364 protein-coding genes, 2 tRNA genes, 2 pseudogenes and 1 riboswitch (2 of these 369 cut by a window edge) are annotated in these 461373 nt (G+C 43.0%); of the genes and pseudogenes, 210 read left to right on the plus strand and 158 right to left on the minus strand.

Annotated elements, in window-relative coordinates; all coding sequences use genetic code 11:
* The 7 genes from U0035_RS19620 to U0035_RS19650 form a co-directional block, all read left to right on the plus strand.
* Nucleotides 1-249, plus strand: the final stretch of a protein-coding gene (locus U0035_RS19620; RefSeq protein WP_114790632.1) for a metallophosphoesterase. 807 nt of this gene lie to the left of the window's left edge; the window shows 249 of its 1056 coding nt (coding positions 808-1056); its start codon lies off the left edge, out of view; the stop codon is at nucleotides 247-249.
* A gap of 22 nt (nucleotides 250-271) precedes the next feature.
* Entirely contained in the window at nucleotides 272-1093 is an 822-nt protein-coding gene (locus U0035_RS19625; protein ID WP_114790633.1) for an SDR family oxidoreductase, read from the plus strand.
* A 32-nt stretch (nucleotides 1094-1125) separates the two neighbouring features.
* On the plus strand, nucleotides 1126-1995 hold the full coding sequence (locus U0035_RS19630) for an aldose 1-epimerase family protein (RefSeq protein ID WP_114790634.1): 870 nt from the start codon (nucleotides 1126-1128) through the stop codon (nucleotides 1993-1995).
* A gap of 135 nt (nucleotides 1996-2130) precedes the next feature.
* Complete coding sequence (locus tag U0035_RS19635) at nucleotides 2131-4452, plus strand: TonB-dependent receptor (RefSeq protein WP_114790635.1); 2322 nt, start codon at nucleotides 2131-2133, stop codon at nucleotides 4450-4452.
* A gap of 1 nt (nucleotide 4453) precedes the next feature.
* A complete protein-coding gene (locus U0035_RS19640; protein WP_245957696.1) occupies nucleotides 4454-5305 on the plus strand; it encodes a DUF4249 domain-containing protein in 852 nt (283 codons plus the stop codon).
* A complete protein-coding gene (locus U0035_RS19645; RefSeq protein ID WP_245957697.1) occupies nucleotides 5302-6120 on the plus strand; it encodes a DUF4249 family protein in 819 nt (272 codons plus the stop codon). Before U0035_RS19640 ends, U0035_RS19645 begins: the two co-directional genes overlap by 4 nt.
* Before the next feature lie 263 nt (nucleotides 6121-6383).
* Nucleotides 6384-7391, plus strand: coding sequence for a LacI family DNA-binding transcriptional regulator (locus tag U0035_RS19650; RefSeq protein WP_114790637.1), 1008 nt, complete (start codon nucleotides 6384-6386; stop codon nucleotides 7389-7391).
* On the opposite strand, the gene U0035_RS19655 is transcribed toward U0035_RS19650, so the two are convergent.
* Nucleotides 7388-8164, minus strand: a complete 777-nt coding sequence (locus tag U0035_RS19655; RefSeq protein ID WP_114790638.1) for a response regulator transcription factor — start codon at nucleotides 8162-8164, stop codon at nucleotides 7388-7390. The two genes, U0035_RS19650 and U0035_RS19655, sit on opposite strands and share 4 nt — an antisense overlap.
* Complete coding sequence (locus tag U0035_RS19660) at nucleotides 8154-11288, minus strand: ligand-binding sensor domain-containing protein (RefSeq protein ID WP_162817839.1); 3135 nt, start codon at nucleotides 11286-11288, stop codon at nucleotides 8154-8156. Before U0035_RS19660 ends, U0035_RS19655 begins: the two co-directional genes overlap by 11 nt.
* A 318-nt stretch (nucleotides 11289-11606) precedes the next feature.
* On the opposite strand from U0035_RS19660, the gene U0035_RS19665 reads away from it, so the two are divergent.
* From U0035_RS19665 to U0035_RS19695, 7 genes are all read left to right on the plus strand, one after another.
* Nucleotides 11607-12932, plus strand: coding sequence for an IPT/TIG domain-containing protein (locus tag U0035_RS19665; RefSeq protein ID WP_114790640.1), 1326 nt, complete (start codon nucleotides 11607-11609; stop codon nucleotides 12930-12932).
* Nucleotides 12933-12943: 11 nt separating this feature from the next.
* Nucleotides 12944-16024: a SusC/RagA family TonB-linked outer membrane protein gene (locus U0035_RS19670; RefSeq protein WP_114790641.1), complete on the plus strand. Its 3081-nt coding sequence runs from the start codon at nucleotides 12944-12946 to the stop codon at nucleotides 16022-16024.
* Nucleotides 16025-16097: 73 nt separating this feature from the next.
* Nucleotides 16098-18110, plus strand: a complete 2013-nt coding sequence (locus tag U0035_RS19675; protein WP_114790642.1) for a RagB/SusD family nutrient uptake outer membrane protein — start codon at nucleotides 16098-16100, stop codon at nucleotides 18108-18110.
* 19 nt (nucleotides 18111-18129) lie between these two features.
* Nucleotides 18130-19095: a DUF4973 domain-containing protein gene (locus U0035_RS19680; RefSeq protein ID WP_114790643.1), complete on the plus strand. Its 966-nt coding sequence runs from the start codon at nucleotides 18130-18132 to the stop codon at nucleotides 19093-19095.
* A 31-nt stretch (nucleotides 19096-19126) separates the two neighbouring features.
* Complete coding sequence (locus U0035_RS19685) at nucleotides 19127-19543, plus strand: DUF4488 domain-containing protein (protein ID WP_114790644.1); 417 nt, start codon at nucleotides 19127-19129, stop codon at nucleotides 19541-19543.
* Between the two features lie 395 nt (nucleotides 19544-19938).
* A complete protein-coding gene (locus U0035_RS19690) occupies nucleotides 19939-22410 on the plus strand; it encodes a glutaminase family protein (protein WP_114790645.1) in 2472 nt (823 codons plus the stop codon).
* A 185-nt stretch (nucleotides 22411-22595) separates the two neighbouring features.
* On the plus strand, nucleotides 22596-24860 hold the full coding sequence (locus U0035_RS19695) for a GH92 family glycosyl hydrolase (protein ID WP_114790646.1): 2265 nt from the start codon (nucleotides 22596-22598) through the stop codon (nucleotides 24858-24860).
* Between the two features lie 432 nt (nucleotides 24861-25292).
* Here the strand turns inward: U0035_RS19695 and U0035_RS19700 are convergent, their stop codons facing one another.
* From U0035_RS19700 to U0035_RS19725, 6 genes are all read right to left on the minus strand, one after another.
* Nucleotides 25293-26423: a glycoside hydrolase family 76 protein gene (locus U0035_RS19700; protein ID WP_114790647.1), complete on the minus strand. Its 1131-nt coding sequence runs from the start codon at nucleotides 26421-26423 to the stop codon at nucleotides 25293-25295.
* A 7-nt stretch (nucleotides 26424-26430) separates the two neighbouring features.
* Nucleotides 26431-27579, minus strand: a complete 1149-nt coding sequence (locus U0035_RS19705) for a SusE domain-containing protein (RefSeq protein ID WP_114790648.1) — start codon at nucleotides 27577-27579, stop codon at nucleotides 26431-26433.
* Nucleotides 27580-27604: 25 nt separating this feature from the next.
* Entirely contained in the window at nucleotides 27605-29227 is a 1623-nt protein-coding gene (locus U0035_RS19710; RefSeq protein WP_114790649.1) for a RagB/SusD family nutrient uptake outer membrane protein, read from the minus strand.
* A 12-nt stretch (nucleotides 29228-29239) separates the two neighbouring features.
* Complete coding sequence (locus U0035_RS19715; RefSeq protein WP_211316416.1) at nucleotides 29240-32578, minus strand: SusC/RagA family TonB-linked outer membrane protein; 3339 nt, start codon at nucleotides 32576-32578, stop codon at nucleotides 29240-29242.
* A gap of 213 nt (nucleotides 32579-32791) precedes the next feature.
* Nucleotides 32792-33862, minus strand: a complete 1071-nt coding sequence (locus tag U0035_RS19720) for a FecR family protein (protein ID WP_114790650.1) — start codon at nucleotides 33860-33862, stop codon at nucleotides 32792-32794.
* Between the two features lie 66 nt (nucleotides 33863-33928).
* Nucleotides 33929-34507: an RNA polymerase sigma-70 factor gene (locus U0035_RS19725; protein ID WP_114790651.1), complete on the minus strand. Its 579-nt coding sequence runs from the start codon at nucleotides 34505-34507 to the stop codon at nucleotides 33929-33931.
* 203 nt (nucleotides 34508-34710) lie between these two features.
* Between U0035_RS19725 and U0035_RS19730 the strand changes: the two genes are divergently transcribed.
* The 4 genes from U0035_RS19730 (at nucleotide 34711) to U0035_RS19745 (ending at nucleotide 41716) form a co-directional block, all read left to right on the plus strand.
* Nucleotides 34711-36861 (plus strand): GH92 family glycosyl hydrolase, encoded by a 2151-nt coding sequence (locus U0035_RS19730; RefSeq protein WP_114790652.1) that lies wholly within the window; start codon nucleotides 34711-34713, stop codon nucleotides 36859-36861.
* Nucleotides 36862-36890: 29 nt separating this feature from the next.
* On the plus strand, nucleotides 36891-37793 hold the full coding sequence (locus U0035_RS19735) for an ROK family protein (RefSeq protein ID WP_114790653.1): 903 nt from the start codon (nucleotides 36891-36893) through the stop codon (nucleotides 37791-37793).
* Nucleotides 37794-37822: 29 nt separating this feature from the next.
* Nucleotides 37823-39244 carry a glycoside hydrolase family 125 protein gene (locus U0035_RS19740; RefSeq protein WP_114790654.1) on the plus strand — a complete coding sequence of 474 codons (1422 nt, stop codon included), beginning with the start codon at nucleotides 37823-37825 and terminating at the stop codon, nucleotides 39242-39244.
* Nucleotides 39245-39442: 198 nt separating this feature from the next.
* Nucleotides 39443-41716: a GH92 family glycosyl hydrolase gene (locus U0035_RS19745; RefSeq protein WP_114790655.1), complete on the plus strand. Its 2274-nt coding sequence runs from the start codon at nucleotides 39443-39445 to the stop codon at nucleotides 41714-41716.
* Here the strand turns inward: U0035_RS19745 and nhaA are convergent.
* The 6 genes and pseudogenes from nhaA to U0035_RS19770 form a co-directional block, all read right to left on the minus strand.
* On the minus strand, nucleotides 41686-42861 hold the full coding sequence (nhaA, locus tag U0035_RS19750) for a Na+/H+ antiporter NhaA (RefSeq protein WP_114790656.1): 1176 nt from the start codon (nucleotides 42859-42861) through the stop codon (nucleotides 41686-41688). The two genes, U0035_RS19745 and nhaA, sit on opposite strands and share 31 nt — an antisense overlap.
* 173 nt (nucleotides 42862-43034) lie before the next feature.
* Nucleotides 43035-43282: pseudogene (locus U0035_RS23035) on the minus strand (endonuclease domain-containing protein).
* 85 nt (nucleotides 43283-43367) lie between these two features.
* Nucleotides 43368-44552: a hypothetical protein gene (locus U0035_RS19755; protein WP_327138706.1), complete on the minus strand. Its 1185-nt coding sequence runs from the start codon at nucleotides 44550-44552 to the stop codon at nucleotides 43368-43370.
* 539 nt (nucleotides 44553-45091) lie between these two features.
* Nucleotides 45092-45835, minus strand: a complete 744-nt coding sequence (locus U0035_RS19760) for a hypothetical protein (RefSeq protein ID WP_114790659.1) — start codon at nucleotides 45833-45835, stop codon at nucleotides 45092-45094.
* A gap of 23 nt (nucleotides 45836-45858) precedes the next feature.
* The gene (locus tag U0035_RS19765; RefSeq protein WP_114790660.1) at nucleotides 45859-47043 is read right to left on the minus strand and encodes a hypothetical protein; all 1185 of its coding nucleotides are present in this window, start codon (nucleotides 47041-47043) and stop codon (nucleotides 45859-45861) included.
* A 237-nt stretch (nucleotides 47044-47280) separates the two neighbouring features.
* Entirely contained in the window at nucleotides 47281-48063 is a 783-nt protein-coding gene (locus U0035_RS19770) for a response regulator transcription factor (RefSeq protein ID WP_114790661.1), read from the minus strand.
* 163 nt (nucleotides 48064-48226) lie between these two features.
* On the opposite strand from U0035_RS19770, the gene U0035_RS19775 reads away from it, so the two are divergent.
* The 12 genes from U0035_RS19775 to U0035_RS19820 all read left to right on the plus strand — a co-directional run bounded on the left by U0035_RS19775 (nucleotide 48227) and on the right by U0035_RS19820 (nucleotide 57246).
* Nucleotides 48227-49411 carry an acyl-CoA dehydrogenase family protein gene (locus tag U0035_RS19775; RefSeq protein WP_114790662.1) on the plus strand — a complete coding sequence of 395 codons (1185 nt, stop codon included), beginning with the start codon at nucleotides 48227-48229 and terminating at the stop codon, nucleotides 49409-49411.
* A 79-nt stretch (nucleotides 49412-49490) separates the two neighbouring features.
* Complete coding sequence (locus U0035_RS19780) at nucleotides 49491-50018, plus strand: shikimate kinase (RefSeq protein WP_114790663.1); 528 nt, start codon at nucleotides 49491-49493, stop codon at nucleotides 50016-50018.
* Between the two features lie 68 nt (nucleotides 50019-50086).
* Nucleotides 50087-50470: a DUF423 domain-containing protein gene (locus U0035_RS19785; RefSeq protein WP_114790664.1), complete on the plus strand. Its 384-nt coding sequence runs from the start codon at nucleotides 50087-50089 to the stop codon at nucleotides 50468-50470.
* 149 nt (nucleotides 50471-50619) lie between these two features.
* Nucleotides 50620-53193, plus strand: coding sequence for a DNA translocase FtsK (locus U0035_RS19790; protein ID WP_114790665.1), 2574 nt, complete (start codon nucleotides 50620-50622; stop codon nucleotides 53191-53193).
* 145 nt (nucleotides 53194-53338) lie between these two features.
* A complete protein-coding gene (gene lolA1 / locus U0035_RS19795; protein ID WP_114790666.1) occupies nucleotides 53339-53986 on the plus strand; it encodes an outer membrane lipoprotein periplasmic chaperone LolA1 in 648 nt (215 codons plus the stop codon).
* 81 nt (nucleotides 53987-54067) lie between these two features.
* Complete coding sequence (locus U0035_RS23040; protein ID WP_114790667.1) at nucleotides 54068-54217, plus strand: DUF1572 family protein; 150 nt, start codon at nucleotides 54068-54070, stop codon at nucleotides 54215-54217.
* Nucleotides 54218-54258: 41 nt separating this feature from the next.
* Complete coding sequence (locus tag U0035_RS23045) at nucleotides 54259-54414, plus strand: DUF1572 family protein (RefSeq protein ID WP_162817841.1); 156 nt, start codon at nucleotides 54259-54261, stop codon at nucleotides 54412-54414.
* 110 nt (nucleotides 54415-54524) lie between these two features.
* On the plus strand, nucleotides 54525-54998 hold the full coding sequence (locus tag U0035_RS19800) for a GAF domain-containing protein (protein ID WP_114790669.1): 474 nt from the start codon (nucleotides 54525-54527) through the stop codon (nucleotides 54996-54998).
* Nucleotides 54999-55002: 4 nt separating this feature from the next.
* A complete protein-coding gene (locus U0035_RS19805) occupies nucleotides 55003-55272 on the plus strand; it encodes an acylphosphatase (protein WP_114790670.1) in 270 nt (89 codons plus the stop codon).
* A gap of 106 nt (nucleotides 55273-55378) precedes the next feature.
* Nucleotides 55379-56113, plus strand: coding sequence for a 3-keto-disaccharide hydrolase (locus U0035_RS19810; protein WP_114790671.1), 735 nt, complete (start codon nucleotides 55379-55381; stop codon nucleotides 56111-56113).
* Nucleotides 56114-56402: 289 nt separating this feature from the next.
* On the plus strand, nucleotides 56403-56777 hold the full coding sequence (locus U0035_RS19815; protein ID WP_162817842.1) for an MliC family protein: 375 nt from the start codon (nucleotides 56403-56405) through the stop codon (nucleotides 56775-56777).
* Between the two features lie 259 nt (nucleotides 56778-57036).
* Complete coding sequence (locus U0035_RS19820) at nucleotides 57037-57246, plus strand: hypothetical protein (RefSeq protein WP_114790673.1); 210 nt, start codon at nucleotides 57037-57039, stop codon at nucleotides 57244-57246.
* A gap of 497 nt (nucleotides 57247-57743) precedes the next feature.
* Here the strand turns inward: U0035_RS19820 and kdsA are convergent, their stop codons facing one another.
* Nucleotides 57744-58565, minus strand: a complete 822-nt coding sequence (gene kdsA / locus U0035_RS19825) for a 3-deoxy-8-phosphooctulonate synthase (protein WP_114790674.1) — start codon at nucleotides 58563-58565, stop codon at nucleotides 57744-57746.
* A 187-nt stretch (nucleotides 58566-58752) separates the two neighbouring features.
* On the opposite strand from kdsA, the gene U0035_RS19830 reads away from it, so the two are divergent.
* Both U0035_RS19830 and U0035_RS19835 read left to right on the plus strand, forming a co-directional pair.
* Nucleotides 58753-59700, plus strand: a complete 948-nt coding sequence (locus U0035_RS19830; RefSeq protein WP_114790675.1) for an NAD-dependent epimerase/dehydratase family protein — start codon at nucleotides 58753-58755, stop codon at nucleotides 59698-59700.
* A gap of 161 nt (nucleotides 59701-59861) precedes the next feature.
* On the plus strand, nucleotides 59862-60659 hold the full coding sequence (locus U0035_RS19835; protein ID WP_114790676.1) for a hypothetical protein: 798 nt from the start codon (nucleotides 59862-59864) through the stop codon (nucleotides 60657-60659).
* Between the two features lie 385 nt (nucleotides 60660-61044).
* Here U0035_RS19835 and U0035_RS19840 read toward each other — a convergent pair whose 3' ends face one another.
* From U0035_RS19840 to U0035_RS19860, 5 genes are all read right to left on the minus strand, one after another.
* Complete coding sequence (locus U0035_RS19840) at nucleotides 61045-61482, minus strand: acyl-CoA thioesterase (protein WP_114790677.1); 438 nt, start codon at nucleotides 61480-61482, stop codon at nucleotides 61045-61047.
* 51 nt (nucleotides 61483-61533) lie between these two features.
* A complete protein-coding gene (locus tag U0035_RS19845) occupies nucleotides 61534-62448 on the minus strand; it encodes a hypothetical protein (RefSeq protein WP_114790678.1) in 915 nt (304 codons plus the stop codon).
* Nucleotides 62449-62454: 6 nt separating this feature from the next.
* On the minus strand, nucleotides 62455-62964 hold the full coding sequence (locus U0035_RS19850; protein ID WP_170138303.1) for an RNA polymerase sigma factor: 510 nt from the start codon (nucleotides 62962-62964) through the stop codon (nucleotides 62455-62457).
* Between the two features lie 150 nt (nucleotides 62965-63114).
* Nucleotides 63115-63705 (minus strand): RdgB/HAM1 family non-canonical purine NTP pyrophosphatase, encoded by a 591-nt coding sequence (gene rdgB / locus U0035_RS19855; RefSeq protein WP_114790679.1) that lies wholly within the window; start codon nucleotides 63703-63705, stop codon nucleotides 63115-63117.
* On the minus strand, nucleotides 63702-64235 hold the full coding sequence (locus U0035_RS19860) for a hypothetical protein (protein ID WP_114790680.1): 534 nt from the start codon (nucleotides 64233-64235) through the stop codon (nucleotides 63702-63704). Before U0035_RS19860 ends, rdgB begins: the two co-directional genes overlap by 4 nt.
* Before the next feature lie 65 nt (nucleotides 64236-64300).
* Here U0035_RS19860 and U0035_RS19865 point away from each other — a divergent pair, with 65 nt between their 5' ends.
* The 6 genes from U0035_RS19865 to U0035_RS19890 all read left to right on the plus strand — a co-directional run bounded on the left by U0035_RS19865 (nucleotide 64301) and on the right by U0035_RS19890 (nucleotide 70491).
* Nucleotides 64301-65365: a branched-chain amino acid aminotransferase gene (locus tag U0035_RS19865; protein ID WP_114790681.1), complete on the plus strand. Its 1065-nt coding sequence runs from the start codon at nucleotides 64301-64303 to the stop codon at nucleotides 65363-65365.
* Between the two features lie 221 nt (nucleotides 65366-65586).
* Nucleotides 65587-66201, plus strand: coding sequence for a hypothetical protein (locus tag U0035_RS19870; protein ID WP_114790682.1), 615 nt, complete (start codon nucleotides 65587-65589; stop codon nucleotides 66199-66201).
* Nucleotides 66202-66487: 286 nt separating this feature from the next.
* A complete protein-coding gene (gene rpsL, locus U0035_RS19875) occupies nucleotides 66488-66862 on the plus strand; it encodes a 30S ribosomal protein S12 (RefSeq protein WP_114790683.1) in 375 nt (124 codons plus the stop codon).
* Between the two features lie 96 nt (nucleotides 66863-66958).
* Nucleotides 66959-67426 carry a 30S ribosomal protein S7 gene (rpsG, locus tag U0035_RS19880; protein ID WP_114790684.1) on the plus strand — a complete coding sequence of 156 codons (468 nt, stop codon included), beginning with the start codon at nucleotides 66959-66961 and terminating at the stop codon, nucleotides 67424-67426.
* Between the two features lie 141 nt (nucleotides 67427-67567).
* A complete protein-coding gene (locus tag U0035_RS19885; protein WP_114790685.1) occupies nucleotides 67568-68923 on the plus strand; it encodes a M12 family metallopeptidase in 1356 nt (451 codons plus the stop codon).
* A 158-nt stretch (nucleotides 68924-69081) separates the two neighbouring features.
* Nucleotides 69082-70491 (plus strand): serine protease, encoded by a 1410-nt coding sequence (locus U0035_RS19890; protein WP_162817843.1) that lies wholly within the window; start codon nucleotides 69082-69084, stop codon nucleotides 70489-70491.
* A gap of 149 nt (nucleotides 70492-70640) precedes the next feature.
* On the opposite strand, the gene U0035_RS19895 is transcribed toward U0035_RS19890, so the two are convergent.
* The 3 genes from U0035_RS19895 to U0035_RS19905 all read right to left on the minus strand — a co-directional run bounded on the left by U0035_RS19895 (nucleotide 70641) and on the right by U0035_RS19905 (nucleotide 73210).
* The gene (locus U0035_RS19895; protein WP_114790687.1) at nucleotides 70641-70898 is read right to left on the minus strand and encodes an acyl-CoA-binding protein; all 258 of its coding nucleotides are present in this window, start codon (nucleotides 70896-70898) and stop codon (nucleotides 70641-70643) included.
* Nucleotides 70899-71048: 150 nt separating this feature from the next.
* Nucleotides 71049-72677 (minus strand): alkaline phosphatase PafA, encoded by a 1629-nt coding sequence (pafA, locus tag U0035_RS19900; protein ID WP_114790688.1) that lies wholly within the window; start codon nucleotides 72675-72677, stop codon nucleotides 71049-71051.
* A 149-nt stretch (nucleotides 72678-72826) separates the two neighbouring features.
* The gene (locus U0035_RS19905) at nucleotides 72827-73210 is read right to left on the minus strand and encodes a hypothetical protein (RefSeq protein WP_114790689.1); all 384 of its coding nucleotides are present in this window, start codon (nucleotides 73208-73210) and stop codon (nucleotides 72827-72829) included.
* 407 nt (nucleotides 73211-73617) lie between these two features.
* On the opposite strand from U0035_RS19905, the gene rpsJ reads away from it, so the two are divergent.
* The 25 genes from rpsJ (at nucleotide 73618) to U0035_RS20030 (ending at nucleotide 88560) form a co-directional block, all read left to right on the plus strand.
* Nucleotides 73618-73923, plus strand: a complete 306-nt coding sequence (gene rpsJ / locus U0035_RS19910; protein WP_008584585.1) for a 30S ribosomal protein S10 — start codon at nucleotides 73618-73620, stop codon at nucleotides 73921-73923.
* 306 nt (nucleotides 73924-74229) lie between these two features.
* Nucleotides 74230-74847: a 50S ribosomal protein L3 gene (rplC, locus tag U0035_RS19915; RefSeq protein ID WP_114790690.1), complete on the plus strand. Its 618-nt coding sequence runs from the start codon at nucleotides 74230-74232 to the stop codon at nucleotides 74845-74847.
* A 35-nt stretch (nucleotides 74848-74882) separates the two neighbouring features.
* Complete coding sequence (rplD, locus tag U0035_RS19920) at nucleotides 74883-75524, plus strand: 50S ribosomal protein L4 (protein ID WP_114790691.1); 642 nt, start codon at nucleotides 74883-74885, stop codon at nucleotides 75522-75524.
* Nucleotides 75525-75556: 32 nt separating this feature from the next.
* Nucleotides 75557-75856 carry a 50S ribosomal protein L23 gene (gene rplW / locus U0035_RS19925; protein ID WP_114790692.1) on the plus strand — a complete coding sequence of 100 codons (300 nt, stop codon included), beginning with the start codon at nucleotides 75557-75559 and terminating at the stop codon, nucleotides 75854-75856.
* A gap of 115 nt (nucleotides 75857-75971) precedes the next feature.
* Complete coding sequence (gene rplB, locus U0035_RS19930) at nucleotides 75972-76811, plus strand: 50S ribosomal protein L2 (RefSeq protein ID WP_114790693.1); 840 nt, start codon at nucleotides 75972-75974, stop codon at nucleotides 76809-76811.
* Between the two features lie 28 nt (nucleotides 76812-76839).
* Nucleotides 76840-77106 (plus strand): 30S ribosomal protein S19, encoded by a 267-nt coding sequence (gene rpsS, locus U0035_RS19935; RefSeq protein WP_114790694.1) that lies wholly within the window; start codon nucleotides 76840-76842, stop codon nucleotides 77104-77106.
* A 104-nt stretch (nucleotides 77107-77210) separates the two neighbouring features.
* Nucleotides 77211-77636: a 50S ribosomal protein L22 gene (rplV, locus tag U0035_RS19940; protein ID WP_114790695.1), complete on the plus strand. Its 426-nt coding sequence runs from the start codon at nucleotides 77211-77213 to the stop codon at nucleotides 77634-77636.
* A 9-nt stretch (nucleotides 77637-77645) separates the two neighbouring features.
* The gene (gene rpsC / locus U0035_RS19945) at nucleotides 77646-78404 is read left to right on the plus strand and encodes a 30S ribosomal protein S3 (protein WP_114790696.1); all 759 of its coding nucleotides are present in this window, start codon (nucleotides 77646-77648) and stop codon (nucleotides 78402-78404) included.
* Between the two features lie 76 nt (nucleotides 78405-78480).
* On the plus strand, nucleotides 78481-78903 hold the full coding sequence (gene rplP, locus U0035_RS19950) for a 50S ribosomal protein L16 (protein ID WP_114790697.1): 423 nt from the start codon (nucleotides 78481-78483) through the stop codon (nucleotides 78901-78903).
* Nucleotides 78904-78927: 24 nt separating this feature from the next.
* On the plus strand, nucleotides 78928-79143 hold the full coding sequence (gene rpmC, locus U0035_RS19955; protein ID WP_114790698.1) for a 50S ribosomal protein L29: 216 nt from the start codon (nucleotides 78928-78930) through the stop codon (nucleotides 79141-79143).
* Between the two features lie 32 nt (nucleotides 79144-79175).
* Entirely contained in the window at nucleotides 79176-79433 is a 258-nt protein-coding gene (rpsQ, locus tag U0035_RS19960) for a 30S ribosomal protein S17 (protein WP_114790699.1), read from the plus strand.
* Nucleotides 79434-79575: 142 nt separating this feature from the next.
* Nucleotides 79576-79944 carry a 50S ribosomal protein L14 gene (gene rplN, locus U0035_RS19965; RefSeq protein WP_114790700.1) on the plus strand — a complete coding sequence of 123 codons (369 nt, stop codon included), beginning with the start codon at nucleotides 79576-79578 and terminating at the stop codon, nucleotides 79942-79944.
* 108 nt (nucleotides 79945-80052) lie between these two features.
* On the plus strand, nucleotides 80053-80388 hold the full coding sequence (gene rplX / locus U0035_RS19970) for a 50S ribosomal protein L24 (RefSeq protein WP_114790701.1): 336 nt from the start codon (nucleotides 80053-80055) through the stop codon (nucleotides 80386-80388).
* 51 nt (nucleotides 80389-80439) lie between these two features.
* Nucleotides 80440-81015, plus strand: a complete 576-nt coding sequence (rplE, locus tag U0035_RS19975) for a 50S ribosomal protein L5 (RefSeq protein ID WP_114790702.1) — start codon at nucleotides 80440-80442, stop codon at nucleotides 81013-81015.
* A gap of 23 nt (nucleotides 81016-81038) precedes the next feature.
* Nucleotides 81039-81308, plus strand: a complete 270-nt coding sequence (rpsN, locus tag U0035_RS19980) for a 30S ribosomal protein S14 (RefSeq protein WP_114790703.1) — start codon at nucleotides 81039-81041, stop codon at nucleotides 81306-81308.
* A gap of 103 nt (nucleotides 81309-81411) precedes the next feature.
* Complete coding sequence (gene rpsH, locus U0035_RS19985) at nucleotides 81412-81810, plus strand: 30S ribosomal protein S8 (RefSeq protein WP_114790704.1); 399 nt, start codon at nucleotides 81412-81414, stop codon at nucleotides 81808-81810.
* 151 nt (nucleotides 81811-81961) lie between these two features.
* Nucleotides 81962-82516 carry a 50S ribosomal protein L6 gene (rplF, locus tag U0035_RS19990; RefSeq protein WP_114790705.1) on the plus strand — a complete coding sequence of 185 codons (555 nt, stop codon included), beginning with the start codon at nucleotides 81962-81964 and terminating at the stop codon, nucleotides 82514-82516.
* Nucleotides 82517-82603: 87 nt separating this feature from the next.
* Complete coding sequence (gene rplR / locus U0035_RS19995; RefSeq protein ID WP_114790706.1) at nucleotides 82604-82960, plus strand: 50S ribosomal protein L18; 357 nt, start codon at nucleotides 82604-82606, stop codon at nucleotides 82958-82960.
* 27 nt (nucleotides 82961-82987) lie between these two features.
* Nucleotides 82988-83506, plus strand: coding sequence for a 30S ribosomal protein S5 (gene rpsE / locus U0035_RS20000; RefSeq protein WP_114790707.1), 519 nt, complete (start codon nucleotides 82988-82990; stop codon nucleotides 83504-83506).
* A 102-nt stretch (nucleotides 83507-83608) separates the two neighbouring features.
* A complete protein-coding gene (gene rpmD, locus U0035_RS20005) occupies nucleotides 83609-83788 on the plus strand; it encodes a 50S ribosomal protein L30 (RefSeq protein ID WP_114790969.1) in 180 nt (59 codons plus the stop codon).
* A gap of 125 nt (nucleotides 83789-83913) precedes the next feature.
* Nucleotides 83914-84363, plus strand: a complete 450-nt coding sequence (rplO, locus tag U0035_RS20010; RefSeq protein WP_114790708.1) for a 50S ribosomal protein L15 — start codon at nucleotides 83914-83916, stop codon at nucleotides 84361-84363.
* A 148-nt stretch (nucleotides 84364-84511) separates the two neighbouring features.
* On the plus strand, nucleotides 84512-85852 hold the full coding sequence (gene secY, locus U0035_RS20015; RefSeq protein ID WP_114790709.1) for a preprotein translocase subunit SecY: 1341 nt from the start codon (nucleotides 84512-84514) through the stop codon (nucleotides 85850-85852).
* A gap of 67 nt (nucleotides 85853-85919) precedes the next feature.
* Nucleotides 85920-86720 carry a type I methionyl aminopeptidase gene (map, locus tag U0035_RS20020; RefSeq protein WP_114790970.1) on the plus strand — a complete coding sequence of 267 codons (801 nt, stop codon included), beginning with the start codon at nucleotides 85920-85922 and terminating at the stop codon, nucleotides 86718-86720.
* 104 nt (nucleotides 86721-86824) lie between these two features.
* The gene (locus U0035_RS20025) at nucleotides 86825-88027 is read left to right on the plus strand and encodes a BaiN/RdsA family NAD(P)/FAD-dependent oxidoreductase (RefSeq protein WP_262510885.1); all 1203 of its coding nucleotides are present in this window, start codon (nucleotides 86825-86827) and stop codon (nucleotides 88025-88027) included.
* Nucleotides 88028-88293: 266 nt separating this feature from the next.
* Complete coding sequence (locus tag U0035_RS20030; RefSeq protein ID WP_114790711.1) at nucleotides 88294-88560, plus strand: hypothetical protein; 267 nt, start codon at nucleotides 88294-88296, stop codon at nucleotides 88558-88560.
* An 87-nt stretch (nucleotides 88561-88647) separates the two neighbouring features.
* Here U0035_RS20030 and U0035_RS20035 read toward each other — a convergent pair whose 3' ends face one another.
* Entirely contained in the window at nucleotides 88648-89685 is a 1038-nt protein-coding gene (locus U0035_RS20035) for an aldose epimerase family protein (protein WP_114790712.1), read from the minus strand.
* A gap of 32 nt (nucleotides 89686-89717) precedes the next feature.
* On the opposite strand from U0035_RS20035, the gene U0035_RS20040 reads away from it, so the two are divergent.
* Nucleotides 89718-90875 (plus strand): galactokinase, encoded by a 1158-nt coding sequence (locus tag U0035_RS20040; RefSeq protein ID WP_114790713.1) that lies wholly within the window; start codon nucleotides 89718-89720, stop codon nucleotides 90873-90875.
* A gap of 79 nt (nucleotides 90876-90954) precedes the next feature.
* Here U0035_RS20040 and U0035_RS20045 read toward each other — a convergent pair whose 3' ends face one another.
* Together U0035_RS20045 and U0035_RS20050 are read right to left on the minus strand one after the other, a co-directional pair.
* Entirely contained in the window at nucleotides 90955-91464 is a 510-nt protein-coding gene (locus U0035_RS20045) for a DUF6265 family protein (RefSeq protein ID WP_114790714.1), read from the minus strand.
* A 75-nt stretch (nucleotides 91465-91539) separates the two neighbouring features.
* Nucleotides 91540-92652, minus strand: a complete 1113-nt coding sequence (locus tag U0035_RS20050) for an NAD(P)/FAD-dependent oxidoreductase (protein WP_162817844.1) — start codon at nucleotides 92650-92652, stop codon at nucleotides 91540-91542.
* Between the two features lie 69 nt (nucleotides 92653-92721).
* On the opposite strand from U0035_RS20050, the gene U0035_RS20055 reads away from it, so the two are divergent.
* Together U0035_RS20055 and U0035_RS20060 are read left to right on the plus strand one after the other, a co-directional pair.
* Nucleotides 92722-93129 carry an EVE domain-containing protein gene (locus U0035_RS20055; protein ID WP_114790716.1) on the plus strand — a complete coding sequence of 136 codons (408 nt, stop codon included), beginning with the start codon at nucleotides 92722-92724 and terminating at the stop codon, nucleotides 93127-93129.
* Between the two features lie 243 nt (nucleotides 93130-93372).
* A complete protein-coding gene (locus U0035_RS20060; protein ID WP_114790717.1) occupies nucleotides 93373-95145 on the plus strand; it encodes an aromatic amino acid hydroxylase in 1773 nt (590 codons plus the stop codon).
* A gap of 32 nt (nucleotides 95146-95177) precedes the next feature.
* Here the strand turns inward: U0035_RS20060 and U0035_RS20065 are convergent, their stop codons facing one another.
* Nucleotides 95178-95798: a carbonic anhydrase gene (locus U0035_RS20065; protein WP_114790718.1), complete on the minus strand. Its 621-nt coding sequence runs from the start codon at nucleotides 95796-95798 to the stop codon at nucleotides 95178-95180.
* Nucleotides 95799-95878: 80 nt separating this feature from the next.
* The gene (locus U0035_RS20070) at nucleotides 95879-97798 is read right to left on the minus strand and encodes an SPFH domain-containing protein (protein ID WP_114790719.1); all 1920 of its coding nucleotides are present in this window, start codon (nucleotides 97796-97798) and stop codon (nucleotides 95879-95881) included.
* A 144-nt stretch (nucleotides 97799-97942) separates the two neighbouring features.
* Between U0035_RS20070 and U0035_RS20075 the strand changes: the two genes are divergently transcribed.
* Complete coding sequence (locus U0035_RS20075) at nucleotides 97943-98845, plus strand: hypothetical protein (RefSeq protein ID WP_114790720.1); 903 nt, start codon at nucleotides 97943-97945, stop codon at nucleotides 98843-98845.
* A 63-nt stretch (nucleotides 98846-98908) separates the two neighbouring features.
* On the opposite strand, the gene U0035_RS20080 is transcribed toward U0035_RS20075, so the two are convergent.
* On the minus strand, nucleotides 98909-100066 hold the full coding sequence (locus tag U0035_RS20080) for a homogentisate 1,2-dioxygenase (protein WP_114790721.1): 1158 nt from the start codon (nucleotides 100064-100066) through the stop codon (nucleotides 98909-98911).
* Nucleotides 100067-100316: 250 nt separating this feature from the next.
* A complete protein-coding gene (locus U0035_RS20085; protein WP_114790722.1) occupies nucleotides 100317-100661 on the minus strand; it encodes a DUF4488 domain-containing protein in 345 nt (114 codons plus the stop codon).
* 303 nt (nucleotides 100662-100964) lie between these two features.
* On the opposite strand from U0035_RS20085, the gene hppD reads away from it, so the two are divergent.
* From hppD to U0035_RS23080, 9 genes are all read left to right on the plus strand, one after another.
* Nucleotides 100965-102095 (plus strand): 4-hydroxyphenylpyruvate dioxygenase, encoded by a 1131-nt coding sequence (gene hppD, locus U0035_RS20090; protein WP_114790723.1) that lies wholly within the window; start codon nucleotides 100965-100967, stop codon nucleotides 102093-102095.
* Between the two features lie 134 nt (nucleotides 102096-102229).
* A complete protein-coding gene (locus tag U0035_RS20095; protein WP_114790724.1) occupies nucleotides 102230-103456 on the plus strand; it encodes a pyridoxal phosphate-dependent aminotransferase in 1227 nt (408 codons plus the stop codon).
* Nucleotides 103457-103466: 10 nt separating this feature from the next.
* Nucleotides 103467-104462, plus strand: coding sequence for a fumarylacetoacetate hydrolase family protein (locus U0035_RS20100; RefSeq protein WP_114790725.1), 996 nt, complete (start codon nucleotides 103467-103469; stop codon nucleotides 104460-104462).
* 174 nt (nucleotides 104463-104636) lie between these two features.
* Nucleotides 104637-105023, plus strand: a complete 387-nt coding sequence (locus U0035_RS20105) for a GxxExxY protein (RefSeq protein WP_114790726.1) — start codon at nucleotides 104637-104639, stop codon at nucleotides 105021-105023.
* A 33-nt stretch (nucleotides 105024-105056) separates the two neighbouring features.
* A complete protein-coding gene (locus U0035_RS20110) occupies nucleotides 105057-105938 on the plus strand; it encodes a flavin reductase family protein (protein ID WP_114790727.1) in 882 nt (293 codons plus the stop codon).
* 269 nt (nucleotides 105939-106207) lie between these two features.
* Nucleotides 106208-106858 carry a hypothetical protein gene (locus U0035_RS20115; protein ID WP_114790728.1) on the plus strand — a complete coding sequence of 217 codons (651 nt, stop codon included), beginning with the start codon at nucleotides 106208-106210 and terminating at the stop codon, nucleotides 106856-106858.
* A 19-nt stretch (nucleotides 106859-106877) separates the two neighbouring features.
* Nucleotides 106878-108446 carry a vWA domain-containing protein gene (locus tag U0035_RS20120; protein WP_114790729.1) on the plus strand — a complete coding sequence of 523 codons (1569 nt, stop codon included), beginning with the start codon at nucleotides 106878-106880 and terminating at the stop codon, nucleotides 108444-108446.
* A gap of 87 nt (nucleotides 108447-108533) precedes the next feature.
* The gene (locus tag U0035_RS20125) at nucleotides 108534-108845 is read left to right on the plus strand and encodes a hypothetical protein (protein ID WP_114790730.1); all 312 of its coding nucleotides are present in this window, start codon (nucleotides 108534-108536) and stop codon (nucleotides 108843-108845) included.
* Nucleotides 108830-109342 carry a DUF4349 domain-containing protein gene (locus U0035_RS23080; protein ID WP_114790731.1) on the plus strand — a complete coding sequence of 171 codons (513 nt, stop codon included), beginning with the start codon at nucleotides 108830-108832 and terminating at the stop codon, nucleotides 109340-109342. The genes U0035_RS20125 and U0035_RS23080 overlap by 16 nt, the downstream gene beginning before the upstream one ends.
* 316 nt (nucleotides 109343-109658) lie before the next feature.
* Here U0035_RS23080 and U0035_RS20135 read toward each other — a convergent pair whose 3' ends face one another.
* Nucleotides 109659-110309 (minus strand): hypothetical protein, encoded by a 651-nt coding sequence (locus tag U0035_RS20135; RefSeq protein ID WP_162817845.1) that lies wholly within the window; start codon nucleotides 110307-110309, stop codon nucleotides 109659-109661.
* 105 nt (nucleotides 110310-110414) lie between these two features.
* Between U0035_RS20135 and U0035_RS20140 the strand changes: the two genes are divergently transcribed.
* Nucleotides 110415-111104, plus strand: a complete 690-nt coding sequence (locus tag U0035_RS20140; protein ID WP_114790733.1) for an SIR2 family NAD-dependent protein deacylase — start codon at nucleotides 110415-110417, stop codon at nucleotides 111102-111104.
* Between the two features lie 349 nt (nucleotides 111105-111453).
* Here U0035_RS20140 and U0035_RS20145 read toward each other — a convergent pair whose 3' ends face one another.
* The 3 genes from U0035_RS20145 to U0035_RS20155 all read right to left on the minus strand — a co-directional run bounded on the left by U0035_RS20145 (nucleotide 111454) and on the right by U0035_RS20155 (nucleotide 114751).
* Complete coding sequence (locus U0035_RS20145) at nucleotides 111454-111909, minus strand: hypothetical protein (RefSeq protein ID WP_114790735.1); 456 nt, start codon at nucleotides 111907-111909, stop codon at nucleotides 111454-111456.
* Between the two features lie 112 nt (nucleotides 111910-112021).
* On the minus strand, nucleotides 112022-113674 hold the full coding sequence (gene pgi / locus U0035_RS20150) for a glucose-6-phosphate isomerase (RefSeq protein WP_114790736.1): 1653 nt from the start codon (nucleotides 113672-113674) through the stop codon (nucleotides 112022-112024).
* Between the two features lie 54 nt (nucleotides 113675-113728).
* Nucleotides 113729-114751 carry a threonine aldolase family protein gene (locus U0035_RS20155; RefSeq protein ID WP_114790737.1) on the minus strand — a complete coding sequence of 341 codons (1023 nt, stop codon included), beginning with the start codon at nucleotides 114749-114751 and terminating at the stop codon, nucleotides 113729-113731.
* A gap of 112 nt (nucleotides 114752-114863) precedes the next feature.
* Here U0035_RS20155 and U0035_RS20160 point away from each other — a divergent pair, with 112 nt between their 5' ends.
* The 4 genes from U0035_RS20160 to tpiA all read left to right on the plus strand — a co-directional run bounded on the left by U0035_RS20160 (nucleotide 114864) and on the right by tpiA (nucleotide 117919).
* Nucleotides 114864-115355 (plus strand): YajQ family cyclic di-GMP-binding protein, encoded by a 492-nt coding sequence (locus U0035_RS20160; protein ID WP_114790738.1) that lies wholly within the window; start codon nucleotides 114864-114866, stop codon nucleotides 115353-115355.
* A gap of 198 nt (nucleotides 115356-115553) precedes the next feature.
* Entirely contained in the window at nucleotides 115554-115802 is a 249-nt protein-coding gene (locus tag U0035_RS20165; protein ID WP_114790739.1) for a type B 50S ribosomal protein L31, read from the plus strand.
* Nucleotides 115803-115912: 110 nt separating this feature from the next.
* Nucleotides 115913-117142, plus strand: a complete 1230-nt coding sequence (locus tag U0035_RS20170; protein WP_114790740.1) for a putative sugar nucleotidyl transferase — start codon at nucleotides 115913-115915, stop codon at nucleotides 117140-117142.
* A 15-nt stretch (nucleotides 117143-117157) separates the two neighbouring features.
* On the plus strand, nucleotides 117158-117919 hold the full coding sequence (gene tpiA / locus U0035_RS20175; RefSeq protein WP_114790741.1) for a triose-phosphate isomerase: 762 nt from the start codon (nucleotides 117158-117160) through the stop codon (nucleotides 117917-117919).
* Between the two features lie 140 nt (nucleotides 117920-118059).
* On the opposite strand, the gene U0035_RS20180 is transcribed toward tpiA, so the two are convergent.
* The 6 genes from U0035_RS20180 to proC all read right to left on the minus strand — a co-directional run bounded on the left by U0035_RS20180 (nucleotide 118060) and on the right by proC (nucleotide 125362).
* Nucleotides 118060-118929 carry a TIM barrel protein gene (locus U0035_RS20180; RefSeq protein WP_114790742.1) on the minus strand — a complete coding sequence of 290 codons (870 nt, stop codon included), beginning with the start codon at nucleotides 118927-118929 and terminating at the stop codon, nucleotides 118060-118062.
* A gap of 101 nt (nucleotides 118930-119030) precedes the next feature.
* Nucleotides 119031-119912, minus strand: coding sequence for a hydroxypyruvate isomerase family protein (locus U0035_RS20185; RefSeq protein ID WP_114790743.1), 882 nt, complete (start codon nucleotides 119910-119912; stop codon nucleotides 119031-119033).
* Nucleotides 119905-121134 (minus strand): nucleoside permease, encoded by a 1230-nt coding sequence (locus U0035_RS20190; protein WP_114790744.1) that lies wholly within the window; start codon nucleotides 121132-121134, stop codon nucleotides 119905-119907. The genes U0035_RS20185 and U0035_RS20190 overlap by 8 nt, the downstream gene beginning before the upstream one ends.
* 57 nt (nucleotides 121135-121191) lie before the next feature.
* On the minus strand, nucleotides 121192-122466 hold the full coding sequence (locus U0035_RS20195) for an MFS transporter (protein ID WP_114790745.1): 1275 nt from the start codon (nucleotides 122464-122466) through the stop codon (nucleotides 121192-121194).
* A 164-nt stretch (nucleotides 122467-122630) separates the two neighbouring features.
* Entirely contained in the window at nucleotides 122631-124274 is a 1644-nt protein-coding gene (gene pyrG, locus U0035_RS20200) for a CTP synthase (protein WP_114790746.1), read from the minus strand.
* Between the two features lie 293 nt (nucleotides 124275-124567).
* Complete coding sequence (gene proC / locus U0035_RS20205; RefSeq protein WP_114790747.1) at nucleotides 124568-125362, minus strand: pyrroline-5-carboxylate reductase; 795 nt, start codon at nucleotides 125360-125362, stop codon at nucleotides 124568-124570.
* Nucleotides 125363-125695: 333 nt separating this feature from the next.
* On the opposite strand from proC, the gene U0035_RS20210 reads away from it, so the two are divergent.
* Nucleotides 125696-127885: a glutamine synthetase III family protein gene (locus U0035_RS20210; RefSeq protein ID WP_114790748.1), complete on the plus strand. Its 2190-nt coding sequence runs from the start codon at nucleotides 125696-125698 to the stop codon at nucleotides 127883-127885.
* A 67-nt stretch (nucleotides 127886-127952) separates the two neighbouring features.
* Here U0035_RS20210 and U0035_RS20215 read toward each other — a convergent pair whose 3' ends face one another.
* Entirely contained in the window at nucleotides 127953-129155 is a 1203-nt protein-coding gene (locus U0035_RS20215; protein ID WP_114790749.1) for an NAD(P)-dependent oxidoreductase, read from the minus strand.
* 193 nt (nucleotides 129156-129348) lie between these two features.
* Here U0035_RS20215 and U0035_RS20220 point away from each other — a divergent pair.
* From U0035_RS20220 to U0035_RS20225, 3 genes and pseudogenes are all read left to right on the plus strand, one after another.
* A tRNA-Leu gene (locus tag U0035_RS20220) sits at nucleotides 129349-129432 on the plus strand.
* A gap of 539 nt (nucleotides 129433-129971) precedes the next feature.
* A pseudogene (locus U0035_RS23060) lies at nucleotides 129972-130181 on the plus strand (phage integrase SAM-like domain-containing protein); the annotation flags it as partial.
* Nucleotides 130182-131843: 1662 nt separating this feature from the next.
* Nucleotides 131844-133811, plus strand: coding sequence for a fibronectin type III domain-containing protein (locus tag U0035_RS20225; RefSeq protein WP_114790753.1), 1968 nt, complete (start codon nucleotides 131844-131846; stop codon nucleotides 133809-133811).
* Nucleotides 133812-134205: 394 nt separating this feature from the next.
* On the opposite strand, the gene U0035_RS20230 is transcribed toward U0035_RS20225, so the two are convergent.
* Complete coding sequence (locus U0035_RS20230) at nucleotides 134206-138324, minus strand: hybrid sensor histidine kinase/response regulator transcription factor (RefSeq protein WP_114790754.1); 4119 nt, start codon at nucleotides 138322-138324, stop codon at nucleotides 134206-134208.
* Between the two features lie 221 nt (nucleotides 138325-138545).
* Here U0035_RS20230 and U0035_RS20235 point away from each other — a divergent pair, with 221 nt between their 5' ends.
* From U0035_RS20235 to U0035_RS20290, 12 genes are all read left to right on the plus strand, one after another.
* Entirely contained in the window at nucleotides 138546-141647 is a 3102-nt protein-coding gene (locus U0035_RS20235; protein ID WP_211316417.1) for a SusC/RagA family TonB-linked outer membrane protein, read from the plus strand.
* Between the two features lie 21 nt (nucleotides 141648-141668).
* Nucleotides 141669-143204, plus strand: a complete 1536-nt coding sequence (locus tag U0035_RS20240; protein ID WP_114790755.1) for a RagB/SusD family nutrient uptake outer membrane protein — start codon at nucleotides 141669-141671, stop codon at nucleotides 143202-143204.
* A 153-nt stretch (nucleotides 143205-143357) separates the two neighbouring features.
* A complete protein-coding gene (locus tag U0035_RS20245; protein WP_114790756.1) occupies nucleotides 143358-145931 on the plus strand; it encodes a cellulase family glycosylhydrolase in 2574 nt (857 codons plus the stop codon).
* Nucleotides 145932-145934: 3 nt separating this feature from the next.
* A complete protein-coding gene (galA, locus tag U0035_RS20250) occupies nucleotides 145935-149360 on the plus strand; it encodes a beta-galactosidase GalA (protein WP_114790757.1) in 3426 nt (1141 codons plus the stop codon).
* Nucleotides 149361-149391: 31 nt separating this feature from the next.
* Nucleotides 149392-150399 carry an alpha/beta fold hydrolase gene (locus U0035_RS20255; protein ID WP_114790758.1) on the plus strand — a complete coding sequence of 336 codons (1008 nt, stop codon included), beginning with the start codon at nucleotides 149392-149394 and terminating at the stop codon, nucleotides 150397-150399.
* 310 nt (nucleotides 150400-150709) lie between these two features.
* On the plus strand, nucleotides 150710-153472 hold the full coding sequence (locus U0035_RS20260; RefSeq protein ID WP_245957701.1) for a DUF8487 domain-containing protein: 2763 nt from the start codon (nucleotides 150710-150712) through the stop codon (nucleotides 153470-153472).
* 3 nt (nucleotides 153473-153475) lie between these two features.
* On the plus strand, nucleotides 153476-156076 hold the full coding sequence (locus U0035_RS20265) for a hypothetical protein (protein WP_114790760.1): 2601 nt from the start codon (nucleotides 153476-153478) through the stop codon (nucleotides 156074-156076).
* 12 nt (nucleotides 156077-156088) lie between these two features.
* Nucleotides 156089-158518 (plus strand): beta-galactosidase, encoded by a 2430-nt coding sequence (locus tag U0035_RS20270; protein ID WP_114790761.1) that lies wholly within the window; start codon nucleotides 156089-156091, stop codon nucleotides 158516-158518.
* Nucleotides 158519-158594: 76 nt separating this feature from the next.
* Entirely contained in the window at nucleotides 158595-161090 is a 2496-nt protein-coding gene (locus U0035_RS20275; protein WP_162817846.1) for a glycoside hydrolase family 2 TIM barrel-domain containing protein, read from the plus strand.
* Between the two features lie 124 nt (nucleotides 161091-161214).
* Nucleotides 161215-162801: a family 43 glycosylhydrolase gene (locus U0035_RS20280; RefSeq protein ID WP_245957702.1), complete on the plus strand. Its 1587-nt coding sequence runs from the start codon at nucleotides 161215-161217 to the stop codon at nucleotides 162799-162801.
* 59 nt (nucleotides 162802-162860) lie between these two features.
* Entirely contained in the window at nucleotides 162861-164189 is a 1329-nt protein-coding gene (locus tag U0035_RS20285) for a serine hydrolase domain-containing protein (protein WP_114790764.1), read from the plus strand.
* 43 nt (nucleotides 164190-164232) lie between these two features.
* Complete coding sequence (locus U0035_RS20290; RefSeq protein ID WP_114790765.1) at nucleotides 164233-165150, plus strand: poly(ethylene terephthalate) hydrolase family protein; 918 nt, start codon at nucleotides 164233-164235, stop codon at nucleotides 165148-165150.
* Nucleotides 165151-166092: 942 nt separating this feature from the next.
* Here U0035_RS20290 and U0035_RS20295 read toward each other — a convergent pair.
* The 7 genes from U0035_RS20295 to U0035_RS20325 form a co-directional block, all read right to left on the minus strand.
* Complete coding sequence (locus U0035_RS20295; RefSeq protein WP_114790766.1) at nucleotides 166093-166827, minus strand: sulfite exporter TauE/SafE family protein; 735 nt, start codon at nucleotides 166825-166827, stop codon at nucleotides 166093-166095.
* Between the two features lie 435 nt (nucleotides 166828-167262).
* Nucleotides 167263-167568, minus strand: coding sequence for a response regulator (locus tag U0035_RS20300; RefSeq protein ID WP_114790767.1), 306 nt, complete (start codon nucleotides 167566-167568; stop codon nucleotides 167263-167265).
* A 465-nt stretch (nucleotides 167569-168033) separates the two neighbouring features.
* Nucleotides 168034-168594, minus strand: coding sequence for a hypothetical protein (locus U0035_RS20305; protein WP_114790768.1), 561 nt, complete (start codon nucleotides 168592-168594; stop codon nucleotides 168034-168036).
* A 330-nt stretch (nucleotides 168595-168924) separates the two neighbouring features.
* The gene (locus U0035_RS20310) at nucleotides 168925-169683 is read right to left on the minus strand and encodes a LytR/AlgR family response regulator transcription factor (RefSeq protein WP_114790769.1); all 759 of its coding nucleotides are present in this window, start codon (nucleotides 169681-169683) and stop codon (nucleotides 168925-168927) included.
* A 49-nt stretch (nucleotides 169684-169732) separates the two neighbouring features.
* Entirely contained in the window at nucleotides 169733-171475 is a 1743-nt protein-coding gene (locus U0035_RS20315; protein WP_114790770.1) for a histidine kinase, read from the minus strand.
* A 252-nt stretch (nucleotides 171476-171727) separates the two neighbouring features.
* Nucleotides 171728-172126: a hypothetical protein gene (locus U0035_RS20320; protein ID WP_114790771.1), complete on the minus strand. Its 399-nt coding sequence runs from the start codon at nucleotides 172124-172126 to the stop codon at nucleotides 171728-171730.
* A 43-nt stretch (nucleotides 172127-172169) separates the two neighbouring features.
* On the minus strand, nucleotides 172170-173723 hold the full coding sequence (locus U0035_RS20325; RefSeq protein WP_114790772.1) for a flavin-containing monooxygenase: 1554 nt from the start codon (nucleotides 173721-173723) through the stop codon (nucleotides 172170-172172).
* A gap of 338 nt (nucleotides 173724-174061) precedes the next feature.
* Here U0035_RS20325 and U0035_RS20330 point away from each other — a divergent pair, with 338 nt between their 5' ends.
* Nucleotides 174062-175213 (plus strand): serine hydrolase, encoded by a 1152-nt coding sequence (locus U0035_RS20330; RefSeq protein WP_162817848.1) that lies wholly within the window; start codon nucleotides 174062-174064, stop codon nucleotides 175211-175213.
* A gap of 140 nt (nucleotides 175214-175353) precedes the next feature.
* Here the strand turns inward: U0035_RS20330 and U0035_RS20335 are convergent, their stop codons facing one another.
* The 4 genes from U0035_RS20335 to U0035_RS20350 form a co-directional block, all read right to left on the minus strand.
* Nucleotides 175354-177723, minus strand: coding sequence for a response regulator (locus U0035_RS20335; protein WP_114790774.1), 2370 nt, complete (start codon nucleotides 177721-177723; stop codon nucleotides 175354-175356).
* 690 nt (nucleotides 177724-178413) lie between these two features.
* Complete coding sequence (locus tag U0035_RS20340; protein WP_114790775.1) at nucleotides 178414-178866, minus strand: hypothetical protein; 453 nt, start codon at nucleotides 178864-178866, stop codon at nucleotides 178414-178416.
* 331 nt (nucleotides 178867-179197) lie between these two features.
* Nucleotides 179198-180481, minus strand: a complete 1284-nt coding sequence (locus U0035_RS20345) for a BspA family leucine-rich repeat surface protein (RefSeq protein WP_114790776.1) — start codon at nucleotides 180479-180481, stop codon at nucleotides 179198-179200.
* Between the two features lie 396 nt (nucleotides 180482-180877).
* The gene (locus U0035_RS20350; RefSeq protein WP_114790778.1) at nucleotides 180878-181198 is read right to left on the minus strand and encodes an RNA polymerase sigma factor; all 321 of its coding nucleotides are present in this window, start codon (nucleotides 181196-181198) and stop codon (nucleotides 180878-180880) included.
* Nucleotides 181199-181596: 398 nt separating this feature from the next.
* Here U0035_RS20350 and U0035_RS20355 point away from each other — a divergent pair, with 398 nt between their 5' ends.
* The 9 genes from U0035_RS20355 (at nucleotide 181597) to U0035_RS20395 (ending at nucleotide 194537) form a co-directional block, all read left to right on the plus strand.
* Complete coding sequence (locus U0035_RS20355; RefSeq protein ID WP_162817849.1) at nucleotides 181597-182178, plus strand: RNA polymerase sigma factor; 582 nt, start codon at nucleotides 181597-181599, stop codon at nucleotides 182176-182178.
* Nucleotides 182179-182246: 68 nt separating this feature from the next.
* The gene (locus tag U0035_RS20360; protein WP_162817850.1) at nucleotides 182247-183311 is read left to right on the plus strand and encodes a FecR family protein; all 1065 of its coding nucleotides are present in this window, start codon (nucleotides 182247-182249) and stop codon (nucleotides 183309-183311) included.
* 127 nt (nucleotides 183312-183438) lie between these two features.
* Entirely contained in the window at nucleotides 183439-186879 is a 3441-nt protein-coding gene (locus U0035_RS20365; RefSeq protein WP_245957703.1) for a TonB-dependent receptor, read from the plus strand.
* 11 nt (nucleotides 186880-186890) lie between these two features.
* Nucleotides 186891-188819: a RagB/SusD family nutrient uptake outer membrane protein gene (locus tag U0035_RS20370; protein ID WP_114790781.1), complete on the plus strand. Its 1929-nt coding sequence runs from the start codon at nucleotides 186891-186893 to the stop codon at nucleotides 188817-188819.
* A 17-nt stretch (nucleotides 188820-188836) separates the two neighbouring features.
* A complete protein-coding gene (locus tag U0035_RS20375; protein WP_211316418.1) occupies nucleotides 188837-190006 on the plus strand; it encodes a DUF5000 domain-containing lipoprotein in 1170 nt (389 codons plus the stop codon).
* 69 nt (nucleotides 190007-190075) lie between these two features.
* A complete protein-coding gene (locus U0035_RS20380) occupies nucleotides 190076-191185 on the plus strand; it encodes a DUF4998 domain-containing protein (protein WP_114790783.1) in 1110 nt (369 codons plus the stop codon).
* 92 nt (nucleotides 191186-191277) lie between these two features.
* Nucleotides 191278-192195 (plus strand): hydroxypyruvate isomerase family protein, encoded by a 918-nt coding sequence (locus U0035_RS20385; RefSeq protein ID WP_114790784.1) that lies wholly within the window; start codon nucleotides 191278-191280, stop codon nucleotides 192193-192195.
* A gap of 35 nt (nucleotides 192196-192230) precedes the next feature.
* Nucleotides 192231-193166, plus strand: a complete 936-nt coding sequence (locus U0035_RS20390; protein WP_114790785.1) for a formylglycine-generating enzyme family protein — start codon at nucleotides 192231-192233, stop codon at nucleotides 193164-193166.
* A gap of 48 nt (nucleotides 193167-193214) precedes the next feature.
* Nucleotides 193215-194537 carry a Gfo/Idh/MocA family protein gene (locus U0035_RS20395; RefSeq protein WP_114790786.1) on the plus strand — a complete coding sequence of 441 codons (1323 nt, stop codon included), beginning with the start codon at nucleotides 193215-193217 and terminating at the stop codon, nucleotides 194535-194537.
* A gap of 102 nt (nucleotides 194538-194639) precedes the next feature.
* Here the strand turns inward: U0035_RS20395 and U0035_RS20400 are convergent, their stop codons facing one another.
* From U0035_RS20400 to U0035_RS20440, 9 genes are all read right to left on the minus strand, one after another.
* Nucleotides 194640-196826: an alpha-galactosidase gene (locus U0035_RS20400; RefSeq protein ID WP_114790787.1), complete on the minus strand. Its 2187-nt coding sequence runs from the start codon at nucleotides 196824-196826 to the stop codon at nucleotides 194640-194642.
* A 35-nt stretch (nucleotides 196827-196861) separates the two neighbouring features.
* Nucleotides 196862-199195 carry a glycoside hydrolase family 95 protein gene (locus U0035_RS20405; protein WP_114790788.1) on the minus strand — a complete coding sequence of 778 codons (2334 nt, stop codon included), beginning with the start codon at nucleotides 199193-199195 and terminating at the stop codon, nucleotides 196862-196864.
* A 32-nt stretch (nucleotides 199196-199227) separates the two neighbouring features.
* A complete protein-coding gene (locus U0035_RS20410; RefSeq protein WP_114790789.1) occupies nucleotides 199228-201174 on the minus strand; it encodes a sialate O-acetylesterase in 1947 nt (648 codons plus the stop codon).
* A gap of 137 nt (nucleotides 201175-201311) precedes the next feature.
* A complete protein-coding gene (locus tag U0035_RS20415; protein WP_114790790.1) occupies nucleotides 201312-202529 on the minus strand; it encodes a DUF4998 domain-containing protein in 1218 nt (405 codons plus the stop codon).
* Nucleotides 202530-202567: 38 nt separating this feature from the next.
* The gene (locus U0035_RS20420) at nucleotides 202568-203788 is read right to left on the minus strand and encodes a DUF4959 domain-containing protein (protein WP_114790791.1); all 1221 of its coding nucleotides are present in this window, start codon (nucleotides 203786-203788) and stop codon (nucleotides 202568-202570) included.
* A gap of 11 nt (nucleotides 203789-203799) precedes the next feature.
* A complete protein-coding gene (locus U0035_RS20425) occupies nucleotides 203800-205731 on the minus strand; it encodes a RagB/SusD family nutrient uptake outer membrane protein (protein ID WP_114790792.1) in 1932 nt (643 codons plus the stop codon).
* Between the two features lie 2 nt (nucleotides 205732-205733).
* Nucleotides 205734-209009 carry a SusC/RagA family TonB-linked outer membrane protein gene (locus U0035_RS20430; RefSeq protein WP_245957704.1) on the minus strand — a complete coding sequence of 1092 codons (3276 nt, stop codon included), beginning with the start codon at nucleotides 209007-209009 and terminating at the stop codon, nucleotides 205734-205736.
* Between the two features lie 219 nt (nucleotides 209010-209228).
* Nucleotides 209229-210812: a solute:sodium symporter family transporter gene (locus U0035_RS20435; RefSeq protein ID WP_114790793.1), complete on the minus strand. Its 1584-nt coding sequence runs from the start codon at nucleotides 210810-210812 to the stop codon at nucleotides 209229-209231.
* A 16-nt stretch (nucleotides 210813-210828) separates the two neighbouring features.
* Complete coding sequence (locus U0035_RS20440) at nucleotides 210829-211845, minus strand: GntR family transcriptional regulator (protein ID WP_114790794.1); 1017 nt, start codon at nucleotides 211843-211845, stop codon at nucleotides 210829-210831.
* 196 nt (nucleotides 211846-212041) lie between these two features.
* On the opposite strand from U0035_RS20440, the gene U0035_RS20445 reads away from it, so the two are divergent.
* Together U0035_RS20445 and U0035_RS20450 are read left to right on the plus strand one after the other, a co-directional pair.
* On the plus strand, nucleotides 212042-214249 hold the full coding sequence (locus U0035_RS20445) for an alpha-amylase family protein (protein ID WP_114790795.1): 2208 nt from the start codon (nucleotides 212042-212044) through the stop codon (nucleotides 214247-214249).
* A gap of 34 nt (nucleotides 214250-214283) precedes the next feature.
* Nucleotides 214284-215189 (plus strand): AraC family transcriptional regulator, encoded by a 906-nt coding sequence (locus tag U0035_RS20450; RefSeq protein WP_114790796.1) that lies wholly within the window; start codon nucleotides 214284-214286, stop codon nucleotides 215187-215189.
* Here the strand turns inward: U0035_RS20450 and U0035_RS20455 are convergent.
* Both U0035_RS20455 and U0035_RS20460 read right to left on the minus strand, forming a co-directional pair.
* Nucleotides 215184-218495 carry a tetratricopeptide repeat protein gene (locus tag U0035_RS20455; RefSeq protein WP_245957705.1) on the minus strand — a complete coding sequence of 1104 codons (3312 nt, stop codon included), beginning with the start codon at nucleotides 218493-218495 and terminating at the stop codon, nucleotides 215184-215186. The two genes, U0035_RS20450 and U0035_RS20455, sit on opposite strands and share 6 nt — an antisense overlap.
* A gap of 85 nt (nucleotides 218496-218580) precedes the next feature.
* Entirely contained in the window at nucleotides 218581-219915 is a 1335-nt protein-coding gene (locus tag U0035_RS20460) for a sugar porter family MFS transporter (RefSeq protein WP_114790797.1), read from the minus strand.
* Nucleotides 219916-220501: 586 nt separating this feature from the next.
* Between U0035_RS20460 and U0035_RS20465 the strand changes: the two genes are divergently transcribed.
* The 7 genes from U0035_RS20465 (at nucleotide 220502) to U0035_RS20495 (ending at nucleotide 231528) form a co-directional block, all read left to right on the plus strand.
* Complete coding sequence (locus tag U0035_RS20465; protein WP_114790798.1) at nucleotides 220502-223534, plus strand: SusC/RagA family TonB-linked outer membrane protein; 3033 nt, start codon at nucleotides 220502-220504, stop codon at nucleotides 223532-223534.
* A 30-nt stretch (nucleotides 223535-223564) separates the two neighbouring features.
* Nucleotides 223565-224944: a RagB/SusD family nutrient uptake outer membrane protein gene (locus tag U0035_RS20470; protein WP_114790799.1), complete on the plus strand. Its 1380-nt coding sequence runs from the start codon at nucleotides 223565-223567 to the stop codon at nucleotides 224942-224944.
* A gap of 43 nt (nucleotides 224945-224987) precedes the next feature.
* Nucleotides 224988-226331 (plus strand): beta-carotene 15,15'-monooxygenase, encoded by a 1344-nt coding sequence (locus tag U0035_RS20475; protein WP_114790800.1) that lies wholly within the window; start codon nucleotides 224988-224990, stop codon nucleotides 226329-226331.
* Nucleotides 226332-226340: 9 nt separating this feature from the next.
* Nucleotides 226341-227801, plus strand: coding sequence for a hypothetical protein (locus tag U0035_RS20480; protein ID WP_114790801.1), 1461 nt, complete (start codon nucleotides 226341-226343; stop codon nucleotides 227799-227801).
* A 10-nt stretch (nucleotides 227802-227811) separates the two neighbouring features.
* Complete coding sequence (locus tag U0035_RS20485) at nucleotides 227812-228582, plus strand: hypothetical protein (RefSeq protein ID WP_114790802.1); 771 nt, start codon at nucleotides 227812-227814, stop codon at nucleotides 228580-228582.
* A 6-nt stretch (nucleotides 228583-228588) separates the two neighbouring features.
* Nucleotides 228589-230031: an MBL fold metallo-hydrolase gene (locus tag U0035_RS20490; protein ID WP_114790803.1), complete on the plus strand. Its 1443-nt coding sequence runs from the start codon at nucleotides 228589-228591 to the stop codon at nucleotides 230029-230031.
* Between the two features lie 78 nt (nucleotides 230032-230109).
* The gene (locus tag U0035_RS20495; protein ID WP_114790804.1) at nucleotides 230110-231528 is read left to right on the plus strand and encodes a phytoene desaturase family protein; all 1419 of its coding nucleotides are present in this window, start codon (nucleotides 230110-230112) and stop codon (nucleotides 231526-231528) included.
* Nucleotides 231529-231764: 236 nt separating this feature from the next.
* Here U0035_RS20495 and nfi read toward each other — a convergent pair whose 3' ends face one another.
* From nfi to U0035_RS20515, 4 genes are all read right to left on the minus strand, one after another.
* The gene (gene nfi, locus U0035_RS20500; RefSeq protein ID WP_114790805.1) at nucleotides 231765-232469 is read right to left on the minus strand and encodes a deoxyribonuclease V; all 705 of its coding nucleotides are present in this window, start codon (nucleotides 232467-232469) and stop codon (nucleotides 231765-231767) included.
* Nucleotides 232470-232481: 12 nt separating this feature from the next.
* Nucleotides 232482-233024 (minus strand): lipocalin family protein, encoded by a 543-nt coding sequence (locus tag U0035_RS20505; RefSeq protein WP_114790806.1) that lies wholly within the window; start codon nucleotides 233022-233024, stop codon nucleotides 232482-232484.
* 82 nt (nucleotides 233025-233106) lie between these two features.
* The gene (locus U0035_RS20510; protein ID WP_114790807.1) at nucleotides 233107-233298 is read right to left on the minus strand and encodes a hypothetical protein; all 192 of its coding nucleotides are present in this window, start codon (nucleotides 233296-233298) and stop codon (nucleotides 233107-233109) included.
* Between the two features lie 305 nt (nucleotides 233299-233603).
* Complete coding sequence (locus tag U0035_RS20515) at nucleotides 233604-234362, minus strand: DUF5995 family protein (RefSeq protein WP_114790808.1); 759 nt, start codon at nucleotides 234360-234362, stop codon at nucleotides 233604-233606.
* Between the two features lie 185 nt (nucleotides 234363-234547).
* Between U0035_RS20515 and U0035_RS20520 the strand changes: the two genes are divergently transcribed.
* The 3 genes from U0035_RS20520 to U0035_RS20530 are packed head-to-tail and all read left to right on the plus strand — an operon-like array spanning nucleotide 234548 to nucleotide 237138.
* Nucleotides 234548-235057, plus strand: coding sequence for a pyridoxamine 5'-phosphate oxidase family protein (locus U0035_RS20520; protein WP_114790809.1), 510 nt, complete (start codon nucleotides 234548-234550; stop codon nucleotides 235055-235057).
* 51 nt (nucleotides 235058-235108) lie between these two features.
* Nucleotides 235109-236362 carry a putative DNA modification/repair radical SAM protein gene (locus U0035_RS20525; RefSeq protein ID WP_114790810.1) on the plus strand — a complete coding sequence of 418 codons (1254 nt, stop codon included), beginning with the start codon at nucleotides 235109-235111 and terminating at the stop codon, nucleotides 236360-236362.
* A gap of 11 nt (nucleotides 236363-236373) precedes the next feature.
* Nucleotides 236374-237138 (plus strand): TIGR03915 family putative DNA repair protein, encoded by a 765-nt coding sequence (locus tag U0035_RS20530; protein ID WP_114790811.1) that lies wholly within the window; start codon nucleotides 236374-236376, stop codon nucleotides 237136-237138.
* Nucleotides 237139-237142: 4 nt separating this feature from the next.
* Here the strand turns inward: U0035_RS20530 and U0035_RS20535 are convergent, their stop codons facing one another.
* Nucleotides 237143-237658, minus strand: a complete 516-nt coding sequence (locus tag U0035_RS20535) for a DinB family protein (protein ID WP_114790975.1) — start codon at nucleotides 237656-237658, stop codon at nucleotides 237143-237145.
* A gap of 79 nt (nucleotides 237659-237737) precedes the next feature.
* Here U0035_RS20535 and U0035_RS20540 point away from each other — a divergent pair, with 79 nt between their 5' ends.
* From U0035_RS20540 to U0035_RS20565, 6 genes are all read left to right on the plus strand, one after another.
* Nucleotides 237738-238205: a universal stress protein gene (locus U0035_RS20540; RefSeq protein ID WP_162817851.1), complete on the plus strand. Its 468-nt coding sequence runs from the start codon at nucleotides 237738-237740 to the stop codon at nucleotides 238203-238205.
* Nucleotides 238206-238214: 9 nt separating this feature from the next.
* Nucleotides 238215-239636 (plus strand): arylsulfatase, encoded by a 1422-nt coding sequence (locus U0035_RS20545; protein ID WP_114790813.1) that lies wholly within the window; start codon nucleotides 238215-238217, stop codon nucleotides 239634-239636.
* A 135-nt stretch (nucleotides 239637-239771) separates the two neighbouring features.
* On the plus strand, nucleotides 239772-240086 hold the full coding sequence (gene rhaM, locus U0035_RS20550) for an L-rhamnose mutarotase (RefSeq protein WP_114790814.1): 315 nt from the start codon (nucleotides 239772-239774) through the stop codon (nucleotides 240084-240086).
* A gap of 44 nt (nucleotides 240087-240130) precedes the next feature.
* Nucleotides 240131-241486, plus strand: a complete 1356-nt coding sequence (locus U0035_RS20555; protein WP_114790815.1) for a glycoside hydrolase family 88/105 protein — start codon at nucleotides 240131-240133, stop codon at nucleotides 241484-241486.
* A 269-nt stretch (nucleotides 241487-241755) separates the two neighbouring features.
* Entirely contained in the window at nucleotides 241756-244947 is a 3192-nt protein-coding gene (locus tag U0035_RS20560; RefSeq protein WP_162817852.1) for a SusC/RagA family TonB-linked outer membrane protein, read from the plus strand.
* 29 nt (nucleotides 244948-244976) lie between these two features.
* Nucleotides 244977-246977 (plus strand): RagB/SusD family nutrient uptake outer membrane protein, encoded by a 2001-nt coding sequence (locus U0035_RS20565; RefSeq protein WP_114790817.1) that lies wholly within the window; start codon nucleotides 244977-244979, stop codon nucleotides 246975-246977.
* Nucleotides 246978-247102: 125 nt separating this feature from the next.
* Here U0035_RS20565 and U0035_RS20570 read toward each other — a convergent pair whose 3' ends face one another.
* On the minus strand, nucleotides 247103-248827 hold the full coding sequence (locus tag U0035_RS20570; RefSeq protein ID WP_114790818.1) for a choice-of-anchor Q domain-containing protein: 1725 nt from the start codon (nucleotides 248825-248827) through the stop codon (nucleotides 247103-247105).
* Nucleotides 248828-249354: 527 nt separating this feature from the next.
* On the opposite strand from U0035_RS20570, the gene U0035_RS20575 reads away from it, so the two are divergent.
* The 8 genes from U0035_RS20575 to U0035_RS20610 all read left to right on the plus strand — a co-directional run bounded on the left by U0035_RS20575 (nucleotide 249355) and on the right by U0035_RS20610 (nucleotide 260630).
* Nucleotides 249355-252183: a glycosyl hydrolase gene (locus U0035_RS20575; RefSeq protein ID WP_245957706.1), complete on the plus strand. Its 2829-nt coding sequence runs from the start codon at nucleotides 249355-249357 to the stop codon at nucleotides 252181-252183.
* A gap of 5 nt (nucleotides 252184-252188) precedes the next feature.
* Nucleotides 252189-253817, plus strand: coding sequence for a family 43 glycosylhydrolase (locus U0035_RS20580; RefSeq protein ID WP_245957707.1), 1629 nt, complete (start codon nucleotides 252189-252191; stop codon nucleotides 253815-253817).
* Entirely contained in the window at nucleotides 253814-254854 is a 1041-nt protein-coding gene (locus U0035_RS20585; protein ID WP_245957708.1) for a family 43 glycosylhydrolase, read from the plus strand. The genes U0035_RS20580 and U0035_RS20585 overlap by 4 nt, the downstream gene beginning before the upstream one ends.
* Nucleotides 254851-255801, plus strand: a complete 951-nt coding sequence (locus U0035_RS20590) for a glycoside hydrolase family 43 protein (protein WP_245957709.1) — start codon at nucleotides 254851-254853, stop codon at nucleotides 255799-255801. The genes U0035_RS20585 and U0035_RS20590 overlap by 4 nt, the downstream gene beginning before the upstream one ends.
* Before the next feature lie 56 nt (nucleotides 255802-255857).
* Nucleotides 255858-256631 (plus strand): rhamnogalacturonan acetylesterase, encoded by a 774-nt coding sequence (locus tag U0035_RS20595; protein WP_114790821.1) that lies wholly within the window; start codon nucleotides 255858-255860, stop codon nucleotides 256629-256631.
* Between the two features lie 101 nt (nucleotides 256632-256732).
* A complete protein-coding gene (locus U0035_RS20600; protein WP_114790822.1) occupies nucleotides 256733-257629 on the plus strand; it encodes a serine hydrolase in 897 nt (298 codons plus the stop codon).
* A gap of 153 nt (nucleotides 257630-257782) precedes the next feature.
* Entirely contained in the window at nucleotides 257783-260239 is a 2457-nt protein-coding gene (locus tag U0035_RS20605) for a DUF4982 domain-containing protein (RefSeq protein WP_114790978.1), read from the plus strand.
* 85 nt (nucleotides 260240-260324) lie between these two features.
* Nucleotides 260325-260630 carry a hypothetical protein gene (locus U0035_RS20610; RefSeq protein ID WP_162817853.1) on the plus strand — a complete coding sequence of 102 codons (306 nt, stop codon included), beginning with the start codon at nucleotides 260325-260327 and terminating at the stop codon, nucleotides 260628-260630.
* A 30-nt stretch (nucleotides 260631-260660) separates the two neighbouring features.
* Here U0035_RS20610 and U0035_RS20615 read toward each other — a convergent pair whose 3' ends face one another.
* From U0035_RS20615 to U0035_RS20705, 19 genes are all read right to left on the minus strand, one after another.
* Entirely contained in the window at nucleotides 260661-261404 is a 744-nt protein-coding gene (locus U0035_RS20615; RefSeq protein WP_114790824.1) for a LytR/AlgR family response regulator transcription factor, read from the minus strand.
* Entirely contained in the window at nucleotides 261392-264148 is a 2757-nt protein-coding gene (locus U0035_RS20620) for a sensor histidine kinase (protein WP_162817854.1), read from the minus strand. The genes U0035_RS20615 and U0035_RS20620 overlap by 13 nt, the downstream gene beginning before the upstream one ends.
* A gap of 574 nt (nucleotides 264149-264722) precedes the next feature.
* Nucleotides 264723-265796, minus strand: a complete 1074-nt coding sequence (locus tag U0035_RS20625; protein ID WP_114790826.1) for a glycoside hydrolase family protein — start codon at nucleotides 265794-265796, stop codon at nucleotides 264723-264725.
* 6 nt (nucleotides 265797-265802) lie between these two features.
* Nucleotides 265803-267437 carry a glycoside hydrolase family 28 protein gene (locus tag U0035_RS20630; protein WP_114790827.1) on the minus strand — a complete coding sequence of 545 codons (1635 nt, stop codon included), beginning with the start codon at nucleotides 267435-267437 and terminating at the stop codon, nucleotides 265803-265805.
* 127 nt (nucleotides 267438-267564) lie between these two features.
* Nucleotides 267565-271221: a DUF4450 domain-containing protein gene (locus U0035_RS20635; protein WP_114790828.1), complete on the minus strand. Its 3657-nt coding sequence runs from the start codon at nucleotides 271219-271221 to the stop codon at nucleotides 267565-267567.
* Nucleotides 271218-272276 carry a glycoside hydrolase family protein gene (locus U0035_RS20640; protein WP_114790829.1) on the minus strand — a complete coding sequence of 353 codons (1059 nt, stop codon included), beginning with the start codon at nucleotides 272274-272276 and terminating at the stop codon, nucleotides 271218-271220. The genes U0035_RS20635 and U0035_RS20640 overlap by 4 nt, the downstream gene beginning before the upstream one ends.
* Nucleotides 272277-272286: 10 nt before the next feature.
* Nucleotides 272287-273690, minus strand: a complete 1404-nt coding sequence (locus U0035_RS20645; RefSeq protein ID WP_114790830.1) for a polysaccharide lyase domain-containing protein — start codon at nucleotides 273688-273690, stop codon at nucleotides 272287-272289.
* A 14-nt stretch (nucleotides 273691-273704) separates the two neighbouring features.
* The gene (locus U0035_RS20650) at nucleotides 273705-275135 is read right to left on the minus strand and encodes a glycoside hydrolase family 28 protein (protein WP_114790831.1); all 1431 of its coding nucleotides are present in this window, start codon (nucleotides 275133-275135) and stop codon (nucleotides 273705-273707) included.
* 2 nt (nucleotides 275136-275137) lie between these two features.
* Nucleotides 275138-276370: an oligogalacturonate lyase family protein gene (locus U0035_RS20655; RefSeq protein WP_114790979.1), complete on the minus strand. Its 1233-nt coding sequence runs from the start codon at nucleotides 276368-276370 to the stop codon at nucleotides 275138-275140.
* A 10-nt stretch (nucleotides 276371-276380) separates the two neighbouring features.
* Nucleotides 276381-277877 carry a RagB/SusD family nutrient uptake outer membrane protein gene (locus U0035_RS20660; RefSeq protein WP_114790832.1) on the minus strand — a complete coding sequence of 499 codons (1497 nt, stop codon included), beginning with the start codon at nucleotides 277875-277877 and terminating at the stop codon, nucleotides 276381-276383.
* Between the two features lie 22 nt (nucleotides 277878-277899).
* A complete protein-coding gene (locus tag U0035_RS20665; RefSeq protein WP_114790833.1) occupies nucleotides 277900-281067 on the minus strand; it encodes a SusC/RagA family TonB-linked outer membrane protein in 3168 nt (1055 codons plus the stop codon).
* 162 nt (nucleotides 281068-281229) lie between these two features.
* Nucleotides 281230-283368 carry a hypothetical protein gene (locus U0035_RS20670; protein WP_114790834.1) on the minus strand — a complete coding sequence of 713 codons (2139 nt, stop codon included), beginning with the start codon at nucleotides 283366-283368 and terminating at the stop codon, nucleotides 281230-281232.
* Nucleotides 283369-283488: 120 nt separating this feature from the next.
* Complete coding sequence (locus tag U0035_RS20675) at nucleotides 283489-285159, minus strand: RagB/SusD family nutrient uptake outer membrane protein (protein ID WP_114790835.1); 1671 nt, start codon at nucleotides 285157-285159, stop codon at nucleotides 283489-283491.
* A gap of 38 nt (nucleotides 285160-285197) precedes the next feature.
* Complete coding sequence (locus U0035_RS20680; protein ID WP_245957710.1) at nucleotides 285198-288380, minus strand: SusC/RagA family TonB-linked outer membrane protein; 3183 nt, start codon at nucleotides 288378-288380, stop codon at nucleotides 285198-285200.
* 49 nt (nucleotides 288381-288429) lie between these two features.
* Nucleotides 288430-289965 (minus strand): fasciclin domain-containing protein, encoded by a 1536-nt coding sequence (locus tag U0035_RS20685; RefSeq protein WP_114790836.1) that lies wholly within the window; start codon nucleotides 289963-289965, stop codon nucleotides 288430-288432.
* 106 nt (nucleotides 289966-290071) lie between these two features.
* The gene (locus U0035_RS20690; protein ID WP_114790837.1) at nucleotides 290072-291775 is read right to left on the minus strand and encodes a fasciclin domain-containing protein; all 1704 of its coding nucleotides are present in this window, start codon (nucleotides 291773-291775) and stop codon (nucleotides 290072-290074) included.
* 10 nt (nucleotides 291776-291785) lie between these two features.
* Nucleotides 291786-293294: a RagB/SusD family nutrient uptake outer membrane protein gene (locus U0035_RS20695; protein WP_245957711.1), complete on the minus strand. Its 1509-nt coding sequence runs from the start codon at nucleotides 293292-293294 to the stop codon at nucleotides 291786-291788.
* A 28-nt stretch (nucleotides 293295-293322) separates the two neighbouring features.
* The gene (locus U0035_RS20700; RefSeq protein WP_114790839.1) at nucleotides 293323-296607 is read right to left on the minus strand and encodes a SusC/RagA family TonB-linked outer membrane protein; all 3285 of its coding nucleotides are present in this window, start codon (nucleotides 296605-296607) and stop codon (nucleotides 293323-293325) included.
* A gap of 25 nt (nucleotides 296608-296632) precedes the next feature.
* Nucleotides 296633-298864, minus strand: a complete 2232-nt coding sequence (locus U0035_RS20705; protein ID WP_114790840.1) for a fasciclin domain-containing protein — start codon at nucleotides 298862-298864, stop codon at nucleotides 296633-296635.
* A 394-nt stretch (nucleotides 298865-299258) separates the two neighbouring features.
* On the opposite strand from U0035_RS20705, the gene U0035_RS20710 reads away from it, so the two are divergent.
* On the plus strand, nucleotides 299259-300389 hold the full coding sequence (locus tag U0035_RS20710) for a glycoside hydrolase family 88/105 protein (RefSeq protein ID WP_114790841.1): 1131 nt from the start codon (nucleotides 299259-299261) through the stop codon (nucleotides 300387-300389).
* A 77-nt stretch (nucleotides 300390-300466) separates the two neighbouring features.
* On the opposite strand, the gene U0035_RS20715 is transcribed toward U0035_RS20710, so the two are convergent.
* Both U0035_RS20715 and purL read right to left on the minus strand, forming a co-directional pair.
* Nucleotides 300467-301267 (minus strand): META domain-containing protein, encoded by an 801-nt coding sequence (locus U0035_RS20715; protein ID WP_114790842.1) that lies wholly within the window; start codon nucleotides 301265-301267, stop codon nucleotides 300467-300469.
* Nucleotides 301268-301406: 139 nt separating this feature from the next.
* Nucleotides 301407-305096 (minus strand): phosphoribosylformylglycinamidine synthase, encoded by a 3690-nt coding sequence (purL, locus tag U0035_RS20720; RefSeq protein WP_114790843.1) that lies wholly within the window; start codon nucleotides 305094-305096, stop codon nucleotides 301407-301409.
* Between the two features lie 297 nt (nucleotides 305097-305393).
* On the opposite strand from purL, the gene U0035_RS20725 reads away from it, so the two are divergent.
* The gene (locus U0035_RS20725; RefSeq protein ID WP_114790844.1) at nucleotides 305394-306737 is read left to right on the plus strand and encodes an amidohydrolase; all 1344 of its coding nucleotides are present in this window, start codon (nucleotides 305394-305396) and stop codon (nucleotides 306735-306737) included.
* A gap of 326 nt (nucleotides 306738-307063) precedes the next feature.
* A complete protein-coding gene (locus tag U0035_RS20730) occupies nucleotides 307064-307393 on the plus strand; it encodes a hypothetical protein (protein WP_162817855.1) in 330 nt (109 codons plus the stop codon).
* 662 nt (nucleotides 307394-308055) lie between these two features.
* On the opposite strand, the gene U0035_RS20735 is transcribed toward U0035_RS20730, so the two are convergent.
* The 4 genes from U0035_RS20735 to U0035_RS20750 form a co-directional block, all read right to left on the minus strand.
* Complete coding sequence (locus tag U0035_RS20735; protein ID WP_114790848.1) at nucleotides 308056-310260, minus strand: peptidase domain-containing ABC transporter; 2205 nt, start codon at nucleotides 310258-310260, stop codon at nucleotides 308056-308058.
* A gap of 2 nt (nucleotides 310261-310262) precedes the next feature.
* The gene (locus tag U0035_RS20740; protein WP_114790849.1) at nucleotides 310263-310778 is read right to left on the minus strand and encodes a peroxiredoxin family protein; all 516 of its coding nucleotides are present in this window, start codon (nucleotides 310776-310778) and stop codon (nucleotides 310263-310265) included.
* A 1-nt stretch (nucleotide 310779) separates the two neighbouring features.
* A complete protein-coding gene (locus tag U0035_RS20745; RefSeq protein WP_162817856.1) occupies nucleotides 310780-311424 on the minus strand; it encodes a hypothetical protein in 645 nt (214 codons plus the stop codon).
* A gap of 314 nt (nucleotides 311425-311738) precedes the next feature.
* Entirely contained in the window at nucleotides 311739-311936 is a 198-nt protein-coding gene (locus tag U0035_RS20750) for a hypothetical protein (protein ID WP_114790851.1), read from the minus strand.
* Nucleotides 311937-312636: 700 nt separating this feature from the next.
* Between U0035_RS20750 and U0035_RS20755 the strand changes: the two genes are divergently transcribed.
* Entirely contained in the window at nucleotides 312637-312768 is a 132-nt protein-coding gene (locus tag U0035_RS20755; RefSeq protein ID WP_262510872.1) for a hypothetical protein, read from the plus strand.
* 222 nt (nucleotides 312769-312990) lie between these two features.
* Here the strand turns inward: U0035_RS20755 and U0035_RS20760 are convergent.
* The 4 genes from U0035_RS20760 to U0035_RS20775 all read right to left on the minus strand — a co-directional run bounded on the left by U0035_RS20760 (nucleotide 312991) and on the right by U0035_RS20775 (nucleotide 316144).
* A tRNA-Ser gene (locus U0035_RS20760) sits at nucleotides 312991-313075 on the minus strand.
* 119 nt (nucleotides 313076-313194) lie between these two features.
* The gene (locus U0035_RS20765) at nucleotides 313195-314637 is read right to left on the minus strand and encodes a hypothetical protein (RefSeq protein WP_114790852.1); all 1443 of its coding nucleotides are present in this window, start codon (nucleotides 314635-314637) and stop codon (nucleotides 313195-313197) included.
* The gene (locus U0035_RS20770) at nucleotides 314634-315302 is read right to left on the minus strand and encodes an RNA polymerase sigma factor (RefSeq protein WP_245957713.1); all 669 of its coding nucleotides are present in this window, start codon (nucleotides 315300-315302) and stop codon (nucleotides 314634-314636) included. Before U0035_RS20770 ends, U0035_RS20765 begins: the two co-directional genes overlap by 4 nt.
* 116 nt (nucleotides 315303-315418) lie before the next feature.
* Nucleotides 315419-316144, minus strand: a complete 726-nt coding sequence (locus U0035_RS20775) for a DUF4397 domain-containing protein (RefSeq protein WP_114790853.1) — start codon at nucleotides 316142-316144, stop codon at nucleotides 315419-315421.
* 244 nt (nucleotides 316145-316388) lie between these two features.
* Between U0035_RS20775 and dnaK the strand changes: the two genes are divergently transcribed.
* From dnaK to U0035_RS20795, 4 genes are all read left to right on the plus strand, one after another.
* On the plus strand, nucleotides 316389-318305 hold the full coding sequence (gene dnaK, locus U0035_RS20780; protein ID WP_114790854.1) for a molecular chaperone DnaK: 1917 nt from the start codon (nucleotides 316389-316391) through the stop codon (nucleotides 318303-318305).
* A 274-nt stretch (nucleotides 318306-318579) separates the two neighbouring features.
* A complete protein-coding gene (locus U0035_RS20785; RefSeq protein WP_114790855.1) occupies nucleotides 318580-320004 on the plus strand; it encodes an MATE family efflux transporter in 1425 nt (474 codons plus the stop codon).
* A 181-nt stretch (nucleotides 320005-320185) separates the two neighbouring features.
* Nucleotides 320186-320926, plus strand: coding sequence for a proteasome-type protease (locus U0035_RS20790; RefSeq protein WP_114790856.1), 741 nt, complete (start codon nucleotides 320186-320188; stop codon nucleotides 320924-320926).
* 147 nt (nucleotides 320927-321073) lie between these two features.
* The gene (locus tag U0035_RS20795) at nucleotides 321074-321913 is read left to right on the plus strand and encodes a transglutaminase-like domain-containing protein (protein WP_114790857.1); all 840 of its coding nucleotides are present in this window, start codon (nucleotides 321074-321076) and stop codon (nucleotides 321911-321913) included.
* A gap of 99 nt (nucleotides 321914-322012) precedes the next feature.
* Here the strand turns inward: U0035_RS20795 and U0035_RS20800 are convergent, their stop codons facing one another.
* The gene (locus U0035_RS20800; RefSeq protein ID WP_114790982.1) at nucleotides 322013-322504 is read right to left on the minus strand and encodes a TlpA family protein disulfide reductase; all 492 of its coding nucleotides are present in this window, start codon (nucleotides 322502-322504) and stop codon (nucleotides 322013-322015) included.
* 127 nt (nucleotides 322505-322631) lie between these two features.
* Here U0035_RS20800 and U0035_RS20805 point away from each other — a divergent pair, with 127 nt between their 5' ends.
* Together U0035_RS20805 and U0035_RS20810 are read left to right on the plus strand one after the other, a co-directional pair.
* The gene (locus tag U0035_RS20805) at nucleotides 322632-322991 is read left to right on the plus strand and encodes a BlaI/MecI/CopY family transcriptional regulator (protein ID WP_114790858.1); all 360 of its coding nucleotides are present in this window, start codon (nucleotides 322632-322634) and stop codon (nucleotides 322989-322991) included.
* Between the two features lie 41 nt (nucleotides 322992-323032).
* On the plus strand, nucleotides 323033-325129 hold the full coding sequence (locus tag U0035_RS20810; RefSeq protein ID WP_114790859.1) for a M56 family metallopeptidase: 2097 nt from the start codon (nucleotides 323033-323035) through the stop codon (nucleotides 325127-325129).
* A gap of 51 nt (nucleotides 325130-325180) precedes the next feature.
* On the opposite strand, the gene U0035_RS20815 is transcribed toward U0035_RS20810, so the two are convergent.
* The 5 genes from U0035_RS20815 to U0035_RS20835 all read right to left on the minus strand — a co-directional run bounded on the left by U0035_RS20815 (nucleotide 325181) and on the right by U0035_RS20835 (nucleotide 329396).
* A complete protein-coding gene (locus U0035_RS20815) occupies nucleotides 325181-325624 on the minus strand; it encodes a cytochrome d ubiquinol oxidase subunit II (protein WP_114790860.1) in 444 nt (147 codons plus the stop codon).
* A 52-nt stretch (nucleotides 325625-325676) separates the two neighbouring features.
* A complete protein-coding gene (gene hpt / locus U0035_RS20820) occupies nucleotides 325677-326213 on the minus strand; it encodes a hypoxanthine phosphoribosyltransferase (protein WP_114790861.1) in 537 nt (178 codons plus the stop codon).
* A gap of 10 nt (nucleotides 326214-326223) precedes the next feature.
* Complete coding sequence (locus tag U0035_RS20825) at nucleotides 326224-327219, minus strand: glucosaminidase domain-containing protein (RefSeq protein WP_114790862.1); 996 nt, start codon at nucleotides 327217-327219, stop codon at nucleotides 326224-326226.
* A gap of 7 nt (nucleotides 327220-327226) precedes the next feature.
* A complete protein-coding gene (locus tag U0035_RS20830) occupies nucleotides 327227-327859 on the minus strand; it encodes an O-methyltransferase (protein ID WP_114790863.1) in 633 nt (210 codons plus the stop codon).
* A 61-nt stretch (nucleotides 327860-327920) separates the two neighbouring features.
* Nucleotides 327921-329396 (minus strand): sodium:solute symporter, encoded by a 1476-nt coding sequence (locus tag U0035_RS20835; RefSeq protein ID WP_114790864.1) that lies wholly within the window; start codon nucleotides 329394-329396, stop codon nucleotides 327921-327923.
* Between the two features lie 137 nt (nucleotides 329397-329533).
* Between U0035_RS20835 and U0035_RS20840 the strand changes: the two genes are divergently transcribed.
* The 4 genes from U0035_RS20840 to U0035_RS20855 all read left to right on the plus strand — a co-directional run bounded on the left by U0035_RS20840 (nucleotide 329534) and on the right by U0035_RS20855 (nucleotide 334751).
* The gene (locus U0035_RS20840; RefSeq protein ID WP_114790865.1) at nucleotides 329534-330079 is read left to right on the plus strand and encodes an LOG family protein; all 546 of its coding nucleotides are present in this window, start codon (nucleotides 329534-329536) and stop codon (nucleotides 330077-330079) included.
* Nucleotides 330080-330131: 52 nt separating this feature from the next.
* Nucleotides 330132-332603, plus strand: coding sequence for a PIG-L family deacetylase (locus U0035_RS20845; RefSeq protein WP_114790866.1), 2472 nt, complete (start codon nucleotides 330132-330134; stop codon nucleotides 332601-332603).
* Nucleotides 332604-332748: 145 nt separating this feature from the next.
* Nucleotides 332749-332925, plus strand: coding sequence for a hypothetical protein (locus U0035_RS20850; protein WP_170138304.1), 177 nt, complete (start codon nucleotides 332749-332751; stop codon nucleotides 332923-332925).
* Nucleotides 332926-333050: 125 nt separating this feature from the next.
* On the plus strand, nucleotides 333051-334751 hold the full coding sequence (locus U0035_RS20855; protein WP_114790867.1) for a sodium:solute symporter family protein: 1701 nt from the start codon (nucleotides 333051-333053) through the stop codon (nucleotides 334749-334751).
* Between the two features lie 144 nt (nucleotides 334752-334895).
* Here the strand turns inward: U0035_RS20855 and U0035_RS20860 are convergent, their stop codons facing one another.
* From U0035_RS20860 to U0035_RS20895, 8 genes are all read right to left on the minus strand, one after another.
* Complete coding sequence (locus U0035_RS20860) at nucleotides 334896-335603, minus strand: M15 family metallopeptidase (RefSeq protein ID WP_114790868.1); 708 nt, start codon at nucleotides 335601-335603, stop codon at nucleotides 334896-334898.
* Between the two features lie 5 nt (nucleotides 335604-335608).
* Nucleotides 335609-336004, minus strand: a complete 396-nt coding sequence (locus tag U0035_RS20865) for a cupin domain-containing protein (RefSeq protein ID WP_114790869.1) — start codon at nucleotides 336002-336004, stop codon at nucleotides 335609-335611.
* Nucleotides 336005-336059: 55 nt separating this feature from the next.
* A complete protein-coding gene (locus U0035_RS20870; RefSeq protein ID WP_114790870.1) occupies nucleotides 336060-336431 on the minus strand; it encodes a co-chaperone GroES in 372 nt (123 codons plus the stop codon).
* A gap of 120 nt (nucleotides 336432-336551) precedes the next feature.
* Nucleotides 336552-338237 (minus strand): M56 family metallopeptidase, encoded by a 1686-nt coding sequence (locus U0035_RS20875; protein ID WP_114790871.1) that lies wholly within the window; start codon nucleotides 338235-338237, stop codon nucleotides 336552-336554.
* Nucleotides 338238-338239: 2 nt separating this feature from the next.
* Nucleotides 338240-338623, minus strand: a complete 384-nt coding sequence (locus U0035_RS20880; protein WP_114790872.1) for a BlaI/MecI/CopY family transcriptional regulator — start codon at nucleotides 338621-338623, stop codon at nucleotides 338240-338242.
* 107 nt (nucleotides 338624-338730) lie between these two features.
* A complete protein-coding gene (locus U0035_RS20885; protein WP_114790873.1) occupies nucleotides 338731-339597 on the minus strand; it encodes a transglutaminase family protein in 867 nt (288 codons plus the stop codon).
* A 70-nt stretch (nucleotides 339598-339667) separates the two neighbouring features.
* Nucleotides 339668-340390, minus strand: a complete 723-nt coding sequence (locus tag U0035_RS20890; RefSeq protein WP_114790983.1) for a YebC/PmpR family DNA-binding transcriptional regulator — start codon at nucleotides 340388-340390, stop codon at nucleotides 339668-339670.
* 97 nt (nucleotides 340391-340487) lie between these two features.
* On the minus strand, nucleotides 340488-342005 hold the full coding sequence (locus U0035_RS20895; protein ID WP_114790874.1) for an amino acid permease: 1518 nt from the start codon (nucleotides 342003-342005) through the stop codon (nucleotides 340488-340490).
* A 169-nt stretch (nucleotides 342006-342174) separates the two neighbouring features.
* Here U0035_RS20895 and U0035_RS20900 point away from each other — a divergent pair, with 169 nt between their 5' ends.
* Nucleotides 342175-343605, plus strand: coding sequence for a dicarboxylate/amino acid:cation symporter (locus tag U0035_RS20900; protein WP_245957714.1), 1431 nt, complete (start codon nucleotides 342175-342177; stop codon nucleotides 343603-343605).
* A 141-nt stretch (nucleotides 343606-343746) separates the two neighbouring features.
* Nucleotides 343747-344538, plus strand: a complete 792-nt coding sequence (locus U0035_RS20905; protein WP_114790875.1) for a DedA family protein — start codon at nucleotides 343747-343749, stop codon at nucleotides 344536-344538.
* On the opposite strand, the gene U0035_RS20910 is transcribed toward U0035_RS20905, so the two are convergent.
* Both U0035_RS20910 and U0035_RS20915 read right to left on the minus strand, forming a co-directional pair.
* Nucleotides 344535-345188, minus strand: a complete 654-nt coding sequence (locus U0035_RS20910) for an NAD-dependent epimerase/dehydratase family protein (RefSeq protein ID WP_114790876.1) — start codon at nucleotides 345186-345188, stop codon at nucleotides 344535-344537. The two genes, U0035_RS20905 and U0035_RS20910, sit on opposite strands and share 4 nt — an antisense overlap.
* Nucleotides 345189-345233: 45 nt before the next feature.
* Nucleotides 345234-346289, minus strand: a complete 1056-nt coding sequence (locus U0035_RS20915; RefSeq protein WP_114790877.1) for an RluA family pseudouridine synthase — start codon at nucleotides 346287-346289, stop codon at nucleotides 345234-345236.
* Nucleotides 346290-346407: 118 nt separating this feature from the next.
* Here U0035_RS20915 and lipB point away from each other — a divergent pair, with 118 nt between their 5' ends.
* Nucleotides 346408-347154, plus strand: coding sequence for a lipoyl(octanoyl) transferase LipB (gene lipB / locus U0035_RS20920; protein ID WP_114790878.1), 747 nt, complete (start codon nucleotides 346408-346410; stop codon nucleotides 347152-347154).
* Nucleotides 347155-347206: 52 nt separating this feature from the next.
* Here the strand turns inward: lipB and U0035_RS20925 are convergent, their stop codons facing one another.
* A complete protein-coding gene (locus tag U0035_RS20925) occupies nucleotides 347207-347881 on the minus strand; it encodes a hypothetical protein (protein ID WP_114790879.1) in 675 nt (224 codons plus the stop codon).
* Nucleotides 347882-347934: 53 nt separating this feature from the next.
* On the minus strand, nucleotides 347935-348813 hold the full coding sequence (locus U0035_RS20930; RefSeq protein ID WP_114790880.1) for a 1-aminocyclopropane-1-carboxylate deaminase/D-cysteine desulfhydrase: 879 nt from the start codon (nucleotides 348811-348813) through the stop codon (nucleotides 347935-347937).
* A 150-nt stretch (nucleotides 348814-348963) separates the two neighbouring features.
* Here U0035_RS20930 and U0035_RS20935 point away from each other — a divergent pair, with 150 nt between their 5' ends.
* On the plus strand, nucleotides 348964-349863 hold the full coding sequence (locus U0035_RS20935) for a nucleotidyltransferase family protein (protein ID WP_114790881.1): 900 nt from the start codon (nucleotides 348964-348966) through the stop codon (nucleotides 349861-349863).
* A 136-nt stretch (nucleotides 349864-349999) separates the two neighbouring features.
* On the opposite strand, the gene U0035_RS20940 is transcribed toward U0035_RS20935, so the two are convergent.
* Nucleotides 350000-351133, minus strand: coding sequence for a S1C family serine protease (locus U0035_RS20940; RefSeq protein ID WP_114790882.1), 1134 nt, complete (start codon nucleotides 351131-351133; stop codon nucleotides 350000-350002).
* Nucleotides 351134-351140: 7 nt separating this feature from the next.
* Nucleotides 351141-351713 carry an RNA polymerase sigma factor gene (locus U0035_RS20945; protein WP_114790883.1) on the minus strand — a complete coding sequence of 191 codons (573 nt, stop codon included), beginning with the start codon at nucleotides 351711-351713 and terminating at the stop codon, nucleotides 351141-351143.
* A gap of 126 nt (nucleotides 351714-351839) precedes the next feature.
* On the opposite strand from U0035_RS20945, the gene U0035_RS20950 reads away from it, so the two are divergent.
* From U0035_RS20950 to U0035_RS20960, 3 genes are all read left to right on the plus strand, one after another.
* The gene (locus tag U0035_RS20950; RefSeq protein ID WP_114790884.1) at nucleotides 351840-352037 is read left to right on the plus strand and encodes a hypothetical protein; all 198 of its coding nucleotides are present in this window, start codon (nucleotides 351840-351842) and stop codon (nucleotides 352035-352037) included.
* Between the two features lie 262 nt (nucleotides 352038-352299).
* Nucleotides 352300-353961 carry a DEAD/DEAH box helicase gene (locus U0035_RS20955; protein ID WP_114790885.1) on the plus strand — a complete coding sequence of 554 codons (1662 nt, stop codon included), beginning with the start codon at nucleotides 352300-352302 and terminating at the stop codon, nucleotides 353959-353961.
* 170 nt (nucleotides 353962-354131) lie between these two features.
* Complete coding sequence (locus U0035_RS20960; RefSeq protein ID WP_114790886.1) at nucleotides 354132-355286, plus strand: acyl-CoA dehydrogenase family protein; 1155 nt, start codon at nucleotides 354132-354134, stop codon at nucleotides 355284-355286.
* 19 nt (nucleotides 355287-355305) lie between these two features.
* On the opposite strand, the gene U0035_RS20965 is transcribed toward U0035_RS20960, so the two are convergent.
* On the minus strand, nucleotides 355306-355737 hold the full coding sequence (locus U0035_RS20965; protein ID WP_114790887.1) for a hotdog fold thioesterase: 432 nt from the start codon (nucleotides 355735-355737) through the stop codon (nucleotides 355306-355308).
* A 166-nt stretch (nucleotides 355738-355903) separates the two neighbouring features.
* On the opposite strand from U0035_RS20965, the gene U0035_RS20970 reads away from it, so the two are divergent.
* The 4 genes from U0035_RS20970 to U0035_RS20985 all read left to right on the plus strand — a co-directional run bounded on the left by U0035_RS20970 (nucleotide 355904) and on the right by U0035_RS20985 (nucleotide 360963).
* A complete protein-coding gene (locus U0035_RS20970; RefSeq protein WP_114790888.1) occupies nucleotides 355904-356677 on the plus strand; it encodes an ABC transporter ATP-binding protein in 774 nt (257 codons plus the stop codon).
* A gap of 7 nt (nucleotides 356678-356684) precedes the next feature.
* A complete protein-coding gene (locus tag U0035_RS20975; RefSeq protein WP_114790889.1) occupies nucleotides 356685-358346 on the plus strand; it encodes a hypothetical protein in 1662 nt (553 codons plus the stop codon).
* Nucleotides 358347-358410: 64 nt separating this feature from the next.
* Complete coding sequence (locus tag U0035_RS20980) at nucleotides 358411-359052, plus strand: HAD family hydrolase (protein WP_114790890.1); 642 nt, start codon at nucleotides 358411-358413, stop codon at nucleotides 359050-359052.
* 93 nt (nucleotides 359053-359145) lie between these two features.
* On the plus strand, nucleotides 359146-360963 hold the full coding sequence (locus tag U0035_RS20985; RefSeq protein WP_114790891.1) for a M60 family metallopeptidase: 1818 nt from the start codon (nucleotides 359146-359148) through the stop codon (nucleotides 360961-360963).
* A gap of 75 nt (nucleotides 360964-361038) precedes the next feature.
* On the opposite strand, the gene U0035_RS20990 is transcribed toward U0035_RS20985, so the two are convergent.
* Nucleotides 361039-363558 (minus strand): TlpA family protein disulfide reductase, encoded by a 2520-nt coding sequence (locus U0035_RS20990; protein WP_114790892.1) that lies wholly within the window; start codon nucleotides 363556-363558, stop codon nucleotides 361039-361041.
* Nucleotides 363559-363726: 168 nt separating this feature from the next.
* The gene (locus U0035_RS20995; RefSeq protein ID WP_114790893.1) at nucleotides 363727-364128 is read right to left on the minus strand and encodes a hypothetical protein; all 402 of its coding nucleotides are present in this window, start codon (nucleotides 364126-364128) and stop codon (nucleotides 363727-363729) included.
* Between the two features lie 440 nt (nucleotides 364129-364568).
* On the opposite strand from U0035_RS20995, the gene U0035_RS21000 reads away from it, so the two are divergent.
* Together U0035_RS21000 and U0035_RS21005 are read left to right on the plus strand one after the other, a co-directional pair.
* Nucleotides 364569-365231: a YggS family pyridoxal phosphate-dependent enzyme gene (locus U0035_RS21000; RefSeq protein WP_114790985.1), complete on the plus strand. Its 663-nt coding sequence runs from the start codon at nucleotides 364569-364571 to the stop codon at nucleotides 365229-365231.
* A gap of 286 nt (nucleotides 365232-365517) precedes the next feature.
* Nucleotides 365518-367224, plus strand: a complete 1707-nt coding sequence (locus U0035_RS21005) for a phytoene desaturase family protein (RefSeq protein ID WP_114790894.1) — start codon at nucleotides 365518-365520, stop codon at nucleotides 367222-367224.
* Here the strand turns inward: U0035_RS21005 and U0035_RS21010 are convergent.
* A complete protein-coding gene (locus U0035_RS21010; protein WP_114790895.1) occupies nucleotides 367207-367905 on the minus strand; it encodes a DUF2490 domain-containing protein in 699 nt (232 codons plus the stop codon). The two genes, U0035_RS21005 and U0035_RS21010, sit on opposite strands and share 18 nt — an antisense overlap.
* Nucleotides 367906-367990: 85 nt before the next feature.
* Between U0035_RS21010 and U0035_RS21015 the strand changes: the two genes are divergently transcribed.
* From U0035_RS21015 to U0035_RS21045, 7 genes are all read left to right on the plus strand, one after another.
* Nucleotides 367991-368917, plus strand: coding sequence for an exonuclease/endonuclease/phosphatase family protein (locus tag U0035_RS21015; protein ID WP_114790896.1), 927 nt, complete (start codon nucleotides 367991-367993; stop codon nucleotides 368915-368917).
* Nucleotides 368918-369069: 152 nt separating this feature from the next.
* Nucleotides 369070-369480 carry a transcriptional regulator gene (locus U0035_RS21020; RefSeq protein ID WP_114790897.1) on the plus strand — a complete coding sequence of 137 codons (411 nt, stop codon included), beginning with the start codon at nucleotides 369070-369072 and terminating at the stop codon, nucleotides 369478-369480.
* A 6-nt stretch (nucleotides 369481-369486) separates the two neighbouring features.
* Complete coding sequence (locus U0035_RS21025) at nucleotides 369487-370041, plus strand: dihydrofolate reductase family protein (RefSeq protein ID WP_114790898.1); 555 nt, start codon at nucleotides 369487-369489, stop codon at nucleotides 370039-370041.
* 95 nt (nucleotides 370042-370136) lie between these two features.
* Nucleotides 370137-370991: a VOC family protein gene (locus U0035_RS21030; protein ID WP_114790899.1), complete on the plus strand. Its 855-nt coding sequence runs from the start codon at nucleotides 370137-370139 to the stop codon at nucleotides 370989-370991.
* A 33-nt stretch (nucleotides 370992-371024) separates the two neighbouring features.
* Nucleotides 371025-371498: an SRPBCC family protein gene (locus U0035_RS21035; RefSeq protein WP_114790900.1), complete on the plus strand. Its 474-nt coding sequence runs from the start codon at nucleotides 371025-371027 to the stop codon at nucleotides 371496-371498.
* 26 nt (nucleotides 371499-371524) lie between these two features.
* Complete coding sequence (locus tag U0035_RS21040) at nucleotides 371525-371956, plus strand: VOC family protein (protein WP_114790901.1); 432 nt, start codon at nucleotides 371525-371527, stop codon at nucleotides 371954-371956.
* Between the two features lie 125 nt (nucleotides 371957-372081).
* A complete protein-coding gene (locus U0035_RS21045; protein ID WP_114790902.1) occupies nucleotides 372082-372627 on the plus strand; it encodes a DinB family protein in 546 nt (181 codons plus the stop codon).
* Nucleotides 372628-372723: 96 nt separating this feature from the next.
* On the opposite strand, the gene U0035_RS21050 is transcribed toward U0035_RS21045, so the two are convergent.
* The 4 genes from U0035_RS21050 to U0035_RS21065 all read right to left on the minus strand — a co-directional run bounded on the left by U0035_RS21050 (nucleotide 372724) and on the right by U0035_RS21065 (nucleotide 376981).
* The gene (locus U0035_RS21050) at nucleotides 372724-373137 is read right to left on the minus strand and encodes an OsmC family protein (protein ID WP_114790903.1); all 414 of its coding nucleotides are present in this window, start codon (nucleotides 373135-373137) and stop codon (nucleotides 372724-372726) included.
* A 752-nt stretch (nucleotides 373138-373889) separates the two neighbouring features.
* Nucleotides 373890-374657 carry an alpha/beta hydrolase gene (locus tag U0035_RS21055; protein WP_114790904.1) on the minus strand — a complete coding sequence of 256 codons (768 nt, stop codon included), beginning with the start codon at nucleotides 374655-374657 and terminating at the stop codon, nucleotides 373890-373892.
* An 88-nt stretch (nucleotides 374658-374745) separates the two neighbouring features.
* Nucleotides 374746-375333, minus strand: coding sequence for a Crp/Fnr family transcriptional regulator (locus U0035_RS21060; protein WP_114790986.1), 588 nt, complete (start codon nucleotides 375331-375333; stop codon nucleotides 374746-374748).
* Nucleotides 375334-376102: 769 nt separating this feature from the next.
* Nucleotides 376103-376981: an NmrA family NAD(P)-binding protein gene (locus U0035_RS21065; protein WP_114790905.1), complete on the minus strand. Its 879-nt coding sequence runs from the start codon at nucleotides 376979-376981 to the stop codon at nucleotides 376103-376105.
* A 93-nt stretch (nucleotides 376982-377074) separates the two neighbouring features.
* On the opposite strand from U0035_RS21065, the gene U0035_RS21070 reads away from it, so the two are divergent.
* Nucleotides 377075-377437: a winged helix-turn-helix transcriptional regulator gene (locus tag U0035_RS21070; RefSeq protein ID WP_114790906.1), complete on the plus strand. Its 363-nt coding sequence runs from the start codon at nucleotides 377075-377077 to the stop codon at nucleotides 377435-377437.
* Between the two features lie 57 nt (nucleotides 377438-377494).
* On the opposite strand, the gene U0035_RS21075 is transcribed toward U0035_RS21070, so the two are convergent.
* The 8 genes from U0035_RS21075 to U0035_RS21110 form a co-directional block, all read right to left on the minus strand.
* Complete coding sequence (locus U0035_RS21075) at nucleotides 377495-379792, minus strand: GH92 family glycosyl hydrolase (protein ID WP_114790907.1); 2298 nt, start codon at nucleotides 379790-379792, stop codon at nucleotides 377495-377497.
* A 40-nt stretch (nucleotides 379793-379832) separates the two neighbouring features.
* Nucleotides 379833-380546: a basic secretory protein-like protein gene (locus U0035_RS21080; RefSeq protein ID WP_114790908.1), complete on the minus strand. Its 714-nt coding sequence runs from the start codon at nucleotides 380544-380546 to the stop codon at nucleotides 379833-379835.
* Between the two features lie 83 nt (nucleotides 380547-380629).
* Nucleotides 380630-382930 carry a GH92 family glycosyl hydrolase gene (locus U0035_RS21085; protein ID WP_114790987.1) on the minus strand — a complete coding sequence of 767 codons (2301 nt, stop codon included), beginning with the start codon at nucleotides 382928-382930 and terminating at the stop codon, nucleotides 380630-380632.
* A 22-nt stretch (nucleotides 382931-382952) separates the two neighbouring features.
* Nucleotides 382953-384368, minus strand: coding sequence for an alpha-L-fucosidase (locus tag U0035_RS21090; RefSeq protein ID WP_114790909.1), 1416 nt, complete (start codon nucleotides 384366-384368; stop codon nucleotides 382953-382955).
* Between the two features lie 178 nt (nucleotides 384369-384546).
* Nucleotides 384547-385959: a discoidin/SUN/FTP domain-containing protein gene (locus U0035_RS21095; RefSeq protein WP_114790910.1), complete on the minus strand. Its 1413-nt coding sequence runs from the start codon at nucleotides 385957-385959 to the stop codon at nucleotides 384547-384549.
* A gap of 87 nt (nucleotides 385960-386046) precedes the next feature.
* Entirely contained in the window at nucleotides 386047-387006 is a 960-nt protein-coding gene (locus U0035_RS21100) for a BT_3987 domain-containing protein (protein ID WP_114790911.1), read from the minus strand.
* A 33-nt stretch (nucleotides 387007-387039) separates the two neighbouring features.
* A complete protein-coding gene (locus U0035_RS21105; protein WP_114790912.1) occupies nucleotides 387040-388842 on the minus strand; it encodes a RagB/SusD family nutrient uptake outer membrane protein in 1803 nt (600 codons plus the stop codon).
* 23 nt (nucleotides 388843-388865) lie between these two features.
* Nucleotides 388866-391952, minus strand: a complete 3087-nt coding sequence (locus tag U0035_RS21110) for a SusC/RagA family TonB-linked outer membrane protein (protein ID WP_114790913.1) — start codon at nucleotides 391950-391952, stop codon at nucleotides 388866-388868.
* A gap of 227 nt (nucleotides 391953-392179) precedes the next feature.
* On the opposite strand from U0035_RS21110, the gene U0035_RS21115 reads away from it, so the two are divergent.
* From U0035_RS21115 to U0035_RS21130, 4 genes are read left to right on the plus strand one after another with little or no spacing between them, the layout of a single operon-like run.
* A complete protein-coding gene (locus tag U0035_RS21115) occupies nucleotides 392180-393607 on the plus strand; it encodes a sensor histidine kinase (protein ID WP_114790914.1) in 1428 nt (475 codons plus the stop codon).
* A gap of 33 nt (nucleotides 393608-393640) precedes the next feature.
* Nucleotides 393641-394351 (plus strand): response regulator transcription factor, encoded by a 711-nt coding sequence (locus tag U0035_RS21120; RefSeq protein ID WP_114790915.1) that lies wholly within the window; start codon nucleotides 393641-393643, stop codon nucleotides 394349-394351.
* 43 nt (nucleotides 394352-394394) lie between these two features.
* Entirely contained in the window at nucleotides 394395-394880 is a 486-nt protein-coding gene (locus U0035_RS21125; RefSeq protein WP_394365426.1) for a gluconokinase, read from the plus strand.
* 8 nt (nucleotides 394881-394888) lie between these two features.
* Nucleotides 394889-396211, plus strand: a complete 1323-nt coding sequence (locus U0035_RS21130; protein ID WP_114790917.1) for a gluconate:H+ symporter — start codon at nucleotides 394889-394891, stop codon at nucleotides 396209-396211.
* On the opposite strand, the gene U0035_RS21135 is transcribed toward U0035_RS21130, so the two are convergent.
* The 6 genes from U0035_RS21135 to U0035_RS21160 form a co-directional block, all read right to left on the minus strand.
* On the minus strand, nucleotides 396208-396969 hold the full coding sequence (locus U0035_RS21135; protein WP_114790918.1) for an oxygenase MpaB family protein: 762 nt from the start codon (nucleotides 396967-396969) through the stop codon (nucleotides 396208-396210). The genes U0035_RS21130 and U0035_RS21135 overlap by 4 nt on opposite strands.
* A 186-nt stretch (nucleotides 396970-397155) precedes the next feature.
* Complete coding sequence (locus tag U0035_RS21140; RefSeq protein WP_114790919.1) at nucleotides 397156-397542, minus strand: barstar family protein; 387 nt, start codon at nucleotides 397540-397542, stop codon at nucleotides 397156-397158.
* A 73-nt stretch (nucleotides 397543-397615) separates the two neighbouring features.
* Nucleotides 397616-397975 (minus strand): rhodanese-like domain-containing protein, encoded by a 360-nt coding sequence (locus tag U0035_RS21145; RefSeq protein WP_114790920.1) that lies wholly within the window; start codon nucleotides 397973-397975, stop codon nucleotides 397616-397618.
* A 1-nt stretch (nucleotide 397976) separates the two neighbouring features.
* Complete coding sequence (locus U0035_RS21150; protein ID WP_114790921.1) at nucleotides 397977-398285, minus strand: DUF3817 domain-containing protein; 309 nt, start codon at nucleotides 398283-398285, stop codon at nucleotides 397977-397979.
* Nucleotide 398286: 1 nt separating this feature from the next.
* Nucleotides 398287-398745, minus strand: coding sequence for a hypothetical protein (locus U0035_RS21155; protein WP_114790922.1), 459 nt, complete (start codon nucleotides 398743-398745; stop codon nucleotides 398287-398289).
* Nucleotides 398746-398811: 66 nt separating this feature from the next.
* Nucleotides 398812-399405 carry a TetR/AcrR family transcriptional regulator gene (locus U0035_RS21160; protein ID WP_114790923.1) on the minus strand — a complete coding sequence of 198 codons (594 nt, stop codon included), beginning with the start codon at nucleotides 399403-399405 and terminating at the stop codon, nucleotides 398812-398814.
* A 141-nt stretch (nucleotides 399406-399546) separates the two neighbouring features.
* Between U0035_RS21160 and U0035_RS21165 the strand changes: the two genes are divergently transcribed.
* From U0035_RS21165 to U0035_RS21180, 4 genes are all read left to right on the plus strand, one after another.
* Complete coding sequence (locus U0035_RS21165; RefSeq protein ID WP_114790924.1) at nucleotides 399547-400296, plus strand: DUF1349 domain-containing protein; 750 nt, start codon at nucleotides 399547-399549, stop codon at nucleotides 400294-400296.
* Nucleotides 400297-400316: 20 nt separating this feature from the next.
* On the plus strand, nucleotides 400317-400589 hold the full coding sequence (locus tag U0035_RS21170; protein WP_114790925.1) for a hypothetical protein: 273 nt from the start codon (nucleotides 400317-400319) through the stop codon (nucleotides 400587-400589).
* Between the two features lie 148 nt (nucleotides 400590-400737).
* A complete protein-coding gene (locus U0035_RS21175; RefSeq protein ID WP_114790926.1) occupies nucleotides 400738-400980 on the plus strand; it encodes a hypothetical protein in 243 nt (80 codons plus the stop codon).
* 54 nt (nucleotides 400981-401034) lie between these two features.
* On the plus strand, nucleotides 401035-401247 hold the full coding sequence (locus tag U0035_RS21180; protein WP_162817857.1) for a hypothetical protein: 213 nt from the start codon (nucleotides 401035-401037) through the stop codon (nucleotides 401245-401247).
* Between the two features lie 73 nt (nucleotides 401248-401320).
* Here U0035_RS21180 and U0035_RS21185 read toward each other — a convergent pair whose 3' ends face one another.
* Entirely contained in the window at nucleotides 401321-401698 is a 378-nt protein-coding gene (locus tag U0035_RS21185; protein WP_114790928.1) for a response regulator, read from the minus strand.
* Between the two features lie 615 nt (nucleotides 401699-402313).
* Nucleotides 402314-402508, plus strand: a riboswitch (cobalamin riboswitch).
* A 120-nt stretch (nucleotides 402509-402628) separates the two neighbouring features.
* Between U0035_RS21185 and metE the strand changes: the two genes are divergently transcribed.
* The 9 genes from metE to U0035_RS21230 all read left to right on the plus strand — a co-directional run bounded on the left by metE (nucleotide 402629) and on the right by U0035_RS21230 (nucleotide 410774).
* Entirely contained in the window at nucleotides 402629-404935 is a 2307-nt protein-coding gene (gene metE, locus U0035_RS21190) for a 5-methyltetrahydropteroyltriglutamate--homocysteine S-methyltransferase (RefSeq protein ID WP_114790929.1), read from the plus strand.
* Between the two features lie 156 nt (nucleotides 404936-405091).
* A complete protein-coding gene (locus U0035_RS21195; RefSeq protein ID WP_327138707.1) occupies nucleotides 405092-405673 on the plus strand; it encodes an SCO family protein in 582 nt (193 codons plus the stop codon).
* Between the two features lie 15 nt (nucleotides 405674-405688).
* Nucleotides 405689-406066 carry a hypothetical protein gene (locus U0035_RS21200; RefSeq protein WP_162817858.1) on the plus strand — a complete coding sequence of 126 codons (378 nt, stop codon included), beginning with the start codon at nucleotides 405689-405691 and terminating at the stop codon, nucleotides 406064-406066.
* A gap of 36 nt (nucleotides 406067-406102) precedes the next feature.
* On the plus strand, nucleotides 406103-406963 hold the full coding sequence (locus U0035_RS21205; protein WP_114790932.1) for a helix-turn-helix domain-containing protein: 861 nt from the start codon (nucleotides 406103-406105) through the stop codon (nucleotides 406961-406963).
* A 72-nt stretch (nucleotides 406964-407035) separates the two neighbouring features.
* Nucleotides 407036-407434, plus strand: coding sequence for a hypothetical protein (locus U0035_RS21210; RefSeq protein WP_114790933.1), 399 nt, complete (start codon nucleotides 407036-407038; stop codon nucleotides 407432-407434).
* Between the two features lie 187 nt (nucleotides 407435-407621).
* Nucleotides 407622-408437, plus strand: a complete 816-nt coding sequence (locus U0035_RS21215) for an MbnP family protein (protein ID WP_114790934.1) — start codon at nucleotides 407622-407624, stop codon at nucleotides 408435-408437.
* Nucleotides 408438-408477: 40 nt separating this feature from the next.
* Nucleotides 408478-409470, plus strand: coding sequence for a cytochrome-c peroxidase (locus U0035_RS21220; protein WP_245957715.1), 993 nt, complete (start codon nucleotides 408478-408480; stop codon nucleotides 409468-409470).
* Nucleotides 409471-409479: 9 nt separating this feature from the next.
* Nucleotides 409480-409848 (plus strand): YHS domain-containing protein, encoded by a 369-nt coding sequence (locus tag U0035_RS21225; protein ID WP_114790936.1) that lies wholly within the window; start codon nucleotides 409480-409482, stop codon nucleotides 409846-409848.
* Nucleotides 409845-410774 (plus strand): transporter, encoded by a 930-nt coding sequence (locus U0035_RS21230; RefSeq protein ID WP_114790937.1) that lies wholly within the window; start codon nucleotides 409845-409847, stop codon nucleotides 410772-410774. The genes U0035_RS21225 and U0035_RS21230 overlap by 4 nt, the downstream gene beginning before the upstream one ends.
* 131 nt (nucleotides 410775-410905) lie before the next feature.
* Here U0035_RS21230 and U0035_RS21235 read toward each other — a convergent pair whose 3' ends face one another.
* Entirely contained in the window at nucleotides 410906-411769 is an 864-nt protein-coding gene (locus U0035_RS21235) for an alpha/beta fold hydrolase (RefSeq protein WP_114790938.1), read from the minus strand.
* A 170-nt stretch (nucleotides 411770-411939) separates the two neighbouring features.
* Entirely contained in the window at nucleotides 411940-414882 is a 2943-nt protein-coding gene (locus U0035_RS21240; protein WP_114790939.1) for a PAS domain-containing protein, read from the minus strand.
* A gap of 346 nt (nucleotides 414883-415228) precedes the next feature.
* Here U0035_RS21240 and U0035_RS21245 point away from each other — a divergent pair, with 346 nt between their 5' ends.
* From U0035_RS21245 to U0035_RS21290, 10 genes are all read left to right on the plus strand, one after another.
* The gene (locus U0035_RS21245) at nucleotides 415229-416335 is read left to right on the plus strand and encodes a glycoside hydrolase family 88/105 protein (protein ID WP_114790988.1); all 1107 of its coding nucleotides are present in this window, start codon (nucleotides 415229-415231) and stop codon (nucleotides 416333-416335) included.
* Nucleotides 416336-416407: 72 nt separating this feature from the next.
* The gene (locus U0035_RS21250; RefSeq protein WP_114790940.1) at nucleotides 416408-418402 is read left to right on the plus strand and encodes an FAD-dependent oxidoreductase; all 1995 of its coding nucleotides are present in this window, start codon (nucleotides 416408-416410) and stop codon (nucleotides 418400-418402) included.
* The gene (locus U0035_RS21255) at nucleotides 418402-419163 is read left to right on the plus strand and encodes an SGNH/GDSL hydrolase family protein (protein ID WP_114790941.1); all 762 of its coding nucleotides are present in this window, start codon (nucleotides 418402-418404) and stop codon (nucleotides 419161-419163) included. Before U0035_RS21250 ends, U0035_RS21255 begins: the two co-directional genes overlap by 1 nt.
* A gap of 25 nt (nucleotides 419164-419188) precedes the next feature.
* On the plus strand, nucleotides 419189-421894 hold the full coding sequence (locus tag U0035_RS21260) for a beta-mannosidase (RefSeq protein WP_114790989.1): 2706 nt from the start codon (nucleotides 419189-419191) through the stop codon (nucleotides 421892-421894).
* A gap of 57 nt (nucleotides 421895-421951) precedes the next feature.
* Nucleotides 421952-423076 carry a beta-1,2-mannosidase gene (locus tag U0035_RS21265; protein ID WP_211316421.1) on the plus strand — a complete coding sequence of 375 codons (1125 nt, stop codon included), beginning with the start codon at nucleotides 421952-421954 and terminating at the stop codon, nucleotides 423074-423076.
* Nucleotides 423077-424297: 1221 nt separating this feature from the next.
* Complete coding sequence (locus tag U0035_RS21270; RefSeq protein WP_245957716.1) at nucleotides 424298-425506, plus strand: glycoside hydrolase family 88/105 protein; 1209 nt, start codon at nucleotides 424298-424300, stop codon at nucleotides 425504-425506.
* Between the two features lie 36 nt (nucleotides 425507-425542).
* Nucleotides 425543-428764, plus strand: a complete 3222-nt coding sequence (locus U0035_RS21275) for a SusC/RagA family TonB-linked outer membrane protein (protein WP_211316422.1) — start codon at nucleotides 425543-425545, stop codon at nucleotides 428762-428764.
* Between the two features lie 17 nt (nucleotides 428765-428781).
* Complete coding sequence (locus U0035_RS21280; protein ID WP_114790944.1) at nucleotides 428782-430626, plus strand: RagB/SusD family nutrient uptake outer membrane protein; 1845 nt, start codon at nucleotides 428782-428784, stop codon at nucleotides 430624-430626.
* A 225-nt stretch (nucleotides 430627-430851) separates the two neighbouring features.
* A complete protein-coding gene (locus tag U0035_RS21285) occupies nucleotides 430852-432009 on the plus strand; it encodes an Ig-like domain-containing protein (protein ID WP_114790945.1) in 1158 nt (385 codons plus the stop codon).
* Between the two features lie 305 nt (nucleotides 432010-432314).
* Nucleotides 432315-433841 (plus strand): family 43 glycosylhydrolase, encoded by a 1527-nt coding sequence (locus U0035_RS21290; protein ID WP_114790946.1) that lies wholly within the window; start codon nucleotides 432315-432317, stop codon nucleotides 433839-433841.
* Between the two features lie 408 nt (nucleotides 433842-434249).
* Here U0035_RS21290 and U0035_RS21295 read toward each other — a convergent pair whose 3' ends face one another.
* Both U0035_RS21295 and U0035_RS21300 read right to left on the minus strand, forming a co-directional pair.
* Entirely contained in the window at nucleotides 434250-435017 is a 768-nt protein-coding gene (locus tag U0035_RS21295; RefSeq protein ID WP_114790947.1) for a response regulator transcription factor, read from the minus strand.
* Nucleotide 435018: 1 nt separating this feature from the next.
* Nucleotides 435019-438204, minus strand: coding sequence for a ligand-binding sensor domain-containing protein (locus tag U0035_RS21300; protein WP_114790993.1), 3186 nt, complete (start codon nucleotides 438202-438204; stop codon nucleotides 435019-435021).
* A gap of 212 nt (nucleotides 438205-438416) precedes the next feature.
* Here U0035_RS21300 and U0035_RS21305 point away from each other — a divergent pair, with 212 nt between their 5' ends.
* The 3 genes from U0035_RS21305 (at nucleotide 438417) to U0035_RS21315 (ending at nucleotide 441418) form a co-directional block, all read left to right on the plus strand.
* Entirely contained in the window at nucleotides 438417-438569 is a 153-nt protein-coding gene (locus tag U0035_RS21305; RefSeq protein ID WP_162817860.1) for a hypothetical protein, read from the plus strand.
* Between the two features lie 6 nt (nucleotides 438570-438575).
* On the plus strand, nucleotides 438576-440108 hold the full coding sequence (locus U0035_RS21310) for a glycoside hydrolase family 43 protein (RefSeq protein ID WP_114790948.1): 1533 nt from the start codon (nucleotides 438576-438578) through the stop codon (nucleotides 440106-440108).
* Between the two features lie 203 nt (nucleotides 440109-440311).
* Nucleotides 440312-441418 carry a glycoside hydrolase family 88/105 protein gene (locus U0035_RS21315; protein WP_114790949.1) on the plus strand — a complete coding sequence of 369 codons (1107 nt, stop codon included), beginning with the start codon at nucleotides 440312-440314 and terminating at the stop codon, nucleotides 441416-441418.
* Nucleotides 441419-441482: 64 nt separating this feature from the next.
* Here the strand turns inward: U0035_RS21315 and U0035_RS21320 are convergent, their stop codons facing one another.
* From U0035_RS21320 to U0035_RS21335, 4 genes are all read right to left on the minus strand, one after another.
* Nucleotides 441483-441689 carry a hypothetical protein gene (locus U0035_RS21320; protein WP_162817861.1) on the minus strand — a complete coding sequence of 69 codons (207 nt, stop codon included), beginning with the start codon at nucleotides 441687-441689 and terminating at the stop codon, nucleotides 441483-441485.
* A 133-nt stretch (nucleotides 441690-441822) separates the two neighbouring features.
* A complete protein-coding gene (locus U0035_RS21325) occupies nucleotides 441823-441975 on the minus strand; it encodes a hypothetical protein (RefSeq protein ID WP_162817862.1) in 153 nt (50 codons plus the stop codon).
* Between the two features lie 173 nt (nucleotides 441976-442148).
* Nucleotides 442149-442814: a helix-turn-helix domain-containing protein gene (locus tag U0035_RS21330; protein WP_114790951.1), complete on the minus strand. Its 666-nt coding sequence runs from the start codon at nucleotides 442812-442814 to the stop codon at nucleotides 442149-442151.
* Between the two features lie 2 nt (nucleotides 442815-442816).
* Nucleotides 442817-444244, minus strand: a complete 1428-nt coding sequence (locus tag U0035_RS21335; protein WP_245957717.1) for a tetratricopeptide repeat-containing sensor histidine kinase — start codon at nucleotides 444242-444244, stop codon at nucleotides 442817-442819.
* A gap of 325 nt (nucleotides 444245-444569) precedes the next feature.
* On the opposite strand from U0035_RS21335, the gene U0035_RS21340 reads away from it, so the two are divergent.
* The 8 genes from U0035_RS21340 (at nucleotide 444570) to U0035_RS21375 (ending at nucleotide 452038) form a co-directional block, all read left to right on the plus strand.
* Nucleotides 444570-444707 carry a hypothetical protein gene (locus tag U0035_RS21340; RefSeq protein WP_327138708.1) on the plus strand — a complete coding sequence of 46 codons (138 nt, stop codon included), beginning with the start codon at nucleotides 444570-444572 and terminating at the stop codon, nucleotides 444705-444707.
* A gap of 437 nt (nucleotides 444708-445144) precedes the next feature.
* The gene (locus tag U0035_RS21345) at nucleotides 445145-446317 is read left to right on the plus strand and encodes a hypothetical protein (protein ID WP_114790994.1); all 1173 of its coding nucleotides are present in this window, start codon (nucleotides 445145-445147) and stop codon (nucleotides 446315-446317) included.
* A gap of 283 nt (nucleotides 446318-446600) precedes the next feature.
* Entirely contained in the window at nucleotides 446601-447629 is a 1029-nt protein-coding gene (locus U0035_RS21350) for a hypothetical protein (RefSeq protein WP_114790995.1), read from the plus strand.
* Nucleotides 447630-447637: 8 nt separating this feature from the next.
* A complete protein-coding gene (locus tag U0035_RS21355) occupies nucleotides 447638-448564 on the plus strand; it encodes a hypothetical protein (protein ID WP_114790996.1) in 927 nt (308 codons plus the stop codon).
* Entirely contained in the window at nucleotides 448564-449787 is a 1224-nt protein-coding gene (locus U0035_RS21360; protein ID WP_114790997.1) for a hypothetical protein, read from the plus strand. The genes U0035_RS21355 and U0035_RS21360 overlap by 1 nt, the downstream gene beginning before the upstream one ends.
* Nucleotides 449788-449855: 68 nt before the next feature.
* Nucleotides 449856-450428 carry a thermonuclease family protein gene (locus tag U0035_RS21365; protein ID WP_114790998.1) on the plus strand — a complete coding sequence of 191 codons (573 nt, stop codon included), beginning with the start codon at nucleotides 449856-449858 and terminating at the stop codon, nucleotides 450426-450428.
* 135 nt (nucleotides 450429-450563) lie between these two features.
* Complete coding sequence (locus tag U0035_RS21370; protein WP_114790999.1) at nucleotides 450564-451679, plus strand: type I restriction endonuclease; 1116 nt, start codon at nucleotides 450564-450566, stop codon at nucleotides 451677-451679.
* Nucleotides 451676-452038 (plus strand): hypothetical protein, encoded by a 363-nt coding sequence (locus U0035_RS21375; RefSeq protein WP_114791000.1) that lies wholly within the window; start codon nucleotides 451676-451678, stop codon nucleotides 452036-452038. Before U0035_RS21370 ends, U0035_RS21375 begins: the two co-directional genes overlap by 4 nt.
* 193 nt (nucleotides 452039-452231) lie before the next feature.
* Here the strand turns inward: U0035_RS21375 and U0035_RS21380 are convergent, their stop codons facing one another.
* The 3 genes from U0035_RS21380 to xth form a co-directional block, all read right to left on the minus strand.
* On the minus strand, nucleotides 452232-452558 hold the full coding sequence (locus U0035_RS21380) for a hypothetical protein (RefSeq protein WP_162817865.1): 327 nt from the start codon (nucleotides 452556-452558) through the stop codon (nucleotides 452232-452234).
* A 337-nt stretch (nucleotides 452559-452895) separates the two neighbouring features.
* Nucleotides 452896-453324, minus strand: a complete 429-nt coding sequence (locus U0035_RS21385; RefSeq protein ID WP_114791003.1) for a hypothetical protein — start codon at nucleotides 453322-453324, stop codon at nucleotides 452896-452898.
* Nucleotides 453325-453671: 347 nt separating this feature from the next.
* Nucleotides 453672-454442, minus strand: a complete 771-nt coding sequence (gene xth / locus U0035_RS21390) for an exodeoxyribonuclease III (RefSeq protein ID WP_114791004.1) — start codon at nucleotides 454440-454442, stop codon at nucleotides 453672-453674.
* Between the two features lie 105 nt (nucleotides 454443-454547).
* Here xth and U0035_RS21395 point away from each other — a divergent pair, with 105 nt between their 5' ends.
* Nucleotides 454548-454709 (plus strand): hypothetical protein, encoded by a 162-nt coding sequence (locus U0035_RS21395; RefSeq protein ID WP_162817864.1) that lies wholly within the window; start codon nucleotides 454548-454550, stop codon nucleotides 454707-454709.
* A gap of 114 nt (nucleotides 454710-454823) precedes the next feature.
* Here the strand turns inward: U0035_RS21395 and U0035_RS21400 are convergent, their stop codons facing one another.
* Both U0035_RS21400 and U0035_RS21405 read right to left on the minus strand, forming a co-directional pair.
* Nucleotides 454824-455414, minus strand: a complete 591-nt coding sequence (locus U0035_RS21400; protein ID WP_114791005.1) for a hypothetical protein — start codon at nucleotides 455412-455414, stop codon at nucleotides 454824-454826.
* Between the two features lie 444 nt (nucleotides 455415-455858).
* A complete protein-coding gene (locus U0035_RS21405) occupies nucleotides 455859-456914 on the minus strand; it encodes a winged helix DNA-binding domain-containing protein (protein WP_114791006.1) in 1056 nt (351 codons plus the stop codon).
* A 208-nt stretch (nucleotides 456915-457122) separates the two neighbouring features.
* Between U0035_RS21405 and U0035_RS21410 the strand changes: the two genes are divergently transcribed.
* A complete protein-coding gene (locus U0035_RS21410) occupies nucleotides 457123-457374 on the plus strand; it encodes a hypothetical protein (RefSeq protein WP_114791007.1) in 252 nt (83 codons plus the stop codon).
* A 471-nt stretch (nucleotides 457375-457845) separates the two neighbouring features.
* On the opposite strand, the gene U0035_RS21415 is transcribed toward U0035_RS21410, so the two are convergent.
* From U0035_RS21415 to U0035_RS21425, 3 genes are read right to left on the minus strand one after another with little or no spacing between them, the layout of a single operon-like run.
* Nucleotides 457846-459024 carry a cation:proton antiporter gene (locus tag U0035_RS21415; protein WP_211316432.1) on the minus strand — a complete coding sequence of 393 codons (1179 nt, stop codon included), beginning with the start codon at nucleotides 459022-459024 and terminating at the stop codon, nucleotides 457846-457848.
* Entirely contained in the window at nucleotides 459021-459329 is a 309-nt protein-coding gene (locus tag U0035_RS21420; RefSeq protein ID WP_114791008.1) for a hypothetical protein, read from the minus strand. Before U0035_RS21420 ends, U0035_RS21415 begins: the two co-directional genes overlap by 4 nt.
* A gap of 54 nt (nucleotides 459330-459383) precedes the next feature.
* A complete protein-coding gene (locus U0035_RS21425) occupies nucleotides 459384-459830 on the minus strand; it encodes an Hsp20/alpha crystallin family protein (RefSeq protein ID WP_114791009.1) in 447 nt (148 codons plus the stop codon).
* 507 nt (nucleotides 459831-460337) lie between these two features.
* On the opposite strand from U0035_RS21425, the gene U0035_RS21430 reads away from it, so the two are divergent.
* On the plus strand, nucleotides 460338-461189 hold the full coding sequence (locus tag U0035_RS21430; protein WP_114791011.1) for a COG1470 family protein: 852 nt from the start codon (nucleotides 460338-460340) through the stop codon (nucleotides 461187-461189).
* Between the two features lie 95 nt (nucleotides 461190-461284).
* Nucleotides 461285-461373, plus strand: the 5' portion of a protein-coding gene (locus U0035_RS21435; protein WP_114791012.1) for an ABC transporter ATP-binding protein. The gene runs 928 nt beyond the window's last position; the window shows 89 of its 1017 coding nt (coding positions 1-89); the start codon lies at nucleotides 461285-461287; the stop codon falls past the right edge of the window.

A 461373-nucleotide genomic window follows, 5' to 3' on the forward strand; every position in this document is an offset into this window, starting at 1 on the left:
GAAGGTCGCAGAAAAGACACTCACAATGGTAATATCATTAAAACTTACCTTTCCGATTACCAATCAAGGCAAAGTGAGCCTTATGGAGGTGCAAAAGATCGTAATGGCGGTAACGGTACGATGCGATTGATGCGTTTGAATAAGACAAGACAAACTTTAAGTGTGGTAACTTTTATTCCGCAGGCAAATGGCGCTGTTATCAAAGAAACAGACGGTGACAGCCAGTTTACGGATGCCTTATATCAATAAAATAAAAGATCGAATATAAATTATGAGCAACAACAAATTTTCTCTTGCAGGTAAAGTAATTATTGTAACCGGTGCTACAGGTGTGCTGGGGCACTCATTCGTAAAGGACCTGGCAGGCCAGGGAGCTATTGTAGGCGTGCTGGGACGTAATGAAAAAGTTGCGGAAGAAAGGGTTGCTGAAATAGAGGCCGCGGGGGGACATGCTATTGCGCTGATTGCCGACGTAGCTAACCAGGAGCAATTGGAAGCGGCTTTGAAGAAAGTATTGAATAAATATGGAAAAGTAGATGGTTTGGTAAATGCGGCCGGGGGTAATCAGCCCGGTGCAGTTGTACCGCCCGACGGGAAAATTTTTGAACTGGACATAGAAGCTTTAAAACAGGTAATGGACCTGAACCTGTTTGGTACCTTATTGCCCACCCAGGTGTTTGGTAAAGCGATGGCCGAAACTTCGGAGAAAGGCAGTATTGTAAACATATCTTCGGTAGCGGCTCATGGAGCGGTGACGAGAGTTTTAGGATATAGCCTGGCTAAAACTGCCATTGAATCCTATACCAAATGGTTCGCGGTGGAGATGGCTAATCGCTATGGCGATAAACTAAGGATGAATGCGCTGGTACCCGGCTTCTTCCTGGCAGAGCAAAACAGGAGGTTGTTAACGAATGAAGACGGCTCTTATACAGACAGAGGCGATAAAGTAATCCGCAGCACACCTTATAAACGCTTTGGAAATCCTGATGAATTAACCGGCGCGCTTATCTGGTTATTAAGTGACGAATCTACCTTTGTAAACGGAACTTCTATTAAGGTAGATGGCGGCTTTACTATTTTTAGTGGTGTGTAGTGTATATTTACGCTATAACATAATCTGATTTTATGCCAACAATAGAAAATAATGATATCAGGGTAGAAGTAGCTACTCTGGGGGCTGAATTGCAGCGCATCACCGGTAAGCATACGGGCCTTGAATACATGTGGAATGCCGATCCTGCTTACTGGGCGAAACATTCGCCCCTGTTGTTTCCTATTGTTGGTACTTTAAAGGACAATACCTATATCTGCGAGGGAAAAGAATATCATCTGCCCCGTCATGGGTTTGCAAGAGAAATGGAGTTTGAGTTGTACCAACAAAGCAATCACACACTTACTTTCAGGCTGGTCAGCAGCGAGGTTACTTCAGCCAAATATCCGTTCCCCTTCGAATTGTATGTAGCGTATTCTATTGCCGGACCCTCCCTGAACGTAAGTTATAGGGTTGTCAATACCGGCGAAAAACCAATGTATTTTTCCATCGGCGGCCACCCCGCTTTTAAAGTGCCTCTTTTTGAAGGGGACACTTATAACGATTATATACTTGAGTTCAATCAGGTAGAAAATGCCGGAAGATGGCTTTTGGACAATGGTTTGATCGAAGCGGGCACTGTTCCATTGCTGGAAGATGCGGATCGCCTGCCGCTTCGGAAAGAGTTGTTTGAAGCCGATGCCATTGTGTTGAAGCAATTAAACAGCACTAAAGTCCGGCTAATACAGGAGCAAACGCGCAAGGGCTTTGAATTTGACTTCAATGGTTTTCCTTACCTCGGTATATGGGCGGCGAAAGGTGCCGACTTTGTATGTATCGAGCCCTGGTGCGGCATAGCCGATAGCGTAGATAGTAATCAGCAACTGGTAGAAAAAGAGGGCATCAATGTGCTGAATGCGGGGGCCTTATTTGAAAGAGCCTGGAAATTTGCTGTTATCGATTAATGTCCTTGTTCAAGTTTTTAAGATTTATGTTGAAGTTGATCATACTCCCGAAGGAATACCTAATATATTTCTAAAATTTAACAACAGGGTTTACACGTCTCGCGTTTATCAGTTATCTTTCGGCCTGCTTAAATAATGAAACAGGCTTTTTGTTTATTCCTTTTATTGATAGGGGTGTCTGTTAGCTATGCGCAACAGAAATTTACCCTCAGTGGTACGGTTCGCTCGGAGCGAACAGGCGAAACCGTTATTAATGCCAGTGTCAGATCTGTCAATAGTACAGATGGTGTAAGCAGCAACGAGTATGGATTTTACTCCATTACGCTGCCAGCCGGCGATTACGAAATTGAATACAGTGCTGTTGGCTATAATTCCTTTATAGAAAAGATCAGTCTTAATCAGAATATTACCAGGAATATTTCTTTGCCCGACGAGGTAAAGGATCTGGAGAATGTGGTGGTATCTGCAAGTGGCAAGGGCCGGACGATTACCGGTACACAAATGGGAGTGGAGCGGCTCACGATGAAAGAGGTAAATACCATACCGATGTTACTGGGTGAGCGGGATATACTGAAAGCTATACAGTTACTGCCGGGTATTAAGCAGGCGGGTGACGGTAACAGCGGTTTCTACGTACGTGGCGGAAGCGCCGATCAGAACCTGATTTTGCTGGATGAGGCGCAGGTTTATAATGCATCGCACTTATTAGGTTTTTTCTCAACTTTCAACTCGGATGCTGTTAAAGATATCACCGTTTATAAAGGAGGAATGCCCGCACAATATGGAGGCAGATTGTCTTCGGTACTGGATGTGAAAATGAATGAGGGGAATAATCAAAATTATGAACTAAGTGGCGGTGTAGGACTGATATCTGCGAAGCTGAACCTGGAAGGTCCTATTCAAAAAAACAAGTCATCCTTTTTGTTGTCGGGCCGCAGAACCTATGCCGATGTATTTGTACCCTTAGCCAAAGACAGTGCGATAAGGGGCAATAAACTTTATTTTTACGATTATAACGCTAAGTTTAATTATAAAATAGGAGAGAAGGATAATATCTATGTATCAGGATATTTCGGACGTGACTATTTAAAATTAGATCAGCAGTTTGGTATCAACTGGGGAAATATTACCGGTACATTACGATGGAATCATATCTTCAATAGCAAGCTGTTTTCCAATACCTCCTTTATCTACAGCGACTTCGATTATAATATCAACATCAATAATCCCAGCAACGACCTGGATATCTACTCCAAGATCCGTGACCTGAACCTGAAACAGGAATTTCAATGGTATGCCGGAAGCAGGCATTCGTTGCGTTTCGGGTTCAATTCTACCTATCATAAAATAAGGCCGGGGGATGTTACTTCATCGGGCACTACCAGCTTTAATAATTTTTATTTACAAGACCGGTATTCCTGGGAGAATGCCCTGTTTGCCACTGACACCTGGAAGGCTGCGCCATGGCTGAACATTACCTACGGCGCAAGGCTTACCTCTTTTTCCATCCTGGGTGAGGGCGATTTTTACGAGGTTGACGGCGATGGAAATGTTACCGATACCCTTACCTATACCAAAGGTCAGTTAGTTAAAAATTATGTCAACCTGGAACCCCGGCTGGCAGCCAGCTTTATCCTGAACCCATCTTCCTCTTTTAAAGCTTCCTATGTAAGGAACGTGCAGAACCTGCATTTAATGTCAAATTCCACCACTGGTTTTCCAACGGATAAATGGTTAGCCAGTACCAATATTATTAAACCCGAAATAGCCGACCTGGTAGCGTTAGGCTGGTACAAAAATCTGGCAGGGAATCAACTGGAATTTTCTACCGAGATCTACTACAAGAAAATGCAGAACCAGATAGACTATAGAACAGGTGCAGATGTTTTCACCAATGATGCCATTGAGTCGCAGATATTATTTGGTATTGGCCGCGCTTATGGCTGGGAAGTTTTCCTGAAAAAGAAAACTGGTAAAACCACCGGCTGGATCAGTTACACCCTGGCCAAAACAGAAAGAAAAATTGACGGAATTAATGACGGAGAATGGTATAATGCCCGGCAGGATCGTACCCATGATATCGCCATCGTTGTGAATCATCAACTTAACAGGCGATGGAACCTTGCCGCCAACTGGATTTATTATACAGGCGATGCGGTTACTTACCCAAGTGGTAAATACATTATTGATAACCAGGTTGTATTTTATTACACTAAAAGAAATGCAGACAGGATGCCATCTTATCACCGTTTGGATCTGGGAGCCACCTGGTTGCTCAAAGACAGGAAAAAATTCCGGTCGGAGTTGGCTTTTAGCCTGTTTAATGCTTACGGAAGAGAAAATCCTTATGCAATCACCTTCAGGCAGAGTGAAGAGGATGCTACAAAAACAGAAGCCGTCAAAACATCTCTTTTCCGGTTTGTGCCATCTATATCCTATAATTTTAAATTTAAGTAAGATGTCAGCACTCTGGAAATGCATAGCCATGGTTGTAATCTCATTTCTGTTACTGGTGAGTTGTGAGCGCGTGATACAGGTAGATATAAAGGAAGAACCGCTGAAGTATGTAGTAGAAGGCATTTTGACAGACGACAGTACCTGCAGGGTGCGCCTGTCACAAACCAGCCATTTTTATGATACGATCAATTTAAGGGGAGTGAGTGGCGCGCGGGTCACCATTACCGAGGAAGGGAAGCAACCTGTTGTGTTGAGCGCCTCTAACAACCGTGGTGAATACAGTGCTCCCTTCACCGGGGTACCTGGAAAAACTTACCACTTGCGTGTTGAATACAAGGATGCGACCACTGATCATGTATTTACGGCTACATCAACAATGCCGCAAAAGGTAAAGTTAGATAGCTTGTATGTGTCAGAACGCATTTTCCTGGGAAAGATGCGCATGATAGCGGCAATACGCTATAAAGACCCACCCGCACCGGGTAATGCCTACCGGTATGTGCAACGCGTGGATGGAGAATTGGAGACGACAGTATTTGTTACCAAGGATGATCTGATTAACGGCCGCACGGTAGTAGATGAATTGCTGATATTTAACGATGAATATACTTTGAAAAAATGCGATCAGCTCAATGTAGAACTGCAAAGTATTGATCAGCCTGTTTATTTGTTCTGGTATAGCCTTAACCAGGGCTCTCTCGGGTCTTCGCAGTCCGCGTCCCCCGGCAATCCGGCCTCCAATATCAAAGGAGGTGCATTGGGCTATTTTAGTGCTCATGCCGTGTCTTCCCTGCACATTGCGGTTTTTCCCGATTCAACCTGCAGTTATTCCCCGGAAAGCTCCAGGAGATGAAACACAACACGCTCCATAAAACCACGCGGGGGAGTGTGATGCACATGAGTTGCCTGGTTGTGTTGATAATAATAAGCTCCTGCGAAAAAGTAATAGATCTGGAATTGCCTGGTGCCGAAAAACTATATGTGATAGAAGCCGTGCTCAGTGATGCAGGCTGTAGGGTAAATTTATCCCGGACGCTGGATTTGTCGGATTCCAATCATTACGATATCGTTTCCGGCGCCAATATCACGATTGCAGAAGATGGCAGAACGCCTGTAAGATTAACCCAGGTAAATGGAGGCTATTACAGGGCAGGCATATTAGGCCGGCCTGGACGTAGCTATACGTTGCGTGTAGAGGTGAATGGTAGTGTATTCACTGCTACTTCATATATGCCGCAGAAAGTAGAAGCAGATAGTTTCTATATTGCCGAGCGGGTTTTCTTCGGCAAAAAAAGAAAAGTAGCTGCGTTGGAGTTTAAAGATCCCCCGGGCCTGGGAAATGTATATCGTTTCATACAATACATCAATACGAAAAAAGATAATAATATTTATATCACCAATGATCATTTAATTGACGGCCGTTCCACAGTATATGAAATGCTGGTTTTTGAAGATGAAAAGGAACCCTTGAGGGCTGGTGATCGCTTAAGTGTGGATCTATTAGCGATTACACCGTTTATGTATAATTACTGGTATAGTCTGGATCAGGGTGCATTGGGACAAACCCAGGTTGCTTCACCGACGAACCCTGTAAACCCTTTCCCAAAAGGAGCGGTGGGCTATTTTAGTACCCATACTCTAAGTTCACGCTCAACAGTGGTCCGGTAGTTTAATTGCGGAATTTTTATTAAAATGTATTATATTCACTCAATTAAACAAAAACGATTTTGCCTTAATGTGCTGAACATTGATTATCGTGTGTCTGAATATAAAGCATTCCTGGAGTATAGCAAAAAATATTGTATAATTAAGCGGGGCATCATGAAGGTATTATCAGCAGAGTTGAGAGAGTTATCGTATTTTCACTTTACTAAATTCGAACTGCGTTTTAACTATATGCAAAATAGCAGCCACTTAGAGATCACTTGAATATGAAACAACTATCTATTAAAGACATTGCCCGGATTGCCGGAGTTGTACCGTCTACCGTTTCCTTCGTTATTAATGGTAAGGAGAAAGAAATGCGTATCAGCGAGGAAATGGCAAAAAAGATCCGGAAGATTATAAAAGAAACCGGTTATGTGCCTAACCGTTCCGCAGCGAGCCTGCGTACCGGCAAAACACATGTAATCGGGTTGATTGTTGAAGATATCTCCAACCGTTTTTTTGCATCTCTCGCCAAAGCAATTGAAGATATCGCCTACCAGGTAGGATATCGCCTTGTGTATTGCAGCACCGAAAATGACGATAAAAAAGGCACCGAGTTAATAAGGATGTTGCATAAACAGGTGGATGGCTTCATTGTAACACCCACCAGCGGTATGAAGGAGGAGGTGTTAAAACTGAAAAAAGCTAAAAAACCGATAGTATTACTCGACAGGTATTTTACAGATGTGGATATACCGTCGGTACTGGTAGATAATAAAGAAGGTATTCAGTCAGGCGTACAGCTACTGGCAGGTAAAGGGTACAAAAAAATAGCCTTTATTGTTACCGCATTAGAGCAGATGCAGATGCAGGACCGCTTAAATGCATTTAAAACAAGCGCCAAAGCGCATGGGCTTTTATTTCCTGAACTGATCCTGGAGCTTCCTTTTGCAGCTGAAGAAGACGCCTATGAAGAAGGTATCAAAGCATTTCTTAAAGGTCATCAGGAGGTAGATGCTATTTTCTTTGCTACCAATTACCTGGCTATACAAGGCCTGAAGGTATTACAGGAGCTGAAATGGAAAATTCCTTCACGTGTAGCTGTCCTGTCTTTCGATGATCACGAGATATTTAAACTATACACGCCGGCTATAACGTCTATAAGCCAGCCAATTGCTGCGATAGCCAGAGAAGGTATTGAGAACCTGAGGTTGCAGATGAATGCCCAGAAAGTGCCGGCTGTTCAAGAGCTGCTGTTGCCCTCCGAGCTGATAGTGAGAAAATCTGTTTAAGATGACCTGTAAGTTTTTTTAATATATTCAGACGGCGTCATGCCGAAGTGCTTTTGAAAATTCCTTCCTAACTGGGTTACAGAATTGTAGCCTACTGTATCAATCACTTCATTTAAGCGCATATTTTTGGTGCTTAATATTTCTATCGCTTTTTTCAACCGGGTCAGGTTAATAATTTCTGCCGGTGAAAGGTCGGAAAGAGAATTTATTTTTCTATACAAACTCGTTCGGCTCATATTCATACGCCTGGCCAGTAATGGCACGTCTAAGTCTGTATTAGACATATTTTCATGAATATGATGTTCTAATGTTTCCAGGAAAGACTTGTCAATGTCATTGGATGCCATACTGGTGATCTGCGCGGTTGGAGACTTGATAAAGTAGGATTTTAACCGGTCCCGGTTCATTAAAAGACTCTTGATCTGTGCAACCAGGAACTCCATCGAGAAAGGTTTTTCGACATATACATCAGCACCAACGTCCAATCCCTCAATTTTAGATTGTAAGGTATTCTTGGCAGTTAACAGTATAACGGGTATATGGCTGAATTCATAATTGGATTTAATCTTTTCGCAAAACTCAAAGCCATTCATTTCCGGCATCATCACGTCGCTGATGACCAGCGTAACAGGATGTTCTTCCAGCAATGCCAGGCCTTCAGCGCCGTTTCTTACACATACTATCTCATAATCTTTTTTGAGGGTATCCGAAAGCATGAACAACATATCTTCATGGTCGTCTGCAATCAATATTGTTTTATTATTATGACTCATCGTTAGTTGGGGAATTAATATCCAGACTGCTAATTTTCAATGGGAAAGCTACAGAAAAAATATTTATATTGTTAAATACATTGTATTCCATTTTTCCCTGATGTAATTGAACAAGCGAGTAAACCAGCGAAAGCCCTATGCCCGAGCCTCCTACGCCTTTTTGATGATGACGTACAAAGGGTTCAAATATATGTGACCGCATATCCTCCGGAACAGTTGCTCCGTCGTTAGTTATGCTAAGCGTTACCCATTGCGCTACCTTATTGATCTCAAAATTTACGGTAACCTGCTTATGGCAGTACTTTATTGCATTATCAAGCAGGTTACTGATAATTTTTACCAGGGCTTCTTCATCGGCAGCTATGATTATTCCGCCGGCAGGAGGCTCAAAACGAAGCGTGATGTTTTTTTCTGCAATAGCGGGAGAGAAGGACTGTAAAAGTTTTTCAGTGATTACTACTACATCCAGTTCTGCAAGAAACAGGTGATAATGCTCTGTTTCAATTTTCCTGAAATCAAGCAACTGGCTTGTTAGCTCCAATAATCTCTCTGTGTTGCTGTTCATGATCTGAAGATATTGGTGCAGGTGTGGAGCATGGGTTAGTGCAGCCGTTATGCGTTCCAGGGGCAATTTAATAAGGGTGAGTGGTGTTTTGATCTCATGAGTAATATTTGTGAAAAAATCCATTTTAGATTGATACAGCTCCTTTTCTTTATTTAAGGTAAATACATTCATTTTATAAAGCTGCTTCTCTTTCTGGCGCCGGGTATAATAGCTGAGGATTGCCATAATAGAGGCAACGATAAGAATAACGTAGAGAAAATAAGCAAGTTTTGATTGCCAGAACGGCGGTAGTATTTCAATGGACAAGGTCTTGCTGTTGGGCATCCATTCGCCATTATTATTGGTAGATCTGACACTGATATGATATTTGCCGGGCGGCAGGTTAGTGAAGGTGATTTTCCGGCTGTTACCAATAGGATACCAGCCGCCATTGTTGATTTGGTAAGCATATTCAATATTGGTTGGATCTGTATAGTTGAGCGCCACGTAATCGATATTAAAAGTGGCTTCATTGTAAGCAAGTGTAACCCCGTCTTTATTGATCAGAGGAGTGTCATCTTTAGCTCCGGCTACAGTAGCCGAAGTCCCTAATTGCTGCAACCCGGTTATATAGAGTAAGGGGATATATTGACCGGGCCTGTGAAATGCCGGATTAAACCTGATCAGACCTTTAATGCTACCCAGGTAGATCTGACCGTCGGTGTCTTTAAACGCCGACTGGTAATTGAATTGGTTATTGAGTAGCCCGTTATATTGTCTGAATATTTTTATTTTTTTTGTTGTTGCTTCCATTAAGGCAAGACCACGGGATGTAGGGATCCAGTAGTTGCCCGAATTGTCTTTAATGATACTGTAGATAGTATTGCTGGGCAAGCCTTCATCCTGACTATAGTGTAGCAGGGTTTTGTTTTTCAAATCGATGAGAAATAATCCGTCGATGGTGCAAACCCAAAGGTGATCGTCAGGGTCTGCCATCAGATAGAGTATACGGGTGCGCCCCAGTCTGTTGTCTTTATCTGCATAGAGCTTAAAAGATAATGTGTCTTTATTATTGATGTAGAACAAGCCCTTGTTATGTGTACCAACCCATACAGTACCGTTTGTATCCTGCGTAATAGCCGAATAAAATGCATCGCCGGGTAACGCTCTTACCGGGTAAAAGCGTTCTTTTTTAATATCGAAATGAAACAATCCGTGGGCGGTGCATATTAAAATACTGCCATTAGCTGTTTGCAGTATCTTGTTGATGAAATTGCTTTTTAAGTCATGGGAGCCTGCACCTGCGCTAAAGTGACGGGAAACTTTGCCACCCTGTATATCCATAATATCAAGCCCGTGCTCAAAAGTACCAATAAGCAACTGGTTGCCGATGGCTAACAGGCCATGTACGTTGGTGCTGGAGAGACCGTTCTCAGTATCAGGGGTGTGTCGGGTAAACACTTTCTTTACAGGATCATACATAGTAAGCCCGCCATCTTCCGAACCGATCCATAGCCGGCCATAATGATCTTTGGTGATTTCCCGAACCGCATTGCCGCTTAGTGAGTGAGGGTGGGCGGTGGGAAAATATTTTTCGAAAGTCAGCGCGGCGTTAGGCAGGTAGTTCAAGCCGCCGAAATACGACCCTACCCATATACCTCCTTCGCGATCCTTACACAATGCATAAAGCGCATTGTCAGAAAGCGAAAATGGATTCATGGGGTCTTTGTGTATGCTTTGGTATTTTCCGTTAGCAGGATTATAAATATAGAGTCCGTCTTCGGTGCTTATAAAAATACTGGTATCAGAGGCCTGTAGAATGTTTCGTACAAAAATAGTCTGATGGCTGTTTTTCTCCCGTATCAGGTGTCGCGTTTTTTTGCTTGTCAGGTCCAGCTCCAACAAGCCTTCTCTTGAACAGCCAATAAACAGGCGGTTATCTTTAGCAAGGGAAAGCGCTTCAATACTGTTCTGCGAAGGGGAAAACAAAGGATAGATTGTTGCATTTTTATGATGAATATAAACTACAGCGCCTTCAACAGATCCGGCCCAGATACCACCCTTTGGGTCCCTGGTGATAACCGAAACCTGGAGAACGCCGGGGATATATTTTTTAAATGTTTTTTTTGCAAGGGGATCGTAATAGTATAGCTCATCCCTGAAGATGAACCATAAAAGCCCTTCGGTATCCTCACAGATACTTCGTACCGGCCCGTCCTCCATCAAAATAGGGTGGTGAAATTGATCAAGGTCTGAATCATAAGCCGCAATACCTTTTTCGGTACCCACCCAGAGATGACCTTTTCTATCTTCATACAAACAATAAACCGAATTGCTTTTCAGGCTGTGCGGGTTATTGGCCTGTTGACGGTACACCTTGAAACTATTTCCGTCAAACCGGTTCAATCCTTCCGAAGTCCCCAGCCAGATAAAACCATACCGGTCTTGCAAAGCGGTGATTACAGTATTGTTGGATAAGCCATCCTCCACCTGGTAATGCCTGAAATCAAATGGCTGAGCTTTTACATGAGCTATACAATAAAAGCAGGTAAACAAAAACAAAGCAAAATATCTCATCATCAGACAGTAATTACAATATGTTTCAAAATTGGTACAATTTGATGACATTTTGAGACAAAATGAAAAATCGTTTTTGCTATAGAAGGATATCTTTACAATCAGTTTGCCCGGCAATGAAATTAATTTGAACCAGAATTGGCCATAGTGAAAGAAATATAAAATATACCTGCTACGACGCTTTATTGATCTGTAAACTTCGGGAATACTTCAACTGCTCAAACAGTAACTGTTTGTTAACAGGAGTAGTGTGCGTGGTAGCCCGGCGGGCAAACCCAATAAGGAACGGATTCTCAAATTGTATTTATAAACAACTGTCATATGAAACGAAATTTCTTATTGCATTTTAAGTATTTATGGGGTATTATAGCATCGCTTTTTATAGTGTTTGCCTGTAAAAAAGATGAGGCTGCTCAAAAGGATCGGCCCATTCCCTTTGATCCCTCCAAACCGGTGACCATTGAAAGGTTCACCCCCGATAGTGGCGGTGTTACCACGCAAATGGTTATTTATGGGAGCAATTTTGGTACGGATACTTCCCAGATAAAGGTTTATATAAATGATAAACGAGCGCCTTTAATAGGTTCATCAGGCTCCATTTTATATGTATTAGTACCATCCAAAGCGGGTACCGGCGATGTAAGGGTCGTAATGGGTACCGGCGCTGATACGAAGGAAGTGAAATCAACTATGCCCTTTAGGTATATTTTCAGGCCATCGGTAAGTACATTAGCTGGTTTTACCAACGAAAGAGGAGAGTCTTCAATAGTAGATGGGGATATAAAAAAGGCCCAGTTTGAGGAACCCTATTGGCTTTGCTTCGATCAGCATAAAAATATCTATCTGCTGGAAGAATCGAGGGGACTACGATTCATAGACTCCGCGTTAACAACAGTAAAAACACTTTTTAGAAGCGGTAACGGATTGAGCCGTGTACGAACCTTATCATTCAACCCAACCTGGGATACTTTATATGTGACTAATGATCAGGGTGATGACAGGGGCATCAGCTCGGTAGTGCTGACACCTATTTCAGGGTTCACACGTTGGAATGCCCTAACTTATAGTAAACAATGCAACGGCGGTGATGTGCAGCCGCAAACAGGCGATTATTTTATTAACTCTTATGCTAACGGGCAAGTATACCAATGGGATCGTGGTACCAAGTCTTTAAAAGAATTATACAGAGTGGGTGATAATCAATGGGAATTTAATATACAGTTTGCTCCGAGTGGTGATTTTGCCTATCTGGTAGCCGTAAACAGGCACTATATACTAAAAGCTGATTATAACCGGCAAACCCGCACACTGGAATCACCGGTACATTTCGTGGGCCAAAGAAGCTCCGCCGGTTACCAGGATGGAGTGGGAACAGCAGCCAAGTTCAATGAACCACACCAGGGTGCTTTTGATGAATTTGACAATTTTTATGTGTGCGATAGAATGAACCATGTAATCCGCAAAATAACGCCAGATGGAGTTGTAAGCACGTTTGCGGGCAGGCCTAACCAATATGGATACACGGATGGTGCTTTGAGAGATGCCCGCTTTGACCGCCCACATGGTATAATCTACAATAAGGACATTGGAACATTTTACATAGCCGACCAGAAAAACCGGCGCATCAGAGTAATCACAACCGAATAAAACCAGCCATAATGAGAAAATATATCATTCTACTTTTTCTAACCTTTACGTTAGGCAGCTTACTGGCGCAGGATGTGGAAGTGATCGGTACTATTACCGATCCTACCAATGCACCTATGCCAGCTGTAAGCATCACTATTAAAGACCAGGCCGGCCTTGGTACTTCTTCCAATGCCGACGGGAAGTATAAGATAAAGACCGATGCGTATAGTATTCTGGTGTTCTCTTTTGTGGGATACAAAACACAGGAAATTAAAGTAGGTCAAAAATCGCTTGTAAATGTAGTGATGCAGCCGGCAGATTCCAGTATTATGGACCAGGTAGTTATCACGGCAACCGGTATTAAAAAGAAGATCACCAACACAGGAGCAATTACAACTGTTAATATCGATGATATCAGGGTTCCGGGAGCCAATATCACCAATGCGCTGGCAGGTAATGTAGCCGGAATTATCGCCATGCAAACTTCTGGCGAGCCCGGCTTCAATAACTCGCAGTTTTGGATCAGGGGTATGTCAACCTTTGGTGCTAACCAGGGTGCGCTGGTAATGGTAGATGGCTTTGAGAGGCCTTTCAACGAGATCAATATTGAGGACATAGAATCTTTCTCGGTATTAAAGGATGCATCGGCTACAGCTTTATACGGTTCCAAGGGTGCAAATGGAGTTATTTTGATTACCACCAAGAATGGTAAGGCGGGCCGAATTGCTATCGATGGCAGAGTGCAGGCAGGCTACGTAACCCGAACACGCACGCCTGAATATGTAGACGGCTATGAATATGCAAAGCTGGTAAATGAAGCCCTTATTACCCGTAACCGCGAGCCGCTATACACACCTAATGAACTGGAGATTATTAAAAATAATCTGGACCCGGATCTCTATCCAAATGTAGACTGGATGGATCTGATGTTGCGTCCTTCTACCAATAATTTAAACGCCTCTCTCAATTTCAAAGGGGGTGGATCTACTGCCAGGTATTTTGTGTCTACAGCCTATTTTAATGAAGGCGGCATGTACGAAAGTGATGCCTCATTAAAAGAGTATAAAACCAATGCCAACCGCGAGCGGTGGAATTATCGCACTAATTTCGATTTTGATATCACTAAAACAACTTTACTGCGCCTGGGTGTTGCCGGATTTTTGGAGAAAAAGAATTCACCTGGCTTAGGACATTTTATCTGGGAATCGCTGGTTGGTACCAATCCTACGGCAACGCCTGTATTATACTCGAATGGCCTGGTACCTGCTTATGGCACAGGGGCTCAAACTAATCCATGGGTGCTTACTACTCAAACAGGTTACAAAGAGTTCTGGCAAAACAATATCAATACCAATGTTAATGTGGAACAAAGGCTCGATTTTATTACCAAAGGTTTAAGAGCCGTGGCCCGTGTGGCTTTTGATGCTGATAGCCGCAACGAAATATTCAGGCAGAAGTGGCCGGAGCAGTTTAATGTGGAAAGAAGAAGAGACCGCAATGGTAACCTGGTATTCGTACGCAAATCACCAGAATCGCTGATGTTTCAGACCAGTGCCGCCAGTGGTACACGTATTTTAGAGTTGAACGGCGAGCTGGTATATAACCGAAATTTTTCCGGTCATAATGTTGATGCATTGGTTAGGTATTTTCGCCGTGAGTCCAGAAGTTCTGTAAGTGTGGGCACTGATATTGCTAACGGCATACCTTATCGCAATCTTTCTTTTTCAGGCCATACAGGATATTCTTTTAGAAATAAGTACCTGGCCGCTTTTGATTTTGGCTATACTGGTTCGGAGAATTTTAGAGTAGGCAGGCAGTTCGGATTTTTTCCTGCAGTTTCAGGTGGATGGGTGATTTCTGAGGAGAACTGGTTTAGAAAAGTTCCTTGGCTGGATCTTCTTAAAGTCCGGTACTCCCATGGTTGGGTAGGTAACGACAACTTGGGCAGACGCTTTGCCTATTTAAGCGTGCTGGATTATTACCGGAATGGAGATGGAGTGATAGACCGCAGTTTTAATTTTGGTGATTTGGTGAATCCTAACCGGTTCAATGCTTTGGGGTATATGCAGGTAGCCTCCAATGAATTAACCTGGGAAACAGGTGTGAAAAAAGACCTGGGTTTAGAGATCAATATTTTAAAGAACATGTTTACTTTTTATATGGATCTTTTTGAGGAAACGCGCGACGATATCTTTATACAGCGCAACTTCCTTCCTGCAATGGTAGGTATCACCAGCGCTCCGTTTGCAAATGTGGGGAAAACATTGAATCGCGGCTTTGATGGCAACTTCTCGTTCCGGAAAAACCTGGGCCAGGTAGACTTTACAGCGCGGGGCAATATCACTTATTATAGAAATGAGATCGTTGAAAGAGATGAGCAATATAATTTTTATCCCTATCGCTCACAGGAAGGTTTCCGGATAGATCAAAGAAGAGGTTTGATAGCAGAAGGACTATTTAAAGATTATGAAGAGATAAGAAACAGCCCGCGTCAGACGTATGGAGCTTATATGCCTGGCGACATCCGGTACAAGGACGTAAACGGAGATGGCGTCATTAATGATGATGATATCGTACCTATCGGTGCCAGCAACAGGCCCGCACTGATCTATGGTTTAGGTACTTCTGCCAGATGGAAGGGCATTGACTTTAACATACATTTCCAGGGAGCCGGACGATCAGCCTATTTTATTGATGGACCCAGTGTTTATCCTTTCACTGCTGGTTCCTGGGGTAATATTTTAACCGAGGCCGGTAATCCAGCCAACAGGTGGATATCTGCAGATATCTCGGGCGATCCTGCCACAGAAAACCCCAATGCAAAGTATCCAAGGTTAAGTTATGGGGGTAACGCCAATAACTATCGACCTTCTACCTACTGGCTGAGAGACGGGCAGTACCTGAGATTAAAGACCCTGGAGCTGGGATATTCTTTTCCTAAGCTGCAACTCCAGAAATTCCATATGTCTGTAGCCCGTATTTATGTAGTAGGCCAGAATCTTTTCGTATGGGATAAATTGAAGATATGGGATCCGGAACTGGCAAATGGTAATGGCATGGCTTATCCGCCTGCTAAAACGATAACAGTCGGACTAAATATTACATTATAAAATTGTTGTGGATAAAGCCATCATTAGATTTTAATAATCGGGTGACTTTTTTCATACACCAAATATTATAAAGATGAAAAAAAGTTTTGTAGCATTCGTCACAGCCCTCCTGGTATTGCAGTTGGCCAGCTCCTGCAAAAAGTACCTGGACATGGAACATTTTTTTAAAGACCGCCAGAATATAGATACTGTTTTTGCACGCAGGGATTATACCGAGCAATGGCTGGCAGACGTATATACTCATCTAAGAGGCCCTAATACAGATGTAGGAAATAAGAATGATGTATTGTCTAATTTCCTTTCAGATGATATGTTTTTCGGTGATAGGATAAAAGACGGGAGGTTTTCTAATTCCGAGTATAAAAACTTTAAGAACGGAGATTATAACGAGGCTAACTGGCAGGAGTCGTGGGCTTCCTGCTATCAGGGTATCCGGAAGGCTTCCATTTTTATTGATAATGTCGATAAAAACCGCCAGATGACCCGGGAAGAGATAACTGATCGCAAAGCACAAGCCAGGTTTTTAAGGGCCTATTACTATTGGCTGTTGATCAGGAAATATGGTCCCGTACCATTGGTGCCCGAACACGGCCTGGATTATACTGAAAGCTATAGTGATCTTTCCTTACCTCGTAATACACACGACGAATGTGTTGATTTTATCACAAAGGAACTGGCTTTGGCAGCCAAAGATCTGCCTGCTTCACTCAGGGACTCGCGTAATCTGGTTCGTCCTACTAAAGGTGCTGCTTTAGCTGCGAGAGCAAAGGTATACCTGTACGCTGCAAGTCCTTTATATAATGGCAATGCCGATATGGCGGATCTGACAGATGATAAAGGAAAGCAATTGATTGCTCAGCAATACAACGAAGAAAAATGGGCCAGGGCAGCCGCAGCAGCCAAAGAAATAATAGACCTGGGCGTATATAAATTGTACACCTATCCTTATCATGCTGAAAGCCAGGGACCAGACTATCCGCCGACGATTATTCCTCCGTTTAACGCTAAATATTCTAATGCTAATTTTCCTAATGGATGGAAGGATATTGATCCAATGGAATCGTACCGGGCCTTGTTTAACGGAAACGTATCGTTCCTGGGTAACCCTGAAGTAATATTTTCAAGGGTTACGGAAATTGGAAGCCAGTTAACAACAGATCTGCCCATGCACCAGGCGCCTTATTCTTTAAATGGCTGGAATACGTACGGTCTTACTCAAAAGCAGGTAGATGCTTATGCCATGAGCGATGGCAGCGATGTGCCTTTAAGCCCGAGAGTAACAGGATTCACTGCCAGCAACACCTCACACCTTCCTTTGCCGGCCAATGTATCGCTGCAATACGCTAACAGGGAGCCCCGCTTTTATGCATCAGTTGCTTATAACGGAAGTATATGGTATCGTACCAGCATTAACCTGCAGTCAGAACGGGAAAAGCAGGTGTTTTACTATCGTGGTTTGGCTGATGGAAAACAACCTGCGTCTCCTGAATTCTATATCAGAACCGGTATTGGTATCAAAAAATATGTAAATACACTGGATGCTGCATTTAGAAGCACGCCGGAGGGAGGTTATAATGTTCCCAAAACAGAACCCGCTATAAGGTATGCAGAAATATTGCTGATCTATGCGGAGGCGATGAATGAGCTCGGCAGCGCACATAGTATCCCAACTTTTGACGGTAGTGGTAATGTCAGCGTTAGCCGCAATGTTTCAGAAATGAGCAAAGCCATTAGCCAGGTGCGCATACGGGGTGGTGTACCTGATCATGAAGCAGCGGTATACGCCTCAAGAGACGAACTGAGAAAAAAGATAAAAAGGGAATGGCAGATAGAGTTCCTTGCCGAAAATCACCGGTACTTTGATTTAAGGCGATGGAAGGATGCGCCGGTTGAAGAAGCAACACCTGTGATGGGCTGTAATATGGATATGACTTCAAACCAGAGAGATCTTTTTCATACACCAGTAATCATTGCGTCCCTACCCACGATTTTTGTGAAGAAAATGTACCTGTGGCCAATTCCCCATGAAGAACTGAGAAGAAATGTTAGATTAACTCAAAACCCGGGATGGACAACCCCTTATTAAAACTGATAATTTTTCAATCATGAAATATTCTTACTTATTAATATTATTGTTTAGCCTACTGACTGCAGGCTGTAACAAGGAATGGGAAGACGAGCTATTTGTAAAGGATGTAGCTTTTGTTAAGAACGGGGTAGTTCCTGTATATGCTAAATACCTTTCAACAGGAGGCGCCGTTACATTGAAAGTTCCGGTGGTTTTAAGTGGCAGCACTGAAAATACGGAAGAGGTACAGGTTACATTAGAACTGGATACAGATACACTGCAGAACCTTAATTTTGACCGGTTCAGGAACAGGCAGGATTTATACTTTATACAATTGCCCACTTCTAATTATTCCTTTAGCTCCAATACGGCTACTATTCCTAAAAATTCCAATCTGGGCTACTTTGATTTAAACCTGAAGATGGAGAATATGGATATGTATAACAAGTATATACTCCCGGTAAAGCTGGTATCCACTTCCAAATACGGTGTTTCCCAGCGCAGATGGTATAAGAAGTCGCTCATGCAGGTAATACCTTTTAACGATTACTCCGGTAATTATTCTGTGCCGGGCCAGGTAAAAAGAACAGAAGGGAATGAACCTGCTTTGACGGTGCCTAATCGTACTGCCTGGGTAGTTAATGAAAATACCGTATTCTTTTATGCAGGTGTAATTGAAGAAGAAGCTTATGACAGGTTGAAATATAAGATTAGCGCTCGTTTTAACACTGATGGCACAATTACTTTAACAGCCAATGATCCGGCCATTAAGTTTAAACAAAACGGCGGTACCTACACTGTTGCAAAAAAAATGGACGATGTACAGCCTTACCTGCAAAGAACAATTACCACCATGAACCTGGATTACGAATATGAAGACATCACGCAGCCTACCTTTCCACTGCGGTACAGATTCACAGGAGCCATGGTATTGGAAAGAGTAAGAAACACACAGATACCGGACGAGGATCAGCAGGTGGTGATCGATAGCGATATGTTCTGATACAATTTTTAATGATGATAAAAAGAGGCTTATGAAACATGTTTTTTTAGCTAGCTTGTGTTTAGCCGCCCATTTGTTTGTGTCGGCGCAAAAGATCTCAACAAAGCTGGAGCTTTTCGACGGAACCTGGCAGGTGACTATGCAAAGCTTACCCGGGGAACCAGGTAAGTTTGCGCCCCCAAAAACAAATGATTTTAAAGTGTATGACGGGGTGGGCAATTTCAGCCATATTATTTACGTGAATAATAAATACGTAGAGCTGTCGAAGGGAACCATAGAATTTACTTCGGATTCTACCTATACGGAAAAACTTGAAAAGCATCTGGCGGTGCCTGCTTCGGTAAAAGAAGGTAAGATTGTATTCAGGTTTTTAGATGCGGATACATTTTTAATGAAATGGTCGCTCAATAATCTAAGCGGACAGGAAGTCTACAAAAGAGTAAAATAGGCGATTCTATTTCATGGCGCCTATGAATTCGACAGATATACAATGCCTGTAAAAGAAATAGTAATATCCGTATGAGAAATGGTACAAAATGAATAATTTTTGAGACAAATTGAAAAATCGATTTTGTTCGTAAAGGTTACCTTTACAACACATGCAATTCACCTGGAAAATGGTATATTAATCACAACCAGATGAGAAAATGATTGCAACGATGCTTAATGTTCATAATGCCTGTAATGTTCAGTTCTGATCTTTCAATGGAGAACGTGCTATCAGGCCATTATTTTAAATCCCTCATTGAAGTCGCCGGGTTTTTTAAAGTAGCATATTGCTTTCATTAGCCAGTTCATTAATTACATTTAAACTTGTTTCAGATAAAATATAAAAATCTTTCAATGATTAAGTATTGTTTAAAGCGCCTGAGTGTTTTTGTTTTTATTTTTTCTTTCCTGGCCGGTAATAGCCAGACCAGGAAAGCCCCTGCCTATCCGTTGATAACCCATGATCCCTATTTTAGTATCTGGTCTTTTACAGATGATGCTACCGCATCACCCACTAAACACTGGACGGGTGCTGATCAATCACTAACCGGCTTTGTTAAAGTGGATAACAAAATATACCGCTTCCTGGGAAAAGAAAGCAAAGCTTATAAGGTTTTATTACCGGCATCAGAAGATAAAAGCTTTTCGGTTAAATATACCGAAGCTATCCCCGCTGAAGGATGGCAGCAAATTGGTTATAATGAAAGCGGCTGGAAGTGGGGCCAGGCGCCGTTCGGAGATGAAGCAGGAAATTTTAAAACGGCATGGCGTTCTGATGATCTTTGGGTAAGGAGAGAATTTACAATGGTTAATAATAAAGAGGAAGATGTATACCTGAAGCTAAACCACGATGACAATGTAGAAGTGTATCTCAATGGACAAGAGATTTATAATGCAACCGGTTGGGTACATAAGTATATTTATATTCCCATTAAAAATGCTTCAACCGTCCTGAAGACCGGTAAAAATGTGCTGGCAGTACATATCAAAAATACTGCGGGTGGCCGTCACCTCGATTTCGGATTGGTAAAGGAAGAAAAGACCGTTGCTACTAAAAATGTGTTAAATGCCATTCAGAATAATGTAGACGTCAAAGCTACACAAACCATTTATGATTTTTCCTGCGGGCCGGTTGATTTGAAGGTAAATTTCGCATCTCCGCTAATATTAACGGATGTTGATCTCATGGCCCGTCCCGTGTCTTATGTAACTTTCACCGCTACGTCGAAAGACGGACGCGCCAGAAATGTAGAAGTATTGTTTAACACATCCACCAATTTAGCTGTAAATACTCCTGCCCAGGAAGTGATCGCAAAAAAATATAATTTGGGAGACCTGTCTGTGTTGAAAGCAGGAACTGTTGCACAGCCCGTATTGGCAAAGAAAGGCGATGATCTGCGCATAGACTGGGGCTATATACACGTCGCGGTACCTCGGACGGCTAACGCACGGCAGTTTATTGCAGGCTCGGATGAATTGTCTTTGAACGTATTCAATAAAGTTGCTAAAGTTCCGGTAGCCGTTGATCAAAAAGGAAAGCAATTGCAGTTAAGTACCATACTGCAATTGAATACAGGAAAGTCTGTAAGTTCTAAATTGTTATTGGCTTATGATGATATATGGTCAATTCAATATTTCGGAAAGAACCTTCGTCCCTGGTGGAATAAGGATAACAGCACCTCGATTGATGCGCAATTACAGGCTGCAAATGCAGATTACGCAGCTACCATTGCAAAATGTGATGCTTTGGATAAGACCATTTATAATGACGCCTTCAAAGCTGGCGGTGAGGATTACGCGAAACTGTGTGAGATCAGCTACAGGCAAACTATTGCTGCTCATAAACTGGTACAAAGTCCGCAGGGTGAATTGTTGTGGCTTTCTAAAGAGAATTTTAGTAATGGTTGTATCAATACAGTAGATCTTACTTATCCTTCTGCTCCTTTGTTCCTGGTATATAACCCAGACCTTGAAAAGGGGATGATGAACGGTATTTTTTACTACAGCGAAAGCGGAAAATGGAAAAAGCCTTTTGCAGCGCACGATATAGGTACTTACCCTCTTGCAAACGGGCAGGTTTATGGAGAAGATATGCCGGTGGAAGAATCTGGTAATATGGTGATCCTTGCTGCAGCTATTGCAAAAGCGGAAGGTAATGCGGAATACGCTAAAAAACACTGGAGTACTTTGACTACCTGGACGGATTACCTGGTTAAAGATGGCTTTGATCCCGCAAACCAGTTATGCACCGACGATTTTGCCGGTCACCTGGCGCGTAATTCCAATCTCTCTTTAAAGGCTATCATGGCTATTGAGAGCTACGCGATGTTGGCTAAAATGTTAGGCAAGGAGGAAGTGTATAAGAAATATCATGATATCGCTACTGGCATGGTGCCTAAATGGATGGAACTGGCTGCAGATGGCGACCATTATACATTGGCATTTGAAAAGAAAGGTACCTGGAGCCAGAAATATAATGTGGTTTGGGATAAAGTTTTAAAGTTTAATATTTTCCCCGAAGAAGTGTTTCAGAAGGAAATGAAATTTTACCTGGCGCATCAAAACAAATATGGTTTGCCTCTGGATAGCCGCAAGACCTATACAAAAAGTGACTGGATTTTATGGACGGCCTGCCTTACCGGAAATGACAACGATTTTAAGGCCCTGGTAAAACCCGTCTATAAATATGCATTGGAGACGCCTACAAGAGTGCCATTAGGCGACTGGCATGAAACTACCGATGGCAAACAAGTGGGTTTCCAGGCAAGAAGTGTAATTGGCGGTTATTGGATGAAAGTGTTGGACATGAAATTGAACAGCAAGTAACCCTGACTTAGTATATATAAATTCTATTTTAATAAGCCGGTACAATAATACACAGTTTAGTATACTGCTTTAGGCAGGATCCCGGTTTAGTAACCGGGATCATTTTTTATTTAGAAAATGGGGAAAGTAGATATCTTTAGTGTCTTCCTTTTTAGTCATGATGACGTTTATAAATTTCACTATCTATGTTTTTGTTAAAAAGAGGTTTGATATTGTTGCTTTTGCTGGCGGAAATTCATTTATCTGCTCAGAATTTAGTTGCATACGTAAATACTTTACAAGGTACTAATTCCAGTTTCGAATTAACCAGGGGAAATACTTATCCCACTACAGCTTTACCTTTTGGCATGAATACCTGGACGCCTCAAACGGGTAAGAACGGGGATGGCTGGAAATATCAGTATACGAAAAAGAAAATACGCGGATTTCAACAGGCGCATCAATGCAGTTCCTGGTCCAATGACTACGCTGTTTTTTCTTTGATGCCTGTGGTGGATAATTTAAAAGTGAACGAGGATGAGCGGGCGTTAGCGTTCAGGCATGAAAACGAAATAGGGAAACCTCATTATTATAAAGTAAGGTTTGATAATAATATTACGACAGAAATGTCTCCTTCAGAAAGGGGGGCGCATCTGCGTTTCAGTTTCCCCGAAGGTAAAAAGGCCTACCTGGTATTAGATGGTTATACGGGCATAAGCGGTGTAGAAGTTTTCCCGGAGCAACAAATGATTACAGGTTTCGTAAATAACGGACATGGTTTTCAAAGAGGCTGGAAGAATCATTTTGTGCTTTACTTCGATCAACCTTTTACAGCCTACGGCACATGGGAAAACGAGAAGAATCAAATAGATGCGGGCAATAAAAAAGCGGAAGGAAGGGGAAGAGGCGCTTATATTGAATTCAAACCGGGTTCTAAAGTGCAGGTGAAAGTAGCGTCCTCTTATATCAGCATTGAACAGGCCAAATTGACATTAGAACATGAATTGGGTGGCGATAAAAACCTGGAGTCAACAAAAGCAAGAGCAGAAAGGGTATGGAATAATCACCTGAAAAGAATTTTGGTGGAAGGCGACTCCGAAGAAGATAAAGCCACTTTTTATTCCTGCTTTTTCAGGGCAAGTCTTTTCTCCCGGGCTTTTTATGAAATCGGCAAAAATGGTATGCCTTACTATTTCAGTCCTTATGACGGTAAAGTGCACGAAGGTTATATGTTTACCGATACGGGCTTTTGGGATACTTTCAGGGCACAGTTTCCTTTAAACATCCTGATGTACCCTACACAGCATGGGCGCTATATGCAGGCCTTGCTGAATGCGCAGGAACAATGTGGCTGGCTGCCTTCCTGGTCATTTCCTAATGAGCAGGGGAGTATGATCGGCAATCATGCTATTTCTTTACTGGCAGATGCGTGGGCTAAAGGCCTTCGTACCTTCGATCCGCAAAGGGCTTTGGACGCCTATCATCATGAGGCAAATAATAAAGGCCCCTGGGGACCCGCCAACGGCCGTGATGGCTTTAAAGATTATAACAGCATCGGCTATGTACCCTACCCCGAGGTAAGGGAAGCTACGGCGAAAACATTGGAATATGCTTACAACGATTTTTGCGGCTATGCCCTGGCCAAAGCGGTAAATAACAAAAAATACCAGGATGCTTTTGGGCAGAAGATGTTTAATTATAAAAATGTCTTTGACCCCGCTACATTATTCATGCGCGCTAAAGACCGGAAAGGAAACTGGGGTGATAATTTTGACCCGGTTGAATGGGGCGGCCCTTTTACCGAAGGTAATGCCTGGCATTGGGTTTGGTCGGTATTTCATGATATGAAGGGTTTGATAAACATGGTAGGCGGAGATGAAAAGTTTGCCGCAAAACTGGACTCCGTATTCACAGTTCCGAATACGGTGAAAGTGGGTACTTACGGATTTATGATCCACGAGATGACAGAAATGGTAATGGCCAATATGGGGCAATATGCACACGGCAATCAGCCCATTCAGCACATGCCTTATTTATACAATTATGCCCGTCAGCCCTGGAAATCGCAGCAGCGTACCCGCGAAGTAATGAGCAAGCTCTATAATGCAACGGAGAATGGTTACCCGGGCGATGAAGACCAGGGACAAACATCATCCTGGTATGTATTGAGCGCGTTGGGTTTTTACAGTGTTTGTCCTGGAACCGATCAGTATGTATTGGGCAGTCCTATGTTTAAAAAAATAACGATCTCTTTAGAGAACGGAAAAAAATTTGTGATCAATGCTAAAGGCAATAGTAGTCAAAATGTTTATATAACGGATGCCCGTTTGAATAATAAACGATACACCAAAAATTATCTGAGTTATGGTGATATTATGAAGGGCGGTGAGTTCAATTTGCAGATGAGCGCTACACCAAATTACAAAAGGGGAGTGGGTGATGCCGATTTACCGTTTTCGGTGTCGAGATAAAGATAATGATATCACTCATTTGTGGCAGTCTTATGTATCTATTGCCTGAAAAGACTTCATCGCTAAGTCACAAAGACGTAAAGAAACGCGAGGATCTTAATCGATTGATATCTCAAGCCCCTGTGCCTCAGCGATTCGATTACCTAAGCCAACTACCTTGTACCTTTAAGGTATTTGGCGCCCGGCCGTTGTTGTGTCTTTTTGACCAACAACTGAAGCGTGTTGTAGAGATGTTTAACCGCGAGGACGCCAGGTCGCAAAGAAAATGACAGATTATTTTGTATAGGTCCTTGCGCCCTTGCGCCTTAGTGGTTAAATTAATAAGGCCATCAAAATCTCATAAAATCAGAAAGAGGCCATCGGCCTCTTTCTTTGTCTCCGGATAAGATCGCGGAGCATGGTTCTTGTCAGTGTCGAAAAACTTTAATACTTTTATTGCATACCTGCTTTTTCGAACGCTGCTTTGGCTTCTATCATCATACAGGCGCTTGATTGGGCCGTTAGCTGGGCTTCACCGGCAGGGGGGGCGATCCATGAAGGACCAAATAATAATGAGTTCTTAAATGTTGCTTTAGTCCATAAAGTAGTAGCATTGTTGTTGAAGAAATTGATGAATTTTCGTTTATAATCTTCGTTCAACCCCGGCTCCTGTATCAGCATTAAATAGTAGCGGATAAAAATGCCTTTGAATAAAGCATTATCGCCCGTTCCTTCATCACGCAATACATTGTTACCCGAATCGATACATTTTGTGATGGTATAATTAGCGCATTTCTGCGCATCATTCAGGTAGGCAGCGTCTCCGGTTATTTTATGCAGCTCCACCGCCGCACCTACAAACGTTCCTGTATTGTAAGTTAACACGGCTTTATTGATAGCGCCGCTTTCCCCGTTGATGTTATCATAAATACCACCGGTGGCCCACTCATACAAAGTGTTCTTTTCCCAGTCGTATATTTTGATGGCCCAGGTTTTGAACGACTCTTCTTTGGTGATATTATACAACCTGGCAGCAAGAATGGCAGCGGGGCCATTGGAGCAGGCGTTTTTACTGTACAGCATATCCTTGCGCCATGCTATACCGCCTTCTGCGTAAGTCTCATTCCAACCCTTGATGATATCGTTCCACAAATCTTTAGTGGCTGTCAGGTATTTTTCCTGTTTGGTCAGGTCATACATACGCAAAAAAGTAAGCGCATTCCATTCCATATCGTCATAAAACACGTTATAGTAGGTATTGCCGTTTTTACTCCTGATACCGGTGAACCATTTGTCAAAATAACCGCTGAATCGCGTATCATTCGTGCGGATGAATGCATCTATTAAAACATCCATGGCGTGGGCATTGGGCCAGTACTGAAACCCATTGTCCGATCCGTTGCTGCCATAATTGAAATAGCCTTCCTCATTCCAGAATTGGGCAATCAGCGCATTGGTAGCGCTATCCGCTGCAGCGTTCCAGTTAATATTTTCCGATTCCCCATAAGTATATTCATCGTTGAACTTGGAGCAGGAAAACAACAAGCAGGCCAATATAGGTATGATCAATATTTTATTCCTCATGGTATAATTAGTTTACTTGAACAGTATGTGTGTAGGGCGATGTTCCTTGCAGTAACACCGAAATGGTAGTTGACTTACCATCCACTGCAGGCATGAACTTCCATTTGTCGTCCCACTGTGAAGTGTTAGGCAATACTCTTAGGTAATAGTAAGATGCAGGCGAAGAAGCATTCGGCGGACTGTCTGTACCGGTTACAGTACCCAGTTGTGCCACTACATTGGCGCCATTGGATACAGTTTGCATCTGGAATTTATAACGCTCATCCCGTCCCCATGATTCCTGCCTGAAAGTAATAACACCTGTTCCTCTCCATATACCTTTGCCCTGGTAGGGTAGATTGAATAATACCTTGTTTTCCGGGCTAAAGAAGATGCCTATGGATGTAATCTCGGTGTAAGCAATAGTAGCTGTATTGAAATCCAGGTTGATGCGATACACTGCAGTTTTTGAGGCCGTTATTACGCCGGACTCTTCAGCTTCTTTCAGCGTGCTCCCATTGTCCGAATAGAAGATACGTGGAGTACCGCTGTTACGATCTGTGAAATAGTATGTTTTCCCAGCCTCCAACCGGGTATAGATCTCAAATTCTCCGGCTGCGTTTAGCTTGAATGGCATAGCCTGTGCGAGATTGGTACCTGTTTCAGAGCCTTCTCCTGTAATAAATACTTCGTCAGGAAGGTCTGCAAAACCCTGAAGGGCGGTAATGGTGAGCGTTGCTGATTGATCAGATTTAACAACGTTGATCCCACGTGAGGAGAACACCGTCCATTTTACGTCAACTGAACCTCCGGGTTCTACACCAGCCAGGCCTGCGATCCGGTTCAGGATCTTATGAGTAATAGTGGCGCCACTCGAAAAGCCATTATTGTCTGATACAATTTTGTATAAAGGCTGCGAAAAATCTCCTGTGGGTTTGTCAAAAACTACTTCGTAAGATGCAGCACCGCCGTCTTCGGCTTTTACTGCTTCCCATTCAAAATAGAGAGAGGCAGAAGCAGAGCTCAATAATTTAATAGAGCGGTTATTGACAGGCGCATACAAGGTTTTAACCGCAGTAATATTAACGTCCTTGTAATTCATATCATCTTTCTTGCAGCTGAAAAACAGTATGCTTGCAAGCAGGGTGTAAAGGGATGTTACAATTATATTTTTCATTTGTGAAGAGTTTTGTAGTAAAGTTTTAGTTTCCGTATCCGGTATTGTTAGGCAATAAATTTTTATTCAGATCAATCTCAGATCGAGGCACTGACCATAAATAATCGCGGCCCTCATCAAATTTCCGGGTGTCCAATACAATAAAAGCTGTGCTGTTGTTAGCGAATTTTGCGCCATGTGCTACACCGTTTAAATACTGTGTACCGGCTTTCCATCGTACAATGTCGAAATATCGCAAACCTTCGAGCGCCAGCTCGCTCCGGCGCTCATTCCGGAGGGTATTACGCATTTGAGCGGTTGACAAACTTCCGGGGTAGTCCAGCGCAGAAGCTTGGGTGAAGCCTGCCCGGGTGCGAATGGCTTTTATAGTTCTGTCCCAAACGGTGGCGTTCATTTGCCCCAGCTCAAACTTAGCTTCCGCATTCATGAGCAATACATCGGCATAGCGTAGCATAATGATGTTCAGGCCAGATTGAAAAGTGGAATTGGCTTTTACATCATAGTACTTTTTGATATAGTAACCGGTGGAAGTAGAGTTAGAAGCTGCATTTACATAGCTGTCCGGGGTATTGGTGCCTGGCCTTGTACGGATAGTGGTGGCAGAGCCATCCAGTTTCTGTATGGTGCTGCCATCATATACCACAGTGGCTGCTAACCGGGGGTCACGATTAATGTAAGGATTGTTCTCGTTGTAAGAAGACTCCTCGGTAATGCTGCGACCATTGAGCATTACATAGCTATCTACCAGCTCTTGCAGTGGTGCATAGGCATTTAAGCGGGCACCCAGCGACAGGGGGGCAGCATCGTAGTATTTAGACCAGGTCTTTTTGTCGATCAGGTAGCCATAATCAAAAATAACTTCTGAGTTATATTCATTCGCTACGGTAAAAAGTCCGGCGTAATCAGGAAACAGGCTGTAACTGCCAAACTTGTCGGGGTTGTTAATAAGGCTATCTGTATAGGTGGCTACTTTCTGCCAGTTACTTTCATACAGGTAGGCCCTTGCTTGCAACGCACAGGCTGCTGCTTTGTTGGCCCTGGCTTTATCCAAACCGGAAAGAGTGTTTTTAGAAGGGAGGATTTGCATTACCTCGTCTAACTCCTGGTGAATAAATGAAAGGATTTGCGCTTTGTCCGTTCTGGGTATGATGCGCGATTCCGCCAGGTTAATATCGCTGGTGGAAAAAGGTACGGCACCAAAGAAGTTAACCAACCTGAAGTAAACGTAGGCTCTTATAAACCGGATCTCTGCTATGCGTTGCTGTTTAAATGCGGCAGGCATATTAGGTACCCGGTCTACATTGGCCAGGTAAATATGACAGGTTTTTAAAGCTTCATAACCTTGCTTCCATTCGTCGTGAAAAAGCCCCAGGGAGGGATCTGCGTTGCCGTTGCGGATGATGCGTTGGTTGGTATTGGATCTTCCTTCAAATACGTTATCGCTTAAGGCTTCATCATTCCACATTTTGTCGGCAGAGTACATCTGGTTATAGGCCATATTTACCATCAGGTCAGAGTTGCCCGCCGATAACCAATAGTTATCATCCGTGTATTCACCAACGGGTTGCAGATCCATCTTATTACAATTGCTGAAAAGGATAGCCAGGAAGAAACAGGCTATGCTCCATTTGAAATTTATATGCTTCATACCTAATTGTCTTTAAAATTGAATATCTAATCCAAATCCGTAGTAACGCAATACAGGGTAGTTACGACCACTGTTAGCAGCGCCATCCATATCGGAATTAAATTCGGACGATTCAGGGTCAATCCATGATTCTTTTGAAAGTGTAATCAAATTTTGGGCGTTGATGTACAGCCTGGCTTTTTGTATACCGATCTTTTGCGTTAAACTATTAGGTATAGTATAGCCCAGCTGTATATTTTTAAGCCTTGCATAAGCACCATCAAACTGGTAAAGATCTGATCCTCGGCCATAATTATTCTGACGGGAAGGAGACCCGGTTGCCGTTAGCCTGGGCCAGCGTGCCCCGGTATTGGTAGGTGTCCAGTAATCCAGCTGGTGCTGGTAAATGACATAGGAGTAGTTTTCATGGAAAGGTTCTACCAGCTCACCGCGTACAAACATATCTCTTTTACCTACACCCTGCCAGAACATAGAAAAATCAAGGCCCTTGAAGCTTACATTGTAGGTAAGACCGAATGTATAACGGGGAAATCCATAGCCCAGTATAAAACGGTCTTTTGAGTCGATCACACCGTCATTATTTCTGTCCGTATATTTTACGTCACCCGGTTTGAGATCGGACGAACTTAAACCCACGGGCAGGGCAGAGGTCTCAATCTCTTGCATCGATTGGAAGAATCCGTCTGTTTTAAGGCCATAATAGGCATTGAAAGGAACGCCTACACGGGTTAATTTGTCAATATTATCTGATGTGTTTACCAGTTCAAAGCCTACAAGCTTTGTTACCTTATTCCACGAATCTCCAATGTTACCTGTGAAACTATGAGCAACCGCACCGGTGTTAAAGCGATAGCCAATATTGAGTTCCCATCCCTGGTTGACCATTTCACCCGCATTAAAATCTTTAAGTTGGGTTCCAAAAGCCAATGGTATTACTGGTGGAACGAGGATGTCTACAATCTTCTTATAAAAATAATCTGCAGATACCGTGAGCCTGTTATTCAAAAATGAGGCATCAATACCAATATTGGTGTTACGCGTGGACTCCCATCGCAGGTCTTCATTTCCGTAAACAAAGCCGGAAGCTGCAAGCGCTGAATCTCCCGTAATATAGCTGTTGGGAAATATTGTATAACGAGTAAGGTATTGGTAGTTGTCGATAGCCTGATTACCCAGTACCCCGTAACTGGCTCTTATTTTCAAATCACCTACTTTGTTTTTATAGTTTTGCATAAAAGCTTCATTCGTTAATGTCCATCCTAATGATGCAGAAGGAAAGAAGCCCCAACGATGTTTTCTTGAAAACCTCGAAGATCCGTCGTACCGGAAATTAATCTCAGCGGTATAAGTGTTATTAAAAGAATAACCTAGTCGGCCAAAAACGGAGTTCAGGCTGCTTTGAAGGGTATGGCCGGGATTGGTGGTCAGGTAAGTATTATCACGGTTTTCATCAATGATAGTGCCGGAAGTGGGCACACCTAAAAGAGAATCGGTATACCAGTAGGTAGTTCTGCTTTCGCGGCTGGTAAGAGATTCGTTGGAAGCGCCAAGCAAGCCGGTGACATTATGTTGCCCGAACTTTTTATTGTAATCCAGCATCAGCTGGTAGTTCATCAAACTCATTTTTCTGTTGTAGTCGGATGTTTCTCTTCTTGGGTTCATAGTAAGTGCAGGTGCTGGTGCGTCTGCGCTGGCATATAGGGGAAATTCAATTCGCCTGCTGAACTGTGTATTGCTGTAAACGTCGGCACCCACTACACCTCGGAGCTTTAATCCTGAAAATAACTTCAATTCTGCATTGAAATTGGCATTGACATAATCATTCCTGTCATCAATGAAGCCACCTTGTCTCAATTCACCCAGAGGATTTTGATCGGTGAGCGCATTGTTGATGAGGTATTTTCCATTTTCGGCCTGCATGCGATAATAATAGTATGGAGGAATGCGACTGGAATTGATAATAGCATTACCGGCAGTGGTATTGCTGGAGTTGTTTCTGGTATATGCGAGTATGGAAGTTATTTTAAGTGGCCCCAATTCAGTAGTTATATTAGAGCGCAGGTTATAACGCGTAATACCATAATTGCCAATAAAATTACTTCCCTGATCGAAGAACCCTCCCGAGAACATATACGTGGTATTCTGGCTTCCGCCCGATACGCGCAGGTTATAAGTTTGCTGTAATGCCGGCTGCAATATCTGGTAAAAGTTCCATTCTTCTTCGTTCCGGTGCTGGTACAAATCCTGTATTTGGTCTGGCGTGAATTCGGGTGAGGACCCGATATTAGTTAAAGCCAGGTTTTTCAAGGTAGCATTTTGATATCCCTGTACCGGTGCAAACAGTATCTTAGGATCCTGCCAGCCCATTTGTCCGTTCAGGCTTAGTGTTGGCTTTTGATTTTTAGTACCGCGTTTGGTAGTAACCAAAATAACACCGTTTGCTGACCTGGATCCGTAAATAGCTGAAGTACCCGCATCTTTTAAAACCGATACGCTTTGTATGTCGGTGGGATTTAGCTGGTTCAAACTGGCATTATCAGTGATCAATCCGTCGATGACAATCAGCGGTGCATTATTATTCATAGTAGAAATACCCCTTACGTTGATGTTCATATCATTTCCGTTGGGGTTCATGCTCCGTTGCTGTATCACCAGGCTGGGCGCCGCACCTTGCAATGCCTGCGTCACATTGCCTACCGGGCGGTCTTCAAATTGCGAGGCTTTGATCTGGTCAACAGCTCCGGTTACATCTCTCCTGGTAGTGGTACCATACCCAATAACGATCACATCTTCCATCTGTTGGGTAGCTGTAGTAAGTAACACCGGCCCCAGGTCGTTAGACGTAATGGCGATCTCTCTTTCGTTATAACCTACCCTGGAAATAACAAGTATGGCACTTTTGTTGGCTACATTCAATACAAAACTACCATCTGCCCGGGTTGTAGTGCCATTGCTGGTTCCCTTCTCTACTACACTGGCTCCCGCAACAGGGCTTCCTGTAGAGTCGATGACTTTACCTCTTACTTCATATTGAATTTTATTTAGTACACTGCCTGGCGTAATTACTACCAGGTTTTTGTTGACCTTTTTATAAGTAAACCCCGTGTTGTCCAGTAGCTGATTCATCACTTTTTCGATGGGGGCATCTTTCACATCCAGGCTTACTTTATAACGGCTTAAAGCAACACTATCGCTGTAAACAAACCGGTAGGCATGTTTAGCTTCAATGCTTTTAAGCACTGCGGCAAAAGATTGGTTATTAACCTTCATACTGATCAGGTCCTGGGCGGCTCCGGTAAAAGCCAGCGACTGAAAAGAAGTTAATAGAATAATAATAAGAGAACATTTCATTAGCAGCAGATATTTAATAAGACAATACCGCTCCCCCCGCATGGCAAGGCGATCATTTTTTTTCATACTTTCGTTATCTGTTTTTAGATGATGGTTTTATTGCTTTTCAGGCAAGTTGAACTGTCGTTTTACGGCGGAAAATGTTCCAGCATTTTCTGCCTTTTTTATTATCAGGCTTTCGTTTATTTCATGAGCTTTTTTTATGGTGAAGAATTATTTATAAATCTTAAGGCGATTGCCATCGATAGTATACCGGAAGCCGGTAGCCAGTTTAAGAGACTCCATGACATCGCCAATGCTTTCGTTCTCGTAAATCCCGCTGATCTTTCTTGTTAATATTGAAGAATCCTTAACCGTAATGGTTACCCCGTACCAGCGCTCCAGTTCCGGGAAAACTTCGCTATAACTAACCTGGTCGAAGGCCAGTTTATTTTTAGTCCAATCTGTTTCAAGTATACTTGAATCTTCCTGCTTTGTTTTAATTGTCAAGACGGAAATATCTGCAACAGGCATTTCGTCAGCTGTCAAAGGGGCCGTATGATCAGGATTATTATTGACCACTATCTTTTCATGGGGTTTTAACACCACCAGGTTGCGTTCGTTTCTTTTATTCAGTGTTACTTCAACCGACCCTTCCAATAAAGTAGTTTGCGTGTTTTTTTCATTTTGATAGGCCCGTACGTTAAAAACAGTTCCCAGTACCTTAATGTCCATTGCATTGGTATGCACAATAAAGGGGTGCCGGGCATCTTTTACCACTTCAAAATAAGCTTCGCCTTCCAGTGTTACCTCTCTTGCCTCTTTGCCAAAAGATTGGTTATAACTAAGACGCGTATCTGAATTTAGTAAAACTTTGGTGCCGTCAGGTAATACCAGGTTCGACTTGGAACCTTTTTTTGTAGTAAGGATGTTTTTAGAATGATCGACCGGATTACTTTCAGTAAATTGCCTGTAAACTACCGTACAGCCTATGGTTAGCAACAGCACAGCTGCAATAATCCGGACAATCTTTCTGATGCGACCTTTAGGATCATCAGCGTTTGCAGGCGTAATGTCCTCCTGGCTTAGCCGTTCATGTATTCTTTGCAGACGTTTTTTGAGCTGTGCAGAATCGAAATTATCCTGTTGATGAAAACGGCCTTGCAGGGTTTTGTCTAATAGGTCGGCTAATTGGCTGTCTGAAGGGTTTTCTTTTAAGTACTCATTAAGCTCCCTTGCTTCAGGCAATGTTAAAATGCCCGATTCCCGTTTTGTAAATAGCTCAATAAGTCTGTTTCTGTCCATTTCTTAAGGATATACCATTATAAGTCGGTTTTATTATGATCATACCCCTAAATGAATCAAAAAAAATTATGCTTTTTTTCTTAAAAGATGCTCTGCCATGTCCGGAAGCATTTGTTGAATGGTGATCGTTAGCTTTTTAATCGCAATAGTCATCTGGCTTTCAACGGTTTTTACAGATAGCTGCAGTAATTGCGCTACCTCCTCGTACTTAAGACCTTCTTCTTTAATTAACCGGAAGATCAGCCTGCATCTGGAAGGTAACTGGTTAATTGCATCGGTAATATGGCCGATGTTCTCATTGCTTATATAGACCAATTCCGGATTGGAGTAGGAGAGTCCCATATCGTCGGGATAGTCCTCAAGGGATATTGTTTGATGCTTCTTCAGTGCACTAAGCGACGCGTATTTAACCGCAGTATAAATGTAATGCGAAGGACTTTTGATAGATACCATGGTCTTTCGGTTCAGCCAAAGTTTGACAAATACATCTTCAACTATTTCTTCAGCCAGCTGACGGTCTTTCAAAATATTGGATGCGAAAGAAACCAAACCAGGGAAATAGAAATTAAACAACTCGTCAAACCCCTTTTGATCGTCATGCTCGGCAATCAATAACAGCAGGTATCGTTTACGATCTTCATTCATAAATAATGAAAATAAAGTATGACAAAATTTGCAATTCGTTACACGGCTTTTATCGCCTTTTGAAGAATTATTTTATTTTCTTCACATCAAATATATACCTTTATCGCAAAAACGATTTTGCCTTTTCAATATTTTTTTTAAATTTGGTACTTATCGTTGAAGATTGCTGATGATTGATTACTCATTCCTCTAACAAAAATGCCATGTTCGGGAAAAAAAGATTGAATTTAGTAACAGCCAGTTTGTTAATAACCGCTATAAGTTTTGGACAAACCGGTGCCAAATCTTTTACCGGTTATGTGAACACTTTTATGGGTACCACAACGCTGTGGGATAGTGCTGACCTGGGGTACAAGCCCACCAGGAGAGCCTGGGGCGGTGAAACCTATCCGGGAGCGACACTTCCTAATTCTATGGTGCAGGTAACGCCGGTTACCATGTGGCGTAGCGGTTCGGGTTACCAGTATGAAGATACCGTTGTATATGCATTTGCCCATACCAGCAAAGGACATTGGAATCTTTGCTATGTACCTTTAATAGCAGTAAGTGGTAAGGTTGAGCCGAAAACCTATTACTCGCCGTTTAAACATTCACGGGAATCGGCCAGCCCGGGTTACTACCAGGTATATCTCGATAAATATGATATCAATGCAGAAGTTACCTCAACCCTGCGTTGCGCCTTTCATAAATATACCTATAAAAACGGGGAGGGTAAGAAGTTGCTGGCAGACCTCGCACGTTCCAACGAAAGAGTGAATGAATGGAAGATCGAAAAATTGAACGACAGTATTTTTACCGGCAATCAAAAGACCGGCGCTAATTTTTATTTTTATGCGATCTCTAATTATAAGATCAGGAATGTGGAATCGGTAAAAGATGGCGATGCAGAAGTAAGTATTGTTAATTATATAGATAAAGCGCCGAATGATCCGCTTGAAGTAAAAATTGGTTTTTCTTATGTGAGTGTTGAAAATGCGCGCATGAACCTGGAAGCGGAAATGATCGGTAAAAGCTTTAATCAGGTTAGGGAAGATGCTACACAAACCTGGGAAACGCTTTTGTCTAAAATCCAGGTATCCGGTGGCACCGAAGATCAAAAGGAGACTTTTTATTCCACGCTGTACCGATCTTTTCTCTGGCCCATTTTACTGAGCGATGTAAACGGAGCTTTTAAGAATGCGAAGGGTGAAACAGTAAACAAAGGCTTTCGATATTTTACTGATCCTTCCTTTTGGGATGACTATCGCAATAAGCTCATTTTGTTGGGCATGATCTCGCCTGACGTAGCTGCGGATGTCATTAAATCCATTACAGACAGAGGGGAAATAAGAGGTTTTATGCCTACATTCTTTCATGGGGATCATGCCTCCACATTCGTAGCGGGCAGCTATCTGAGAGGAATCAAAAATTTTGATGTGAAAAAATCCTATCAACTGCTATTAAACAATGCTTTTGTAGATGGTAAGGGAGGCAGGCCGCACCTGAAGGAATATATGGAACGGGGGTGGATATCGGAAATGGACGTACAAAATCCGCGGTTAGAAACGGTTGCCAAAGCGGCGGTTACTAAAACACAGGAATATGCCTATGATGATTATGCGACTGCTTTATTGGCCCGGGCCTTGGGTGATACTAAAAACTACCAGGCGTTAATGAAACGTACAGATAGTTACAAACATCTTTTTGATTCCCAAACTCAGTTGATGCGTGGCCGGCTGGCAAATGGAGAATGGATAACACCCTTTAATCCGGAGCAGCCTTATTTTGAGTATATGTACCGCGAGGCCAATGGATGGCAATCTACTTTCTTTGCACCGCATCAACCGGAAGCATTTATAGCGCTGTATCCTAGCAAAGCTGTTTTTGAGAAAAAGCTGGACTCCTTATTTACCATACCCTGGAAGGGATATGAAGCCCATAATATCACCACATTCATAGGGCAGTATTGCCATGGTAACCAGCCAGGTCATAGTTCGCCTTATTTATATTATTTTGTAGGGAAGCAGGAGAAAGCGCAAAAAATATTAAACCTCATCATGAGCAAATATTACCGTATGGGACCGGAACGGCTGGCTTATTCGGGGATGGATGATGCTGGTGAAATGTCGGCCTGGTATGTAATGAACGCATTGGGCTTGTATACTTATTCGCCGGCTGATCCGGAATACCTCGTAACTGTGCCCTTGTTCGATAAGGTGCGGTTTAACCTGCAGGGTAAACCGTTTACAATTATTAAAAAAGGGAAAGGTGAGCGGATTCAAAAGATTACCTATGGAGGCCGGGCTGTTAAAGGCTATTTTGTAAAACATGACCAGTTGCAGCAGGGAAAAGAGCTGTTGATAGAAACCAATTGATAATAAGCTAAACGACAAATAAAAGAACTATGAATTTTTGGGGTATTGACCTGGGAGGAACTAAAATAGAATGTGCTGTATTGGATGCTGGCAGTTTATCTGTTATCGAACGGCAGCGGATACCAACAGAGGCAGACAGGGGATATGATCATATTCTTTCACAGATAAAAAAACTGATCGCGCAGGTTTCTCAGAAAATTGGTGAGTTCCCGACAAAAATAGGCCTGGCAACACCGGGAGTATTAGAGCCCGAATCGCAAACTATGAAGAATTGCAACACTACCTGTATGAACGGACAGCGCATGCAGGAGGACCTGGAGCAGCTATTGAAAATTCGGGTAAGGTTAGCCAACGATGCCAACTGTTTTGCACTGGCAGAGGCATTGATGGGCGCTGGTAAAGATTATCCCGACGCTGAAGTGGTATGGGGAATTATTATGGGCACCGGCGTTGGCGGCGGTTTGGTTGTAAATCAAAAAATCATTAATGGACATCATGGTATTGGTGGTGAATGGGGGCATAATATATTGGAAGACGGCGGAGAACTTTGTTACTGCAGTAAACAAGGCTGCGTAGAAACGGTTATATCAGGACCTGCATTGGAGCGTGCCTACGAAAAGCTGGCTGGTACTCCGTTGAAACTGAATGTGATCATCGAAAGGCATTTATCTTCTTCGGATATACATGCAAGTGAAGTGGTAGAAAGGCTATTGGAGAATTATGGAAAAGCACTATCCTCCGTAATCAATATTATTGATCCCTCGCTTATTGTTATTGGCGGGGGTGTGGGCAATATAGATTTATTGTATACCGAAGGATATGAGCGCATAAAAAAGTATATTTTTAACAGCGGGCAACTCACAACACCTATATGCAAGCCTGTATTGGGCGATAGCGCCGGTGTGTTTGGCGCCGCTTTACTCTGGAACTAATTACTATAATAACCGATAAAAAGATCGATATGAATCGCAAAACTTTTCTTCAAAATACAAGTGTGTTGGGTGCAGGTCTGGCATTCAATAAGTTTTCTTTTGCCAAAACCACACAAAGCTTTCCCGAAGTACGCTGGTCCGTTTCTAAAAGACATTTTAAAAGTGAGGTGATAGAGAATGCGATTAAAGCATTTCAGTCTAAAGTACCTAATAAAGAACTGGGGTGGTTGTTTAACAACTGTTTCCCCAATACCTTAGATACCACCGTGTTTTATAGTGAAAAAAATGGTAAACCCGATACGTACGTGATTACGGGAGATATAGATGCTATGTGGTTAAGGGATAGCTCGGCACAGGTGTTCCCTTATCTTCAATTTACGAAACAGGATAAAAATCTGCAAAAATTAATTGCCGGCGTTATCAATAAGCAAGTGGAGTTTATTCTGAAAGATCCTTATGCAAATGCTTTTTATAACGACGAAAACAAAATAAGTAAATGGAAAGAATCTGATATTACAGACATGAAACCTGGTGTGCATGAAAGAAAGTGGGAGATCGATTCTTTATGTTACCCGATAAGATTAGCCTATCATTACTGGAGGGCTACAGGTGATACCTCTCCATTCGGGAACGATTGGAAAGGCTCTTTGATTTTAACACTAAGAACTTTTAGGGAGCAGCAGCGAAAAGGAGGTTTAGGTCCTTATAAATTTCAGCGGAAAACAGAATTTGCGACCGACGGTGTGCCTATGAATGGGTATGGTTATCCGGCGAAGCCCAATGGCTTGATCTGTTCAATGTTCAGGCCAAGTGATGATGCCACCGTATACTCATATCTTATTCCGTCTAATTTCTTCGCTGTAACCAGCTTAAAACAGGCATCTGAAATGGCCAATGCTATTAGTAAAGATGCTGCGTTGGCAAATGATCTTTTAACATTAGCGGAAGAAGTAGAATTAGCGCTTAAAAAGTATGCAACTACGACGCATCCTGCTTTTGGAAAGATTTATGCTTTCGAAGTAAACGGATTCGGCAGCTATAACCTGATGGACGATGCCAACGTTCCCAGTCTATTGGCAATGCCTTACCTGGGCGGCGTCACGGCCTCTGACCCGGTATATAAGAATACACGCAACTATGTATGGTCTCCTGAAAACCCATTCTTCTTTAAAGGTACGCAAGCCGAGGGCATTGGCGGGCCGCATGTGGGACTGGATATGGTATGGCCAATGAGCATTATTATGAAAGCGCTTACCTCTAAGGACGATAAAGAAATTAAATGGAGTATTGATACATTGAAAAAAACACATGGGGGAACCGGATTTATGCATGAGTCCTTTCATAAAGATGATTCTAAAAAATTTACGCGCGAGTGGTTCGCCTGGGCGAACACCTTGTTTGGAGAATTGCTTTGGAAGACCTTTAAGGAAAAGCCACATTTGCTGGCGTAAAGGTATACAGTGCTTTAGCCTTTGCTAGTTCATGCCTTGCAACTGCACACTGAGTGAGTTTTAGACCTCAATGTATCTTTGAGTTGACATCGTTTATACAGGATGCTATATGATCCGCAATTGAAAGGAGCGACGCAATACCGATGCTCTGTGTTTTTTGCCGGCATCATCAAATAGGCACCTATTAAAATGTAAAAAATGAATCGCATTAAAAAACTTGTTGTTGTTTTTGTTTTAATTGCTACGTCTGCCCGGGCACAGCAACCGATCAATTATGTGAATCCTCTGATGGGGACACTCTCTAAATTCGAACTTTCCAACGGCAACACCTACCCGGCCATCGGTATGCCCTGGGGTATGAACCTGTGGACGCCGCAGACCGGTCGTATGGGAGACGGATGGGCTTATAAATACCAGGACGATAAAATAACCGGTTTTAAACAAACGCACCAACCATCTCCCTGGATGAATGATTATGGCTATTTCGCTATTATGCCGGCTACAGGGAAAATGCGTTTTAAGGAGCAGGACCGGGCTAGTTGGTTTTCTCATAAAGCAGAAGTAGCGCAGCCGCATTATTACAAAGTATACCTGGCCGATGCCGATATTACTACAGAGATCGCTCCTACAGAACGGGCCGCGCGCTTTCGTTTTACTTTTCCGCAAACGGATAGCGCCTACATAATCGTAGATGCCATAGACCGGGGCTCTTATGTGAAGATCATCCCCTCAGAAAATAAGATCATTGGTTATAGCACCCGCAATAGCGGTAGTGTGCCGGAAAACTTCAAAAACTATTTTGTTATTCAGTTCGATAAGAAATTTGACTATAAAGCAACCTGGGATGAGGATAAATTTTCTGATAAAGAAGAAATGAAAAGTAAGCATGCGGGGGCTGTTATAGGTTTTAAAGGATTGAATCGGGGTGATGTGGTGAATGCGAAAATTGCATCATCCTTTATCAGCTTCGAGCAGGCTGAGTTAAATCTGAAGTCAGAAATTGGCAGCAAAGATTTTGATGCCATCAAGGCAAATGGAGCAAAGGAGTGGAACAATGTGCTCGGGCGTGTGAAGGTTTCAGGAGGTACAGAAGAACAAATGCGCACCTTCTACTCCTGCCTCTACAGGATGGTATTTTTCCCTTTAAAAATGTACGAAAAAGATGCAGCCGGTAAGATCGTGCATTATAGCCCATACACCGGTAAAGCCGAGCAGGGTTATAAATTTGCCGGCACCGGTTTCTGGGATACTTTCAGGGCTTTATACCCTTTCCTTCACCTGGTGTATCCTTCCATTGCAAAAGAAATGCAGCAGGGCCTGATCAGCGATTTTAAAGAAGGGGGCTGGTTGCCCGAATGGTCGTCACCCGGATACCGGGCTGTAATGGTGGGTAATAATTCTGCGTCCGTGGTCTCAGAGGCTTATTTGAAGGGGCTGCGTGGCTACGATGCAGAGACCTTGTGGCAGGCTTTAGTGCATGGTGCCAATAATGAAGGCCCGCAGGCTACGGGGAGAAGAGGTGTGGAGTATTATAATCGCCTGGGCTATGTGCCCAATAATGTTAAGATAAGCGAGAATGTAGCTCGTTCATTAGAGTATGCTTATGATGATTATGCCATTTATGCTTTTGGCAAGGCATTGGGTAAGCCGGCAGTAGAAACCGATGTTTATAAAAAGCGCGCAATGAATTATAAGAAATTGTTCGATCCGCAAACATTACTGATGCGTCCCAAAAATGAAGACGGTAGTTTTCATGCGCCTTTCAATCCTTACTCCTGGGGCGGCGCTTTTACCGAGGGTAATAGCTGGCATTACTCCTGGAGTGTGTTCCAGGACATAGAAGGCTTAAAGCAATTGATGGGCGGTGATAAAATGTTTGTGCGCATGCTGGATTCCGTATTTATTATGCCGCCGGACTTCGGCGATTACTCTTATTATGGTTCTGTTATTCATGAAATGAGAGAAATGCAGATCACCAATATGGGACAATATGCACATGGAAACCAACCAATCCAGCATATGACCTATTTATATAACTATGCAGGCCAACCCTGGAAGTCGCAATATTGGATAAGGGAAGTGATGGACAAATTATATAATTCTTCCGCTGACGGATATTGTGGCGATGAGGACAATGGACAAACTTCAGCCTGGTATGTATTCTCCGCATTAGGATTTTACCCTGTTACGCCTGCCAGTACGCAATATGTTCTAGGAACGCCATTATTTAAAAAAGCTGAAGTGACCTTTGAAAATGGGAAGAAACTCGTGATTAATGCATCGCAAAACAGTGCCACCAACAGATATGTACAGTCGGTTTCCCTTAACGGAAAAGCCAGTTCCAAAAACTACCTGGACCATTTTGACTTGTTAAAAGGTGGTACTATCAATATGGGCATGAGCGCACAACCCAATAAAACACGAGGTGTGACCACCGCCGATTATCCTTTTTCTATGAGCACATCTGATTGATCAGGTGCTGCGCTTTTCTTGAGGAACAATTGAAGCAACGTAAAACCAAGGGCGCCTGATACCAGTGAGGCGAGCAGGATAACCAGCTTGGTATTATTGATAATAGCCGGGTCGTCGAATGCCAGCAGCGCTATAAATATGGACATGGTAAATCCAATACCACCCAGGCATCCTGCACCAAGTATCAGTTTCCAGTTCAGGTCTGAGGGAAGCTGGCATATTTTAAATTTCACAGCGAGAAAGGCTGATGCTAAAATGCCTAAGGGCTTGCCAATGATTAGCCCTAAGGCAATACCCTGGCTATACGGTTGTGTAGAAAGGCTTTCGAAATCGGGACTGATATAAATGGCGGTATTAGCCAGGGCAAAAATGGGCAGTATGATAAAAGCTACCGGCTTATGCAGGAAATCCTGCAAAATATAAGAGGTCGATTTTGTATCCCCTTTGCCAAATGGAATAGCAAAAGCCAGCAGTACGCCGGTTATGGTGGCGTGTACGCCCGAGTGCAACATAAACCACCACATAACGATACCGCCAAGGATATAGGGAATGAGATTTCGAATCTTTAGTCTGTTAAACAATAGTAATAGACCCCAGGTACCCAATGCGATCAGCAGATTGGTCCATAAAATCCCTTTTGAATAGAAGAGGGCAATGACTAATATGGCTCCCAGATCATCAATGACAGCCAGTGCGGTTAAAAATACCTTAAGCGACAGCGGTACTCGTTTGCCAATAAGTGACAGCACAGCCAGCGCAAAAGCAATATCAGTAGCCATAGGGATGCCTGCGCCTGGCTGAGTAACGGTTCCGTAGTTGAAAAGAAGGTATACCCCCGCTGGCAGCAACATTCCACCTATAGCTCCAAATATCGGTAATAAAGCATTTTTGATATTACTAAGTTCCCCGATGTAAACTTCCCGTTCCAGCTCGAGGCCAATGAGTAAAAAGAAGATGGTCATCAATCCGTCATTGATCCAGTATTCAACCGACCCTTCTCCCAACCGGATCTCCCAGAAATGATGATAAGCGGGGCCAAAGGAAGAATTAGCTAATATAATAGAGGCTACTGTACATATGATTAGTACCAGCCCGCCGGATTTTTCGCTGTGAAAGAAATGATTGAATAATCGGGTTAACCTCATGTATGTATTAATGCAAGTGAAAAGACAGCGCGAAAATAGGGTATTTACAACCGATAGGGGCAACCGCTGAACTGCGCTCTTCCGGAGACGGCTATCCCCCGCGGGCGGGGGTGGCACGCCCACGGCGTGACGGGGGGACCTTCCTATAGCGGAGCTCGACCCTCACGGATAGTTTACAAGTGGCAGGGGCTACTGTTCCCTGCCTGCTTGTCAATCCAGTTTTCAACAAAACCTTGCACCGCATTGATATGTTGAAGCACCTCCTCATCGGTAAACCGGATCACTGTAAAGCCATGATTCTCCAGATCATTTGGCGCCTTTGATCTTTTGCTATAGCTTCTAGAGAGTGATGCGTGTTGCCATCTACCTCAATGATCAGCATTAGCTCCTTACATATAAAATCAGCAACATAATGTTCAATTTAGCATGCGGCGCAACAGGCAATGAAAGCCGAGGCGTATTTTCGCTTGGGCGGATCAGGATGGAAGTTTTTGAGATGTTCGCTCTTACACCTTATACATCCGGTTAGCCGAGTTGATATATTCCAACGGGTCGAAAGTTTTATCAAAAGACTCCTGCAATTCTTTCATTTTTATTTCCAGGTCTTTCACCCTGGCGCCCAGTTGAGGGTCTGGCTTATATTTATCAAATAGCTCCTTATACTTTAGCAGATTCTGGCTGATCCTGAAAGTGACCTGGCCAAAACGTTGTTTTAGCGATTGAACATCGTTCATTTGCACATAGGCTTTCTGACGCCAGTCTTTTGGATTTTTGGTTCTTTCTTCACTTACAAATTTAGCCGCCTCATCTCTCAACCTGGTAAGATATTGATATCTTTTTTCAGCATCGTTTTCCTTTGAAAAATTCGCCTGGAAGTCGGTAGGAGATGTTTTTATAATGGCCAGGTTTTCTTTTAACGATTTATCGTATTTGGCCTGCAGGTCCTGTAATTCCGCTGTGATCGACTCCCATTCATTTTCAATGCGATCGTTATCATAATTGAACTGGCTGATCTTCATGGTGAGGGTTAACATTTGTTCACTTTGCTCTTTCAGCGCTTTTTCTTTTTTACCAATATTGTCGATATAAGTGGTCATGCTGGAAAAGAGGGCAGAAGTAATAGGACCTGTTACCGGAGCGCCCTTCGTAAAATTACCTGCGAAGCTGAGCAGGTTGCTGGTTACATTAAGTACCGGGCTTTCCGCCTTCTTATCTTTAACATACGCGGCATATTGGTTATACCATTTGGTGTAGCCGTCATAGTTCATGGGGTTGCCGGTTTCGCTAAGCGCATTAAAAAAAGACTTGGTAGAATTGAACAAGAGTAAGGGTTTTATTTCCCGGTCCATAGACACAAGATTCACCATTGCAGACTGATAGTTAGCCTGGAAAAGATTTAGCTCATTCTGTTCAATGGCTTTTTGTTTCTCCTCTACCGCCTGCACGCGTTGCTGTAATTTATCAGCTTTATCATTGGCATCACGGGATTGTGAAATAGATTTATCAAGGCTGGACAAGCGTTGATCCAATTTGGTAACAGTAGAATCCAGCGTTTTATTCCGGCTGTCGAAATTATTCTGAATATCGTTCAAGACCTTGTCGCGAAGGTTCATTTCGCGCTTTATACTGTCTATTTGAGCAAAACAATTTGTTGTAAATAACACGAATAATGGCAAGAGTAGCTGTTTCATCTGCATATCTTTAGTTTTTAATTTAGTTGCTCCGTCAAATATAGGCAGGAGCTACAAAATGCCCGATAATTACAAGGCATTTTACGAGAGCATGCTTACAATAAGCAAATAATCCGCCAGTTTTTTAGGAATGGATTATAAATCTTTGATTGGTAGGTATATAAAAATCAAAAAAGGGGTCTAAAAATATTTGTTGAACCCTCCTGATAGGATTGGGACCACAGCGGATAATGGGATAGTCTTAGCCGTCATGGAATTGAACGGGGCAGGTTCTGCAGCTTGATATAAACGCGCTTTACAGGTCGACTGCGGCCTATATATTCTTTTTAGGCTTCTCCCAGCGGTCGATTGTTCAGGTGGGGCTGCCGGAGGTGCAGGCAAAAATGGAGAAAAACCGCACACCTGTTGTTTATCAAAAAAGCCGAAGAAATGATCTCCGGCCTGAGTGTATCAAATAGGTATAGCACCGGAAATTATGTTCTGCATCACTAAGAGAAGTCGGGGGTGTCTTGTATGCTGTGGGCACAAATGCTGCTGCATTAAAAGAATACGCTTAGCTTTAACTGCAGATTGTTGGTCTTTATTTTGCTTTTGCCATAAATGGTGGTGCTTTCCTGATCTACTTCAGTATACTCACTGTAGTTCATGTTGGTATTACCCGGCGCATAGTCCAGCGACAGGCCTATGATGCCCCGGCGTGCGGTAATACCCATATTAGGTTTAAAGCCAAATAACACATTATCGAGTATTTTTTCTTCTGAATCTTCTTCAATACCGTTTTCAAGTTGGAAGCTGTTGTTTCCAGTTTCGTAGCTATAGTTATAACCATGGGCATAAGCCATGAGCTGCAGCCTGGCATCAATAACAAGCTTTTCGATCGGGTTAAACGAAATAGCCGGCCCCAGCTTGGTAGACAGGGAAGCTGCCAGCGGCTTGCTGGTAGCGCCCGGTTCTCCGGCCTGGCGCTCATATTCCTTCCACTTGCTAAGGGGGTTATAAGTAAGTGAGATCACCGTCCAGTCCAGCCCGTAGCCAATAAGGTCCCCGGATTCAGGTTTGTTAAAGTAATAGACCTTTCCCATTTCAAAAGCAAGGCCTGTTCCCGCTCCGTATTGCGAGGCGAGGATATTCTCTTTAGGCGACATAGCCGTGTTGATCTTACCCGGCAAGCTGTTAATGCCCAACCTCAGGTAGCCTCTTCTAAACGGGGAGCGTTCTGCTTTTTGTGCATGGGCTGATAGTATGCTTACGAGCATACCACAGCCCAAAATGATCCTTCTCATTAGTAGTTTGTTTTAGCTGGTAATTATTTTTGAGACAGTGGTCCGTAGTAGTGTAGTTCAAACAGGCCTAAACCGGGACCGGTAGATTCAAGATCTGCATATCCTTTCATGGTTACTTCGTAGTAGATACCATGCCGTTTTATCCGGAGCTCTTCTGTAACCCTATCGTCTATAACGCCGCCGGTGTGGGGTCCCACCACAGTAGCAGAATAATGGTCGGAAATGTCAACACCTATCAGCGAATAGTCAGGGCTGAGTGTTGCATCATCATTCCAGCCACCTGATGGATAGTTGCCTGGTAAATTGAATATTTGGTTGGCTGTTGTTGTGAGCGTTATATAAATGCTTTTTCCTACTCCTCTGTAGTCATCGCCTTGCAGCTTAAGGCCGTCGGTAGCAAAATAAACGCCGTGATATCGCCCGGTTTCATCCCACTCGAAAGGTTTGATACTTTCAAAACCGCCCTGGGTTAAAAGGTATTTGTTGCCTTTAAAGGTAAAATAGCTTTCCGGCCGGGGTGGTAGTGCAGCGGCAAAGTCAATTTTATTCAGTTCAATTTTAGCGCCATTAGTTTCAGCTATAGTGATTTTATTCAACGCATCAATGCCTGTCAGTGTCCTGGCAGATCCATTTTCAGTATAAGTGAGAGTGATCTGGGAACCGGAGCGGCTGACAGTTCCTTTTATCCTTTTAACATTACCGATTTCCTCAGCGTTTACAGAGGCTATTGTTTTGGATATAAGCTCAAAGCTGTTTCCATTTACAGAAAGATTATAGATACTGTTAGTAAAATCGGAAGCTGTTTCATTTAACCTCCATCCGTTATAATTTTCGGCAGGAGTGGTTGTTTCTTTAACTATTGTAGCTTCCATGTTTTCATGACCGGGGATTCTAAACGACGGGTTCATTAGTGCTCCCGTCGCATCTGCTTCAATCGTTATAACCATGTTCCCGCTTTTATCTACAAGAAATATCTGGCTCTGTTTCGTCAATACATTGTGGGATTCGAGAGCATACTTCACGCCTTCGAATATTAATGTCCCCGTAGCACCTGATTCTGTTATTTTTATCTGATAGGCACCTGTTGAACCCACTATTATGCCCGAGTAATTCCCCGTTACAACATTGGGATTAGGTTGGGCTTTGTCTTTTTTGCAGGAAATAACAAACGACAGCGAGAATATAAAAAGAGTCAACAGCCTATTCATAATATATCAAAAGTTAGTTATTAAATGAGCAGGACAAAATTATATAGCTCCTGGTGCCTCATCAATACCCCCTAAGTGGTATTTTTTAATGACCGGGTATTGTAGTATATATGTAGGAGATAGCCTCACGGGCGTATCTCCCAGGGGTATACATTCTCTACCGCTTGGCAGGAGCAGGTGGAGTAGCATAATCGGGATAAGGGCGGCCGCATATCCATATAAAAGAGTCGGAATAGCTTACAACAATCCCTTACCCAAACAAAAACTAATTAATTGTGCCGTATTCTTTGCCCCTGCCTTTTGCATAATATTTTTGCGATGCGTTTTGGCCGTATGCGGAGAAATGAAAAGTTCGCTGGCTATTTCCGGGGTTTCCAGGCCTTGCGCAATCAACTTGATAATCTCGAGCTCGCGCGGGGTGTAGGTAGGTTTATTGCTATTGATCTCTAATTTTTTTTTCAGGTCGAATTGAAGAAAAAGATCGTGACCGTTGATACCTGTTAGTGTAAGCTTGTAATTATTTACAGTTGTGAGGTGATTGATGTTCGTATGTATATTGAGTAGTTTCCAGGCATTCCGTTCCGGATCAGCGTCGAAGCAAAGCGCCTGAAGTTGGAAAAGTTCGTATGTTCCGTTTGCAGTTTTTTCCCGGAAACAATAAGACATTTTCGTTTGAAAAACAAGGTCCATGCCCAGCTCAAGGGTCTTCCTGATGTTAAATTCCTCAGCAACCTGTATAAAACTTAAATCGTCTATATGGACGGTATCTACAATATCATCAAAACAGGTATTGGCGGGATCCAGTCCTAAGACCTGTTGAACTGATGGCGACATGTATAAAATTTCACGGGTAGCAAAATCAACAATATAATAATAACTGGGTCCCGCGCAGAATATCTCGCTTAAGATTTCGGTAAATTTAGCGGCCTTGTTAGGGGAAGCGTACTTTTGGATACAAGATTCAGGAATGAAGTATCTATTCTTTTTCCAGAATTCGGTTACTACATTTTTATCGGGCATAACAGCAGTTTTTGGATCAGAGGTATCTGTTGCGAAGATACATTGGCTATTGGTATTAAACAGGGTGAAAATACGGTATTTTACGGGTGTTAACCCGATGCTTTTTTGGGGTTATTTCTATAAAAAGTTACTATTACCTTTGTTTCAATCAAATAGCTTTGTTATGAGCTTAAAAAAAGATCTTTTTGAAAGCCCGGACTACTTTAAAGTGGACGAACTGCTTAGCGAGGAGCAAATAATGATACGTGATGCTGTACGCTCCTATGTTAAAAAAGAAATTTCACCCATTATTGAAGACTACTCGCAACGGGCGGAGTTTCCGCAACAGATTGTGAAGCAATTGGGTGATTTGGGCTGCTTTGGTCCAACACTGCCCACCGCATACGGAGGAGGGGGGCTTGATTATATCAGTTACGGGCTCATGATGCAGGAACTGGAAAGGGGAGACAGTGGTGTGCGTTCCACGGCGTCAGTACAGGGATCCCTGGTGATGTATCCTATTTATGCCTACGGGAGTGAGGAACAAAAACAGAAATATTTACCCAAACTTGCCAGCGGTGAGTGGCTGGGTTGTTTCGGATTAACGGAACCTGATCATGGTAGTGATCCGGCCGGTATGTTGACAAATTTTAAAGAAGAGGACGATGCGGTTATCTTAAACGGAAGCAAAATGTGGATCAGTAATGCACCCTTTGCCCAGGTGGCAGTAGTTTGGGCTAAAGATGAGCAGGGCGACGTGTATGGGCTGATTGTGGAAAGAGGGATGCCCGGCTTTAGTACCCCAACAACACATAATAAATGGAGCTTGCGCGCGTCAGCTACAGGTGAATTGGTGTTCGATCATGTAAGGGTGCCAAAGGAGAATATATTACCCGGGGTTACGGGTTTAAAAGGACCTTTGGGATGTTTAACCAAAGCCCGTTACGGCATTGCCTGGGGCGTTATTGGCGCCGCAATGGACTGCTATGACACGGCGTTGCGTTACGCTCAACAGCGGCAGCAGTTCGGAAAACCCATCGCTGCTTTTCAGTTACAGCAAAAAAAGCTGGCCGAAATGATAACAGAAATTACCAAAGCGCAATTATTAAATTGGAGACTGGGTGTATTGATGAATGAAGGGAAAGCTACACCTCAACAGGTAAGCATGGCCAAAAGAAATAGTTGCGAAATTGCAACCAATATTTGCCGGGATGCGCGCCAGATTTTAGGTGGTATGGGCATTACAGGCGAGTACCCTGTTATGCGGCATATGATGAACCTGGAAAGTGTAATTACTTATGAAGGTACACATGATATACATTTGCTGATTACCGGACTGGATATAACCGGCGAGAATGCGTTCAAGTAGAGTTGACTGGTTGCGGATGACAGTTGACTATATCTTTATCAACATCCGGCATCTGTTTACTAAATAAAAAGTGTAGGGAATGCGAATTTATTTAATAGGTTTTATGGGCGTAGGAAAAACGCATTGGGGGAAATTACTCGGAAAAAAACTAGGGATTCCGTTTTTTGACCTTGACGAATTGATTGAGAACGATGAGGGAAGATCTATTGCCGAAATGTTTGAAGAGAAGGGAGAGGAATACTTCCGTATGAAGGAGCGCGAAATATTACACATGGTAAGCGAAAGTCATGAATCGATGGTATTATCCTGTGGAGGAGGCGCCCCCTGTTTTTTTAATAATATCGATTATATGAACGAAAAAGGCGTAACCGTTTGGATTGACACGCCTTTCGAAATCCTGCTGGGCCGGCTAAGGCAGGGGAAGGACAAACGCCCGCTGCTTAAAAGCCTTGATGATGAACAATTAAAAGCGTACATTGTTAAGAAAAACGGCGATCGGAGAATTTTTTATGAACGGGCCAGGGTACGGATCGACGATCGTGATGCCCGCGTGGATGATTTTATAAAAGCTATTTTTGATCAAACGGCGGACAACGGGGAGGTTTGATCAACAACCCCTGAGTACAGACATCCGGCATCCAGTATCTAGTATCCAGCATCTAATATCTAATTACCATGCATAAATTGTACCTCACCCTAGGTAGCGTAATAGCCGGCCTTGGTGTTATTTTAGGAGCATTTGGAGCTCATAAATTAAAAGAAATAGCTCCAGACTCGGTTCCAACCTTTCAAACCGGCGTTCAATACCAGATGTATCATGCGTTTGCGCTATTAATTGTGGGGATTCTTTTTGAGAAATTCCCTTTTAAAACTATGAATTGGGCGGGACTTTGCTTTCTGATTGGTATTCTTTTGTTTTCCGGTTCCCTGTATGCGCTGTCTCTTCTAAAGGCAACCGGTAAAGTTGGCCTGGGCGGAATCGGTATCGTTACACCAATTGGAGGGCTCTTCTTTATAACAGGCTGGATTTGCTTTGTTGTGGCGTTACTGAAAAAGTAGCATGCAGTTGAAATTTTTTAGAACTTAAGGTCCTTAGATCCTGGCACTCAAGCTCTGGAGCCCGGGTTTTCATATTTTCGTCGTAGGAGTAGATAAAGGAGTTGTTCGAACCTTCGGACAACTTTCCAACCTTCCTTATCTTTGCTTTTATGACGAATAAGAGTAAATCGAAGAGTAAAAAACCAACAGCTAAGGCAAAAGATACTGTTACACCATTTGTCGCAGAGAAAGCAGAGCGGATAAGGCTGAAGCAACTGGCCAAAGATGAACGTACCTGGAAAATTGTAGGGTTAACATTCCTATTAATATCTATATTCCTGATTATTGCATTTGTATCATATTTTTTTACCTGGAGGCAGGACCAGGCAAGTGTATCCCGCGGCATTGAAATTCTGGCGGACGTAGACACCACTGCAAATAACCTGTTGGGCAAAACCGGAGCCATAGTGGCGAACCTTTTTATTTTTAAATTATTTGGTGTTGCCTCCCTGTTAGTATGTACTTTTTTCTTTGTTGTAGGTGTCAATCTCCTGTGGCGCCGGCGCGTTTTTTCTATATGGCGTAATCTGAAATACGTTACGTTGGGCATGTTGGCCGTTTCAACCATCCTTGCATTCATTTTAAGGAAAGAAGAATTTAGTTGGGGTGGCGGCGTTGGAAATGTGATCAGCGACTGGCTGTTAGCTTCACTCGGTTTTGTGGGGGCATCTGCCATCCTTTTACTAATTGTAGTGGCTTACCTGATCTGGCAGTTCAACCCCGTATTTGCATTTCCTAAAAAGCTATCCCGGCCTGCTGTGGCCGGCGCTGAAGAATCACCCAAAGATGCCCTTCCGTTAGCAGAGCATGATTTTGTTAAGGAGGAAGAAAAAGAACCGGCTAAACCCAAAATAGCGCCACTGGACGCTGCAACCCTGATTGTTGACGATGAGGCAGCGAAGCCTAAACATAAAATAGGACTCATAGAAAAAGAGGAGACAGCGCCTAAGGAGGAAGCGAAAGGCTTTGAAGGGATCACGGTACTGAAGCCTGAGGCAAGAATACATTTTGACGAGCCTGAAGCTGAGCCGGAGATGAAAAAAGAATTGGAAATTGAGAAACCAAAACCTGCAGCCAGGCCTGTAGTAACAACAGGTGGATTGAAGCTGGAAATAAATGATGCCCCACTGCCCAAAACAGAAGAAGAGGAAAAAGTGACTACCCCGGTAGAAAAGGCGAAAGCTTACGAACCCACATTGGATCTCAGGGATTATCAGCATCCAACATTAGATTTGCTGGCGTCTTATGGGTCTGAAAAGGTAGAGCATGACCCTGAAGAACTGGAAAATAACAAAAACCAGATCATAACTACTCTGCGCAACTATGATATAGAAATTCAACGCATCAGTGCTACTATTGGTCCGACGGTTACATTATATGAAATAGTACCCGCAGCCGGTGTGCGTATCTCACGCATAAAAAATCTGGAAGATGATATTGCATTAAGCCTTTCAGCTTTAGGTATCCGTATTATTGCTCCTATACCGGGCCGCGGTACTATTGGTATTGAAGTACCCAATGCTAAAAAGAGTATTGTAAGCATGAAGACCTTGCTCTCTTCCGATAAGTATCAGAACAGCGCTCATTCATTACCCATCGCTCTAGGTAAGAAAATAGATAATGAACTATTTATTGTCGATTTGGCAACCATGCCGCATTTACTAATGGCCGGAGCAACGGGGCAGGGTAAATCAGTTGGTATCAACGCGATTCTGGTATCCCTGCTGTATAAAAAGCATCCTTCACAATTGAAGTTTGTTTTGGTAGACCCTAAAAAAGTAGAGCTGAGCATTTATAGCCATATAGAAAGTCATTTCCTGGCTAAACTTCCGAATGAAGAAGAAGCGATCATTACCGATACCAAAAAAGTGATCAACACGCTCAATGCACTTTGTATTGAAATGGATAACCGCTACGATTTACTGAAAGAAGCCGGTTGCCGCAACATTAAAGAATACAATACCAAGTTTACCTCGCGGAAGTTAAATCCTGAAAAAGGACACCAGTTTCTTCCGTTTATCGTATTGGTGGTAGATGAGTTTGCCGACCTGATCATGACGGCTGGTAAGGAAGTTGAAATGCCGATTGCGCGACTTGCGCAGCTGGCCCGTGCGGTAGGTATTCACCTGATCATCGCAACGCAAAGGCCTTCGGTAAATATTATTACGGGTACTATCAAAGCCAACTTTCCGGCACGCGTAGCCTTTAAAGTGAGCAGTAAAATTGATAGTCGTACCATCCTCGATGCAGGCGGTGCCGAGCAATTAATTGGTAAAGGAGATATGCTGATTAGCTTGAACGGGGAAATTGCCAGGTTGCAATGTGCTTTTGTCGATACTCCCGAAGTAGATAAGGTAGTTGAGTTTATCGGCTACCAGGAAGGATATCCGCAGGCATTCCTCTTGCCCGAATATGTGGATGAAAAAGAGCTGGAAAGCGGTGATTTCGACCTGGGAGACAGGGATTCGTTATTTGAAGAAGCTGCTAAATTAATTGTGGCCAATCAGATTGGCTCTACCTCCCTTTTACAAAGAAGGATGAAGCTGGGGTATAATCGCGCGGGACGGCTAATGGATCAGCTGGAAAATGCCGGTATTGTTGGTCCGAACCAGGGGAGCAAGGCCCGCGAAGTGTTGATTAAAACAGACGCAGACCTCCAACAACATCTCGAAATGTTAGGGTAGTGATGTTAACCGCTAATTGTCGACAGATACCCGTCAACTGTTAATCTTTCTCCAATATGTTAATTAATGTTAACCACCGCACCACGGCATGAAAATTGGCGTCTTACTGTAAATAATTAAAACTAGAAAATCTTAAAAATTGAATATGAAGAAATTGTATATCACCGGAGCTGTTCTGTTCATGTCTGTGTTTTCGTTCGCGCAGCAAAAAGATCCTAAGGCAAAAGCAATATTAGATGAGGTAAGTGCCAGATTTAAAACCTACAAAACGGTAACAGCCAACTTCGGCTACCAGATCGCCAGTGCTGCCGGTAAAGTGTTAACCACCAAAAATGGTACAGTGCAAATGAAGGGCAATAAATATGCGATTAACCTGGGTAGCAATAAAATCATAAGCGATGGGGTTACGATATGGAATTATGACCCTGCTGCCAAAGAGGTAACAGTAAGTAGTGCCAGTGCATCAGAAGGAACCATAACACCTCAAAAGCTATTTACCGATTTCTATAATAAAGATTTTATGTACGTAATGGACAAAGATGGAAAAGTAGGAAGCAGGGATGTAAATAAAATTATCATGCAACCGATCGACAAAAATAAGCCCTTTGCCAGGGTATATGTAGCAGTAGATAAAGCAACAAAAAACATTATTAGCACCACAGTTGTGGAAAAGACCGGCAACCGGTATGTGTACAACGTGAGTAACTTCAAACCCAATACCGCTATTTCCGACGCTAATTTTACTTTTGATAAAGCAAAATACCCCGGTGTAGAAGTAGTGGATCTGAGATAAAAAACCAAATAAATTTCTAAATGAAGCTCTCAGTTATGAGGGCTTTTTTGTTACAGGAACTTCAACTTATCATTTTTCAATTTGTTTATCTTTATAGCCCGGTTAAATAATAGAACTGGAATATATAACAGTTATCAATTCAGGTATTTTTCTAACAACAGGTGGACAAATTTCCTGGCAGGCGATGGTGAAAAGGTGTGGCGTAACAGGAAGGCAGAGCTTGGGGAATAAATAAGATCCAAAGCAGATTTATTGGGACTATAGGAAGAAGGGTGGACTGTTTTATTCAGCACGATTACATCGATGAGAGCGATGTAAATAAGAATGTTTATATCAGAACCAGGTCTCTAAAAGTAATAGAAGCTATATGCCGGCAGTTGGCGCATTATCCTTCTCGCGTTGGGCAGATCGTTTATATCGGCAAGTAAGATAAAGGCGAAGAATAGAGGGGTTTTGTTTATAAAAAAAGGAGTCTCTAGGGCTTTTAATGAACAGGTGAAAAAGGGGTAATTATTTTATTATAAATAAAAGTATACAGGTGGCAGAAGATTTAATGATCACTTCAGGAACTAAGGACGAACAGTACCGGCTATTGATGCCGCAATTAGAAGGGCTCTTACAGGGAGAGGACGATATAGTAGCGAATATGGCCAATATTGCGGCAGCTTTAAAGGAGCAGTTTAAATGGTGGTGGGTTGGCTTTTATATTGTAAAAGATGAAGAATTGGTACTGGCGCCATTTCAGGGTCCTGTAGCCTGTACCAGGATAAAGAAAGGGCGTGGGGTATGCGGATCCGCCTGGGAGCAGGCGAAGACTTTAACTGTGCCTGATGTGGAACAATTCCCCGGGCATATAGCCTGCAGCAGCTTCTCTAAATCGGAGATTGTAGTGCCAGTGCTGAAGAACGGCGTTGTAGTGGCAGTCCTTGATGTAGATAGCGAATTGCTGAATCATTTCGATGCAACCGATCAGGAGCATCTTGAAAACATTGTAAGCCTTCTAAATTTTTGATCTGATGTTGACAAAAAAGATATTGGTCACCGGGAAAGTTCAGGGTGTTTTTTTCAGGCAATCAACGATGCTAAAAGCCGAAGCATTGAGCTTGGGCGGAACGGTTGAAAATTTACCTGATGGAAATACAGTGGGTATTATAGCAACGGGATCTGAAGCCGCGTTGGCCGAGTTGATTAGCTGGTGCCAGCAGGGGCCTCCCGGGGCAGAGGTTAAGAAAGTAGAAATTTCAGACCAGCCTTTGCAGGAGTTTAAAAGTTTTTCTATTTTGTAGAAGTTTTTAAACCCCGTAAGTTTATAATAAATATGTTGTGAACGATTGTTGATGAGCAATGGACACATCGTGTTTCACACAGGAAAAATTTAAAGTAAAATCACACATGAAAAAAAATGTAGTCTTCCCGTTATTGTTGTTGAGCATGGCGTCTTTCGCCCAGAATAAAGACCCTCGCCTAACGGAGATCTGGCAACCCGAACCGAAAATTGTGGCTCCCGGTAAAACGGCGGCAGATGCTCCTGCAGATGCGATTGTGCTATTTAACGGAAAAGACCTGGCAGAGTGGCAAACCGACGATGGAAAGCCTGCAAAATGGAAAGTAGAAGGCGATGCGGTTACGGTGATGAAAGGGACAGGTGTTATTAAAACAAAAAGGGCGTTTGGAGACTGCCAGCTACATGTAGAATGGCGTACACCCGGCGAGGTAAAAGGTGAAGGACAGGGAAGGGGAAACAGCGGTATTTTTTTAATGGGTTTATATGAGCTGCAGGTACTGGATAGTTATAATAATCGTACTTACAGTAATGGTCAGGCCGGCAGTATATACAAGCAAACAGCGCCGCTGGCAAACGCATCCCGCAAGCCAGGGGAATGGCAGACCTATGATATCATTTTTACAGCTCCCCGTTTTAATAAAGATAGCAGCGTTAAATCGCAGGGAAGGATCACCGTGTTACACAATGGGGTATTGGTTCAAAACAGCACAGCAATATGGGGAGCTACGCAATATATTGGCATAGCAACCAATACCTGGCATAAAGAAAAAGAACCGATTGTACTGCAGGACCACGGAGATGCGGTGAGTTTCAGGAATATCTGGATAAGAGAGTTGGAGTAGCACCGTCTGAAATATCATAACAATTTCTCAAAAGACACGGGGCCGGAGAATACGAGAAGGAACGCATCTATATTTGCCTTCTTAAATCAAAATAATGATAAGGCATATTTAATATGGGGCTTGTTTGCTGCTAATAGCATCTTGTGCAAATAATGATGCCACAGCAACTACCGGGGAAACGGCTGAAGAACCCGTTGAGCAGATTGCAGCAACATCAGAGGCCGGCCAAAATAAAAATCCCCAGACGCAGTGGTAATCGAAGCCTATGTAAATGATAAATCGGGCATTAGTGTCGCCGATCTGGATTCAAAGGGTTCGGGCTTTACAACCCGTACAAAAAACACGCTATCTTTCAGACGAAAACGGGAAAAAACTGGCAGTAGTATATGGTTTCAAGTCCACCACACCGAATGGCATAGCCATTATCGAAGTAGAGGGTGAGAAATCTATAACGCTTGAACAGGTAGAAACTGCTCCTGGTGCGCGATATGAGTTTTACCATGGAGTAACATTAAAGATGGTAGATAAGGCTGTGCAACTTAACGATAATGGAGAAATAGCTACCTATAAAGAGGTACTACAATATGCTACCGGGCACAGAAAAACAGGGAAAAAATATTTTTTTTATTTCAGAAATTCTTCCTATCTTGTTCTTTCTCAATGAAGGAGAAGGAGCTTAGAGTAGTAAATAATTAAGTTTTTGAAGCAGCTTGAAAGAGCTGCTTTTTTGTTTTTTTAGATCTGTCTATCCGAGAAAAGGCATTGGTATATTGCTGTATTTCTTGTTTTTTCTTTCTGTGTACATGCTATTTTTGAGCCTTTTCGTTTAATAGAGAAATTAGAAAATGGATCGCACATTGCAATCCGGCTTGTAAAGATTCTCCACATTTAGAATCGTTCATCAGGGCGTTGGAGAGCAAAATATGCCGACCAATATACTTATTGCTACCTCAACACCATCCGGCTATATTCAATCTATTGCAGCAAAATATGCTATTCCCTATTATGTAGCCGATCAAGCTGGTGGCATAGAGAATGATTGGAATTTTGCCATAGAAAATGCAGCTACCCGGTATATAACTATTGCTCACCAGGACGACTTTACGAATGTAATTACACAAAGGAGGTCTTAAAGCGATACATAATAATCAAATGAAAAACCTCTGATCGCTTTTCCTAATTATACGTGGTGAACCGGTTGGAGAGAAAACCTCCTTGAGTGCTGTGGTGAAGAATCTTTTACTCTTTCCATTACAGGTAAAAAATTCCATTTCTTCAAAGCTGGTGAAAAAGGCAATACTTTCACCAGGTGATCCCATTTTGCTGCCCTTCTGTAGCTATCGATCGCTTGAATGCAGGAGATATCCGGTTCTCAAAAGATCACAGTAGTGTGTTGGACTGCGTAGCCTGGTTGCAATTAGCGAAAAAAGACGGAGTCTTCATTTTTGTCAATAAAAAGCTGATGAAACATCGTATTCATATAGATTCAGAAACTAACAACCAGATACAAAATGGCAAGCGCCAAGGAAGAATTAGAGATGCTGTCTGGCATCTGGGGTAAAAATATTGCAAAGCTGTTATCGAAGTATTACAGCAAAGGCTATACGGATAATAAAGTATAGAACAGGCGTTACAACAAAGCCTCCCTTATCCTTACCAATTGCTCTAAAAGATTTTCCAGTTGATCGAGTGGTAACATATTAGCGCCATCACTCTTGGCCACCGCAGGATTAGGGTGTGTTTCTATAAAAATGCCGTCCGCTCCGCTTGCTATGGCAGCTTTCGCAATAGTACCGATTAACTGAGGGTTTCCGCCGGTAACCCCGCTGCTTTGATTAGGTTGCTGCAGGCTGTGGGTACAGTCCATAACAACAGGTGTACCATGTGCCTGCATCCAGGGAATATTTCTGTAATCAACGACCAGGTCTGTGTAGCCAAAACTATTTCCTCTCTCAGTTAGCAATACCTGGTTATTTCCCGCGTTATTGATTTTTTCAACTGCAAATTTCATAGCCTGACCGCTCAGAAACTGCCCTTTCTTTACGTTGATGATTTTCCCCGTTTTTGCTGCCGCTTCCAGCAGGTCGGTTTGACGACAGAGAAACGCCGGGATTTGCAGGATGTCTGCATATGCTGCTGCCATTGCCGCTTCTTCGTGAGCATGTATATCGGTCACTGTGGGAATACCAAAAGCTGTTCCGGCATTTTTTAAAAGTTGTAATGCTGCTTCATCCCCGATACCTGTGAACGAGTTAGCGCTGGTGCGATTGGCCTTTCTGTAAGATGATTTAAATACATAGGGTATCCCCAGTTTTTTACATATTTCCGAAACGCTGCCGGCTACCTCCATAACGATGGCTTCACTTTCAATTACACAGGGGCCAGCCAGCAGGAAGAAATTCTTACTGTTATAAGTCTGCTTCTCAAATAAGGTCTTTAAAAATGCTTGCATCAGGCAAATGTATCGAAAAGTTGTAGTTCGTTCATGGTTGATGGTTGATAGCCGACAGTTTTTCAACCTATGCCCCATTCCCTTGACCCTGTATTGAATGTCCATAATCAATCCTCTGTGCGAAAACGTTTGCACAATGACGAGCAGCTAACCCATTATTTCAATATGTTTGCTGACAAATTTTTTTATGGTAAAAGATAAAATTCTGGTAATAGGATCCTCCGGCCAGATAGGAGTGGAGTTAACCCTGGCCCTGCGCAAAATATATGGTAATAATAACGTAATTGCTTCTGACTTAAGAGAAGAGAATGAGTTGTTGAAAGGAACCGGTCCTTATGTTAGTATTGATGTAATGAATAAAGAAATGCTACATGTGCAAATCATAAGGCAAAATATCACACAGATCTATTTACTGGCCGCCATACTTTCGGCTACGGGCGAAAAAAATCCCGGCCTGGCCTGGCATTTGAATATGCAGGGATTGCTCAATGTATTAGATATCGCCAGGGAGGAAAATCTTAAAAAAGTATACTGGCCATCTTCCATCGCGGTTTTTGGGCCAACATCTCCCAAGCAAAATTGCCCGCAGCAAACGATTATAGAGCCAACAACGGTTTATGGCATCAGCAAGTATGCCGGCGAGTTCTGGTGCAATTATTACAATATTAAATATGGTATAGATGTAAGGAGCTTACGTTATCCGGGACTCATATCGTATAAATCGGCCCCCGGAGGCGGAACAACTGATTATGCGGTGGAAATATTTCATGATGCATTGGAAGAAAAGAAATACACCAGTTTTTTAAGGGAAGATACTTATTTGCCTATGATGTACATGCCAGACGCGATAAGGGCTACCATAGAATTAATGGAGGCTCCGGCTGACAGCATATCGGTGCGCACATCGTACAATATTTCCGCGCTTAGCTTCTCTCCAAAAGAAATCACCGCTGCTATACAAAATCATATACCCGATTTTACTATTGATTACCAACCTGATTACAGGCAGGCCATTGCTGACAGCTGGCCGCAAAGCATTGACGACAGTGTAGCGCAAAAAGATTGGGGATGGAAACCCCAGTTTGATCTGGCAACCATGACAGAAGATATGTTGAATAACCTGGTTACTCTTTAGTATACCGGTTGAGTAATTAATTAGATAAAAAATGCTGTCTTCAGGGCAGCTTTTTTTATTATACAGCGCAAACAAATATCAACCTGAATACGATTTCTGGCCTTGGCAACAAGATCGAATCTTACAAACAGGATGGTAAAGTATTTGTTAAATACAGATATATGAATGCTGTTACAGGTGCTCCACGTTACGAAACAGCTGCTGGCGCTCAGGTTGGTTGGGTTGATGTAACCAACGCTTACCTGTATAACTACACAGTTGCCGGCGCTTCTTTCGGACCAACTGCTTCTTATACTACAAGCAATGTTCCTGCTTATTCACTGCCTTTCCCTACAGGTGGATACAATGTTAATCCATTTGCCGGAAACACGCATCCTAACGGTGGTGTGGCTTTAGGTGCAGCTGGATTTACCTGGAACCCATTCACGAACAGCACTGTAACTGCAGCAGCTGCGGGTCAGTTCAGAAGTGGTCAGATGAGATTTACATGGAATATCACGTCCGGAACCAATGCAGCAAGTGCTCCTACTGCATTTAAATTTGGTCCTATTACCCTGAATAACGCAGCTCCGGCTCCTACTCCGGCTTTGGGCACTGCCGCTGGTTACTTCGATGTGGTTGGTCAAAGCTTGAACAGTCCTAACGGAACATTGGCTACTGGCTGGAATTACAACACTACCATTATGACAAAACCATACTGGAGTGATAACACTATCCCTGATATTTACTATGCTGCTCCTGGTTCTTTAACTTCGAACAGACCAATTACAGGTGCTGGTTCTATCAACCTGATCAAGTATGCTGATGGAAGACCTGCTGCTAATTTCGAAAATAAACCATTAGTACAGATTCAGGTGTATGCTATCCCTGGCGATATCGTTAAACTTGCTGCTTCAAAAGGTATCAATGTTAACAATGGCGCTGCTTTAGCTCAATTCGCAGATTCTATTGAAAAATAAACTGTAACAACAGTTTACAAAATAAAAAGGGTGTCTCTAACGGGGCGCCCTTTTTTTATAACACGCTCTCTGATTTTGCCATTCTCCGAATATCTTACAAAAGAGATCGAATAAGAACCCCTATTTATGCCAATTCATCTTACTTCCGTGCGCGTCTCCTGTTCCGGATCTTTTAAGAAGTAGCTCCGTACCTGTTTTAATTAAATTTTTTTGAAGATAAATTTGCGGCGGGCGAAGATGCCCGTTACGGGGGACTTGTTTTTGGCCAGCGCAAAAAACAAACTTCGTGTGGCATGTATTTTACCTGCAACGGATTTTCAATATCCTGCTTTCGAACCGGGGTTGCCGGAGTGTCCTGGCAAGGAACGCATAAAGGTACCGCGGGTTAGTGAGGGCATGATAATTTCAGTGAAACACTTTCTGGTAAAGCCGCGACTCTTTTGGATACGTAATCAAAACAAACCATACCCGTTTTAGCGATAGCTACTGTTACACTTTTCTCTTCCTGGGTTTTCTCAAGTTTATAAACCAGGTCGAAACCAACCCGGCTAAAGTCATGGGCGCCGATAGAAACCTGAATAATGTCTTTGTAAAAGGCCTCGGCCTTGAATTCAATAGCAACGTCTGCCATAATAAGGCCAACTCCTTCTATATTCATTTCACTATAACCGCGGTCTTGTAAAAACTGTAATCTTGCCTCGTGAATAATGCCGAGCAGGGCGTCGTTGCCTGCATGTCCGCCATAGTTAACATCTGTAATTCTTATGGGGATACGGGTTGAAAAAGAAAAAAAGGGGGGGAGCTCTACCTTAATACGTGCCATTTGTTTTTGCACAAAAGTAAGTATTAGCCAGCTTAGGCAGTGCCTGCTCTGTTACATATTAGGAGCAGTGCCGGCCTCTGTAATATCGCCACTGGCCATATCCAGCAGGTCCAGAATATTATCAGGAGATGACGCTGCATTGCTACTGGCCATTTCCTTTTGCCATTTGGAGATCTGGTCATCGCAGCTATGGTCTTCACCAGCGATACAATCAGCCATATTGCTTACCTTTTTCGACATCCTGACGATGTTACCATCCTGGGTCATTAAAATAATATAGCGGTTTTGCAGATCAGCATTTCTTTCGTTAGAAGCGCTGTAGGCATTGCCCAACTTAGTACGTATGCCAGCCAAAGCCTGTTGTTGACGGTTACCCCTGCCGGCCTGCTGGGCGCCGTTGGTTTGAATAGCATTTTGTACTTTCAGACTGCCATCGGGCTTTCCACCGGTACCCGCAGTATAGCCCTTATCGCTGTGCCCGTCTGATAGAATAAAGAAAGCGCTAATACTCACAATAACAATAAAGCAGGCTGCTGCTGCATACTTCAACCATCCATGGTTCATCGGTACTACCAAGGCCGGTTCGCTCTTTTTGCCTTCCAGCTCTTTAATAATATGAACCCAGGCCGAATTAGGTGGATTTACCTGTATGTTGGAAAGTTTCTTCTCAATGATCTCCAGGGCTTTTTGATCGTCCAGTTCCCGGCTTATTGCATTCCAGGCCATTGGAGGTACCGGTGCTTCGGCATTATATAATTTTGTTGCCAGGTCTTCTTCCTGGCTGGTAATATCCAACTGGTCAGCTATTGCAGTCCAGGCCATGACTGGCGGACTTATTTCCAACCCTGTTAAACGTTCGGATATGTTTTGATGAGCTTCGAGGTTGTCTAATTCACGGGCAATATTATTCCATGCCCCAGCCGGTGGAGTTACTTCAATATCATATATTTTGTTATGGCTGTTCATGGTACATTACTTCGATCTGTCTTCTATGTGTTTTTTTACTAAATCCTGCAGGAGCGCTTTGGCCCGCGAAAGCTGAGACTTGCTGGTACCTTCGCTGATGCCCAGCATATCCCCGATTTCTTTATGGGAATATCCCTCCACTACATACATGTTGAAAACCGTACGGTAGCCGGGAGATAATTGAGTGATCAAATCCAGGATATCTTTTTCAGCTAATTCGTCAAGTGCCGACACATATTTTCCCTCTATCGTATTTTCTTCCTTTTCTGTAACCGGCTGCAAGTATTTCTTTCTTCTGAAATATTCAATAGCTGTATTTACAAAAATTCTTCGAACCCAGCCTTCAAAAGAGCCATCTCCTCTGAAACTGTCCAGTTTTTTAAAAACTTTAATAAATCCATCCTGCAAAATATCCTGTGCTTCATCAGCGTTCGAGGCGTAACGTAAGCATACTGCATACATTTTAGGAGAGAAACGCTTGTAAAGCTCTTCCTGCATCCTTCGGTCGCCTTCCATGCATCCTGTAATTAAGTCGCTTTCCGGAATCGTATGGTTGCGTATAGGTTCCAAATTCTTTAAAATATTAAAAAGTTTTTTTCAAATATAGGGAATAGTCAATAGTGTGAATAGTCAATAGTGAATTGCCAATGGTCAATAGCCCATCAGCTACAAACCGGCGCTCCTGTTTTCCTTTAACCATTCTGTCAATTTTGCTAAAGCTTTGGCCCGGTGGCTATATTGCTTTTTCTTCTCCATCGTCATTTCTCCAAATGTTTGGGTCGCACCATCAGGAATAAAAACCGGGTCGTATCCAAAGCCGCCGGTACCTGCACGGTGATGGGTAATGGTGCCCTCACAAATACCTTCAAACTGGTGCTCATCCCCGTTTATAATCAAAGAGATAACTGTCCTAAATCGGGCATTCCGGTTGCCCTGGTTTTTCATTTTGTTCAGCAATTTATCGATATTGTCAGCAAATTCGGGCTCGTTATCCGCATAGCGGGCGCTTTTAACACCCGGCTCCCCGTTTAATGCTTCTACCTCCAGCCCGGTGTCTTCGCTGAAACAGTCCATTTGCCTGAGGTTAAATATTGTCCGCGATTTTTCAGTCGCATTTGCCTCGAGTGTATCGTGAGGTTCGGGAATGTCCTGGAAGATGCCCGCTTCTTTTAAACTGATAATTTCAAAACTGTTATCCAGTGCATTGCGTATTTCCTGTACTTTATTGTTATTATTGGTTGCAAAAATGAGGGTCATAAATTGAAAATATTTTTTAAGGCAGCCCAAAGTAAACCTTTTGCTGGTTTGTTATGCTGAAGATCATGCAAAGCCGGAGCATGCATTATGGTGTAGCCCGAGAAGGATTGTACCTGGTAGGGTGGTGTTTGAAAGGGGAATCCCCAGTCCTGAACTGTTATTCCAAAAAGCAAAACCACTTTTGTATTGAATTGATCTAAAATAGAGGTATGCGCTACTTGCGGGTAATTGTTGATATTAATAAGCGCCACATCGTTCAGACTCAACTGGCAGGCTTTCAGCAACTGCATTAAGAACTCCAGTTGCGGGTCGGGTAAATTGGTAATATTTTCATAATTAACAGCTACTAATATTGCCCTTTGATTGCTTCCCAGAGACCTCCATTCTATTGCCGGCTCAGGCTCTGCTGAGACTGGTTGAGCTGAAGAAGCAGCGGTCACAGACGCAGTATTTTTTTCCTGCCCGACAAGCGACGAAGGATATAATTGTGTTACCAGGTAGGGGGGGAGATTCATTTCATTCAAACTCATACATACCACATTTAACGATAGTGTTCGTATATTCGCATAACAATAATAGTCAAAAATAACATTTTATGGTAGAGGCAGTTCAAATACCTGTGGAGCGGATAAAAGAAAGTAAATTAGGGCAGGTAGATTTTAGCAATTTAGGTTTTGGAAAGTATTTTTCTGATCACATGCTGGAGGCAGACTATGTTAATGGAGAGTGGACCAGCGTTAAGATCAGGCCTTACCAGGACCTCGGTTTTCTTCCTGCTTTATCTGTACTGCATTATTCTCAAACTATTTTTGAAGGGCAAAAAGCGCATAAGGACGAAAATGGCAATATTCATATTTTCAGACCTCACGAGAATTGGAAGCGACTGAATCGTTCAGCAGACCGTATGGCTATGCCAAACGTACCGGAAGAGATTTTTGTTGACGGCATGAAACAGCTGATCGAGCTGGATAAAGCGTTTATTCCGTCGGGTTATGACGAGTCTTTATACATACGTCCGTTTCTGTTTGCCACCGAAGAAACGCTGGGTGTAAAGGAATCTAACTCCTATAAATTTTTAATCATTACAGGCCCCGTAGGATCTTATTTTTCAGCGCCGGCCCGTATTTATGTAGAAGAAAAATACACACGTGCTGCTCCTGGCGGTACGGGCGCCGCTAAAACCGGTGGTAACTATGCAGCATCTTTGTTGTCGTCGGCTGAGGCCAGAAAACAAGGCTACGACCAGGTGTTATGGATGGATGCTAACGAGCATAAATATGTTCAGGAGGTGGGCGCCATGAATATCCTGTTTGTAATTGACGGTAAGATCATCACTCCCGATCTTACTGATGGTACGATCTTAAGTGGTATTACACGTATGAGCCTGATAGAACTATTTAAAGAGAAGGGCTATACGGTAGACGAACGTAAAGTATCCATCGATGAGATCGTAGAAGCGTATAAGAATGGCAGTTTACAGGAAGTGTTTGGTTGTGGAACAGCCGCTACTATTTCTCATGTTCGCGAATTAAAGTATAAAGATTTCGTGATGGAATTTGATGTAGATAGCATGACCATTTCAGCCGATATGAAGAAGTACCTGCTGGATTATAAAGAGAATCTTCATGGTGATCCGCATGGCTGGCTGGAAAAAGTATAAGTAATTGAACAATCATTTTTGAACGGGCTTGAAAGTAATCTTTCAGGCCCGTTCTCTTTTGTTTGGAGCCCGGAAGGATCTAATATTATCAATTAATTGTTCTTGAATATTGATATTCCGAATGTTAAATAACAATTCATTGCATTTTTATTAATGTCTCTGTAACAGAGGCTGGTTTATTTTTGGTGCCTACTGAAGCTTCATCACCAATATTTAATATTATGAGAACACAACCTATTTTAAATCGCTTTCCGGCAAGGGTAAAACGTTGGTTAGCTGCCGGCCTTCTTTTTTCTGCAATACCTTTTGAGTTGAATGCCCAGACAGAAGTTCGAAAAAACCAGCTGGGTATTTTTACAGGTTTGGGAAAGATGGGGGGCGGATTGGGTGTTAATCCGCAGCTGGGTTTGGTTTATGAAAGAAAATTCACAAACCATAGTAGCCTGGAGCTAGGCGCCAGGTGGATGTTCGCTCATTTTAAAAGCACGGGTTTTACGCAAACCGCTACCGGAAAGGCATATCACCGCACGCAGGAGTCCTATGATTATTTCTCAATGCCGGTTCTCTACAAATTCACTTCCTCTATTGTAAATGTTTCTGCGGGGCCTGTTTTGAACCTGATGACAGGGAAATTTGAAACCAATGAATCCTGGAGTACTATCAGGAGTTTTGAAAAGCCTTTTAACACGCTGAATGTAGGAGCGATGTTTAAGGTAGGAAAGGCCATTCACTTTAAAAACCGTTTTGTGCTGGAACCTGAGGTTGGTGTATCTAAAAGCGGTTACTTTAAGAAGCCTGTCTGGGAAACGAATGTGATATTAAAGTACAAGTTATAGATTGTCAGATATTTAGGCGAAGTTTTTAATATTAAGACTGTAGCTTTTACAGGCGCCGGGAAACGCTACCAAGACTTAGCAGCTCCCATACTCCTGGTGTCCTGTTTTTAAAACTACATTTTTCGGATCGAACAGTGAATATTTTGGATAACAGCCGGAAAAAGTGTATATTGTATATTAGGGCATATTAAGCAGATAGAAATATTGAAAGATAATTTTACCAATTTATTTTTGTTGATTCGAATTCTTACCTTACCTTTGCCGTCCAAAAATTAAAGGACAAGGAATGCCTACAATTAATCAGTTAGTACGTAAAGGAAGACAAATAATTAAAGCAAAGAGTAAATCAAGGGCTTTAGATCAGTGCCCTCAGCGCCGTGGCGTTTGTACTCGTGTATATACCACTACACCTAAAAAGCCTAACTCAGCACTTCGTAAAGTAGCTAAAGTTCGTTTAACTAATAAAATTGAAGTAATTGCTTACATTCCGGGAGAAGGACATAACCTGCAGGAACACTCGATCGTATTGATCCGCGGTGGCAGGGTAAAAGATCTTCCAGGTGTACGTTACCATATTGTACGCGGTAGCTTAGATACTGCGGGTGTAAAAGATCGTAAACAAAGCCGTTCTAAATACGGTACCAAGAAAGCTAAGAAGTAATTTCTCCACGAGGTTGAATTACTATATATATCAAAAAAAGGCTGAGTAAAGTTTTAATTCTTGAAGAAATTCAGCCGATACTAAAAATTAAATAAAATGCGTAAAGCACAAGCCAAGAAACTCCCTTTAGCGCCAGATCCTAAATTTAATGATAAGCTGGTTACACGTTTTGTAAACAACCTGATGTGGGAAGGTAAAAAGAGTGGGGCATTCACTATTTTTTATGATGCATTAGATAAAGTTGCAAAGCAAACCAACGAAGATGGATATGAGATCTGGAAGAAGGCTTTGGCAAACGTAACTCCTGCTGTAGAAGTTCGCAGCCGTCGTATCGGTGGTGCTACTTTCCAGATTCCTTCAGAAGTTCGTCCTGACAGAAAAATATCTTTAAGCATCAAATGGTTAATTCGTTATAGCCGTGATCGTAACGGTCGTAGCATGGCTGACAAATTAGCAAATGAAATCGTAGCTGCAAGCAAAGGCGAAGGTGCTGCATTCAAAAAGAAAGAAGATACACATCGTATGGCTGAAGCGAACAAAGCTTTTGCTCACTTCAGAGTATAACTTATATAGCAACTAGCTTTAAAAGCCCGTTCCGAAAGGAATGGGCTTTTTGCATTTGATAATTGTTGGCTGTTTGTTAAAAAAATCTTATTTTCATAAGGTAACAATTGAATAAACACATTTTTAACCTAGACACAAACCATGAGAAAAAAACATGCTTACCTCGCAATTGCTTTGTTATTGCTAATTTTTGTTGGATGCCAAAAGTTGGATGAATCAATAGAGCCTGGCCTAAGTAATGGTAACACTATAAAAGTAGATACTATTGGGGGCGCATTATTTCATTCAATTCCGTATCAACACCATAACGTAATCATTAAACAGGTCGACGATAAATATTTTTTTTCCGATGATATCCAAATTAGTAGAAGACAATTTAATCTGCTTCGAAGTGGTGGCTTAGCCGAATATACTAAGCCTAGAAGTGCTATTATCGATGATTTTACATATAGATGGAGCTCAGGTGAGTGGCGTTACCTAATTGCGTCAACTAGAAGGACGGAGATTTTGCAAGCCATTCAAATGATTGCTGACGTATCAAACATTACATTTATAGAACTGACCTCTAATCCGGGACATTCTAATTATGTTACGATAGTAGACGATAATAGTGAGGGTACGTCATTTTCAAATCATATCGGCTGCGAGCCGGGTAATAAAGAGCTTCATCTTCATTCCTCCCAGGGTGTCGGTACCATCGCGCATGAAATCTTACATTCTTTAGGTATATTTCATGAACAGACAAGGCCCGATCGAGATAATTTTATCAACGTTTTCATTGACAGATTACCAAGTGACCCTACCGTTAGGTATCAGTATAATATTAACCCCCTTTCTAGAGGGGTTGGGGGATTTGATTTTGAGTCAATTATGCTCTATCCATCTGTCCGGAATGGTGTCACGATAATGGAACGAAAAGATAATACAACATGGGGATTCCAGCGGAGCTATTTATCGACTGGTGATATTCAAGGACTTGCTGCATTATATGGTGATAAGTTTCCAATTCAAGGACCAACTTCTTTTTGTAATTCTGCTACTTACTCTATAAGTAATTTACCGGTTGGAGCTTCGGTGAGTTGGGCAGTATCTAATACTACATTAGCATCGCTCGCTCCCAGCGGATCTGCCGTAACAATAACAAGATCTGCTTATGGATCTGCTAACCTCTTGGCAACTGTTTTATTTAATGGCAATAGCATAGTTGTCACAAAGCCAATTATATTAGTATATAAGCAGCCTACAATAACGGTTAACGGGGGAAATACCTGGGGAGGATCCAAATTTTATATTATTGGAAATACTGAACCTGGGACATCGTACCGATTAGAAGTGACGACTCCTAGTGGCTCAGTTTACACAGCTTTGGGCGAGGTGAGTTTAGATCAGTTGGGAAAATACTGGGTTAGATTATATCTAACCAATAGTTGTTTTACAGAAAAGCTTGTACATACCAGCTCCTTTATATCTGTAGATGACGGCGGCCCAATACATTAGTAACCTACTTCAGCCTAATACTTTTGGGAGATTTTGTATTATAGCCGGTCTAATAAAGAAAGAGCTTTTTTGTTTTAAAATAATTTGTAAAACTATTCAAATTGCAGTCTTCATAAAGTAATAATTTGAATAACACATTTCAACCTAAAGCACAAACCATGAGAAAATTACAAGCTTGCCTGGTGCTGGTTATTTTGTTATCTGCTTTTATCGGATGTAGTAAAACAGATACAATATTACAGGAGCCGGAACCTGAAAACATTAAAAAGCCGGAAACGCAATCGATAATTGGTGGATCGCCAATTAACATTAGTACAACACCCTATCAGGTAAATGTAAATGGTGCGGGAGGTGTTATAATTGGAGATAGCTGGATTTTAACCGCAGCACATGTAGTATCAGGATTAACTGCTAACCAGGTACATATTATTGCTGGAACTACTGACCTGACAAGCTTCCCTGCTACAAGACAAGATAGGGTGGCAGACAATATTATTATTAAAGATGGGTATAGTGGTACGTTCAATGATATTGCATTGATTCATCTGTCAGCTCCGCTTATGTTTAACACTGTTATTACTCCGATTATCTACGCTACAGCTGAAGATCCCGTTGCTATTAATACAATTGCCAGGGTGTCAGGTTGGGGACTTATTACGTTCAGTCCCAATACTACAACCAATAATTTATATGCAACAGATGTAAGAGTCTCGAATCTTTCTACGAGCCACCTCATATACACAAGTTCAACTACTTCTTCGCAGCAAGGCCCTTGTTACGGCGATAGCGGTGGTCCCCTCACAACCCATATAACAGGAATAGGGCCTGTTTTGATTGGAATTGTAAACGGCTGGGGTGATTGTAATTCAGGTGAAAAAGGGTACGCCCGTGTTTCTCACTTTGCAGATTGGATTAAAGAGCAGACTGGAGGTTTAGATAGGCCAAGGATAGAAGGACTCTCTTCGTTTTGTAATACTGCTGATTATACCATTAGTAATTTACCAATGGGGGCCACTGTGAACTGGAGCGTAAATCTTTCCAATTATGCCTCTCTAACTACCAGTGGAAATACGGCTACTCTAACTTCGTTAATACCGGCTTTAAATACGGTTATCTTAAATGCGTCGGTTACCTCTTCAACTTTAGGGACCATTTCGCTTAATCCATTTTTGATCGCTGCAAATAAAAATGATTTAGATCCTAATCTGGCCGCTTGCTACGCTATTGTAGGTGGTGCGCCGGGACCCTGTTTTTACAACTACGATAACGGCTCAGGTGATGCGAGTATTGTGATAACAAATGAGGTAAACCCGGGGACATTTGAGGAAACTGTTTCTCTGGTAAGCCCAAATGTAACAAGTATGGGCATCACAATAGAGAGCAAAACGCCTTATAATGGTAATGTGAGTCTCTTTACAGTTAACGGAACTCAATATACAATTCGTATGAAAGGCGATGTGGGGGCAACATTTAAAGTGACTTATCAGGGAGAATGCGGTTCGTCAATCACGAAGTACGCTTATGTTAGAACTCCGGGAGGTCCGCCTATGTTGCCTATTATAGACTAAGATGTAAGTCTGAGTGTTTATGTTAAGGCGTCTTAACATTTTCATTTTAAGACGTTCTTGTATCATTTTACACAAACTATTTTAGCAATACAACATAACATATTCAACTTGCAATAGTTGTTTTTGCTGCCACTAATTACCGTGGTAAGTTAGCCCTTTAATTGCCGCACCAACGCCACATATTCCTGCATTGCCTCCTCTTTTGTTTTTCCTCTTAAAGCTTCCCAGGCATTATATTTAGCCTTATTTACAATGTTAAAAGGGTTGGAGGGGGGATCAATATTAATATCTCCAACCGAGCCTTGTTTGTAGAGGGAATAGAGTTGTAGTAATATGTCGTTGGATGGCTTTTCGCTCAGGGACTTACTCTCTTCTGCCGCTTTTTCAAATTGTTGTTGCAGTTCCATATTTTTTTAATTTATCTGAAAATAAGAAATCATTGTATCTGATCCTTAGCTGCTGCAAAATCTTGTTCGTCGTCAATAAAAATGCCATCCGCGAAGATGGCATTTTTTATCTTTTGGGTATCCAGTATCCAATATCTGGCATCCAGCATCTTATTGAGTTACCTCGGTAATCGGCTTGCCAATGGCTCCATTAGGCATTTGAATGCGTAATAAGGCCGCAACAGTAGGTGCTATATCGGTCATATACACTTCACGGTTACTTTTTCCGGGCTTAATGCCCCAGCCCATCCAAACTAATGGAATATGGGTGTCGTGCGGGTTCCAGGTACCATGTGTAGTTCCTGTTCCACCATATCCGCCTTCAAACCAGGCGGGGTAGGGTATCAACTGTATGGTGCCCGAGCGTTTGTTATTATAGCCATTAATGGTCATTTGTTTCACTACTTCAGGAACCGGCTCAGCACCTATATTTTCTACATCAATGACAAATTGCAGTTCAGGTACATCCTTTAAAAACTTCAAAGAGGCTTTTTTAATCGCGTCATAATCTAGTTTCTGTTCCTTAATTACTTTTTTATTAAAATTGATCTGGTAATTAGTGTTAGACAGCACTATTTTCTCTGCGCCAAACTGAGCTTTTAAAGCATCGTTAAGGCTGGTGGTGATCTTTTTTAACTCAAGGAATTCTGCAGGCATCTTATACTCTTTCATGAAGTTGATGGCATGCGCAGCTCCATGATCTGCCGTAAGAAATACCAGGTAGTTCCCTTTACCTAATTTCTGATCCAGATATTTGTAAAATGCACCCAGCTCTCTGTCTAAACGCAAATACACGTCTTCAATCTCGATAGAATTGGGACCATATTTATGGCCCACATAGTCGGTAGAAGCACAGTTAATGGTCAGAAAGTCCGTAGCAGTGCCACCGCCAAGGTTATTGCCCTCAATAGCAGCTTTGGCAAAATCCAATGTAAGGGTATTGCCATAAGGAGAGCTGCGGATCACATCTTTATCAGTTTTGTACACGTCTTTCAGGTGATGAGGAAATGCAGTAGTGGTTTCACCTTTGAATTTCCCTTCCCACTTCACATCGTCTGCAGTACTTTGTTTATAAGTATTGATGGGATAAAGTGTGGTCCATGGAGTAGCAGTTAGTCTGCCCGGCTCGTCTTTGGCGTTAAAATCTTTCACCCATTTAGGCAGCTCGTTCATGTACCAGGTGCTGGTAATAAAATCACCATTAACATCATCAAACCAGAAAGCTCCCGTGGGATTATGGCCGGCAGGTAAAATTGATGCCCTGTCTTTAAGGGATACGCCAATTACTTTGGATTGAAAATTGGTAGCTAAACGGAGTTCATCCGTTATCGTTGTTGCGAGCAGGTTTCTTGGCGACATTTTGCCGGCGCTTGAGTTGCTGCCTACACCCTGAACCGTTGAGTCATCGGTGCAATACACATTTTTCCCTGAGGCCTGGTCGATCCAGTTATTACCTGCGATTCCGTGTAAAGCAGGTACTGAACCGGTGAATACGGTAGTATGACCAATTGCGGTATAGGAGGGAATGTAATTGATAAAAGTATTCTCGCAGCTAAAGCCTTCGTTCAACATACGTTTAAAACCGCCGGTAGCTTCATAACGGTCGTAATACCGGTACAGGTAATCCCAGCGCATCTGGTCAATTACCAGGCCAACTACCAATTTAGGGCGTTTAACGGGTTGTGCGAAAGCAGCAAAGGCGATGATTAAAAATAAAATAGAGAGTAATGATCGTTTCATTAAATATTATTGTTCTTCAAAAATAGGGATTTGAATAAAGGTCGAAAATAAACTTTTATACTAAGAGCAAGAAAGAAAAATGCAGGTGCAGGCAGCTGTGCATTCCTGATCTTGCTGATACAATAATTATATTTTAAAAAAAGCAGCAATTATGGTAAACCAAGCTCTGTACTTAGGTTTGTTCCGTTACGTGTATACTCTTTTGCCAGCACGCCGTTTTTAAATATCTGGGTTTTTAAGGTAGCGTCACCGGTCGTTCCAGTAGCATAAACCACAATGTATGCATTTCGGGGCTTAAGCTTATAAGTAATATCACTTTCAAAAAAGTTGGCTTCTACGTCGTTCGGAACATTGATCGTTTCAAAAGCGCCATCGTTATCAATATTATAGGTTACCGAACTAATCAGGGCTCCCTGGGAACCCTCCACTCTGTAACTGATCTCATATATGTTTTCATCAATTTGTTCTTTCTTGCAGGAAACAAAAGATAGTACCGCCCAAACGGTTATAACGGAGCAGAACATAAATTTCATAAAGACTTAGTTTTGAGCCGCTAAGATAAATAACTTCATTTATATTCTGACGTTTTTCTGTTTGCCGTATAATGTGTGATATCCTTATAAAAGGAGGGATAGCTACAGTGATACAGGCAAGCTAAGGCAGGTTGAGTAATGGTATTCTGCCGGGGCGTTTTTTTGCAGGTTTGAAGACAACCTATTGGTATGCATTTCAAATATATAGTATTTATGAAAGCAGGCTGCAGCTTAAATTGCAGCGGGCGTACGATGGCATTGACAGCGTGGACGGATAAGTTTTTCCGGCTTGACCGGATATTTTTTCGAAAAGTCATCTGTTTCTTTAAAAATTATTTCCTAAAAATTAGATTATTCAAATACTTAACTGTACATTTGCACTCCCATTTCAAAAAGGGTATCTAACAATGTCGCAAAGAATCAGAATAAAATTACAGTCTTACGATCACAATTTAGTTGATAAATCAGCAGAGAAAATCGTTAAAACTGTACGTAGCACTGGCGCTGTAGTAACAGGCCCTATTCCTCTTCCTACACACCGTAAAATATTCACTGTTCTTCGCTCTCCACACGTAAATAAAAAGAGCCGTGAGCAGTTTCAGTTAGCTACTCACAAAAGACTGTTGGATATTTATACTTCTTCTTCACGCACTGTAGATGCATTGTCTAAGTTAGACCTGCCAAGTGGTGTTGAGGTTGAGATCAAAGCCTAAGGCTTCCGGATCCTTTGGGATTCAAAACATTAGTTCTTACAAGAAAATGTCATCTCTCAACTCCTAAAGGAAAAAAAGAGCTCTGATTAAAAATATTCTCAACGATAAATAGTTGAGAGCCAACATAAAACAAGCCGTTCAGGGTTTGTTTACTATCAGTACTTCCCCATAAAGGAAAAGGTTGATAGTCCCGAGACCTGCCCGACTGAGTAATTCAGGCGGGATAATCGGGAGGGATCGATTGAAGCTTTCATTTTGCTTCAAGTCCCCGATAATACCCTGTCCTGCTATTTAAATCGCAAAAAAATGAAAGGTATTATTGGAAAAAAATTAGGGATGACCAGCATCTACGATCCTTCAGGCAAACAAACCGCCTGCACGATCATTGAAGCAGGTCCTTGTGTTGTTACACAGGTTAAAACGAAAGACACAGACGGATACGATGCATTACAGGTATCGTTTGGTGACAAAAAAGAAAGCCGCACTAACCAGGCAGAAAAAAACCACTTTGCAAAAGCTAACACTGCAGCAAAAAAGTTTTCAACAGAATTTCGTGATTTTTCAATAGCAAAAGCCCTTGGCGAAACTATAGGCGTTGACATTTTCTCTGAAGGAGAAAAAGTTAGCGTTGTTGGCACGTCTAAAGGTAAAGGTTTCCAGGGTGTTGTTAAACGTCATGGTTTTAGTGGGGTAGGTGAGCAGTCTCACGGACAACACGATCGTCAAAGAGCTCCGGGTTCACTGGGTAACTCTTCTGACGCTGCACGCGTTATGAAAGGTATGCGCATGGCTGGCCGTATGGGCGGTGACCGCGTTAAAATGAAAGGTTTAAAAGTGGTGAAAATTTTCGCTGAAAAGAATTACATACTGGTAAGCGGATCTGTTCCGGGGCATATTGGTTCTATCGTTTTAATTCAAAATTAATATAACCCAAACCTTAACATATAAATTAAAGTAAGATGCAAGTTGAAGTTTTAAATATACAAGGTAAGGGTACCGGTCGTTCGGTTGAATTACCCGATGATATCTTTGCAATTGAGCCTAACGATCACGTTATGTATCTTGCAGTTAAACAATATTTAGCTGCACAGCGCCAGGGTACTAACAAAGTTAAAACCCGTGCTGAAGTAAAGGGTTCGAGCAAAAAGTTACACAAACAAAAAGGTACTGGTGGTAGCCGTAAGGGTAATATCCGTAACCCTTTATATAAAGGTGGTGGTACTATCTTCGGCCCTAAACCCCGCGATTATAGCTTTAAGCTGAACAAGAAAGTGAAAGACCTGGCTAAGATCTCTGCGCTTTCTTACAAAGCAAAAGCAAATGCTATTGTAGTAGTTGAGGATCTGAACTTCGAAGCTCCAAAAACAAAAGCATTTACAGGTGTATTAAACGCCCTGAATGTAGGAGAGAAAAAGCTGATGTTCGTTTCGGATGTATTTAACGATAATGTTGAATTGTCTTTACGTAATGTACCTTCTGTTTTAGGTGTATCGTTGAGCGACCTGAATACTTACGACATCGTTAACTCTGAAGTTTTAGTACTTACCGAAAGCGCTGCAAAAGTTTTCTCTGACGAGGAAGGAATTGTAGCAGAAGCATAAGCAAATTATCAAACGTATCAAATTAAAAGAAGATGAATCCTTCTCAAGTTTTAATAAAGCCAATTTTAACCGAAAAAGCAAATGCCCAGCAAGAAAAATTGCGTCGCTATGCTTTCAAGGTTGATAAAAGATCGAACAAGCTGGAGATCAAAAAAGCTATCGAAACTTTTTACGGTGTAAACGTAACAAGCGTAAATACAGTAGTTGCTCCTGCTAAAAATAAAACCCGTTATACCAAAGCTGGTTTTATTAAAGGTCAGAAACCTTCTTACAAAAAAGCTTACGTTACTGTAGCTGAAGGAGAAGAAATTGATCTGTACGCAAACTTGTAAATAGTTCATAGTTGATCGTTCATAGTAATGAACCATTAACAATGATCCATTAACTAAAAGAAAGGCAATCAACCGCCGCGAAGTGTTGCAATAAAAAATTGTTAGAAGAAACAAAATGGCAGTAAAGAAATTCAAACCGATGACAGCCGGAACCCGTTGGAGAATCGGGAACGCTTACGCTGAAATCACTACTAACCAGCCCGAAAAAAGCTTGTTAGAGACTAAAAAAAGCACTGGTGGTCGTAACTCTTCTGGTCATCTTACTATGAGATACAGAGGTGGTGGTCACAAGAAAAAATATCGTATCGTAGACTTTAAAAGAGATAAACATAACATAGAAGCTACTGTAGTTTCTATCGAGTACGATCCAAACCGTACGGCGTTTATTGCTTTGGTTGAATATACAGACGGAGAGAAGCGTTATATCATCGCTCCTCAGGGCCTGACTGTAGGTACAAAGGTTATTAGCGGAGACGCAGTAGCGCCGGAAATTGGTAATGCGTTGAAATTAAAGAACATGCCTTTGGGTACTAACGTTCACAATATCGAATTAAACCCTAGCCAGGGTGGTAAATTGTCTCGTAGCGCAGGTTCTTCTGCCCAGCTTACGAACAAGGAAGAAAAATATGCGGTATTGAAAATGCCTTCCGGCGAATTAAGAAAAGTTTTGATTAACTGTTTTGCTACCGTTGGTGTAGTAAGTAACAGCGATCATAGCCTGCAAAGCATGGGTAAAGCTGGTAGAAACAGGTGGAAAGGTATCAAACCAAGAAACCGTGGTGTTGCCATGAACCCTGTAGATCACCCAATGGGTGGTGGTGAAGGCCGTGCATCGGGAGGTCAGCCTCGCAGCCGTAACGGTCAATACTCTAGAGGCCTGAAAACAAGGACCAAAGGAAAGGGTAGCGACAAGTTGATCATTCAACGTAAAAACGGTAAGAAGCTTTCTAAATAATTAATAACTGGAAATTAGAAATTAAGATATGGCTCGTTCAATTAAAAAAGGTCCTTATATAGCTACTCACTTAGAGAAAAAAGTGTTAGCAATCAATGAAGGAAGCGCAAAAAAATCGGTGATTAAAACCTGGAGCCGCCGCTCTACTATTTCTCCTGATTTCGTAGGCCACACATTTGCGGTACATAACGGTAACAAATTTATCCCGGTTTATGTAACAGAATTTATGGTAGGACATAAGTTAGGTGAGTTTGCGCCAACACGCCAGTTCAAAGGTCACGCTGGTGGTAAATAATAATTAGTAAAGAAATTATAACAAGGTATAGTTTAAGGCAGCGAGGACTTCAAAACTTTAAACTTTAAACCTGTCTGCCGGCAGGCAGGCTTCAAATTTATAAAATGGAAGCAGTAGCAAAACTTAGAAATTATCCAACATCTCCTCGTAAAATGAGGCTGCTCGCTGATCTGATTCGTGGTCAGAAAGTAGAGTTAGTGTTGGCTGAATTAGAACATAACCCGAAGCACTCTTCAGTACCTTTGCGCAAGCTGGTATTGAGTGCCATCAGCAACTGGAAACAAAAGAATGAAGGTGGCGATGAAACAGGATTAGTGGTTAAAACTATTTTTGTAGATGGTGGTAGAACTTTAAAGCGTATGCGTCCAGCACCGCAGGGTCGTGGATACCGCGTGCGTAAACGTAGCAACCACGTTACTGTGATTGTAGACGTAAAAGGTGAAGATGCCAAAGCTTCTAAAAAAGCTAAACCTGCCCGCCAGGCAGGTGGGACTGCAACTAATAAGACAAAAGAAACTAAAAACGCATAACCAATAAACATGGGTCAAAAAGCAAATCCAATTGGTAACAGGTTAGGTATCATCCGCGGATGGGAATCTAATTGGTATGGAAGCAAAAGAGATTTCGCTTCTAAGTTAATCGAAGATAACAAGATCAGAACTTACCTGAATGCCCGTATCAACAAGGGTGGTATTTCTAAAATCGTTATCGAAAGAACTTTAGGTAAATTAATCATTACGATTCATACATCTAAACCAGGTATCATCATCGGTAAAGGTGGTGGAGAGGTTGACAGAATTAAAGAAGAGCTGAAAAAATTAACCGGTAACGACGATGTTCAGATTAACATTTTAGAGATCCGTCGTCCTGAGACTGATGCTATGATTGTAGGTGATACCATCGCCCGCCAGATCGAAAACCGTATCAATTTCAAACGCGCTACTAAAATGGCTATTGCTTCTGCGCTGCGTATGGGTGCTGAGGGTATCAAGGTTAAATTGAGTGGTCGTTTAAATGGTGCTGAGATTGCCCGTAGCGAAGAGTTCAAACAGGGTCGTGTTCCTTTGCACACTTTCCGTATGGACATAGATTATGCAAATGTATTTGCTCAGACTGTATACGGTAAAATCGGTATTAAAGTATGGATTTGTAAAGGCGAGGTTTTAACTAAAAGAGATTTGAACCCGAACTTTATATCCGGAAACGATAAAGCAGTTGGTGGAAACGAAAGAAGAGGTGGAGATCGTCGTGACGACAGAAGAGGTGACCGCCGTGGTGCAAGAGACAGAAAAAATTAAGTTTTAATATGACCATTTGAAGATTTGAGAATTTGATTATCTCAAATCTCGAATCTCAAATCATAAATAAATAGCAATGTTACAACCGAAGAGAACAAAGCACAGGAAAATGCAGAAAGGTCGCATGAAAGGCGACGCTAAAAGAGGTACTACTATATCTTTTGGTTCCTATGCTTTAAAAGCGTTAGACTCTCATTGGATTACCGATCGCCAGATTGAGGCAGCTCGTCAGGCACTTACCCGTAGCATGAAAAGGGAAGGTAATGTATGGATCCGCATATTTCCAGATAAACCTATTACCAACAAACCTGCAGAGGTTCGTATGGGTAAAGGTAAAGGTAACCTTGAGTATTGGGCAGCTGTGGTACAGCCAGGCCGTATCATATTCGAAGTAGATGGTGTTAGTGAAGAAGTTGCGCGCAGAGCATTACAATTGGCTTCTGGTAAACTACCAATTAAGACCAAGTTCACAATGCGCAGAGATTTAGTTACTAATTAATTCGCCATTCTCAAAAATAAAGTCATGTCAAAAAAGAAAGAATTCTTAGATAGCGTTAAGGGATTGAGTGTAGAAGACTTGAAAGTGCAATTGGAGCAATCTAAACAAAGGTTGAAAAAGCTGGAATTTGCGCACGCAATCACTCCGCTCGAAAACCCAATGTCTATTCGCAGCCTGCGCCAGGACATTGCTCGCATCCAAACTCTTATCAGCCAGAAAACAGCGGTTGAGCAAGCATAAAAGTCAATACGTCAAACGACAAATTATTTAAAATGTCTGAAAGAAATTTAAGAAAAACAAGAATAGGGGTTGTTACCAGCAATAAGATGGAGAAAACCATAACTGTTGCTATTGAAAGAAAAGTTAAGCACCCTATCTACGGTAAGTTTTTGAAAAAAACAACCAAGTTTCACGCACACGATGAGAAAAACGAGTGCAGCATTGGTGATACCGTAAAAATTATGGAAACCCGTCCGCTGAGCAAATTGAAGCGTTGGAGACTGGTTGAAGTAGTAGAAAAAGTGAAGTAATTAGAATTTAGTATTGAGATATTAGTATTGACACTTTTATCGTGAAATACACTACTAAACTTTAGTAATATATTGTAAAGGAGATGATTTTGGATAAAGTGCTTCATCTAACATCTAAAATCTAACATCTAAAATCTAAAAAATGATACAGCAAGAAAGCAGGTTAAATGTAGCGGATAACAGCGGCGCGAAGGAAGTACTTTGTATTCGTGTATTGGGCAACAGCGGCCAGCGTTATGCAAGAATTGGCGATAAAATAGTAGTTACCGTTAAGGACGCAATGCCTGCAGCCGGTATTAAAAAAGGTACAGTTGCGAAAGCGGTTATTGTACGTACTACTAACAAATTACGCCGTAAAGATGGTTCTTACATCCGTTTTGATGACAATGCAGTAGTGATATTGAATGCGGCAGATGAACCAAGAGGTACACGTATTTTTGGCCCGGTAGCCAGGGAATTACGTGATAAAGGATACATGAAGATTGTATCATTGGCACCAGAGGTATTATAAATAAATAGCTAATTAGCCGGTGAGCTAATGTGCTAATGAAAGTTCGAATAAATTTTATGTGTATAATTGGCTAATCGGCTCATTATCACATTAGCAAATTAATTTAAAATGAGCAACAGATTTAAACCCAAGTACAACATTAAAAAAGGCGACCAGGTGGTTGTGATTACTGGTGCGGATAAAGATAGAACCAAACCACGCCTAGTAAAAGAAGTATTGGTAGACGAAGGTAAAGTATTGGTAGAAGGTGTTAATATCAAAACACGTCATACCAAACCTTCTGCGCAAAATACTAAAGGTGGTATCGTTAAAAGCGAAGCTCCTATTAATATCAGCAACGTTATGTTATGGGATGCTAAAGCAAAAGCGCCGTCTAAAGTAAGACGTGAGCGCGAAAACGGTAAAACTGCCCGCGTATTTAAAAAATCGGGTGAAAAAATTTAATCCCAGTCTGCCGCCAGGCAGGATTATATCGATTAAAACAACAAAAAGATCATGAGCACAAATACATATACTCCAAGGTTGGCAACAAAATATAAAAGCGAAGTAGCGCCTGCTTTGGTTAAAAAGTTTGCTTACAAAAGTGTAATGCAGGCTCCCAAGCTTGAAAAAATTTGCGTAAACCGCGGTGTAAACGGTGCTGTTACCGATAAAAAGCTGGTTGATGTTGCAGTAGAAGAGCTGACAACCATCACTGGTCAGAAAGCGGTAATCACACAGTCCAAAAAAGACATCTCTAACTTTAAACTTCGTAAGGCTATGCCAATCGGTGCAAGGGTGACTTTGCGCGGAGAAAAAATGTACGAGTTTTTGGATAGGCTGATTTCTGTGGCGCTGCCTCGTGTACGTGATTTTAAAGGTATCAACGAAAAATCTTTCGACGGTCGTGGTAACTATACAATGGGTGTTACTGAACAAATCATTTTCCCTGAAATTGATATTGACAAAGTAAACAAGATCACTGGTATGGATATTACTTTCGTAACTACAGCTCAAACTGATGAAGAAGCTTACGAACTGTTGAAAGAATTAGGCATGCCTTTCAAAAATATTAAAAGAAACGCTGAGTAATTAATAAAACTGAATAATATAAAATGGCAAAAACTTCAATAAAAGCCCGTCAGCTAAAAAGAGAAAAATTAGTTGAGCAGTATGCGGCTAAAAGAGAAGAGTTGAAACAAGCCGGTGATTATGCCGCTTTAGATAAGCTTCCCAAGAACTCATCTAAAGTACGTCTTAAAAACCGTTGCCAGCTTACTGGTCGTCCTAAAGGTTATGTTCGCTACTTTGGCATCTCCAGGGTTGCTTTGAGAGACATGGCTTTGAACGGGAAAATTCCAGGACTTAAAAAAGCCAGCTGGTAATTGATTTCGAATATTGAATATTGATTATTTAATATTTACCGACCAACAAATAAATATTAAATCTACAACCTGCCTGTCGGCAGACAGGTCTTAAATATAGATTATGGTAACAGATCCAATAGCAGATTTCTTAACAAGAATACGTAACGCGCAAATGGCGGGTCACCGTGTGGTTGATATTCCTGCATCTAACCTGAAAAAACGCATGACTGAGATCTTGTACAGACAAGGTTACATCCTGAAGTATAAATTTGAGGATGACAGCAAACAAGGCGTTATTAAAATTGCGTTGAAATACGATGCAGATACCAAACAGCCTGCTATCCAGAGCCTGGAAAGAGTAAGCCGTCCGGGTTTGCGTCAGTACGCAAAACCTGCGGAGATCCGCAGAGTAAAAAACGGTTTGGGTGTAGCTATCCTGTCTACTTCTAAAGGAGTAATGACTGATAAGGAAGCGAAAGCTCAAAACGTAGGCGGAGAAGTTCTTTGCTACATTTACTAATCGTAAATATAAGATGACCTGGAATGAAGAAAATGGTTTCAGGTTATCTCTAAAAATAAAATTGAGTGACAATCTAAGTTCTCTATACGGAAACTGAACACGGTCAATCTACATTTTCAAACTATTAAATAATAATTTTCAAAAAGAAATTATGTCACGTATAGGAAAAAAAATCATCACTGTTCCGGATGGAGTAACAGTGCAAGTGAGTAGCGATAACGTAGTTACTGTAAAAGGAAAAAAAGGTGAGCTGAAGCAAGCTATTAATCCGGATATTAAAGTAGAGGTAAAAGATGGTCAGCTTACTGTAAGCCGTCCTTCTGACCAGATCCAGCATCGTGCCCAGCATGGTTTATACCGCGCTTTATTGGCTAACCTGGTTCAGGGTGTAACTGAAGGTTTCGAAAAGAAACTGGAATTAGTGGGTGTGGGTTATAAAGCTACGAACCAGGGAAATTTGTTAGATCTTTCTTTAGGTTACTCTCACAATATCCTGGTAGAAGTTCCAAGCGAGCTGACACTAGCTACAGAGCAACTGAAAGGGCAGAACCCGATTATTACTATTTCTGGCAGCGATAAGCAATTGGTAGGTGCGGTATGTGCAAAAATCCGCAGCCTGCGCAAGCCAGAGCCTTACAAAGGAAAAGGTGTTCGCTTTGTTGGTGAGATTGTAAGGAAAAAAGCTGGTAAATCGGCTGGTAAATAAATCATTTAATGTTTAAAGTTCAATGTTGAATGTTGAACTTTAAACTCCAAAATATTCCTGGCAGCATCAGGACAAAAATATAAAAAGATGTCAAACGTAAAATCATTAAGAAGACTTAAGATTCGCCACACTATCCGTAGAAAAATCAGTGGTACTGCGCAGAAGCCGAGATTAGCTATATTTCGCAGCAATACTGATATCTATGCTCAGTTGATTGATGACAGCAAAGGTGTTACCATTGCTGCAGCTTCTTCAAAAGATAAAGATATCAAAGCTCAAAGCGGTACTAAAAGCGAAAAAAGCAAATTAGTAGGTGCAGCGCTTGCACGCAAAGCCGGCGAGCTGAATGTAAAAGATGTGGTTTTTGATCGTGGCGGATATTTGTACCATGGCCGTGTGAAAGCGGTAGCTGAAGGTGCAAGAGAAGGTGGTCTTCAATTTTAATAAATACTATAATTCTAAATAGATATAATGTCAACAGTTACGTACAACAAAGTAAAAGCAAACGATCTTGAGTTAAAAGACAAGGTGGTCGCTATTAACCGTGTGGTAAAAACTACAAAAGGTGGCCGTGCTTTTAGTTTTTCAGCTTTAGTAGTAGTAGGCGATGGTAATGGTGTTGTAGGCCATGGTTTGGGTAAAGCTAAAGAGGTTCAGGAAGCTATTACAAAAGGTATTGAAGATGCCAAAAAAAACCTGATCAAAGTTCCTATTTTGAAAGGTACTATTCCTCACGACCAATGGTGCAAAGATGGTGCAGCTAAAGTAATGATTTTACCAGCTACACCGGGTACCGGAGTAATCGCAGGAGGTTCTATGCGTGCTGTTTTGGAAGCTGCCGGTGTACATGATGTATTAGCAAAGTCTTTGGGTTCTGCTAACCCTCATAACGTGGTAAAAGCTACATTCAAAGCTTTAGCTATGTTACGTGAGCCGGTAACTATCGCAAAAACCCGCAACTTAGGTTTAAAGAAAGTATTTCAAGGTTAATATTGTTTGAAGTTAGATGTTTAAAGTTCAATGTTTTGTAACGACTTTAAGCTTTCAACTTTGAATCTGTCTGCCGACAGGCAGGCCTTAAACATATTCGAAATGAAAAAAGTAAAAATAACATTAGTAAAAAGCCCTATCGATCGCCCGGAAAGACAAAAGCTTACTTTGCAGGCTTTGGGCTTAAACAAAACTAACAGCAGTAAGGAAGTTGAAGCTACTCCACAGGTGCTTGGTATGATCCGCAAGGTGGAGCACATGCTGAAAGTAGAAGAAATCTAATATTTTCCATAGTAAATGTAGAATTTGAAGTGTAAGTGTTATACATTTGCATCCTTAAAATTCTACATTTATCATTTTAAGAAGCGAGCCTCGGCTTTGGGGCGTAAGTTTTAAAAAAGCAAATAATGAAATTACATGAATTAAGACCTGCAAAAGGTTCTACTCACAAGGAAAAAAGAATTGGTCGTGGTGAAGGTAGCGGCTACGGTGGTACCTCAACAAAAGGTAACAAAGGTGGTCAAAGCCGTGCCGGTTACAAAAGCAAAATGGCGCATGAAGGCGGTCAGATGCCTATCCAACGTCGTGTGCCTAAAAGAGGGTTCAAAAATCCTAATAAGATCACTTATAAAGTATTCAACGTAGGTCAGTTTGATCACTATGCTGAGGTTTACGGTTTAACTGATTTTACTTTTGACAGTCTTTATCAAATTGGTGCTGTAGCTAAAACTGATAAAGTTAAAGTTTTGGGTACAGGGGAATTGAAAGGTAAGTTCAGCTTTAAAGTGCACGCAATAAGCGAAAAAGCTAAGTCGATTATTGAGGCAGCCGGCGGAACAATAGAGATTTTAAATTAATTCTGATAAATATATTTGACGCACCAGTCGGGTGCGTCATTTGATTTTGACGGTTGTTTAAGTAAGATGAAACTTCTTCGAAGTTTCTCTTGTCCGCAGGACTCTTCCGGAGACCGGGTATCAATAAAAATTATTCAAGAGAAATCAGGTGAAAAAATTTATACAAACATTAAAGAATATCTGGAGCATTGAAGAGTTAAGGAGTAAGATTCTTTTCACTTTATTGCTTGTAGCTGTTTACAGGTTGGGTGCACATATCACCTTGCCTGGAATCAATCCAATTGCTTTAGAACAACTGAGTAAATCTCAGTCTCAGAACGGGATCCTCGATCTGATCAATACTTTTGCCGGTGGTGCTTTTAATATGGCATCTATTTTTGCGTTAGGTATTATGCCTTACATTACTGCCTCTATTTTCGTGCAGTTGATGACCGTGCTGGTACCCACTTTCCAGAAAATGCAGAAAGAAGGAGAAAGTGGTCGTAAAAAGATCAACCAACTAACGCGTTATATCACTGTATTAGTTACTGTCGTACAGGCTTTCGCTTATGTAGCTTATTTGCGTCAAACCTCAGGACCTGCTATTGTTCCGGGTTTTGGCGCAGCTTACTTTACACTGACAACGGTTGTGGTTTTAACCGCAGGTACTTTGTTCGTGATGTGGTTGGGTGAAAAAATAACTGATAAGGGTTTGGGTAACGGTACCTCCCTTATTATTATGATGGGTATCCTTGCGCGCTTGCCACAGGCCTTTGCACAAGAACTATCTTTCCGTTCAGAGCGTACTGGTGATATCCTTATTTTTATTATAGAGATCGCAGTATACATCGCTATTAACATGGGTTGTATTTTATTGATCCAGGCAGTAAGGAAGGTACCGGTTAACTATGCTAAACAAATTGTCGGTAACAGGCAGTTTGGTGGTGCGCGTCAGTTCTTACCTCTAAAGGTGAACAGCGCGGGTGTAATGCCAATTATCTTCGCTCAGGCTATTTTATTTATCCCTACATTATTTACTTTAGGTAAAAATGGCGGCGATCTGGGACGTATGTTTACAGATCACACGAGTGGCTGGTATATGTTGATTTACTCCGTAGTGGTAATCGGCTTTACTTTCCTTTACACAGCGTTGATCTTTAATCCTAAACAGATATCTGACAATCTAAAGCAGAATAATGGGTTTATCCCGGGTGTAAAACCTGGTCAACCTACTACAGATTACATTGGTAGCATCATGGATAGAATCACCTTCCCGGGAGCAGTAATGCTGGCCTTTATCGGTATTCTTCCCGGTTTGATCCAGTTATTATTTGGTATGACCCAGGCTTTCTCTATGTTCTTTGGTGGTACATCATTGTTGATCATGGTGGGTGTGGTTTTAGATACACTTCAGCAAATCGAAACGCAGTTGATGATGCGCCAGTACGATGGGTTAATGAAAGGTGGTCGTATCCAGGGCAGACAAACCAGCTCTGCTGTACAGATTTAACCAGCACATCCAATTTATTAAAATACAAACCCGGTTTTACCGGGTTTTTTTATGAACTTTGCAGGCTATGATTATTATCAAAACAGATGAACAGGTAGAGCTGATGCGAAAAAGCGCATTAATGGTAAGCCAGACTTTAACTGAAGTGGCAAAAATGCTGAAACCTGGTATCACTACTTTGTCTTTAGATGAGTTTATAGGAGATTACATTAAAGATCATAATGGTGTCCCTTCTTTTTTAAACTATCACGGATATCCCTTCAATTCCTGCATTTCGGTTAACGATGTGGTAGTACATGGATTTCCTAATAAGAATGAATTAAAGGATGGGGATGTGGTTTCTATAGATGTAGGTATCATTCTCAATAAATGGCATGGTGATCATGCCTATACTTTTGTAATAGGCGAAGTAGCTGAAGATATACAACAATTAGTTAGGGTAACCAAGGAATCGCTTTATAAGGGTATTGAAAAAGCGGTTAGCGGTAATTTTATCGGAGACCTGGCTTTTGCCATCCAGGAGCATACGGAGAAAAAACATGGTTATGGCGTAGTAAGGGAATTAGTGGGGCATGGACTTGGACAAAGTATGCATGAAGATCCGCAGGTGCCTAACTACGGCAAGCGGGGTAGCGGTAAGAAGCTAAAGTCCGGAATGGTATTGGCTATTGAGCCGATGATCAATATGGGGAAAAAAGATGTGTTTACTGAATCCGATGGATGGACCATCCGTACAAAAGATGGCAAGCCATCTGTGCATTTTGAACACGACGTATGTGTGAGAAAAGATAAGGCAGATATACTTTCCAATTATGCGCCTATTGAAGAGGCGGAAAGGAATAATCCTAACTTGTTTGTGTGTGGATAATGTAAGGTCTATGGTCTGTAGACAATGGACGAAGGTCGGAGGGCCGTGCCAGGTCAATAGCGAACTTTAAATCTCAAATTATAAATCAGCAATCCTTAATTGTAATTGGTGGCGGGGCCGCAGGTTTTTTCTGCGCTGTTAATGCAGCGAGAATGAATCCGGCCTTAAAAGTTACTATAGTAGAACGTTCTAATAAATTACTATCAAAAGTTAAGGTGAGCGGAGGGGGGCGCTGTAATGTAACCCATGCCTGTTTTGATAAGGTAGAGATGTCAAAACGGTACCCGAGAGGAGGCAATTTTGTAAAGAAATTATTTCACCGTTTTTTTACTCATGATACAATAAATTGGTTTAAAGAACGCGGCGTCGAGTTAAAAGCTGAAGCGGATGGCCGTATGTTTCCTGTTACGGATTCTTCTCAAACAATTATCGACTGCCTGTTAAGAGAAGCGGATCAATACAACGTGCAGATCAGAATGCATTGCGATATCAAAAGTATAAAGAGCGCTGACAGCGGTTTCCAACTCTCAACAGCGAATGATGAAGAACTGACCGCTTCTTATGTATGTGTTGCTACAGGGGGCTTTCCCAAAGCTTCGATGTTTGACTGGTTAACACGAACCGGGCACAGTTTCTCAGCGCCTGTACCTTCTTTATTTACGTTTAACCTGCCTAAACATCCGGTTACTCAACTGATGGGCGTAAGCGTTCCTGATGCTTTAGTAAAGATAACAGGTACTAAGCTGCAACAACAGGGGCCGGTGTTGATTACCCATTGGGGACTGAGCGGGCCGGTCGTATTGAAGCTAAGCGCTTATGCAGCCAGGGACTTGGCCGAAAGAAACTGGGAATTTGACACTATTATTAACTGGGTGCCAAAGTATAATGAGCAGACTTTAAAGGAACATTTTCTGCAATTGCGCAATGATAACGGCTCATCGCTTTTGTATCATAAAAACCCTTTTGGATTACCACAACGCCTTTGGGAGTTTTTCTTAAAAGAGTGTAAGATCCCCGAAAGCTGTCGTCGTGCCGACTTACAGGCCAAACCTCAGAACGAGCTGGTAAAAAAGTTAACCAATTATCTTTTTTCCGTAAAAGGTAAAACGACCTTTAAAGAAGAGTTTGTTACAGCTGGTGGTATCACATTAAGTGAAATCGATTCCAATACCATGATGAGCAAAAAACGGCCTAATTTATTTTTTGCGGGAGAGGTTATTGATGTAGATGGCATCACCGGAGGCTATAATTTTCAAAATGCGTGGAGCACAGGGTGGGTAGCGGCACATACAATCGCTGCTATGTAATAATAACCCGACATTAATTTTATTGATATGCATCCCGCGGTTTGTGGAGGCACAAATTTCAGCATGGCCCCGTCAGTGCCTCCACGGGCTGGGGCGGCCTTATGATATTCTCATCTGTTTTTCTAAAATGACCTGTCCCTTTTATATCTTTTTGCGGATTGTAAATCAGTTTTAGCGAATCATAATAACTGCCATCATGTTTTTGGGGTTTAAGTGAAGTTTGTTGGATCAAAATACATTATCAACAAATTTCAAAATTCACGATCATGAAAAAGAAAACATTCGGTATTTGCATTGCAGCTGTTTCGGCGTTCACAGGGCTGTTTGCTACTATAGCTCCCAATGCAGAAGCAAAGGCCCTGGGTCAATGCAACCTTGTGGTAAGGTTTTACAAGCAAGGACAATTTGTATCGCAACAGGTATATGTGGGCTACTCAAACGATTGCGGCGCCTGGCAAACTAATATGTTACAGAGAATTAATAACCTGGTAAACTATAATGGTTCTATAATGGATAGCAACGCCATATATTAGTGTTCCATAACCGTTTGGTAAAAGTGAAAGAGGATCTTAAGTGGATCCTCTTTCGCTTTTATAGAATAAGCCCTTGCAGAGCGAACCTTATTTACCAGTGATGCGATAAACGGTCTTTGTATAATACTGCTCTCCCGGTCTTAATACCGTATCGGGAAATCCGGCAATTCTTATGGCATTCGGATGCTTTTGCGTTTCATAACAGAAGCCGGAGAATGGTTGATATTGGGTTCCGTTTTTCCCTGTTATAACCGGTGCCCCTACAGCGTTGTAAAGGTGTACCAATGGCTCGGTAGTAAAAACCTGCAGTTTGATATCCTGGTCATCTGAATAGGCCTCCGCAGCTACATTTTCGAGAGATGGATTGTCTAACGGAAAACTGATATCTATCCCGTTTTCATAATTTTCAATTTTACCGGTCTGTTTAAAATTTCTGAAATCATTCCTGGTACCGGCAACACTTAGTACTTTGCCAGTAGTGCAATAATTGGAATCCTGCTCCAGGTAATGGCTGGCATTAATTTTAAGATGATGATCCTGGATATCGCCCTCGCCATTGTTTAAATTGAAATAGCTATGATGTGTAATGTTAACGGCGGTAGGTTTTGTGGTGGTTGCTTTCAATTCATAGCTTAATTCATTATTGTCATTAAGCCTGAAAAGTATCTGTGTTGTAAGTTCGCCGGGAAATCCCTCCTCACCATCGGCGCTTATATACTGGAGTACGAGCTCGTTGGCTAAAGAGGGAATCCGCTCCCACACTTTTTTATCAAACCCCTCTACGCCGCCATGCAACTGGAAGCCCGGGCTGGTGCTGTTGAGATTGTAATCGGTTCCATCAATTGTAATGGCCGATTTGTCGATGCGATTACCATAGCGGCCAATAACAGCGCCAAAATAAGGATAGTTAGCAAGGTACGATTCGCTCCAGTATTGGGCCGGATCGTCGAACCCTAAAACAATATCATTGTAAGTGTTGTCGGATTTCTTTATTTTTATCGCCATGATAATGGCGCCATAGTTCGTAATTTGTACGATGGTTCCTGCATCGTTTTTTAAAGAATAAACAAAAATGTCTTTCCCGTTTGGATGTTTGCCATGCTGTTGTTCTGATATTTCAACCATACATTTATTTTACATAAAAATATAGAATTGATATGACTATCGATAACCTGAAACTTGAATTTGAAAAGAATTTTAACAAACCCGCCCAACATATTTTCTTTTGCCCCGGACGTGTAAACCTTATTGGAGAACATATTGATTATAACGGAGGGATGGTAATGCCATGCGCTATTACTATGGGTACTACATTGCTGGTCGCAAAAAATGATGATAATATTTTCAGGTTCCGTGCTGTTGATTTCCCTGAAACAACCGATGTGGCCCGGCAAAGCAGTTACAGTAAAACCGGGTATGAGTGGTTTAATTATCCGGTAGGTGTGATCCACGAATTTACACAGGCTGGTGTTGAGCTGAGCGGACTTGATTTTCTTTTTAGCGGTAACCTGCCTATAGGTTCAGGACTGTCTTCTTCTGCCTCTATTGAAGTATTAACGGCACATGCTTTAAATGAGTTGTTCAACGGTGGGATGAGCAAGGTAGAACTGGCTTTATTGGGCAAGCGTGTAGAGAACGAATTTATGGGTTTAAACAGCGGTATTATGGACCAGTTTGCCGTAGCTATGGGTAAGGATTCTAACGCAGTATTGCTCAATTGCGATACCCTCGATTATGAATACCTGCCTTTTGAGATCGGCGATTATGTACTGGCGATTGTGAATACGAACAAGCCGCGCAAGCTGGTAGAATCGAAGTATAACGAGCGCTTTAATGAATGCAGAGCTGCGTTAAAGCAGTTGCAACAGGCATTGTCTGTAGATCATTTATGTGAAGTAAGTATTGAAGACTTTAATAAACACCGGTCTCTTATTAACGATGCCACTGTGGAGAACCGGGCTTTGCATGTGATTTCGGAAGATCAGCGGGTAAAAGATGCGAGGCAAGCCCTGGTTTCGGGCAACATTAAAAGGTTCGGTGAACTCATGTATGCTTCACATGCGTCATTGCAAAGCCTTTATGAAGTGTCAGGTATAGAACTGGACACCATTGTAGATTTTTGTAAAACCTTTGATGACTGTATAGGAGCCCGTATGACCGGCGCTGGCTTTGGCGGTTGTGCTATTGCTTTGGTTAAGAAGGAAAGCTTTGATGATTTTGGCGTACAACTAGCCAAATATTATAATGAAAAAGTGGGCTACCAACCTGGAATATTCTCTTCTGTAATAGCAGAAGGTGTGAGAACCATTGTATAAACCTTTTCCGCTTTATTGTAAGGGCTGCAGCAATCAATTTAATAGCTGCAGCCCTTATTTTTTTCGTTTAACAGGTTTTTTATTGGGCTGTCTTTTTAAACGGAAATCCTTCTTTTCTTTCCTGGCCTTTAGCAAGGCCCGAAATTTCAGCGTACAAAGAGTCGTTTCCTATTTTTGTATAGGTTATTTGGGTAGGAAAGTCATGCTGAGGATTCTCGAAAACGAGTGCTTCGGCATCCTTAGATCTTAATTTAAAACTTACCGATTCGTTATCATGCTGTCCCTTGGTTTTTATAACACAGTGTATCTCGTTATTTCTTTGCTCCAGCTTTACCTGTTCATAAAAGATGGTGTCTTTCTGAGATACGATAAAACTTTCGGCTGTATAAGTAGAATCATTCTCTTTGCGCCAGGTTTCAGTTGCCTTACCTATTTTCGAGCTGTCAGTCCAGGTGCCTAATAACCATGAAATGCTATCCAGCCTTTCATATGGGCTGGCTTTGACAGTCGCGGCTTTTTCTTTTGGTGTGGCATTGCAAGCAATCATACCAATAATAATGCTTATTGCCAACGGTAGTTTTGGATTCATAAAAAGTAAATATTGAATTTTTAAAAACAACTTAATGTGCCCGGTCCTAAGAACACTCTTAAGACCGGTAATTCTTTATATCATTTCTGCCAGCATTTTTCCCATCATTGGGGCAAGCGCCACACCCATGCCGCCCAGGCGGATGCTACAGAAAGTACGGTCCGTCAATTGTTTCAAAACAGGCGATTTGTCTGGCCCCATAGCCATAATACCGGCCCAGCGCTGTTGGATAGCGACGCGCTGCCCGGGGAGTATAACCTTGCTTAAAAAATCCTCTAATGCCTGCTGTATAGGTAATGTGGTGAAGGCATCCAATGTGTATTCGGTTTCAATCGATGTATTGCGCGCACCGCCTAACAGGATCCGGTCATTCAGGTTCCTGAAATAATAAAAACCCTCATTATAATGAAAAACACCATTTAGCTTTAAACCGGGGATAGGCTCCGTCAATAAAACCTGTCCCCGCGCCGGTACTACTGCAATCTCCGGTAGCAGCGATTTACTGAAAGCATTGGTACAAAATACCAGATGTTGTGTGGATAGGGTTCTCTTATCACTTGTATTTAAGATAATATTGTCTTTGTTTTCGTCAAAGTTTTTTAACTCGGTTCCAAACATCACCTGCACGTCCATAGCAATCACTTTATGCATTAAAGCGGTCAGTAACTTACCGGGGTGTAGCGCTCCTTCAAAACGGTTTTCCAGCACATGGCTAATGCTTTCAAAGCCAAAATTCTCAATACATTCGTTTTTGGGTACAAAGGTTTCGGTAGCATTGGTAATATTATACAGCAATCCGTTGATATAGCTTAGCTTTTCAAGCGAGCTGTCATGAGTTAATAATTCGTATCCTCCTGTATTATGGTAATCAAAATCGATATCATTGAAATGCTGGCGGATGATCTTCAGCCCTTCAAAACGCCAGCTAATCAGCTGGAGCGTCTTATCTACGCCCATTATTTCGATATCGGATAGTATTTCGGTAAGGCTGCCAAAACAGGCAAAACCGGCATTGCGGCCCGAAGCCCCGGCTGGCGTAGCTCCCCGCTCAATAATGGTTATTTTTTTTGAGGGATATTTTTGTTTCAGGTGCAGCGCTGCCCACAAGCCGCTAAAGCCTGCACCGACAATGACAATATCCTGGGGGGCATAAAATGTTTCTGCTTCCCAAATGCTTAATTGTTGCAAATGATTTCTACTTTTATGAGCATAAATTTATCATTTTAATATTTTTCATTCAATATTTATTATTTTATCATGGCTTATTGGTTGATCAAATCAGAACCGTTTAAATATAGCTGGGACCAGTTAGTAAAGGACAAGAAAACCGTATGGGATGGTGTACGCAATTATGCGGCAAGATTGAACCTGCGGGCCATGAAAAAAGGAGACCTGGCTTTTTTTTACCATAGTAACGAAGGCGTAGAGATTGTGGGCATTGCTAAAATAGTAAAGGAAGCTTTCCAGGATCCTACCACTGACGACGATCGCTGGGTAGCAGTAGAAGTAGCCCCTCATAAAAAGTTAAAGAATCCGGTAACGCTCGCGCAGATAAAAGCTGAACCTAAATTAGCAGATATGGACTTAGTGCGCTTAGGCAGGCTCTCTACGCAGTCGGTAAAACCGGAAGAGTGGGAACTGGTGCTGAAAATGGCCGGTGAGTAATCATTTCATCAGGCAAGGTTAGCTTTCTCCTTTAATTCCAACTTAATAATACTGCTCAAGTATCTCTTTCAAAAAACGGATGCCTAACCGTGTGAAATGTACAGACTGGTGTCATAAAAATAGGGTCATAAAAAATTTAATGACATAGTTGTGGGCTTCGCGAAAGAATACCTGAAAATGTTATCATCTCAGGAAAACTTACAGTTGTTAGTTTTTGTTTAATATTGCACTTTCCAGTGCTGTATGAATAATTATAACAACGTAATAATAGATAGGTTACCCCGTCATTTGCGGCAATATATTGTGCCGCAGCATTATCATCATTATACACCTATAGATCAAGCGGTTTGGCGTTATGTGATGCGGCAGAATTATAATTATTTAAAGGATGTTGCCTATTACCCTTATATACCAGGGCTAAAAAAAGCCGGCCTGACCATCGAACATATTCCTGACCTGCAAACTATGAACGATCATTTAAAGCAGATCGGATGGGGAGCGGTTACGGTAAATGGTTTTATACCCTCACAGGCCTTTATGGAGTTCCAGGCTTACAAAGTGTTGATCATTGCTGCCGACATACGACAGATTGAACATATTGAATATACACCCGCTCCCGATATTATTCATGAGTCGGCCGGACATGCGCCTATTATAGGCGAACCCGAATATGCCCGGTACCTGCAGTTTACGGGAGAAGTAGGCACCAAAGCCATGAGCTCTAAAAAGGATCAGGAGTTATTTGAAGCCATTCGTAAGCTGGCGGTGCTGAAAGAACTGGCGGGAACGGGCGAAAATTTAATTAAGCAGGCCGAAGAGGAATTAATGCATATCCAGGCCAATATGGGGCAGCCCTCAGAAATGGCTTTGCTGGCCCGCCTGCATTGGTGGACTGTAGAGTATGGTTTGATTGGCGATCTCGACCATTATAAGATATATGGCGCGGGTCTCCTTTCTTCAATAGGTGAAAGTGTAAGTTGCATGAAGCCGGATGTGAAAAAGATCATGTATACATTGGATGCGGTCCATTACGCTTATGATATCACGCAGCCCCAACCTCAATTATTTGTAACGCCGAATTTTGAGAACCTGGTAAATGTGCTGGATGAATTTGCCGATTCTCTTTCTTACAGGAGGGGAGGCGCCCTGGGCTTAAGAAGAGCTATTGAATGTGGAATGCCCTGTACTGCGGTCTATAGCTCCGGATTGCAGGTCTCGGGCGTCTTTGTTGGAAACCGGAAGGAGGAACATCTTTCGTATTTACAAACCAAAGGTGCCACCGCATTAGCTGTTAATCATACAGAACTGGAAGGCCATGGTAAAGCTTATCATAAAGCTGGCTTTGGATCACCTGTTGGCAAATTAATAAATACAGGTAAGCCACTAGAGGCGTGCACGACCGGTGATTTAAAACAACTGGGTATTGAAGAAGGACAGACTGCTGTACTACATTTTACTAACGGACTGGACGTTAGAGGTGTTGTTGGAGAGATCCTCTTGAATGACAATAAAATTATTTTGATCCGCTTTACTGAATGTGAAGTAAAAGACACCAATACAGGTCAGGTATTATTTGAGCCCACCTGGGGACGATACGATATGGCTGTTGGTGAGCAGATCGTTTCCGTATTTGCGGGCGCTGCTGATAAGGACGCTTTTGAACAGGTAACCTTGCTGCCCAAAGAAATGCCCCTGTCTTCTTACACCGAAGAGCAACGCGCCTTACATCAGCTATATCTGCAGGTACGTAATGTAAGAGAGGGAAACGCTATGAAGAGTGACCTGGTAAATGTATGGGCTAAAATAAAAACCAATCACGCTCATGACTGGCTTTGTGCTATTGAAATATTAGAGCTGGTGAAAGATCAACCGCTGTTGGAGGATTTGAGGTTTGAAGTGGAAGACTATCTCGAACAACTGAAAACTATTCAGCCAGGTCTATCAAAACTAATCGATGATGGTTTAAATACCATGAACCAGATTGCTATCCTCCCGGGAGTGCATACTGACTTATAGGTCGACTGAAAAATACATAGTCTACCAGTGTATTAATCATCATAAAAAGTGGCTATGCCCGTTGATATATTGTACATAGCAGGAACAATTTTGATGGCATTGGTGTAAACATGCTGCCGTATAACGCTGCTTCGCTCTTCCAGTTGGCGGGCAGCCTGTTTAACATGTAGAAGCGCTACCTTATCCACAAAGGATTGATTTTCCCCCGTTCGGTCAATTACTTCTGTTAGTTCCCGGGGGATACATGTTTGTATGTCGCTTAATAAAGAATATAGGTTTTCCATTCCTGTAAAATTGCAGGCCGCTTTAACTGCAGCGCAACAAGTGTGGCCCATCACCACAATTAGTTTAATATGGGCCACAGCAACAGTATACTCCAGCGAACCTAAAATGGGTTGTGTCGCTACATTCCCGGCCAGTCGCAGGGTGAAAATATTCCCGATACCCTGGTCGAAAATCAGCTCGGGAGTAGTACGGGAATCCATACAGGTTAGAACGGCCGCGAAAGGTGACGGATTTTGACTAACTGCATTTGCTTTTTGAAATAGACTTTGTATTTGAGATTGATTATTTTTAAAACGTTCATGTCCCTTTTTAAGTAAGTGCAGCGCCTGCTTAGGCGTGATGTTTTGTTTGAAGTCTGTATTTTTCATCTGTTTAGTTTTTTTATGAGGACAAATAATGGTTTGTAGTTTTAATAAGGTTTGCCTGGTTCATATCATTTACCGCGTGTTTACATTTCGGTGGTTGATGCCTCGTCCTTTTTCTTTTCCTGCATCATTTGTATAAGCTGCATGCCCATTAGCCCGCTTAAACCACCATCTGTATTACCACTGCCATTTACAATTAAATCAGGGATGATCTTTATGCCACCTTTACTGATTTCTTCGGTTATCTTATAACGGGTGAAGTTGTCCCCACCCATGGCTTTAACCTGCTGTTCATAGGCATGTGCGGTAGCGTTCCCAATCGCTTCTGTTTTTTCGGCTTCTGCTAAACCTGTTTTACTGATACGTTCAGCATCTGCCGTTGCATTTAGTTTAGTGGCTTCAGCCTGTGCTCCAGCCCTTGCTTTTGTAGCCTCAGCTTCTGCATTAGCCCTCATTTTGATGGCGGCGGCTTCTGCGTCTACCTGTAGTTTCAGGCTATTGGCGTCGCCCTCTGCTTTTTTAACAAAGGCATCTGCGGTGCGTTGTGCTATTTCCACGCTTTGCTGTGCTTTTACAATTTCTTTTTGCATATCGGCAATAGCAGTTTCTTTTTCCATACCCTGACGTTGTTCCTGCGCCATTCTTTGTATCTGGTAGGTTTTTTGCTCTTCCTCCGCTATTTTCCTGTCGGTAAGTGTTTTCATTAATGCTTCCGGTGGTAGTATATCGCCGATTAAGGTATCTACGGCATTCACATTATAATCATCCAGCACTGTCTTGATATGTTCTTTGGCTGATTGTTGTCTTTCCTTCCGTGTGCTCAGGAAGCTGATCACATCACTGTCTTGTGCTGAGTTGCGAAAGTAATTGCCTATAGTGGGTTCCAGCACCTGGCTTACCAGGTTGCTCATGCTGCCGAAACGCGCGATTACTTTTGGTGCTTCTGTTGCCGGTATATGAATGATTTGTGATACATCCAGGTTAAAGGGAAATCCATCTTTAGAACGTACTGTAATGGTGCTTAGATTTTTGTCCAGCTGATGCGATTCATTCCGGGCATTGGCCCAGTTTAGTACCAGGTTTGTGGTAGGCACCAGTTCCAGCTTCATGGTATATTTGTTGATAGGGTACTTGCCGGGTCCGTAAGCGTCTATCCACACGCCACGATGGCCTTTACTTACAATATTCCCATGTCTGAAATGTTCTCCCGTAAGGTCTTTGCCATCATCACCAATATAGCTGATTACCACACCTACAAAACCTATAGGCACATCGGTCATAGGAATTTCTTCAACCTGTACTGCCCAGGGATTCAGGTTATAGCTCCCGGCCAGAATAATTGCAGGCTGCAAACCCCGGCAACCGCCATTTTGCAGGAAGGTATCAATGTCCTGAAAGTTGTTATGTCCTTCAATCGTACGGCCAGCAATTTGCCCGCTTTCAATAGGGCGGCCATCAAGCGTAGTTACAATACCTACCATGTTCTCTTCAATCATTACCATATCTGCAATGGTTACGGTAAATGCGAGTGAGTTAATACGGTAGGTGCCGGCAGTAATATAAGCAGTTTGTCTTCCTTTCTGTCCCTGGTTTCTCAGGAACTTTTCAGCATCCTGGAAATTGTCTGAATCTACTTTTCTTGCCAGGATAGAGCCCGTAGGGATTTCAACGCCATCGTTCGCAAGTACCAATCCTATTTTACCTTCAGGTATGATGGTAAATGGTTCCATAATTACCCGGTACTGCCAGGGCCACATGCTCCAATATAATCCGGGTGCCAGCGTAGCTGCCTGGTAGCCTGCCTCCCCGTTAATAGCAATAATGCGTCCGTCGGGTAGTTTACGATGGCGTCCAAGCAGCACAAATTTTTTGGTTACAAGACCCAGCTTATTTTCAGGTACAATCACCATACCCAAAAGAAAGCGAAGGATTAACTTATAAAAGAGCAGCGCAAAAATGACCGTTACCCACCAGTACTGCGTGAAATAATTTTGTAAAATCATAAGATGTGTTTTTAGTTTAATAAATAGTTTTTTTTAAAAATTCTTACACGAACTTCGCCTGAGCCTTCAATAAAAAAGTCTTATAAAAGTCGTATTTAGTCAGATTAAAGTCTTATTTTAGAATTATCTCTAATTGAATTTTATATGAAGAAGGAAGACATATCTCACCTGGAAAAGCTGATGGATTATCTGGCCTCTCATTTTTTGAAAAAGGTGTCGTGGAAAGACGTGTCCAAGACTGAATGGTTAGCTGTTGCCGAAGAGTTAAATAAGTTATGGATGCGAAGGGGAAAACAACAGAAGATCCGGCAGCGCCCCGAGCTTTTAGGAACTAATTATTTATATGAACACCTGGTTTTGGGGAAGCTGCGGAAGTACGCTGAGAAAAACAGCCTTACCGGTATTGGCAAACCTAATCTTGGGAAGTTAAATAACATAGTTCAGTTGTTGGGATACGAGCATTATATTGAATTCATTAACTCCCATACTGAGGCCTTTGGCTTTAACGATTTAAAAATAAGCATACCCAAAGCGGTTGAGAACACCAAGCTGTTGGATGAGCTGGTTGGGTATTGGTATTCTTATAACCGTAACTTACCTGATGACCCCGGTAAAATGCATGAGGAACGCATCTGGCGTTCAGCACTGGAGATTTATAAGGCAGCATCATCTGGTGAATATTTAGTAGAACGTAGCGGCGGCGATAATCATAAGTATTACGGAAAGGTAACCGCCTATGCAGATTATGTTTTCATCATTATGAATAGTAATACTTTTATAAGACAAAGGCATTTTATATCCCGGTTAAAAGATATTAATGAAAAGCTGAAACAGCCTCATTATAAATTAAACGAATTACATTTCATAAGTACCTGTATCAGCTTCAACCAGGAACCAATAGCCCTGTTCGAGATCTTTCAAAAAGTAAGAAATGGGAAAAATTTCCTTGCAGATTCCATTAGCTTTCCCGTAGAAAGTAATGAGTTGCCTGCAAATGTAACTGCCTATTTAAAAGACACGGGAGAGAACCGGATCAATTATCGATAACCGTTAATACGTAATATAAAAGGCTCCGTTTTTGGGGAGCCTTTTGTTAAATATGGAATATGCTCATTCCGCCCAGCTCATAACATAATTATCATTCTCTATGTCCAATGCCTGTTGGGTGAGCATTAGCGGACGAAAAGTGTCGACCATTACCGCCAGTTCTTTGGTCTCCCTGGCCCCGATACTTTTTTCAACAGCGCCCGGATGCGGCCCATGGGGGATACCTGCCGGGTGCAGGGTAATCATTCCCCGGGTTACATGTTTGCGACTCATAAAATCTCCGTCCACATAGTAGATCACTTCATCGCTGTCAATATTACTATGGTTGTAGGGCGCGGGAATGGCCAAAGGATGGTAATCGAATAGCCTGGGTACAAAAGAGCATACCACAAAGGCACTGGTTTCAAAAGTTTGATGTACAGGAGGTGGTTGGTGCACGCGACCTGTAATGGGTTCAAAGTCATGAATAGAGAAAATATAAGGATAACAACAGCCATCCCAGCCTACTACATCAAATGGGTGTGTGCCGTAGTGCAATCCATATAACATTCCTTTTTTCTTTGCTTTAATCATGAAATCGCCCTTTTCATCCAATGTTTGCAAGTCCTGCGGGGGGCGTATATCCCGCTCACAATAAGGAGCATGCTCCATCAGCTGGCCAAAGCGGCTCATGTACCGTTTAGGGAAACGTAGCGGTGTAAAGGATTCTACGATAAATAAGCGATTGTTCTCATCATTAAAAGATACCTGGTAAATAGTGCCACGAGGTAGTATAATATAATCGCCGTAACCAAAAGGCAATTCACCATATTGGGTGTGCACGATGCCGCTTCCCTCATGTATAAAGATGAGCTCGTCTGCATCTGTATTTTTGTAAAAATAGTCCCACATACCTTGTTGAGGGGCTGCTAATACAATATGGCAATCGTTGTTTACCAAAACCGGTACCCGGCTTTCCAGGAAGTCTTTTGCAGGCTTAATACGGAAACCTTCAAAGCTGCGGTGCTGTAACATTTTTTCTTCGGCTATCCGCGGACTTACATCCACCTGGGGTTCCGTTCTGATAATTTGCGTAGGAGGATGGCAGTGGTATAGTAGTGAGTAATCGTCGCTAAAACCTTCTGTAGAAAATAGCTGTTCGCTATATAGCGAACCATCGGGCTTTCTGAATTGTGTGTGACGTTTATGAGGAATTTTCCCCAATGTGTAATAATGAGCCATGTACCATAATTTAAAATGTAAAATGTGGAATGTTTACATAAAGAGCGGTTGCTTTACATTCCCTGTCAAACATGATTATACATTCTGCTCATCGCGCCATGGCCAATGTAGCAAGAAGAAAACAGTACTTCCATTTTCTTTTATCAATCCAGTAGGTAAAGTTTCTAAAGTATGGCATAACAATAATGCAATAATGCTTTTAAAGGCACATCGCTTCAACAAAATTACAGAATAGAAAGAAAAGACAGGTTTATTCTACTCTTTCCCAAACTTCGCTAAGGTCTAGATTGCCATTGGCAATTTTGCCGGTGATATACATTTTATTTTTCTCCAGCTTGATAGAAAAAACAGATTGCGTATTTTGAAGATTGTTTTTTTCATCGGCGTAAACTATATCTTCTGTATACTGATCTTTTTTGAGCTGGTAAGTGCCGCCGATCGTTCTAACGACATTGCCATTATTGAGATAGGTAACTGCCACAAAATGTTTAGGACCGAAAATTTTGATGTAATTGACCTGCGGCGTTACTTCTGCAACGTTAGCTGTTGGCAGTGAGCCATTCTTGGCGGAAACCAGCTTCCAGGTTCCGTTAATCGATTTGTTTTTTTTGTGAGTAACTAAAAAGGCTAAGCATCAGCAGCATCGGCAAAATAAACAGAGATTTCATGGTTATTATATTTTATTATTAAATATACAATACAAATACTGTAATTCATTAAAATGGTTATCTTTGTATTACCGATGAGGCCGGATTATCCATATAAAATATTTACTGACAAGCGCGTAAACTACGTATTGCTTGTTGAGGCCCTTGCTACAGATCACCGTATCTAATCTATTCCCGTTTTTTCCTGTAAAGGAATTTCCCTTTTCTTTTTAACGATTAAAATCTTTGTTATGTCTAATGCATTACTGTCAGCGCCAGCTGTAGCTGATGTTGTTGATTTTTTACCGCTTGAGGGCACCGATTATATAGAGTTTTATGTAGGCAATGCCAAGCAGGCGGCTCATTTTTATAAAACCGCATTCGGGTTTCAATCGCTTGCCTACGCTGGCCCTGAAACAGGCGTAAAGGACCGCGCCAGCTATGCGGTTCGTCAAAATAAACTTACGCTTGTTTTTACTACATCGCTTAAAGGAAATAATGAAATAAGCGAACATGTGGCACGCCATGGAGATGGTGTAAAGATGCTGGCCCTGCGTGTGCAGGATGCTACAGATGCATGGAGACAAACTACACAAAGAGGAGGTAAGAGCTTTATGAAGCCTGTGCGCCTGACAGATGCCGATGGTGAGATAGTGATGAGCGGCATACATACGTACGGCGATACGGTGCATCTTTTTATTGAACGGAAGAATTACCAGGGCGCTTTTTTGCCTGGCTATAGAAAATGGGAATCGTCCTATAATCCGTCCGAAACGGGTTTATTATATGTCGATCATTGCGTAGGTAATGTGGGTTGGAATAAAATGAATGAATGGGTAAGGTTTTACGAAGAGGTAATGGGTTTTCGGAACATCATTTCTTTTGATGATAACGATATCTCTACCGAATATTCTGCATTGATGAGTAAGGTGATGAGTAGTGGTAATGGTTTTGTTAAATTTCCTATCAATGAACCTGCTGAAGGGAAAAAGAAATCCCAGATCGAAGAGTACCTTGATTTTTATAATGGCGAGGGAGTACAACATGCTGCCCTGGCTACCAACAACATTATTGAAACTGTTACGGAACTTCAGAAACGTGGAGTAGAATTTTTAAAAGTGCCGGCATCTTATTATGATACGCTGCTGGACAGGGTAGGCGAAATAGACGAAGATCTTCTGCCTTTAAAAGAGTTGGGAATTTTAGTGGACAGGGATGACGAAGGTTACCTGTTACAGATCTTCACAAAACCTGTTGAAGACCGGCCTACTTTGTTTTTTGAAATCATACAGCGTAAGGGAGCAAAGAGCTTTGGTAAGGGGAACTTTAAAGCTTTGTTTGAAGCGATTGAACGGGAGCAGGAGGCGAGGGGCAATTTATAGTTGATCAGTTGAAAAGTTTATAGGTTGATAGGGAAGTTCACCAAATGATTAACAAGTCATTGAGTTTAGCAGATGAAGAAGGCTTGCGAAGTTCGCCCCCTATCAACTATGAACTATAAACATTTACATTTAAAATGAAACTTTCACAATTAGCAGAAACGATGCCGGCCCCGGCACCACTGGCTATAGGTAATGCCATCAGGGAACGCATCAACAAAGGAGAGCAGATCTATAACCTGACCATTGGTGATTTTTCGCCCTTACTGTTTCCAATACCCCAATTACTGGAAGACGCGATTATAGAAGCTTATCAAAATAAGCAAACCAATTACCCCGCTCCTGAGGGCAATGCAGATTTGAGGGAACAATTGTCAGCCTTTATACGTCATTTTCAAAACCTGTATTATACGCCTGCTGAGATATTGGTAGCATCCGGAGGACGGCCGCTGATTTTTGCAGCTTATCAAACCATTGTTGACAGAGGCGACAAAGTGATCTACCCCGTTCCGTCCTGGAATAATCATTACTATGTGCAGCTGAGTGGTGCGCAGGGCTGTGCTATCGAAACTTCGGCAGATAATAATTTTATGCCGACTGCCGAAGATATCCGGCCGCATCTGAAAGACGCTGTTTTACTGGCCTTATGCTCGCCCCAAAATCCGACGGGAGCCTGTTATACACAGGAGCAGATGAAAGCCATCAGCGATATGATTGTTAAAGAGAATAGCAGGCGGGGGGATGATGAGAAAAAGATATATGTGCTGTATGATCATATTTATAATCTGCTCGTACAAAATTCAGCGAAGCATACAGACCCGGTTTCTGTTTGCCCGGCAATGAAAGCGTATACCATTTTTACAGATGCTGTAAGTAAAAATTTTGCGGCCACCGGTGTACGTGTCGGTTGGGGATATGGTCCGCAAGAAATAATCGGTAAAATGAAAACGGTCTTAAGTCATGTAGGCGCATGGGCGCCTATGGCCGAACAAAAAGCATTGGCAGTTTTCTTTAATGATTTGTCTGGTGTAGAAGAATATCTGTATAACTTTAAACGAAAGATCGCCCGCCGTCTTGAAGATATTTATACTGGTCTGATGGCATTAAAGCAGGAAGGGCTTCCGGTTGAAGTAATAGCGCCGCAGGCTTCCATTTACCTCACTGTAAAAGTAGATATCCCCGGTGATATTTTTAACGAGCTGCTGGATGAGGGCATTGCTGTGATCCCGTTTTCGGCCTTTGGTGCCAGGAAAGCTGATCAATGGTTCAGGTTAAGTGTGGGTACCTGCAGGCTGGAGGATATTGCTCCGATTCTGCAGAAATTTAGAAAGCTGTTGATGCGAAAAGTAGAAATGGTTCATTAAAAACAAGAATATGAAACTGGTATCTTATATGCATAACGGGCATGAACAATGTGGGATATTGCTGGGTCAATATATTTATCCAACAAGCGGGATGGAAATGCCCGGTACTATGCCGGGCTTATTGAACCAATGGGAGGAGTTGTATCCGCGCCTGATGGCTGTTCATGATGAAATTGTATCGGGCAAGTTATGGGACAGGCTCGGTTCGGATAATGTTCAGCTGTTAGCGCCGGTGCCGCACCCTGCCTCCTGCCGGGATGGGTATGCTTTCAGGCAACATGTAGCTGCCGCCCGCCGTAATCGTAAAGTACCCATGATACCGGAGTTTGATGCTTATCCCATATTCTATTTTACCAATCATAACAGCATTCAGGGCCCGGGAGCCATCAGGTGTATGCCCGATCATTTTCAGAAGCTTGATTTTGAACTGGAAGCAGCTATTGTTATCGGGAAACCCGGTCGTAATATCAAAGCAGCTGATGCTGATAAGCATATTGCCGGTTTGATGATCATGAATGATTTGAGTGCGCGTACGTTACAAATGGAGGAAATGTTATTAAACCTGGGACCTGCGAAGGGAAAGGATTTTGCAACGGTTATTGGGCCATGGCTGGTAACATTGGATGAGCTCAGCGATTTTGAAATAGCAGCCAAGAAAAATCACACTGGCAAAAACTGGAACTTGAAAATGGCCTGTAGTGTAAACGGTGTGCAGGTAAGCGAAGGGAATCTCGGTGATATGGATTGGACCTTTGCAGAGATCATTGAAAGGGCTTCTTATGGTGTGGATCTATATCCCGGAGATGTTATCGGGAGTGGTACTGTGGGCACCGGCTGTTTTTTAGAGCTCAATGGAACCGGGAAGTTGAATGATCCGGGGTACAAAGAACAATGGCTGCAGGAGGGCGATGAAGTGGTAATGGAAATAGAGGGGCTGGGAGTATTAAAAAATACTATTATTGCGGAGCGTAAGGATTGGAGTATCTTAGCAAAGAAGAAGTGGTAATTGCTTAACCGCGATGACGCGAAGAAACACCATAATGGCGTAAGGCCGCAAGGAAAGTAGGGAGGAGCCTGAGAATTTTAAGAAATATACTTATTGTTAAATGTCCGGATTGGAGTATTTTAGCATTAAAGAAGTCATAAATCGTTTAACCGCGATAATGCTAAGAAAAACGCCATGGATAAAATAAGATATGCGTATCTGGCCAACCAGATTTTTATTGCATGTCTGGAAATACATAAGCAATTGGGCCCTGGGTTGCTTGAATCCGTTTATGAATTTGCATTGGTAAAAGAGTTACAGCTTAGACACATATTTGTGCAGTATCAGGTGAAAGTTCTACTTATGTACAAAGGTCACGAAACAGGAAAAGATTTCTATATAGATGTATTAGTGGAAAATGAAATAGTTAGAGAAGCCAAGGCTGTTGATCTGCTTCATCCTGTTCACCAGGCACAGCTGTTGTCTTATCTTAAACTGTTTGATAAGCGACTGGGTTTCCTGGTGAATTTTAATGTAGTATTATTGAAAGATGGCTTTAAAAGAATGGTTAACAATTATTAATTCCTTGCGGCCTTGCGCCTTGGCGGTTAAGTTATGATCTTAGATTTACAACAACTCAGCACAATTGATAAACAGTATTACCTGCAGCATATTATTGCGCCGCGGCCCATATGTTTCGCAAGTACTATCGATAAGGCCGGCCGGGTTAATCTAAGCCCGTTTAGTTTTTTTAACTTGTTCTCTACCGACCCTGCCATAGTCGTGTTCAGTCCTTCGCGCAGGGTGCGGGATAATACTATTAAGCATACATTGGAAAATGTACTGGAGGTCCCTGAAGTAGCGATTAATATCGTCGATTATGACATGGTGCAGCAAACTTCTCTTGCAAGTTGTGAATATGGTAAAGACATTTCCGAATTCGAAAAAGCCGGTTTTGCCATGCAGCCCGCTCAGCTGATAAGCCCTCCGCTGGTGAAAGAAAGCAAAGCAAAAATGGAATGCAAGGTACTGGAAGTGAAATCCCTGGGGGATAAAGGAGGGGCCGGAAACCTGGTTATATGCGAGGTGTTGCAAATACATTTGGATGAAAGTATTGTGGATGGTAATGGCAGGATCGATCAACGGAAATTGAAACATGTAGCGCGTCTTGGCGGTAACTGGTATTGCAAAGTTGATGAAACCAATCTATTTGAAGTCGAAAAGCCTAATGTGAAGCTGGGCATCGGCTTTGATGCATTACCTGAATCTATCCGTAATAGTAAAGTGCTTACCGGCAACGACCTGGGCATTCTTGCCAATGTAGAAATACTGCCTCAACAACAGCCTGAATTTTCAGACACGCAATTCAATCTGTTGCTGGCTAACGCAACTGATCGTCCTGAAGCCATACACCAGTATGCTGCCCGTCTTATAGCCGCCGGGAAAATAGCAGAAGCATGGCAGGTACTGCTAAGATCTACGGTAACTCACCTTTAGTATAAATGATTCCATCAGGAATGTTTGGCCATATTGCACCAGGCTTTGATGTAATCATACATAGACAATAAGAGTTTTTATTTTTTTGATCTTTTACCAATCCTTAACAAATTTTATGGATTACCATTTTTACGGAAATGGTATTAAGAAGTATCTGATCAAAAAGTCAGATAAGCCATTAGCATACTGATGTGAATGTCCGGAATTGACATCAATTTTGCTTACTGCCTGAGGCTGGCCACAGCTTTTAATTATTAAAAACTTACATAATGAAACGCTTATTTTTTGCAATAGCAATATTGCCGGGGCTGCTTATTGCCTGTAACACCGTAGTATTTGAAGAACCTCAACCTGCCACGAATGATATTTTAAAAGAGATTCCCAATGACCTTACGGGGCGTTATTGGGACTATGATAATGAGAAGGAATTGTTTATAACCCCGGGTTTGATTTTTGCCGTTAGGTTAACTGAAGATACGGTAATGGTAAGCCAGTTACATACAGGTGCAGCGCTAAAAGGAGATACATTATGCGAGGCTAATCGAAAATATAAGATAACCAGGATTACCGATTCTTCATTTACCGGGTATCGGTATATTGATACTGTATTTAACCTGGCCGACCCACACCAATTGCTTAAGGCAGAGGGCGACGACTATTACCTGAACTATAAAATGGAAGATAATATGTGGTGGGTCACCAGGCTTTCATTCAGGGATAATGTAATCAATCTCGCTAATATAGAAACTGCAAATGAAGTGAAGATAATGGAGCATATCACCCACGTTCAACAGGACAGCGGAAAAGCTTTGCCCGTAAAACCCGATAAAGAGCAATTTAAGAAATTCGTCAGTCAGCACGGTTTTACAAAAGGAAATACCTATTTAAAAACAGATTCTTCAGTTAACAATAAACTTTAATAAGCACTAATACAATTTTATGAAAAAACTCATTTTTGCAATAGTAATATTGCCCTGGCTGGGCTATGCCTGTAATCAATCCTACAAAAACAGGACTTCTGAAGTGGCAGTGGAGGCGATAGCGGACCAGGTTGCGCCGCAGCATCAGGAAAAAGACTTTAGTGGAGAAGCTTATGCTCATATAACCGAAAACAGTTTTACTACAGCCCTCGACCAGCCACTATCTACTTTTTCAGTTGATGTGGATAAAGCCGCTTACAGCAATGTAAGGTGTTTTTTAAATAGCGGCCAGTTACCGCCCGCAGGAGCGGTTCGCATAGAAGAAATGATCAATTATTTTGATTACGATTATCAACAACCTTCAGGCGACCATCTTTTTAATGTAATAACAGAAGTTGCGGGTTGCCCGTGGAACGAAAATCATCAGTTAGTGCATATTGCCCTTAAAGGAAAAGAGATAGAGAAGGAGGAACTACCTTCTTCGAATCTTGTTTTTTTGATCGATGTTTCAGGATCTATGCAGGATGAGGACAAGCTGCCCTTACTGAAAAAGTCATTATTAATGCTTACAAAGAATTTGCAGGAGGACGATAATGTTTCCATTGTTACCTACGCAGGTAGTGCTGGTTTAGCGCTACCCTCAACGAGTGGGGCTGACAGATCGGATATCGAAGAAGCTATTGATAAGCTTGAAGCCGGAGGCTCAACTGCAGGTGGTGAGGGTATTCAGCTGGCTTACAAAGTTGCCCGTAAGCATTTCAAGAAGAATGGCAACAACCGGGTAATTATAGCAACCGATGGAGATTTTAATGTAGGTGTGAGTAGTGAAGATGAATTGTTGCGCCTGATTGAAAAGGAACGGGAAAGCGGTGTGTTCCTGTCTGTATTAGGATTTGGTACAGGAAATTACCAGGATAGCAATATGCAACAACTAGCCGATAAAGGTAATGGGAATCATTATTATATCGACGGATTACAGGAAGCAAAAAAGGTTTTGGTAAATGAGATGAGCGGCACTCTTTTCACTATTGCAAAAGATGTGAAAGTACAGGTGGAGTTTAATCCGGCCAAAGTACAGGCTTATCGATTGATTGGATACGAAAACCGCATGTTAAATAAAGAAGATTTTAACGACGATCAAAAAGATGCAGGTGAAATAGGTGCAGGACATACGGTAACTGCATTGTATGAAGTAATCCCCGTAAGCGTGAAGAGCGATTTTGTAAAAACTGTAGATCATTTAAAATATCAGAAGACCGGCAGTGTGTCAGGCCATAACTCAAAAGAATTACTTACGGTGAAGCTCCGGTATAAAAAAGCCGATGAAGAGGAAAGCCGGAAAATGACTATCGCTGTTCCCGATAATGATGGGGATTGGAAGGATGCCAGTGAGAATTTCAGGTTGGCAGCATCTGTGGCAGAGTTTGGCATGGTGCTAAGGAATTCCGAATATAAAAGCAAAGCAAGCTATGAGCAGGCGCTGGCTATAGCCAAAACCGCCAAAGGTATCGATGAAAATGGATATAGGTCGGAATTTACAGATCTTATAAAAGCGGCAAAGAACCTTGGTGGCCGGCTTGATGATTAACAATAGTCATTAGTAGTTTTCATCTAATGGCAATATACAAAAGGTCAACGAATAGTATATAGCATTTTCTAAATCCAAAATGAACCAATGAAATCAATTTTTTACCTATTGTTTGCCTGGTCCCTGATTTTTATGAGTTGCAGCAGGGCTACAGATCGAAATGAAGCATTGCCTGCAGCAAGTGTAACCTCTGCACCAGCACTTCAGGATGCAGCTCTTCAAAAAAATGAGCCGGGAGAAATGAAGACGATGTCAAAAGTTTCGTCTAACGAAAAAGATTTTTTGGTTCATGAAAATATGCCGACGCCGGAAAAGACTAAGCAGATTATTAGAACCGCTAATTTAATTCACGAGGTTAAAGCAACAAAAATTACAATCATTATGTGCGAAAACTGCTAAATAAATATAACGCCTATATTTTTAAAGAAGATAATAATGCTCAGGCCACAATGATCATCAAGGTTCCGGTTGAGCTATTTGATAGTTTAATAGCTGAACTGGCTACAAGTTATACATGGCGCAAATTTCTTGATCTCATTCTCCCAGTTATAAATAAGCGTAGTAGGACAAACCACCAGCGCTTTCATATCCGGGTGATTGTTCTTGTAAAAGAAGTTAAGCAACTGCAGAAGAATATCAGTTCTGAAGATATTACCAGTGAAATTATAGATACCCGGGCAAGACTTGAAACCAGGAACACCACCAGAGGTAGGTATCTTGAGTTTTTAAGTAAGGCTGGTAAAATAGAAGATGTATTAAAAATACAGCAGGAGATCAATAATATCCAGGAAGATATTGAATCTGCAGAAGCACGCCTGGCGCAGCTTTCAGGGCAGGTAAGCTATAGTACCATCAATCTTACTTATTTCGAGCCCGATAGCGGAAATAAAGATTAAATATAAATCCGGGTTTTTGGGAGCGGACCGGCAGGGCAATAAAAAATGGAGCCACAATGTTGAGTGAGATCTTTATTGCTTTTGTAACCGCCTGGCCCATTTGGAGCATAACGATATTAATAATTTTTATTGTAAAACGAAGCCGCGGGCGCTGGATATCTGAAAAAAGGAATCCATAAATACCCCGGACATTATTATTGCTATATGCCTTCGGTCAATAGACGGACTGCTGTAGCAGCTTTCCAGGGTTAGTTTACTGCAGTCAATAAAAAAGCCGGTACTATAAATGCACCGGCTTTTTGTATCTCTTGGTCGTTTACTTATTGGGCAAAAGGGCTATCCGTTCTTTCACCAGTTTCCATACAGTGCCTGAATGTTCGGGGTCAGTACCATTATCTGTTATCATCCAGATAATACCCTGGGTCGAATGATCCTCATCCTTGCTAAGGTCTTTATTTTTAAGCAGCTTTAACAGGTATGTTATAGCCGGTGCATTACATATAGGCCCGAAGGTATAACGGGATGTGTAACTGGAAGGATGTTTGGAGGCATTGGCACAATATGCATTTAGTTTTACAATGCATGCCGTACCCTGCGCTATACTGATATCGTAACTGTCGGCTAAAATACCGTTCTGGTCTTCACCGCTAACCGATTGAAGCGTTAAGCCAGCAGGAAGTGTGACGTTGACAGCAGTTGATGCAGTGTTTTTAAGAATAAGGTAAACGTCAACAAACCTGCCGGTTCCAACTTCTTTACAAAGAGGATTGAGGCTTTCGCCTGTAATAGTACCTTCGAGCACAATACCCTGAGGAAGTACAAAGGCGGTGCCGGGAATATCACCCGGGTTGTCACCCAGGCCGGGAATGGGGTTAATCCGGGGCTCCTCGTTACTATCCACTTTGTCTTTTTTGGAACAGGAAAAGAGCGCCAGGCCTACAAAGGCCATCATTAAGAGTTTTCGCATTTTCATTCAGTTTAAGGGTAATAAATTAAACCGGGCAAAAATAAAAGTTAACCAGGTTTATTTCCATACTAAGAAACCAGTATTTTTTGAACATAACTTTGTTGTATGAAGAAAAAGCTGGCGGTACTAACAGGAGCAGGTATTAGCGCAGAAAGCGGAATCCGTACTTTCAGGGATAGTGACGGTTTATGGGAGGGATATGATGTTACTGAAGTTGCTTCGCCGGAGGGCTGGAAGCGAAATCCTGGATTGGTACTTGATTTTTATAATATGCGCCGGAAGCAGGCTTTGGAAGCCATGCCTAATGCAGCTCATACAGGGCTTGCCGAATTAGAGGAATGGTTCGATGTACAGATTATTACCCAGAATATTGATGACTTACATGAGCGGGGTGGCTCATCTCATGTAACCCATTTACATGGCGAGATATTTAAGATGCGTAGTGTAAAATCGCTATCACCTTCTTTCGAGATAAAAAGCGATATAAGGCTGGGAGATCTGGCAGCGGATGGGGGCCAGTTACGGCCTGATATTGTTTGGTTTGGCGAAGCTGTACCCATGATCGAAAAAGCAATAGCTATTACCAGAAAGGCTGATATCTTGGTCGTGATCGGCACTTCGTTGGTAGTATACCCTGCAGCAGGCTTAATTGATATAGCTCCCTTTCATAGCCCCAAATTTGTAATTGACAAAAATATACCTTCTGTAAAATTAGTGTCTAATTTGATGACTATAGAAAGGCCTGCAACCGAGGGTGTGAGAGAACTCAAGAGCATATTGCAAACGCTATTGTAATATTCGGGCCTTGGGTAGGTGAGTTTTATTTTGTTCAATGATGTCGGCTTGCTGGTTACATTCATCATGTACTGTCATACAGATACCTGTTGCTTTATCATACGAATCAAGGGTATGAAATTTTATTTGATCTAACAGACTGTTGGGCTGAGCTTGACGAAGCCTGCTGGAGAAAAATGTCCCATTCGGCAAGCTCAGGGTGACATTTTTCTGCCTCCAACCCTTGATTCGCATTTTACTGCTATCATCCCGAGCTGCTGTGAATAAGCGGACAGGGCTGTGAAAATCATCAACTGCAATTTGCTTTCAGCAAGGTTAGGCAACGGCATATCGAATATTTATTTGCAGGTTAAGGTTGTTTGGGATTCCTGTCTTTCACGGGAAACTTAATTTGGTTTTCGATCCCAGGGATAGGCTTCGCCGCCAGTATTTCCTGTTTCCATATTCCGGACGACTTAAATGATCGGGGTTTTTGTAAACTTTCCGGAAGGGGTATTTGTTTGCCCGGGAAATTTTGTGGCCTTTTGAATTTCCAGAAATTAGGGATTTCCTGCGGCGTTGATCTTCTTTTAGCTGCATTTGGAATAGGAACAGTAGCTGCATACGGCATAATGCAGGGCATATTATCCTGTGTTAGCCTGGCAACAGAACCATATCTGCTATTGTACATGTTGGTGGTATCCAGCCAGTTTTCTGGTTCTGCATTGAAAGAAGAGGTGATTGCCGGAGTGATTTGCGTCAGGCTGTTTTGAGCAAAGGAAGCAACCGAAATGAAGAAAAAAAGCAAGGAAGTAAGTATTTTCATATACTAGTTTCCGTCATGATGCAAAAAGGCCTCGTATTACACAAAAGTTTTCATTTTAAAAAAAAGCTGGTTACCTTGGGGCAACCAGCTTTTAGCAGAACAAATGCCGTTCTTATCTTAGCTTCTTGTATAAATTGATCAAAGTATTGGTACTGCTATCGTGGCTGGTTACTTTATCGCTGTTTTGTAACTCGGGTAATATTTTATTAGCCAGTTGTTTACCTAGTTCTACTCCCCATTGATCAAAGCTGAAAATGTTGAAGATAACACCTTGAACAAATATTTTGTGCTCATAAAAAGCAATCAACTGACCCAGGGTAAATGGTGTGATCTTTTTAATTAGAAAAGAGTTGGTGGGTTTATTGCCTTCAAACACTTTAAAAGGCGCCAGTTTATTGATCGCCGCCGCATCCAGTCCCTGTTGCTTTAATTCAGCTTTTACTTCAGCCAGGTTTTTACCGTTCATTAAAGCTTCTGTTTGTGCAAAGAAATTGCTTAACAGCTTTTCGTGGTGGTCGCCAATGGGATTATGTGTTTGAGCAGGTGCTATAAAGTCGCAGGGTATAAGTTCGGTGCCCTGGTGTATCAGTTGGTAAAACGCATGTTGGCCATTAGTACCGGGTTCACCCCAGATAATCGGACCTGTTTGATAAGTGACTTTCTTGCCGCTGCGGTCTATGCTTTTACCATTGCTCTCCATATTGCCCTGCTGGAAATAGGCGGCAAAACGGTGCAGGTATTGGTCGTAAGGTAAAATAGCCTCCGATTGCGCTCCCTGGAAGGTGGTGTTCCAAAGTCCTACCAAGGCCATAATAACGGGGATATTTTTTTCCAGTTTCCTGGTGGTTTTAAAATGTTCGTCTGCGTCGTAAGCGCCCTTTAGTAATTCTTCAAAATTATCATAACCAATGGTTAAGGCAATAGATAAGCCAATAGCGCTCCATAAAGAATAACGGCCACCAACCCAATCCCAGAACTCAAACATATTATTGATATCGATGCCGAATTTTTCAACAGCTGTGCTGTTGGTGCTTAAAGCTGCAAAATGCTTCGCCACATGCCGGGGATCTTTTGCTTTTTTCAGGAACCAGTCGCGGGCCGTTAAAGCGTTCGTCATCGTTTCCTGCGTGGTAAAGGTTTTGGAAGCAATGAGGAATAAAGTGGTTTCTGGATTTACTTTTTTTAGGGTTTCTGCAATATGGGTGCCATCTACATTTGAAACAAAGAAAGCTTCAATTCCTTTTACCGTATAAGGCTTTAATGCTTCAGTTACCATTAATGGCCCGAGATCGCTACCTCCAATGCCGATGTTAACAATGGACTTTATTTTCTTACCGGTGTAGCCTACATGTTTACCCGAATGAATGGCCTCGCAAAAAGCTTTCATTTTATTTTGTACGGCTCTTACCTCCGGCATTACATCTTTGCCGCCGCTTTTAATGGCTTTGTTGCCGAAGTTTCTTAAGGCAATATGTAGTACTGATCTGTTTTCAGTCTGGTTGATCTTATCGCCGCCAAACATAGATTTGATCGCTGCAGGTAGCTCCGTTTGCTCTGCCAGTGATAATAACAGCTGTAAGGTCTTTGCGCTGATCTTGTTCTTGGAATAGTCGAAATAAATATCACCATGTTGCAAAGAAAAACTGGCCGCGCGCTGCGCATCTTCCGAAAATAACTGACGCATATTCCATTGCTTTGCTTCTTCAGCATGACTTAATAATTGCTTCCAGGCTTTTGTTTTTGCCGGATTAATGGTTGGTAGCATATAAATAGTTTGTTTTTTTAAATTGAATGAAGAGTTGAAGATAATATTTTGATGTTAGTAGAACTTTAAAAAGTTTATTATCTCAATCATCCTTGTTGCCATCTCCTTTGTAATATCCAGGTGCAATACCAGCCTCACTTTAGTGGGTGCGATTGCATAGGCAAGGATCGAATGTTCTTTTAATAGAACTACCAGGTTTTTAGCGCTTACCCCTTTTGTTTCAAAAATGACAATATTGGTTTCTACCGGCATCACCGTTTCCACGTAGTTCTGTGTCTTTAATGCGTCTCCTATCATTTTCGCATGGAGGTGATCTTCGCTTAGTCTTGCGATATTGTTTTCCAAGGCATAAATGCCCGCTGCGGCCATGTAACCCGCCTGGCGCATACCGCCGCCGAATAGTTTTCTTACACGCTTTGCCTTTTTTATAAAGTGGGTATCTCCCAGCAACAAGCTGCCCACCGGGCACCCCAGGCTTTTAGACAGGCAGATCGAAAGACTATCGAACAAATCCCCGTATTGGCGGGGTGTTTCATTTTTTGCTACCAAAGCATTAAATAACCTGGCTCCATCTATATGAAACGGCAGCCCGTTATGGTCACACACTGCTTTAATCTTTATTAACTCATCAAAGTTATAGCAGCTGCCGCCACCGCGGTTGCTGGTATTTTCTACACAAACCAGGCTGGTGCGCGGACGGTGTACATCATCGGGCTGAATGGCTTCCTCCACCTGTAATGCATTGATACGTCCTCTATCTCCAGGTAACAACTTAACAGAAGCGCCCGAATTGGCTGCAATACCACCACCTTCATATTGATAAATATGGGCATCGGCATCACAGATCACTTCATCGCCGGGTTGCGTATGGCATTTGATAGCAATCTGGTTGGTCATAGTGCCGCTCGGACAAAATAAAGCGGCTTCTTTACCAAATAAGGCAGCGGCCATTTGCTCCAGCTCATTTACCGTTGGGTCTTCACCAAAAACATCATCGCCTACTTTGGCTTTGATCATAGCTTCTAACATGGCGGGAGTCGGGCGGGTAACGGTATCTGACCGGAAATCGATGATCATATGCTTATGGTTATAGATTCAAATTTAGGAGAATGCATTCATTTGCACGAAGTTTGTATTGTATCTTTGCCAACCGGCTGCCATTATTAATTTTAAAAACAGGAGCAATTTTATGCCATCATTTGATTTTGTAAGTAAGGTAGATGCACAGGCGTTAGATAACGCTGTAAATGTTGTAAGTAAAGAAATCGCTAACCGCTTTGACTTTAAAGGATCTCACCTGGTAATAGACCTGGATAAGAAGAATTATACGCTCAAGGTAGAGACGGAGGACGATATGAAGATGAAGCAATTGATCGATGTATTGGTGAATCGCGCCCATAAACAAGGTATTTCTCCCGAAGCATTTGATTTGAGCAAAGAGGGAAGCATGATCGGGAAGGCCTGGAAAAAAGAGATCCAGGTTCGAAACGGGTTAAAACAGGAAGATGCGAAAAAGATCATCAAGCATATCAAGGACGCCGGTTTAAAAGTACAGGCGTCAATCAATGATGACCTGGTGAGGGTTACCGGTAAAAAAATTGATGACTTGCAGGAAGTAATACAGGCATCCAAAGGGTGGGGATTAGACATACCCCTGCAGGTGGAAAATATGAGAAGTTAGGGCAAAGAAGGGAATGGTGAATAGTGAATAGTGAATTATGACAAGATCACTCTAAAGATGCGTAAGGCAAAATCTCAAATCTTAAGGCTTGAATCACAAATTTATCGTACCTTTGCACTCCTTTGACGTAATTCAGAGGTTAATTTTATTAAATAATTTGTACGGCAAAATCCGTACAACCTTAAAAATCATACAGTTATGAAACAAGGTCTCCATCCTGAAAATTACCGTTTTGTTGTGTTTAAAGACATGAGTAATGGTGATGCCTTTTTAGGAAAGTCTACTGCAAATTCTAAAGAAACTATTAAATGGGAAGATGGTAACGAGTATCCGGTAATTAAATTGGAGATCTCCAGTACTTCTCACCCTTTCTTTACCGGTAAAAACATGCTCGTTGATACAGCAGGTCGTATCGATAAATTCAAAAAGAAATACGCGAAAAAATAATTGTTCCCCGGGAATTTATTTTATCAAAAACCTCCGCTTTTGCGGAGGTTTTTTCTTGCAGGTACTCTTGCTATGCTTCCGCTGCAAATGCGTATCTTAGAACCTTCAATATGAAACCTGTTATTGCTTTTGCTCCCGCTTATTGCGATCTGACTTTTCTGCAACCATTTATTTTTACAAGAAAGGTGCAGGATTTCAGGGTGGGTGCATTAACCATACGTGAAAAATGGGAGCAACTTCTGGAACTATCTTCCGTTGATTTAAAAGATGACCGGTTGTCTGAGTTTTTTCCATCAGTCTCTTTAGAAGCAATTGCCAATGGTGTTGTCAAGTATATTATAGCTGCCAATCTATTGCCCTGTAAAGAACTGGTTGAACAGATAAAGATGCTGCGGCCCGGCCAGTCTGTTATTGCGGAGGATAATAAAATGCTGGCGGGCTGTATAATGCAATCAGCAGATCTGGAGAGCCTTCGGCCCATAGCCAGCCTGGAACCATCAGATTTTAAACTGCTTGAGACTGTTACACAAATCAACCTGTTTAACAAGGAGGCATTATTGTATGATTATGAGGTATTGAAGCAAAACTGCGTTCTTCAACCGGTTGATCCCTCCAACAGGTTAATAGCCCCCGAAAATATTTTCATCGAAAAAGGCGCCGTTGTAAGGCATGCTATACTCAATGCGGAGGAAGGTCCTATTTTTATAGCTAAAAACGCACAGGTGATGGAAGGAGTTTGCTTACGCGGGCCTATCTATATTGGAGCGCATGCAGTAGTGAAAATGGGGGCGGCTATTTATGGGGCAACTACTATTGGTCCGGGTTGTGTAATAGGCGGGGAGGTGAAGAATACGGTATTCTTCGCCAACTCGAATAAAGGACATGATGGCTATATCGGCGATTCGGTGATAGGGGAGTGGTGTAATTTCGGCGCAGGCACCAGTAGCAGCAATATGAAGAATAATATCGGCAATGTTGACTATCAGTTACCTGATGCTATTATTGTGACCGGTCAGAAAAAAGGAGGGGTACTTATGGGTGATTTTAGCCGCACCGCCATTAATACATCTATTAATACAGGAACATGGGTGGGCGTGAGCGCTCATGTGTTTGGAAACGGACTCACTCCGAAAATAATTCCTAATTTTAGCTGGGGATTCGAATCAGGATCGGGCGGTTTACCCCGGCGCTACAGAGAAGAAGGTGTACTCAAGCACGAGGAATGTGTATACAAGCTGGATAAAGCGCTAAAAGATGCCGATGCCTGGATGCGGTTAAAGGGAGGAGTGTTAAGTGACGCACAAAAAAATATATTGACAGAACTTTACAATAAACGATAAAAACAATTTTTAAAAATGAGAAAGCAAATTGCGGCAGCAAACTGGAAAATGAATTTAACTTATACAGAAGGACAACAGTTGCTGGCAGGTATTTTAGAAAACGACCTGGGAAGTAAAGAAAACCATGAAGTTATTTTCGCGGTTCCTTTTCCTTACCTGATCATGGCAAAGGAAAAAACAACTACTTTAAAGAATTATTATATAGCAGCGCAAAACTGCAGCAATAAAAAATCAGGTGCTTACACCGGTGAAGTGTCTGTAGATATGTTAGATTCCATCCATATCAAGCATTGCATTATAGGTCATAGCGAAAGAAGAGAGTACTTTGGTGAAACGAACCAGGTATTGGCTGAGAAAGTGAATCTTTTACTGGAAAAAGATATGACTCCGATTTTCTGCTGTGGCGAGTCTTTGGATATCAGGGAGGCGAACACCCAGAACAGTTTTGTAGAAACGCAACTGAAGGAGTCTTTATTCCATTTATCTGCTGAAGATGTTCAAAAAGTAGTAATTGCTTACGAACCCATCTGGGCAATAGGCACGGGTAAAACTGCTTCTACCGAGCAGGCCCAGGAAATGCATGCACACCTTCGTTCGGTGCTGGCTGCACAATATGGTGCCGACGTAGCCAATGAAATATCTATCTTATATGGCGGTAGTGTAAAAGCCAATAATGCAAAGGAAATCTTTGCTTCTCCTGATGTGGATGGCGGCCTTGTAGGAGGTGCGTCATTAGTAGCTTTGGATTTTATTGAGATTATTAAAGCGCTTAAATAAGTAAATTTACTTCACCAGCTATACTGAAGCCAGGCCATCAAGCCTGGCTTTTTTAGTTCTGATAATGTTCTTACCGCCTATAAAGTAAAAAGCCGTCGCTTAGATGGCGACAGCTTTCATTTACTTTTTATAACGTTCGATTAAAACACCAGGTTATTTAAATAAGCAGCTCCTTCTTTCACACAATCCAATGGCGCTTTTTCGTAAGCTTCCTGCTCCAAAATATAGCGCTGCATGCCCAGGTTCTTGGCCTGTGCCAATATGGGTTTATAATCAATAGATCCCTTTCCTACGATACAGCTCTGGTTCGGTTCTCCTTCTTTGAAAGGAGTGTCTTTTTTGCGGTCTTTGATATGGCAGAGTTTGAATCTCCATTTATACTTCTTCATCCACTCTATGGGATCCTGACCGGCAGTAACTACCCAATACATATCCATTTCAAAGTCTACCAGTGCCGGATCAGTATTCTTCATTAAAATGTCCTGCGGATATTGAGTATCCTGTACTCTGAAAGAGTAGTCGTGGTTATGATAGGCAAAGCGGATTCCGTTTTTCTGGCAGATCTCTCCGGCTTTGTTGAAATCTTCGGCTGCTTTTTTATAATCATCCAGTCTGCGTTGTTTACCCAGCCACGGGCAAATCAGGTATTTCATACCAATAGCTCCCGCTTCGGCTGCTTTTCGTTCAAAATCTTTTTTATGGTCACAATGGCTGCTTACAATGGTTAATCCCAGCGAGTCCATATATTTTTTGAAGTCGGTATTAGACATGCCCCAGAACATACCATTAGCGCCTTCGTAACTTTCAATTTCCTTATAGCCAAATGAAGCCAGCTTTTTTAATACGCCTTTCGGGTCTTTAGGTAAGTCGTCGCGCAGCGAGTATAATTGTATACCCAGGTTTTTGATGGTGCCACGGTTGCCTGTAGACTTACCGCCTGCTCCACAGGAGGCCAGCGCCATGCCCAGTGCAGCGCCGCCGCTCATTTTTAAAAAATCTTTTCTATCCATTTTTCAAAGTTTTAATAGAATCCTTCTTAATACTATGTTTTCGCTTAGTTACCGTTAACCAGCAATTGACCATTCACCATTCACTATTGACTATCTTTCCTCTACACATCACAAATCTGCACTGCCTGCTCCAACGCTTTAAAACGTTCCTGGTCTGTTTTACCGGTTGGAATAAACTCCTGCGCCACGTGACCTTTGAAGCCTGTTTCCAGGATGGCGTTCATAATAGCAGGGTAGTAAAGTTCCTGCTTATCGTTCAGCTCATGGCGGCCCGGAACGCCTGCTGTATGATAATGAGCAATGTACTGGTGATTGGCTTTTATATTCGCAATCACATTGCCCTCATCTACCTGCATATGGTAAATGTCGTATAATAACTTAAAATTTTCGCTACCTAACCGCTTGCAAAGCTCTACGCCCCAGGCAGTGTGATCACACATATAATCCTTATGATCTACCTTACTATTCAGGAGTTCCATTACCAATACTACTTTATGTTTCTCGGCAAGAGGCAGTATCTTTTTTAAACCTTCCACGCAGTTTTTCAAGCCTGTTTCATCATCCATGCCCCGGCGGTTACCACTGAAGCAGATCAGGTTTTTATAACCGGCTTTGGCTACAAGGGGGATGCCTTCTTCGTAGTCCTTAATCAGCCCCGCATGAAATTCAGTTCCGGCAAATCCATCTACCAGGCTTACTTTACCCGGTATATAACACATGCTGCAGGTGATGCCGTGCTTTTGAATAACAGGCCAATCTTTGGGTGCCAGCAGGTCGATGGCGTTAAGTCCCATTTTCTTTACGGTTACGCATAATTCTTCCAGGGGAACTTTGCCAAAAGTCCACTGGCATACACTATGGTTAATATTTCCTTTTAGCTTATACATTGATTTTTCTTCGTTCGCAAATGTAGTTAATGGAGAGAGGCTGGCGGCAACAGAGCCGGCAGCTAATGTTTTAAGCATGTTTCTTCTGCTATGCATTAGTAGCTGTTTTTTTATCGTTTCTGAAAATTACCGAAAACAGGAAGCAAACCACTGCGGCAATACCAGCGGGTACCAGCCACACATTTTGCCAGAAGCTGTCAGCCGGGGATGCAGTTTTGTAATGTTCGGTTACGAAACCCGCTACCCAAAAGCCAATCAACATACCTACGCCATAGGTAGCCAGTGTTATCAACCCTTGGGCAGAACTTTTATATTTTTCGCCTGCTTTGGCATCTGTATAAATTTGTCCTGATACAAAAAAGAAATCATAACAAATACCGTGTAAGGCAATACCTATGATTAGCATAAAAGATAATTCGCCGGCATTGCCATACGCAAAAAGTAAATATCTTACCGCCCACGCTAACATACCTATCAAAATGGTGTTCTTAAAGCCAAATCGTTTAAATAAGAATGGAATCAGTAAAAGGAATAATAATTCGGAACCCTGGCCGATTGCCATTTTTGCGGTAGGATTTTCAAGGCCGACAGCTGTAAGAAACGGATTGGCATTTTGATAATAAAACGCCAGGGGAATACATATTAACACTGATGCAATGAAAAATGTCAGGAAATTTTTATCCTTTAATAAGCTCAACGCATCTAATCCAATTATCTGAGTAAATGATTTGTTGCCTTCAGCATTTTTTACAGGGGGTGTTTTCGGTAAAGTAAAGCTAAATAATCCTAATGCTGCGGAAGCAATAGCCGCCATCATAAATGTGTTTTTTAATGCACCGGTTTCCGCATTGCTGTTATCCCAGTCAAGCAAGCTGATGATAAGACCAGCTATGATCCAGCCTAATGTTCCAAATACTCTTATAAATGAAAATTCCTTTTCGGGGTTTTTCATTTGCCTGAAAGAGACTGAGTTTACTAGGGCAAGGGTGGGCATATACAACACCATGTATATAAATACATACGGATAAAATACAGCAACATTTTCTGCATTGAACATCATATACATCAGAACCGCCCCCGCCAAATGCAAAACTGCCAGAATTCTTTCGGCATTAAAAAAACGGTCTGCAATTAAGCCAATAATAAAAGGCGCAATGATAGCACCCCATGATTGGGTGGAAAATACGTTAGCAATTTCCAACCCATTTGCTTGAAGATTGGTACCTAAAAAAGTCCCTAAGGTTACAAACCAGGCTCCCCAGATGAAGAACTGGAGAAACATCATTACGGAGAGTTGGGCTCGTGTTGTGGACTTCATTGCTCTGTTTTTTTTAATTGATCAATCTTTGATCAGGCCAGTGGGCCTGGTTATTTTTTACAACGCCAGTTGTCTTCTTTTGCGCATATATAGGTTAAGGCCTATAAAAGCCGCTATTAGAATTACGGGAATTATTAAAGTTGTATTAATGATTTCGGGTCCGGCTGCCTTATTCGCTTCATTCAGGGCAGTTTTCATTTCTTCCGTAGCTTCGGCCGAATTATACAATTTCATGTCGGCGCCCTGAGGTAGTTTCTCCGCAATATATTTATCATAAACCCCGCCCATAAACATCATATAAATAGATACGGCGAACATACCGGCACCTCCCATAAGGTTCAATCCTACAGCGCCGGTTTTAGGAAGGTATTCGGCTACAAATCCCAACATGGTTGGCCAGAAATAACAAACACCGGCACCAAATACCAAAGCCCCTGCGAAAATCATATTACCGCTGGTGTTACCCAAAAGATATAAACCCAGGGTAGCCAGTATTGCAGACATTAACAATACTCCCTGTGGCGCCAGTTTTTCTACAATAGGCCCCGCAAAAGCCCGCCCTATTACCATTACACCGGTGGATACCGTTAGCACCAATAATGCATTATCCGTTACATTTCTGAGCAAAACATCAATCCATTGGCCGGTAAATAACTCTGTAATTGCAGTACCAAACATGCAAATGATCATAAATAGAAAGAGTGGATTGGCAAGCGATTTATACATTTCACCGGTAGAGATACCATTGGCAACTCTTTCCGTAACAGGGAAATCCTGCTTTGCGAATAAAAAGCCATAAATAAGTGCCGGGATAATCATTATAGCTACCTGAATCTGCCAGCCCAATGCAATTTTATCGAAGAAGTAGACGATAAGTGTGCCCAGCACGATGCCCCCGGGAAACCACAAATGGAAATGATTGAGTTTGGTTGTTTTGTTTTCGGGGAAAAGGGCTGTAACCAACGGATTACAGGCCGCTTCTACCGTTCCGTTAGCAATACCTATCAGCAGGGTTGAAAAAAACAGCGACCAGAAGGGGTTACCGAATTTGCCGGCGAAAATGGTGAGCAGGATACCAATTAAATGAAATAAAAAAGCAAAAACTAACAGCTTTTTCATACCCAGCACATCAACAATCAGCCCGCCGATTATGACAGCAAGAGGAAATCCCCAGAATGCTGTGGCGGCAATGGTACCCAGTTCCCCCTTATCCAGCCCAAAGTCTACTCCCAGTTTATTTAAAATACCGGCCCGTATGCCAAATGATAGAGAGGTTACCAATAATGCAAGGCAACTTGCTGTAAATAGTTGGGACCTGTTAATTGTTTTCATGCTTGCTTTCGTTATAGTTTTGTCGGTAAAGGGAAAAACGATTTTATGGCTAAATGTACAATTTAATCTATAACAAATATATGGGTTCTGACTTTTTATTAAGTGATTATATAGCAAAAGGCTCCCGCAGGAGCCTTTATAATAATTATATGAGAAAAGGGAAATTAAATTTTAGCTAATTCCACTTTACGGTCCTGTGGATTAACCGAGCTATAAGCCATAGCAGCCTTTACAAAATGTACAAAAATGGGTTGGGGGTTCTCTACCGTACTTTTTAATTCGGGGTGGTATTGCACTCCTATGAAGAAAGGATGTGTAGGCAGTTCGATTACTTCTACCAGCCCGCTATCGGGGTTTTTACCGCTGGCCACCATACCTGCGTTCTCAAATGCATCCAGGTATTTGTTATTAAATTCCCAGCGATGCCGGTGCCTTTCTGTAATGTTTTCAGCGCCATAAATAGTATGTGCGAGGCTGCCAGGTTTTACCGAGCAGGCATAAGAACCTAATCGCATGGTACCGCCTTTTTCGGTTACTTCTTTTTGCTCTTCCATTAATGCGATAACGGGCTCTGAAGCATTTTCATCCATTTCAGTAGAATTAGCTTCTTTCAGACCTAATACATTTCTGGCAAATTCAATAGCCGCCATTTGCATGCCTAAACAGATTCCGAAGAAAGGCAGGCCATTTTCACGGGCATATTTTACCGCAGTAATTTTTCCCTCAATCCCTCTTAGTCCAAAGCCGGGAGCTACCAGTAGTCCTTCCAGGCCCGCCAGTTTTTCTTCTACATTCTCATCGGTAATATACTCGCTGTGTACATTTACGATCTGCACCTGGCATTCGTTTACGGCGCCCGCATGTACAAACGCTTCCAGAATAGATTTGTAGGCATCCTGAAGCTCAAGATACTTACCAATCAGGCCAATACGTACAACTGTTTTGGGATACTTTAATTTATCCAGGAAAGTGCGCCATTTGGAAAGTTCGGGTTCGGGGTAATCTGCCATGTTCATTTTTTTCAAACAGGTCAGGTCCAGTTTTTCACGCAACATGGCCAACGGAACTTCGTAGATTGTTGACTGATCCGTTGCTTCGATCACAGCTTCCTGCTTTACATTACAGAACAGGGCTATCTTTCTTTTTAGCTCAGGAGTTAATGGCTTTTCTGTCCTGCACACAATAATATCCGGGCTCACACCTTCCTGGCTTAACATTCTTACGCTATGCTGGGTAGGCTTGGTTTTTAATTCCTTTGCTGCTTTCAGGTAGGGGATATAAGTCAGGTGTATCACAACCGTATCTTCTTCGGGCAGCTCCCATTGCAACTGGCGGATAGCTTCCACAAATGGCAGACTCTCAATGTCGCCGATAGTACCCCCGATCTCGGTAATCACAATATCATACTCCCCCGTAGTGCCCAGCTCCATCATCCGGCGCTTGATCTCATTGGTAATATGCGGTACCACCTGCACGGTTTTACCCAGGTAAGCGCCTTCTCTTTCCTTATTAATAACGGTTTGATAAATACGGCCCGTGGTTACGTTATTGGCCTGCGAGGTGAAAATATTCAAAAAACGCTCATAGTGACCAAGGTCCAGGTCTGTTTCGGCGCCATCTTCGGTAACATAGCACTCGCCATGCTCGTAAGGATTAAGGGTGCCGGGATCTATATTAATATATGGATCAAACTTCTGGATGGTAACCCTGAAACCTCTTGCCTGCAACAGCTTGGCTAAAGAGGCTGCAATAATTCCCTTACCTAAAGAAGATGTTACGCCGCCCGTAACAAAAATATACTTGGCCATAAAAAGTTGTTTACGCTCAATAAAATATTATCAAACAAGTAAAAGGTACTTGCAGACAATGTTGTGATAAAATTTAGTATGAAAAAGGATCTTAAAACGACCAGCAGAAATACTCCTGTAAGGGAAACTTATGGAGGTCATGCAAAGATAGGAATTAAAACAACAACAAAAAAAATGTACCGGCTAAATTGATTAGCCTCAGCTATCTTCTCTGCGGAATGGCCACCCTTTTCTATGCTCTTACGATTAACATCACAAGAGACTGAGATGAGGGGGTGTGATGAACGGCGTTTTTAATCTTTCGCGATTTTCTTATAGCTGGTAATCACACCGCGGATCAATGAAGAGCTAAAGCCCCTGTGCTCCATTTCATTTAAGCCTACAATGGTACAGCCCTTGGGGGTAGTAACCTTATCGATTTCCTGCTCAGGATGCGTGTTGTTGGAAAGCAGCAGTTCTGCCGCTCCTTTTACCGTTTGAGCGGCGATAAGGCTGGCTGTTTTAGCATCGAAGCCAATTTCTATGCCTCCCTGTATATTAGCTCTCACATAACGAAGGGCAAATGCGGTGCCGCAGGCGCCCAATACCGTAGCGGCATCCATCAGTTTGTCATCAATAACAGCCACTTTTCCAACGGTATTGAACATTTTAGTTACGGTTTGCACCTGTTTGTCGGTGGCATTATCGTAGCTGATACAGGTCATGCTTTCCTGTATGGCAACCGCCGTGTTGGGCATGGCGCGGAACACAGGTAACTCAATCTGTGCCATTTCTTTCAGGTCGCTGACGGTTACACCGGTAATAACCGAAATTAAAACCTGTTTTTTAGTTAATACGGGGGCGATGGTTTTCATAACCCCTTCTACCTGGAAAGGCTTTACCGCCAGAATGATCACATCGCTGTCCGAAGCTGCTTTTACATTGTCATCAGTGATCTTAACGGTTTTGGGTAATTCACCTTTCAGGGTAGATAGATTTCTTTTGGTAATGGTAATGTCTGCCGGATTGCAGAAATCACTTTTGATTAATCCCTGTGCTATAGCGGTACCTAAGTTTCCTCCGCCTATAATGGCTATTTTTTGTGACACTGATATTTGTTTTAAAAACGATTAATGAAGCAGCGGTATACGCTGCCAATAACTTTTTGTAAGGGTAGCAAATCTACAAAAGCCTGCGAAGAATTCCGGCATTTACCTGTTTGGGTTAACCTGGATTAAAGGTATTTTCTTTCAACTGCCCGGAGATAGCACTGTTTTGAGGAAAACTAAAAATAAGGGTCAATAAATTATAAATTTAAATAATGTTATTAAAACTGCCAAAAAAATAAGAATAATTATATTTTTTGCGATGATTACAAATATTTTTAATAAAAAAATCTCTTAAATCGTATATTTGCACTCAATTAAAACAAACTTATCACGATGTCTTTAAGAATTTCTGCACTTTCGAACATTCCGGCTACAACAGATGAGTTGGGAAAGATTACGCCAAAAATAACCACTGTATTTGGCTCGCATGTATTTAACCTAAAAACTGCAAGAGAGTATTTAAGCGATGACGCTTATAAAAGTATTGTTGCTTCAATCAAATCAGGACAGAAAATAGACAGAAACGTAGCTTCTAACATCGCTAATGGTATGCGTGCCTGGGCAGAAAGCAAAGGTGTTACACACTTTACGCATTGGTTTCAACCGCTTACCGGTACTACTGCTGAAAAGCATGATTCGTTTTTTACATTGAAGAGTGATGGTACGCCTATTGAAGAGTTTGATGGCGCTGCATTGATTCAGCAGGAGCCTGATGCGTCTTCTTTCCCTAATGGTGGCCTGCGTGCTACTTTTGAGGCAAGAGGCTATACGGGTTGGGATCCTTCTTCTCCGCCGTTCATTATTGAAATTGGTCATGGCCGTACACTTTGTATTCCTACCATTTTTATTTCATACACTGGTGAGTCGTTAGACTATAAAGCGCCTTTATTAAAATCTATCGATCTGTTGAACAAAGCGGCGGTAGATGTTTGTAACTTTTTTGACAGGAACGTAACCCGGGTTAATGTTACTTTAGGCTGGGAGCAGGAATATTTTGTTGTGGACGATGGTTTATTCCGTGCAAGACCTGACCTGGTAATGTGTGGCCGTACTTTATATGGACATAACTCCGCTAAAAACCAGCAATTAGAAGATCACTATTTCGGATCTATTCCTGAAAGAGTGTATGCTTTTATGCGCGATTTCGAAAATGAGTGCTATAAATTAGGTATTCCTTTAAGAACCCGTCATAACGAGGTAGCGCCTGCTCAGTTTGAGTGTGCGCCTATCTTTGAAGAGGCAAACCTGGCGGTTGACCATAACACTTTGTTGATGGATGTAATGAGCCGTATTTCCATCAGGCATGGCTTACGTGTATTATTGCACGAAAAACCATTTGCCGGTATCAATGGTAGCGGTAAACACAATAACTGGAGTTTATCTACTGACACAGGCGTTAATTTATTAGCCCCTGGTAAAACTCCAAAAACCAATTTGATGTTCCTTACATTCTTTGTAAACGCCATCAAAGCGGTTCATGATTATGCTGATGTATTAAGAGCGTCTATTGCTTCTGCACCTAATGATCACAGGTTAGGAGCCAACGAAGCACCTCCTGCTATTATTTCTGTATTTATTGGTGAGTACCTGACTAAGGTATTGAACGATATCAAGCAGCGTGTAAGCGGCGACATGGACGAGCAGGATGAAAGCATGCTGAAATTGGATATTCATAAAAATATTCCTGATCTTTTATTAGATAATACCGATCGTAACCGTACTTCTCCATTTGCGTTTACTGGTAACAAGTTTGAGTTCAGGGCGGTAGGTTCTACTGCTAACTGCGCGAGCCCGATGACGGTGTTGAACACGATCATGGCGCAAACGCTGAAAAACTTTAAAGCAGATGTAGACGGATTAATTGAGAAAGGAGAGAAGAAAGAGATCGCTATTATGCAGGTAATCAATGATTATATTGTAAGCAGCGAAAAAATATTGTTTGAAGGTGATGGTTACAGCGAAGCGTGGGAAAAAGAAGCAGAGAAAAGAGGTCTTCCCAACCTGAAAACAACACCTTTGGCTTTAGATGCGATGGTAAACGAAAAAAATACCAAGCTGTTTGTTGAGAATGGTATCTACAGTCATTCTGAGCTTCACGCGAGACACGAGATCGAGCTGGAAAAATACATTAAGAAAGTACAGATCGAAGGTCGTATCATGGGTGAAATGGCTACCAGTATGATCCTGCCTCCGGCGATCCGTTATCAGAACCTGCTGGCTAAAAATATCAAAGGCTTAAAAGAAGCAGGTTTAACTGAAGAAGCCTATGCCAATCAAAAACAGATCTTAGACAAAATCTCTGAGCATATTAACAAAGCCAGCGACCTGGTTGAGAAAATGATCGGAGCCCGTAAAATAGCCAATGCTATTGAAGATACACGTACAAAGGCTATCGCTTACGAAAGCCAGGTGAAAGCTGCATTCTTTGATCAGATCCGCTACCACGCTGATAAATTGGAGCTGCTGGTTGATGATAAAGAATGGTACCTGCCTAAATATCGCGAGTTATTGTTCTTGCGCTAATAAGCAATTCAATGATAAGTTAAAGCCGCTGCATCCATGCAGCGGTTTTTTTTGTCTTGTTAGAATATCATTTGTCAGCTACATAGTCCTGCAGGTAGGCAAAGTGTTGGGTCAGTCTGCCCCCGGATGCAATAGTGGCTCGTTGAATAATGGCATTTCCGCCCTTTACCAGGTCGTCCCAAACATATTTAATCAATTGTTCTCCAAAATAGCGGCTGGCATCCCGCGGTAGTTCGTTGGGCAGGTTGCTTACCGCCATTATATCTATAGCGTTGTGTTCATACGGTGCTGTTTGCTTACGGGATGTTTTATCGATACCATAAACAGGCGCTTCGATAGTAGCGCTGCCCATATTAATAGGCACAGAACCTCCTTTATCGTCAGAGATATCTGCAATGGTTTGAATAATAAAATCGGGTTGCGATATATGTTCTTTCCTGAAAAGCCTGGGGATCCCTTCTTCCCAATAAACACCGTTTAACAAAATATCAGTCTGGCTGGCATAAGGTAAAAATTTGCTTTGATAATTCTGTGGATGCTGATGAAAATCTTCGCGGCTATAATTGCCCGTGACCTCGTGTTCATAAAGGTCCTTGCCTTTTAGCTGCGTATACACCGGGTAGGTAAACCGCCTTTTTAAATAGTCATCCGGCTCTACTTCATGCAATCCCAGCAGGTTCATGATCTCGATAAGGCCATGTGCTACACGGCCGCTACCGGTTACTGCCACCTTTATATTGGGTAGCTTCAGTCCAAAATAACTATGTATTAATTCTTTGAAGTTTTTCTGTTTAAAAACCCTTTCCAATTCATATAATCCGGTTCTTTTGCCATAGGCCATGATGCCATTATGAGCGCCTACAATGCCTGCAAAAAAACCGAAGCCGATGATACGCTGACCATCGTCGTGCTCCAGGCACTCATAATCGATCAGGGTGATGTTTTTTTGCAGGATAGCTTTTAACAGGTTGCGGTTATGGGGTTGCTTTTTGCGGGTATGAGAGAAGAACAGGTAAGTCTTATCTTCAATTAGGCTATCAACAGCAGCTTCCTTGATACCTAAAAGAATAGAACAGTCTTGCAGATCATCTGATAATATGGCGCCAGCCCGCTCATATTCTGCATCCTGGAAACATCGTATTGCGGAAGGTTGAACAACTATGGACAACTGGTTGTTATGAGACAGGAGCCACCTACACTGATCGGGTGTTAAAGCCACGCGGTTGTCGGCAGGTATCTTTTCTTCTTTAATGATGCCAATTTTAATCATATAACTTTGTAGCAGGGTTGTATGCAATTTACTTTAAAGATTTCTGAATGATCATATTAAAAAAAGTATGGAAATTTATTCTAAGGGCTATTCCACGCAAAAGTTGCTGTAAATAGGGGCGTAAAATAATACTTTGTAACAGGGTGTATTTTTGATGATTATTTCGTAATATTGCACCCCGTTTCGAAGAGAAGCCCAGATGGCGGAATTGGTAGACGCGCTAGACTCAAAATCTTGTTTCGGCAACGGAGTGCAGGTTCGATTCCTGTTCTGGGCACAAAATAGCCTTGTAGGTCATTGATTTACAAGGCTATTTTATTATGTGTGTCAAATTTGTGTCGCTTTTTTCACTTCCTACCGCTTTCATTGGCACATAAATGACACACAAGATGACACACACTTTCGCAGGAACCCAACCTGCACTTACAGGCACACCAACCACCCCCGTATGGCAATTTTACCAGCTTATTGACACACACTTTGATACACACTTTTTTTATAAGATTAAAAAATATTTAGGGATTCGGATTCTCAACCACAATTGTTCAGTTCCATTCACTTTCTCTTTAGACCCTTTAACAAGCCCATTACGGTTGCACAAAAATTCAAAAAGTGGTACCTACTTTGAGGCCCTTTTTCCTAACCCTGAAAATTGTGCGTTATGAATTATTGGGAAAGATTAAACAGGAAAGGAGATGAGATCTATTATTATTATGATATTGGTAGAGAAAAAGGAAAGCCAGGCTATTCTGGATATCCACGCTATAGGAACGCCATTTATTACCAAAGCATAAGTTTCATGAAAACTTTCCGGACTTCTGTGCCAAATACGTAAAAGAGCATAGATCAGAAGACAACAGGCATCTACCTTGTAGTTTGAATAAGTTCAGAGAGTTTTTGGGGAAAGAACATATTTCTCCGATAGATATCACTGAGAATCTGTGTAAGAGATTCAGAAAGTTTTTATTAAAAAGGCTAACCGGAGAAACTCCTCAGAACTATTGCAAGATTCAAGTGGGCGATTAATGCTGCGACAAAAGCAAGATACTTTATTAATAATCCTGCCGAAAAGGTCGGTGCACAAGCAAATCCATCCAAAGTACTCAAGGAAATTTTCGAGGTTGAAGATTATTTAAAGCTGCTGGCAACACCTAGTCATAACCAGGAAATGAGTGAGGCGTTTATATATTGTTTGTATACTGGGCTTAGATGGGCTGATGTATCGGTACCTAAATGGAAGGAGATTAAAGACAAAGAGTCACTACCCGAATGATACAGGTTAAGACCGGTAAACCAGTGGTGATCACCATGAATCCTATCGCTTTACAAATACTGGAGCGCCAAAGGACTAAACGAGATATAGTAAATCCAGAAGATGTTGTTTTTGATTTGCCGACATTAAATGGAGCAAACAAAATGCTCGATTGCTGGGTCAAGGATGCAGGTATTGATAAGTATTTTACCTGGTCTTGTGCGCGGCTAAGCTTTTCAGTTTTACTACAGGATAAACGTGTTGACTTACCACTGTTGCCTATATGTTGGGACATACTACCATTAAGCAGGTGGAGCGGGCTTATAAAAGACATCGTCCTATAGCTCAGTCTGAAGCTATCAGTTTACTACTTTCTTTTTAATGAAAGAGGAGACATTTACAGAACGATTTACTGATCTGCTAGGTTCAAGAGATTGGATAAACATAGCGTGGAATCTCATTTGATGTTGTTAAATGCATTTCTTAGGTATTTAGCCCAAAACCAAAACCGGATCTCTGAATAGGATTCAATCAGTCATCAACAAAGCCTTTCTGTAAAGGATACGCATAGTTCCGGCTGCAAGCCGTCTTTCTTGCACCCGCCGATATCCATGATGCGCCAAATTTATCACTAAACTGACCGCAACTTGTATGAGGTTTGGTCCAATTGGATATAGGTTGTCATCCACATATATACAAAGGAAGAGGCAAAGACTAATGTGTTCCGTTAGCGCAGCGTTACCGTGTGTCATATTGGCCCACAATAAGTCTGTGCACCACTCCACGACGGCATCGCCTTTCACCAGCCTCCTATATTCCAATCCGGTAAGTATTTAAAATACTAAACAGTTTAGTGTTCTTTTGTAGGCACATGAACTCCATTTATATAAACTTCACTTGGCTCAACGTGGTTATATCGTGCAGAACTTCGTCCCGTATGGGTATGATAGGCCCTTTTTTCACGTCATAATCAACGGCAGAAACAGAGGGAATCACATTTGATACACACTGGGTCGTGTCATCCGGGAGAGGGATGCTCTTTGATTTTGGTGCACAATAAGGATAGGTAATTGAAATTTGCATAGTCGGAAAATGAAAAAAGACAGTTACAAAGCTGAAGCGTACTCTATCCACGCCTCAGGTCATTGCAGTCACAGCGCATTTCCAGGCACTAGTACCGCCACAACGTCGCTTCCGCCCAAACATCTATAAGCCCTATACAGTATCCTCCTCAATTACGGGAAAAATACCCGGTCGAAGATAGTTTGCACTGAATACATTTGTGACCGCTATCAACCACGCTGCCATCTAAACAGATAGTTGCAACCGGCTTCTTGTGACTGCGAACCCATGAAGAGTTGAACATTCGTCACAGGCAGTTGATGAAAATAATAGCTATACCTGGTCATCAATTAAATAACATATAAAAAACAGTTATGGCAGTAATCCAACTTTTACCCGGTGGGGCAGGAGGCGTAAGCTTCAGCGGGCAGCTAATCGCACCGGTCAACAATCGCCTGCTTGCAATCGTCAGCGTAGCCAATTATATCTCTTTGACCATTGAAGGGTATATCGTCGCGCATCCCTATCTCTATACCGATTTTAGAGATAAGACAGGTGTAAGCTTTAATAGTGCCACGGAGGTGGTAGAATATATACAATATAACTTTGTGGAGGGCTCGGCAATGCAAAAACTCGCTAAACCCGAGCTGACTATCGGTGCCATTACGCAAAGCTCCATAGAGGCGGAATGGACCAATGTAGCGTCTGCTCAAAATTATGTACTTCAGTATAGCACGGGTAGTGGGTTTGACAACGCGGTAACAGCTTATACCGGCGCCGACTTGTCCGATGTTATCGAAGGATTGAACGCGCAGACTTTTTACAATATCAGAGTTAAAGCGATTGCGGATGGATATACGGATAGTGATTGGGCGATCCAAATGAATATTGAAACCCTGGAAGGCGAAGACGCGTTATCGTTGGGAACGACAACAGCATTGTACCAGGTACTGAATTGGTTGCCCGTTTCAGGCGCCTACGTCTACCAGTTAAGGAGATCCGCAACTTCATCAATGGCAGTTTATGAAACCTTGTATACCGGCAAAGAACTGACTTATAAAGATAATACGGTAATGCCCGGTAGCGACAATTACTACCAGGTCGTACCTATGGCTGCCAATACAACCTTCTCACCATCAAATATCCTGCTAGCAGACATACCCAACCTGACGGGCAATGTATATGAAGTAGGAACAAGTACCCCGGGTACCCACCAGGTTCCTATTGATGGCGCCGACTTCTGGCCGAATGGCGCCTCTGCCCCGGTTACTCTGCAACCCGGAGATACTATTGAAATCATCTCGAACAATTATTACATCATCGATGTGAAGAATATCAATATAGCAGGCGATCTGCCTCTTTTGATCCGTCCTAAAGTGCCGGGTGGTGTTATCTTCGACGGTCAGGGCTATACCCTAGTGCTGGATGCATTAGATAATGTAAGAGTTACTGGGATACAGTTTGCGAACAATCCTCTGAACTGTGTAGAAGTAAAATCAGCCCTACATAATGTTATTCTGGATCATCTCACCTTTAATAACATTAACGAAGGGATACGCTGGACCAATACACTCGGCAGTATTGTATATAATCCATCCGATCCCACTACTTATTGTAGTAATGTGCAAATTTCACATATAATCGCTAATAACGTAGGACAGGTGGTGAATACGTCCTATACAGCGGGCATTGCCGGCGGCAGCATTACTGGACTCGTAAGGGATCTTACCTTCTCTTCCTGCAGTGTCATTAATGCACCGGAAGCGGGAGCGGTTCTATCGCTGTCTTGTGTGGATAATGCAAAAGTGCATGACAACTATTTTGAAAACATTAACCTGGACCTAACCAACCATACCTGCATCTGCCTGTTTAAAGGACCCGGTCAGTGGTTCTCCAATAAGGCTAAAAATGTGCAAGGACAAATGGTACGTTTCTGGCCTAGTAAATATTCGTCGGCTATTGCAGGGCTGCTGGTTTATAACAATATTCACTACAATACACCTATGTATGGCATGTTTGAGATCCAGGTAGTGGAAGCTGATTATACTTCACCTGCCTTTATTCCCATAGACGGTGCACTCTTCGAAAACAATTCGGGTGGTCTTTTCAATACAACGAATTATTCCTTTGCCGGCCGGTTCCTGGATATATATGATAAAGCTTATTATGGAGATCTAATCGTAAATCATAACCTGATGTTCGCCAACCAGGATGATCAGTGGTATCAGTTAGGACTGCCTGACAGTGAAACCGGTAATGAATACTTCGCTACGGCCGCGTTGGCGGTAGACAATACGACGGACTTTCATAGCCTGCATACAGGCACAGGAGCCTCGCTGTAAAGTAATATTCTAAAGGTGCACCGGCCTGGTAATTTAGGTCGTGGTACCTTTATTTTCTCAGCAGCTAGGAATTGATGTTGAAGATGTGACATTGAAAACAGGTATGTGTTCCGGACACATAACCCCTCTGAATGAGGGGTTTTTTATGCCGTGAAGGGTGGTATTGACGGAAATACACCAGTCTTCCAGTAATGACGCCCTTAAAAATATCTCTTTCTTGTTGTTTGATCACAACTGCAAGATCTGTTTTAACTAAGTTCGGTGGATACATGATTTGCACATCTTCACAGGTTTGAAAAAGAAGACCGGTTTTTGCTGTTTTACAATGCTGGAAGCCATATAGCAAGACATTGAACCATCAGCGCTTTCTATACAAATCATCAGCGCGGCGCCATTACTTACCAAGATCCTGTAAAAATTGTGAGGGTGTTTTTCCGAATTCTTTTTTGAACGCTTTGGTAAAGTACGATTGAGTTTGCATGCCCACCCGGTACATCACGTCAACTATGAGAACATCTTCTTCAGTCATGATTTGAGCGGCCTTCCTCAGTCTGACCGTTCTTACATAGTCCCCAATTGAAAGACCCGTAATTGCTTTGACGGTTTGGTAGAGTTTGGAACGACTCATGTTCATTTCCCTGCCAATATAATCGACATCCAATTCTGGATTTGATATCTGCTTTTCAATCAGGTCGGACAGCAACTCAATAATTTGTTGTTCTTTACTGGAATGGGTAGCAGCCAATGCTTCGCTGTAGCGTCTGTTACTCCAATGAGTTTTCAATGTTTGCTGGTTCTCAAAAATGTTCTGGATGGTAACAATCAACAGGTCAGTGTTCAGTGGTTTAGAAAAATAGTGGTCTGCACCGGAGTTTATTCCTTCAAGTTGAGATTCGATAGCAGCTTTGGCGGTAAGCATAATTACGGGGATATGACCGGTCGCGGGGTTTTCTTTAATCTGTCGACAAAATTCTATTCCATCCATTCCTGGCATCATTACATCACTAATAACAAGGTCAGGCATTTTATCACGTATCAGGCAAAGTCCGGCTCCTCCTTCGTCGGCTTCAAATATTTCAAACTGGCTGTTGAGGCTTTCCTTTAGAAAATGCCGCAATTCAATGTTGTCATCTACTAAAAGTATGTGCTTACGAGCGCCTGTATTAGAAACTTCATTTGCTATTGCTTGTGGCTTATAAATTGAAGCGTTGGTTTCATTGGGCAGTCTTTCCAGATCCACCTCGCTATCTTTTCTACTTTTGATCCATTTTTCTTCATCAGTGTAGTCACCCGCGCCTATAGGAAGCCCGATGGTTATTTCTGTACCTTTATGTCTTTCACTTTGTACATAAATAATCCCTTTGTGCAGACGTGTTAGACTTTTTACAAAAGCAAGTCCCACTCCTGATCCGAGATGTGAATCGGTCAGTCTGTAGTAGCGTTCAAAAAGGAATTGAAGCGAATCCGCCGAAATACCAATGCCGTTGTCGGCGATCTGTATATATAAGTATTCCTTCGCTGCGTATTCATTTTTGATAACCAGTTCGTTTTTAAATGTTTTGGGAATATCCTGGTAATTGCTTCGAACCGTGGCCCGTATGGTTCCGCCGGAGGAAGTGTATTTAAAAGCGTTACCAATCAAATTAATTAAGATCTTTTCCAGGGTTTGTCTGTCAAACCAGGCCTGCGGTAAATTGTTAGGAATATCCAGCCGGAAATCAATACTTTTTTCTCTGGCGAGCGCCATAAATTCATCGGCTATTTCATTCACAAAAATATGGATGTTCCCCGGCATGGTTTTCAATTTGAGCGCACCGCCTTCCACTTTTCGAAAATCCATTAGAACTGTTATTAGCTCCATCAGCCGGCTGGCATTTCGGTGCATGGTGACATAATAATGATAGAAAGGACTATGGGGATCTTCTTTTTGTATTTTTTCAAGTGGGCCAAGTATTAAGGAGAGCGGCGTTCGGAACTCGTGCGAAATATTGGTAAAGAATTGAAGTTGCATTTGATGCATTTCTTCACTTTTAGATTTTTCAATCTGCTGTATTTCATATCTCCTTTTCATAGAGATGAGCAAGTAAGTAGCGATTAAGACGATTACAATCACCAACATTTTAAACCACCAGGTTTGCCAGAAGGGTGGGGTAATATAAACCGATAACCGCGCCGGATTTGTGTTCCACACACCATCATTATTGGCGGCTTTTACCTCAAAAGTGTATTTACCAGGAGCGAGATTCGTATAAGTAGCTCTCCTGGCGGTCCCTGACAGATTCCACTGGTCGTCCAGTCCCACCATACGGAATGCATATTGGTTTTGCTCTGTGTTAATATAGTTGAGTGCCGCAAACTCCACTGAAAATGTAGCCTGCGAATAAGACAGGGTTAGCGCGTTGGTGTAAGCCAGGTCGTTGGGTAATATGCCTGCTGTATTACCGGGCGTTATCCGTTCGTTTGATAAATATAATTCGGTAAAATAAACCGGAGGTAAAAACAGGTTGACTTGAAACTGGCTGGGGTAAAATGCATTATACCCGTTGACGCCACCAAAAAGCATTTGACCATTTTTGGTTTTGTAGTAAGCACCTGCTTCAAATTCGCGACTCTGCAATCCGTCAACAGTACTGTACCGTTTAAATGTATTTTTCTCCGGATGGTATCGCACGATACCATTGGAGGTGGAAATCCAAAATATACCGGTTTCATCTTCCAGAATACCTTTTATAAAATCGGCCGATAAGCCAGCACGATCTTTATAAAGGAAAAACTGGTCTTGGGCTTCATCATATAGGTATAAACCTTGTTGCCCTGCCCAAAGTCTTTTCCTGCTGTCCATATATAAAACCCTGAGATCTGGAAATTTGTCGGACTGCACAAAATATTGCCTGAATTGTCCGGTAGTTTTTACCAGGCGGTTTAATCCTCCGTCATCAGTGCCAAACCATAGATCCCCCCTGGCGTCCTGGCAGATGGATACAAAATTTTTACCTGTTATATGACTGAGCTGCTTTTCATCTCCCGTAACTTGTTTAAAAGTTCTGTTTTGCCGATCGAGTAAATAGAGTCCTCCATAATAAGTGGCTACCCAAAGTCTAGCCTCATCATCTTCAAAAACCTGCTGAACAAAATTGGATCCAATGGAACTAAGATCATTTTGATCATGAACGAAACGTGTAAACTTACCTGTTTGGCGGTTCAGCAAATTGAGTCCTCCTCCCCAAGTGCTTACCCATAAATTTCCCTGACGATCGCCGGTTACATGTAATACTTCATCCGATCCAATGCTTTGTGGGTCGAAGGGATTATGCCTGTAATGGGTGTATTGGCGCGTAACCGGGTTGAAGCAATTCAATCCGCCTCCATCCGTACCAATCCACAGTAATCCGTTATCATCCTCGTAAAAGGATTTTACATCACTTCGGCTGAGACCGTAGGCGCCGGGTTGTTGCCCATGAAATTCAAAATTTTGGCGTCCGGGCGTATACAGATTGACGCCCCCCCGGTGGGTACCTATCCAAATATTTCCCTGCTTGTCTTCGTAAAGTGCCGATACTGTTCTTTGAGACAGGCTGGCGGGGTCAGATGATTCGTTTGTAAATCTCTGAAACGAACGCCTGCCGGGAAGAAACAGATTTAGATTTCCGTTAACGCCACCTATCCAAACGTTATGAAGTTGGTCTATTAAAATGCTTCGTATCAGGTTGCTGGCGATACTTGAAGGATCCTGGCGGTTGTGCAGATACTGTTGGAAGTTACCCGTTTCAGGTTGCAGATAGTACAATCCTTTTTCATTACTTCCAATCCAGATGTTCCCGGTTTTGTCTTTACTGAGCACCTGAATGGCATAACCGGCGCCTGCGGGGTACTTGGAGTATATTGAAAATGTACCTGCCGAAGTATTAAAGCGCAGCAGGCCGGCTTCAGTACCCAGCCAAAAATATCCATTGTTATCTTCCAAAAGGGATTTAATATAATTTAAACCTCCCTTTTTCGATTTTTGCGGGTAAAATCTTACAAAGGATCCGTTCTGTGGTTGGTATAGATTGAGTCCGTCAGATGAGGCGATCCAGATTTTGCCCGCCTCGTCTCTGTGAATTGCGTTAATCTGGTTGTTGCTCAAAGAGCCGGCGCTCAGGTTTTCAGTTTTAAACCGTTTGAATTTGCCGGTTTTCAGATCTAGCCTATTAAGTCCGCTTTTCGTGCCAATCCAGAGCATGTTATTGGCGTCTTCAGCAATACAGGTAATATAATTATCACTAATACTGTTGGTGTCAGCCGAATTATTTTTGTAAATCCGTATGTTGTAACCGTCATACCGGTTCAGGCCATCTCTGGTACCAAACCAGATAAATCCCCTGGAGTCCTGGAAGATCACTTCAACTGTACTGTTAGACAGGCCCTGTTCACTGGTAATATGTTTAAAGCGGATATCAGGTATTTGCGCATGGCAAATGGAAACCGTTAATATTTCGAAAAGGAATGTTAGGATGACAAAATAAAATCGCATTAAGGTGAATTTAATTTCCGATCTGAACCAGGCAGGCAAAATAATTAACAAACGCACTGAAACCTAATAAAAGTGAAGGTTCTGGACGATAGAGCCAAAAGAAAAGACAATAGAATAAAGCCCCCCCTGCTGCTTAAAGTACCTTTCAACCGAATTAAAAAACGATTGCCGCCCATCTGAAAAATGAGCTGGCTTTATTACTAACGATCAAAAAGCTTAAGATGAAAACTAAAATTCGATTGCTGCGAGCCATGCTGACATGTATGTCGTGCTTGATAGCTTTATTCACCTTTGGTCAGCAAAGAACCGTTTCCGGAAGGGTTACGGACGTTGACAACCAGCCCATTCAGGGCGCTACGGTCTCAGTAAAAAACAGTAACAATACCACATTAACGGAAGAGAGTGGCAGGTTCCGTTTGCAAGTCTCGGCCGGCGATGTGCTGTCAGTAACTTTCGTGGGCTTCATCGCAAGGGAAGTACTGGTAGGAAATGATACTACTTTAAATATCATTCTCACTTCCAATCCTGCCAGTATGGATGAGATAGTTGTAATAGGTTATGGTAGCACCAGCCGGCGGGATCTGACGACTTCAGTAGCCAAGATCGACCCGAAAAGTGTGCCCCAGGCGGCCAACAGCTCCGTTGCACAACTTATTTTCGGCCGGGCGCCGGGTGTTGTGGCTACGCAAAGCAGTGCAGAACCGGGTGGTAATATTAATGTATCGCTCCGGGGCAGGGGAAACCCTTTGGTAGTGGTCGATGGGGTGCTTTTCCCTTATTCGGGTGTAGAACCAGGTAGTGGCGCGCGGGCTATGAATGCTAACGTCAACAGGGGAGGCTTCGCTGGTATCAATCCCAATGATATTGAGTCCATCGAATTTCTGAAAGATGCCAGTGCCTCGATGTATGGCGTTGGCGCTGCAAATGGTGTCATGTTAATTACTACCAAAAAAGGTAGAGGCAGAAAAACCAGCGTCAATTACGACGGTAGCCGGTCGATCGTCTCTAATATGAAATATTTTGAGCCGTTGAATGCCACCGAATACATGCAATATTACAACCAGCTTACACTCGATAAGTTCTTGTATGATAATAAGATGGCTCCTTTTGGTACCACGCCTACCGACCTGGACCGGTATTACAATGGTACGGCTTTCAAGCCTTTCAGGCAGGGACAGATTGACAGCGCCGGTGTGGGAACCGACTGGTTAAGCCATGTTTTAAGAAGCGGAAGCATCGACAATCATAATGTCAGCATCAGCGGGGCAACGGATAAAGTGAACTACTATTTCTCCGGAGGTATATTCAACCAGCAGGGAACCGTAGCCAATTCGGGGCTAAAACGGTATACCGGCCGGATGAACCTGACCTTCAATCTCACTTCTTTCCTTTCTTTTTCAGCCAATGTCAATTATTCGCGCAACGAAAATATGAACTCACAGGCAGGCGGCCAGTCGGCCAGTGTCGGCCAGGAGGGTTTTGGAGCTATCCAGGCTGCATTAGCCTATCCTGCTTATTTACCCGTATACGAGCAGGGAACCGGTCAGTTCAGCAGGTTTTTGTTAACTGGTAATCCTGTTTCATTGCTAAGTATTCATGACCGAACCATGAGTTCCAATTTGTTTGCTACCTTTTCAGCCGATGTGACGATCATTCCGAATATTCTGACCGGTAAAGTCTTATACGGCAACAACTATGAATCTGCTGAACGAAACTACCTGCTTCCCTCGGCTGTTTTCTTCGATCAGCTCAATCGCACACGGGCATCATTATCTACATCGCGCCGTGAACAACAAACTATGGAGGCAACCCTGTCTTTTCGGAAACGGTTTGGACAACTGCTGAAAGTGGATGCAGTTGGCGGGGTGGGAGAGTATCCCTATCGGTCTTTCGGTTTCGGCGCGGTGGGTGCTGATATGATGGACGCGATCGGTTTTGACCGGATCCAGACTGCCAGCGCGGCTTCCCAAACTGTCAACTCTAACCGTGACGAAAATAAAAAGAGATCGGCTTTCGCCAGAAGTACCTTCGATGTCGCCGATAAATACATGGCTACGCTTATTTACCGGTACGATGGCTGGAGCCAATTTTTCCCCGAGAATAAATTTGCATCCTTTTACACGGCTGCCGTGGGTTGGAAAATTTCCAATGAGAATTTTCTGAAAAATTCCAAAGTAGTAGATTTTCTGAAATTGCGTGCAAGTATAGGCCTTACGGGCGAACCCGGATCGCAGGCGTATGGTACATTCAGCCCCGACGGAAATATCATCACCTTCAATAATGGTTCTGTATCCTATGTACCTTACTTTTTAAGTCAGTTGGATAATCCCAATCTAAGGTGGCCCAAAACTATTAATAAAAATCTGGGTCTGGAATTTAGCTTTTTTAAAGAACGGATTTCCGGTTCACTGGATATTTTCCGCGATGATATTACCCGCCTGATCACCAATGCCCCTACTGCGATGTTATCGATGATATCCACAGAGCCGATCAATACCGGGCACCGCGTTAGAACGGGTTGGGAGCTGGGCATTAATACCAGCAATGTTCGAAACACAGCTTTCGATTGGTCCAGTACCATCAACTTTTCCCGTAACAGGCTTCGTTGGGAAGAAAGATTCGCCAATACTTTCCTGCGGAGCTGGCAGGACCCCAGAGATATGGTCAACACCTACTATATATTTAAAACCAATGGTATATTAGACGGCGTAAAGGAGATTCCTGCTTCCCAGCCTGCTAATGCACGTCATCCGGGTTCACCCATCTTCGTAGACCGCAATAGCGATGGCGTAATAGATACCAGCGACGTATTCCAGATCAACCCCGATCCGAAACTGGCAATTGGTTTCGGCAATACGTTCCGTTATAAACAACTGGATTTAATGGTAATGTTTTATGGCCAGGTTGGTGGCGTGGGAACTACGCCCGCTGCGCAGTGGAGCAATGCGGCAGACTTTGTGGCAGGTGGCTATGGTGTGGTTAAGGAAATTGATGAAGTATGGTCCACCTCCAATCCGGACGGTATACGACCTGGTGTGGCTTACAATGAAGGCGGGCTGGGTTTACCGGTAGGTACCGATATCGGACTACAAAGTACGGATTTCCTGCGTTGCCGAAATATTACGCTGGGCTACACATTGAAGTCAGGTTTGATCTCAAAATATATCGCCAACTTAAGACTTTACGTAGACGCACAGAATCCTTTTATTATAACGAAGTTTAAATATGTTGACCCCGAAGTATCGGTAGCTAGTGTGAAGGGTGGTCCTGCACCTTACCCCATGGCGAGAACCTTTTCTTTTGGAATTCGAGCTAATTTCTAACCATTGTTTAAAATATTTAAGATGAAAAAAAATATTATAATCCTTACACTACTCTCCATCGGTTTGTTCTGTGGCTGCAAAAAAGGATTGGACCGAACCACTTACGGAGTACTTTCACCCGTAAACTTTCCTAAAACTGAGGCAGACTTCGAGATTTATACAATGGTTGTTTATAAACCATTTGGCTCCAGATGGTCTTATGGTGACGGTGGGAACCAGTTTCTCTGGCATGGCGCTGAGTGGAGCAATACTTTTATCAATGATCTGCCATCAGACCTGTTCGCCATATTTCCCGAATGGGGCGGGTATTGGAGAGATATGAGTGAAGCTAATTTTGTGCCGCGCATTAATCACGGAGCTGACGGGCATTTTCACAAAACAAGGTTCATCACCCGGATCACGAAGATCATAGCCGACCTGGAAGCTGCAACTGTTTTGTCCGATGCCAAAAGAACACAGTTACTGGCTGAAGCACGAATGGCCCGCGGTTGGCTCATGTATTATCTTCATACGCTGTATGGCCCTGTACCGGTGATTCTGGATCCGGCAAAAGTAGGAACAGACGCCGAGGCCGACCTTACACGCCCCGATAAAGATGTATTTGTGCAGGCCGCCGCAGCAGATCTCCGTTTTGCTGCAGATAACCTCGTTAAGGCCCCAGCCGAGTATGGCCGGTTCAACAAAGGCATAGCTCTTGGTGTATTAATGAGGTTATACCTATTTGACAAAAACTTCGCGGGTGCCGAAGCCGCGGGTAGAGAAATACTTGCGATGGGGTACAGTCTTAATGGCAGTTACCGCGATCTTTTTCGTACCGCAACCGAAAGAAACAATGAAACAATATGGGCTGTTTCGGTAGATCCCGCAGGGGATGGGACAGGGGCAAGGCCTAACTTCAACGCCTGGGGTTTCTACACGTACCCTTCCAATTATCCGGGAATGCTACCTCCTACAGGTGCGCGCAGAGGAGGATACGCCAACCCGGCTGCATTTGCACCTACCTGGGCTTTTTATGATTCATTTGATCCTTTGGACAAAAGAAGAGAATTACTTATTACCTCTTATGGTGCCATCGCCAGCAACGGCACCCCCACAGGCGTAACGATTACGAGGTCAGGAATGCGAGGACCTGTTTGTGCTAAATATCCCGACGATGATGCTACACCTTTCCAGGGTAATGATATACCGGTGCTCCGCTATGCAGACGTGCTGCTAATGTTAGCAGAAGCTATTAATGGTAACACGGGCCCATCTGTTGAAGCTGCGAATTTTGTAAACCAGGTTCGGAGTAGGGCAGGTGTCGATGCGCTTTTGCCTGCGCAGACAGCTTCCAAAGAAGCCTTTAGCACTGCCATTTTACAGGAACGTGCCTGGGAACTGTATTTCGAAGGGTTTCGCCGGGTAGATCTGATGCGATTTGGTAAATGGAATGAATACCTGATTGCCGCTGGTAAAAACCCGCTTCCTCTCGAAGGAAACGGTTACTTTCCCATCCCGCAGTATATCCTGAATGCCGGAGCAGGAAAGGTAATCCAAAACCCGGGTTATCCACAATAAATTTATAATGTTAAGTATGGCAGATCAGTTATGTCGGCCTGTTACCGGTCTGCTATACTTTTAATCATACTTTAAATAGCTAGTACATACCGCCGTTAAAGGAAGGGCATGTGTATGTTATATCCAGTTTATTAAAACTCCCAGAACGAAGCCATGATGTATCAATTGATTCTGATATTTGCCATATTATTCTATTCATCCTTTTCTGCCTTTTCTCAAAAAAGATCAGCACGCAGCAACCCGGTGTACGTCGATCAGAAAGGTATTATGAGATATAGTAAAGGGAATGGCGAGGTTGCGCTCTTTGGCGTTAATTATTCCTTACCGTTTGCATACGGCTACAAGTCTGTTCAGGCACTCGGACTTGACCCCAAGGTGGAAATTTATAAGGATGTATATCACATGGCAAGATTGGGTGTAAAGGCGTTCCGGATACATATGTTTGATACAGAAATATCAGACTCGGCAGGCAATTTACTTAAAAATATACACCTCGACCTGTTTGATTACTTGCTGGCCGAACTGAAGAAAAGAGATATAAAAATAGTGATCACCCCGATTGCTTACTGGGGAAACGGGTACCCCGCTCCCGATGACAGAACACCGGGTTTTTCCCGGAAATGGGGTAAAAGGATGGCTAATGTGAATGACAGCGCTGTACAGGCACAAAAGAATTTTGTGAAGCAATTATTCAGCCATGTTAATCCTTACACAAAAACTACTTTTCAAAGCGATCCTGATATCATTGCGGCCGAGATCAATAATGAGCCCAATCATGGCCCGAGGGCTGGTATTTTGCCTTATATCAACGGTATGGTGGATGCCATCAGGAGTACCGGCTTTACCAAGCCCCTGTTCTATAATATCAGCCAGAACCTTTCGGCTGCTACTCCCATCGCATCTTCCAATGTAGAGGGTGTTACTTTTCAATGGTATCCTACAGGCCTGGTAGCGAACAGGGAGATCAAAGGAAATTTCATTCCCCATGTGAGCCGTTATACCATCCCATTCGATACGATTCCCGAGTACCGCAATAAAGCGCGTCTTATTTATGAATTTGATCCCGCCGATGTGCTGCAATCTAACATGTTGCCGGCCATGGCGCGGAGTTTCCGCAGTGCAGGCTTCCAATGGGCTACCCAGTTTGCATGGGACCCTATAGCTACTGCAAGCAACAATACCGAATATCAGACACATTACCTGAGTCTTGCGTATTACCCCGGAAAAGCAGTCAGCCTGTTAATTGCTTCAAGGGTTTTCCAGAAGACGCCCCGGCTGTACCAGTCTCCGGGTTACCCTGCAGACAGTACTTTCGACGTTTTTAGAGTGAGTTACCGGAATAACCTGAGCGAAATGAATAGTGTAGACGAATTTTATTACACAAACAATACCGGAACCCAACCCGTTTCCCCATCACAATTGAAGCATGTGGCAGGTGTTGGAAGCTCTCCTTTGGTTACCTACGATGGTAGCGGAGCCTATTTTCTCGACAAGCTGGAAGACGGCGCCTGGCGCCTGGAGGTAATGCCCGACGCCATCCATATTAACGATCCCTATGGCCGTGCATCCCCTAAAAGAGAGGTGACCCGTATTGAATGGCATGCCCGTGGGATGGAGATCCGGCTCCCCAATCTCGGCAATGAATTTTCCCTTCAGCCTTTAAACAAAGATAATATTGTAAAACCGCCTGTATGTGGTGGGCGCTTCACCATAGAACCAGGTACTTACCTCCTCTTGCGCGCAGGAAAAAAAATGTCAGGAATAGATGGAGCCGCCAGAATGGGGCAGCTGCTGCTCAACGAGTTTGTAGCTCCACCGAAAACCGAATCCCAACCGGCAATTGCTTTTACGCCGCCGGCAAACGCGGTAGCCGGTAAGCCACTCAGGCTCTCTTTACGGGCTGCAGGCCTGAACGCCGATGATATGCTTTCTTTACAACTGCAGGGGGTGGGGCGTTTTGGCGGCGCGCCGTTGCTATTCCGGCGCTTGGCGGGAAATAACTATGAAGTGAATATTCCTGCCGAGAACATGAATCCTGGTATTTTGAGTTACCGTATCGTGCTGAAAAAGGGAGAGCAATACTATACTTATCCCGGTGCAATAACCGGAAATCCGCGTGCCTGGGATTATGTCGCCGGCTCCTCTTATGAGTTAAGTATCCGATCTTCGGATTTGCCCTGGGAGCTTTTCAATGCGGCCACCAACAGGAAGGTATTAACCTATAATTCATCGAGAGTACCCATGGAGTCTAAACTGATTCCCGCTGAACGTCCGGGAAGTTTTGCTTACCGGATGGCAGTTCCCGAAATGGCCCCGGGTCAGACCATCGGCTTCGAAGCTTTTGCAGGCAATGAGATCGAATTGCTGGATGCCGGTGCGGCTAATAAAAATACAATTGTAGTACGGGGCCGGAGCGGCGGGATGAAACCCCTGGCCGCGAAAGTGCTGCTGATTACAAAAGATGCCATTCCTTTTTCGGCTACTATCAATTTTCCACTATCGGCGCAGGATATTGAAATACCCGTATCCGCATTGCAGCAGGATTCTATGTTGTTGTTACCTAAATCGAACCCGGGCATACTGCCTTTATGGTTTTCACCGGCAGGCCGCCATTCCTTTTTGATGTCGGATGTAGAGAGAGTGCAGATCATAGTGGGTGGCAGAGATCAGGCGGCTGATAAAACACCCCTTTCATTGGAAATAGAATCTATTTGGATTAAACAATAGCACATGGTAACCTTCAAGTATTCTTTTGTCTTTTTATACTTTTTGCTCCTTCTGATGTGCGGATCATTATCTGCACAGACCGGATCTTTGCGAAAACGTATCAGTCTTGATGAAGACTGGCGTTTTCATTTCGGTCATGCAGCCGACCCTGTCAGGGATTTTAATTACAGTATTGCTAATATTTTTTCCAAAAGCGGAGCGGCTGCAAAAACAGCGATAGATCCCCGTTTCGACGATTCTGCCTGGCGAAAACTGGATGTACCGCATGACTGGGCTGTGGAGCTGCCATTTGCCAACGCTTCTAATTTCGATGTGATGGCGCATGGCTATAAACCTGTCGGCGGACTTTTCCCTGAAACCAGCATCGGCTGGTACAGGAAACAATTTTCGGTGGCCGGGAAAGATTCGGGCCAGCGGTTTCAGTTACAATTCGATGGGATCTTCAGGGATGCCACTTTCTGGCTCAATGGTTTTTACCTGGGTAATAATAAAAGCGGGTATCTGGGTATTGCCTACGACGTGACCGACTATATGCAATATGGTAAAGCCAATGTGCTGGTGGTACGCGTGGATGCTACACAATATGAAGGATGGTTTTATGAGGGGGCAGGTATTTACCGCCATGTATGGCTCAACCAGTATCATCCGGTACACGTTGTGCACGATGGTATGTTTGCCTATAGCACTGTGAAATCCGGAAATGCTGCGGTGAACGTGGAAACCGAAATAGAAAATACTTTTCGCTCCGCTTCAGAAGCCACCGTGTCATCCTTTGTGGCCGATCATACCGGACGGAAGCTGGCGGATTCTCCCGAGCAGCGCGTTCGCCTGTCTGTTAACGGTAAAACAATGGTGAAACATTTGATAAACCTGAAATCGCCTATATTATGGGATCTTGAAAACCCTTACCTCTACAGGGTCGTATCTCTGGTGAAGCAGGGTGGAAGAGTGGTAGACAGCGTGGCCCAGCGCTTTGGCATTCGAACTATCGATGTCAAACCCAATGGTGTTTTCCTGAATGGCAGGCCTGTGAAAATTAAAGGAACCAACAATCACCAGGATCACGCAGGTTTAGGTGCGGCCTTGCCGGACTACATGCATTTTTACCGGGTAAGGCTGTTAAAGGCCTTAGGTAGCAATGCCTACCGCAGCAGCCATAATGCACCTGCCCCTGAAATTCTGGATGCCTGTGACAGCCTCGGATTGCTGGTAATGGATGAGCATCGTTTGCTCAACAGCTCTCCGGAGTATGTCGGTCAATTCGAAAGGCTCCTGAAGAGAGACCGCAGCCGGGCGTCTGTATTTATGTGGTCGATCGGTAACGAAGAGGGGTGGATCCAGGGTAATGCCAGGGGGCGTGCTATTGCACAAACACTGCTCGCCACACAACGCCAACTCGATCCTACCCGGGTAAGTACTTATGCTGCAGATATGGAAAACGTGTTTCATGGCATAAACGAAGTAATTCCTGTGCGCGGATTTAATTACCGCCAGTATGCCGTGGCCGATTACCACCGCGATCATCCGGGACAACCCATCATAGGTACCGAAATGGGTAGCACTGTTACCACACGTGGCATTTACGGGCGGGATACCGTGCGCGCCTATGTACCCGATCAGGATATTACCGCCCCCTGGTGGGCCAGTACTGCTGAAACCTGGTGGAAATTGGCGGCTAATAACAACGCCTGGCTGGGCGGATTTATCTGGACGGGCTTTGACTACCGCGGAGAGCCTACACCCTACAAATGGCCCAATATTTCATCGCATTTCGGTATTATGGATATGTGCGGGTTTCCCAAAAACATTTACTATTATTACCAGAGCTGGTGGACAGATAAAGACGTGCTCCATATTTCACCCCACTGGAACTGGAAAGGTAAAGAAGGAACACCGATAGACGTATGGGTGAATTCAAATGCAGATAATGTAGAACTTTTCCTTAACGGTAAATCTTTGGGCAGAAAGGATATGCCCCGTCAGTCGCACCTGAAATGGAAAGTGAATTATGAGCCGGGTACACTGGAGGCTGTAGCCTATAAAAAAGGGCGTCGGCTAACCAATAAAGTAGAAACCACCGGTGAGCCCTTTGAAATAGTTCTGTCTCCTTATAAAACCACCATGATCGGAAACGGAAAAGACGCGGCTGTGATCAACCTGAGCGTTTTTGACCGCGAAGGAAGGGAAGTGCCCGACGCACAACACCTGGTGCAATTTGTGGTGAAAGGCGACGCCAGGATCATCGGCGTGGGTAATGGAGATCCCAGCAGTCATGAGCCGGACAAATATTTAAACGGCGAAGAATGGAAACGGAGTTTATTTAATGGAAAAGCACAGGTTATCCTGCAGGCCGGCAAAACCGCGGGTATTATTCAGTTCGAAGCAAAAGCCGAAGGACTGCAATCCGGTACCACCGATATAATCACCGTTCACCCCGGAACACCAACATCTGTTACTGCCGTGAAGCACAATTTTCCTGTTGCCAAAGGGAAAGGTAGGCCTGTCGGCAAAATGCTTGGCGCAGATATTTCTTTCCTTCCGCAGCTGGAAGCCCGCGGTGTTAAATTTTCCGACAAGGGAGAGGTAAAAGATGCTATAGACATACTAAAAGATCATGGGTTTAATTATATACGGCTGCGTATATTCAACAATCCGGCAGCGGATAGCGGATATGCTCCGGGTCGCGGATTTTGTGATTTGCTCCATACACTGGAAATGGCCCGCCGTGTCAAAGCTGCAGGGATGCAACTGCTTCTCGACTTTCATTACAGCGATACCTGGGCCGATCCGGGAAAGCAGTTCAAGCCTTCAGCCTGGAAGGGAAAAGGCTTTCCTGAACTCAAACGGGCAGTGTATGATTACACCAGAGATGTAATGGAGCGTTTAAAAAAACAAGGCACTTTGCCCGATATGGTCCAGGTGGGTAATGAGATTAATCATGGTATGATATGGCCCGAGGGCAATATCGGTAACCTTGACAGCCTTTCTCAATTAATTTACGCAGGTATCAACGGCGTTAAAGCCGTTGACCCGGGTTCTACCATCATGCTTCATGTTGCTTTGGGCGGGCAGAATGATGAAAGTCGTTTCTTTTATGACAATATGGTTTTAAGAGACGTGCCGTTTGATGTGATAGGGCTTTCCTTTTACCCTAAGTGGCACTGTACGCTGGCTGACCTGGAATATAACGCCAACGATATGGCTAACCGCTACCAAAAGGATGTGATCATTGTAGAATATTCGCATAAGAAAAAAGAAGTGAACCATATAGGCTTTAACCTCGCCAAGGGCCGGGGTAAAGGAACCTGTATCTGGGAACCACTCAATACCTGGGAAAAAATATTTGAAAGAGACGGACAGTCAAACAACCTGCTTGCCGTTTATGACGAAATCAGCCAGACATTCCTTCAGTCAGATTTTAAAAAATAAATAGTTTAATTCATCGCATAATCAATCCATTATGTTTCAAACTTTCCGATCTTTTATCAACCGCAGGAGTCAATTATTGATCGCACCCTTTTTGTTCGGAGCGCTGATGCTCCCATTGGCTGCCTTGGCCCAACTGATTAATCTCCCAAATGGATGGAGTGACGGGTATGCCTATGCCAATGGTGCCAGGATACATTATTACCATGCCAGGCCCGCCCAGGGAAAGCAAGTGATGGTAATGGTGCATGGAGTAACCGATAACGGGCTTTGCTGGACAACACTTGCTGAGCAATTTCAGGATGATTACGATATTTATATGCTGGATGCGAGGGGGCACGGGCTCTCTGACCCCATGACATCGTCCGATGATGGGCAAACACTGATCAAAGACGTCGTTTCGTTTGTGCAGTTTATGAAATGGGAGAAACCTATCCTGGTGGGACATTCAATGGGCGCTGCTACAGTCATGAGGGTAGGCGCCGAATTTCCGGATATTGCCAAAGCCATTATCCTGCTGGATCCGGGATTGGGAGGATTCCCCGGGGGACGTCCGCGTGGAGCCGGAAGAGACTCCGCTGTACGAAACCGCCCGCCGGTTCAGCCTCCGACAAACAGGCCTCCTGCACCAGACAGGCTTTCGGTGAGCATGTTTGCAGCTCCCGAAGTTTTGGTTGCACAAAATAATTACCGCTTTGAAGACCTCGTAGCAACCGGCAAGCGACAGTTCCCTAAATGGCACTCCAGGGATATAGAATACTGGGCGCTTTCAAAAAAGCAGTACCATGGTCCTTATACGCCCGAAGCCGGGCAGGCCATGACGGGTACTATGAGTACCAGAGACGCGCTGGCAAAAATACAGGTGCCTACTGTTATCCTGAAAGCTGATGCTTCACCGGAAGTAAGAAAAGCCAATGAAGAAGCGGCCAGAATAATAAAGCTGGGTAAGTTAATACACATAGACGGTGGAGGTCATAACCTTCATCACGACGAGCTTGTGAAGACAACGGGCGTCATGAAGGACTTCCTCTCTACACTTTAAAGCTTCGTATCTCCTGTTAAAGGGTGGCATTAAGGTAAGGGCTTCCATGTAAACAGGGGCTCTTGCTCCCCCTTTTTATAACAGGGTTGAATACATTAATTCATGCCTCCGTCTGACTATAAACAACAGGTTGCATATGGTTGAACAACTGGAGTGCAAATAGAAAAAATGCTGGGCATATTCCAGTTAAGCAGATCATTATCAATTGCAACGGCCAATGACCCTTATAACAAAGTTTAATAAACGTTTATTTTTTACCCTTGTGCTTGCATACACCTGCTTGTTAGCCGCATCTCAAATGGCTGTTAATGTGCCAGCACAAATTGATCTCGCTGGCCATTGGTCGTTCCGCGTAGATGCTCTTGATGTGGGTGTGAAGGAGCAATGGTTTAGTAAAAAATTGACTGATAAAGTAGTACTTCCCGGCTCTATGGCTACCAACAATAAGGGAGATGATATAGGGGTGCATACTCCCTGGACGGGCAGTATATTTGATTCGTCCTGGTTCTCAAAGCCTGAATATGCAAAGTATCGCCGGAGCGGGAATATAAAGGTGCCGTTTTGGTTACAACCCAACAAATATTATACAGGCCCTGCCTGGTATCAAAAAACTATTACAATTCCCCCGGCGTGGGCAGGAAAAAATATCGAGTTATTTATTGAGCGGAGCCACTGGGAAACAACAGTATGGGCTGACGGACAGGCCATGGGTACACAAAATAGTTTGTCGACTGCACAGATTTTTGATTTAAGCAGGTTGAAGCCGGGCACGCATACCATCACCATTCGGGTTAATAATAAGATTAACGACATTAACGTCGGTCCCAATTCGCACAGTATTACTGATCATACGCAAACCAATTGGAACGGGATGATCGGCAAGTTATTCCTCACCGTAAAGCCAAAGATTCATATCAGCAGGGTGGATGTATACCCCGATCTTAAGGGTAAAAAAATTGTAACAAAGGTTTGGGTGATCAATAGCTCGAACACTTCTGTTCCGGCATCAGTAAAACTTCTTGCTTCCAGCGAAAATAAGCTGGCAGAGCAACTACAACCTCAAACAAAAAAACTGGTGATTGGCCCGGATAGTTCTTTTTTTGAATGGAGTTATCCAATGGGAAACGCACCGCTGCTCTGGGACGAGTTTACACCTAATCTTTATTCGTTGAAGATTGAGCTCAACAGTGATAGCGGACGGCACGAAAAGAGAATCCAGTTTGGTATGAAGGAGTTCGGGGTTGACGGTACCCGGTTTAGTATCAATGGCCGGAAAACATTTCTACGGGGAACTCTGGAAAGTGCCATTTTCCCGCTTACCGGGTATCCTGCAACAGATACGGCATCCTGGATGCGGATATTCCGTATAGTAAAGTCTTACGGACTGAATCATGTGCGCTTTCATTCCTGGTGCCCGCCGGAGGCTGCATTTGATGCAGCGGATCGCAGCGGTATTTACCTGCAGGTGGAGTGTGCCTCCTGGGCTAACTGGGGTACATGGCTGGGCGATGGACTGCCCATCGATCAGTACCTATACGAAGAAAGTAACCGCATCGTAAAAGCCTACGGTAATCATCCTTCATTCTGCATCCTGGTGCAGGGTAATGAGCCGGGCGGAAAGCATCATGTTTCCTATCTCAGGAGCTTTGTTAATTACTGGAAAGCGAAAGATCCCAGGAGGGTATATGCTTCGGGTGCAGGATGGCCGGTTATTCCAGAGAATGATTTTAATAATATACCGCAACCACGCATTCAACAATGGGAGGAAGGGTTGAAAAGCATTATCAACAAAGAGCGGCCGGGGACCAGCTTTGACTGGGGGAGTATCATTTCAAAATACACCATACCCACGATCAGTCATGAAATAGGCCAATGGTGCGTATACCCCGATTTCAAAGAAATGAAGAAATATACCGGCGTGCTTCAACCCAAAAATTTCGAAATATTCCGGGACCGGTTGAAGGAACAGGGGCTCCTGCATCTGGCCGATAGTTTCCTGCTGGCATCAGGTAAATTGCAGGTGTTGTGCTATAAGGCAGAAATTGAGGCTGCACTTAGAACACCTGGTTTCGGTGGTTTCCAATTGCTGGACCTGCACGATTTTCCGGGACAGGGTACCGCCCTGGTAGGAGTGCTTAATCCTTTTTGGGAAGATAAAGGGTATATAAGCGGAACAGAGTTTAGCCGTTTTTGTAATACCGTGGTACCATTGGCGCGCTTTCCCAAAATGGTTTATCTGAACAACGAAACGCTGAAGGTGCCTGTTGAAATCTCCAATTTCGGAGCGGTCCCGCTCAGGAATGTACCCGCTAAGTGGGAGATAACCAACGGCGCAGGTCAACTATTATTCAGCGGTAGGTTCCCCACTGTAACGATACCAATCGGCAATGCAATAAATCTGGGAATGATACAGCAGTCACTCCAATCAATAGCAAAGCCTTCCCAACTTAAATTAACTGTTTCGACGGGTACTTATCAGAATTCGTGGGACTGGTTTGTTTATCCCGCTCAACTGCCCCAGCCCGAATCTGATATTCTTGTCACGCAGCAACTGGATGAGGAAGCCGTTAAAAAACTGGATAGCGGTGGCAAGGTCTTGCTGACCCTAAAAAAGGGACATATTAAGGCCAATAACGGTGGTGATATCGCTGTAGGCTTTTCCAGTATTTTCTGGAATACATCCTGGACGAACGGGCAGGCCCCGCACACATTGGGGGTGCTGGTAAATCCGGATCATGCTGCTTTAAAATATTTCCCTACCGATTATCATAGCAACTACCAATGGTGGGATGCGATGAGTCATTCTAATGTAGTGATTCTCGATTCTCTGGAGAAAGGCCTCCAACCTATTATTCGTGTAATTGACGATTGGGTTACGGCAAGGTCCTTAGGATTGGTATTTGAATGCAAAGCAGGCAATGGCAGGTTAATCGTATCATCCATAGATTTATTATCTGGAGAAGAAGATCGCCCGGAAGCCAGACAGTTAAGGTATAGTCTTTTGAAATACATGCAATCAGATGTATTTCAGCCGGATACTGAGATACCCGTTTCGAAAATTAAAAATTTATAAACCATGCTTCGAGCCATCAGTTTTCCGGCATTGATATGTATTGTCTGTTTTCAGCTGAATGCGCAAAAGCCCCGGACAGTTTTCCAGGATCAAACCGGCGTAGTAAGATGGAGCGATAATAAACAGGAAGTGTCTTTATTCGGAGCCAACTATTGTTTGCCGTCGGCCTGCGATTACCGCGCAGCAAAGTATGTTGCCAATGATCTGAAAAAAATGGTTGATGAAGATATGGCACATTTCGCCCGTATGGGATGGGATGGCTTAAGGCTCTGTTTGTGGGGCGATTATGAAAACAGTGATTCCCTGGGCAATCTGGTCAATAACGATCACCTGAACCTAATGGACTATGTGATTTTTAAGGCAAAGCAAAGAGGTATTTATTTCCTGTTTAGCCCGATAGTTACTTATAGTTCTCAGTTTCCCGATGCCATGCGGGATACAATAAACCGCCCGGTTGGATTTTCTGCGCACTATAAAAAAAATGAATTAGGAACGAATCCCAAAGCTATTGCCGCACAGCAGAACTACCTGAGACAGATATTAAATCATGTCAATCCTTATACAGGCATTGCACTAAAAGATGAACCGGGCATCTTGTTTATTGAGATGATCAATGAGCCAACGCATCATAGCAAGGATGTTGAGGGTTCTGTAAGGTATATCAATGCCCTGGTTGATGCGGTAAGAAGTACCGGGTGTGACAAAATACTCTACCATAATTACAGCCAGGATTTTAACATGGCCAAACCCATCGCGCAATCGAAAATTCAGGGCGTGAGTTTTGCCTGGTATCCAACCGGACTGAACTCTGGTAATACTTTACAGGGAAACTATTTGCCCGGTATAGATCATTTTTCAACAGAAATGCTTCGCCCCGAGATCTCGAAATTGTCGAGGATAGTTTATGAGTTTGATGCGGCCGATCTGCTGAACGGTTATATGTACCCCGCTATGGCCCGGTCTTTCCGGGGAGTGGGCGCTCAATTTGCTGCGATGTTTTCTTACGATATGCTGGCCACCGCGCCTTATAATTTAGGCTGGCAAACGCATTGTCTGAATATGGTGTATACCCCTAAAAAGGCGGTAAGCGCTATCATCGCTGCAGAAGTAATGAAACGAGTTCCCCGGTATAAAGATTACGGTAACTACCCGGACAATACTTCTTTTGGCCCATTTAGAGTCAGCTATAGCGAAGACCTGAGCGAGATGGTTACCCCGGATAAATTTCTCTACGCCAACAATACGTCTACCGTTCCTAAGGATATACCGGCATTGAAAAATATTGTAGGTTTTGGTTCGTCATCCTTGGTAAAATATGATGGAAAGGGTATCTATTATTTAGATAAAATTAAAAACGGTGTATGGCGATTGGAAGTGTACCCTGATGCTGTTCAGATCAGCGATCCGTATAACCGGCCCAGCCCTGATAAACTTGTTTTTCGTTCACTAACTAAGGCCCGGAACATGAATGTAAACCTTCCCGATTTAACCGGCGCATTTGCTGTTCATCCGCTTAACGCTGGCAACGATTATCATACCACTGCCAGCGAAGGTTTGTTTACTATCCGGCCAGGGGTCTATATACTCACATCCGATAAAAATTTTAATAAGGAGGGTTTGCCGCCATCCATCGGTTTTGTTGGTATGACTGAGTTTTACATGCCTGAAGACCAGGAACTACCCACACAGGTGATTCTCAGTCATCAACCTGCTTATTATGCTGGTAAGCCCATCACTATAACAGCCAATGTGTATGCTAATAAGGAACCCCAAAGCGTTACACTGTATTTGAAAGGGGGGAGAGGTTTCCCTATCCCAATGAAAAAAGATATCGGCTATCTCTACAAGGCAGAAATTCCGGCTAACCGTGCCATTGAGGGGTGGATGGAATATAGTATCGTAGTGAGAGATGGCAATACCGTTATCAATTATCCATCCGGGATTAACAAAACGCCTTCCGACTGGGATTATAATGAGGTAGCTGTATGGAAGTCGGCTGTGGTTAAAGAAAAAACAGCGCTTCGCCTTCTTAATCCAGCCGAGGATGCGGGTAAATTAAGCTTTACCCGCATTGGAGACGGTATTCGTTTCGGTATTTACAAATTGATTCCGTCGTCAGAAACGGGGGAGGCTTCGTTCCGCCTGGAATTACCTTTATCTTATGATGCGAATCTTAATGATTACACCTTATCAATTCCCGTAAAGGATAGAATTATTTCGAGAGGCAGGGATATAGGAATGGCCACGACTTTAATGCTTAATGCAAGGGGTGTTAATCAGAGACAGCAGGCTTACATCACGCTGGTTGAAAATGATGGGACCGCATGGACTAAAAAAGTGCCTTTGAAGGAGGAATGGAGCGAGATCCCAATTCCTCTTGACCAGCTGGAGTTATCCAAAACGGTGCTTTTGCCGATGGGATACCCGGGTGAATGGAAATATTGGATTGAACCCCCGCGGATGAGAGGCAGGAAAGGAGATAAAGTGAAAATAGAAAATATTGAATGGATACAATTGTCGGTTCGCCAATCGAACATGAAAAAGGAAGATGCCAGGAAAAGCTCTTTTATCGATATTGCTTCTGCATTTCTTCAATTTAAATAATACCAGAGGGGTATGAAAAATAAGTTATTGTTGTTGTGTTTGATGGCAGTTAGTTCGATTGGTTTGGCGCAAGCTATAAAACAGTTCGAGATCAATGCTGATTTGCCACAACAGAAGATCTTTGCTAATCACCTAAAATTAGGAGGTACTAATCCGAATGGAGAAAGGATAGCAGTTAATAATTATTACATAAGCATTAATGATACGCCCATTATTCCGGTTACCGGCGAGTTTCATTATTCAAGATACCCTCATCAATACTGGGACGAATCGATAAAAAAAATGAAGGCTGGAGGAATTACGGTCATACCTACCTATGTGTTCTGGAATCTTCACGAGGAAGAGGAGGGTAAGTTTGTTTGGAGTGGTGATAAAGATCTTCGTGGATTTATTGAATTGTGCAAGAAAAGTAATATTTATTCCATTGTACGGGTGGGTCCATTTTGTCATGGTGAAATAAGAAACGGGGGTTTGCCAGATTGGTTATTGGGCAAACCGCTAAACATCCGGACGAATGACTCCTTATACCTGTCTTACGTAAAAAAACTATATGATGAAATAGGAAAACAACTAAAGGGATTATACTATAAAGATGGTGGCCCGGTGATCGGGATCCAACTTGAAAATGAATACCAGCACAGTGCAGCTCCCTGGGGTCTCACCTATCCGGGTCAACCACTCGACTTTACCGCTTCGGAAAGAGATCGTGGGGTGACACATGAGGGTGTTGCGGTATCCACTGCTAACAATCCTTATGCGGCACTTGGAAATGATCATATGAAAGTGCTCAAGTCCCTGGCAGAAAAAGCAGGCATGGTAACACCGCTTTATACTGCAACCGGATGGGGCAATGCTGCCATAGTGCCCAACGAATCCATTCCGGTCACTGCGGCTTATGCATATCCTTTCTGGACGCCCAAGAGAGACTATTCTCCTTTCTTTCTTTATAAAAATATGCACGCCAATCCCGACTATGCGCCGGTGCGATACACGCCCGAGAACTATCCGGCATTGCCTGCCGAGCTGGGATCGGGCATCAGCCTGACCTATCTGAGACGGCCGGTAGTAGTGCATCAAAGTTTTGACGCTATGATCAATAGATGTTTAGGCAGCGGTGCCAATGGTATTGGTTATTACATGTACCATAGCGGGTCTACACCAAGAGGAAAGCACAATTTTATGAACGATGAGGCTTACGGCGTTAATAAGATCTCATACGAATATCAGGGGCCTATTGGTGAGTACGGGCAGGTTCGGGAGGGCTTCCACCGCCTGAAACTCACACATTTTTTTCTCAGGGATTTTGGTGATTTGCTCGCTCCTATGACTGTGGCTCTTCCTGCAAATGCAGCCAGTCTTAAGCCCGAAAACATTCACGACCTTCGCTATGCTATAAGATTTAAAGGCAGTAGTGGTTTCCTGTTCCTGAATAATTTCCAGGATGATACCGCAATGATCGATCAGGAGCATATCCAGGTCAAGATAAAAACGGCAGCTGGCGATGTTCTTATTCCGGCCTCAGGAGGTTTTAACCTGGCAAGCGGCGAGAATGCCATCTTCCCGTTCAATTTCGATTGTAACGGAACAAAACTTATTTATGCCACAGCTCAGTTATTGATGAAAGGAGAGGATGAGATGCCATACTTTGTATTTTTTACGCCCAATGGAGTCAAAGGGGCCTTCTCGTTTGAACCGGGCACCATTGTAGAAAGTATTAAGGGGGCTAAAGTTAATCGTACATCTGTCACCTGCACTGCCGATATATGTGAGTTTGCTGTGATCAAAGATGGTAAAAAGACCCGTGTTTTAGTCGTGGATAAAGAGCGGGCATTGAAAGCGTATACTATTGCGGTAAATGGCAAAAAAAGCCTGCTTTTTTCCAATGCCATAGTGCTTCAGAACGAAAATAATTTTGAATTATTATCAGATAGCGCCAATAATTTTCATATCGATATTTATCCTAAAACAACCGCTGTCTTAAAGGCGCCTGCCGGAAATCTGAAAGTAATAAAAGAGAACCCTACTTTTTCTTCCTGGCATATTACACTCCCGGCATTTGAACCCAAATTATCCTTCCGGGAGATCAGCTCAAGAAAGACCGCAGTAGCTTTACCGCAGGCTTTACCAGCCGGCATTAATGATATTTATCTGCAGGTAAATTATAAAGGCGATACCGGGATGGATTTTGTTAACGGGGAACTGGTGGCTGATAATTTTTATAATGGTTTACCATGGCAGGTAGGATTAAGGAAGTTTCTCTCCGCACCTGTAACGCCAAAGGAAATGGTGTTCTATTTCCGGCCGATGCAGAAAGATGCCACCTATCTACAGGATCTGGAACCCTATCCCGGGTACGTTCCCGATTTCGGTAAAGCGAACGAGTACCTTAAAGTGGATAGCATATCGTTGATACCTCAATACAAAATTACAATTAACTTTTAGCATGACTGAGCTGGTATGAATGCGGTTATTAAACAGGAACTATTGGAGTACAAAGGATTATTATAAAAAGAAATCAATGAAAAGATTTACATTATCGATTTTAGTGTTTTTATGCATTCAGTCGTTTAGCAACTGTATAGCACAAGCAGGTGGTCGGGAACGATTGCTTATGGACGCCGGCTGGAAATTTTCTCAAACTGATACCGTAGGTGCGGAAAAAGCAGCATTTAATGACAGCAGATGGCGAACTTTAAATCTGCCGCACGACTGGAGTATTGAACATGATTTTATACAGGATGCGCCTACGGGCGGCGGCGGCGGCTACCTGCCTACAGGTGTCGGCTGGTATCGTAAGCAATTTACCATACCTCGCTCCGCTCTTTCAAAAGTTGTTTGGATAGAGTTCGACGGCGTGTACCAGAACAGTGATGTATGGATTAATGGTCATCACCTGGGCAGGTATCCCAACGGCTATATGAGCTTTCACTACGATCTCACACCCCATCTGAAAGCCGGCAATAATACTATTACTGTTCGGGTCGACAATTCCAGGCAACCCAATACCCGCTGGTATTCCGGCTCAGGTATTTACCGGCATGTGTGGCTGAATATAGCTCATCCGCTGCATATAGCACAGTGGGGGACTTATATTACGACTCCTCAGGTAGATGCTGCAAAAGCTACGGTCCAAATCAAAACCACCGTCAACAATCGCAAGGCTGTATCTGGTACTGCTACACTCAGGTCTGTGATCGTTGATGAAGTCGGTAAGGAAGTGGGAAGAACAGAGTCAGCTGTATCTTTGAAGTCAGGAACCGATACTACTATCGTATCTCATGAAATACAAGTTGCTACTCCGGTGCTTTGGTCTTTAGAGAAGCCCCATATGTACAGTATCTGGTCTTTGGTGATAGATAAGGGCAAGGTGATTGATGAAGTTGCTACACCTTTCGGTATCAGGCATATTGAATACGATGCCGATAAAGGATTCCTTTTGAATGGTAAAAGAATAAAAATGAAGGGTGTGTGCTTACACCACGATGCCGGAAGTGTTGGTGCAGCGGTACCGGAATCTATGTGGGTGCGCAGGTTACAGATATTGAAGGATATGGGATGCAATGCTATCCGTACATCCCATAACCCAATGGCGCCCGAGTTTCTTGATTTGTGCGACCGTATGGGTTTTTTGGTACAGAACGAAGTTTATGATGTATGGTTGGCCGGCAAAGCAAAATATGATTATGCGGTATATTTTAAAGAGTGGTCTCAGCGGGATCTGGTTAACTTTATTCACAGGGACAGGAATCATCCTTCGGTGGTTTTATGGAGCGCCGGTAACGAAATTGGTGAACAGGGTCAACCGAAAGGTTACGAGGTATTGAGGCCTCTTATTGAAACATTTCACCGGGAAGATCCGACACGCCCCGTTACCACTGGAAACGATCATATTGCCGATGATAACAGTCCAACCACTCCCGAATTTCTCTCCATGCTTGATATCGTGGGGTATAACTATGTAGATCGCTGGCGCGACAGGAGGGAGTTATTTTATGATATTGATAAGCGTAACAACCCGGGTTGGAAAATGATCGGTACAGAAAATGTTTCAATTTCCGGCGTCCGGGGTAATTACTTCGGTGGAGGTTATGGTAGGATCGACTCTTCTGTTATCCAGCCTGCAAATCTTCCGGGGGTGATCCGTGCAGAGCAGCTTTGGAAGTTCACCGCTGTGCACGATTATGTGATCGGTGATTTTATGTGGACGGGTATCGATTATCTCGGTGAGGCGCGCTGGCCTTCCAAAAACTCAAGTTCTGGGGTGATTGATCTATGCGGTTTCCCCAAAGATGCCTATTATTTTTATAAAAGTCAGTGGACGGATCAACCGATGATACACCTGGCACCGCACTGGAACTGGAACGGACGGGAAGGAAAAGTGATCCCGGTTATGGCCTATACTAATTGTGATACCGTAGAATTGTTCTTAAACGGAAAATCTTTCGGCGCCAAGTCTGTGCAATTTCCCCGGCCCGGAAATGCCGGTGCCTGGAACAGGTATGCGGTTACGCCGGTTGGCACTACTACCGCCGATCTCCACCTGATTTGGGATGTGCCTTATGAACCCGGTATATTGAAGGCAGTGGGCAGAAAAGGTGGCAAAACCATTGTTGAAGAAGAAATACGCACAACAGGTGCACCGGCGGCCTTCCGTTTATCGGTAGATCGCAGTAAAATAGAGGCAGATGCAACAAATGTAGCGCATGTCAAAATTGAGGTTGTGGACAAAGATGGTAACATAGTGCCCAATGCCGCAGAATCAGTACAGGTAATCGTTGAAGGCGCCGGCCGTCTGATCGGTTTAGATAACGGAAACCCGGTAGATCACACATCCATGAAATCGGATAAACGCAAAACCTTCAATGGCCTGGCACTGGCTGTAGTGCAACCAGCAATAAAACCGGGTACTATACGTGTTACTACCCGATCATCATTCCTTAAAAATGATTCCATTGAGATTAGCACCGTTAAATCCGGATCGGCAATTCGCACTCTGGAACAGATGCAGAAATAGCAGCATAGAATCATGCGGACATTCGTATAGAAAATTGTGCAGTGGTCCGGCATGGTTAATTGTTTTAACTTGTAACAACTAAAACTTTATGATTCAATCCGCATATTTTATATACAATTCAATAGTGTCTAAGCTCAAATTCTTTACCTGCCTGCTCGTTTTACAGTTTACTTATAATCATCCAGCACTGGCACAGTCGAAAAATATTAAAAACGATATTTTCTGGAACACCAGCGACGGTACCCCTATATACAGCCAGGGCGGTGGAATATTTAAGTTTACAGACCCCGTTTCTGGCAGCCTGAAGTACTACTGGTATGGTGTGCATTACAAGGAAGCTGAAAACTACAGGCAGGACCATTCTGTTACCTACCAAAGGAACAACTTTGTTGCCGTTACCTGCTATACATCTTCCGACCTGGTGAACTGGAAATTTGAAAGCAATGTTTTGACAAAAGCCGAAACAGATAAGCACGAAAGAACTTATTGGGTAGGTAGATTAGGTGTGGCCTATGTAAAAGAGTTGAAAAAATATGCCATGTTTGTACAGCATGGTAACGGGGTGTTGATTACGGTATCCGACTCACCCAACGGACCCTTTGTATGGCACCAGAAAATAAGCATGAAGGAAATGATCGGAACCCCCAATACCGGCGACCAGACTGTATTTACTGACGATGACGGGAAATCTTACCTGGTTTACTCGTACGGCCAGGGGCGTCATAAGATTTATGTTTCGGAAATTGGCGTGAAGGATAATATGGTAAACCTTTTGGACTGTACAAAAATTTTTCAGGGTGCTGGCAGGGAAGGCAATTGCATGTTCAAATATCAAGGTAAATATTATATGGCAGCTTCCAACTTGTATGGCTGGGACGCCTCTTTAGCTTATTACCTGATAGCAGACAATGTACGCGGCCCCTACCTGCCTGCCAATGATATGAAAGTGATGAAAGGGGCTGAAGAAGACTATGCCCATATTACACAAACCGGTTTTTTCGTGAACGTCAAAGGCAGTAAACAGGAAACCGTAATTTATTGCGGAGACCGTTGGGCTAATTTTGCCGGCAACGGATTGGGGTATAATCAATGGGTGCCATTGTCTTTCAAAAATGATGACTTATACTTTAATTCACTCAATTCCTGGAATTTAGACGAAAAGACCGGTGAATGGTCGGTAGCGCACGACAATAATTTCGTTAAAAATGGCAGCTTTGAGGCTGACAGGAAGGCTATTCCGAGTCATGTAAAACCGGTGCAAACTGAGTTGACCGGCTGGGTCACCCAAGTTATAGGAGGCAACAAAGTGAGCCTGGACAGTAATTCTTCCCCGGTATTAAACCATGCCAACACTACCGAAGAAAGGAAGATAGTTATCGGGGAAAGAAGTCTTCATATTAGTGATAAGGTAGCTTTTGAAAGAAAGGTTTCGCAAGTAATAAGTTCTACAGATTTTGTTGAATTGAGAAATGGTTTTTATACGCTAACAGCCAAAGTGAGGAGTATGGGCAACTTTTCAAAGCTGGAAATGTTTGCCGAGACAAATAGGAAAATAAAAAAATTTCAAATAAAGAATAATACTTCCTGGACAACGATCCGCATAGGGAAAATTGCTGTTAAAAATGGCAGCATAGAGATTGGATTTATTGCAAAAGGAGCCGCAAATGCCCATTGCTACGTGGATGATATTACACTAATCAAAAGCCGTTAAACATATGGGAATTTGATGAATGGTATCACCAGGTTCTTACTTAAATAAATACATTTTTAATGAATAAGAATAGACTTTTCCCCGCTCTTTTCGTCGCTATATTACTGGTTGTTGAGGTGCACGCTCAGCACTCCCGCACCGGGCCACAGCAGTTCAATTATAATGTTGATTTAGAGCGGGTGGGTACTAGTAAGCAGCGTATTTTAGCAGTTGACTCCCTTTTACAATCTTTTGTTGATCAAAAAAGGGTACCTAATGTGACTGCCTTTGTGGCAAAGGCCGGAAATGTTGTGTATAAAAAATCATTTGGGCTGAAAGATATGGAACGAAATATACCGGCGACTCCGGATGATTATTATATTCTTTTTTCGCAGACAAAAGCGATCACTACCGTGGCTTTTATGACCCTTGTAGAAAAAGGTCTCGTAAACATTGATGACCCGGTATCCAAATATTTTCCAGGTATTTCAGACAGGGTGGTCACGGAGGTGCGTAATGACGGCACTTATGAAACCCGACCGGCTGCAGGCCCGGTAACTTTTGTGCACCTGATGTCCCACTCTTCCGGACTGAATGCGGGCCTCTCCGGTAATATCCGCCGAATCGAGAAAAGGATGGCCGACTCTGTCAGGAAGGCAAAAGGAGATACTTTAGTAGTTCCGGTCATGGGACAGCGCACCGGCGGTGCCGGCACCGCACGATATTTAAAAGATGAGATGATTGCTCTGGCGAAGTATCCCTTAGGTTTCGATCCCGGCAGCGAATGGAACTATCATATTAGTACAAATATGCTGGCCTACATGGTCGAACGCATTTCCGGCAAATCTTTGCGGCAGTATGTTAAAGAAACTATTTTAGAGCCACTCGGTATGAGTCAGACCGATTGGTATTACAGCAAGGAAAAGTTGGGCCGCTTTGTTAAGGTGTACAATTATGTAAATGGCAAACTGGAACCCGCACCCAATAACTATAGCGAAGCAACTGTAAGCAAAGAACAAACTTATGTAGAAGGCGCCATAGGACTTAATGGTCCTATTGAAGACTATGCAAAGTTCTGCCAGATGCTGTTAAATGGAGGTACATTTAACGGTCATAGCATTTTAAAGCCCGAAACCATACATCTCATGACCAAAGTAAACCGGTTGCCTGAAGTGAACGCCGGTGGTAAAGGTTTTCAATTTGGCCTGGGCTTTGAATTGTACAATGAGCATAAAAAGCCGGCACCCGAAGTTTCAAATACAGCATATTCCTGGGGAGGATTGTTTGGAACAGAATACATCATAGATCCTGAAAAGAATATGATTACTTTGTTTTATTTAAATATGGCCAGAAAAGAAGCATTAGCTCCTCTATTTATCAGCAAGGCTTATCAACTATTTGAAGAATAAAATTATACTTCCATTTGACAATAAAATCAATAAGCGTGCTTTTATGAAAAGAATAAAATTCGTCCTTTCTTTGATGGTATTTAGCCTCGCAGGTATTCACAGTCCTGCGTTTACTCAGGCCTCATTAGTAGACACCTCCCCAACGGCTTCGAGAGTAGTTGAAGATGGTGGAACAGGTCCTTTTAAAGCCCTGATGATTTCAGAGAGCAGTTTACCCACGCATACTGTTTTCAGGCCGGGCAACCTTAATGATTTCGGGCCTCAGAACAGGTTGCCCATTATCGCCTGGGGTAACGGAGCCTGCGCCAATTCACCCTGGGAACATATTAATTTTTTGTCGGAAATAGCATCTCATGGATTTATAGCAATTGCTATAGGGCTTATGCCAAAAGCGGGCGAACGGGGAAGAAGCACTTCCCGTTCTTCCCAAATGACGGATGCTATTAATTGGGCCATTCGGCAAAACAGCGACATGAACAGTCCGTACTACAATAAACTGGATACAGCCAACATAGCGGTTAGCGGCATGTCTTGTGGGGGGCTGCAAGCGCTTGAGTCGGCTCCCGACCCGCGGGTTACCACTGTTGTGGTATGCAATAGCGGTATTTTAGGAGATACCTCCAACCGCCTATCAGGAATGCCCGGTCTAACCAAATCCCAGCTTGTTAAATTACATACGCCTACGCTATACCTCTTAGGGGGAGAGAAGGATATAGCTTATAAAAATGGCATGGACGATTTCAGGCTTATCAATCATGTGCCTGTTTTTGTAGCCAATATGGATGTGGGACATGGTGGGACGTACGCAAAGCCCCACGGCGGTGAATTTTCGAAGGTGGCTACCGCATGGTATAAATGGCAATTGAAAAATGATAAAGATGCCGGTATGCTTTTTACAGGGAATCCTGCCGGACTAGCCAAAGATCCGCAATGGAAGGTTGAGAAAAAGAAGCTCCCTTAACGAAACTTCTATCAGAAAATAAGCGTTTTTGGGTGCGGATAGGGTGATGTTTGTATATTAACCTGGAAAGAGAAGTCAGGACGTTTTAGTTTGCCAGCATCACGATCATTTTATCATGTCAAGAAATTTTGTTTTTGAGAATGTAAACTATGATCAGCGTGCGACGTCGCTTTCTGACAGGATATTGATGGAATGCGAAAAGCATTCCATCCTTCAGACACTATACAGGACTCAGTTAGAATTTAACCGGAAGTCAATAAAAAGTTACCAAGAGGTCAGGGGAATGTCCTTTGATAGTCTATTGTATTGTGCTGAAGGTCAAGGTTAGGCCTCATCAGATAAAGGGGAGGTTATAATAAAACGTGGTCAATTTCTAATTCTTCCGCAAAATGAAGTGATAGGATATCAATGAAATTCCAGATATCCATGGTCTTTTTTTAAAGTGTCCTTTTCTGGTACATTGTCGAAAGCTGTGATTAAAAAATGGCGGAGCGTAGGATGTACGTCAATGTTTATACAGCTAACAAAGCGCAAAGGCTGAGGTGTTTTGGCGCTATTTTCGAGCTGCTCTCTGGTCATCTTAATGTAGAAAGGTTGTTGGAATGTAGTAGATTGCTGTGGAGGTTTTTATCGACTTTTACCGAAGATTTATTTTCATCTTTGATTGATGATGCGTTTCATAAAGATTGGTTGGTCGAATGTTTCGGTACAGTAAGACGTACAAAAAAGTCATGTTTGTCGCTACGACAGTTTGCTGATGAACAAGCACAGTCATCATAATGAGTTATAGTATCATCTTTTCAGCTGCAGCAAACATTTCTGATCCGGAGAAGTCGAAGAGGGTGCTTGATCGGACAAGATCATCATCCCGGGGTGAAATTTACCAAAGCTTATTTTAAGAGATGGCGACAAATGAATCAACATTAAAGGTTCCGGCATGCTTTACTTCAACGTATATAGTATGAGAAATAGCCCGACACATATTAGGCCGATGTATAAGTATCGGAAGAAATCTGAGCCGTTTATCTTGTGGTTAAAATACCTCCCTGCAAAAGTTGCGGGAATAATAGCCGGCAAGGAGTACAAAAAATATTTAATCACGATCCACCCGAGCAGCCCTTGTATAACGTATCCCACTATTCCAATAAAGCTCGCAGGTAAAAAATATGCCTGCAATGTAGCCCTGAAATGTTGAGCGCTCCATTTTCTCATATTGCCATAAACCACTAATGGTGGCCCGTTCACGCCATACGCTCCTCCCAGTATCCCGGACAAAAAACCACAGATAAAAAGCCAGAATTGACTGTCTGCCTCAAGGTATTTTACTCTTTTTGATACCAAAGCATATATGCTATAGCTAATAATCAATAAGCCAAGACCTATTTTTACCCAATATTCACTGGCATATTTAAGTATCATAAGGCCTACAGGTATTCCTAACAAAGCATATAGGATTAGCGATTTGGCACTTGAAAATTGTATTGCCTTGTGATCCTGGACAACCACAAGCAAGGCAACCAGGACAGACATTAATACCGATAACGGAACCGCGATTTCCAAGCGCATAAACAAAACGAAGAGCGGAACAGCAACCAGAGATTCGCCAAAGCCAAATGTTGAACGAATGAGTGTAGCTATAAAACTTATTAGGAAAACAGGCAGTATTTCTGACATCATAAATTTAATCCTAAGGTAGAATTCAATGCTATTTTTAGATAGCCGACTTCCGCAAATGTAAAGTTAGATAACGATAAATTCTAATAGGCATTTCCTTTTTAATGAGGAATCTTATATGCAGTAGCACTTATAATCATATCGGCTCCGGCAGATGCATAAACATTTCTCCGAAGAAATTTCGACATACCTTGAGACGCATAACCAGGTTAATTGATTTTTCTCAAAGCAACAGCTCTTTTGATTTTAATGAAACTGTATTTAAAAAAGAGCGACCTGAAAGGGGAACGTTGGGAATGTTAGCAAGCCTGATTCATTGACACATTTATCATATTGACTGAAATAATAACTTCCAGCGGGAGTTGCAATAGCATCATACAGAACCCTCCTGGGAATTTTTTTCACCACATCTACCATGTGGTCAATGTCAAATGGTTTTTAGATATAGTCATCTGCTTTACACGCTGCAGCTTTTGCCGGTAGGTTATTTGATGTAGAAGTTAGGACAGCAGAGATATCTTCCGTCTGAGGATCAGTTTTGAGATCTTCAATTACTTCGGCTCCTTTTTTGCCGCCGCTAATGTGGTCGTCTATTACAACTACGTCAGGATCAATTTCTTCAATTTTATCAATCGGTTCTGTTGTCAACGACGGAGTAACATCAAATCCCTCATCCTCTAATACATTATCCATGATGTCAAGGATATCTTTATTATCTTGAATAAGTACTACCTTTTTCTTCATTTTAATCAATTTATAATAGAACGTTCAGGTTAGTTTAATAGAAGGTCCGGGTGTCATAACAGTTTGGCTTCTCAGGTTCAAAAATATTACTTTCGATCCGTATTTTTCAACCTATTATTCAGTTAACGACATTGATAGCGGTATTATAGAAGTGCGTTGTGCACCAATAATGCAACAACACAAGGCACCATAGTCGTATTTGTTCATTCCCGGCTGCTTTCCCTATTATTATAGGTAAATATTTTTGGACAGGAATGAAGGGTCTCTAATTCCATCTGACCAAGGAACGCCTGGAACAAAGTGTAGCCGATTATCTTGATTATTTACGGAAATTTTGAGATTATCTCCTGTCATCAGGTTGTCCGGGCAGTGATTGTTCGAAGTTTCCAAATGGACTGCGACATTTTCCTGACCTTTTAATCATGCTTTGAATATTAGGTCTGATTTACACTAAAGCCTGTAATGCTATTCCTTTTTAAACTTGCCATCATTTGTTAAAATGTACGTTTCGGTTTCAAACATAGGTGGTTCGCTCATCCAATTTGAGCTGGTTACCACTATTTTATCTTTTTCTATTTTACTTGTTTTGCCGAATGCGGATTCAGCAACTTCATCGTAGGCGATTTCCAGCTTATCAATTATTTTATTGTCTTTATTAATGGTGACCAATGTGGTAAATAGCTCGTTTTCTCCGCATTGATAGCTAATTACAACAGAAGTAAAGCTGTCGGAAAAAGGTAGTTGATAATTTAGCCTGAAATTGTTTGCATCCTTACGCCTGGGATCAAAATTGATTCGTTTCAAAAAGCCTGTGTCTGGTATCCCTGATTTTTCGAAATCGTCGAAGCTGGTACTGTCTGTTACAGGAAAATGCCGTAGGGGAAGCGTTGTTGTCGGGCCCGGGGAGATTTCCTTGTTTGTTTTTATAGGAATATTGTCTTTTGAAATGTCCTGAGTTGTTGATATGGGGCTCTTTTCCTTTTGGCTACCGCAGGCCTGGAAGAAAAATGCCGTTATCAAAAACATTGCGATTGTATTTTTCATTGTATGATCCATGCTTTCACCTTATAAAGTTCTTTGTTATTGCCCATGAGTTGTCGTTACCATAAACCTGAGTACGGTTCGCAAAATTAGCCTTTACTAGCGAATGATGCTACAGGTTTCAATGGTGTCGTACTGGTTGATTAAGGCTCCGAAGAAGCCGCATGCGACAGCTATCCTGGTGTTGGTTGCTTTAACTATTAAAATAGCTACATTTTCTTTACACATCGCATACCTGGTTTAGATCATTCTTTCATTTTCTTATCGGTTAAAGTGGATCATGAAGCTATCTTTCTTAACTTTTATGAGTTAAATTTATACCAGCCGCTGTGACATGAGCCTGACAAACTGCTCTTTTTTCCTGGGCGATATGGCTATCATAGCGTCGTCGCTCATAATCACATATCCACCGTCGGCTTTAGTCATTCTGTTGATTTCATTTAGGTTAATGATATAGGAATTGTGAATTCTGAAAAAATCATGATCGGATAGCAGCAGCTCGTATTCCTTAAGGTTTTTACTGACCATTATCTTTTTTTGATTTTTTGTAAAAAAGGTGGTGTAAGGTCCATTGGCCTCCAGTCGTATAATCTGGGAGAGCTTTATATATTCTATCCCTTCGGATGTAGAAAGACTTACTGAAAAACCTTCTTTACCCGAGCGTTCAAGGTTCTTGATCAGCAGTTTTATTTTACTTTCCTGTTGTTGCTGGCTCAAAGCTAAAATAGCTTTACTTACAGATTCCTGCAGTTCTTGCAGGTTTATAGGCTTTAACAGGTAGTCTATTGCGCTAAACTTAATAGCTTTAATGGCGTAATGGTCAAAAGCGGTAGTGAAAATGACGTGAAAATTTCTTTCCTTTATTTCCTGCAATACATCAAACCCTGTACCAGTCTGCATTTCAATATCCATGAACACAATCTCGGGGGAATGCATGTCTATCAGTTGTACTGCATCTTTCACATTGGAAGCAGTTCCAATTATTTGTAACTCGGTACAAAACTCATTTACCAGAGTTTTTAAAAACTCCAGGCTCATAATTTCATCTTCGACAATTATCGTTTTGTATTTCATCGTAAGACAATTTTTTAGTTTTAAAAATCTTAAGACAGGTAGAATGAATTTAAAAAAGTGGTTGAGGTATTTCTATTCTTGCTTCGTTTGCCTTGTTTTCTTCTTTATAATGAATGGCTATTTTGCTTTTGCCCTGTTGGTTGTACAGTTGAATTCTTTTGTTAAGTGTTTCCTCAGGGTCTGCCTCTTCCAGTCCTTTTTTATTTCGTAAAATTTCTGCATCCGCGCGGCTTATCCCGTTACTTTTAATGCTTGCAATAAGTTGGTCTGCACTATTCTGAAAAGATATACGAAGCATCCCTTTAGATGTGGGTTCCAGATTGAGGATGCTGGAATACAAGGCTTTTTCCACCAGGCTATGTGTGAGTAATGGTAATATATTGAGAGCCCTGCTGTCATCACTTATTTCAATAACATATTCAAACCGTCCGGGAAAACGGGTTTGCTCCAGCCATAAGTATTCCTTTAGCAATGCAGCCTCATCGGCGGCTGTAATCATCAACTCATCTCCGTAGCGGATCAGCTTTCTTAAAAATGCTGAAAACCGGGAAATGTATTCCAGGGATATTTTTTTATCATTCATTATGATGAAATATTGAATTGAATTGAGTGAGTTGAATAGGAAATGAGGGTTCATACGCGCCTGTAATACTTTCAGCTTGAGCATATGATTCATATTTTCAATCTGTACATTCTGATTACTGATAAGCCGGTTTCGTTGTTGCAGTTTTTGATTTAATTTGTTTTTTATCCGGAACCGCCCGTATAAAAGAGCTGCAACAATAATTAAGCAAGCCAGCAGCAGCAGCACCATCTTATGAAGGGACTTCTGTTTTTCGAGTTCGGCTGCCTGGTTCATTAGTCTTTGGGTCACTATTTCGCGCTCTTTGGTCAGGAGTTCGATGTCATCAGGCTGTTCACCAATGTTGCGTGGCGCCGAAACCTCAAGAATCATGGGCGCTACTTCTTCTCCCAGGTATTTCCTGATTAAAGAAGCCACCAGTGATTTACATTCAAATGAATTGAAATACTCTTCAACGGGCTTTGTCCAGTCGCTATTGACGGGATATATAGCGGCAAATCCTTCCCGGTGTACATCAAATAATCGTTGACGCTTAACTTTCATGCCTCTTTGCAGTGCCACTACGTAAATACTCACAGGAACATATGCAAAGGATGAAGCATTACCGGCAACCTGCTCTAAAATCGCATAATCATCTTTCCGGTTGTAGGTGATGGGAAGATCAGGATAGTAAGCTTGCCTGATTTTATTCATATCCATTTCCATGGTGGTACCGGGTTGTGTAAAGCCGTGCATGGAAATAATGGATTTTGCTAATTGTTTCGGGGATGTAAACAAAGGGACGCTGTTGTTGGTTACCAGAACATTCAAATCAGGCATGTAGGGCGGGGAAAACTTTACTTCACTCTTTCGTTCTGCAGTGATCGAATAATAAGAAACCGCAAATAAGCCCGGCTGAGCAGAATTTTGGATTTGAGGATAAATCTGATCAAATTTTTCGAGCTCTTTCCAGTTGATTTGCAGATCAATTTTATAATGAGACGAAAGGAACGATTTGAAACCTTCGATCAGCTCATATTCAACCCCTATCAGACGTCCATCTTTATCCCTGTAAATAAAAGGTTCAATTTCATTCCATAAAACGGTTATCGTACCAGCTTTCCGGGAGAACACAGTTTTCCAGGAATCTGCAGGAATGTGCCCGCAGTATGCCGATGAAGCAGCTATTACCAATACGAGCAGCAATATACAGCCTTTTAGAAAAGACATTAATGTTCCATTTTACTGTAAAGATGTATCAAAAATTACAGATAGGGAATATCAATTAACGAAACGCCGGTTTCAATTAACGGTTTTTATGAAATGTAAAGCCGATTATATACTTCCGGGATATTTTTAATAAAGTATGCTCAAAAAAGTAACAAGGATTGAACAGGGTTAACCCTAAAGCGGATAGCAGTGCTTTATTGAGGCAGCTATTGTGTATCCTTTTAAATTGCAGGGGACACACAATAGCTACATTTATTTTGGGGTTACGTTAAAGAATCCTTCGCCGTTATTATTATTGCCGTGTCCCCAGGTGCCGCTAATTGCAGCATCGCTAAGCATGCCTGTGAACGACATCTTTTCATTATAATGGTCCGTTACAGTAAAGAAGAGCTTACCACTAACAAAAGCATAAGACCCCTTGCACTGATGTTCAGCAGGTGCATTCAGGTCTCCAAAAAATAAAGTTATGTCGTCATTTCCTCCAAATTTTAAAATGATGGGGTCAGGTCCATTATCCTTAACGACAAATGTACCTGACCAGGCTGTATTAGCAAGTGGATTGTCCCGGACGGTGTTATCTTTTTTACAGGATACAAAACAGATGGTCAATAGAAAGGTTAATCCTGAAAATAGCAAATTTTTAAGATTCATTAGTTAGGAATTTTATAGTTTGTTAAAATATGTGGTTGAAATATTAATATTCGGCTTCCTGTAGTGTGGATTTTATCGGTGTCTTCTCTTTTTGCAGGGAAAGGGTATTCGATGATCCCGGCGTTGCTTTGTGGCTAGGGGGCCGCAGGCGATTCAATAGTTTGTTATAATCTTTAGGATTGATCGGTTTGAAAAAATTATACCCCCAGTATTTGCTTACTTTCACAGGAAGGCCCATATCTTGCATTAGCCGGTCAAGATGCTGGAAATTAAAAGGTGCAACACACAAGCCGCTAAATTCCGTTGCAATAGGTCTTTTCTTAATCTTCCATTGTTCTATCAGGTCCAATTCTTCTTTTATAACGGATTCACGCGGTAAGTTTATATGGCCACTTACATATTCTGCGAGCCAGTTAGCGGCCACTTCAGAGGTTAATGTGGAAAAAAGACTGGAGTTGAATCCCACAAAACCAATAGCCGGAAGACGCGTATTGATGATATTCCGGTACAAATTGAACTGACCATTAGAATTCCTGATCATCTCAAGTTGTGACGCATTTAAATAAGGAAGACTTTGCTTAAACCCGGTACCAAAAACAACAACGTCGGTTTGGATCTTCCTGCCGTTTTTCAGCACAATGCCGTCGCTGGTGAAATAGTCTATTTCTGACTGTATGGTATTGATTTTTCCGGTTCGTACTTTCTTGTAGAATCCTTCGGGGGCTACGCCAAGGCTGCAACTGATCTGGTCTTCAATACGGTGCTTTGGCAGCAACCCACATTTTTTAAGACGAAATTGTGTTATAAGTAATTGTTCAATCAACCGCCATTGCATCCAAACCAAAGGTTGGCCAATACTGTGTAAAAATTGTTGGAACCCAGATTTATGGTAGGGTAGAAAAAAGGCTTCTGAAAACCGGGAGAATAGCAAGTATTTTAAATTGACAGCGCTGGCAAAAAAACGCGGCACTTTCCATTGGGCCTTACGAAATAATAAAGTACAGGAGGAAGAAAGGTCGGCGGCTTGTGTAGCAATATCAGTAGCTGATTTGGCAAAACCGACAACAGTTACATGCTTTTTTTCCAGTATTCCTTTGTGTCTTACTTCCGATGAATGGAGGATTTGCCCTCCCGCGGCCTGGTACTCTTCCATACCGGGAAAATCTGGTATATAAGGATTACTAAATGTACCTGTGCTTATTACAATGAAATCAAAAGAAAAGACATGTGTAGTATTCCCGGGCGTACGGATGGTTGTTAGATGCCATCTGCCATTGGCATACTCCATTTTAGTCACTGCCGTGTTACATTGTATAAGCCCATCGATACCAAAATGCCTGGCATAGCTGTTAAGGTATTCGTTCATTTGGTCTCCGGTAGGCCATTCATGATAATGGGAAGGCATAGGGAAATCGGAATATGCATATTCGTTTTTTGTTGTCTGGGTGGATACGTTAAGATAAAACCTGTTTCTGTCCCATACACCTCCAATAGCATCGCTTTTTTCAAAAACGGTCACGCTGTACCCGCGTTCATGAAATGCTTTAGCTGAGGCAAGCCCACTAATGCCCGCACCTATTATACCGATTGTTTTCATTGTTAAGAAAGATTTTTGAGAACCTGCTTTTTAGCTATTCCCTGGTTGAAGAATGGGTGCAAATTATAATCAGCGCAGGCCTGTTGCTAACAGACTTTAACAGAAACACCATTTGGATTAATAAATCAGGCAGACGAATTAAGCAGGGCCGGTTTATTCCACACTCATTTATTTGTCAAAGCTATTATCGATTGGATGCCTTACAATCAGCCAGCAAAACGTATTGTTACAGCATTCGTATGATTTCATTAACCCGGAACTGCTATTCGTTAAGTCTGCTTTTTAATTACTCCCAGGGCATCGCACCTTTGCCCAACAAAACACTAAAAATCGAAACAATGAAAAATTTATGTAAAAAAACAGGTATCATCCTGGCCGTTACCGCTACAACGTTTACAGCTTGTCAAAAGCCTTCTGATTTCGTCGACCAGGGATTTGATCCTGCACTTTTTGCTGCGAACATGCGCCAAAGCCTCGACGGGAAAACCGTTGGCTGGTCCTTTGCCATTTCCCAAAATGGAAAAATCGTTCAATACGATGCTGATGGTTCGGCTCGCCTCAATACTAACGGTAAAGAAATTCCGTACACAGTTACTACCCGCCAGGCCACCGGTAGCTGCAGCAAAACCATTTCGGCACTGGCGCTGCTGGGCGCGCTGGAGGCAAAAGAGTTTGATGAGTATGCTTACCTTGCAGATCTTTTACCTTCCTCATGGGATATTGCTGAGGAAAACCGGAAGATTACCGTTAGAGATTTGCTCACCCATAAGGCAGGTCTTAAATATTTTGGCAATGACTACGCTTCGTTGCGTAAAACAATGAAAACTCCTACTACAGGATTCGGTTATTTCACAAAAAAGAAATACGATAACGTTAATTACCTCATGTGCCGTGTTTTAATCCCATGCGTAGTAAATGGCAAGGAGAGTTATGCAAAGATGACTGATGAGCAGGCCGATGAAGCCGTATCGCAGTCGCATCGTAGTTATATACGTGAGAAGATCTTTAAAGTGGCCGGACTGCCTGACTGGCAAAATATCAATATCGGTCCCTGGAATGCCAGCGGCACAATCACCGAGGAGGCTCCTGACCGTCAGATGACCATGTATTATAATTATTCCAAACCACTGCTTCCGGGAATTATGGTCTATACCACTTATAAGGATGCAGGGGCAGGCGGCTGGTTCATGAATTCCCCGGAAATGGCACAGGTATTATTGACAGCTGAATCAGGAAAATACGTGTCGTCGCTCATGCTGGACAAAATGAAAGATCTGCTCATGGGCTACGACGGCTTTATATCTGGTAAAAGGGGCGACTATCATTGGAAAAATGGTTATTGGTATGACGATGAAACGCGTGGTATCTTTACTGTGATCATGCATTTTCCCAACAATGTGCAGATTGCATGGCATACCAATTCCATTCAAACTGATATTGGTGATCCAATGGGAATTACAGGCCAGGCCTATGATAATGCATGGCGTTAATTTTTATTGGGCGGTTTTGAAATAATCTTTTTATGTCCGAAGTTCGATCACTCTCAATATTGCACGCGCCTCCTGGTTCGTGCAATATTCGTTTATAGTTACAGTTAATAGTAAAACATACGATCCCGATGAAACTCAATTTAAACGATGGGTAGTTTTGATTTTACTGAAAGCAGTTCTGCTTCATCTTTCGCTTTTAATAGCAGGGGCTCAATTTGTTGATACAGGATCTTTGAATTGGATTTCTTTTTCTTTGCGTATGCATTCTTTTCTAACGATAACAGATTGTTGCTTACCTGCGGCGGTAAACCAAAAAGAGAAATGGCGCCCCGAAGGTTATGGGCTGCCTTATAGATGCTTTCGCTATTATCCTTATCAATAGCAGACGAAAGCCGTTTCATTAAAACGGGTAATTCCCGGTTCAGGGTAGCTATCATTTCGTTCATGAGCGGCCGCTTGTTTTTTGTTTGCCTGGCCAGCATTGTTAAATCAAGCATTCGTACCCTCTCTTTGATATGCTGCTGTTTAAGGGTTATATGCGCTTGCGCCAACTGCGTTATTTTAAGAATCAGCTCTTCTTCATTGAAAGGTTTTGGCAAATAGTCATTCATGCCAGCCTTCAGGCATTTTGCTTTTTCTCCGGGAAGCACATGGGCGGTCATGGCAATAATAGGTGTATTCAATTGCATGATCCGGCGTATACGACGGGCTACCTCATATCCATTCATAACCGGCATCTGAATATCCATAATAATGATATCAAACTGCTGTTTGTCCAAAAGCGCCAGAGCCTCTAAACCATTATTTGCAATAGTAACCCTGGAATTTCTGTTTTTCAAAACAGCCGAAGTCAGTTTTTGATTTAATACATTGTCCTCTATCAACAAAATCTGTTTTACGGATGAGGGCAACGAAACAGAAGGTTTTCTTTTTGTCGGTTTCAGTTTTTTCGCATCGGTGTATTTGAGGTAGGGCAGCGAAAACGTAAAATGAGAACCTTTACCCGGTTTACTTTTAACAGAAATTATGCCTCCCTGTAGTTCCACCAGTTTTTTAGTAATAGCAAGCCCAAGGCCGAAGCCTTTATGCAGACGTGTAAAATCTGTATCAATCTGTTTAAATCTTTCAAATATCAGGTTCAGTTTATCCGTGGGTATGCCAATTCCTGTATCTTTTATACTGAATTCGGCTAATATTGTTGCTCCCGTGTTTTTAATGAGTTTACACGTTAAGGTTACCGTTCCTTTTTCAGTAAACTTGAATGCATTCCCTATAAGATTCATCAGGATTTGTGAAAGGCGCACAGGATCTCCGATTACCATGATGTCACAATCATCACTTATATTCTTTTGAAAAGAAATTTGTTTTTCAAGAGAGATATTATCAAACATGACTTTTGAAGAGTCAATAAGCTGTCCCAGGTGAAAGGGGACCGTATCAATATTAAACCCGCCGGCGTCCATTCTCGAAAGATCTAATACATCATTGATGATAGATAGCAGGTTGTTTCCTGAATGGGTTATTATATCTAAATATTCTTTTTGTTTGGGCGTCAACTTTGTTTTTCGCAGGAGATTGGAAAATCCGGTTATGGCATTCAAAGGTGTTCGCAATTCGTGACTCACTGTTGCAATAAAGTCAGATTTTACTTTTGCAGATTCTTCCGCTATTAACCGCGAACGCTCCAGCTCTTCCTCCACTCTTTTCCTGTCAAAGAAGGTCGGTATAGTATATGAGCGCTTTTTATTTTTTCGTATTTTATGATTCTTAAAATAATGGTTCAGATGTGCTTCAATTTTGTCAGGGGGCGACATAATAAAGCGGCACCGGTCATCTCCTTTTGCAACGCAGGAAACTTCCACCGCAGTTAACGGAATACCGAAACTCTCTTCGCACCATCCTGAGGAATAGCCTGCATTCATAATGCAAACAGTGGTGTTAGCTTTTTTATTATCTCTCAACCAGGAATCGGCTTCGAAAGAATAGGGGTGATGGTATAAAAGAAAAAAGTGCTCATCGGGGCTCAATTGGCTTTCTGGAGATATTTCCACATATGCCCATCCTGAAAAAGCAAAGTGGATAGGACCCGCCGATAATTTGGCAAGAGGATCGCTCAGTTTCATTTCCTGGTGGAAGCTTCTGGCATCATTCATGCCAATGGCATGCGCTATATCAAACAGGAAGTTTTTTCCGATCTCCATGGCCTGCTCTTTGCCCCTGTCTGCATACAATTTAAGAACGGTTTCCAGGAAATCTTTTGAGAGCGCAGAAGCACGCACCAATACAAAACGTTGCTCATTAACTTCAATAGTTCCGCGCGACGGATCCATTTTCAGATTCCTGAAATATTCCTGCACTACTTCCTGCGCTTTATCAAATAGAGGTGCTGCTTCTGGCGGAGCGCTCACCGCTCTGCCGGCATTGGCTGTACCAGGATGCAACTGTGAATGCTCGGCACCGGGCTCCCGGAAGGGCCGATGCAGGCTTTTTAAGAGGTTAGAGGCGCACATAAAAGTCGTTTAAAGTGACAAAAATAGCTATCTAAGCACAAAACTGTTGTTTCCGGGCGCAGAGGCCCACCTTCCAAGTCGATATACGTACTACAATGATTAGTAGGGTAGATCTGCTGCAGAAATATCGGTGTTGTAAACAGGATCATTAAATAAGGGGCTTGCTTCTGATCGTATCCAAGTTCAATATAAAGCATATTCCCTTGTTGGCGTCAATTTTTTTAGGCGCCGGTCCATCGTTCGTATAAAACTGAGCACTAATTTTGCGATTACCTGTTCACTTTCGGTCTCTTGAATAAAATGAGGCTCCCGACATTCCTTCGTTGTCATCAACGCCTAAAAATATACTGGCAGGTACTTCCTTGTGCCGTAGATATTTAAGTATTCATAATATTACTGTAATTAAACCTAATCTCTTTTTGAAGAAAGTGATCCGGGTCGGTTGCCTGTTTGGATCGAAGTGGCTCAATTTTAAGGCATTTCTCTACCAGTTACCGTTAGTATAAAAGTGAGAAATTTCCACGAAATTAGTCTTAATAGCAAATGGCTTCAAGAGAGGGTTGACTGATGAGGTGCTTTTGGGAAATTTCAGCAGTATAGTATCGGAAGTATCATTTGACTTACCAGTTTAAACAAAAAAGGAGAAGATAGAAATCCCCTCCGTTGTTTTACATGAGAAAAATTCTGGGGTTATTGGTCGCCTCTTTTATATTTTGTAGCTAACTCGGTATCGCCGGCGCTATTGGCGTTGATATGAGTATAGTGTTTGTTGTCTTTTAAAACAATGCGGTAATTAACGCCATTTTTGTTGCTAACCTCGGTAATGCCATGAATCTCCATACCAGGGAATGCAGAGGCTACGCCTGCAAGTACATCGGGTGAAAGCTTGTCTTTTTTATAATAGCGAACGGTTTGAATCAGGTTTCCTTTAGCATCAAAGGTAGCACGGGTTTTTACGTCATTAACAGTAAAGAAAGCTTCTGCACGGTTTCCGGTTTCACTCCAGCTTACATTAGCTGCGCTTTTAAACGTGGATGTAAAAGTTTCCTGAACTCTTTCGCTTACAACAGGTTTTACAGGTGATGCAACGGCACTAAAGGTGATCGTTAATAATGTTGCAGCGGAAAGAAGTAAAGATTTCATATTGTTTGTTTTTTTAGTAATTATTAATTGTTTTACAAACATACATTCATGGAGGGCCTTGAGTCAATACCATCATGGCGAACCACACCTGAATTACCGGTGAATGGTGGTTTTGTGATGGTGAACACCTGCCGGAGCACACTTTTACTATAACTTATCTGGAACTGTTTTTCAAAATCCGGATGCCGGTCCGTAAGAGATACATCTTCGGAATTTTATCCATCGTTAATTGCATCAACCAGCTTCTTATGCGGCTACTAAAATTCGGTTTTCCTGACGCAAATGCAGCAGCAATAACGTTATTAGTATGGTGTTGTATTTGTAATGCATACTATTCTTTCACTACTTTTACTACTGCACTGTTTTTAAAATTCCCATCTATGTCTACCTGTTTTATCCGGATATAAAAGTTGCTATTTTTATTTTCCTGTGGAAGACTGCTTTTCGTACAGCTGATAATGCTTAAGCCGATTCCTGCCAGGAGTAATATTGAGAACCTGGCTTTTTTATGCCGGCTGAAACTTGCTCCAATACTGGACAGCGCCAATATCCCTATACACGCAGATAAAATTATGCTGCTCATTTTTTTACTAAACTCATACTGCAAAGGGACGGAAGAATTGCCGTCCGGGAATTTGGGTAAAACCTCGCCAATTTTGGTGAACTCAGCGCCATCTGCAGAAGCTTCTATATCAAAATGACCGTTATTTTTTTCTGTTAATGTGGCCCAGTTTACCTGCAGCATACCGTTTTTAAGTGAAGCATTTACTTCGCCAAAAATAACCGGCAGCGACATATCATAACAGGGGTTTCCAGGGATAGCTTTCGCGTCCATACTGATACTCCACCCTTTGGCAATAAGCGCGTTGCGGAAGGTTTCCGCGGTATTGGCATAAACAGCTCCTCTCTGGACGGAAAAATTTACCGTATTGGGTGTGTTGGGATTTTCGGCCCAGGCTTTGATCGTACGGCTATAATTTTCGCAGCTGATACCGCTGTTACTAAACATACCCGCGGCATTGGTAAGGGAACTCAGGTTCCAGGTGGTAAGATCCCGGTTAAATGAACCTGTTTCGGCAAACATGGATTCCATATCTGTTACAGAGCTTACATTCCATAGATCCATATTGAAAGGAGGGACGAAATTCCTGGAGAACCAAAACATTTGTTTCATGCTTCTTACTCCTGAAAGATTAGGCACATCGGTCGCCAGGAGCTTGAAGTTGGGACAGTTGACAAACGCTACTTCCATACTTTGCCAGGCAACATTACCCCATTGTCTAACCTCGGTGAGTTCACTGAAGTTTGCACCATTATATCCTCCGTTCAGGAAGAAACGTCTCAGGTTGGCCGGTTCCATATGTAATGTTACGGTATCGCCTGCGGGTATAGGTATAGCTATTCTTATGGGAAGATTTTCGTTACTATTGCTGAATCTCAGGGTTCCGCCGATGGGATTGGAGCTTGTTGTCCACCGGCATACAACTTCGCCTGCGGTTAGCCCGTTAAAGGTTATACTGTTGGAGGCAGTGGGGAATACCCACCTTGTAATAAAATTTTGTGCGCTTGCGGAAAAGGAGATTAGCAGCGCCAGCGCTAAAAGATAATGTTTCATTTTTCGATTTTGTTTTGAATAGAAGAACTCATGGGTTCAGGAAATGTTACCGGTATTGGGTAGTTTTAATTTCGTGGACCGAATTTAGAGCAGTATCCGGGGTGTATGACTGCTACTCGCCGAACGACCATAGTAAGCGATGAATTGCTATATTTACCGGTGAACAGCGGAAGAGGAATTAGAAAGATGCTTCAGGTAATAATGGCAGGAGCCCGGATAATGCATGGGTTGCTTCTTACTGCTTTTGTAGCTCAGGCAAGCGGGACAGCTCATGAGATGGAGTAGCGAATGCTTACCCATAAAAATATATAAAGAATAACCGGGATAGGACTGAACCCAATCTAGTGGTCGGTATAGGCAGAAAAGTCCGGAATTCACAATTATACTTTGACCCAATTAATCGCCGTTATTATGCACCATAAACATTTCCTGTTTGCTGTATTGGTTTCGTTTCCGTTTCACAGCAGCCATCGAAAGGTAAAAGCTGGTAGTAAATAGCCATCCTGCAACAGATTGTTCATGGGTTAGCAATGCTCTTTTTTCCCAAAGGGTTAGAAAAACTGTTTGTAAAATATCTTCAGCTTCCGCGGTATGAGGAAGTAGTTTGTAAATATTACGGTACGGGGCCGAACTGTAATGATCGTATAGCCTCGCAAAGAGGTCTCTGTCTCCGTTATGCAGGGCAGCTATGATTGTATTATTTTTGGGAAGGCTCATTACAGCCTGCAAAAATAGAGACAGCTATCCCGAAAGAAACTAAGTCAATATTAAGAAAATGTAAAGTATGACGGGTGGCCCGGGCTTTAATTAGTTGTGAATGCTTAAGGATACAGTGTTATTGTGAGGCGTATAAAAGGAATACTGAATTCTAAGCTATGAGCTTGCCTGTTGCCGTCAACCCTTATTGATTACAATCGTCTCATTGAGATATCGTTAATACAAGCAACGGTTTCCGGATTGCCAAAGGTCTTTACAAGATATAGGAAACGAGTGCATTATGATGCATTGGCAGAGTGGTTACACATTGAGGGGCGGTTTAGAAAATACTCTTTTGAGCAAGGGATGTTTATTTTTAAAATGATTCTGCTATTTTTGAAGTTAACAACTACTTGCATTTGAAAAATCAACGATTGTACGAATTGTTGCTTCGCATTGCGGAGCATGACGATGAAATGGCTTTTAAGGAGCTGTACAATTTTTTTTATTTTGATCTGATTGCCTTCTCTCGTTCCATACTCAATAGCGAGCAGGATGCAGAAGATGTAGTGATTAATGTGTTTGTTCGCTTGTGGCAAAACCGGAAAACCATGGGGAGTATCAAGAACATTTCAGCCTACCTCTACACCGCTGCTAAATACGCCTCTATTAATATGCTGAAATCAAGAAAGGAAATCAATAATATAGACATCGATGATTTGAGCGATACCTTTCAATATAGCTTTGCCAACCCCGAAACAGAGTTGATCGACCGGGAGAATATCAAGCGCCTCGGGGAATTATTGAATACCCTGCCGCCCAAGTCCCGGTTGGTGTTTTACCTGGTGAAAGACAAGGGGCTTAGTTGTAAGGAAGTAAGCATATTATTAAACACTTCCATCCGAACGGTAGAAACCCAGCTCTACCAGACCATGAGGAAGATTGCTTCCTGGCTGGATCGTGAAAATATCCGCCCGAAAAGAAAACCAGGAAATTCTTAAAAAAATAAAAACTACAATACGTAGTTCCGCTATTTTTTTTGTCATCTATTGTACAGATAGATGCGTTTATGCAACAAGAGCGTTTTATTGAGCTGCTGACTAAAAAGCTTTCCGGGGAAATTACCTTATCGGAACAAATGGAATTGTCCCGTTGGGTAGAAGCCAATCCGGGTGATGCCACGTTAGAAGCTCAATTATCGGAACTGATCAGTAACGATAGCCTGCCGGTGCATTCATCAAAGCAGCTCGCAAAAAGAGAGCAAAACTGGAATAGGCTACATCAACTCATGGAAGTGGATCCGGATCCGATAGTGATTATAAGAAAGCCGGCGAAAATAAAGTTTATGCTAAAATGGGTTGCTGCCGCAAGCATTTTATTATTTGCAATTTTCGTTACTACTCAAAGACAAACAGGAAAGGATAAGCCGGATTTAAACAATAATAATATTGTCGCCACCAAAAAAGGGTCAAAGTCAAACCTGGTGCTACCGGATGGATCAAAAGTGTGGATCAACAGTGATAGTAAGATTTCTTACAAAGATGGTTTCGGCAAAACGCATCGGACACTTACTTTAACGGGAGAGGCCTATTTTGATGTAGTAAAAGACCCGGACAGGCCATTTTTGATCCATACACCAGAGTTGGATGTAAAGGTTTTAGGGACAGCGTTTAATGTGCGCTCTTACCCGGATGAAAGCAATACAACAACGACCCTGGTGAGAGGGTCCTTACAGGTAAAACTCAATAAGCATGAACAACAGGTTTATGTTTTGAAGCCTGACGAAAAGCTTATTGTTGATAAAGAGCCGTTGCAGCTTTCTAAGGAACACCCTGGTAACGCAGAGGATGGCATCGTTAAATTGAAAATTATCAAGACTGATTCTATACCTCCGGAGGCTCAATGGACCAACAATGCATTGGTTTTTGAAAATAAACGCCTGGATGAAATAGCCATAATTCTGTCAAGATGGTATGGAGTTCAGGTTATTATTGATAGCTCCAGGAAAATTAAAGCAGAAACCTTTACCGGTTTTTATGATAATGAAAGCCTTCAAAACGTTTTGGAGTCCCTGAAGATATATATGGGCTTCCGTTATAAAATAGAAAATAATACTGTTTTGATCGAACCTTAAATCAATTGCCTATGGTCAAATAAAAGTATGATATAAAAAGTATCAAGGAAGCGGCCAGGCTCCCTTGATCATAAAACGAAAATTAACTTCTGTAAATCGATTGCTTTTCATTTTATCCTCTAAAAGTATGAAAAAAACGAACTGCTATGCTTATCGCTGTGCATTTAAATTTCTCCTGTTAATGAAGTTGTCCATTGTTCTCTTACTCTTCACCTATACATCACTATGGGCTAGTGATGTATCCGGGCAACGCATTAATCTGGATTTAAAAGAAGCACCTATTGAAAAAGTGCTGGAAGCGATCCGGGAACAAGGCAGGTACTCGTTTGTTTATCAGTCACAAATATTTCCCCGGGATCTTAAAATTAATATCCGAACGAAGAATGCTTCCATTGATTCGGTCATGGACAAGCTTCTGTTGAATACACCCTTGTATTATAAAAAAATTGACAGGAATCTCTTTGTTATTCTTACCCGTAATGTTCCGCCTCCTGTCACCGATGCCAGGCGGCCTCCGATACTGGTTCAGGGCTCTGTTAAAGACCGTGCCGGCGGCATGTTGCAGAATGTATCTGTGTATGTAAAAGGCACGCAGAATGGAACTTTAACCAATGAGAAAGGTGAATTTACCCTGAATGCCAATTTGTATGACAGCCTTGAAATATCGTCGGTTGGCTACAAAACACAATATGTTTTTATAGCAGACAGCCGTCCGCTTATTATTGTACTGGATGGTGAGGACGGTAGTATGAACGAAGTGGCCGTAGTGGCTTTCTCCAAGCAGAAAAAGGCAAGCATGGTAGCTTCAATTACCTCGATTAAGCCTTCTGAATTAAGAATGCCCAGTAGCAATCTTACCAATTCATTGGCTGGCAGGCTGGCGGGTATGGTTGCTTACCAGCGAAGCGGGGAACCAGGTCAGGATAACGCGGCCTTTTTCATTCGCGGTATCACTTCATTTGGCGCTTCAGCAAAGAAAGATCCGCTTATTTTGATTGATGGTATAGAGTTAAGTCCTAATGATCTGGCTCGTTTAAACCCCGATGATATTGCCAGCTTTAGCATCATGAAAGATGCCATGGCTACCGCATTGTATGGGGCAAGAGGTGCGAATGGGGTGATCCTGGTCACTACCAAAGAAGGGAAGGAAGGGAAAATGAATTTTGATCTGCGTTTTGAAAACTCTTTTTCTTCACCTACTCAAAGATTAGAGACTGCGGACCCTGTTACGTTTATGCGCATGCATAATGAAGCAGTGAAAACCCGCGATCCAAACGGCCAGACGCTTTATACAGATGAGCAAATAACTTTTACCGAAATGGGACTGCACCGGGATATTTACCCCGCCACCAATTGGGAAGAAGCGATGTTTAAACGCATGGCAATTAATAACCGTTTAAACCTCAGCTTTACCGGTGGTGGTTCTGTTGCCCGCTATTATGTGGCCGGTAGCGTAACCAGGGACAGGGGCAACCTGAAAGTGGATAATAAAAATGATTTCAACTCTAATATTGATCTTTATAAATATTCCATCCGTTCCAATGTTAATATTAACCTGACCAAGACCACAGAAATGTCTACACGTTTTGTAGCCAATTTTGATGATTATACCGGTCCCATTGATGGAGGTTCTGCAATGTACCGTAAAGTGATGCAGGCCAACCCCGTACGCTTTAAGCCTTTCTATGAACCTGATTCTAATTTCTCTTATGCAAAACATACCCTCTTCGGTAATTTTGAAACCGGCAATTATCTAAATCCTTATGCTGAGGCAATGAGGGGGTACAGGGATTATAGTCGCAGCAATATGCTTACCACGGTGGAATTAAGGCAAAACCTGGACGCTATAGCGAAAGGACTGATGGCGCGGGCCCTGGTGAATTTTGATCGCAGGTCTGAGTACAGTATCTCCCGTGCGTATGTACCTTTTTACTATCGTATATCTTCATTCGATCTGGCCAATGATTCTTACAGGCTGGTTCGTTTAAATCCTACAACGGGAAGGGAAACACTGGATTATGATGCAAATAATACTTCGCGCACCGTTGCCAATTCTTTTTATTTTGAGGGGGCCACTCAATACAATAATAATTTCGGCAAAAACAGCATCAGTGGGTTATTGGTATTTACAGCCCGACAGTTTAAGCAGGGGGCACCATCCTCTATTCAGTTATCGCTACCAACAAGGAACTTAAGTTTCTCCGGTCGATTCTCCTATGACTTTGATACACGTTACCTGGCTGAGTTTGCTTATGGGTATAATGCTTCGGAGCGGTTTGCACAAAATAACAGGTGGGGATTTTTTCCTTCGTTTGGCGCAGGTTGGGTTATTTCCAATGAGCCGTTCTTTGAGCCGCTCTCAGATGTTTTCAGGATGCTGAAATTGAGAGGCTCTTATGGTATTGCGGGTAACGAAGCCATCGGCAGCGCATCTGAAAGATTTTTTTATTTATCGGAAGTTAACTTAAATGCGCCACACAATGTAAACTGGGGTGTTAATATGAACGAGAACCCGGGCGGGATTGATGTAAGCCGTTATGCAAACGACCAGGTAGGTTGGGAGCGGTCTTATAAAACCAACCTGGCGTTGGAATTTAACCTGCGAAATGGATTTTCCTCTATTATTGAAATTTACAAAGAAAGAAGAAAGAATATTCTTCAGGACCGCATCATGCCTGCAACCGCGGGTATTTTGCCGGCAGTAAAAGCAAATGTAGGCGAAGCCGAGGGCAGAGGCATTGATATTGAACTGAATTATGATAAAACGATTGGCAAGGACCTGAAGTTTACCGGCCGGGGCACTTTTACCTATACTACGAGTAAGGTTATCAAATGGGAGGAACCTGATTATGGTAATAACTACTGGTTGTCGAGGATAGGAACCAACCTGGGGCAAACCTGGGGGTTGGTTGCAGAGCGCCTGTTTATTGATTCAGCTGAAGTGAAAAACTCTCCGCGACAGGAATTTGGTGCATATTCAGGTGGCGATATCAAGTATAAAGATATCAATGGTGACGGTAAGATTGATAATCTGGATTTTGTTCCTATAGGACACCCGGTAACACCGGAGATTATTTATGGTTTTGGATTATCAGTAAGTTATAAACGCTTCGATTTTAACTTCTTTTTTCAGGGATTAGCCCGCGAATCGTTCTGGTTAAACCAGGACAATGTTACGCCATTTATTGATGGTGACGGAGGAGATGGCAGGGTAGGGCAAAATGCCGTACTGCAGGCCATTGCCAGTGATTACTGGTCAGAAAGCAATCGCAATTCCTATGCATTCTGGCCACGGCTTGCCAACTACAATATTGATAATAACCGGCAAACCAGTACCTGGTTCATGCAAAACGGCAGCTTTTTAAGACTCAAGTCGGTAGATGTTGGCTATAGCTTTCCTCCCTCCATGCTGAAACGCTTTAAGGTTGCTGATTTTCGTATATACTTCAGCGGCTCGAACCTGCTGCATTGGAGCGCTTTCAAGTTATGGGATCCGGAGATGGCAGGATCAGGATTTGACTACCCACTTCAAAGAGTATTTAATGTGGGCTTTAACATCGGCTTATAAAAACAGGTGCCATGAAGAAAAAAATCTATACTATAATAATTGCAGTTTTTATAGCTACAGGGCTAAGCTCCTGTGGTAAATACCTGGACATTGTTCCGGATAACATTCCAACGGTTGATAATGCTTTTTCAGACAGGTACAATGCGATAAAGTTTTTGGCCACCTGCTACTGGGGTATTCCCAAATCTGCGGGTTGGAACGAAAACCCGGGCATATTTGGTGCCATGGAAATGATTTTTAACAGGGATCATAGAACTCAGGCCGGTATGCGTTTCGGGTTGTCCGAAAATAGCGCTGCGCTGGCGTTGGTTAATTACTGGAGCAATAACTCCAGCTACGTAAGATCGCTATATGCAGGTATGAGAGACTGCAATACTTTCCTGGAGCGTATTGATGGCGTAAAGGATGTGAACCAGTATGAAAAAGAGCGAATGAAGGCGGAGGTAAAGCTCATTAAAGCTTATCTTAACTTTTACCTGATACAATACTACGGACCCATGACACCACTTCGCGAGAACACGCCGGTGAATGAAAGTACAGCCGGGGTTAGAACAGAAAGAGAGAAAGTGGATGATTGCTTTACGTATGTAGTAGGGCTGATAGATGAAGTAATTAACTCAGCAGCTTTACCTCTGAATATTGAAAACCGGAACGCAGAACTGGGACGTTTTACAGCGTCGGTAGCACATATGCTGAAAGCAAAGGTATTGGTGTTTTGGGCCAGTCCGCTTTTCAACGGTAATCGTGATTACAGCGGTTTTGTAAATCACGAAAACGAACCCTTTTTTAATCAGCAGTATATTGCAGCGAGATGGGACAGCGCAGCCAGCGCATGCAAACGGGCTATTGAAGTGTGTACTGAAGCGGGCATTCGTTTGTATAAAAGATCAGACTACCAGGCGGTAAATGCCCGGCAGATATCGGATACGACATTGCTGATCAATACGCTCAGAAGTGCGGTTACACAAAGATGGAATCCTGAAGTAGTATGGGGAAATTCTTCCTATCCCGCAGATTGGATTTTTCAGCTGATTTCTTTGCCTCGCCTTGAGCCGGCCACTTCCACGCCCTCCGGTATGACCGGCACTTTAAGTGTTCCGCTATCTACTGTCGAGCTTTTTTACTCTAATAATGGTGTGCCTATTAATGAAGATATTTCTTACCCTTACGGAAGCAGATACAGTATTCGTATAGGTGATGCCGCTCACAATCTTTTAATAGCTTCGGGAGAGAAAACAGCCGCGCTCAATTTTGACCGGGAGACGCGGTTTTACTCCACGCTGGGTTTTGATCGGGGCCGGTGGTATGGGAATTCTTATCGTACATCTACAGAAAGCGAAACGCCTTATCCTAAAAACCGGTTCGGGGAATACTCTTCTGTATTTAACCCGGGAGAGTACAATGCCACCGGGTATTGGGCCAAGAAGCTGGTGTCTATGAACACAACCTGGCGTGATGCGAATAGTGTATCGGAAGAAACCTATCCTTATCCCGATATGCGGTTTGCAGACCTCCTGTTGCTTTGCGCTGAAGCCCTCAATGAGTCAAAATCGGCTCCCGACCAGGAAGTGTACCTGTACATTGATTCAGTAAGGTCCAGGGCAGGCTTAAAAGGGGTGGTTGAAAGCTGGGCCAGTCACTCTAACCAGCCATCCAAGCCGCTTAGCAAAGAAGGTATGCGCCAGATCATACAGCAGGAGCGAAAAATAGAGCTGGCCTGCGAAGGAAGTTATTATTGGGACAGCCACCGATGGAAGACTGCTTTAACCGAACAGAACCGGCCGATTATGGGATGGAATGTTAATGGCCGGGAAGCGGAAGAGTATTACACACTGGTGAGTGTTTACGTGCAGCAGTTTACCTATCGCGATTATTTCGCACCGATCCCACAGTCGGAAATGATCAAAAATCCTTTGTTAATTCAAAATCCGGGCTGGTAGCCTTTAAAATATTGCGTATGAAATACTCATTTTTAATAATATCCGGGTTGCTGATGGTATTGGGCTGCACTAAAAAAGTGAATGAGCCGATATCAAAAAGCCTGGGTAAGCCCATGCAGGTGACAGAAGTTAAAGTAGAGAACCTGGCTGGCGGTGCACTCATCAGTTATCGGATACCTAACCAGCAGGATATTATAAGTGTAAAAGCCACTTATACTTTGGAAACGGGAAAAAAAATGGAGGCGATGGCCTCTATTTATGAAAATAAAATTACAGTAGTTGGCTTTAATGACGAGAAAGCCCACGAAGTGATGCTTTACACGGTTAACCGCGCACAGGAGGTTTCAGATCCTGTTAGTTGTACTGTTCAGCCATTAGAATCGCCTTTGAGCCAGGTAGCAAAGACGATGTTTATACAAGGTGATTTTGGGGGCGCAAGGTATAGCTGGGCCAACGAATTTAAGTCACCGCTTACCTTCGAATTTTTTACTCCTGACTCTTTGGGTAGAATGGCATTGGTACGGATTGTTAATTCCCAGCTCTTAGAAGGTTTGCAGTCATTAAGAGGTTATAAGCCCCAGCCCAGGCCATTTGGTGTAGTGGTGAAAGATAACTTCGGCAATCGCTCAGATACGATATTCCCCACCGGGAGGTTGATTACGCCGTTGTATGAAGAAAAGCTCTCGAAGAGCCGTATGCGAATCATGAAGCTGGCTAATGACCAGAACTTTACCAATTTCGAGGGTTCGGATCAAAAGATAATTGATGATGATCTGAACTCATTCGGTCACTCTCCGTCTTCTTCTCTTCCAGCTCCTTTCACGATCGACCTGGGCGTTGTAGCCAAGGTAAGCCGGTTGGTGATATTTCAGCGCAGGTACAGTAACAGTTATTATAACTGGGGTAATCCGCGCGCCTTCGATTTATATGTACGCACGACGGCTCCTTCGCAAAGCGGCGATTGGGCAGAGTGGACGAAGATTAAGGACACAGAGATCATGAAGCCTTCGGGTCCCTCAAGCACTGTTACCGATGATGACCTCCGTGTAGCTGAAGCGGGACACGAGTTTACATTCGATCTGTCGCAGGAGCCGGTACGTTATATCCGTATAGTGGTAAAGTCTACATGGGGTAGCACTACGTTCACGCACCCGGCCGAAATTGATGTTTTTGGTGAACCCAAATAATATCTTTCGCAATTAGTCAGCGTTGAACGGATACATGGTACTTAAATATTCATAAGACAAAAAATAGTTATGAAATACGTGATTTATATATTTATTATCTGCTGCGTGTTAACGGGCGCAGCATCCTGTGACAAGTTTACCGATGTTCATAAGGAGTTTATAAAAGACGGAGAAACCGTCTATGCCGTTAAACCAGATTCGGTAGCATTTGTTTCAGGTAAACAGCGTTTGAAAATGCGGCTATGGATGGTGAATGGTGTTAATGTAAAAGATATGGTTGTTACCTGGAATAACGGGGCAGATTCTCTGGTAGTGCCAGCCAGCTTTAAGTCGGGCAGAGATAGTATGGAAGTATTAATAACCGGTCTCGAGGAAAAATCTTATGCCTTTAACATTTATTCCATCGATAATTTTAAAAACAGGTCATTGACTTATACACAGTTTGGTGCGGCGTATGGGTCTTTGTATGCTTCTACATTAGTTAATCGTCGTATTCGCCAGGTATCCCTTACAGAGGCATCGGCTGGGATTGAATGGTTTGCCGGCGGCGAGGGAATGATCTATAACGAAATCAAATACATTTCAAAATTTTCGGGGCTTGATACCGTACTCAGGACACCGTCAGGTTCCTTTTCTATTTCGTTTGATGCGAAGGCGGGATCTGCCTTTCAATATCGCTCTCTGTTCATTCCGCAGGCTGCGTCCATTGATACTTTTTATACCAATTGGGACGATGGGCAGCTGCCGGACACTTATTTGTTTAATCGTTCTTTATGGAAGGTATTAGCTGTGTCGGATGAGAGAGCCAGCGATGGCGGCGGGATGAATACTTTGATTGATGGTAACCTTGATTCTTACTGGCATTCGCAATATGACCCCCATGCTCCTTTACCACATTGGGCAATTATTGATATGGTCTCGGATAAAAATATCAGCTATTTTGAAATATACCGCAGAAAAGGTAATACAGATGCCAAAACCGCGCAGGTGTATGTAGGAGACAGTCCGGATCCTTTGGGTACCTGGACGCTGGCGGGCCAGGGCGTTTTCGCTTCCGGCGATAAACTATCAATAAATAATACCAACCAGGCAAAAGGAAGATACATGAAGATTCAGTTCCCCGACAGTAACCGTCCTCCATTTACGGCTATAGCCGAGGTATATGTTTACGGTAAATAAAATCCTTATCACTATTTAATTTAATAAAGTACGGAACGCCGGCTCGTTTTGCAAAAAGCAAGACGGGCAGCAATCCGTTAAAATTACAGTACATGCAACGACGTTCATTTCTTAGAAATAGCCTGTTATCCACGGGAGCCCTGGCAGTAACTGGTTCTTTATCTGCAAGAAACCAGGTAAACCCTTCTTTAAAATTTAAACTTGATTATGCGCCTCATGATGGCATGTTCTCTACCAGTGCAGGAGGTGATTTTATAGACCAGATCAAATATATGCACGACCTGGGTTTCAGATCGATTGAAGATAACGGAATGGCCGGACGATCAACTGAGCAACAAACACAAATTGGGGAAACCCTTGCTAAACTGGGAATGCGTATGGGCGTATTTGTAGTACCCAAGGGTGGTAACGGAGCCAATACCCTGGCCGCAAAAAACAACAGGCACGTGGATATTTTCCTGGAAGGGTGCAGAAAATCAGTGGAAGTAGCCAAGCGCTGTAACGCGAAATGGGTTACGGTTGTGCCGGGAGATTTTGAAAAACATTTACCCATTGCCATACAAACGTCGAATGTAATTGAGGCTTTACGCCGGGGTGCCGAAATATTCGAGCCCCACGGAATAGTAATGGTACTGGAGCCTTTAAGCGATTCACCTGATTTGTTTTTGCGTACTTCCACACAAACTTATGAGATCTGTAAAGCAGTAGATAGCCCTAGTTGTAAAATACTGTTTGACGCCTATCATTTGCAAAAGAATGAGGGCAATCTGATTGCGAATCTAGAGCTGTGCTGGGATGAAACACCTTATATACAGGTGGGAGATAATCCCGGCAGGAGGGAGCCAACCACCGGGGAGATTAATTATAAAAATGTCTTCAAATTCTTATATGATAAGGGATACAAAGGTATAGTGGGTATGGAGCATGGAACTTCCCTGCAGGGCAAACAGGGGGAGCAACGACTGGTACAGGCTTACCGCGAAGTAGATGATTTTCCGGTGGCAAAATAAATAATAAGAAAGGTTTTAAGAACAGAAATTAATCTATGCGATTTGAATTTTTAACCGTTGCTGGTTTGGGGCTATCCCTCAATGTTTTTGGGCAGCAGCCGGCTTTTGAAAAATACAAACAAGCCATCCCTGGCTCTGCGGTTCAATTTGAAATGATTCCGGTAAAGGCGGGCAGTTTCTTGATGGGAAGCAGCAGGGCTGCTGATGAAAAGCCGCACCAGGTTGAGCTCAGCGCGTTTTGGATGGGCGCGCGCGAAGTAACACACGATGAATTTGCTCTATACCTGAATGACGAGACCTACGCCGAAAACAGCGCTGTGGATGCTATAACACGTCCATCACGTCCCTATATAGAAGTTACCCTGGGGATGGGGAAAGAGGGTGGCTTTCCTGCCAACAGTATGAAGCAACATGGAGCTTTGATGTACTGCAAATGGTTGTATGAAAAAACAGGCATATTTTATCGCCTGCCCACTGAAGCTGAGTGGGAGTATGCCTGTAAAGCGGGTACTAAAACCACTTACTTTTTTGGTGACGACAGTACTCATTTGAAAGATTACGCCTGGTACGGGGCCAACAGCGATCAAAAATATCATGAGACAGGTTTGAAGAAGCCTAACCCCTGGGGATTTTATGATATGTTAGGAAATGTTCAGGAATGGGTATTGGATCAATATGGGGCTGATACCTATAACAAGAGAGAGAAGTTGACACAGGATCCGGTTGCCGTGCCTACAGTTAAACACCCGCTGGTAGTGAGAGGCGGCAACTATAATGACCCCGCTAAATCCCTCCGAAGCGCAAAAAGATCATCCTCCGATCTTGTCTGGAATCGCAGGGACCCACAGATCCCGAAAAGCAAATGGTGGAATGCAGATGCTCCATTTGTTGGCTTCAGGCTGGTGCGCCCATTGCTTCAGCCATCAAAGCAGGAGGTAGAGAAATTCTTTGAAACCTATCTGACATTATAACTATAATAAACGGGTATTATTATCTCATTTTTATTTAAATAAACAACTATGGATCATAAAACTTCACGTAGAAAATTCGTACAACAGACCGGCTTGCTGGCTGGTGGTTTAGCTGCGGCGCCTCTCTTTAGCAATGCCAATTTTTTTTCAGGCGCTGCAGGTGTTATAAAGGTGGCATTGATAGGCTGCGGCGGTCGTGGAACGGGTGCGGCACTACAGGCTTTGAGTACTACTCAAAATGTGCAATTAGTAGCTATGGCAGATGCTTTCAGGGATCGGCTGGATGATTGCTATAAATCTATAACCGGGAATCTGGCAGAATCGGGTATTAGCGCCAGCAAAGTAAATGTACCTGAAGAGAGAAAATTTACCGGCTTTGATGCTTATGAAAAGGCAATTGCTTTGGCAGATGTAGTATTACTCACAACGCCTCCCGGTTTCAGGCCTATTCACTTTGAAGCGGCTGTAAAGCAAGGTAAACATGTGTTTATGGAAAAACCTGTTGCGACGGATCCTGCGGGCATTAAGAAAGTACTGGATATGGCCCAGGTGGCCAAACAGAAGAAATTAAATGTGGTAGTAGGATTGCAGCGCAGATACCAGAATTCTTACCGGGCGTTGTTTAAAAATAAAGATCTGATCGGTGATATAACATCAGCCCAGGCCTGGTGGAATAACGATGGCGTATGGGTGAAAGAGCGCCAGGCAGGCCAGACGGAAATGGAATACCAGATGCGTAACTGGTATTATTTTAACTGGCTTTGCGGCGATCATATAGTGGAGCAGCACGTGCATAACATTGATGTGGTGAACTGGTTTAAAAATGCATACCCGGTTAAAGCGCAGGGACTGGGAGGGCGACAGGTGCGTACCGACAAGAAATATGGAGAAATATACGACCATCATTTTGTAGAGTTTCATTACGCAGACGGCAGCATTTTAAACAGCCAGTGCCGCCATATTCCACGCACGATGAGTAAGGTTGATGAGTTGCTTATTGGAACAAAGGGGAAGATTTATGGAGATGCGGCGGTGATCAAAGATCATAAAGGCAATACGCTTTTCGCATTCGATAAAAAAGGAGAGAACAATCCTTACCAGGCTGAGCACGATGAGTTATTTGCTGCCATAGCAAAAGGCGAATATAAGTTCTGGGATGCGGAATACGGCGCCAAAAGTACACTGACCGGAATTATAGGACGGATGGCTACCTATAGTGGTGAAGTGATCGATTTTGAAAAAGCACTGAATAGTGGTATCGATCTGATGCCCAAAAAATTCAGTTTCGATGCTGATCCGTTGATCATGCCTGACGCCAATGGCATGTATGCTGTTGCAACGCCGGGCAGAACCCGATATAATGTTTCTTAGAGTACTTTGAAAAATAAAAACGGAGCTATTTTAAAAAAAGACGGCTCCGTTTTCTTTTATCCAAATTGCCCGTGCCAGGTCTGGTATAAAAAGCAGGTTGGATCAAATCTTTTCAATCATCAATACCACACTCGTTCTTTGTGCATTCAGCACCGGGTTAAATCCTATCGTCATTAGAAATTCACCACTATAGGATTTTGATTCGTCAATAGAAGTTTTGCTTCCGGGGTATAAACATATTTCAGTGATCCTGTATTTCGCGGCCCGATCGAGTCCTTTAAGGCGAACCGGATAAATGCTTCCCGAGCCATACCGGTTATTAACGAGGTAGTTGAAAATAACCCCTTTGGATTTCTCTTCATTGATATAAGCCATAGACGCAATATCTCCCTCAGCAGGATTAGCCAGCCGGTATTGTTGGCCAAACCATACGATATCTTTAAACGAATTATATTGTTTAATGGCATCCTGGCAATATTGAAGATCTTTTTCGCTTAGGTGATTTACAACAATATCAAAGCCAAGCTTGCCCATCATGGCCACATCGGTCCTGAATTTAATAGGTTGTTTGCCCCAGTCGGTTACATGGTTGGCGCTGGCAATAGCAGGGTAGAAGTAAGAGTACTCCCATTGCATGAATATGCGTTCGAGCGGATCGGTATTATCGCTGGGCCAGAACTCCGTAAAGTACTCTAACGCGCCATAGTCCACGCGGCCGCCACCGCCTGAGCATAACATCATAGGGACAGTAGGATACTTGCTACGTATTCTTTTTAACACATTATACAGCCCACGCATATACTCAATGTAAAAATGCGATTGGTTTTTAAGATAGGCGGAATGGGCATTATAGATAACCGCGTTGCAGTCCCATTTTATATAGGCAAGTTCGCCGTTTTTTGCAAACAGATCGTCTACTACTTTAAAAACAAAGTCCTGTACCTTCGGGTTACTCAGGTCTAAAACCAGTTGATTCCGGAAGTAATGTTCGGCCCGCAAGGGTTGCTTTATAACCCAATCCGGATGTTGTTCATACAATTCACTTTTAGGGTTCACCATTTCAGGTTCGATCCATATACCAAATTTCACCTGGTTGTTAGCGGCTTCTTTAACCAGCGTTCCGATGCCATTTGGTAATTTCTTCTTATTTGGAGCCCAGTCTCCCAGGCCTGCTACATCGCCGTTCCTGGGATACTTATTCGCAAACCAGCCGTCGTCCAGCAGGAACAGGTCAACACCGAGTTTCCTGGTATCTTTTATAAGTTCCTTTAATTTATTTTCATCAAAGTCGAAATAAGTGGCCTCCCAGTTATTTAACAAGGTAAGCCTGTCTTTTTTGCCGTCCAGTACTTTATAGTTGCGTGCCCAGTCCTGTAGCCTGCGGCTGGCGCTTCCTTTACCCTCATGCGATAATGTATACAGAAACCCTGGAGTAACGAAGTCTTCATTAGGTTTTAACGTATAAGCAGAAGCATAATTGTTGATGCCGGATATAATACGCAGGTTGTTCTGGTAATCCAGTTCCAGGTCGGTTTTGAAATTGCCGCTGTACTCCAGCGCACCGTATAGTACCGTTCCTTCGTCTTCCGTGGAAGGCTTATCGAGTGATACCATAAATACAGAAGGTTGGAATAAATTGGCCCGGGTACCTAGTTTACTATCGAGCGTCTTAATGCCATGTGTTAGTTTGGATGTTTCAGGTTGCATTTCTTTAGCCCAGTCGCCATGATATTGTGTAAGCCAGAAGCTTTTTGCTTTGATATGCAGGTTGGCTGATGCATATTTATGTAAAAGCACATTTGACTTTTCCGCATGCCTGATAACCGCCCATTGCTCAATTACATCTTGTTTGAAATAAGACTTGTAAAATAGCGTCACCTGGAAATTATACACAGGATCTTTTAATAAGATAGATAACTGGCTGACACCATTACCAAGGTCTTTTTGTTCATGCTGCACATAACGAAGATCCAATGAATTATTGCCATCAGCATGGGTTACGGTAATGGCTGGTTCCAGCAGATTCCGTGAGCCCGAAGCGGTATAAGCCGCATCGGCCACTTCGGTATAATCGCTGGTTTGTTTATAGGCCTGCGGAATCAATCCATATTCATTATTGTTGCCGAGCTTTCTTCCATAGTACAGTATCGATAAGTTCTTTTGCTGGTCAACCTTCAATACCATTGAGTTTTCGGCTGTTGTCACCGGAATGATCTGTTCCTGTGCAAATACCGCTACTGACGCTATAGATATAGCTAATGTCCATAAACCTTTCAACGCAAACCTCATGCTCTTTGTTTTTGTAAGTATTGTATTCAATTAAGTTATCGTGCTATAGTAGTTGCATGAACCAATTGTCCATTTACTTTTAGCTTTACCTGCTGTTTAGACGGGGAGTAGAGTTTATAGTTGATGACCCTGCCGTCAGACCATTGCAGATCTATCGTGATATTGTTCTGCGCCCTGATGCCTTTTACCTGTCCCTTTTTTTTCCAGATGGCAGGGATGGAAGGCAACAGCTCGATATAGCCATCATGGCTTTGTAGCAGCATTTCCAGTATACCCGCCGAGCCGCCAAAATTACCATCGATCTGGAAGGGTGGGCCCGCGGAAAGCAGGTTGGGATACACCCCGCCGCCGGCGCCATAATTAATATCTGTTCTTAAAGTGGGGCGCAGCACTTCTTTAAGAAGTTTGAAAGCTCTTTCTCCGTCATGTAAACGTGCCCAGAATAATTGCTTATGTGTAATCGCCCAACTCGGACCGTCGTCGCCTCTTACCTCTAATGTTTTTTTCGCGGCTTCCATTAAGTGAGGTGTTTTATTGGCTGTGATGGACGAGCCGGGATAAAGCCCCCATAAATGCGAGATATGCCGGTGCTGGGGATCCGCCTCTTTATACTCTTCCAGCCATTCCATAATTCTGCCATCGCTGGCAATGCGGCCGGGTGGAGGAATCTGTTTTAGCTTTCTGGTCAGGTCGGCTCTGAAATCAGCATCCACACCAAGCACTTTTGATGCTTCAATCACATTGTTAAAAAGCTCCCTGGTGATTTGGTTATCGATAGTGGGTCCCATACAAACATTCACATGTTTGCCATTTAAGACAAATGTATTTTCGGGCGATACGGAAGGCGCTGTAACCAGCCATTTTGTTTTAGGATCAGTAATCAATGCATCCCGGTAAAAAAGGGCAGAGCCTTTTAAAACGGGATAAATGTCCTTTAGGTATTTTTTGTCTTTAGTATAAGCGTAATGAGCCCATAGGTTTTCGCATAGCCACCCCGAGCCAGAGTTGGCAATACCCCAGGAAGCACTTTCGCCTGGTTCGGTAAAACCCCATACATTGGTAATAACATGGGCAATCCAGCCATTGGCGTTGTAGTAGGCTTTGGCGGTACGTTCTCCATTTTTAACTAACCCTTTAACCAGTTCGGCCAGTGGGAGGTTGAGCTCCGATAAATTAGCCGCTTCCAGATGCCAGTGATTCATCTCCACGTTAATGTCTAGATGGTAGTCGCCATTCCAGGGGGTATTAACCTGGTTGGCCCAAAGCCCCTGTAAATTGGGTGGTAATAAACCCACGCGTGTACTGCTGATGCTGAGATAGCGGCCAAATTGCAAGAACAAAGCAGGCAGCGCGTTATCTTTCTGCGGATTTTTATAAAAAAGATCTAATCGTTTATTGGTAGACAGATGGCTGTTCTCGCCGGTACCCAGGTTTACTGAGAAACGGTTAAATAATTTTTGAAAGTTTTGGGTGTGAATGGTTTTTTCTGACAGGTAGTTTTTGCTCATTGCAGCTTGTAATAACTGCGCCGTTTTATTTTCAAAACCAGGGTTTTTGAAATCGGTACCCATCGACACATAGATATAAGCGGTAGTGGCATCGGCTATAGAAAGTTCTTTATCAGTAGTACGCACAGATCCGCCGCCCGACAACTTTACCGATGCCAGCGCCATATACTGCATACCTTTTCCGTCCGTTCCATTATCCAGCTGTCCGTATATGCCAACCGTCTGATCTTTTACTTTTACCTGCGAGCGTTCGGGTCTTGACAGGCTAACAGAAAAATTTAACGCACCGGGTTTACTACTGGTTAGTTTGATGATGCCCACATCAGTTCCGAAGCTGGTAAAGTATTCCCGGGTATAAGTTACGCCATTGACTATGAAACGGGTGGTGGCAAGGGCCTGATCCAGTTCCAAAGCCCGGTAGTAAGCGGTTGGAGAGGTATTGGGTTGGCTATACCGGTAGTTGATTTCTAAATTGCCCAGTACCTGGAAGCAGCCCCACTGTTTACCACCTGATCCGGGTCCTTTACAGATGAAGTGTTTATTGATCAGGTCTTGTGCATCGTCATTTTTGCCGGCGGCCAGCATTTTCCTGATCTCGGGCAGGTATTGATTGGCTTCATAATTATTGGCATCCTGCTCAGAGCCCGACCATAAGGTGATATCATTCAAAACAATATTTTCTTTATTGACACCTCCGTCAGGCATCATTCCCAGACGACCGTTGCCCAGCGGAAGGGTCTCCTCCCACATGGCCGCCGGCTTGTCGTACCATAACTTAAGATCTTTTTGGGTTTGCGCCGAACTATTGTTAGCTACAATAAATGCCAGGATGGTAACGCCAATTCTTTTTATATACTTCATCACTTTACAATTTGAATAAGGGACAGGAGGTGCTAATAGATCTTTTTGCCCTCAGTAGTTAATGGCCAGTTATCCGTTCTGAAAGGGGAGGCCGGAAGGTTTTCCTTGTTATATAAGCCTGCGTCGGGATTATCGGCCCATGCATAACGTACGGCTACTGGTTGTTGGATCGAGGGACTGCTTACAATTACTTTATTGCCCATTATTTTCGCATCCGCCCAAATAAACTGCTGATTGGCTCCTGCAATTGAAAATCCGGTTAACTGTTGCTGCCTGGACACGAGGCCACCACCGGTATGGGTAAAGCTGAGGATGATCTTGTTACCTTCTGCTTTAAACGAGGCGAGCACCGGCCCCGAAGCCACCATTTTTTTGCCATATACCATCGTTTCTGCTGCCAGCGCCAATCGCAGACCTACGTCCTGTTTATTACGGGGATGTATATCATGGGCTTCCCCGATGTCTATCGCTACAGCCTCACCGGTATTAGGTACGGTGAGTGTTTGATGTTGAGCTGCTCTCAGTTCAGCCCAGGCACTTGCCCCCGGCTCTTTTTTTCGCTCCAGGTAATTGGCCAGTTGTACCCATATAAAAGGAAAGTTATAGCCCCAGGCTTTCCGCCAGTCGGCAATCATTGCAGGAAAGAGTTGCTGATAACGCGCTGCTTCATTTACATTGGCTTCCCCCTGGTACCATATGGCGCCTTTTATTTTGAAACCTGTGAGTGGATTGATCATAGCATTGAATAGCTGCGAAGGAAAAGCGTTAGGCCCTGTCTCTATCAAATTATACCCTTTGGAAGTAACGGAGGGCTTGTAGTGCCAGTCCCCGGCAATAGGGATTTTTTTGTCACCAACGCTTATAAAAAGATCTTCGGGTTTTCCAAACATACCACCCTGTGCACCGCCATCCATCATTTTAATGGCGATGGTATTTTTGCCTTCCTTGAGCAATGAAGAGCTTACGGGGTATACCCGGCTTTTATTCCAGATATTATCGTTTCCTACTAATATGCCGTTAATGTAAGTAGAATCTGCGTCATCTATGGCGCCCAGGTGCAAGACAATATTATTGCCGGAAGGAATTTTTTCCAGTTCGAAGCTTTTCTTAAACCAGATGATGCCATCGGTATTGCCAATCTCAGAAGATTCCCAGGAGCCGGGCATCTGGATTTTCTTCCAGCCATCTATATCGTCATTTTGATACCTGCCTTCGCTGCTGCCGGGGTCTGCTGCCAATGCCTGGTTATAAGCTTTTCTGTTCTCATCCTGTTGTGCAAAAGTTTGTTCCATTTTTGCCCGGTCAAGATGATTGTATCCATCAAATCCGGAAATAGCAGGCCAGCTGGTCCATGCCTGTATATTCGTACCCCCCCAATTGGTGCTGATCAAACCGATAGGTATTTTCGTATCCTGGTTGATCTTCCTGCCAAAGAAATAAGCCACCGCCGAAAAAGAAGGGATATTAGCTGAAGTACATTCCAGCCATTGCCCGCCGGCCAGCTCTTTTTGGGGCATAAAGCTGGTTGATTTTTCCACCGTAAATAGCCGTATGTTGGGGTAGTTGGCCGCGGCTATTTCCTGTTCGGCATTGTTCACCTTTGACCAGCCGGACACCGGCATTTCCATATTGGATTGTCCGCTACAGATCCATACATCGCCGATCAGTATATTTTGCAATACCTTCTTGTCGTTACGGCCTGTAATCGTAAGATGATAAGGCCCGCCCCAATGCATGGGTTTTAGAACGATCTTCCAGTCTCCGTGTGCGTTCGAAGTGGTAACAGCCTGCTGCCCGTTGATGTCTACCTTTATGCTTTCGTTTTTGCCTGCGGTACCCCATATCGTGAGGGGTTGATCGCGTTGCAAAACCATGCCGTCTGTAAAGATGCGGGGTAATACAATCCGGGCAGAGGTGCTGGTAGTCAATAACAAACAAACTGCTACTAATAGTCTTAAATATCTATTTGTAAAATCCATATAACAAAATACTCCTTTCTTACATAAATCCCCCTAAACGTTGCATAACATATTATTTGTTATCTACAGTAAAAATTTGTGCATTTGCGGTGACGTTAATAATATAAGGCTGTGCGTTGCAAATAACTGCGCTTGATCTATTCCCTGTTCCAAAGCGTAACCTGACTAAAATTACTGTACTTGCTCTCGCCGCTCGCCACCTTCTTAATTAGAACTCTGATATATCTTACAGGAGGAGGATTGTCGATCAGGCTGCTTTTAAACGGAGCTTTCCCATCATCAGTTCTGTTTACGGATTGTAATAGCGTCCATCCATTTGCCTGCATCTGGGTCCCCCAATTAGGATTGTTTCCTTCGAGGTTGGGGACGTTTTGTGTGTTGGAACCCCATACTTCATATTCAACAGGGTTGTGGCAACAGTCTCTGCCAATAATTTCAAAATGTGATAACGAATTGTAAGTAGCGCCCATGTCAAAACTGATGGGGTAGGGTAGTGTTTTCGCATCGTTACTGTGAAAACCGTTATACCATCCTTTTGGTGATGTAGCTCCATCGAAAACAGTCCAGAGCGAAGTCCAGTAACTGTTGTCGTAAGGCTGTCCGTCTCCGTACAACGATAAGGGACTAAACTTATTTTTAGGACATATTACATATCTATATATTGTTGGGAAGCTTGCTGTAGTATTTGCTTGAAAAGTGTCGATAGCATTTTTTTCCGGTATGTAGGAAGAATTGTAAGTAATAGGCGTCCCGGATTTGTAATTATTGATAACTATAGTATTCTCGCCCGGTAATAACGTTTTGCGTTCGGTAGTATTGGAAGTGTTGGTGTAGGTGATGAATGTTGAAGCATTGCTCGTGTCGGCGTTCGCAAAATTTAGGGTAAGTATGCCATTGTCTGCATAAACATAGGGGTCGGCAGCATTAATATTCCTGTTTTGCAGTAAAGACTTGTAAGCATCTCCATATACCCGAACATTATTAATCTCCTGGCCAATAGAGCGGTTTCCTTTATCATCGTAAGAGTAGATGATAAAGGAATAAACATATTCACTTAGGTTAGGGATGGTTACCGAAACCAGGTCTTCAGGATTATGCGAGCTTGCCGGAACTACAACAGAATCCTGACCATTATTCCATTTCACAACATATTTAATCACACTAGGATCAGGACTCGGATTCCAGGAGAGAGCTGTACGCAAATTGCCCGCCCTGTAAGTAAGGCTTTTTACGAGCCCGGGGTAAACAGACTCTTTGCCATCAAAGTACCTTAGGTAATCATTATCATACCTTTTGCAACTGATTGCTAAGAAGAGTAACGATATGGCGATAATGATATTATTTTTAGAATTCATCAGTTTATATTTTATTGTTAGTGGTCTGGACCTTTTCTTTATTGGGGACTGCCATATAAGGTAATCTCCTGGGCATTGGTATAACTGATACCACCCCATGTCTGGTTCACTACAAAACGTATAAATCGTGTAGGGATGGCATCAAGCGGGACATTAAAGTCAACTCCGTCCGCCATATACTGCATATCCTGACTGTTGGCCTGATTAGCTGGTAAACCGGAAGGCGGATTAGGGTAGGTGTAGGTACCCATACTGGTCCAGTCTCCAATAGTCTGCCCTAAAATTGAAGCATTGGGTAAAGCAATATCAACCGGGTTGGTTTTATCGGTCCCCCAGATGGTAAATACTTTAGGATTCTGGTAGCCCCATGCAGCGCTAAGCCTTAGATAAAGTTTGAATCTGCTTAATTTAGCCTTAACACCAAGTCCCCAGGTCCCCTGCGATACAGGAGCAATGTCTGTATGCCAGCCCGGCTCCCCGGTTCTGCCATCCCAGAAATAATGTAATTCTCCTCCCCACCCAATAGGTGCATCGCTGGCCAGGCTGTATTTATAGAATTTTTTGTAATCCAGCATGGTTTCAAATAGCGGCGTCAATGTTTTAAACAAGGTGTCAGACTTATTGCCGAACTTATCTGTTGTATAAATACCAAATTGAGTAGGCTTTGAATCGAAACCACGAACTGAAAAATTGATGTTTTGAGTAGAAATATTTACCGGATCTTTTTCTTCAAACTTATTGGTTTCAGAATTGAAAAAGACAACATGCATAGAAAGCGGCGCTTTAAATGCATTAGCTCCGCTTATGTTGACACCACCAAAATCTGGGGTTAGTTCCAACTGACTGTTTACCACCTGGAATTTAGGGGTCAGAGGATTGACTTTTACCTTTATAGGATCTGATTTTACTTCAGCCCTGCTAACAGTGTACAGTGTGATTTCATATTCCTTACTTTCTGCAAAGCCGTCTACTTTTATGGTATCGGTATAATAGCTGGACTTTGTTTGTCTCGGCTTATTCTCATCAATTTTATATTCGGCAAGTACATATAACAGGTTTGGATTTTTCGGAAGCGTATAAATGATATGAGCGCTACCATTGGAGTTTTCTACCCTGATATTAGTTACTGGGTCTGGTTTGGTTCCGTCGGTAGATACCGGATTATTGTTAGATGCATTTTTTTGACAGGCTGAGATGCCAAAAAGCAGGGTTGCTGTAAACAAAACCAGCAAATTGAGTGTAAAGATCTTATTCTTCATATATCAGAATATTACCAGTTAGGATTTTGTGTTAGATTGGTATTTACTACAAGGTTGTCTGTCTTAATAGGCCATAAGTAGTTTTTCAAACCGAATACCGGGATCAGAACAGTTCTGGGTTGATAGTAGTCAGATGGGTTTTCTCCATATACATTCCAACCTTGTAATGGCCTGCTCAATACATTCTGTAACTCTTTCCATCTTCTTAAATCCCATCCGCTTTGCGCCTCAAAACATAATTCAATTCTTCGTTCCTGGTGGATGATCTGTCTTAGCCCCTCTTTGGTGAGTGGCTTCGATGGAGCAGAAGAATAAGTTTGCCACGACTCAACCACTCCCTTTAACCCAGCCCGTGTTCTCACTCTGTCAATAAATTCGTATGTTTCCGCTGTAGGGCCATTTATTTCATTTAATGCCTCCGCATAAAGTAAGTACAAGCCAGCTAGCCGGATCACCGGGAGTTTGAAATGTTCTGTTTGGAAAGTTTCATCATATACCGTTATATAGTTCGCCAGTTTTTTAGGCCAGTAGCCGGTTATATTCGTAGCGCCAACACTTTTAGGTCCGGCTAAGGCAGTAGGACCGCGACCCTGTACATAACGGGGGTTGTTCGCATCCAGTACTCCGTTCCCAAACCAGATGCCACCATCAAAACCCAGGTTGGCGTAAAAGCGCGACTCCCTGTTAAAGTTAACCTTTGCTGTTGCGTATCCAAGCTTTATATAGTTTTTATTAGCGTCGTCTCCTGCCTGTGTAGTATACCTGTTTATATAGTCAAAGTTTTTATCTTCATTGATCGGTACTCCGTTTTTGGTGTAAAATAAATCGGTTGTAGCTATGGGGACAGAAAAACTGCCGGGGTTTTGGTTCACACTGGCTACGGATTTATCGGTCATACGGGGTATAACGTAGTTCTGATAGTTAAATCCATAATTCATAGCCCATATTAATTCCAGATTGTTTTCCCATTTTTCAGTAACTGCGGTTTGCAGCGTCAGCACCTGTTTTAGTTCGTCGTTCATGTTCAATACATTGCCTACGGGGATATAGGTATGGAATTTAATTCCAACACTTTCGGCCTCATCAATCGCTTCTTTGCACGCGGTGGCTGCTTTTTGCCAAAGGGTAGCATCATAACTTGCTGGGAAAAGATTCCTTCCGTCTTTGTCTTTAAAACCTGCATAATCAGGATTTCCGTTAAACAAAGGACTTGCCTGCGTCATTAATATTTCTGCTTTAAATGAAAGGGCTATAACTTTGGTGATACGTCCCAACTCCTGAGCAGGATTTTGAATAGTTGGTGGCAGGTTTGGTATAGCCTCGTCCAGAAGAGAGAGGACGTAATCAAAAGATTCCTGCAGGGTTGCTCTTTTTATTTTTACCTCTTCAGCTGATGCGTTAATGGGCAGGTTTTCCCTAACAAGCGGGATAGGACCATACATTCTTAACAGCCAGTAATGATAGTAAGCCTTCAGAAACCTGGTTTCAGCCAGCCACCTGTTTTTGGTAGGTGTATCCAGATCAATAGGCTGATCGATATTCTCCAGCATGATATTGCATCTTCTGATTGCCTGGAAGAGAGGCTCTGCGCCACCCTCGCCATCCCAGTAGTTGATTAATGGGTTGGATGGTGTTTGAATACCTTTTATCAGGCTGAAGCCTGCTTCGTTCAATGCTGCAAAGCCATTGGGGTCGGTAGGATAAACTATTTCCGCGGCAAGGGTGAAGCCCGGGTTTACAATCGTATTGTATTGCCGTTGCATAGTGGAATAGCAGGTGAACAGGTAATTCTCTGCTTCATTTTTGTTCCTGAAAGCATAATCCAATGTACCCACGTTATCAGGTACGATATCCAGGTATTTTTTACAGGAGGATAGTGATGATAAACACGCACCGATTAATATGGCTCCTGCAAGTCCTTTTATAGATACTGACAGACTCATTTTTATAAATTTAAATTGATACCGATATTAAATACTTTTTGAATGGGATAGGCGAACCCATTACCACCTTGTTCCGGATCCCAGGTTTTAAACGGAGCCCATGTAAGCAGGTTAAGGCCATTTACATAAATACGGGCATTAGTAACCCACGCTTTTGTGGTAAGTTTTGCTGGCATGGTGTAACCTAATTCTACAGATTTTAACCTTAAGAAAGCGCCGTTGCGTAGCCACCACGTACTGTTTTGAAGATTGTTTTCGATAACGTTTCTACTTACGCCTAACCTGGGATAAGTCGCATATGTATTTTGATTGGCCTCTGTCCAATGATCATCGGCGAACTCGGTAATAACCTGTGTATTTCCATATATATAGGGGTCAGGACTTTGTATAAAAGGACTTACCCTGCTCGGGTCAATAAAGAAAGATACTCTTGCCTGTCCCTGTAAAAATGCTGAGAGGTCAAATCCTTTATAGCCGCCTGATAGACCGAATCCGTATACAATCTCGGGAACAGTCGGATAGCCAATAAACGTCTGATCCAGGTAATCGATCCTGCCATCGTTATTCATGTCTTTGTACTTGATATCCCCACCTTGTGGCAGTCTTCCGTTGGTGCTAAAGCTTTGTATAGGGGAGTTGGCTGCTTCGATATCATCAACAAACAATCTTTCTGCCAGGTAGCCCCAGCCACGATTGATAGGCTGACCAATGGAGTATCGCCAGGGTTCATTATAGCTGGGCTCTTCCCGTTTTACATACTCATTGGTAGAGTAGGTGAAATTTGCCCTGGATTGAAGCCAGAGTCCACTATTAAAGCTTTGCTTATAGTCTAAGGATAGGTCAATGCCCTGTGACTTCACTTCACCCAGGTTGGCGCTGATAGACGCTTCCAATCCCATTGTGGTTGGAATGCTGGCTCTTTGCTGAAGAATATTATAACGGTAGTTGGTGTAATACTCAGCAATAAAGTTGAAGTTTTTGAGTAAAGTAAATTCAGCCGCTACGTTGGTTTGTCTTGATGTCTCCCAGGTTACGTCCAGGTTTTCATAGTTCCTGATCACAACTCCTTTGCGTTCATAACCGTTTGTGGTACCAAACTGGGCATAGTTATTCCCGTCGTTAAGAATTACATCCGACATATAAAAGAATCTTTGCCTGCCTATCGCGTCATTACCTACAAGTCCGTGGCTGGCTCTTAGTTTAAACCTGGTAATAATATTAGATAATCCTCCATTCCAGAATTTTTCGTTAGACACAATCCAGGAACCTCCGATAGTAGGGAAGAATCCATAGCGGTGGTTAGAGGAAAATCGTTCTGAACCATTGTATCCGAAATTACCTTCGATAAAATACTTACGAAGGAAGGAATAAGTAAGACGGCCCGCCAGGCCGAAGTTCCGGTAGGGCAGAGAATTTTGCAGGGCACTATTGTTGGAAGAACCTAGAAAGTGATCTGCATCTGAGTACAGGGTTTGCTGCCTGGTGGCAATAAGGGTGCTGCTGATAGTATGATCTCCCATAGTTCTATTGTACTCCAAGGCTCCCTGCATATAAATGAATGTATTGGTTTTGGGTTCCTGCCTGCTGTACTGGAGGTACTCTGTAGCTACATTGCTTCCGGTGGGTTGTGGATTCAGCCATACAAGAGAGTACTCGTTGCTTGTTCTGTTGTAAGAGCCTATATTGTAATAAAAAGGGGAGTAAGCATTTTGCGAGGTAAAATAAGAATACCTGTTGGTATTCAAAAGGCCTCTGAATTTTAACCCCTTCGTAATAAAATCAAAATTCTGGTTGACCTCAAATTGCGCAGACATTCTGGATTCAGAGAAGTTCTTATGCCCTCGCAGTAAAGCTGCATAAGGATTGTTATATTGAATACTGTTGTTGGCAATCCCGGCATCTCCGATACCTACATTGCCAAAAAGAATATGTTGCGTATTGGCGTTGGCAGCATCGGGTTCATAATATGCAGGAAACAGCACCGGACTGGTATGAACGGCAATATTGTACAGGTCTGACGCAAAAGAACCGTCTGTGGTTATAGGCCCATTATACTCGCTAAAATTACCCGATAGACGGACGATCAGTTCGGTTGTATTGGTTAGGTTAATGTTAACGTTGGAACGCAACTGGTAGTTCTCAAACTTAACATTGTTCTTGTTATTATTCCTGATATCTTCTTTTAGCACACCATTATCTATATTATAAGAGCCTGCTACATAGTATTTGGCTACTTTACCACCGCCATTAATACTTAAATTATTACGCTGGGTGGTAGCTCTTTTCCTGAAAAGCATGTCAAGCCAATCTACTGCGGGGTATACATATGCATTGCTGCCCGGCATTCCATTCATGGCATCGATTGTATTTTGAATTTTAGCGGGAGTAAAAGGGACGGAGGCTGTCGGATCTCTGGTTATTGCTGCTTCATTGTATAGGTCCATATACCTTATTGGGTCAACCAGTTGCAGGGTTTGTGTAGACTGTGATGATGAGTACTCCGACCTGAAGTTGACTTTAGCCTTTCCTTCGCGTCCCTCTTTGGTGCTTACCAGTATCACACCGTTGGCACCACGGGCTCCATATAGAGCAGTAGCACTGGCGTCTTTCAATATCGAAAAGGAAGCAATATCATCTACCTGCAATCGGGCAAGGTCATTAGCTGTAAGCTCTACGTTGTCTATCAGAATCAATGGGTCTTGCTTGTATCCGAAAGTGGTAACACCCCGTATAAAAAAATTGGCGTTATCCTGACCTGGTTGCCCACTTCGCTGGTAAGCAATCATTCCCGCTATTTGCCCCGCCATGGCCGTAGTCAAATTGCTGGCCGGAATTTTAAGCTCTTCAGGTTGGATACTGGTAACAGACCCAACCACAGCCTCCTTTCTTTCTTTTCGTCCAAAAGCCGTAACCACTACCTCGTCACCCGCCTGGAACACCGTTTGTGTCATCGTGATGTCGATAGTAGTCGTTGTAGGAGTAATAGCAAATGATTCGTCAGAATAACCTATATAAGAGAAACGAAGCGAATCTCCATTGTCCACTTCTAAAACAAAACGGCCATTCTTGTCGGTGACAGTTCCAATTTTTTGTTTGTTTACAATGATGATATTAACACCGTCCATCATTTTCCCCGAACTGTCCTTAACAGTTCCTATGATGGGTCTGGTTTGTGCCTGTGCCAGGCAGCTGGCCAAAATTAAGGCTACCAGCATCCAGGTACGGCATAGAAAGGAATCTCGTTTCCCTTCCGAAATACAAGGCAATCGGTTATTCATTTTAAGCAATTATTAAAAAAGTTTAATCAAGCAATTCAGTAAAAAAGCAATCTGTACTATACTATACTATACCAAAATTAATGTTTAATTTTTTATAAACAAATTTTTTTTGATGGTATTCGAATGGGCAAATCCAGGTATCAAAATTATCATACACCCATGACTGGTACAATAGACATTTTTATGAAAAGGATGCACAATATTCTGTAGGGTCCCGGCCTATCGGGCAATACCCAAAGGGGAGAAGAGGAAGAACATGCCTGTCATTAAGGCAATCAGAATGATATAGTAAATATACCGTTGCTTCCAGGGGTTGAGATTTACTTTAGCATGAGTTTCTATGGAAAAAGGTTTCTCCCTGGGCATCAATTTACCTATTAACAACATCAACAGGCTGGTAACTACAAAAAGCACTGCCAGTATATGGAGGTAGTGCCAACCGGTATCTATAACTACCTGGGTAACGATATAAGCAAGAACGAAGAAGAACAGGCCTGCTTTGGCGGCGATGGCAGGTACTCTGCGTGTCACCAGGCCCATCAGCATAATCGTAAATACAGGTACACTAAAATAGCTGGCTACTTTTTGAAGGTAACTGTAAAAACCGCCGCTAAAAAACATAATATAGGGAGAGAATACGATCGCTATAAGTGTAATGGCAATCTGTATCATCCTGCCTTTTTTTATAAGCGTTGCGTCATGAACGGGATACTTTCTTTTTTCCAGCCATGGTTTGTAAAGGTTCATGGTGAACAGGGTGCCAATGCTGTTTAAACCCGCATTAAAAGTGCTTAAAGCTCCACCAAATACGATGGCCGCAATAAGGCCTGTAATAAGGGGCGGTAGTGTACCGGTTATCATTTTAGGGAATACCTGTGCGGTGTTCTCCATACCCGGGTAAAGTTGCAATGCAATAAGTCCCGGTACATTTAACAGCAGGGGGGCGATTAATTTTCCCACGCAGGCAAGGGAAATTCCCTTTTGGCTTTCTGCCAGGTTACGCGCCGCCAGCGATTGCTGCACAATATATTGTTCCATGCCCCAGTAATAAATGTTGATGAGCAGCATACCGGTGAACAGGGTACCAAAAGGTATGGCCGCACCGGGTTTGCCTATTGCATTTAAATGCTCCCGGTTATTACCTAAAAGCTTTTCCACACCTGCAGTCAAACTCCCGTCGCCCAGAAACCTCAGGCCGATCCAGGTAATAAGTATGCCGCCGGCCACCATTCCTATTCCTTGTACAATGTCGTTAATGGTAATAGCTTTTAATCCGCCTAATACAGCATACAGGCAACCCGTAACCCCAATGAAAGTTACCAGCAACCGGATCGTGGTGAAATAATCGAGACCGAACCTGGTGTCAAATTGAAAAATGCCGTTCATTGCTACTGCACAACCATATAAAACAGCAGGCACGAGATTAATGGCATAGCTTAAAAGAAAAATAATAGATACGAAGCGCTGGGTTTGTTTGTCGAAACGAATGCCCAGGAAATCGGGGGTGGTCATAGCCCCGATACGGAGGTATACGGGCATTAAAAATTCAGATACGATGATCATAGCCAGGATCGAACTCATACCCCAGCACATAACCGTCATATTATTGGTATACACAAACTCATTTTCGCCTACAAACTGGTTGGCGCTCATATTAGTGAGAAAGAGCGAGCAACCTACCATCCAAAAATTAAGACTCCTGCTACCCATATAATGCCCAACGGAAGTTTTACTTTGTTTGCGGGTAGTATATACTGATACAGCGGCAGCAATTACCAATACCAGGAAAAAGCTGATAAACATAATTTTCGATTGAAATTTAGAGGGAGCCCCTTCTGATCAAAATGGTGGGCACCGTCTCCTGTATTTTTTTACGGTGGAGAATAAATTCGGCAGCCTTTTCTGCCATTGCTTCAAAACTGGTAGAATAAGTAGTGATGCCATCAAATATGATCTCCTTAACTATTTCGTCGTTATGCGACAGGATACCGAGGTCTTTGCCCAATTTTAGTTTTTTATGTTTTGCGTCTTTTAGCATCATCCATAACTCAGCATTATTGATCGTAAAATATACATATCCTGCTTCTATAGAACCGGGTATGTATTCGGGGAGTATCGCATGTTTCACCTTGAAGTCCTTTACAAATTTTTGAAACGCCAGCAGTATTTCCTCCGGCGTATCTGAATTCGGCCGGTGATAATAAAGCATTTTTTTGAAGTTCTTAATAGCCGGAGCCAGCTGGGCAAATGCGGCATAGGATGATTGAAAAAATTCCTGCGTAACATGAGAAACATCTGTAGCCAGCGGCAAATGCCGGTCGATCATCAGGAACTTATCCTTGGGTAAAGTATTGAGGATAGCCGCCGATTTTTTGTGAGGAATAGGAGCTACCACATACATCCCGTATTTGCCTCTCACCCTGTCGATAATACTTTCAAATACGTCTATATTGTTGTGATGAAAGAAGATATCGATATGTGTTTGCTTACCCAGGCGGTTTCGGAAGGTTTTGTAAAACACTTCCTGGAAGCTGTCAAAGGCAAAAATAATCAAGGCAATTCTGAGCTGGTTGCGTGTATTTTCCTTGGCGAGAAAAAAGCCAATCCTGTTTTTGGATTCAACTATGCCGCGGCTGATCAGTTCTTTGTAGGCCTTGGCTATCGTCTCTCTTGCAAATCCCAGCTCGGTAATTAAATTGTTAACAGAAGGCAACATATCTCCTTTGGAAAGTATTTTGTTGTCCACAGCGTTCAAAAATCCCTGCACAAATTGTTCATGTTTGGATAGACCATGAACATTCTCCATCTCCCTGATGTAGTCGTATACCGTTTGCATTGCAATTGTTATTAAAATCGGGTGGCAATTTGAATTGTCTCCGCTATCAAAGTTATACTATACTATTCTATTAGTATAATTTTTTTTATTTTGCAGACGATTGTCCAGTAAATGCCGACGATCGTCTATCAGATTTATTGGCATTTTACTCATTTTTGGGAGTGTTGGTTCCAAGAACGATTGCAAAAAAAGTTATATGAAAACAATAAAGAAATGGCTGGCAGGCAGCTTGCTGGTATTGCTGGTACAAAATGGTTTATCTGCGCAAAACATCCGCAGTTTCAGAGATAGTATGGTTGTTATTGCACCGGATTACCGGCTGGTAATTAATAAAAAAGACGGGCGTATCAGCTACTATTTCAGTGATGGCAGCTTTTTGAGGAATACGACGGCAATGGTAAAAGATCCCGGAGGTCAGGTCTATAGCAGCGACCTTTTTAAGCAGCACGTTGTTGACGTGCAGCCCATCAGCGATGTAATAGGCAAAGGGCATAAGCTGAATATAATACACCAGAAACCGGGTGCAGGTTTAAAGTTGGTTCAGTCGGTAACCATTTATACCGGGCAGCCCTTTTTTGTGTTAGGCCTTTCCGCTACAACATTGAAGCGCGAGGTGCTGAAGATGAACTATATGAGCCCATTAGTAATGATACCACAACAGGGTGGGCATGGTTTTGTAAACGGCGAACAACCGCGGATACTGGACATGCCTTTTGACAATGATAACTGGACAAAGGTTTTAACAGCTGAATGGAAACCGGAAGCAGTAGGAGGGATGGGGTACAATTTCTCTTCCCTGTATGATACCGAACGGCTTTCCGGAGTTGTTATCGGCGCGGTTACCCATGATTTCTGGAAGACCGGTATACAATACAAATTATCGGCGCAGAAAAATGTACTCGATTCTTTCGTAGTATATGGTGGCGCATCTACTCCTGATAACAATGCATTGCCCGCAGAATATGGCGGCAATGACGGTACACACGATGTAGTGGCGCATGGAGCCATGGCAGGCAGCACGCTTGTCGCGCCTGAAATTTTTCTATGTGGCCTGAACAGCAGGACTGCTGCTTTCGAAGCTTACGGTAAAGTGAACCGGAAAAAAAATGGTGCTTTAGCATGGAATAAGACAGCGCCGTTCTATTGGAATAGCTTTGGCGTAGAGGGGGTTCTGGGGTATGAAAAGCGAATGATGCCGGAAGGTGTATTAGCTATTTCGGATTATATAGCTTCTTTGAAAAACTTTTCGGCTAATAAAAAGGTGTACATGAGTATCGATTCCTACGACCAGGGTATTTATAATAAAGAAGTATTGAGGTCTATAAGGGAACACTGTATACAAAATAACCAGGAACTGGGTTTTTATTTTATTCCTTTTGCAGTTTGGACCTGGAAATCTTCGGTAGAAAAAGACAAGCTACAATACACCGGCACCCCTATCCGTGATGTGACTTTGAAAGATAATAAGGGTAAAACAATTGTATACAAGGATGGGGATTTTGGCGCATTTCCCCTGGATCCTACACATCCCGCAACACGTACACGTATTATCGGCGAATTAGAGAAAGCCAAAGCAATCGGGGCCCGGTTTTTAAAGATCGATTTTCTCACCGCAGGCGCATTGGAATCTACTACCAGGTATGATAAAAATGTCCATTCGGGATTGCAGGCCTATAACACAGGTATGCATATGTTAAAGCAGCTAATCGATTCCATATTGGGGCCTGATATCTTTATTACACAGGCGATATCGCCTACTTTCCCCAGCCAATATACGCATATCCGTTTTCTGTCAACCGATGTATATTCACATTTGAGAAATGATCAGAAAGGGTTTCCTCATTATGGCAGTACGGCAGCCTCTATGATCAGCTCTTCACATCTGGGATGGATGCAGGGAAGCTTATGGCCTTTTACCAATATGGATGTGGTGGTGATGAAACAGTTTCAAAAAAATAATGCTATCAGCGAGCAGGATGTAAAAGTGAGGTTAATTACTATGGCTGTCATGGGTAGTGCGCTGGGAGATGGTTCTGATTTCAGGGACAGCGCTACCAGGGTTAGGGCCGGTCACTTTTTAAATAACCCGGATCTGTGCCGGTATTTTGAGCATCCCAAAGCTTTTATACCCCTGAAAGTAGCCGATGGGCTAAGGGAAGACCAGCAATTGAGTTTTTATCAGCCTGGTGATATTATTAGTGCAGCCGTCATCAACTTTGATACTGCCCGGTCCTTTAACTATGTTTTTATGCGTGAACAATTAAAGTGGAAAGATGCTGCTTATAGTATCCGGGATTATCTTACCAACAAAGAAATAGGCACCATTAAACCCGGGGAAAAATCATTTACGTTAACCACGGGGGCCAGGGACGCAAGCTGGGTTAAATTGGTGAAAATCGACTAATAGGCTATTTTTATAAATTGATCGTTGAGCGCATATGGCTGAGAACAATAATAAGGATACCGTTAAAAAGAAAGATGGCTTTAAGGGCCAGAGAGCTATTGTATTACCACGCCAGGTGATTCAGGCGTGCAAAGACCAGCAGTTGTTATCCAATCTTTACATTACGGATATTGGCTATTACCCTAAAGCTGCTTTTCATTTTCGCGAGCGCAACCAGGGCAGTAATCAGCATATTTTGATTTATTGCACCAGCGGAAGAGGGTGGGCCCTGGTAGATGACAATAAAATGCATGTTAAGGAAGGGGAGTATTTAGTGATACCAGCTGGTGTAAAACACAGGTATGGAGCCGATGAAGATCAACCCTGGTCTATATACTGGGCTCACTTTAATGGTTGGTCAGCGGCTAACTTCATCGACCTGTTGCTAAAGAACTGCACCGGTTACGTAGGTAGCGCCATCTATAATGAAAAACGTACCGCACTATTTAACGATATATACCGCACACTGGAATCTGGTTACAGTATTGACCACCTGTTTTACCTGAACATGATGTTTTCCAGTTATCTCGGCACTTTTTGCTTTCCACAGTTTTTAAATCCTCCTTATAAAGAAGACAAAAGTAAGATCGATATTGTGGTTGAGTATATGCAGGAGCATATTATGGAAACGGTAGTGTTAAAAGATCTGGCCTCTTTGATTCATATGTCATCCTCCCATTTCTCTGCCATGTTTAAAAATAAGACCGGTCATCCCCCGCTCGAGTATTTTAATCATCTGAAAATTCAAAAAGCATGTCAGTACCTTGAGTTTACCGACATGCCTGTGAAAGAACTTTGCTATACATTGGGTTGGGAAGATCCTTTTTATTTTTCCCGTTTATTTAGTAAGTATATGGGGGAGTCGCCGTTGCATTATCGAAAGCGCAAGCGTTTTTTATAAAGATGCCGGCTCTTGTTGAGGTAAATGGATAACGGCACCCAAATGAACGGGATCCATATCAATAACCTGATTGAAGTATTGTCTCGCTTCGCTGCAGTTGCCGAAACCCAGGTTTCCCAGCCCTGCCAGATAATAGCAATGTATTTTATTTTTCGTATCCAGGTCGTCATCGAAGATCATCAGGTCGGGTAATGATACTGCGAAGAAGTCGATACGGATATGATCGTTTTCGTGGGCTTTGGCATAGTCAATCAATTTCTGAAATTTTTGCGCAGCCGCCGCTGCTTTTCCTAATTTCTTTAAAGCCAATCCCTGGTAGTATATTTTATCAGGTTGCTGATCGTTATAATAAATAGCCGGGGTAGGTTCATCCAGGCCTATTGCCGCCGTCTCCCAGTATTCACGAGCTTTGACAGGATCGCCTTGTTGCTCATAGGCGCATCCCAGCCAATAGAAGATGTCATTTTCCTGTGCGCCAAATATTTTTCCTTCTCCCAGGTTGTCGGGATAAACGCGTGCACGGTTTAATAATGAGATGGCTTCCTCATTATCATCATTTAATAGTGCTTTGCGACTCTGCAAAATGAGGTTGGCGATGTATTGCGTTGATACTTTTCCTTCACCTCCTTCCCAGGGATGAAAATGATGTCCGTGGATCATTTCCAGAGCTTTGTCCGTATTACCCGTAAGGGTTTGTAGGCTGATGAATTCGATCAGTAAGTCATCCCGCTGATAAACCAGTTCGATATGTTGTTCCAGGAAAGTGCACCTTTCTCCCGGAGCAACCCGGAAGCGCTTTTTGAGTTGATCCAGTTCAAATAAAATGCGGGCATCAGTTTCATCCGCAGCGAATGCCTGTTGGTATAATTCGAGCGCTTCAGGCTTTTTGTCAAACTTATTAAAATAAGCGATGCCCAAATTTCTTAAGGCGGTAGGAAAAGCAGGATTGATAGAGATCGCGTTTTCCCATGTTTCCCGGGCCGCTGCATACATCTGTTTGGCATAATAATAATTGCCCAGGTGGTACCAGGCTTTATAATCTTCCCGGTTGAATGCAACCGCCGATTGTAACACCAATACATCTTCGATCCGGTTAATAAAACCGGTCTCTATCTCTTCCCCCGATGCCTGGTTAAAATGGAGGCTGGCCGCTTCAGGGCGGGCGGCCCGCAGTTCGTAATAGCCCTTGTAGTAAGAAATGAGCGCATCTGTGCTGTCACAGAGCTCCAGGAAAGCTATTGCTTCCTGCCACAAGCCGGCTTCCGCATATTGGTGAGCAATTTCTGTAAAAGTATACACACGTTGTTGCATCATATCTTTTAACCGCTGTATAGTCGCTTCCGCCAAAGCCTGCTGACCCTGCTGATAATGACATAGGGCCAGCTCATAATGGGTTCCAAAGTCAAAGGCATCAATCTGTAATGTTTGATGACATAATTCAATGGCTTCAGCTATTTTATTAGCTTTACGAAAAGCGATCGTTTTTAAATGCCTTGCACGAAGGCTATTGTAATTTCTTAACAGAGATTTTTCTGATAGTTCAAGTACAGCCTTCCATTGAATACGACGGGCATCTATATAAGCGGCCTGCAAATACGCTACATCCTGTTGGGCAGCGCTCCAGCAACTTTTAAAGAACAGGTTATAGGCTTCGTCATATTGCTCCTGGTATTTCAGGCATAGTGCCAGGTTATACATGGGTTCGCTGTCATAGGGATTAGGATTATGCCGGTGGGTCTTTTCAGCCGCTTTCCTGAGATAGACTTCAGCTTCATTAAAAGCTCCGCGACGCAGTAGCCATAATCCTTTGGCATTATTGCAGCGTATGTCGGTGCCGTCTCTCCTTAACCCCTCATCATAATAATCGATAGGGTTGTAGGTCGCGTGCCTGTATTGTTCAAGGTGGTGGCCCGCTAAAAATAGTCCTTCGATAGTATCAATCTCTGCGGGTAATGAAATCGGGCTGGCCGGATCCGGAAGCGGTTCTCCCTGTTTGGTTACAGGGGTATAGGATATCAGCTCTTTACCATATATGTCCGAAACTACCAGTCGTAAAGAAGCTGGATCGGCTTGGGTTATGTTGAGGGTATTATAATAGGTTTTTGTGGGAGAGAGTATTGCTGATTCCTCAAACAGTTGATCGTTTTCCTGGTGTAGTTGAATGATCACGGCCTGTTCACTGGTAGTGTATACCTGAACTTCAATACGGTTGTCAACAACATCCATATTTACCATGGCATCTATCGACGCGTTTTTTACATAGCCTATATTTTTATAGGGCATGAAATATTGTTTGAACTCCCTGGCCTCATTGGGCATGATCCAGCCAAAGTCGGGCTGGTTATCTGTATACATGCCACACATCAATTCAAAGTAGGGTCCATCTTCATCAGTAAGCTGCTTGTCCCAGGCCCTGCCGAAATCGCCACAACCCCAGGTCCATTGTTTTTTACCCGGACTGATATGGTGATTGGCGATATGCATGAGGCCGGCTTTTTTTTGATGATGGTATCCGCCTACAAAATCGAACTGGCTGTTAACTGCCATATAAGAAGTTGGAACAGGAATGTTGGTGTACACCGATATATCAGTGCCTGGCGAATAATCGACTTTATAATAAGTACCGGTAGCAACGGGGAAGGAGCTGACGTCTCTTTTACCATGGTCAAAAACGGCATGTACATCTGGCGGAAACACACTTTGATAATGCTCGTCGACCGATACTGCCGGGTTCGCCCACCATAAAAATGTTTGGGGAAAAGGGGTGCGGTTGTATAGTTTGGCGTGCAATTCTATGTAAGCTTTATCGGGGTATAAAGTAAAACCTAAAGCACATTTGGTTCCAAACATCATTTCATATTCATTTACCCAAACTGTTTTACTTCCGTCTTTATTCTCTGAAATATAATAGTCTGTTGCATCAAATGTAGTAGGGCGGTGGTGCTGAGGCCAGTTGAATTCAATACCGCCGCTGATCCAGGGACCGGTTAAACCCACTAATGCCGGTTTGATGACACGGTTGTAGTAAACAAAATGATAGTCATTGGTTTTATCGTAAGCCATTTGTATACGACCACCCAGTTCCGGTAATATCATTACTTTGATGTATTCATTTTCCAGGTACAAAGCCGTCCATGCTTTATCTTCTTTTTCATCATACACTTTGTCAATAACCTGGTAAGGATATACCACGCCGCTGCTGCCCTGGTATACCCGTTTCTCCAGGAACATGGGGTTTTTATCTGGATTGCCTATTTTATAGGTGGGGATGATTGTTTTTTCCTTCCAGGCTTTTACTTCCATCATTAGGTGTGATTTTATTTAGATTCGTTTTGATATAGGTGGTAGTTGCTTATGGCCAATGAGTACAGTGTCCCGGGTTTATTAATTATTAGTGCCCCGAAAAAATATGATCCATTTCCTCTAAAGACTTACCCGTGGTTTCTTTGACTTTTATTTTTACAAACACATATCCTGCAAGGCATATGGCGGCATATATATAGAAAGGGGTGTAAGTACCCATTCGCCTGGCCATTATGGGAAATGTAAAGGTTAGCAGGGCATAAGAAACCCATAAGGCAATGATGGCAACGGATGTAGCCTTACTACGCACCTTATTGGGGAAGATTTCCGATATCAATATCCATGTTACGGGAGCCAATGTCATGGCATATATGCCTATTGCTGCCAGTAAAGACCAGGAAGCCGCTGCTGACTGCCGTTGCAGGAGCAGGGCGCTGATGATATAAAGCAGTGTAAGGCTTATAGCTCCAAATAACATCAGGGGTTTACGGCCGAGCTTATCTACCTGCCACATGGCGAGCGCTGTACAAACCATGTTAACTAGACCGATAAATACCATTTGTTTAAGCTGATCATCCTGGTTAAAGCCTACGCTTTCGAAAATAGTTGATGTATAATTGAAGACTACATTAATGCCGCATAGCTGCTGAAAAATAGCGAGCCCCATACCCACAATAACTGCCGGGAGCACCGTTTTATGAAGTAATTGGGAAAAACCGGATGAAGGGCCCTGTTGTAGTGAAGCCCTGATGGACTCCGTGGTGGTGCCTGCGTAATGGCTTCCGCCTATTTTGGATAAAATAGCGCGTGCCTTTTCAACTTTTGAGCGGTTGATCAGCCAATGCGGACTTTCCGGTAACAGTAGCACACCCGAAAGAAATAAGAAAGAAGGAATAGCTCCCAATCCTACCATCCACCGCCAGGCTTCGGGGCCTTCATTACGCAAGCTGTAATTAACGAGGTTGGTAACGAATATCCCGATTACCACGGTCATCTGGTTGATGGCTACCAGCCTGCCCCGCATAGATGCCGGGGCTATCTCAGCAATATACATCGGGGAAAGTACGGAGGCTATGCCCACTCCTATACCGGCAAAGAAGCGGGCAGCTATAAAGGTGGTACTGCTATGGCTGAAGGCCATGGCCAATGAAGAAAGCAGGAAAATGGTTGCAGATAACATCAAACCTTTTTTCCTTCCATACCTGTCAGATAAACTACCTGCAATAATGCATCCAACTATACAGCCTATTGCCAGTGTAGCGGTAGCAATACCTTCCTGCACTTCATCAAAATGAAATTGTTCTTTTAAAAAAGGGAGCGCTCCGGCGATAACGGCGAAATCGAACCCGAATAAGTATCCGCCTAAAGCCGATATAAAAGATATCCCGATGATATAGCCGTTGTTGAATTTCTGTTGGTCCATAGCAATTTTATCGTTGATACAAAAGTGATCATAAATGATGAGTGTTACATGGATTCTATATTGAAAAGCATAGACGATTTTATGATCTGCTGATATTTTTGAAAATCTGTGGTAAATACAGTACCGGCGCCGGTTTTGTAAGAATAATTATGAAAATAACATTTAAAATTTGGTAGAATTAAAAATTACAATACTTTTGTCTACTAAAATAATAGACTAATTGCTGTTAACCACCAACAGCAGGAATCTAAACTAAAAAAAATGAACCAGTCAGGAAACTATGTGTGGTACACGAAACGCCGTCTTCTCTATAGGATGGTTTCGAATTCATCTGTGTTGTCAGTTACTTCACCCGCGATAAGCTGTTGTTGTAGTTAACTGTCTGTCATCACTTCGATCTTCAGTATTAAATAAGGCTATCCTACGCTGTATTTCCCGTTCGTTCGGTTAGTAATAACCTGTACAGCGGAGGATGTTCAGGGGATTTTTTGCAATCACCTTTCTGCAGTAATCAATTAAAACGTGCATCAGTTGCCGGCAGGACTTCTATGTCTATAGCAATGCGGGTAACCAACTACTTAAACAAATGAGCAATCAAACAAACATTTCTTTTTATCGTATACTTCTATGTGTACTGTTATTTTCACTCAACCAGGTGGCGAAGGCGCAGAATGCCCCAACGGTTAATTCTATTCTGGAAGGGACGGTTGCGGATGAGGCAACCAACCAACCTCTGGAAGGAGCCAATATTGCTATTGAGGGTGTTACCAACCAAACCACCACCGATGCAAAGGGGCACTTTGAGCTGCGTACCGGGCAAAAATTTCCCTACAACATTATAATAACTTTTATTGGCTATGAGAGAAAAGTTATTTTGGCAAATGGTTCACCGGTACATGTAAAACTAACTCCAGCTAAAAGCCAGCTGGATGATGTAGTGGTAGTAGGTTATGGGACCCAGCGTAGATCTGATGTGGTAGGCTCTATTGCAAAGATCAATGCAGGCGAAGTAAACAAAATTCCGGTAGCCAGTTTTGATGCGCAGATACAGGGTAAGGCTGCAGGCCTGCAGGTGATTACCAACTCGGGCGTTCCCGGGGAAAGTGTTTTCCTTCGTTTACGGGGTACTACTTCTATCAACTCAAGCAGTGATCCATTATACATAATTGACGGGGTGTTCTTAAACAATACAAGCTTACAAACTACCAACCTGGGTGGAAGAAACAGTTCGCCCTTAGCGGATATTAATCCTGCAGATATAGAATCGATTGAGTTGCTTAAAGATGCATCGGCTACGGCTATATACGGTTCACGTGGAGCCAATGGCGTAGTGATCGTTACTACCAAAAAAGGTAACTATGGAAGTAAAACCAAGGTAGATATTAATGTTTCGAATGGATGGGTAGAAGCTGATAAGTCGGTATTGCCCGACCTGATATCCGGGCCGGAAGCGGCAACCCTGGTAAACGAGTATTGGATGAATTCGGGACAAGCAGCTCAAAGCCCTTTTAGGCCCGTATCGCAGGGAGGTTTAGGTGCCCCCGAAGAACAGCAAACCTATGATCGCCTGGCGTTTTTATTAAGAAAAGGATATATCCAGGACTACAATATTGGTATCCAGGGCGGCAGTAACAATTCAAGATATTACCTGGGTGCAGGCTATACTGATCAGGATGCTTTCTTTAAAGTGATTGGCTTTAACAGGGCCAGTATCAAGTTTAATTTTGATCAGCAGTTATCGAAGAAAATTAAGATTGGATTGACCAACAGTATTTCGCGGAGTTACCGCAACCAGGCTCGTTTAGGTGATGGTCCACAGGGACGTTTATGGGGTTCGGCTATTACCGGATCTACTTATAGTCCAACGCATGATGCTTCAGGTGCCTTGATCGGCCTGGAAAATACTTATTCATTGGTAGATAATTATGATGTGAATACCGTCAGCCTTCGCTATGTAGGAAGTGCTTTCGCGGAGTTTAATATACTGGAAGGGCTGAAGTTTAGATCAAGCATCAGTACCGATTATAATTTGTATGATGAGTATCAATACTGGAACAGCGGCACCTCTATTGGCTCCGCAGTTAACGGTAAAGCTATTGAATCAGTAACGCAAAATAATGCCTGGATCAACGAGCAGGTATTAACCTATAACAAAAAGATCAACGCACACAATATCACGGTTTTGTTAGGAAACACTTTGCAGAGCAATACGCTGAAATATACATATGCAGAGGGTAATGGCTTTGCTAATGCCAATTATAAGCTGATTTCTTCAGCAGCCTCAACATTAGCCAGCGACCGGTGGACCAGGCATACCATTGCTTCTTACTTCGGACGTATCGGTTATTCTTTTGAAGATAAATATTTTGCTGAAGCCAGCTTCAGGTCAGACGCGTCTTCCAAATTTGGTAAGAACAATCGAAGAGGTTATTTCCCGGCGATTGGCGCTTCCTGGAGAATAAAGAAAGAAAATTTCCTGAGCGATGTGTCATGGATCAGCGATCTTAAGCTAAGAGCCTCTTATGGTATTACCGGTAACCAGGCGGGAATCGATGATTTTGCTGCAAGAGGTTTATGGTCCGGAGGAAGTCCTTACGCCGATGTGTCGGGCACTCCTTTAGCAGGCATCGGTCCTTTGCAGCTAGGTAATGACGATTTGCGTTGGGAAAAAACGGCGCAAACCAGCCTGGGGCTGGATGCCTCGTTTTTCCGCGATCGGTTGAGTATCACTTTTGACGTATACAATAAATATACTTCAGATCTTTTGCTGCAACGGCCGGTTCCCGCATCTTCAGGATTTTCGGTGTATTGGGCTAATGTTGGAGAGGTAAGTAATAAAGGTTACGAGCTAACGATCAATTCGACCAATATCAGGAATGAAAATTTTAACTGGACAACCAGCTTTAATATTTCGGGTAACCGAAACAGGATCGAAAAATTACCTACGCAGATCACGCAATACACAAGAGATTGGGTGATATTGAAAGAAGGTTATTCTTTAAACTCCTTCTGGTTGTATGAACAACTACGCGTAGATCCTCAAACCGGAAACCCGGTATTTGATGGACAGGATGAGAATGGCGTGGTAACCGCGGAAGACAGGAAGATCCTGCACAACTTCTATCCCAGGTTTTATGGCGGGTTAACCAACAGCATCAGATTTAGACAGTTTGACTTAGGGGCGCTCTTTTCCTTCCAGTATGGCAGCTATGCATTGAACCTGCAACGCTTCTTCCTGGAGCGTAATCCTGGCACCGGTGCGAATGCCACTTTGTTAAAAAGATGGCAGAAACCCGGAGATATAACGGATGTACCCAGGTTAACATCAGCCGGTTACAATTATACTTTAGATCAGAACAGCCGTTACCTGGAAGACGCCTCCTTTTTAAGATTAAAGCAGTTGTCAGCCGGTTATTCATTGCCAAAGTCATTGGTGGAAAAAGCGAGGTTAAACAATGTTCGCCTTTACTTTGTAGCAGCTAATCTTTTCATCTTAACCAAATATACCGGCGATCCCGAAACAAGTGTTACTTCTAATCCCAACGCACAGGGGCTTGGCGGGTTTGGAACTCCTCCCCAGCCGCGCAGCTTTCAGTTTGGTCTCAATGTGACATTCTAGTTTTTTCTTATTACAAAACAGCTTAATGATATGCAACATAAAAAATACACTATCTATACTTTCCTTCTGTCAGGCCTTTTTTCTGTTTCCCTGGCGTCCTGCAAAAAGTTCCTGGATGTAGAACCCAAAACAGCAACTTCTGACCTGGTAACGATCGTGGATGAAGCCTCGGCCCGAACAGCTGTCAGGGGTATTTATAACCAGTTAGAGTCAAACGATTATTATGGTTTTAACTTTCCGTTACTGGGCAATCTTTCCGGAGATAACGTACAGTACACGGGCAGCCAGGCCGTGAACAGAACATTGACCACACATACCGTAAGAGCAGATCTCGGCCCTTTAGCCGTGGTGTGGACAAGCATTTATAATACGATTAACAGGGCCAACAATGTGATAGAGAAAGTACCTGCTTTGAGTACCACCACTACCTTCACCGAAACAGTAAGAAACCAGCTTACAGGCGAAGCGCATTTTTTACGTGCGCTCGCTTATTTCGACCTGGTAAGAACCTGGGGTGGTGTGCAGTTGATTCTTACACCCACCCAATCTGCAGGAACTATTGGTAATGTAGTCAGGAGCTCAACCCAGGAAACCTACGCCCGGATATTGAAGGACCTGGAAGCTGCAGAGAATTTATTGCCTGGCACCACCAACAGGATACGCGCTACCAAAAAAACGGTGTGGGCCTTGAGAGCCCGCTACCATTTATATGTAAAGGAATGGGCGGCAGCTATCGATTATGCAGGCCGGCTGATTAACGACACCGAAAATTACAGTTTACCAACTCCTTATAATTCTTTTTTCGCCAATAATGCATCCAACACCCGCGAGTCGATCTTTGAGTTGTATTATAATACCACTGTTACCAATACGCAGGCCTATAACTGGCAACCTTCAGCCAGAGGAGGGATAGGATGGGTAAGGCCAGCAGATGAATTCGCAACGTTATTAAGTAATGCAGCTATAGCAGGTGACAGAACACAATTACTCATCAACGTTCCTGCCAACGGCATCGCTACCTGGTACGGTAATCTGTATTACAGAACCAATGGCACAGACCCTGCTTATATCATTCGTTTGGCAGAATTATACCTGATCAGGGCCGAGGCCAGAGCCAGTCTGCCGACTCCGGATATAACAGGTGCCCGTGAAGATTTAAACAAAATAAGAAACAGAGCGAGCCTGGCTTCTCTTTCGTTAAATACGGCTGCTGAGTTATTAATGGCTATTGAAAATGAAAACAGGTATGAATTTGCGTTTGAAAATCACCGCTGGTATGACCTGGTGAGAACGGGCCGGGCGCAGGCGGTATTGGGTATTACTGACGCGACCAAACTGCTGCTCCCTATTCCTTATTCACAAATACTGGTTGACGGCAGCCTCACGCAGAATCCCGGATATGGTAATTAATGTTGACAGGAATGATTGAATTTTTAAATAATTAATCTGCTTTATGTCTCACTCAACGCTCAACAAACCCTGGAGAAAAGGAGAGTTATTTACTTTCAGGGTGGTATTCATTTTTTTACTCGTCTTGTCTGTTCCTTTTGACCGGCTTTTGTTCGTATCGATAAAAAATGCGCCGTTTAGTTTTGAAACCGTCTTTCAGCTATTTACTTATAGAACCTCTTTTATTCCTGAAAGCCAAAGTGTGAGCCAGCCTTTTACCGGGTACTGGAACTGGCTGATCGCGTTAATCGTAGCCCTGGTGGGGACCATCATCTGGTATGTCCTTGATAAGGGAAAGGCAAAAGAGTATAACCGGCTTTATTATTTCCTGAGAGTTTTTATAAGGGTGCGATTGGCGTTGGCTGTAGTTACAACAGGTATTATTAAATTGCTGCCATTACAATTGCCTAAGCCTTCTTTAAGTGATTATCATACCGAATACGGTGATTTCCTTAGCTGGAAAATTTACTACCTCAGTACCTCTGTTACATTTGCAGGCTATGTGCCGGCTATTGGCTTGCTTGAGCTGCTGGGCGGTATTTTGCTGCTGTTCAGGAAAACCGCCGCAATAGGTTCAGGACTGCTGATCGCCGTTCTGTCCAATGTAGTGATCTCCAATTTCGTGTTTGATATCGGGGAGCAGGTGTATAGCTCCTTCCTGCTTTTGCTGGCGATCTTTATATTTTCATATGATTTTCCGAGATTTTATTCGCTTCTTTTTTTACGGGTGCAAACAAGGCCTGATCCTTTTTGGGCGAACACTTCGAGCGAGCGCGCAACATTAAAAAAAGTACTGAGAGGGGTTTTTGTGGTGGTTTTTGTTTTCTTTGGAATCGGTGCTTACCGGTCTTACTCAAGTTCTCAATTACCTTATTCCCCGGAAGCCGGTATAAAAGATACCCGTGGTTATTATGATGTGCAGTCTTTTGTCTACAATAAAGATACCTTACCTTATTCCCTGGTTGATCCGGTTCGCTGGCAAAATGTAGTATTCGAATCCTGGAACACGATCAGTGTGAGGGATAATGTTCCTGTTATTATCGACAGTACAAGACCTCAACTGCTATGGCATCCCGATTCTTTAAAAAACTTTGATAAGATCGGTAATGCCGGTCGTCATTTTTACCGGTACACTTATTCTCCTGCCGCTGATAACGGGTATCGTTTGCAGTTGTTCGAAAAAAGTACCAACATCAAAAAGTACGATCTGGATATTCAAATTGCCGACAGCATTATTTATGCGAGGGGTGCAGATAATAAGGGCGATTCGCTGTATGTTCAGTTAGTCCGCTATTCCAAAAAATACCTGCTGGATGCCGGACGGAGGAAGCCAATCAAAATCTATTAAAACGATATTATGAGCATAGCTACACAAACATGGTCTCATTCAACAGATGATCGAATATGGGGCCGCTCTGAAAAGTTTATTTTCAGGGTAGCGTTCATTTTCTTAATCCTGTTGATCGTTCCATTGGAACCGGAGTGGTATACTAAATTGTTTTCCGATTTTTCTCTTTACAAGCTTTTAAGTGCGCTGGCGGGAGCCAGGCCCGGATTGATTGAAATAAAATCAGAAAGTGGCAGATGGGGGCTGGCTTCTTATGCTACCTGGGGTATTCTTTTTCTGGCGGCTGTTGTGGGTGGAGGGATATGGACCTTGTTGGTTCGCAGACGTTCCATACCGGACTATAATAAACTGTATTATTGGATAAGGGTTTTAGTTCGTTATCGTATTGCTATAGGGTTGATAGCTTTTGGACTCATTAAGTTTTACCCTATGCAAATGCCCTATCCTTCAGTAAGTAATCTACATACAGAATTCGGGGACTACGCACCCTTTAAATTGTACTGGCAGTCAGTAGGTCTTTCCCTGGAGTACCAGGTTTTTCTGGGAGCACTGGAGATCATAATCGGGGTATTACTTTTTTTCAGGGCAACTACAGCCATTGGGGCTATTCTTACGGCAGGTGTGCTGTATAATATCGCCCATGCCAACCTGGGCTACGACGGAGGAGTGCATGTTTACAGCTCTTATTTTGTATTATTGGCGCTTTTTTTATTGGTACAGTATATCCCGGGTATATGGAAATTATTCATCAAGGGAGAAGCTGTAGTGCCACAACACTATACTCCCGATTATAAAACAGCCCGTGCTAAGACGCTTTATATCGCGGCAAAAGCAATTTTTATTTTTTTGTTCCTTTTTGTTTATAGCTATTACCGGTATGATATGCATTTTAACCAGGGAAGGCTTAAAGAGCCTATTTTACCGGGGTTAAAAAAATCAGAAGGGTTTTACAATGTAAAGAGTTTTGTTTTAAATGGAGATAGTTTACAATATACGCCTACAGATTCTGTAAGATGGCATAATGCTGTTTTCGAGCGTTACTCCACCTTGTCTTATAAAGTGTGTAAACCTTTTGATATTCGCACGGGTAACGGCGTTCCTGATGGTACAGATCTCTTCAAAGAATATGAGTTGACTGGCAGGGCTGGTGGCCGCGTTTACCTCTATTATGAAATTGATTCGCTGGAGCGAAATCTTTACCTGGTGGATAAAAATCAGAAATTCAGTAAAACAACGTTGAAGAAGTATGCCAATAAGGATTTCCTGGGGTTAAAAGAACTATACAAAACACATGCAAAGGATACCTTAGGAATACTGCGGTGGCATTACGCACAAACAGGAACCGGGGCAATACAGTTGTCGGGTATTGATCAATATAAAGATACCATTCATGTAGAACTGGAGCGTATCCCACAGGTACATGCACCCGGTAAATACTGGTATACAGAAAATAAAAAATATCATTATTAAATACATATACATGCGTTTATTTTATTCTATTATTTTATCTACGCTCTTTTTATGCCCGGTTGAGCTACATGCGATGCCTACTAAAATTACAATAAGGGTTAAAGCTAAGGATGCCAAATTTATAGGAACGGCTATTGGTGGCGCTGCGGTGATAGTAAGAGACAATCTCTCCGGATCGATTTTATCCCAGGGTGTTACAGCAGGCGGCTCAGGTGATACCAAAATAATAATGCAAACACCGCTTACGAGATACCAGCCTCAAACCGACAGCACTACCGCTAAATATGTAGCAGTGGTAGATGTTGAGGAGCCTACTTTGGTAGATGTTGAAGTACAGGCGCCTTTAAGCCGGAGAGGGGCTGCTATAAAAGGCACTACACAATTATGGGTGATACCAGGTAAGGATATCCTGGGAGATGGTATCATCATTGAATTACCTGGTTTGATTCTTGATATTTTAAACCCTTATACACATCAGTCTTTATCTGAAGAAAGTTTTAAAAACGGGGTATTTGTTTTCAGGGTAAATTTGGTGATGCTTTGCGGCTGTCCTATCGCTACAGGTGGCGTGTGGGATGCCAATAACTTCGAGGTGAAGGCTTATTTAAAAAAAGATGGAAAAGTGATCGGCAATTATGAACTAAATAAGACTGATGTGGTTAATTTATATGAAGGAAAGCTTCCATCGCCGGTAAAAGGCAGCTATGAGTTAACGGTACATGCTTTTCAGAACAAGGGGTATAATGCCGGTGCAGACCGAATTAATTTCACCGTTCAATAGTAGTTCATGAACAGAAGACGATTTTTACAGAATAGTGTATCAATGGCTGGTGTAGGAATTCTTGCTCCTCATTTAATAGCAAATAAAACAGCAGGTATGTATCATATAGAACAATTTACGGACGAAGGGTTATCTCAATTTACTTATGCGATCCTGTTCGATAAAAAGATCGTATTGATCGACCCCTCAAGAGATCCTCAACCGTTTTATGACTATGCCGGTCAGAATAATGCCACTATTATTGCGGTTATCGAAACGCATCCGCACGCAGATTTTATCAGTAGCCATGCCGAGATATATCGCAAGCTACAATCGCGCATATATGTAAGCGAAAAACTGCATGCAAAATATCCACATCACGCAGTGAAAGATGGCGATATCATAGCCTTAAATAATCACCTTGTCTTAAAAGTATTAGATACGCCGGGGCATTCGCCAGACAGTATTTCAATTGTACTAAGGCAGGATGATATTGATAAGGCGGTGTTTACAGGTGATGCACTCTTATTTGGTGATGTTGGCCGGCCCGACTTAAGAGAATATGGCAAAAATGAAAATGAGCAGAGGGCCAGCCTGGCCAAAGCTATGTATAATACGGTTCAAAAGAAATATACCCCTTTAGATGACCAGGTGATCGTTTATCCTGCACATGGGGCGGGCTCACTTTGTGGCAATGCTATTCGTAATGTTAAATCGAGTACCGTAGGAGAAGAGAAGCAGAATAATCACGCTTTTCATCATGCCAGCGAATCTGATTTTGTAGCAGCTATATTAAAAGATCTGCCTTTTATACCCAAGTATTTCCCTTATGATGTGGAGTTGAACCGTGCAGGAGCAGCCGATGTAAAACCTGGAATAGAAAAAATAAAGCTTTTGACAGAAAATTACAGACCTGCGGAAAAGGCATTGGTGGTGGATATCAGGCCCAAAAGTGATTTACAGGAGGCCTATTATCCCGGGGCTATTTATGTGCCTGAAGGAAAAAAATTTGAAACCTGGCTGGGAACGGTTATTGCGCCCGGGGAAAAATTCTACCTGGCAGTACAGGATGCGGCTGCCTTTCATACAGCCGTCAAAAAGCTCGCAAAAATTGGATACGAGTCTAATATAGCAGGTGGGTTTGTGTATACTGCAAAGCATCAATACCCCAACTTTTTAAATGGCAAACCTTTTTCTTTGAGTGATAAGGATGATTATACAATTGTTGATGTTCGCAATAAAAAAGAGTACGACGAAGACCCTATCATTGCGTCGTCCGTCAATATCCCCCTGCCGGAACTGGGTAAGCGGTTAGCAGAGATCCCTAAGGACAAGCCCATAGTAGTGCATTGTGCGTCGGGTTATCGTTCTTCCATTGCAACCAGCATTATCAGGAAGGAGTATCCTCAGCTTTCTATACTGGATTTAGGGGAAGAAGTGACCCGCATCAAAAAGCAAAAAACACACTGACAATTATTTTAAGACTTCTAATACAACAGGTAGTACCGTTGATGATTTTAACGGATAATACCTGGAATTATCTATCTCATGTCCGTTAAGTATGATACTATAGTAGTGGGATCAGGCCCCAATGGACTGGCAGCTGCGATCACTTTGCAGCAACGCGGTCATCCGGTGCTGCTGATCGAAGGTAAGGGGCAGGTGGGAGGCGGTTTACGAACCAGCGAATTAACCCTGCCAGGTTTTCATCATGATGTATGCTCGGCGATTCATCCCATGGCTATACATTCACCTTTTCTTTCATCACTTCCTTTAGCAGACTTTGGTTTGGAATATATCCATTCTGCCATTGCTGCTGCACATCCTTTTGATGGGGGAAGTGCTGCATATGTAACGCATTCAATCGAAGACACCGCAAGCGCTTTAGGTAAAGATGAGCAGGTTTATTTAGATTTAATAGGACCTGTGATTGAAGATTGGCCTTTTATTATCAATAGTATCCTGGCGCCCCTGCGTTTTCCCGATCACCCTTTCAGGTTGGCAAAGTTTGGATTGAAAGCGTTGCGCTCCGCTTCGGCCATTGCCAGGAAATTTTCAACAAGGAAAGGAAAAGGGCTTTGGGGCGGGATGGCCGCCCATTCTATTCAACCGCTCACTAACACAAGCACAGCTGCAGTAGGTTTAGTATTGTCCGCTGCTGCACATATCAAAGGCTGGCCCATGGCGAAGGGCGGCTCTCAGGCTGTTGCCAATGCAATGGCTGCCTACTTTAAGCATTTAGGCGGAACGATTCAGACAGGGCGATGGGTACAATCAGTAGAAGAGTTGCCCCAGGCACGTGCTTTGGTATTAGATGTGACGCCGGCACAGTTGTTAAAAATAGCCGGCCATCGTTTTACATCATTTTACCGGTCTCAGCTGCAGCGTTATCGCTACGGAATGGGCGTGTTTAAATTAGACTGGGCATTAAGCGGTCCAATTCCTTTTTTATCAGAAGAATGTAGAAAAGCGGCTACCATTCATATTGGCGGAGCATTTGAAGAAATCGCTTTATCTGAAAGCAGTGCATCTTCAGGAAAAATGATTGATAAGCCTTTCGTGCTTTTGGCACAACAGAGCTTATTTGACGTTTCGAGAGCTCCTGGTGGGCAACATACTGCCTGGGGATATTGCCATGTTCCCAACGGATCGGCCGTTGATATGACTGATATCATAGAACAACAGGTAGAACGCTTTGCTCCCGGATTCAAAAAACTGATATTAAGCAGGCATGCTATGAATGCGCAACAAATGGAGATATACAATCCTAATTATATAGGAGGAGATATTAACGGCGGTATTATGGACATTCGGCAGCTGTACACACGTCCATCTTTAAGCCTTACACCTTACCGCACATCTGATCGACAAATATATATCTGCTCCTCCTCAACACCACCTGGTGGAGGGGTTCACGGAATGTGCGGGTATCACGCTGCACAAACCATATTAAAGGATCTGTTTTAGTAAAACAACGGAGTGTATGGCAGAAGCAAAAGCACCGTAGCCCACTCTAGCCCTCTAAACCACTGTAAAAATAGTGGCGTGAATGTGCTTTCGGATCAACTTTCGACGAATGAGGTGTTTTGCAAGTTCGGTACCTGTTTTTTTTAGATAAACCGGCCGGTAACTCTCTATAAAGTGACTTATTGAAGGCGGGAGCTCACAAGAAGTGTGGTGGTACATAGGATGCGGGATCGTTCCTAGAATAAAGGCGGAATGTTGTTTTCCTTATGTAGGATCCTGATATCATTAACCAACAAATGAGCGAGCCGGGTAGGTTCGGGAATCCTGTATTTACGGGTACAGTTCTTAATAATAGCTACGCTTTGCTCAATGCTTACTTTATGACCCGGCGAAACAAAAACAGGTTTACATTTTAGTTTGGTGCGAAGTACGGTTCCGATACGTTCATGTTTATGAAACAAGGGACTTTCTGCAAAAGGGTTGTCGGCTGGCTCTATGTAAGTGCCGGTAAGCCGTGTTTTGGCACATCCTATAGAAGGAGTATCGGTAAGCAGCCCAAAATGGGTAGCGATACCCAATCGTCTTTCATGCGCAATGCCCTGCCCGTCCAGCACCATAACATCTGGTTTTTGATCCAGCTTATTCCAGGCTTTTAAAAGGGCCGGTATTTCCCTGAAAGCCAATAAGCCTGATATATATGGAAAGCTTGTAGTAGCAACTATTGATACCCGGTCAACAGGTATCATTTCGGGGTATTTCAATATAATAATGCCGGCGTAAACGGTTTCCTCGAATTTATTAAAAGAGATATCAGCGCCTCCTATGAAACGGATAGGTATGTTGAGTGCTGTGATGTTGATTTTAGTTCTCAGCTCCTTTTGCAGCGCTACTGCTTCAGAAGCTGTTAATTGATCATATTGATCCGGGCTGATAAACTCCATTTCTGTGTGTTATTATTGTTGTTGTGTCCATATCAATTCAGAAGTGTCAAATCCGGCATTTTTAGCAATATCCAGGTATTTGTTTTTAATGCTGTCGGGCATTGTTTTCTCCCGGGAAAGTAACCACAGGTAATCCCTGTTCTTTCCGCAAACCAGGGCATACTGGTAGTTATCGTCAATAGCAATTACGTTGTAGCCTGCGTAAAAAGGACCGAAGAATGATACCTTTAACATAGCGATATCTTCATCCTTAACAAACTTAGCCTTCCCTATTGATTGCTTTTGCTTATATTTTTTATGGTCGTATCCCGAATTTTTTACCCGGATGGTGCCGTCGCTGTTAGTGCTGTATTCGGCAGTTACCCTGCTCATGTTTTTCTCAAAACGAAAATCAAACCGGGCTATTTCATACCATTTTCCTAAATAGCGCTCTTTCTGAAAACCGGTAATAGCGGTAACGCCCTTAGGAATAGTTCTGCAACCTGCCAGGTAGGCGGCAGCCCCTGCTGCAACTAATATTCCTGCCCCAACCCATAAATATTGCTTTTTCTTCATGTGCCTTAAAATTTGTAATGATATATATTGCAATATTTAAGCCGAAACATGCAGTCGGGTATTATAAAGGGAGGGGTAAAAATTAATAACAGTTTTTAAGACTTTCTTTTTTGTCTTTCTGAACCGATTTTTCGGCTTCCCTTCGGGCTTTCGCTTTTTCCGAGGGGGAAAGGTCAGGATTGCCGTTAATTTTTCTGATCCATTCTTCGAACTTGTTTTTTCGTATTTCCAGGTAATAGGCATGTCCGCCGGCATGAATATTCAATGGCATCATGGGGTTAAATTTTCTTGAAAATAGTTCAAATAATCTGTTTAACTATGGCATCAGTGAAATGAATGAAGATGCATCCAGGTTAGCTCTTTTCTCCTGTTACTCCTGGCTAAAGTTCACCGCAGGGAAGGAAGTGCGCGGAGACTGCGCAGAGAGAGTGACCTGGCAATACATAATTCAAAAACGGGTGCTCAGTTGCTGAGAAATTAATGGACGAGATTCATTTATCCCTGCTTCTCTGTTTTTCTGCGGTTAATACTTTAACTACAGGGATGCAAAAGCCAGTGACTCATCTAAAAGAACTGCTGCTACATTACTATAGACTCAATCAATCCGATGGTCCGGGCCGGTACATCAAACTCTGTTTTCCTGATCAATTTTAGCAAATAGATGGCCCAGGGGCCGGGCTGTTCTATTTTCTTTCCCAACTTCATTACCAGGTGGTCCATTGCTTCAATATGCTTACTCTGCTGATCCGGCGTCATATTAGCCAATAGTACGGCATTACTCCAGGAAGTGGCCCTGGCTTTATCGATACTGAAATTTAAAACGGCCTCATGCCGGCCATTCATAACACGGGCCAAAAACCGCATCGGAGCCCATACCTGCGAAAGGCATTCCTGTACATCGTCGAAAAGGCCTGCAATAATACTATTGATAGCGTTAAAATCTTTTTCAAGATCATCAATTTTGTCACCGGGAGCAATGGCCGCGGCTGCAATAGCCAGGTCGAGGTTGATATGTGTATTAATACCCAAAAGTAAATGCTGCAGTACAATATTATTAGTATTCGAACTGCTGGTAAAAGTATACTGCCATGAAGGTGAACAAGGCTGTTGCGCCAGAAAACATTTCCATGCATCCGTGTATCTTGCGGCAAAGTGAACGTCCAGCTGCTCCATACGGGGGCCGTCTTCAAAAATCCCTTTAGCAATACCTTCTTTTACAGCCTGCGTCATTCGTAAATACAATGCCGCAAAATAGCCGGCCCTGAGATTGTTTATTTTACAATGGTTAACTATTAGCTGAAGATCAGCAATTACGGCGTTAATATTGGGGTAGGGCATAATGCAGTATTGGTTATTTAAAGATACGATTATTTGGAAAATAATAAAAGCTAAAAAAAATAGCAGGCCAAATTGCTAAATAATTTAGTTTTTATTTGTATTTTTACACAGGGGAAAGAAAAAAAGTTGAAGCAATTGGTTTGGCGCGCTTTATGCATAGGATAGGCAATAAAACTCTAAACTTTATGTCTACCGAAAATCTTACCCGGCAGGAAGCTGCTCAAAAATTAAAAGAGCTCTCAGAAAAAGCACGTGTTTGTATGTTTTGTACGCAGTTGGATGAACTGCCTTTAGCTGCGCGACCCATGTCTTTACAGGAGTGTGATGAAGAAGGAAACCTTTGGTTTATAAGCAGCGCAGATAGTAACAAAAATTTTGAAATAGGTGAGGATAAAAGGGTGCAATTGTTTTTTATGAATAATAGCGATCACGAATACCTTTCGGTTTTTGGTGAAGCTTTTATTTATACAGACAGGGAAACTATAGAAGACAAGTGGTCTCCCATCGCTAAAGCCTGGTTTGAAGAAGGAAAGGAGGATCCGAATGTGACGATCATCAGGGTAGCTCCCGGTGATACTTACTACTGGGATACCAAAGCGGGAAAATTGGTGACACTGGCGAGTTTTGCCTGGGCAGCTGTAACAGGAAAAACCACCGATAACAGTGATGGCGTAGAAGGTAAATTGAACGTATAGTATGTGCTGTCGTTCATAAAACCTTCCTGCGTATTCGATGGAGGAGCATATATGAACGATAGATTACGTGAAAAATTAAACATTTTAGCAGATGCCGCCAAGTATGACGTGAGCTGCAGCAGTAGCGGCAGCAAACGAAAAAATGAAGGCGGCATCGGCAATGCTTCCAATGGTATTTGCCATACCTATACAGAAGACGGACGTTGTGTATCATTGCTGAAAATTTTGCTAACCAATCATTGCATTTATGATTGTGCCTTTTGTGTATCCAGAAAAAGTAACGATGTTAAGCGTGCTGCTTTTACGATAGATGAAGTAGTGCAGCTCACCATGAACTTTTACCGGCGTAACTATATAGAAGGGTTGTTTTTAAGTTCCGGCATTTTTAAAAATGCTGATTATACCATGGAACGCCTCCTTCGTGTAGTTAAAAAGCTTCGTGTTGAAGAAAAATATAATGGATATATTCATTTAAAAACCATTCCGAAAGCCAGCGAGGAACTGATTAAAGAAGCGGGCTTGTACGTAGACCGGATGAGCATTAACCTGGAGATGCCTACCGAAGCCGGTTTAAAACTGGTAGCGCCTGACAAAAGCCATCTGGATGTTCAAAAACCGCTGAATTTTGTACAAAACCAAATTGCGCAATTCAGAGATGATAAGAAGCTGATTAAAAAGATACCCCGGTTTGTACCTGCTGGTCAAAGTACTCAGATGGTAGTGGGTGCTACACCCGAGTCGGATATGCAGATCATGCAAACGGCCAACGCATATTATAAAAAATTCTCTCTTAAAAGGGTATATTATAGTGGATTCATCCCCATACCTAATACAGCTGCGCTGTTACCACAATTAGGAACTCCACCACCGCTATTGCGTGAAAACCGGTTATATCAAACAGATTGGTTAATGCGTTTTTATGGTTTTGAGGTAAGGGAATTACTGAATGCAAGCCATCCAAACCTCGAAACTGATATTGATCCCAAGCTAAGCTGGGCCTTGCGTAATTTGCATCTTTTTCCCGTTGATATCAATACCGCCGATTATCAAATGATCGTAAGAGTACCCGGCATTGGCAGGCAAAGCGCTCAACATATTGTATCGGCACGCAAGTTTGGAAAACTGCATGTACATCAGCTTAAAAAAATAGGGATAGCTTATAATAGAGCCCAATATTTTATCTATTGTGCCGATTCCTACGCGAGCCTGCGTCACCTGCAACCTCATGAAATAAAGTCCTTAATTCTTGGCGGTGGGCACAGTAAGTATAAAAGTTTGCATGACACCCAATTGCACTTGTTTTAAAACAGCCATCTATGGATTATCTTTTTGACGGGAGCTTTAAAGGTATGTTGACTGCTGTATTTGACTGTTTTGAAAGAAAGGATTTTAATGCCCGGCTGTATCCATCTGCCAGTCATCAAAACTCAGTATTCGGTATTATTCATCATGTTAATACCAATGATGCCGGTGCGCAAAGAGTTTGGAAAGGATTAATGAGCCGCCTGCCTGCTATTGACGTCAGAAAGATATACGTGGCTTATTTATCGGAAATACCTGAAGTGTATGATAAATTGTTCCGGCTCATGGTGGACGTATTTCGGAATAGCGGCGATGTCATGAAGAATTACGGCGATGGTGATATACTTTTTATAACGCAGGTAGCTAAAAAGGTAGAACGGGAAAAGCATCGTATGAAGGCCTTTATACGTTTTCAGAAGAGTAAGGATCAGTTATATTTTGCTACTATGGAACCTGACTTTAATGTACTTCCTCTGATCACCCGTTTTTTTAAAGAACGGTATGCAGATCAACAGTGGCTGATCTACGATAATAAACGGCGGTATGGCGCTTATTACGACACGAAAACGCTCAGTGAAATTGAATTGAACGTGCTGGATATTACTACTGATGCCATGGCCACCGATGCTGTTACCCTGGATGAACAGGAGGCTTTATATGCGGCCTTGTGGAAGGATTACTTTAAAAGTACCAATATTGCATCAAGGAAAAATACCCGTTTACATGTACGGCACGTACCTAAACGATACTGGAGATACCTGACTGAGAAGCAGGTGTAAGCAATCAGGATAGCGGTTGATGTTGCAGGATCTTAACCGTAACTATAAGTTGCCCTATATGCCGCATTGTATGCTCGGCAGCGTGCGTACAAAGTCCTATTACAGTAGAGGGCAGGGCCGCTCTTCCAACTGAACGGTAATGAGTGAGTGTATCAGGGATAAAGTTCTTCAATCGGTCCAAAGTTATTTTAATCTGCCTTTGACATTGGTCTTCGAGGTTTGAAGACGACAGGTCCTGTATTTCGGTTTCTTTTTTTAGATAGGCCAACTGATTGTCAGTGAGCATATTGCCCTCGGCATAAGTAAGCAGGCGATCGAGCACTCCCGAAATATGCAGCAAGTGAAACCCGGGCGAAGCGCAACCTGCCGGTTGCGTCCATAAAAGCGCATCATTAAAATTTTGCATAATAATTGTAAGTTCTTCACTGGCCTGGAGGAGTGCATGGGCAACGGGCTGTAATAGCGGCGTAATGCCTTCAATAAGTGCTCCTCTCAACCAAACTTCTTTATCTTGTTTCAAAATAGTAGCTTTATATAAGACTAAAGTAGCCGAAATATTTAAAATATACCATAGGTTTCCGGTATTTAAAATAATTGATATGAAAAGTATAGTAGCAGCGCTAGATTTACAGGGTCAGACAGACCTGGTGGTTAATAAGGCAATCGATATGGCCGACAAATTTGGAGCAGACCTGCACCTGGTTCATGTAGTAGCAGCAGTAGGTAGCTATGTTGCCACGAATATGGTGGATCCGCTGGGCGCTATGGAGACCGCTATTCTTCCTAATGAGGTAGACCTTATTGAGACGTATAAGAATATCGCCGAAGAGCAATTAGAGAAAATTAAGAAGAATCTTAGTTCCCGCCCGGTAATAACAAAAGTGCTTTTAGGCACAGTAGAGGATGAGGTTGTTAATTATGCCAGGGAAATCGGGGCTGAGCTTATAGTGATCGGAACACATCAGCATAGCGGTTTATCAAGATTGTTGAACGGCGAAACTTCAGTGCGCATATTACATGAAGCTCAAATACCCATATTAGTTATTCCAACCATAGAAAATAAATAGTTTATAACGATGAAATTCAAATGGCTGCTTTCTTTTTTACCTGTTTTATTAGCTGGGTTCTATTCTACATCAATTGCGCAACCAAAAAAGCCGAATATCATTTTAATACTGGCCGACGACCTGGGAGTCGGTGACCTGGGCGTATACGGACAGCAAAAGATCAAAACACCCAACCTCGACCGGCTCGCAAAAGACGGACTACAGTTTAACCAGTTTTATACCGGTACATCAGTATGCGCTCCGTCCCGCTCATCGTTAATGACAGGGCAACATACGGGGCACACGCCTGTCCGCGGTAACAAAGCTACCCAGCCGGAAGGTCAGTGGCCATTACCGCCAGGGGTAGTTACCATTGCCGGGCTTTTGAAAGAAGCAGGATACACTACCGGTGATTTTGGCAAATGGGGACTGGGTTTTGTGGGTACCTCGGGCGATCCAAATCAGCAGGGATTTGATGAGTTTTATGGATATAACTGCCAGTCGCTGGCACATAATTATTTCCCGGAACATCTGTGGCATAACAGCTCAAAAATATCTTTACCTAATACCATGCCGAACCAGACAGTTTATGCTGCGCAATTAATTCATGATAAAGCTCAGCAGTTTATTCAAAAAAACAGTCAACAACCGTTTTTTCTTTTTCTCTCTTATACACTTCCGCATGCCGCCTTACAATTACCCGCTAACGATTCACTACTAGCCTATTACATCAGAGCTTTTAAGGAAAAGCCGGTAACTGTTGCCACTGGGTGGCAGGGGAAGGGGTATCAGCCGCAGGCCTATCCCCATGCTGCTTATGCCGCAATGGTAGGGCGATTGGATCAATATGTGGGAGCAATAAGAAAACAGGTGGAGGCTTTGGGCATAGCTGACAATACATTGATCCTTTTTGCCAGTGACAACGGGCCTCATAAAGAAGGGGGGAACGATCCGGTATTTTTTAATAGCAGCGCTGGTTTAAAAGGAATGAAACGCGATCTTTATGAAGGGGGTGTTCGTACGCCTTTTATTGCCTGGTGGCCAGGTACTATTAAAGCCGGTCGCCGCTCCGAATGGGTGGGCGCTTTCTGGGATCTCCTGCCGACTTTTGCAGATCTGGCGGGTGTTAAAGTTACTTCACCCACTGATGGCATATCCATGGTGCCGGAATTAAAGAACCAGCCACAGAAAAGACATGACCACCTGTACTGGGAATTTCACGAACAGGGCGGCAAGCAGGCTGTTCGGCTGGGAAACTGGAAAGGCATACGTTTAAACGCTATGGCTCATCCTGATGGGCCTGTAGAATTGTATGATCTGCGATCTGACGCTGCCGAAAAGCACAATGTGGCGGCCGGACACCCGGAAATTGTAGCCCGCATTGCAGCGATCATGAAAAAAGAGCATGTTGAAAATGAGAACTTTCCTTTTTTTCAGCAGGCATCAAAATAATTGTTGACGAACTTTTTCAGGACAGTTCAGGACGCATGGTTCGGCCGGAAGTTATAATTTGTGTTTATTAAGTAACGATTGCTGTGATGTGAGAACCATCATCTGCAATTCTTATATTGAATAATAACCAGAGATATGCAGCGTATTGCCTTTAAAATGAAATTGCTTCCGGGATTTGAAGCCGAGTACAAAAAGCGTCATGACGAAATATGGCCTGAGTTAAGCGATCTTTTACATGAAACAGGCGTCAGCGATTATGCTATATTCCTGGATAATCAGACGCTTGATTTGCTGGGCGTATTAAAACTGGCGGATGGAAAAACCATGGATCAATTGCCTTCTCAGCCGGTTATGCAGAAGTGGTGGGCTTATATGGCTGATATTATGGAAACCCATCCCGGCAATGAGCCCTTGTCTGTTCCGTTACAGGAAGTGTTTTATATGCCTTAATTATTTTCAGTTTCTTTAGTACTTAAATCAAAAATTACATTACGATGGCTGGTCAAATTAAAATAGCCTTGCTGCTGGGCTTTGGTGTGTTTGCTGCAACACAGGCAGGTGCACAATACGTGAGTGGAACCGGTAACGATGCAACGATGCCACTACACCTGATGAAACCGGACTATGATATACCTTATGGTGAAATCACACCTGAAAAAGTAAAGGTCACTTTGGATCGTGTGTTTAATTACCTGAATGCCGTAACGCCTGCCAGCCTGGCGAATAAGCAAACGGAAGCGGGTGTAGATATAGCTAAAGCTGATGAGCAGGCAATTTTGAAAAAAGGAGATTTCCGGCTTACCAGCTATGAGTGGGGGGTGACCTATACGGGTATGCTGGAAGCTTCGGCCGCTACGGGTGATAAGCGTTATGCACAGTATTCAGTTAACAGGATCAATTTCCTGGGTGATGTTGTAAAACATTATAAAGCCTTGCAGGGAAAGCAGCCCGGTATTGCAACACCTGTAAGATCGGTTATGCAGCCCCATGCCCTGGATGATGCCGGGTCTTTATGCGCTGCTATGATTAAGGCCATCAGCGCCGGGGCCAGGGCAGAAGTAGTAAGACCGATGATCGATAATTTCATTCATTATATAATGACCAAAGAATTCAGGTTGAGCGATGGAACTTTAGCGAGAAACAGGCCATTGCCTAATACCCTTTGGTTGGACGATCTGTACATGAGTTTACCGGCTTTAGCGCAAATGGGAAAATTGACGGGTGAAGCTAAATACTTTAATGAAGCTATAAAGCAATACCGGCTATTTGCCTCACGTATGTTTAATACAGATAATAATCTGTACATGCATGGCTGGGTACAGGGTATGAACCCACATCCCCAATTTCATTGGGCCCGTGCTAATGGGTGGGCAATTATGACAAAGATTGAATTATTGGATGCTTTACCCGAAACGCATCCGGGAAGAAAAGAGGTGTTGGAAATGTTGAAAAAGCACGCTGCAGGTCTTGCTTCTTTGCAGGATAAAAAAGGCTTCTGGCACCAGCTTTTGAACAAAAATGATTCTTACCTGGAAACGTCGGCAACCGCTATCTATGCTTATTGTATAGCGCGTGCTATTAATAAAGGCTGGCTGGATACAAAAGCTTATGGACCTATGGTGATACTGGCATGGAATGCTGTAGCTACTAAGGTTACAGATAATGGCCAGGTAGAAGGTACCTGTGTGGGAACAGGCATGGGCTTTGATCCGGCCTTTTATTACTACCGGCCGGTAAACAATTTCGCGGCGCATGGTTATGGGCCCGTTTTACTGGCAGGGGCAGAGGTGTACCGCATGTTGAAGCAGCATCCATTCGAAATTAATGATAGCGCTGTGCAAATGAAATAACCCCGCTACAGGAATATTTTATGGCGCGCTACATACGGTGCGCTTTTTTTGTGCTTAACAGTATAGGATATGGTTGGTATAATGTTTAATTATTGTTTGTATGCAAATGAATTGATTGTGAATTGGAGCAGGATGGTTCAGGACAGTTGGTTTTTCTTTATTAGCTACATTGTATAGTACTTCTAACGATTCTTTAATTTAAACCAAACAGTCATATGAAAAGAAGCAGGTATTCTTGTTGCTTATTGCTATGCGCAATATTTTTTTGGGTGAACCCTCTTGTGTTGCGGGCCCAGCAAGCCACGAAAATTACAGGTACAGTATTAGATGAAAATGCCAGGCCGGTTGCGGGCGCTTCAGTACAACTAAAAGGCGGAACCCTCACAGTAGCCACGGGATCAGAAGGTGCGTTTGCCATTGATGTACCCATGAACGCAGTGTTGATTATTTCAAGTGTGGGTTACGAAACCCAGGAAGTAACGGTGACGCAGTCTCAGCTGAATGTGGTGCTCCGTCAGAAAGCTGCTGAAATGGATCAGGTAGTGGTGGTAGGCTACGGTACACGCAAGAAGAGTGATGTTACCGGTGCTATTGCCTCTGTCGGGGGAGATGATCTTCGCAGTGTACCTGTTACCAATCTTACACAGGCTTTGCAGGGCCGGGTTACCGGTGTAGTGGCTACGCCAAATAGTTTCCGGCCCGGTGGTGGAAGCACCATTCGTATCAGGGGTAACCGGTCGCTCAACGCAAGTAACGAACCACTGTATGTAGTAGATGGTTTCCCGGTAACCTATACCATTGATGATATGAATCCTGCCGATATAGAGTCGGTAGATATCCTAAAAGACGCATCGGCAACAGCTATTTACGGGGTGCGCGGCGCCAATGGGGTGGTGCAGATCACTACTAAAAAGGGTAAAGCCGGTAAGGTGAGTGTTACTTATATGGGTAGTAAATCTGTTGACCAGATCATCAGGCAGTCACCCATATATGATGGGGCCGGAATCGCCGATGCCTGGCGACAGGCTTTCTTTGCTGATAAGCAATATACCGCAGACAGGGGTACGGCATCTGTTGCCAATCCGTTGTATTATTATCCAACGGCGGTGAATGATATAGCTCTTTTCTGGACACGTTTTGGCAGTATTGATCAATGGAATTCTGTGAAAGATGCCTATACCTGGGATGTGTATGATCCGGCGAATAATATCTTCAGGGCCCGTAAACGACCCACAACAGATGCGGAGAGGGATTTATTAAGAGGGCTTGGGATCACTTCCCAGCTGGATAGTGTTGATATGTACGACCCTTCAAGAGTTAAGAGCTTCGATTGGCAAAATGAAGTAGGATTGAGGAATGGCTCCACTGATAATCACAGCATTTCCGTAACAGGAGGAAGTGATAAGATCAGGTCTTCTTTAAATGCAGGCTACTTTAAGCAAACCGGTATTGAGTACGCCCAGGATTATACCCGATACTCTATTGGGAATTCGGTGGATTTTAAACCTGTTAAATTCTTAAATTTTGGTACTTCTATCAACTTTATACACAGTATTACCAATACCAGCACCAGTTCCTACGGAAATGCCAACGGTATGATACCGTTGGTGACCCCTTATGACAGCGCCGGCAAGTGGGTACTATATCCCAACCGGGATCAGCAGATAGTGAGTGCCATCAATGACCGCAATACAGTTATGGATCAAACAAAGGCCAACCGCGTTTTTGGTAATGTGTATGCGGAAGTGACATTATTTAAGGGACTGAAATACCGGACGATGTTTGGCGCTGATATCCGTAATACCAACAGGGGGACGTTTAACGGGTCTCAATCTTCAATCAGGCAGGGAAGTCCGGCCAATGCATCCCGTACTGATGTTCGAAGCTCCTCCTGGGTGTATGATAATATATTAACCTATAATACTACTATTAAATCAGATCATTCTATTAATGTTACATTATTACATGAAATGCAGAGCCTGAACAGAACAGATACGGCTACCATGAGTGCTAATAATTTGATCTTTGAATCTCAGAAATGGTATTCTTTACAAAAAAATACCGACGCAACAGTAACGGGCAGCGGCAATTTTTCCGAAGCTAAATACCTTTCTTATATGGCAAGGGTAGAGTATGGTTTCAGGAGTAAGTATTTACTTACCTTGAGCAACCGGTATGATAATTCATCTGTATTTGCGGTGAATAGCACCGGGGCCTGGTTCCCGTCAGCATCGCTGGCCTGGCAGTTAGATAGAGAAGGATTTTTTGCCTCGCAAAATATATTTGATTATGCAAAGTTGCGTTTAGGTATTGGTACGGTGGGTAATGCTTCCATTGCTCCCTATCGTACCGGCGGACCTCTAGCCTCTACCAGTTACAGCTGGGGTAACGGTACTCCTGCTATTGGCGCTGCTCCTGCAACGTTTGCAGTTCCTGCACTTACCTGGGAAAAAACCACTACAACGAATCTGGGTATAGAGTTCGGCATATTGAACAATAGGATTACCGGTACCATTGATCTGTATAATACGAATACTATTAATCAATTACAGGACAAATCTATACCGGCAGCAAATGGAGTAGGTTACCTTTCTGTGAATTTGGGTAAGGTAAATAACCGTGGTATTGAAGTGGCCTTGAGTACCAGAAATATTGATAACGATAATTTTAAATGGAGCACCGACTTTATGTTTTCCAGGAACAAAGAAAGACTGATGGATATCGACGGAACCGGTAATAGTAATTATGCGAATCTTTGGATATTAAATCAACCCCTGCAGGTTTACTGGAGTTATAAAAAAGAAGGTGTTTTCCAATATAGCGACACCGCATCAGGGGGAATCCTTTCGTCTTTATACTGGATCAAAAACGGCAAAACCAATACCGCATTCCAGCCGGGCAGGATTAAAATACAGGATACCAATGGTGATTCTACCTTTAGCAATGCTGATAAAGTAGTATTAGGGTCTCACAACCCGGATTTTGTAGCCAGCATCAATAACACGTTCTCCTATAAAAATTTTGAACTCAACTTTTTGACCTACTTCCGGGTAGGCGGATTGTACCGTGTACCAAGGCCGGGCCTGGTAGGCCGGTATCAATCTAACAGAGTAGATTACTGGACTCCTTCTAATCCCTCTAACGATTATCAGCAACCTACTCAAACCAGTGATATCCCGCTTTATTGGGAGGCACTTACTTACAGGAAAGCAACTTTTATACGGGTAAGGAATATTACACTTACCTACCGGGTGCCTAAAACGCTTACTTCGAAAATCAATGCTAATAACCTGGCCGTGTATGTAACTGCGGTTAACCCCTTCCTGATACATAACGGCGATAAGGATTATGATCCCGAAACAGTTCCATATAGAGAGTTTCCTGGTAATACCACCAGCCAGGTAGGCCCCAGCTCTTATAGTTTCAAAAGCTATGTATTAGGAGTAAGAGTTGATTTGTAAGTTTTTTATAAAGGTTAAAACGTAATAAAATGAAGAATCTAGTACTATATATAAAATGTGTTGTTGTAGTTCTTTTCTTATCAGCGGCACTATCGTGTAACAAGTTTATTAAAGAAGAATTAGTGAGTACGCTTACAGAAGACTACTATAAAACTGATGCGGGACTCGAAGACCTGGTAAAATCTGCCTATGCTCCTTTACAATGGAAGTTTACGGGTGAGCAATCTTATGCTATGTCCAATTTTGGAACGGACGAATTCCGTGAGGGCGATCAGTTTAATAATGTAAGATACAATGATTATGATGCCAACCTGAATGCCAATGACCTGTTTGTGGACGGGCTTTGGACCAACAATTATGCTGGTATTCGCCGCTGTAACCAGGGTATAGAGCTGATTTCCGCATACGATAATCCTGCATCTACCACGTTAGGTACGCAGGCCAAAAAAGATTTGAGAGTGGCCGAGCTAAAAGGATTGAGGGCGTTTTACTATTTTCATTTGCTGCAGCAATTGGGGGGTGTGCCGCTTGTATTGACCGTGCCTAAAGAGGCGCAGTACGAATTTCCCAGGGCCAGCGAAGCCGATGTGTATACACAGGTTATTACAGACCTGAGAGCGGCAGCTGCGGTAACCGGTTTGCCCTGGCGTTATACGGCTGCCGACAGGGGACGTGTTACAAAAGCCATGGTGAACCATTACCTGGCAAAGGTATATCTTACCAGAGGCAGCGCAGTAACAGAACAGCGCGGACAAAAAGCTACTGATATGGATAGCGCTATCTATTATGCCAATGAAGTGATCGTAAACAGCGGTCATGTATTGGAAGCCGATTTTGGCAATTTGTTCAATGCTGCATACCCCGATGGTACGATCGCTCCCTTAGGACAGGCTGGTACGGCACCACTTAGCAGCAAGGCGAAAATTGAAGCTAACAATGCGAGCAATGAAATTATTTTTGCAGCACAATTCAGCTCCAATCTGTTATTGGTAGGTAGCGGTGCCAATAATCAAACCCATCTTTTTTATCCATCGCAGTACGACGCGGGAGTAACTGGTATGACCAGAGATTTTTTTAACGGACGACCATTTAGAAGATTACGCCCTACCGATTATACTATTGATATTTTTGATAAGGTAAACGATTCCCGGTTTTTTAAAACCTTCCAGACTGTTTATTACCGCAACGCAGCAATACCCGCGCAAAGCGCTTCACCGGGGTTGTACTGGACGGCTGCAAATGCGCCTGCTCCGGGCCTGGTTAATTTACCAAAAGTTATGTTGGGTGATACAGCCGGTTTGTACATTGTTAATCCCCGTAATCTTCCGCTGTTGACATCCCGGATAGCTGCCATGCGCTATTATGCAGTTTTTGCAAGAAATAAACAAACTACTTCCGGCGGTGAGATTACCAGCGATTTTAATAGTAATAAGTATCTTACTATGTGGAAACTATCCGACCCCATCCGTTTAACCAATACCAATAACGAGGCTAAGGGTATCAGGAACGGTACTTATGCCAGGTTGGCAGAAACCTATTTGATTATAGCGGAAGCTTATGGCCGGAAAGGAGATTACACGAATGCATTGATATATGTCAACAGGCTCCGGCAGCGGGCGGCTTATAAAGCAAATGAAACGCGTAGCCCCCAAATATGGCAATATATGGGCGGTCCTGACAATTTAGCCAATACAGAAGTTAATAATATGGCTACTACCGCATTGTTTACCACCAATGCACCCAGTGAACTGTATCCACCAACCGTCACATCAACACCTGACAGGTTTATTCATTTTATGTTGAATGAAAGAACCCGTGAACTTTGTGGCGAGTTTTACCGCTGGGAAGACCTGGTTCGCACCGAAACATTGTTTGAAAGAACCAAATTGTACAATGCGGATATCAGTCCTTCCTTTGCTACATTCCATAAACGCAGACCTATTCCTTACCTGCAAATGGTAGCTCAGCAAATTGGCGGGCAACCGATGTCGCCCGATCAGATGAAAAATTATCAAAATCCCGGATACTAAGTAGGGATTCCAATAAGTATTAATGCCGCTAATCCCCTGGTTATTCTTCAGGAAGGGTTAGCGGCATTTTTATTGGTAATACCTGTTATATCTAACAGGTCACTATCCCTGCAAAGCGAAATGCTTTACTCCTGCATTACCTGGATGATTTTGGATGCACTCGTTATACCATCTTTATCTACCTGTACCAGGCGGGCAAACAGTTTCCCGTTCTCTATATTCGATAATGTTTCTTTTTTGTTACAGGAAACAATCAGCACAAAAAGCAATACTGGGGTGATCATTACAAACATTCGCCTGCGGCCTTTGAAGGCCAGGGAGGCCAGGAAAAACAGACCCATTCCCAGACTCAGCGAGGTTAAAGGAATACTACTTTGATACGTCAATGGAATAGAGCTGTTGCCTCCAGCAGCAAGGGTTGGTATCTTTTGCACGGTTGTCCACTTTATGCCGTCTTGTGAAACTTGTATCAAAAAATGATCGTTGTTGACTTCTGCTTCTGTGCTCCAGTCAAATACCAGCTGCCCATTTTTAATGGCGGCGCTCCAATTCCCAAACAAAACCGGGAGTACGGTCTGTGATTCAAAAACGCCCATATCAATGGCACTACCGGCGATGCGCGGATTACCCGCCAGGTCCAATATTTCGGTATTGTTAGCCGAATTCCAAAATTGATTGCTTCCTCCATTAATGCCCGGACTGGCGTCAGACAGGGTAAAGTCGCCCCCGGCCAGATCGGTAAAAAGCGGATCGGAATTGAAGTTGCCTGTTCCGGCAGGCACGGTAGCCGTTTGTACAATGCTAAAGCTAATGTCAAATGGAGCGCCTCCCAGGCTATCTATTATCCGCACGGCGTTAGGTGCACTGTTCCACACAATGCTATTGGCCAGTGTTATTTGAGCGCCTGGGATTGCCCTGTGGTATATGCCGTGGCCCCCAAGGCTGGCTGTATTATTGACAATTGTGGTGTTTACCAGTGCAAGTGCATTGATTTGGCTTATGATAGCTCCGCCATATTTTGCGGTATTACCGGTAAATAGTGTATTGGTTAATGTATAGCTTCCCGTAGGCCCCATAGCAGCAAAATAGAAACCGCCCCCCCATTCGGTTGCAATATTGTCCCTGACAGTAATATTGGAGAGTGAAAGAGCACTTCGAATATCTCCGCCGCCCGCGTAGTCGGCCCTGTTACCGCTGATTTCCACGTTGCTTACCTTTAAAGTATTTGAATCGAGGACTGCGAACAGCCCGCCACCGCCGTTTCTTGTATGACCGATGTTGGTGCTCTTAATGGAGACTGCTGTTTGCAAAGAAGGCGCGTTTGCCATACCTCCTGTTATTCTCAGGCCATCGATACGCGTGTTTTGCAGGTTCACAGTAATCAGCACATGGTATACATTGTCCGCATAGTCATTAGGAACGCCTATGTCGCCACTCAAAATGGTAGGATAAGTTTTCCAGTTGCGCTCATTCATTCCGGGGTTGCCTGTAGCAGGAAACCCTCCGTACAGGTGGACCCGATCTATAGCTACAAAGGCGTTATCCCGTCCCCCGTCATTCTGGAAGCGGCTGTTGTCAGCATCGTACAACGGCTTATAAGTGCCTTCTGCAATAAATATACGCAACGAGTCGCCTGCGAGCCAGTTATCGTCGGCTATATACTGCTCCCTGGCCCATTTTAAGGCATCGGCCAATTCGGGTACTGCGTTAGCCCAGGACGATCCGTTGCCGGTTCCGCCTGATACATTTTTTTTGACGTAAAGAATTTTTTCTGCCGAAGGAGTGATTTGAGCCTGAAGTATTGCTGTATAACATAGGCTAAAAAGGAGTAGCGAATAAATTTTTTTCATTTTGGTGGGCTGGTTGTTTAGTGACTAATTTATAATAAATGAACTCACGCAATCCTGATAACAGAATGACAGGAGAAAATCTTAAATGAAGGTCAAAATTATTCTGATTAAGAGCGCTGATATAAACGATCCGGGCTGAAGATCAATTATTTAGAAAGCCGCAAAATAAAACAAAAAAGTTACTTAGGGAAATCAGATGTAATCCCAATTTATGCTATCGTTATACCGACCCAAAGTGGGGACATCTGCTACAAAGTGAGTGACCTGCCGGCCGGCCAGGCGGCCGGTTCTAAATGATCTATAAAAAGAAGCACCGCTTAAAGCGAAAATTCGAATAGCACCTGGAATTAAGCAGGTGCTCCAATGACAACAGGATAGTTCAGGATTGATGGTTGATGCAGAACCTTAATTTTACGCTTACGCTTGATAATATTGACAAAGATTGTATTGCTTTTGTGCGGTAATGACTGTAACAGGATACCATTTTCAAATGCTAAACAGTACTTATGATTTTTAAACGGATAAATTTGAGGCCACTGTTATGCAGTGTTGCCTTCGTTGTGATGACGGCTAGCGGCATAAAAGCTCAGCTAGCCTGGCCGGTTATTCGCCAGCAACATAAACCCTGGACCCGCTGGTGGTGGGAAGGGAGCGCTGTAAACGAAAAAGGGCTTACCTGGAACCTGGATCAATACCAGAAAGCCGGGCTGGGCGGCGTGGAAATTACACCCATCTATGGTGTTTATGGTGAAGAGCAGAATTTTGTAAATTTTCTTTCACCCCGGTGGATGCAATTGTTTTCCCATACTTTGAATGAAAGTAAGCGTTTGGGTCTTGGTGTAGATCTGGCGAATGGTACCGGCTGGCCATTTGGCGGTCCCTGGGTGAAGGATGCAGATGCCAGTAAGGCTATTTTTCATAAGGTATATACATTGGAGGCCGGCGGCAGGTTGGCAGAACCGGTGACCTTTGAAAGGGAAGGTTTTGTACGTACTGCAAACGGCAAAAAACTTGCGATCAAAGCTGTTAACCATCCAATAACTGGCAATAAAAACCTGCAGGAACTGGCTTTAGACCAGGTACAGTTTCCCGGAACATTACCACTGGTCACTTTAATGGCTTATAATGAAAATTCGAAACCAATAGATCTTACCAGCAAAGTGTCAACCGAAGGTGTATTACAATGGACGGCACCTGCGGGATCAGGTAAATGGACCTTGTATGCCTTATTTGAAGGCCTGCATGGCAAGATGGTGGAGAGAGCCGCTCCGGGAGGCGAAGGCTACGCGATAGATCATTTTTCAAAAACGGCTGCCCAAAACTATTTTAAAAGATTTGATGAAGCTTTTAAGGGTTATGATATCAGCTATCTCCGTTCGTTTTTTAATGACTCTTATGAAGTAGATGATGCACGCGGAGAGGCCAACTGGACGCCTGAATTCTTTAATGAATTTTATAAACGTAAAGGGTATGATTTGCGTACACAGTTACCCGCATTATTCAATAAGTCAAACGATCTTAAGTCTTCTGGAGTGATCTATGATTACCGGTCAGTGATCGACGAGCTGCTCCTGGAGCACTTCACTAAAGAATGGAAAAAGTGGGGGGAAGGGAAAGGAAAAATGTTGCGCAATCAAAGCCATGGCTCTCCTGCTAATACCTTAGATCTGTATAGTGTTGTAGATATACCCGAAACGGAAGGTAATGATGTGTTAAGGTTTAAATTTGCTACCTCTGCAGCTAACGTTACAGGCAAAACCCTCGTTTCATCCGAATCTGCCACCTGGCTCAACGAACATTTTCTTTCTTCATGGGGCGATGTGAAAAAGGCATTGGACCTTTTTTTCCTGGGAGGCGTCAATCATATCTTCTATCATGGAACGGCGTATTCGCCGCAGGAGGCCAAATGGCCCGGATGGCTGTTTTATGCGGCTGTTCATTTTCAACCCGAGAGTCCGCAATGGAAGCATTTCCATGCCCTGAATCAATATGTAGCAAGGGTGCAGTCTTTTTTGCAAAGCGGCCGGCCTGATAACGACCTGCTACTGTATTATCCCATCGCCGATCGTTATTCACAGCCGGGTAATACGTTGTTGCAGCATTTTGATGGCATGGAAAAGAATTTTGTCGACACGGATTTCGAGCATGTTGCTAGAGAAATGATTGAAAAAGGATATAGCTTTGATTTTTTCTCGGACCGGCAGTTACATCAATTTGAATTTCAAAATAAGCATATTGTTGCAGGCGGTAATCAGTTTAAAGCTATTCTATTGCCGGCTATTGATAAGATACCTGGATCGTCGATGACAACCATACTAAACCTGGTAAGGTCTGGCGCTACATTGTTGGTACACCGGCATTTGCCGCAAAATGTACCAGGATTTAATAAAGCATCTGAAAGAACCGCCGCACTGCATCAGTTACTTGCTACCTTAAATTTTGATGATAATCCACAAGTACAAACTGCCAGGTTAGGAAAAGGTTGGGTATATAGAAGTGACGATTTGAGCAAACTTACCCGTTTTGCAAAAGCCCGGCAGGAAAAACCATTGGCCGATTCTGTTTATATGTTACGCCGTAAGAACGGGCAGGGGCATTTTTATTTTATAAATAATCGTACGGGGCAAACAGTAAATGAATGGATAAAGCTGGCTGATCCGGCCGCTACAGCTGCTTTGTTCGATCCTGCAAGTGGCACCAAAGGCATTGCCCGCATAAGACAGGTTGCGGATGGCGGTATCGAGGTATGGACACAGCTGGAACCACATGGGTCTGTAATTATTGAAACTTACCAGTCTGAAAAAACAGGCTCTTTATTTCCTTACCAGGAACCTGCCGGTAATACAGCGGCTCTTAACGGGAAATGGAAGCTTGAGTTTTTACAGGGAGGGCCCGGTTTGCCAACCGCGACTACCCTTGGTCGGTTGGGTTCCTGGACAGAAGTAAATGATGAGGCGGCGAAAAGTTTTTCGGGGATAGCCAGGTACACATTGCAGTTCAATCGTCCTTCAGGTGAAGCACCCCGATATCTTTTAAACCTCGGAAAAGTAAACGAAACGGCTGAAGTGATTCTTAATGGTACAACAGTAGCAACCCTGATCGGGCCGTCTTTTACAGTGACAATACCGGCTACAGCCTTCCATTCAACCAACCAACTTGAAATAGTAGTGGCTAACTTAATGGCCAATCGTATTGCTTACATGGATCGTAATAGTATGCCCTGGAAAATATTTTACAATACCAATATGCCGGCCAGGAAAGCAGGGAATATAAAAGATGGTTTATTTAACGCAGCGCATTGGAAGCCGTTTCCTTCGGGGCTTTCAGGCCCTGTTACCTTAACGCCACTAAAATAGAGATATTGAGACAATTGAAATACTTACGCTTTGTGCGGGATATGACAGTAAGGATTTTGCTCCTGTCCGGGTTCTGTTTGGGTATGTCTGCAGATATGGCTGCACAGCTGCGCAACATTAAAAATAACGTGTTCTGGAATACAAAGGAGGGACAGCCCATTTATAGCCAGGGTGGGGGCATATTCAGGTTTAAAGACCCGGTAACGGGTGAGGAGAAGTATTATTGGTATGGAGTGCATTACAGGGAAGCGGCTCAATACAGGCAGGATCCCTCCGTAACCTTACCTCATGCTACCTTTCAGTCGGTAACCTGTTACTCATCAACCGACCTGGTCAATTGGAAGACCGAAGGCAACGTGGTGAGCCGTGGCGATCTGGAAAAAGTAAGCAGGGTTACATGGGTAGGTCGTTTAGGCGTAGGGTACGTGAAAGATGTAAATAAGTACGCGATGTTTGTGCAGTTTGGTAACCAGGTATTGGTGGCATTATCTGAGACGCCCGCAGGTACCTTTAGCTGGCACCGGTTAATTGATATGAAGCCGATCATTGGCACTCCTAATACAGGAGATCAAACCGTTTTTACCGATCCGGATACTGGTAAGTGCTACCTGGTGTATTCTTATGGCAGGGGGCGCAACCGCATTTATGTTTCCGAAATTGGTGTTAAAGATAAAAAGGTAGCGCTGCTGGATTGTACCGAAGTGTTTAAAGGAGCCAGCCGGGAAGGGAATTGCATGTTTAAATACAAGGGCAGGTATTATATGGCGGCTTCCAATATTTACGGATGGGATGCCTCTTTTGCTTATTACCTGGTTGCTGATAATATACGGGGACCTTATCTGCCGGCAAACGATATGATGGTAATGGAAGGCAGCGAGAAGGATTATGCACATGTAACGCAAACGGGATTTTTTGTAAACGTGACAGGAAGCCAAAAAGAAACCGTGCTATATTGCGGCGATCGCTGGGCTAATTTTGCGGGCAACGGGTTAGGATATAACCAATGGTTACCACTTTCATTCAGGGATGATACACCTTACTTCAATTCATTAAGCTCCTGGAACCTGGATGCAATAACCGGTTCGTGGGAAGTAGCCGCAGATAATAATTACGTATCCAATGGTAGTTTTGAAGCCGACCGTAACCGGATTCCCAGCCACGTAAAACCGGTTCAAGCCTTCCTGCTGGGTTGGACCACCGAAGTGATGGAAGGAAATAAAGTGTCTTTGGATAGCAGCAGTTCACCGGTGCTGAATTATTTTAACACACAGCCCGACAGAAAGAAGGTGACCGGTGAAAAGAGTCTTTACATCAGCGATAAAATCCCATTTAAAAGGAAGGTGTCACAAACGATTAGTTCTACACCCTATGTAACATTAAAAGATGGATCATATACCCTTACGGCAATGATCAAATGTAGTCCGGGGAACTCTAAGATTAAAATGTATGCACAAACCGGGGATAGTAGCCCTGCTTTGAATTATATTACGGCTGATGAGGGGTGGAAAAAGATAAGGATTGAGAAGATAAAAGTGTCTGGCGGGAAAGTGGAGATTGGCTTTGTGGGTGAAGGTCAGGCCCATGCATTTTGTTGTGTAGATGATGTTACTTTAATTGAGGAAACTGGTTTATGAACTATCGGGTTATAGAAATGATACAATGGATGAAAAGAACAGTGACTCTATCAGTGCTGCTATTAGTAACCGGTGCCAATGTTGCCGGACAGAAGAATCAGGCCGCTCCGAAGCCTGTATACGATGACCCGGTGTATCATGGCGCCGCAGATCCAGTTATTGTTTATAATAAAAAGAAACAACGCTGGTGGATGTTTTATACGAACCGGCGGGCTTCGATAGCGGATACCACCGTGCAATGGGTGCATGGCACCCGCATCGGTATTGCTCAGAGTAAAGATGGCAAAACATGGCAGTACCTGGATACCGCTAATATTAATTACAGGCCCGATCCGGGTTATACCCATTGGGCTCCCGATATCATTGAACATAATGGTAGCTGGCACATGTACCTCACCTATGTTCCGGGCACTTTCAGTGGCTGGTCGCACCCACGTATTATTGTGCACCTGACCAGCGCTGATTTGATGAATTGGAAGTATCAATCGGTGCTGAAGCTGGTAAATGAAAAAGTTATTGATGCTTCGGTTTATAAAGTCAATGATTCATTATGGCGTATGTGGTACAACAATGAAAAGGATGGAAAAAGTATCTATTACGCTGAGAGTAAAGATCTGTATAACTGGCAGGATAGGGGGAAGGCCATAGCCGCAAGAGGAGAGGGGCCGAAAGTGTTTTATTGGGAAAGCCGGTTTTTTATGATCATTGATGCCTGGAAAGGCATGGAAGTGTTTTCAAGCCCTGATCTGTTGAACTGGACAAAGCAAGCTTCGAGGATATTGGAGCATCCTGGAAAAGGAAAAGACGATCAGGCTATCGGTGGCCATTGTGATGTGGTGGTAAACGGCGACAAGGCCTATGTTTATTATTTTACGCATCCCGGCCGTAGAAAGGATCAACCTTCGGTAAAAGGTAGCTTTGAGGATAAGAGAAGTGTGATACAGGTAGCGGAATTAAAATACAGGAATGGAGAAGTCTCCTGCGACAGAGATGAACCGGTTATTGTTCAATTAAAACCTTTAAAAACTAAGAAGTGAAAATAAAAGTAATGAAGATAAAGCTCGTATTACTGTGGAGTATAATGATACTGGCGGGCTGGGCAAATGCTCAGTCGCCCATATACATGTTCAGCTATTTTAAGAATAACGGGCAGGACGGCTTACACCTGGCTTATAGCAAGGATGGTTATAAATGGGATGCCTTGAATAAAGATGAATCCTTTTTGAAACCAACGGCAGGTAAAGATAAGCTGATGCGTGATCCTTGCATCATAAGAGGAACCGACGGTTTGTTTCATATGGTATGGACTGTTAGCTGGAATGAGAAGGGGATCGGGTATGCCTCGTCAAAAGACCTGGTGAACTGGAGCGAACAACGGTATATACCTCTTATGGAAGATGTGAATGCTTTAAACTGCTGGGCGCCGGAAATCAGTTACGATGCAAAGAAAAAACAGTACATGATCTATTGGGCAACAACCATACCGGGGAAGTATCCCCAAACAGACTCATCGGGCGATGGTAAATATAACCACCGGATGTATTATGTTTTCACAAAAGACTTTAACACATTTACCCGGCCGGAAATTTTATATGATAAAGGTTTTACAGTCATAGATGCTACGATTCAGCAAAAAAATAGCCGGTACATTATGTTTCTCAAAGACGAAACCAAACTGCCGGTAGCGGAGAAGAATATTAAAATTGCTACCAGTAAAAAAATACATACAGGATATTCTGCGCCTTCTGCGCCGATAACAGGGGATTACTGGGCAGAAGGGCCTACTGTGCTGCTAAAAGACAATGAATGGATCGTGTATTTTGACAAGTACAGAGATCATCGATATGGAGCAGTGTCTTCGAAAGATTTAAAAACCTGGACTGATATATCAGATAGCATACAGATGCCTAAAGGAATCAGGCATGGCACTGTTTTTACCATTACCTCGAAAGAATTTGATGAATGGTTTAAGAATTATCGGTAAATGCTATAGAGAATGTCTATAGAATAATCACTAAAATCTATAATTAAATATTCGAAATGAAAAAAGTATTTTACCTGCTGCTGTTCTGTTCCTTAACCTTCCTGTCTTTTGTGGTATTTAAAGAAAAACCTGTGTTATATATTATTGGCGATTCAACCGTTAAGAACGGTAGTGGTAAAGGCGCTGATGCACTTTGGGGTTGGGGCAGTTTAATAGGTGAATATTTTGATACTACCCGGCTTGCCATAGAAAACAGGGCCATCGGGGGCAGAAGCAGCCGCACTTTTATCACGGAAGGAAGATGGGATGCCATCCTGAAAACTTTGAACAAAGGAGATTATGTGATCATGCAATTCGGGCATAATGATGCCGGTCCTTTGGACGATACTTCGAGAGCCAGGGGTACTATTAAAGGCATCGGCAACGAAAGCAGAGATATTTATAATCCTATCAGGAAGGTGAATGAAACTGTTTATACCTACGGGCATTATATGCGTCGCTACATTCGGGAAGCCAGGGACAAAGGGGCTATTCCAATAGTGTGTTCTCCTGTTCCCAGGAATAATTTTAAGGACGGTAAAGCGAAACGAGGAGACCAGGACTACGCGCTTTGGGCGAAACAGGTAGCGGCAGCAGAAGGCGCTTGGTTTATAGATCTGAATACGTCGATAGCCGATGCTTACGATGCCATGGGATCTGAAGCGGTTGCCAGGTTTTTTCCAAAAGATCATACCCATCCTAATAAGGAAGGGTCCACGTTAAATGCAGCCAGGGTTGTGCAGGGTATTGAGGCACTAAAGAGCTGTGATCTTCAAAACTACCTGAAATAGCCGGACGCCCGGTCATACATATCCAATTGACCGGGGGCAAAACATCGGTTGTTCTCTTAAATTTTGACAGCTATCTTTGAATGAACTTCAATAGCTATATTATGAGAGTAATTTTTCTTATACCATTTGTCTTGATTTTTTCGGGGGTAACCGGGCAGAAGGTCGACAAAAAACTGGACGTCGCATTAAAAAAAGAGATTGCAGGTTTTAACGGTGATATCGGCATTTATGTACATCACTTAAAGAAGAACCGGATGGTGGCTATTAATGCAGATACTGTTTTCCCAACGGCAAGCATTGTAAAAGTGCCGATATTAGTGGGCGTTTTTGATAAGATAGCGAGCGGGGAATTGAAGCTATCGCAGGAATTTATTTATGATACATCACGTCTTTATGGTGGTTCGGGACTGATGCAGTTTTATAAGGACAGTGCAAAAACAGATCTTTCTACAATGATATCGCTGATGCTCACTTATAGTGATAATATAACCTCGATTTGGTTACAGCAATTAAGCGGAGGCGGAATGGCTATTAACAAGATGATGGATGACCTGGGATTGAAAAATACAAAAGTTAATTCCCGTACCGAAGGCCGCCTGGAGATCTGGAAGAAATATGGTTGGGGACAAACTACTCCCCGGGAAATGTCTAAATTATTTCAATTGATAAGAGAGGGCAAAGTAATTGATGCACGCCATTCCGACAAAATGTATCGATATCTGAAAAACCAGTTTTATAATGGAAGATCACTGGCTCAATTCCCTTCAACGGTAAATACCATTTCAAAAACCGGATCGGTTAATGAAGCGCGGGGAGAAGTAGTGCTGGTTAACGCACCCGGCGGGGATATTGTTTTTTGTGTGCTCACTAAAAATAATAAGGATCAAAGCTGGACAGATTCCAACGAGGCGGAAGTGCTTACAAGAAAGATAGCCGCTTTGATCTGGAATCATTATGAGCCGGGGCATACGTTTAAAAGTTACCCGGTAATCGAATGAAGTGAAACATAAGTGGAAAAACCATTAAGGGATGAAGATAATTAAGGGTTTGCGGCATTGTTTGGATTATCGGGCCATGTAAATAGCGAGCTTAATGGACCTTCATTTGTTAATGTTAAAAAAAACAGACCTTTAAATATATTAATTGTATTTATGAAGTGTATAAGAATTTTGTTACTGGCTTTGAACTGTATGGCGGTTTTTGCCGGTAATGGACAAGTGAGAACTGTAGACGTACTTTCTGAGGACTGGAAATTTTCACGTTTGAAGCAGGAGGGCGCTTTTGATATTTCGTTTAATGATCAGAGTTGGCAGACTGTTTCGGTGCCACACGATTGGGCAATATACGGTCCCTTCGATAAGGAAATAGATAAGCAGGTGGTAGCGATAGAGCAGAATGGAGAAAAAATACCGACAGAGAAAACCGGCCGCACCGGATCATTGCCTTATATAGGAGAAGGCTGGTATAGGAAAGAATTTGAGTTGCCGTACTTTAAAGCCGGCAAAAAAGTGATCCTGCTATTTGAGGGTGCCATGAGCGAGCCTCAGGTATATGTTAATGGAAAAAAAGTTGGAACGTGGAACTATGGCTACAGCTATTTTTATTTTGATATCACCAACCAGGTAATGACTGGCCGCAAAAACCTGCTCGCTGTCCACCTGGCGAATAAGGGAGCCTCTTCACGCTGGTATCCGGGTGCCGGTTTGTACAGGAAGGTATCTGTTATCGTAAAGAATAAGGAAAGTATTGACCAATGGGGTACCTATATTACTACACCTGTGGTTACAGCCGATGAAGCAAAGGTGAAAATTAAGACACGTGTTTCAGCTGCCAACAGTTTTCTTGTTACAGATATTATGGATGATAGTGGTAAGCTGGTGAGTAAGGATACTGCCCGGAAAATATTTGGCAATGAGTTTGAACAGGATCTTGCGGTTTTGAGGCCACGCTTATGGAGTCCTGAAACCCCCGTATTATACAAGGCTGTATCGCGCCTGTATGCAGATAACGAATTAAAAGATGAGGTGAGTACCAGCTTTGGAATAAGGACGATCAGCTATACAGCTGACAAGGGTTTCCAGCTAAACGGGATGACGAGGAAATTCAAGGGCGTATGCCTGCATCATGACCTGGGGCCTTTGGGTGCAGCAGTCAGTAAGGCAGCTCTGAGGCGGCAACTGCGGATATTGAAAGATATGGGTTGCGATGCGATACGCAGTTCGCATAATATGCCTTCACTTGAACAACTGGAGCTCTGTGATGAAATGGGTTTTATGTTCCTGGCAGAAAGTTTTGACGAATGGGCGCGGCCTAAAGTGAAAAATGGCTACAATCTTTATTTTGAAAAAGACATGGAAAAGGATGTGGTGAATCTGGTACAGGCCACACGTAAGCATCCGAGCATCGTAATGTGGAGTGCCGGTAACGAGGTCCCCGATCAATGGGGTTTTGAGGGTGCAAAAAGAGCTAAGCGCATACAGGATATTTTTCACAGGGAAGATCCTACGCGACCAGTAACAGTGGGTATGGACCAGGTGCAGAATGCCATGAAATATGGATTTGGTGCTGTGTTGGATATTCCCGGCTTAAACTACCGGCTTAAACTGTATGAAGAGGCTTATAAAACATTTCCCCAGGGATTCTTATTAGGATCTGAAACAGCGTCAACGGTGAGTTCGCGGGGGGTATATAAATTCCCGGTTATAAAGGCTGCGCAGCAGCAATATGATGATCATCAATCATCTTCCTACGACCTGGAATACTGTAGCTGGTCGAACCTGCCGGATGATGATTTTGTCATGCAGGATGATAAACCCTGGGTGATAGGGGAGTTTGTGTGGACAGGTTTTGATTATTTGGGAGAGCCTACACCTTATGACAATAAATGGCCTTCGCGTAGTTCTTATTTTGGGATTAACGACCTGGCGGGTATACCTAAGGACCGGTACTATTTATACCGTAGCAGGTGGAATACTCAGTCGCCTACCTTGCATATCTTACCGCACTGGAACTGGTCTGCAAAGAACCGATCGGAGAAGGGCAGGGAGGGTGAAGTGACGCCTGTATTTGTGTATACCAGCTACGATAGTGCCGAACTGTTTGTAAACGGCAAAAGTATGGGCGTTCAGAAAAAGCACCATGCGACTCCACAAAACCGCTACCGTTTAATGTGGACTGATGTTAAGTATGAGCCGGGTTCTGTTAAAGTAATTGCGTTTGGTAAAGATGGGAAACCTGCAGCAGAGCAACTAATGGTAACTGCGGGTAAACCTCACCATCTGAAGCTGGAAGCTGACCGAAGTGCTATTGTTGCATATGGACGGGATATCAGTTTTATAACAATTTCGATTGTTGACAAAGATGGGAATCTTTGCCCCGTTTCTGATCAGTCGCTTCAATTTAACGTAAAGGGGAACGGAACTTTTAAAGCAGTATGCAATGGAGATGCAACTTCCCTGGAGCCCTTTCATTTACCAACTATGAAAACTTTTGGAGGTAAGCTGGTAGTGTTGGTACAATCGTCAAAAAAGGCAGGCGCTATAGAGCTGAACGTGAATGGGAGGGGATTGAAAAAAGGCCATCTTTCGTTAAAAGCAGTTAATTTATAAGGAAGGATGCCTGTTTGAGCATTCAGTGGATTTAAAGGGTACTATATTTGTTCACTTTATAATTCATCAGTTAATCCGGTTAATTATGTTCAGGAAAATAACTTCTTTGGTTGTGGTAATGCTGTGTCTATCTATAATAGGGCATTCCCAGAGTTTTAGTAAAACAATGGCGCAGCAGAAAGCAACTATTAAGGCTGCTTATAAAAAGAAGAAACTAACACATAAAGAGTATAATAAGTTGATGGATGAACAGCAGATCATCCAAAATGCCATAGAAAAATATAAAGGTGACGGCTATTTGTCTTCTGACGAGAAGAATAAAATAGCTGCCAAGCAACAACGCGCCACTAACCGGATCAGGAAGTACCAGAATAATAACGAACGCTATTAGGCGGAGGCTGTAGAACGACGGTCTTATCCATTATATCATTTCAAGTCTTTCTTTGAGCAGGTCAAAATAAGTACAAGGGATAGATTGTCCGTTGATGAAAAGAACCTCGCTGCCTTTACTGCTTCTGTCAATTGACTTGATATGAGCCAGGTTAGCTATAAATGATTTATGGATGCGAAGAAATGTTTTCACTGGAGCCAGGTCATCTTCTAATTGCTTCAGTAGCTTTGAGGTAACAATTTCAGCACCATCCATCAAAACCAGTCGCACATAATTTCCGAGGGCCTGGATATATAACAGGTCTTCTGAATTGACAATTTCGGCGCCGGTTCTTGTACTGATGTAAAGGCGCTTACTGATTCTTCTTTCGCCGTTTATTGCGTTTTTCAGATCTTCTATTTCAGACCTGATCCATCCGGTACCTTTACGGGCTACTTTTTCTACTGCTTTTTGCAATCTTGGCCCCGATACGGGTTTTAGTAAATAATCAGTAGCGGCGTAATCAAAAGCTTTTAAAGAATGCTGTTCGGAGGCGGTTACGAAAATCACAGCCGTGGGCCTGCTTTCCAGGGTCTCCAAAAGATCAAAGCCCGTTTCTTTGCCCAGGCTTATATCTAAAAATAATATATCGGGCGTTGAAGCTTGCAGTAGTTCGATGGCTGCCTGGTAAGACTCTGCCATGTGCGTAACGCGCACGTGAGGGCAAAATATTGCTAATAGTTCTTTGAGGCTTTCCCTGGCCGTCAGTTCATCATCAATAATTAGGGCGTCCATAAATTTTTGGTTTTAGACAATATCAGCTTAAATATAGTTCCGCGCTCATTTTCTCCGGTTTCATGTGTAAGAGATGCTATGAGCCCTTTTCTTTTTTGCAAAGTTTGTACCCGCTTTTGCAGAATATACAAGGCGTGGCCTTCTTTTAAAATATTTTGTGTTATGCCAACGCCGTTGTCAATTATTTGCACCTGAAGACAGTCCTGGGCCTGTATGGTAATACTACGGATATCTACTGCAATCTTTCCCTCCGTACCCATATTTTTTACGCCATGCTCTATGGCATTTTCAATAATGGGTTGCAGCATCATAGCCGGGATGGATATATTTTCCTGGTCAATCCCTGTCTCAATATTTATCCCGAAAGAAAAAGGCGGCGTAAAACGAATCTGCTGGATAGCAATATATTTTTTTATAAAATCCAGCTCCTTTTTTAAAGTAGTCTCCATTTTATCGGAGTTTTTCAAAATATCCCGCATCAGGCTGCTAAAACGATCCAGATATTCTAACGACTTTAGTTTTTCGTTTTTCAGAATATGAGATTGCAGCGGTGTTAACGCATTAAAAACAAAATGGGGGTTGAGTTGGCTGAAAAAGGCCTGAGACTGTAATTGAAGCATTGCGTATTGCTCATTTATCTTCTTTTCTTTCCCTTTTATAGAATAACGTACTACCCACCTGATCAATTGCCATAAAATAAATGCTACAACGATTCCCAGGACGGATCTGAACCATAATGTTTGATGCCATAGAGGCGTTATCGACAATGCATAATTCAGCGTCTGGTAAACATGATTTTTGTCGCTGCCTATCGATAGCTTTACGTTGTAGTTTCCAGGTTCGGCAGTGTTTACATAAAATGAGCGATCAGCAACCTGGCCAGGCCCTGCGATGATTTTGTTATCTTTTTCAATTTGATAGGTGATATAATACGATTTTGGAGTGAAGTCAAGTATTTCAATAATCATCCTTACCAGCTTTTCTTCGTTATATTGAAATTCGACTTTCTTTTCAGTGTATCTTGCTACCCTGTCGGTTAATTTGTCGGGGTACAAATAGGCAGAGATATTATTTCTTGTTTTGCTAAGTACCAGTTGTTCGTTTAGTGCGAAGACTCCTTTATTGGTAGCCAGCCAGATCGTGTCATTTTCTACGTCGAAATGATGGATGATAATATCGCTTCCCAATAATTGTGCATTAAACGAGCCGGCAACCCTTCCATTCTTCTTATCGATATACGCCAGGCCGTTTTTAGTTAGTAATTGGTAGTACTGATCACCGAAATATTCGATTTGCATACATTGATTGTCCGGCAGGCCTTTCTTTTCATTGATGAGAAAATACTTTTCACCTCGCTTAATATACAATCCTTCATCCGTACAGGCAAGAATGTCATCGTCGTATTTCCTCACCTTACTGACCTTTGCTTTAATTTTGGTTGGGGTATTATTAATATACATACCATTGGCGCCGCCTTTTATGTAAACAGAATCGGATAATGGCAACATCGTATAGAAGTTGATCTGGCTGGTGTCAGAAAATAACACTTTTAAATTGAGGTCGGAGGTAAACTTCATAATTGCCCCCGGGTTAGTAGTGTATATCTCTCCATTGTATATATGACGATCTTTGGTTGCAATCTTTCGTTCCAGGCTGCTGGGGGCTTTGCCGGTTATAAAATTACTGTTGCTACCCAGCATTACAGCCTTTTCCCGGTAGCTTTGAAATAACATAACCGGATTAAAATTCGATGTAGTATCGCCAATCCACTTCTTATGAAACCGCCCATTTTTAAACTGGTCAACTACCAGTTGTTTGTAGCCGATGTCTAAAACCCGTTTTTTATATTTGATATACCAGGTATCGTTACTATGGAGCTTATGAGTAGTAGTGAATTTTTGAACGCCCTGCTCTTCTTTAATAAAAACGAATACCCCATCATGTAAAGTGGATATCCATATATTTCCTTTGCTGTCTTTTAGCAGATCGCCTACCTCCACATTGGGTAATACACTTTGCCATTTATTTTGATCGGAACCGGTACTGTAATTTTTGTATTTTATAAGGCCGCCTGATTGAAGAAATCCTACATAGAGGTCCTTATCTTCCCGGAGAAAGGACGATACTTTCTTTAAACGGCTGCTGTCTTTTCCGGCTGTATAAAATGTTTTGAGATTTTTATTTTGCAATTCGTAAATCTCGCTATCAGCGAATATTTTTTGACCTTGAAACCGAATCCATGCTGAAGAGAACCTGTAATCAATGGCCGATAGGTCGCCGTGTAAAAGGTATCGGATAAAATAGTCACTGTGGGTTTGCAGTACAGGTAGCTTCTTTTTGCTAAGATCAAGTATTAGAAAAGCACCCCGGGATTTGGATAAATAAAGCTTGTTACCCAGTACGTTCATTATGGTAAATGGCGTAGCATGGCGGGAGGCGTATGCTGGTAAAGCAACCTCATTGATAGCCAGGGTCAACATATCCACTTCATACAGTTTACCAGCATAAGAGCTGGCATATAATTTATTTTGATACCTGCATATGTTCACTATTTCCTGTTCGTCACCTGGAATTTTCAGGGTTTCAAAGGACTTGCCGTTAAAAATTAAAATGCCTTTATCGCTTACCATCCATATAAAGCCGTAGCTGTCTTCAAGTAGCCTGTAAACGGTATTCGTTCCCAGAACCGAACCATCATACTGGTAATAATTAGGCTTGAAAGACCATTGTCCGGATATTTTCAATGCGAAGCAGCAGAATAAGGATCCTGTGAGAATAATGAATTTTAGAAAGTATGATTTGCAGGATATGCGCATAATGATACAATCAACTGTGATTGTTGCAGGCAATCATGTTCAATTTTCACCATTGGGTGAATTAGCAATATAGCACATAGTTTTTATTAAAGAAGTAGAATTGGTTTTTTTTCTGAAATCATACGTGATCTGTCAAATTGCCTCTTTCACTAAATAAAATGCTCGTTTTACACAATTGATTAAAAAGATGTCTTAAATCAATATATTTTGCAGCAGATTATAAAAAGACACTCAAGCAGAGGACTAAGTTCCTTGATAAATTAAAACTAACTGCTTATATATTTTTAATATGTGTTAGTTGAACACACTCAATGGCCAAACCTATGTTAACACCATGACTGTTTACATCTCATTAAAAAAACATGGATGTTTGGCCGTTGCTAACAAATTTAGAATAAAACCGGTTGCAGCATCAGGTATCGTTGAAGTGATTCAAGAGTAGCTGATGTGTCATTACTATAATATATATATATGATTGGTGTAGATGGTTTTAGGTAGTTTTTTATTTCCAGGCAACAGAGCACTTACCTATTGCATAGAAATTTCGTCCATTTACTTTCATCATTGCGGTATAGACTACGGTAAAAGTCCCATCTTTTTCAGGGATCGCGCATAAAGGTGTTCTGGTGTAGTGATCTCCCGGCTCGGCCCAGGTTTTTCCGGGCGACTGTATTTTGATGCGTGTTTCTTTGCCCCAACAGATACCATCGCCGGAAAGACTATAGCCAATTTCCTGGTCGCCGAAGGAATCGAATATCATCAGGTAAGAACTGTCTTTTAACTGATATACAATCTCGTTTTCCATAAATACACCTGCAACCCCAATAGGGTTAAAGCCCTCCGGCATGCGCTTCCAGGGGCCGTTCAGTTTTTGTGCAAAAGCCATTCCTGTTGGCCAGCCTCCTTTAGGTGTGTGATAGTGTCCGTCATACATTGCATACCAGGTATTGCCAGCTTTGTAAGGGAAAAAAGAAGCTACAGCCTGTTGTCCTTCCCAGGCTTGTGATTCAGCGTCCGGCTCCAGCATAATGCCCATATCAGCATAAGGTCCGCCAATACCATCTTTACCTTTTATTACCGACATGGCTCTCCAAATTCTTCCCTGGTAGTCGTTGCCCGTTATTTCACCCTTAGTGCTGTCACCACCGCGGTAAGCCACATAAAATATGTTCCAGGCGTTTTCTTCTTCATTAAAGATTACGGAGTTTACCCAAACCTCTGCACGGGGATTATTGTGGGTGCGTCCGGGAATACTGGATACGATGGTTGCCTGTCTTTTCCAGTTCACGGCATCGGCGCTGGTCCAATGCGCGATACGCAGATCACGATGCGGTCTTTCAAACATTTCGTTAACGAACATGTGATAAACATTGTCAAGCTTCACTACCTGCCCCGTCTCGAAACCCGACCGGTTATTGGTAGCCAGCACGTCCGGATGCGAGGAGCCGATAACAGGGCCCTTATGTTCGGAAACCATTTTTAAGATCTTGCCCTTTACTTCCTGCGCCAATGCTGGCAGAGAACCAAAAATTAGTGTGAAGGCAATACATAAACCGGATAAGCAATGGTTCTTCATGTTGCATTATTTAGAAGATGAATGGGCATCGGATTTTTGCCAGGTATTTTTGTCCCAGCCTGTTGGTTTAGATGGGGCGCTGTTTCTAAAGCGGATTTGACGGGATAAAGGCCCTTCTACTTTAAGCTGCAGTTTATTAGACGGGCTTATAATGGTTACTTTGTTGAAAAGTATATTCCGGGCATCTAAAAGGTCTACAACCGGATTTTGAACCGAGAGCAGTGCATTGCTGATGGTTAAGCCCTGAACATCAGCAGCCGCAATCAGGTTGTCTGTGGTCGATCTTATTTTGTTAATAAGAACATTAGCCAGCGGGCTTTCGGGTATAGCAATGGCTTTTATAAATTGTGTGGTATTTTCTATAAGAATATTTTCAGCTTTAATATTCCTGAATACCGGCGTCAGCGCATCCTTAGCCCTGGGCGGATAGCGTGAAGCTGCGGCGCCAACATGAGTGGCGCTCCCCAGCATGTCCCATTCAAAGGCATAGCGGGAGCCACTGATCCGTATTCTTTCATAGAAAAGATTTTCGCCACCACCACCACGGGGTCTGCGCGTTTTAAAACGTATTGCAGATCTGGCGTTTTCAAATACACAATCGTGTACATATAAATTACGGATCATAGAAGCGGTTTCGCTGCCACAGGTAATACCTCCATGGCCTTCCAACACGAGTCCGTTTCTTACTACTACATTTTCGGTAGGCCTGTTCACACGCAAGCCGTCGTAACCACGCCCGGCCTTGATAGTGAACGCATCATCACCGGTACTTAGAGTACAGTATTCAATTAACACATTTCTTGATGATTCAATGTCAATGCCATCGCCCCGGGGTATGCCTATCGAATGAACTGAAATGCCCCGAATAATAACGCTGTCACAATAAACCGGTACAATATTCCAGAATGCAGTGTTCTCTAATGAAATACCTTCTATTAACACATTGTTGCAGTTGATAGGAGATATAAACATGGGAGGGAAAATAAACGCCCCGTTGCGTCCTTCGTATATGCGTTGAACTACGGGTGTGGTATGCGCCACAACATTTTCAATCACATCCCTGGTCATAATCTGTTTACGCACAGAACCTCCTTTGGCAGGACCAATCAGTTTTCCTTTCCCTGTAACAGCTATATTTCGCTGGCCGTTGGCATAAATGCATGCGCCGAGCGACATCACTTCTATGCCTTCATTACGCGTAAAAACAGCGGGCCTGTAATCTTCTACTTCACCGCTGAAGTATAATTCAGCGCCTTCCGAAATTTCCAGGTTGATATTGCTTAAAAGCGTAATGCGGCCCGTATGCCATTTGCCTTTTGGGATCATTACTTTTCCGCCTCCCAGGTTACTGAGCTGCTCAATAGTTTGCTGAATGATATCCGTTACTTTAGATCCTTCTTTGGCACCGTTTTCGGTAATAGTGATGGTGCGTGCGGGAAAAACCGGTCTTTTCAATTGAGGCATTTTAAAGGGAGCATTAATAGGAGCTATTTCTGCGGGAAGCGCCGCCACACCTACCTGTTCTCTAACAGGAACACTGTCGGTTCTCCTGTCCTGAATCCTGTAATCACGGGCATTTAAAGATGCCGCTGTCAGTATAAAAATAACTAAACCAAATACCCTGTTTAAACCCCAAAACATATCTTTTTTATTTTTCTAAGGTTGGAAAGATACGGATGTATTTAACTTTATTACCTGATTTTTAATGCCCAATTCTTTCCGGATTTTACCTTTATATTTCCTGCTTTCTACCGCTTGTTATAGCATCTCAGGGACGCTGAAGTGTGAGGCTCATTAAGCCTATAACTACCTCATTGGTTAGCGTTTTTAATGTAAGGGAACTTAGTTTTTTCCCCGGATTCAAGGGGAGGTCCAGAACAGTACCCGCTCCACCTTCAATGCCCATATTGGTGAAGCCTTTAACAGAACTATAGTTATTGTAATCCCTGGTTAATTCGCCAGTTCTGAATATCAGGCGATAGGGCTTAGGGCCACTTTTAAAGGCAAACCCGTCATCCATATAATCCTGTTCTATAGGCCACCAGTTCACGGGGTTAACCAGCTCCAGCGAATCTTTAGAACCGTCCTGGTAATGAACATAAATAATACCATTTATCATCTGGCTTTGCTGATGATTAGTAGTGCCTGCCATCAGTAAATAAGCATGAGAAGCCGAACCGCTTAGAGGTAGCTTAACGGACTCCGGAAAGTTGTCCCATTGAGAAGTGTAGGCAATGTTTTTATCAGTGCCTAATTTAAAGGGAATCTGGCCCAGGTTAACCTGTTCCTTGTCCTTTATACCGGCATCACTGATCTCCGGTTGTATTAACGGGTAACACCAGTTTCCAATGCCCTGCCAGGGAATTTGCAAAGTAACACCGGCTGTGCGCGGCGACAGGTATTGATGCTTAAAGGTATTGATAACGTTATCGTTAAGAATGCCTGCGAGATTTATTGCCTCATAATTACCCGAACTTTTTACTTCCCAGTCCAGGAAATTTGCGCTACTGGCGGAGCCCGCTTCCCATTGAATCACGACTTTATTAGTCCCCGTAACAAGCGACGATTCTTGAACAGCATGAGTTGTTATTTGACCTCTTTTAACGGCGATAGCATCGGCGTGCCCGTTGACCAATATGCGTCCTTTTTTATCCGATAGGCTATTATTGATAATCTGTAGCTGTATATTGGAACCAGATATGGTAGATCTTATTTCTACTGCAGGATTTACATTTACAGTAATGGGCTGTATCCATTTGGCCTCGCCCTGCTGTAAGGAAATCCATACAGTATGATTGCCGGTTTGATCACCTACTAGTGTTGCGATTTTTGGTTTGTTATCAATTGTTTTGAAAGACTGCTCTTCGTCCGTAATAGATTGTATTTCGGCCTTTTTATAAAGAAGCTGAAAAGGGGCGCTCTCAACAGCTGTATGGTTGTTCGACGATTTCTCAATTAAATCACCTTCCCATTCCACTTTAATATTATAAGCGGCGGATTGTTCCGCTGCTATTTCAATAGCCGGATTGTGTAATGCGTCATTGACCCAATTATAGGTAGCTTTTTTACCATTTATCCAGATATTTTTGATTTTATCTCTGCGGGCCGGTATTCTCAGGCTGAGGTTCATTAATTTATTATAAGATTGGGTTATGGAGTAGGCTGATATATTACCGTCCTCTTTAAAGTTAAAAGAAATATTAGGTAGGGAAAGCCCGGCGAATTTCCAGTGAGAGGGGAAACCCGGCTGTATCTTCAACCTGTTATTCAGCGCGTCAGGATGAATTCCAAAAAGACCTTCTGTGAGGGTTCTGGCAGCTACACCTACCGGGTCAGCAAAATCGCGGTATAGTTCGCCTCTTACTGCATCATAAAAAGAAAGTTGCTGAAACCCACCAGGGCTGGAGCTGAGATACATACTTTCCACGATGCTGCTTTTCCAGAGGTTAAATGCATTGTCATTCTCGTGAGATTGCCAGTAGGCCAATGAAGTATGGAGGTTTTCGGCCAGTGCAACATTATTGATACTCCAGGTGTAAGGCTGCCAGTTGGTTGTTGAGAGTAAGAACATATTATCAAACGGCAGATCTTTGGCCTTAACCGGGATATGGGGTATGGTTTGATCTATATAGCGCAGCATCCGGAATTGCTGTGCTGCTGTAGCGGTTCCTTCGTCAATTGCGTGATAAATGGTCCAAAGCCCCGGCGTTGAATGAAGTAGCTGTAATCCCTGCAGGTCTTTATATTCAGCAAATACGCCCTTGTCTTTTGCCCAAAGCTTTTCGTTCATTGCTGTGACAATCTTATTGGCTTCTTCCTGAAAAGATCCGGGGTTTTCATTCAGGAGTTTGGCAAGTTGGGCTGCCATTTTATTAGCCCGGTAATTATATGCGGAAGAATGGGTAACACCGCCACCGCTATATTGGAGTGCGTCGCTGGCCCAGATACAGGCATATGCATCATATAGACCGTCACCATCGGCATCGTAATTTCTTTTCTCCCATTGCAGGTGCAGTTTTAAAGCAGGCCAGATTTTCCTTACATAAGTAAGATCGCCGGTGTGCTGTAAGTGAGTTAGCAACTGATCCATAAAAACCAGGTTCATATCGTAATGGTGAGGTCGTACATCTCCATTCGGGTTTCGACAGATGTATCCATTGCTGAACATGGAGGTTCCCATTTTTTCGAGTTGCCTTGCAAAGTGCAAAGTCGTGTCGGGTGTTACAGGCCCTGGGGGAATTTGAGTGACCTGCGATTTCAGGTAGCTGTCGAAATGCATTCTTGCGCGGTCGTACCATCCCAAGGCATCGGCGGCGTAGGCTCCACGCCAGGCCGGGAGTCTCATACGCCATGCAATAGCGCCATGCATATAGCTGGGCTCTTCCCATATGGCATCTGCCGCAATAGCTAAAGCACTACCCAACGGATTGATAAAGTCATCCGGGGTATGCAGCGTTACCCTCTCGGCTATCTTTTTACGGGCAGCTTCAGCCCGGGTAAATAATATGGGAGCCTCACTATATTTTCTTTTTTTATCCTGGCTTTCAATAACCCAGTAATAAACACTATTTGAAGGTATTTTTATAGAAGCGGTTACCAGGGGTGTTGTAGAGCGGGCATCCGAGCCAGTCAATGCGATTGGATTTTCCTGCCGGTTAGCGTCTGCTAATCTCAGAACAGCATGCTCGGGGAAGAAACCGCTTATGAGCTTGGGTTTGTCTTTCGCTGCCGTATCGAATTGCTTTTTGCCATATTGGATTTCATAGCGCTCGTCTTCGCTTAATGGTTTGGTGAAGCCATAATATAATCGGAAATTATTTTTTTGAAGCTGGTATTGGTTGTCCTTGCAATAGGCAGGTTGCAGGTAAAAAGATGATTCAGGGTCGGCGCCTATATCGCCATCACGACTAAACTTTTTACCAGTAGCACCCCCATAAGCAATCACCAACGATAATGAGGCAGGAGTGTTGGCTGATTTTGTTTGTATAATCATTCCGTCAGCATCTGCCAGTGCTAATACTATAATCGTAAGAGTACCATTGTTCAACAGGGGGTCTTTAATCTCATAGATCATGGATCCTGGTCTGTATACGGTTTTGATATGTGCAGCTTCAGAGATCCATTTACTTTTTCCATTAACAGTAATACCAATCTTACAATTACCGCCCATTCCGGGCATATACATGGCGAACTCCGGCAGATCGCCTGCTTCTACACGGAAGCCAGTATTGGTACCATACAGCGCCCGGTTAAATTTTTTGGTGCCGCTATGCAAAACAAAATCGTAGCCCTCTGGTTTGTAATGAAGGGTTCTTTCTTTGTTGTGCCACAGTGTAGCGCTTGTTTGTGCAGAAAGGGTGCTAATAAAACAGGTCAGCAATGCACTTGTAAATAAGAACGATGTATATGTTAGTCTCAAACTCATGACTCAATTTTAAAAATAAAAGAGGAGGCCGTCATAAATTGACCACCCTGGCTGGCTGTAAACAGATAGGTGGGCTTGCCATTCTTCAACAATAATTGAGGGCGTTCAAACCGGCCATACCGGGAGAGGTGAGAAGGAGCTGGCGGCTGATTGATATATTTATCTGCTTCATAAAAGGCAATTTCCGGCTTACCCCATTTTTTCCCGTCCCTGGTTTTCATGATAATGCCGTACTGATGGTTATAGTAGCCCATATCTCTGGCTAACATATGAAACTTGTTCTTTTCGTACCATACAAAGGCATCTTCAAGCTGGGCATTATTTCCCCTGGATGAAAAATCAATAACCGGGTTGCCAGTATATTTTTTAAACGGACCTTCAGGTTGATCAGCAATGGCCAAACCATATTTCCGGTTGCCTCTTATAGGTCCGCTGGCCGATTCATAGTCTTTTGTGTTCCAGGATTTATAGTATAAAAGATATTGCCGGTTGTGATAAATTACCGAGGGGTTGGTGGTACAATGATCGTCCCATCTGCCAGCTTCGCCCGGCTGTAATATAGGCGTATCCATTCTTTGCCAGGGACCATATAACGAGTCGGCTATAGCCAGGCCCACCCGCTTGGTATTGGTTTTGCCGTTGCTATTACCCATATAATACAGGTAATATTTTCCGTTGAATGAAGTGATAAAGGGATTATGACAGGTAGTGGCATCCCAGTTACCCGGCCGGGGCTGCAGTATAGTGCCGGTAACTGTAAACTTTGATTCGGGAGTGTCTGCCACAGCATGGGCTATTTCGCAACCATTGATCCATCCGCTCATTTTCTTTTTGGCATCCCATCTTGAAAAGAATATGTGAATTTTACCATCAGGGCCTTTGATAGGAGTGTTACACCAGACATAATATCCTTCGAGTTCCAGCGCCCGGCCCACTGGCTTCAGTCTTTTTGCGAAGTCACTGACAGGAGGAGCCGGATCTGGAAATGACTGAGGCAACATAAAGAGACCCATGCCCATTAAACTGCTTTGTTGTATAAAAGCTCTTCGTTTCATTAAAGTCTATTTATGATAGTTTTTTTTCAGCTAATCCGTTAATATATACTTCGACATTGTAATAGCCCTTATGCGTTTTATTCATTTGCAAGGCGTCTGAGGCGTTGTTGGGATTCAACCCCATTTTCTTTTCAACTTCATCCGGGATACCATCATGGTCGCTATCCTTTAAAGGTTGAGTCGTCTCGAATTGACCCAGCCCGCCATTGGACAGCGGGAGGTCATTTTCTTTAAAAATCAATGTACCTTTTTTCCCTTTAGATATAACTTCCGATATGATCAGATCATCCACCTCGTCCCGGGAGGGTAAAACGGAGCCTGCCTGGCGGATCACCTGTTCGAATGCTTCGCTCGCACTGGCGATGTTATTACTAAAGGGATAAGAAAATGGCTCTTTGGCAAAATTGGAATCACGCAGACCCGGGTAGCCATTGCTGTCCGCGCTTAATAAGGATCCGTTCAGTACTCCGTCTTTATTATCATCGTAGTAGTTGCCGGCTGCATGAAGATAGAAAGTGCCGGTTCCTCTTGATAGCGGTGATTCCCTGGGCGGGGTGGCAGGACCGGCTACAAAATAGTTGTTAATGATATTTACTTTGGACACGCCCGCCGAACCTCCCATGATATAACCATCACCGGAAACCGAATGTCCATAAGTGTTTCCCGAATTGCCCCAGTTGTATACTACGTTATTCACAAATTCGTTATAGCCTTTTACTTTAGGATTTCTTGTTTTATTGCTGGCATATAAGCTCTTTACGATGCTCACATGCCCGTTCATGGTTTGAATCAATCCACCAGCCGAATGGTTATGAATGTTTAATCCCTGGCTTACAATGCAATGCTGCAGGGTGATGCTATCGGGCTCAAAGCCTCTGCGGTCCCAATTGATAGAAAAAACCTCGTCCTGCCCCCAGGAGAAGGATACATGATCGAAGATAATATGTTTGCCATTCGCAACACCCGATGCATCGTCATTACGCGTAGCGCCTACATTAGCACCCAGCCTGATCCGTATGTACCGTATGATGGAATGATTGGCACCTGTAAAGGAAACTTTTCTGCCGTATAAGGTAATGCCTTTACCCGGAGCCGTCTGGCCTGCTATGGTAGTATAAGGCGATACGGTTATATTGGACTGCAGCTTTATGATACCGCTCACTGTGAAAACTACAAACCTTCCTGGTCTACTTACAGCATCCCTGAAAGAGCCGGGACCATTGTCACCTAAATTGCTCACCACATATAGGGATGGGTTATGGTAACCCCTCGCACCTTGTGCGAACTGTCCAAATCCTTCGGCACCGGGAAATGCCTTTGCCGGATCAATATTCTTTAAATGTACACCGGCCCTGGTATTCCCTGTTATGCCAAGTAAAAGAAGAGCCCATAATAATGCGATCGAAAGTTTCATTACAGTTATAGAAATTAATTCGTGAGGGTTAGATTCATGTTCTCTGATTTTTCAACTGCCAGGGGAGCCCCGTCGCTCCCTTTTATGGAAACATTTTTGAACTTCCAGCCTTTGGCATTACTGATGGTACCAGCCTTAGCTCCTGTTATTTCAATATCGGAGAAATTGAAATGGGTTGCCGGCGATTGAGGAATTCCATTACAGTAAATGATATGATTGGTAATGCCTGTGGCTTTTATATTGGAAACATATATGTTTCTGAACACTGGAATCCCTCTGGAAGATGGATCTACTTTTTGTAATAATGTCTTCCAATGTTGAGGAATAGAATCATAGTTGTAGCCAGCCGGAAGCAACGAATTACTATAAGCTGGATTCCAGTTCATGGTAAAATGAAAGGCATTGCGTACGCTATCCATTTTTATATTATGCAGGTAAATGTTTTCTACTGTACCCCCGCGGGTGGTAGTAGATTTAATATGGAAGCCTTGTCCTGTTTTGAAGGCCTGCAGATCATAGGCCAATACATTTCGGATACCACCCGAGGTTTCGCTGCCAAGGGTTAGCAAGCCTCCGCCTTTACGCGCAATACATTTGCGGATCACTACATATTCTGTAGGACGGTTTACCCGGAGGCCATCCCAATCGCGGCCGGCTTTTAAACAAAAATCATCGTCGTTGCAGTCGATGTCACAGTTCTCAATCAATACCCAGCTGGACGAGTCTACATCGATACCGTCTGTACTGGGACCATGACCGTCTTCATTGTTCCGTATGACGACACCGTCTACTGTTAATCTCGTGGAATAAAGCAACTGCACCGTCCAGAATCCTGCATTTTTAAAAGTGATCTCCTTTAATGTAATGTCGGAAGCATTTTGTGTAAGAAAGGTGCGTACGCGTTTGGCATCATAGTCTACGATCCATCTTAATCCCTTAGGTTCGTATTCTTTTCTCATTGCCCAGTACTTGTCCCAGCAAAATTTACCACGGGCATTCACGATGCCTTTACCGGTAACCGCAACATTAGATGCATCAATGATATTGATCAGCGCAGCCGGCCATTTCATTTCGATGCCCGCTATACGGGTATCGATTTCGGGGTAGTCGCTCAGATGCTGTGAGCCGAGCAAAAGCACTCCTGCATCAATTTTAAGATGTACATTGGATTTAAGAAAGATGGAGCCTGTTACATAAGTGCCGGGTTTAAATGCTACGATGCCACCGCCGGCTTTGGCGCAGGCATCAATAGCTTTTTGAATAGCTGCGGTGTTGATCGTAACTGTATCAGACTTTGCTCCAAAATTATTGGTGTAGTATATTTTTTTTCCAGCCGGGAATTTTTTGGCACCCACTTCTTTGGCCCAGGGAAGATCGGGTAATTGCGCCTGGCTATACAAACTGGCTATTAACAAGGCTAATAGCATTGTGCAAACTCTGATCATATTTATCTTTTGGAAGATTTAATTTCAACTGCATAGATATTTTCCCTTCCTTCGAAATTGGCCCGGAAAATGACCCATTGCTGATCGGGTGAAAAATGTATGTTGGGTTCTAAACGGTATTGGTGGTGCTTCATGTTCACCAGTTTTTCAGCTTGGAAGCGATCGCCATTAGGGCGGAAATAATAGATCCATTGTCCATCAGGAGCTTTTGCCACCGAACCGGGATCTCCGCCGTCTCCTGCAAATACTTTGTTGTTTGCCGAGCTTGTGTAATGCACCGACCACTCATTTCTTTGCAGTTCATACCTGGTAGTTTTACCTGTGGCCAGTTCTACACCTGACACGAAAAAAGTAGATCCGCGTGGCTGCTGCAGATCAAACCATATATAGCGCCCATCTTTGCTGAACCATTCATGTCCTGCAATCTCCATTGGGATGGTTCGTTTATGGATTAGTTTTATTGCTTTGCTGTTGACGTCAATGGTCCAGATCCGGTCAACTTTGTGCCAGGGGCCTTCATGACAGAACATTAACAACGATGGATCAGTGGGGGAGAACTGTATATGATTCAACCAGGCACTATCTGTAAATATTTTATTGAGCGTACCGTTATTAATATCAATTGTGAACAGGGTTCGGGGTAGCTTAGCTTCGTAGATCAGGTTAAAGTAACTGCTTTTCGCGGGGTTCTGCTTTAAGATATCTTTTTCAGTATCACTGGTTTTGGCGCCTGCCAATAGTGTGCCATCTGCATTGATGGTAGTGATACCCGCTTTAAAGTCATCAGGAAATACATATACCAGCCTGTTTTTTTTTGTTGACAGGTTTACTGCAAATACACTGTCTTTTACCTGGTAAAAAGCTTCATTGCGTTGAGGTGATACAATCTCCCCGGTAATAGGTGATGCGTGATTGGTAAGCCGCTCCGCCTGCAATGTTTTCAGGTCCAGCAGGTACAATTGGCGATCCCGGGCGTTGCTGTTGTAGGTTTCCTGCTTTGCTGCTGGATCAACGGTTTTTTCGGTGCTATAGTACACCATTTTATCTCCAACAAAGGGATTGTTATGGAAATAAAAACTCAGGTTGCTCCTGTTGTTATTGGTAAGGCGCACTATTTTATGATCTGTGTCAGCATCAATCCAGCTATCCGGCATATCAGGCCCTGTTTTTTGCTTTTGTTGAGCAATAGAAGCATGAGCATAAATAGCCAGCAATATCAGTATTTTGAATTTCATACCTGTTTTTTTAATATCCATCATTTTGAGGGTACAGATCCGGAGCTGCATCCAGTTCGGGTTGAGGAACAGGATAAATGATATAGTTTTTGTTAAACGGCTGCATTTGATGCTGAACATCTTCGGCGGTGATCCATGCAGGTATTATCTGGTCGATTTTTCCCATCCTGATGAGATCATACCAGCGGGAACCTTCGCCCACAAACTCTTTTCTTCTTTCTTCAAAGAGGCGATCCAGCGAGACACTCGAAATAGGGGAGAGCCCGGCCCTGACTCTTATTTGATTTACTGCCTCATCCACATCAGCCTGCGAACCGGCAGCACCCTTGAGAATACACTCCGCTTTAAGTAACAATACATCTGTGTAACGCAGCACAATAAAGTTAATGGGCCAGTCTAACCTGTTAGCAGGTGTTTTGCTTACGTCAATATACTTTTTAATAAAAGATCGGGTTTCTGCTACGCCATTGAAAGTATAACCGGTTTGAATCGTGAAAGCCTTCCTTGTATCTTCCGCTTCGAAGCTATTTAACAGGCTGGAAGAAACCGGGCGAATCATTAAACCTCCTTGCGTAGGTTTGCCTTGCGACTGAAACCAGGTATCGGGTGCAAGTAGCCAGGGAAAAGTAGATCCAAGCACAGGAGTGAAGCCTGTGGCGTATTGTACGTCAAATATCACTTCGCTGTTATTCTCATTCGCGTACGAGAAGATGTCTGGGAACGATTGGGAAAACGTATATTTTCCGCTGGCAATAATTTCATTGAGTAATGTCAGCGCCTGTGAATACTCGTTCAGTCCCATGCCGGGGCCATTTATATCGTAGGTCGGGGCGCTTCTCATCAGGTGCACTAACGCTAAGATTCCTTTTGCAGAGAATTTTGTTGCCCGGCCCCTGTCGGCTGCGGGATAAGTTTCGGGAAGATTGTCGGCTGCAAATTGTAAGTCCTGAAGAATCAATTCATACACTTTATTGACTTCTGATCGTTGAAGTTGCCGTGCTTCTTCGGGTGATACTGCTTCTTCCGTTACAGGTACTCTTCCGAAAATTTTTACGAGGTCGAAATAATAGAAGGCGCGTAGAAATCTGGCTTCAGCCTCGTAACGCCTGCGAAGCACTTCATCGGTTACAATGCTACCCCTGTTCTGTAAAGCAAGAAGAAATTCGTTGGCGCGATAAATTCCTACAAAATTTGTATTCCATGCTTCTATCACATAAGGGTTACCTGCAATAGTTTTGTGAAAACTATTGATGCCTTCCCAGTCCCTCACACCGCCGTCTGAAACGGCATAAAGGTTGTCTGACCTTGTTTCAGATAAGTTTAAGATGCGATCGGGGTAAGTGCGCAATGAATTATATACCGCATTCAACCCCTGTGTGAAATCGGCTGGCTGTGTGTAGAAATTTTGTGTACTTAGATTTGAAATGGGTTGCTGATCCAGGTCTTTAGCACAACCTGTTGCAATGATGGTTCCCAGAAATATGATTAGGTATGTATAATATTTCATTTTTTCTGCTTTTGATTAGGGATTAAAAACTGAAGTTTACGCCAAATACCAGCGAGCGGGGAAGGGGTAGCCCTCCGTAATCGCCGGCTTCGGGATAATTATTATCACCACTCAAATTGGTGTTATTAGCTTCAGGATTCAGGCCGCCTTTATATTTATCGTATCCCCAAAAGTTTTCAGCCGTTATAAACAACCGGGCTGCCTGAATAACCGCGTTATTTTTGAATACGCCGCCAAGATTGTAGCCCAACGTTACATTTCTCACCCTGATATAGTCTGAAGAATAAAGCCAGTCGGTATTTTTAATACGACCGAATGTAGAATAGGCTTTGCCTACTACACCCTCGCCAGGATCGGATGCAGACCGCCATCTGTCTCTATAAAATCCAAGAGCGTTATCCGTAAATCCCTGTCCGGTTCGTCCCAGAGCTCTTCCCAGTAATGAATATACAGATCCGCCGTGCTGACCCTGAACGAGCACGGAAAGGTCAAAGTTTTTGTATTTAAAGGTGTTAGTCATCCCCCACATAAAATCCGGATTAGGGTGGCCTACTATCTGCCTGTCGTTGGCGTCGATAACACCGTCACCGTTAAAATCTACATATCTGGGATCTCCTTCTACCTGTGAGCCATATTTTGCTGCACCATTGGCAATGTCATCGGCTGTTAGTATACCATCCTGTTTTACCACATAAATACTATAAAGAGGTTCTCCCACTCTGAGGATAGCGTGTGAGATATCGAATGAGGAAGGAATCAGTAATTGTTGCTGACCACCAGGTAAAGAGATCAACTCGTTTCGATTCAATGTAAGATTAATATTGCTATTCCATTGAAAATCGCTTCTGACAACATTCCTGGTATTCAGGTCAAATTCCCATCCGGTATTCTTAACCTCACCCGCGTTGGCTAAAACCTGCCCCGAACCAGTAACAGCTAATACCGGAACATAAAACAGCAGGTCTCTGGTTTTTTTATTATAATATTCTGCAGAAAGGCTAATGCGATTGCGAAGAATGCTAAGGTCTACCCCTATATTAACCATCTGAGATTTTTCCCATCTCAATTCTGCGTTGGTAATACCCGAAGGCGCGAATCCTGTAACCTGGTTACCGTTGAAAGTATAGCCATAGTTTCCCAATGTGGCAATGCTGCCGTAGTCGGGAATATTATAGTTGCCTGATGTACCAAAGCTGGCACGTAATTTCAGATCACTAATAAAATCCACATCAGACATGAATGACTCACCACTTACCCGCCAGCCGGCCGAGAATGAAGGGAATACCCCCCATTTTGTATTAGCCCCGAATCTGGAGGAACCATCTCTTCTCATGCTGGCCGATAGGAGGTATTTATTATCGTATCCATATTGGAGGCGGGCCAGGTAAGAGAGAAGTATATTCATCGACTCGGTGGCAGATCCGGTTACTGCTACTGCATCGCTTAGCGTAGTTATCGAACCTGACCTGAAACCTCCCTGCGAAGACATATTCGAGTTTTCTAACTTGTCCGAGTTGTAAGTAAATCCAGCGACAAAAGAAACATCATGCAGGTTGTTGTAGATCTTGTTGTATGAAATAGTATTTTCATTAACGAAGGTTCTTTTTCTTATGGTATTGTAAGAGCCTGAAGTCAGGGTGGAAAGCTGTGCGAGTCGTGTAGGAAGACTGCTCGCTATTATATATGGATTATAACTTTTTGCAGTAATATCCGTATTGTCCAAATTGACAGTTGTTCTCAGGTTCAGACCCGGAATGATTGAATAATCTGCATAAACGGTACCCAGTGTTCTGTATCGTTTGGTTTCTCCAATGGTATATTGAAGTTTTGCATAAGGGCTGTTCGTTGACACGCTCCATCTGTATTGTCCATTTAGTCCTGTATTGGCATATAAACCCATGGTATCCTCCTGCACTGGTGTGAAGCTGAGTGCCTGGTGTAAAATGTTGTCTTTACCCTCTACGCCTGGGTCGTGGTTAATGCTATAAGTAGGACTGATGTTTACTCCAAACTTCAATTTTTTAATTGCAGTTACTTCTACGTTGGCGCGGGCTGAGTAACTCGTGTAATCGGTAAATTTTACCATGCCCTCTTGCCGGTTATAGTTACCGGAGATAAAGTATTTCACGTGTTCAGTGCCGCCACTTGCCGACAACTGATGATTTTGTGTCAGTCCCTTTCTGAAGATTTCATCTTGCATGCTGTACAATGCCAGGCCCGGATAACCCTCCTGGAACCAGCGGTCGTCTGTCATCAGGCTTGTGTTTACCTGACCCGCAGCCAGCCCAAGTATTTGTCTTCTTTCTTCATTGGTTTGACTGGCTGTCCGGTTTGCGCCTGATGCCACCCATTGCGCATTGATCATTTCTGTAGAACGATCAATCCATTCCCGGGGCGTTAGCATATCAAGTCCGCGGCTTCTTTCCATGTAACCTACAACGCTGTTGATACTGATGGTTGATTTTCCTGTTTTACCTTTTTTAGTGGTAATCAAAACTACTCCGTTACCTGCACGGGAGCCGTATATAGCAGCAGAAGCTGCATCCTTTAGTACCTGTATCGATTCGATATCGTTGGGATTAATATTGTCGAGTGGGTTGCCGCTTGCATAATTCCCAGACGCGTTTGGACCTGCGGGTGTCAACGGGAACCCGTCAATTACATATAATGGTTCATTTCCTGCAGAGATAGAACTGGTTCCGCGAACCTGCACGCTCAAACCTTTACCCAAGGCACCGGTGGTCTGGCGTACTCTTACCCCGGACAGTTGCCCAACAAGAGCCTGGTCAACACGTTGTACCGGCCGCTCTTCAAAATTGGCATTCAGCGTGCTTACAGCGCCGGTTACATTTCGCTTTTTCTGCGTTCCGTATCCAATGACCACCACTTCACTCATTTGTTGCTGCGTTGACGTTAAAACGATCACCATCGCTTCCGTTGTGGCCTTTACGGTTTTTGTCTGATAGTTGACATGTGTAATAGTTAACTCCGCAGTAGCCAGGTCTCCGGTGGTTAAAGAAAAATTGCCCCCGGCATCTGTGGTGGTGGTACTGCCCGTATTTAGTGTCACAGTAGCACCGCTTACCGCCGTATTTTTGTCGTCGGTAATGGTTCCTTTGATTTGGGCTGATTGTGCTGTAGCCATAAAGCTGGCGCACAGCAGAAGTACCAGGACTGGAATTGTTTTCATATGATACCTGATTATTTAATAATTAATTGCTGCAACTGGCATGCAATTCAAATGGCATTATCAAATCTAAGGTAGAGTTAATATTCAAAGCTGCATCCTGCGCCATCCTGATCTACAGTTACGATAAACAGCGAATATGCTGATATTGAATTAATAGAAGTATTAGGGCATTTTTTGAAGTCCTTCAAATTTTACTTTCCATTTGCCGTCTTTAGGAATTCCGGGTAATGTTCCTTTTGCCTGATCATAACCTGCGCACATCATAGCGATGGCTGTTAACAAACCTCCGTTGCCTGGCAAATAGATTGTCAATCTTCCTTCCTGGTAATTATGGCCGTTGGGCAAGTATGTATTCGTTTGAATATCCATTAGCAAAGCCTGTACGGCTTTCTCCGGATCGCCCAGCCTTGTAGCGGTCATAGCGGTCATGGGAAAATCCCATCCCCAGGTCTCCTGCCAGCTCCAGTTGTTCCAGATCCAGTCAAAAGTATTGTGCATTAGATCTGTGTTCAGTATAGGCGTTTGAGGCATCATGCCTAGTGCACCAAACACAGAAGGGTGATCGGTTTTGTATTCGGGGTTGGTATAAGAATCTGTTCCACTTTCAGTAAATAAATATTTGTTGTCCTGTACAGGCAGTGGTGATAACCTTTTTACCACATCATCCCATTTAGGGTTTCGGGGTAATCCCAGGCGCTCTCGCCACTGCTGCGCAATATTCAGGGCCCAATGCCAGTATACCAACTCGTAGGTAGGGTTGAAGGTTTCCTCGGCCTTGAAACGTTCCTGTGCAGGTATGAGGCCTTTTCCCAAAACATATTTTTGTTTAACAGAATCAAAGCGTGCGAAAGAAGCCATGAAATCGGCAGTGCCGAATACCAGGTCTTTGTATTTATTCAATATGGATTTATCCTGTTGAGCGCGATACAGTAACTCTGTAAAATAAATAAAATGCGGTTGCTGCCAGATCAGGAATGAGCCAATAGATGAAGGTACTTCCCGTCCTTTATTATCGGTCATCTTTTGCCAGCGAATACCTTCATAACCTTGCCTTTTCGCAATGCCTTTTGCAATATCCTGTACTTTAAAGTACCAATCCACACTTTTTTGCATCAGTGCCGGGCGCCCCCATAAAGCAAAATGCACCCCATGCCACCAATGCATTTCCAGGTGAGGCTTACCGTACCAGCTGTTGTAAGTAAGGCCGGTTTCCTGTGGCGGGTAATTGTCTGCACACTGAATGCGGGTGAGATATTGAGAAAGGATGATACGACGCTCTAATTCAAAAGCCCTTTTGTCGATACTGCCCGAAAAGTCTATAGCGCCGCCGCTTTTCCAGAACTGCTGCCAACCCTGTGTGCTGCTTTGTTGTGTAGCAATGAAAGAGGGTAGAGTGGGCTGTACCTGAGGGCTAAATGAACAACTGTATTCGAAGCTGCTGCTGCCATTTGGCGTAATTGTGAAATAATGTGCCTGCTTCTCTTTAAAAACAGCTTTGCCGGTCCATTGCGATTGCACATAATAGCTGGTAGTATCCAATATGTGTTTGATCGTTGCGGTGTTGGCGGTGTTACTGGTGGAGATAGATTGATGCTTGTCTGAAGCCTCCCAGTGATTACCCCTGTCGCCCCAATCTCCGCTGGGGTAGGGGAGCCTCACTCTTATAGCAATGCGGCCTTTTTGCAGTAGAGGCGAATTTACCTTTACGGCTATGGCATCTTTGCTATGGTGGCCATAAGTAATCACCTGAACGGGTATGCCTTCTATTGAGAAGGAGCTGGTGATGCTGCCATTCCACATATTCAATGACTGCTGTATATTTTTAATGTCAGCCAGCGTAGCTAACGATCCGTCTTTTTTAGTTATATCGAAACCTATATTGGCCAGGTGTAGTCTGTGCTCATTGATACGGAAATAATCAGCCGTTTTTTTGCTGATCTCAGGGCCCTGGTTATTTTGTACGGCATAAGTTACGTCGCGTCCGTTTAAATGGTATGTTTTTAAAGCATCCTCATGTTGGTAATTATGAATATTGGGAAAAGCATGCCACCCCCAGGCGCTCTGTGTGCCAAGCGGTACACCGTTGGCGTAATCATCCGGGAAAGATTGCAGGCCGGTTACATCTACTGTGAAGGCAAAGGAGCCATTGCCCACCGAAAGGGAGGCCAGGGTGTCTGCCTTATTGAGACGAACCGTATGACGCTCTACCAGCTGTTGACGGTTAATGCCGCTGGTTTTTTGAGCGCGTACAGCAATAGCGAATAATGTAACTGCTAAAAGAAGGGTGCTGCGAAACTTCATAATAATCTTTGTTTTGAACGAACAGTTGGTTCGTCTAAATGTTTTGAATGTTTACCTATTTCTTAAAGCAGTTAATTTTGGTTGTTGGTTATTCAGCTTCTTCAGCTGGTAAAATATGTTTTATTGCCATTTGAAGGGCAGGTACCAGTTCTCTTTATTTAGGAGTTTGGCTCTTACTGTTGCTGCCGAAGGATCATTTTGCTTCCTCAATTTGTCATAAACCTTATCGGCAAGAAAAGCCGGATCATTTCTACGTAAAGCAATACGTAACAAATCAGACCAGCGACGTCCTTCAAATGCCAGCTCCAGCCCTGCTTCATCAATGATCATGTTTTCAATGGCAATAGTGCTGTCTGCTGAGATAGGAACTGTGTACAGGTTGGCGCGGCCTCTCAAACCATTGTTTAAATACCAATCGGCAGCTATCTGCGGATTATCACTCTTGCGTGCGTCAAATAAATAAGGCGCGCCTTCATCTGTGATCCTGTTGCCTAAGGTAGGTTGAATACCCTGGTTTACCAAAGCATTGGCAATCGCGCGATGTCCATCCCTGTTCGCAGCTTCCGCAAAGGCCAGGTGTAAAGCTGCAGCCCGGTATAAGAACCATTTTTCTGTATTGGCATTATATCCATATTTGGCTACCTGCGGTTCGTTGCCAACCAAGGTATAACTGAATTTTGGACCACGTGCATCATAAGGGAAATTGTTCTTCTGAACCTGTGCATTCCAACTGTCAACCGATTGTTGCGATGGTTTGAGCAGGAAGTTTGTGGTGAAAAGTTTTGTAAATGGATTATTGGGCTGGAATAGCGTATTGTAGGGCAGGTACCATACCCACTCGTACCCGAATAGACGGTCTTCTGCGCGGGCAAATATAGAGCGCCAGCCCTGGCTGTTACTGTTGATCAGCGAATACTCATCCATTTCGTTGTACCGAAGGTAGCCTACTGCCAGATCGTTATTATCTCCTTTTGAGGCGCCTGTTATGCGATAAGTAAAGAAATCGCCTGTTCCACCGGTTTCCATTACCTCTTTGAGCACAGTGGCTGCTTTGTTGTAGTCGCCGCCTTTTCCTCTCCACAGGTATAGTTCACCCAACATCACTTTTTTGTTAATGAAGAACTTAGAGGTACTATACCCGTCAACAGTCGTTACCAGGTCTGTTCCTGCTGCATAAGGGTCCATATAAGCTAATGACTCCTGCGCATCGATCAACGAATCTAATAAAGCATTGAAAGAAATGGGTTTCGCAGCATCTGTCTGCATTAAAGCTTCCAAAGAGCTTGCAGAGGGAATGTGACTGGATATGTAAGGCACGTTACCAAAATGAATACCCAGTTGCAGGTATACCCAGGCTCTCAGTGAAGCAACATCGGCATAACGCATATTGTATTCAGTCTGGTTCAGGGTTTTGTTAGCCAGCATCTGCCCGAAGTTGTACAGCAGGTCGTTACAATTCAATATAACGTCATAATAGGGTTTGGGATTGGCGTAAGGATTGCCAGCTTTAACATCGTGCTTATTTAACTGAATCAGGTTTTCGTTGGCGTTGGCAGTAGTGGTCAATAAATCAGCTCTTAGCTCATTTAACACCACATAACTTTCGGCCAGCGTCAGAAAACGTCCATATAAACCAATGATAGCGGCATCAGCATCGTATATGTTACGATACATTTTTTTTTCTTCCAGTACACCTGGAGCATCCACATCTATCAACTTTTTGCAGGAGGCCAGCATGGCTATGCAAAGAGCAAAAGCAGTTAATAATTGTATAGAGCTATATCTTTTCATTATTCGTTTTTTTGTTCTTGTCAACTAATAGAATGTGGTTACAAACCAAATCTTACACCCAGCTGTACATATTTGTATTGAGGTTCCAAAAAGCTGTCTACACCTTGTCCATAGATACCAGATGCAGCGCTAAATTCAGGATCATAACCCAGGTATTTGGTAAAGGTTACCAGGTTATTCCCCGTTGCATAAATATGTATGTATTTTAAGGCTGTAGGCTTGATAGGAACTTTGTAAGAAAGGGAAACCGTTTTAAGTCTCAGGTAGGAGGCATCTTCTATCCACCTGTCAGAAAATCTGCTATTGCCCATCGGGTCTCCCCAGGAAGCTTTAGGAATATCAGTTTGCTGGCCATCCGCTCTCCAGCGACGCATCACTGCTTCGGTTTGGTTGGCATAACCACTCTGGGATTCCAGTTGCCTACGTGCATAGTTATATGCCTCACCACCTACATTAAAAGTAGCTAACGCATCGAGTGTCCAGTTATCATAAGTAAGTCTGGTATTAATTCCACCAAAGAAATCAGGATTCGGGTTACCGAATACCTGCATATCGTTTTCATCAATGATCTTGTCTCCATTATCGCTGAATATCACATCGCCGCCACGGAAGGGAGTCAATGATCCGTCGGCATTTCTAATACTTAAGCCACTGGCTGCCGCCGCCGCATCTGAAGCAAACACACCATTGGTTTTATACCCGTAAAACACATTGGGAGCGCTACCCATACCGGTGATAGTATTACCTCCCGCATAGCTGGTAATAAAGCTGCCGGCAGGCAATTCTGTCACGCTGGTTTTATAGGCTGCAATGTTAAAGCCCAGTTGCCATTTTAATTTATTTTGGTTGATCAGTAAGCCCGTGATGGCGGTCTCCCAGCCATTGGTTTTCATAGCGCCGTTGTTTTTTATAATGTACTCCTGGCCGGTAATAGCAGGTCCGGGTTCGTATACAATCATATTACTGGTTTTGTTGCTGTATACATCGGCTGTTATTTGTAAGCGTTCATTAAATAATGCCAGGTCCAGGCCCAGGTTTAATTTAGATACCTGTTCCCATTGTAACCGCTCATCAGCAATACCACCGCGCACCAGGCCAGCTACACCCAACAGGTTTTGCGATACATAATAGCTGCGTGCTGTATAGTTGCCGATGTCGTCATTACCGGTTATTCCGTATGATACCCTCAACTTGGCAAGGTTGATGGCCGGTGCTGCTGCCATGAAATCTTCTGAAGAAATCAGCCAGGCGGCGCCTACCGATGGGAACACCCCGAACCGGCGGCCGCCGATTTCAATACCTGCATCTTCAATTTTATGACCAAATCGCGAAGAGGCATCCAAAGCGCTGGCGACGGTGATAAAATATTTATCTGCCATGTTGTAGTCTGCATTCAGGTACATATTCAACCAGGTGGCTGATCCAAGGCTGCCGCCTATTTGACGAAGCGAGTTTAAGCCATAGCCTACTCCGGTAAGCTGGTCGGTAGCTGAATTGAAACCTAAGCCATAGTCCTGTTCACCATTTGTTTTGTTGTAACGTACCCCTGCTTTAATATTAAGTTGGTTCCGCTTATTAAAAGCCCTGTAATAGCTGATCCTGGTATCATTGAAGGTATTGAACGCTTTGATGACCTGTGCCCCCGACCGGTTGCGCGCCAATGTGCCGTTAAATAAAGTATCCGGCGCTATTCCTCTTTCGGGAATAAAAAAGTTCTCCCGGTTTTTCTGACTGGTAATGGCAATCGTAGTTCCCAGTGTGAGGCTGTTGGATAGCTGGTAGTTAAAAGTAACACCACCCACGAACCTGTAGCTGGTATTATTACCGGTCATGTCCCGTATAATAGCAGCAGGGTTGCTAAAACCCAGCGTATCTCTGCCGGCTAGTAATGGAGATTCCAGACCATTATCAGCAATTACATGGATAGGTAAAAACGGCGCTTTCACCAAAGAAGTGTAAATAGGATTGGTGGTGGGGTTAATGCCCTGGTTCTTTAGGTCTGAGCTGCTTCTGAAATACCCGATATTAGCAGATGCTGTTAATCTTTTGCTCAGGTTCAGGTCGGCATTAAACCTCATATTGTAGCGGTTGAGGCCTGTTTCCTCCAAAGGCGATTTACTGTTTAAGTAGCCGATAGACAGCCCATATTTGGCGATATTGTCACCGCCGGTAATTTTTAAGTAAGCATTTTGCGTATATCGCTGACTAAAGACCTGGTTTTGCCAGTCGGTATTAGAGTGGTACCTGTAGTACTCGGGGTTATTAACGTCATCGTTCATGTAGGGCAGCTGTTGGATTTCTGAAGCTGACAAACCTTTAGATTGCAACATTTCTGACAAATAGCTTCTGTAATTACCTGCTCCCATTACCGGAATGGCTGCAGGAGCTAAAGACACCCCCCCATAAACTGCTGCATCAATTTTAGTGGCTTCTTCACGGGCTCTTGCAGTTGTGATAATGATCACGCCGTTGGCAGCTTTAGCACCGTATAAAGAAGAACCATCTTTTAGAACTGTAATATCATCAATATCTTTCAGATCGATAAAGGAGAGTGGGTTATTATAGTGTCCAGACACGAGGGAATTACCATAAGTACCATTGTCATAGTATACTCCATCCACAATGATCATGGGCTGGTTGGACGCGAAAAGGGAACTATAGCCTCTTAAAAAAAGGTCAGCTCCTATACCCGGTGTTCCTGATCTGCGAATGGACTGAAGCCCTGCTACGCGTCCCTGCAGGTAAGCATCAGGTGTTTCAGGGATGTTGGCCCAGGCACCGTCTGTTTTAATTGTAGTGGCCGCATTTGCTATTTTACTACGTATCATGGTGCCGGAGGGGAGCGTGATGTCTTCGTAAAAAGACGGGAAGCCGGTTTTCTGCAGTTCTATAATAATATTCTTATTGCCTTTTAAAGCAATCTCTTTTGCCTGGTAACTTTCAGCAGTTACTAATAAAGTTATATCGCTCCATGGGGCGTCGATGGTGAAACGGCCGGAAGTATCGCTTATAGCGGCTGCAAATTCTTTATAGGTAATGTTGGCGCCCACTATCGGTTTGCCGGTAGTCGCATCGTTAATGGTTCCGGAAACGGGATTAGCCATTTTTGAAGTAGCAGCCAAAGCAGGCTGGGGCGTTTGCTCCTGCGCATAGGCCGTACTACATAACACCGGGAAACACATTACCGGCAGGATCTTCACTATATTAAATAATCTTCGCATAGTCTGTTATAAGTGATAATAGTCGTAAATATTAACCAATCAGTTTTATTTAAAACACAGGTTCAAATCTTATGTAATTCACCGTTAAATTAAACGGACGGGCAGTTGCAGTTGCAGGTGCTACGACCCTGATATACCTGGTAGCGGGATTCAGAGTATATGCTATCCCGGCGGGGCTGCTGGTGGGGTAGGACAATAACCAGTTGTATTCATCATTGGTAAATTCGCCAAGGTAGAATTCAGTGTAAGTATTGGGTGTTACATGGACAGAATTTTCAAACCTGAGTGCCAGCGTATCTGCCTGCCGGTTGAATACCCGAACCGTATGGCTCAGCGTTGAGTCTGTGCCATACGTGCCATCGCCCTGAGGTGAAATTACTTTATCATTTAAAGACATTATGTATACTTTATATTTGGTTGTGTAAAGCTGATTGGTATAATACAATACGTACCTGTTGGCGCCACTGCTACCCATATTCAGGTATATGTCCTTAAAAGCAGATCCTGTAAGCGGGTTCATCCGGTCCCGGTAAAAAATAGTAGCCGAATTGGGAACCGAAAAAGCATAAGGGTTTTCTCCTTCGACATACACCACCGGTATCTTTTCCTGTAAAGCAATACCAGAGGAGTTCATTACGTATGCGATACCGTTGCTTAACTTCTTTACGGAAACGATGGAGGAACGGTCCATTGTGATCTTTACACCGAACTTTGATTCAAGAACTGCCGGCAAATTGGCTTCGGTATATAGTCCTCTCACTGCAAAATCCTTCACAGCAGCCCATGACGTATTGCTGTTGGCTGTATCAGCATCCGCTCCATTAAAATAGGGGCGCAGCCTCGTTTTTTCCGCATTAAATGCATCATTCGTCAGCAGTATATAGGTAAAGAGACTGTCTTCGTTAGCTACATCCAACACTTTTGTTTTAAAAGTATTAATATTGACAATACCTGTACCTGGTTTATATACCGGCTCGCCTGTAGCAGGATTAATACTGTCTAACTCTGCCAGGTTGGGGTCCTGACCAACATAATTGAGCGTGGATATATAATCATTCTGCAGGAAGCTGCTTTTGGTATCCAGTATGTATTCCCATACGCTTTGCAGCGGAGCGATGGCTTTATCAATTTTATGTAAGACTCCGTTACGTACATAAATGTCGCTTTCTGTAATATTCGCTTCGTCAAATTTCCGGGATATAAAGAACACCTTTTTGCCATTAAGCAGGGGCACCCTTAGAGAATCAACAGCATCACGCGTGAAGTAAGCATTCGTTGATATGTGATTTTGCAAGAATGCTTTTAATTGAGCCGGGTTGGATGTTACAGAGCCGGGCAGGGATGCCAATGCTTCATTACCGGGTGCAAAAACCGTCAGGTTTTTAGAAGCGTTGAGCAGGCTGTCCAGCCCGCTTTGCTGCACATAATTGGCGAAGCTGCTTAACTGGGGATCTTTTTTGATATGTTCCATCAATGTTTCAGATAGCTGCTGCTCGGGAAGCGCAATATGATCTTCCCATTTTTTACATGCTTCCATTGTTATAAGAAAAGTGATACCAGCTACCCAAAACGACAATCTTTTCATCTGATTTTTTTTTATTCGGCTTCAGTACTTCTGTATGAAGCAAGAGAGTTATAAAAGCGGTCCCGGTTATTGAAACCGCTTTTGATTGATCTATAATTATTAATCTTTAGTAAACTATGGTGCCGTCCGGGTCAAAGCGCGGACTGGTTTGACTGGGCCAATCAATAGGAATGAAATGGACCATATCAAAATTACAGTCGGCATTTTGGCCGGATAATAATTCAAATTTGATTTTATGGCGGCCTGTGGAGGTAACATCAACGATCCCCAGCATACGCCCCACGGTTGAACCTGAAGGTTTGGTGCCCGCCCACCATTTCCAGCCCAGTGCTGCGAGATTTGCTTCATCCTTGGGCTGTACGGAAGATATCTTTTTATGGAACTCGATCAGGGCACTGGTAAGCGGTGTGCCGTTAAACGATGCCTGAACGGCGCTCACGGTGCTGTTTTGGGTATAGTAACAGAACCAAACCTTATACTTTCCTTTTACCAGCAGGGGAGTAGTAAATTCTATCCAGCTGTTGCCAGAGCAGGTTCCTGTATTTTCGGTGTTACTTGAGGAACGGCCCATACCCATTTGCCAGTAATCTTTCAGGTAACCACCCGATGCTACGCGATATTTCAGGCAGCTTCTTTCCCATTTCAGATCTTTGAAGGTATTACCATCGCCAAAATCAAATAAGTAGGTTTTCTTCCCATAGATGGCGCTAAGTCTTGTTAGTTCAGGTTGTGTGGAACAAAGATCCCAATAAACGGCAAATGGTTTTCTTTCCTTAATGGCAATGCCCCCCATGGCATGGTGTAATACACCATTGATCGCACTCCTATCGCTGGTTGCTATATCCAGTTCTACGCCCGGCTCATGTACCAAACCATTGATGGTAGTATAGCTATCATCGTTGATCAGCACTTTGTTATTGATGAATTTATTGGTCAACACTTCCAGAGGAGCTAAGGTTTCATGAGAAGTAGCGGTTACAATATCTGCCAGGAACTTGATATCCGGTAATATATGGTAGGCTGTATAGAGGTATAACCCATCAGTGGGAGAAGCTGGGTTGCCCGATTTGGAATACCTGGCTTTAAGCGCTTCAAAGTTATTAATGCCGGAGTCCAGGTAAGTCTGGTTTTTTTCGGCAATCACAGTGTACCATAAAGTGTCCCCATTGGCCACGGCCTGTGTATTCAGCTTATTGAAGAGGCCGGTTGCTTTTAAAGCCTCTGTGAAGATGGAGTATTCGGGATCCTGTTCGAGTAATTTCGCTAATGTCAGCTCTGTTGGCTGCAGTACATTGTCAATTACATGTATAATGCCGTTACCCAACTCAATGTTTTGTTGTAATACTTTCCCCTGACGGTTGACAATATAGGATGAAACACCGTCTACATTGGTTACGCTGGTAATCAGGTACTGGCCATAGTCTGTAATAGAGGATAGTTTGCCATCGTTAAAATTATACGTGTATACTTTTTCTCCAAGAAGATGAAACTTCAGGATGTCCTGCAGTTGCTCTTTTGTGAAAGATTCCAGGGAAGCTATATTTTTCTCACGCATGTACTTGTCTATCGCCTCGTTGGTAGGCGCAAAAAAAGTATAAGTGCCATAAGTATTGAAAGCGGTAGTGTACCCTGCTTTGTCAATTAGCGTGACGAGTTTGGAAAAACGCGATAACGAATCATTCTGCAGGTATTGCAGAATATTGGGATCGTTGGACGTGGCTTCCTGCAACTGCGTTTTCTGGCAGCTGTTTAAAAACAGGCCTGAAGCCGCTGCAAGCATTACGATAAGTAAGTAGGCAAACTTTTTCATCCTCGTTAATTTATTGTTTATAAAATGGATTTTGAATTAACTGCTTGTTCGTTTGCAGTTCGTAAAAATATATGGGGAAATAGTGACTATTGTGATCGAGCATTTTAGCCTGCGCCGTCCTCACTGAACTGGCGGGCACAATACCTGCAACCATCTCCTGCAGGTAGGCAATATTGGAGTAGTTATTTTTCTTTACATACCGCAATACATCATACCAGCGTTTACCTTCGAACGCAAACTCCCTTGCACGCTCCTCCAGGACATACAGCGATAACTCCTCTTTGTTTGTGATATCGGGATTGTTATTGGTGGCTTCAGGTGCAAAGGCCCTGTTGCGTACCTGGTTCACCAGCGCGAGTACTTCTTCACCGCGTCCGTCCATTTGAGCTAATGCTTCTGCCTTCATCAGCAATATATCCGCATAACGATAGAAAAACCAATGGGTGTATGAGTCGGCTTGTGCAATCATATCTTCGTTGTTAGTGCCAATATACTTCCAAATCGCATTATCCTCGGCTCTTACGGAAGCTCCATTGGAACGGATGTCCGGCGCTTCTGTGAGCAGGTTAAGCTCGGTAGTAAATACCTGATCCATTACCCGGTTAGCTGCGATATACCTGCGGGTGGCCGGAAGCGCATGCATCGCATAAAACGGGTTCAGTTTCTGCTGGTTGAACTGTATTTCAAAGATACTTTCATTGGAGTTGCCGGTTCTATACAAGATGTTGTACCAGGCTGCGCTGGAGGCGATCAGGCCAAACCGGCGGGAGTTGATCACTTTGTCGCAGGCAGTAACGGCCGCCGTGTAATTTTCCATCCATAAGGCTACATCCGCCTGAATAGTGTTAATGGTGTACCGGGTAATGCGACCCTTATCGCGCACATCGCCATAAGTAGTAACCGCATGAGGCTCAGCTTCAGCGAGGTCTTTTACAATCTGCGCCAGCACTTCCTGTTGAGTACTTTTAGCTAACTGAACAATGTCTTCATCACTTGCTGTCGATATCAGTTTAAGAGGCACGTCACCAAAGCTTCTTACCAGGTAGAAATACATCATCGCTCTTAGCGCCTTGGCTTCTGCCAGGTATCCGTTCAGGGCTTCCTGCGTAAAGGTCTGGTCTTTCTGCAACACCGATGGGGCATAGTCCAAAACTGTATTGCAATAGTTGATGATATTATAAATAGGTCGCCAGTCTACAAGCGTATTATTTTGCTGGGTACTGATATTAAATATTTCGTTTTCTTCTGCACGGGTACCGAGAGAAGGTGTGATCATATCGGCTCTTATTTCTCCCCAAATGAAAAAAGTTTCCGCAGGTCCCCTGGTGCTTGCGCTGCTTCCACCGTCCATTAAAGATGCATAGCAACCAATTACAGCAGCGTGCACCTGCTCTTTGGTTTGCCAGTAATTTTCCCTGATAATTCCATCAGGAGGAATTAAATCGAACTTTTTGGCACAGGAAGAAAACCCTGCAATAAAGCATACACTTAAAATAAACAGGTATATCGGATTTTTCATCATTTCGTTTTTTCTTAGTGTTTATACATTAAAATGAAGCGGTTAAACCAAGCGTGAACATTTTTACCGGTGGGGTCATCGAATTATCAGTAGCTACACGAAAGGGGTCTGAACCTCTCATAGAAACCTCGGGATCCTGGCCGGTGTACTTCGTCAACGTCAGCAGGTTTTCACCTGTTACATACGCACTCAGGTTTTTCAATCCCATTTTAGTAAGCAAAGTCTTGTCAAAGTTGTAACGAAGCGTTACTGTTCTGAACCTTAAAAATGAGCCATCCTCAACGTACCTTGATGATCCAAGCCAGTTATAACCCGCCTGGTATAGTGCCCGGGGAATGTCGGTAACGTCCCCCTCTTTACGCCATCTTCTTTGTACTGCAGTACTTTGGTTGTCATAACCGAACATATTGGTGGTTGCCATTTCTGTTCCGTTAATGATTTCGTAACCCGTACGGAAATTAAAGAAGGTGGATAAACGCAATTTGTTTTTATAACCCAGGTTGATACCAAAGCCACCAAATACTTTGGGGTTACTATTGCCCAGGTAAACGATATCGCGGTAGTCGATCGTACCATCCTTGTTTACATCTTCGTACATAGCGTCACCCGGCTGAAATACATAATCCACAATAGGGTAGTTGAAACGCATATATACCTGTTCTCCATTCGGACGAACGATAACATTGCCGGCAGCATCGCGGGCCAGCGTGGCATCCCTATCCTGATATACACCCAGGTACCTGTACCCATAGAACGATCCAAAAGGATTGTTAATTTGCATATAGGTAATATATTGCCCGTTGGCAGCACTGTTCCCTTTTTCCAATGGATAATATTCAGATATTTCTCGGATCATGTTCTGGGCAGAAGAGATATTAAAGTTGAAGTCTACCTGCCATGTTTTGCTGGTGTAAGGTTTGGTATTGATGTTCAGCTCCCAGCCCTGGTTATCCATCGTGCCCACGTTCATATTTACTGCCTTGTATCCGTTGATAGATGATATCTGGAGGTCTTTAAAGAACAGGTCTATTGTGCGGTTACGGTATACTTCTACGTCGAGGTTGACCCGGTTCTTGAACATTGCGAGGGAAAGCCCCAGGTTAGTGCCCACAACAGTTTCCCATTTCAATTGTGTCAGGCCCATCCGGCTGGGATAAATACCCGATTCACCCATAAAATCCCAATCGAAATTGTCGTACAGGTTATAAAAAGTATAATCGTCTTTAGGTGCGTTACCACTACGGCCATAACTGAACCGTAAACTTAAATCGTCAATCTGCTTTACATTTTCCAGGAACTTTTCTCCCGATACACGCCACCTGGCCGACAGGGTAGGGAAGAGGCCATAACGCTCAGATCTGGCCAGCTTGGAAGTAACATCACCACGCAAACCTGCGTTGATAATATAACGGTCCATAAACGCGTATACTCCATTTACCAGAACGTTGGCATTCGCTGTTTTATTGGTGCGGGCAGATAAATTAGAAAGCGCCCCGTTAACCCGGGAAGGAACAGAAGGATCCTGTAACTCGGATGATGGCGTGTTGGAGGTGCGCGCCTGGTAGGAAACACTGGTTCCATCATAGGTCATCATATTCACCAAACCTGTAAAATTATGATTCTTGTTTTCAAACTGCGGGGTCCATACTAGTGAAGATTTGGTTTGTACGTTGAAGTTGTCATTGTCGCCATCGTAAGCGAGGTTTACATTGGTGTTGGTCCAGGGCAAACCGGTAGCGGTTTGGGGCAGGAAGCTTTTGCTTTTAGTGCTGTTCATATCAAACTGCACATCCACAGTTGCTACCAACGTACGGGGAATGATGGAATAACGCATGAAGAACTTTGGAATAATACGTTCCTGCAAGACCTTGTTGATGGCGGCATTGGCCATGGCCACAGGGTTAACAGTTCCGCTCACTTTATTATTACTAAGCCCGTTGTACTGGCCCTGTATGTTTGAGAAGGGCGAAAAATAATTAGGTGTCAGATTACCATATTCATCGTATTCGTAAATGCTCATATTCGGCATTTTTCTGTACGCAACATCTCTCAGGTTTTCAGCATAGTTGCGGTTGTTATCCGTGGTGGCATAAGAAACGTCGGTTCTGATGTTGATCCTGTCCGATACATCATAATCCAGGTTGATACGCGCTGTAAGTCTTTTCAGGTAAGTCCCAACCGTCACACCATCCTGGTTTAAGTAGCCCACTGAAGTAAAGTATTTGGCTTTAGAGCCTCCACCCGTCATAGAAAGGTTGTGGTCCATAACATAACCGGTCCTGGTTATTTCATCCACCCAGTTGCTGTTTTTACTGTAGTTATAATAGTAATATGGATCATTGGGGTCAAATTTAAATTCGTTTACCGTTTGTGTATTCAGCGGGATGCCGTTACGGTTCATGAATGCTTCCGGGATCAGCGAGGTGTATTGCGATCCGCTTAGCATTGGAATCGCTTCAGGCCTTGGAGATATCGTTCCTTTAAAAGTATAGGTAAGTGAAGGCTTGCCACGTACCCCTCTCTTGGTATTAATAACCAATACGCCACTGGCTGCTTTAGAACCCCAGATAGCAGTAGCCGCCGCATCCTTTAAAATGGTAATATCTTTAATATCGGTGGGCGCAATATTCAGCAGGTTGGCATATCCCTGGTCATCAGCCGTCCCAAAGTTAAAATCGGTAGGTATGTCGGTTTCGAAAGGCATGCCGTCCACAACAATCAGTGGGGTAGTGGATGAGTTGATAGACGATGTACCCCTGATACGTATTTGCATACCAGCTCCCGGGTCGCCCGAATTAGCTGCAATATCAACCCCTGCCATCCGGCCCTGCAGAGCCTGGTCAATAGAAGTTGCCTGCATTTCCTCAAGGTCTTTAGCATTAATTTTTGAAGTTGCCAACGTGTTGTAGCGTTCAGGTATTGGCAGCATTCCATTGTCGGTTCTGGCAGAAGATACAACGATTACCTCTTCCATGTCGTTGCTGGACTGCTCGAGTGTGATATTGAAAATCCTGCGGGTGTTAATAGCCATATCCTCCCGGCTTTTATAACCAATTGCAGAGAAGGTGAGGCGGTGTTTTACATCGCTTACTTTAATGGCGAAGTTCCCATCTATATCAGTAGTAGTACCTCTTACGGTACGTTGTTCATTATCCGTTTCCGATACCGATACACCCGAAACAGGAGCGCCCTGCTTATCGATAACCTTACCGGTAAGCACAATTGCGTCCTGGGCAAAAGCTTTTTCACCAACAACCATTAACAACAGCGTAGCGCAAAGCACAAAAATATTTTTCATGTCAAATCTTCTCATGGCAAATCTTGTATCTGGTTCTTTATTAGTCGTTGTATTTTAAATAATTGTCGATCAGGTGGATCATACTTCTGTTAGAAAGGTTATTGCTTTGTGCAATAATTACATGAGCAGTTCTTCCAAAAGCGTCCACTATCGAAAGTGCATTGGCCGAATTGTTAATCTGTAATCTTAATGCAGTTCCCAGATCGTTTTTTAAAGCAGTTTCAAAACTTCCGGGAAATATAACATCATCCGGAACTGCGGTATGAGAGGCCAGAAAATGGTATTGGAGGAATTTACGTACCTTATCTATATCAGCCGGAGCAGTTGGAGTAAAGTTGGGCCCGCCGGTGGTGTTGTTTTTAGGCAGCAGTCCATCATCCACGGCCTGTTGTATTGCTGCGTTCGTAGGAACAAAGATGGTGCTAAAACCAGTAAGCCCAATTATTTGCATCGTAGTAGCGGTGTAAGCCTGTGTGTTGCCGGAAAGCAACTGCCAGAAATAATTGAACGGTGAACCAGAGGCCGTACCCAGTTTATTTAAGTGAAATCCAATGCCATTTTCGGAATAACGTAGCAGGCGGTTAATAAAATACACCTTTCCATTGGATGCAGTTTTGACGCTATCCACGTGAGCTACCTGGCTCGAATCCTCCAGGCCAGCCGTAACTATATTAAAGTTATTATATTTTATATAATCGCCTTCTCCATCTGCATCTCCTGTTTTCACAATACCTGTACCTGATAAATTGTCTGACATGTTTTTATAAGCTCCAAAAAACACACAGCTGCGGATAATACGTTCTAACCTGTCGGGAACGCCATTGGTGCTGCCGTTAAATAAAAACTGGCTTTGGTTGACATTATAGGTAAACCCGGCATCCAGGAAGGCCTGGTCGGGGATTAACATAATATTTACCGGTACATTCGATTTGGCTATCAATAACCGCAACCCGATGGTATTAAACAATCTGGTCATGAAAGTATACCTGGGATTCAGGTAAGCTTCACTGAACACCGTGCTGAATACATCGGCTTCAGACACTTTATTGGTTCCATAAACAATACCATTACTTAGTATTCTGCGATCAAAAATATCAGTAGCAGGATCAAAACGCGCGGGCTCTGCAAAGCTATTTCTCGATGTAGCAAATTTGGTAGGCCAAACAACCGTGGGGAACAGGTGTGCATTTAAAAAATCTACTATAATCCCTATGGGCATTTCATCGAAGTTGGGGTAGTATTTACAGAGCGTGTTTTTTACATAATTATCGACGGCCTGGTTGTTAGGGATAAACATGGTCCAGCAGTCTTTTTGTCCATCATTATCTCCCAGCTTCATAAAGTTCTCGTTGTTCGGCGCATAGGAAAGCAGGTGGGAGTACACTTTTACATATACCTGGTCGTTTTTGCCGGATATTACCTGGTAGCGGCGCGTCGCATCTGCATTATAAATGAACGAAACCATATTATTGGTAAAAAGCCTGTTTAATATAGCACGAAAGCTGCTGAATTCAGGACGGGTGCGTATGTACTCGTCGATACTTGAAAGGGGAGAAATTACTTTATCCAGTTCATGTATAACGCCATTTTCGGCAGCAATATTAGCTGCAACTACTTTCGCTTCCAGAACATTGAATCCACTGTATTGGCTGTTAGGGTAGAAGTAGTTGTAGTCTGTAGCCGTCAATGCAGACGAGGTCATGAATGCATCTGTAAAATAAGTAACGTATTTATTATTGTAATCTGTGGAAATATAGTTGCCTGTTAAAGAGCCCAAAAGATTATTCCTGTTGGCTGCAATTGCTGTAACAGGTCCGTTGGCCGACGTGTCTTTATAAAACCCCGTGTAGTAGGCGGTTCTTCTTCTAAACGCGATATTCGGCGTCCATCCGGTATTGTTTTCCGAAGCCTGGTAGTCGTCCAGCCGGTCTTGCTCAAAGGCGTTATATACCAGCATATATTGCACCATGGCTCTCGCCGTATTTTCATCGATGGCGTCAACACTGTTGATCCCCTTATCAGTGAAATAAGCATAGAAAGCTGCATCGTTGGGAGCAAAAAAGGTCCAGTAACCAGCGCCTGATTCCAGTGTTTCCTTATAACCGCTTTTATCAATAAGCTTCAGTAAGGTGCTGAAATTGCCCTTTTCCTGCAAACGCCCGTAAATAGGCGATTCCAGACTGTCTGGTCTCCCATAAAAAGCATCCCATTCTTTTTTCCGGCAACTGGCCAATGTGAGAATAAGCAGCATCGATAGTGACAATACGCGCATCGTTCTTATATTATTTTCAGATCAAATAAAAATTTTAAAGCAGTACCTGCCTGTGCGGTTAAGCAAGCGAAAGACCTTGCAGATCTCTCTGCAAATGCATCCAACTCCGTACTCTTTCCAATTATTTACAAATAAATACTCAATCGTTTACAAAAAGGCAAGCCTCAACTCTCAGTTACAATTCTTGCTTGGTGCTGCGAATATATCCCCCGATATTGCTACCACTGTCCTGACCCATCCTGCTTTTACTTATATTTTTATGCAATCGATTGCGAAATTGTAATTTGTACAATTCTTATTCATTATGAATATTTTATCATGCAGGATGCTACAGGATGCCTGCCTTTGTAATTTGCTTTAATATTGAGCCTGTAACGGTACAAATAAATTTGCCATGAGATCTAAAATTTTCCTTGCTTATATAGCAATTATGGTGGCGGGTAGTTCCGCTTTTGCGCAGAAACTTCCGTCGAAGAAAAACATTCTTCAAACACTGCGACTTACGAACCAGTATTTCATGAATAAGTGGCCCGATCCGGGAAAGAGTATTATCACCAATAAAGAAAGGCCCAGTAATATATGGACCAGGGCTGTATATTATGAAGGTTTGCTGGCGTTGAATACTATTGACCCGCAAAAAAAATACTACGATTACGCGGTGGACTGGGGAGAGAAGCACAAATGGGGATTGAATGGAGGCACTGCTACCAAAAATGCAGACAATCATTGCTGCGGTCAGACCTACATTGATCTTTATTTGATTGATAAAAAGGAAGAGCGTATCAAGGATATTAAAACCAGTATCGATAATGTTATTGCCAGCGGTAAAAATGATGACTGGAGCTGGATTGATGCCATACAAATGGGAATGCCGGTATTTACCAAATTAGGAAACCTGTACAACGATACAAAATACTTTGAGAAGATGTACGAGATGTACTCCTACACCAAAAATAATCATGGTGATAAGGGACTTTACAACCGGGAAGATCATTTGTGGTGGAGAGATAAGGATTTTGATCCGCCTTATAAAGAGCCTAACGGCGAAGATTGCTATTGGAGCCGCGGTAATGGATGGGTAGTAATGGCTTTAGTGCGTGCGATGGAAGAGCTGCCAAAATCTGATCCGCATTATGCAGAGTACCTGCAGGATTTTAAAGATATGTGTACGGCCCTGGTGAAAATACAGCGACCAGATGGTTTATGGACAGCCAGCCTGCATGATCCGAATCATTATGGCGGAAAAGAAATTACCGGTACTGCCTGCTTTACTTATGGCTTTGCCTGGGGCGTAAGAAAGGGTATACTGGATAAAAAGATTTATCAGCCATCACTTACCAAAGCCTGGAATGCGATGGTGAAAGATGCGGTACATAAAAATGGATTTTTAGGTTATGTGCAAGGCACCGGTAAAGAACCTAAAGATGGTCAGCCGGTAACATACACCAGCACACCTGATTTCGAAGATTATGGTTTGGGTTGTTTTTTACTGGCAGGAACAGAAGTGTATAAGTTAAGGAAGTAGTTAATAAATTGAACATGTGTTCAATCAAAAAGCCCATGGTTTAAAACCATGGGCTTTTTGATTGTTTTCGACACCAGCTATTTTCTTTGAAGCCGCATCACCGCGATATCTCCCATGATGAGATTTAAGGTATTCCCGGAAACGCTGAATTTATTGATACTTTCCAATGTTTTGAAGAACGTACTTTCTCCTGCTCCCGGGCAGGCCATCCGTGTGCTGGCAGGCATACCAAACTTTATATTGCTGCCTTCTATTTTAACCGAAGAACGGAAGTTGTTGCAACTACTGTTGCCGGTAGCTATACTATCCGGAAGGTTAAATGTAATAGTGGGCTTTTTATCAGGGTACAAACCATCAAAAGCAATACGTGGCCCGGAAATATAATCCACTTCCCAGGTGCCGTTCAGCTGGCTGGTGGCATTGCCGTTATCAGTTGCCTGGAACTTTGCCAAAGTAGCCATCCTGGCTTTATTTAAAGAAAGTACATTGTTATTGATCGTAAAGTTATCAGCTTTACCGAACACTTCCTTTAATTGGTTTTCTATGGCCATATCCTCGCAGGCCATCATGGTTGACATGCCCTGGCTAAATGTAATCCCTCCTTTATCTGTGAGCGTATAGGTGCCACCCAGGCCGTTACACCCGCCGGAAGCGGTATATCGCTTATCTGTATCATTGAACTCAATAAATGGTTCCTTGTTATTCACACGATCTGCAACGGGTTGGCCGTTTAATTCTATCAGCTTCCACTTTTTGCCGGTGAGTGAAGTTGTTGTCATGGTGGACGATGTTTCATTGGACTTTGTTGCTTTTTTTGTATTACCACAGGAACTACATAAAAAAGCTAAACCCAGGATCAGATAATAAGAATGTTTCATGGATAAAAATTTGCCACAAACTTACGATTGTTTTACAAGACAGCTATTGCTGTAGCCGCAAGCGTTGAATCGGCTAAACGCCATCAAAAAAACCTCCTTCAGTATTTCTTGAAAGAGGTTTAAAACAATTGTAAATATTTTATTGCTTCTGGTCTTCAATCCATTGACGTGCATTCACAAATGCTTCAATCCATGGACTTACCTCATCCTGTCTGCCGGCAGGATAGTGCGCCCAGTTCCATTGGAATATAGAGCGTTCGATATGCGGCATGGTAACCAGGTGTCTGCCGGTTGCATCACACATCATGGCCGTATTGTAATCGGAACCGTTTGGATTATGGGGATACTGGTCGTATGCATATTTGGCAACAATATCGTATTGACCTTCTCCTTCCGGAAGGTTAAATTTACCCTCACCATGAGAGATCCATACGCCCAATGTTGTGCCGGCTAAGGATTTCAACATAACGGATTTGTTTTCCTGCACTTTTACGGAAACAAAGTTTGATTCGTGCTTGCCCGAATTATTATGCAGCAATTTGCCATGTACCGTGTGATCCGGGTTGATCAGTTCCAGTTCCATGAATAATTGGCAGCCGTTACAAATACCCACAGATAAAGTATCAGGACGGGCAAAGAATTGATCTAATGCAGTCTTTGCTTTCTCATTATAGAGGAAGGCGCCCGCCCATCCTTTTGCAGAGCCCAAAACATCCGAGTTGGAAAATCCGCCTACAGCGCCGATGAATTGTATATCTTCCAGGGTTTCGCGCCCGGTAATGAGATCCGTCATGTGTACGTCTCTGACATCAAATCCGGCCAGGTACATAGCGTTGGCCATTTCGCGCTCCGAGTTAGAACCCTTTTCACGGAGAATGGCGGCTTTGGGACGAGGTTTTGAAACGTCAATCACCGGTTTTTTCCCGTTGAACTGAGCAGGAAACCGGTACTGCAGCGGCTGATTTTTATAGTTGTTGTAGCGTTCCTGTGCGGTTCCGTTTTTAGATTGTTTCTGGTCTAAAAGGAATGAGGTTTTATACCAGGTGTCGCGCGTAGCAGCTACATCAAAACTAAAGCTGTCAGCATTGTTTTTAACAGTAACGGTTGTGTCTTCAAGGACCGTTCCTATTTTAACAACTTCAATTCCTGCAGCAGCAAATAGTGTCTCCAGGCGCTCATCGTTTTGAGCCTGCAGCACTACGGCAATATTTTCGTTAAATAATGCTTTTACTGTGTCAGCCTCGTTCAATCTACTTAAATCATAATTGGCAGCCAGGTTGATGTCTGCAAAACACATTTCCAGTAAAGTGGTGATCAAACCTCCCGAGCCCACGTCATGCCCGGCAGCTATCAGCCCATTATTAATAGCATCCTGTATCGCATTAAAGGCCCGGGCGAAATAGTCTGCATCTTTAACGGAAGCTACTTTATTACCAATTTTATTAATGATCTGCGCAAAAGACGAACCGCCCAACTGGAATACATCTTTTGTTAAATTGATATAATAAACTGAACCTGCATTCTTTTGAAGTACCGGTTCTACTACTTTATTAATATCTGTACAGTTGCCGGCAGCGGAAATAATGACAGTACCGGGAGCAATTACACTACCATCCGGGTACTTTTGTTTCATCGATAAAGAATCTTTACCGGTGGGAATGTTAATACCTAATGCAATCGCAAAATCGGAGCAGGCTTTAACGGCTTCGTATAGTCTGGCATCTTCACCTTCATTATTACAGGCCCACATCCAGTTAGCTGAAAGAGAAATGCCTTTCAATCCATTTTTGATAGGCGCAAAAACAATATTAGACAGCGCTTCACCCATAGCATTTCTTGAGCCTGCGGCGGGGTCTACAAGGGCGGTTAATGGTGAATGTCCAACTGTGGTAGCAATACCTTCGGTAGATTTGTAATCCAGCGCCATTACACCTACATTGTTTAAAGTAAGCTGTAAAGGTCCGGCACATTGCTGTTTGGCTACACGGCCACCCACGCAACGGTCAACTTTATTCGTTAACCAGTCTTTACTGGCTACTGCTTCCAGTTGTAATACCTGCTCTAAATAAGCCGGTACATTATTGACATCATAGGACAATTCGTCGTAATTATGACTGATCTTACTGTCTTTCATGATGGTTTTAGGAGAAGAACCAAAGAAGTCTTCCAGGGCATAATCCATTGGTTTTTCACCTTTGGACTTAGATTGAAAGGTGAAGCGATGGTCTCCGGTAACATCGCCCACGGTATACATAGGGGCACGCTCGCGGTCGGCTACCTTTTGCAGTATGTCGATATCTTTTTCTCCAATTACAAGCCCCATTCTTTCCTGGGATTCGTTACCAATGATTTCCTTTGCAGAAAGTGTAGGATCTCCAACAGGTAATTTATCCAGATCAATCAATCCGCCCTTTTCTTCTACTAATTCAGAGAGGCAGTTTAAATGCCCTCCTGCACCATGATCGTGAATAGACACGATAGGGTTGTGATCTGATTCTACTAATCCACGAATAGCATTAGCCGCACGCTTCTGCATTTCGGGGTTAGAACGTTGAATAGCGTTTAATTCGATGCCGGAGCCAAAAGCACCGGTGTCTGCCGATGAGACTGCAGCGCCGCCCATACCGATCCGGTAGTTTTCACCACCCAGGATAACGATCTTGTCACCTTCCTTAGGTGTATATTTTTTAGCCTGTTCCAGTTTGCCATAGCCTACACCTCCAGCCTGCATGATCACTTTATCGTAGCCCAGCTTTCTGGTTGTCCCGCTGAGCTTATCGAAGTGTTCATGCTCAAAAGTGAATACCGATCCGGTGATCAGGGGCTGGCCAAATTTATTACCAAAATCAGAAGCGCCATTCGAAGCCTTGATCAGGATATCCATGGGCGTTTGGTACAACCATTGACGTTCTTCCATCGCTGTTTCCCAGGGCCGGTCTTCCTGTAAACGGGAGTAAGCCGTCATATAAATAGCCGTACCAGCTAACGGTAAAGCACCCTGGCCGCCTGCCAGGCGATCACGTATTTCTCCGCCTGATCCGGTTGCTGCTCCGGCGAAAGGTTCAACGGTTGTAGGGAAATTATGGGTTTCAGCCTTTAATGATAAAACCGATTCAAATTCTTTCTCTTCGTAATAGTCGGGTTTGTCAGCTGACTTTGGCGCAAACTGGGTTACTTTCGGGCCCTTTACAAAAGCCACATTGTCTTTATAAGCAGATACAATATCGTTAGGATGAGTTTCAGAAGTCTTTTTGATCAGCTTAAACAAGGATGTAGGCATTTCTTCACCATCAATCACAAACGTTCCATTGAATATTTTGTGGCGGCAATGTTCCGAATTGGCCTGCGAGAAAGCAAAAACTTCAGAATCGGTGAGTTTACGGCCAATTTTAACAGCAAGCCGATTGAGATAATCCACCTCTTCAGCACTGAGCGCCAGGCCTTCCGATTTATTATAAGCATCAATATCATCAATTTCCTGTATGGGTTCAGGCGCAATTTGTATCGTATACATGTCCTGTGTCAGGGATGCATATTTCTGGGAGATCATCGGGTCAAAAGCATTGAAATCAGCTGGTACCGGCTGAAATTCTTCAATACGGGTGATACCCTTAATACCCATATTCTGCGTGATTTCCACAGCATTGGTGCTCCAGGGGGTGATCATCGCGGCACGTGGCCCCACATAATAATGGTTAAGAATAGTTTCTCCTAGTTTTTGGGCATTGCCGAACAGCCAGTTTAGCTTCTGTATGTCTTCCTGGGCTAGCTCATTTTGTGTTTGAACGCCGTATACAATATGTTTGGGATTCTGAAAGAAATGGATCATTATAATAAGTGCATTTGAACTTCGTGGAAATTGAGTGGCAAAATTAACCAAACTTACACTCATATACAAGTTTGTGGCTGGTGATATTAGCGGGAAGTACAACAGCTGTAGCGTGATGGCAGCTGATTACCTGTTTTGAGCCTGAAAATGTAATATTAATTTTTAATTGGGGCTGTTGTTTACTTTTTACAGGTTGGGTTGTTATATTTCAATATATATTATTTTTTTAGTGACCGGAATAAGTATCAGGCTATTTGAAGCGAAACCGTAACTAGCTTTACGGTAAACTTTTTTAAAATGAGGCAATCAGAAATATCACGTAAAGAGTTTTTAAAAAAATCGGGTTTAGGTTTTGCCGGAATGGCGGTAGTACCCCGCTTACCCGATAGTAACGGGCCTTCCGGCAGGGAGAAAATGAAAGAGATCCAATTAATGGAAAAGGAGTATACATTAAAAAATGTACGGTTGGAGACCGGTTTTGAATATGAAGACAACGAGGTCGTGCATACTGAAACCGGTTTGTTTTCGGTAGCGATTAGCGGTGGTAAAATAAAAGAAATCTCTCCCAATGCACCCAACCATGTTGGCGCAATTGATGCCAGGGGATTGTTAATGCTTCCGGCATTTAAGGATATGCATATTCACCTGGATAAAACTTTTTACGATGGTCCGTGGCAGGCTGCCAGGCGACGAACGGATGGTGTAAAAGGGATGATCGCGCTTGAACAGCAGATTTTGCCGGAGATGCTCAAAACCTCAACACATCGTGCAGAGCAGCTGATCGAACTATTGCAGTCCAAAGGAACTTCTTTTGCCAGGAGTCATGTCAATATTGAGCCAACTTCAAAATTGCAGTCTCTGAAGAACCTTGAAAAGGCGCTGACCGATAAAAAAGATGGTTTTCGGGCCGAGTTGGTTGCCTTCCCGCAACATGGCGTTTTTTATACCAATTCAGCAGGTTTCCTAAAGGATGCGGCTCAAATGGGTGTTGATTTTATAGGAGGCCTGGATCCGTATACCATTGATGGTGCAATAGAAAAAACAATCGACTTTACCGTTCAGCTGGCATTAGATCATAATAAAGGAATCGATATTCATTTGCATGAATCAGGTGAATCGGGGCTTAAAACGGTTGAGTATCTCATAAGGAAAGTAAACGAAAGCCCGGTTTTAAAGGGAAAGACGTTTATCAGCCATTGTTTTGTACTGGGAAAACTGGAAAAGGCAAAGCAGGAAGAAATAGCTGGGCAACTGGGCGCCGCCGGCATTGGCATTGTGTCCACGATTCCTTTTGGTAGTTTGATAATGCCGATTCCTATTCTGTACAAACATAATGTAAGGGTGCTGACGGGTAACGACAGCATTATAGATCATTGGAACACCTTTGGAAGCGGGAGCGTGTTGCAAAAAGCAAACCTGATGGCTCAGCTTTATGGCTATAGTACTGAATTTTTATTGTCGAGGAGTTTGAAGCTGGCTACTGCTGATTTACTTCCCCTGGATGATAAAGGAGTACAGCAATGGCCTAAGACCGGCGATGCAGCTGATTTTGTATTGATCGATGCAGGCTGCTCGGCGGAAGCAGTATCCAGGGTATCACCGGTACGATCGCTGGTCAGCAATGGGAATATTGTTTATTAGAATAGCGGATGCATCATTTTTTAGAATCGGGGAAGCCTGTTTTATTATTGCTGCCTTAACCCGTAATGTGCCCGAGCGTAAAACCAGTCGTTTCGAATAGTATTTTCGATTTGTAAGAGGCAAATACTGAATGGAAGCCACTAAAGATAAAAGTTGATTTTAGAAGATGAGCTTCCCGATTTTACAAATCAGTGTGAACTAAAAAATATTTATTATATTATTGCTATTTAGTATATTTATGGAAAAGCTATATGAAATACATTGTCATTTTTTTAGTAGCATTTCCAATTTATGCTTCAGCCCAGACTAAACAGGACTATAATTTTATGACCCGCTTTGTTAATTATTATAATGCCAGATCTTCTGATAAGATATGTTCGCTATTTCCTCCCCCAAAAAACGAGGAAGAAAATTGCTTTTGGAACTCATTGAAACCCGATGAGGAAAAATCTATTTATGATGAATTTGGTGCAATAAAAAAATATGAATACCTGGGTGTTGATACAACCGATCCCGAGAAAGTAATCGTGTTCAAAGTTTTGTTTGCTAATAAGGGAGTAAAAGCACTAAGCTTTAATACGAAAGACCAAAAATTTAAAAATTTCCGTTTTGATACCTCCTCCGATCTGATAGAAAAAATGTTGAAACAGCGGTGATCGATAAGGGCCTAGTATGGATAACAGCTAATACAAGCGACGTTTATCAGGTCAATAAGTTTTGCCTTGTCATATTTTATGGGATAGTGGATGTCGTTAATAGCAAAAGCCTGCAATTCTTTCGAACTGCAGGCTTCAACTTTTTTAAACGTCTCCGCTTTTCAGCGGAGAGAGAGGGATTCGAACCCGTCACTGCAATTAGCTGATTATTAATAGGTTTAGAAACTTAAAATCAAAACTGCCACGAATCTGCCATAAACAGAATTACACATTGGTTAGCTTGATTTCAGAAGTATTTATATACCCTACTGCAATTTATTTGACTCAAAGAACGCTTTGATTTCTACTAAGTTCAAAATTACCACTTTCTTTTCTTTAATGCAAAAATGAGCTAAATTATATGAATCTATAAAAGCTTCAAATGAACAAAACGCGAAAAATACCCTATCACTAATCAAGTAATACGTAGCCTCGACAGCTTTATACTCAGCTTCTGAAACCAGGTTTTGCGAAAGATGAGGATATATTGTTGTTGATGTATGGCATTTATGATTTAACGCTTGAGAGGCTTCTATAAACATACGAGCCGAAAAGAACAATAGGACCCTGTAATATTATATCCAGCGAACAATTCTCGCTCGTAAACTAAGAACATTGACTGCTTAATGAAGAATATCTTGCCAATAATTACCATACAGGTTATGGCCTTTTATTAAATCGGAGTGACTGCCGGATGTGGTTATTGTTCCGTTTTCCAGTAAATAAATTCTGTCACACAGTGACTTTAGGACGTGCAGTCGGTGGGTAATAAAAATAATACCCATTTGTTTCTTTAGTTTCGAAAGTAGAGCTAAAACAAATTGCTCACTATTTCTATCCATAGCTGCGGTAGCCTCGTCTAAGATCAAAAGCTGTGGCTTTTTATACAGTGCCCTCGCTATCGCGATCATTTGCTTTTGTCCGCCGGAAAGGTTGATTCCTCCTTCACCAACAATTGTCATTATCGATTGTGGCATGGCGTCAATATAAGGCGAAAAGCCATATTGTTTTAAAAATTGAATAACCTCACTTGTCTTTTGGGTCGCGTCTTCAAATGCTATGTTTTCAAGAACGGTTGCGTTAAAAATATGGATATCCTGCGGAACAATTTTCACAAGATTTCTCCATGCAGCAATATCAATATGCTGTAACAACAACGATTTATTAATAAAAATGTCTCCGCTCTCTGCCGTATAGTTTTTCTGCAGTAATTCAGCAATTGTACTTTTTCCGCAACCATTCTCACCCATTAAGGCAACGATCTCACCTTTTCTGATTGTGAAAGAAATATCTTTTAATAACGGTTTGCGACCGGCAAAACGGAAAAAGAGCCTATTTGCCGATAAGCATTCAAAAGCAGAAATTAATTCGTTACTCTCTGCTTTTTCTGACTTGCTGGAAGCAAAGTCGAACATTCGATCAAACGCTATTTTTGCTTCATTAATAGGAATAGATATCATTGCAAGGTTCGCTACTGCGGGTAGCATTGTCCCGCACATGGATAAAATCGCAATCAGCTCTCCAATTTGGAGTTGGTTATTTAGCACCTCGTAACAACAATATGAAAGAATACCGATTAAAAATAGAACGCCCAATGTACTAACAATAGCCGAGAGTTTGATTTGTATGCTGTTGAGGCTATAAACAGCCTCTTGAAACTTTTTATATATATTATGATTAGCTTCTTGAAACAAATTTTGACTATTATTATTTTTAACAGTCTCGATACCTTGCAACGTCGATATATAATTGGCTTCGACTGCGGCATAGCCCACCATTACATTTTTCTGTCTTTTGACAATTGAGGCATTGTTTTTATAGATCAATAAGTAAAAAAGGGGCATTACTAGCAAACATATAAAACCAACTGGCAGCGAATAAGCAAAAACAAGTATAAGTGATATTAGAACCGCTAAAACATCAATCACTACACTGCCTGCGAGTTGACTTATAGCACGCTGAATGCGACTCGTGTCATTTAATCTCGCAGTCATATCCCCAATTTTGTGTGTGTCAAAAAAAGACTTCGGTAACGAGAGTAGATGATTAAAGAAGAAGCTAATTATGCGGATGTTGAACAACTTAGCTTGCCGTATTAAAAAATGTTGTCTTAAAATCGACAAACCTTCCTTAATTAGCAATAATAAAAAGACGAGGATAATTCCCCCAAGCAATTTCACCAAGTTCTTATTTGGCAAAATATCATCAATCAAGCGTTGAGAGAAAATTGCCATTGCCAGGCTTAGACCAGCTACAAAAATACCTAAACATGCACCAATGCTTAATAAATGGGTGTCTTCTCTTATGAGGTCCTTAATCCATCTTATTTTAGCCTGTCTTTTGTTAGATGTTTTTATGAAGTGCTCATTGGGGGAAAGAGTTAGACAAGTTTTTGTATGCCAAATATCGGCCAGCTCCTCTTTGCTGTAGTATGATACACCTTTTGCTGGATCTCCTATTAGAAAAGCCTGAGTCGCTTCATTTGCAGTGGTTTTATTTGATACGGGGAAATATCCGAAACACACAACATAATGATATGAATTGCCACTAGCGGTTACATGTAATATACAAGGATTCGGATGCTTTATGAGAGAATCAAGATCAGATTCACAACCTTCGGCAGTAAATCCGATGCTATTCGCAGCTTGATACAGCCCAAGCAATGTTGTACCGATCGAGTTGGTACCGCTAAGAATTCTTAAGTTTTCTAAAGTATTTGAACCATCATAGTACTTTATCAATGATAGCAAGCAAGCTATCCCGCAGTCGGTCTTATCTTGCTGATGTACTAATGAAATTTGAGCGGCCTTTAATTGTGTAGATCGCATTTTTATTTAACGGCGTCTATGAGCGCCTCTATTTTTACTTCCCCATCATATTTTTTTAATAGATGGCCGTTTTTAGCATAAATGAAAATTGTGGGGACGCTTTTTGCTCCAAAGATTTGATACATGATATTATCGGCATCTCGAAGCAATCTAACAAACGGGAAAGCAGAAAGATTATATTGACGGTAAAAGTTTCTAAGTAGATTTTCCGATTCTGAGGAAACCAATAAAAAATTGCTCTTTTGTAATGTTTCTGCGTTTTTAAGAATTTGGTTAGTTTCGTATTGGCAATGTTCGCATCCCGTATTGAAATAAATGATTACTGTGCTTTTGTCCTTTATCAGTGAATCACTACCAAAATGAGTATTATTTAAGGTGTAAAAATTAAAAGGTGGTAGCGTGCTTATTCGCTCCTTTACAAGACTTTTTTTATTCAGTGTATGCACAATTCTATACACTAAAAAACCACCAATTCCCAGTAGTGCTAAAATTGTAAAATACTTAGCGAATATTCGCATTCTAAGAGAATTGCAATGTTAAAAACACTATGACTAACATCCAAATTAGCAACCCTATAAGATATGGAATACAAAAACGCTTAAATGCTACAGTTTTAGATACATTAAACTGATTGGCGTACAAGAGCGTACCAATATAACAAAATAAGACTTCCCAAATATTTATGGTTTGAAGCGGGTACATTGCCCACACTTCTATATCTTTTGTTCCCCAAAAACCGCTTAGTGCACCGGGAATGGAGCTAAAATCGTTTAAATTATTTACTTCTATAAAAAAAGAAAATGCGACCATTTTCACTAAAAGCATTACGCAAAAAATGATTTCAGCCTTCAAACATACATTTATATTGCCCCGAATATCGAATCTTCCATTCAATGAAGAATATACGGTTATCGCAAAAGCATTGTACAATATCTTTATTAGCAAAAATACTGGGAGAAGAATTAGTACAACAAGTTGCTTCTTTTCTTGATCTTCGTAAATATTAAGAATTCTTTCTATCGATATCTGGTCTGCAAAACTGTTGTACAGTATAGTCTTTGAAAAAAAGACATTGTTGATAGTGTAAGTTTCCAGAATTAAAAAACCGGAAAGCACAACAAAAAACAACCAAAACCTTATCTGAAGAAGTTCTTTTAACAACACAAAGAAGAAAATTATTTATTCTTAAAATACATATCTTGAAAGTATCTAATCGAATAAAAGGGTATTAATAGTTTCCAAATTTCTGATCGCTTTATCAAACCCAAATGAACAAGTCTTTCTCCATCAACAATAGTTCTATAAACGAGACAATACCCCAGTAATGCAATAACAAAATAAAGTGAACCTAAAGAGGAGCTCCAAACTATGAATCCGATAGGAAGAATAATTAATAGATAATATGTAAGAAGTTTCATAATAAAAGTGATTTAGGGATGAGGGGAATAACAGGCACTATTCATGCCTGTTTAAATTACTTAATGAACATTTTTCGCCATGCAATTCGTAGCAATAGCAAGCCCTGTAACTGGAATTGCAATTGTTTGAATATACAACCATACAGAAACCCATCCGTGATTGTCATACGCATCGTTAATGCAATCCATTGTGCCTTGGCCATCAATACTTTTACCGCCTTCAATTCGCTCCATTTGAGCCATGTCAATCTTTTTCATTTGTTATGTTTTTAGTGTTTTGTCCACCCTGTCTTTCGCCTTGGGTAGTTTGTTCAGCGTCCTGGTTTTAAGCACAAAGGAAAATGCTACTTTGCTTTGGTGTGCAAATGCTAAACCACGTAATTGAAAGTACAAGCATTAGATAAGGGTAATTCGATGTTTAGGTAGCAATTTGCATTGTTCATTTCGGTTACCAATTTCAAATTTTATAAATTCAATATTTTCAAATGTATAAAGCGAAAAGGATAACAAATGAATACGAAAAGCCAAAGTTTTGTTAAATAATTAACCCTTTTTAACTTCTGTTGATTGGAAAGATATCTTTTTCTTTATTCTTCTAAAGGCTTAAGCGCAGTATAAGATCTGAGTTAATGCTATAATATTCTTTCCTTCCCCTTAACCTGAAAATTACAAACTATATTAAGTCGCGAATGTCAAAATCCCATTATGGGGTGGGATTACAGAAAAAACGCAACTCGAATTTAATAGATGCTCTGATGGGCATTATAAATAATTTCCGATCATTTAAAAACTCCCGTTCCCTAAGCAGATATGGGGATACACACGAATTCCTGGTTGTCATTTAATTAATTCCATAGAACAAATTTCATAAACCCACATGTGGGTTAGGTTGTGCTTTTTGCCGGTCCAACGGATGCAGTTTTGTGTTGCCATTGGCACTTAAACAAAACGACCGGATATGGACATAGATAAACTGGAATTCATCAATTGGATGCAGCGTGTGATGCAGCGATTCGATATGATCACGGAACTGCTCCGGGAAAAACAATTGCAGAAACCAACAATTGAAGGAGATGAGCTGCTTGATTAATATTCCCGTACTTGACAATTCTTTTACTTACTAGTCCATTCTTGTAAGGTTCGTACCATTCAACTCTCCAGCGCTGGGAGAGGTCGTAGTCATAGGTCTTAATTTCTGGTACAAAAAATTTTTTTTCTCTTGTATTCATTTCTAAAAATTTTAAAAATGATACAAGAAGCTCCTAAAATGATACAATGCAAGCCATTCAAAGTGAATAACTTGCATTGCCAGCGGAGAGAGAGGGATTCGAACCCCCGGACCTGTTACAGTCAACGGTTTTCAAGACCGCCGCATTCGACCACTCTGCCATCTCTCCGGGCGCAAAATTAGGGGTGTGGTCTCAAATAGCAAAATACATTTTAAATAATTGCTAACTTTTTTTAATAAAAAAGACCTGCTGGCTGAGGGCAGGTCTGATCATCATAAGGACGTCATTTAAAGATCTACTTTCAACCGGATACCCGTTCCAATATATTTCAGGTTTTCCTGTGTTACATTCCTCATCGGAACTTTCAGGAAGGGCTCCAATGCCACCCCGGTTCTTCCCGATATTTTTTGACGGTATCCCATCGAGATATTGTAGAAACCGAGAAAAGGAGTATTTTCTGTTGGTGTTTGCATAGATTGGGTGGTTGTGTTTTGTTCGGTAAAAAGAACAGACTTGTCTTCCTTGAGCGCACCTCTGTTGGTTTCTACTGATACTTTTACATTGCGGTTGTCAACATAAGTATACTTCTTGTTATCGTTAATAACAACAAGTCCTGATACACCGGCTGAGGCGTATAGCTTCTTACTGATATTGTAATTGATCTCAACCGGAATATCGATACCCGTTAAAAAGCCATCCACCTGCTGAAGTGAATTGGTTTGTTGCCCCGCTACTACATTATAGGCCGATGTTAGCGCGGCTTTTGAATCCAGCGCACTGCCAGGCTTTGCAGCCTCTGCGACTCCCTGGGCGCCATTTACTACTGTGGGTGCAGAAGCTATCATATTGCCTAAAGGCCCCGCACTGTAGTTCCGGGAGGCTGACAATTTATTATAGGCCACACCCGAACTGATTTTTATTTTATCATTAATAGCATAGCCAACAGATACTCCATATCCCATATCGATACCCAGGTCTCCGAATAATGGCGACACGTAAAGGCTGGGCTGCCATTTCCTGTTCTTTTCTTTATCTGATTTGTTTGTTGCCTGAGGTCTGGCCGCTACTATATATTTTTCTTCTTCCTGGTAAACCTTTGGTGTATTTGCTACCTTGGGAACATCGGTTTCCACACGGGTTTTCCAAAAATCTATCTCTGATTTTTTAGTGTCGGATACGGCTGCTGTATTTATATTTTGCCGGGGAGAAATTAACGAGGACGGAGGTGCTGTAATATGGGTTGGCGCTCCAAGCCCCTGGATAATACCCGGTTTGAAGTTTACCTTGGCCGACCTGATACCCGGCTTATAGTTGGTCAATGCCGAGGCTACATTATTTTGATGAATTGCCGTCAGGTTATTGTTATGGCCATCTGTCAGCTCATTCAAACCCTCTGCTCGTACAGCCGGGCTCTCTGATTGAATTTCAGGCGAGGCCTGGGCTATATTGTTAACCGGAGAGTCGACAGGTGTCGAAGCCTCTCCAACCATTGGTGACGAAGGATCACTAACCGGAGTGGATGCATCAAAAACACGGGCCAGCAGAAAAATGGTAGTGACCACTGCCGCAGCAGCCATCACCCGTTTCCAAATAGGGATGACGCCCTTTTTAACAGGCGCAGGGGCAGATACCACCTTGAAGCGTTCCCAGGCTCCCTCGTCATAAGCCTCCTCGTGATGGCGCATCACGCTTTTGATGTGATTAAAAATATCGTCGTTCGACTCTGTCATGCTTTAAAGTTTTCACTGTACAGGGCTTTTAGTTTGTTTTTAGCCCTCGACAGGTAAGAACGGCTTACATTTTCAGGAATGGCCAGTAGCCCGGAGATCTCCTGGTGTGAAAAGCCTTCTATTTCATATAAGTTGAAAATTGCCTGTTGTGTTTTCGGCAATTCATTCAATAATTTTAATATATCCTTAGCCTCCGTGCTTTGCACCTGCATTTCTGCAATGGGGGCAATGGGCATGTCAGCAATATCATCTTTACCGAAATCTATTTTCTTTTTTCTTAAAAAGTCAATAGCAGTGCGGGAGGCAATTTTGGCAATCCAGGCCTTGAAGGAAATGGTGATATCGCCACTTTGTCCTATTGCATTAAAAGATGAAATATTGTTGAATATCTTTATAAAACTATCATTTACTAATTCTTCTGCAAAGTGGTAGTCACTGACATAACGGATCACCACGCCTTTCAGGTAGCCATAAAAGCCCTTATAAAGCGCCTCTTTCTGATGCTCTGTGTTGTTTTGGCACCCTTTTAATAAATCTTCCAGTTCATCCCCGCTTATCGCCAATGTCTGTTTTTTTACCAGCTTACTTGCTTCTAAACCAATATTACCCCTTTGGGTTAAGGAGCCTTGAACCGGTGGTTCAACACCTAATAATATATTGTCCAACAATATAATATTTTCGTTCAATTTGTTTATCCTAAAAAATCAGCCTGTCCTGGTTGTAGCAGGATTGGGCTGATTTATTTTTTAAAGGTACGGATCAATTAATAAGTTGCTATACACTAATGAGCAAACCAGTCTACTGCAATCCGGGTTCCTGCTGCCTGGCTTCCGCTGATATATCCGCCACTCCATATTGTATAAAAATTTGAATTTACTTTCGACAATGTGATTGGCTCTGAAGTAGCAAGCAGTGTATTTTGTCCGGTAGCTCTTAACTCAAATTGGATATTAGAGGCAATTTTATGACTAAAAAATTGCCCTGCATTCTTGTATCTTATGTTGGTAGCAATTGGTACCGGATTATCTTTTACATACAAATCTAAAGCCGGTGCGTCGGGGGTCATGTTCGCAAAGCGTATGCGAACTGAATCCTGATCGGCAGCTCTGGTGCTGTCACGGATTAACACAGCATCCATTTTAGAAGCGGTATCCGTAATAAATACAGTGTAAGATTTAGGCGCTTCAAAAACCAGGTTTTTCGAAAAAATAGGAGTTGCAGTCGATGTCCAGGCGCCATAGACCCGGAAGTTACGGTTACCCGGCTTCACAGGAAGGTAATCCACGCGGTCCGTGTAATTAAAAGTTGTTACGCCTAATCTGCTGTTATCGAATGCAATATCCAGGGCGGGTACACCTGCAGAGGCGTGAACCACACCAACGCTGGCCGGAACAATACCGTCATAATTGGCATCTGAGTTTGATTTCTTGCAGGAAACCAACGCCAGTGCAGCAAAAGCAACTGCTGCTAAGCTTCGGGGGCTAAAGTGTAAAAAATTATAATTCATCTTCAAAAGTTCTTGTTTTAAAATAGGGGGATTAAAAATCGGTAACCAGCTGATTTAATGAGATAACGTTGACGAGGCCCCAAACGCAACAGCAGCGCTAAAAAAAATATTTTTTAAAAAGCCGACATCACGGCGAAGTAATCTGTCATTTTTGCATGTTTTTGGCTTCGGCACAATCATTGAAAATGAGAAGTAGCCGCAGAAAACGGCAGAAATTCTAAAAAACAAGAAAAACATAAATATTATGGGTAAAATTATTGGAATCGATTTGGGAACCACCAATAGTTGCGTTGCGGTAATGGAAGGTAACGAGCCGGTGGTAATTGCAAATGATGAGGGGCGTCGTACCACACCATCGGTAGTAGCTTTCCTGAAAAACGGGGAACGTAAAGTGGGAGATCCTGCAAAACGTCAGGCTATTACGAATCCGCAAAATACCATTATGTCAGTGAAGCGTTTTATGGGGCGCAGGTATGATGAAGTGGGCGAAGAGATCAGCCATTGGAGCTATAAAGTAGCTAAAGGAGATAATAACACAGTAAGAATTGATATTGACGGCCGTTTATATACACCGCAGGAAATTTCTGCAATGACTTTGCAGAAAATGAAAAAAACTGCTGAAGATTACCTGGGACAGGAAGTAACTGAAGCGGTGATCACCGTTCCGGCTTATTTTAACGATGCACAGCGCCAGGCAACCAAAGAAGCCGGTGAAATCGCAGGTTTGAATGTTCGTCGTATTGTAAATGAACCTACAGCGGCGGCCTTGGCTTACGGGTTGGATAAAGGTGGTAAAGATCATAAAATTGCTGTATTTGATTTAGGTGGTGGTACTTTTGATATCTCTGTACTGGAACTGGGTGACGGCGTTTTCGAAGTAAAATCAACCAACGGTGATACCCACTTAGGTGGTGATGATTTTGATAAAGTGATTATGGACTGGCTCGCAGATGAGTTTAAAGCAGAGGAGGCGATAGACCTGCGCAAAGATCCTATGGCCTTACAGCGCTTAAAAGAAGCGGCTGAAAAAGCTAAAATAGAGCTTTCCAGTTCTTCTGAAACTGAAATAAACCTGCCTTATATTACTGCAGTAGACGGTGTACCTAAGCACCTGGTGAAGAAACTGAGCCGTGCTAAATTTGAGCAGTTGGCTGATGATTTATTCGCCCGTTGTTTGAAACCATGTGAAGCAGCTTTGAAAGACGCAGGTATGAGTGCCAGCGAAATTGAAGAGGTGATCCTGGTGGGTGGTAGTACCCGTATTCCTAAAGTACAGGAAATTGTAGAAAAATTCTTTGGTAAAAAACCAAACAGGGGTGTAAACCCTGACGAGGTGGTTGCTATTGGTGCAGCTATCCAGGGAGCAGTTTTAACCGGTGAGGTAAAAGATGTTTTATTATTAGATGTTACACCGCTTTCGGTAGGTATTGAAACCCTGGGTGGCGTAATGACTACATTAATTCCTGCCAATACTACTATTCCTACTAAGAAGTCTGAAGTATTCTCCACTGCGTCAGATAACCAGCCGGGTGTACAAATTCATGTAGTTCAGGGTGAGCGTTCAATGGCAAAGGATAACAAGAGCCTGGGTATGTTTAACCTCGATGGTATTCCGCCGGCTCCTCGTGGTGTTCCCCAGATTGAAGTGATGTTTGATATAGATGCTAATGGTATCATGCACGTTACTGCAAAAGATAAAGGAACCGGTAAAGAACAAAAAATACATATCGAAGCAGGTAGTGGTTTAAGCAAGGAAGAAGTAGAAAAAATGAAGGCTGAAGCAAAAGCCAATGAAGCTACTGATAAAGCCGAAAGAGAAAAGATCGATAAACTGAACCAGGCCGATAGTCTGATCTTCCAGACTGAAAAGCAACTGAAAGAGTATGGGGATAAAGTTCCCGCCGACAAAAAAACAGTTATAGAAAGCGCTGCAGAAAAATTAAAAGAAGCGCACAAGCAGCAGGATATTGCCGGAATTGATGCTGCGATGACGGAACTGAACAATGCATGGACTGCGGCAAGCGAAGATCTTTATAAATCTGGTCAGGCAGGTCCTGAAGCTGGTGCTCAGGCGCAGGCTGATCCGGGGCAGCAGGGTGGCCAGGCTGGAAATGGGGCTACCGATGATGTGACCGATGTGCCTTACGAAGAGGTTAAGTAAACTATAAATAGCATTTTTAAATAGGAAGCTGTCTCAATCAATTGAGGCAGCTTTTTTTATTGCCCGCCGGCACGGGTTTTCATCCGGTAACTTTATTTTTTTAGAACTTTAATTTTCATTCATATCTTTGCGGCACAAAAATTCGAATTATGAAAGTGATCATTGCCGGAATCCTCGTACGCACCCGTTAGTACATCCGGTCCTATTTTATTTATTTAAACTGTATTGAAGAACTATTTCATTACGGTATTACTTTCATTCATAATTTTTTCAAATGACGACTATAGATAAGAGTGCTGGTAAAGCAACTCTGTTGCTGCGGCTTCTGAAAGAGGCTTTGCAGGGAAAAGAAATTGACTATACAACGGTAAGCATCCGCAAGGCTGTAATGATGCTGGCTATTCCGATGATGCTCGAAATGATGATGGAATCTGTTTTTGCGCTGGTGGACCTGTATTTTGTAGGCCATTTAAAGGAAAGCAGTATCGCCATTCAAACGGTGGGGTTAACCGAGTCTGTATTAACCGTTATCTATTCGGTTGCCATTGGCATGAGCATGGCAGCCACGGCTATTGTAGCCCGGCGGATAGGCGAAAAAAACTCGGAAGGAGCGGCGCATAGCGCTGCCCAGGTTTTAATTGTTGCTTTTTTGGTCAATATTGTCTTGAGCGTGGCCGGAATCGTATATGCTAAAGATATTTTGATGGCTATGGGCGCAACGGAGCAAGCCGCTGAACACGGGAAGATGTTCACTAAAATAATGATGGGCAGCAGTATTGCTATCATGCTTTTATTCCTGATCAATGGTATTTTCAGGGGCGCGGGCAATGCAGCTATTGCGATGAAGAGTTTATGGGTTGCCAATATTTGCAATGTGATCTTATGCCCGGTTTTAATTAATGGACTAGGCCCCATACCTGCCATGGGTTTGACCGGCGCAGCAGTAGCTACTGCAACAGGTAGAAGTATAGGCGTGCTATATCAATGCTATCACCTGTTTTGGGGCAAAGGGCTGATGCGTTTAGCGGCCAGGCATTTTAAAATCGATATGGAAATTATCCGGTCATTAGTTAAGATCGCAACACCGGGCATTTTTCAGTTTGTCATAGCGTCCTGTAGTTGGATTGTTTTAGCAAGATTGGTAGCTGTAACAGGAGGCGAAGACGGAAGTGCCGGTTACCAGACAGCGCTGCGTTTAATGATGTTCTTTATGCTGCCTGCCTGGGGGTTGAGTGGAGCTGCATCTACCCTGGTGGGACAAAACCTTGGCGCAGGTGCACCGGATAGAGCTGAACAAAGCGTAATGCGAACGGTAAAGTATAATGTCATTTTTATGCTAACGGTATCATTGATCTTCTTTTTACTGGGAGACTGGCTGGTGGGTTTTTTCAGTGAGGTGGAAAATGTACGCCGGGTAGCAAAGAATGCCATGTATATTATGGCCAGCGGATTTATTTTCTATGGAGTGGGTATGGTGATGATCAATGCATTTAATGGATCTGGGGACACATGGACTCCTACAAAAGTTAATTTTTTTGGCTTCTGGCTGTTCCAGATCCCGGTAGCCTATTTGCTGGCCAGGCATTTTGAGTTAGGAGCTACAGGCGTGTTTATTGCCATTCCCGTTGCTGAAACGGCCATTACTATTGTTTCTTTTATTTTATTTAAGAGAGGTAGATGGAAATTGAAGCAGGTGTAAAAGACTGTAACAACTTAGACCTGGCCGGCTTAAAAAACGGCCGGGTCTCTATTAAAATAGTAAAAATACTTTAGAGGGGGTGTAACCTGCAGTCGAATAATGCAGCAGAGGAAGCTGTATAGCGGTAACATTATAAACACCCCGTAAAAATCAGTACTTTTAACCTTTTTTAGAGAAGGCTATGACTTATTGCTTGGGAATTAAATTAAAAGATGGATTGGTAGGCATTTCCGATACACGCATATCTGCGGGCACCAATGTTACTACCCGGAAAAAAGTATCGGTTCATGAAGACGGTAGTAGTTCCCTTTTTATCATGACCAGCGGGTTAAGATCGGTAAGGGATAAAGCCATTACGTATTTCCAGGAGCTGGTGGCTGATGGTATTCCATATCATAAATTATTCGAGGCTGTGAATGCTTTTGGTGAACAGATCAAAAGAGTGGCGAGGGAAGACGAGGCCGAGTTAGCTGCTTCAGGTTATAAATTTAACCTGAATGCTATTGTTGGCGGGCAGTTAAAGGATGATAAAGAGCACAAGCTTTTTCTACTCTATAGTGAAGGGAACTGGATAGAAATGGCGATGGGCTCGCAATATGCTATTATTGGTAACAGCGGCCAGGGTAAAGCTATTTTAAACCGGGTGCTGGATGAGCAAACTACCATTAAGCAGGCGCTGAAAGCTGGTTTTTTATCTTTTGATTCTACGAGGGTTAGTTCTAATGATGTCGATTTTCCAATAGATGTGGTCATCTACGAAAAAGATCAATTCAATATTATAGAGAACCGGTACGAATATGATGAGCTGAAGCCTGTAGCCGATGCATGGGCTCAAAAATTACACGAAGCGCTTGATGAAGTACCGGATGCCTGGATGGACAAGGCTTTCGAACAACAAAAAACAGGAGACGGCCGGGTATGATAGGAAAGGACATCATTTTGCGAATGAACGAGCCTTCTGTATTGCTAACTCATTGAACCTGGAACTGCACGAATAGTGAGATGCAGGGGGCCTAATGCTCTAAACAAAATATAAACGCCCCGGCGGGGCCCAATAATAATATACTGTATGAAGTTTAAGATTTCAAGCGGGTTGTCGTATCGGGTAAAAGCAGATACGACTTTTTTCTTCAATATCCAGGCCGCTCAAACGGAGTCTCAGACAGTTACAGAGGAGCAGATCATTACTACTCCTGCCAAACTAAAGCTGGAGTCTTTTGACCTGGGTATCAGGAAGGCGAGGTTTTTACGTGTGCAGGTACCCAAAACAGATTTTTTTGAAATCACTTATACAGCAACGGCGGAGCTGAAACTGAAGCCGGTGCGTTTAAAAGAAGGAAACCTGCATTTGAGCAAAATTTCACCGGATGCTATATCTTACCTGTTTCCGAGCCGCTATTGCCAGACAGATAGGTTGTACAAATTTGCGGAAATGGAATTTGGCAGCATCAAAACAACATATGGAAAAGTGCAGGCCATCAGCAACTGGATATACAAGCATGTACACTATGTAGGCGGGAGCACCAATGCAAGTACTTCGTCTATTGAAACGATTACGCAACGGGAAGGTGTATGCCGTGATTTTGCGCACCTGGGTATTGCTTTGTGCAGGGCCATCTCAATACCGGCCCGGTATTTTGCCTGCTATGCCTATCAATTAAATCCACCGGATTTTCATGCCTGCTTTGAGGCTTATATCGATGGCCGGTGGATATTGTTCGATGCTACCCGCATGGTGCCGCAACATGGTTTAATTAAGATAGCCCATGGTTACGACGCAGCCGATACTTCATTTGCCAATATTTATGGCGAGGCCGATGCCCTGAATGTGGTTGTTAGCTGCGAAGCGCTGGATAAGCGTAGATTTGATAAACAGGCTGATAAGTTGAAAGTAGTGAATTATGCGTGAGAGAGAAGGCGAATAGTGAGTAAGTAAATAGTGAATAGGTAACATAAAAAAAGCGGGTAATGCACTATTTACCCGCTGTAGTTTGAATAAGATCTATTTTTATCTGCCGAAAGCTTTTAAAATGCCCGGTATGCCCAGTCCACCTTCAAATGTGGAGATCAGCTTCTTGTTTTTATCGTAAAAAGCCAGGTAGGGCAGGTTTTTCATTTCATAATAAGGAGGCATTACATAAGCAATATCGCGGCCTACCGTAATACCGTAATTCGCCAGTTTATACTTGTTGGCAAAATTTTTCATATCATTAAAAGGCTGGGTAGTAGCCATTACTATCTGTATGCCTTTAAACTTTTGTATGTTCTTTATAATCTGTTCTGTTTCATGTTGGCAATGGTCGCAGTCGGGGCTGAAGAAAATGAGTAGCAAGGGTTTGTCCTTTTGCAATTTTGCTTTCAGGTTCCATTTGGTAACACTGTCTGTTAACAGTAACACTGAGGGAGGTGGAGTTCTCTGTTTCAGGTATAGAGGGGTTTCCTGTGCGGAAACTGAACAAAATGTTGCTATTGAAAGCATTAACACAACCAGGTATTTCATAATAGAAAAGATTTTTAAGCTGATAAAGGTACTACATTGATGCAAACCGGAGGTATTTGGATGCATCGGGGATATTTTTTTGGAAAATCTACGAAACTATCGTAGTTTAGTATTTAAATCGTATAAAATGATAAAGCTTACACCCCAGGAAGAACAGTTGATGATTGCTATTTGGAAAGTAGGCGAGGGACATGTAAAAGGTTATATGGAACATATGTCGAATCCCGGTCCCTACACAACAGTAGCATCAACTATTAAAAATCTGGAAAAAAAAGAGTATATATCCGGACGCCTTTTTGGTAATACCTATGTATATAAGCCCCTGGTTTCGGAGGAAGAGTACAAGAAAAAGTTTATGGGTAGTGTGGTAAAAGACTACTTCAGCAACTCTTATAAGGAGCTGGTTAATTTTTTCGTAGACCAGAAAAAGCTTTCTGCCCAGGAGTTGAAGGAAATTGTGAAGATGATTGAAGGTGGGAAAAAGTAGATGTACAGGTTTCTCTTTTGAAAGTTAATAAATAACTAGCTATGCCATTATTGATAGCTTACATACTCAAATTAAATATTTGCCTTGCTGTGGTGTACCTGTTTTACCAGTTATTCCTGCGCGGGCTTACCTTTTATAACTGGAATCGCTGGTACCTGTTGGGTTATACAGCTTTGAGTTTCGTAATTCCTTTGATAGATATTATGCCTTCACTGGAAAAACGGGCTTTACAGCAAAACCTGATGGTGCAGTGGATACCGGCAATCAACTTTGCCACGCCCGGCGAACGTAATTTTTTTGAAACACTTACTTATTGGGATTGGGCAGTTGCAATACTGATATTGGGCTCGCTGGTATTGCTGGTGAGATTCCTGATCCGGTTTTATTCATTCAAAAAAATGAAAGCCAAAGCACAATTGATATCGGGTCAGGATACCATGATCTACCAGCTTGATGAACCGATCAGACCTTTTTCTTTCGGGAATGCCATATTTATTAATACTGAAATGCATTCGGGCGAAGACCTGGAGGAAATCATACGCCACGAATTTGTGCATGTAAAACAAAGACATACCATCGATATTATGTGGTGTGAAATGCTATGTATGTTGAACTGGTTTAATCCTTTCGTATGGCTGCTGCGTCATAACGTGAAACAGAACCTGGAATTTATAGCAGATAATAAAGTTTTACAAAGCGGGCTCGACCGGAAGGAATACCAGTACCTGTTATTAAAGGTGATGGGCAACCGGCAATTTGCATTCACCAATCACTTTAATTTTTCATCACTCAAAAAGCGCATTGCTATGATGAATACTATTAAGAGTGCTAAAGTACAGCTGATTAAATTCATGTTTTTGTTGCCGGTAATTGCCGTGTTATTGCTAAGCTTTAGAAAGGAGATTAAAGCATACCGGGAACAAGTAACGATTGACGCTGCTCAAAACAGCCAGGCAGATCTGAAAAGTATGGCCTTTGCCGATAGTAATGAGGCAGATGTTGTGTTTATGAAGGACACGCTACCAACTAAGGTAACAGATAAACCTCCAGCTATAAAACTCAGAAATCATATCAGTTTAGCGAATCCCGGAAAGAAGCCATTGATTATAGTGAATGGAGATCGTAAAAACGAGGATTATGATCTTAATGTAATAAGTCCTAATGATATTGAAAGTATTGATGTGTTAAAAGATGCGTCGGCAATGGCCCAGTTTGGAGAAGGCGCTGAGAACGGCGTGATAAGGATCACTACTAAAGGAAGTGCAGTGAAATCGCCCGTAATTAAAATAAGAGGAGTACAGTCTGATGTCAGCCCTTTGTATGTGGTAGACGGACGCCCGCTGGTTGCTAAAACACTGGAAAGTGTTGACCCCAACGATATAGAAAGCGTTACGATTTTAAAGGATGCCTCTGCAAAAGCCATTTACGGAGCGGGTGCTGAACATGGGGTAGTGCTGGTAACCACAAAAAAAAATAAGACAGATGACCTCGTGCTCACTTCTGAATCGGGAAAAGTAAAGGTGAGTAACGGCAAGTCTGAGATCCTTTCTGATAAAATAACACTGAAAGAGGGTGGCACACAGTTTTATGCTGATGAGATCCAGATGAGGAAGATCAATGACGATAAAGTAAAAGGAGTGGATGACGTAGTAGTTGTTGGTTATGGTGCTAAAACGGCTACCAGCAAATCGTTGAAAGGAAAAGTGACAGGTGTGCAGGTACGGCCGGCGGGGAGAACCGGTGACCTGGAAGCAGTTACTGTGGTAGGGTACGGCGCCAAAGCAGTTACCGGTTCATCGTTGAAAGGTGAAGCAGGGGGTGTAAAAGATCAGCCTGCAAAACGTTCGTCAAACCTGGAAGCTGTTACAGTGACCGGTTACCCTACTACCCGTCGTTTTAAAGCGCAAGCTGTGGTAGAATATAATAAGCCTAATCAGGCAAGTGATCATTCCGCTATCCTGGCAAACCCTCCGGCAAGTGCTCACTATGTATTAAATGGGCAATCCGTTTCTGCAAAGAAAATCAGGAACCTGGATGGAGCGAATGTGAAATCGATTGATGTGCTAAAAGGCGAGGACGCAAAAAAATACTACGGCTCCAGGGCCAGCGAGGGAGCTATCATTATAACCACAAAATAGCGTCCAATACTAACAGATATAAATGCGCAGCTTCGGCCGCGCATTTTTGTTTTAGAGAATCGTTTCGGTGTCGCTAACTGCTATTGCTTTCTTTTCAGTGAGCGCAAAAAATAAGCTGATAATGCCGAATCCGATCCAGTATAAATAAACACCTACGTGAAAGCGTTCTCCCAACCAGCGATGTGCTAAATCTGTTCTGAAATCTCTGAATGTAAAGTATAAACCAATCAGGAAGAAAAGGAAACAGGCAATCAATACTATTTTTCTGTTACGCCCGCTTATAGAACGGTCTATAAAATATAATATAGTACCAACTACTAACATTAAACCAAGACAAACCAATGAGGACTGCCACCAGCTTTGAAAAAAAGAAAATTGTTTATAGAAAAAACTGATGCCGATTTTTCCTACCAGCGATACGCCGGCAGTTAAATTGCCTGATAATAATGATAGACAAACTAAAATAAAAAACAGTAACAGGTAATTGCGCTTCATGTTGCAATTTACAATTATGATCCTGAATATCTTTCACAAAGCTTAAGATCGATCAATCAGCCAGCTGGTAGATCTCTTTATAATTTCGGCCCAGCCCGTCATAGTCGAGGCCATAACCTACCACAAATTTATTGGGGATCACAAATCCTGTATAATCTATAGGCACTTCGTATTGCGTCATCTCTGCTTTATGCAGAAGGGTTACAATTTTTAAGGATGCAGGCTGTTGATGCTGTAGCTGGGGGAGAAAGTGATGCAGGGTTTTGCCTGTGTCAATAATATCCTCCAATATAACCACATGCCTGTTGTGCAGGTCAGTGTCAAGTCCAATGGCGGTAGTGACACTGCCGGTGGAGTTCAGCCCTTTATAGGAGGCTAATTTAATAAAGCTCACTTCGCTATCTACTGTCAGGTGCTTGAATATATCGGCAGCAAACATAAACGAACCATTCAGTATGGCGATAAAAACAACCTTCTTTCCCTCAAAGTCTTTATTGATATAATCAGCCAGCTCTTTGATGCGGCTTTGCAGCTGCTCTTCGCTTAAGTAGGTCGTAAATGTTTTATCGTGAACCTTTATGGTATGCATATCAAAGCCATTAATTTTTAGCAACAGAGGCAGAGTCGTCGCGCAGTTTTAGGCGGGTACCGGCAGCAGGAGCATCATACTTACCCAGGTTATTCAATTTCAGGAGCGATTCAAGACGTATACCCTCTGCCTGCGCAATATCATATATGTTTTCGCCAGCCACCACTTCATGATAGGCTTTCTCGCAAACCGTTCTTTTCAGTTGCAGGAACACCAATGTGGCTTTTTGTACTTTTTCTGCTATAACGCCGAAGTCGTTCATGGCATGCAGTCGGTTTACCGGTATATTATATTTATCCGCAACTTCAGTAAGTGACGCGCCCGCATTTAAAACCACAACTTTGGTGTTATTGATCAGGAATTCACCTTCAGGATAAATACTTTTTACAGGTTGAGCAGGAGCAACGGTTACAGTCACAGCATGAGTAGGTACGGCTTCTCCATTGATTTTTGCAATATAGGTTTTCACATCCTCATTCCATTCAGCTTTTCCTAAACCCATTAGTGTGTATTCAGCCAGGTTATATCTTTCAATGATACCAATTAATAGCTGGGGATATTTAGGATTGGTGGCGTAACCTGCTTTTTTCAAGCCATGAGCCCAACCGGCATAATCAGTAGGATCCAGTTCAAATAATCCGGCATAGCGGGAACGGCCTTTTAAAAAGTCAGAATGATCTTTGTAAGACTGGCCAGCGTCTTCATATTTCATAAAACGCTCCTGCGGTCTGTCGTCATCATGTAAAACATAAGGTCCATCGTATCCTTGCTTGCATTTGATGCCAAAGTGATTATTGGACTTCATTACCAGGGGGCTTTGGCCAGACATGGTTTCTAATACACCCTGTGCCAGCTTTATAGCGGCCGGTACGCCTGTACGCTGCATTTCAGTAACAGCAATACCACAGTAGGTTTTAATATATTGAAGCGTTGTTTCGTTTGTTTGTGCTTTGGTAAAAAGGATGGAGCACAGGAATAGAACTGTGCCGCAAATTTTTCTAATCATTACTAAACTAAGTTTTTCGTATTAAATAAAGCCCGTCCCTGATGGTCAGCACCACCTTTTCTATGTCCGTTCTTTGGTTAATAAACTGATTGAACTCCTTAATAGCTTTGGCGCTTTTGCCTTTGGCATTTTCTTTCAATGCCTCGCCATGGAAAAAAATATTATCTGCTAAGATAAAACCATTTTTTTTAACACGCGGAAAAACCAGCTCAAAATAATTGATATAGCCGGGTTTATCTGCGTCAATAAAGACCAGGTCCCAGTTTTCTTCTAATTGGGGTATGATTTCCAATGCGTTACCCGTATGTAGCTTTATATTGTCCCTGTAAACTGATTTTTCAAAAAAATCTTTGGCGATAGCTGCAGTAGGCGCCCTGAATTCAATGGTGTGTAGTATACCATCTGGCTGTAAGCCGGCTGCCAGGCAAAGCGCGCTATAGCCGGTAAAAGTTCCTATTTCTAAAATCCGCCCTGGTCGGATCATCCGGCTGATCATTTTCAGTAGCTGACCTTGCAGATGCCCGCTCAGCATATGAGGTTCGGTATGATTTTTTCGCGTAAAATCATTGATTTCTGCCAGCAATGCATCTTCAGCAGTACTGTACGCATCTGCAAACTGGTTTAGCTGTTCAAAGTCCATGGTCTGTTATTTTCGGATAATGTAATGCAATATCCCTCTGTTGTCGGTCATTTGCCAGCTATTAATGCACACTATCCTGCTCCAGTTCAGCTATGCTTACTTTTTTAGAAATAATAAATAAGCCGAGGAAGGTGAATAATGCATTTAGTATGATCAGCTCCAGGCCTATTTTGAAATTGCCGAAAATGGCTTCCTGGTTTTCATCGATGAGGAAACACAGGATAGGGGCGATAAAACATACAAAAGGCACCAGTTTGTCGTTGGGTCTGCGTTTTACAAAAATACCAAATGCAAATAAGCCCAGTAAGGGACCATAGGTGTAGCCCGCCAGGCGCAGGATAATATCGATCATACTTTTACTGTCGATCCATTTAAAGATCAATACCAACAGTAAAAAAGCAGCAGCTACGATGAGGTGAACGGTTTGTCTGAACCTTTTCTTGGCTTTGTCATCCATATCGGAGCGCCTGTTAAGGCCGGCAATGTCAATGCAGAAGGAAGAGGTAAGCGCGGTCATAGCGCCATCTGCACTGGGGAAAAGGGCCGATATCAACGCTACAATGAAAATAACGGAAATGGCCGGTGGCATATGCTGCACCGCTACGGTTGGGAACAGCGCATCTCCTGAAGCTGCAATATTTTCCTGTGCAGCAAATAAATGCAGCAAACCGCCTAAATACAGGAACAGTCCGATTACTACCACCATGATAAACGCCAGGGATACCATATTTTTTTGAGAGTCTTTAAGCTTGTTTACCGAGATGCTTTTTTGCATCATTTCCTGGTCAATGCCCGTCATGCTGAGCGTAATAAAGGCGCCAGCCAGTATTTGTTTGATAAAATAAGACTTGGAGTTGACATCAGAATTGAAAATTTTGGAAAGGCTGGCACTACGCATAGCATCCAGGCTTTCGGTAATGTTCAGGTTCATATGCTGCAACAGGTAAATGGTACAAATGATCAATCCGGCTAACATACCCGTTGTTTGCAGGGTGTCTGTCCATACAATCGTTTTTACACCTCCTTCAAAAGTATATAAAATGATCATAAAAAGGATGATAAGGGTGGATACCCAAAACGGGATACCAAAACTATCCAGAATGGTCGCCTGCAGGATATTTACAACGAGATACAATCTGGCGGTGGCCCCTACCAGGCGGCTGATGATAAAGAACCAGGCGCCGGTTTTGTAAGAAAGCATCCCCATACGGGTTTTAAGATAACCATAAATAGAAGTGAGTTTCAGGCGATAGTAAAGCGGCAATAAGATAAAAGCTATAGATAAATAACCGATCATATAGCCAATAACAATTTGCATATAACCGAACTGGCTGGCGCCCACTGCCCCCGGCACGCTTACAAAGGTTACGCCGCTTAATGAAGTGCCGATCATTCCAAATGCCACCAGCATCCAGTTGCTGCTTCTGTTACCAATAAAAAAGGATTCATTATTACTGTTTTTACTGGTTTTCCAGGCAACCGCCAACAGTAACAGGAAATAAGCAATTACGATGGAAAATAAAAAACCTGCAGACATATTATTTTTTTATGAATGATTTTGCTTTGGCAATTTAATTTTTGAAGATATGGAAATTTATTTTGTGATTTGTATTATCGTTGCTGCATAGGCGGCTTTAAATAAATTAGTATCCCTTTAAAAGAAAACTTAATGATATGTTGATCAGATCGCTGGCCGTTTTTTGCGGCTCCAAAGATGGAAACGATGAATTTTTTACGACAGAAGCTCAAAGCCTGGGGACCTGGATGGCCTCCAGGAGTATCAGGCTGGTGTATGGCGGCGGTAACGTAGGCCTGATGGGTGCTGTAGCCAATGCGGTAATGAAAAATGGCGGCTCGGTGGTAGGTGTGATCCCCGAAATACTGGATGCCAGAGAGCGCTCGCATAAAACCATTACCGAATTGCTGGTAGTGGGAGATATGCATGTTCGTAAAAGAAAAATGTATGAACTGTGTGATGCCGCTATCATTTTGCCTGGCGGTTACGGAACCTTAGATGAGTTGTTTGAAATGATAACCTGGAACAACCTTTCTATTCACGATAAAAATATTTACATAATCAACCTCAACGGATTTTATGATCATTTGCTGACTCATATAGAAACCATGCTGCATAAGGGTTTTTTATATGAAAATCCGATGCACCGGATAACTGTTGTGGCTAATGTGGCAGAATTGGTGCTGCAGCCTGAGTTTAGCTAATCGTATATAATACAGGCTTTTCCCGTTCGGCCTTTTCCGCTATTTTCGTAGGATGAAGAATCGGATTGTCAGTTGTATTCTCTTGTTTTTAGGCATGGGTGCGATGGCCCAGCATAGTACAGCCTCACAGATTGTACAGCGTATTCAGAAATTAAAGGTATTGGGCTCTGTTTTATATGTGGCAGCGCATCCTGATGATGAAAACACACGCCTGATCACCTACCTGGCCAATGACCGCTTATATAGAACAGGCTATCTTTCCCTGACACGCGGTGATGGGGGGCAAAACCTGATCGGGGACGAACAGGGCATCGAACTGGGGTTGATCCGCACACAGGAATTGCTGGCTGCCCGACGAATTGACGGGGGAGAGCAATTTTTTTCAAGAGCCTATGATTTTGGTTTTTCCAAGAATCCGGAAGAAACCTTTCAGAAATGGAATCGTGAAAAAGTGTTGAGTGATGTGGTTTGGATGATACGTAAGTTTCAGCCGGATGTGATCATTACGCGGTTCCCGGTAACAGGAGAGGGAGGACATGGTCATCATACGGCCAGTGCGATACTGGCTAACGAAGCTTTTACTGCTGCTGCCGATCCCAACCAGTTTAAAGAGCAGCTACAACATGTAAAACCCTGGCAGGCTAAAAGAATCTTGTGGAATACCTTCAATTTTGGTGGTAACAATACCACCGATCCCTCCCAGTTTAATATTAACGTAGGCGGCTATAATAGCTTACTTGGTAAAAGTTATGGTGAGATAGCTGCTGAAAGCCGCAGCCAGCACAAATCGCAGGGGTTTGGCTCCGCGTCTACAAGAGGCGATAGCTACGAGTATTTTAAAACTACCGGAGGAGAAGCTCCTAAAAACGATCTTTTTGACGGTGTGGATATCAGCTGGAACCGGACTGGTAAAAACGGGCAGGCTATTGAAAAAATGATTGCCGCTATACAATCTGAATTGGATATCACAGCGCCTGAAAAATCAGTTGCCAACCTGGTGACTTTATATAAATTGCTCGCACAGTCGGGCAACGGTTACTGGATTGAAAAGAAGAAGGCTGAGGTGCAGCAACTGATTGCGATGTGCAGCGGTTTGTTTATAGATGCGTATAGCAACCAGGCATTTGCAGTTCAAACTGAATCGGTTACCATTAATACTGTTTTAAACAACCGGCTTGGCGCCAACGCTACCGTTAAAAGCATTACAGTTGCAGGCGCTACGAACAATATTAATAAAACACTGGAAAAGAATAAGAATGTAGGCTTCGATACTAAAGTAAATGTGCCCCTGCAAAAGGAAATAACGCAACCCTACTGGCTGAATGATAAAAAAGAAGAAGGGCTTTTTTATGTTGCAGACCAGCAAATGATCGGAGTGCCCGACGTAGCGCCGGCATACACAGCTAAATTTATGATAAATATAAGTGGGCAGGATTTTGTATTTGAGCAGCCCGTGCGCTATAAATATACAGATCCTGTAAAAGGAGAAGTATACCAGCCATTGATTGTAATTCCCCCCGCTACCATTACTGCATCACCTAATCTTGTAGTATTCAGGTCCGACCATAAACAACAACGGGTGCAAACACAGTTACATGCATTTGCCAATATCAGTGGTAATGTTACAGCCGGGTTGACTGGAATTGATTATTCGGGCGTTCAGAATGGCGTCCAGTCTTTAGGCAAAGGAAAGACCGCCTTTTATAATTTTGATGTAACAGAGAAACATGAGCCTGAGGAAATCTATACGCTAACGCCCTATGCTAATAAGAAAACGGGTAAAGATACTGTTGGTTATCATCTGGCGTTGAGAAGTATCGATTACGATCATATTCCTGCAGTACGGTATTTTTACCCCGACTTTATAACCGCCCTAAATATCGATTTAAAAACCGTAGGGAAAAAAATAGGGTATATACCGGGTGCAGGCGATAAAGTTGCAGTGATACTGGAGCGTATGGGGTATGATGTAACTATATTAGATAAAACAACGCTGCCTGTAAGCAACCTTAGCAGCTTTGATGCTATCTTAACAGGAGTTAGGGCTTATAATACTAACGAGTGGATGAACGAGTACTATGACGAGTTGATGAATTATGTAAAAGAAGGCGGTAACCTGATTGTGCAGTACAATACCAGCAATAACCTGGGTACGGTAAAATCAAAAATAGGGCCCTATGATTTTAATATTACGCGTAACCGGATCACTAACGAGCAGGCAAAAGTAAGTATGATCGATCCGTCTCATAAATTGTTTAATTATCCTAATAAAATAACGGCTAAGGATTTTGAAGATTGGGTGCAGGAACGTAGTATTTATCATGCCGGTGGTTGGGATAATCATTTTAAGCCGTTGTTATCGATGGCGGATCCGGGTGAGCGTCCCGATGATGGGAGCCTGATCACCGCTACTTATGGCAAAGGCTATTTTACCTATACTGGATTGGTTTTCTTCAGAGAACTGCCGGCTGCTGTACCAGGCGCAATGCGATTGCTGGCTAATTTGATTGCGTTGGGGAAGTAGGATGTAGTTGATTGTTGATAAGTTGATAGGTGGCAACCGCGAAGCGGTGGAATGATATAGAGTATTGTGTCAGCATTGTACAATAACCGAGCAGCGGTGACATTACCCAGGGTATGATAATGTTGCGGCGGTAAAAAGAAAAGAAATGGAAAAGAAAAAACCTTTTATAGATATCAGGCGTGGCGAAATGGCTTTTATCATTGCCATAGTGATTGGCCTGGTGATTGGAACACTGATCAAAAAGGTAAGGTTGGGGTTGATGTTGGGCCTGGTAATCGGTCTGGGGATTGTTTTTATGAACTCATTGCGAACGAAACGATAAAGAACTATGGAGGAACTTGATAAAAAACCACCTTTGTTTAAGTTCTGGTCCACCTGGTATATTTTAGTTGTTGTGATACTCTTTTTGTTGATTATATTTTTCTACTATTTAACAAAAAAGTATTCATGACAACACTGGACTGGATAGTACTTGCCTGTACACTGTTGCTGATTATCCTGTATGGCGTATTCAGAAGCCGTGGTAGTAAGGATCTGGAAGGCTATTTCCTTTCAAACCGCAGCATGCCCTGGTATGTTATTCTCTTAAGTATTATGGGCACGCAGGCCAGTGCCGTTACTTTTTTGGCGGCCCCCGGCCAGGCCTATACCGATGGGATGCGTTTTGTACAATACTATTTTGGATTGCCGCTTGCCGCTATAGTTATCTGTATCTCCTTTGCACCGGTTTTTAGCCGGCTGAAAGTATATACAGCCTATGAGTACCTGGAGAACCGGTTTGATGCCAAAACAAGAACCTTTACTTCCCTGCTTTTTTTGTTACAAAGAGGATTGTCAACAGGTATCAGCATCTTTGCTCCCTCCCTTATTTTATCGGTGATCTTTGGCTGGAATATTTATTTGACCAACCTGGTAATGGGTGGGTTGTTGATTATTTATACAGTTACCGGGGGCGCAAAGGCTGTAGCCTATACCCAACAATTGCAGTTTTTGATTATTATGTTAGCTCTGTTTCTTGCAGGCTATTACATAGTTCATAAGCTTCCGGCGGGGATGGGCTTTACCGATGCTATTACCATAGGAGGAAAATTGGGTAAGTTGAATATTATCACCACGGGTTTTGAAAAGGGCAGTTTTGATTGGGGCGACCGGTACAATATTTTTAGTGGTATTATTGGGGGGTTCTTTTTAGCGCTGTCCTATTTTGGCACTGATCAGTCTCAGGTAGGACGTTACCTCACTGCTAAAAATTTAAAGGAAAGCAGGACCGGATTACTGATGAATGGCATTGTTAAAGTGCCCATGCAGTTTGGTATTTTATTATTGGGTGTTCTGGTATTTGCTTTTTACCAGTTTCATAAAGCGCCGGCTTTTTTTAATGATTATGAGCTGAATCGACTGGAAAATTCAGTCCACAAAGACCGGCTTGCCCGGTTACAGGAAACCCTTCATCATATCGATGAAAAGAAAGCAGTATTGTTAGGTCAGTACCGGCAAAATAGTGGTAATGATGCATACTTTGATGAAATGTCTCACCTGCAGGATAGTATGATGGTGGTGAGAAATGATATTAAACAGTTGGTAAAAGAGAATGGTGGGAGCGACAACGATACCAATTATATCTTTTTAAAATTTGTGATCGATTACCTGCCACAGGGATTAGTAGGGCTGATCATCGCCGTTATTTTCCTGGCCAGCTGGGGCAGTATTGCCGCCGCCGTCAATTCTCTGGCCTCCAGCACTGTTATAGATATCCACAAGAAATATTTTACCAAAGCCCGGTTGGGCGATTATACTTATTCGCAGATATATACCATTGTATGGAGCTTGTTCTGTATAGGAGTAGCCATGTTTGTTTCTAACTGGACAAGCAGCCTGATAGAAGTAGTAAATATCCTGGGTTCTCTTTTTTATGGAACTATTTTGGGTGTTTTCCTGGTGGCCTTTTATGCTAGGCACGTAAAAGGTAATGCCGTTTTCGTTGCAGCAGTCATTACAGAAATAGTGATCATACTGCTTTTTATATTGAACGAATATGGAAAAATAAGCCTGGGCTTTTTATGGCTGAATATGATCGGGGCGTTATTAGTATATCTGCTTGCGCTTGTATTGCAGGCCACTATATACCGCAGGCATCCTGGCAGTTAACGGGGCTACTTTTCTGCACAAAACTCAGCCAAAACTTTGCTCTATGTTCGCAAATAAGTTCTGTTGATGAACCTTGCTTGATATTTTGAAATATTCTGGAAGCCTGGGCATGTAGCTACCGGTGAAAAAACAGGTTGGCTCTGTCTACTGCCTTCTTAATTTTTTAAAGCTAATATCTAAAACAGGAAATCGAATAGGACTTTGATATGTATAATGCCACCATTCGGTAGATAGCGCTGCAAATCCATATTTCAACATGATGTTTTTGAGCTTTTCACGGTTTTGAAGTACAGATTCGGGCAGTTGCTTAAAACTGTGATGGGCCGTGTCAGAAAAATGATCAAAACCAGTGCCCATATCCAGTTCTTCGCCGATCTTTATATCAATGATCGTAAGGTCGATAGCAGTACCACGGTTATGGTTACTTCCCTTTGCAGGGTTAGCTACATATCGTTCATCTTTTACCAGCTCCCAAAAATGTTGGGTGACCGAATAGGGACGATAGGCATCAAAGATTTTAATACCCAGGCCCTGACTCTTCAATTCTTGCTGAACTTTTAGTAAGGAATCTGCCGCAGGTCGGCGAAGGTATGTTGAATTGGTTCCTGCAGGATACATGAGCCGTTGCATGAAGTTGTTCGGGCTTGCATACCTCAGATCGTAGATAATGGAAGGGATCAAGCTTTTTAATTCAATCATTTCCAGGTAAGGAAATCGCCGCAGCTCTTTTTTGTGTTTACTTAGAGAGCGTTCAACCGGCAAAATATTCGGTTGTGCCTTTGTTGCAGGAATACCCGAAGCGCCTATAAAGAAAAGGACACTGAAAGCATATTGCAGCGCAAATCTTACCATATTGCCTATTCTGTAGTTTGCCCGTCAAAATCCTCCTCGTTCTGTTCTGCTTCTTTTTTAGTGACCCGCACAATGCCGTCTTTATGGTGAGGAGGGGCATAGATAGTGTACATTTTTAAAGCATTGCTTCCCGTGTTAATGACGTTGTGTTTTGCACCTGACGGAATGATAATAACATCTCCATCTGCTACCAGGTATTTATTGCCATCGATAAAACATTCGCCGTTGCCTTGTTCAAAGCGAAAGAACTGGTCGTTCTCTTCATGAATTTCTTCACCAATTTCTTCTCCCGGTAACAAGCTCATCAGCACTAACTGCATGTGTGTGGATGTATATAGTACTTTCCTGAAATTTTCATTTTCTAAAGTGAGCTGCTCAATATTCGCGTTGAATCCTTTCATATCGATGGTTTGTAATGCTTTTGTGGTTATTTAGAGTAATGTGGAGGGGGCGTAATCACAAATCTTCTTCCCGTTCCAGCATAAGTATGGCACTTTGTGGTACGATAAAATATTTTTCATTTTCGTACATGATCTCTGTTGCGCCACTTAATAAAAAAATAGCCAGATCACCTTCTTTTGCCTGCAGGGGAACATATTTTACCTGGTCTTCTTCGGTTTTCCAGGGCTCATCATCAACAGCTACAGGTATTGCATAACCGGGTCCGGTTTTAATAACATATCCCTGTTGTACTTTTTCCTTTTCCTGTACACCGGGCGGTAAATACAAGCCACTGGCAGTACGCTCATCCGGCTTCTGAGGTTTAATCAGTATACGATCGCCAATAACAATTAATTTCTTGAATCTGTTTTCTGCCGTAATACGCATAGTTTTCCTTTCTCTTTGGCAAAAATAAAAATTTAAGCTATGAGAACAGAAATAAATGTTGCGGGACCGATACTAATCGATAAGGCTTTTTAAAACCAAACCCCAAAAGGTTGTTGTGTACTATAGCTCAACCACTTTTTTGCTTCTTACACTATCAATTTTTTGTATGACCACTTTGTATTGTTGAATCAGGTCAGAAACAGCTGTGATTTCTTTTTTCGGAGATGTGAAATCCTGTTCCAGCTGTTGTTTATAATCAGATAATGACTGGGTTACATTTTTATATTCTTTATAAATGCTGTCAACCGCCATGTCGGCAACAGCTGACGTTAGCTTTCTGACAGCGTTGTCCCAGTTGATGTCCTTGTAGCGCAGGCGTAAAATATCCGCCTGTTTTTCCCAATTGGCAGTTTGTAGTTTTTGTCTATAGGCTTCTTTGAGGACTTGCTTTTCCTGCTGCGTCACCGTTTCTGCGAGTGAATTATCGATGGCATTCCAGCTCAATTCAACCACAATTTTTTGAGTGGCTTTCAATGCTTCCTGTATCTCTTTTTCCTCCTGCGCTGCCAAAACCGGCATTACCGTTTCAACGTAACTTACAAAAGTAGCCGGAGCACTTTCAATATCAACGCATGCTTCTGTTTTTACCAGTTGTTTTTCGCAATCAGGCTTGTTTTTGCTTTTATTGCAGGTGGCGGGAGCGTCCTGGATTTCTTCAGTCACCGGCCCGGGAATAGTAACTATATTCACTACCTCCTTTGTCGAAGGCAAGGGGTCAGTATAGGATGCAAACTGTGGCTTTACTGCAGGTGGCATCGTCCAGGCAATTAGGGGATCAATTTTATGATTCGACGCCGGACTATGCAGCAGGGAGCACACCAGCATGGTTGCCATTAAAGTACATAGAAAAGAAAGACTTTTTACCGAAGGATATCTTCTCTTGCGCGAACCTAAAAGGAACTCTACTCTTTCCAGCAATAGCGATCGTTTGCCTGAAATTGGAACCGCTAATTTGTTAGTCGCTACTGTATTTTGTCGGGCTAGCAGCAAGAGGGTTTTGGCATACATACAACTATCATATTCAAATTGTATAACCCAGTTGTCGGCCGATTTTTCGCGCTCCAGGTTTTGCGTCTTCGCCAATAACCGGATAAACGGATTAAAGTAAAGAATAGTCAGGATGATTTGTGTGACCAGGTTTTGCAGGTAATCATTTCTCCTGATATGAGCCAGCTCATGTAAAATGATAGCCTGAGTTTGCTCAATACTCAACTGGTTCATCATTGCTACCGGCAATAAGATAACGGGCCTGAGAAAACCCACTGTTAAGGGAGAAGAGATAATAGAGGATGTAAATATCTTTACCTTTCTTTTAATATTTAAATATTGAGAAGCATCCAGCAGGAATATTTTTAAATGTCCCGGCACCTTTCCCAATCCCTGGCTGCGCAATCTGTAAATACTTTGCGTCCCAATTACCAGCTTGATGATGGGTAATACTAAAAGGACTACATAGGCAATGGCCGCATACATTATAAGGGGTTGGGAGGACCGGATACTGCCGATCCACTTTACGACTCCTGATACCGGATGAGTATTGGATAAAGAAATAAAGAAAGTTGCAATAAAAGCGGTAAAACCTGTCAGAAGCCCTGCAAAGCTAATATTGCTTAGTTGCCCTGCTGATAAGTGTTTGTAAAAACGGGTATAGCCCAAAACAAGCAGCCATATCAGGCCTGTTTGCCAGATGCTGTTGATAACAGCATTACCTAAAGCAGTTAGTACCGATTGCAAGCTTTCGTTCATGGTTATTTTTTCTTTAAGTTGTCAATCAAAGATTGGATTTGATCTAATTCTTCTTCAGTAACCTGTTGGCTGCCAAGAGCCTGCATGACGAGTTGTGTCGATGACCCCCCAAAGAGATTGCCGATAAACTTATTCAGCAAAAATTTTTGGGTATTTTCCTTATCCGTCGCTGCTCTATAAATATGAGTTCTGGCTGAATCATCTCTGTTCACCAGCCCCTTGTCGTTCATAATTTGCATGAGCTTCAGGGTAGTGGTGTAACCCGTATCTTTTCCGGTAACCAGTTCTTCATGCACTTCCCTAACGGTTGCCTTTCCTTTTTGCCAAAGTACCTGCAAAATTTCCAGTTCACTTTCCGTCGGTTTCAATGTTTTAACGTCTGCCATACACCAAAATTTTAAGCAATTTACGATTTCTTTCGTATAATTAACAACCCTTTAAAATTTTCTGATTTTTTTTAACAACTCCCTGAAGAGGTGGGACGGTGTGACGTTTAGTCGCGCAGGATGGTGATCAGTTCTTCAATTTCTCTTAGCATATAGTATTTGTCATCCGTTTCATAGCATTTGCCCAGGTCTTCGAGTAATTTTGCTATTACCTGTTTATTGCTTTGAGGTCTGAAATAATCGGGTATCACGGCTGCGGAAAGCTTGTTAAAGTAGTTGTACAGATCATTATGGGTAAATACCTGCCCCAAAGTAGGATCAATAAAAAACTCAATATTCAGATGGAGCTTTTCAGCATCCTTTTCGGTTTTCGATTTGAAATAAGCCAGTACAAACTGGTTGGGGATAGGCAGTAAACGGATAGGGACATCCAATAATTCGGTAAGCAGGAGGTACAAAACGCCGTTACCGGTTTGGTTTCCTTTTTTGGATTCGATAATGCTGGAGATGAGGAACTCGTTGGGCAGGCGCGCTTCTCCAAGCGATCCTTTCAACCCGAAATAGTTATATAAAATGCTGGTAATAACATTTACCTGTTCGAGAGGAGTGAGGTAGTTGTTTAATTCGATCCAGATATTACGCCGCAGCCGTTCGATATCCTGGATCACTTTTCCGGTATGCAGATCGGGGTAAAGTAGCTTTGCTACCAGTAAAGCGCCAGGTATTAAATCGTGATGAGGCGCATGACTCCATGCTATAAAATCGTTCTTAAGATCGATAAAATGAAGGCGGTGTATGAGCAGTTCAATACGCTCCTGCACATGGTTGTCGATGGTGTTCTCCCAAAGGTTTTCGAGGTTGGCAATGATAGGGGTGCCGTAAGAGATAATACGATTACTTACCGCTTCAAATACTTCGGCATCAGGGTCTTCAATCAGGGTCAATAATGCTTCAACTTCTTTATCATTATCCATTGAAACAAATATAGCAAATTAGTCGATAGACCATAGCCGATGGCCCATAGTCTATCGACTGTCAGCTTCTTTATCCCATATTATGGAAAACTTTCTGAACGTCTTCATCCTGTTCCAAACGCTCGATCAGCTTACTGATGTCTTCAGCTTGTTCGTCTGTAACGGGTACCGTAGTGCTGGGGATCCATTCCAGTTCAGCACTGATAGGAGTTATATTTTTTTCTTCCAGCGCTTTTTGCATATTACCAAAATCGGTGAAAGCTACCCGTAAAACAATGATCTCTTTGCCGTCATCGGTAGTACTTTCTCCTAATTCTTCCAGGCCAAAATCGATGAGCTCCAATTCCAGGTCGTCGGTATTCAAACCTTCGGGATTCAATTTAAAAACGCCCATTTTGTTAAACTGGAAAGCCACACTGCCGCTATTGCCCATGGCGCCGCCACCTTTATTAAAATGAGATTTTACATTGGCTACTGTACGTACATGGTTGTCTGTTGCGGTTTCTACCAGCAGCGCCACGCCATGTGGTGCATAACCTTCATACAAAATTTCGTCGTAATTCACCAGTTCTTTGCCCTGTGCACGTTTAATCGCCGCTTCCACACGATCTTTCGGCATACCTACGCTTCTGGCATTCTGAAAACAACGGCGTAATGCTGCGTTTTGTGAGGGATCCGGTCCACCTGCTTTTACAGCAATAATAATTTCTTTACCTATACGGGTAAAGTTCTTAGCCATTTTATCATACCTGGCAAACATCGAGGCCTTACGAACTTCAAATATCCTTCCCATAAAAAATATAAATTGAGGCTGCAAATCTAAGCAAGCCTTAATAAAAAACCGCCTCTTTTTTAAGGAGGCGGCTGTTATAGAAAATCCAACTGTTCAATTAGTGCAGTCCGTCGCCGGGAGGATCTTCAGGAATGACTACCTGCCCCTTAGCCAGTTTACTATTTTTAACGCTGTAGCCAAAATAGATAATAAAACCAACGGCCAGCCACCCGCCCAGGCGGGCCCAGTTTTCCCATCCAAGACCCAGGATCATGGCCAGGCAGGAAATAATGCCCAGGATCGGGAACAGGGGAACAAAAGGCGTTTTAAACTGGCGTTTGAGATTGGGCTCTTTCTTCCTGAGAATAATCACTGCAGCACAAACCAGTATGAACGCAAATAAAGTTCCGATGCTGGTCATGTGCCCTACCACATCGCCCGGTACAAACGCAGCAAACAGCCCCACTAATAAAAGAATAATGAGGTTGCCTTTATAAGGCGTTTGAAATTTCGGGTGTAATTTGCTGAATGAGGCAGGTAAAAGCCCGTCTTTACTCATTGAATAAAATACCCGGCTTTGACCTAACAGCATCACTAATATAACCGAAGTAAAGCCCGCAAGGATAGCAATGGTAACCGCATCGGCCAACCATTTATAGCCTGGCATAAAATTCTGTATCGCTGCTACTACCGAGGCTTCTCCACCCTGGCTGGGGTCTCTAAAGAAAGAAACCGGCGCCAGTCCGGTTAATACATGCCCAAATAGTAAATATAAAGCAGTGCAAATAACCAGAGAGCCTAAGATACCGATGGGTAAAGCTGTTTTGGGATTTTTGGTTTCCTGGGCTGCCGTGCTCACTGCATCAAAGCCAATAAATGCGAAGAACACCGTTCCTGCCGCACCCAAAATACCCATGATTCCGCCAAAATTGTGGCTTACTCCCTGGTGATCCACATATTCTTCGGCCGGAGGTATATAGGGTGTGTGGTTCGAAGGATTGATAAACTTCCATCCCAATACAATTATTAATACAACAATGGTCACTTTTACAATAACGATCAGGGCATTCACAAAAGAAGATTCTGAAGTGCCTTTAATAAGTAACATACTCATCAGGGTTACTATAAATAAGGCAGGAATATTCATGATACCCCGTACACCTTCGGGCGATACCTGGAAGGGGGAATGACACCATTCATAGGCTATCGGTTTCCAATGCAGGATATTGACCAGGAGATTATTCAAATACTCACTCCAGGCAATTCCTACGGTAGCAGCACCCACAGCATATTCCAGTACCAGGTCCCAGCCGATTACCCAGGCCAGCATTTCGCCCATGGTAGCATAGGTAAAAGTATAGGCACTACCCGATATAGGGATTGAAGACGATAGTTCGGCATAACAAAGACCGGCAAAAGCGCAACCAATTGCTGCCAGGATAAAACCAAATGTTACGGATGGTCCCGCATTTTGCGCAGCAGCAGCAGCAGTACGTACAAAAAGGCCGGCACCTATAATGGCACCAATACCTAATGCAACCAGCCCTCCGGCAGTGAGTGTACGCTTCAGGCCTTTCTCAGAGTCGGATGCTTCCGCCAGTAAAATACTAAGAGGTTTCTTTGTAAATAATCCCATACGTGTCTACTTTGAGTGGTATATTATTTTTTGATCAATTGTTTTTAACAGAGGAAAAATAAGGAATAATCGTATATGCCTTAACAAAACTTTTGGAAGTTACATATATTATTCTCTATTTTACCATGTTTTAGGTATCATAAATTTAGTTTTAAGTCTGCCTTACTATATGATGAAAACAAAGAAAGCCGGATTAATTGCGTTGATAGCTTTTACGCTTGTCGCTATAATACATTTGTTTAGCTTCGAAGTCAGTCCTTTACCTACTCAGCTGCTTTTTGCTTCGAGGTGGATATTGATTATGGTGCTTATCCTTTTTGCTGTTGTAAAAAAATCACTTACAACCTGGATCCTGGTCAGCATTTTGTTTGGTGCCACACTGGGAAGCGACTTCCCCGGCGTGGCGCTGTCATTTCAGCCATTAAGCCAGGGCTTTATTAAATTAATTAAAACTATTGTTGGTCCTATTCTTTTTGCAACACTGGTATATGGCATTGCCGGGCATTCGGATCTGAAGCAGGTAGGACGCATGGCCTGGAAGTCCCTGTTGTATTTCTACAGCGCTACTACCATTGCTTTATTTATTGGCCTTGCTGCAATCAACATTACAAAAGCGGGGGTGGGGGTAGATGCATCAAAAATTCCGCATCATGATCTGCCTAAAACATCGGTGGTAAAAGAGGCAGATGCCGCTGCTTTAAAAAATATTCCGGAAGGAGATCAGTGGATCTATAAAACAACCTCCTTTTTCCGGGATATCTTTCCTGAAAACATCGTAAAATCTATTTACGAAAACCAGGTGCTGCAGATCGTGATATTCTCTGTGATATTTGGAATTGGCCTGGCGAAGCTTCCCGAAGGAAAGAAAAAGCCGATAGTAGACTTTATGGAAAGCCTGTCAGAAACCATGTTCAAATATACGCACCTGATTATGTATTTTGCGCCGATTGGAGTAGGCGCTGCCATGGCCTATACTGTGGGACATATGGGCATAGATATTTTAAAATACCTGTTCATGCTGCTGATCACGCTTTACGCAGCCCTGATCGCGTTTATATTATTGGTATTGTTACCCGTTGCGTTGTACCTGAAAATTCCGATTAAGAAGTTCATCCAGGCTATCCGCGAACCGGTATCGATTGCTTTTGCCACTACCAGTTCCGATGCGGCTCTACCCGCCGTAATGAGAAATATGGAACAATTCGGCGTGCCAAGGAAGATCGTGTCCTTTGTAGTTCCAACCGGGTATAGCTTTAATCTGGACGGTACCACGTTATACTTATCGCTGGCTTCCATTTTTGTGGCTCAGGCTGCAGGTATGGACCTGTCTTTTGGCCAGCAATTGCTTATTGCTCTCACTTTAATGATCACCAGTAAAGGTGTAGCAGCTATCCCCAGGGCGTCTTTGATCATATTGATTGCCACTGCTGAGCAATTTGGCTTACCTATTGTAATTATTGCTGCTATTTTGGGGATTGATGAACTGATGGACATGGGGCGAACCTCTGTAAACGTTATTGGTAACTGCCTGGCCTCGGTGGTGGTAGCTAAATGGGAAAAAGAGTTCGACGAGTCGAAAGCACTGGCTTTTAAAGATTAGCAAATATTTATTTACAGGGTGAACTTTTTTTTAGCACTTTTGTTGAATCGCTAGCAAATGCCAGGCCTTATCTTTGACGGGTTTAGCATAACTGCCTAAATATTAAAGCACATAAACGAAAACGAACGATAAAATTAAATCATGATCGAGTTATTGAGCACGGCATTTCAGTGGACGGATTTATTGCAGCCAACCTGGTATATAGAAAATGGAGGGTTGTGGTTAATATTGTTTGTTGTTTTTGCGGAAACAGGTTTATTTGCAGGTTTTTTTCTGCCCGGTGATACCTTATTATTTATAGCTGGCATTTTTGCCCACAAGATGGAAAAAGCAGGTGAGCTGGTACCCGGTTTGGCCAACCAGTTTATGCAGGTAATTGGTTTGGGACATATACATAATGAGTGGGTAGATTTGTTTGTATTGTTTGGCCTGATTGCTTTAGCAGGCATATTGGGTAATATGGTAGGCTACTGGACAGGTAGGAAAGTAGGGCCATCCATGTATAGCTGGAAGGAAAACTTTTTCTTCAAAAGAAGATACCTGGAGCAGGCGCACGACTTTTACGAAAAGAATGGTGGATTCGCCATTGTGGTTGCACGTTTTCTACCTTTTATCAGAACTTTTGCCCCGATTATCGCAGGTATTGTGAAAATGGAAAGAGCTAAATTTACTTTCTACAACGTTTTGGGCTGTTGCTTGTGGGTATTCAGTTTGATTTTTGCCGGCCACTTCCTGCAAAAATGGTTGATGAGTCATTATAATTTCGATCTTACCGCCCACTTGGAAATCATCATTATTGGCATTGTTGTGATTACCACTTTCCCTGTTATTATGAAGCTGGTAAAAGGGGGAAAGAAAAGTAAAGAAAAACTGATCGAAGAAGCGCAGGAAGAGCGTATGGATAATACGGTTGAAGAGCAGCAAAAAAACTAACTTTTAGCTGCTGCTTTTATATCGCTGATTTCAAGAATATTTTTGTGAAAGCCATGTGTACTTACCTGTATCATGGCTTTTGCTAATTCAGAGAGATGGATCAGTTTTCGGGGTACTATCCATTTCAGTATTTGTATAACCGGTTTATATAGTGCCGGTACATTCAATGCGCCCTTAAAAGACTCCATGCCACCCGGCCGAAAATTATATACCGCCTTTAACGGAAGTTTCAGCAAGTCATTTTCTGTTTTACCTTTTACACGTGCCCATCTTATCCTGCCTTTTTCTGTACTATCGGTGCCAGTACCCGACACATAGCAGAAGGTCATGCCCGGGTTTTGCCCGCAAAGTACTGCTGCTACATACAGCGTAAGAGTATAGGTCATACGGTAATAATCTTCAGCGCTTACCCCTACAGAAGATACGCCAAGACAAAAGAAACAGGCATCGTATCCCTGCAAACGGTGCTCAACAGGTGTGAGGTCTTCAAAATTGCTGTGTAAGATCTCTGTGAGTTTTGGATGGGTTATATGCGCAGACTTCCGGCTTATTGATAAAACGCTCTCTATCCTGTCGTCACTGAGACAATGCTGCAAAACGCCTTCTCCAACCATTCCGGTAGCTCCTGTTATAATTACTTTTAGTTTCATAATACCTTAATACCTGTTTAGCAGGCAAACGTTTCTTAGCGGATTTTACTCTGTGGGGCGGTAGGCAGTGGTGTATCTTCTCCATTTTTCAATCACTTCTTCAATATCTTTTGCAAGATCTGATTCAAAGAAAATAGGTTCACCTGTTGCTGGATGCGTAAAACCCAGTGTTTTAGCGTGCAATGCCTGCCGGGGACAGATAGCAAAGCAATTATCAACAAACTGCTTATATTTCGCGTAAACGGTACCTTTTACAATTCTGTCGCCTCCGTAAAAATCATCGTTAAACAGCGGGTGTCCGATATGTTTCATGTGTACCCTAATCTGGTGGGTACGTCCGGTTTCCAATATACATTGCACCAGCGTTACATATCCGAATCTTTCCAATACTTTATAGTGCGTAATAGCCTCTTTCCCATGATCGCCTTCGGGATAGGCTTCAAACAGCTTTCTGAATCTTAGGTTGCGGCCTACATGCGCCACAATAGTTCCTTCATCCTCCGCTACATCACCCCAAACCAGTGCCATATATTTCCGGTCAACAGTATGATCAAAAAACTGCTTGGCCAGGTTACGCATAGCCTGCTCGGTTTTGGCTAACACTAAAAGCCCGCTGGTATTCTTATCTATCCGGTGTACCATGCCAAAGCGGGGGAGCGTTTCGGCGTTGATGGCTGCATTTTGCTGCTGAAGATGCCAGGCCATTGCGTTTAACAATGTGACGTTAGGGTTGCCGCTACCGGGATGTACTACCATGCCCGCTGCTTTATTCACAATAACAATATGCTCATCTTCGTAGAAAATATTAAGCGGTATATTTTCAGGAACAATTTCATTTTCATCAGGCGCTGTATCGGTAAAAACAACAATTTCCTGGTTACCTTTCACCTTAAAGTTAGGTTTTACTTCGCTACCGTTTACCAGTACCATTTTGTTATGAATAGCCTGCTGTATTTTATTACGGGTAGCTCCTTCTATACGGTTCATCAAAAACTTATCGATACGATAAGCTTCCTGCCCCGGGTCGGTTTTGAATACGAATTTTTGATAGAGTTCGTCGCTCGCATCCTGTTGCTCGGTATATATTTCTTCCTCGTTCATTGCGTGCAAAGGTAAACGAATGTGTTTTGAACCGATTGTGTTTATTTTTGTTGCTTATAGGTTACATTAGTTAGTTAATGATTACTCTTTTTTCATATTTCAAACTATCGAACGCAAGGTGAAACAACAAGTACAGTTCAGGGATTTAGGCAATATGCGTTATAAAGATGCCTGGGACTTCCAGGAAAATATATTGCAGGAAAATGTGTCTGTTAAAACACGTTTGCGCGAATTGCAGGATAGTGGCGAGATCGACCAGCTGGCAGAAAGGCCTCAAACCGGTCATGAACTGCTTTTTGTGGAGCACCCGCCCGTATTTACATTAGGGAAAAGTGGCGATATGGGCAATGTTTTGATGAGTGAGGAGCACCTGGCTAAACTGGGCATAGATTTCTTCAAAATCAACAGGGGAGGAGATATTACCTTTCACGGTCCGGGACAATTAGTGGGGTATCCCATTTTTGATCTCGAAAAGTTTTATACCGATATTGGTAAATACCTGCGCAATATCGAAGAGGTAATTATTTTAACCCTGGCTGAGTATGGTTTACAGGGAGCGCGTTCAGAGGGGGAAACCGGTGTATGGCTCGATCCGGAGAAAAAAGGGCACGAGCGTAAAATTTGTGCCATTGGCGTGCGAACCAGTCGGTGGATCACGATGCACGGGTTTGCTTTAAACGTAAATACCGACCTGAACTATTTTAATATGATTGTACCGTGTGGTATACAGGGAAAGCAGGTTACCTCCCTGCAAAAAGAATTAGGCCGTGAAGTAGATCTGGATGAAGTAAAAGAGAAAGTAAAGCGGAATTTTGAAAAAGTTTTTGAAGTGGAGATGGTAAACAGTGCGTTGGGCGGTCGTTAGTTGACCTTGTTAACTAATCAGCTAGTCAACTGGTCAGCCCGTCAACCAATCCTTAGAAATCCTTAGGCAGAAAAACTTTATGCTTTTCTAATAACCTGCCGTCCGCGTATAGTTCGAAATTAATATATCCTGCGGTTGAAAAATAAGAACGGTCGAGCTTGAATCTCTTTTCTTTGATATCATTCAGCTCAAATAGTGGCTGGCCGTTTTCTGCGTAAAATTTTATATCATATTTCCTTTTATCCAGTGGTAATTCTACACGAACGTACCTGTCTGTTGAAGCGAAAATATAAGCAGACTGTACAAAACCTGAGGGGATAAAGTTGGGGTTTAAATTAACTTCCGTATTTGATTTATTGCCGCTATTATAAGCATCGGCTAAGCCAGAGGAGTCCACTACAGGCCGTTTAGATTTAGTTGAAATATATTTTCCTCCTTCGAACATCACAAAAATGCGGTAAAACATATTGTCGCTGGGAGCGGTAGCGTCAGGAAACCCGTTTTGCTGCAGGCTGGGATCGGGCATGGTTCCCACGGTTTTGAAGTAGTTGAGCGAGTCGGTAGACCTTTGAATGCTTATTTGTTTAACGCCCTGGTAGTTATGTGTCCAGGCCACCACAACTCTGTTGTTTCCTACCTTATAAACTGAAAAGTCGGGGAGTTGCTCCTGTGCATTGATGCCTGCAATAATAGATCCGGACAGTAAAAACAATAAAATCTTCTTCATGATAGTGCCATTAACTACTTAACTAACAAAGATAAGTGAGCAGGGATAACAGATCAGAAAATTAACGTTCCTTTTCGTAAAGAAAGATTGCCCTGTAGTCCTCCTGAATGCACGACCAACAGCCTGGAGCCCGCCGGAAAATGGTTTTGCTGTACCAGGTCATATACTCCGTAAAATAATTTGCCCGTATATACAAAATCAGTGGGGATACCGGTTGCCGAAAACAACTCATTCATAAATTGTATCAATGAAGGTTTTTGTTTGGCATAGCCACCAAAATGATAGGCATGATTAATGAGAACAGGTTGATCTTTATTCGCAAGGAGTGCCCGCACTTCGCTTTCCAGCAAGGAATGATTTTTAAGCGCGCTCAGGCCCAGCACACTGGCGTGAGCTGCTTTGCTATTGATCAGGCCCGCCATCATGGTGCCGGTTCCTACGGCGCAAAGGATATGATCAAAGGCTGATTTATTATAAGGAATGGTAGCTGCTCCGCTGGCCCCGGTTTCACTATAACCGCCTTCCGGGATAATGTAGTAATCATAGCCCTCAAAAGCAGGAGGAAGCGTTTTGTGTTGATAACCGGTTCGGGATATGAAATGCAACTGCATACCATATTTCCGGGCATTTATAAGCGTATGAGAGTAGGAACCGGGTTCTTCGCCACGGATAATACCTATACAGGGGATGTCATTTGCTGCGCAGGCTGCGGCAGTTGCTGCAATATGGTTGGAAAAAGCCCCGCCATAGGTGATCACGGCTTTGTATTTGCCTTCAATTGCTTGTTGCAGGTGAAATTTAAGCTTAAACCATTTATTGCCGCTGATCACAGGGTGTATAGTATCCAGTCTTAATACCTGTACATTTACCCCGTTTTGAGATAAAAAGGGTACGGGATCTGTTGTAATTAAATCTTCGTCAATAATATCCATTGCAATGATACCTGTTGGTTAAATTACCTTATTTTTGAGACCAATCATTTTTAGCAAAAGTATAGCCGGATCCAATTCGGTTGCAAAATAAAACCGGCAGGCATTGTCTGCTACCACTAAACGATAAAAGAAAATAAAAAAAACTTACGAATGAAACCTACATTAGTGATTTTGGCCGCAGGAATGGCCTCTCGTTACGGAAGTATGAAACAGGTGGAGGCTTTTGGTCCGAGTGGCGAAACCATAATGGATTATTCTATAGCGGATGCAGTAAAAGCAGGATTTGGAAAAATCGTTTTCCTGATCCGTGAGCAGTTTGAAGACAATTTCCGTAAGCTGTTTGCTTCAAAACTCGATGGTAAAGTGGAATACGAATTCGCTTTCCAGGAGCTCGATATGTACCTGGATGGGGCTGAAATTCCGGCTGAACGTACAAAGCCCTGGGGTACCGGCCATGCCGTATTATGTACTAAAAAAGTAGTAAGTACGCCATTCGCTGTTATTAACGCCGATGATTTTTATGGTTTTGACGCCTTTAAAAAAGCTGCCGAATTTTTAACTACCGATTGCAATGAAAAAACATATGCTGTGATCAGCTATCCTTTAATGAATACCTTGTCGGAGCATGGCACAGTGAACCGTGGTGTTTGCGGCTTAGATGAAAAAGGAAACCTGGCGAGTGTAGTAGAACGTATCGGTATTGGTTTGCAGGGCGATAAAGTAAAGGTAGATGACGGCCTGCAGCCTGATGAGTTATCAAAGGATACCGTGGTATCCATGAACTTCTGGTGCTTCCATCCTTCGGTTTATGATCTGTATGAGAAAGATTTTAAAGCTTTCATTAAAGAAAGTATTGCGGTTCCAAAATCTGAGTTCCTGATCCCTGCAGTGGTAGACAATTTTATAAAAGAGGGTGGAGAAGTGAAAGTAGTAACTACATCGGCGCAATGGTTTGGCGTTACTTATAAGGAAGACGCCCCCGCGGTTCAAAAGCAGTTGAACGACCTGATTGAGCAAGGTGCTTATAGCACTAACCTCTGGGGTGCGTAACGAAAAAAATGTTGATAATACAATACAGCGCGTGGTTTAAACCACGCGCTTTTTTATGCATTTCGCTTTTCCGGAAGTACAAAAAAAGCGCTACAAACTTGTAGCGCCTATCCGGTTTTGGCTTTGCTTAATCGCCTCAATTCACTTTCACCATATATATGTATTCTTCTATTTTCTTTACCTGTTGCGGGCTCTTCATACCGCTCAGTGAGCTTTTAGTACTCAGCTTTATGTTTTTGATAGTAGAATCTATATTATCCTTCTTCCGGGCATCAGTCAATGCGTTAAAGATATTGCGTGTTTGAATAGCAAATGCTACCCCTTCGGCATCTTTTTGCTTGGCATTTAAAATGCCGATAACTTCTCCATTGCTGTTTAATACAGGGCTTCCGCTGTTACCTCTTTCTGCTTTTACATCAATCTGGCAGCTGAGTGTATCGCCGTTATAACCTGTTTTAGAGCTCAGGTATCCCTGCCCGTAAACTAACTCTTCATCTTTAGGATAACCTAAGGTGAATATCGGTTCTGCGAGGTCAGTGGCTTTTTTAGTGAAGCTGTAAGGAGTGCCCGGCAATGTTTTAAAATTCGGATCGTTTATCTTTAAAATGGCAATGTCGGTAGCCGGGTTGGCATATACCACTTTTGCCAGGAATTCTTTGCCGGCGGTGTTTTGCACCGCTACATTCTGAGCTTCTTTTATTACGTGATAATTGGTTACGAGGTAGCCTTTCCCATCGATGATAAAGCCGGTACCGCTGTTGGTATAAGGTATTTCGGGAGTAATGGCCGCCGTGTTCCCTTGTTTAAGGGTGTTGATTTCTTTATCCTGCAGCTGCGATTTTTTCGCAAGGGTACTGATATTCTTTCTAAGTATTTCCAGCTGATCTTTGGGCGCCTTAGGGGTAACAGAACCAACAATTCCGTTTACCATCAGGGCGGTAATGCCAGCAATTGAGGCAGCAATAGCAGCCGTTTTCTTATATTTATTGAACAGGTATAATACTTTACCGCCTTTAGGCAGGGTAGCATCTATTTTACCCAGGGCTGATAAATCATTGTGTACTTCGTTCAGCGATAGCTGGAATTTCTGCCACTGGTTGAAGCGGTTCATTTTCTGTAAAAACAAAGTATGTTCTACTACCATCTGATCAACTTCACTATCTGCTTTCCGCAGGTTTTCAAAATGAAGACGCTCATCAGGGTTCATATCACCCATTATATACCGTTCAACGGCATCTAAAAGGGTCATATTGTTATTCTGGTCATTCATCACTTAATCAGGTTTTTTTATATTGAGAAAAGAATATTTTTTTTAAACGCATCAGGCATTTGTATTTCTGGGTTTTGGCATTTTCTGCATTGGTATACCCAAAAACTTCTGCTATTTCCTGCATGCTGTTGTTTTTAAAGTAAAACGCCTCCAGCAGGCTTTTGCAGGGTTCTCCTAATGTGCTGATAGCTGTATGCATCATTTCAAACTCTGCATCCTTTTTTTCATGCTCCACTACGTCGCCATCCACAGCTATCTGGGTTTCGTTAGTATCATCAAAATCGGCCGTATGCCTGTTACTCTGGTTCAGTTTTTTCAGCCAAAGCCTCCTGGCAACTGAATATAAGTAAGTTCGTATCTGGCAATTCAGTTCAAAACTGCCCGACCTTGCTTTATCATACAAAACCATCATTGCCTCCTGAAAAATGTCTTTGGCATCATCTATGGTCCCGTTGTTATTGACTACCAGGGCCTGAACCAGATTATAGTTCTGGCCATAGATCATTTCGACCGATTTTTTGTCGTTACGAGCTAATCCTTTCAGTAAACTTATTTCCTGTTCTAATGTAGAATCTTTCAACCTGTGATAATTTAATACGAATTTTTAAAAATAGTAACCCTTTTGCAGTCAGAAAAAATTTTTTATTTAAGGGTTACCTTTTTCCCCTTTGCGTATTAACTATTTTAACCGCAAACCTTAAATTTTATGAAAAAGTTATTTATTTTATTCGCAATCAGTTCTTTAGGATTTGTAGCCTGTAATAACGCCAGTGAGGGCGAGGGTAATTCCGATACTACAGTAGTAGACCCGACTTTGGGTAATCCTCCGGTTAATCCAACAGATACAATGGTTAATCTGGATACAACTTCTGCCGCTACCGATACGTCTGCAATTAAACTGTAATTTTTATTCGGCAAGCAATATAGAGGAGCCATTCCGTTACGGCGGAGTGGTTTTTTTATGTACATACCCGAATGGGTTACGGTATCGGTAGCTCTGGGAAGCCTAAAGCCGTTCTACAAAAACAGGCCTGAAATTTGAATCATCTCATTATTGGTTATGCTGTAAATACAGCTGGAATAGCCGTTTGAATTGCGACTCATGCCAGCGATATATTTTCAGAAATTGCCAAATGATTTGTTTTTGTTACCTTTGCACTCTTTTTATGACAACATTTGAATCATTAGGGATTGAGGCTGGGCTGCTTCAATCTCTGGAAACTATCGGTTTCGTAACACCCACACCCATTCAGGAACAAGCCATTCCCGTTTTATTACAAGGTACCAAAGATTTTGTAGGTTTAGCACAAACCGGAACCGGTAAAACCGCTGCGTTTGGATTGCCCTTATTGCAACTTATTAATAAGGAACAGCGTACGCCGCAGGCCCTTGTTATTTGCCCAACACGGGAGTTGTGCCTGCAGATTGCTAAAGACCTGGCTAATTTCAAAGCAAAAAAAGGTTCTATTGGAGTAACCGCAGTGTATGGTGGCGCCTCTATATCCGATCAGATCAGGGAAATTAAAAGGGGAACCAATATCATTGTAGCTACGCCTGGCCGTTTGATTGATTTAATTGAACGCAAAGCCATCAATTTAGAAGGTATTCACTATGTAGTATTAGATGAAGCCGACGAAATGCTCAATATGGGCTTTAAGGATGATATTGAATTTATTCTTAAAGAAACGATAAACCGGGAAAGTATCTGGCTGTTTAGTGCAACAATGCCTCCTGCGATCAGGCAGGTGAGCAAGCGATATATGGATAATCCCCATGAAATTACCGTAGGTAAGGTCAATTCAGGAAATGCCAATATTGATCACCAGTACTATGCTACCCAGCATGTGAACCGCTATGAGACTTTAAAGCGTATCATAGATTTTAACCCCGGTCTTTACGGTATTATTTTTACCAGAACCAAGGCCGACGCACAAAATGTAACCGAAAGCCTCATTCGTGAAGGCTATGATATTGAAGCGTTACATGGTGATTTAACACAGGCCCAGCGCGATAAAGTGATGGGGCGTTTTCGTGAGAAGTCAATCCAGCTGTTAATTGCTACAGATGTGGCAGCAAGAGGAATAGATGTAAAAGAAATTACGCACGTTATCAATTATGAATTACCGGATGATACGGAAGTTTACACGCACCGAAGCGGAAGAACAGGTCGCGCCGGAAAAAGCGGGGTTTCCGTTTCATTAGTGACTCCAAGAGAAATATACCGTTTACGCCAGATCGAAAAACTGGTGAATACGAAGTTTCATAAAATGGATATTCCGAGTGGTAAAGATGTTTGCCGCAAACAGTTTTTTCATTTTATCGATAAGATGTTACAAGCTGACATCAGCAATGGTGAGTATGCCACGTATCTCCCCATCCTGCAGGAAAAATTTGCAGACGTAGATAAAGAAGAGATCATGCAACGGGTAGCCGCATTAGAGTTTGATCGCTTCTTAAAATACTACGAGAACGCTGCGGATTTAAATATCCGTGATTCGGGTAAAGGTAGCAGGGAAAGCCGCTCTGCCGAAAGGGGAGGAAGAGAGAGTCGCAGCTCCAGGAGCAGCAATGGCAATTACCAGCGTCTATTTGTAAACCTGGGTACCAAAGATGGTTTCTATAAAGCAAGCTTCCTACAGTTTATTTTAGATATGAGTGGTTTGAGTAAAGATGTACTGGGGAAAATAGATATGAAGGACATGAACAGCTGGGTTGAAATAGAACCATCTGCCGGTAATAAAATGATCAAAGCACTGGACGGTAAAAACTATCGTGGCAGGAAAATTCGTATGAACGACGCTGAAAACGGCGGCGGACGCAGAAGATAACCGGTACTTTAAATCAATTTCATCATAGAATCGCTCCTCGGGGGCGATTTTTTTTTCTACATACCGCCTCATCTCAGCTGTCGAACCAACCGAATTGCTTCCTGTCAACTTTTTACTACAGTTAGGTAGCTATTTCTATAAATGAATTACATTTATAAAAACGTAGCTATATGAACTTTGAACTGACCGAAGAACAATTAATGATACAAAAAGCTGCCCGTGACTTTGCTCAGCATGAGTGTTTACCCGGCGTGATAGAACGCGATGAGCAACAAAAATTTCCGGCTGAGCAAATATCCAAATTAGCCGACCTCGGTTTTTTAGGGATGATGGTAGATGAGCAGTATGGCGGAGCCGGCATGGATACCATTAGTTATGTATTGGCCATGGAAGAGATATCAAAAGTAGACGCCAGCGTAAGCGTATGTATGAGTGTTAATAACAGCCTCGTTTGTTACGGGCTGCAGGCTTTTGGGTCGGAGGAACAAAAACAACAATACCTGGCCCCGTTAGCCAGGGGAAAGAAAGACGGCAAATTATATATCGGAGCATTTATGTTGAGCGAACCGGAGGCGGGCAGTGATGCTACCTCACAGCGAACCACTGCGGATGATAAAGGCGATTATTATTTACTGAATGGTACTAAAAACTGGATTACCAACGGGGGCACTGCTTCTGTATACCTGGTAATGGCGCAAACAGATGTGGCAAAAGGACCCAAAGGGATTAATACCTTTATCGTTGAAAAGAACTGGCCGGGTGTTACCGTAGCAGCTAAAGAAAATAAACTGGGCATCAGGGGCAGCGATACGCATACTGTCATGTTCACCGACGTGAAAGTGCCCAAAGAAAACCGGATTGGTGCAGATGGCTTTGGTTTTTCATTTGCGATGAAGACGTTGGCTGGTGGACGAATAGGTATTGCGTCCCAGGCATTAGGCATTGCTGCAGGAGCTTATGAATTAGCTAAAGAATATGCTAAGACCAGGAAAGCTTTCGGTACCGAAATTATGAACCACCAGGCAATAGCCTTTAAGCTGGCGGATATGCATATGAAAATTGAAGCCGCCAGGTTATTGTGCCTGAAAGCAGCCTGGGAAAAAGATCAGCATAAAGATTATACGATCAGCTCTTCGATGGCCAAGCTTTATGCTTCAGAAACGGCCATGTGGACTGCCATCGAAGCCGTACAGGTACATGGAGGATACGGGTACGTTAAAGAATACCATGTAGAGCGCCTGATGCGGGATGCTAAGATCACCCAGATTTATGAAGGCACCAGCGAGGTGCAAAGAATTGTAATCAGCAGGGGAATATTAAAATAAAGGACCACCTGTAAAAAGATCATTTAAACTTTCTTCTTTCAATTACAGCCACGGTCAGCCTGCTGATACAGATCAGCTGCTGACTGTCGTTGTACAGTTTGATATCCCAGACATGGCTGCTTTTGCCCAGGTGTAGCGGACTGCAAACTGCACGAACATTTCCAGACAAGACAGGTCGTAAATGGTTGGCATTTATTTCCATACCTACTACCATAAATTGTTCCCGGTCCACCACCAGGCTACTGGCATAGGACCCCACTGTTTCGGCAAGTGCCACTGAGGCTCCGCCATGTAAAATGCCATAAGGTTGCCGTGTTTTGTCGCTTACCGGCATAGTGGCTTCCAGTGAATTTCCGGTGATAGCTGTGAATCTTATACCCAGGTGGGTATTCATATTGTCATTGGTTATTTCGTTCAACCTGGTCAGGTCATATTCTTTACTCCAGATCATACTCGTATTTTAATGGGATAAATGTAAGATGATACGCGTAAATGCTAATAATAACCTGGAAAAAGACCGCATCCAATAAGTAAGATGATGGCTCAGGTAAAAAAGGCGCAGTAAGGATAGGCATGCCATAATAAGTTGTAATATTGGCACGCTAAAAAGCTTTAATATGAGTGTGATAGAGACAACTGGTCTTAAAAAACAATATGCAGGGAACTATGTGTTAAAAGGTATTGATCTGCAGGTAGAGCCCGGCATGATACTCGGGTATATTGGTCCCAATGGCGCAGGAAAAAGTACCACTATTAAAATCATTACCGGCATTATCGACGAATTTGAAGGAGATGTGAAGGTGCTGGGACTGGATGTGCGCACTGAAGCATTGGAGGTAAAAAGACGCATCGGCTACATTCCTGAGCTGGCAGCGCTTTACGACACGCTGACTCCGGTGGAGTATCTGAAGTTCACGGGTAAATTGTATCATTTAAGCGATGAGGTGATCGCAGCCAAAGGGTGGGAGCTGTTAAAGCTTTTTGACCTGGCAGACAAAGCCGATGCGCGCATGAATACTTATAGTAAAGGGATGAAGCAAAAGGTGTTGCTGATCAGCGGCCTGATGCATAACCCCGAAATTATTTTCCTGGATGAGCCGTTAAGCGGTTTGGATGCCAATGCAGTGATATTGGTGAAAGAGATGCTACAGCAACTCAAGCAATCTGGTAAAACCATTTTCTACTCATCGCATATTATGGATGTTGTGGAAAAGATAAGCGACCGCATTATTTTGATTGATAAAGGCCAGGTTATTGCTGACGGCACCATTGACACACTCAGGCAGCAGGCGCAGCAGGGGTCGCTCGAAAGCATATTTAAATCGTTAACTGCTACTGATTCTGCTACAACCCATACCGCCAAGGAAATCATTGACGTATTAAACAGCTGAGTTTTACATGGATACTTTTTTTCTTCGTTTATTTTTCGGGATTTTAAAGCTGTTGCCGTTATCGGGTGTAAACCTCGAACAGGTGCACATGATTGCATCAACCAAACTCACCATGGACAGGAGGCGCAAGCCCGCTACCTGGAAGCGAAGCCAGCAGAAAGAACCATCTAATGCCATGCTATATGCTATGTTTTTGTATGCATTAATGGGTTTATTTATGGGGTTTATGATTTTTGCTGTGCCAGATTTTATGTTGGCCATGATCATCTTGCATACTTACCTGCTCTTTATGCTGATCATGATACTGATCACCGACTTTAGTAATGTGCTATTAGATACTTCCGATTCGCAGATCATATTACCTAAACCTGTTACCAGCCGCACGTTATTGGTAGCACGAACCTTGCATATCGTTGTATACCTGGGTCAGCTCATACTGGCTATTATGATTTGTCCGGTGATAGCTACTTTCTTTAAGTATGGGGGCGCAGTTGGTTTTTCTCTTTTATTAACGACCTTACTCACTGCGGCAATCGGTATTTTTATCACCTATATTTTATACGGGCTGGTATTGCGCTACACCAGCGAGCAGAGGGTAAAAGACATCATCGGCTACTTCCAGGTATTTATGACCGTTTTCTTTGCAGTAGCTTACCAGGTAATTCCCCGTTTGATTAACCTGAGCGAAACGGTTTTTAGTTTCGAATTACATTGGTACTCTTATTTATTACCGCCTGTATGGATGGCCGGTTTATTGGATTCAGTGAAAACAGTTACTATTGATGGCGCACGTATTAGTATGATCGTTTTTGCAATCGGCTTCCCCTTACTTGCGGGCTTTGTGATCGCTAAGTATCTGGCTCCATATTTCTCCCGTTTTATGTCTGCGCCTGCAGAAGGAGGAACGCTCATCCAAACAAAATCTGCCAGGAACAGGAAGGCCCATCTTTCTGAAAAGCTGGCCGGTATACTCTGCAGGTCATGTTATGAAAATGCGTCATTTGCGCAGGTGTGGAAGATTACCGGGCGTGATAAGAACTTTAAAATGCAGTTTTATCCCAGCCTGGCTTATATCCCCGTTTTTATTTTTATCATCTTTTTCAGGAATTTTAAAGATGTAGATCAAAAACTGGCAGATCTCCCCAATGGAAATATGTTTTTATGGTTGTTATACCTGGGTATGTTTGCAGTAACATTAAGCCTAACCCTGATCAGCTATTATGAGAACTACACGGCTTCCTGGGTATACCAGACAGCGCCGGTTAATAAGCCCGGAGAATTGATTAATGGAGCGATAAAAGCACTGCTGGTTAAATTCTTTATACCTATTTATTTGGTTATGAGTACACTGACCCTCGTTATCTGGGACTATAAAACTTTAGATGATGTATTGCTGGTAGGCTTCAATAGCATACTTATTTTTTATATTAGTGCGCTTATGTCCACCCATTATCTGCCGTTCTCCCAGCAGCCTAATGCTAAACAGCAAAGTGGCCGGTTTTTAATGGTGTTGTTAAGAATGTTTTTGATAGGCATACTGGTGGCCTTACACTGGCTGGCATTAAAAATCAGTTGGCTGGTTATAGCATTGGTGCCCTTAGCTTTCGCAGGCTGCTGGTGGTTGCATCAACGGGTTCAGCAACTTCCCTGGCGGAAAATTGTTATGTAGACCTACCTGCGGTTAGCATGAATGGTGTATTGTAATCTCTTAATTTTTTTGATAGTGAAATCTCATGAATCAATATAAAGCTTTTTTATTCGACCTCAATGGTACAATGATAGACGATATGGACTATCATATTAAAGCCTGGTATCGTATACTCAATGAACTGGGTGCTGAAATCTCTACGGAAAGAACCAAAGAAGAATGTTATGGAAAGAACCACGAGCTGCTGGATCGGGTATTTCCCGGTAGGTTTTCTGTAGAGGAGAAGAACCAGATGAGCATCGAAAAAGAAAAACAATACCAGCAAGAGTTTAAACCACATTTAAAGCTATTACCCGGTTTGCCGGAGGTATTGGAAGATTATCACCGCAAAGGTATTAAGATGGCCATTGGATCTGCAGCTATTATGTTTAACATTGACTTTGTGTTAGATGGACTGGGAATTCGCCATTATTTCCACGCTATTGTCAGCGCCGATGATGTAGTGAGCAGTAAGCCAGACCCGGAGACTTATTTAAAGTGTGCAGAGCTATTGCACACTTCGCCTTCAGATTGCCTTGTATTTGAAGATGCTCCCAAAGGGGTGGATGCCGCCGCCAATGCAGGCATGGATTGCTTCGTATTAACGACGATGCATCATAAAAATGAATTTGCACAGTCGAATATCATAGGGTTTGCATCTGATTTTGAAAAATTCAGTTTAGGGTAAATTGAGTCGTTTTTAGAATCTGTTCAAACGTTTGCGCATATTTAACAGGCGCAGATATCGTAAATTCATAAGCAATGTATTAAAGCGTTTACTATGAAATTTCGATCTACAGGTGTTTTTTTCTTTTTTCTTTTCAGTTTTTTTATTGGATTCAGCCAATGGGCTTTTTCGCAGGAATTGATAACCGGAAAAGACTCCGCCAGTTATGCTATAGGGGTTTCTGTAGCGAGGTCTCTGAAAGCAAGTGAGCTGCCTCCTTTAAACAACAACGCTTTTCTCTCTGGTGTCAGGGCGGTTTTTGAGAACAGACGCTTAAGGATAGACTCGGCCTCTCTTAACGATATCATTACATCGTATATAGCCAAAGCGGAAAAAAAAGAAACGGAGGTCTCCACCCATATTAGAAGAGATCTGGCTTTATTTGAAACACCTCTGGCTTTATCACTCCATAAAAATACCGGTAAGGCAGCTATCGATAAAATGGAATCGCCGCAGCTGAAGCAACTGGCTATGGCATTGTTTAGCGGTAAGTATGACAAGAAATACCGCGTCGCAACTTTCAATGCTAATTTGAAACCAACTACTCTGGGACAGGAATTGATGATTGGTGACGGCTATAGCAAATACGAAGGTATTACAGGAGTCTATTTCCCGATAGGCAGGCACCTGGTTCTGGTAAGCGGCATAGAACCCGGTAAAGAAGCGGATCTCCTGATACCTAACTGGAACAGGAGGGCTCCGGATAGCACCAAACCGGATAAAGATCCGGCCGGGTGGGGAATTAAAAGGCAGGTTTTCGCATTGCGAAATGGTGCGAATATCATAGATGTGGAAGGATATGACGGCCTTGCCTATATAAGCTATTATGTTGATGAACCCGGGAAACAAGCTCCATTGCAGGTGCATTTTGTAAACGGACAAGTAAATGGCTATTTCGACCTTGCAAAAAACAATGATAAGGATTGGAACCAATTAATCGACAATGCCATTTATCCGGTAATAGACGCAGTAGGTAAACATATACAAATCGCTTATCCTGCCGAAGCCTGCAAAAAATATGCTTATGGTAAAGGTGTGGAACTTATCACACAGTATGACTCACTCGTGCATTTGCAACATAAGCTACTCGGTTTGATCAAATATAATAGAGTACCTGCTAATAGAATACTGGCACGTGTAAACTACAATTATTACATGTTCCGGGATGGCGATGGAGTAGCCTATATGGGCACTGATCCGGGCAACGCCATGGCGCTGGTAGTAGATCCCGTGCGGGTAGTAAAAGGCGATCCCTGCTGGGGCTTCAGTCATGAAGTAGGGCATGTGCACCAGCTGCGCCCTTATCTCAATTGGGGTGGATTAGGAGAGGTGAGCAATAATATTTTCTCTTTATACGGCACCACCTCTTTTGGTAACAAAAGCCGTATTAGTGAGCAAAAAAACTATCAGAAAGCACGGGATAGTATTATCTCCCGAAAGATATGCTACCTGCAGGATAATGATGTATTCAACCGCCTGATACCATTCTGGCAGCTGCAGCTTTATTTCGCCGGTGCTGGCAACAATCCGGATTTTTATCCTGATCTTTTTGAAGCCTTTCGTAAACAGGGCAATGCCGAGAGAGCAAGCCAACGTGGTGGCCGTAGAAGTAACGGCGGATGGGGTGACAGGGGTGATAATCCCGCGCCTTATCAATTAAACTTTGTAAAGACCGCATGCGAAGTAAGTAAAACAGATTTAACAGACTTCTTTGATCAGTATGGATTTTTCTACGTCGGGCAGTTTGAGTTTGGCGATTACGGCAATTATAAGTACGAACTGACACAGGAAATGGCAGATAAAACAAGAGCTGAGATCAAGGCGATGAATTTACCCCAACCCAAAGTGGATTTGACGAAACTGGAGGATTAGTTATAATAATAGTTAAAGTGCCAGCAGCACAAAATGACAGTGCCGGAGCATGGGAGGCTTCAAATTCGGGCAGCGCTATTCAGCCATCATTTTCTCGAATATCTTTTTTAGCTCTTCGTTGGATTTGTGTTCAAGATCTCGGGTTACAATCTCGCCTTTTTTATTCACCAGTGCATAGTGAGGAATACCACTGATATTGAAAAAACCTGCAAGATAGTTCCATTCATTTTCTGTGAGCCTGAAGTGTTCACCGTTAATACCGGCAATCATATTTTTCCATGTTTTTTCGGGTGAAGAGGCATCCGTAATGTAAAGAAATACTGTGTTTTTTTCTTTCATTTCTTCTTTCAGCGGCGCTATTTCCCGGATACCTGCTATGCAGGGGCTACACCACGTGGCCCAAAAATCTATATAAATAACTTTGCCTTTAAATTTATCAGTTATGGAAGACAAAACTTTTCGTACTTCCACATTACCCAGTTCGTTTATCTTGCTTTCTGTATTATTTCTTTGTTTAGCAATGGTATTATTAACTGCATTGTTACAATATTGCCAATAAGACGCCACAATAGGTAACTGAAGCTGTTTTTTTAAGTAGTCGAGTTCTTCGATACGTAGTGGTGAAGTTTGACTAATCAGCTTTTTCAGTGACGCCTGAGAAATGATAATGTCATGAAGCAATGGATTTTTTAACTGGAGCTTATGTTCAAAGAAATAATTTCTGGCATTCCGCCAGCCTTGCTCTATCCAAAAGCTATGCAAACCGCCATACTGCTCAGTAAGGTTTCTGGAAAGTTTTGATTCGCGGCTGGTAAGCTCCTGAAACTTTTGGTACGCTGCTGTGCTTTCATATTTTTGATAAGCAGCTATCATGGTATCAGAAACAGCCACATTACTGTCTTTTAGAAAAAGTAGCAAGCGGCTCGTTGAATACCCGTTTTCTATCGGGAATTTTTTGTAATATTTCCTCCATAAATCCATGTTTTCTTTGATGAGGTTAGATAATTGTAGCTCAAACGGAGCAATAGTAGCTTTATAAGGAACCAAAATGCTATTTTTTTGTTTTTGAATTTCTTTTAATTCAGCAACTTTTTTTGATGCTATATTTTGTCTAATCAATGAATCAATAAACACAGTACTGGTCAGGCTATAGGATAAATTAGCGCTGCGTGCTTCCTTGAGAAAAAACAATCTGTTAAAGAGGAAAAACGAGCTGGCTGACATGAGGTATACCGGGTTTCCAATAATAGTGTTGCTTAAAAAATCGTAATAGTCCTCGGGCTTTTCTGCTTTTTCGGGCAGACTGTCTTTGTAGCTCATTAAATTATATTTATCCCTTACATGATTTTCAAAATCCATATTGTATGAAAGCAATGTTTGGGTACAATTATTTTCAATAGCCACAGTTTTTAATTGTACAGCTCTTTCGCTAATGGTAAATTCTTTGTTAATGGTATTTAAGGAGTCTAATAGTTTGTTTTTATTGGATAAGAGAAAATCTTTATACTGCGTCGAGGAAACACTACCAATTTTCCGCGTCAGCTCTTCATAGCCTGGGAATTTTATAGCTGACAGAAACTTTAGTTCGCGGTTAATTTGTCCTGATGTTCCCATAAAGACATCTCCATATTGCGCGTCAATAATGTGAAACAGCGTTTTGCCCGGTTCCACAAAAACTGTAAAATGATTGCCCAGGTTTACAAAAATATCCTCCGGGTAAAACAAAGGTATTCGTACTTTAAAGTATCCTTGCTCATTTATTTGTATAACATAAGAATCCTGGTTGTCAGTAAAAACATTGTTGACTGCTACTTTACCGGTTTTTAGTTTTTCGGTAGAATTGTAGTTCGCTATGTAGCCCTCATAAATTGCCGTGTCTATTTTTAGTACATTGTCTGGCCGGTACGCAGCTATGTTGTTGATGTTGGCAGCCAGGATGTTTTTAACATAAAAAATGGCGTTTTGGGAGGAAGTTCCTATTTGTATTTTGTCAGGTGACTGATTAAAATATAGTCTTTTGACAGTCTTGTTATCCGTAAGTAGAATCGTTTTGGATGGCAGGTCTATTAGTTTATAACGCCATATTTTATTATCGAATACTGCGGTATTCTTATAGAAAGCTATTTCTGCAAGGCCGGTTTTTGAGTTATACCAGCCTCCCCGAAGGTTTTTGGGCATAACATCAGGCGCAGTTTTGTTCGATAACTCAAGTTTTTCAATAAACCAGGAACCTCCATCTTCACCATAATTTATAGTTGATGTTGCTGCATTTATTGCAGGGAAGTCAAGTGTATAGGTTACCCTGTTCTTGTCTCCCATTTTGTGCTGCTTGTCGATTTCAATTCCATCACCCGATTTTATATACAATCTGGTGGTATCATTGCCCGCTTGTATGTAAGTTGTAGACGGAATTTTAATCCAGTCGCCATCATAGTTTACAGTGAAAAATAATCTCGTGACATTACTGTGCAGCTCTACTTTAGCTACCTGGACATAGGGAGCAGAGGATGTTTCATAATCTGGCTGATGGACGACGGTTTGTGACTGTGCACTAAAAGAATATAACAGTGAGAGAAGAGGTGTAATAAGTCGCATAAGCAATGCTGGTTTTAGGATCTAAAATAATTAATAATTAGCCGCCGCCACTACAAGCTTTAAAAAATATTTGAATTTTAACGCTCTGTATAAAGAAATTGAAGTTCCGCCAAAAAAAATACCCCCTGCTAAAAGCAGGGGGTACATCTATATGTATAATTGATTGCCTTATTTGATTTTGCTAACCGCTATTTCATCAGTAGCTTTTTGGCTCCTGTTTACATTATAAGAGCTTAAAGTTTTACCTTTTGCATTAGAGATGGTAAAAGTGAGTTCATAATCGTTGCCAATTACGTTGTCGAACTGGTAGTTACGAACAATCTTTGTTCCACTTACTTTTTCGTTGTACAGTATATTTCCGTCAGCATCAGCAACTGATACGAAAACGGTTTCTTTATTCTCGTTATTCAACGACAGGCGGTAAACCGGAGACTCATTAAGATTACCGATATAAGCTATTTCAGATTTTTTATCATCATCAACATTACCAGCAAATGCGGCTGTTGAGGTGATTGTTAAAATAGCAATAAATACTACTACGAATGTTTTTGTTTTAGATAGGATGTTCATGTTATTTATTTTTATTTATTTCTTGAAATTGAATAATGTTTAAAATGGTCTTATCTTTTCAGATAGGCCATTGGCACGTTTACCGGTTCGATACCGAACTTGTAGTTAAAGTGTTTGCAAATAGTACCCCTAACCGGATCGCTATTTTTTCTGCTTTTAAAAGAACTGTTTTCATTTGCTTTTTTTTAGATTCCTACAATAATCTTTAACCGTTATTGGTTGTTTGATTATGTATTGATAACACAAAGATAGATCACTTAACAAGGTAGTTGAAACCAAGGTTTAGCCGGTTTTAGGAAGTTGAAATTTTATATTCATTTGTTAATATATTGATTATCATTTAATTACTTTAGACGGTTTAATGATGTCCAAACATCGGATTTTGAATGAAAGTGAACGAAAACGAGCGGTTAGGTACAAGGAGGTCTTACATTTGCAGTATGTCAATTAATGTACAAGCCTGTCAGCAGCTGATAACAGCATTGAGGTCTCAAAATGTAAGCCTGGTGGCAGTTTCCAAAATAAAGCCGGTATCAGATATAAAGGCTTTATATGACCTGGGGCAAAGAGATTTTGGTGAGAATTATGTGCAGGAACTGGTGGATAAACAATCGCAATTACCCGGCGATATCCGCTGGCATTTTATTGGGCACCTACAAAGCAACAAAGCGAAATATATTGCTCCTTTCGTACATCTTATCCATGGCGTGGACAGCTTTAATTTATTAAAGGAGATCAATAAACAAGCGCTTAAAAATAATCGGGTGATTGATTGCTTATTGCAAGTGCATGTAGCGCAGGAAGAGACCAAATTCGGTTTGGATGAAACGGAGCTCAATGATATAATGGCCCATGTGGCAGTACTTAAAAATGTACAGATAAAAGGTTTGATGGGTATGGCAAGTTTCAGCAATGATGAAGTGCTGGTGCGCAACGAATTCAGGCAATTGAAAAAACTCTTTGAACAATTAGGTCAGCCTGGAATCACAAATATTAAACCTGAAATTCTATCCATGGGTATGAGTGGCGACTATACAATGGCGATAGAAGAGGGTAGCACCATGGTGCGTGTGGGGAGCCTTCTTTTTGGAGCGAGAGCGTAGCGAGAAATTCAAAATTTAAAGGTTTTAAGTTCTAAGTATTAGATCAACAGGTAAATTTCGGAGCGCTTAAGCAGCTGGTTAAAAAAGCTGTTGATAAATAATTGTGAAACAGAGCTATATGATATAAAATTTTTTGGTAATCAATAATTGATAACGAGCAGCGCAGGCATTCCTGAGGGGAAATAAAAAATCCTATACATCAACCTGTATTTAACCTGCACTATATTTTTCTTTCTTCAGTGAGAATGCCTTATTTTACGCAGAATTCTTACAATGTACAAATCCTATGCGTAAGCCATTTAAGTCCGGGTATGACGTAATCATCATAGGGGCGGGTGTCGGCGGATTAACAGCCGGAGCATTATTAAGTAAAGCAGGACTCTCCGTTTGTATTCTGGAGAAGGAGCCGCATGTAGGCGGTTATCTTGCAGGGTTTCGCAGGAGGGATTTTCGCTTTGATACGGCTATTCACTGGTTGAATCAATGCGGACCTGAGGGTGTGGCGGGAAAAATATTTGCGATATTGGGGGAGGACCATCCCGTTGCTGTTCCGCAAAAAAGAATCAGGCGATACATAGGAAATAGTCACAATTACCTGCTTACCGATAATCCTGAAGAATTAAAAGCAACGTGGATACAGGAGTTTCCTCATGAAAAAAAAGGCATAGAGAACTTTTTTAAGGCGGCTAAAAAAATAGGAGCAGCTTTCAATGAGTACAGTACAGTATTCCGCGCCGAGGAAAGTATGGGTTTTTGGGAAAAACTAAAAAACAAGTTACCTCTCATTAAGTTTGGGTCGGCATTTATTCCGCACCTGGGGTATTCAGGTGAGGACGGTATTACCAAAGGGCTGAACCGGTATTTTAAAGAAAAAAAGCTGCACGACATATTTGCTGCTGATGGAGATGTAATAGGCTGTATGGTGCCTATTGGATGGGCTTACTATGGCGATTTTCAGTCACCACCCAAGGGCGGAGGACAAGTGATTCCCGAGTGGCTCAGCCACCTGGTTCATTATTATCAAAATGATGTTTTTACCAATTGCGAGGTTGAACAGGTATTGCTCGAGGATAACAGGGCCGCAGGAGTAATTTTGAAACACAGGAGTGAAGTACTCCAGCTCAAAGCCAGACATGTAATTGCCGCCTGCGATGTAGAATCTTTATACGATAAAATGCTGCCAGCCTCTGTACTTTCAAAAAAGTCAAGAAGGCAGTTGAAGGAAGCCGATATATACAGCAGTTCGCTGACTATTTCTATAGCATTGGATTGTACGCCCGCACAACTTGGATTTAATGAAGAACTGATCCATATCAGCTCTGATCAGGCCAGCATCGAGGAGCATTCGGGTGGCGATCCGCTGAAAAGTGAAATAGTAGTGCTTACACCTTCCTTGAGAGATCCTTCTTTGGCTCCTGAAGGCTGTGGCACGTTAACGGTATTCATGCCGGCTTATATGTCTTTCAGAAACGGGTGGTGTACCACCAGAGATGAACATGGCAATTATATAAGGAACGAGGATTACAGGCGTCTTAAAAACGAGATTGCTGAAGTTTTAATTGATCGGTTAAGCAAAATTATCGCCCCGGAACTGCGCTCGCATATTCTTTTTTATGATGTTGCTACACCGGTAACACATTGGAGATATACCGGTAATAAGCAAGGTACGATGATGGGAGCCAAGCCGGGTAAAGCAAATATGAAGAATAAAGTGGCTCAATATCGTACACCCATTACGAATCTGCTGGTGGGAGGTCAGTGGGCTGAATTGGGTGGAGGCGTACCTATTGCAGTTAAAGCGGGTACTAATGCGGCTTTGCTGGTTTTGCAAAAAGAAAATAAAAAAGCCTTCACCTTACTGGCTCATTATATGGACGCTAAAATAACCGTTGCTGAATTTAATGATGCCGGCATTTTTCGTACCTATGGCGGGTCCTGGGAGGCTAAACCTACACCGGCGGAGCGAAAAAAAGCACTAGAACCTGGTATATAACGCAACTTGCACCACATTGTTAACGGTGTTTGCAGTAGCGCCTTTTGCAAACACATTCATGTATCCGGCTTCTGCATCCAATTTTTTAGAGAAGCGATACCCCGCAGCTATATAAGCCCGGTTCTGATCGAAGAAATGATTGTTGGTATTCTTTTGATTATGAATATTTGCAAACACTTCATTCTGCAATGCAGCAAAGGGCCCTTTAACAAAACCATTTTCACCTGACTTTAACGGTTGAATATGCCTGAAAAAGTAGCGCAGTCTTTGCGCAAAAACTCTTTCATCTCCCGCCTTTTCAATGAAGCGCTGCTCCAGCCTGAAGCGATGGCTCAAACCGCCGGTAAAAGCTTTATGGGAAATAATATACTGTTCCCATATCCTGTGCTCTGTTAGGGTAGCCCCGTCTTGAGGGATGGTGGGTGTATATAAATAACCCAGGGTGGCATTTTGATTGGGTTTGATATAATAGGTTAAACCGGGTCTTAATAAAACACTGCGTACCCCGTCCCAGTTGTCATGGCTGCGCACCTGAACATCTGCATGCAATCCCCATTTCTCGTTGAACTTAATAGTATTCATAAAGAAAAACCAACCGCTTTGTTCCTGCCTGGTTTGGGCAGACAAATGGTTGAATAGGAAAAAAACAGGAATTACAATGGCGGCAAATCTTTTAATCATTCGTTTAATGCTTGTGGTTGTATAGAAACAAATATAACGAGGCTAACCAAAAAATGTTTAATTTTAAGAAGGAATTGTTAACTATATGAAGACCATCTGCAACTGGCTGTTTTTTGTGCTTTTCTTTTTTTCCTGTGGAAAAGAAAAGCCGGATGATTCCGCTCAGCCCGCGGGGCCACTTAAAGACTACAATAAAGACATAATCATCGCCAACTGGAATATAGAATGGTTTGGTGATCCATCCGGATTTGAGGGAGACCTGAATGACCAGGAGGCGAACGCGGCTAAGGTACTGAAGTATCTGAATGCAGACCTGTATGGACTTTGTGAGATAGTGGATACTGCCCGTTTTGGCCGCATGATCAGGAACAACCTGGGTGATGATTTCCGGTATAATGTTTCATTTTTCTCCAATGGCGCTCAGAAGATGGCATATGTGTACAACAGGCATATTTTTAGAAACGTATCATTAAGACCGTTTATGGGGATCAGCGCTCCTGCGTATTATAATTTTGGAAACCGGTATCCCTATCTGCTTCACGCCGACCTAACTGTTAATGGTACAAGGAAACCCGTTAGCTTTATACTCATTCATGCCAAGGCTGATGAAGAACAGGCCAGCTATAACCGCAGATCAGGTGGTTCTGTCGAAATGAAGGACAGCCTGGATACGTACTACAGCGGAATGTATTTTATGATACTGGGAGATTTTAATGATAATTTCGATAAAAGTATCCTTCCCGGACAACCATCGCCTTACCTGAATTTCCTGGCCGATCAGGCAAGGTACCAACCCATTACCCGGCCGTTAAATATCCCGGGCAATCAATCTACATTGAATTATGCTAATTCTGTAATTGATCAGCAAATTATCAGTAGCAATATGAATAATTGGTACATGCCGGCTTCCGTAAGAATAAGAACAGACGTGATCAACGTTGTGCCTGCCTATAGCTCGGGCAATACCTCCGATCATTATCCCGTAACCTCTGTTTACAGAATCCATCCTTAGTTTATCATAACATTAATGCGCGGAAAATGCGGGTGGCATCCTATTTGTTTCATGACTCAAACTTAGTGTTGTCGTAAACTGCTTGTAGTTTGTCGCTTTTCTACATGGGATGAGACGGAGAAGCATCATAGGTTTGTATTAAAAACAGGTATATGGAAAATCTTACCATTGAAAGAGATAAAAGCGTAATTGTTTGCCAGGCCAGTTCTTTCCCCGACGGAGTTATGGCTGCTTTCCAACAGCTGCATAGCAAAGTGCCGGATGCTTTCCAAAGAACTACTTATGGCATTTCGAGACCTGAAGGCAATATTGACCAAATTATTTATAAAGCTGCAGTAGATGAGGCTTACAATGGGGAAGGGAGATCGCTGGGATTGGATACCATGACTATACCGGCGGGGAATTACAAAAGTTGTACTATTGACGATTTTATGAAGAACCCTCAGGCAATTGGATCAGCTTTCACCGGGTTGTTAAAAACACCCGGGTTGGATCCGGAAGGATTTTGCCTGGAAATCTATAAAAATGATCGGGAAGTGATTTGTGCGGTGCCCTTGAAATAAAAAGTTATGAGCAGAATATTTGTTTCGAATTGGATCACTTTAGATGGTATTTTTTCCGGTGCCGGCGGAGATACAGGCTGGTTCACCAGCGATGAAGAACTGATGAACTATAATTTGGAGCGGTTGAATGAGGCGGATACAATACTTATGGGGCGTATAACTTATGATCTGATGGCCGGCTACTGGCCCCTGGCTCAGGCGCAGCAGGATTTTGCCGGCGCTTATCAATTTATGAATGAAAGCCGGAAGCATATATTTTCTACAACCGTGAATAAGTCAGGTTGGGATCGTTGTATTTTTCACAATGAGGTTAGTCCCAAAGTGATAAATGATATTAAAACCTCAGCCGGAAAGGATATTGTCATTTTAGGCAGTGGAAAATTGTCTGCCCGGCTACACAATCTGCGATTGATAGACGAGTACCATCTCCTTTTGGATCCGCAAATTAAAGTCGAAGGAAGAAGATTTTTCGACGACATACAGAAGTCGAAACTGAAATTAAAAAATATGAAGAAGTTTGAGTGTGGCGTTGTTTACCTGCAATATGTTGTTGTTAAATGATTATAAACAGCTCTTTTTCTTGTCAAATGGCAAGTGATGGCAAGGGCATTGCGTACTAATTTTGAAAAGCGATTAATTACTATAAAGCAGTTGATATGAATAACAAAATATACCCCTGTATATGGCTGGATAAAAACGGCAGAGAGGCGGCAACATACTATAAAAGTATTTTTCCTGATACCCATATTGACGAAGATAACGGCATGGTGATCATGCTAAGCATCAGCGGGCAAAACCTGATGCTGCTGAACGCCGGTCCGCATTTTAAACCTAATGCCTCCATTTCTTTTTTGATTGCCAACGAGGATGAGCAGGAAACAACAAGACTGTTTAATGAATTGTCGCGGGATGGTATTGTTTTAATGGCGTTAGATAGTTATCCTTTCAGCACAAAATATGGCTGGGTGCGCGACAAGTTTGGTGTTACCTGGCAGCTGTATACAGGCGAGAAAGGGAATGCCGGCCAGTATTTTATTCCTACCTTAATGTACGCTAATCAACAGAACGGAAGGGCCAGAGAAGCTATTGAACTGTATACCAAAATATTCCCGGGTTCGAAAACAGAAGGCATTATGGAGTATGACGGAAAAGAAGATACGAAGGGGAATGTGCAACATGCGCAGTTTCATATCGATCATTTTACAATGGCTTGCATGGATAGCTCCCTAAATCACCAGTTTAATTTTGATGAGGGGATTTCTTTGGTCGTAATTACTGCTGATCAGCAGGAGACGGACTATTATTGGAACAACCTGGTTAAAGACGGGGGGAAAGAAAGTATGTGTGGATGGTTGAAAGATAAATTTGGAGTAAGCTGGCAAATTGTACCACAAAAGTTATTGATCCTGATGAACCAGGAGGACCGCGATAAAGCGAAGCAGGTTACCGATGCGCTGATGCAGATGAAAAAAATAGATATCGACCATTTAAGCGCTATCTCCGTATCCTGAGGCTGAGCATTAGAAACCTTTAAACATACAGTTATGAAAGACCTTAATTTCTCAATTGTTATCAGTGCACCTGTTGAAAAAGTATGGGAAACCCTTTGGAATGATCATACCTACCGCAAATGGACAGCTCCCTTTAATCCGGGGTCTTATATGGAGAGCGACTGGCAGGTGGGAGGTAAGACCTTATTCCTCGATGCGGAGCGAAACGGAATGCTCTCAACGATAAAGACGCTGGAATCTCCCAGGCTTGTAGAATTTTCTCATTACGGGGAACTCAATAAAGGAGTAGAAGATACCACCAGCGATCGGGTAAGATCTTACGCCGGCGCTGTAGAACGGTATGAGTTATTGCCGGATGAAAAAGGAACTTTATTGAAGGTGCTGGTTCAAACTAACGATGAATACGAGCAAATGATGAATGACGGATTTACTAAAAGCCTGCAGGAATTAAAAGAACTGGCAGAGTATACCGATAGCCCGGTTAATACAAAACATGATTATAATTAACTTTTAAATATAAAAACCAATACTTTATGGCATTTAAATTAAATCCTTATCTCAATTTTGATGGTAACGCTGAGGAGGCGTTCAGTTTTTATAAATCTGTTTTCGGCGGTGAGTTTGCAGGCGGCATTATGAAGATGAGCAGTGCTCCTGGTACAGAAAATCTGCCTGATGAAGAGAAGGAACGGGTGATGCATGTGTCGCTGCCACTGGATAATAACCAGACATTGATGGCTTCCGATATAGTTCCATCTATGGGTCACAAGCTAACGCAGGGCAATAATGTATACTTGTCGCTTCATCCCGATAGTAAAGAGGAAGCCGACAAGTTGTTTAATGCCCTGGCAGAAGGTGGTAAGGTGGAAATGCCTATGGAAGACCAGTTTTGGGGTGACTACTTCGGATCGCTGGTGGATAAATTTGGTATTGGCTGGATGGTTAATTATAATCCCAATTTTTAAACCCTGTTTATCAGTTAACAGTAATCTTATTCAACCAAAGCCTGCTGCACTATTGTAGCAGGCTTTTTTGCTGGCATGTTTTTAGTTGCCGGTTAATAATAATACTCACCTATAAAACCTTTGTTATGTTTGATACTAAAGAAAAAGAACAGGTACTGGAAGCAAAAACGCTTCAATTAGTAATTCCACAGTACCGCATGCATACCCAGCTTTTTGATAACGTGATAGAAAACATCTCGGGTTTCGATGCTTTAAAAAGAGTGAACGACGTCACCAACCATTTTGTGTGGATGGCCGGAAATATGGTTAATATCCGTTATTGGTTGGCCAATATTCTGGGTGTGGAAGATAAAGATCCCAATGAAGAATTGTTTAAGGACGCACGGGCATTGGATCCTAACGTTAATTACCCTGAGTTGCGTGACCTGAAAGACCAGTGGCATAAAGTTTCGGGTCAGTTATATGATATGTTGTATCGTGTTTCTGATGAAGAATTGGCGCAGCCTTATAGTATAGGTATGGGCGTAGATTTTTTCGAAGAGAATAAACTCAATATGGTAGGCATGTGCCTCGACAGGGAGAGCTACCTTTTAGGACAGATGGGATTGATGCGCAGGGCTTTGGGTTACGAAGGGATGAAGTACGATATCAATAAAGACATACGGTATTAAGAATGGTTCGCGGGAAGTGACCGGAATAAATAAACTTTACATAAAGTAGGGAAGATGCGTTTCATTAACTGAAATGCCTCTTCCCTTTGCAATATTCTAGGACCAGGCTCCCCAGTCAACTGTTACTTCTATGTCTGGATGAAGGCTTTTGGCTACAGGGCAGCTGTTGCCTGTGTTTTTCAAAATAGTGATTGTTTTTTCGTCAATCGAAGCGAGGTTTGCCGGAATGTGAAATTTCAGATCAATCCCGCTTACACGACGAGGTTCGGCCGCCATTTTCTTCAACACTTCTACTTTTACCTCATTCAGATCAAAGTTCATGGTGCGGGCTTTAATGCCCATTACTGTTACCATGCAGGTAGCCAGGCTGGTGGCCATCAAATCCGTTGGAGAAAATCGCTCGCCTTTGCCGTTATTGTCAACAGGTGCGTCTGTTTCAAAATTAGAGCCGCTCTTTAAATGCGTGCAGGTGGTGCGCAGGTCACCATTATAAATTACTTCCGATGTCATGTGTCAAATTTTGATAAAGATAGGGGTTTCGGATTTTCAAAAGCTTGGCGACACTGTTACGAATTCATGGTGGCTAGGTTTAATATGCCGCCGCTATGCGGCTCAGTTGATATTTAGGGCGATGTGTTATTAATATATCGCCGCTCTGCGGCTGGATTTATTTCAAAAAATCAATTCTGCTGTACCCCAGCTATGCAGCTTAACGAATGTATATAGCAGATTTTGTCGTCGATAACTGAAAGCTTTTGGAACACTTGATGCGCCGCGTAGCGGTACCCCATCGATAAAGTGTTAATATACCGCCGCTCTGCGGCTGAATTTATTTCAAAAGTCGATTATGCTGTACCCCCCGGCTATGCAGCTTAACGAATGTATATAGCAGATTTAGCCGGCGACAACTGAAAGCGTTTGGAATACTTGATGTGCCGCGTAGCGGTGCCATGTTGGTAGCACTGTCATTTAATGTGTAAATCGAGCCGCAGAGCGGCGACATATTCTTATCCAGTAAAAAAGGGTATTATAAGGTTGCCCGGGGAAACCCAGATGATTTTGAAGAATCGAGCTGTATAACAGCGATAAGATAACCTTGGTATCAGTTGAACGTATGAAATTGCGAGGGAAAACCAGACAGTTAATTAATCGTGCTTTAAGACTGGTTTTTATTAAATAACATGATCAGGCCGGATACAAGCCCAACGCATAACAATCCTATAATTTTTCGCTAAAGATAAAGTTGCTGGCTGCTTCAGATGCTACAGAGATTTGATCCAGCTTAACACATAAGCTGCAACCTCTTCCCAGCCCGTTTCACCCGCAATAAAATGGCTCCGACCCTCAAAGTGTTTGTAGTTCACCCGGCTATTGGAGTCTTTATATTGCGCTGCAATTTTTTTAGTAAAAGAAGAAGCAAAAATGGTGTCTTTACTACCTCCGATAAACAATAAGGGAGCATGTGGTTTTGAAAAATCTACTGTAGCAAAAGAACTTAGTAAAGTGTCCCGGGCTATTTTGCGACTTTCAGGAACTGCAGTGGCCTCATATAAAAGATCGCTTTCGGCTTTACTATAGTTATTGAAAAAATGGCGATGGTACCATTTTTTACTGCCCATAAAGGCACTGTTTCCTTTAAACAGGTTGACCACAGGCCATACGGCTTTTACTGTTGCCCATGGCGCTAAAACATTTTTGGGAGGCGCACCATCAATACTGATACCAGCTACCGCTTTATTCATTTCTACCAGTTTTTGTACAATCAGGCCGGCTAAAGAGTGACCGATAACAATAGGTTTTTCTGGCAAACTGTCTATTAAGTTTGCTATATTATCTACTAGATCTGTAAAGCCGGTTTGAACCAGTTTGGGATGCATACTGCTTCTTAAATCAGCAGGCAAGCCCTCATGACCCGGATTTGCTGGGGTATGTACTGTGTAACCCTGGGCTTCAAAATAGGCTTTCCAGTCGGCCCAGGTAGTATTGTTTACAAATAAACCATGGATCAGTACAATGTGCTTTGTGTTCATAACTTGAATTTTTAGTTTTTTGAATGATTTGATAACACAAAGCTCGCTTGCTAAAATCCCAAAAACTTTAACCTGGGTTAAAATCGTATTATTTACCTAAAATTCTTTTCCGGATGCGGCTGAGCGAGGGTCCCTGTATACCCAGGTAGGAGGAAATATGATACAATGGAATATTATTGAAGATATCCGGGTGGTTTTTGATAAGGTCCAGGTATCGTTGTTCGGGCGATTTAAAAAGAAAGCTTTCCGTGCGTTCCATAGAAATATTGAAAGCCTCCTGGGCCAGCAAGCGGCCAAATTTCTCCCAGGCATGTGATTGCTGGTAAAGCTTCTGTAAATCTAAAAAATGAATACATAAAACCTCGGCCTCCGTCATCGCCTGGGTGTGGTAATCACAGGGGATTTGTTGTATGAAGCTTTTAAAAGAAACTACAAATTGGTTGCCTGAGTAGAGAAAAACATTTTTATCCTCACCGGTTTTGCCATCAATTACATACGAGCGAAATACACCCTTCTTTATAAATCCCAGGTATTTGCAAACCGACTGGTGCTGATTATAAAAATCCCATTTTTTAAACGTTTCGTTTTTCCAGTAGGGCATTGATTTTTCAAATTCTTGTGCTGGTAAACCAGCGAATTGTTTGAAGGCGAATGCCAATAATTCAAAATCTGTCATAGCAAAAGTTTGGATGAGGCTTTTTTGTGTAAAGCTAAGCTGCTTTTTGTTAGGAGGCAATGGTAGCCGTTAATTTTAGATCGTGATTTTGGCAACACGAATAATTAATGAAGCAGGCGTTTTAACACCTTGCCGGACAAAGCCTGCAGCGAATTGTAAATGATTTTGTAATCTTCTGGGAGGAAAGATAAATTTGCCCGGTGATGTAGTATATCCGGAAGAGTGTTGATTAATGGATTCTGTTTGCAAATAATCTGCGTAAATTTTCAGTAAAGATCTGCTTGAGCAGATTCAGCCGTTTAAGTTGTTATTAAATGATCTTCTTATATAAATTTCGATATCTGATTTATACAGTAGTAGGCCTGGCATTATCGTTTTCTATTGTTTTGTTTTTTACGATACAAGATATAGATACGGTTATTTTTAAAATCGTTAAGTCCAATGCCCGCGCCAGCGGTTTTAGTGGGAGGATGCAGGTAGTTAAACGTAATGGAAAGGCAGATCGTAGTTATATATTGCAACCAAAATTACCTTGTCGCCCAAACGGCGGCCACTCTTAAGTTGCACATAGCAGGGTTGCAAACGCAGCTAAGTGCGCAGGGAATTAAGAGCGAGTTGGCTGTTCGATGATAAATGCCAAGTTATTTCGATTGTAGCAAAAGCGAAAAGAGGAATCTCCTCAACTAAGTGATCCCTCTTTTATAGATTAGTTATGTGACCGGAATCTGCATCCGGTCAACATTCTTTTAAAAATCAATATCTGTATTGATTAGAAAGCAGTAGCATATTCTTTAGCAAAGTCTTCCAGTTTAATAACTCCTGTTACCGGTGCTGCTGTTTGCACAAAATCCTCCTGAATAGTACCATTTCTTAAACCTGATCCCATGGCAACATATAGGCCAGCAATTTCTTCCGGCACGCCTGCCTGTGTCATACCTTGTAATGCCTCTACATCGGTAAATGCTACCCAAGGTAGTTCTGGCTTGCCTATTGCAGCTCCGATTGTTGAAGCCACGTCTGCGGCCGGGCGATAGTCGCTTACTATATAACGCACTTGATTACCTGCGGCTGGTCGCTGTAATTCCTCAGCCGCCGCGGTTGCGATATCCACCGGATGAACGAGAGGTATAGAAATGGTATCAGAGAAATTCGAGCCTATGATACCTGCATTTTTAATAAGTGGTACATCATTGTAATAGTTCGTGTAAAAATAGCCTGCCCGCAGGAAGGTTACAGAAACGCCTTCGAGTTGGCTGTAGATCTGTTCTATATGGTACAGGCCCTCAATAGGGCCGGTGCCACTGGGTACATCTGCTCCAATGCTGCTTAGCATCACTACTTTTTTAACACCGGAAGCGATAATGGCTGCTGCAAATGCTTTGCCTGCGTTGGTGGTGTTTTCAATGATATGGCTGCCGCCCAGGTTGGGAGGTGTCATGGCGAAAATGGCATCTGCTCCTGAAAAAGCTGTTGTAAGGAAATTGCTATTGCTCACCGAACCTATGGCAGCTTTTGCACCCAATGCTTCTATATCGGCTTTACGTTCAATATTGCTGCTAATAGCAGTTACATCATGTCCGGCACCGGTAAGTATGGGGATTAAGTTCTTGCCGATATTTCCTAAAGATCCTGTTACTGTAATTTTCATCTGTCTATTTTTTATAATTAATTTTTTTGTTTGACAGGACAAAGGTAGCTTTGTACTTACTTTTATACAAGTACTTACCCTGAAGTATGTATCATGACAGCAGTAAAGAAAACATCTACCATACAGGAGAATAAACAGATTGCACTGGATCTTTGTCCCGTAACCTATGTTATGGAAAAGATAGGAGGTTACTGGAAGCCAATCATCCTTTACCATCTATCCAAACAGTCTAAACGATACAGTGAGGTGAAGCGGGCTATCCCAGCTATTACCGAGAAAGTACTCATACAGCACCTGAAGCAGCTGGAAGAAGACGGGCTGGTAATCAGGGAGTCGAAGCCGGTGGTGCCGCCTTTTGTTACTTATAGCCTGAGCACTTCGGGTAAGGGACTGATACCCGTAATCAATGCAATGGCCAAATGGGCGATTAAGGAAAGGACGGGAGCGTTTGTGTGAAACAAAAAAGCGTGATAAGAAACTCTTATCACGCCGCCTATTTAAAGACGAGATATCCTATTTAGTAGGCTTCGACGACATATAAAATACCAGCTCACCACCCGCTATTAACTTACTATGATCGATGGCTGTTCCTTTTACCGGAATACCGTTAAAAGTAACTTTGGATACATATACGTTTTTATCCGATTGGTTCCGGGTATCTACCGTTAGTGTATTGCCATTTTCCAAATGGATCACAGCTTTTTTAATTGCCGGGCTTCCCAACTGGTAGGTTTCGCTGCCGGGCGCAAAAGGGTAGAAGCCTAATGCAGTGAAAATATACCAGGCGCTCATTTGTCCGCAGTCATCATTGCCGCCTAACCCGTCAATAGCAGCTTTGTATTGCTTTTTAAGGATCATGCGCACCCGTTCCTGTGTTTTCCAGGGCTGACTGGTAAAGTTATACAGGTAAGCTACATGGTGCGAAGGTTCGTTGCCATGTACATAATTACCGATAATCCCTTCCCGGGTAATGTCTTCTGTATGCGCAAAAAACTCGTCCGGTAAATGCATACTAAATAACGAGTCTAAATGCGGCAGGAATTTTTTATCACCACCCATCGCATCGATCATACCTTTGGGGTCATGCGGAACAAATAAGCTGAAGTTCCAGGCATTGCCTTCAATAAAGCCCTGGCCATGGGTTGAGAGTATGTCAAATTCTTTTTTAAAGCTGCCGTTGCTGAGCTTAGGGCGCATGTAACCTATAGCTGCGTCATATACATTTTTCCAGTTTTGTGATCTTTTGATAAAGGCTTCATATACATCATTCCTGCCAAGTTTTTTTGCTGCCATGGCAATGCTCCAGTCGTCAAATGCATATTCGAGTGTAGTAGACACCGAGTTGCCCCGTTTATCATCAGGTATATATCCAAGGCGTATATAGTCATCCAATCCGTCATAATATTTTACATTGGCCGTGGTAATGCAGGCTTCCAGCGCCTTGTTATAATCAAATCCTTTAATGCCTTTAACGATGGCATCGGCTACTACAGGTACTGCATGATAGCCGCTCATACACCAATTTTCATTGGCATAATGACTCCATACGGGTAGCATTTTATGCGCGCTTTGTTGCTGGTGTGCTAACATGCTTTGGATCATATGGCTGTTACGTTGAGGCTGCACCAGGTTAAAGAAGGGGTGAAGTGTTCTGTAAGTATCCCAAAGAGAAAATGTAGTATAGTTAGTGAAGTTATTAGCCGTATGAATATTTTGGTCTAATCCTTTATATTGGCCATTCATATCGCTGTAAACAGTTGGCCCCAGGAAAGTATGATACATGGCTGTGTAAAAATTGGTCATGTCCTCTTTATTCAAAGCCTCTACCTGTATCTTATTCAGCTCCTGGTTCCATTGTTGCTGGCCTTTTACTTTGATGGCAGCGAAATCCCACGATGGTGTTTCTGTACGAAGATTTTCCAATGCGTTCGTTGTACTAACAGGGGATAGCGCAAATTTTATTTTTATTTTTTCGTCCTGCTCTGTTTTGAAATTAAAATAAGCCCGCAGGTTTTGCCCGATCATTTCCGGGAAATTCCGGGTTACGTTAAACCGGCGCCAGAAGCCCTGGTATACCTGTTTCTTAAATTGAGCATATCCGTAGCTTTGAACAGGCTTGGAGAAGGTCATGGCAAAATACACCGTACGTGTTTTAGCCCAGCCGTGCGTTTGTTTATAACCGGTGATCAACGTATCGTTTTCTATTCTGACGAAAGTCCAGGTATTTTTATCATCATAATTATAAATACCATGCATCAGGTCGAGGATAATATGCGCATCGTCTGATTTAGGAAAAGTATACTGGTGTACGCCGACGCGGGTGGTGGTAGTCATTTCGGCCAGTATATTATGATCGTCGAGTTTTACCTTGTAATAGTTAGGTTCAGCTATTTCGTTGCTATGGCTGAACCGGCTCCTGTAACCCGTCTCAGGCTTGTCCGCTGTCCCGGGGTTTAGCTGTAGTTGGCCGGTGGTGGGCATGATCAGGAAATCGCCCAGGTCTGAATGACCGGTGCCACTGAAATGGGTGTGGCTGAATCCAACAATGGTTGGATCATCATACTGGTATCCCGCGCAGTATCGATAGGCGGTGCCTGTATACTTACCGTCGGGGCCCGCGTAGGGAATGGTGTCTGTATCGGGACTTAACTGTACGGCGCCAAACGGTACGGTTGCGCCCGGATAGGTATGTCCCATTTTGGCAGTACCAATCAATGGATTCACGTATTGAGTCAGATTGTTGTTTTGTGCCTGTAATAGGCAACCTGCAAAAAGGGAAGTTATAGATAGTGTAAGTGCTTTGTAGCTCATTATTGTTGATATCTGAATTTCTTATGTAGGCTCTTTAATTTTAGATGGCCGGATTTTTTTTATAAAGATCCCAAAGTTCATCTACCGTTTTACCGGTTTCTTTAGCCCAGAAATCTTTGGTATAAGTTTTTGTCCGCATTGCATGATCCAGTTTCTGAACCAGCTTTTTATTATAATTCTTTTCAATCCATACAAAGAACCTCGCGGTAATCCTGTAAGCATTAGTGTAATGATGCTTATCCGTTAATGCAGGCAGGCTCCAGTTCGAAGCGTGATTGTTCACGCCCAGCTTGTAACGAACATAGTCTGCAACACCTTCTGTAACCCAGCCCGGCCCGGCCCATCCCGGATAGCTTTGTACAATATGCATTGCTTCATGTGTTACCACATCGAGGTCCTCGGGGTTTTTGATCATCCATTCAGGATTTACTTTAATTACACCACCTGAAGCTGCAGCCACTGCAGTATATTCAGGATCGATTACAAATGTAACCAACTTCCGGGTGTTCTTATTGTACAGTTTAGCTTCCTGCGGATATACTTTAAAAAAGGTTTCGATCATACGATCGCCCGTCTTCGGATCGAACTTTCCAGACTTATTAATAAAAACGATGGTGAACTTTTTTCTTTTGATCGTATCATTACTAATAGCACTGGTGATGTCAACATCTTCCCAGGCTCTTTCCTGAGCATGTACATTATTGTTGGTAGCTATGAAGGCCAGTAATCCTATCCCTGCGATTATCTTTTTCATATTTTATCAGAGTGTTTTTATGAATATCGTACCAATAGCCCGCTTAAACTGCTGCTATTATGATTTTGTTTAAAACGGTATTGTTATTTTGAATGTGGATCGGTTGATAGTGAATAAGGAAAATCTGTATCGCTGGTTCCCCTGGTTTTGTTAGGCGTGTTGCTCATAGAGAAATCCAGTTTAGCGCCTTTCTGCAGATCAAAATGACTGATCCAGTTTTTGGTGTAATTAGCGCCATTGAATTTCAGTGCATTTACATAGCGATTGTTCTTGTCGTTGTTACTGGAGGTAATGACAACCTTTTTGCCATTTTCAAGCGTAACGGTTATTTTATCAAACAGGGGAGATCCCAGTACATATTGGTCTGTGGCCGGGCATACTGGATAAAAGCCCATAGCAGAAAATACATACCAGGCAGAAGTCTGGCCATTGTCTTCATCACCGCAATAGCCGTCAGGGGTAGCAAAGTAAAGTTTATCCATTACTTCACGGCTCCAGTACTGGGTTTTCCAGGGTTCGCCGGCATAGTTGTATAAATAGATCATGTGCTGAATGGGCTGATTGCCATGCGCATATTGCCCCATGTTCATGATCTGCATTTCCCTGATCTCATGTATGACGCCGCCATAATAAGAGTCGTCGAAAGTAGGGGGCATAACGAAAACGGAGTCCAGCATTGTTACAAAGTCTTTTTTGCCACCCATCAGTTGCAGCAGACCATTGATGTCGTGGAAAACGCTCCAGGAATAATGCCAGCTGTTACCTTCGGTAAATGCGTCACCCCACTTTTGCGGATTGAACGGCTTTTGAAACTGCCCGTCTTTATTTTTACCGCGCATTAGTTTATGCTCAGGATCAAACAGATTTTTGTAATTCAGACTACGTTTTTTATACAGTTCTATTTCTTCCTTGGGGCGGTTTAGCGCCTTTGCCAATTGGTAAATGGAAAAATCATCATAAGCATATTCTAAAGTACGGGCTGCATTTTCATTAATACCCACGTCGTAGGGCACATAGCCCAGTTCATTATAATATTGAACGCCTTTTCTTCCTACAGCGGTTATAGGGCCTTCATTGTTGGCGCCATGTTGCAGGGCTTTATAGAGCGTTTGTATATCGTAACCACGGCCTCCTTTGATATAGGCATCTGATACAACAGATGCTGAATTATTGCCGATCATAATATCGGCATAACCCGGGCTGCTCCATTCGGGAAGAAAGCCGCCTTCTTTATAATCGTTAATCAAACCCTCCTGCATTTCTTTGTTGATAGAGGGGAAGGCAAAGTTTAGAAAGGGGTAGAGTGCGCGGAATGTATCCCAGAAACCGGTACCGGCAAACATATAGCCAGGCAATACTTCACCGGTATAAGGGCTGTAATGCATTATTTTTCCTTTGGCATCAATTTCATATAGTTTGTTAGGGAAGAACACCATCCTGTATAAGCAGGAGTAGAAAGTACGCAATTGGTCTGTATTCTTGCTTTCGGCTTTAATAGTGCCCAGTGTTTTGTTCCATATATTACGACCTGCAGCTGCAACCTGGTCAAAGTTCCTGTTGCCGATTTCTTTCAGGTTGATTTCAGCCTGTTCGGGACTGATGAAAGAAGAAGCTACTTTAGCCTGTACTTTGTCGCCTCTTTTAGAAATGGAAAAGCCAACTATGGCTCCGCTGTTCTTTTGTTCCAGCAGTTTCAAAGATCCCCTCGTAATATCTTTGTCCACCCATGTGCCGGTGCTGGTAAAGGGCCGGTCGAACTGGATTACAAAATAGTTCTTAAAGTTCTTCAGCTTTCCGCGTGCATACTTGGTTGTATAGCCAATGATTTTATTTTGTGAAGGAATGATCTCTACATAAGACTCTTTGTCAAAAGCATCGATCACTACAAAGGCACTATCAGTTTTAGGGAAGGTAAAGCGAAAACAGGCGGCTCTTTCGGTAGGTGTGATCTCGGTTGTCACGTCGTGATCGGCCAGGTAAACACTGTAATAATAAGGCTTCGCAATTTCTGCTTTATGAGAAAACCAGCTGGCTCTTCCGTCCTGGTCTGCTACCGCTTTACCCGTAACAGGCATGATAGAAAACATACCATAATCATTCATCCACGGGGAGGGCTGGTGGGTTTGCTTAAATCCTCTTATTTTATCAGAAGCATAAGTATACTGCCAGCCATTGCCATTGCTACCGGTTTGCGCTGTCCATAAATTCATGCCCCAGGGTAAACCTATAGCAGGGTAAGTATTGCCGTTGGAAAGGCTTCCCTTGGAATCCGTACCCATTAACGGGTTTACATAGTCTACCAGTTCTGTTAGATGGCTATTGCTCTGTGCCGGCGCATATATAGACAACACGCAGGAGATAAGAGGTAGCAGGATTTTTTTCATTTTATTATTGATTTCTTGAAAACTAAATTTTTTCATTATAAATGCCAACTTCAGCAATAGACACTTGTTGGCGGGCATTCAGAATATGTATCCTGATCTTTGCACCGGTTACCGATGGAAACCGGTGCACCTTTACATTCTTGCTCATATCTCCGTTAATGACCGTTTTCCAGTTACCATTCGTAAAATACTCGATGCGGTATTGGTTGATGTTGGAACGAGTTTCTGTAATAGATATCGCATTGAATACTGTAGCCTTTGTCAGGTCGATTTCATACCAGGGTTCTTTTACTGTTGGATTGGATACCCATGATGTGGTATAACGGTCATCGTTGGCAAAGTCCATAATGTTCATGTCGTCGCTCCAACTCGAATTGGTGGGCTTGCCGGTAGCCAGGTTGTGCGAAATGATCGGTGCGTCTAATGTGGGCAGGTTGACAACAGGTCCCTTATTACTCCACATTTTGCCCACTTCTTTTAAGGAGGCCAGGGCGTTATCATCAATAAGCCCGTCCTTATTGGGTGCCACATTCAGGATAAAATTACAGTTGGCATTATTAAGCGGGATAATCAAATCATTCACCAGTTTCGAAGGCTCTTTCACAGGAGTGGTGGGGAAATTATCTTTCCAGAACCAGGAAGAATTGATAGGCAGGCAGGCCAGGGCGGGCATGCGGTTTTTATCTTCCTGTACTTTTTGCCCTGCGCCCATTTCGTAGGTTTTGATATCTGTATAGAACATTCCTTCAGCCGGATACTTGGCTCCGTTAAGATCCATCACCAGGCAATCGGGTTGCAGTTTTTTTATTAGCAGGTATATCTCTTCAAACGGGATATCGTCGTAGCTGATCCTCGACCAGGGCGCATCCCAGCCATCTATGATTAAAGCTTCTATTTTGCCATATCTGGTGAGCAGCTCGGTAATCTGATCTTTAACCATTTTGATATGAGCAGGTGTGATGCTATTAGGCCTTAATTGATGGTGTGTATCTAAGATAGAATAGTACAGCATTACTTTTAAGCCGGCTTTTCTAAAAGCTTCGGTGAATTCTTTTACTACATCGCGCTTCAGCGGGCTGTTCATTACATTATAAGATGTAGTTTTAGTATCCCAGATGCTAAAGCCGCTATGGTGTTTGGTAGTAAGACAACCATAGCTCATATTGGCGCTTTTTGCTGCCGCTGCCCATTGGTTACAGTCGAGTTTCGCCGGATTGAACAGGGAAGGAGAGGCCTCCGGATCAGCCCAGTCCTGGTTCATATAAGTAGGAATATTGAAATGTATAAACATTCCGAACCTGAGGTCAACAAAAGCCTTTTGCAAAAGGGGTAACCGGTTGTTAATGCTTTTTAATTGGCCCGAGGCTGTCTGTACTGTTAGTAAAAGAACACAGAGGACCGCTAATAAAATGCCTGTCTTTTTTTTATCGTTTGTCATTACAAAATATGTTTAATCACATTGTTGGGTTGATGCCGGTAATTGTTACATGGTCTGTTTGCAATCGTTAGTACTGCCTGAATGAGCCCAATTGTCTGGCGATGGATAAAAATAAAAAGAGTTTTCCATTTTTTAACCTAATAAACTTTGAACCAATTGTTAACGCACATATAACGGTTTATTTACGCAATAATTGCCATTCAGAGAGCTGAATATCAGGGCTGCCGGCGGCTTCGGTAATACGAAGGCGATAGTGCTTATAGGTGACTTTATTGGGAAAGTTAAAAATTTTGATCTCGTTCCTGTAAGTAAAGGATTGATTTGTTTTGTTATCCAATACCGTCCAGGTCAATTTGTCTTGCGAACCTTCCAATACCCAGGCTTTAGGATCCCGCGCTGGTACATCGTTCCCCGAAGTAAGTAGATAGGCGTTAACAGCAGTTGAGTTAGCAGGTGTTTGCTGGATAGAGAAGCCGGGAGAAAAACCTTTTACGAAAAATTTACTGTTATTGTCCAGGTCAGTCAGTTTAGAGGAGCCTTCCTTACCGTTGGGCCCGTTTTCGTTTTCTTTACTGACTTCCAGCAAAGCTCGTTTTGAAATAATGGCTCCATATGTTGAATCGGCTTTATAGGTAATTTCGCTGAAATCGCTTTTTGCTTTTTCAAGTTGAGGCCACCAATCCGCCCCCGATCTGTCTTTCTCTCCAAAAGCTAGTTGCGCTCGAATGGAAAGATCTGCTCCTGCCGCGCCGCTCCAGAAATGAATGAATTCTCCCATATTCAATCTTCTTTCATAAGTTAGAGTGCCATTAGTTTCCTGCCTTTTAGGAAAATGCGCAGCCAGCAGGTCAAAAAAACGGTTTAAAACTTTCACTTTACCATATTGTTCATAAATAGGGAAAAACCAATTTCTGAACCAGGCGGTGTTGGCCCGGGGATAAGCGTCTGTTTTCTCCATACATTCATCAAATACTCGTTTTTGGATGTCTTTTCTTCCCAGGTAATCGTAAATGTCATACACATAAATTTCAGCCCATTTGCTGTCTCCCCAGATATCAAATGCCGGGGACTCCTTTACTCCTTTCGAAGCTCCCTCCACTATATGCGAGATCTCGTGTATGGTAGCGCTTAGTTCCCAGTCTGTTTGGTTCGTCCAGGCATTAGCTCCCGCACCCAGGTCAATTACATTGCGGAAATCATGTCGTGATGCCAGGTAGGTACCCGGGTGCCCGCCACCATATTTGTTGGTATGAAAGATAGCGAATAGGCGGTTGGTCGTGTCACTGTTTCCAAAGCTGCCATATTCTTTTTTGGTATAGGCCCAGGCGCTGTCTACCAGGCCAAAGAGCCAGCTGGTTTTTTCACGGCTTACATCATCATCAAAATATACTGCTACATTATTATTGAAGTATACCCTTTTGATCAGCTGCCGGTGGTCGAACCAGTGTTCCTGCCAGGTGTAAGGAGGATAAAAGGAAGTATCAGCTGTCACTGTTGCCGTCGCTGCCGATGTCGAAGGAATGGTTTTCTCACTGCAGCTGTAAAAGAACATTATGAATGCAATGAAATAGATAGATAGACGCGTTGTCATTTTTGTCAATAAATTGAAAGAAAAGGCCGGGGCGAAGTTTATATATTTCACACCGGCCTGATACTTGTTTGAGGAAAGCGTTTGATTTTATTTAAACGTAATCAGTCTCCACTCAGCCAACTGGAACAGACCGCCGATAGGATTAGAGCGTAGGGCCTCTATCCGCAAACGGTAATGCTTGTAGGGGGTGTTGTTATCAAATTCGAATCGCTTGGTTTGTTTATAATCTGTGAAAAGAATATCCGTCTGAACGTCGAGATCGATCCAGTTTGTACCGTCATTGGATCCCTGGAATCTCCAGTTTTTGGGATCCCTGGATTCCTGGTCATTTGCTGAAGTCATTGTATAGGCACCTACTACTTTTGCAGTTTCGAAACTAAGTTGCGCCCAGAAATTGGCAGGGAACGAGTGGAGAAGAAACTTAGTGTCTACGCTGCCGTCTACCAGCTTCGATGAAGCTTCACCGGCGCCCGGGCCATCTCTGTGTTCCTGGGAAACGGAAAGCTTTGCAAGCTGTGTGATATCTGTTTCTTTACGAATAATGTTCTCGATGCGTATATAAGCGATCTTCCTGGCTGAATCGATCTTAGATCCCCCCGCCGACATTAATTCAATTGGCAGGATATACTGAAAGTCTCTCGATAGCTTTTTAGAAGCTACTGACAGGGTCAGGGGATTGGACGTTGTTTTGCCAGACGGTATCACCGAACTAAGTCCCTGTATGGTATAGGCTGAATCTGGCAAGAGCCTGTAGGAAGTGCCATTGCTTGCATTATACGTGCTAACCAGGCTGGGTTTCAGTTCAAAGTTGAGCGGGATGTCGCTGTTAGGAAATCCAAGTCCGGCATAGGCCCCTCCAAAGGCGATCTTCTCTGCAGAGTCTGCAAGGATTAAGGTAATAGCGCTTTTTTCGGCAAAAGCCTGCGGCATGTAAATCGTGCCTTCAAAAGGAACTGTGATCTCATCGGGCTTGTTACAGGCGATGATGGCAATGCCAACTGCAAGTAATCCGGCCGCGCATTTTATAGTATGACGTAGAAAATTCATGATGTACAATTAATTTAAATGTCAGCAGATCAATTACCAACCGGTATTTTGTACCAGTTTCTCATTTTTTAAAACTTCGTTGTTGGGTATGGGCCACAAATAGTCCCTGTCGCGGAATATCCTGTTCTCGAGAACCACCTTCTGGTAAAAAGCATTTCCGGTTTTTGACAAATCCATCCCGTAGAATGCGCCGCTGTTAGCCTGTTCTGCAATCAGCCACCTGCGGGTATCGAAGTAGCGTACATTTTCGAAAGCCAGTTCAACCATGCGTTCGTGCCTGATAGCCTCCCGCATTGCTGCCTGCGAAGCAGGTACGGGAATATTGGCTGAGCCATACACGGGTATGCCCGCTCTTGTTCTGATCAGATTGAGGTAGTGAAGAATATCCGCGTTACCCGGACTGGATTCGTTCAGGGCTTCAGCATAGTTTAGGTAAATATTAGCCAGGCGAAGCAGGAGAGCCCCTCTGGCATTGCCATTCAGTATCACATTCTTTCTCACTATGTATCCTGTTGGGGTTACATCAGAAGTGCTTTGAGAGCGTCCTGAATTACCATTGAACTCCATATTAGTAATAATTGGGGTAGGATTAGACAGTTGATTCAACCAGTAGCTGTTGTTGTAGGTAACACCCACATAAAATCTTGGCTCCCGGTTGATCCATTGGTTGAAAGTGTTTCTGGCCGCCACATCATAGGGGGCTTTGAAGCTGCTGAATCCGGTTTCGGTATATCCTGAACCAGACGCAGTGATTGGCAAACCATTGGCCATAAAGTAGGTATCTACCATTTTCTGCGTTACACCCAGTGCACCACCTCCTTGTGCGCCTGAAGGAAAACCTACATGCTTGGGAGTACGGTCGTACTGAGTCCAGTTGCCTGAATTCGATCTTGCAAAGATCCACTCCTTGTTCCAGTTATTGCTCATTACGTTGCGTGTTGACAGGTAAGCCTGGATAAACGGATCGCTGTTGGTTTCCGTGTAAAGATTGTAAGTGCCCGGAACGAATTCGTCGAGGAATGCCTTGTGAGCGTCAGCCGCGATCTTCCATTTATTGGCATCGTAGGTCTGGCTAATCAGTTGCGTGCCATCAGTATTTTTTAATGCTGCGTAGGCCGAATTTCCGTTAAACAAAGGACTGGCTGCCAGTAAGAGCGCTTCTGCTTTATAGGCTTTTACCATACCCTTTGTACAGCGCCCCCATTCTCCGTTAAGCGGTTCGGTGCCAAGACCTTCTGCCGCCGCGTCAAACTCCGACACAATGAAGTTGATACACTCGTCCATAGGACTGCGGCTAAGTTTCAGGCTTTCAAGGGGGGCTTCAAAATCAAGCAACTCGTCACCCAGTATAATACACGGGCCATACATGCGAACAATCTGGAAGTAGAAAAAGGCGCGTAGCGCACGGGCTTCAGCCTTGTAGCTCCTTTTCAGCGAAACATTAATTTCTGCTTCATTAGCATTATCAATGTTTTGCATAAAAAAAGTTGCATTACGAATAGCCCTGTAGTATTCACGCCAGTAATGTGCCACATTGCCATCGGTATTGGCCCACACGCTCGAATTTAAATTGTTACCATAGTTAAATGGCCAGTTATACTTCGCTTCGTCGGAGGCTGTACTCCAAGGGCCCGAATTTTCGGTCGCGGTATAGCGCTGCGCCAGTTCATTGGGTAAAGCAAAGTATATATTGGCGAGGAAATTATCTGTTCTTGATTTTGATTTAAAAATGTCTTCCTCTGTGAGAATATTGTCCGGTACCTGATCGAGGTACTTACTGCAGGAAGGTGCCGTGATAAGCAGGCCTGCAGCGAGAACGTATATGAGTTTTTTCATTTCTTATAATTGTTTGAGGGGGATTAAAAATTGGCTTGGATACCTACAGATACAGTTCTGATATTAGGATAGCTTGCACCATTGTTTGTATTAAGTTCCGGATCCCATAGTTTGAATTTGCTCCAGTAGAAAATGTTTACGCCCTGCAAGTAAATCCTGCCATTTTTCAAACCAAGGTTGGAAAGAAATCCTTTGTGGAAATTGTATCCAAGGTCAATTGTTTTTAAACGAACAAAGTCCATATCTTTTACCCACCAGGTACTGGCAACCGAGTTATTCTGATTTACAACATTACCATAACCAAGTCGTGGATAAAATGCGTTCTGATTAGGATTCTCCGGAGACCATCTGTCTGCCGCAAGTGCAAACAGGTTGCTACGCTCTGGCCCGGTACTGTTGTTGAAAGGCAGTATACCGTCGCCGCCAAGCATTCTGTCGGCGCCATCAGTACCCTGGAAGAATGCACCAAGATAAAATTGTTTCCAGGTTACATTGAAGCTGGCGCCGAAGATCAGATTGGGTACATCACCATTTCCGATCCTGGTTACATCGTTGGCATCCACCACTCCATCGCCGTTGATGTCTTTATATTTAATATCACCCACGCGCACAGCGCCGGTTCTCTGAATCGGACTGTTTTTGATATCTTCTTCACTTTCGAAGAGACCAAGGGCTACATAGCCATAACGTGATAAAGAACTGAAACCTCTGCGTTCCATATAAGGGAAGGGCTGACGTGGCTGATCGTTCTCAATAATCATGTCACGATTATAGGTTACGTTTGCCCTGAAATCCCAATAGGTTTGGCCTATGGTCAAAGGCGTTGTTTCAAAGGTGAAATCAAATCCTTTATTAGTCATTGAGCCAAGGTTACCATAAGGGTTGCTGTTGATACCGATATAATCGGGCAGTACGCTTCTTTGCAGGAAGATACCGGTTCGTTTATCGTTGAAAAAATCTGCGGTTAATGAGATCTTGTTGTTTAGTGTTTTGATTTCAACACCAAAGTTCTGCTTGTGTACTTCTGACCAGCGTACCATTGAACCGTATTCAGATATTGCCGTGCCTCCATAACTCACGTTGCCATTACCATTTCCAAAAGTGAATCCGGATGCCGATCCGTTAACAATGGTTAGGAAGCCAAACCTTCTGCCCCCAGAGCCCGAGCCGATTACGCCATTTGAATAACGAAGTTTCAGGAAGGTGATCGCTTCTTTGAACGGCTCGAAAAATTTTTCGTTCGATACCACATAACCGACACCAAAAGAAGGAAAGAAGCCATATCTGTTTTCAGGCGCAAAATTCTCGGAGCCATTATAACCGAAATTGAATTCTCCGAAATATCGGTTGTCAAAGGCATAAGTGGCGCGCCCCACCAAACCACGGCTTCTTGTCGGCAGCGAGGAAGTAAGGTCATTAGCAAATGCACCGATGTCTTCACGCTGATTATAAAGGATCATGGCGGTGATGTGGTTCTTGTCGTTGATGATGTCGCGATCATAGTTTACCGAAGCCTCCATGTAGTTGCGGCGGTTGGCACCGTTACTTCTGGAGTAAGATAAATCATCAGAACCATTTTGAACTAAAGTCAGATTCAGGCTTCCGTTAGGTAGATAAGGATTGCCTCTGTCAATCTGATAAGCGCTCCTGTCCCGGGTTCGGGAGATAGAATGGGAATTCCATACGTCAAAGGAGTAAAGTATGGTGGCTGATAAACCTTTCGCAATACTACCCATATCCTGTGTGATCCTTGCATTGGAATAAAGCTGGTTGCTGGCTGTATTTACATATCCTCTTTGAGTGATCAAACCCCAGGGGTTAGGCTGTGCGTCGGTAGACTGGTTAACAGCTGGTAATAGATTGCCCGGGTACATTACCGGATAAAGAACAGGGTTGGTTTGCATTACTCGCGCAAATGCGTCCTGTGGGCCGGTACCAGGCATATTGGTGTTGGTTACATAACCCTGAATACCTAATTCAAATTTGGTCGACTTGGTCCAGTTCATGTTTACATTAGAAGTGAAATTGATTCTCCTGAAACGGGCATCGGCATTATAGCTCTGCAGCTCATCAAGCTTTAGTAAACTGTTTTCTTCATAGTAAGCCAAACCTACATAGTAATTGGCATTGTCTGCACCTCCTCGGGCACTGAAGTTAGCGCGTCTGTTTTGAGAGCTTTTTCCAAATATAGTACTCATCCAGTCTACATTCGGGAATACATATGGCTGATTGCCGGCAATTGTGCTGTCGATATATGCCTGGGAATATTCGGGTAACAAACCGCTGGCTATCTGTGCTTCATTTCTAAGTTGCATATAGGTAATACCGTCTGTTAGTTCAGGCAATTTGGTAAAGGAGTTAAAACCTTGTGTATAATTGAACATTAGGACCGGTTTGGTGGGGCGGCCTTTTTTAGTGGTGATCAATATAACACCATTGGCTCCAGCAATACCATACACTGCAGTGGCCGAGGCATCTTTCAGGATTGAGAAGGAAGCAATGTCTTCCGGGTCAAATGCGTTAATGTCTCTTCCTATTACTCCGTCTACCACTACCAACGGGCTGCTGGAGTTATTACCAAACGTAGAAATACCTCTGATCCAGAGATCAGCTCCGTTGGAGCCCGGAAGCCCGGTTCGCTGTACACCGATCAAACCAGCAATTCTTCCGGAAAGTGCTGCACTTAGGTTGGCTACAGGTATCTTAATATCTTCCATGTCAACTGTAGACTGGGCTCCAACCAGACTGATCTTTTTTTGCTGACCAAAACCAACGATCACCACACCATCCATATTGTTGGACGTAGCTTCCATTACTATCTGTATATCGATACGGTCGTTAAACATCCATCTGTAATCTTTGTAGCCCACAAATGTGGCTATCAGGCTATCGCTTTTCGCTGCCTGAATCGAAAAAACTCCATTTTCGCCCGAGATAACGGCTTGTTTGGATCTTAAGTTTTCAATAGATACACCAATCATCGGGGCATTGAGTGGATCTTTTACTATTCCCGTTATAGTAATTTCCTGTTGCGCATACAAATCTGGTACTACCAGAATGTTGAACAAAAGCAGGAAGGCCCACACTCTCAGCAGTGTTTGTTTTGTCATCGCTTTGCTTGTTTAATCGTATGTTAGAAAATCAGTTTAAAATCGTATGGGGCAAATCGGATCTGTCAAGCCTGTATAGGGCTTACTATTCTCATTTATTTGATGGGTTGAAAATATTTAAGGATTCGATAACATCTTAATAACAAAAGCCCAACAGATTGTTAACAGAATTTTAATATTGTTCATAAATTGTTTTGTATTGGTAGTTTTATAGCTATTTATTATCTATGTCATCTTCTTTATTCAGCATAAGATTTATAGCCATCGCGAGTTTTGTAATACTGGCTGTAGTGCAATATTTTTTAGTGTATAATACTTTTGAGCTAAAAAATGACAAGTTCTTTCTAGCGGAGGCTGCACAGATTAAAGGAGATTATAGCAACGCTATTCGTAACGATAAAGTGTTCCCGGGTGGACAAGCTATTATCGATAGTTTTTTAAACAGGAATATGTATGAACTGGAGCGCCGTTATAAATCAGGTCGGGCAGATTTTAGTATATTAGGTCAAAAAGTCGTTGATAGTATCGCAGCTAATTTAAGAACCCGTAGTAATATAGATAGCCTGATGACGGCAATCATAAAAGAGAATAAGCTGGAGGACGATTTGATATGGCTTTCTACCGTTGATCATATAAGTGTAACTTTTAATGGCCAGCAGTACGTAACACTTTATGATAAATCCCAGATGTATAAAGGTTTAGACAGTGCGTTCCAAAACAAGGGAATTGTCGTTAGCGGCTCTTTGCACAACACCGGTCCTTCCAATCTTGTTTCAAATATTACTATCAGTACACCTACCGCTTATTCCAACAGGATAGGTTTTTCGTTATATACCGACACGCCTCATCGTACACAGGCAATCATAACCCGCATGTTACCTACTTTTTTGTTGTCACTTTTTTCAATTCTTTCATTGGCCACCATTTTCTATATCACATTCAGAAACTGGTCAAAACAAAAAAAGCTCGCGGAAATGAAATCTGATTTTGTAAATAGTATTAACCATGAGTTTCAAACACCTTTATCGGCGATCATTGTGGCTAATAAAACTCTTGAGAAAGATCAGGTAAAGGATGATAAGGAAATGGTGGCTTCATTGACCGGTGTAATTGGCCGGCAGGCCGAAAGGTTGAACGGGTTGTTTCGCCAGGTGATAGACATTACCATGATGAATGAATCTACCTTGCAGAAGGAGCCTGTTGTGATAGAAGAACTATTGAAGGAGGTGGTGGATGATTATATGATCCAGGCTGATAACAACAAAGTAGAAATAGCCTTTAAGGAGACCGATATGCCGGGGCATTTGGTTTTGCTGGATCGGTTTTGGGTAACCACCATGATTATAAATATCATCGAAAATGGTATTAAATACAATACCAGCGCTATTAAGCGCATCAGTATCTTTACAACTGAAAGCGAAAAATTGCTTACCGTTCATATTGTGGACAACGGGGTTGGAATACCTGCGGGGGAGTTTAAAAATATTTTTGATAAATTTTACCGAACCACCAAGTCCATAGAGAATAAAGCGGTAAAGGGATTGGGGCTGGGACTTTATTACACGAAGCTATGTATAGAGGCGCACCGCTGGCAGCTACATGTGGATACGGTTGAAAAATCGGGAACAGACTTTAGTATTGTAATTCCCCTGTAGCAATTTATCGGTTGTTATTAATATATTACACAGATGAAGAGTAGAATTCTTTTTGTAGAAGATGAAATAGACCTGGGTAATGTGGTGACACAGTATCTTCAGCTGATGAATTTTGAAGTGGACCTGAAAACCACTGCAGAAGAGGCTTTAGAGACCTTTAAGCAAAAAACCGGGTATTATGATCTGCTGATAACAGATATACAACTGCCTGGCATGGATGGCTTTGAATTTGCAGGTCAGGTTAAGAAAGCAGATGAAACCGTTCCCTTTCTTTTTTTGACAGCCAGGAACGAAAAGAAAGATCGTATTGCCGGATTGAAATTAGGTGCTGATGACTACATCAATAAACCTTTTGATATAGACGAACTTGTATTGAGAGTGACCAATATTATTCGCAGAAATAGTAAAGGATTATCTGTTGAGGCCGAAGCAGATAAGGAGACAACGCTTACGATAGGGGATATTATCTTTCGCAAAGACGTATTTAAAATATCGGTAGGAAGCGCTGGAAAAAGTATTTCGCTGACAGTAAGAGAAGCCAGCCTGCTTGAGTATATGTACCAGCATAAGAACGCCGTGATTAAGCGGGAAGATATTTTGATACAGCTTTGGGGTGAGAATGATTATTTTCTGGGAAGAAGCCTGGATGTATTTATATCCAGGTTGCGCAAGTTGCTTGCTGAGTCAAAAAAAGTGAAGATTGAGAATGTTTATGGTGTCGGTTTTATTTTTAGTGTAAAGTAAAAATTTAGTCAGATCAGGAATGTTAGCCCCGGTTCTCATAGTAATGGGTGTATCCGGCAGTGGTAAATCCTCTGTAGGTAAAGCTATAGCAGACGAGCAGAAACGTGTTTTCATAGACGGAGACGATCTGCATCCGCAGGCTAATATTAATAAAATGAGCAAGGGGATACCGCTAACCGATGCAGACCGGCAGGGATGGTTGGATACTATTGTAACCGGGGCAAAGACAATGATCAGGAGGGGGAAGGCCGGCGTTATGACCTGTTCAGCTTTGAAGCGCCAATACCGCGACCGGCTCCGGTCTGGTATCAGTTCAGTCAAATTTTTGTATCTTAAAGCTTCTTACGAAAAAGTATCACAACAGTCAGGGGCAAGACAAGGACATTTCATGCCGGTAAGTTTATTAAGGAGCCAGTTTGATTTGCTGCAGGAGCCGGATGAAACGGAGGAGGACGTGATTACTGTTGAAGTACAGGAAAGCCTCGAGGCGACGATAGCCATAGCTTTGAAAGAGCTGGTTTATAAATAAATAATTGCATGTCTCCAATAATCCTACTCATCCTGGGAATGGCTTTGCTGCTACTCCTGATTACCGCCGCGAAGCTCAATGCGTTTCTGGCATTATTTATTACTACGTTATTTATTGGCTTAACTAATGGAATGCAGCCAGCTGTATGTATCGCAGCTATGTCAAAAGGCGTGGGCGATATACTGGGGTCGGTAATTGTTGTTTTAGGGTTTGGTGTAATGCTCGGCAGTATTTTAACCGAAACCGGGGCTACCCGCCAGATCAGCAACCGGCTGCTACAGTTATTTGGCAATCGTAATGCAAAGCTGGCGGTATGTGTTACCAGCTTTAGTGTAGGATTGGCTCTTTTTTATAACGCAGGTTTCGTAGTGTTAATTCCATTGGTATTTACCATAGCGTTGGAAACCAAAACTTCGTTGATCTATCTCGCGATAGCTATGGCAGCACCACTTTCGGTTACTCATGGGTTTCTGCCACCGCATCCGGGGCCTACCGCTATCGCCAGTATCTTTAAAGCAGATATAGGCTTAACGCTTTTATATGGCTTATGCATATCAGTCCCTGTTTTGGCGTTAGCGGGTTTGTGGTTTCCTGAGTGGGTTAAAAAGATTAGTACAAAACCTCTGGCAGGAATATTTAGTCAGCAAACAGATGCATCCGCCCGGGAGCCAGGCTTTGCGGTTAGCCTGTTTGTAGCTCTCGTTCCGGTTATTTTGCTGGCTGTATCTACCGTTTCATTGCAATTGTATGGCTTTCCTGAAGGTCCCTTACGGCAATTTTTTTTATTTATAGGTGATCCGGGCATGTCATTGCTGGTTGCCGTATTGTTGGCGATTATTTTTTTAGGCGCTTTCAGAGGCGTTAAAATAAGTATGTTGATGGAGCGGTCGGGAAATGCTGTTGGTGCCATTGCTGCAATTATTTTAATTACTGCAGCTGGCGGTGCGCTCAAGCAGGTGTTGATAGCCAGTGGTACAGCCGAAGCTATTACCGGCTATTTTAAAGATAGTACTTTGCCTCCTCTTTTACTGGGGTGGATGGTGGCCACTGTGCTGAGAATTGCGATAGGATCGGCAACGGTAGCCGGTCTTACTGCAGCAGGTATAGTGCAGCCGCTGGTAGTAGCCATGCATGTAAACCCCCAACTGATGGTGCTGTCTATAGGTGCTGGCAGCTTAATGTGCTCTCATGTCAATGATACCGGTTTCTGGATGTTCAAAGAATACCTGGGATTGAGCCTTAAAGATACTTTCAAAAGCTGGACGGTAATGGAGTCTGTTATAGGAGTAGCGGGTCTGGGGGGTGTGCTGTTGCTGGATCTTTTTGTTTAAGGATGTATATTGAGTGCGTTGATCTGGTCCTTGTAATCGGAAGGAAGTAACAGATGCCTGAGCAGCCAGTCCATTTTCATAACACGACTTACTTTATAAAGAGGTACGGCCGGCGTTAAAAAAGAAAAATCATTGAAGTTGAGCAATTGCCTGACCGGGTTGGGAACCACTAATTTTTGACCTTCCAGCAATACTTTAAATCGCATAGCGCCCAGGTGTTTTTTGTATTGCTGGAATAAGTCCTCTGTATAACGACTTTTTTGAAGATTTTCCCGTAAATGGGCTTCTCTTACCGGCAGCCATTCCGCATAAGAAACGGGTAGGTCTTTTAGTCCCATCCGGATGCCAACGCGATAAAATACATCGTATACTTCATCCTTTTCGGCATCGTTTAAATGTTGCTCCAATAGTTCATGCGCCGCAATCGAGTAATAAATCAGCATAAAAAGCACATCGCGATAGGCCCGGTCAGGTATCGGAATACCGCGTTTTGTCTCTACGCCCCTGTGTATTTGAGTGATCACATCAATGGCCTTGAAAGCTGCTTCTTTCGGTGCAAAAACAATTTCCCTGGCATAACGCACCGTAGAGAACAGGCGTCCGATGGGATCGGCAGGCAATTTGCCGGTAAAGTATAACCAGTCTACTGATTTATTTAAGGCAAATTCTGCAGCGGCGCCTGCGAAAATAAACAGGATCGTATCGCTTTTTCCCCAAATAGTACGTACTATAGATTCCTCTTTAACGAAATAGTCCATCAGGTCAGATTTACAATGCCTCTAAGTTAGAATAAAGTTCCAGATACCGGTCGGATCTTTGGTAGCAGATTGAATACCTTTTTAAATTAGTTGACCCAATTACAGCCGGATGCGGATCAGCAGAACCTTTGGCAGGTAATATGGTTTTGCTTCGCGCCTTTGCACTATAGCGTAAACTTACCCTGGCTAAAGTAGCACCAGCTCTATATGAGGATGTGAATGGAATATCTCTACGATGATATCAAACAAGGTAGCGCCTTCTCTGGAATTTACTGCCTCCAGCTGCTTCGCTGCCCAATTAATATTGTAAGGCTTGCCTTGGTTGATCTTATGCTGATAAAAATCACGGGTAGCCTGTAAACCCAGATCAGTCCGGCTTTTTTCGGAATGCTCCCATACCAGTTGCACCGGCTCTTTTCCAAAGCCACTATACAACATGTCGTTGAGAGCATCCAGGCTGTGAGCCGGCTTCCAGTCTTCATACAAATGCATCATACTATAGATGGCTGTATAAAATCCATCCATATCATGAAAATTTAAGCCGTTTAAGGTAATAGGGGAGGCCTTGTTCATGCCAGATATTGCTTTAAAAAGCTAATTTAGTATGAATCACCCGATCCAAAACAATTTAATCATAAGCATGGCCTCAATGCGGCTTCATCAATTTCTCCAGGTCCTCCCGTGCTCCGCCGTTATAAACCTGTTTAAAACCTCTTTCCCTGAGTAAGTTGGCTGCTTTTACGCTTCTTAATCCGTGCGAACAATAAGTAATATAGGCCTTCTGTGGATCCAGCTCTTTATAGCGTTTCCGGATGGTGCCCAACGAAATGTTTGCCGCTCCGTTGATATGCCCCGCGGCATATTCTTTTTCAGTTCGTACATCCAGTATCAGGGCTCCTTCCGCAATTGTTGATTGCAGTTCTTCGGAGAGGTGAGCTGACCTGTAAAGACAATATCCTGCATAGACGAGGGCAATGACCAAAGCCAGGAGTAATACTGTTATCATATCAGGCTTGAATGGGCTTCAGGATTTTCTTATCAATGTAAAATGTTCCGAAAGGAATAATGCAGGCTAACAGCACTTTCCAGGTGGTAGTGGCAAACTTCCATTGCTGCTCAATTCCTACACTAAGCGTGTTAATAACAAAAAGAACAAATAAAGCGCCATGAACAGGTCCCAGTATTTGAACTGCCAGAGGGGAGTTAAAGCTGTATTTGAGCGGCATGGCAATCAAGATCAGCGCTAAAAGTGAAATACCTTCCAGGAAACCAATAATGCGTAGCCTGCCGGTTTTTGTTTGAAATAAATGTGTCATATTATCTGAAATAGGGTCTGTTGGCCAGTGGAGAAAAAGGCCAGGGTATGGCTATGAAAATGAGGATCAATGCAACCAGGTACCAGGCGAAGATCGTTTTGAAAGCGGTTGGGTCCTGCAGTTGTCGTTTGGCCTTTGCCGATCCGATCGTAATAAGAATAATCGCGACAAGCATGATTGCCAGGTGTACCAGGCTGAAAAAAGTCAGCTCCTCCGATGCAGCAGCCTTGCCCGCCGGCGACCAGAAATATTGTATTAAAGGGCTTTTGAAATAGAGCACCATGCCAATCATTAGCTGGATATGAGCAATGGTGGCCGTCCAGTGACGGATAGCGTTGTCGGTTTTGCTGAATGCCAGTTTTTGTGTATACCCGCGCCAGGCCCTGCAAATGCCGTAAATAAGGCTGATTAATACCAGCCATCTGACTATAGAATGTAAGAATAGTAATGCCGAATACATCGCTTATTTTTTGAGCGATGCAAAAATAAAAAAAAACATACTAATTGGTATGTTTTTTTTATTGAGTTAAATTTGCCGCAGGGTGTTGAGGTAGTTTTTTAGTTCTTTTAAGTATGAGGTGTAATAGCTTTTATTACCCAGTTTTCCAAGGTTTCGTATGCCCCAGTATCCGGATACTACAAACAGGGTTACTTGTTTAGCATTGATATCTTTGCTTACCAAACCTTGTTTTTTCCCCCTTTCCAAAGCCCTGGTCATTACCTGCATCCACTGTTCGGTGAGCTCATTGAGTACCCGGCTGAAATTGGCATTCCAGGGCGTCATTTCGTGTGTGAAGTTGGCCGCCGGGCAGCCATATTCCGGCTTTAGAAATTTGTCTTTTGTCAGGAGGTAACGCATCAGGTTATAAATGGCAGATAGCGGATGCTCATCGCGCTCCAGGGGCGTTATAAAGCTGTTGTTAAGTGTAGGCTTCAATATCTCCTCGATGATGGCAACGCCCATTTCATCTTTATTTTTAAAATGATAGAAGAAGGCCCCTTTTGTAACCTGAGTGGTGGCAATGATCTCATCGATGCTGGTAGCCTGGTACCCCCTTGCATAAATCAACTCAAATGCCTTATGTAATATGTTCATTCTTGTAGCTGCTGCCTTTTTCATAAAAAATACTGATTAGTAGGTTGCAAAGGACGTGAATTTTTTGACTACCAATGATATTTCGTTCAGTCAATCTCATTTAGTCCCGGCCCTTTATGCTACATTTGAAAGGAAACTGATTTTTGAAGCTTTATTACTAATTAAATGAAAAAAATACTGAACCCGTTGCCTGTAAGTGTATTGTTGCTGTTGTTGGCCTGTCAAAACCAGGAAGCCGCCAAACAACCAGTAGAAACCCCGGGAGTTGAAGTAAAAACCCCGGTTAATACTGCGCTCAACAATGTTGATGTCAAAATCGGCAATACCCGTTTTGATAAATCATTGAACGGTGCGGCTGATTTAATTAATGTGGATAGTTCGGGGCAGGTGGTCTTTAGGGTGGGTGCAAAAAAAGATTTTTTCTCCGATCCTGACGGTAAGTTGTCTAACAATTCTGCGCCCATCTTATTATCATCCGTCGATAATACAAAGCCATTTACCCTAACGGCAAAAGTTACGCCCCGGTTCTCCCCTAATGGTATGTACAACGCTGGTGTATTGTATATATACAGCAGCAATGATCTATACCAGAAATTTTGTTTTGAGCAGGACGAAAGCGGTGATCACCGGGTTGTTTCTGTGAGAACCGTTGGTACATCAGATGATAATAATCATGATCTGGTTCAACAGGAATATGTGTACATGAAAATATCTTCGGATACGAAGACGGTGGGCAGCTACTATTCTCTGGACAATAAAAAATGGAAGCTGGCCCGGTTATATAAAAATGAATATCCTTCCAATATTTTCTTAGGCATCAGCGCGCAATGCCCGGTAGATACCGGAACAGTGAGCTATTTCAATGATGTGAATATTGAAGCTACAAGTGTAAAGGACTTTCGTTTAGGGATTTAATTGTTAAATAAAAAGCGTTATTGATCGCTGCTCTTGTGCTCAGCGAGCCGCTCCCTTTCTGGAAGATAGGGGCATCCGTATTTGTAATGGTGGGTTTGTTTTTCAATCTGCTTGAAAAATACATACTCGCCACTTTCAGAAGATTCAGGTTGAAGATGACCGGGATAGCGGGCTCGCTTACATACCCCGCTCTTCAACGAGGCTGTCCGATCCTTTTTTGTATCGGTCCCGATACACCGGGCAGCCCAGGAACCATTGACCCCTGTTCGGTCAACCCTAATATGTTGGATTGAGGAAAATTGTCAACAGCTGATGATTTTTTTCCTGAATAAAGGCGTGGTTTATCAGGGTGCCACATGAAGCAAGTATTTGTAAATGAATATCCCATCAAATGTTGTGTGGTAGCCGGAATATTGGGAACGGATATTGCGATGCCTCGATATGACTGAGAAAATAGCGATATATCATGGAAGCTTATCGGATGTTGGTATTGATGGTCAGATAACCATTGTGTATCGTGCCGACGAGGAAAAAAGCAAAACCTACTATACCGTGGTATTTCCCGATCAAAGTATTTCTTCTCTAGTATTGAACCCTGACACGTTGCGATGGGAAGAGGATGGAGAAGAAACCAGACTTGCAGAAAAATGCGGGAAGATCATTGAGGAATACATCGAAATGTAAAAGAATAGGAAGTGTCATTGCAATTGCTTCCATAATTAATTCAATCAAACGCTTATGAACATGCAATTAAATTATGAGCAGGTAGTTCACCTGCTTGAAAAGTCGGAATCAGATGAATTTATTCAACAGGTGATCACCCTGTTGGTTTTTGCTCACGAAATAATGCACCAGGACGCTGTTAAAAAGCAGGATTTTGTTTTTACATTATTCGATGAAGGCCATGTTTTGATTACCGATATTGTAAAAGGGGAGTCAAGTTGTGCCTGATTCAAAAGCGAACAGTAATCTTTATCAATTAAAGTAAGATATGCATGCCTCTCCCCAACGGGATAATTCAGCACTAGTGAGTGGTCTCGCAGGCTCTGAGCACGGTGGCTATAAGCTGGATTAAATCAAAAGGTTTGATCAGCAAATATTCCGCGCCCTGCCTTAGTGCTTTGTCGCCTATTGCGCCGTTACCGGTCATATAAATGACGGGGATCTTATTGAGTTTACTGTGTTGTTTTAATAAACGTAATACCTCAAGGCCGCCATGTGGTAAAATGGAGTTATCAAGCAAAATAGCAGATGGGACAGAATGTTGGAGCTGATCCTCAAAGTCTCCGCTATTAGCAAAAGCATGGATATCTATATCCTGTTCTTTTAGTATTAATGCGCATGCGTTCAGCATTGCTCTGTCTGAATCAAAAACAGCCAGCGTATATTTTTTTTCTTGCATAGAGTTTTCGGGACGCAAATGTATAGAGTTAGATTGACAATGGGAAAAGCTAACCGGCCTTGGAACATCTGTTAAATTTTGAAAAAAGTTTTAGGTATTTCAGGTTATTTGAGTCTGCAGCCGACCATCAAAGTATGCAGGTCGAAATTGTAAAGATTCGAAAAATGAAATTGTTTCAATAATATGCTGATTACAATTTGGTTAAGCACTGCCTTTATACAGACATCCTTCGCGAAGCCCATAATAACGGTTTTTCTCGTTTGGTTTAATAGAAATAGAGAACGAAAAGGAACTGTATGAAAAGTGATCTGCGCATACGGTTGCACAAAAAAATATTTGGCCAAGATTATTCATGCTGTCTAGGTGGGTAGAAGAAATATTGCTTCAGGTTACGATTCCTGCTTTCCTCGTGTAACACTAACGGGGGGATAACGGCGCGCATATTATTTTTTGAAAATGAGCTGCCTTTTAAAATACTGAATCCGGGGATGTATGCTATTTGTTTTGTTATTTTATTCTTCATTTAATTAATTTAGTGGTACTATATACTGAATTATTTACTTAATGTAGTGTTTTAGTCTATATTAAATAGATTTGCCATCCGGGTGTTAGTAGAAACACATCCCTAGGCGAGGTTACCGATGTAAATCGGCATTAATAGGGAACCGCGTGTGAATCACGGGCTGTCGCGCAACTGTAAGTAATTAAAAAAGTTCCGGTCTGCTATATCCACTGTGTTGCTAGGGGCGGCATGGGAAGGATGACCGGGATATTACAAGCCAGGAGACCTGCCTTGTTTAGTAAGACGGGCCATCGCATAATAGAACCGATCGCTTGCCGGGTATTTTCTGAAGTTACCGGATCCAGGCCGGTTCTACCACTATGCGATAAGGACGTAAAAAGCATTTATTCATTTTTAAAACATTTTTGATGAAAACGCAAAACCTCGGCTACCCGCGTATCGGTAGTCAAAGACAATTAAAGAAAGCCTGCGAACAGTATTGGGCTGGTACCATTGATTTGAAGGATCTGCAGAGAATTGCTTTTAAGATCCGGGAAGAAAACTGGCAAACGCAGCTTCAGGCCGGTATGGATCTGATACCTTGTAATGATTTCAGCTTCTACGACCAGGTACTGGATATAAGCCTGATGTTAGGTGTCATTCCAAAACGGTATACGCCCGTTTTAACCGATGTAAAAACCAATGGTGAAACGGATCTGTATTTTGCAATGGCACGGGGTTACCAGAAAGATGGCCTGGATATCACGGCTATGGAAATGACCAAATGGTTGGATACCAACTATCATTATATCGTGCCTGAATTTACTGCAGATCAGGAATTTCATTTGTTTTCCCAAAAGGTTTTTGGAGAATATATGGCAGCGAAAGCGTTGCTGGGAAAAAAGGCAAAACCTGTTTTGATCGGACCCGTGAGTTATCTCTTACTGGGCAAGGAAAAGGAAACCGGTTTTGAAAGAATCGACCTGCTTAAAAAAATACTACCCGCCTACATAGCTGTACTGAACCGCCTGAAACAGCTGGGAGCAGAATGGGTGCAATTAGATGAACCATTTTTAGCGTTAGATCTTTCTGCAAAGGAAAAGGAAGCGTTTGACAGTGCCTACCGGTATATAGCCAGGGAAACAGCAGGAGTAAAGATCCTGGTAGCCACTTATTTTGAAGGCCTGCTGGACAATACACAACTGGCCGTTAACCTGCCGGTAGCTGCTTTGCATATCGACCTGGTGAGGGCTCCCGAACAGTTAAATGAAGTGCTTGCTGCAATACCTGATCATCTTATTCTTTCACTAGGCGTAGTTGATGGCAGGAATATATGGAAAAACTGCTATGAAAGATCCTTGTCTTTCATCAATAAAGCCATTGAAAAAATAGGTAGCGAGCGAATAATAATTGCGCCATCATGTTCTCTGCTACACAGTCCTATTGACCTGGATCTGGAAACGACCATCGATCCTGAGATAAAAAACTGGATGGCTTTTGCTAGACAGAAATTAAACGAGGTAGCCGACTTGAGCCAGATCGTTGAGGGGAATGAGGAATTATTGCGGATCAACAAAAATGTTATTGAGAGCAGGGCGCAGTCGGAGGAGGTACACAAAAAAACGGTCAAAGAAAGGGTGGCCGCCATTCATGAATCAGATGCTGCACGAAAGAGCCCTTTCTCTATACGTCAGCAACTGCAGCGTAACCGCTTTCAGCTTCCTGCTTTTCCTACAACTACCATTGGATCCTTTCCGCAAACCGATGATATAAGGCAATTGAGAGCCCGGTATAAAAAAGGCGATCTGACACTGGCACAATATGAAGAGGCTATTGAAGCAGCTACTGTTGACGCTATCCGTTGGCAGGAATCTATCGGGCTGGATGTATTGGTGCATGGAGAGTTTGAACGTAATGATATGGTGGAGTATTTTGGAGAACAGCTGGATGGTTTCCTGTTTACTAAAAACGGTTGGGTACAGAGTTATGGAAGCCGTTGTGTAAAGCCACCGGTTATTTATGGCGATATCAGTCGCCCCCGGGACATGACCGTGCGCTGGAGCAGCTTTGCTGCTGCGCAAACCAAAAAGGTAATGAAAGGTATGTTGACGGGCCCGGTTACTATTTTACAATGGTCTTTTGTGCGCGATGATCAGCCACGCAGTGTAACTACTAACCAGATCGCGCTGGCTATTCGGGATGAAGTTTTAGCGCTGGAAAAAGCGGGCATTAGTATGATCCAGATCGATGAGGCCGCCATTCGCGAAGGTTTGCCGCTAAGGAAGTCCAAACAGCTGCAGTATCTTAATTGGGCAGTCAAAGCCTTTCGCATAGCTGCCAGTGGCGTAGCCGATCAAACACAGATCCATACACATATGTGCTACAGCGAGTTTAATGATATCATTGAACAGGTTGCCGCAATGGATGCTGATGTAATTACTATCGAAACTTCCCGCTCTCAAATGGAATTACTGCAGGCTTTTGCTCACTTTAAATATCCTAATGAAATAGGGCCGGGAGTATATGATATCCACTCGCCAAGAGTGCCGTCTGTTATTGAGATGACGGATTTACTGATAAAGGCGGCAACTCTTTTGCCGGCACAACATATATGGGTTAATCCGGATTGTGGGTTAAAAACCCGTAAATGGCCCGAAACTAAAAAGGCGCTTGAAAATATGGTGGCTGCGGCTCATAAAGCCCGCGAAAAAATAGGTGTTGAGCTGGTATCTTAATGAATAAGGCAGCAGGTGAAGATCTGCTGCCGTTTTATTAAAATCAAAATAGGAGCAGACGCTACCTCCTTATCATCATATCCGGCAATTCACTTCAGATGGCATGTGCTTTTTAACTATTTTTATAGGATGAAGCGCGTCTTTTTTTTCGGTTGTATGATAATGTTGGTATTATGTTCCTGTGGGAACGGGGGCTTACCAATTTTGGGAGAAGCTACAATGGTTGATGGGAAGCCGGTATATCCGCGCATTGCAGATTTTGATTTCATCAACCAGGATGGCCATCATATAAGTAATGCCAGTTTTAAAGATCAGGTATATGTAGCCGATTTTATATTTTTATCCTGTCCTACCATCTGCCCGGTTATGACCAGGGCGCTCAAAAAAGTATACGACGGTTACCAGGCAGATGACCGCGTATCATTTATATCCCATACAATTGATCCCGAGCGGGATACCGTTCCCCGGCTAAAAGCATATGCGGAGGCACTGGGTGTATCGGCTCCAAAGTGGAATTTCGTTACGGGTAACCAGGATAGCATTATGAACCTGGCGGAAAAATCCTATTACCTGGCTGCAAATGCCGATAGCACTGCTCCGGGGGGATTGGTACATGGCGGTGGTTTTTTACTGATCGACAAAAACCGGAATATACGTGGTGTTTATAATAGCCTGGAGCCAAAGGAAACCGATCGTTTAACAGCAGATATTAAACGGTTGCTACGGGAACAATTTTAATGTACCTTCGCGGGGTTGAAGAAAATCATTCTTATATCATTGCTGGGAGCCTTCCTGTTTCAGGCATTAAGCAGCCTCGTAATATTGACGGCCTTTCATTTAAACAGGGATTATATTTCCAACAACTTATGTGTTAACCGGTTCGATGCTGTTCCTCTGTGTAAAGGATCCTGCTATCTTGAAAAACAGCTGAGTGATAATGAACAGCAACAACAGGATACACCCAAATTAAAATTGAAGGAGATCTCACTCTTTTATGATAACCGGAAGATAGATATAGAAAGACCGGTTAGTATAACCGGTGTACTCCGGGTATTTCCTGTAACGGTAAATTCAATCTTGTTACAAGGCGCTACGCCTTCCATTCTGAAGCCCCCGATATTGATTGGTTAGCCTTTTATAACAATAGTGTTAATCAAAATTATCTACATGGGTACAAAATCAGATACGATACCTGTGTATACTGTCGATGTATTTTCTACAAATAAATCCTTTTTCTGGATGGGGGAATTGAGTGGCATTGGCGAGCAGTATCCACACCTGCTGTTACCACACAAACCAATGTTTTACGCGCTCATCCATGTACAGGAGCCGGGTGGGCATATTATCATTGATAACGAAATGATCTGCCTTAACCCATTAAATGTTATTTGTATTAAGCCAGGCAGTATTGTACAGGTAGATATAAACAGCAGGCCGCGCGGTTACCTGATCTGCTTTGCAGAAAGCTTCTTTTCTCTGAGGTACAATAGTAATGTATTGCAACAATTTGGCTTTTTAAACAGTGAGGTCCCACCGGGGTTAAATCTTCAAAGGAATAACGCCAGTAAGTGGTATTCGTTAATGGCTTTAATGTTTGACGAATATACAACACAAGGTAGCGCACAAGTGTTGAGGTCTTATTTGAACATCATTCTGAATGAGCTCGATCGCTGTAACAAAATAGCGGTTGTTGTCGATCAGGTAGGTGTAAGGCTGGATAAAGTCCTCCGGTTTGAAAAAATGGTAGAAGAACATTATTGTGAATGGAAAACACCAGCTGCCTACGCTGCTAAACTTTATATAACTACCAATTACCTGAACAAGCTCTGCCAGGCGTATCGCAACATTACAGCAGGTGAGTTGATAAGAAAACGGATTGTTCTGGAAGCACAGCGATTATTGCATTACACCCATTTATCGGTAGGTGAAATAGCTGATCAGCTAGGGTTTGAGAGCCTCTCTTATTTTGTTACTTTTTTTAAAAAGAATACAGGTGTAACTCCCGAGACATTCAGGAAAAACAGGTGAAGCGGGCTAGAATATCCGGTTGGCTGAAATGGCGTGATTGTATAAATATCTGTCATGATTATGTAAACAGGCATGAGAACACCACCCGTTAATTTTGCAAAATCAGTGAAGGCATTCGTAATATCTATATTATTAATCGTGTTTGCAGCCCAGTCTTTTGGGAATGTATGGCTATGGGTTGACTATAAAATCAACCTGGAGAAATATGCTAAGAACTGCATTAACAAAGCCCGTCCTATGCTGAAGTGTAACGGTAAGTGTCAGCTTGCCAAAAAGATTCAGGAAGAGGAGGCAAAAAAACAAAAGGATGCCGAGAAAGCTGCTCCTAAGATGGACTATAGCCTCTCTTCAAAACATTTTTTTCTAACGGTTGATCATTTTGCGATCAGAGCATTCCGGTATTTCTATACACAGGAATCTCAGGCGGAAGTAAAAATGCCGCGTTCCATATTTCGGCCCCCATGTAGTTGATACGAACTGATTCCGGCTCAGGAGCAAAAGCTTCCTTGTGCTGGTATATACGCTTTAGATGCGTTTGTAGTTGCCGGTCACGGTATGCTGCTACACCCTGGTATGTCGCTGACAGAACCAGGTATTGCTAAGGTTATGCCTGTAGCCAGGTATAGCAATCGTTTTTAATTTCTAATAATCAACTAATATGATCAATAAAATAAAACTGACAGGGGCTCTTCTTTTAATGACCACTTTTTTGTCCTGTAGAAAAGATATTTCTGAACCCGGGTTTAACCAGGATAATCTGGCGCCTTTATCCATAGAATTTGATAATATCGTAGGTGGCCAGAACCTGGTACTGGAATCGGCGAATTATAAGAACCGTTCGGGAGAAACCTATAATATACAGTTGCTGCAATATTTTATCAGCAATATAAGTGTATTAAAAGCCGATAGAACCAGCTATACAGTTCCGCAGGATAGCAGCTATTTTTTAGTCAGTGCGGCTAATCCTGATTCCCGCTTTGCGCGGGTGAAAGTGCCGGAAGGGGATTATACGAAAGTTATATTTACCCTGGGGATAGATAGCCTGCGCAGTACCATGGATGTTAGCAAAAGAACAGGTGTGTTGGATCCGGCAGGAGGTATGGAAAGCGGCATGTATTGGGGATGGAACAGCGGGTATATATTTTTTAAGATGGAAGGTGTCAGTCCTCAAGCTCCTTTAGATCCTACAGGTGCGCATAAATACCGCTTTCATATCGGCGGCTTCGGCGGCTATTCGGCGCCCACTATCAACAATATAAAAGTTATCACGGTTGATCTCACAGCCCGTGGTATTGCACAGGTGCGTGGAAACAGAAATGCCAATATCCATTTGTTTGTAGACATTAATAAAGTGATGAGCGGCTTGAATACCATAAGCATCGCTGCTAACCCACAGGTAATGTTCAGCGACTTCAGCGTAAAAGTGGCTAACAACTTTACAGCAATGTTTACCCACGATCACACCGAAAATTAAACTGATGGGTAGTAAACAGATCGGCATAATACTGTCTATAATGATAGCGATTATTGCCTGCAGTAAAGATGAACCGGCTAACCAGTCCCTGTTCGAGGGATTTAAAAAGCCGGCTCATTTCCCCGATCCCTCTTATAATTTATCTGGTAATCCTGTTACGAAGGAAGCATTTGAGCTGGGAAGAAAGCTTTTTTATGAACCGCGCTTGTCCCGAAATAACACTATTAGTTGTGGTAGCTGCCATATACAGTCATCGGCTTTCACACAGCACGGTCACGATGTAAGTCACGGTATCGATGATCGCCTGGGCAGACGAAATAGCCCACCCATTATGAACCTCGCCTGGATTCCTGCCTTTATGTGGGATGGAGGGGTTTTTGATTTGGATCTGCAACCTATTGTTCCCATTACAGCACATGAGGAAATGGATGAGTCTGTTGCTAACGTCATCTCAAAGCTGCAAAATCATGCGGAATATCCACAAATGTTTAAAACCGCATTCGGAAACGGCCAGATCACTACAGCCAACTTTATGAAGGCTCTGTCACAATTTATGATCATGTGTGTCAGTGCCGAAAGTAAATATGATAGTGTTATACTGAAGTTAGGTAATGCCGCGTTCACTGCACGGGAAGAAGCAGGATATAAATTGGTACAGCAAAAGTGTGGCAGTTGTCATAAAGAACCTTTGTTTACTGATAATAGTTTCCGGAATAATGGAATTGGTATCGGCGCTAACAACGACATGGGGCATTATGATGTAACGTTGAATGCAGCAGACCGGTATCAATTTAAAGTGCCCAGTTTACGTAACCTGGCCTATACGGCGCCTTATATGCACGATGGCCGGTTTATAAGGCTCGACGCTGTATTGGATCAGTACAGCAATAACATACAGCAAACGCCTAACCTGGATCCTTTACTGAAATCGAACCTCGATTTGACGGCCGAAGAGAAGCAACAGTTGCTGGCATTTTTAAACACGCTGAATGACAAAAACTTTATCAATAACAGGCTTTTGTCTGAGCAATAATTAACAGGTATGGGAAGAGATTTAATATTATTCATTCTCGTTGTGTTATTAGTCTCCTGCACCGGTAGTGCTGTTAGTGAAAAGCGGGATGTGGATAGTAATCATACCGGTACAGATCGTATCGGTATCAGCACTCATGAAACCGTCGATACATTTCGATTCAGTAACATTTCATTTGTTTCGGGTATAGATACCAGCTGTGGTATGCCACTTAGCGCAGGCGTTACTGATACCATGTCGTACCAGGGGAAAATATATGGCTTTTGCAGCCCTGGTTGTAAACAGGAATTCGCATCGCAGGTGATCAGCAAATCCCGGGCAGGGCAGGACAACACAGTGGCCACCAGATTTTCAGTTTTAATCAATAGTTTTTTATGAAAAGAATAATAAGCATATTAATGGCGTTTAGCTTACCGGTAGTTTCGCTGGCTTGTGATATTTGCGGATGCGGGGCGGGTAATAACTATATCGGTATTTTGCCGGATTTCTATAAGCATATTGTTGGCGTACGATACCGATACAACCAGGTGATGTCGCATCTAGGTGTAGGAGAGGCTACCACGCCGCTTACTACCCAAGAGCGCTACAATATAGCGGAAGCCTGGGGTGGATGGAACCTGAACGATCATGTAAGGGTGATGGCGGTACTTCCGTACAGTTTTAATGAGAAGACCAACCAGGGGAGCACTACTACCAAAAATGGTATTGGGGACATTAGTTTATCCGGTTTTTACCAGCTGTTGAACTCGCGCAATACTATATCAGGAGAGAAGAACACCAACCTGCTGGTACAAAGTCTTTGGGTAGGCGGCGGTGTAAAACTGGCAACTGGTAAGTATAACCCCGCTGATAGGTCCATGAATGCGCAGAGTGCCAATTTATTTCAGCTGGGAACAGGAAGCTATGATTTTAATGTCAATGCTATGTATGATCTAAGGGTGCAGGACGCCGGGATAAATTTAAATGGAAATTACAAAATAAATACAGCCAACCGGTTCGATTACCAGTACGGTAATAAAGCGAGTTTAAATGCACAGGCGTATTATAAATTCCGTACCAAAAGCAAGGTAATGATTGCGCCTAACGCAGGTGTCCAATATGAAAATTCAAAGACCGACAGGGATGAAAATATAATCGTTACGACTTCAGGAGGTGACCTGCTTATGGGCACTATTGGGATGGAGACCGCTTTTGGAAAATTTGCAGTTGGAGCTAATTTTCAAACACCGCTGTCGCAAAACCTGGCCAGTGGAATTGTAAAAGCGGAAGACAGGGTAATGGTGCATTTTGCAGTAGCACTATAATACCAAGTGATAGCCGCAACCTTCGGGTGTTGCGGCTTTATTTTGTAACGCTGCTACCTGTTGTTGTATAAATTAATAAATTCACTGCTTACGCATCATACATTTTAGTAAGCCGGCGGCGATGAAATCTTTCAGGACGACATAAAATGGTTGACCAGCTCGCACACTTCTTCAAAGTTGGTTTCAAGGGCCATATGCCCGCCGTTAAGTATATGAATGCTTGCATCTGGCAAATCCTTTTGGTAGCAATAGGCCTCCTTCAGGTCATAAAACACGTCATATCGCCCCCATATAATAATCGCCGGCGGGTGATGCGTACGGAAGTATTCCTGGAAGAGCGGAAACATGTCGAAATTGCTGTTATAAGTGCAATTCAGCTCGTACTGCATGTCGAGGTTACCCGGCCTTTCCATCCGCTCCCAATCCAGTATCCATGATTCGGGACTGACTTTGCTTTGCATTTCTTCAGGCAGCCCCGCCCGGTATTGCCATTCAGTTCCTTCCTTGCTGAGGAAGCCATATAGTTGCTTCTTTTTTTCTTCGGTTGGGTTGTTCCAGTATGCGATCATTTCATGCCATTGTGGTCCAAGCCCTTCCGTGTAAGCATGGCCGTTCTGGATGATCAGCCTTTCTATTTTTTCGGGGTAGTCGAGGCAGACCCGTAACCCGATAAGGCAGCCATAATCATGCAGGTAAATGGAAAAAGACTTTAATGCAATGGCATCGGTGAATTTTCCGATTACCGACGCGATGTTTTTAAACGAATATTCAAATTGGCCGGCTGGCGGAAAATCACTGAAGCCAAATCCCGGATAATCGGGCGCAATCAGATGATATTTTCCTGACAAAACGATCATCAGGTTTTTGAACATAATGGATGAGGTAGGAAATCCATGAAGGAGGAGCAGGGAGGGCAATTGAGGGTTCCCCGCTTCACGATAAAAGATGGAGATACCCTCCACTTCTATTTGCCTGTTATAAATTTGTTGGCTCATATTACTGGATTGAATGAATAAACATACGGCTACAGCCTTATAAAATTGTGTGTTCGCCCTTTTTGTTTTGAAAGGCGTATCACTTCCCGTACATGGGTGTATTGTTTCCCCGATATTTACGGGGTGTCAAATCTGCGGAATATCTGATACCGTACTATTTTGTTTCAGGCCTACTGTTGAGTCAACCAACTTAAGGCCGCTTCCTTATTATCAAAGAAGGCCACCTGTACTGCTTCGTAATCAGAAGGAAGGCTTTTATTGGCGGCTATCCTGCTAAATGTACTCGGGGAGTAGATCCATGCAAATTTTTTTAAACCTGCTTCGGCCATGGCAGGAAACCATACCGACGATCCCCAGTCGGCAGCTTCTGACCAGTTACCCTTTACAAGGGTATTATCGTTAAGAATATGGTAGCAATTGTTCTTTTGCATCAGGTCCATCATAATGCCGCATCCTTTTACTACAGAATCGTAGTTCTGATAACCGATCCACTCCACATCCAAATATTGGGCTTTTTTTTGGTAATGTATCCGTATAAAACTGCCCTCGTAGTAGGTTTGATGATCGGTTGCTTTGTCGGTAAACTCCTGTTTACCGTTGAGCGGCAGCAAAAACGAGAAGGTAGAGCCTCTGCCCGGAACGCTTTCTATCCAAAAACTGCCCCCATGTCTTTTTACAATCTCATTGGCAATAAACAGGCCAAGCCCGAGGCCCTGGAAACGGGCTGAAGAATTATCAACCCGGTAAAAGCGGTTAAAAAGACTTTTCAAATGTTCTTCGGCGATGCCAACCCCCAGGTCTTCCACAGAAACTACCAGGTTATTGTTCTCTGTTTCGCATCGTACAACGATCTTCCGGCTAGCGGGCGAATACTTGATGGCGTTGTTTAATAAATTAATCAATACCTGTTCAATACGAAGCTGATCGCCATAGAACTGGATATCACAGCCGGAGTGTAATTCTATCTGGTGTGTAGTGGTGGTATGCTGAATACTCTCTACCGTATCAGCCAGCAGGCTACTAAAATTAAATGGCTCTTTATTGTAAACCATTTTGCCTGCATTGATCTTCGACACATCCAGCAGGTCTTCTATTAGTCTCGAAAGCCGCTCCACCTGTCTTTCTGCTTTTACGACAAAACCACCCAGGCTGGTTTGTTCGGTAACATCACGTTTAATAAGCTGAAAGAAGCCTTTAATAGTGGTTAACGGTGTTTTGAGCTCATGACTGGCAATGCTGATAAATTCATCCTTCATGTTTTCATTCAGCTTCTGCTGGTGAATGTTGGTATTGGTGCCCAGCCAGAAACTGACTTTCCCGTTTTCGATCATGGGTACTGCCCTCGCCAGGTGCCAGTAGTAGTACCCATCGCTGAATTTTAACCTGAACTCGGCAATGTACTGCTGTTTACTTTGCAGGCAACGGTGCCATCGGTTCAGTGCATCAGGCAGGTCTTCGGGATGAATAAATACCTCCCAACCCTGGCTGATAATATCTTCGAAACTACGGTCAAAATTGCGGATCATCACCTCATTAAGATAAGTAAATGTTCCATCTGGTGCAGCTGTCCAAACCTGCTGAGGCATAGCATTCAACAGGAAACGAAACTGTTTTTCGTTCTCTTCGGTATGCCGGCGGGCCAGCACCTGTGCCGTTACATCAATAGTAATGGCAATAATTCCCTGTACGCCACCGTTCTCGTCCCGGTAGGGCTCGTATACAAAATTCTGGTAAACGGTGTCCCATTGCCCGTTGCGTAATAAGGTAACAGGTCGCTCGTTAGCACTAAAAGTTGTTCCTGTAGTATATACCTGGTTAATTATTTCCTCCAGTCCCTGGTGGCGTGCATCCGGTAAGGCGTCAAATACCGGCCGGTTAATAACATCCTGTTCCGTTTTTCCCCAAAGACCGATCATGAGTTTGTTGGCCACTGTGATCACGTGTTCAGGACCGAGCATGATACACATGGCTACCGGCGCCTGGAGAATCATGTTATGCAGGTTGCGCTCGCTTTGTTCTATTTTTTGTTTGGCAATTACTACATCGGTAACCTCAGCGGCTGTGTTCATTACCCCATAAATGCGGCCGTCATCATCATACAGGGCGGTAAAGCTATAGTTGAAATAAAAGGGTTGCAACCGGCCATCCACCACCAGGTCTACACGCTGGTTGCGCGCATGAAATGGCCGGCCTTCCATAAACACACGGTCCAGTTGCTCATATATGCCTGTGCCCTTTAGTTCCGGAAGCACTTCATGATAGGTTTTTCCAACCACATCGTTGCCTTTGCCCCAAACATCCATAATTGATTGGTTCACCAGTTCTATGCGCATTTCCCTGCCTGTATATACACCAATCGGAAATGGCGCACCGGCCACCATGTTCCTGATCTTATGCTCGCTGCCTGCCAGCTCTCTTAAAAGTTGCTGTAGCTTACGCTCGCTTTCCACCAATTCCTCATTGGTCGTAAATAACTCTTCGTTAATAGCCGAAAGCTCTTCGTTGGCTGCTTTCAGCGCTGTTTCACTCTGCGCCAGATCTTTGGTTCTCACGCTCACTTTGTCCTCCAGAACGGCGTTTAGCGAAGCAAGCATCTCCCTGGTTTGGATCAACTCTTCGTTAGAAGCCAGCAATTCTTCATTTACGGTCGCCAGTTGCTCATTAAGCTGTTGCTCCCGGTTCAATGCCAGCGTTTGGGCATTGGCATACTCCAGTGCCCGGACACCTTCCAGCTGAGTGGTGACATCAGCTGCCGTATGTAATAGCAATGCCTGCCCGTCGGGAGTCATCACTTTTTTATAACGATACGCATATTGCCGGGTAACCAGTTCCCCGTCTATCCGGGTTTCGGCAGCAATAACCCCCTCATCGGTGATACCCGTTCGCAGCACTTCCTGTAACATCAGCTTAAAAGGTTGGCTCTTTAGCTCGGGAACGCCCTCCTCCAGCTTCATGCCAATGATCCCGGGCTCTTTCCCCCAGAAACCAAGCATGGCATTATTGGCATACTCAATTATAATATCCTCACTGCTGTAAATGGCCGTGGCTTCTGTCGACTGCATTAATATGCTCAACAGGTGGGAGGCTGAAGTAGAATTTTCAGGTTTCGACATGGATAACACTCGAATGGTTCAGAAAAGGTTCTAAGGTTTAATACCAACAAATGTAACTATTTAAGCTTCCGGTTTACATTAAAAAACCAACACATTTTGAAACAATTGCGCAAAAATTTGAATACAGTCTCTGGCAGATGTTCTTTTACTTTACAACCAGGGAAATTAAAAAGAAACAATGATTGCTGTAAGTATCCATTAACTATATGCCAATAATATGCCAGTATCTTTTTAAAGTTGATCCCGGTAACGGTATACTCCCCATTGCTTGATGGGCAAACTGGCTCAAAAGTATACGATTGAAACAAATATTATTAAATACACACAAGTAATAACCGGCCATACTATGTATAAGAAATCTGTTGTATCCTTCCTGGTTCTTTTCGCTTGCCAGCTGTTGCTGGCCCAGTCATCAACCTTAACCGGCTTTCCCAAAAACTTTACGCCGCAGGAGATAGGTAAGCGGCTGGCTTACCATTTTATAGATGGCAGGCACGACCTGTACGCCGCCAAATACATTCACTATGCCGAAGTGTGCACCTGGAACGGTGCACTGGATTATGCGGTAAATGCAAAAGACCAAAAGCTGATTCAGCTTTTAAAGGACAAGTTTGAACCTTTTTTTGATCGCGAAAAACCATTGCTGCCTCCTATGAACCATGTTGATTATAACATGTTCGGCAGCCTGGCTCTTAAACTGTACCAGCTAACAAAGGATGAGCGTTATCGCAAACTGGGCCTGGCTTATGCTGATACCCAATGGGAATTACCTGCGGGTGCTAACAAGGAAGAAAGAGCCTGGGCCGATAAAGGATTCTCCTGGCAAACCAGGTTATGGATCGATGATATGTATATGATCACTGTAGTGCAAAACGAGGCGTATAAGGTAACCGGAGATCGTAAATATATCGACCGGGCAGCAAAAGAAATGGTGATGTACCTGGACGAGTTGCAACGCCCGAACGGTTTGTTCTATCATGCACCGGATGTGCCTTATTACTGGGGCAGGGGTGACGGCTGGATGGCAGTTGGTATGCCCGACCTGTTAAGCGCTTTACCAAAGGATCATAAAGATCGTCCGCGTATTATGGAAGGCTATTTAACCATGATGAAAAGCCTGAAGAAGCATCAACAGCCGGGTGGTATGTGGAATCAATTGATCAACGAGCCCGATTTCTGGCCCGAAACCTCCGGCACCGCTATGTTTGCTTATGCCTTTATACGCGGTATACAGCAAGGCTGGCTCAATGCGGCCGAATATGGTCCGGCGGCCCGTAAAGCTTGGATGGCAATGATCCCATACATTGACGAACGGAATAATGTTACAGAAGTTTGCATTGGTACCGGTAAAAAGAATGATAAACAACATTATCACGACCGGCCGAGAAACGCCGGTGATTTTCATGGACAGGCGCCTTACCTTTGGTGTGCTGCCGCTCTTTTAGGAAAATAATTCGGGTGCCGGCCCGTAACCTCTGAACCGGTTGCTATTGAATGCGGGGGCAGTGATTCTTTAAAAATGCGTATGAAGAAAGTTCTTTTGGTTGGGGCAACCCTTCTGTCGGTTGCTGTAAAAAGTCAAACTGTTAAGTTGCCTGCCAGTGTGGATATCTGCGTCTATGGTGGTACCTCGGCCGGTGTCATTGCTGCTTATACGGCGGCCATGCAAAAGAAGACGGTAGTGCTCATTGAGCCGGGCAATAGACTGGGTGGTTTGTCTTCGGGGGGATTGGGCTTTACAGATATCGGTAATAAATATGTGGTAACCGGCCTGGCGCGGGATTTTTACAGGCGTATCGGCCGGCACTACGGAAAATTTGAACAATGGATATTTGAGCCGGGGGTGGCCGAAACGGTTTTCCTCGGCTATATAAAAAAAGCCGGTGTTCAGGTTATCTATGGTAAACGCCTCAATCGGGTAAATAAGACGGGTACAACGATCCGGTCGGTTAGCCTCGAAAATTCAGATGGATCGGCGGGGCTGGGGCATATAAAAGCAAAACAGTATATCGACTGTTCTTACGAGGGAGACCTGATGGCCAAAACCGGTGTCAGCTATACTACGGGCCGGGAGCCCAACAGCCGGTATCATGAAACGGTAAACGGCGTCCAGTTAAAAGATAAGCACCAGTTTCCGGATGGGGTAGATCCTTATATTATCCCCGGCAAACCCGAAAGCGGCCTGCTTTGGGGTATCAGCAAAGGGATTTTACAGGAAACCGGTTCAGGTGATGATAAAATACAGGCTTATAATTTCCGTATATGTTTAACCAATATACCGCCGAACAGGTTAGCTATCGAACGTCCGGCTAACTATGACTCCACCCGCTATGAATTGCTATTGCGCTATTTGTCTGTAAAGCCCACCGGAGACCTGGGACAGATCCTGAAAATGGATCGCATGCCCAACGGTAAAACAGATATCAATAACCAGGGACCTTTTTCTACGGATATGATCGGGATGAATTACGATTATCCCAATGGGGATTATACTACCCGGCAACGCATATTTAATAGCCACGTGGATTATACAAAGGGACTGCTTTATTTTATAGGACATGATGCCCGTATGCCCCGAGCTATACAACAACAGATGTTGCAATGGGGCTACCCTAAAGATGAGTATACCACTACGGGGCATTGGACACCGCAGCTGTATGTGCGTGAAGCCCGCCGCATGAAGGGCGCTTACACCATGACCCAGGCCAACTGCCAGCGTAAAGAGGTTGTAGCAGATGGAGTAGGTATGGCCGCTTATACCATGGATTCTCATAATGCACAACGCATCGTTGTAAACGGCATGGTAAAAAATGAAGGCGATGTGCAGCTGAAAGGCGTACAACCTTACCCGGTGGCTTATCGTTCTATTACGCCCGACAGTAAAGAGTGTACCAACCTGCTCGTACCCGTATGCCTGTCTGCCAGCCATATTGCTTACGGATCTATCCGTATGGAACCTGTGTTTATGGTATTGGCACAATCGGCTGCTACGGCGGCTTCGATGGCTATTGATCATCAAACAGGCGTTCAGGCTGTTGACGTGCGCCTGTTGCAGCAGCGGTTAAAAAACAATCCGCTGGCAGATGGAAGCACTGCCGAAATACTGGTAGATGATGCCGATGCTACAATTATTGGAGGACAGTGGGGTAAAGAGACAGCTGGCGGTTATGGGCCCACCCTTTTGGTGAATAAAGATGCTGCTAAAGCAGCCGTACAGTTTAAGCCTGTGGTTACAAAAGCCGGTAGTTATACTGTTTATTTTTACTACCCCCGGTTGTCGAAAGCATCTGACCAAATAGCGCTTCAGATTTTTGATGGCGCTAATAAAATAACCAAACAGCTATGGAGTAAAGATATACAGGTTACCGGGCAAACTTCGGGAGAATGGGTGAGCCTGGGTCAATACCAATTGCCGGCAGGGGATAAAGCATACATAGAGGTAACCAATGAAGGAGCTAATGGCGCTGTTGCTGCCGACGCTGTTTTATTGGTTCCGGCAACACCTGTTAATAAAAAGTAATGAAATCATCAAGACGACAATTTTTAGAAAAAGGTATGGGGTGCGTAGGGGGACTGGTATTAGGCGCTGCCCTGCCTGGGCATGCGACAGGGTCTTTAGTAGTAAGGCGGGAAGCGGCCGGGAACCCGTTGAGGGTGATCAATGCAGGCGTAGGTGGTAATAATACCATTGATTTGCTAAACCGTATAGACAAGGATTGCCTGGCTCACCGGCCCGCACTCACGATATTAATGGCTGGCACTAATGATATGAACAGCGTGAAGCATGTACCGTTAGCTGCCTATGAAAAGAATTTATCGGAGATCGCAGATCGCATTGCTGCAGCGGGTAGCCATTTATTGATGATGACCATTTTGCCGGCTTATGAGCCATATTTGCTCACCCGGCATCCTGCTTCTTTTTACGAGCCGGAAGGTGTAACCGGTCGCCGCAGGCAGGTCAATACGGTTATCAGGAAGGTCGCTGGTCAGCATAAAGCGGTGTTGCTGGACATGGAACAACGGTTTATGGCCATCGGTAAGATAGGCACAGGTAGGGACTCACTGATCCGCAATGAGCAGAACGGAAACGTAACGGATGGTATTCATCCCACCGCTAACGGGTACCGGTTTATTGCATTGGCCGTATACGATTGTATTTTATATAACCAGCTTCCCACCTCGTCCATCGTTTGTTTCGGCGATAGTATTACCAGGGGAGATGGTTCCAATCATAAGGATAGCTATCCGGGCTATCTGAACCAATTACTAACCACGGCCTGAGCCGTAAAAATGGATAATGGATCAAATGAAAAAAATTTGTAGTGCAGTGCTGATCTGTATGATGGTATCACAGGTGGGTGCACAGCAGGATGTTTATGAGATGGACCGCTCGGCGCGGCAATCGGTTTCTTTAAATTCATCGGCCGATACCGGCAAAAACGAATCCTGGGCGATGAAGCAATACAGCGAAGCCGGTGCGGGTGAGCAGGTATCATCTCCCGGTTACCGGGCGAATGGCTGGTTACCAGCCGTTGTACCGGGAACCGTTTTGAATAGCCTGGTATATAATAAAATATATCCTGAGCCCTATTATGGAGATAATAATCGCCGTTCACGCGGGTTGATACCTGACCTGCATGAGACGGGTGCCGGCTTCTATCATTATTGGTTCCGCAAGACTTTTCAAGTGCCTTCAACATTAACCGGCAAGAAAATGTGGTTAAAGTTCCATGGCATCAATTACAGAGCCACTGTTTGGCTGAATGGCAAGAAACTAGGTGACATGGCGGGCATGTTTCAACCCGCCAGCTTCGATGTAACCAACATTGTTAACCGGAAAGGAGATAACGTAGTGGCAGTGGAAGTGAGACCGGTAGATACACCTGGCGATGTTTTTCGAAACAATAAAAAACGTACCGGTGCTGTAGGTGAAAACAACAATGGAGGCGATGGTGAAATGGGCAAAAATGTAAGTATGCTGATGTCGGTAGGTTGGGACTTTTCGGTGCCCGACGGTACCCGCGATCGTAATACCGGTATCTGGCGAGATGTGGAATTGTATAGCACCGGGGAAGTAGTATTAGCGCATCCTTTTGTACAAACCTATTTGCCCTTACCTGATACCAGTGTGGCTATGGAAACCGTATCGGTAGAGGTTAGTAATACTACACAACAAAAACAGTTAGGAAGACTTACCGGTGTAATAGCCGGTACTAATATCCGGTTTCAAACCAACCTGGTGCTACAGCCGGGTGAAAGCCGCCAGGTTATATTTCGTCCGGCTGATTACCCCCAGTTGAAAATAAAAAATCCAAAGCTGTGGTGGCCTGTTAATAAAGGTGGCCAGCACCTATATGAGTTGACCCTTCGGTTTGAAAAAAATAATACAATCAGTCACCAGCTAACCACCCGTTTTGGTGTCCGGCAGGTGCAAACCGACCGGTCAACACCCGATCAATCGCGGCGCTTTATTGTAAACGGGCATCCCGTTTTCATAAGGGGCACTAATTGGGTTCCCGAGGCAATGCTGCGTGGTTCGGCAGAAAGAACCCGTACCGAACTCCGTTATACCCGTCAGGGCGGTTTTAACCTTATTCGCCTCTGGGCCGGTGGTATTGCAGAATCAGACGAGTTTTACAGGGCATGCGATGAGCTGGGTTTGCTGGTATGGAACGAATTCTGGATTACGGGAGATACCCGTTTCCCGGCCGATACGGCTCTGTATTTTCAAAACCTGGAAGCTACGGTAAAAAGGATCCGTTCTCATCCATCGGTAGCCTATTATGTAGCGGCAAATGAATCGAAAGAGATACCGGGTACTCAAGCAAGAATCTTTGCCCTGGATTCCACCATCGGTTACCAGGAGCAATCAGAATGTTGCGGGGTGCACGATGGTAGTCCGTACAAATATGAAAATCCCATGCAGTATTTCGAAAATACGGCATCGCCCCGTGGCAGCCGGGTAGATGGCTTCAACCCCGAGTACGGAACGCCTTGCTTGCCTTTGTTGGAGTCGTTGAAAGAGATGATGCCGGGCAAAGATCTCTGGCCCATTAACGATTCGGTTTGGAATTACCTGGATGGTAATGGCTTTCATAATATCAATACCAAGTACCGCCAGGCGGTTAATGAGTTTGGACCCTCCAATTCTATTGAAGAATACGCTAAAAAAGCACAACTGGTGGGCGCTTTAAATTACCGTGCTATTGGTGAAGTGTGGAACTATAATAAATTTGGCTGGGGCGACCGTTTCGCCTCCGGTTTCCTGTTCTGGTACAATAACAGTCCGCTGCCGCAAACAGCGAGCCGCATGTACGACTGGTACTTACGGCCTACTGCAGCCCTGTACTACTCCCAAAATGGTTTGGCACCCTTACATCCGCAATTTGATTACCTGAAAAATACGGTGTCGGTATATAACGATTACCGCAAAGCTTTTCCCGATCATACTGTTGAAGCAAGGATATATGATATGAACTCCAGGCTGGTGCACACCAGCTCCCAAAAGATATCCATACCGGCCGATGGAACCGTAAAGGATGCCCTGCAATTATCATTCAGCGATAGTTTAACGCAGGTGCATTTTATTAAATTATCTTTGAAATCACCCGCCGGTAAAGAAGTGGCGGAAGCTTTTTACTGGAGGTCGACGGATGCTTATAAAGGTGCCTGGACGATGACAGGCCCTGCTGTTTCGGGCTTTGCCGATATTAATCGGTTGCCGCAGGCCAAACTAAACGGCACTGTTAAAAAACGGATACTGAACGGTAAAATATTTTTGGATATGCAGGTAAAGAATGTGTCGGACAAAATAGCTTTCTTTACACAGGTACGTTTAACCGATCGGGTGAATGCAGTAGTGCCGGCTGTTTTTTATTCGGATAATTTCTTTTCGTTATTACCGGGTGAAATGCGTATGATTACAATGGAAGTAAGCAAAAATGCCTGGAATAGGGTAAATGGCTTATCGGCGGCTGCATTTAATACCAGCGAACTGAAATTGAAATGGTAGCCATATTGCTCACGAAGCCGGGGCTGACCAGGTAAAAAAAGATCTTAAAAAATTTGTATGGATAGTTTCTTTAAAAGAACATTAGGATTGTTGGGTCTTATTGCGATGGCATTTTCAACAATGGCACAACAGCCATTGCCCCATTGGACTTTAGGTCCTTTTATAAGGCCCGCCGGGGCCAATCCCATTATTGTTCCGGATACGCAAACGCTTTTTTTCGATCCCATGAGCAGGAAAAAACTGGCCTGGGAGGCCGGTGATGTTTTTAATCCCGCAGCCGTGGTTAGGAACAATAAGATCTATGTGCTCTACCGTGCAGAAGACCTGTCGGGAATGGGTATTGGTAAACGCACGTCCCGCCTGGGGTTGGCTGAAAGTCATAATGGTATTGCGATGAAGAAAAGTCCTGAGCCGGTTTTCTATCCTGCTGAAGATAGCCAAAAGGATAATGAATGGCCAGGAGGCTGTGAAGACCCGCGCGTAGCGGTTACTGCTGAAGGTTTATATGTAATGCTCTATACCCAATGGAACCGGAAAGTAGCGCGGCTGGCTGTGGCTACCTCGAAAGACCTGGTCAACTGGACCAAGCATGGGCCTGCATTTGCCAAAGCTTATGACGGTAAATTCAAAGATATGTTCTGTAAGTCGGGCTCAGTGGTAACCCAACTTAAAAAAGGAAAGCAGGTGATCACCCGTGTCAACGGAAAGTATATGATGTATTGGGGAGAACGTTTTATGAATATTGCTACTTCCGACGACCTGGTTAACTGGACACCCACCCTGGATAAAGAGGGCAAACTGGATATGATCGTAAAGCCCAGGAACGGCCATTTTGATAGCGACCTTACCGAGTGTGGTCCGCCGGCTTTGATAACCGATAACGGCATCCTGGTATTATACAACGGTAAAAATAAAGGGAACAAAGACCGCGATACTAATTACACGGCCAATACCTACGCGGCAGGCCAGGTCTTATTCGACCTGAAAGATCCTTCCAAAGTCATCAGCCGGCTCGATCAGCCCTTTTTTGTACCTACAGAGCCTTTTGAAAAAAGCGGGCAATACCCGGCAGGTACGGTCTTTATCGAAGGCCTGGTATACTTTAAAAGCAGATGGTTTTTATATTACGGCTGTGCTGATAGCAGGGTAGGGGTGGCTGTTTTTGATCCCCGTACCCGTTAATGTTAGGAGAAGGACTAATTTTTTACGGCGAATAATTTATTCTGAAGTGTAACAGATCTGTATAAGCAGGTTTTACGAAAACTTTTACGCCGTTTTCATAGGAAGTTTACCTCCATAATATTCTAAATTATTTGCCGGCATCGGTTGCCATTATTTGCGCATTTATCCCTACCCGCATGCCTTCAATATGAGCAGCGTGTGTCTGCTTTGAAATAAGTAGTATTACGGGAATATGGCAATATTCCGCATTTGATTTTAATGAGGTGGCATAGCTCCTAACCCTCCATCTCAGGCATTATATCTCAGAAATGATTAAATGGATCATTTTTGTTTCTAAAAGTTTTGTGTCAATATTGCATCGGAAGCCTGATGGAAACCATATGAATATCCCAGCGCCATGGATAGAAAAATCCAAACATCAGGTTCATCATCAATAATCAGAATGTTCTCTTTCATGCCATTTAGCTTTTTCAGGTATTTACTTGAAATCAGGGTTTCATGTATAGGTTTTAAAAAGTCAAACACGCTGCCAGTTGCTTAATTGGCGACATGCATAATGGGATGGTTCAAATATATACAATGGTCCTAATAAAATGTTTAATACAGATGCCGCGTGTTGACTTTAGCCGTTTGCTGCGTACTTAATTACGATGGGAATAGCCAGGGGCCTAAATAGTTAAAAGTCTTTTAAGCCTGATATAATACTTTGGCCTTTTGCAGGGAAGGTTGAAAATGTAATCCGACTTTAAAAGATACAATCATTTAAAGTGTTCTGCTTGCAGTGTTGAATATCTTAAGTTATCAAGTCTTTTATACCAATGCGTTATTCGAAAATGACACGAATGTGCAATAGTTTGAATAAAACTGCGCATACATGTTTCTTTACTTTGTCTTGTCAAGGATTTGACTAACGATTTGAATTTTTTAACGATCATGTTTGCCGGTGAATTGTATGAAGATTTGAAATACTTTAATTGCTTGTGTGATTTACTGCAGTGAGATTATTGGAATGACCTGAGCTTTGATTTGACTATTCAAAGCCGCAATAATCATAATAAATTCCGTTGAGTTGAGGATAGCAATGAAGATGCCAGGTGATGCCCTGCAGATATATGCTGTGATGCGGTTAGAAGCCGGGTTGGAGAGGCCGCAAGGCTGTATCGTCCATACATGAATTAGGTTTTCCAGATAAACAAAGTGATAGCAAATAAAAATAAACATATGAGGGTCATGCAGTGGCTGGCCGGTTGTTTTGTGGCGGGTATATTTTTACTGGGATGTAGTAAGAGTAATATTAAACCGGCAGAAAAGCCGGAAGTCAAAAAAGATTCAACAACTTATGATTTAGAAAATTTTCCCGAGGGGGCTCGTCCGCGTGAGGTAGGTCTTAAATTGACTGAACGGTTATTACAAACAAAATATTCTTACTGGGGTAATATTTATTCGCAGTATACGGCAGACCATATCACTTATCCTGATGTTTGTGCATGGCTGGGGGCGTTATGGTTTTCTAAGAGTGTGGGCAACGATGCATTGTACAATCAACTGGTAGCCAGATTTGAGCCACTATTTACAACTCAAAAGCATCTGCAACCTAATGTCAATACAACCGCCGACAATAAGGTGGATTATTATGTTTTTGGTGCTCTGCCACTGGAAATTTATACTCAGAAAAATGAAAGCAGGTATAAAGAACTGGGACTAAAATATGCGGATGGCCAGTGGGCATTGCCATCTAAACCGACCGCATCTCAAAAAGACTGGCACGACGATGGGTATTCCTGGCAAACGCGCCTGTGGATTGATGATATGTTCATGATTACAGCGTTACAGGCACAGGCATATCTGGCAACCGGGGATGAAAAATATATTGAGCGTACTGCCCGGGAGGTTGTATTGTATCTGGATCGGCTACAACGTGATAATGGTTTGTTCTATCATGCGCCTAATGCACCTTTTTTTTGGGCAAGAGGAGATGGATGGATGGCTGTTGGCATGACCGAAATATTACGTATTCTGCCTAAAACTGCCAAATATGATCTATACCGTACCAGAATAATGAAGGGATATAAAAACATGATGGCAACCTTATTGCAATACCAAGCTCCCGGTGGCATGTGGGGGCAACTCATCGATAATATGTCGTCGTGGAAGGAGACCTCAGGATCTGCCATGTTCACTTATGCATTGATCAGTGGCGTAAGAAATGGCTGGCTGGATGTAGAGAAATACGGTGCTGCTGCCCGTAAAGCCTGGCTTTCCCTTTTGACTTTCCTGGAACCTAATTATGATATACGCGAGGTATGTGAAGGTACGGGCGCCAGGAACGACTATCAATACTACCTGGATAGAAGACGTTGGGTAGGGGACCTTCATGGCCAGGCAGCGATGTTATGGTGTGCTTATGCTTTGTCTGGTCCACCCAAATAAGTAGCAAAAACTAACGAGAATATCAAATCAACAATTATGCATGAAGGTTTAACAAAAAGTAGGAGTTATACCAGAGTCTGTAGGAAGACCGGTATATGGTACATGGGGATCCTGGCTACGCTGCTCCAGCTGGTCATCCCGGGAATTTCTTTTTCTCAGAGTACGGCTTCAGTGACCGTTACACAACAAAACAAAAGCCGCATTACAGGAAAGGTCACTAATCCGGCCGGCGAGCCCCTCGTTGGCGCATCAGTAAGTATTCAAAACACTTCAATTGGAACAACTACCAATAATGATGGGCTTTACATTATCGAAGCATCACTTACCGATGTGCTTTCGTTCAGTTATATGGGTTTTATGTCCCGGGATATAGCTTTGAAAGGTGTTGATACATTAAATGTAGTGCTGCAGCCTGATCCGCAATTAAGCGAGCAGGTAGTGGTGGTCGGTTATGGTAAGCAGAAAAAAGCTGCCGTTGTAAGCTCTGTAAGCACTGTAACAGCAAAGGAGCTGATGGCGCCTACCGGTAATATTACCGGCAACCTGGCCGGGCAGCTTTCGGGGCTTATTGCTATTCAGCGAAACGCAGAACCGGGTAGGGATAATGCGGAGTTCTGGATACGTGGTATCAGCACTTTTGCAGGAGGATCCTCTCCATTGGTACTGGTGGATGGTATTCCCCGAAAAATTAGTGAGCTGGAGGCCGATGAAATTGAGACCTTCTCACTGCTTAAAGATGCGGCCGCAACAGCTGTATATGGTGCGGAGGGCGCAAACGGAGTTATTTTGGTAACCACCAAGCGGGGTACTGTATCCAAACCCCGCATATCTTTTCGCGCTGAATTATCTACTGCACAGCCGCAACGCTTACCTGAATTTGTAGATTCATGGGATTACCTGGAGCTGGCTAATGAAGCACGCTTTAATGACGGTCTCGATCCCTACATGACGCAGGAGCAGATTGAAAAGTATCGCAGCGGAGCGGATAAGGATTTATATCCTAATACTAACTGGATGAAAGAATTGCTGGCCAAGAACGTTAAAAATCAACGTTACACGGTAAATTTTAGAGGAGGTGCCGAAAACGCCAAATATTTCGTTTCTATGGCCTACTTCAATCAGGAAGGTGTATTCAAAAAAAATGAGCTGGGTAAATACAACAGTGATTTTGACTATCAGCGCTACAATCTGCGAAGTAATATCGATTTAAAGGTAAGCAATACTACCCAGTTGAATATAGATCTTGCGGGTCAATATGTTTCCCGCCTTACTGCCAACCGCTCACCAGATGATATTTTTAAATTTATGCTCTTTACGCCTCCACACCTGTTCCCTGCTATCTATAGTGATGGCACTTTAGCCACTTATAAGGTGCCGGGCGATGCCAATAACCGCAACCCTTTTAATATGCTGTATAATCAGGGCTATCGTAAAGAATTTAGTACACGCGTACAGTCAAATGTGGGCATTAACCAGGATTTAAAAGTAGTAACCCGTGGCCTGAGCGCAAGGGCAAATTTGAGCCTTGATTATGAGGGTAACAATGCCACGCTGCGCAATTACTGGCCTACCTTGTACAACGCTTCAGGACGGGACGCTGACGGCAAACTTCTTTTCAATGAAGTGGTGTCGGGAAACGCCCAGTTAGAAGATCCTGTATACACCGATAATGGCAGAGATACTTACCGCAATATATATATTGAAGGAGCGATCAACTATGCACGTACTTTCCAACGCCATAATGTTGGGGGTATGGTACTTTATATGCAGAAAGAAAATCAACGTGGAGATAATGTGCTGCCTTTCCGCAAGCAGGGTTTGGTAGGCCGGGCCACTTACTCCTTCGCCAACCGTTACTTTATTGAGGGTAACTTCGGTTATACGGGTAGTGAAACCTTTGCTAAGGGTAATCGTTTTGGATTCTTCCCCGCAGTAGGTGTCAGCTATTTTGTATCTAACGAGCCATTTTATCCCGAAGGATTGAAAGAAATACTGAACAGTGCAAAAATCAGGTTGTCCATGGGCCGCACGGGTAATGACAATACCGGTGGTGCACGTTTCCTGTATCGTCCGACTTTCAATACAGGAGGATTTAATTTCCTGCAAGGTATCAGCACTAATGGTGGCACCAACGGCTTGGGTGCGGGTATATTCGACGAACGTTTTATTAACAACTTTATAGGATGGGAAATAGAGAACAAGCGCAACGTGGGGCTTGATTTGGGATTTTTTAGAAATAAAGTTGAGCTAACTGTTGATTATTTTAATAATGAACGTAGTGGTATTTTGATTCAACGCCGAACGGTTCCGGGATCTGCAGGTTTCCATGCTGCCCCCTGGGAGAACTATGGTATTGTGCATAATCATGGAGTAGACGCCAGCTTGAAAAGCAATCATAAAATTGGCGCGTTTGGGCTAAGTACCAGGGGTACATTCACCTTTGCCCGGAATAAAGTGCTTGAGTACGATGAATTGCCTCAGAACTATCCATGGATGCAGGTTACAGGTACAAGAGTTGGGGAGCATACCCTGTATATTGCCGAAAGGCTTTACACCGAGGATGATTTTATAAGAACGCAAAATCCAAATGGCACGTATCGTTACCAATTAAAGCCGGGACTGCCCCTGCCTACCATGACCGGTAATGCAACGATGGGGCCTGGCGATATTAAGTATGCCGATTTGAACAATGATGGCATCATTGATAATAATGATCGGAAAAGAGGGATAGGTCACCCCGAGAACCCGGAAATTAACTATGGTTTTGGCATTAACTTAGAATACAAAGGTTTTTACATAAGTATGTTCTTCCAGGGTACAGCTAACACGTCCTTTGTAATGGGTACTGAAGGATCGGGTACTGAAGCATATACTTTCTGGCCCTTCAGTTGGGGAATTGAGAAAGGTGGATATCGTACTGCTTTATTAGACCGGTGGACTGCAAGCGATCCCCGTCAGGATGTGTTGATGACAAGATTGCACGACGGCTACGGAAATAATATCAGTAAAGAAGCCAGCACCTGGTGGATGCGCGATGCCAGCTTTCTGCGCTTTAAAAACCTGGAGCTGGGTTATACTATCCCCAAAAATACTATTCAAAAACTGGGAATTAGCGGTGCCAGGGCATACATTATGGGATATAACCTCCATGTATGGGATAATATAAAGATCTGGGATCCGGAAATGGGGGATCGTAACAAAGGGATCAGCTACCCCATGTCCCGCACATTTACATTAGGTCTTGAAGTAAACTTATAAAAATTAAAGAGGAATATATGAAGACTAACATCATAAAAGTATTATTAATAAGTCTTTCTTTCGGATTGATGACATCATGCAGCAAGTTCCTGGATGTTTCCGATGAACTGGCAGGTGGTATTACTGATATCTCCCAGGTGTTTGATAACGTAGATCGCACGAGAAAATGGTATGGCCAGATATATAATAATGTTCCTGATTATTCAGCAATATGGGTAGAAACTGCAGCCATGGGTAATGCATGGGCCGGATACGCAGATGAGCTATACCACAGGTTAGCAAGAAACTCGGGAAAATATGATAACTGGAATTCTTCCAATACCCGTAACCATCGTTGGGGCACGCTCTACGAAAGCATAAGGCAGGCCAATATTTTTCTTGAAAGGGTAAAACCTATTGCTGCTACGGGTATCAATGCCAATGTGCTTACTGAAACAGAAGTAGAACGTTATAAGGCCAATATACGTTTTATGCGGGCGCTGTATTATTACTATTTGATGGAGCAGTATGGACCCGTTCCCATTATAACGGTGTCAAAAACACTACAGGATGAAATTGATATACCCCGAAACTCGTTGGATGAAGTGATCAGTTTTATTGATACAGAGCTCCAGGAAGCGATGCAGGGTATGGAACAGGAGCCTTATCATACCCAGTTGGACTATGCGGCTGTGCCTACCAAGGGTGCCGCACTGGCTGTACGGGCCAAGCTTTGGGTATATGCTGCGAGCCCATTGTTCAACGGGGGATTCGCAGAGGCTTTGTCGATTGCCAATAGCGACGGCAAACGCCTATTTCCGGAACGTGATAACGGCAAACTGCAGAAAGCGGTAACGGCATTAAGAGAATTTTTAGACTATGCTGAGCAAGGACGTTATGAGCTTTTTAGAAATGCAGGTACTTTCAACCCGGGGTTGTCTGTATATGGTATGTTCCAGGACTATAACAGAGAGATCATTTGGGCAACATCAAAGGATGCATGGGGAACTGCGACTAACGGCGCTTTTGATCAATTTGTAACGCCCCGTAATGAGCCATCGGGTCTGGGAGGTATACATGTAGTACAGGAATTGGTGGATGATTTTTATATGGCGGATGGTCTGCCTATAAAAAATACCAGTTTTCTTTCGGCTTCGCCTGCTTACAGCGAGACTGGTTTTGGCACTTTGGACGGCGTGGAAGTCTCCAGGATGTATATCGGTCGTGAACCGCGTTTTTATAATACCATTACTTTCTCAGGAAAAAAATGGCATATCAGTAACGCCGAAACACAGTTTTACCTCGGTGGTAACGCTGATAAGAATGTAGTGGACGGGGCACCTGTAACGGGCTATCTTTTATACAAAAGAATGAACCGCACTGTGTATGGACGTACCGCCGCAGGAGCCGTAAGCAGGAGATACAGACCTTCGATTGTCTTCCGGCTGGCTGAGTTTCATTTGCTATATGCGGAAATGCTTAATGAAGTGCAACCTGGTAATAGCGAGATATTACGCTACACTAACATGGTGCGCGAGCGTGCAGGGCTGCCCAGGCTGGAAGATCTAAACCCTGCAATAGCGGGCAACCAGGATTTACAGCGTGAAGCTATACGCCGCGAAAGCCGGATAGAGCTGGCAACAGAAGGGCAGCGCTACTTTGATGTACGCAGGTGGATGATAGCGGAAAAGCCGGTAGGTGAAGGTGGCCAGGGCGGTGAGTTCACGGGAATGAATCCTGATGGAAATAAAGCTGCATTTCATGAACGAAGAAGGTTCCAGACCCGCTATTTCGGACGCAAAAACTATCTGTATCCAATACCACTTACAGAAATGCAGCGTACCAAAGGAATGCTGGTGCAGAACCCCGGTTGGGATAGCTAAGCAGATGAGAAGGCTTTTAATGAAAGTACTACCTGTAAGCAGGTACTCTGCCAGGAACTAAAAGCTGTTAAGTCTGCGCACAATAAAACTATTGGATGTATTGAAGTTTTTAAAGTTATAACACATCCAAGGCAACTGTAAGATAAGGGGCAAAATGTTTTTTCTGCGTCCCTGATTAATAGGTGATTGGTATTTCTACAACTCTGGTTACAAAAAATAAGACAAATGGGAAAAAATAAAATATTGAAATTCATTGCTGTGTTTTCACTCTTTAGCTTGCTGTTTGCAGGTTGTGATAAAAACTTGGAAAAGGTGCAGGAAGTTAATGTGTCAGCCATTACTTTAAACGAGGCGCTAAAAAACGATAACACTATTTTAATTGGTGCTACATTGGATGTAAGCAGGCAGATATCTGTTTCTCCTGAAAACGCCACAGATAGGGCTGAAAATTATACTTCATCCAATCCGGCAGTTGCTACAGTAAGTGGATTGGGTATTGTGAGAGGAGTTACTGAGGGCTCCGCTACTATTACGATAGCTGTAGGTAAAGGAGGACATAGCGTTGATGTCCCCGTAACAGTGGTAAGTAAAATTCTAAAACCGGCTACTGAGATCAGGCTTCTTAAGACTGAGTTGGATTTGGGATTAGGAGGAACTTACAATTTGGCTGACGATCTGCAGCTTATTCCCTTCGATGCAAATGATGACCTGGTTTATACATCCTCGGAGCCGGCAGTGGTAGCCGTAAATACGGTCGGCCGACTCGAAGGTTTAGCCCGGGGAACCGCTACAGTTTCCGTGGCTTCAAAGCAAAATCCCTCTGTTAAGGCTACAGTTACTGTTCATGTAGTGGCATTTAGCGGTGACTATCCAAGAACCGGCTGGACAATGACTGCCTCTCATGCATTGATGATAGCAACCGGTAATCCTGAAGGAAACTCGCTGGCAGCAGCGGTGGATGGCGATTTTGCGACGAACTTCTGTCTGGTAAGACCTGGCAAATCTTCAGGAAGTGGCGCCGGCCTGGTATCGGTTCCTTCAGGAGAAGCCATTCATTTTACGGTTGATATGAAAGCAGCTCAGGATGTGGATTATTTCAGGATATTACACAGAAATACTACCCAGGTATTTATAAGATGGTATGCTTTCGATCAGATATTGGGCAGCAATGACGGTGTTAATTTTGAGGTGATAGCCTCAAACGTGGTGGTACCTGATGCCGCAACAGGCTCGCCTCAGGAGTCTGTTGATATTACGATCCCCAAATCAAAGTATCGCTATATCCGGTTTTATGCACAAAAGGCCCAATGCTTTTACCAGTCGTCTTATACTTCTCAGGGCAATACCGTGCAGATTCAGGAATTATATCTGGGTGTTAAATAATAAGACCATTTAAATTATTATTACTAAAATCAATCAGTTATTAAAATCAGGTAGTAAGCCTGCCCGGATAGGTTGGGCAGGCTTTTATGCTAAACTATAAAAATAGCGACCCACCTGAACCGGTATTGTTTACCTCATGTATTGAAATTAATAAGAGTTTTTGTGAAATATTCTGAGGATAAAACCTGATGAAATATTTTACTAACTGATATTTCCTGACGAGATCTTCGTCACAGATACCCCGATAAATAATGTTGCAGGTATCTCAACGGAAGACTATTTATTGAAAAACGAAAAATATACGGATGAAACGATTAATATTCATTTTATGTATTCTGACTAATGTTTTGGTGTTCACTTCCTGCGGGAAATCAAATCCGGAAGTGAAGAAACCAGACGTTGTTAAGCCAGACCCAACGGGGGTAGATGATGATTTAACCAGGTTGACTAAAGATGAAAAATTCACTAATCCCATTATGCCTGGAGGCCCCGATCCCTGGGTGGTACAAAAAAATGGATTCTTCTATTATACATTTACGCAAGGTAGTAAGCTGGTGATCATCCAAACTAAAAACTTATCAGAACTTGCTTCGGGCGTTCGTAAAGATGTATGGACCCCGCCGGCTAATCAGGCTTATTCAAAAAATATTTGGGCACCGGAGCTTCACGAGATTAACGGAAAATGGTACTTTTATTTTGCCGCAGATGATGGTGCAAATGCAAATCATCGCATGTATGTGCTGGAAAATTCGTCACCTGACCCGATGCAGGGCAGTTGGGTATTAAAGGGTAAGGTTTCAGACCCCACCAACTTATGGGCCATAGACGGTACGGTGCTGAATTATAAAGGACAGTTGTATATGATGTGGTCTGGGGGAAATGCCGGCGCGCCGCCACAGAATATTTATATTGCAAGAATGAGCAATCCGTGGACGATTACAGGCGATAAGGTAATGATTGCTACCCCTAACTATGATTGGGAGAAAAAAGGTAATCCGATTAACGAAGGACCTCAGGTTCTTTTCAATCCTGATGGACGTGTCTTCGTCATATACTCCGGTAGTGGCTACTGGTCAGATGGATATTGTTTGGGTCAGCTCGCTTTGAGAGACAACGGCGACCCTATGAACCCGGGAGACTGGACAAAAAATCCCCAGCCGGTTTTTTCCATGCTGGCTTCCAGTAAGGCCTATGGCCCCGGGCACAATGGTTTCTTTAAATCACCTGATGGCAAAGAAGATTGGATTATTTATCATGCGCGTAATGTAGCCAATGATGGTAATGCAGGACGTAATCCCCGCATGCAGCGCTTTACATGGAACACGGATGGTACCCCCAATTTCGGAACACCGTCAAACATAGACATACCCCAAACCCGGCCTTCGGGTGAAACGATCCGCTACATCTATCCAAAGACTAGCTGGTCGGTTGCAGACTTTAGTTCCGAAGAATCTGCTAACAGCAGCAAATTGCTTATAGATGGTAATGCTGTTACTTTTTGGGTGGCACGCTATACCTCTAACTCAACGAACTATCCTGACCACTGGATAACCATTGATATGGGAGTGGTTTGCAAGGTCAATGGATTTATTTTAAATCAGAAAGAAGGCGATCGCAAAATAAAAGAACTTCAGGTACTGATTAGTAATGATAATAAAACATGGGAAAACCTTGGTGTGTTCCCACTCAATAATATTGATTTAATGAAGCTCTATATTGATTTACCACAACAAAAGCAATGTCGGTATTTCCGGCTTGTTCCTAAATCAGGACATGACAGTCAACGGCAGCCGGCGCTGGCAGAAGTTGCCGCTTTTAGACTTAAGGATTAATAAAGGTAGTTCGGTTCGGTATATATATACACAGTTAAGTAAACTACATGCCGGCGATGAGGCCTGGTTCGGGTCTTGAATCTTAACCTCATTAAATATCGTTTGACATCTTTGCGACTATGCAGATTTTCTTGCCGTTTTAAATCTTCATAATCTTTTCTCTGCCTATCAGTTTGTCTATAAGAGCAGCAGATTTACATTGTAGCCGGTATAGTTGAATCATAATACTTAAGTGTTTAGGTGTTAGGTGAGGTATAGCGATAACCTGACTCGGCTACCCGGGACATTAATGACGTCATACAAAGACGCATACTGTTAAAAGGACCGGGTGATGACAAAATTACCAGCTATTTACTGGCTGATTTTTAGATTTAGTTTGGAGGTTGACTACATGACTATTAATCATCTTTACTCTCCTTCCTGCAGCGATGCATAATAAGCTTCGGGTGACATTTTATACTGTGCTTCGAAACTGCGGCTAAAGCCGGCTTCTGAGCTAAAGCCGGTGAGTTTTATGATCTCAGGTAATGTCAGGCGGTTTTCTGACATCAACGCTGCTGCTTTTTTTAGTTTTGTCATATCCACAAACTCTTTGGGCGATAAAGACATTAAAGCAGTGATCTTGCGGTAAAAAGTAGCCCTGCTCATAAACAAGTGTTCTGCCAGTGCATCAAAATCTATATTCGGCTCTTTCATATGAGCGTTAATATATTCGTCTAGTTGTTGTAGGAATAATTCATCTTTTTTAGAGCGCACGGGCACCTGTATATGTGCAAAAGGATCACTGGCAAAATGATCCTTTATTTTGATCCGGTTCTTCAGCAGGTTTTGAATCTGCGATAGCAATAAGTCAACCGAAAAGGGCTTTTGAATATACGCATCAGCGCCTACCTGCAGACCTTCAATATGGGCCTGGTGGGTGTTTTTAGAAGTGAGCAGTATGATGGGTATATGACTGTAGGCTATATTGGATTTAATCAGCTGGCAAAGCTCAAAGCCATTCATGCCCGGCATCATTACATCTGAGATAATCAGGTGAATGATTTCTTCATCCAAAAGCTGTTGTGCTTTCCCGGCCTCCGGTGCCGTAAATATCTTGTAGGTATAGCCCAATATATGCGATAAAAAATCCAGCACATCCTGTTCGTCATCAATAATCAAAATGGTTTCGGTCATATTATCTGATTTTTTTCCAGCTACTTAATTGAAATTCTATTTCCTGGTGTATAGGCAATCGAAGCGCAAAACTCACATGATCGGGTTCACCCGATACCAATAAAAGCGTACCGTTATGCAGCTCGGTAAGCGAGCGGGCCAGTGATAAACCAATGCCGGTACCCGGTTTGTTATTTCCACCCACGCGTACAAAGGGTTCAAATATCTGTTGCCGGTACTCCTGCGGAATACCTTTACCATCGTTGTTAAAATAAATCGTAAAATAAGCATCGCTTTCTTTAACTGCTTCCATAATAACGGAAGCGCTTGCGGCAGCATATTTCATCGCGTTCGATACCAGGTTAGTGCATATTTTAATAAAAGCTTCCCGGTCTACAAAAGCCATAAAGTTTTCAGTCGGGGTCCGCAGTTCCAGCTGAACGGCGTTGGTCGATGCCTGCTCTTTAAAACCTTCTGCCACATCAGCAACCAACGCCGCAATATCGGTCTTCACAAAATTCAGGCTAAACTGGTTGGCCTCGGTTTTCCTGAAGTCAAGCAGCTGGCTCGTCAGTGATACCAGGCGTCGCGTATTTTTTTCAGCAATCGTAAGGCTCTTGTTAATTTCAGGGTTTTTGCCAAACTGTCGCATTAGCCATTCAATGGGTCCTGATATCAGGGCCAAAGGTGTTTGTATCTCATGGGTTATATGGGTAAAGAACTCTATCTTGGCCTGGTAGACCTCCTTCTCTTTTTCGTGCTCAAATAATTGCAGCTTACGCAGGTTTTTCCGTTCCAGGTTCTTACGGTACAAACGGGTAAGCACAAATATTGCAGCAGCTAATAATAAAATGTAAAACAGGTAAGCGATATTACTTTGCCAAAAGGGGGGACGGATCCTGATAAAGAGCCGGCGTTCTTTTCCCAGCCAGCTGCCGGTATTGCTTTCGGCCTGCACAATAAATTCATAATCGCCATGCGATAAATCCGTGAAAAAAGCTTTCCGGTTGGTGTTCAGGTAGGTCCAGCTATCATCCATGCCTTTCATCCGGTACTTATAGCGGGTTACCTGCGGCGAGGAGTAGTTCAGCGCTGCAAATTCAATACTGAAATTGTTTTGGTCATGGTCCAGCACCAACGTATCTGTATAGAATATGGATCGGGCTAAAGGGCTTCCGGGCTCGCCCGGTTCAACGTCTTTATTATTGATCTGGAAACCTGTGATATAAGTGGGCGGACTGGGTTCGGGGTGATTAAAGTCGGTGGGGTTAAAAGCGATCATGCCTTTTACAGATCCAAAGTACATGCTGCCATCAGTATGTTTATAGGCCGAGTTATAATTAAACTGGTCGGTGAGTAAGCCATTGGCCTTTGTATATACTTTTACTTTTTCTGTAAGGGTGTTAAAACAAATCAGGCCTTTTAAGGAAGTGATCCATAGGTTTCCTGAGTTATCTTCCAGTATGCTGTAGAGCACATTGCTGGGCAAACCGGTTTGGGTATTAAACTTTTTAATGATCTTTTTATCGGGTCCTACTTTGATAAGGCCGCCACCTGTAGTAGCAAACCATAAGAAACGATTGCGGTCTTCCCAGATGCTGTATACTGCAAATTCGTTCACTACTGCGTTATTTACCGTATCACCAAAACGGATATTCCCGGTCTCCCCGGTTTTGGGATGGTAGTAAAATGCGCCTCTTGATACGCTGCCGGTCCATATATTTCCCTTGCTATCTTCCCTGATATCCCAGGTATAGCTATTATAGGGTATCTGCGGTACTCTTTTAAAAGTTTTGTTGATAGGGTTATAGGTAAGCAGGCTGGCGCCGTGGTAAGCCGACCCCACCAATATGGTACTGTCTTTTGTAAGATAGATGCAGGATACAAAATCGATGACCTGCTCTGCACTGTCTTTGATTACTTTAAAGTGATCGGTAACCCTGCCGGTACGGGTATCCATAATATCCATACCGTTATAGAACATGCCTACAAATAACTGGTTGCCCAGAGCCAGCAAACCATGTACATTATAGTAAGCAATATCATCCTTCTTGCCGGTTGCGGTATAATGCGTAAACCGTCCGGTGCCCAGGTTTAAACGGTTTACCCCTGCGTCTTCGGTACCAATCCACAGCTGGCCCTGGGCATCCGCAACAATTTTTCTTACGGCATTACCCGAAATAGAATTGGTTTCTGGTTGCGGATAGTATTTTTTAAACCGGGCATTTTCTTTGGAGTAATAATTAATGCCACCAAAATAAGAGCCTACCCACATGCCGCCCTGCCGGTCTTTACAAAACGTATACACCGGGTTGTCATTTAACGCGTACGGATCGTTCAGTCTTTTTCGCAGGTGTTGGGCCGTTTGGCTGGCGCGGTCGTAAATATAAATGCCCGACTCGGTTGCGATCCAGTACTGCTGCTTCTCGCCGCGAATAATATCGCGTACATAAATGGAAGCCTTTGTATTTTTCACCAGTGGCAGGGAGCTGCAAACGCCCGTTTTATGATTATATAGTTTCAGTCCCTGGGTAAAGCAACCGATCAGTACTTCACTGTCGTTGACAGGATATATTTTGCTGATCGATCTTAAATGTGGGGGTGTGCGCGCATCAATAATAGTGGTGTTCACTAAAGCGCCGGTTTCAAAATTGTACCGGCCAATGGTGCCATCCTCACGCCCTATCCAAAGGCCTGCAGCTCCATCGGCTGCAATACAGGCACTTTGCAGTTCCAGGTTGTCCAGTTTATTCCTATTGATTTGGTACCTGTACAAGCTGCCATTGGTAATAAACCATAATTGTTCCCGGTTGTCTTTTACCAGGTGGTGAATATAGCCGGCAGGTACCGCCTGTACCCGCTGCGATATTTCCTGGTAGGAATTGTAGCTAAACAAACCCTTGGCTGTAGCCACCCATAGTATACCGTTTCGACCTTCGGTAACTACGTTTACGATATTGTTGCCGATATTGTCGTTCGTTGATTTGCGGTTATCACAGGGTTTAAAGCTGTAACCATCAAAACGGTTCAGGCCCGCACGCGTGCCTACCCATATCATACCGTTTTGATCCTGGATTACCGAGGTTACCGCATTATGCAACAACCCGTCATCTACCTGGTAATGTTTAAAATAATACTGACCGTGGGCAATAAACGGGGCAAGCTGTGCCAGCAGGCTTAAAGCAATAACGTAAAAAAATAAGCGCATAATAACTACAATCAAATATAGAACATGGTGATTAAACTTGCCTGTTGTACCGGCCAAATTATAATGCCTGGGCCACCATTGGCCTCATTTGAAACGATTGCACAAAATGTTGAACAGGCAATCTGCGGCTTGTGTATTTATTTTGACCCCGTTATATTTATTAGCTCATAGGCCGTGTTTATAACGCCGTCCACAGGTTGCTGAAAATGTGTATGCCTTGTGCCGTAGCGCATGCTATCCTGTTCAGTAAACCTGTTGTAATGGCGGCTACCGGTACTATCAAAGCGATCTTCGTGTATTGCCGGCTGCCATATGATTTTATTGAAACAGATAGCGCTTACATGCAGAAAGAATTTTACAATTGAATAATTATGCGCTTGCTTTTGTCCTTGTTCCTGTTGTTGCCGGTATTTCATTTACGCGCTCAGCAACTGGTATTGCCGGCCGATCATCCTGATCCTTCGGTGGTTAAAATTGGTAACGAATATTGGGCCGCCGGTACCACCTCTAACTGGTTCCCGGCTTTTACCCTTTATCGTTCCAAAGACCTGGTGAACTGGAAAGCCTCGGGGCATGTATTTAATCAAATGCCGGCCTGGGCCGACTATTATATGTGGGCACCTGAAATAACTTACGAGAACGGGAAGGTATACCTGTATTATACGGGGCATAAAAAAGGGGGCAGTCTTTGTATTGCTGCAGCAGTGGCCGACAAACCCGAAGGACCCTACCGCGACCTGGGTCCGCTGATGTGCGAAGCTGATGGTTCTATTGATGCTTTCCCCATGCGCGATGAAGAAGGCAAGCTCTATATGATCTGGAAGGAAGATGGTAACAGCAAGGGCAAACCTACACCTATATGGGCGCAGGAGATGAAGGAAGACCGTACCGGCTTGCTGGGTACTAAAAAAGAACTGTTTCGTGCTGATGCACCCTGGGAAAAGGGATTGGTAGAAGGGGTTTCTATTATAAAGCGCCAGGGCTATTTTTATGCGTTGTATGCCGCTGCGGGTTGTTGCGGGAAAACTTGCACCTATGGTACCGGTGTGGCCAGGGCTAAAAGCCTGCTGGGACCCTGGGAAAAGTTTCCGGGTAACCCAGTACTGGCCGATAATGCAGATTGGAAATGTCCCGGTCATGGAACACCCGTCGAGAAAGACGGTCGCTTTTATTATTTATACCATGGCTACAGTACGGCCAGCGGCGCTTATGGCGGGCGCCAGGGTTTGCTGAGCGAATTTGAATTTACGGCTGATGGCTGGCTGAAATTTATGGATCAGCCGGCACCCAACGGACCTGTAGCCCCGGGCATTATCACCGATCTTTTTGCGGGCAACCGGCTGGATGACGCCTGGCATTGGAGCGTGTTTCAGCCGGTACGGGCCAAAGTAAAGCAAAACAGCCTGCAGCTGCAGGCGCTGCCGGGTAATAGCGGCGCCTATGTGGGCCGCTCAGTAATGGCCCGCCACTATGATGCGCAGGTAAACCTGCAGCAGAACAGCACGGCCGAGGGCGGCCTGGCCCTGGTAGGAGACGATAAAAATATGGTGTATGCCAGTGTGTTTAACAACAGGGTCCGGCTGGTGCAATTGAAGAAAGACCAGCAAACAGTGTTGATGGAAACTACTATACCAGGCGCAGCATCACTGGTATTAAAGGTAGCCGTAACCGACAATACCACTGCCCGCTTTATGTATAGCGCCGGTGGAGGCGTTTTTAAAACCCTGAACCGAGAACCGGTGGACATAGCCTTCCTGCCGCCCTGGGACCGGGCCGTGCGTATTGCCCTGCTGGCTAAAGGTGCTGCCACCCAAAAGGCTTTCTTTAAAAAATTTATAGTGAATAATCGGTTTGAAAACGGAGCTGGTCCAACAGTGCGGAAGCGGGGTGTGCCGAGCCCCTAAGGTGGTTCGCTGCTACAGTAGCCCTATCAACTCAATAGTACGCTTATAGCAAAACCTTACATGGAGGATGGGTCGTACACTTGATGCTAGATATTAGATGCTGGATGCCAGATGCCAGATAGTTAATGGCAGATCATAGACAATAGGCCATTAACTATGAACTATTCACTATGATCTAAAAACCATGAACAAAAAAATATAGCATGTATAAACGTAGTATTATCTTTTTAATGATGTGGCTGCCGGCTTTATTTGCCGGGGCACAAAAGAATTTTTTAACCGGGTTCCCCAAAGGATATACGCCCGAAGAAGTGGGGCGACTGATTGCCTACCGCATGGTATATTCCAAGCATGCCTTGCATGCCGGTAAATGGATCGGCTATCCCGAAACCTTTTTCTGGACAGGCGCCCTGCATTATGCGCAGCTTACCAACGATAAAATGTTACAGGGCTTTTTAGAAAAAAGATTTGAACCCTTGTTTACTACCGAAAAGGAACTGCTGCCCATCAAAAACCATGTGGACCTCAATATGTTTGGCAGCCTGCCCTTGACGCTTTGGCAGCTCACCAAAGACCAGCGGTATTTGAACCTGGGCCTGCCTTACGCACAAACCCAATGGCAGGTGCCGGCTGATGCCAAGCCAGAGGAGAAGGCCTGGGCCGATCAGGGGTATAGCTGGCAAACCCGGCTTTGGATCGATGATATGTACATGATCACCATTGTGCAAACCCAGGCCTATAAGGCTACTGGCAATGCGATATATATTAACCGGGCGGCTAAAGAAATGGCCCTTTACCTTGATGAGCTGCAGCGCCCCAACGGCTTGTTTTACCACGCCCCGGATGTGCCTTTTTACTGGGGGCGTGGCAATGGCTGGATGGCAGCCGGTGTAACCGAGCTATTGCGGTATCTGCCAGCAACCAACCCGCATTATGCCCGTATTATGAAAGGCTACAGGGCCATGATGGCCAGTTTAAAAAACTACCAGCAACCAGGCGGTATGTGGAACCAGCTGATTGATGAGCCCGACTGCTGGGCCGAAACCTCGGGCTCAGCCATGTTTGCCTATGCTTTTATTACCGGGGTAAAAAAGGGATGGCTGGATGCGGCCACCTATGGTCCTGCCGCCCGCAAAGCCTGGATGGCCCTGGTGGGCTATGTCAATGCCCAGGGTGCGGTATCAGAAGTATGCGTGGGCACCAATAAAAAGAACGATAAGCAATACTACTACGATCGTCCCCGCGCCACCGGCGACTACCATGGCCAGGCGCCTTATTTATGGTGTGTAAGGGCGTTGCTGGAGCAATAGGGAGATGCGTTGAACAGATTTAAGGAGTTCTAAGTAATGCATCTGTTTAAAAACTCCTAGTTGATTAGCGCTCCCATTTGCAGAGGGTCTTATGCTGTTGTATAGCACTGTCTAATGTAATCGGAATGATATGGTAATTGCAGTTGCTTAATCCCCGGCATTGATCGGTAAGATGATACCGCTTGCCCAACTGGCTGCCACATACAAATACCGTATTGGTTTCGCAACCTTTAATACTAATGACTAATAATACAAAAAACACTGTTTTCACGTGCTTAAGTTAAAGCGAAAAAGAATAGTTGAAGGAGGTGTTTTTCGATATACAACGGCTAGGCTGCTAATTGGTTTATTGTAGTTTGATCTTTATTGCGAATGACAGGGTTTGCTGCAATGTTTACAGCCATTTACACGAGTGTAGTAACGTTTTGCTTCTGAAACAGCGGCAAAGCAGGATGGATATTCACCCAAATATAATCTGTTTGCTGCCGAAGGAAGCCAACTGCATGTTTGTTCATGTACTTCATGATCTCCGTTGGGTTGCGCTTGTTTGTTAACATAGTAATTTTTATTCATAATCAAAATGTTTTAATGATGAATCGAAAATAGCATACGTTAAAAGCTGTTTTTTACGGAAATCCGTCGCGAAGTATAATTTAAAAAAAAAATAAATGCAGTTATACAACGAAAGATACTAAAATATTGGGTGTTGACGATATACTGAGATTTAGTATTAAATAATACCCATTTTAATACAGTGCGCTATTAGCTGCTCGTTGGTGGAAAAGTCGAATGCCTCTTTCATCAATTTTAGTCGTTTTTCAATACTGCTTTTGCCAGCTGGCTGCATATTATTTTCACTTAAATAATCCGAAATCTCTTGCTGTCGTTTACCTTCGGTCATCTGGGTTATTATAGCAATATCAGTTTCGGTAAATTCATAAGCATTTTTTTGTTTTGCCTGCCGTATCAACTCTACCGGGAAATGTCGTTGGTTATTAATAATCTTTTCTATGGCCTTCTTAAGTTCTTCAATGTCACTTCGTCCCTTTGATACATACCCATCAATATCCTGTTTTTTAAACAATATTTCTATAACTGAAGGCTTACCTGTAGCTGAAAATACCAGTATTTTCAGATCAGGTTGCGCTTTTCTTACAGCGGCAATAAGCGCTTCGCCGGTAGAAATTTTTTGTTGTCGGTGATCCTGGTCAAAAGACAGATCAGTGATCAGCAGGTCATAAGACGTTCCGGCCTTTAGGGCCATTTGTATTTTTTGCAGCGCATCATCACAATGGTAAACATAATCCGGGTCAAGAACTCCGAACGCTTCAAGTGTTTTCTGTACGGAGATGTTGGCGCTTTGATAATCTTCTGCTATCAGTACTTTCTTTATCATATTTATTTAGCAATTGGAATAAAAATACGGACTTTCAATCCCGGTATTGTTTTATCAAAAATAATGCGGCCCCCAATATCTTTGATACGGGTTTCCGTATTTCTTAATCCATTGCCATAAAGCGTTCTAGGAGGAAGCCCGATGCCATCATCGGTGTATAGTACTTCTACTATATTTTCCTTTTGCATAAATTTCAGCACAACATTGCTGGCCGAGCTATGCTTTTTCATATTGGTCATTAACTCCTCTATGGTAATACTCAGCTCTTCTCTAGCTACCGGTGTCATTTTTTCCCATATCTGCTGAGAGTTGCCGACACTTGCCACTTTTACAGTATTGCTGGCAAATGATTCCAACAGTTCCGAAACAGATTGTTGAAAATCCTGGTTATTTTTTCCTGGCTCGTTATAAGATATATCACGTGATTGTTTATATACTGTATTTAATTTATAGAGCAGTACATTTTTTTCCGGAAGCCCCTTGTGTTCAACTTCCGACATAATACGATAAACCTTGTTGGCAACCTTATCATGTACTTTCTTGGACATTTGTAATTGTTGTTCCCGTATGGCTTGCTGTTTGCGCTTCCGGTACCAAATAAATCCAATAACGGCTCCAATTCCTAAAACAATAGAAATTACCCGCTGCCATACCACGCGAAGCTTGGTTTCCGCATTTTCCTTTTGGAGCTTCAGCTTATCTGTTTTATGTTTTTCTGTTTCATACCGGATCGTGGCAAATTGATTCTTTGCTTTATTCCGAGCAGTTTCTATGCTGTCGCTTAAAGACCGATATTTTGTGAAATATTCTTTTACTTCGCCTAAAGTGCTCACAGGTATAAGCATGGCAAGCGCGTTTTTTATTTCATCCGGACTATTAAGGTTTTTAGTTATCTTATAGAGTTTCTTTGCATAGAATAAAGCAGAGTCTGGTCGGGTAGGTCTGTAGTAGTGAGTTAAATGTATATAGCTTGCACTTAGCCCCCAGTCATCTTTTTCATTTTTCCAAATACGTATAGCATTCCAGATTTCTGGTGCTGCGTTGTAACTGGAATCTTTCAGCCATTTTGCATAAGCAAAGTTGGATAGGATCCTGGCATATTCTTGAGGTATATTTTTATCACTATTTAAGATTGAGTTATAAACTTTAATTGCTAAATCATACTGCTCTTCGTCTTTATAAGTTGCCCCTTTATTATTAAGGCGTACTAATTTGAAAGAAGTATCTGTTGAAAAATCTATTGCTAAATCATAATAATGAATAGCTTCTTGATAGTTTTTTAAGTTTCGACTATTTTTACCCAATTCGTTATAAGCAGACGCAATACGTTCGTGATGCTGCTCATTTTGCTCATCTAAAATTTTCAATGCCTTGAACAATAATTCCTGGCTGCCAAAATAGTCTCCTACATCGTGTAAAATAATGCCCATGCAAGTATATGCTCCACTAACTAAAAGACTGTCTTTGGAGTTGGTGACTATTTTGTTGAAGTAATAAAACGCTGAATCGTCGTTCTTTTTACGAAGTGAATCAGCATAGAGATAGATGTAGTAGTTTTCCGTATAATTGGAGATTTCATCTGTTTTAATATTTCTTTTCCGGTTGCAAGCCAGAAGACAACAAGCTATAAAAAGCAGGTATATAAAAAAGGGCAATTTCGTCACATCAGTTATTTGTTCCCTAAAAATAAGTAAATCCCACTTTTAAAACTGTCGCATAAAGAAAAAGGTAAGACTAGCTCTTACCTTTTTGTGAGTGACACATTATGAACCGGGTGGCGGTGGTGGGGGCGGTGGGGGTGGTGTGTGTCCTGATTCTCCGCCTCCTCCTTCACCTCCATCATCTTCTGTTTCATCGCCCATGGTAGTGACCTGTCCATTATTGGGGATGTGATTGTGAATATGTCCGTTATGGTTACATGCTGGACATGTCGCCAGCAGTAACGCCAGAATGAATTCTAACATTTGTTGTTGTTTTAAAAATTTGAAAAATGTTCCGACCCCGCAGGGGCACGGTTTTTTGAAATGGCGTAAGAAGCGCTTCCTACTGCCGAAGGGAAGGGAGTGGAGAATAGATTGCGGAAGCTTTTAAACGCTTCCCAAACCGCTTATGGGCAACCACTTTCTATTGTTCCGGGAAAAGAGATACTGTACAGTTGGCTTTTAGCTAAGAAGCCCGATCGCTTTCGAAAACAAAGATAGATCGACGTAATGGGTTGGTTAGTAAATGATTCCGGTGATTCCGGCAATTCCGCTCATTCCGTTTTAAATTCCGAATGGGCATACGGAATTCCGTAAATTCCGTTAGCTTTATTGTATAACCTTCGTAAAATGTATTATGCTGATTACAAAAAGCAGGTACTGCAGGAATACAAGAACAAACTGGCTGCAGACCCAAGTCTACTAAACCTGAGCCAGCCCTCGCCGGCAAAGCTTAGAAAGGAATGTGCAATTGTATATGATGAACGATACCACCGGAAAGATGAGGGAACCTTGAGAACGTTTTTCGAAGCTGCAGTAGAACCGTCGAAGTTTTTAAAGGTGATTGAGAATTTTTCGATCGACAAATTCAGGCCACTGGTTAAGTATATTAAAGAACCCGATATTGAAACCGCGTTTAAAAATGTTGAGCTGTTGGCCTGGCTGATCAATTTTGAACCTCGTCCCCTGGAACATTGGAGGAAAACATCGGGCTCAACAAAAGAAGCCCTGGCTGAAAAAGAGCTGGATGGCGATAATGATGCTGGCGTTATACTGCCAGCAGAAGAGGCCCAGGCAGCTGTAGCTGCTCAACCTTTTGTTGAAGGAGCTCTGGTTGAAAAAGAGCAGGAGGTAAAAAATGTTGATGATGGGACAGAACAAAAAGTGAACAATCAACCGACTGTAGCAGCTCAGCCAACTGCAGAAGGGCTGGTTGAAAAGCAGGAACAAATCAAGAAAGATAACGGCGATCCTGTACGAATAACGGAAACTAAACCCCTTATTGAGACAAGCCCTGGTGTGAAAGAAGCTCGACCTACCACTGTTGAAGCCTTCGACACTTCATTCGTACCATTGGTATCCTCCTCGCCTAAAAAAAGTGGCATTCATAAAAAAACATGGAATGGTGTAATGCTGGCGCTATTGCTCTCCGCTACGGGGATAATTATTTATCAGGCAAAAAACAACGATGTCATTGATATGCCTATGAGCAGTAGTGCTGCTGGTAAACAGTGCATGTATTGGACAGGCGATCATTACGAAGCAGTACCCTGCAGCCGTAAAATAGATGATGTAAGTGTCATTGCACTAGATACCGTTAAGCTGAGAAGGTTTAAAAAAATCACCCGTCCTGATACTATTACAGAAAATGATATCGGCCGGGTTTGGTACACCAGGATAAATAAACAGCTGGAGTTTTATACTGCTTACGACAATCATCCCACCCAGCCACAGTTCCGCTTAAAGCCAATAACCGGGTATATTATAGATAAGTATATTCAGCATCCGAAGCTGTCCGAATAAAGCTGCCGGTAATGAAGTGATAAGAAAACTATTGCTCTCGGTTCATACCTTCTCCAAATATTTTTATTAGGTTTTTATGTTTACGGTTTTCCGTAAAACCGTCTTCACGGGCTGCTATAGATTTGTGCTTACAACGCAATTGGTACAAACAAGCAGTGAAATGCTCTTATGATAAAAGATTCATTACTTATTACCCCCAAAGAACTGTTTACATAATTGATTAAACAATGTCATGGTTTGAAATACCGGCAGCCCCTATTATCTCTTACCAATAATTAACAACATGAACCGTAAAATTACCGCCACCGATTTTTTTCTCGCTGTACTCGCGCTCTTACTCATCAGCGTAAGCTTTTACCAAACCTGGTTGGGCCTACAACAGATATTTGGCGCGGCGTCTTTCGTTATTGCACTAGTGCTTTCCTTACTGCTGCTTTTTCTCTGCTGGATGATCAGGGCGGCGAAGATGGAACGCCGTTCCTCATCCAGCCTGGTATGGATCTATATTTTTATAGCATCCTTCTGCTTTATAGCCAATTTTAATGCACTGTATACCCGGTTTATGCGAACCGATATTTATACTACCGAGCTGCGTGATATCAACGAGCGGTTTAATGGCCTTGAAACAGATGTGCAGTCGAAACTGAGCTATAAGTATAATAAAGAAACCACGCAGAACATCGAGATAAAAAAGAAACAATTGATAGAGCAGATCAAAGACCCCGGTAATAAGGGGATCGGAGAAAGAGCACAGGCCTTAATAAGGGATATAGAAAAACTGACGGGGCAAAAAATTGACCTGCTTACACCTATCCGTAATGATTACGAAGACCTGGCGCAGAGAATGGGTAACCAGATAGACAATATGATCTCCGACCTTTCCCCTGAAGAACAGGCTCTTAAAAATGATATTAATAATGCCGTATTAAAATGGAACAGGCGGATACAAGACCTGCTTTTATTGCCCAAGAAAGAGAAAGATGACCTTTCTCAAGGATTAATTGACGAGTCTTTAGCCGAATTTAATAAGTTGGGTGTAAGAGCGCATACCGTACTAGGGGAAAACAAATTTAAATTCGAACCGGTTTTTTCTAAAACCCAGAACGTAGGGAAAATAGGTTATGCCTTTGACCATGCTGTTAAGAATTTTGGGATGTACCAGTTTGTGGTGCTGGCGGGCTGTATTCTTTTAGATTTTGTGATTGTGATCATCATCTTACTGGTTACCAATCCTGATCATAAAAAAAGCGACAGTAATGGCTCTGTGTTTAATAATAAGCGCAGCGGTAAAACTCTTATCCCTAACAACTAATTGAAACAATGAACAACGAAAATTTAGAACCCCTGGCTTTTGATAACGAAGAGCGGTTACAACCCCTGTCGTTTGAACCGCAAAAGCCTGTAACAGAGGATGACTTTGTGCCTCTTACCAAAACCAATACAACAGAAATAAAAAGTAAGGATAGCAATTTTGTATTCTTCTTTGGTACTTCAAAGTCGGGCAAATCGGTTATACTCTCATCCATGTTGTACTATCTGAGCTCACAGGCCGGTGTTTTGCGGCCTAAGATTGGTACGCCCAATACCAGAGAAGCACAGGTGTTACTATCCAATTTTTTTGAAAATATCAGGCAGGGGATTTTGCCTGGTCGTACCACGCGGGACCAGGTAACACGCCTGGACCTGGTTTTTGAGCCGAATAACCGTTCCAAAAAAGTAGTGCCGATCAACCTTACTTTCCTGGAAACATCGGGGGAGAATCACAATGAAATAAAAAGGGGCGGGTCTTATCACAGCAGTATAGATTCGTATATAAGCGCTAATATACCGCTTACTTTTATTATTGTAACGGGCTATGAGTCGGCTCATAAAGAAGATACCGTTATTAACGAGTTTTTAGATGAGCTGGAACGGAAGGGTAAAAATTTGAAGGCGATCAACGTGATCCTGGTGGTTTCCAAGTGGGACAAATCGGGTAAGATGAACGTGGTTAACGCTGATGAACTGGATCAGTTCATTAATGAACGTCTAAGCAGAACCAGCCAGCGTATTGATACCTATGGTTTAAGTAAAACCTATTATACTATTGGCGATATTCAAAGCGGCGGGGGCGAAGAGAGGATCGGCCTGCTAAGCCTGGCAACCGCCGAAATTTTGTCAAAATGGCTATACCATAGTATAGTTGGATATGACCTGGACTATGAAGGTACTTTTTGGGAACGCATTAAATTTAGCCTGGTAAAATAATGAACCGTCATGTTAATATTATAGCCTTCGGCACTTTTGGAAACCCGAATGGTTTTAAGCAAAGTTTCTTTAATGCCGGGACCGACAGCGTACTGGTAAAAAATATTAAAACCTTTGATTTAAAAACAGACGCGATCCGGCTCTTCCCCAACAGCAGGCTTTATGCTATCCGTAAACAATCAGTAAATGGCAGCAACCTGGTTGCCTATACGGTGTATAGTTTTGCCAAAGAACAGGGTTCCGAAAGGGGAGGTACTTTTATCGGCTCCAGCCTTCTTTTTTCTGATAAGGTTGCCGTGGAAGCTATAACGGTGAACTGCCTGAATGAATTTCATGATTATCTCGAAAAAAAGAATGTACAGCAGGGTGTTATCCAGGTAACTCATTCTGACCAGTTTAAAGTTAGAACCCCCAAAGACTTGGCAAAGATCGATTTTAACTTAAAAGAAACCGGAGACCTGAATATGATGCCGGTAAGTGACCGGAACTTGGTGGTTTTTTGCGAGATCAATCCTAATAAACTGAAAGAGTACTTTAGAAAAACACTTGAATTACTAAATCTTTATGATACCATTTATTTTACCAGCAGCCCCGAAGTAGCCAGATTTGTCAATGACCGCGGGCTTTTTACGTTGGTGCAGGATGTAGCGGGCAAGCGTGACCTGGATTATGAACTTGAAAAGCTAAAAGAAGAAAAGACGCGTCGGATGCAGGCTTTTGTTGCTGAGTTGGAAGAGGAAAAGCAAAAAATAGAAAAAGAGCAAATAGCGCTGGCGGAGCAGTACCAAAGCTGGCTGGCCGAAAATGAAAGACAGCACGAGGAAAACGCGAAGCGAATTGAAGCGGCTAAAATACAGTCGACACATACCGGAACCGTTTATAGTCATTACCTGGAAAAAATAATTGAATCTGTCAACCGTTTAAACGCCCTACAACAGCCATATCAGGTAAGACGTTGGTTAAATGAACATAAGCGGCATTTTATTGAACAGGTTCAACAACAACAGCTGCCGCAGGCATTAAGATCGGTTTCCACACCTGCCCATGCTACTGTCAAAACCAGTGCAACCGTTATGCGAGTGCCAAATTATAGTGAGTATGGAATGAAAAGCAAACACGCAGAGGAGGGATTTAATATATACAAAGTACTGACGTTCGTACTTATTGTTCTATTGTTAGCTGGTGCGGCTTTTGCTTGTTTTTTTATGGAATTCAATTTTTAACGCAGGCTACGTTTGCACTCCTCACCGGTGTTATACGGTAAATCGGTTGGCTACAACTAACTTATTATATGAAGGGAAGCTGGTATATAAGCTGTTTGCAAATTGCTTCTTTTTTTACGAGCCTTTTGTTAGATTGTGCACATTCGGAAGAAAAGTTGTATGAAAATATTTATACGGATACCGCTGCTCCCTTTATCCATAGTTCCGTTGCTTCCTCACCGCACAAAGTAATCGGCATAAAAGATGGCGATACTTTCGTCGTGCTGATTAACGGAAAAGAGCAGGTGGTAAGGCTGGCGCATATCGACTGCCCTGAGAAAAAGCAACCTTTTGGCGCAAAGGCAAAGGAATTTGTTTCGCAACAGTCTTTTGGAATGCAGGTGTCGCTGGTGCACGGTTATAAATATGATCGTAACCGGAGACTGATTGCGGAAGTTATTTTAGCCGATGGCCGGAACTTAAATAAGGAGCTGGTGAAAAACGGGCTGGCCTGGCATTTTAAAAAATACTCTGATGATACTACCTATGCTGTGCTGGAAAATAAAGCCCGTAAGGCGAGGGTAGGTGTTTGGGGTGACCACAATCCCATAGCACCCTGGGAATGGCGACGATCAAAGCACACAGCTAATACTGCCCGTTAACATATCTGAGGAGGCGATAAAAATGCGCTCAATACGGTTTCCCGTAAATAACAGAATGAAGGATGTATTATTTTAGCTCTAACAGGGAGAAGCCTTTTTACTGGTAGCTCTTTGCTCTCAATAAAAACTACGCAAATGGAAAATGATCTAAAGCTTAAACTGGAACAACTGCATCAGCGAGTAGATGCACTCAAAGACCAGATCAATACCGAGGAAGCTACCAAGAACGCTTTTGTGATGCCCTTTATACAAATTATAGGGTACGATATCTTTAATCCTACCGAAGTAATCCCGGAATTTATCTCCGATATTGGCACCAAAAAAGGGGAGAAGATCGACTATGTCATCAAAAAAGATGGTGAGCCCATATTGATAATTGAATGTAAACATTGGAAAGAGAAGGCCGATGCGCACAACTCTCAGCTGCACCGGTACTTTCATGTTTCGAAATCCCGTTTCGGTGTTTTAACCAACGGACATGTCTATAATTTTTATGCCGACCTGGAGCGTCCCAATATTATGGACGATAAACCATTTTTTACACTGGATATTGCCAATCTGAAAGAATCTAACCTGAAGATCCTGGAGAATTTTACAAAACAGGGCTATAATCTGGATAGTATCCTCGATTCTGCCGAGGCCTTAAAGTATATTAAAGCTATTCGTAGTGAATTTGAAAAAGAATTACAGGAGCCCTCTGATGAGCTGGTAAAACTTCTGGTTAATCGCTTTTTTGAAAAGCCATTAACAGCGTCGCGGCTGAGCACTTTTAGAGAATATGCGCGGAGGGCCATATCCAATTCCATTAATGAATCCATCAGCTACCGGCTAAAAAATGCCCTCAGTATGAATGATAAGATTCCCTCCCAGCAGCAAGAAGAGACTATATTACCAATTGATGAAAATATTGAAACTGTAAAGGCGATTACCACGGAAGAAGAGGTAGAAGGCTCGCAGATTGTAAAAGCTATTTTAAGAGAGGTAGTGCCTTCAGCCCGTATTGCGTTCAGAGATACCCAATCTTATTTCGGAGTATTGCTGGATGATAATAACCGTAAGCCCCTGGCACGGCTACATTTTAATTTTTCTAAAAAATACCTGGAACTGTTTCATAATGGTAAAGACAATGGTGAGAAAAAACTACTGGAATCATTGGATGATATCTATAAATACAGGAAGGAACTTTTAGCTACTGTTGAAAAGTATCAACAAAATTACCTTGTAACAGAATCCTCTAATACTGTATCATGAATCAATTTATTACGATCCTCATTTTTAGCCTGATAAGCCAGGTCTCCTGCGCGCAAAAAACTTTATTGCATGTAGTGAAAACAAAGAATGGTACTGCTGTCAATTTGTATAGCGATAATACCTGGGACTATGCTAATGCTACACCGTCTCAGGGAAAGATGAGCGCGATCTCTTATAAATATGGAACGGCAACTGAAGGTAAGGGTAGCGCTGGTAATAAAACCGGTAGCACAAAAAAAGCCAACGGCAGCCGCAAACCTTCCTCTGGCAGAGTTTACCATACCGGTCCCAGGGGCGGCTGTTATTATTATACTGCTGGCGGTAGCAAAGTATATGTAGATCGCAGTTATTGTAATTAGGTTGGCTTGACTTATTGGGGATAGAAAGATGGTAAAACACAATGACGGAATTTAGTTCCAGCTGGTTGAGGAGTATTACTACTTGTGGCAGGTTCGTCAAGCTGTGGTATTTATTCCGACTAGCTGTTTTTTCAGCAGCCTGTTTGAACGGGATCTTCAGGTTTCTTTTCATGAACAACATAAAGCCTGCTTTTTAGGGGCTATTGTCTAAATCTGCTGCAATTTGCGCCCATTCTCCAGCATTGGGCATCGGCACACCAGTCTCGTAGGATGAAATTAACTCAAATTTTTTGTAGTTAAGCCGATACCAGGCGCTTCGCTGCAGATGCTGATATTCCTGCTCAAAAGCCGGCATGGAAATAAAGCGCCTGGCCAGGGTTTGGGGATCTTCTATCTTCATTAAAACCCATTCGGTTTCATCGTTGGTAACCCGGTAGGCAATAATACCCAGGTGCTGAAAATAGTAAACCTGGGTCATGCGGGGTTTATTCGAGGGGCGGGGTGTTAAGGTACTGTTCATTGGTATCGATAGTATTTCAGCATTAAAATAGAGGACGGTACCGGGGCTGTCATATTGGTACTGCCTTTGAAAATGCACTGGTTAAGGGTGTAATCCGGAGAAAGAGATTGAAGGGCGATGCCGGTTTTTTTTAAAAAGGCAAAGGGGTATTGGCAGTTGGGCATAGTAGTGGGTTCTGAAAATAAGGTCTCCTTGGTAACGGGCCTAAAGGTAAGGGCCGCCTATGGACAGGAAACCGGGTATTTTCCCCGTACAGCGGATAGTGCGGTTGAAGGCTGGGTCCGGAGGCAGGCTTTTTAATCGAAACGGAAGTGAAAGAAGCTTGGATAGATCCGGCTTACCAGTGAACAGACATATTAGAAGCGGTCATTCTCAGCAGTTCCAGGTTTTCAAAGAACTCCTTTTGGGAGGAGCTTTCTTTCTGGCTTTGTACTGTAAAACTCAGCAGTATGATACCCTCTTTTGAATAAATATAATAATATAGTTTGTAGCTGTAAATGGTAGTGCCTTTCACTTCGTTCTGAGCTTTTAAAGTTACTTCTCCCGCTTTGCAGCCGTCTATAACCAGGCGCTTAAAACCCAGGTGGGTACCGGTATGGCGTGTGGCGGAGCGCAATTCTTCATCACTTAAAAGGAAGTCAATTGCCTCGACGTTAAGAACATTCTGAGCAGGTGTAAAACTTACCGTACCAACCAGGACAGTAGCTTTTTTTAAGACGCCGGTAATGACCGAGAAGTGACCGGCGCTGTAGCCGGTATCGACCACCCAATTGCAGGGCAGTTTTATGCCAACAGACAGCCCGGGCCATTTTTGCGTTTTGGCAAATTGTTAACTACATTGCAGTGTATCAGCCAGGTTGCCCGCAACTGCGTTCCGGGCGAGTATTAGAAGAAAGGGCAGCACTGCAAACTGCAGGATCTGGGGAAACATAAGCTGAAGCAGGCTGGTTCTCGTAAAATAGCGCACCTTTATTATGATGATAATGGTATTTAATGATGTGGCAATTTACTAATAGTTGTGGTTTTAGCAATAATTGCCATCCATCCATTTAAATAATCGTAGTTGTACTTTTATCAAGAATCACCCATTGATATATCGAGGTGTTACGCTCTTTAATCTAAAACTTCAATCCAGGCTGGGGCATGATCGCTCGCCTTTTCCCAACCCCTTACTTTCTTGTCCACACCGCCTGACTGGAGGTTGGCCGCTACTATAGGGCTCAATAAAAAATGATCCAAACGCAGGCCGGCATTGCGCTCCCAGGCATGGCGCAGGTAATCCCAGAAAGTATAGATCGCTTCATCAGGATACAGGTGGCGCAGCGCATCCGTCCAGCCCTGCTTTAACAGGGTTTGATAAGCCGCACGGATCTCTTTCCTGAAAAGGGCATTCTCCAGGTACTTCTCCGGCTTATATACATCCAGTTCGGTGGGCATTACATTATAGTCGCCGGCAAGTATAACAGGTAGTTCCATGGCATGCAACTTTTTAGCATGGCGGATCAGCCTTTTAAACCAGGCCAGCTTGTAATCGAATTTTGGGCCGGGATAAGGGTTGCCATTGGGCAGGTAGATGCAGGCAATTACTTTTTCATAAGTAATCACTTCCAGGTAGCGACTATGCGTATCCGTACGGTCCCCCGGAAGTCCCTGACGCAGCTCCTGCATGGGTTGTTTAGACATGATGGCTACCCCATTCCACGATTTTTGTCCCAGCCACAGGGCATGGTAGCCTGCTTTTTGGAGGGCTGCCTCGGGGAACTTCTCCTGCGGCGCTTTCAGCTCCTGCAGGCATACCACATCCGGCGAAGCCAGTTTAAGCCATTTCAATAATACCGGCAGCCGGCCGTTAATACCATTGATATTAAAGGTTGCGATCTTCATGGGGGATTCTTTGTTTTAAAAACAGGTGCTGTTGCGGGGAACCGGTTGCAAAAGCAATGCCGCTTTGCAGATCGTTGGTGTGGAAGTTTTGTAATAGTGCTTCTTATGGATGATGGAACGGTTACCCGGCAGGCCAATTTGGAACGCCCTTTCTTATTGTTTGAAAACGGGAAACCTACGCACCTGTTTGCTGCTAAGGGGTCGGGTGACAAGCCCTACCAGGTAGATAAAACCTGGAATATGGTAATGCCTTTAAAACAGGATTAAGAAGGGTAATGGCTTTACCGGTAGCTTACCGGTGAGAACAACGGCAAGGGCAGAAAAAAGGCTGCTCTTGCAGAAAGAGCAGCCTTTTCGAATATTATCAAAATATACAACAAATTAGTCGATAGGGACGATGGGTGGTGTACCGGTAGAATTGTAGGTCTTTAACATTCCGGTAGGAACCAGGGCAAGTGCGGTATTATCCGGATTACCGTGAATCCTTACTAAATAGCCACTAAGTGTTCTGTATGCCCATGAGTTACAAAGTGAACCAGACGAACCATTATAATAAGAAGTGCAATAGTTCTGCTCAATGGTAAGTAAACTTCCACTGCCGCTGGTTAAACTTCCCCAGGCTGTATAAGAAGAGCCACAGGATGCAAGTCCTACAAGTGTTGTGTCACTACCCACTGCGTAATAGTGCGTAGGGCTTCCGTTCGGCAATGAAACTGAGTATAACTGGACTGTGGAATTACCCCATCCGAAAGTATAATCAGGCCCGGTTCCGTAAATCTGAATGGGACTGCTGAAAGAATAGTTGTCTCCACCGCCACCACCGGTTCCGGTACCAGGACCCGGGGTAGTGTTGCCCATAACTGCATCAACCTTTTTAATCTCATTTTCGTCAGCAACGATTTCATTTTTTTCTTTAGCGCATCCCCCAAGCAGTGTTGCTAACGCAATTGTTAAGATGGTGTTTCTTTTCATTGTTAATTGATTTTTTTTGTTTTAAGTTATTGTTGGTCAGTATTTAATTAATTATTCTTCAAACTGGCAGGAGTTGAAAAAATACTTTTCTTTTATCGGTCATCTTATATAATAGGATAGAATATTCAGGATATCCTAACGTACCCTTATGTACAGTTATTTGAGTTAGCTGCAACTATTAATAAAGAACGAAGAATATCGTTAGCGTTAATTTGTTGGATCATAAGTATAGCTAAAATTATATTTCTAAAGTAGGCAAAATAACTCAATAATCCAATTTTTATTTTATTGCCGTGTTTGGTGTCTTCACCAACGATCCTGTTGGGCTTGTAATGCGTCTCGCCGCCGTTGGCGTCTTCACCAGCGACCAGGTATGCGGGGTAGCGATGCGTTCCCGCTGTTGGTGGGTGTTTTTATCAACGGTTCTGTAATGAGATAACCCGTTTATTTGCTCCGAATGCCTGCCTGGTAAAACCGGTTAAACGCTGCTATGCCCTCCTCCAGCTTTTTCGGGGGAACTGCTTTGGTTTCATCCAGTAACTGCACTTCGGCCAGCCCTGTTTTCCGGTTCTTTTGCCAGGTACCCACTATTTCATTGCCATATAAAACGACGGGTTTAAAAATACCGTTCCCGATAATGGCGCTATCCAAACCCGGGGGTAAAGCAATAGCCCTTCCTTCAGCGTACCCCACGGTATATTCATCATAGCAGGGCAGTAATGTAACAGCTTTCGTGGAGGGAGTTTTACCTTCAACACCCAGGTAGTAATACTTCAGATCATTAAATATAAATTGCTCCAGCTGGGGTCCCAGTTCTGCTATTCCTGTTTTGGCTTCATGGATGCCCAGTCCGCTCCACCAGGCAAAATCTTTTACCGTTGCAGGCCCGCGGGACTGAAAGTAGCGCTGCGCCAGTTGAACGATAGATTCCGTTTTAGAGAGGGCTGCAGCCGGCGGTATTCGCTGGTCAAAAAGGACATAAGTGTTTTTAGCGGCTCCATTGCATAACACCATTTCCAGCTCTGCCCGGATAATAATTTGTGTGGTCAATAAAGAACTAATAGTTATACGCTGCTTTGATAAAGCCAACAGGATATCCTCCTTCGTAATTTGATCTGCCTGGTTGAGCAGGCGCTCTATGATTTTCCGGCACTTTTTAAATAGCTCATCGTTCAGGCCTTCTTTTTTATCAACAAACTGTGTTGCTTTTTTTACATAGGGTGCAGAAAGCTGCATCATCCACCGTATATCTTTGGAGTGCACCAGGTGCCAGGTGGGGCGCAAAATATGGGTTCTGATCAGTTGCCCCGAATGGATGGCGCTTTCAACAGCAGCCCGGCCGGGGTTTTTGAGCCGAAGGCCTGCTGCCCAGGTGGCCATATTAAAGTCCTGCGCCTGCATGGCTCCCAAATGAGCTACGGCATCCTGTGGTTTTTCGAAACGGGGGGATAATAAACCCTGGTTCTGCAAACGTAATTGTAAAAGGTCTCCTTTTTTCATTGGATTGAATACTGTAGAGATAAAACCGGTTTTTTATGAAATTGAATGCGCTTTAAATGTACATCAGAAAAACAGCACTACCATTTTTTCGCAACCTTTAATGCAGTAACAGTTTCTACTCACCGGCTATGGACAACGGAAATAGTATCAACGCCGCATTTTTGTTATTTTTATTGGGATTTTAAAACATTCAAAACTTATTACGCTTATGAAAAAAATAATGGCAGTGGTTATACTATGCCTGGCAGGCCTGGCCGTTTACCAGCCTGTGCATGCAGGCAACAGGTATGCAAAGGACACCATGCCTCTAAACAAACCGCCGCAACTGGAGAAAGATGCCGTGTTTGCAGGAGGAAAAGCTGCATGGAATAGCTTTGTGGCCCGGCATTTAAACGGCAATGTGCCAGAAATAAAGGAGCCCCTCCCGGCAGCTATATGGTGGCCGCCCGTTTTATTATAGATACCCTGGGCAACATCGATAAAGTGATGATCTTAAAAGACCCCGGCTATGGTATGGCCGATGAAATAACCCGGGTCATTCAGCTGTCATCCGGGTAAATGGCATCCCGCAGTTGTTAAAGGAGGGGCAAAATAAAAGCCAAGAGAGCCCAGACCTTTACGTTTAACGTGGCGCAACAATAGATCCTGAGGCTGTTAGTGTAAGCGCCCGTCATTATATAAAAGCTGATTCCTTGTGTTCATCATTTTGGTGTTGCTGCAAAAAGGGTATAATACCAGCCAGGCTATGCACCTATAATAATGCATACAGCTCATGTATTATTGCTACAGCGGGAGGGTTCGCACCCGGACCTCCTGCCTGTATTGGGAATCATCATACGCCGTAGTGTTTTGGTGTTTTAACGGGTTGATGGGTCAGGAATAGTTTTATATTCAGTTACGGGAGGCTGCAAGGAGTATAAAGAAGATTGATTTACCCTTCCCGGATTTGTCGATGCAACAGGGGATGATAAAAGAATCTCCTGGAAACCGATATCCATAAAGTAGAAACCAGCAGGGATAAGGCGGTAATAGCAATACCTGATTTAAAAAAGCGATAGTCGATTACTCCTGCTTTATAAGCAAGCGACAGTACCAGGATGCCGAACTCACCTGTTTGTGAAAGAAGAGCTCCGCCATAAAAGCTTTCTTTCCATTGATACTTGAGCGCCCTGAAAGTCAAAGCCGATAAAATGCTGTTACTAACCAGCAGTAGCAGGGTGGCAAAAAGTACAGTTGCATAGTTCGAAGCTATATACTCAACATCGAGGCGCAACCCTATGGAAAGAAAAAACAAAGCAGTAAAAAACACCTTAAAAGGAAGCAGCGATTTTTCGAGCCATCTAAAGGCTTTCATTTTACCGATAATAATACCGGCAATAAAGCTGCCCAGGGCACTGCTCATGCCTGCGAGCTCGGCGGCTACGCCAAAGCCGGTGCAGATGAATAGTCCTGCGAACACCTGCAGGTCGTGATCGCGTTGTAGTTCCGAAACAGGCAGGGGAAGCTGAACGTTGTGCCGGTTACGCATAGAACGGAATAGCAGGAACACCAACAGCGATATCGTAACAGGCAGTACCAGGTTGCTCCACGTAACCCTGCTATTGCCCAAAAATTGAAGCAGGATGATGGCCGGCGCCAGCAGTACATCCTGGAACACCAGCATATTCAGGATCGTTTTTCCTAAAGGGGCGGACAGTTCCCCGTTTTTACGCAGGTACTCCGCAACCACTGCCGTACTATTAAAAATAAACAACAGGGCAATAAGGAGAGTATGCACTATCGACCAGTGAGCCAGCCTGCCGGCCAAAACAGCAAAAAGAACGGAAAGTATGATTTTGATCAACTGCATTGTGACGGGCCTGGCCAGCTGGCTACGTCTGTCGGGCACTTCTACCTCCATGCCCAGGAAAAACATAAGCAACAAAATGCCAATTTCGCCAATGGCTTCAATTTCTCTGGTGTTAACAATAGTACCTGACAGCTGTGGGCCCAGCAGTACACCGGCCAGCATATAGGCTACTATATAAGGCTGTTTAACCTTTCGCAATAAAAATATTAAAGCCAGTATAACCAGGCATACCTGGCATAAGGAAATCAAAAAGGCATTCATAACGCATCACCGGGTATGTATTGGTCGAGATTGTAGTATTTAAAGAGCTCCAGTGTAATAAGGCGGCAGTTGCGGCCCAGTTCATCGAGTGTGCAGTATTTGGTGGCCAGTACCTCATCAGGTAAGCTGCCGGATCGTACAAAGCTCAGGCGAAGGAGCAGGTTGTTGTTCGTATACGGAAGGCCGGACAACTGATCAAAAGTATCCTGCGCGGCCTTTAGGTTGGTGTTGATAAAAAAACGGCAATACTCGACATAGCCTTCAGCCACTTTCATGTCTACAGTAATGTTAAACACTTCGTTCATAGTATATGCTTTAAACGACAAACTACAGGCCCGTTTTGCGGGCCTGTAGTTGTTTTAACCAATTTCAATAAGCCGTGGCGCTTTCTTTTTGGCGGCTTCTTTTTTAGGTATGGTTAAATGAAGCAGGCCATTCTCGTAGCGGGCCGAAATTTTCTCCTCATCTACCACATCTTTTGGTAACTCAAAGCTTCTTTGAAAAGACTGATAGCTGAACTCTTTTCGGCTATAACCTTCTTCGTCCTTCTCCTGTTTGCTTTGTTTCTGAGAGGCAATGGTAAGGGTATTGCCTTCAAGCGAAATATGAAAATCTTTTTTCTCCATACCAGGAGCTGCCATTTCCACTTCGAAACTGTTATCAGTTTCCCTGATGTTTACCGAAGGCACCGTAGTGCTGGTAGATGAAAAATTACTGTTGTTCCAGTTAAAAAGTTCGCGGCTAAATAAGTCGTCGAACAACGTGGGGAATGAGGGGAAATTTCCATTCCTTTTGATGAGTGACATAATCAACCTCCTTTTAATTTAGTTAAACAATAATGAAAGATCTTACAGCATGCTGTTCTGTACAAGCCTGAACAAAGCCTGTGCCACCGGATGCGCACCGCATTTTTTTCAGTTTTGCTGACATTTTTTTCTGCCAAAATTTCTCTTACCAACCAGTAGCTATACGATTGATCTTTTAAAAAACTGAAATTCAAAAGTATAATGAAACCGATAGCTTTTTTAGGCCATTAAGATGAAATAAGCCGGGCAGAGCCGCCAGTGCAGAAAGCTATTGATCTACGCCTGAGGTGTTGTTGCGGGCATTGAAGGGGTTGGTATTACGCTTAATACTGTTTCCAAAGTTTATTGATAATGGCGTGCTGCGGCGATGTAAAAAAAAATTAGAAAATACTTTTGAAATTAATTTTCAATTTTTAAATTAGCACGCCATTTTATAAAAAAATACCGGTAACAATTATTCAAAAGACATTTTTTACAAACTACAATTATAAATTTAGTTATTAGATCATGTTAACAGAATCTTTATTTACTCGTACCAGCGCATTGCGGCTGTCTCTTGTTGTTGTTATTTATTTTTTATGTTATTCATTGTGGGCCCAGCAGGCCTCACCGGGAGCCGATGGTAAGAATAGTTTTACTGCCCGGTTAATGAATATTGAAGCGCCTACCAACGAAACCTTCCGTTATACGGCTACCCTGCACAACGGATCCCCGGTTTCCCGGGTTTATGAATTAAAAACAGATCTGCCGGCCGGATGGCAGATTGCTTACCGGGTAGAGGGTAGCCTGGTTCGGTCCCTAAACCTGGACAGCGGAAAGTCTCAGGACATTTCAATAGAGGTAAATGCTGCGACCGCTGCAAAACCTGATAAATACCGGCTGCCTGTAAAAGCGGTTTCGGAAGCGGATACCCTGCTCCTGAACCTGGAGGCGGTGGTAAAGGGCTCCTATGCGCTTGAACTCACCACACCTACAGGGCGTTTAAGTGAAGAGATCACTTCCGGCAGTAGCGGGGACCTTCAGCTCGTCGTAAAAAATTCAGGCAGTTTGCCGCTCAATGAATTGGAGCTCTCGGGGCAGCTACCTCCGCAATGGGAGTCAACTTTTGAACCGGCCAAAATACAGCAACTCGAGCCCGGCAAAACTGCTACCATAACCGTTAGGATTAAAGTACCTGATAAAACGATAGCCGGAGATTATGCCGGCACCCTCAGCGTTAAGAACACGAACAGCACTGCCCAGGCAAACTTCCGGCTGGTGGTAACCACCTCCCTTCTTTCGGGCTGGATAGGCGTATTAGTTATCCTGGCGGCTATAGCCCTCGTTTATTACCTGGTACGTAAATACGGGAGAAGGTAGCAGGGCGACAGGGATAAAAGCGGCTGCGCTGCCACTGCGTGCCCGCGGAAAGTTTGTTACCGCTGCCGGCGGTATTAATCACCTAACAATTACAGATGGATCCTATTATACAGCTAAAGGGATTAACCAAGTGCTATGGTACCCTTAAGGCAGTTGATGAACTAAACCTCGATATTCAAAAAGG

The sequence above is a fragment of the Niabella yanshanensis genome (genome assembly GCF_034424215.1).
GTDB classification, from domain to species: domain Bacteria; phylum Bacteroidota; class Bacteroidia; order Chitinophagales; family Chitinophagaceae; genus Niabella; species Niabella yanshanensis.

Bases quoted from the DNA above. Each gene is read 5' to 3' on its own strand.
- xth (WP_114791004.1), bottom strand. From the start codon at position 454,442: ATGAAGATCGCAACCTTTAATATCAATGGTATTAACGGCCGGCTGCCG.
- U0035_RS20830 (WP_114790863.1), bottom strand. From the start codon at position 327,859: ATGGACTTTGAACAGCTAAACCAGTTTGCAGATGCGTACAGTACTGCT.
- U0035_RS21275 (WP_211316422.1), top strand. From the start codon at position 425,543: ATGCATGAAGGTTTAACAAAAAGTAGGAGTTATACCAGAGTCTGTAGG.
- U0035_RS19845 (WP_114790678.1), bottom strand. From the start codon at position 62,448: ATGAACAGCCATAACAAAATATATGATATTGAAGTAACTCCACCGGCT.
- U0035_RS19765 (WP_114790660.1), bottom strand. From the start codon at position 47,043: ATGAATAGGCTGTTGACTCTTTTTATATTCTCGCTGTCGTTTGTTATT.
- U0035_RS20435 (WP_114790793.1), bottom strand. From the start codon at position 210,812: ATGTTTATCAGCTTTTTCCTGGTATTGGTAATTGCTGCCGCTGTATCA.
- U0035_RS19695 (WP_114790646.1), top strand. From the start codon at position 22,596: ATGTTTTTGTTAAAAAGAGGTTTGATATTGTTGCTTTTGCTGGCGGAA.
- U0035_RS20060 (WP_114790717.1), top strand. From the start codon at position 93,373: ATGAATAATTATAACAACGTAATAATAGATAGGTTACCCCGTCATTTG.
- U0035_RS19820 (WP_114790673.1), top strand. From the start codon at position 57,037: ATGCCGACCAATATACTTATTGCTACCTCAACACCATCCGGCTATATT.
- U0035_RS19665 (WP_114790640.1), top strand. From the start codon at position 11,607: ATGAAACGAAATTTCTTATTGCATTTTAAGTATTTATGGGGTATTATA.
- U0035_RS20655 (WP_114790979.1), bottom strand. From the start codon at position 276,370: ATGAAATTCAAAATACTGATATTGCTGGCTATTTATGCTCATGCTTCT.
- U0035_RS21160 (WP_114790923.1), bottom strand. From the start codon at position 399,405: ATGAAAAAGGCAGCAGCTACAAGAATGAACATATTACATAAGGCATTT.
- rplO (WP_114790708.1), top strand. From the start codon at position 83,914: ATGAAATTACATGAATTAAGACCTGCAAAAGGTTCTACTCACAAGGAA.
- U0035_RS20935 (WP_114790881.1), top strand. From the start codon at position 348,964: ATGAAACCTACATTAGTGATTTTGGCCGCAGGAATGGCCTCTCGTTAC.
- purL (WP_114790843.1), bottom strand. From the start codon at position 305,096: ATGATCCATTTCTTTCAGAATCCCAAACATATTGTATACGGCGTTCAA.
- U0035_RS20030 (WP_114790711.1), top strand. From the start codon at position 88,294: ATGAAAAAGAAAACATTCGGTATTTGCATTGCAGCTGTTTCGGCGTTC.
- U0035_RS20625 (WP_114790826.1), bottom strand. From the start codon at position 265,796: ATGAAGAACCATTGCTTATCCGGTTTATGTATTGCCTTCACACTAATT.
- U0035_RS20230 (WP_114790754.1), bottom strand. From the start codon at position 138,324: ATGCGATTTTATTTTGTCATCCTAACATTCCTTTTCGAAATATTAACG.
- U0035_RS20595 (WP_114790821.1), top strand. From the start codon at position 255,858: ATGAAAAAAGTATTTTACCTGCTGCTGTTCTGTTCCTTAACCTTCCTG.
- U0035_RS21355 (WP_114790996.1), top strand. From the start codon at position 447,638: ATGAACAACGAAAATTTAGAACCCCTGGCTTTTGATAACGAAGAGCGG.
- U0035_RS20350 (WP_114790778.1), bottom strand. From the start codon at position 181,198: ATGAGCCTTCCCAAAAATAATACAATCATAGCTGCCCTGCATAACGGA.
- U0035_RS21360 (WP_114790997.1), top strand. From the start codon at position 448,564: ATGAACCGTCATGTTAATATTATAGCCTTCGGCACTTTTGGAAACCCG.
- rplE (WP_114790702.1), top strand. From the start codon at position 80,440: ATGAGCACAAATACATATACTCCAAGGTTGGCAACAAAATATAAAAGC.
- U0035_RS20600 (WP_114790822.1), top strand. From the start codon at position 256,733: ATGAGAGTAATTTTTCTTATACCATTTGTCTTGATTTTTTCGGGGGTA.
- U0035_RS20675 (WP_114790835.1), bottom strand. From the start codon at position 285,159: ATGAAAAGATATAGCTCTATACAATTATTAACTGCTTTTGCTCTTTGC.
- rpsJ (WP_008584585.1), top strand. From the start codon at position 73,618: ATGTCGCAAAGAATCAGAATAAAATTACAGTCTTACGATCACAATTTA.
- U0035_RS21115 (WP_114790914.1), top strand. From the start codon at position 392,180: ATGTCATCTTCTTTATTCAGCATAAGATTTATAGCCATCGCGAGTTTT.
- U0035_RS19810 (WP_114790671.1), top strand. From the start codon at position 55,379: ATGAAAAAAAATGTAGTCTTCCCGTTATTGTTGTTGAGCATGGCGTCT.
- U0035_RS21140 (WP_114790919.1), bottom strand. From the start codon at position 397,542: ATGAACAAGGCCTCCCCTATTACCTTAAACGGCTTAAATTTTCATGAT.
- rplX (WP_114790701.1), top strand. From the start codon at position 80,053: ATGAGCAACAGATTTAAACCCAAGTACAACATTAAAAAAGGCGACCAG.
- U0035_RS20865 (WP_114790869.1), bottom strand. From the start codon at position 336,004: ATGAAAGGATTCAACGCGAATATTGAGCAGCTCACTTTAGAAAATGAA.
- U0035_RS20120 (WP_114790729.1), top strand. From the start codon at position 106,878: ATGAAAAAACTCATTTTTGCAATAGTAATATTGCCCTGGCTGGGCTAT.
- U0035_RS19715 (WP_211316416.1), bottom strand. From the start codon at position 32,578: ATGAAATGTTCTCTTATTATTATTCTATTAACTTCTTTTCAGTCGCTG.
- U0035_RS20420 (WP_114790791.1), bottom strand. From the start codon at position 203,788: ATGAAGAATAAGATCTTTACACTCAATTTGCTGGTTTTGTTTACAGCA.
- U0035_RS20255 (WP_114790758.1), top strand. From the start codon at position 149,392: ATGTTTCAAACTTTCCGATCTTTTATCAACCGCAGGAGTCAATTATTG.
- U0035_RS20985 (WP_114790891.1), top strand. From the start codon at position 359,146: ATGAAATTTCGATCTACAGGTGTTTTTTTCTTTTTTCTTTTCAGTTTT.
- U0035_RS20285 (WP_114790764.1), top strand. From the start codon at position 162,861: ATGAATAAGAATAGACTTTTCCCCGCTCTTTTCGTCGCTATATTACTG.
- U0035_RS20755 (WP_262510872.1), top strand. From the start codon at position 312,637: ATGGACATAGATAAACTGGAATTCATCAATTGGATGCAGCGTGTGATG.
- U0035_RS20545 (WP_114790813.1), top strand. From the start codon at position 238,215: ATGAAATTCAAATGGCTGCTTTCTTTTTTACCTGTTTTATTAGCTGGG.
- U0035_RS20805 (WP_114790858.1), top strand. From the start codon at position 322,632: ATGATAAAGCTTACACCCCAGGAAGAACAGTTGATGATTGCTATTTGG.
- U0035_RS20740 (WP_114790849.1), bottom strand. From the start codon at position 310,778: ATGCGAATATTCGCTAAGTATTTTACAATTTTAGCACTACTGGGAATT.
- U0035_RS21260 (WP_114790989.1), top strand. From the start codon at position 419,189: ATGAAAAAAATTTGTAGTGCAGTGCTGATCTGTATGATGGTATCACAG.
- U0035_RS20160 (WP_114790738.1), top strand. From the start codon at position 114,864: ATGCCATCATTTGATTTTGTAAGTAAGGTAGATGCACAGGCGTTAGAT.
- U0035_RS20300 (WP_114790767.1), bottom strand. From the start codon at position 167,568: ATGAAGAAAAAGGTAGTACTTATTCAAGATAATAAAGATATCCTTGAC.
- U0035_RS21110 (WP_114790913.1), bottom strand. From the start codon at position 391,952: ATGACAAAACAAACACTGCTGAGAGTGTGGGCCTTCCTGCTTTTGTTC.
- U0035_RS19625 (WP_114790633.1), top strand. From the start codon at position 272: ATGAGCAACAACAAATTTTCTCTTGCAGGTAAAGTAATTATTGTAACC.
- U0035_RS20615 (WP_114790824.1), bottom strand. From the start codon at position 261,404: ATGGACGCCCTAATTATTGATGATGAACTGACGGCCAGGGAAAGCCTC.
- pafA (WP_114790688.1), bottom strand. From the start codon at position 72,677: ATGAAACGATCATTACTCTCTATTTTATTTTTAATCATCGCCTTTGCT.
- U0035_RS19780 (WP_114790663.1), top strand. From the start codon at position 49,491: ATGCGAATTTATTTAATAGGTTTTATGGGCGTAGGAAAAACGCATTGG.
- U0035_RS21090 (WP_114790909.1), bottom strand. From the start codon at position 384,368: ATGACAAACGATAAAAAAAAGACAGGCATTTTATTAGCGGTCCTCTGT.
- U0035_RS21030 (WP_114790899.1), top strand. From the start codon at position 370,137: ATGAATAACAAAATATACCCCTGTATATGGCTGGATAAAAACGGCAGA.
- U0035_RS20530 (WP_114790811.1), top strand. From the start codon at position 236,374: ATGGATTATCTTTTTGACGGGAGCTTTAAAGGTATGTTGACTGCTGTA.
- U0035_RS21085 (WP_114790987.1), bottom strand. From the start codon at position 382,930: ATGAAAAAAATCCTGCTACCTCTTATCTCCTGCGTGTTGTCTATATAT.
- U0035_RS19805 (WP_114790670.1), top strand. From the start codon at position 55,003: ATGTTGACAAAAAAGATATTGGTCACCGGGAAAGTTCAGGGTGTTTTT.
- U0035_RS21380 (WP_162817865.1), bottom strand. From the start codon at position 452,558: ATGAACAGTACCTTAACACCCCGCCCCTCGAATAAACCCCGCATGACC.
- U0035_RS21175 (WP_114790926.1), top strand. From the start codon at position 400,738: ATGACTGAGAAAATAGCGATATATCATGGAAGCTTATCGGATGTTGGT.
- U0035_RS21055 (WP_114790904.1), bottom strand. From the start codon at position 374,657: ATGAACACAAAGCACATTGTACTGATCCATGGTTTATTTGTAAACAAT.
- U0035_RS21210 (WP_114790933.1), top strand. From the start codon at position 407,036: ATGAGAACACCACCCGTTAATTTTGCAAAATCAGTGAAGGCATTCGTA.
- U0035_RS21240 (WP_114790939.1), bottom strand. From the start codon at position 414,882: ATGTCGAAACCTGAAAATTCTACTTCAGCCTCCCACCTGTTGAGCATA.
- U0035_RS19785 (WP_114790664.1), top strand. From the start codon at position 50,087: ATGCATAAATTGTACCTCACCCTAGGTAGCGTAATAGCCGGCCTTGGT.
- U0035_RS20880 (WP_114790872.1), bottom strand. From the start codon at position 338,623: ATGGCAGACGTTAAAACATTGAAACCGACGGAAAGTGAACTGGAAATT.
- U0035_RS20375 (WP_211316418.1), top strand. From the start codon at position 188,837: ATGAAATACTCATTTTTAATAATATCCGGGTTGCTGATGGTATTGGGC.
- U0035_RS20705 (WP_114790840.1), bottom strand. From the start codon at position 298,864: ATGCGCGTATTGTCACTATCGATGCTGCTTATTCTCACATTGGCCAGT.
- U0035_RS20965 (WP_114790887.1), bottom strand. From the start codon at position 355,737: ATGATCTGGAGTAAAGAATATGACCTGACCAGGTTGAACGAAATAACC.
- U0035_RS21410 (WP_114791007.1), top strand. From the start codon at position 457,123: ATGAAAAAAATAATGGCAGTGGTTATACTATGCCTGGCAGGCCTGGCC.
- U0035_RS20860 (WP_114790868.1), bottom strand. From the start codon at position 335,603: ATGGTAAGATTTGCGCTGCAATATGCTTTCAGTGTCCTTTTCTTTATA.
- U0035_RS20380 (WP_114790783.1), top strand. From the start codon at position 190,076: ATGAAATACGTGATTTATATATTTATTATCTGCTGCGTGTTAACGGGC.
- U0035_RS20555 (WP_114790815.1), top strand. From the start codon at position 240,131: ATGGCTGGTCAAATTAAAATAGCCTTGCTGCTGGGCTTTGGTGTGTTT.
- rpsS (WP_114790694.1), top strand. From the start codon at position 76,840: ATGGCTCGTTCAATTAAAAAAGGTCCTTATATAGCTACTCACTTAGAG.
- U0035_RS20335 (WP_114790774.1), bottom strand. From the start codon at position 177,723: ATGTGCGCCTCTAACCTCTTAAAAAGCCTGCATCGGCCCTTCCGGGAG.
- U0035_RS20925 (WP_114790879.1), bottom strand. From the start codon at position 347,881: ATGAAGAAGATTTTATTGTTTTTACTGTCCGGATCTATTATTGCAGGC.
- U0035_RS19870 (WP_114790682.1), top strand. From the start codon at position 65,587: ATGAGAACACAACCTATTTTAAATCGCTTTCCGGCAAGGGTAAAACGT.
- U0035_RS21250 (WP_114790940.1), top strand. From the start codon at position 416,408: ATGAAGAAAGTTCTTTTGGTTGGGGCAACCCTTCTGTCGGTTGCTGTA.
- U0035_RS21405 (WP_114791006.1), bottom strand. From the start codon at position 456,914: ATGAAAAAAGGAGACCTTTTACAATTACGTTTGCAGAACCAGGGTTTA.
- U0035_RS20710 (WP_114790841.1), top strand. From the start codon at position 299,259: ATGAGATCTAAAATTTTCCTTGCTTATATAGCAATTATGGTGGCGGGT.
- U0035_RS20445 (WP_114790795.1), top strand. From the start codon at position 212,042: ATGAAAACAATAAAGAAATGGCTGGCAGGCAGCTTGCTGGTATTGCTG.
- U0035_RS20140 (WP_114790733.1), top strand. From the start codon at position 110,415: ATGAAGAAAAAGCTGGCGGTACTAACAGGAGCAGGTATTAGCGCAGAA.
- U0035_RS20135 (WP_162817845.1), bottom strand. From the start codon at position 110,309: ATGCGAAAACTCTTAATGATGGCCTTTGTAGGCCTGGCGCTCTTTTCC.
- U0035_RS21165 (WP_114790924.1), top strand. From the start codon at position 399,547: ATGAAAAAAATACTGAACCCGTTGCCTGTAAGTGTATTGTTGCTGTTG.
- U0035_RS20585 (WP_245957708.1), top strand. From the start codon at position 253,814: ATGAACTATCGGGTTATAGAAATGATACAATGGATGAAAAGAACAGTG.
- U0035_RS21230 (WP_114790937.1), top strand. From the start codon at position 409,845: ATGAAAAGAATAATAAGCATATTAATGGCGTTTAGCTTACCGGTAGTT.
- U0035_RS19630 (WP_114790634.1), top strand. From the start codon at position 1,126: ATGCCAACAATAGAAAATAATGATATCAGGGTAGAAGTAGCTACTCTG.
- U0035_RS21285 (WP_114790945.1), top strand. From the start codon at position 430,852: ATGGGAAAAAATAAAATATTGAAATTCATTGCTGTGTTTTCACTCTTT.
- U0035_RS20680 (WP_245957710.1), bottom strand. From the start codon at position 288,380: ATGCGAAGATTATTTAATATAGTGAAGATCCTGCCGGTAATGTGTTTC.
- U0035_RS21375 (WP_114791000.1), top strand. From the start codon at position 451,676: ATGAATCAATTTATTACGATCCTCATTTTTAGCCTGATAAGCCAGGTC.
- U0035_RS21040 (WP_114790901.1), top strand. From the start codon at position 371,525: ATGGCATTTAAATTAAATCCTTATCTCAATTTTGATGGTAACGCTGAG.
- U0035_RS21400 (WP_114791005.1), bottom strand. From the start codon at position 455,414: ATGAAAAGAAACACCATCTTAACAATTGCGTTAGCAACACTGCTTGGG.
- U0035_RS20940 (WP_114790882.1), bottom strand. From the start codon at position 351,133: ATGAATGACCAGAATAACAATATGACCCTTTTAGATGCCGTTGAACGG.
- pyrG (WP_114790746.1), bottom strand. From the start codon at position 124,274: ATGGCCAAGTATATTTTTGTTACGGGCGGCGTAACATCTTCTTTAGGT.
- U0035_RS20750 (WP_114790851.1), bottom strand. From the start codon at position 311,936: ATGAAAAAGATTGACATGGCTCAAATGGAGCGAATTGAAGGCGGTAAA.
- U0035_RS19655 (WP_114790638.1), bottom strand. From the start codon at position 8,164: ATGAGTCATAATAATAAAACAATATTGATTGCAGACGACCATGAAGAT.
- U0035_RS20930 (WP_114790880.1), bottom strand. From the start codon at position 348,813: ATGGATATTATTGACGAAGATTTAATTACAACAGATCCCGTACCCTTT.
- U0035_RS19705 (WP_114790648.1), bottom strand. From the start codon at position 27,579: ATGAAAAATATAATTGTAACATCCCTTTACACCCTGCTTGCAAGCATA.
- U0035_RS20040 (WP_114790713.1), top strand. From the start codon at position 89,718: ATGACTATCGATAACCTGAAACTTGAATTTGAAAAGAATTTTAACAAA.
- U0035_RS21310 (WP_114790948.1), top strand. From the start codon at position 438,576: ATGCGCTTGCTTTTGTCCTTGTTCCTGTTGTTGCCGGTATTTCATTTA.
- rplP (WP_114790697.1), top strand. From the start codon at position 78,481: ATGTTACAACCGAAGAGAACAAAGCACAGGAAAATGCAGAAAGGTCGC.
- U0035_RS20490 (WP_114790803.1), top strand. From the start codon at position 228,589: ATGAACAGAAGACGATTTTTACAGAATAGTGTATCAATGGCTGGTGTA.
- U0035_RS20310 (WP_114790769.1), bottom strand. From the start codon at position 169,683: ATGAAATACAAAACGATAATTGTCGAAGATGAAATTATGAGCCTGGAG.
- U0035_RS20195 (WP_114790745.1), bottom strand. From the start codon at position 122,466: ATGAAAACAATTAACAGGTCCCAACTATTTACAGCAAGTTGCCTTGCA.
- hpt (WP_114790861.1), bottom strand. From the start codon at position 326,213: ATGCATACCATAAAGGTTCACGATAAAACATTTACGACCTACTTAAGC.
- rdgB (WP_114790679.1), bottom strand. From the start codon at position 63,705: ATGACCCTCATTTTTGCAACCAATAATAACAATAAAGTACAGGAAATA.
- U0035_RS20650 (WP_114790831.1), bottom strand. From the start codon at position 275,135: ATGATCAGAGTTTGCACAATGCTATTAGCCTTGTTAATAGCCAGTTTG.
- U0035_RS20415 (WP_114790790.1), bottom strand. From the start codon at position 202,529: ATGAATTCTAAAAATAATATCATTATCGCCATATCGTTACTCTTCTTA.
- U0035_RS20035 (WP_114790712.1), bottom strand. From the start codon at position 89,685: ATGGTTGAAATATCAGAACAACAGCATGGCAAACATCCAAACGGGAAA.
- hppD (WP_114790723.1), top strand. From the start codon at position 100,965: ATGTCTAATGCATTACTGTCAGCGCCAGCTGTAGCTGATGTTGTTGAT.
- U0035_RS19680 (WP_114790643.1), top strand. From the start codon at position 18,130: ATGAAATATTCTTACTTATTAATATTATTGTTTAGCCTACTGACTGCA.
- U0035_RS20525 (WP_114790810.1), top strand. From the start codon at position 235,109: ATGAACGATAGATTACGTGAAAAATTAAACATTTTAGCAGATGCCGCC.
- U0035_RS19700 (WP_114790647.1), bottom strand. From the start codon at position 26,423: ATGAGGAATAAAATATTGATCATACCTATATTGGCCTGCTTGTTGTTT.
- U0035_RS19755 (WP_327138706.1), bottom strand. From the start codon at position 44,552: ATGAAACAGCTACTCTTGCCATTATTCGTGTTATTTACAACAAATTGT.
- rpsN (WP_114790703.1), top strand. From the start codon at position 81,039: ATGGCAAAAACTTCAATAAAAGCCCGTCAGCTAAAAAGAGAAAAATTA.
- kdsA (WP_114790674.1), bottom strand. From the start codon at position 58,565: ATGCAAGCATTTTTAAAGACCTTATTTGAGAAGCAGACTTATAACAGT.
- U0035_RS21010 (WP_114790895.1), bottom strand. From the start codon at position 367,905: ATGATTAAAAGATTTGCCGCCATTGTAATTCCTGTTTTTTTCCTATTC.
- U0035_RS20325 (WP_114790772.1), bottom strand. From the start codon at position 173,723: ATGAAAACAATCGGTATAATAGGTGCGGGCATTAGTGGGCTTGCCTCA.
- U0035_RS20270 (WP_114790761.1), top strand. From the start codon at position 156,089: ATGAAAAATAAGTTATTGTTGTTGTGTTTGATGGCAGTTAGTTCGATT.
- lolA1 (WP_114790666.1), top strand. From the start codon at position 53,339: ATGAAGAAATTGTATATCACCGGAGCTGTTCTGTTCATGTCTGTGTTT.
- U0035_RS20305 (WP_114790768.1), bottom strand. From the start codon at position 168,594: ATGTTTTTGATAACGGCATTTTTCTTCCAGGCCTGCGGTAGCCAAAAG.
- rplC (WP_114790690.1), top strand. From the start codon at position 74,230: ATGAAAGGTATTATTGGAAAAAAATTAGGGATGACCAGCATCTACGAT.
- U0035_RS20265 (WP_114790760.1), top strand. From the start codon at position 153,476: ATGCTTCGAGCCATCAGTTTTCCGGCATTGATATGTATTGTCTGTTTT.
- U0035_RS20495 (WP_114790804.1), top strand. From the start codon at position 230,110: ATGTCCGTTAAGTATGATACTATAGTAGTGGGATCAGGCCCCAATGGA.
- U0035_RS20110 (WP_114790727.1), top strand. From the start codon at position 105,057: ATGATCTTAGATTTACAACAACTCAGCACAATTGATAAACAGTATTAC.
- U0035_RS19895 (WP_114790687.1), bottom strand. From the start codon at position 70,898: ATGGAACTGCAACAACAATTTGAAAAAGCGGCAGAAGAGAGTAAGTCC.
- U0035_RS20700 (WP_114790839.1), bottom strand. From the start codon at position 296,607: ATGAGAAGATTTGACATGAAAAATATTTTTGTGCTTTGCGCTACGCTG.
- U0035_RS21100 (WP_114790911.1), bottom strand. From the start codon at position 387,006: ATGAATTTTCTACGTCATACTATAAAATGCGCGGCCGGATTACTTGCA.
- U0035_RS20775 (WP_114790853.1), bottom strand. From the start codon at position 316,144: ATGAATTATAATTTTTTACACTTTAGCCCCCGAAGCTTAGCAGCAGTT.
- U0035_RS20170 (WP_114790740.1), top strand. From the start codon at position 115,913: ATGAAACCTGTTATTGCTTTTGCTCCCGCTTATTGCGATCTGACTTTT.
- U0035_RS19905 (WP_114790689.1), bottom strand. From the start codon at position 73,210: ATGAAATTTATGTTCTGCTCCGTTATAACCGTTTGGGCGGTACTATCT.
- U0035_RS20290 (WP_114790765.1), top strand. From the start codon at position 164,233: ATGAAAAGAATAAAATTCGTCCTTTCTTTGATGGTATTTAGCCTCGCA.
- U0035_RS20455 (WP_245957705.1), bottom strand. From the start codon at position 218,495: ATGATGGAAGTAAAAGCCTGGAAGGAAAAAACAATCATCCCCACCTAT.
- U0035_RS20510 (WP_114790807.1), bottom strand. From the start codon at position 233,298: ATGATGCCATTGAATATTCATGCCGGCGGACATGCCTATTACCTGGAA.
- rpsC (WP_114790696.1), top strand. From the start codon at position 77,646: ATGGGTCAAAAAGCAAATCCAATTGGTAACAGGTTAGGTATCATCCGC.
- U0035_RS19890 (WP_162817843.1), top strand. From the start codon at position 69,082: ATGAGAAAATTACAAGCTTGCCTGGTGCTGGTTATTTTGTTATCTGCT.
- U0035_RS21150 (WP_114790921.1), bottom strand. From the start codon at position 398,285: ATGACACATTTATTTCAAACAAAAACCGGCAGGCTACGCATTATTGGT.
- U0035_RS20460 (WP_114790797.1), bottom strand. From the start codon at position 219,915: ATGGACCAACAGAAATTCAACAACGGCTATATCATCGGGATATCTTTT.
- U0035_RS20340 (WP_114790775.1), bottom strand. From the start codon at position 178,866: ATGAAATCTTTACTTCTTTCCGCTGCAACATTATTAACGATCACCTTT.
- U0035_RS20295 (WP_114790766.1), bottom strand. From the start codon at position 166,827: ATGATGTCAGAAATACTGCCTGTTTTCCTAATAAGTTTTATAGCTACA.
- U0035_RS19735 (WP_114790653.1), top strand. From the start codon at position 36,891: ATGAATTTTTGGGGTATTGACCTGGGAGGAACTAAAATAGAATGTGCT.
- U0035_RS20440 (WP_114790794.1), bottom strand. From the start codon at position 211,845: ATGCAAACGGTATACGACTACATCAGGGAGATGGAGAATGTTCATGGT.
- U0035_RS21325 (WP_162817862.1), bottom strand. From the start codon at position 441,975: ATGTTAACAAACAAGCGCAACCCAACGGAGATCATGAAGTACATGAAC.
- U0035_RS20095 (WP_114790724.1), top strand. From the start codon at position 102,230: ATGAAACTTTCACAATTAGCAGAAACGATGCCGGCCCCGGCACCACTG.
- U0035_RS20515 (WP_114790808.1), bottom strand. From the start codon at position 234,362: ATGCCCTACCCCAATATTAACGCCGTAATTGCTGATCTTCAGCTAATA.
- U0035_RS20470 (WP_114790799.1), top strand. From the start codon at position 223,565: ATGCAACATAAAAAATACACTATCTATACTTTCCTTCTGTCAGGCCTT.
- U0035_RS20635 (WP_114790828.1), bottom strand. From the start codon at position 271,221: ATGAGTTTGAGACTAACATATACATCGTTCTTATTTACAAGTGCATTG.
- U0035_RS21105 (WP_114790912.1), bottom strand. From the start codon at position 388,842: ATGAAAAAACTCATATACGTTCTCGCTGCAGGCCTGCTTATCACGGCA.
- U0035_RS21295 (WP_114790947.1), bottom strand. From the start codon at position 435,017: ATGACCGAAACCATTTTGATTATTGATGACGAACAGGATGTGCTGGAT.
- U0035_RS20465 (WP_114790798.1), top strand. From the start codon at position 220,502: ATGAGCAATCAAACAAACATTTCTTTTTATCGTATACTTCTATGTGTA.
- U0035_RS20275 (WP_162817846.1), top strand. From the start codon at position 158,595: ATGAAAAGATTTACATTATCGATTTTAGTGTTTTTATGCATTCAGTCG.
- U0035_RS21080 (WP_114790908.1), bottom strand. From the start codon at position 380,546: ATGAAAAAGATAATCGCAGGGATAGGATTACTGGCCTTCATAGCTACC.
- U0035_RS20905 (WP_114790875.1), top strand. From the start codon at position 343,747: ATGATCGAGTTATTGAGCACGGCATTTCAGTGGACGGATTTATTGCAG.
- U0035_RS20690 (WP_114790837.1), bottom strand. From the start codon at position 291,775: ATGAAAAAGTTTGCCTACTTACTTATCGTAATGCTTGCAGCGGCTTCA.
- rplD (WP_114790691.1), top strand. From the start codon at position 74,883: ATGCAAGTTGAAGTTTTAAATATACAAGGTAAGGGTACCGGTCGTTCG.
- U0035_RS20695 (WP_245957711.1), bottom strand. From the start codon at position 293,294: ATGAAAAATCCGATATACCTGTTTATTTTAAGTGTATGCTTTATTGCA.
- rplN (WP_114790700.1), top strand. From the start codon at position 79,576: ATGATACAGCAAGAAAGCAGGTTAAATGTAGCGGATAACAGCGGCGCG.
- U0035_RS21305 (WP_162817860.1), top strand. From the start codon at position 438,417: ATGCCTTGTGCCGTAGCGCATGCTATCCTGTTCAGTAAACCTGTTGTA.
- U0035_RS21245 (WP_114790988.1), top strand. From the start codon at position 415,229: ATGTATAAGAAATCTGTTGTATCCTTCCTGGTTCTTTTCGCTTGCCAG.
- U0035_RS20810 (WP_114790859.1), top strand. From the start codon at position 323,033: ATGCCATTATTGATAGCTTACATACTCAAATTAAATATTTGCCTTGCT.
- rplB (WP_114790693.1), top strand. From the start codon at position 75,972: ATGGCAGTAAAGAAATTCAAACCGATGACAGCCGGAACCCGTTGGAGA.
- U0035_RS20870 (WP_114790870.1), bottom strand. From the start codon at position 336,431: ATGCGTATTACGGCAGAAAACAGATTCAAGAAATTAATTGTTATTGGC.
- U0035_RS20075 (WP_114790720.1), top strand. From the start codon at position 97,943: ATGAAGAAGGAAGACATATCTCACCTGGAAAAGCTGATGGATTATCTG.
- U0035_RS20215 (WP_114790749.1), bottom strand. From the start codon at position 129,155: ATGATTAAAATTGGCATCATTAAAGAAGAAAAGATACCTGCCGACAAC.
- U0035_RS20795 (WP_114790857.1), top strand. From the start codon at position 321,074: ATGAAGTTTAAGATTTCAAGCGGGTTGTCGTATCGGGTAAAAGCAGAT.
- U0035_RS20450 (WP_114790796.1), top strand. From the start codon at position 214,284: ATGGCTGAGAACAATAATAAGGATACCGTTAAAAAGAAAGATGGCTTT.
- U0035_RS20410 (WP_114790789.1), bottom strand. From the start codon at position 201,174: ATGGATTTTACAAATAGATATTTAAGACTATTAGTAGCAGTTTGTTTG.
- U0035_RS20245 (WP_114790756.1), top strand. From the start codon at position 143,358: ATGATGTATCAATTGATTCTGATATTTGCCATATTATTCTATTCATCC.
- U0035_RS20570 (WP_114790818.1), bottom strand. From the start codon at position 248,827: ATGAAAAAAATTTATTCGCTACTCCTTTTTAGCCTATGTTATACAGCA.
- U0035_RS21075 (WP_114790907.1), bottom strand. From the start codon at position 379,792: ATGAGCTACAAAGCACTTACACTATCTATAACTTCCCTTTTTGCAGGT.
- U0035_RS21125 (WP_394365426.1), top strand. From the start codon at position 394,395: ATGGGTGTATCCGGCAGTGGTAAATCCTCTGTAGGTAAAGCTATAGCA.
- U0035_RS20080 (WP_114790721.1), bottom strand. From the start codon at position 100,066: ATGGCTCATTATTACACATTGGGGAAAATTCCTCATAAACGTCACACA.
- tpiA (WP_114790741.1), top strand. From the start codon at position 117,158: ATGAGAAAGCAAATTGCGGCAGCAAACTGGAAAATGAATTTAACTTAT.
- U0035_RS21265 (WP_211316421.1), top strand. From the start codon at position 421,952: ATGGATAGTTTCTTTAAAAGAACATTAGGATTGTTGGGTCTTATTGCG.
- U0035_RS21120 (WP_114790915.1), top strand. From the start codon at position 393,641: ATGAAGAGTAGAATTCTTTTTGTAGAAGATGAAATAGACCTGGGTAAT.
- U0035_RS20365 (WP_245957703.1), top strand. From the start codon at position 183,439: ATGAAAAAAACGAACTGCTATGCTTATCGCTGTGCATTTAAATTTCTC.
- U0035_RS19865 (WP_114790681.1), top strand. From the start codon at position 64,301: ATGGTAGAGGCAGTTCAAATACCTGTGGAGCGGATAAAAGAAAGTAAA.
- nhaA (WP_114790656.1), bottom strand. From the start codon at position 42,861: ATGAGGTTAACCCGATTATTCAATCATTTCTTTCACAGCGAAAAATCC.
- U0035_RS19640 (WP_245957696.1), top strand. From the start codon at position 4,454: ATGTCAGCACTCTGGAAATGCATAGCCATGGTTGTAATCTCATTTCTG.
- U0035_RS21280 (WP_114790944.1), top strand. From the start codon at position 428,782: ATGAAGACTAACATCATAAAAGTATTATTAATAAGTCTTTCTTTCGGA.
- rplR (WP_114790706.1), top strand. From the start codon at position 82,604: ATGTCAAACGTAAAATCATTAAGAAGACTTAAGATTCGCCACACTATC.
- U0035_RS21345 (WP_114790994.1), top strand. From the start codon at position 445,145: ATGTATTATGCTGATTACAAAAAGCAGGTACTGCAGGAATACAAGAAC.
- U0035_RS20660 (WP_114790832.1), bottom strand. From the start codon at position 277,877: ATGAAATATTATACATACCTAATCATATTTCTGGGAACCATCATTGCA.
- U0035_RS19740 (WP_114790654.1), top strand. From the start codon at position 37,823: ATGAATCGCAAAACTTTTCTTCAAAATACAAGTGTGTTGGGTGCAGGT.
- U0035_RS20125 (WP_114790730.1), top strand. From the start codon at position 108,534: ATGAAATCAATTTTTTACCTATTGTTTGCCTGGTCCCTGATTTTTATG.
- U0035_RS19770 (WP_114790661.1), bottom strand. From the start codon at position 48,063: ATGCCCGATAAAAATGTAGTAACCGAATTCTGGAAAAAGAATAGATAC.
- U0035_RS20645 (WP_114790830.1), bottom strand. From the start codon at position 273,690: ATGAAACTTTCGATCGCATTATTATGGGCTCTTCTTTTACTTGGCATA.
- U0035_RS20115 (WP_114790728.1), top strand. From the start codon at position 106,208: ATGAAACGCTTATTTTTTGCAATAGCAATATTGCCGGGGCTGCTTATT.
- U0035_RS20665 (WP_114790833.1), bottom strand. From the start codon at position 281,067: ATGAAAACAATTCCAGTCCTGGTACTTCTGCTGTGCGCCAGCTTTATG.
- U0035_RS19670 (WP_114790641.1), top strand. From the start codon at position 12,944: ATGAGAAAATATATCATTCTACTTTTTCTAACCTTTACGTTAGGCAGC.
- U0035_RS20145 (WP_114790735.1), bottom strand. From the start codon at position 111,909: ATGAAAATACTTACTTCCTTGCTTTTTTTCTTCATTTCGGTTGCTTCC.
- U0035_RS20190 (WP_114790744.1), bottom strand. From the start codon at position 121,134: ATGAAGTCCACAACACGAGCCCAACTCTCCGTAATGATGTTTCTCCAG.
- U0035_RS19725 (WP_114790651.1), bottom strand. From the start codon at position 34,507: ATGAATGAAGATCGTAAACGATACCTGCTGTTATTGATTGCCGAGCAT.
- U0035_RS20065 (WP_114790718.1), bottom strand. From the start codon at position 95,798: ATGAAAAATACAGACTTCAAACAAAACATCACGCCTAAGCAGGCGCTG.
- U0035_RS20225 (WP_114790753.1), top strand. From the start codon at position 131,844: ATGGCAGTAATCCAACTTTTACCCGGTGGGGCAGGAGGCGTAAGCTTC.
- rplW (WP_114790692.1), top strand. From the start codon at position 75,557: ATGAATCCTTCTCAAGTTTTAATAAAGCCAATTTTAACCGAAAAAGCA.
- U0035_RS21020 (WP_114790897.1), top strand. From the start codon at position 369,070: ATGGAAAATCTTACCATTGAAAGAGATAAAAGCGTAATTGTTTGCCAG.
- U0035_RS19775 (WP_114790662.1), top strand. From the start codon at position 48,227: ATGAGCTTAAAAAAAGATCTTTTTGAAAGCCCGGACTACTTTAAAGTG.
- U0035_RS19660 (WP_162817839.1), bottom strand. From the start codon at position 11,288: ATGATGAGATATTTTGCTTTGTTTTTGTTTACCTGCTTTTATTGTATA.
- U0035_RS20850 (WP_170138304.1), top strand. From the start codon at position 332,749: ATGGAAAAGAAAAAACCTTTTATAGATATCAGGCGTGGCGAAATGGCT.
- U0035_RS20320 (WP_114790771.1), bottom strand. From the start codon at position 172,126: ATGAATCTTAAAAATTTGCTATTTTCAGGATTAACCTTTCTATTGACC.
- U0035_RS21050 (WP_114790903.1), bottom strand. From the start codon at position 373,137: ATGACATCGGAAGTAATTTATAATGGTGACCTGCGCACCACCTGCACG.
- U0035_RS20725 (WP_114790844.1), top strand. From the start codon at position 305,394: ATGAGGCAATCAGAAATATCACGTAAAGAGTTTTTAAAAAAATCGGGT.
- U0035_RS20715 (WP_114790842.1), bottom strand. From the start codon at position 301,267: ATGAAACATTCTTATTATCTGATCCTGGGTTTAGCTTTTTTATGTAGT.
- U0035_RS21000 (WP_114790985.1), top strand. From the start codon at position 364,569: ATGTCAATTAATGTACAAGCCTGTCAGCAGCTGATAACAGCATTGAGG.
- U0035_RS21415 (WP_211316432.1), bottom strand. From the start codon at position 459,024: ATGAATGCCTTTTTGATTTCCTTATGCCAGGTATGCCTGGTTATACTG.
- U0035_RS20885 (WP_114790873.1), bottom strand. From the start codon at position 339,597: ATGGATAATGATAAAGAAGTTGAAGCATTATTGACCCTGATTGAAGAC.
- U0035_RS20790 (WP_114790856.1), top strand. From the start codon at position 320,186: ATGACTTATTGCTTGGGAATTAAATTAAAAGATGGATTGGTAGGCATT.
- U0035_RS21335 (WP_245957717.1), bottom strand. From the start codon at position 444,244: ATGGGCATTATTTTACACGATGTAGGAGACTATTTTGGCAGCCAGGAA.
- U0035_RS21205 (WP_114790932.1), top strand. From the start codon at position 406,103: ATGGGTACAAAATCAGATACGATACCTGTGTATACTGTCGATGTATTT.
- U0035_RS19710 (WP_114790649.1), bottom strand. From the start codon at position 29,227: ATGAAGCATATAAATTTCAAATGGAGCATAGCCTGTTTCTTCCTGGCT.
- U0035_RS21025 (WP_114790898.1), top strand. From the start codon at position 369,487: ATGAGCAGAATATTTGTTTCGAATTGGATCACTTTAGATGGTATTTTT.
- U0035_RS20180 (WP_114790742.1), bottom strand. From the start codon at position 118,929: ATGGATAGAAAAGATTTTTTAAAAATGAGCGGCGGCGCTGCACTGGGC.
- pgi (WP_114790736.1), bottom strand. From the start codon at position 113,674: ATGCTACCAACCATTAATCCGGCAAAAACAAAAGCCTGGAAGCAATTA.
- U0035_RS20100 (WP_114790725.1), top strand. From the start codon at position 103,467: ATGAAACTGGTATCTTATATGCATAACGGGCATGAACAATGTGGGATA.
- rplF (WP_114790705.1), top strand. From the start codon at position 81,962: ATGTCACGTATAGGAAAAAAAATCATCACTGTTCCGGATGGAGTAACA.
- U0035_RS21255 (WP_114790941.1), top strand. From the start codon at position 418,402: ATGAAATCATCAAGACGACAATTTTTAGAAAAAGGTATGGGGTGCGTA.
- U0035_RS21180 (WP_162817857.1), top strand. From the start codon at position 401,035: ATGAACATGCAATTAAATTATGAGCAGGTAGTTCACCTGCTTGAAAAG.
- rhaM (WP_114790814.1), top strand. From the start codon at position 239,772: ATGCAGCGTATTGCCTTTAAAATGAAATTGCTTCCGGGATTTGAAGCC.
- U0035_RS21235 (WP_114790938.1), bottom strand. From the start codon at position 411,769: ATGAGCCAACAAATTTATAACAGGCAAATAGAAGTGGAGGGTATCTCC.
- U0035_RS20815 (WP_114790860.1), bottom strand. From the start codon at position 325,624: ATGAAGCGCAATTACCTGTTACTGTTTTTTATTTTAGTTTGTCTATCA.
- U0035_RS20485 (WP_114790802.1), top strand. From the start codon at position 227,812: ATGCGTTTATTTTATTCTATTATTTTATCTACGCTCTTTTTATGCCCG.
- U0035_RS21430 (WP_114791011.1), top strand. From the start codon at position 460,338: ATGTTAACAGAATCTTTATTTACTCGTACCAGCGCATTGCGGCTGTCT.
- U0035_RS20105 (WP_114790726.1), top strand. From the start codon at position 104,637: ATGGATAAAATAAGATATGCGTATCTGGCCAACCAGATTTTTATTGCA.
- U0035_RS21015 (WP_114790896.1), top strand. From the start codon at position 367,991: ATGAAGACCATCTGCAACTGGCTGTTTTTTGTGCTTTTCTTTTTTTCC.
- U0035_RS20385 (WP_114790784.1), top strand. From the start codon at position 191,278: ATGCAACGACGTTCATTTCTTAGAAATAGCCTGTTATCCACGGGAGCC.
- U0035_RS21370 (WP_114790999.1), top strand. From the start codon at position 450,564: ATGGAAAATGATCTAAAGCTTAAACTGGAACAACTGCATCAGCGAGTA.
- U0035_RS21365 (WP_114790998.1), top strand. From the start codon at position 449,856: ATGAAGGGAAGCTGGTATATAAGCTGTTTGCAAATTGCTTCTTTTTTT.
- U0035_RS21395 (WP_162817864.1), top strand. From the start codon at position 454,548: ATGGATGATGGAACGGTTACCCGGCAGGCCAATTTGGAACGCCCTTTC.
- U0035_RS20825 (WP_114790862.1), bottom strand. From the start codon at position 327,219: ATGATTAGAAAAATTTGCGGCACAGTTCTATTCCTGTGCTCCATCCTT.
- U0035_RS21130 (WP_114790917.1), top strand. From the start codon at position 394,889: ATGTCTCCAATAATCCTACTCATCCTGGGAATGGCTTTGCTGCTACTC.
- U0035_RS21195 (WP_327138707.1), top strand. From the start codon at position 405,092: ATGATAATGTTGGTATTATGTTCCTGTGGGAACGGGGGCTTACCAATT.
- U0035_RS19835 (WP_114790676.1), top strand. From the start codon at position 59,862: ATGAATGCTGTTACAGGTGCTCCACGTTACGAAACAGCTGCTGGCGCT.
- U0035_RS19860 (WP_114790680.1), bottom strand. From the start codon at position 64,235: ATGAGTTTGAATGAAATGAATCTCCCCCCCTACCTGGTAACACAATTA.
- U0035_RS20390 (WP_114790785.1), top strand. From the start codon at position 192,231: ATGCGATTTGAATTTTTAACCGTTGCTGGTTTGGGGCTATCCCTCAAT.
- U0035_RS20055 (WP_114790716.1), top strand. From the start codon at position 92,722: ATGGCTTATTGGTTGATCAAATCAGAACCGTTTAAATATAGCTGGGAC.
- dnaK (WP_114790854.1), top strand. From the start codon at position 316,389: ATGGGTAAAATTATTGGAATCGATTTGGGAACCACCAATAGTTGCGTT.
- U0035_RS19760 (WP_114790659.1), bottom strand. From the start codon at position 45,835: ATGAGAAGGATCATTTTGGGCTGTGGTATGCTCGTAAGCATACTATCA.
- U0035_RS19830 (WP_114790675.1), top strand. From the start codon at position 58,753: ATGGTAAAAGATAAAATTCTGGTAATAGGATCCTCCGGCCAGATAGGA.
- U0035_RS21315 (WP_114790949.1), top strand. From the start codon at position 440,312: ATGTATAAACGTAGTATTATCTTTTTAATGATGTGGCTGCCGGCTTTA.
- U0035_RS20735 (WP_114790848.1), bottom strand. From the start codon at position 310,260: ATGCGATCTACACAATTAAAGGCCGCTCAAATTTCATTAGTACATCAG.
- U0035_RS20425 (WP_114790792.1), bottom strand. From the start codon at position 205,731: ATGAGTCTGTCAGTATCTATAAAAGGACTTGCAGGAGCCATATTAATC.
- U0035_RS21145 (WP_114790920.1), bottom strand. From the start codon at position 397,975: ATGATAACAGTATTACTCCTGGCTTTGGTCATTGCCCTCGTCTATGCA.
- U0035_RS19840 (WP_114790677.1), bottom strand. From the start codon at position 61,482: ATGGCACGTATTAAGGTAGAGCTCCCCCCCTTTTTTTCTTTTTCAACC.
- galA (WP_114790757.1), top strand. From the start codon at position 145,935: ATGGTAACCTTCAAGTATTCTTTTGTCTTTTTATACTTTTTGCTCCTT.
- U0035_RS21135 (WP_114790918.1), bottom strand. From the start codon at position 396,969: ATGGACTATTTCGTTAAAGAGGAATCTATAGTACGTACTATTTGGGGA.
- U0035_RS19885 (WP_114790685.1), top strand. From the start codon at position 67,568: ATGAGAAAAAAACATGCTTACCTCGCAATTGCTTTGTTATTGCTAATT.
- U0035_RS20670 (WP_114790834.1), bottom strand. From the start codon at position 283,368: ATGAAGTTTCGCAGCACCCTTCTTTTAGCAGTTACATTATTCGCTATT.
- U0035_RS21035 (WP_114790900.1), top strand. From the start codon at position 371,025: ATGAAAGACCTTAATTTCTCAATTGTTATCAGTGCACCTGTTGAAAAA.
- rplV (WP_114790695.1), top strand. From the start codon at position 77,211: ATGGAAGCAGTAGCAAAACTTAGAAATTATCCAACATCTCCTCGTAAA.
- U0035_RS20330 (WP_162817848.1), top strand. From the start codon at position 174,062: ATGAAAAATTTATGTAAAAAAACAGGTATCATCCTGGCCGTTACCGCT.
- U0035_RS20360 (WP_162817850.1), top strand. From the start codon at position 182,247: ATGCAACAAGAGCGTTTTATTGAGCTGCTGACTAAAAAGCTTTCCGGG.
- U0035_RS21045 (WP_114790902.1), top strand. From the start codon at position 372,082: ATGTTTGATACTAAAGAAAAAGAACAGGTACTGGAAGCAAAAACGCTT.
- U0035_RS20240 (WP_114790755.1), top strand. From the start codon at position 141,669: ATGAAAAAAAATATTATAATCCTTACACTACTCTCCATCGGTTTGTTC.
- U0035_RS20955 (WP_114790885.1), top strand. From the start codon at position 352,300: ATGACAACATTTGAATCATTAGGGATTGAGGCTGGGCTGCTTCAATCT.
- U0035_RS19675 (WP_114790642.1), top strand. From the start codon at position 16,098: ATGAAAAAAAGTTTTGTAGCATTCGTCACAGCCCTCCTGGTATTGCAG.
- U0035_RS21270 (WP_245957716.1), top strand. From the start codon at position 424,298: ATGAGGGTCATGCAGTGGCTGGCCGGTTGTTTTGTGGCGGGTATATTT.
- rpsL (WP_114790683.1), top strand. From the start codon at position 66,488: ATGCCTACAATTAATCAGTTAGTACGTAAAGGAAGACAAATAATTAAA.
- U0035_RS21300 (WP_114790993.1), bottom strand. From the start codon at position 438,204: ATGCGCTTATTTTTTTACGTTATTGCTTTAAGCCTGCTGGCACAGCTT.
- U0035_RS20855 (WP_114790867.1), top strand. From the start codon at position 333,051: ATGACAACACTGGACTGGATAGTACTTGCCTGTACACTGTTGCTGATT.
- U0035_RS20475 (WP_114790800.1), top strand. From the start codon at position 224,988: ATGTCTCACTCAACGCTCAACAAACCCTGGAGAAAAGGAGAGTTATTT.
- U0035_RS20800 (WP_114790982.1), bottom strand. From the start codon at position 322,504: ATGAAATACCTGGTTGTGTTAATGCTTTCAATAGCAACATTTTGTTCA.
- U0035_RS21425 (WP_114791009.1), bottom strand. From the start codon at position 459,830: ATGTCACTCATCAAAAGGAATGGAAATTTCCCCTCATTCCCCACGTTG.
- U0035_RS21070 (WP_114790906.1), top strand. From the start codon at position 377,075: ATGACAGCAGTAAAGAAAACATCTACCATACAGGAGAATAAACAGATT.
- U0035_RS20565 (WP_114790817.1), top strand. From the start codon at position 244,977: ATGAAGAATCTAGTACTATATATAAAATGTGTTGTTGTAGTTCTTTTC.
- rpmC (WP_114790698.1), top strand. From the start codon at position 78,928: ATGTCAAAAAAGAAAGAATTCTTAGATAGCGTTAAGGGATTGAGTGTA.
- U0035_RS21350 (WP_114790995.1), top strand. From the start codon at position 446,601: ATGAACCGTAAAATTACCGCCACCGATTTTTTTCTCGCTGTACTCGCG.
- rpsE (WP_114790707.1), top strand. From the start codon at position 82,988: ATGTCAACAGTTACGTACAACAAAGTAAAAGCAAACGATCTTGAGTTA.
- U0035_RS21420 (WP_114791008.1), bottom strand. From the start codon at position 459,329: ATGAACGAAGTGTTTAACATTACTGTAGACATGAAAGTGGCTGAAGGC.
- U0035_RS20915 (WP_114790877.1), bottom strand. From the start codon at position 346,289: ATGAACGAGGAAGAAATATATACCGAGCAACAGGATGCGAGCGACGAA.
- U0035_RS21155 (WP_114790922.1), bottom strand. From the start codon at position 398,745: ATGTATTCGGCATTACTATTCTTACATTCTATAGTCAGATGGCTGGTA.
- U0035_RS20405 (WP_114790788.1), bottom strand. From the start codon at position 199,195: ATGAAGTATATAAAAAGAATTGGCGTTACCATCCTGGCATTTATTGTA.
- U0035_RS20400 (WP_114790787.1), bottom strand. From the start codon at position 196,826: ATGAGGTTTGCGTTGAAAGGTTTATGGACATTAGCTATATCTATAGCG.
- U0035_RS20980 (WP_114790890.1), top strand. From the start codon at position 358,411: ATGAATCAATATAAAGCTTTTTTATTCGACCTCAATGGTACAATGATA.
- U0035_RS20520 (WP_114790809.1), top strand. From the start codon at position 234,548: ATGTCTACCGAAAATCTTACCCGGCAGGAAGCTGCTCAAAAATTAAAA.
- U0035_RS20840 (WP_114790865.1), top strand. From the start codon at position 329,534: ATGTTGATCAGATCGCTGGCCGTTTTTTGCGGCTCCAAAGATGGAAAC.
- U0035_RS19790 (WP_114790665.1), top strand. From the start codon at position 50,620: ATGACGAATAAGAGTAAATCGAAGAGTAAAAAACCAACAGCTAAGGCA.
- U0035_RS20345 (WP_114790776.1), bottom strand. From the start codon at position 180,481: ATGAAACATTATCTTTTAGCGCTGGCGCTGCTAATCTCCTTTTCCGCA.
- U0035_RS20875 (WP_114790871.1), bottom strand. From the start codon at position 338,237: ATGAACGAAAGCTTGCAATCGGTACTAACTGCTTTAGGTAATGCTGTT.
- U0035_RS20505 (WP_114790806.1), bottom strand. From the start codon at position 233,024: ATGAAGAAAAAGCAATATTTATGGGTTGGGGCAGGAATATTAGTTGCA.
- U0035_RS20315 (WP_114790770.1), bottom strand. From the start codon at position 171,475: ATGTCTTTTCTAAAAGGCTGTATATTGCTGCTCGTATTGGTAATAGCT.
- U0035_RS21225 (WP_114790936.1), top strand. From the start codon at position 409,480: ATGGGAAGAGATTTAATATTATTCATTCTCGTTGTGTTATTAGTCTCC.
- rpsH (WP_114790704.1), top strand. From the start codon at position 81,412: ATGGTAACAGATCCAATAGCAGATTTCTTAACAAGAATACGTAACGCG.
- U0035_RS20970 (WP_114790888.1), top strand. From the start codon at position 355,904: ATGAGTGTGATAGAGACAACTGGTCTTAAAAAACAATATGCAGGGAAC.
- U0035_RS19685 (WP_114790644.1), top strand. From the start codon at position 19,127: ATGAAACATGTTTTTTTAGCTAGCTTGTGTTTAGCCGCCCATTTGTTT.
- U0035_RS20395 (WP_114790786.1), top strand. From the start codon at position 193,215: ATGGATCATAAAACTTCACGTAGAAAATTCGTACAACAGACCGGCTTG.
- map (WP_114790970.1), top strand. From the start codon at position 85,920: ATGATTATTATCAAAACAGATGAACAGGTAGAGCTGATGCGAAAAAGC.
- U0035_RS21095 (WP_114790910.1), bottom strand. From the start codon at position 385,959: ATGACAACGCGTCTATCTATCTATTTCATTGCATTCATAATGTTCTTT.
- U0035_RS20630 (WP_114790827.1), bottom strand. From the start codon at position 267,437: ATGTTTTGGGGTTTAAACAGGGTATTTGGTTTAGTTATTTTTATACTG.
- U0035_RS21065 (WP_114790905.1), bottom strand. From the start codon at position 376,981: ATGAAAATTACAGTAACAGGATCTTTAGGAAATATCGGCAAGAACTTA.
- U0035_RS21220 (WP_245957715.1), top strand. From the start codon at position 408,478: ATGATAGCGATTATTGCCTGCAGTAAAGATGAACCGGCTAACCAGTCC.
- U0035_RS20640 (WP_114790829.1), bottom strand. From the start codon at position 272,276: ATGAAACGAAGAGCTTTTATACAACAAAGCAGTTTAATGGGCATGGGT.
- U0035_RS21185 (WP_114790928.1), bottom strand. From the start codon at position 401,698: ATGCAAGAAAAAAAATATACGCTGGCTGTTTTTGATTCAGACAGAGCA.
- U0035_RS19850 (WP_170138303.1), bottom strand. From the start codon at position 62,964: ATGGAAGGCGACCGAAGGATGCAGGAAGAGCTTTACAAGCGTTTCTCT.
- U0035_RS20070 (WP_114790719.1), bottom strand. From the start codon at position 97,798: ATGATTTTACAAAATTATTTCACGCAGTACTGGTGGGTAACGGTCATT.
- U0035_RS19690 (WP_114790645.1), top strand. From the start codon at position 19,939: ATGATTAAGTATTGTTTAAAGCGCCTGAGTGTTTTTGTTTTTATTTTT.
- U0035_RS20370 (WP_114790781.1), top strand. From the start codon at position 186,891: ATGAAGAAAAAAATCTATACTATAATAATTGCAGTTTTTATAGCTACA.
- U0035_RS20155 (WP_114790737.1), bottom strand. From the start codon at position 114,751: ATGATCATCGATTTCCGGTCAGATACCGTTACCCGCCCGACTCCCGCC.
- U0035_RS20210 (WP_114790748.1), top strand. From the start codon at position 125,696: ATGTCTTTAAGAATTTCTGCACTTTCGAACATTCCGGCTACAACAGAT.
- U0035_RS19720 (WP_114790650.1), bottom strand. From the start codon at position 33,862: ATGGACAGAAACAGACTTATTGAGCTATTTACAAAACGGGAATCGGGC.
- U0035_RS20950 (WP_114790884.1), top strand. From the start codon at position 351,840: ATGAAAAAGTTATTTATTTTATTCGCAATCAGTTCTTTAGGATTTGTA.
- U0035_RS20890 (WP_114790983.1), bottom strand. From the start codon at position 340,390: ATGGGAAGGATATTTGAAGTTCGTAAGGCCTCGATGTTTGCCAGGTAT.
- rpsQ (WP_114790699.1), top strand. From the start codon at position 79,176: ATGTCTGAAAGAAATTTAAGAAAAACAAGAATAGGGGTTGTTACCAGC.
- U0035_RS20975 (WP_114790889.1), top strand. From the start codon at position 356,685: ATGGATACTTTTTTTCTTCGTTTATTTTTCGGGATTTTAAAGCTGTTG.
- U0035_RS20605 (WP_114790978.1), top strand. From the start codon at position 257,783: ATGAAGTGTATAAGAATTTTGTTACTGGCTTTGAACTGTATGGCGGTT.
- U0035_RS20785 (WP_114790855.1), top strand. From the start codon at position 318,580: ATGACGACTATAGATAAGAGTGCTGGTAAAGCAACTCTGTTGCTGCGG.
- U0035_RS20845 (WP_114790866.1), top strand. From the start codon at position 330,132: ATGAAGAATCGGATTGTCAGTTGTATTCTCTTGTTTTTAGGCATGGGT.
- U0035_RS20765 (WP_114790852.1), bottom strand. From the start codon at position 314,637: ATGACAGAGTCGAACGACGATATTTTTAATCACATCAAAAGCGTGATG.
- U0035_RS21060 (WP_114790986.1), bottom strand. From the start codon at position 375,333: ATGACAGATTTTGAATTATTGGCATTCGCCTTCAAACAATTCGCTGGT.
- metE (WP_114790929.1), top strand. From the start codon at position 402,629: ATGAAAACGCAAAACCTCGGCTACCCGCGTATCGGTAGTCAAAGACAA.
- U0035_RS20430 (WP_245957704.1), bottom strand. From the start codon at position 209,009: ATGAATAACCGATTGCCTTGTATTTCGGAAGGGAAACGAGATTCCTTT.
- U0035_RS20730 (WP_162817855.1), top strand. From the start codon at position 307,064: ATGACCCGCTTTGTTAATTATTATAATGCCAGATCTTCTGATAAGATA.
- rpmD (WP_114790969.1), top strand. From the start codon at position 83,609: ATGAAAAAAGTAAAAATAACATTAGTAAAAAGCCCTATCGATCGCCCG.
- U0035_RS20480 (WP_114790801.1), top strand. From the start codon at position 226,341: ATGAGCATAGCTACACAAACATGGTCTCATTCAACAGATGATCGAATA.
- U0035_RS21215 (WP_114790934.1), top strand. From the start codon at position 407,622: ATGATCAATAAAATAAAACTGACAGGGGCTCTTCTTTTAATGACCACT.
- U0035_RS21005 (WP_114790894.1), top strand. From the start codon at position 365,518: ATGCGTAAGCCATTTAAGTCCGGGTATGACGTAATCATCATAGGGGCG.
- U0035_RS20910 (WP_114790876.1), bottom strand. From the start codon at position 345,188: ATGAAACTAAAAGTAATTATAACAGGAGCTACCGGAATGGTTGGAGAA.
- U0035_RS20185 (WP_114790743.1), bottom strand. From the start codon at position 119,912: ATGCATAGCAGAAGAAACATGCTTAAAACATTAGCTGCCGGCTCTGTT.
- U0035_RS19730 (WP_114790652.1), top strand. From the start codon at position 34,711: ATGTTCGGGAAAAAAAGATTGAATTTAGTAACAGCCAGTTTGTTAATA.
- U0035_RS20835 (WP_114790864.1), bottom strand. From the start codon at position 329,396: ATGTCTGCAGGTTTTTTATTTTCCATCGTAATTGCTTATTTCCTGTTA.
- U0035_RS20685 (WP_114790836.1), bottom strand. From the start codon at position 289,965: ATGAAAAGATTGTCGTTTTGGGTAGCTGGTATCACTTTTCTTATAACA.
- U0035_RS20895 (WP_114790874.1), bottom strand. From the start codon at position 342,005: ATGGGATTATTTACAAAGAAACCTCTTAGTATTTTACTGGCGGAAGCA.
- U0035_RS20045 (WP_114790714.1), bottom strand. From the start codon at position 91,464: ATGAATCCAAAACTACCGTTGGCAATAAGCATTATTATTGGTATGATT.
- rpsG (WP_114790684.1), top strand. From the start codon at position 66,959: ATGCGTAAAGCACAAGCCAAGAAACTCCCTTTAGCGCCAGATCCTAAA.
- U0035_RS19635 (WP_114790635.1), top strand. From the start codon at position 2,131: ATGAAACAGGCTTTTTGTTTATTCCTTTTATTGATAGGGGTGTCTGTT.
- U0035_RS21290 (WP_114790946.1), top strand. From the start codon at position 432,315: ATGAAACGATTAATATTCATTTTATGTATTCTGACTAATGTTTTGGTG.
- U0035_RS20995 (WP_114790893.1), bottom strand. From the start codon at position 364,128: ATGAACATCCTATCTAAAACAAAAACATTCGTAGTAGTATTTATTGCT.
- U0035_RS20540 (WP_162817851.1), top strand. From the start codon at position 237,738: ATGAAAAGTATAGTAGCAGCGCTAGATTTACAGGGTCAGACAGACCTG.
- U0035_RS20165 (WP_114790739.1), top strand. From the start codon at position 115,554: ATGAAACAAGGTCTCCATCCTGAAAATTACCGTTTTGTTGTGTTTAAA.
- U0035_RS19650 (WP_114790637.1), top strand. From the start codon at position 6,384: ATGAAACAACTATCTATTAAAGACATTGCCCGGATTGCCGGAGTTGTA.
- nfi (WP_114790805.1), bottom strand. From the start codon at position 232,469: ATGGAGTTTATCAGCCCGGATCAATATGATCAATTAACAGCTTCTGAA.
- U0035_RS19645 (WP_245957697.1), top strand. From the start codon at position 5,302: ATGAAACACAACACGCTCCATAAAACCACGCGGGGGAGTGTGATGCAC.
- U0035_RS19745 (WP_114790655.1), top strand. From the start codon at position 39,443: ATGAATCGCATTAAAAAACTTGTTGTTGTTTTTGTTTTAATTGCTACG.
- U0035_RS21330 (WP_114790951.1), bottom strand. From the start codon at position 442,814: ATGATAAAGAAAGTACTGATAGCAGAAGATTATCAAAGCGCCAACATC.
- U0035_RS20900 (WP_245957714.1), top strand. From the start codon at position 342,175: ATGATGAAAACAAAGAAAGCCGGATTAATTGCGTTGATAGCTTTTACG.
- U0035_RS20960 (WP_114790886.1), top strand. From the start codon at position 354,132: ATGAACTTTGAACTGACCGAAGAACAATTAATGATACAAAAAGCTGCC.
- U0035_RS20235 (WP_211316417.1), top strand. From the start codon at position 138,546: ATGAAAACTAAAATTCGATTGCTGCGAGCCATGCTGACATGTATGTCG.
- U0035_RS20610 (WP_162817853.1), top strand. From the start codon at position 260,325: ATGTTCAGGAAAATAACTTCTTTGGTTGTGGTAATGCTGTGTCTATCT.
- U0035_RS20990 (WP_114790892.1), bottom strand. From the start codon at position 363,558: ATGCGACTTATTACACCTCTTCTCTCACTGTTATATTCTTTTAGTGCA.